Source organism: Mesorhizobium sp. B2-2-4 (genome assembly GCF_006442375.1).
GTDB lineage: Bacteria > Pseudomonadota > Alphaproteobacteria > Rhizobiales > Rhizobiaceae > Mesorhizobium.
The window spans coordinates 113,341-501,951 of sequence record NZ_VFWB01000006.1 but is presented as its reverse complement, the minus strand read 5'-3'; the positions used below and the strand labels follow the sequence as shown (position 1 = coordinate 501,951).

At 63.5% G+C, this 388,611-nt stretch carries 388 protein-coding genes, 4 tRNA genes, 1 other RNA gene, 3 pseudogenes and 2 riboswitches; of the genes and pseudogenes, 150 read left to right on the top strand and 246 right to left on the bottom strand.

Annotated elements, in window-relative coordinates; genetic code table 11:
• The first annotated feature begins 306 nt into the window (after positions 1 to 306).
• From trmFO to FJ959_RS18545, 3 genes are all read left to right on the top strand, one after another.
• A complete protein-coding gene (gene trmFO, locus FJ959_RS18555) occupies positions 307 to 1,716 on the top strand; it encodes a methylenetetrahydrofolate--tRNA-(uracil(54)-C(5))-methyltransferase (FADH(2)-oxidizing) TrmFO (protein ID WP_140631350.1) in 1,410 nt (469 codons plus the stop codon).
• A 63-nt stretch (positions 1,717 to 1,779) separates the two neighbouring features.
• The gene (locus FJ959_RS18550) at positions 1,780 to 2,070 is read left to right on the top strand and encodes a type II toxin-antitoxin system ParD family antitoxin (RefSeq protein ID WP_140517110.1); all 291 of its coding nucleotides are present in this window, start codon (positions 1,780 to 1,782) and stop codon (positions 2,068 to 2,070) included.
• The gene (locus tag FJ959_RS18545; RefSeq protein WP_181172036.1) at positions 2,054 to 2,386 is read left to right on the top strand and encodes a type II toxin-antitoxin system RelE/ParE family toxin; all 333 of its coding nucleotides are present in this window, start codon (positions 2,054 to 2,056) and stop codon (positions 2,384 to 2,386) included. Before FJ959_RS18550 ends, FJ959_RS18545 begins: the two co-directional genes overlap by 17 nt.
• Before the next feature lie 17 nt (positions 2,387 to 2,403).
• On the opposite strand, the gene FJ959_RS18540 is transcribed toward FJ959_RS18545, so the two are convergent.
• The 6 genes from FJ959_RS18540 to yajC all read right to left on the bottom strand — a co-directional run bounded on the left by FJ959_RS18540 (position 2,404) and on the right by yajC (position 8,073).
• A complete protein-coding gene (locus tag FJ959_RS18540) occupies positions 2,404 to 3,354 on the bottom strand; it encodes a sterol desaturase family protein (protein ID WP_181172037.1) in 951 nt (316 codons plus the stop codon).
• Complete coding sequence (locus FJ959_RS18535) at positions 3,354 to 3,788, bottom strand: type II secretion system protein (protein WP_140631344.1); 435 nt, start codon at positions 3,786 to 3,788, stop codon at positions 3,354 to 3,356. The genes FJ959_RS18540 and FJ959_RS18535 overlap by 1 nt, the downstream gene beginning before the upstream one ends.
• 82 nt (positions 3,789 to 3,870) lie before the next feature.
• A complete protein-coding gene (locus FJ959_RS18530) occupies positions 3,871 to 4,686 on the bottom strand; it encodes a phytoene/squalene synthase family protein (protein ID WP_140631341.1) in 816 nt (271 codons plus the stop codon).
• A 25-nt stretch (positions 4,687 to 4,711) separates the two neighbouring features.
• The gene (locus tag FJ959_RS18525; RefSeq protein WP_140495776.1) at positions 4,712 to 5,101 is read right to left on the bottom strand and encodes an Mth938-like domain-containing protein; all 390 of its coding nucleotides are present in this window, start codon (positions 5,099 to 5,101) and stop codon (positions 4,712 to 4,714) included.
• Between the two features lie 29 nt (positions 5,102 to 5,130).
• On the bottom strand, positions 5,131 to 7,683 hold the full coding sequence (gene secDF, locus FJ959_RS18520) for a protein translocase subunit SecDF (RefSeq protein ID WP_140495775.1): 2,553 nt from the start codon (positions 7,681 to 7,683) through the stop codon (positions 5,131 to 5,133).
• A gap of 51 nt (positions 7,684 to 7,734) precedes the next feature.
• Positions 7,735 to 8,073, bottom strand: coding sequence for a preprotein translocase subunit YajC (gene yajC, locus FJ959_RS18515; protein WP_140495773.1), 339 nt, complete (start codon positions 8,071 to 8,073; stop codon positions 7,735 to 7,737).
• 287 nt (positions 8,074 to 8,360) lie between these two features.
• On the opposite strand from yajC, the gene FJ959_RS18510 reads away from it, so the two are divergent.
• Entirely contained in the window at positions 8,361 to 9,236 is an 876-nt protein-coding gene (locus tag FJ959_RS18510; protein WP_140631338.1) for an ATP-binding protein, read from the top strand.
• Between the two features lie 83 nt (positions 9,237 to 9,319).
• Here FJ959_RS18510 and FJ959_RS18505 read toward each other — a convergent pair whose 3' ends face one another.
• The 14 genes from FJ959_RS18505 to FJ959_RS18440 form a co-directional block, all read right to left on the bottom strand.
• The gene (locus FJ959_RS18505; RefSeq protein WP_140631335.1) at positions 9,320 to 9,625 is read right to left on the bottom strand and encodes a hypothetical protein; all 306 of its coding nucleotides are present in this window, start codon (positions 9,623 to 9,625) and stop codon (positions 9,320 to 9,322) included.
• Between the two features lie 436 nt (positions 9,626 to 10,061).
• Positions 10,062 to 11,594, bottom strand: coding sequence for a LysM peptidoglycan-binding domain-containing M23 family metallopeptidase (locus tag FJ959_RS18500; protein WP_140631332.1), 1,533 nt, complete (start codon positions 11,592 to 11,594; stop codon positions 10,062 to 10,064).
• Between the two features lie 177 nt (positions 11,595 to 11,771).
• On the bottom strand, positions 11,772 to 12,425 hold the full coding sequence (locus FJ959_RS18495) for a protein-L-isoaspartate(D-aspartate) O-methyltransferase (protein ID WP_140495769.1): 654 nt from the start codon (positions 12,423 to 12,425) through the stop codon (positions 11,772 to 11,774).
• Positions 12,422 to 13,180 carry a 5'/3'-nucleotidase SurE gene (gene surE / locus FJ959_RS18490; RefSeq protein WP_140495768.1) on the bottom strand — a complete coding sequence of 253 codons (759 nt, stop codon included), beginning with the start codon at positions 13,178 to 13,180 and terminating at the stop codon, positions 12,422 to 12,424. The genes FJ959_RS18495 and surE overlap by 4 nt, the downstream gene beginning before the upstream one ends.
• Positions 13,180 to 14,484, bottom strand: a complete 1,305-nt coding sequence (gene serS / locus FJ959_RS18485) for a serine--tRNA ligase (RefSeq protein WP_140623383.1) — start codon at positions 14,482 to 14,484, stop codon at positions 13,180 to 13,182. The genes surE and serS overlap by 1 nt, the downstream gene beginning before the upstream one ends.
• Before the next feature lie 376 nt (positions 14,485 to 14,860).
• The gene (tatC, locus tag FJ959_RS18480) at positions 14,861 to 15,724 is read right to left on the bottom strand and encodes a twin-arginine translocase subunit TatC (protein ID WP_140495766.1); all 864 of its coding nucleotides are present in this window, start codon (positions 15,722 to 15,724) and stop codon (positions 14,861 to 14,863) included.
• Positions 15,721 to 16,455, bottom strand: coding sequence for a Sec-independent protein translocase protein TatB (gene tatB, locus FJ959_RS18475; RefSeq protein WP_140495765.1), 735 nt, complete (start codon positions 16,453 to 16,455; stop codon positions 15,721 to 15,723). The genes tatC and tatB overlap by 4 nt, the downstream gene beginning before the upstream one ends.
• Before the next feature lie 85 nt (positions 16,456 to 16,540).
• Positions 16,541 to 16,762, bottom strand: a complete 222-nt coding sequence (locus tag FJ959_RS18470; RefSeq protein ID WP_015317533.1) for a twin-arginine translocase TatA/TatE family subunit — start codon at positions 16,760 to 16,762, stop codon at positions 16,541 to 16,543.
• Positions 16,763 to 16,941: 179 nt separating this feature from the next.
• On the bottom strand, positions 16,942 to 17,721 hold the full coding sequence (gene scpB, locus FJ959_RS18465) for an SMC-Scp complex subunit ScpB (RefSeq protein WP_140631329.1): 780 nt from the start codon (positions 17,719 to 17,721) through the stop codon (positions 16,942 to 16,944).
• Positions 17,718 to 18,521 (bottom strand): ScpA family protein, encoded by an 804-nt coding sequence (locus FJ959_RS18460; RefSeq protein ID WP_140561539.1) that lies wholly within the window; start codon positions 18,519 to 18,521, stop codon positions 17,718 to 17,720. The genes scpB and FJ959_RS18460 overlap by 4 nt, the downstream gene beginning before the upstream one ends.
• A gap of 60 nt (positions 18,522 to 18,581) precedes the next feature.
• Positions 18,582 to 19,601, bottom strand: coding sequence for a beta-N-acetylhexosaminidase (gene nagZ, locus FJ959_RS18455; protein ID WP_140631326.1), 1,020 nt, complete (start codon positions 19,599 to 19,601; stop codon positions 18,582 to 18,584).
• 125 nt (positions 19,602 to 19,726) lie between these two features.
• Positions 19,727 to 23,086: an SPOR domain-containing protein gene (locus FJ959_RS18450; RefSeq protein ID WP_140631323.1), complete on the bottom strand. Its 3,360-nt coding sequence runs from the start codon at positions 23,084 to 23,086 to the stop codon at positions 19,727 to 19,729.
• Between the two features lie 103 nt (positions 23,087 to 23,189).
• The gene (gene argS / locus FJ959_RS18445) at positions 23,190 to 24,947 is read right to left on the bottom strand and encodes an arginine--tRNA ligase (protein ID WP_140495761.1); all 1,758 of its coding nucleotides are present in this window, start codon (positions 24,945 to 24,947) and stop codon (positions 23,190 to 23,192) included.
• A 62-nt stretch (positions 24,948 to 25,009) separates the two neighbouring features.
• Entirely contained in the window at positions 25,010 to 26,224 is a 1,215-nt protein-coding gene (locus FJ959_RS18440) for a deoxyguanosinetriphosphate triphosphohydrolase (RefSeq protein WP_140631320.1), read from the bottom strand.
• A 126-nt stretch (positions 26,225 to 26,350) separates the two neighbouring features.
• Between FJ959_RS18440 and erpA the strand changes: the two genes are divergently transcribed.
• From erpA to FJ959_RS18420, 4 genes are all read left to right on the top strand, one after another.
• The gene (gene erpA, locus FJ959_RS18435; protein ID WP_140631317.1) at positions 26,351 to 26,698 is read left to right on the top strand and encodes an iron-sulfur cluster insertion protein ErpA; all 348 of its coding nucleotides are present in this window, start codon (positions 26,351 to 26,353) and stop codon (positions 26,696 to 26,698) included.
• Between the two features lie 5 nt (positions 26,699 to 26,703).
• Positions 26,704 to 27,096: a VOC family protein gene (locus FJ959_RS18430; protein WP_140495758.1), complete on the top strand. Its 393-nt coding sequence runs from the start codon at positions 26,704 to 26,706 to the stop codon at positions 27,094 to 27,096.
• Positions 27,097 to 27,103: 7 nt separating this feature from the next.
• Positions 27,104 to 27,898, top strand: a complete 795-nt coding sequence (gene xth / locus FJ959_RS18425) for an exodeoxyribonuclease III (protein ID WP_140495757.1) — start codon at positions 27,104 to 27,106, stop codon at positions 27,896 to 27,898.
• Between the two features lie 64 nt (positions 27,899 to 27,962).
• On the top strand, positions 27,963 to 28,280 hold the full coding sequence (locus tag FJ959_RS18420; protein WP_140564102.1) for a hypothetical protein: 318 nt from the start codon (positions 27,963 to 27,965) through the stop codon (positions 28,278 to 28,280).
• Positions 28,281 to 28,316: 36 nt separating this feature from the next.
• On the opposite strand, the gene FJ959_RS18415 is transcribed toward FJ959_RS18420, so the two are convergent.
• The 5 genes from FJ959_RS18415 to FJ959_RS18395 all read right to left on the bottom strand — a co-directional run bounded on the left by FJ959_RS18415 (position 28,317) and on the right by FJ959_RS18395 (position 36,291).
• Positions 28,317 to 29,144, bottom strand: coding sequence for a tetratricopeptide repeat protein (locus FJ959_RS18415; RefSeq protein ID WP_140517142.1), 828 nt, complete (start codon positions 29,142 to 29,144; stop codon positions 28,317 to 28,319).
• The gene (gene ilvD / locus FJ959_RS18410; RefSeq protein WP_140495754.1) at positions 29,131 to 30,855 is read right to left on the bottom strand and encodes a dihydroxy-acid dehydratase; all 1,725 of its coding nucleotides are present in this window, start codon (positions 30,853 to 30,855) and stop codon (positions 29,131 to 29,133) included. The genes FJ959_RS18415 and ilvD overlap by 14 nt, the downstream gene beginning before the upstream one ends.
• A gap of 307 nt (positions 30,856 to 31,162) precedes the next feature.
• Positions 31,163 to 32,392: an OmpP1/FadL family transporter gene (locus FJ959_RS18405; RefSeq protein WP_140495753.1), complete on the bottom strand. Its 1,230-nt coding sequence runs from the start codon at positions 32,390 to 32,392 to the stop codon at positions 31,163 to 31,165.
• Positions 32,393 to 32,751: 359 nt separating this feature from the next.
• Entirely contained in the window at positions 32,752 to 35,535 is a 2,784-nt protein-coding gene (locus FJ959_RS18400) for a valine--tRNA ligase (RefSeq protein ID WP_140631314.1), read from the bottom strand.
• A 258-nt stretch (positions 35,536 to 35,793) separates the two neighbouring features.
• The gene (locus FJ959_RS18395; RefSeq protein ID WP_140495751.1) at positions 35,794 to 36,291 is read right to left on the bottom strand and encodes a MarR family winged helix-turn-helix transcriptional regulator; all 498 of its coding nucleotides are present in this window, start codon (positions 36,289 to 36,291) and stop codon (positions 35,794 to 35,796) included.
• A 43-nt stretch (positions 36,292 to 36,334) separates the two neighbouring features.
• On the opposite strand from FJ959_RS18395, the pseudogene FJ959_RS18390 reads away from it, so the two are divergent.
• A pseudogene (locus FJ959_RS18390) lies at positions 36,335 to 37,854 on the top strand (FAD-dependent oxidoreductase).
• Between the two features lie 218 nt (positions 37,855 to 38,072).
• Here FJ959_RS18390 and FJ959_RS18385 read toward each other — a convergent pair.
• From FJ959_RS18385 to FJ959_RS18365, 5 genes are all read right to left on the bottom strand, one after another.
• Positions 38,073 to 38,894, bottom strand: a complete 822-nt coding sequence (locus FJ959_RS18385; protein ID WP_140631312.1) for a PopZ family protein — start codon at positions 38,892 to 38,894, stop codon at positions 38,073 to 38,075.
• Between the two features lie 258 nt (positions 38,895 to 39,152).
• Positions 39,153 to 40,532: a TolC family outer membrane protein gene (locus tag FJ959_RS18380; protein ID WP_140495878.1), complete on the bottom strand. Its 1,380-nt coding sequence runs from the start codon at positions 40,530 to 40,532 to the stop codon at positions 39,153 to 39,155.
• Between the two features lie 178 nt (positions 40,533 to 40,710).
• A complete protein-coding gene (locus tag FJ959_RS18375; protein ID WP_140495747.1) occupies positions 40,711 to 41,379 on the bottom strand; it encodes a protein-L-isoaspartate O-methyltransferase in 669 nt (222 codons plus the stop codon).
• A gap of 225 nt (positions 41,380 to 41,604) precedes the next feature.
• The gene (locus FJ959_RS18370; protein ID WP_140631309.1) at positions 41,605 to 41,979 is read right to left on the bottom strand and encodes a hypothetical protein; all 375 of its coding nucleotides are present in this window, start codon (positions 41,977 to 41,979) and stop codon (positions 41,605 to 41,607) included.
• The gene (locus tag FJ959_RS18365) at positions 41,976 to 42,269 is read right to left on the bottom strand and encodes a hypothetical protein (RefSeq protein WP_140631306.1); all 294 of its coding nucleotides are present in this window, start codon (positions 42,267 to 42,269) and stop codon (positions 41,976 to 41,978) included. Before FJ959_RS18365 ends, FJ959_RS18370 begins: the two co-directional genes overlap by 4 nt.
• Positions 42,270 to 42,328: 59 nt before the next feature.
• Between FJ959_RS18365 and FJ959_RS18360 the strand changes: the two genes are divergently transcribed.
• Complete coding sequence (locus FJ959_RS18360; RefSeq protein WP_140631303.1) at positions 42,329 to 42,511, top strand: hypothetical protein; 183 nt, start codon at positions 42,329 to 42,331, stop codon at positions 42,509 to 42,511.
• Here the strand turns inward: FJ959_RS18360 and FJ959_RS18355 are convergent.
• On the bottom strand, positions 42,508 to 43,227 hold the full coding sequence (locus FJ959_RS18355) for an SOS response-associated peptidase (protein ID WP_140631302.1): 720 nt from the start codon (positions 43,225 to 43,227) through the stop codon (positions 42,508 to 42,510). The two genes, FJ959_RS18360 and FJ959_RS18355, sit on opposite strands and share 4 nt — an antisense overlap.
• Positions 43,228 to 43,318: 91 nt before the next feature.
• Between FJ959_RS18355 and FJ959_RS32620 the strand changes: the two genes are divergently transcribed.
• Positions 43,319 to 43,564, top strand: a complete 246-nt coding sequence (locus tag FJ959_RS32620) for a hypothetical protein (RefSeq protein WP_140631299.1) — start codon at positions 43,319 to 43,321, stop codon at positions 43,562 to 43,564.
• On the opposite strand, the gene FJ959_RS18345 is transcribed toward FJ959_RS32620, so the two are convergent.
• A complete protein-coding gene (locus FJ959_RS18345) occupies positions 43,561 to 43,785 on the bottom strand; it encodes a hypothetical protein (protein ID WP_246675740.1) in 225 nt (74 codons plus the stop codon). The genes FJ959_RS32620 and FJ959_RS18345 overlap by 4 nt on opposite strands.
• Positions 43,782 to 44,660: an ATP-dependent DNA ligase gene (locus FJ959_RS18340; protein WP_140631296.1), complete on the bottom strand. Its 879-nt coding sequence runs from the start codon at positions 44,658 to 44,660 to the stop codon at positions 43,782 to 43,784. The genes FJ959_RS18345 and FJ959_RS18340 overlap by 4 nt, the downstream gene beginning before the upstream one ends.
• Positions 44,661 to 44,737: 77 nt before the next feature.
• Here FJ959_RS18340 and FJ959_RS18335 point away from each other — a divergent pair, with 77 nt between their 5' ends.
• Entirely contained in the window at positions 44,738 to 44,965 is a 228-nt protein-coding gene (locus FJ959_RS18335) for a hypothetical protein (protein ID WP_140631293.1), read from the top strand.
• Between the two features lie 202 nt (positions 44,966 to 45,167).
• On the opposite strand, the gene FJ959_RS18330 is transcribed toward FJ959_RS18335, so the two are convergent.
• From FJ959_RS18330 to FJ959_RS18320, 4 genes are read right to left on the bottom strand one after another with little or no spacing between them, the layout of a single operon-like run.
• Positions 45,168 to 45,539, bottom strand: a complete 372-nt coding sequence (locus tag FJ959_RS18330; protein WP_224684680.1) for a DUF1515 family protein — start codon at positions 45,537 to 45,539, stop codon at positions 45,168 to 45,170.
• A 52-nt stretch (positions 45,540 to 45,591) separates the two neighbouring features.
• Positions 45,592 to 45,771, bottom strand: a complete 180-nt coding sequence (locus tag FJ959_RS18325) for a hypothetical protein (protein ID WP_246678954.1) — start codon at positions 45,769 to 45,771, stop codon at positions 45,592 to 45,594.
• Entirely contained in the window at positions 45,746 to 46,039 is a 294-nt protein-coding gene (locus tag FJ959_RS31830) for a hypothetical protein (RefSeq protein ID WP_140767583.1), read from the bottom strand. The genes FJ959_RS18325 and FJ959_RS31830 overlap by 26 nt, the downstream gene beginning before the upstream one ends.
• Positions 46,036 to 46,887: a glycoside hydrolase family 108 protein gene (locus FJ959_RS18320; protein ID WP_140631287.1), complete on the bottom strand. Its 852-nt coding sequence runs from the start codon at positions 46,885 to 46,887 to the stop codon at positions 46,036 to 46,038. The genes FJ959_RS31830 and FJ959_RS18320 overlap by 4 nt, the downstream gene beginning before the upstream one ends.
• A 55-nt stretch (positions 46,888 to 46,942) precedes the next feature.
• On the opposite strand from FJ959_RS18320, the gene FJ959_RS18315 reads away from it, so the two are divergent.
• Entirely contained in the window at positions 46,943 to 47,161 is a 219-nt protein-coding gene (locus tag FJ959_RS18315; protein ID WP_140631285.1) for a hypothetical protein, read from the top strand.
• Between the two features lie 240 nt (positions 47,162 to 47,401).
• Here the strand turns inward: FJ959_RS18315 and FJ959_RS18310 are convergent, their stop codons facing one another.
• The 25 genes from FJ959_RS18310 to FJ959_RS18195 all read right to left on the bottom strand — a co-directional run bounded on the left by FJ959_RS18310 (position 47,402) and on the right by FJ959_RS18195 (position 70,140).
• Positions 47,402 to 47,695, bottom strand: a complete 294-nt coding sequence (locus FJ959_RS18310; RefSeq protein WP_140631282.1) for a hypothetical protein — start codon at positions 47,693 to 47,695, stop codon at positions 47,402 to 47,404.
• A complete protein-coding gene (locus FJ959_RS18305) occupies positions 47,692 to 49,269 on the bottom strand; it encodes a glycosyltransferase (protein WP_140631280.1) in 1,578 nt (525 codons plus the stop codon). Before FJ959_RS18305 ends, FJ959_RS18310 begins: the two co-directional genes overlap by 4 nt.
• The gene (locus FJ959_RS18300; RefSeq protein ID WP_246678953.1) at positions 49,266 to 50,381 is read right to left on the bottom strand and encodes a glycosyltransferase; all 1,116 of its coding nucleotides are present in this window, start codon (positions 50,379 to 50,381) and stop codon (positions 49,266 to 49,268) included. The genes FJ959_RS18305 and FJ959_RS18300 overlap by 4 nt, the downstream gene beginning before the upstream one ends.
• A 194-nt stretch (positions 50,382 to 50,575) precedes the next feature.
• Positions 50,576 to 52,591 (bottom strand): hypothetical protein, encoded by a 2,016-nt coding sequence (locus tag FJ959_RS18295; protein WP_140631275.1) that lies wholly within the window; start codon positions 52,589 to 52,591, stop codon positions 50,576 to 50,578.
• A 42-nt stretch (positions 52,592 to 52,633) separates the two neighbouring features.
• The gene (locus FJ959_RS18290; RefSeq protein WP_140631272.1) at positions 52,634 to 54,790 is read right to left on the bottom strand and encodes a phage tail protein; all 2,157 of its coding nucleotides are present in this window, start codon (positions 54,788 to 54,790) and stop codon (positions 52,634 to 52,636) included.
• Positions 54,787 to 55,200, bottom strand: coding sequence for a hypothetical protein (locus FJ959_RS18285; RefSeq protein ID WP_140631270.1), 414 nt, complete (start codon positions 55,198 to 55,200; stop codon positions 54,787 to 54,789). The genes FJ959_RS18290 and FJ959_RS18285 overlap by 4 nt, the downstream gene beginning before the upstream one ends.
• Positions 55,187 to 55,777: a hypothetical protein gene (locus FJ959_RS18280; RefSeq protein WP_140631268.1), complete on the bottom strand. Its 591-nt coding sequence runs from the start codon at positions 55,775 to 55,777 to the stop codon at positions 55,187 to 55,189. The genes FJ959_RS18285 and FJ959_RS18280 overlap by 14 nt, the downstream gene beginning before the upstream one ends.
• Positions 55,777 to 56,490, bottom strand: coding sequence for a hypothetical protein (locus FJ959_RS18275; RefSeq protein WP_140631266.1), 714 nt, complete (start codon positions 56,488 to 56,490; stop codon positions 55,777 to 55,779). Before FJ959_RS18275 ends, FJ959_RS18280 begins: the two co-directional genes overlap by 1 nt.
• On the bottom strand, positions 56,487 to 58,976 hold the full coding sequence (locus FJ959_RS18270; RefSeq protein ID WP_140631265.1) for a phage tail length tape measure family protein: 2,490 nt from the start codon (positions 58,974 to 58,976) through the stop codon (positions 56,487 to 56,489). The genes FJ959_RS18275 and FJ959_RS18270 overlap by 4 nt, the downstream gene beginning before the upstream one ends.
• 122 nt (positions 58,977 to 59,098) lie before the next feature.
• Positions 59,099 to 59,545, bottom strand: coding sequence for a gene transfer agent family protein (locus tag FJ959_RS18265; protein ID WP_140631262.1), 447 nt, complete (start codon positions 59,543 to 59,545; stop codon positions 59,099 to 59,101).
• Positions 59,542 to 59,982: a phage tail tube protein gene (locus tag FJ959_RS18260; RefSeq protein WP_140631260.1), complete on the bottom strand. Its 441-nt coding sequence runs from the start codon at positions 59,980 to 59,982 to the stop codon at positions 59,542 to 59,544. The genes FJ959_RS18265 and FJ959_RS18260 overlap by 4 nt, the downstream gene beginning before the upstream one ends.
• Positions 59,983 to 60,043: 61 nt before the next feature.
• Positions 60,044 to 60,448, bottom strand: a complete 405-nt coding sequence (locus FJ959_RS18255) for a DUF3168 domain-containing protein (RefSeq protein ID WP_140631257.1) — start codon at positions 60,446 to 60,448, stop codon at positions 60,044 to 60,046.
• On the bottom strand, positions 60,449 to 60,892 hold the full coding sequence (locus FJ959_RS18250) for an HK97-gp10 family putative phage morphogenesis protein (protein WP_246678952.1): 444 nt from the start codon (positions 60,890 to 60,892) through the stop codon (positions 60,449 to 60,451).
• Positions 60,893 to 61,010: 118 nt separating this feature from the next.
• Positions 61,011 to 61,361 carry a head-tail adaptor protein gene (locus tag FJ959_RS18245; protein ID WP_140631253.1) on the bottom strand — a complete coding sequence of 117 codons (351 nt, stop codon included), beginning with the start codon at positions 61,359 to 61,361 and terminating at the stop codon, positions 61,011 to 61,013.
• Entirely contained in the window at positions 61,345 to 61,551 is a 207-nt protein-coding gene (locus FJ959_RS18240; protein ID WP_246678951.1) for a hypothetical protein, read from the bottom strand. The genes FJ959_RS18245 and FJ959_RS18240 overlap by 17 nt, the downstream gene beginning before the upstream one ends.
• A complete protein-coding gene (locus FJ959_RS18235) occupies positions 61,527 to 62,153 on the bottom strand; it encodes a class I SAM-dependent methyltransferase (RefSeq protein ID WP_181172038.1) in 627 nt (208 codons plus the stop codon). The genes FJ959_RS18240 and FJ959_RS18235 overlap by 25 nt, the downstream gene beginning before the upstream one ends.
• The gene (locus tag FJ959_RS31825) at positions 62,080 to 62,964 is read right to left on the bottom strand and encodes a hypothetical protein (RefSeq protein ID WP_181172039.1); all 885 of its coding nucleotides are present in this window, start codon (positions 62,962 to 62,964) and stop codon (positions 62,080 to 62,082) included. Before FJ959_RS31825 ends, FJ959_RS18235 begins: the two co-directional genes overlap by 74 nt.
• Before the next feature lie 41 nt (positions 62,965 to 63,005).
• Entirely contained in the window at positions 63,006 to 63,599 is a 594-nt protein-coding gene (locus tag FJ959_RS18230) for a head-tail connector protein (RefSeq protein ID WP_140631248.1), read from the bottom strand.
• On the bottom strand, positions 63,593 to 64,072 hold the full coding sequence (locus FJ959_RS18225) for a hypothetical protein (protein ID WP_140631246.1): 480 nt from the start codon (positions 64,070 to 64,072) through the stop codon (positions 63,593 to 63,595). The genes FJ959_RS18230 and FJ959_RS18225 overlap by 7 nt, the downstream gene beginning before the upstream one ends.
• Before the next feature lie 23 nt (positions 64,073 to 64,095).
• On the bottom strand, positions 64,096 to 64,395 hold the full coding sequence (locus tag FJ959_RS18220) for a hypothetical protein (protein WP_140631243.1): 300 nt from the start codon (positions 64,393 to 64,395) through the stop codon (positions 64,096 to 64,098).
• A 51-nt stretch (positions 64,396 to 64,446) separates the two neighbouring features.
• Positions 64,447 to 65,814 carry a phage major capsid protein gene (locus tag FJ959_RS18215; RefSeq protein ID WP_246678950.1) on the bottom strand — a complete coding sequence of 456 codons (1,368 nt, stop codon included), beginning with the start codon at positions 65,812 to 65,814 and terminating at the stop codon, positions 64,447 to 64,449.
• A gap of 12 nt (positions 65,815 to 65,826) precedes the next feature.
• Positions 65,827 to 66,684: a head maturation protease, ClpP-related gene (locus FJ959_RS18210; protein ID WP_140631240.1), complete on the bottom strand. Its 858-nt coding sequence runs from the start codon at positions 66,682 to 66,684 to the stop codon at positions 65,827 to 65,829.
• Positions 66,681 to 67,958 carry a phage portal protein gene (locus FJ959_RS18205; RefSeq protein ID WP_140631237.1) on the bottom strand — a complete coding sequence of 426 codons (1,278 nt, stop codon included), beginning with the start codon at positions 67,956 to 67,958 and terminating at the stop codon, positions 66,681 to 66,683. The genes FJ959_RS18210 and FJ959_RS18205 overlap by 4 nt, the downstream gene beginning before the upstream one ends.
• Complete coding sequence (locus FJ959_RS18200) at positions 67,959 to 69,668, bottom strand: terminase TerL endonuclease subunit (protein ID WP_140631235.1); 1,710 nt, start codon at positions 69,666 to 69,668, stop codon at positions 67,959 to 67,961. It abuts the gene before it with no gap.
• The gene (locus FJ959_RS18195; protein ID WP_140631234.1) at positions 69,655 to 70,140 is read right to left on the bottom strand and encodes an AraC family transcriptional regulator; all 486 of its coding nucleotides are present in this window, start codon (positions 70,138 to 70,140) and stop codon (positions 69,655 to 69,657) included. Before FJ959_RS18195 ends, FJ959_RS18200 begins: the two co-directional genes overlap by 14 nt.
• 156 nt (positions 70,141 to 70,296) lie before the next feature.
• On the opposite strand from FJ959_RS18195, the gene FJ959_RS31820 reads away from it, so the two are divergent.
• Positions 70,297 to 70,470: a hypothetical protein gene (locus tag FJ959_RS31820; protein WP_181172040.1), complete on the top strand. Its 174-nt coding sequence runs from the start codon at positions 70,297 to 70,299 to the stop codon at positions 70,468 to 70,470.
• Here the strand turns inward: FJ959_RS31820 and FJ959_RS18190 are convergent.
• The 19 genes from FJ959_RS18190 to FJ959_RS32330 all read right to left on the bottom strand — a co-directional run bounded on the left by FJ959_RS18190 (position 70,467) and on the right by FJ959_RS32330 (position 81,060).
• Positions 70,467 to 70,760, bottom strand: coding sequence for an HNH endonuclease (locus tag FJ959_RS18190; protein ID WP_140631231.1), 294 nt, complete (start codon positions 70,758 to 70,760; stop codon positions 70,467 to 70,469). The genes FJ959_RS31820 and FJ959_RS18190 overlap by 4 nt on opposite strands.
• A gap of 109 nt (positions 70,761 to 70,869) precedes the next feature.
• Positions 70,870 to 71,556, bottom strand: coding sequence for a transcription termination/antitermination protein NusG (locus FJ959_RS18185; protein WP_246678949.1), 687 nt, complete (start codon positions 71,554 to 71,556; stop codon positions 70,870 to 70,872).
• Positions 71,525 to 72,724 carry a hypothetical protein gene (locus FJ959_RS18180; RefSeq protein WP_140631229.1) on the bottom strand — a complete coding sequence of 400 codons (1,200 nt, stop codon included), beginning with the start codon at positions 72,722 to 72,724 and terminating at the stop codon, positions 71,525 to 71,527. The genes FJ959_RS18185 and FJ959_RS18180 overlap by 32 nt, the downstream gene beginning before the upstream one ends.
• A gap of 70 nt (positions 72,725 to 72,794) precedes the next feature.
• Positions 72,795 to 73,172: a hypothetical protein gene (locus FJ959_RS18175; protein WP_140631227.1), complete on the bottom strand. Its 378-nt coding sequence runs from the start codon at positions 73,170 to 73,172 to the stop codon at positions 72,795 to 72,797.
• Positions 73,169 to 73,987, bottom strand: coding sequence for an HNH endonuclease signature motif containing protein (locus FJ959_RS18170; RefSeq protein ID WP_210239531.1), 819 nt, complete (start codon positions 73,985 to 73,987; stop codon positions 73,169 to 73,171). Before FJ959_RS18170 ends, FJ959_RS18175 begins: the two co-directional genes overlap by 4 nt.
• A complete protein-coding gene (locus FJ959_RS18165; RefSeq protein ID WP_140555176.1) occupies positions 73,984 to 74,226 on the bottom strand; it encodes a hypothetical protein in 243 nt (80 codons plus the stop codon). Before FJ959_RS18165 ends, FJ959_RS18170 begins: the two co-directional genes overlap by 4 nt.
• Positions 74,223 to 74,777 (bottom strand): hypothetical protein, encoded by a 555-nt coding sequence (locus FJ959_RS18160; protein ID WP_140631224.1) that lies wholly within the window; start codon positions 74,775 to 74,777, stop codon positions 74,223 to 74,225. Before FJ959_RS18160 ends, FJ959_RS18165 begins: the two co-directional genes overlap by 4 nt.
• Complete coding sequence (locus tag FJ959_RS18155) at positions 74,774 to 75,367, bottom strand: hypothetical protein (RefSeq protein ID WP_140631221.1); 594 nt, start codon at positions 75,365 to 75,367, stop codon at positions 74,774 to 74,776. Before FJ959_RS18155 ends, FJ959_RS18160 begins: the two co-directional genes overlap by 4 nt.
• Positions 75,360 to 75,656, bottom strand: a complete 297-nt coding sequence (locus FJ959_RS18150; RefSeq protein WP_140631218.1) for a hypothetical protein — start codon at positions 75,654 to 75,656, stop codon at positions 75,360 to 75,362. The genes FJ959_RS18155 and FJ959_RS18150 overlap by 8 nt, the downstream gene beginning before the upstream one ends.
• A complete protein-coding gene (locus tag FJ959_RS18145; protein ID WP_140631215.1) occupies positions 75,653 to 75,949 on the bottom strand; it encodes a hypothetical protein in 297 nt (98 codons plus the stop codon). Before FJ959_RS18145 ends, FJ959_RS18150 begins: the two co-directional genes overlap by 4 nt.
• Complete coding sequence (locus FJ959_RS18140) at positions 75,942 to 76,130, bottom strand: hypothetical protein (RefSeq protein ID WP_140631213.1); 189 nt, start codon at positions 76,128 to 76,130, stop codon at positions 75,942 to 75,944. Before FJ959_RS18140 ends, FJ959_RS18145 begins: the two co-directional genes overlap by 8 nt.
• A complete protein-coding gene (locus tag FJ959_RS18135) occupies positions 76,127 to 76,741 on the bottom strand; it encodes a hypothetical protein (RefSeq protein WP_140631210.1) in 615 nt (204 codons plus the stop codon). The genes FJ959_RS18140 and FJ959_RS18135 overlap by 4 nt, the downstream gene beginning before the upstream one ends.
• The gene (locus tag FJ959_RS18130; RefSeq protein ID WP_140631207.1) at positions 76,738 to 77,469 is read right to left on the bottom strand and encodes a DNA methyltransferase; all 732 of its coding nucleotides are present in this window, start codon (positions 77,467 to 77,469) and stop codon (positions 76,738 to 76,740) included. Before FJ959_RS18130 ends, FJ959_RS18135 begins: the two co-directional genes overlap by 4 nt.
• On the bottom strand, positions 77,466 to 78,833 hold the full coding sequence (locus tag FJ959_RS18125) for an MT-A70 family methyltransferase (protein WP_140631205.1): 1,368 nt from the start codon (positions 78,831 to 78,833) through the stop codon (positions 77,466 to 77,468). Before FJ959_RS18125 ends, FJ959_RS18130 begins: the two co-directional genes overlap by 4 nt.
• A complete protein-coding gene (locus tag FJ959_RS18120; protein WP_140631376.1) occupies positions 78,833 to 79,099 on the bottom strand; it encodes a DUF2312 domain-containing protein in 267 nt (88 codons plus the stop codon). Before FJ959_RS18120 ends, FJ959_RS18125 begins: the two co-directional genes overlap by 1 nt.
• 59 nt (positions 79,100 to 79,158) lie before the next feature.
• Positions 79,159 to 79,527, bottom strand: coding sequence for an HNH endonuclease signature motif containing protein (locus FJ959_RS18115; protein WP_140631202.1), 369 nt, complete (start codon positions 79,525 to 79,527; stop codon positions 79,159 to 79,161).
• A complete protein-coding gene (locus FJ959_RS18110) occupies positions 79,524 to 79,811 on the bottom strand; it encodes a hypothetical protein (RefSeq protein WP_140631199.1) in 288 nt (95 codons plus the stop codon). The genes FJ959_RS18115 and FJ959_RS18110 overlap by 4 nt, the downstream gene beginning before the upstream one ends.
• Entirely contained in the window at positions 79,808 to 80,290 is a 483-nt protein-coding gene (locus FJ959_RS18105) for a hypothetical protein (RefSeq protein WP_140631197.1), read from the bottom strand. The genes FJ959_RS18110 and FJ959_RS18105 overlap by 4 nt, the downstream gene beginning before the upstream one ends.
• 122 nt (positions 80,291 to 80,412) lie before the next feature.
• A complete protein-coding gene (locus FJ959_RS32330; protein ID WP_246678948.1) occupies positions 80,413 to 81,060 on the bottom strand; it encodes a hypothetical protein in 648 nt (215 codons plus the stop codon).
• A gap of 50 nt (positions 81,061 to 81,110) precedes the next feature.
• Between FJ959_RS32330 and FJ959_RS32325 the strand changes: the two genes are divergently transcribed.
• From FJ959_RS32325 to FJ959_RS18050, 10 genes are all read left to right on the top strand, one after another.
• Positions 81,111 to 81,776, top strand: coding sequence for a helix-turn-helix transcriptional regulator (locus tag FJ959_RS32325; RefSeq protein WP_246678947.1), 666 nt, complete (start codon positions 81,111 to 81,113; stop codon positions 81,774 to 81,776).
• A gap of 727 nt (positions 81,777 to 82,503) precedes the next feature.
• Complete coding sequence (locus FJ959_RS18085; protein ID WP_140631192.1) at positions 82,504 to 82,731, top strand: hypothetical protein; 228 nt, start codon at positions 82,504 to 82,506, stop codon at positions 82,729 to 82,731.
• A 5-nt stretch (positions 82,732 to 82,736) separates the two neighbouring features.
• The gene (locus FJ959_RS18080; RefSeq protein ID WP_140631189.1) at positions 82,737 to 83,042 is read left to right on the top strand and encodes a hypothetical protein; all 306 of its coding nucleotides are present in this window, start codon (positions 82,737 to 82,739) and stop codon (positions 83,040 to 83,042) included.
• Positions 83,042 to 83,233 (top strand): hypothetical protein, encoded by a 192-nt coding sequence (locus FJ959_RS18075; RefSeq protein ID WP_140631186.1) that lies wholly within the window; start codon positions 83,042 to 83,044, stop codon positions 83,231 to 83,233. The genes FJ959_RS18080 and FJ959_RS18075 overlap by 1 nt, the downstream gene beginning before the upstream one ends.
• Positions 83,230 to 83,379 (top strand): hypothetical protein, encoded by a 150-nt coding sequence (locus FJ959_RS31815; protein ID WP_181172042.1) that lies wholly within the window; start codon positions 83,230 to 83,232, stop codon positions 83,377 to 83,379. Before FJ959_RS18075 ends, FJ959_RS31815 begins: the two co-directional genes overlap by 4 nt.
• Positions 83,372 to 84,421 carry a phage Gp37/Gp68 family protein gene (locus FJ959_RS18070; protein WP_140631183.1) on the top strand — a complete coding sequence of 350 codons (1,050 nt, stop codon included), beginning with the start codon at positions 83,372 to 83,374 and terminating at the stop codon, positions 84,419 to 84,421. The genes FJ959_RS31815 and FJ959_RS18070 overlap by 8 nt, the downstream gene beginning before the upstream one ends.
• A complete protein-coding gene (locus tag FJ959_RS18065; protein ID WP_140631181.1) occupies positions 84,418 to 84,789 on the top strand; it encodes a DUF4031 domain-containing protein in 372 nt (123 codons plus the stop codon). The genes FJ959_RS18070 and FJ959_RS18065 overlap by 4 nt, the downstream gene beginning before the upstream one ends.
• The gene (locus FJ959_RS18060) at positions 84,786 to 85,106 is read left to right on the top strand and encodes a hypothetical protein (protein WP_140631178.1); all 321 of its coding nucleotides are present in this window, start codon (positions 84,786 to 84,788) and stop codon (positions 85,104 to 85,106) included. The genes FJ959_RS18065 and FJ959_RS18060 overlap by 4 nt, the downstream gene beginning before the upstream one ends.
• Positions 85,107 to 85,144: 38 nt before the next feature.
• Positions 85,145 to 85,360: a hypothetical protein gene (locus FJ959_RS18055; protein ID WP_140631176.1), complete on the top strand. Its 216-nt coding sequence runs from the start codon at positions 85,145 to 85,147 to the stop codon at positions 85,358 to 85,360.
• Positions 85,360 to 86,574, top strand: coding sequence for a tyrosine-type recombinase/integrase (locus FJ959_RS18050; protein WP_140631174.1), 1,215 nt, complete (start codon positions 85,360 to 85,362; stop codon positions 86,572 to 86,574). The genes FJ959_RS18055 and FJ959_RS18050 overlap by 1 nt, the downstream gene beginning before the upstream one ends.
• A 3-nt stretch (positions 86,575 to 86,577) precedes the next feature.
• Here FJ959_RS18050 and FJ959_RS18045 read toward each other — a convergent pair.
• Positions 86,578 to 86,651: transfer RNA gene (locus tag FJ959_RS18045), tRNA-Cys, on the bottom strand.
• 221 nt (positions 86,652 to 86,872) lie between these two features.
• Here FJ959_RS18045 and FJ959_RS18040 point away from each other — a divergent pair.
• Complete coding sequence (locus tag FJ959_RS18040; protein ID WP_140495746.1) at positions 86,873 to 87,124, top strand: hypothetical protein; 252 nt, start codon at positions 86,873 to 86,875, stop codon at positions 87,122 to 87,124.
• 55 nt (positions 87,125 to 87,179) lie between these two features.
• Here the strand turns inward: FJ959_RS18040 and FJ959_RS18035 are convergent, their stop codons facing one another.
• Positions 87,180 to 87,440 (bottom strand): hypothetical protein, encoded by a 261-nt coding sequence (locus FJ959_RS18035; protein WP_140495745.1) that lies wholly within the window; start codon positions 87,438 to 87,440, stop codon positions 87,180 to 87,182.
• 220 nt (positions 87,441 to 87,660) lie between these two features.
• On the opposite strand from FJ959_RS18035, the gene FJ959_RS18030 reads away from it, so the two are divergent.
• Positions 87,661 to 87,735 (top strand) — tRNA-Asn (locus FJ959_RS18030).
• 450 nt (positions 87,736 to 88,185) lie between these two features.
• Here the strand turns inward: FJ959_RS18030 and FJ959_RS18025 are convergent.
• The 3 genes from FJ959_RS18025 to FJ959_RS18015 form a co-directional block, all read right to left on the bottom strand.
• Positions 88,186 to 88,872: an ABC transporter permease subunit gene (locus FJ959_RS18025; RefSeq protein ID WP_140631171.1), complete on the bottom strand. Its 687-nt coding sequence runs from the start codon at positions 88,870 to 88,872 to the stop codon at positions 88,186 to 88,188.
• A 1-nt stretch (position 88,873) separates the two neighbouring features.
• The gene (locus tag FJ959_RS18020; RefSeq protein WP_140495743.1) at positions 88,874 to 89,596 is read right to left on the bottom strand and encodes an ABC transporter permease subunit; all 723 of its coding nucleotides are present in this window, start codon (positions 89,594 to 89,596) and stop codon (positions 88,874 to 88,876) included.
• Between the two features lie 73 nt (positions 89,597 to 89,669).
• A complete protein-coding gene (locus FJ959_RS18015) occupies positions 89,670 to 90,698 on the bottom strand; it encodes a transporter substrate-binding domain-containing protein (RefSeq protein ID WP_246678945.1) in 1,029 nt (342 codons plus the stop codon).
• A 312-nt stretch (positions 90,699 to 91,010) separates the two neighbouring features.
• On the opposite strand from FJ959_RS18015, the gene FJ959_RS18010 reads away from it, so the two are divergent.
• Both FJ959_RS18010 and FJ959_RS18005 read left to right on the top strand, forming a co-directional pair.
• A complete protein-coding gene (locus FJ959_RS18010) occupies positions 91,011 to 92,306 on the top strand; it encodes an amidase (protein WP_181172011.1) in 1,296 nt (431 codons plus the stop codon).
• Positions 92,307 to 92,458: 152 nt separating this feature from the next.
• Entirely contained in the window at positions 92,459 to 93,463 is a 1,005-nt protein-coding gene (locus tag FJ959_RS18005; RefSeq protein ID WP_140631167.1) for a LysR substrate-binding domain-containing protein, read from the top strand.
• Positions 93,464 to 93,469: 6 nt separating this feature from the next.
• On the opposite strand, the gene FJ959_RS18000 is transcribed toward FJ959_RS18005, so the two are convergent.
• Both FJ959_RS18000 and FJ959_RS17995 read right to left on the bottom strand, forming a co-directional pair.
• On the bottom strand, positions 93,470 to 94,612 hold the full coding sequence (locus FJ959_RS18000; RefSeq protein WP_140555386.1) for an aminotransferase class V-fold PLP-dependent enzyme: 1,143 nt from the start codon (positions 94,610 to 94,612) through the stop codon (positions 93,470 to 93,472).
• 4 nt (positions 94,613 to 94,616) lie between these two features.
• The gene (locus FJ959_RS17995; RefSeq protein ID WP_181172012.1) at positions 94,617 to 95,564 is read right to left on the bottom strand and encodes an ornithine cyclodeaminase family protein; all 948 of its coding nucleotides are present in this window, start codon (positions 95,562 to 95,564) and stop codon (positions 94,617 to 94,619) included.
• A 261-nt stretch (positions 95,565 to 95,825) separates the two neighbouring features.
• On the opposite strand from FJ959_RS17995, the gene FJ959_RS17990 reads away from it, so the two are divergent.
• From FJ959_RS17990 to FJ959_RS17975, 4 genes are all read left to right on the top strand, one after another.
• Positions 95,826 to 97,172, top strand: a complete 1,347-nt coding sequence (locus tag FJ959_RS17990; RefSeq protein ID WP_246678944.1) for an FAD-dependent oxidoreductase — start codon at positions 95,826 to 95,828, stop codon at positions 97,170 to 97,172.
• Between the two features lie 70 nt (positions 97,173 to 97,242).
• The gene (locus tag FJ959_RS17985; protein ID WP_140517162.1) at positions 97,243 to 97,593 is read left to right on the top strand and encodes a RidA family protein; all 351 of its coding nucleotides are present in this window, start codon (positions 97,243 to 97,245) and stop codon (positions 97,591 to 97,593) included.
• Positions 97,594 to 97,700: 107 nt separating this feature from the next.
• Positions 97,701 to 98,132 carry a cupin domain-containing protein gene (locus tag FJ959_RS17980; RefSeq protein WP_140495738.1) on the top strand — a complete coding sequence of 144 codons (432 nt, stop codon included), beginning with the start codon at positions 97,701 to 97,703 and terminating at the stop codon, positions 98,130 to 98,132.
• A 229-nt stretch (positions 98,133 to 98,361) separates the two neighbouring features.
• Positions 98,362 to 98,808, top strand: a complete 447-nt coding sequence (locus FJ959_RS17975; RefSeq protein WP_140631162.1) for a hypothetical protein — start codon at positions 98,362 to 98,364, stop codon at positions 98,806 to 98,808.
• Between the two features lie 69 nt (positions 98,809 to 98,877).
• Here the strand turns inward: FJ959_RS17975 and FJ959_RS17970 are convergent, their stop codons facing one another.
• The gene (locus FJ959_RS17970) at positions 98,878 to 99,333 is read right to left on the bottom strand and encodes a carboxymuconolactone decarboxylase family protein (protein WP_140631160.1); all 456 of its coding nucleotides are present in this window, start codon (positions 99,331 to 99,333) and stop codon (positions 98,878 to 98,880) included.
• Positions 99,334 to 99,455: 122 nt separating this feature from the next.
• The gene (locus FJ959_RS17960; RefSeq protein ID WP_140495735.1) at positions 99,456 to 99,884 is read right to left on the bottom strand and encodes an SRPBCC domain-containing protein; all 429 of its coding nucleotides are present in this window, start codon (positions 99,882 to 99,884) and stop codon (positions 99,456 to 99,458) included.
• A 199-nt stretch (positions 99,885 to 100,083) separates the two neighbouring features.
• Here FJ959_RS17960 and FJ959_RS17955 point away from each other — a divergent pair, with 199 nt between their 5' ends.
• Together FJ959_RS17955 and FJ959_RS17950 are read left to right on the top strand one after the other, a co-directional pair.
• Positions 100,084 to 100,842 (top strand): copper homeostasis protein CutC, encoded by a 759-nt coding sequence (locus tag FJ959_RS17955; RefSeq protein ID WP_140631159.1) that lies wholly within the window; start codon positions 100,084 to 100,086, stop codon positions 100,840 to 100,842.
• Positions 100,839 to 101,333 carry a GNAT family N-acetyltransferase gene (locus tag FJ959_RS17950; RefSeq protein ID WP_140495733.1) on the top strand — a complete coding sequence of 165 codons (495 nt, stop codon included), beginning with the start codon at positions 100,839 to 100,841 and terminating at the stop codon, positions 101,331 to 101,333. Before FJ959_RS17955 ends, FJ959_RS17950 begins: the two co-directional genes overlap by 4 nt.
• Positions 101,334 to 101,488: 155 nt before the next feature.
• Here the strand turns inward: FJ959_RS17950 and FJ959_RS17940 are convergent, their stop codons facing one another.
• The 5 genes from FJ959_RS17940 to FJ959_RS17920 all read right to left on the bottom strand — a co-directional run bounded on the left by FJ959_RS17940 (position 101,489) and on the right by FJ959_RS17920 (position 108,205).
• Positions 101,489 to 102,868: an OFA family MFS transporter gene (locus tag FJ959_RS17940; protein WP_140495731.1), complete on the bottom strand. Its 1,380-nt coding sequence runs from the start codon at positions 102,866 to 102,868 to the stop codon at positions 101,489 to 101,491.
• 239 nt (positions 102,869 to 103,107) lie between these two features.
• The gene (locus FJ959_RS17935; RefSeq protein WP_140517169.1) at positions 103,108 to 104,130 is read right to left on the bottom strand and encodes an acyltransferase; all 1,023 of its coding nucleotides are present in this window, start codon (positions 104,128 to 104,130) and stop codon (positions 103,108 to 103,110) included.
• A gap of 192 nt (positions 104,131 to 104,322) precedes the next feature.
• The gene (locus tag FJ959_RS17930) at positions 104,323 to 105,120 is read right to left on the bottom strand and encodes a xanthine dehydrogenase family protein subunit M (protein ID WP_140631156.1); all 798 of its coding nucleotides are present in this window, start codon (positions 105,118 to 105,120) and stop codon (positions 104,323 to 104,325) included.
• A gap of 151 nt (positions 105,121 to 105,271) precedes the next feature.
• Positions 105,272 to 107,623, bottom strand: coding sequence for a xanthine dehydrogenase family protein molybdopterin-binding subunit (locus tag FJ959_RS17925; protein ID WP_140631154.1), 2,352 nt, complete (start codon positions 107,621 to 107,623; stop codon positions 105,272 to 105,274).
• A 93-nt stretch (positions 107,624 to 107,716) separates the two neighbouring features.
• Positions 107,717 to 108,205, bottom strand: a complete 489-nt coding sequence (locus FJ959_RS17920; protein ID WP_140521053.1) for a (2Fe-2S)-binding protein — start codon at positions 108,203 to 108,205, stop codon at positions 107,717 to 107,719.
• Positions 108,206 to 108,509: 304 nt separating this feature from the next.
• On the opposite strand from FJ959_RS17920, the gene FJ959_RS17915 reads away from it, so the two are divergent.
• Together FJ959_RS17915 and FJ959_RS17910 are read left to right on the top strand one after the other, a co-directional pair.
• Positions 108,510 to 109,646 (top strand): FIST signal transduction protein, encoded by a 1,137-nt coding sequence (locus tag FJ959_RS17915; protein WP_140675765.1) that lies wholly within the window; start codon positions 108,510 to 108,512, stop codon positions 109,644 to 109,646.
• A gap of 8 nt (positions 109,647 to 109,654) precedes the next feature.
• On the top strand, positions 109,655 to 110,995 hold the full coding sequence (locus FJ959_RS17910) for a hybrid sensor histidine kinase/response regulator (protein WP_140495725.1): 1,341 nt from the start codon (positions 109,655 to 109,657) through the stop codon (positions 110,993 to 110,995).
• Positions 110,996 to 111,004: 9 nt separating this feature from the next.
• On the opposite strand, the gene FJ959_RS17905 is transcribed toward FJ959_RS17910, so the two are convergent.
• A complete protein-coding gene (locus FJ959_RS17905) occupies positions 111,005 to 111,688 on the bottom strand; it encodes a response regulator transcription factor (RefSeq protein ID WP_140495724.1) in 684 nt (227 codons plus the stop codon).
• Between the two features lie 224 nt (positions 111,689 to 111,912).
• Here FJ959_RS17905 and FJ959_RS17900 point away from each other — a divergent pair, with 224 nt between their 5' ends.
• The 3 genes from FJ959_RS17900 (at position 111,913) to FJ959_RS17890 (ending at position 114,440) form a co-directional block, all read left to right on the top strand.
• Complete coding sequence (locus tag FJ959_RS17900; RefSeq protein ID WP_140631152.1) at positions 111,913 to 112,611, top strand: fumarylacetoacetate hydrolase family protein; 699 nt, start codon at positions 111,913 to 111,915, stop codon at positions 112,609 to 112,611.
• Between the two features lie 4 nt (positions 112,612 to 112,615).
• Positions 112,616 to 113,266, top strand: a complete 651-nt coding sequence (maiA, locus tag FJ959_RS17895; protein WP_140517184.1) for a maleylacetoacetate isomerase — start codon at positions 112,616 to 112,618, stop codon at positions 113,264 to 113,266.
• A 133-nt stretch (positions 113,267 to 113,399) separates the two neighbouring features.
• Positions 113,400 to 114,440, top strand: coding sequence for a zinc-dependent alcohol dehydrogenase family protein (locus FJ959_RS17890; protein ID WP_140517186.1), 1,041 nt, complete (start codon positions 113,400 to 113,402; stop codon positions 114,438 to 114,440).
• On the opposite strand, the gene FJ959_RS17885 is transcribed toward FJ959_RS17890, so the two are convergent.
• On the bottom strand, positions 114,437 to 115,336 hold the full coding sequence (locus tag FJ959_RS17885; RefSeq protein ID WP_140555108.1) for a DMT family transporter: 900 nt from the start codon (positions 115,334 to 115,336) through the stop codon (positions 114,437 to 114,439). The genes FJ959_RS17890 and FJ959_RS17885 overlap by 4 nt on opposite strands.
• Before the next feature lie 108 nt (positions 115,337 to 115,444).
• On the opposite strand from FJ959_RS17885, the gene FJ959_RS17880 reads away from it, so the two are divergent.
• Positions 115,445 to 116,845, top strand: coding sequence for a PLP-dependent aminotransferase family protein (locus tag FJ959_RS17880; RefSeq protein ID WP_140631149.1), 1,401 nt, complete (start codon positions 115,445 to 115,447; stop codon positions 116,843 to 116,845).
• A 23-nt stretch (positions 116,846 to 116,868) separates the two neighbouring features.
• Here FJ959_RS17880 and FJ959_RS17875 read toward each other — a convergent pair whose 3' ends face one another.
• Positions 116,869 to 117,759: a LysR family transcriptional regulator gene (locus tag FJ959_RS17875; RefSeq protein ID WP_140631147.1), complete on the bottom strand. Its 891-nt coding sequence runs from the start codon at positions 117,757 to 117,759 to the stop codon at positions 116,869 to 116,871.
• A 136-nt stretch (positions 117,760 to 117,895) separates the two neighbouring features.
• On the opposite strand from FJ959_RS17875, the gene FJ959_RS17870 reads away from it, so the two are divergent.
• Positions 117,896 to 119,341, top strand: a complete 1,446-nt coding sequence (locus FJ959_RS17870; protein ID WP_140631145.1) for an MFS transporter — start codon at positions 117,896 to 117,898, stop codon at positions 119,339 to 119,341.
• Between the two features lie 35 nt (positions 119,342 to 119,376).
• Here FJ959_RS17870 and FJ959_RS17865 read toward each other — a convergent pair whose 3' ends face one another.
• From FJ959_RS17865 to FJ959_RS17855, 3 genes are all read right to left on the bottom strand, one after another.
• Entirely contained in the window at positions 119,377 to 119,874 is a 498-nt protein-coding gene (locus tag FJ959_RS17865) for a MaoC family dehydratase (protein ID WP_140631143.1), read from the bottom strand.
• 247 nt (positions 119,875 to 120,121) lie between these two features.
• Positions 120,122 to 120,550 carry a phasin family protein gene (locus tag FJ959_RS17860; RefSeq protein ID WP_140495715.1) on the bottom strand — a complete coding sequence of 143 codons (429 nt, stop codon included), beginning with the start codon at positions 120,548 to 120,550 and terminating at the stop codon, positions 120,122 to 120,124.
• Between the two features lie 69 nt (positions 120,551 to 120,619).
• Entirely contained in the window at positions 120,620 to 121,915 is a 1,296-nt protein-coding gene (locus FJ959_RS17855; RefSeq protein WP_140631140.1) for a DUF445 domain-containing protein, read from the bottom strand.
• Between the two features lie 398 nt (positions 121,916 to 122,313).
• Between FJ959_RS17855 and rirA the strand changes: the two genes are divergently transcribed.
• Entirely contained in the window at positions 122,314 to 122,775 is a 462-nt protein-coding gene (gene rirA / locus FJ959_RS17850) for an iron-responsive transcriptional regulator RirA (protein ID WP_140495713.1), read from the top strand.
• Positions 122,776 to 122,853: 78 nt separating this feature from the next.
• Here rirA and FJ959_RS17845 read toward each other — a convergent pair whose 3' ends face one another.
• Genes FJ959_RS17845 through hemP form a run of 5 tightly spaced genes read right to left on the bottom strand, consistent with a single transcriptional unit; the run spans position 122,854 to position 126,963 of the window.
• A complete protein-coding gene (locus FJ959_RS17845; RefSeq protein ID WP_140631138.1) occupies positions 122,854 to 123,642 on the bottom strand; it encodes a heme ABC transporter ATP-binding protein in 789 nt (262 codons plus the stop codon).
• Positions 123,643 to 123,651: 9 nt separating this feature from the next.
• Positions 123,652 to 124,752 (bottom strand): iron ABC transporter permease, encoded by a 1,101-nt coding sequence (locus FJ959_RS17840; RefSeq protein WP_140631135.1) that lies wholly within the window; start codon positions 124,750 to 124,752, stop codon positions 123,652 to 123,654.
• Between the two features lie 5 nt (positions 124,753 to 124,757).
• On the bottom strand, positions 124,758 to 125,666 hold the full coding sequence (locus FJ959_RS17835) for a hemin ABC transporter substrate-binding protein (RefSeq protein ID WP_140623306.1): 909 nt from the start codon (positions 125,664 to 125,666) through the stop codon (positions 124,758 to 124,760).
• A gap of 10 nt (positions 125,667 to 125,676) precedes the next feature.
• Entirely contained in the window at positions 125,677 to 126,738 is a 1,062-nt protein-coding gene (locus tag FJ959_RS17830) for a hemin-degrading factor (RefSeq protein WP_140495709.1), read from the bottom strand.
• Between the two features lie 18 nt (positions 126,739 to 126,756).
• Complete coding sequence (hemP, locus tag FJ959_RS17825) at positions 126,757 to 126,963, bottom strand: hemin uptake protein HemP (RefSeq protein ID WP_140517208.1); 207 nt, start codon at positions 126,961 to 126,963, stop codon at positions 126,757 to 126,759.
• A 201-nt stretch (positions 126,964 to 127,164) separates the two neighbouring features.
• Between hemP and FJ959_RS17820 the strand changes: the two genes are divergently transcribed.
• The 3 genes from FJ959_RS17820 (at position 127,165) to FJ959_RS17810 (ending at position 130,186) form a co-directional block, all read left to right on the top strand.
• On the top strand, positions 127,165 to 129,354 hold the full coding sequence (locus FJ959_RS17820; protein ID WP_140631133.1) for a TonB-dependent hemoglobin/transferrin/lactoferrin family receptor: 2,190 nt from the start codon (positions 127,165 to 127,167) through the stop codon (positions 129,352 to 129,354).
• 2 nt (positions 129,355 to 129,356) lie between these two features.
• Positions 129,357 to 129,800 (top strand): hypothetical protein, encoded by a 444-nt coding sequence (locus FJ959_RS17815; RefSeq protein WP_140495707.1) that lies wholly within the window; start codon positions 129,357 to 129,359, stop codon positions 129,798 to 129,800.
• A 71-nt stretch (positions 129,801 to 129,871) separates the two neighbouring features.
• The gene (locus FJ959_RS17810; RefSeq protein WP_023763446.1) at positions 129,872 to 130,186 is read left to right on the top strand and encodes an antibiotic biosynthesis monooxygenase; all 315 of its coding nucleotides are present in this window, start codon (positions 129,872 to 129,874) and stop codon (positions 130,184 to 130,186) included.
• A 28-nt stretch (positions 130,187 to 130,214) separates the two neighbouring features.
• On the opposite strand, the gene putA is transcribed toward FJ959_RS17810, so the two are convergent.
• Positions 130,215 to 133,826 (bottom strand): bifunctional proline dehydrogenase/L-glutamate gamma-semialdehyde dehydrogenase PutA, encoded by a 3,612-nt coding sequence (putA, locus tag FJ959_RS17805; RefSeq protein ID WP_140631131.1) that lies wholly within the window; start codon positions 133,824 to 133,826, stop codon positions 130,215 to 130,217.
• 164 nt (positions 133,827 to 133,990) lie between these two features.
• On the opposite strand from putA, the gene FJ959_RS17800 reads away from it, so the two are divergent.
• Positions 133,991 to 134,443 (top strand): Lrp/AsnC ligand binding domain-containing protein, encoded by a 453-nt coding sequence (locus FJ959_RS17800; RefSeq protein WP_140631128.1) that lies wholly within the window; start codon positions 133,991 to 133,993, stop codon positions 134,441 to 134,443.
• Position 134,444: 1 nt separating this feature from the next.
• Here FJ959_RS17800 and FJ959_RS17795 read toward each other — a convergent pair whose 3' ends face one another.
• Both FJ959_RS17795 and FJ959_RS17790 read right to left on the bottom strand, forming a co-directional pair.
• Positions 134,445 to 135,644 (bottom strand): cytochrome c peroxidase, encoded by a 1,200-nt coding sequence (locus FJ959_RS17795; protein WP_140631125.1) that lies wholly within the window; start codon positions 135,642 to 135,644, stop codon positions 134,445 to 134,447.
• Positions 135,645 to 135,651: 7 nt separating this feature from the next.
• Positions 135,652 to 136,101, bottom strand: a complete 450-nt coding sequence (locus tag FJ959_RS17790; RefSeq protein WP_140495703.1) for a FixH family protein — start codon at positions 136,099 to 136,101, stop codon at positions 135,652 to 135,654.
• A gap of 152 nt (positions 136,102 to 136,253) precedes the next feature.
• Between FJ959_RS17790 and FJ959_RS17785 the strand changes: the two genes are divergently transcribed.
• Entirely contained in the window at positions 136,254 to 137,174 is a 921-nt protein-coding gene (locus FJ959_RS17785; protein WP_140579791.1) for a sugar kinase, read from the top strand.
• Positions 137,175 to 137,177: 3 nt separating this feature from the next.
• Here the strand turns inward: FJ959_RS17785 and FJ959_RS17780 are convergent, their stop codons facing one another.
• The 3 genes from FJ959_RS17780 to FJ959_RS17770 form a co-directional block, all read right to left on the bottom strand.
• Entirely contained in the window at positions 137,178 to 138,200 is a 1,023-nt protein-coding gene (locus FJ959_RS17780; RefSeq protein ID WP_140579792.1) for an aldose epimerase family protein, read from the bottom strand.
• An 85-nt stretch (positions 138,201 to 138,285) separates the two neighbouring features.
• A complete protein-coding gene (locus FJ959_RS17775; RefSeq protein ID WP_140495700.1) occupies positions 138,286 to 139,743 on the bottom strand; it encodes an NAD-dependent succinate-semialdehyde dehydrogenase in 1,458 nt (485 codons plus the stop codon).
• Positions 139,744 to 139,970: 227 nt separating this feature from the next.
• Complete coding sequence (locus FJ959_RS17770) at positions 139,971 to 140,921, bottom strand: AEC family transporter (RefSeq protein WP_140579793.1); 951 nt, start codon at positions 140,919 to 140,921, stop codon at positions 139,971 to 139,973.
• 263 nt (positions 140,922 to 141,184) lie between these two features.
• Between FJ959_RS17770 and FJ959_RS17765 the strand changes: the two genes are divergently transcribed.
• The 6 genes from FJ959_RS17765 to FJ959_RS17740 all read left to right on the top strand — a co-directional run bounded on the left by FJ959_RS17765 (position 141,185) and on the right by FJ959_RS17740 (position 146,881).
• Complete coding sequence (locus FJ959_RS17765; protein ID WP_140579794.1) at positions 141,185 to 141,733, top strand: histidine phosphatase family protein; 549 nt, start codon at positions 141,185 to 141,187, stop codon at positions 141,731 to 141,733.
• Positions 141,734 to 142,034: 301 nt separating this feature from the next.
• Positions 142,035 to 142,316 (top strand): acyl carrier protein, encoded by a 282-nt coding sequence (locus FJ959_RS17760; RefSeq protein WP_010909964.1) that lies wholly within the window; start codon positions 142,035 to 142,037, stop codon positions 142,314 to 142,316.
• A gap of 17 nt (positions 142,317 to 142,333) precedes the next feature.
• Positions 142,334 to 143,521: a beta-ketoacyl-ACP synthase gene (locus FJ959_RS17755; protein ID WP_140579795.1), complete on the top strand. Its 1,188-nt coding sequence runs from the start codon at positions 142,334 to 142,336 to the stop codon at positions 143,519 to 143,521.
• Positions 143,522 to 143,562: 41 nt separating this feature from the next.
• A complete protein-coding gene (locus FJ959_RS17750) occupies positions 143,563 to 144,834 on the top strand; it encodes a beta-ketoacyl-ACP synthase (RefSeq protein WP_140495696.1) in 1,272 nt (423 codons plus the stop codon).
• 37 nt (positions 144,835 to 144,871) lie between these two features.
• Complete coding sequence (locus FJ959_RS17745; RefSeq protein WP_140517233.1) at positions 144,872 to 145,900, top strand: zinc-binding dehydrogenase; 1,029 nt, start codon at positions 144,872 to 144,874, stop codon at positions 145,898 to 145,900.
• Between the two features lie 12 nt (positions 145,901 to 145,912).
• Positions 145,913 to 146,881 (top strand): lipid A biosynthesis lauroyl acyltransferase, encoded by a 969-nt coding sequence (locus tag FJ959_RS17740; protein WP_224519172.1) that lies wholly within the window; start codon positions 145,913 to 145,915, stop codon positions 146,879 to 146,881.
• A gap of 46 nt (positions 146,882 to 146,927) precedes the next feature.
• On the opposite strand, the gene FJ959_RS17735 is transcribed toward FJ959_RS17740, so the two are convergent.
• Positions 146,928 to 147,356, bottom strand: a complete 429-nt coding sequence (locus FJ959_RS17735) for a L,D-transpeptidase (protein ID WP_140555076.1) — start codon at positions 147,354 to 147,356, stop codon at positions 146,928 to 146,930.
• A gap of 217 nt (positions 147,357 to 147,573) precedes the next feature.
• Here FJ959_RS17735 and FJ959_RS17730 point away from each other — a divergent pair, with 217 nt between their 5' ends.
• The 5 genes from FJ959_RS17730 to FJ959_RS17705 all read left to right on the top strand — a co-directional run bounded on the left by FJ959_RS17730 (position 147,574) and on the right by FJ959_RS17705 (position 154,219).
• Positions 147,574 to 148,848 carry an acetylornithine deacetylase/succinyl-diaminopimelate desuccinylase family protein gene (locus tag FJ959_RS17730; RefSeq protein ID WP_140521077.1) on the top strand — a complete coding sequence of 425 codons (1,275 nt, stop codon included), beginning with the start codon at positions 147,574 to 147,576 and terminating at the stop codon, positions 148,846 to 148,848.
• Between the two features lie 158 nt (positions 148,849 to 149,006).
• The gene (locus FJ959_RS17725) at positions 149,007 to 150,485 is read left to right on the top strand and encodes an ABC transporter substrate-binding protein (protein WP_140631122.1); all 1,479 of its coding nucleotides are present in this window, start codon (positions 149,007 to 149,009) and stop codon (positions 150,483 to 150,485) included.
• 301 nt (positions 150,486 to 150,786) lie between these two features.
• Positions 150,787 to 151,734, top strand: a complete 948-nt coding sequence (locus FJ959_RS17715; protein ID WP_140555073.1) for an ABC transporter permease — start codon at positions 150,787 to 150,789, stop codon at positions 151,732 to 151,734.
• A complete protein-coding gene (locus tag FJ959_RS17710; protein ID WP_140631120.1) occupies positions 151,731 to 152,600 on the top strand; it encodes an ABC transporter permease in 870 nt (289 codons plus the stop codon). The genes FJ959_RS17715 and FJ959_RS17710 overlap by 4 nt, the downstream gene beginning before the upstream one ends.
• Positions 152,597 to 154,219, top strand: a complete 1,623-nt coding sequence (locus FJ959_RS17705) for a dipeptide ABC transporter ATP-binding protein (protein ID WP_140517243.1) — start codon at positions 152,597 to 152,599, stop codon at positions 154,217 to 154,219. The genes FJ959_RS17710 and FJ959_RS17705 overlap by 4 nt, the downstream gene beginning before the upstream one ends.
• A 95-nt stretch (positions 154,220 to 154,314) precedes the next feature.
• On the opposite strand, the gene FJ959_RS17700 is transcribed toward FJ959_RS17705, so the two are convergent.
• Positions 154,315 to 154,746: a TerB family tellurite resistance protein gene (locus tag FJ959_RS17700; protein ID WP_140495687.1), complete on the bottom strand. Its 432-nt coding sequence runs from the start codon at positions 154,744 to 154,746 to the stop codon at positions 154,315 to 154,317.
• Between the two features lie 185 nt (positions 154,747 to 154,931).
• On the opposite strand from FJ959_RS17700, the gene FJ959_RS17695 reads away from it, so the two are divergent.
• The 3 genes from FJ959_RS17695 (at position 154,932) to FJ959_RS17685 (ending at position 157,375) form a co-directional block, all read left to right on the top strand.
• The gene (locus FJ959_RS17695; protein WP_140517245.1) at positions 154,932 to 155,717 is read left to right on the top strand and encodes a TSUP family transporter; all 786 of its coding nucleotides are present in this window, start codon (positions 154,932 to 154,934) and stop codon (positions 155,715 to 155,717) included.
• Positions 155,718 to 156,027: 310 nt separating this feature from the next.
• Positions 156,028 to 156,867, top strand: coding sequence for an AraC family transcriptional regulator (locus FJ959_RS17690; protein WP_140631117.1), 840 nt, complete (start codon positions 156,028 to 156,030; stop codon positions 156,865 to 156,867).
• Between the two features lie 85 nt (positions 156,868 to 156,952).
• On the top strand, positions 156,953 to 157,375 hold the full coding sequence (locus FJ959_RS17685) for a VOC family protein (protein ID WP_140555065.1): 423 nt from the start codon (positions 156,953 to 156,955) through the stop codon (positions 157,373 to 157,375).
• Here the strand turns inward: FJ959_RS17685 and FJ959_RS17680 are convergent, their stop codons facing one another.
• Together FJ959_RS17680 and FJ959_RS17675 are read right to left on the bottom strand one after the other, a co-directional pair.
• Positions 157,376 to 158,851 carry a cobyric acid synthase gene (locus FJ959_RS17680; protein ID WP_140631115.1) on the bottom strand — a complete coding sequence of 492 codons (1,476 nt, stop codon included), beginning with the start codon at positions 158,849 to 158,851 and terminating at the stop codon, positions 157,376 to 157,378.
• A 3-nt stretch (positions 158,852 to 158,854) separates the two neighbouring features.
• Positions 158,855 to 159,469: a dimethylsulfonioproprionate lyase family protein gene (locus tag FJ959_RS17675; protein WP_140517255.1), complete on the bottom strand. Its 615-nt coding sequence runs from the start codon at positions 159,467 to 159,469 to the stop codon at positions 158,855 to 158,857.
• A gap of 144 nt (positions 159,470 to 159,613) precedes the next feature.
• On the opposite strand from FJ959_RS17675, the gene FJ959_RS17670 reads away from it, so the two are divergent.
• Both FJ959_RS17670 and mmsB read left to right on the top strand, forming a co-directional pair.
• Positions 159,614 to 160,780: an isobutyryl-CoA dehydrogenase gene (locus FJ959_RS17670; RefSeq protein ID WP_140564135.1), complete on the top strand. Its 1,167-nt coding sequence runs from the start codon at positions 159,614 to 159,616 to the stop codon at positions 160,778 to 160,780.
• A 26-nt stretch (positions 160,781 to 160,806) separates the two neighbouring features.
• Positions 160,807 to 161,691 (top strand): 3-hydroxyisobutyrate dehydrogenase, encoded by an 885-nt coding sequence (gene mmsB / locus FJ959_RS17665; RefSeq protein ID WP_140631112.1) that lies wholly within the window; start codon positions 160,807 to 160,809, stop codon positions 161,689 to 161,691.
• 271 nt (positions 161,692 to 161,962) lie between these two features.
• Here the strand turns inward: mmsB and FJ959_RS17660 are convergent, their stop codons facing one another.
• The 7 genes from FJ959_RS17660 to FJ959_RS17630 form a co-directional block, all read right to left on the bottom strand.
• On the bottom strand, positions 161,963 to 162,607 hold the full coding sequence (locus FJ959_RS17660; RefSeq protein ID WP_140564137.1) for a cytochrome c oxidase assembly factor Coa1 family protein: 645 nt from the start codon (positions 162,605 to 162,607) through the stop codon (positions 161,963 to 161,965).
• Positions 162,608 to 162,743: 136 nt separating this feature from the next.
• Positions 162,744 to 164,123: an aspartate aminotransferase family protein gene (locus tag FJ959_RS17655; protein ID WP_140559631.1), complete on the bottom strand. Its 1,380-nt coding sequence runs from the start codon at positions 164,121 to 164,123 to the stop codon at positions 162,744 to 162,746.
• A 49-nt stretch (positions 164,124 to 164,172) separates the two neighbouring features.
• Positions 164,173 to 164,313 carry a capsid protein gene (locus tag FJ959_RS17650; RefSeq protein ID WP_140495676.1) on the bottom strand — a complete coding sequence of 47 codons (141 nt, stop codon included), beginning with the start codon at positions 164,311 to 164,313 and terminating at the stop codon, positions 164,173 to 164,175.
• A 67-nt stretch (positions 164,314 to 164,380) separates the two neighbouring features.
• Entirely contained in the window at positions 164,381 to 166,441 is a 2,061-nt protein-coding gene (locus FJ959_RS17645; protein WP_140559630.1) for a prolyl oligopeptidase family protein, read from the bottom strand.
• Positions 166,442 to 166,545: 104 nt separating this feature from the next.
• Positions 166,546 to 167,706 (bottom strand): MFS transporter, encoded by a 1,161-nt coding sequence (locus FJ959_RS17640; RefSeq protein WP_140631110.1) that lies wholly within the window; start codon positions 167,704 to 167,706, stop codon positions 166,546 to 166,548.
• Positions 167,707 to 167,800: 94 nt separating this feature from the next.
• The gene (locus FJ959_RS17635) at positions 167,801 to 168,976 is read right to left on the bottom strand and encodes an MFS transporter (protein ID WP_140631107.1); all 1,176 of its coding nucleotides are present in this window, start codon (positions 168,974 to 168,976) and stop codon (positions 167,801 to 167,803) included.
• Positions 168,977 to 169,141: 165 nt separating this feature from the next.
• Positions 169,142 to 171,031 carry a phospholipase D-like domain-containing protein gene (locus tag FJ959_RS17630; protein ID WP_140631105.1) on the bottom strand — a complete coding sequence of 630 codons (1,890 nt, stop codon included), beginning with the start codon at positions 171,029 to 171,031 and terminating at the stop codon, positions 169,142 to 169,144.
• Positions 171,032 to 171,247: 216 nt separating this feature from the next.
• Here FJ959_RS17630 and FJ959_RS17625 point away from each other — a divergent pair, with 216 nt between their 5' ends.
• From FJ959_RS17625 to FJ959_RS17610, 4 genes are all read left to right on the top strand, one after another.
• The gene (locus FJ959_RS17625; protein ID WP_140521093.1) at positions 171,248 to 172,825 is read left to right on the top strand and encodes a trimethylamine methyltransferase family protein; all 1,578 of its coding nucleotides are present in this window, start codon (positions 171,248 to 171,250) and stop codon (positions 172,823 to 172,825) included.
• Between the two features lie 164 nt (positions 172,826 to 172,989).
• Positions 172,990 to 173,475 carry a DUF559 domain-containing protein gene (locus FJ959_RS17620; RefSeq protein ID WP_140559626.1) on the top strand — a complete coding sequence of 162 codons (486 nt, stop codon included), beginning with the start codon at positions 172,990 to 172,992 and terminating at the stop codon, positions 173,473 to 173,475.
• Positions 173,472 to 176,054: an FAD-dependent oxidoreductase gene (locus tag FJ959_RS17615; RefSeq protein WP_140631103.1), complete on the top strand. Its 2,583-nt coding sequence runs from the start codon at positions 173,472 to 173,474 to the stop codon at positions 176,052 to 176,054. Before FJ959_RS17620 ends, FJ959_RS17615 begins: the two co-directional genes overlap by 4 nt.
• 9 nt (positions 176,055 to 176,063) lie before the next feature.
• Positions 176,064 to 177,419 carry a Xaa-Pro peptidase family protein gene (locus FJ959_RS17610; protein ID WP_140631100.1) on the top strand — a complete coding sequence of 452 codons (1,356 nt, stop codon included), beginning with the start codon at positions 176,064 to 176,066 and terminating at the stop codon, positions 177,417 to 177,419.
• On the opposite strand, the gene FJ959_RS17605 is transcribed toward FJ959_RS17610, so the two are convergent.
• Together FJ959_RS17605 and FJ959_RS17600 are read right to left on the bottom strand one after the other, a co-directional pair.
• Positions 177,384 to 178,214 carry a PhnD/SsuA/transferrin family substrate-binding protein gene (locus FJ959_RS17605; RefSeq protein WP_140631098.1) on the bottom strand — a complete coding sequence of 277 codons (831 nt, stop codon included), beginning with the start codon at positions 178,212 to 178,214 and terminating at the stop codon, positions 177,384 to 177,386. The two genes, FJ959_RS17610 and FJ959_RS17605, sit on opposite strands and share 36 nt — an antisense overlap.
• Before the next feature lie 91 nt (positions 178,215 to 178,305).
• Positions 178,306 to 179,313: a fatty acid desaturase gene (locus tag FJ959_RS17600; RefSeq protein WP_140631096.1), complete on the bottom strand. Its 1,008-nt coding sequence runs from the start codon at positions 179,311 to 179,313 to the stop codon at positions 178,306 to 178,308.
• A 229-nt stretch (positions 179,314 to 179,542) separates the two neighbouring features.
• On the opposite strand from FJ959_RS17600, the gene FJ959_RS17595 reads away from it, so the two are divergent.
• Entirely contained in the window at positions 179,543 to 180,400 is an 858-nt protein-coding gene (locus FJ959_RS17595; protein ID WP_140521099.1) for a helix-turn-helix transcriptional regulator, read from the top strand.
• A gap of 116 nt (positions 180,401 to 180,516) precedes the next feature.
• Positions 180,517 to 181,539 (top strand): betaine--homocysteine S-methyltransferase, encoded by a 1,023-nt coding sequence (bmt, locus tag FJ959_RS17590; protein ID WP_181171974.1) that lies wholly within the window; start codon positions 180,517 to 180,519, stop codon positions 181,537 to 181,539.
• Between the two features lie 16 nt (positions 181,540 to 181,555).
• Here the strand turns inward: bmt and FJ959_RS31810 are convergent, their stop codons facing one another.
• From FJ959_RS31810 to FJ959_RS17560, 6 genes are all read right to left on the bottom strand, one after another.
• Positions 181,556 to 181,819 carry a hypothetical protein gene (locus FJ959_RS31810; RefSeq protein ID WP_181165302.1) on the bottom strand — a complete coding sequence of 88 codons (264 nt, stop codon included), beginning with the start codon at positions 181,817 to 181,819 and terminating at the stop codon, positions 181,556 to 181,558.
• A 208-nt stretch (positions 181,820 to 182,027) separates the two neighbouring features.
• On the bottom strand, positions 182,028 to 184,142 hold the full coding sequence (locus tag FJ959_RS17580) for a VWA domain-containing protein (RefSeq protein WP_140579811.1): 2,115 nt from the start codon (positions 184,140 to 184,142) through the stop codon (positions 182,028 to 182,030).
• A gap of 2 nt (positions 184,143 to 184,144) precedes the next feature.
• Positions 184,145 to 184,705, bottom strand: a complete 561-nt coding sequence (locus FJ959_RS17575; protein ID WP_140516325.1) for an RNA polymerase sigma factor — start codon at positions 184,703 to 184,705, stop codon at positions 184,145 to 184,147.
• Between the two features lie 147 nt (positions 184,706 to 184,852).
• On the bottom strand, positions 184,853 to 185,590 hold the full coding sequence (locus FJ959_RS17570) for a dienelactone hydrolase family protein (RefSeq protein WP_140516327.1): 738 nt from the start codon (positions 185,588 to 185,590) through the stop codon (positions 184,853 to 184,855).
• 105 nt (positions 185,591 to 185,695) lie between these two features.
• Positions 185,696 to 186,385 (bottom strand): 4Fe-4S dicluster domain-containing protein, encoded by a 690-nt coding sequence (locus FJ959_RS17565; protein WP_140631093.1) that lies wholly within the window; start codon positions 186,383 to 186,385, stop codon positions 185,696 to 185,698.
• 89 nt (positions 186,386 to 186,474) lie between these two features.
• On the bottom strand, positions 186,475 to 188,049 hold the full coding sequence (locus FJ959_RS17560) for a trimethylamine methyltransferase family protein (protein ID WP_140495659.1): 1,575 nt from the start codon (positions 188,047 to 188,049) through the stop codon (positions 186,475 to 186,477).
• 289 nt (positions 188,050 to 188,338) lie between these two features.
• Between FJ959_RS17560 and FJ959_RS17555 the strand changes: the two genes are divergently transcribed.
• The 13 genes from FJ959_RS17555 (at position 188,339) to FJ959_RS17490 (ending at position 199,398) form a co-directional block, all read left to right on the top strand.
• Positions 188,339 to 189,037 carry a B12-binding domain-containing protein gene (locus FJ959_RS17555; protein ID WP_140495658.1) on the top strand — a complete coding sequence of 233 codons (699 nt, stop codon included), beginning with the start codon at positions 188,339 to 188,341 and terminating at the stop codon, positions 189,035 to 189,037.
• A 285-nt stretch (positions 189,038 to 189,322) separates the two neighbouring features.
• Complete coding sequence (locus FJ959_RS17545) at positions 189,323 to 189,949, top strand: DUF1638 domain-containing protein (RefSeq protein ID WP_140516331.1); 627 nt, start codon at positions 189,323 to 189,325, stop codon at positions 189,947 to 189,949.
• A 255-nt stretch (positions 189,950 to 190,204) separates the two neighbouring features.
• The gene (locus tag FJ959_RS17540; RefSeq protein ID WP_140521106.1) at positions 190,205 to 190,780 is read left to right on the top strand and encodes a DUF4893 domain-containing protein; all 576 of its coding nucleotides are present in this window, start codon (positions 190,205 to 190,207) and stop codon (positions 190,778 to 190,780) included.
• Between the two features lie 87 nt (positions 190,781 to 190,867).
• Positions 190,868 to 191,650, top strand: coding sequence for a formyl transferase (locus tag FJ959_RS17535; protein ID WP_140631091.1), 783 nt, complete (start codon positions 190,868 to 190,870; stop codon positions 191,648 to 191,650).
• 56 nt (positions 191,651 to 191,706) lie between these two features.
• Positions 191,707 to 191,973, top strand: coding sequence for a DUF6290 family protein (locus FJ959_RS17530; RefSeq protein ID WP_140521108.1), 267 nt, complete (start codon positions 191,707 to 191,709; stop codon positions 191,971 to 191,973).
• The gene (locus tag FJ959_RS17525; protein ID WP_140631088.1) at positions 191,961 to 192,482 is read left to right on the top strand and encodes a GNAT family N-acetyltransferase; all 522 of its coding nucleotides are present in this window, start codon (positions 191,961 to 191,963) and stop codon (positions 192,480 to 192,482) included. The genes FJ959_RS17530 and FJ959_RS17525 overlap by 13 nt, the downstream gene beginning before the upstream one ends.
• Before the next feature lie 142 nt (positions 192,483 to 192,624).
• A complete protein-coding gene (locus FJ959_RS17520; protein WP_140555040.1) occupies positions 192,625 to 192,927 on the top strand; it encodes a virulence factor in 303 nt (100 codons plus the stop codon).
• A complete protein-coding gene (locus FJ959_RS17515; RefSeq protein WP_140631086.1) occupies positions 192,920 to 193,540 on the top strand; it encodes a methylenetetrahydrofolate reductase C-terminal domain-containing protein in 621 nt (206 codons plus the stop codon). The genes FJ959_RS17520 and FJ959_RS17515 overlap by 8 nt, the downstream gene beginning before the upstream one ends.
• Positions 193,537 to 194,628, top strand: a complete 1,092-nt coding sequence (locus tag FJ959_RS17510; RefSeq protein WP_140495649.1) for a methylenetetrahydrofolate reductase — start codon at positions 193,537 to 193,539, stop codon at positions 194,626 to 194,628. Before FJ959_RS17515 ends, FJ959_RS17510 begins: the two co-directional genes overlap by 4 nt.
• 80 nt (positions 194,629 to 194,708) lie before the next feature.
• Positions 194,709 to 195,683: a methyltetrahydrofolate cobalamin methyltransferase gene (locus FJ959_RS17505; protein ID WP_140495648.1), complete on the top strand. Its 975-nt coding sequence runs from the start codon at positions 194,709 to 194,711 to the stop codon at positions 195,681 to 195,683.
• Positions 195,634 to 197,763, top strand: a complete 2,130-nt coding sequence (locus FJ959_RS17500) for an ASKHA domain-containing protein (protein ID WP_140495647.1) — start codon at positions 195,634 to 195,636, stop codon at positions 197,761 to 197,763. The genes FJ959_RS17505 and FJ959_RS17500 overlap by 50 nt, the downstream gene beginning before the upstream one ends.
• A 222-nt stretch (positions 197,764 to 197,985) precedes the next feature.
• Positions 197,986 to 198,171 (top strand): hypothetical protein, encoded by a 186-nt coding sequence (locus FJ959_RS31805; RefSeq protein ID WP_140559670.1) that lies wholly within the window; start codon positions 197,986 to 197,988, stop codon positions 198,169 to 198,171.
• A 246-nt stretch (positions 198,172 to 198,417) separates the two neighbouring features.
• Positions 198,418 to 199,398, top strand: a complete 981-nt coding sequence (locus FJ959_RS17490; RefSeq protein ID WP_140631083.1) for an alpha/beta hydrolase — start codon at positions 198,418 to 198,420, stop codon at positions 199,396 to 199,398.
• On the opposite strand, the gene FJ959_RS17485 is transcribed toward FJ959_RS17490, so the two are convergent.
• On the bottom strand, positions 199,399 to 200,298 hold the full coding sequence (locus FJ959_RS17485) for a LysR substrate-binding domain-containing protein (RefSeq protein ID WP_140495644.1): 900 nt from the start codon (positions 200,296 to 200,298) through the stop codon (positions 199,399 to 199,401).
• A gap of 217 nt (positions 200,299 to 200,515) precedes the next feature.
• Between FJ959_RS17485 and FJ959_RS17480 the strand changes: the two genes are divergently transcribed.
• From FJ959_RS17480 to FJ959_RS17470, 3 genes are all read left to right on the top strand, one after another.
• A complete protein-coding gene (locus FJ959_RS17480; protein ID WP_140495643.1) occupies positions 200,516 to 200,701 on the top strand; it encodes a hypothetical protein in 186 nt (61 codons plus the stop codon).
• A gap of 358 nt (positions 200,702 to 201,059) precedes the next feature.
• Positions 201,060 to 201,194, top strand: coding sequence for a hypothetical protein (locus tag FJ959_RS32530; RefSeq protein ID WP_127853696.1), 135 nt, complete (start codon positions 201,060 to 201,062; stop codon positions 201,192 to 201,194).
• Between the two features lie 271 nt (positions 201,195 to 201,465).
• Positions 201,466 to 202,467 carry a GlxA family transcriptional regulator gene (locus FJ959_RS17470; protein ID WP_140495642.1) on the top strand — a complete coding sequence of 334 codons (1,002 nt, stop codon included), beginning with the start codon at positions 201,466 to 201,468 and terminating at the stop codon, positions 202,465 to 202,467.
• A gap of 9 nt (positions 202,468 to 202,476) precedes the next feature.
• Here the strand turns inward: FJ959_RS17470 and FJ959_RS17465 are convergent, their stop codons facing one another.
• The 15 genes from FJ959_RS17465 to FJ959_RS17395 form a co-directional block, all read right to left on the bottom strand.
• Positions 202,477 to 203,262, bottom strand: coding sequence for an ABC transporter ATP-binding protein (locus FJ959_RS17465; protein ID WP_140516345.1), 786 nt, complete (start codon positions 203,260 to 203,262; stop codon positions 202,477 to 202,479).
• Entirely contained in the window at positions 203,259 to 204,035 is a 777-nt protein-coding gene (locus FJ959_RS17460) for an ABC transporter permease (protein ID WP_140495640.1), read from the bottom strand. Before FJ959_RS17460 ends, FJ959_RS17465 begins: the two co-directional genes overlap by 4 nt.
• Before the next feature lie 62 nt (positions 204,036 to 204,097).
• Positions 204,098 to 205,042: an ABC transporter substrate-binding protein gene (locus FJ959_RS17455; RefSeq protein WP_140516347.1), complete on the bottom strand. Its 945-nt coding sequence runs from the start codon at positions 205,040 to 205,042 to the stop codon at positions 204,098 to 204,100.
• A 140-nt stretch (positions 205,043 to 205,182) separates the two neighbouring features.
• A complete protein-coding gene (locus tag FJ959_RS17450; RefSeq protein ID WP_140495638.1) occupies positions 205,183 to 205,527 on the bottom strand; it encodes a peptidase inhibitor family I36 protein in 345 nt (114 codons plus the stop codon).
• 210 nt (positions 205,528 to 205,737) lie between these two features.
• On the bottom strand, positions 205,738 to 206,583 hold the full coding sequence (locus FJ959_RS17445; RefSeq protein WP_140631081.1) for a DUF1194 domain-containing protein: 846 nt from the start codon (positions 206,581 to 206,583) through the stop codon (positions 205,738 to 205,740).
• A gap of 102 nt (positions 206,584 to 206,685) precedes the next feature.
• Positions 206,686 to 209,247 carry an FAD-dependent oxidoreductase gene (locus FJ959_RS17440; RefSeq protein ID WP_140631078.1) on the bottom strand — a complete coding sequence of 854 codons (2,562 nt, stop codon included), beginning with the start codon at positions 209,245 to 209,247 and terminating at the stop codon, positions 206,686 to 206,688.
• A 148-nt stretch (positions 209,248 to 209,395) separates the two neighbouring features.
• Complete coding sequence (locus tag FJ959_RS17435; protein WP_140495635.1) at positions 209,396 to 210,154, bottom strand: FkbM family methyltransferase; 759 nt, start codon at positions 210,152 to 210,154, stop codon at positions 209,396 to 209,398.
• Positions 210,151 to 211,383, bottom strand: coding sequence for a DUF2029 domain-containing protein (locus FJ959_RS17430; RefSeq protein ID WP_140631367.1), 1,233 nt, complete (start codon positions 211,381 to 211,383; stop codon positions 210,151 to 210,153). The genes FJ959_RS17435 and FJ959_RS17430 overlap by 4 nt, the downstream gene beginning before the upstream one ends.
• Positions 211,384 to 211,394: 11 nt before the next feature.
• Entirely contained in the window at positions 211,395 to 212,825 is a 1,431-nt protein-coding gene (locus FJ959_RS17425) for an aspartate aminotransferase family protein (protein WP_181169601.1), read from the bottom strand.
• A gap of 104 nt (positions 212,826 to 212,929) precedes the next feature.
• The gene (locus FJ959_RS17420) at positions 212,930 to 213,937 is read right to left on the bottom strand and encodes an NAD(P)-dependent oxidoreductase (protein WP_140495633.1); all 1,008 of its coding nucleotides are present in this window, start codon (positions 213,935 to 213,937) and stop codon (positions 212,930 to 212,932) included.
• Positions 213,934 to 214,383, bottom strand: coding sequence for an EamA family transporter (locus FJ959_RS17415; RefSeq protein ID WP_140559606.1), 450 nt, complete (start codon positions 214,381 to 214,383; stop codon positions 213,934 to 213,936). The genes FJ959_RS17420 and FJ959_RS17415 overlap by 4 nt, the downstream gene beginning before the upstream one ends.
• Before the next feature lie 123 nt (positions 214,384 to 214,506).
• Positions 214,507 to 215,859: an FAD-binding oxidoreductase gene (locus tag FJ959_RS17410; protein ID WP_140495631.1), complete on the bottom strand. Its 1,353-nt coding sequence runs from the start codon at positions 215,857 to 215,859 to the stop codon at positions 214,507 to 214,509.
• A 2-nt stretch (positions 215,860 to 215,861) separates the two neighbouring features.
• The gene (locus tag FJ959_RS17405; RefSeq protein WP_140623250.1) at positions 215,862 to 217,295 is read right to left on the bottom strand and encodes a UbiA family prenyltransferase; all 1,434 of its coding nucleotides are present in this window, start codon (positions 217,293 to 217,295) and stop codon (positions 215,862 to 215,864) included.
• 206 nt (positions 217,296 to 217,501) lie between these two features.
• Positions 217,502 to 217,765 carry a hypothetical protein gene (locus FJ959_RS17400; protein ID WP_140495629.1) on the bottom strand — a complete coding sequence of 88 codons (264 nt, stop codon included), beginning with the start codon at positions 217,763 to 217,765 and terminating at the stop codon, positions 217,502 to 217,504.
• Between the two features lie 154 nt (positions 217,766 to 217,919).
• Positions 217,920 to 220,409, bottom strand: a complete 2,490-nt coding sequence (locus FJ959_RS17395) for a mechanosensitive ion channel family protein (protein WP_140631075.1) — start codon at positions 220,407 to 220,409, stop codon at positions 217,920 to 217,922.
• Between the two features lie 452 nt (positions 220,410 to 220,861).
• Between FJ959_RS17395 and FJ959_RS17390 the strand changes: the two genes are divergently transcribed.
• The 5 genes from FJ959_RS17390 (at position 220,862) to FJ959_RS17370 (ending at position 227,645) form a co-directional block, all read left to right on the top strand.
• Positions 220,862 to 222,121, top strand: coding sequence for a sarcosine oxidase subunit beta (locus tag FJ959_RS17390; protein ID WP_140495627.1), 1,260 nt, complete (start codon positions 220,862 to 220,864; stop codon positions 222,119 to 222,121).
• A gap of 54 nt (positions 222,122 to 222,175) precedes the next feature.
• Positions 222,176 to 222,472 (top strand): sarcosine oxidase subunit delta, encoded by a 297-nt coding sequence (locus FJ959_RS17385; RefSeq protein ID WP_140516363.1) that lies wholly within the window; start codon positions 222,176 to 222,178, stop codon positions 222,470 to 222,472.
• Positions 222,469 to 225,462 carry a sarcosine oxidase subunit alpha gene (locus FJ959_RS17380; protein ID WP_140631073.1) on the top strand — a complete coding sequence of 998 codons (2,994 nt, stop codon included), beginning with the start codon at positions 222,469 to 222,471 and terminating at the stop codon, positions 225,460 to 225,462. The genes FJ959_RS17385 and FJ959_RS17380 overlap by 4 nt, the downstream gene beginning before the upstream one ends.
• Positions 225,455 to 226,042 (top strand): sarcosine oxidase subunit gamma, encoded by a 588-nt coding sequence (locus FJ959_RS17375; RefSeq protein WP_140495624.1) that lies wholly within the window; start codon positions 225,455 to 225,457, stop codon positions 226,040 to 226,042. The genes FJ959_RS17380 and FJ959_RS17375 overlap by 8 nt, the downstream gene beginning before the upstream one ends.
• A gap of 160 nt (positions 226,043 to 226,202) precedes the next feature.
• Positions 226,203 to 227,645 carry an MFS transporter gene (locus FJ959_RS17370; protein WP_140631071.1) on the top strand — a complete coding sequence of 481 codons (1,443 nt, stop codon included), beginning with the start codon at positions 226,203 to 226,205 and terminating at the stop codon, positions 227,643 to 227,645.
• A 24-nt stretch (positions 227,646 to 227,669) separates the two neighbouring features.
• Here the strand turns inward: FJ959_RS17370 and FJ959_RS17365 are convergent, their stop codons facing one another.
• Positions 227,670 to 228,374: a nitroreductase gene (locus FJ959_RS17365; protein ID WP_181169597.1), complete on the bottom strand. Its 705-nt coding sequence runs from the start codon at positions 228,372 to 228,374 to the stop codon at positions 227,670 to 227,672.
• A 224-nt stretch (positions 228,375 to 228,598) separates the two neighbouring features.
• Between FJ959_RS17365 and FJ959_RS17360 the strand changes: the two genes are divergently transcribed.
• Genes FJ959_RS17360 through FJ959_RS17345 form a run of 4 tightly spaced genes read left to right on the top strand, consistent with a single transcriptional unit; the run spans position 228,599 to position 235,262 of the window.
• Entirely contained in the window at positions 228,599 to 229,141 is a 543-nt protein-coding gene (locus FJ959_RS17360) for an XRE family transcriptional regulator (protein ID WP_224681008.1), read from the top strand.
• Positions 229,142 to 229,171: 30 nt separating this feature from the next.
• Complete coding sequence (locus tag FJ959_RS17355; RefSeq protein WP_140631067.1) at positions 229,172 to 231,625, top strand: FAD-dependent oxidoreductase; 2,454 nt, start codon at positions 229,172 to 229,174, stop codon at positions 231,623 to 231,625.
• On the top strand, positions 231,625 to 232,806 hold the full coding sequence (locus FJ959_RS17350; protein ID WP_140495619.1) for a pyridoxal phosphate-dependent aminotransferase: 1,182 nt from the start codon (positions 231,625 to 231,627) through the stop codon (positions 232,804 to 232,806). Before FJ959_RS17355 ends, FJ959_RS17350 begins: the two co-directional genes overlap by 1 nt.
• A complete protein-coding gene (locus FJ959_RS17345; RefSeq protein ID WP_140631065.1) occupies positions 232,803 to 235,262 on the top strand; it encodes an FAD-dependent oxidoreductase in 2,460 nt (819 codons plus the stop codon). Before FJ959_RS17350 ends, FJ959_RS17345 begins: the two co-directional genes overlap by 4 nt.
• A gap of 46 nt (positions 235,263 to 235,308) precedes the next feature.
• Here the strand turns inward: FJ959_RS17345 and FJ959_RS17340 are convergent, their stop codons facing one another.
• The 7 genes from FJ959_RS17340 to FJ959_RS17310 all read right to left on the bottom strand — a co-directional run bounded on the left by FJ959_RS17340 (position 235,309) and on the right by FJ959_RS17310 (position 242,154).
• Positions 235,309 to 235,896, bottom strand: a complete 588-nt coding sequence (locus FJ959_RS17340) for an NAD(P)H-dependent oxidoreductase (protein WP_140521127.1) — start codon at positions 235,894 to 235,896, stop codon at positions 235,309 to 235,311.
• Positions 235,896 to 236,477: an NAD(P)H-dependent oxidoreductase gene (locus FJ959_RS17335; RefSeq protein ID WP_140631062.1), complete on the bottom strand. Its 582-nt coding sequence runs from the start codon at positions 236,475 to 236,477 to the stop codon at positions 235,896 to 235,898. Before FJ959_RS17335 ends, FJ959_RS17340 begins: the two co-directional genes overlap by 1 nt.
• Before the next feature lie 286 nt (positions 236,478 to 236,763).
• Positions 236,764 to 238,167 carry an FAD-binding oxidoreductase gene (locus FJ959_RS17330; RefSeq protein WP_140631059.1) on the bottom strand — a complete coding sequence of 468 codons (1,404 nt, stop codon included), beginning with the start codon at positions 238,165 to 238,167 and terminating at the stop codon, positions 236,764 to 236,766.
• Positions 238,167 to 239,468, bottom strand: a complete 1,302-nt coding sequence (locus FJ959_RS17325) for a cytosine deaminase (protein WP_140631057.1) — start codon at positions 239,466 to 239,468, stop codon at positions 238,167 to 238,169. The genes FJ959_RS17330 and FJ959_RS17325 overlap by 1 nt, the downstream gene beginning before the upstream one ends.
• A 4-nt stretch (positions 239,469 to 239,472) precedes the next feature.
• Positions 239,473 to 240,321: an ABC transporter permease gene (locus FJ959_RS17320; protein WP_140516383.1), complete on the bottom strand. Its 849-nt coding sequence runs from the start codon at positions 240,319 to 240,321 to the stop codon at positions 239,473 to 239,475.
• Entirely contained in the window at positions 240,308 to 241,138 is an 831-nt protein-coding gene (locus FJ959_RS17315; RefSeq protein ID WP_140623229.1) for an ABC transporter ATP-binding protein, read from the bottom strand. The genes FJ959_RS17320 and FJ959_RS17315 overlap by 14 nt, the downstream gene beginning before the upstream one ends.
• 11 nt (positions 241,139 to 241,149) lie before the next feature.
• A complete protein-coding gene (locus FJ959_RS17310) occupies positions 241,150 to 242,154 on the bottom strand; it encodes an ABC transporter substrate-binding protein (protein WP_140495611.1) in 1,005 nt (334 codons plus the stop codon).
• A gap of 269 nt (positions 242,155 to 242,423) precedes the next feature.
• On the opposite strand from FJ959_RS17310, the gene FJ959_RS17305 reads away from it, so the two are divergent.
• Positions 242,424 to 242,807 carry a RidA family protein gene (locus tag FJ959_RS17305; RefSeq protein ID WP_140495610.1) on the top strand — a complete coding sequence of 128 codons (384 nt, stop codon included), beginning with the start codon at positions 242,424 to 242,426 and terminating at the stop codon, positions 242,805 to 242,807.
• A gap of 54 nt (positions 242,808 to 242,861) precedes the next feature.
• On the top strand, positions 242,862 to 243,665 hold the full coding sequence (locus tag FJ959_RS17300) for a creatininase family protein (protein ID WP_140631054.1): 804 nt from the start codon (positions 242,862 to 242,864) through the stop codon (positions 243,663 to 243,665).
• A gap of 3 nt (positions 243,666 to 243,668) precedes the next feature.
• Here the strand turns inward: FJ959_RS17300 and FJ959_RS17295 are convergent, their stop codons facing one another.
• Both FJ959_RS17295 and cobD read right to left on the bottom strand, forming a co-directional pair.
• Entirely contained in the window at positions 243,669 to 244,178 is a 510-nt protein-coding gene (locus tag FJ959_RS17295) for a tyrosine phosphatase family protein (protein WP_140495608.1), read from the bottom strand.
• On the bottom strand, positions 244,175 to 245,221 hold the full coding sequence (cobD, locus tag FJ959_RS17290; protein WP_140631052.1) for a threonine-phosphate decarboxylase CobD: 1,047 nt from the start codon (positions 245,219 to 245,221) through the stop codon (positions 244,175 to 244,177). Before cobD ends, FJ959_RS17295 begins: the two co-directional genes overlap by 4 nt.
• Here cobD and cbiB point away from each other — a divergent pair.
• Positions 245,220 to 246,188, top strand: a complete 969-nt coding sequence (gene cbiB / locus FJ959_RS17285) for an adenosylcobinamide-phosphate synthase CbiB (RefSeq protein WP_140631050.1) — start codon at positions 245,220 to 245,222, stop codon at positions 246,186 to 246,188. The genes cobD and cbiB overlap by 2 nt on opposite strands.
• A gap of 331 nt (positions 246,189 to 246,519) precedes the next feature.
• On the opposite strand, the gene cobO is transcribed toward cbiB, so the two are convergent.
• The 4 genes from cobO to FJ959_RS17265 are packed head-to-tail and all read right to left on the bottom strand — an operon-like array spanning position 246,520 to position 248,636.
• Entirely contained in the window at positions 246,520 to 247,134 is a 615-nt protein-coding gene (cobO, locus tag FJ959_RS17280; RefSeq protein ID WP_140495605.1) for a cob(I)yrinic acid a,c-diamide adenosyltransferase, read from the bottom strand.
• 1 nt (position 247,135) lies between these two features.
• Complete coding sequence (cobU, locus tag FJ959_RS17275) at positions 247,136 to 247,651, bottom strand: bifunctional adenosylcobinamide kinase/adenosylcobinamide-phosphate guanylyltransferase (protein ID WP_140631049.1); 516 nt, start codon at positions 247,649 to 247,651, stop codon at positions 247,136 to 247,138.
• Positions 247,644 to 248,441 (bottom strand): CbtA family protein, encoded by a 798-nt coding sequence (locus tag FJ959_RS17270; protein ID WP_140555010.1) that lies wholly within the window; start codon positions 248,439 to 248,441, stop codon positions 247,644 to 247,646. The genes cobU and FJ959_RS17270 overlap by 8 nt, the downstream gene beginning before the upstream one ends.
• Positions 248,442 to 248,456: 15 nt before the next feature.
• Positions 248,457 to 248,636 carry a CbtB domain-containing protein gene (locus FJ959_RS17265; RefSeq protein ID WP_140495602.1) on the bottom strand — a complete coding sequence of 60 codons (180 nt, stop codon included), beginning with the start codon at positions 248,634 to 248,636 and terminating at the stop codon, positions 248,457 to 248,459.
• 35 nt (positions 248,637 to 248,671) lie between these two features.
• A riboswitch (cobalamin riboswitch) is annotated at positions 248,672 to 248,868 on the bottom strand.
• A 134-nt stretch (positions 248,869 to 249,002) separates the two neighbouring features.
• On the opposite strand from FJ959_RS17265, the gene FJ959_RS17260 reads away from it, so the two are divergent.
• Positions 249,003 to 250,172, top strand: a complete 1,170-nt coding sequence (locus FJ959_RS17260) for an aromatic ring-hydroxylating dioxygenase subunit alpha (RefSeq protein WP_140631046.1) — start codon at positions 249,003 to 249,005, stop codon at positions 250,170 to 250,172.
• A 3-nt stretch (positions 250,173 to 250,175) separates the two neighbouring features.
• Here FJ959_RS17260 and FJ959_RS17255 read toward each other — a convergent pair whose 3' ends face one another.
• The gene (locus tag FJ959_RS17255) at positions 250,176 to 251,375 is read right to left on the bottom strand and encodes an MFS transporter (RefSeq protein WP_140495600.1); all 1,200 of its coding nucleotides are present in this window, start codon (positions 251,373 to 251,375) and stop codon (positions 250,176 to 250,178) included.
• Positions 251,376 to 251,606: 231 nt separating this feature from the next.
• Here FJ959_RS17255 and FJ959_RS17250 point away from each other — a divergent pair, with 231 nt between their 5' ends.
• Together FJ959_RS17250 and FJ959_RS17245 are read left to right on the top strand one after the other, a co-directional pair.
• Entirely contained in the window at positions 251,607 to 252,611 is a 1,005-nt protein-coding gene (locus FJ959_RS17250; RefSeq protein ID WP_140559586.1) for a DUF1624 domain-containing protein, read from the top strand.
• Positions 252,608 to 253,084 carry an isoprenylcysteine carboxylmethyltransferase family protein gene (locus FJ959_RS17245; protein WP_140559585.1) on the top strand — a complete coding sequence of 159 codons (477 nt, stop codon included), beginning with the start codon at positions 252,608 to 252,610 and terminating at the stop codon, positions 253,082 to 253,084. Before FJ959_RS17250 ends, FJ959_RS17245 begins: the two co-directional genes overlap by 4 nt.
• Before the next feature lie 299 nt (positions 253,085 to 253,383).
• Here the strand turns inward: FJ959_RS17245 and FJ959_RS17235 are convergent, their stop codons facing one another.
• From FJ959_RS17235 to FJ959_RS17225, 3 genes are all read right to left on the bottom strand, one after another.
• Positions 253,384 to 253,770, bottom strand: a complete 387-nt coding sequence (locus FJ959_RS17235; protein ID WP_006203215.1) for a MerR family DNA-binding transcriptional regulator — start codon at positions 253,768 to 253,770, stop codon at positions 253,384 to 253,386.
• Positions 253,771 to 253,895: 125 nt separating this feature from the next.
• Entirely contained in the window at positions 253,896 to 255,314 is a 1,419-nt protein-coding gene (gene mgtE, locus FJ959_RS17230; RefSeq protein ID WP_140495597.1) for a magnesium transporter, read from the bottom strand.
• Positions 255,315 to 255,509: 195 nt separating this feature from the next.
• Positions 255,510 to 255,594 (bottom strand) — tRNA-Leu (locus FJ959_RS17225).
• A gap of 180 nt (positions 255,595 to 255,774) precedes the next feature.
• On the opposite strand from FJ959_RS17225, the gene lipB reads away from it, so the two are divergent.
• Positions 255,775 to 256,518 (top strand): lipoyl(octanoyl) transferase LipB, encoded by a 744-nt coding sequence (gene lipB, locus FJ959_RS17220; RefSeq protein WP_140631043.1) that lies wholly within the window; start codon positions 255,775 to 255,777, stop codon positions 256,516 to 256,518.
• Between the two features lie 16 nt (positions 256,519 to 256,534).
• Here the strand turns inward: lipB and FJ959_RS17215 are convergent, their stop codons facing one another.
• The 24 genes from FJ959_RS17215 to FJ959_RS17100 all read right to left on the bottom strand — a co-directional run bounded on the left by FJ959_RS17215 (position 256,535) and on the right by FJ959_RS17100 (position 281,954).
• Positions 256,535 to 257,782, bottom strand: coding sequence for a site-2 protease family protein (locus FJ959_RS17215; RefSeq protein WP_140631040.1), 1,248 nt, complete (start codon positions 257,780 to 257,782; stop codon positions 256,535 to 256,537).
• A 716-nt stretch (positions 257,783 to 258,498) separates the two neighbouring features.
• Positions 258,499 to 259,182, bottom strand: coding sequence for an ABC transporter ATP-binding protein (locus FJ959_RS17210; RefSeq protein WP_181165304.1), 684 nt, complete (start codon positions 259,180 to 259,182; stop codon positions 258,499 to 258,501).
• Positions 259,179 to 260,465 carry a lipoprotein-releasing ABC transporter permease subunit gene (locus FJ959_RS17205; protein ID WP_140559583.1) on the bottom strand — a complete coding sequence of 429 codons (1,287 nt, stop codon included), beginning with the start codon at positions 260,463 to 260,465 and terminating at the stop codon, positions 259,179 to 259,181. The genes FJ959_RS17210 and FJ959_RS17205 overlap by 4 nt, the downstream gene beginning before the upstream one ends.
• Positions 260,462 to 261,790, bottom strand: coding sequence for a proline--tRNA ligase (gene proS / locus FJ959_RS17200; RefSeq protein ID WP_140631038.1), 1,329 nt, complete (start codon positions 261,788 to 261,790; stop codon positions 260,462 to 260,464). Before proS ends, FJ959_RS17205 begins: the two co-directional genes overlap by 4 nt.
• A 632-nt stretch (positions 261,791 to 262,422) precedes the next feature.
• On the bottom strand, positions 262,423 to 262,707 hold the full coding sequence (locus FJ959_RS17195) for a DUF1467 family protein (protein ID WP_140495592.1): 285 nt from the start codon (positions 262,705 to 262,707) through the stop codon (positions 262,423 to 262,425).
• Positions 262,704 to 263,108: a methylmalonyl-CoA epimerase gene (gene mce, locus FJ959_RS17190; protein WP_140631035.1), complete on the bottom strand. Its 405-nt coding sequence runs from the start codon at positions 263,106 to 263,108 to the stop codon at positions 262,704 to 262,706. The genes FJ959_RS17195 and mce overlap by 4 nt, the downstream gene beginning before the upstream one ends.
• A gap of 102 nt (positions 263,109 to 263,210) precedes the next feature.
• Positions 263,211 to 264,881 carry a ribonuclease J gene (locus FJ959_RS17185; RefSeq protein ID WP_140495590.1) on the bottom strand — a complete coding sequence of 557 codons (1,671 nt, stop codon included), beginning with the start codon at positions 264,879 to 264,881 and terminating at the stop codon, positions 263,211 to 263,213.
• Between the two features lie 94 nt (positions 264,882 to 264,975).
• Complete coding sequence (locus FJ959_RS17180; RefSeq protein ID WP_140516406.1) at positions 264,976 to 265,797, bottom strand: biotin--[acetyl-CoA-carboxylase] ligase; 822 nt, start codon at positions 265,795 to 265,797, stop codon at positions 264,976 to 264,978.
• 4 nt (positions 265,798 to 265,801) lie between these two features.
• Entirely contained in the window at positions 265,802 to 267,238 is a 1,437-nt protein-coding gene (nuoN, locus tag FJ959_RS17175; RefSeq protein WP_140553638.1) for an NADH-quinone oxidoreductase subunit NuoN, read from the bottom strand.
• Between the two features lie 19 nt (positions 267,239 to 267,257).
• Positions 267,258 to 268,763 (bottom strand): NADH-quinone oxidoreductase subunit M, encoded by a 1,506-nt coding sequence (locus FJ959_RS17170; RefSeq protein WP_140631033.1) that lies wholly within the window; start codon positions 268,761 to 268,763, stop codon positions 267,258 to 267,260.
• The gene (nuoL, locus tag FJ959_RS17165) at positions 268,763 to 270,736 is read right to left on the bottom strand and encodes an NADH-quinone oxidoreductase subunit L (protein WP_140579847.1); all 1,974 of its coding nucleotides are present in this window, start codon (positions 270,734 to 270,736) and stop codon (positions 268,763 to 268,765) included. Before nuoL ends, FJ959_RS17170 begins: the two co-directional genes overlap by 1 nt.
• 10 nt (positions 270,737 to 270,746) lie before the next feature.
• Positions 270,747 to 271,055: an NADH-quinone oxidoreductase subunit NuoK gene (gene nuoK, locus FJ959_RS17160; protein WP_019858930.1), complete on the bottom strand. Its 309-nt coding sequence runs from the start codon at positions 271,053 to 271,055 to the stop codon at positions 270,747 to 270,749.
• 1 nt (position 271,056) lies between these two features.
• On the bottom strand, positions 271,057 to 271,677 hold the full coding sequence (locus tag FJ959_RS17155; RefSeq protein ID WP_140495585.1) for an NADH-quinone oxidoreductase subunit J: 621 nt from the start codon (positions 271,675 to 271,677) through the stop codon (positions 271,057 to 271,059).
• Positions 271,678 to 271,903: 226 nt separating this feature from the next.
• A complete protein-coding gene (gene nuoI / locus FJ959_RS17150) occupies positions 271,904 to 272,395 on the bottom strand; it encodes an NADH-quinone oxidoreductase subunit NuoI (protein ID WP_140495584.1) in 492 nt (163 codons plus the stop codon).
• A complete protein-coding gene (gene nuoH / locus FJ959_RS17145; RefSeq protein ID WP_140495583.1) occupies positions 272,395 to 273,438 on the bottom strand; it encodes an NADH-quinone oxidoreductase subunit NuoH in 1,044 nt (347 codons plus the stop codon). Before nuoH ends, nuoI begins: the two co-directional genes overlap by 1 nt.
• 2 nt (positions 273,439 to 273,440) lie before the next feature.
• Positions 273,441 to 275,522: an NADH-quinone oxidoreductase subunit NuoG gene (nuoG, locus tag FJ959_RS17140; protein WP_140631031.1), complete on the bottom strand. Its 2,082-nt coding sequence runs from the start codon at positions 275,520 to 275,522 to the stop codon at positions 273,441 to 273,443.
• A complete protein-coding gene (locus tag FJ959_RS17135; RefSeq protein ID WP_140631028.1) occupies positions 275,522 to 275,833 on the bottom strand; it encodes a pentapeptide repeat-containing protein in 312 nt (103 codons plus the stop codon). Before FJ959_RS17135 ends, nuoG begins: the two co-directional genes overlap by 1 nt.
• Before the next feature lie 9 nt (positions 275,834 to 275,842).
• Entirely contained in the window at positions 275,843 to 276,550 is a 708-nt protein-coding gene (locus FJ959_RS17130) for an NADH-ubiquinone dehydrogenase (protein WP_140631026.1), read from the bottom strand.
• Between the two features lie 76 nt (positions 276,551 to 276,626).
• Positions 276,627 to 277,931 (bottom strand): NADH-quinone oxidoreductase subunit NuoF, encoded by a 1,305-nt coding sequence (nuoF, locus tag FJ959_RS17125; RefSeq protein ID WP_140631024.1) that lies wholly within the window; start codon positions 277,929 to 277,931, stop codon positions 276,627 to 276,629.
• Between the two features lie 10 nt (positions 277,932 to 277,941).
• On the bottom strand, positions 277,942 to 279,219 hold the full coding sequence (locus FJ959_RS17120) for an NADH-quinone oxidoreductase subunit E (RefSeq protein ID WP_140495579.1): 1,278 nt from the start codon (positions 279,217 to 279,219) through the stop codon (positions 277,942 to 277,944).
• The gene (locus tag FJ959_RS17115; protein ID WP_140495578.1) at positions 279,220 to 280,410 is read right to left on the bottom strand and encodes an NADH-quinone oxidoreductase subunit D; all 1,191 of its coding nucleotides are present in this window, start codon (positions 280,408 to 280,410) and stop codon (positions 279,220 to 279,222) included.
• Positions 280,410 to 281,012, bottom strand: a complete 603-nt coding sequence (locus tag FJ959_RS17110) for an NADH-quinone oxidoreductase subunit C (protein ID WP_140495577.1) — start codon at positions 281,010 to 281,012, stop codon at positions 280,410 to 280,412. Before FJ959_RS17110 ends, FJ959_RS17115 begins: the two co-directional genes overlap by 1 nt.
• Positions 281,013 to 281,016: 4 nt before the next feature.
• Positions 281,017 to 281,598, bottom strand: a complete 582-nt coding sequence (locus FJ959_RS17105; protein ID WP_140495576.1) for an NADH-quinone oxidoreductase subunit B — start codon at positions 281,596 to 281,598, stop codon at positions 281,017 to 281,019.
• Positions 281,589 to 281,954 (bottom strand): NADH-quinone oxidoreductase subunit A, encoded by a 366-nt coding sequence (locus tag FJ959_RS17100; protein ID WP_140495575.1) that lies wholly within the window; start codon positions 281,952 to 281,954, stop codon positions 281,589 to 281,591. Before FJ959_RS17100 ends, FJ959_RS17105 begins: the two co-directional genes overlap by 10 nt.
• 333 nt (positions 281,955 to 282,287) lie before the next feature.
• On the opposite strand from FJ959_RS17100, the gene FJ959_RS17095 reads away from it, so the two are divergent.
• The 8 genes and pseudogenes from FJ959_RS17095 (at position 282,288) to FJ959_RS17060 (ending at position 292,670) form a co-directional block, all read left to right on the top strand.
• Positions 282,288 to 283,487, top strand: a complete 1,200-nt coding sequence (locus tag FJ959_RS17095; protein WP_140631022.1) for a winged helix-turn-helix domain-containing protein — start codon at positions 282,288 to 282,290, stop codon at positions 283,485 to 283,487.
• Positions 283,488 to 283,516: 29 nt separating this feature from the next.
• Positions 283,517 to 283,721, top strand: a riboswitch (cobalamin riboswitch).
• Between the two features lie 37 nt (positions 283,722 to 283,758).
• Positions 283,759 to 284,205, top strand: coding sequence for a DUF1636 family protein (locus FJ959_RS17090; RefSeq protein ID WP_140495573.1), 447 nt, complete (start codon positions 283,759 to 283,761; stop codon positions 284,203 to 284,205).
• A gap of 2 nt (positions 284,206 to 284,207) precedes the next feature.
• The gene (cobW, locus tag FJ959_RS17085) at positions 284,208 to 285,260 is read left to right on the top strand and encodes a cobalamin biosynthesis protein CobW (RefSeq protein ID WP_140631021.1); all 1,053 of its coding nucleotides are present in this window, start codon (positions 284,208 to 284,210) and stop codon (positions 285,258 to 285,260) included.
• Between the two features lie 16 nt (positions 285,261 to 285,276).
• Positions 285,277 to 289,020 carry a cobaltochelatase subunit CobN gene (locus tag FJ959_RS17080; protein WP_140631019.1) on the top strand — a complete coding sequence of 1,248 codons (3,744 nt, stop codon included), beginning with the start codon at positions 285,277 to 285,279 and terminating at the stop codon, positions 289,018 to 289,020.
• Positions 289,017 to 290,586, top strand: a pseudogene (cobG, locus tag FJ959_RS17075) (precorrin-3B synthase). Before FJ959_RS17080 ends, cobG begins: the two are co-directional and overlap by 4 nt.
• Positions 290,510 to 291,142: a precorrin-8X methylmutase gene (locus FJ959_RS17070; RefSeq protein WP_140495569.1), complete on the top strand. Its 633-nt coding sequence runs from the start codon at positions 290,510 to 290,512 to the stop codon at positions 291,140 to 291,142. Before cobG ends, FJ959_RS17070 begins: the two are co-directional and overlap by 77 nt.
• The gene (locus FJ959_RS17065; protein WP_140521148.1) at positions 291,139 to 291,909 is read left to right on the top strand and encodes a precorrin-2 C(20)-methyltransferase; all 771 of its coding nucleotides are present in this window, start codon (positions 291,139 to 291,141) and stop codon (positions 291,907 to 291,909) included. The genes FJ959_RS17070 and FJ959_RS17065 overlap by 4 nt, the downstream gene beginning before the upstream one ends.
• Positions 291,906 to 292,670, top strand: a complete 765-nt coding sequence (locus tag FJ959_RS17060; RefSeq protein WP_140521149.1) for a precorrin-3B C(17)-methyltransferase — start codon at positions 291,906 to 291,908, stop codon at positions 292,668 to 292,670. Before FJ959_RS17065 ends, FJ959_RS17060 begins: the two co-directional genes overlap by 4 nt.
• On the opposite strand, the gene FJ959_RS17055 is transcribed toward FJ959_RS17060, so the two are convergent.
• A complete protein-coding gene (locus tag FJ959_RS17055) occupies positions 292,634 to 293,395 on the bottom strand; it encodes a cobalt-precorrin-6A reductase (protein ID WP_140521150.1) in 762 nt (253 codons plus the stop codon). The genes FJ959_RS17060 and FJ959_RS17055 overlap by 37 nt on opposite strands.
• A gap of 1 nt (position 293,396) precedes the next feature.
• On the opposite strand from FJ959_RS17055, the gene cbiE reads away from it, so the two are divergent.
• From cbiE to FJ959_RS17015, 8 genes are read left to right on the top strand one after another with little or no spacing between them, the layout of a single operon-like run.
• Positions 293,397 to 294,638 carry a precorrin-6y C5,15-methyltransferase (decarboxylating) subunit CbiE gene (gene cbiE / locus FJ959_RS17050; protein WP_140631016.1) on the top strand — a complete coding sequence of 414 codons (1,242 nt, stop codon included), beginning with the start codon at positions 293,397 to 293,399 and terminating at the stop codon, positions 294,636 to 294,638.
• The gene (locus FJ959_RS17045; protein WP_140631014.1) at positions 294,635 to 295,021 is read left to right on the top strand and encodes a cobalamin biosynthesis protein; all 387 of its coding nucleotides are present in this window, start codon (positions 294,635 to 294,637) and stop codon (positions 295,019 to 295,021) included. Before cbiE ends, FJ959_RS17045 begins: the two co-directional genes overlap by 4 nt.
• Complete coding sequence (gene cobM / locus FJ959_RS17040; protein ID WP_140631012.1) at positions 295,018 to 295,782, top strand: precorrin-4 C(11)-methyltransferase; 765 nt, start codon at positions 295,018 to 295,020, stop codon at positions 295,780 to 295,782. Before FJ959_RS17045 ends, cobM begins: the two co-directional genes overlap by 4 nt.
• Positions 295,779 to 296,597, top strand: coding sequence for a uroporphyrinogen-III C-methyltransferase (gene cobA, locus FJ959_RS17035; protein WP_140631009.1), 819 nt, complete (start codon positions 295,779 to 295,781; stop codon positions 296,595 to 296,597). Before cobM ends, cobA begins: the two co-directional genes overlap by 4 nt.
• Positions 296,594 to 297,907 carry a cobyrinate a,c-diamide synthase gene (locus tag FJ959_RS17030; RefSeq protein WP_140631007.1) on the top strand — a complete coding sequence of 438 codons (1,314 nt, stop codon included), beginning with the start codon at positions 296,594 to 296,596 and terminating at the stop codon, positions 297,905 to 297,907. The genes cobA and FJ959_RS17030 overlap by 4 nt, the downstream gene beginning before the upstream one ends.
• Positions 297,908 to 297,910: 3 nt before the next feature.
• Positions 297,911 to 298,687 carry an adenosylcobinamide-GDP ribazoletransferase gene (gene cobS, locus FJ959_RS17025; RefSeq protein WP_140579856.1) on the top strand — a complete coding sequence of 259 codons (777 nt, stop codon included), beginning with the start codon at positions 297,911 to 297,913 and terminating at the stop codon, positions 298,685 to 298,687.
• Between the two features lie 24 nt (positions 298,688 to 298,711).
• Entirely contained in the window at positions 298,712 to 299,722 is a 1,011-nt protein-coding gene (gene cobT / locus FJ959_RS17020; protein ID WP_140631005.1) for a nicotinate-nucleotide--dimethylbenzimidazole phosphoribosyltransferase, read from the top strand.
• A 39-nt stretch (positions 299,723 to 299,761) separates the two neighbouring features.
• On the top strand, positions 299,762 to 300,025 hold the full coding sequence (locus FJ959_RS17015; protein WP_140516441.1) for a hypothetical protein: 264 nt from the start codon (positions 299,762 to 299,764) through the stop codon (positions 300,023 to 300,025).
• 137 nt (positions 300,026 to 300,162) lie between these two features.
• Here FJ959_RS17015 and FJ959_RS17010 read toward each other — a convergent pair.
• Both FJ959_RS17010 and FJ959_RS17005 read right to left on the bottom strand, forming a co-directional pair.
• Positions 300,163 to 300,238 (bottom strand) — tRNA-Lys (locus FJ959_RS17010).
• 107 nt (positions 300,239 to 300,345) lie between these two features.
• Positions 300,346 to 301,278 (bottom strand): PhzF family phenazine biosynthesis protein, encoded by a 933-nt coding sequence (locus FJ959_RS17005; protein WP_140554991.1) that lies wholly within the window; start codon positions 301,276 to 301,278, stop codon positions 300,346 to 300,348.
• Positions 301,279 to 301,408: 130 nt separating this feature from the next.
• Here FJ959_RS17005 and FJ959_RS17000 point away from each other — a divergent pair, with 130 nt between their 5' ends.
• The 3 genes from FJ959_RS17000 to FJ959_RS16990 are packed head-to-tail and all read left to right on the top strand — an operon-like array spanning position 301,409 to position 304,633.
• Positions 301,409 to 302,701, top strand: a complete 1,293-nt coding sequence (locus FJ959_RS17000; RefSeq protein ID WP_140516443.1) for an efflux RND transporter periplasmic adaptor subunit — start codon at positions 301,409 to 301,411, stop codon at positions 302,699 to 302,701.
• Positions 302,702 to 302,705: 4 nt separating this feature from the next.
• The gene (locus FJ959_RS16995) at positions 302,706 to 303,413 is read left to right on the top strand and encodes an ABC transporter ATP-binding protein (RefSeq protein ID WP_140516445.1); all 708 of its coding nucleotides are present in this window, start codon (positions 302,706 to 302,708) and stop codon (positions 303,411 to 303,413) included.
• Positions 303,414 to 303,415: 2 nt separating this feature from the next.
• On the top strand, positions 303,416 to 304,633 hold the full coding sequence (locus FJ959_RS16990) for an ABC transporter permease (protein ID WP_140554990.1): 1,218 nt from the start codon (positions 303,416 to 303,418) through the stop codon (positions 304,631 to 304,633).
• Positions 304,634 to 304,657: 24 nt separating this feature from the next.
• Here the strand turns inward: FJ959_RS16990 and FJ959_RS16985 are convergent.
• The 3 genes and pseudogenes from FJ959_RS16985 to FJ959_RS16975 all read right to left on the bottom strand — a co-directional run.
• Positions 304,658 to 304,906 (bottom strand): annotated as a pseudogene (locus FJ959_RS16985) (PIN domain-containing protein); the annotation flags it as partial.
• Positions 304,907 to 304,991: 85 nt separating this feature from the next.
• A complete protein-coding gene (locus FJ959_RS16980) occupies positions 304,992 to 305,708 on the bottom strand; it encodes a hypothetical protein (protein WP_140516449.1) in 717 nt (238 codons plus the stop codon).
• 3 nt (positions 305,709 to 305,711) lie between these two features.
• Positions 305,712 to 306,824: an endonuclease/exonuclease/phosphatase family protein gene (locus FJ959_RS16975; protein WP_140516451.1), complete on the bottom strand. Its 1,113-nt coding sequence runs from the start codon at positions 306,822 to 306,824 to the stop codon at positions 305,712 to 305,714.
• 188 nt (positions 306,825 to 307,012) lie between these two features.
• On the opposite strand from FJ959_RS16975, the gene FJ959_RS16970 reads away from it, so the two are divergent.
• Positions 307,013 to 307,582, top strand: a complete 570-nt coding sequence (locus FJ959_RS16970) for a BA14K family protein (protein ID WP_140495400.1) — start codon at positions 307,013 to 307,015, stop codon at positions 307,580 to 307,582.
• A 69-nt stretch (positions 307,583 to 307,651) separates the two neighbouring features.
• On the opposite strand, the gene ilvC is transcribed toward FJ959_RS16970, so the two are convergent.
• The 3 genes from ilvC to FJ959_RS16955 form a co-directional block, all read right to left on the bottom strand.
• Entirely contained in the window at positions 307,652 to 308,671 is a 1,020-nt protein-coding gene (gene ilvC, locus FJ959_RS16965) for a ketol-acid reductoisomerase (protein ID WP_140495398.1), read from the bottom strand.
• Positions 308,672 to 308,696: 25 nt separating this feature from the next.
• Complete coding sequence (locus FJ959_RS16960) at positions 308,697 to 309,350, bottom strand: TetR/AcrR family transcriptional regulator (RefSeq protein ID WP_140516455.1); 654 nt, start codon at positions 309,348 to 309,350, stop codon at positions 308,697 to 308,699.
• Positions 309,351 to 309,500: 150 nt separating this feature from the next.
• Positions 309,501 to 309,959, bottom strand: coding sequence for a MarR family winged helix-turn-helix transcriptional regulator (locus tag FJ959_RS16955; protein WP_140516702.1), 459 nt, complete (start codon positions 309,957 to 309,959; stop codon positions 309,501 to 309,503).
• A 100-nt stretch (positions 309,960 to 310,059) separates the two neighbouring features.
• Between FJ959_RS16955 and FJ959_RS16950 the strand changes: the two genes are divergently transcribed.
• Positions 310,060 to 310,797: a glutathione S-transferase family protein gene (locus FJ959_RS16950; RefSeq protein ID WP_140554986.1), complete on the top strand. Its 738-nt coding sequence runs from the start codon at positions 310,060 to 310,062 to the stop codon at positions 310,795 to 310,797.
• Positions 310,798 to 310,876: 79 nt separating this feature from the next.
• Here the strand turns inward: FJ959_RS16950 and FJ959_RS16945 are convergent, their stop codons facing one another.
• Entirely contained in the window at positions 310,877 to 311,287 is a 411-nt protein-coding gene (locus FJ959_RS16945; protein WP_140631004.1) for a helix-turn-helix domain-containing protein, read from the bottom strand.
• Positions 311,288 to 311,421: 134 nt separating this feature from the next.
• On the opposite strand from FJ959_RS16945, the gene FJ959_RS16940 reads away from it, so the two are divergent.
• Positions 311,422 to 312,315 (top strand): SDR family oxidoreductase, encoded by an 894-nt coding sequence (locus FJ959_RS16940; RefSeq protein ID WP_140631001.1) that lies wholly within the window; start codon positions 311,422 to 311,424, stop codon positions 312,313 to 312,315.
• A gap of 39 nt (positions 312,316 to 312,354) precedes the next feature.
• On the opposite strand, the gene FJ959_RS16935 is transcribed toward FJ959_RS16940, so the two are convergent.
• From FJ959_RS16935 to FJ959_RS16925, 3 genes are all read right to left on the bottom strand, one after another.
• The gene (locus tag FJ959_RS16935) at positions 312,355 to 313,395 is read right to left on the bottom strand and encodes an aldehyde reductase (protein ID WP_140630998.1); all 1,041 of its coding nucleotides are present in this window, start codon (positions 313,393 to 313,395) and stop codon (positions 312,355 to 312,357) included.
• A gap of 40 nt (positions 313,396 to 313,435) precedes the next feature.
• Positions 313,436 to 315,355 carry a potassium transporter Kup gene (locus FJ959_RS16930; protein WP_140495382.1) on the bottom strand — a complete coding sequence of 640 codons (1,920 nt, stop codon included), beginning with the start codon at positions 315,353 to 315,355 and terminating at the stop codon, positions 313,436 to 313,438.
• Positions 315,356 to 315,458: 103 nt separating this feature from the next.
• Complete coding sequence (locus tag FJ959_RS16925) at positions 315,459 to 316,199, bottom strand: pyridoxine 5'-phosphate synthase (protein ID WP_140516468.1); 741 nt, start codon at positions 316,197 to 316,199, stop codon at positions 315,459 to 315,461.
• Between the two features lie 112 nt (positions 316,200 to 316,311).
• Between FJ959_RS16925 and FJ959_RS16920 the strand changes: the two genes are divergently transcribed.
• Complete coding sequence (locus FJ959_RS16920) at positions 316,312 to 316,713, top strand: STAS/SEC14 domain-containing protein (RefSeq protein WP_140521265.1); 402 nt, start codon at positions 316,312 to 316,314, stop codon at positions 316,711 to 316,713.
• On the opposite strand, the gene FJ959_RS16915 is transcribed toward FJ959_RS16920, so the two are convergent.
• The 9 genes from FJ959_RS16915 to FJ959_RS16875 all read right to left on the bottom strand — a co-directional run bounded on the left by FJ959_RS16915 (position 316,706) and on the right by FJ959_RS16875 (position 327,466).
• Positions 316,706 to 317,833, bottom strand: coding sequence for an ATP-dependent RecD-like DNA helicase (locus tag FJ959_RS16915; RefSeq protein ID WP_140516474.1), 1,128 nt, complete (start codon positions 317,831 to 317,833; stop codon positions 316,706 to 316,708). The two genes, FJ959_RS16920 and FJ959_RS16915, sit on opposite strands and share 8 nt — an antisense overlap.
• A 128-nt stretch (positions 317,834 to 317,961) precedes the next feature.
• Entirely contained in the window at positions 317,962 to 318,324 is a 363-nt protein-coding gene (locus FJ959_RS16910; RefSeq protein WP_181171975.1) for a nitrile hydratase accessory protein, read from the bottom strand.
• A complete protein-coding gene (gene nthB / locus FJ959_RS16905) occupies positions 318,311 to 318,970 on the bottom strand; it encodes a nitrile hydratase subunit beta (RefSeq protein ID WP_140630995.1) in 660 nt (219 codons plus the stop codon). The genes FJ959_RS16910 and nthB overlap by 14 nt, the downstream gene beginning before the upstream one ends.
• Positions 318,967 to 319,590: a nitrile hydratase subunit alpha gene (gene nthA, locus FJ959_RS16900; protein ID WP_140630992.1), complete on the bottom strand. Its 624-nt coding sequence runs from the start codon at positions 319,588 to 319,590 to the stop codon at positions 318,967 to 318,969. Before nthA ends, nthB begins: the two co-directional genes overlap by 4 nt.
• Before the next feature lie 73 nt (positions 319,591 to 319,663).
• Positions 319,664 to 322,825 carry an efflux RND transporter permease subunit gene (locus tag FJ959_RS16895; RefSeq protein WP_140630989.1) on the bottom strand — a complete coding sequence of 1,054 codons (3,162 nt, stop codon included), beginning with the start codon at positions 322,823 to 322,825 and terminating at the stop codon, positions 319,664 to 319,666.
• Positions 322,822 to 324,108 carry an efflux RND transporter periplasmic adaptor subunit gene (locus FJ959_RS16890; RefSeq protein WP_140630987.1) on the bottom strand — a complete coding sequence of 429 codons (1,287 nt, stop codon included), beginning with the start codon at positions 324,106 to 324,108 and terminating at the stop codon, positions 322,822 to 322,824. Before FJ959_RS16890 ends, FJ959_RS16895 begins: the two co-directional genes overlap by 4 nt.
• A gap of 215 nt (positions 324,109 to 324,323) precedes the next feature.
• Positions 324,324 to 324,920: a LysE family translocator gene (locus tag FJ959_RS16885; RefSeq protein WP_140516483.1), complete on the bottom strand. Its 597-nt coding sequence runs from the start codon at positions 324,918 to 324,920 to the stop codon at positions 324,324 to 324,326.
• Positions 324,921 to 325,029: 109 nt separating this feature from the next.
• Positions 325,030 to 325,602: an acetolactate synthase small subunit gene (gene ilvN / locus FJ959_RS16880; RefSeq protein ID WP_023676680.1), complete on the bottom strand. Its 573-nt coding sequence runs from the start codon at positions 325,600 to 325,602 to the stop codon at positions 325,030 to 325,032.
• A gap of 82 nt (positions 325,603 to 325,684) precedes the next feature.
• Positions 325,685 to 327,466: an acetolactate synthase 3 large subunit gene (locus FJ959_RS16875; protein WP_140495366.1), complete on the bottom strand. Its 1,782-nt coding sequence runs from the start codon at positions 327,464 to 327,466 to the stop codon at positions 325,685 to 325,687.
• Between the two features lie 445 nt (positions 327,467 to 327,911).
• Here FJ959_RS16875 and FJ959_RS16870 point away from each other — a divergent pair, with 445 nt between their 5' ends.
• Positions 327,912 to 329,714 carry an NAD(P)/FAD-dependent oxidoreductase gene (locus FJ959_RS16870; protein ID WP_140630985.1) on the top strand — a complete coding sequence of 601 codons (1,803 nt, stop codon included), beginning with the start codon at positions 327,912 to 327,914 and terminating at the stop codon, positions 329,712 to 329,714.
• Positions 329,715 to 329,787: 73 nt separating this feature from the next.
• Here the strand turns inward: FJ959_RS16870 and FJ959_RS16865 are convergent, their stop codons facing one another.
• Positions 329,788 to 330,378, bottom strand: coding sequence for an HD domain-containing protein (locus FJ959_RS16865; protein ID WP_140516488.1), 591 nt, complete (start codon positions 330,376 to 330,378; stop codon positions 329,788 to 329,790).
• Positions 330,375 to 331,526: a gamma-butyrobetaine dioxygenase gene (locus tag FJ959_RS16860; protein ID WP_140564205.1), complete on the bottom strand. Its 1,152-nt coding sequence runs from the start codon at positions 331,524 to 331,526 to the stop codon at positions 330,375 to 330,377. Before FJ959_RS16860 ends, FJ959_RS16865 begins: the two co-directional genes overlap by 4 nt.
• A 118-nt stretch (positions 331,527 to 331,644) precedes the next feature.
• On the opposite strand from FJ959_RS16860, the gene FJ959_RS16855 reads away from it, so the two are divergent.
• Positions 331,645 to 332,532: a LysR family transcriptional regulator gene (locus FJ959_RS16855; RefSeq protein ID WP_140630982.1), complete on the top strand. Its 888-nt coding sequence runs from the start codon at positions 331,645 to 331,647 to the stop codon at positions 332,530 to 332,532.
• Between the two features lie 3 nt (positions 332,533 to 332,535).
• On the opposite strand, the gene FJ959_RS16850 is transcribed toward FJ959_RS16855, so the two are convergent.
• Genes FJ959_RS16850 through FJ959_RS16840 form a run of 3 tightly spaced genes read right to left on the bottom strand, consistent with a single transcriptional unit; the run spans position 332,536 to position 333,983 of the window.
• Positions 332,536 to 333,057 carry a GNAT family N-acetyltransferase gene (locus tag FJ959_RS16850; protein WP_140630980.1) on the bottom strand — a complete coding sequence of 174 codons (522 nt, stop codon included), beginning with the start codon at positions 333,055 to 333,057 and terminating at the stop codon, positions 332,536 to 332,538.
• A gap of 49 nt (positions 333,058 to 333,106) precedes the next feature.
• Positions 333,107 to 333,415, bottom strand: a complete 309-nt coding sequence (locus FJ959_RS16845; protein ID WP_140516495.1) for a hypothetical protein — start codon at positions 333,413 to 333,415, stop codon at positions 333,107 to 333,109.
• A 4-nt stretch (positions 333,416 to 333,419) separates the two neighbouring features.
• Entirely contained in the window at positions 333,420 to 333,983 is a 564-nt protein-coding gene (locus FJ959_RS16840) for an XRE family transcriptional regulator (protein WP_140630977.1), read from the bottom strand.
• A gap of 154 nt (positions 333,984 to 334,137) precedes the next feature.
• On the opposite strand from FJ959_RS16840, the gene FJ959_RS16835 reads away from it, so the two are divergent.
• Complete coding sequence (locus FJ959_RS16835) at positions 334,138 to 335,970, top strand: ATP-binding protein (RefSeq protein WP_140516706.1); 1,833 nt, start codon at positions 334,138 to 334,140, stop codon at positions 335,968 to 335,970.
• Between the two features lie 217 nt (positions 335,971 to 336,187).
• On the opposite strand, the gene FJ959_RS16830 is transcribed toward FJ959_RS16835, so the two are convergent.
• Entirely contained in the window at positions 336,188 to 336,979 is a 792-nt protein-coding gene (locus tag FJ959_RS16830) for a GGDEF domain-containing protein (protein ID WP_140495351.1), read from the bottom strand.
• Between the two features lie 106 nt (positions 336,980 to 337,085).
• Positions 337,086 to 338,051, bottom strand: coding sequence for a tRNA (adenosine(37)-N6)-dimethylallyltransferase MiaA (gene miaA / locus FJ959_RS16825; protein ID WP_140631360.1), 966 nt, complete (start codon positions 338,049 to 338,051; stop codon positions 337,086 to 337,088).
• On the opposite strand from miaA, the gene serB reads away from it, so the two are divergent.
• Complete coding sequence (serB, locus tag FJ959_RS16820; protein WP_140630974.1) at positions 338,041 to 338,928, top strand: phosphoserine phosphatase SerB; 888 nt, start codon at positions 338,041 to 338,043, stop codon at positions 338,926 to 338,928. The two genes, miaA and serB, sit on opposite strands and share 11 nt — an antisense overlap.
• The gene (locus FJ959_RS16815; protein ID WP_140630972.1) at positions 338,925 to 339,488 is read left to right on the top strand and encodes a GNAT family N-acetyltransferase; all 564 of its coding nucleotides are present in this window, start codon (positions 338,925 to 338,927) and stop codon (positions 339,486 to 339,488) included. Before serB ends, FJ959_RS16815 begins: the two co-directional genes overlap by 4 nt.
• Here the strand turns inward: FJ959_RS16815 and FJ959_RS16810 are convergent, their stop codons facing one another.
• The 8 genes from FJ959_RS16810 to FJ959_RS16775 form a co-directional block, all read right to left on the bottom strand.
• Positions 339,489 to 339,749: a toxin-antitoxin system HicB family antitoxin gene (locus tag FJ959_RS16810; RefSeq protein WP_140495345.1), complete on the bottom strand. Its 261-nt coding sequence runs from the start codon at positions 339,747 to 339,749 to the stop codon at positions 339,489 to 339,491.
• A complete protein-coding gene (locus FJ959_RS16805; RefSeq protein ID WP_140630970.1) occupies positions 339,746 to 340,171 on the bottom strand; it encodes a putative toxin-antitoxin system toxin component, PIN family in 426 nt (141 codons plus the stop codon). Before FJ959_RS16805 ends, FJ959_RS16810 begins: the two co-directional genes overlap by 4 nt.
• A 55-nt stretch (positions 340,172 to 340,226) precedes the next feature.
• On the bottom strand, positions 340,227 to 341,741 hold the full coding sequence (locus tag FJ959_RS16800; RefSeq protein WP_140559553.1) for a DegQ family serine endoprotease: 1,515 nt from the start codon (positions 341,739 to 341,741) through the stop codon (positions 340,227 to 340,229).
• A gap of 138 nt (positions 341,742 to 341,879) precedes the next feature.
• On the bottom strand, positions 341,880 to 342,068 hold the full coding sequence (locus tag FJ959_RS16795) for a DUF2065 domain-containing protein (RefSeq protein ID WP_140559552.1): 189 nt from the start codon (positions 342,066 to 342,068) through the stop codon (positions 341,880 to 341,882).
• Between the two features lie 6 nt (positions 342,069 to 342,074).
• Entirely contained in the window at positions 342,075 to 343,043 is a 969-nt protein-coding gene (locus FJ959_RS16790) for a protease modulator HflC (protein ID WP_140521174.1), read from the bottom strand.
• Positions 343,043 to 344,164 (bottom strand): FtsH protease activity modulator HflK, encoded by a 1,122-nt coding sequence (hflK, locus tag FJ959_RS16785; RefSeq protein ID WP_140630967.1) that lies wholly within the window; start codon positions 344,162 to 344,164, stop codon positions 343,043 to 343,045. The genes FJ959_RS16790 and hflK overlap by 1 nt, the downstream gene beginning before the upstream one ends.
• Positions 344,165 to 344,330: 166 nt before the next feature.
• Positions 344,331 to 344,849, bottom strand: a complete 519-nt coding sequence (locus tag FJ959_RS16780) for a dihydrofolate reductase (RefSeq protein WP_140630965.1) — start codon at positions 344,847 to 344,849, stop codon at positions 344,331 to 344,333.
• Positions 344,849 to 345,859 (bottom strand): DUF4424 domain-containing protein, encoded by a 1,011-nt coding sequence (locus tag FJ959_RS16775; RefSeq protein WP_140630962.1) that lies wholly within the window; start codon positions 345,857 to 345,859, stop codon positions 344,849 to 344,851. Before FJ959_RS16775 ends, FJ959_RS16780 begins: the two co-directional genes overlap by 1 nt.
• 124 nt (positions 345,860 to 345,983) lie before the next feature.
• Here FJ959_RS16775 and cobF point away from each other — a divergent pair, with 124 nt between their 5' ends.
• Positions 345,984 to 346,748, top strand: coding sequence for a precorrin-6A synthase (deacetylating) (gene cobF, locus FJ959_RS16770; protein WP_140559549.1), 765 nt, complete (start codon positions 345,984 to 345,986; stop codon positions 346,746 to 346,748).
• A gap of 103 nt (positions 346,749 to 346,851) precedes the next feature.
• On the opposite strand, the gene FJ959_RS16765 is transcribed toward cobF, so the two are convergent.
• From FJ959_RS16765 to FJ959_RS16740, 6 genes are all read right to left on the bottom strand, one after another.
• Positions 346,852 to 347,193, bottom strand: a complete 342-nt coding sequence (locus FJ959_RS16765; protein WP_140559548.1) for a winged helix-turn-helix domain-containing protein — start codon at positions 347,191 to 347,193, stop codon at positions 346,852 to 346,854.
• A 92-nt stretch (positions 347,194 to 347,285) separates the two neighbouring features.
• The gene (gene modC, locus FJ959_RS16760; protein ID WP_140630960.1) at positions 347,286 to 348,398 is read right to left on the bottom strand and encodes a molybdenum ABC transporter ATP-binding protein; all 1,113 of its coding nucleotides are present in this window, start codon (positions 348,396 to 348,398) and stop codon (positions 347,286 to 347,288) included.
• On the bottom strand, positions 348,395 to 349,099 hold the full coding sequence (modB, locus tag FJ959_RS16755; RefSeq protein ID WP_140495324.1) for a molybdate ABC transporter permease subunit: 705 nt from the start codon (positions 349,097 to 349,099) through the stop codon (positions 348,395 to 348,397). Before modB ends, modC begins: the two co-directional genes overlap by 4 nt.
• A 15-nt stretch (positions 349,100 to 349,114) precedes the next feature.
• Positions 349,115 to 349,909, bottom strand: coding sequence for a molybdate ABC transporter substrate-binding protein (gene modA / locus FJ959_RS16750; RefSeq protein ID WP_140630957.1), 795 nt, complete (start codon positions 349,907 to 349,909; stop codon positions 349,115 to 349,117).
• A 731-nt stretch (positions 349,910 to 350,640) separates the two neighbouring features.
• Complete coding sequence (locus tag FJ959_RS16745; protein WP_140631357.1) at positions 350,641 to 351,435, bottom strand: thymidylate synthase; 795 nt, start codon at positions 351,433 to 351,435, stop codon at positions 350,641 to 350,643.
• 303 nt (positions 351,436 to 351,738) lie between these two features.
• The gene (locus FJ959_RS16740) at positions 351,739 to 352,050 is read right to left on the bottom strand and encodes a DUF2853 family protein (RefSeq protein WP_140554449.1); all 312 of its coding nucleotides are present in this window, start codon (positions 352,048 to 352,050) and stop codon (positions 351,739 to 351,741) included.
• A gap of 168 nt (positions 352,051 to 352,218) precedes the next feature.
• Here FJ959_RS16740 and ssrA point away from each other — a divergent pair.
• Together ssrA and FJ959_RS16730 are read left to right on the top strand one after the other, a co-directional pair.
• Positions 352,219 to 352,579, top strand: a transfer-messenger RNA (tmRNA) gene (gene ssrA, locus FJ959_RS16735).
• Positions 352,580 to 352,694: 115 nt separating this feature from the next.
• Positions 352,695 to 353,246, top strand: coding sequence for an AAA family ATPase (locus FJ959_RS16730; protein WP_140630954.1), 552 nt, complete (start codon positions 352,695 to 352,697; stop codon positions 353,244 to 353,246).
• A gap of 64 nt (positions 353,247 to 353,310) precedes the next feature.
• On the opposite strand, the gene FJ959_RS16725 is transcribed toward FJ959_RS16730, so the two are convergent.
• On the bottom strand, positions 353,311 to 354,516 hold the full coding sequence (locus FJ959_RS16725) for a multidrug effflux MFS transporter (RefSeq protein WP_140516527.1): 1,206 nt from the start codon (positions 354,514 to 354,516) through the stop codon (positions 353,311 to 353,313).
• Between the two features lie 186 nt (positions 354,517 to 354,702).
• Here FJ959_RS16725 and FJ959_RS16720 point away from each other — a divergent pair, with 186 nt between their 5' ends.
• The 4 genes from FJ959_RS16720 (at position 354,703) to FJ959_RS16705 (ending at position 356,516) form a co-directional block, all read left to right on the top strand.
• Positions 354,703 to 355,392 (top strand): TetR/AcrR family transcriptional regulator, encoded by a 690-nt coding sequence (locus FJ959_RS16720; protein ID WP_140521179.1) that lies wholly within the window; start codon positions 354,703 to 354,705, stop codon positions 355,390 to 355,392.
• Between the two features lie 145 nt (positions 355,393 to 355,537).
• Positions 355,538 to 356,071 carry an SspB family protein gene (locus FJ959_RS16715; protein WP_140495312.1) on the top strand — a complete coding sequence of 178 codons (534 nt, stop codon included), beginning with the start codon at positions 355,538 to 355,540 and terminating at the stop codon, positions 356,069 to 356,071.
• A gap of 18 nt (positions 356,072 to 356,089) precedes the next feature.
• Positions 356,090 to 356,287: a DUF4169 family protein gene (locus FJ959_RS16710; RefSeq protein WP_140495310.1), complete on the top strand. Its 198-nt coding sequence runs from the start codon at positions 356,090 to 356,092 to the stop codon at positions 356,285 to 356,287.
• 7 nt (positions 356,288 to 356,294) lie between these two features.
• A complete protein-coding gene (locus FJ959_RS16705) occupies positions 356,295 to 356,516 on the top strand; it encodes a ribbon-helix-helix domain-containing protein (RefSeq protein ID WP_140495308.1) in 222 nt (73 codons plus the stop codon).
• Between the two features lie 12 nt (positions 356,517 to 356,528).
• Here FJ959_RS16705 and FJ959_RS16700 read toward each other — a convergent pair whose 3' ends face one another.
• Positions 356,529 to 358,322 (bottom strand): chloride channel protein, encoded by a 1,794-nt coding sequence (locus tag FJ959_RS16700; RefSeq protein ID WP_140630952.1) that lies wholly within the window; start codon positions 358,320 to 358,322, stop codon positions 356,529 to 356,531.
• 148 nt (positions 358,323 to 358,470) lie between these two features.
• Here FJ959_RS16700 and FJ959_RS16695 point away from each other — a divergent pair, with 148 nt between their 5' ends.
• From FJ959_RS16695 to FJ959_RS16680, 4 genes are all read left to right on the top strand, one after another.
• Positions 358,471 to 358,917: a MarR family winged helix-turn-helix transcriptional regulator gene (locus tag FJ959_RS16695; RefSeq protein WP_140495304.1), complete on the top strand. Its 447-nt coding sequence runs from the start codon at positions 358,471 to 358,473 to the stop codon at positions 358,915 to 358,917.
• 38 nt (positions 358,918 to 358,955) lie between these two features.
• Positions 358,956 to 359,201 (top strand): DUF982 domain-containing protein, encoded by a 246-nt coding sequence (locus FJ959_RS16690; RefSeq protein WP_140495302.1) that lies wholly within the window; start codon positions 358,956 to 358,958, stop codon positions 359,199 to 359,201.
• 267 nt (positions 359,202 to 359,468) lie between these two features.
• The gene (locus FJ959_RS16685) at positions 359,469 to 359,774 is read left to right on the top strand and encodes a hypothetical protein (protein WP_140495300.1); all 306 of its coding nucleotides are present in this window, start codon (positions 359,469 to 359,471) and stop codon (positions 359,772 to 359,774) included.
• Between the two features lie 134 nt (positions 359,775 to 359,908).
• A complete protein-coding gene (locus tag FJ959_RS16680; protein WP_140630949.1) occupies positions 359,909 to 360,796 on the top strand; it encodes a sigma-70 family RNA polymerase sigma factor in 888 nt (295 codons plus the stop codon).
• 54 nt (positions 360,797 to 360,850) lie between these two features.
• Here the strand turns inward: FJ959_RS16680 and FJ959_RS16675 are convergent, their stop codons facing one another.
• Positions 360,851 to 364,723, bottom strand: coding sequence for an AsmA family protein (locus tag FJ959_RS16675; RefSeq protein ID WP_140630946.1), 3,873 nt, complete (start codon positions 364,721 to 364,723; stop codon positions 360,851 to 360,853).
• A 224-nt stretch (positions 364,724 to 364,947) separates the two neighbouring features.
• Here FJ959_RS16675 and FJ959_RS16670 point away from each other — a divergent pair, with 224 nt between their 5' ends.
• Positions 364,948 to 365,931 (top strand): Dyp-type peroxidase, encoded by a 984-nt coding sequence (locus FJ959_RS16670; RefSeq protein ID WP_140516541.1) that lies wholly within the window; start codon positions 364,948 to 364,950, stop codon positions 365,929 to 365,931.
• 112 nt (positions 365,932 to 366,043) lie between these two features.
• Here FJ959_RS16670 and FJ959_RS16665 read toward each other — a convergent pair whose 3' ends face one another.
• Both FJ959_RS16665 and FJ959_RS16660 read right to left on the bottom strand, forming a co-directional pair.
• The gene (locus FJ959_RS16665; protein WP_140521184.1) at positions 366,044 to 366,565 is read right to left on the bottom strand and encodes a hypothetical protein; all 522 of its coding nucleotides are present in this window, start codon (positions 366,563 to 366,565) and stop codon (positions 366,044 to 366,046) included.
• Between the two features lie 99 nt (positions 366,566 to 366,664).
• Positions 366,665 to 368,080, bottom strand: coding sequence for an FAD-linked oxidase C-terminal domain-containing protein (locus tag FJ959_RS16660; RefSeq protein WP_140630943.1), 1,416 nt, complete (start codon positions 368,078 to 368,080; stop codon positions 366,665 to 366,667).
• A 215-nt stretch (positions 368,081 to 368,295) separates the two neighbouring features.
• Here FJ959_RS16660 and FJ959_RS16655 point away from each other — a divergent pair, with 215 nt between their 5' ends.
• Positions 368,296 to 368,781 (top strand): thioesterase family protein, encoded by a 486-nt coding sequence (locus tag FJ959_RS16655; RefSeq protein WP_140495288.1) that lies wholly within the window; start codon positions 368,296 to 368,298, stop codon positions 368,779 to 368,781.
• Positions 368,782 to 368,928: 147 nt separating this feature from the next.
• Positions 368,929 to 369,126 (top strand): hypothetical protein, encoded by a 198-nt coding sequence (locus FJ959_RS16650; RefSeq protein WP_140495286.1) that lies wholly within the window; start codon positions 368,929 to 368,931, stop codon positions 369,124 to 369,126.
• Between the two features lie 51 nt (positions 369,127 to 369,177).
• On the opposite strand, the gene FJ959_RS16645 is transcribed toward FJ959_RS16650, so the two are convergent.
• The gene (locus tag FJ959_RS16645) at positions 369,178 to 369,657 is read right to left on the bottom strand and encodes an Lrp/AsnC family transcriptional regulator (protein ID WP_140495284.1); all 480 of its coding nucleotides are present in this window, start codon (positions 369,655 to 369,657) and stop codon (positions 369,178 to 369,180) included.
• Positions 369,658 to 369,746: 89 nt separating this feature from the next.
• Between FJ959_RS16645 and FJ959_RS16640 the strand changes: the two genes are divergently transcribed.
• Entirely contained in the window at positions 369,747 to 370,646 is a 900-nt protein-coding gene (locus tag FJ959_RS16640) for an EamA family transporter (protein WP_140623152.1), read from the top strand.
• An 8-nt stretch (positions 370,647 to 370,654) separates the two neighbouring features.
• Here FJ959_RS16640 and FJ959_RS16635 read toward each other — a convergent pair whose 3' ends face one another.
• On the bottom strand, positions 370,655 to 371,554 hold the full coding sequence (locus FJ959_RS16635; protein WP_140630941.1) for a dienelactone hydrolase family protein: 900 nt from the start codon (positions 371,552 to 371,554) through the stop codon (positions 370,655 to 370,657).
• A gap of 232 nt (positions 371,555 to 371,786) precedes the next feature.
• Here FJ959_RS16635 and FJ959_RS31800 point away from each other — a divergent pair, with 232 nt between their 5' ends.
• Entirely contained in the window at positions 371,787 to 371,942 is a 156-nt protein-coding gene (locus tag FJ959_RS31800; protein WP_181171994.1) for a hypothetical protein, read from the top strand.
• Positions 371,943 to 371,946: 4 nt separating this feature from the next.
• Positions 371,947 to 372,381 carry a hypothetical protein gene (locus FJ959_RS16630; RefSeq protein WP_140495278.1) on the top strand — a complete coding sequence of 145 codons (435 nt, stop codon included), beginning with the start codon at positions 371,947 to 371,949 and terminating at the stop codon, positions 372,379 to 372,381.
• 30 nt (positions 372,382 to 372,411) lie between these two features.
• Here FJ959_RS16630 and FJ959_RS16625 read toward each other — a convergent pair whose 3' ends face one another.
• A complete protein-coding gene (locus tag FJ959_RS16625; RefSeq protein WP_140579996.1) occupies positions 372,412 to 374,727 on the bottom strand; it encodes a glucose/quinate/shikimate family membrane-bound PQQ-dependent dehydrogenase in 2,316 nt (771 codons plus the stop codon).
• 182 nt (positions 374,728 to 374,909) lie between these two features.
• Between FJ959_RS16625 and FJ959_RS16620 the strand changes: the two genes are divergently transcribed.
• Positions 374,910 to 377,606 (top strand): UvrD-helicase domain-containing protein, encoded by a 2,697-nt coding sequence (locus FJ959_RS16620; protein ID WP_140579997.1) that lies wholly within the window; start codon positions 374,910 to 374,912, stop codon positions 377,604 to 377,606.
• 186 nt (positions 377,607 to 377,792) lie between these two features.
• Here the strand turns inward: FJ959_RS16620 and FJ959_RS16615 are convergent, their stop codons facing one another.
• From FJ959_RS16615 to FJ959_RS16605, 3 genes are all read right to left on the bottom strand, one after another.
• A complete protein-coding gene (locus FJ959_RS16615) occupies positions 377,793 to 378,107 on the bottom strand; it encodes a hypothetical protein (protein WP_140495272.1) in 315 nt (104 codons plus the stop codon).
• Positions 378,108 to 378,230: 123 nt separating this feature from the next.
• Positions 378,231 to 379,784 (bottom strand): trimethylamine methyltransferase family protein, encoded by a 1,554-nt coding sequence (locus FJ959_RS16610; protein ID WP_140579998.1) that lies wholly within the window; start codon positions 379,782 to 379,784, stop codon positions 378,231 to 378,233.
• 12 nt (positions 379,785 to 379,796) lie between these two features.
• The gene (locus FJ959_RS16605) at positions 379,797 to 382,208 is read right to left on the bottom strand and encodes an FAD-dependent oxidoreductase (RefSeq protein ID WP_140557557.1); all 2,412 of its coding nucleotides are present in this window, start codon (positions 382,206 to 382,208) and stop codon (positions 379,797 to 379,799) included.
• Positions 382,209 to 382,519: 311 nt separating this feature from the next.
• Here FJ959_RS16605 and FJ959_RS16600 point away from each other — a divergent pair, with 311 nt between their 5' ends.
• Together FJ959_RS16600 and FJ959_RS16595 are read left to right on the top strand one after the other, a co-directional pair.
• Positions 382,520 to 384,010 (top strand): esterase-like activity of phytase family protein, encoded by a 1,491-nt coding sequence (locus FJ959_RS16600; RefSeq protein ID WP_140557555.1) that lies wholly within the window; start codon positions 382,520 to 382,522, stop codon positions 384,008 to 384,010.
• Positions 384,011 to 384,177: 167 nt separating this feature from the next.
• A complete protein-coding gene (locus FJ959_RS16595; RefSeq protein WP_140579999.1) occupies positions 384,178 to 385,650 on the top strand; it encodes an MATE family efflux transporter in 1,473 nt (490 codons plus the stop codon).
• A 12-nt stretch (positions 385,651 to 385,662) separates the two neighbouring features.
• On the opposite strand, the gene FJ959_RS16590 is transcribed toward FJ959_RS16595, so the two are convergent.
• Both FJ959_RS16590 and FJ959_RS16585 read right to left on the bottom strand, forming a co-directional pair.
• Complete coding sequence (locus FJ959_RS16590; protein WP_140557553.1) at positions 385,663 to 386,871, bottom strand: MFS transporter; 1,209 nt, start codon at positions 386,869 to 386,871, stop codon at positions 385,663 to 385,665.
• A gap of 190 nt (positions 386,872 to 387,061) precedes the next feature.
• Positions 387,062 to 387,466 (bottom strand): SH3 domain-containing protein, encoded by a 405-nt coding sequence (locus tag FJ959_RS16585; protein WP_140557552.1) that lies wholly within the window; start codon positions 387,464 to 387,466, stop codon positions 387,062 to 387,064.
• A 237-nt stretch (positions 387,467 to 387,703) separates the two neighbouring features.
• On the opposite strand from FJ959_RS16585, the gene FJ959_RS16580 reads away from it, so the two are divergent.
• Positions 387,704 to 388,279 (top strand): TMEM175 family protein, encoded by a 576-nt coding sequence (locus FJ959_RS16580; RefSeq protein WP_140495258.1) that lies wholly within the window; start codon positions 387,704 to 387,706, stop codon positions 388,277 to 388,279.
• A 4-nt stretch (positions 388,280 to 388,283) separates the two neighbouring features.
• Here FJ959_RS16580 and FJ959_RS16575 read toward each other — a convergent pair whose 3' ends face one another.
• Positions 388,284 to 388,565: a hypothetical protein gene (locus FJ959_RS16575; RefSeq protein WP_140557550.1), complete on the bottom strand. Its 282-nt coding sequence runs from the start codon at positions 388,563 to 388,565 to the stop codon at positions 388,284 to 388,286.
• Between the last annotated feature and the right edge of the window lie 46 nt (positions 388,566 to 388,611).

The window sequence follows — 388,611 nt, the reverse complement described above, 5'->3', positions numbered from 1 at the left end:
AGCAACCCTGCTTCCCCAGCCTCTTCGTACCGGTCGCGGTAGCGTCGGAATTGCCGCTCCGACATGCCAAGCAACTCCCCTGCCTCCATCATCGAAAGATCGCCACCATTCCAGCGGCTCAATACGTCCCGAAACTTTTGCATTCTCCGGTCCTGTAGCCATGCTGTCCGCTTCATCCCCAGCCTCCATCCGCTGGCGATAAAACCGGACAACTCACGTGCTACCTAATCCGGACAACTCATCTGCTTACGACAGTTCCAGGTGCGGCAATTGCAATCGTCCCGCCAAGCGATTATTCCGGCGCTCATGAGCAAAAAACCTATTCACATCATCGGCGGTGGCCTCGCCGGATCCGAAGCAGCATGGCAGGCAGCCCAAGCCGGCGTTCCCGTTGTGCTGCACGAAATGCGGCCCGTTCGCGGCACAGAGGCGCACAAGACCGACGGCTTGGCCGAACTCGTTTGCTCCAATTCTTTCCGCTCCGACGACGCCGAGAACAACGCCGTCGGTCTTTTGCATGCCGAAATGCGGCTGGCCGGCTCGCTGATCATGAGCGCCGGCGACGCCAACCAGGTGCCGGCCGGCGGGGCGCTGGCCGTGGACCGCGACGGATTTTCCGACGCGGTGACGGCCAGGATCGAGGCACATCCGCTGATCTCCATCCAGCGCGAGGAGGTACCCGGCTTGCCGCCGGTCGAATGGGATCAGGCCATCATCGCCACCGGCCCGCTGACCGCGCCCTCGCTCGCACAGTCGATTGCCGAAGCGACGGGCGCCGATGCGCTCGCCTTCTTCGATGCGATCGCGCCGATCATCCCTTTCGACACGATCGACATGGACACCTGCTGGTTCCAGTCGCGCTACGACAAGGTCGGGCCCGGCGGCACCGGCAAGGACTACATCAACTGCCCCATGGACAAGGACCAGTATCTTGCCTTCGTGCAGGCACTGGTGGACGGCCAGAAAACAGAATTCAAGCAATGGGAAGGCACGCCCTATTTCGACGGCTGCCTGCCGATCGAGATCATGGCCGAGCGTGGCGTCGAGACGCTGCGCTACGGGCCGATGAAGCCGATGGGCCTGACCAATGCGCACAATCCAACCGTCAAGGCCTACGCCGTCGTGCAACTGCGGCAGGACAATGCGCTGGGCACACTCTACAACATGGTCGGCTTTCAGACCAAATTGAAGCACGCCGAGCAGGTGCGCATTTTCCGCACGATTCCTGGTCTGGAGAACGCCGAATTCGCCCGCCTCGGCGGCCTGCATCGCAACACCTACATCAACTCGCCGACCTTGCTCGACGCCTCGCTGCAGCTGAAGTCGCGCCCGGGCCTGCGTTTCGCCGGCCAGATCACCGGTTGCGAAGGCTATGTTGAAAGCGCCGCCATCGGCCTGCTCGCCGGCCGCTTCGCCGCTGCCGAGCGGCTCGGCCACGCGCCGTCGCTGCCGCCACTCACCACGGCGTTCGGAGCGCTGCTCAACCACATCACCGGCGGACACATTGTTTCAGACGACGAGCCGGGAAAGCGCTCTTTCCAGCCGATGAACGTCAATTTCGGCCTGTTCCCGCCTGTCGAGGCGGTGAAGATCGAAGGCAAGCGCCTGCGCGGCAAGGACAAGACGGTCGCCAAAAGGCACGCGATCACGTCGCGTGCGCTGGGTGATTGCCGGCAATGGCTGGGGCTGCCGGCGCAAGCTCAAGCGGCGGAATAGCCTTTCAGATTGGCTTGCCGCGGAAGTAGGATACTATCCCACTCGCCTAGTGGGAGTCATTGCATGGAACCAGCCGAGAAACTGTCCGTCACCGTCACGCCCGCCATGGCGCGCATGATCCGCGAAAAAGTCGAGGACGGTTCCTTCGGCTCGGCGAGCGAAGTCATTCGCGCAGCACTTCGCGCTTTCCAGCGCGAAGAGGACGAGCATGCCGAACGCATGGCGTCGATCCGGGCGCGGGTAAAATCTTCGATTGAGGACACAAGGCCGAACCTTTCCGGAAAAGAGGTTCGCGACCAGCTTAAGAAATTCGCTGAGCAATATTCGAGCCGCATTGATGATTCGGCGGCTTGAGGTCGAGTATCGCGAAAGTGCCAGAGACGATCTTACCAACATTTTCAGATACATAGTTGAGTCGGGCGGAAGCCCCAACGCGGCGCTGAGATTCGTGCTTCGAATTGAAGACCGTTGTCAAAACATCGGCAACGCAGCTCGTGGCGGTCGCCTGCGCGACGACATCGTGCCGGGACTGCGAACCGTTCCGTTCGAGCACTCCGCCGTCATAGCCTATATAATCGAGAGCGACATCATTCGCATCGTCAACATCTTCTACAGTGGCCGCGACTACGAGACATTGATGCGAGATGGCGGATCGAGTGGCCTTTCCTAGAAAGGGCTACGAAATAGCTACTCGGCCGGCTCGGCACGCGCCGGCCGCAGCCCCGGCTTGCCGGCCTCACCCGGATTTCGCCTGACATAGGCTGCTTTCAGGCTCTCGGAGGTTTCGCGCGAGCCGTCATGGCTCCAGCCGGGCGGCTTGATCAGGTAGTTCAGGCGGTCGCTCAGGGTCAGATCAGGTGCGAAGGCATCCCTGAACATGCCGATCCATTCGTGGAAAGCCACTTTCAGCGGATTGAAGGTGCCAAGATTTTTCACGATGCCGTAGCGCGGGCGGTCCTCTTCCAACTCCTCGACGAAGGTGCCGAACATGCGGTCCCAGATGATCAACGTGCCGGCGTAGTTGGCGTCAAGGTAGCGCGGATTGGTGGCGTGGTGGACGCGGTGGTGCGAGGGCGTGTTGAAGACGAATTCGAACCAGCCCCACATCTTGCCGATCGTCTCGGTGTGGATCCAGAACTGCCAGATAAGGTTGAAGCCGAAGGTGAAGGCAATCACCGCCGGATGGAAGCCGAGCAGCACCAGCGGCGCCTGCAGCACGAACATGAAGGTGAACAGGCCCGTCCAGCTCTGCCTGAGTGCCGTCGACAGATTGTAATGCTGGCTGGAATGGTGGTTGACGTGCTCGGCCCACACCCAGCGCACCCGATGCGCGATGCGGTGGTAGATGTAATAGCGCAAATCATCGAGCAGGAAGGCCGCCAGGAACAGCCAGATCGACAGGCCGAGGTTGAAGAAACGGCACTGCCAGAGCCACAGCAGCGCCCAGTAGGAGACGACGCCCAGTAGCAGCCCGGCGACGACATTGCCGGTGCCCATCATCAGGCTGGTCAGCGTGTCGTGCGTCTCGAACGAGCCCTTGGCCCGGCCGGTGCGCACCAGCCACAGCTCGATCAGGATGGCGGCAACGAAGAACGGGATGGCGAGCTGGGTAACCTGCGGGAAATTGTAATCGCCCATCACGCGGCCTCCTTGGTCGAACTAGGATGCTGCGGCTGAAGAACTCTTAGCACAGCGTGCGCGTCGGCAGCGTTAGCGAAGGTGAAGTGACCGCCTTTCCAGGTGAAATCGGCAAGGCGCAGCGCAATCGTCCCGGCACCATCGTCACTCCGCGCCAATACATCGCGCGGCGTGATGATACGCGTCAGGAAACGATCTCCGATGGCATGGACGATGCCAAGGCGCCCTCGCCCGAGTTCCAGGAACGCGGTTCGGCCATCGGATATGAGGTAGATGGCGGCCGCCGGTTCATCCGGAAAATCCTCGGCAAAACGCTCTCGCGCCTGCTCTGCATCGGCCAGCCTGGCCTTGCGGCTGCCGCCGGTGAAATGAACGGCGGCGACCGACAACGCGATGCCGAATACGACGATCACGACCAGCACGGGCAGGCTCATGGACAGGCATCTCCTCCAGCCGGCCTGTTGTCTTGGCAACAGTTCCCGGTTGAGCGATCCCTTAGCACAATTGACGTTTACGTCAAACTGCTGGCCAGCCCGCCATGGCGCGACGCAGCATGAGCCAGTGGCGGCGCATGGTCGAGAGTCGCACCGTGCCGTCGAGCGGCGAACCGCGTTCCATTTTCGTCAGGTAGGCTCGCGACAGGACCAGCGGCAGAAAGGCCGGGCGCAGTGAAGCCGGCAAATCCGATGCGCCTTTCTCGAAGGCCGAGAGATGCTCCCGCGCCAGCGCGATCATGGCGGCGACGGCGCGCTGCGCACCTGGTCCACCATCGTCGGTGACGAATTCCTCCGGAGACGAACCCGCCGCGGCCAGGATATCGGCCGGAACAAAACACTGTCCGCGACTGCGGTGCAGCGGCAGCAGGAGCAACAGTCCCGTAATCGCCTGCGCGCAACCGGCCCTACCGGCCAGTTCGGCGAAACGTGGCGCCACTCCTGGATCCAGCACCATTGCCGCCAGTTGAATAAGCGCGGCTGCCGTTTCGCCGCAATAGCCTTCGAGATCGGTTCGCGACGGCATCGGGTCGTCATAGAGGTCGAAGATCCGGGCCTCGAGCATATTCTCGAATGCCTGTTTCGGCAGGCCGTACCTGGAAATCGTGGCCTTCAGCACATCCGCGATCGGATGGCCCGTCTCGGACCCTTCGGCTGCGATGACATCGCGCCACCATTGCAACCGCACCTCGCCCGGCAAGGCCTCGCGGATGCGATCCCGAATGCCCGCGATTTCGGCATTGAAGGCGTAGAGCGAAAACAGCGCTTCGCGCTTGTCTGTCGGCGCGTAGAGCGCGCTGAGATAGCGGTCATGGTCGGCGGCGCGCACGGCGCCCATGACGATTTCGCCCTTTTGGTCCACGTCAGTCGACGGCGATCAGCGCGGCGGCTACCGCGCGATCCTCTGCGAGCAGGACATTATATGTCCGCACCGCTGCACCGGTCGCCATCGGGTCGGCGGCTATGCCCGCGGTCTTCAAGGCGGCGCGAAGCCCCGCCGGCAAGGGTCGTAAATCCTTGCCCGTGCCGACCAGCAGGATTTCGATCTTCTCGGCCTGGGCCAGCAGCCGTTCGAAATCCGCCACCGTCAGCGCAGATGGGTCCGCCGGCTCCCAGCCATGGATACCCGACGGCAGGCACAGAAGCGAACCGCGATGCGACATGTCGGCGAAGCGGAAGCCGCCATTGCCATACGCCTCGATAGGGGCGCGGCCGGGGAAATGCGCCTCGCGGATGACGATGCCTTTGGCCATCCCTGCCGATCCGCCCTTCGGGTCGCGCGTCAGGTCGCGACCGCCTTGCCGCCGCCGACCGGCTTTTCCTCGTCCGAGCTCGTGGCCTGCGGCCGCAGCTTGAACAGGATCAGCAGCGGCGCGGCGATGAAGATCGACGAATAGGTGCCGAAGATGACGCCGAACAGCATTGCCATCGTGAACGAGCGGATCACCTCGCCGCCGAACAGCACCAGTGCCAGGAGCGCCAGGATCGTCGTCACCGAGGTCAGCGTCGTTCGCGACAGCGTCTCGTTGATGGCGTTGTTGAGGAGCTGCGGCAGCGGCATCTTCTTGTATTTCCTGAGATCCTCGCGAACGCGGTCATAGACCACGATCGTGTCGTTCAGCGAGTAGCCGATGATGGTCAGGATCGCCGCCAGCGACGATTGGTTGAACTCCAGCCCGGTTATAACGAAGAAGCCTATGGTCATGACCACGTCATGGACCGTCGCCACGATGGCGCCGACCGCGAACTGCCATTCGAAGCGGAACCAGACATAGATCAGGATACCCACCAGCGCGACCAGCATGGCGATCGTGCCTTGCTTGGCCAGTTCTCCTGACACGGTCGGTCCCACCACCTCGACGCGGCGGAAATCGTAATTGTCCTGCAACTCGCCACGAACCTTGTCGATGACGGTCTGCTCGGCATTCTCGCCGCCGTCCTGCGTGCCGACACGGATCAGCACGTCATTCGGCTCGCCGAACTGCTGCACCTGCACTTCGCCGATATTCAGTTCCGAGAGCCTGGCTCTGATGTCGGCAAGATCGGCATTGCCGCTCTTGGACTTCACCTCGATCAGCGATCCGCCCTTGAAATCGATGCCGTAATTGATGTCGACGGTCATGAACAGCACCACCGACAGGACCGACAGCAGGCTCGACAGCGCGAAGGTCCAGCGGCGGATGCCCATGAACGGGATCTTCGTGCCGGGCGGAATGAAGGTTACCGGCGCCCGCGGCAATTCCTTCGGGCGCGCGCGGCGCAGCCAGATGGACACCAGCAGCCGGGTAAAGGTGAAGGCGGTGAACACCGTGGTCAGGATGCCGATGGCGTAGGTGATGGCAAAGCCCTTCACCGGCCCCGTTCCGAGATAGAACAGCACCACGGTCGCGATCAGCGAGGTGACGTTGGAATCGACGATCGTCGCCAGCGCCTTCGAGAAGCCGGTGTCGATCGCCTGGATCACCGAGCGTCCGGCGCGCCGCTCCTCGCGGATGCGCTCATAAATCAGCACGTTGGAATCGACGGCCATGCCGATGGTCAGCACGATACCGGCAATGCCTGGCAAGGTCAGTGTCGCGCCAAGCAGCGATAGCAGTCCGACGATCATCGCCACGTGCACCGCCAGCGCGATGTTGGCGAGGAAGCCGAGGAAGCCGTAGGCGACGAACATGAAGGCGACGACAAGGATAGAGCCGATGATGCCGGCGACCTTGCCGGCATGGATCGAATCTTGGCCGAGGCCCGGACCCACCGTGCGCTCCTCGATCACGGTCAGCTTTGCCGGCAGCGCGCCTGCGCGCAGCAGGACCGCGAGGTCATTGGCGCTCTCGGCCGTGAAATTGCCTGAGATCTGGCCGCTGCCGCCCAGGATCGGCTCGCGGATCTGCGGTGCCGAAATCACCTGGTTGTCGAGGATGATGGCGAACAGCTTGCCGACATTCTGCGATGTCGCCTGCCCGAACCGTGTCGCGCCGCGCGAGTTGAAGGTGAAGGAAACCACCGGCTCGTTGGTCTGCGAGTTGTAGGTTGCGGTCGCTTTGGAGAGGTCTTCGCCGGAAACGATGACGCGGTTTTCGATCAGGTAGGGAACCGGCGGATCGTCCTGCGAATAGAGGATCGATGAACCGGCCGGCGGACGGCCCTTCAGCGCATCCTGCACCGGCATAGACTGGTCCACCATCTGGAAGGTCAGCTTGGCGGTCTGGCCGATGATTTCCTTCAGCCTTTGCGGGTCCTGCAAACCGGGCACCTGCACCAGAATGCGGTCGTCGCCCTGCCGCTGCACGATCGGTTCGGTGGTGCCGAGTTCGTTGACGCGGCGTTCGACGACTTCGATCGACTGTGCCAACGCAGCCGACGTGCGATATTTTATGCCGGCGTCGGTGACGGTGAATTTGAGCAGGCCGGGCTCGGAATCATCCAGCGCCATCTCCTGGACGGAGCCGCCGGTGAACAGGCTGGCGGCGACCGGATCGGTCAGCGGCTTCAGTGCCGTCTTGGCCGCATCGAGCTGGTTCGGGTCCTGTATGCGGACCTGTACGGTCCTGCCCGTGCCCGCCAGGCCGGTATAGCCTATCTTGGCCTCGCGCAGCAGTGTCCGGATCTCGTCACGCGTCGTCTCCAGCTGCGCCTTCACCAGATCGTTCTGATCCATCTGGAGCAGGATGTGCGAGCCGCCCTGCAGGTCGAGGCCGAGCGTCATCTGCCGCTTGGGCACCCAGCTCGGAAGCTGCGCCAGCGTGCTTGCGGGAATGAGATTGGGCGCGGCGAGGACCACTGTGGCGGCCACGGCCAGCCAGATCAGGATCATCTTGAAGCGCGAGAAATAAAGCATATAGCGTCGTCCGTCAGAGCGTGTCCGCGGATCGCTCCGCCTGGAATTTGGTTATTTCTTGGCGTTCTGGTTTGCCACCGGCTCGCCCTTGACGCGCACGTCGGCGATCGTCGAGCGCAACGCCGTCACCTTCGTGCCGCCACCGAGGTCGATCTCGAGCTCATGGTCGTCGATCACCTTGGTCACCTTGCCGACGAAGCCGCCGCCGGTGACGACCGTGTCGCCGCGGCGCACGGCCGCCAGCATCTCGCCGCGCTTCTTCAGCTGCGTGCGCTGCGGCCGGATGATGAGAAAATACATGATCACGAAGATCAGGACGAACGGCAAAATGCTGATGAACATGTCGGGAGAAGCCCCAATGCCTTGGGCATATGCCGGTGTCACGAACATCGAGGTACTCCTGAATTTTGAAAACAGCCGCCAAACGGTTCAGTGGATTTGGCAGCCCCGCGAAATTTGGCCGGAATATAGTCGGTAAAGTTGCCAATGCAACTGCGTGGCCGGGCAAATCGGCTGCTTTTCCGGCCTGTTCGCCCGTGTTAGAGCATGACCGCGAAAAGCGCGAGCGGGTTTTCGCAAAAGATCGCGCTGTAACAAACGGTTGCAGCGAGTTTCGAAACCGTCGGGATCGAACCCGGCCACACCTTCCCTCGCGGAACCAGAGCAAAAGACCTGAGATGACCGATACCAGCATCGACGCATTGAACCAGAAACTCGACCGCCTGATCGAGGCGGTCAGCCGCCTCGCCCCGCCGCCTGTGCCCGAAACCGACCTTGGCGGAGCCGATTGCTTCGTCTGGCAGGCGGATCCGGGTTATCTGGAGCCGGTGCGCAAGGTGAACCGCGTCGACATCGGCCTGATCCGCGGCGTCGACCGCGTGCGCGACATCCTCGTCGACAACACAGAGCGCTTCGCCTCCGGCTATGCCGCCAACAACGTGCTTTTGTGGGGCGCGCGCGGCATGGGCAAATCGTCGCTGGTCAAGGCTGTGCATGCCGCAATCAACGCCTCGCCGAAACTCGACCGCCCGCTCAAGCTGATAGAGATCCATCGCGAGGACATCGATACGCTGCCGAAGCTGATGACGCTGCTGAAGGCCGCGCCTTACCGCTTCATCCTGTTTTGCGACGACCTCTCCTTCGACCATGACGATACCTCCTACAAATCGTTGAAGGCAGCACTCGAAGGCGGCGTCGAAGGCCGCCCGGCCAATGTCATTTTCTACGCCACGTCGAACCGCCGCCATCTTCTGCCGCGAGACATGATCGACAATGAGCGCTCCACCGCCATCAATCCGTCCGAGGCGGTCGAGGAGAAGGTTTCGCTCTCCGATCGCTTCGGCTTGTGGCTCGGCTTCCACAAATGTTCGCAGGACGAATATCTCGAAATGGTCAACGGCTATGCCAACCATCATGGGCTCGACATCGACCCCGGGCAGTTGCGCGCCGAGGCGCTGGAATGGGCGACGACACGCGGCAGCCGCTCGGGCCGCGTCGCCTGGCAGTTCACGCAGGACCTGGCTGGCCGGCTCGGCAAGCCGTTGAGAGACTAGGCGGGGTACAACGGGTGGGCAGGAGCCGGTCACAAACTTCGTGGCCGACCCCGTCCGTGGACGCCGGGTTGTCTATATCGTGTTCATTCCCGCACAGGCTTTATGCTTCCCAGGACCATCGGAATATCGGTTTGTATCCCTAGTGCGTCAGTCGCCCAGGCCTGCATTTCTGGTGAAGCATCACCTGATTTCAGGATGGAAATGGCCAGCTTGGACATGTCTGTGGGCGGTTTGGTATTGATTACCGCATAGGAGAAATAACCGGCCAGAACGGCACTTGCGATCGAAATGACCGGTGCAACAATTAAAGCAGTTGCTCGCACATGCGATTGCCAGCGATGCGTTGGGCTGGAGGACGGAAGTTCATCCTCTTCGACAGATTCAATCATTCCACTCTCCTTGCAGAGCGTCGAGAATGACTTTCCTCTACATTAGTTAAAATGCAGATAAACCATTTTCGATAACGCGAGTCGCAATACGGCTCTTGCGCCGATCCCCGCCAAGGGAGCGACTGCGGCACCGGAGACGTGGTGCGCACGACGGTTCCGGGCGCTGCTCAGGCGCCCGCCAATGGCAAACGTCTAGACTCCCAAAAGCTATTTGGCGTGATGTGTCCCCGCGCCATTAGCGCGGTTGAGGGCTGCTCTTTGGTTCAGCATGTCACTCAAAATTTGATCCTGGTTAGACATGCATGAAAACAACGACGTGCATCCAGCAACCAACTGAAAAAGCCCGCTCCTTGCGGGGCGGGCTGAGCCGGCGGGCCGGACTGGAGGTCAGGCGGCCCGCAAATCGCTTTTTTTATTCTATTCGAAATAGCCCCGACTATTCGAGATAGCCGGAGGGATCGACCGGGGCCGAGTTCTTGCGCACTTCGAAGTGCAGCTTCGGCGAGTCCGTCGTGCCGCTCATACCCGACAGCGCGATCTCCTGGCCGCGCTTGACCTTCTGGCCGCGCTGGACCTCGATCGAGCTGGCGTGACCGTAGACGGTGACCAGGCCATTCTCGTGCCGCACCAGCACCGTATTGCCGAATTCCTTGAGGCCGTCGCCAGCATAGATGACGACGCCATTCTCGGCCGCCTTGACCGGCGTGCCTGCCGGCACGGCGATGTCGACGCCGTCCTTGCCGGAACCGAAGCCGGAAATGACGCGGCCGCGCACCGGCCAGCGCATCTTGCCTATGCCGGTGGCGTCCGGCGCCACAGCGTCGTCATCCTCGGCCTGCTGGATGACCTTGGCGTCTTTCTTCGGCGGCGTGTAGGAAGCCAGCGTTTGCGACGGCGTCGTCTTGGCCGTCGGCTGCGTCGTGGCTGTCGTCACCGGGTCTACCGCCGCAGGCTTTGCGGCGGCCACCGTGGCCGTTCCGCCGGCCGGCACCTTCAGCGTCTGGCCGATCTTCAGCAAGCCGTCCTGCATGCCGTTCGCCTGCTTGATGGCGACAACCCCGACGCCAGTCTTCCTGGCGATCGAGGAAAGCGTATCGCCCGACTGCACCGTATAGGCGCCGGCGCCAGCCTTGGGCGCGGCGGCGGCCGTTTGCGGCGCGGGCTTGCTGTCTTTGGGCTTGTTCGCCGCGGCCGAAGCATCGACCTGCGCGGCTGACTTGCCCTCCTTGAGCTTCGGCTGCTGCGGCAGCACGGCGACCTTTTCCGGCGCGGTGGCCGGCAAGTCGCGCTTGCCGTTGGCTGGCTTGGCGTCGGCAACCCTGGGCTCGGCCTTGCTGGAATAGGCGTAGGCCGGAATGATGATCTTCTGGCCGGTCTTCAGCCCCTTGGTCGCGCTCAGCCCGTTGACCTTCATGATCACGTCGGCCGGCACCTTGTAGTGCTGCGCCAGCCCGGAGATCGTTTCACCGTCCCTGACGACGATTTCGGTGGCATGCGCCGTGCCGGCTGCCTTGGCGTCGGGCTGGGCATCCTTGAAGGGCTTGGCCGCGGGAGCAATCGTGCCGGTCGTCGTCGTCCGGTCGACATGCGGTGCCGGGCGCACCAGAGCGGGCGCCGATGCAACACGCACCGGATTGGCGGCGGGTGCCAGCGCCGGAGCCGGCTGCGCCTGAGCGACCGGTGGCGGCAGCGGCCGGGTCGAAACCGGTTCGAGGCTGGAGCGGCTGACCGACTGCGTGTGGCTGCCATCGACCGGCGCGGCCGCGACATCGCCCGGATAGGGCTGCTGCACGGCATCCTGCTTGTTGATGATGGCGCGCTGATTGTTTGTCGAGGAGGTGAAGACGTCGTCGACGCCGTTGAACCGCGACACTTGCGAGCTGCACCCAGCCGCGGCACCCGCGATCATGAGAACAGCGCAGCCCCGCGCCAAATTGCGACTGTTTGCCTTCAAAACACTGAGTTGCATCGCACTAACCCGCACAAACTCTGCACCAACTGGACAGGATTAAAGCGCGTTAATGTTACTGGTCGGTTAACCCCTTAGAATCAGACGCAAAATTTCTTAAAATATTTGAGGCCGCCCAGACTGCCCATATAGAGGCACGCGCAGCCGCCGTTGCAGGCCGGCTGACATGGACAATCCCTAGATAACGGCCGCCAGGCTGCGCAATACCGGCTGCAGGCGCACGAGGCCGATATCCTCGCGCTCGAAACGGCTGCCGACCTTGGTGAGCTTGGCCAGCACCTGCTCGCCCTCCTCCGGTCCGATCGGCGCGATCACGATGCCGCCGCTCGACAACTGGTCGAGCAGGAAACGCGGCAGGCTGTCGAAGGCGGCCCAGGCGACGATCCGGTCGAACGGGCCTTCTGCGGCCAAACCGGAGGAACCATCCACCTGGCGCGCGATGACGTTGCCGATGCCGAGCGCCTCGAAGCGCTGCCGCGCCTGTTCGACCAGCGTCTTGTAGCGGTCGATGGTGACAACCCGGCCTGACAGGCGCGACATCACCGCTGCCGTATAACCGGAGCCGGTACCGATCTCGAGCACGCGATTCCCGACTTCGATGGCGAGTGCGGCGATCACCGCCGCCTGCATGTCCGCGCCCTCGATCGCTTCGCCGCATTCGATCGGCAGCATGCGGTCCGACCAGGCGATGGAATGGAATTGGGCGGCCAGGAAGCCGCGCCGCGGTGTCGCCTCGAAGGCCGCGATCAGCGCCTTCGGCACGGTCCCCCTGCCGCGCAGGCGCAGCAGGAAGGCGGCAAATCCTTCTCGGTCATCGATCGGCAGGTTCATGCAAGGGCCTTGCTCAGCTGGTCACGAATCTCATGCGCGGTGAGGTCGAGCTGCAGCGGCGTCACCGACACCAGGCGATTGCGCAGCGCAAAAAGGTCGGTGCCCTGCTTGCCCTCGACGGGTTCGCGGCCGAAGCGCAGCCAGTAGTACGGCAGCCCGCGCCCGTCGCGGCGTTCCTCGACCCACAGGCTGTGTACGAGCTTGCCCTGCGAGGTGACCACCGTGCCGGCGACCTCTTCAGGCAGGCAGTTCGGAAAATTGACGTTGAGCAGCACGCCGTCCGGCAGCGGCGTCGCGACGAGTTTCTTGAGCAGCGCCGGCGCCAGCGCCTCGGTGGTCTCGTAGGGAACGACGCGGTCCTCGCCGATAGTGCTGTAGCCCTGGCTGAGCGCGATCGAGCGTATGCCGAGCAACGCGCCCTCCATCGCGCCGGCGACGGTTCCCGAATAGGTGACGTCGTCAGCGATGTTGGCGCCGGAATTGATGCCCGACAGGATCAGGTCGGGCGCGCCGGGCAGGATCTTCTTCACGCCCATGATGACGCAGTCGGTCGGCGTGCCGCGCACGGCAAAGTGCTTCTCGCCGATTTTCCTCAGCCGCAGCGGCTCCGAGATCGACAGCGAGTGCGCATAGCCGGACTGGTCCTGCTCCGGCGCCACCACCCAGACATCGTCGGACAATGTGCGCGCGACGCGCTCGAGCGACGCCAGGCCCTCGGCATGAATGCCGTCGTCATTGGTCAGGAGAATACGCATTATTTCGATTCGATCTTTTCCAGCCCGCCCATATAAGGCCGCAGCACTTCAGGAATGGTTACGCTGCCATCCTCGTTCTGGTAGTTTTCGATGACGGCGATAAGTGCGCGCCCGACAGCCGTGCCTGAGCCGTTCAGCGTATGGACGAAGCGGTTGCCCTTGCCGTCCTTGTCCTTGTAGCGGGCTTCCATGCGCCTGGCCTGGAAATCGCCGCAGACAGAGCAGGACGAGATTTCGCGATAGGCGTTCTGGCCGGGCAGCCACACCTCGATGTCATAGGTTTTTCGCGCGCCAAAACCCATGTCCCCGGTGCACAGCACCATGGTGCGGAACGGCAATTCGAGCCGCTTCAGCACTTCCTCGGCACACTCGGTCATCCGCTCATGCTCGGCGAGCGAGGACTCCTGATCGGTGATCGACACCAGCTCGACCTTGTAGAACTGGTGCTGGCGCAGCATGCCGCGCGTGTCGCGCCCTGCCGAGCCGGCCTCCGAGCGGAAGCACGGCGTCAGCGCGGTGTAGCGCAGCGGCAGTTTCTCATGGGCGGTGATCTCCTCGCGCACGAGGTTGGTGAGCGGCACTTCGGCGGTGGGGATGAGGCCAAGCCTGCCGTCCCCATGCGGGGTGAAGAACAGATCCTCCTCGAATTTCGGCAGCTGGTTGGTGCCGAAAAGAACATCGTCCTTGACCATCAGCGGCGGGATGACTTCCTCATAGCCATGCTCGGTCGTGTGCAGGTCGAGCATGAACTGGCCGATCGCGCGTTCCATCCGCGCCAGCCCGCTCTTCAGCACGGTGAAGCGCGAGCCGGAAAGTTTCGCGGCGCGCTCGAAATCCATCATGCCGAGCGCTTCGCCGATCTCGAAATGCTCCTTCACCCAGTTCGGGCGGGTCGGCACCTTGCCGATGATATGCTTGACCACGTTGTCGTGCTCGTCCTTGCCGACCGGCACATCGTCGAGCGGCACATTGGGCAGCACCGCCAGCGCGTCGTTCAGCGCCTTGTCGAGCTCGCGCTCGCGCGCCTCGCCGTTCTGGATGAAGGTTTTTATCTCGCCGACTTCGGCTTTCAGTTTTTCGGCAAGGGCGGCATCGCCCGAACGCATGGCATTGCCGATCTCTTTCGAGGCGGCGTTGCGGCGTTCCTGCTTGGTCTGCAGCTCGGTAACATGTTCGCGCCGCGCCTCGTCCCTGGCGATCAGGTCATCGACGGTGGACTGCGCTTCCTCGACCGACCACGAGCGCTTGACCAGCGCCTCGACAAGGGCCTTCGGGTTGTCGCGAATCCATTTGATGTCAAGCATGGTCTGAAAGCTCCTGCGGTAGCTTGCCGCCAAGGCGCGCGGCGGTTTGCGCTACGATATGCTCCAAGAATATAGCCTGAAACGCATCGTCGGTTTCGCGATGCGTTTCAGGCCAGAGGGGGTAAACCGCATCTCTGATCGATGCAAGATCGGGCTTGCTGACGGCAGGGGCCGCGAGCCCGCTTTCGAGTGGTGAGGGATAGCGCGACAGTCCAGAAATAAAAAACCCGCCTCGGCGGCGGGTCGTTGGCGCAAATCAGCACCATAACCGAATATGTACCATAGCGGCGGGCACCAAGTCAAGAAAAAATTCCTATCGGCACCGGGCCGCGCACCGATTCCGAGGCCGGCAGCCCGCAGGGGCGACGCGCCTGCCCTATGTGGAGGATGCGTCTGCCGGCTTTTCCGCCACCTCTTCCTCGGATTGCTGCTTCTCCCGCGCCAGGCGCTCGCGCTCCTGGCTGCGTTCAATCATCCGCGCCGACCAGATGGCGACCTCGTAGAGCAGGATGGTCGGGATGGCGAGGCCGATCTGGCTCATCGGGTCGGGCGGCGTCAGCACCGCCGCGACGACGAAGGCGATGACGATCGCCCATTTGCGCTTCTCGGCCAGCGCCTTGGATGACAGCATGCCGACGCGCGTCATCAGGCTGGTCACCACCGGCAGTTGGAATACCAGGCCGAAGGAGAAGATCAGCGTCATGATCAGGCTGAGATATTCCGACACCTTCGGCAGCAGCGAAATCTGCACCTGGTCGTTGGTGCCCGACTGCTGCATGGCGAGGAAAAACCACATCACCATCGGCGTGAAGAAGAAATAGACCAGCGAGGCGCCCATCAGGAACAGGATTGGCGACGCGATCAGGAACGGCAGGAAGGCGTTGCGTTCGTTCTTGTAGAGGCCGGGCGCGATGAACTTGTAGATTTGCGTGGCGATCAGCGGAAAGGCGATCACCATACCGCCGAACATGGCGAGCTTGACCTGCGTGAAGAAAAATTCCTGCGGTGCGGTGTAGATCAGCTCGACCTTGTGCGGGTCGAGCCCCGCCCATTGCGTCGCCCATTTGAATGGCACGACAAGTAGGTTGAACAGCTTCTTGGCGAAGAAGAAGCAGACCAGGAACGCGGCGAAGAAGCCGCCGAGCGACCAGATCAGCCGGCGGCGCAACTCGATGAGATGCTCCATCAGCGGCGCCGAGGATTTCTCGATCTCGTCCTTTTCCTTGTCCGAAACGCTCACTTGGCGGCTCCCGCCGTCTTTTTGGCCACTGGCTTCTTCGCTGGAGCCGGTTTCGCCTCGGCCTTGGTCGTCGCCGCCTTGGCTGCTGCCGGTTTGGCAGCCTTTGACGCCGCCACGGGCTTCGCCGGCGCTTTGGGTGCTGGCGCGGGTTTGGCGGTCGCCGCTTTCGCAGGCGTGGAAGCTTTCGCGCCGTTCGCCGAAGCCTTGGCGGGCTTGGCCGCTTTCCCTGCCGCAGGTGTCTTTGGCGCCAGCTCTGTCGGCGCTGAGGACGCCACCACCGATTCATCGGTCATGACTGGGAAGATCGGCGCGGCCGGCGCGGTATCGGGTTCAGTGGGCCCCGGCATGGTGGTCGCGCCGTTCTTCAACGGTTCGGCCGCCTGCGGCACCGAGCCGGCGGGCGCCGCCGTATCGACGGCCGGCTTCGGCTTCATCGCCGCGTCGACGCCGGAACGTACATCGGCGGCCGCCTGCTCGAACGGATTGAGCTGTTTCCTGATCTCGGCAACCGGGCTGAGCCCCCTTAGCTCGTCGACCGATTTTTTGACGTCGTCGAGCTCCGCTTCCTTCAGCGCCTCGTTGAACTGCTTCTGGAAATCGGCCGCCATGGCACGCAGCTTCGCCGTCGTGCGGCCGAAGGTGCGCAGCATGTTGGGCAAATCCTTCGGCCCGACGACCACGATCATAACGATCGCGATCACCAGCATTTCGGTCCAGCCGACTTCAAACATGGCTATCCGTTCCGACTAATGCATGCCGCCCAAAAGTGCGAAGCGGTTCTGGGACAACGACACGCACAAAGCAACAACCCTTGGCTCAGCTCTTGCTGGCCTTTTCCTTCGCTGCCGAAACGGTTTCGTCGGCGCGATGTTCGACGGTACGCTTGTCGTCGGCAACGTCGTCGTCCGCCATGCCCTTCTTGAAGCTCTTGATGCCCTTGGCCATGTCGCCCATCAGCTCGGGTATCTTGCCGCGGCCGAACACCAGAAGCACGATGACCAGCACGATCATCCAGTGCCAAATCGAAAATGAACCCATAGCAACTCTCTCTCGAATGGTTTCCCTGGCGATGATCTATGCGTTTTCGCGTTGGGATTCAAACACAACCGCGACAGAGTTTATGAAAGGGTGTCGGATGTCACGCATTTTCGGCAATGCGGTCCGCTACCAATCGGCGCATCTAGCCCGGGAAAGCCTCCAGGAACAGAGGCTTGCGGTCAATCTTCCGTGACGCGCGGCGTCAGCAGGCCGAGTTCCTCGAGATCGATATCGGTCAGCGGATCCTCGTCCTCGGTCAGTACATCCGGGTCCGCCGGCGGCTGCGGAATGGAGAAATTCGAAGGCATGCGGCCCGAAAGCAGGCCGGCACCCTTCAACTCCTCCATGCCGGGGAGATCGCGGATTTCCTCGAGCGCGAAATGGTCGAGGAAGGTTTCGGTGGTGCCATAGGTGACGGGACGGCCGGGCGTTTTGCGCCGGCCGCGCATGCGCACCCATTCCGTTTCCAAGAGCGTATCCAGCGTGCCTTTCGAGGTTTCGACGCCTCTGATGTCCTCGATCTCGGCGCGGGTCACCGGCTGGTGATAGGCGATGATCGCCAGAACTTCGAGCGCCGCGCGCGACAGCTTGCGCTGTTGCACGGTGTCACGGCTCATCAGGAAGGCAAGATCACCGGCGGTGCGAAACGCCCAGGCATCGCCGACCCGCACCAAATTGACGCCGCGCCGCGCATAGATCTGCTGCAGCTCGGCCATCGCGAGCGCGATGTTGATGCCATCGGGAAGGCGCGCGGCCAACTGCTTTTCGCTGACCGGCTCGGCACTGGCGAAAACGATCGCCTCGGCCATGCGCACCGCCTCCGCCATATGCAGCCGCTCGGCGGGATTCTGCGCCGGATTCTGGGCCGGATTCTGAACCGAAGCTTGGTCGACCTCGCCCTCCTCCGGTTCGTTGTCCACTTTGAACGGGACAACCGAAGCGTTGGCGCGTTCGCTCATGATGCCACCTCGACTGCCTTGATTGCCGGTGCGCGGTGATCGCGCAGATAGATCGGCGCGAACACCTCGTCCTGCCGCACATCCATCTTGCCCTCACGCACCAGTTCCAGTGTCGCCGCGAACGAGCTGGCGATCGCGGTGCGCCGCTCTTCAGGGCTGGACAGATATTGGACGAGAAAACTGTCGAGCGCCGTCCAGTCCCGCAAGCTTCCGATCAGCCTTGTCAGGATGTCGCGGGCGTCCTTGAGCGACCAGACGCCGCGCCTGGCGATCGTGACATTGGTGATTGCCTGCTTCTGCCGCTGCTGGGCATAGGCGGTGAGCAGATCGTAGAGCGACGCCGAATAGGCATTGCGCTTCTCGATGATGACCATTTCCGGCATGCCGCGCGCGAACACGTCGCGGCCGAGCCGGTTCCGGTTGACCAGCCGCGCCGATGCATCGCGCATGGCTTCCAGCCGCTTGAGCCGGAATTGCAGCACCGCCGCCAGTTCCTCGCCGCTTTCGCCTTCCTCGCCCGGCTGCTTCGGGATCAAAAGCTTCGATTTGAGGAAGGCGAGCCACGCCGCCATCACCAGATAATCCGCGGCGAGCTCAAGTCTCAGTGCCCTCGCCGTCTCGACGAAGGCCAAATACTGCTCGGCCAGCGCCAGGATGGAAATGCGCGCGAGATCGACCTTCTGGTTGCGGGCAAGATGCAGCAGAAGATCGAGCGGGCCTTCGAATCCTGCGACGTCGACGACCAGCGACGGATCGCCGGTCAGCCGGGAATCATCGCTTTCGGCCCACAGGCGGTCCATCGGTGCGGCCTTCCCGGCCTTGCTTTCCAATGCTTCCGCCACGTCCCGTTCTTCCCTCTGTCAGGCCACCGCATCGAAATAGGTGGCGAATTCGGCGCGTATCTCGGTTTCTTCAGCCGCGTCGCGTTTTTCTATATAGGTCATTGCCCGGTTTGCGCGCTCAAGCGACTTGCCCTCAAGCCCTTTGGTTCGCGATGCGATGCCCGCCATCTCCTCGAAAACGCCGTTGCAGTGAAGGACCAGATCGCAGCCGGCCGCAAGGATCGAGGCCGCCTTTGTCGGGAAATCCCCAGAAAGTGCCTTCATCGAGGTGTCGTCGCTCATCAGCAGCCCATCGAAGCCGATCTCGCGGCGAATGATCTCGTCGATGACCTTGCCGGAGGTGGTCGCCGGGTTCTTGGGATCGATCGCGCTGTAGACGACATGCGCGGTCATGGCCATCGGCAGGTGGTTGAGTTCCCTGAACGGCGCAAAATCGTGCCGCTGCAGCTCGCCCATCGAAGCGTCGACGACAGGCAGTTCGAAATGCGTGTCCGCGAAAGCCCGGCCATGGCCGGGAATATGCTTCATGACCGGCAGCACGCCGCCAGACATCAGGCCTTCCGCCGCGGCGCGACCGAGTTCGATGACCGGGCGCGGCTCCTTGCCATAGGCGCGCGCGCCGATGACGTCGCTCGCCCCTTCGATCGGCACGTCGAGCACCGGCAGGCAATCCGCCGTGATGCCGTAGCGCAGAAGGTCGAAAGCGTGCAACCGCGCCATCAGCCAGGCGGCACGGGCTCCGGCGTCATGGTCGTCGCGCCACAGCGCACCGAGCGCGCCGCCGGCTGGATAGTTCGGCGCCAGCGGCGGCCGCAGCCGCTGCACCCTGCCGCCTTCCTGGTCGATGAACACCAGCGCGTCCGGCCGTCCGATGCAGTCGCGCATCTCGGCGACCAGATCGCGGATCTGCTCGGTCTCGCTGATGTTGCGGGCAAACAGGATGAAGGCCCACGGGCATTCATTGCGATAGAAACTGATTTCTTCGCGGGTGAGCGATTTCCCGGCACAGCCGAGGATCATGGATTTTGATTCGGTCATGCCGACGAGTCTAGAATCTTCCGCGGCCAAAGGGAATCACGTCGAAAAGTGCAAAAAGAAAACGGCGCGGCGTTGAGGCCGCGCCGGTTTTCAAACTGCTCTCCTCCGACACGGGAGGTGAATGACTACCTCGACACGAAGCAGTTGCCGCCGGCAGCCTTGTAGCTGGTGCACAGATTGATGGCATCGTTGCGCGACTGCGCGGGCACGCGGACGCGGTAGAAAGTCCCCTTGCCGGCGATCTCCGCCTTGACGATGTTGGCGGTGCGGCCGGAAAGCACGCCACCATAGCGACGCTGCAGATCCTGATAGGTCGACTGCGCGCTTTCGACCGTCGGCTGCGAGGCGATCTGCATCGACCACGAACCGCCGCCGGTCGAGGGCGCCGCGGGACTGATGGAGGCAACCTGATCGGGCTTGACCTCGCCGACCACGTCGACCGGCTGGTCGGACGGGCGCTGCGGCGCGACCGGGACCTTGGCCGGCGTGTTGGCCGACTGGGCCTTGGCTTCCGCCTTGGGCTCGGCCACCGGTTTCAGGGCTGGCTCATCGGCCGCCTGCGCGGCGTCCGGCGCCACCGTGCCGGTCTGGTCAGCATCAGCCTGAGCCGACGGCGCGACATGTTGCGGCGCCGGATCGACCGGCTCCACGGCAGCCACTTTCGGTGCGGCGGGCGCCGGATCCTCACGCGGCACCAGCGACCCGTCCGATTTGACCACCATGGTCCTAACCTTGCGCGGCGCCACGGCGACGACGTCGGGATTCGTTCCCTTGTCGGCATCCTGGAGGACCTGCGCGATGCGGTCCTCGGACTTGGCTGCGGGCGCGGCGTTATCGGCTGGCGCCGCAACGGCGGTTGGAGCATCGCCGCCGTCGCCGTCGGTCGCGTCGGCTGCGGTCTGGTCGGGCGAGAGATCGACGGCGCGAGCCGGATCTTTCGCCGCCACATCGACCGGTTCCTCGACATTGGTGACGAGCTTCTGCTGGACCGGCTCGGCGGGCTTGGCGCCCTTGGCGACCGCGTCATAGACCTTGTTGTCCTGGTTCGGCACCACGGCGCCGCCCGGGTTTTCCGGCTTGACCTTGATCGGTGCATTGTCCGCCTTGACCAGGACCGGGGCGTCACTGCCGCCCTGGCCGCCCGGAGACAGCGCGAAGGCGCCGAGGCCTCCGGTGACAACGACTGCACCGACAATGGCGGCGATGAGCAGGCCGCGCCTGCGCGGCGACCCGCCGGCCTCGCGTTCGGCGAGACCAGGAACCGACATCGCCTCGTCCAGCTCGGGATCGTAGTCGAGCTCGTCGACGGCAAAATCGTCGGCCTGTGAAACCGGCTGGCTGCCGGGCAAGTCGTCGACGTCGAAGCCGTTGGTGGCGTCGGCATAGCCTGCCGGCGCTGTCGCGCGGGCAGACATTTCCGCCGGCCGTGCCGCGTAGGTGCGGGCCTCGGGCTGATAGCCCGGCTTGAGCCCCTCATAGCCCGGCTTGAGCGCCTGATAACCCGGCTTGGGAGCCTCATACCCCTGTTCAAAGGCATCGTAACCAGGCTTGAAGCCGGTATTGTAGGATTCGTTGGCATAGGACGCGCTGGTGTTTGCGGGAGCCGCAGCGACATCCACTGTATTCATCTCGGTCAGCAGATTGGAGAATTCGGCGTCGAGATCGTCGTAGCCGGGCGCGGCCGGCTCATCCTCTTCGAAGTGCAATTCCGGAATGTCGAGATCATCTTGAAGCGCCACGACGCGCTCCGGCACATCGACGGTCTCGACATCGGGCATCTCGTCATCGAACGCGGACTGCTCGCGCTGTGCGGCGGCCGGCGCCGCATAAGCGGCAGGCTCGGCCGCACGATAGGTCGGGACCGCGGCAGACGGCGCCGCGGCCATGGGGGCCGCCGAAGCCATCGGCTGGGCGGTAAAACTCGCCTGTTGCGGCTGTGGGACCGGCGTAACCCGGCTCCACGAGCGGGCCGGCTCGGGCGGCGTGGACTGCATCGTCAGCCAATCGAGGGGATCGTCGCGGAAAGTTTCCGGCGCGGCGGGATCCGCGGCGACGTCTTCATCCCGGTCGATGCCTTCGGCCAGGTCGATGCTTGCGGCGAGTTCCGCTTCGAAATCATCGCCTTCAGAGGCAGCGGCATGCGCGCCGAGGTCCTGGTCCTGAAGCTCATCGAGCATGAGATCGTCAAGATCGACGTCAGCGGCCGAGACCGCCTGATGCTGCTGCGCCGCCGCAGGTTCGTCCAGGTTCCAGTCGAGGTCACCGGCCGCCGGTTCTTCGTCGGGTTTCGCGGTCGCGGCGACAGGCTGCTGAACCGCTACCTCCTCCTCGGCCACCGGCGCCGAGCGTGCGCTCATGGCGCCCAACAGCGCGTTCAACTCGTCTTCAAGGCTACGCTCGTCGGCGGCGGCATGCACCGGTTCGGCCATAGCCGGGGCGGCCGGATGAACGGGGGCAGCCACAGGCTCAGCGGCCGGCTCGTCCGTCGCTTCGGCAAGCGCGTCGTTGAAATCCTGCTCGAAAGCATCATCCAGCGGCGCATCGGCGGCCAGATCTGCTGTCTCGCCTTCCGCATCCGTCACCTTGGCGAACACGTCATCCATTTCGTGCGCATCGGCCGTCTCGGCGGTCACGTCGTGCGCGTCAAGCGCATCCGTCTCCGCAGCCACGGGCGCATCGGTCGCGACCGAGTGATCGGCAGCCAGATCGAAATCGATATCCGCCAACGTGTCGCCGAAAGCCGTGGCGTCATCAAAGCGATCGCCAAAATCCTCTTCGGAAACCGCCTGGTTCGCGTTCAGCGCCGTCTCGAGGGGAAGCTCGACCGGAGCCGCGGCCGCTTCAGGCTGCAGCTGCGCCACGTGACCATCGAGCATCAGTTCGTCTTCGAGCGAAAGAGCAAAGCCATCGTCGAATTCATGGTCGACGGTAGGCTCCGCCACTTCGGCGGCCAAGGCGGGCTCGGCCGCATCGGTCGCGTCATCAAGCCGGAAGTCCTGATCGAGCGATGCCGCAAGCTCGTCCGCCATGGGCAGATCGTCATCGAGCGGCGAAACGCCATCGAGAGAGCTGGCTACCGCATCGTCGAAATCCGTATCGAAAGCGGCATCGACGGTTGGCGCGGCCTCGGCAACTGCGTCGTCGGCACCATGCTCATCGTCGAGCTGCATGTCGTCGAACGCCATGGCGAGTTCGTCATCCATGCCGTCGGTAGCGGCGGCGTCGAACGCCGGCTCATCAACATCGGCGACCGTCGCGGCGTTGCCTTCGGCAAAGTCGAAGTCGCCCATCAACTCCTTTTCGAGATCGATGTCGAAATCGACCTCCTGCGCCTGCTGATCAGCGGCGGCTTTCGGTTGGGCGGGCGCCTGTGGCTTGACCGGCTGGCGCGGGTCGAACCCCATGATCCTGGTCAGTTCCGCGAACGGATCATCGTTGGCGATGTCGTTGTTGTCGGCTATTCTCAGCTGGGTTCTGTCTGCCATTATTGTTCCCGAACTCGCACTCATTCGGACGCCATGGACGTCGCGCAGGGTTGGCCCTTACCAGCGCAATGTGGGCAAAAGGTGACAGGTTTTTTAGTCAAACCTAACGCATTTCGGTGGGCGCCGCGGCGCCGATCAGCGTCAGGCCGGACGTCAAGACATCCGAAACAGCCTGCACCAGCCCTAGTCTGGCATGCGTCAATTGTCGGTCGTTAACCTTAACAAAACGTAAGTCCGGATTATCGGTGCCGCGGTTCCAGTGCCCGTGGAAGCTTGAGGCCAGATCGTAGAGGTAGAATGCCAGCCGATGCGGCTCGAGCGCAAGTGCCGCCGACTCGATCAACCGTGGATATTCAGCGAGTTTCCTGATCAGGCCGATCTCGCCTTCGTCGGTCAACAATGCCACTGCAGCCGCCAGGCTGTTGCGATCGAAATTCGCTTCGCCCAACTGCTCGCTCGCCTGCCGGAACACCGAATGGCAGCGCGCCGAAGCGTACTGCACATAGAATACCGGATTGTCCTTGGACTGCTCGGTCACCTTGGCGAAGTCGAAATCGAGCGGCGCATCGTTCTTGCGATAGAGCATCATGAAGCGGATGGGGTCACGGCCGACTTCCTCCACCACCTCGCGCAGCGTCACGAAATCGCCGGACCGCTTGGACATGCGCACCGGCTCGCCATCGCGAAACAGCTTTACCAGGTTGCACAGAAGAACCGTGAGCTTCACCTCGTCGCCGGCGATCGCCCGCGCCAGCGCTTCCAGCCGCTTGACGTAGCCGCCATGGTCGGCGCCGAGCACGTAGATCAGCTCGACGAAGCCGCGATCGACCTTGTCCTTGAGATAGGCGACGTCGGCGGCGAAATAGGTGAACGAACCATCCGACTTGACCAGCGCCCGGTCCATGTCGTCGCCGACCGCCGTCGAACGGAACAGGGTCTGTTCGCGATCTTCCCAGTCGTCCGGCCTCTCGCCCTTGGGCGGCGGCAGCTTGCCTTTGTAGATATGGCCCTTCAGCGTCAGGTCGTTGATCGCCGAGCGGATCTTCCTGGCATTGTCGGCGTGCAGCGTGCGCTCGGAGAAGAACACGTCATGATGCACGTTGAGCAGCGCCAGATCCTCGCGGATCATCGCCATCATCGCGTCGATGGTGCGGTCCTTGACGATGGCGAGCGCCTCTTCGTCCGGCATCTGCAGCAAGGACCGGCCGAATTCCTTGGCCAGCGCCTGCCCGACCGGGACCAGATAGTCGCCTGGATAGAGCCCGGCCGGAATCTCGCCGACCTCGTCGCCAAGCGCCTCGCGATAACGCAGCATCACCGAGCGGCCGAGAACGTCGATCTGCGAGCCGGCGTCGTTGATGACATATTCCTTGGTCACGTCGTAACCGGCAAAGGCCATCAGATTGGCAAGCGCATCGCCAACGACGGCGCCACGGCAATGGCCGACATGCATTGGCCCCGTCGGGTTGGCCGATACATATTCGACATTGGCCTTCCTGCCGCCGCCGATGCTGGAGCGGCCGTAATTGCGGCCCTCGCCCAGAAGCGTCGTGAGATGTGCCTGCCAGAAACCGTCCTTGAGCCGCAAATTGACGAAGCCCGGGCCAGCAACCTCGGCGGCCGCGATATCCTTGTCGTCCCGCAGCGCGAGCGCCAGGCGCTCAGCCAGCGCCCGCGGGCTCTGGCCGGTGGGCTTGGCCAGCACCATCGCCGCATTGGTCGCGAGGTCGCCATGGCTGGCATCGCGCGGCGGCTCGACGGCGATGCGCGACAGGTCGGGCGAAACGCCGTCATTGTCTTTCAGATCAAGCGTCTCGACGGCTTTTATGATTCGCGCGGTGAAGTCGGCGAAGATGTTCATGGGTATGACTCTGGCGGCTTTGCAGGGAATCCGGCTTGTTGGCCGGCAAAATCGAGCCCGCCCTAGCTCAAATCCGGCGTATCGTCAAACAAACGCCGGTGTTCCTTCAGCGCGTAGGTGTCGGTCATCCCCGCCAGGAAGTCGGCCACGCTGCGCGCCTTGATGCGATCCTCGGCCCGGTCGAGCCCCTCGCGCCAGCCGTCCGGCATAGCGCGCGGGTCGGCGAAATAGACGTCGAACAGGTCCCTGACGATCCGCTCCGCATCGGCGCGCACGCGCATGACTTCCTTGTGCCGGTAGAGGTGCTTGTAGAGAAAGGCCTTCAGCTCTTTCTCGGCGACGGCCATTTCGGCGGAAAAGGTCACCATCGTCTCGCCCGCCGCCCTCACCGCATCGGCGCTCCGCGGCCCGGTGCGTTCCAGGTTGGCGGTGGTCGACCTGATCACGTCCTCGACCATGGCGGTGATCTGGCGCCGCATCAGCTCGTGGCCGGTGCGCACCTCGTCGAGATTGGGATAGCGCGCGCGCACCCCCTCCAGGATGGTCCCCGGCAGCGAGACGGCCTTCAGCATGTCCAGCGTCAGCAGCCCCGCCCTCAGGCCGTCGTCGATGTCGTGCGTGTTGTAGGCGATATCGTCGGCGATCGCAGCACACTGCGCCTCGATGCCGGCGAACCGGTCGAGTTCGAGGTCGTGCAGTTCCGAATAGTCGCGGATCGCCTGCGGCACCGGACCCTTCAGGCCCTTGCCGTTGGCATCGGTCAGCGGACCATTGTGCTTGACCAGGCCTTCCAACGTTTCCCAGGTCAGGTTCAGTCCGTCAAACTCGGCATAGCGCGCTTCCAGCCTTGTCACGATGCGCAGCGATTGCGCGTTGTGGTCGAAGCCGCCCCACTCAGCCATCTTCTCGTTGAGGGCGTCCTCGCCGGTGTGGCCGAAGGGCGTGTGGCCGAAATCATGCACCAGCGCCACCGCTTCAGCCAGATCCTCGTCGCCGCGCAGCGCCCGCGCCAGAGCGCGTGCGATCTGCGCCACCTCGATCGAATGGGTCAGCCGGGTGCGATAATGATCGCCTTCATGGGCGATGAAGACCTGCGTCTTGTGTTTCAGCCGGCGGAACGCGGTGGAATGGATGATGCGGTCGCGGTCGCGCTGGAACGGCGTACGGGTCGGGCTTTCGACCTCTTCGAACAGGCGCCCGCGCGAGCGCGCCGGATCGCTGGCATAGGCCGCGCGGGGCCTATAGCCAAATCCGATGTCGCCCAACTCGTTGGTCATGGTCGATGCCGCCTGACTTTGGCCGCCTGACTTTGGCCGCCAGACTATGGCCGGTTGACTTGGCCGGTTGACTTGGCCCTTCGCGCTTCATACCTATCATGTGAAACCGAAAGCAAGGTGACGCCCATGGGCGCGGATGCCAAGACCGCCATGAAAGTCGAGATGACCGATGCCGCCGCAAGGCGGATCGCCAAGATTGTGTCGGACGAGGCCGGCAAGACGGCGTTGCGCGTTTCTGTCGAAGGCGGCGGCTGCTCCGGCTTTTCCTACAAGTTCGATCTGGTCGACGCGCGCAACGACGACGATGTCGCCATCGAGAAGGACAGCGCCACGGTTCTGATCGATGATCTGTCGCTGGTCTATATGGGCGGGTCGGTGATCGATTTCGTCGACGACCTGATGGGCCAGTCGTTCCAGATCCGCAACCCGAATGCGGTCGCCTCCTGCGGCTGCGGCACAAGCTTCTCCATTTAGGAACAATGCCTGCCATTGGCGCGGTTCGTCAGGTCGCGCTCTCGGCCGGGCGAGACCTCGACGCGACCCTGGCCTTCTGGTGCGACGTGCTCGGGATGAGCGTGCATGTGCGTTACGATCCGCCGGGCATCGCCTTTATCATGGCCGGCAGCGTGCGGCTGCTGTTCACCGACGGCATTCCGGCCGGAACCGTCTATCTCGACATATCAGGTCTCGAGGATTTCCACGCCGGCGCGAAAGCTGCGGGCGTTCCCTTCACCGCGCCTCCAACGCTTGTTCATCGCGACACCGAGGGCCAGTTCGGTCCGGCGGGGGAAAGCGAGTGGATGGCCTTTCTAAAGGATCCCGCAGGCAATACGATCGGCCTGGTCGAACGTCTTGCCCCGGAAGAACATTGAGGCCGCCATGAAGATCGTCACCTGGAACATCAACGGCATTCGCGCCCGCATCGGCAATCTCACCCATTGGCTGACCGAAAGCGCCCCCGACATCGTCTGCCTGCAGGAGATCAAGACGGTCGACGAGCAGTTCCCGCGCGCCGAGATCGAGGCGCTTGGCTACAATGTGGAAACCCACGGCCAGAAGGGTTTCAACGGCGTCGCCCTGCTGTCGAAATTGCGCTTCGACGAGGTCATCAGAGGTCTGCCCGGCGACGACGCCGACGAGCACGCGCGCTTCATCGAAGGTGTGTTCTCGACCGACAAGGGCGCGCTGCGTGTCGCCTCGCTCTATCTGCCGAACGGCAATCCGATCGATGACGAGAGGAAATTCTCCTACAAGCTGTCCTGGATGGCGCGGCTGGAGCGCTGGGCCGAGGAGCGGCTGAGGCTGGAGGAAGCCCTGGTGCTGGCCGGCGACTACAATGTCATTCCCGAACCGGTCGACGCGAAGTTCCCGGAGAACTGGCTGAATGATGCGCTGTTCCAGCCGCAGACGCGGCAGGCGTTCCGCAGGCTGAAGAATCTCGGCTTCACCGAAGCAGTGCGTTCGGTCACCGATGCGGGCGACACCTTCACCTTCTGGGACTACCAGGCCGGCGCCTGGCAGAAGAACAACGGCATCCGCATCGACCACCTGCTGCTGTCGCCCGAGGCCGCCAACCGGTTTTCATCGGCCTCGATCGAAAAACATGTGCGCGCCTGGGAAAAACCGTCCGACCACGTGCCGGTGGCCATCGATCTCGATTTGCTGCCGGCCTGAGGGAGACCCCGGGCCCGCGCTGGACCTCGTATCGCCACAATCAGGCGCATGATGGGAGATCATCATGGCGGCTGGGGTTCCCATGACCATACGACTTGTCCTTTGTCCGATCGGCCTGGCATTCGCTATCGCCGTCCCTGCGGCGGCTTTCGCCGCCGAGGAATGTCTTGCCAATGGAAAATCCTACCCGGTCGGCCAGGTCGCCTGTCTGACGATCGCCGACAAGAGCCACCTCGCCCGCTGCGAGATGGTGCTCAACAACACCTCATGGACGAAAGTCGGGGACAGCTGCCCGCAAGACACGCTGGCGCCGCACCGGCGGATGACGCCGATCTCGGCGCCGGCTCCCAGCATGGTGCCGGCGGAGCCGACCGAGAATTAATGTCTGATTAGCGATCTCCTCGTGGGGAGATCATCCTTACTGATCGGCGCTGTTGCCCTTGGTCAGGATGTCGTCAGCGAGCGAGATCGCTGTGCGGCGGTCGGCTTCGCCGGCGGCGGCAAAGGCCTCCTCCTGCATGCCGCGGATCCAGGGCTGGTCGGCGGGCGCCGCACGTTCGAGTGCTGCCGTCATCATCGCCAGGCCGCGCACGATCTTGCCGCTCTGGAACAACAGATGGCCGAGCGTCGCCTGCGCGCCGGCATGGCCTTTTTCGGCGGCGAGCTGGAACCAGCGCCCGGCCTGCTTGACGCTGGCCTTCACGCCGCCCTCGCCCTTCAGGAACATCTGCCCCATCTCGAACTGGGCATTCGGGTTGCGGTAGTTGGCGGCGGCGCGCATGTAATATTCCTGGGCCGCCACTTCGTTCTCGGTCACCGGGCTGCCGGGAATGCCCTTGCGCAAATAGTCGCCCAGCGCCACCAGCGCGTCGGAAACGTAGCTTTCTTCCGGTGAGCCGGGCTCGACGTCCTGATCGACGATCTCCGAAAAGAACTTGAACGCCTCGTAATCGTCGCGCGCCACGCCATCACCCTCGGCATACATGCGGGCAAGCTTCCAGGTGGCGCCGATCTGGCCGTTCTCGGCGGCGTATTTATAGGCCTCCGCGGCCTGTTCCTTGTGGCCGTTCTTGTAGGCGGAGAAGCCGAACTGGAACACCGCCCAGGGGCTCGACTGCGGCTTCACGCCGGTCTTGTCGTCGAACACCTTGTCGTCGAAGGCCATGGCCTGGCCGACGGCGCCAAAGATCGCTAACGCGACCAGTGCCGGAAGGACAGACGACCTCAACAACTCAGATGTCCGCATAGCAGTGTGTTTCTTTCGCACCGCCCGGATGGGTGACCGCGCCGTCGCGGGCGGAACCTACCGTCTGTGCGTATTTCCATATCGCGCCGGACTGATAGTCGGTTGTGCGCGCCTTCCAACTCTTTGCCCTCGCAGCCAGTTCCCTATCGGACAACGCCACATCGATCGTGCCGTTCACGGCATCGATGGAGATCACATCGCCGTCCCGGATGAGGCCAATCGGACCGCCAACGGCGGCCTCGGGCCCGACATGGCCGATGCAGAAGCCGCGCGTCGCGCCCGAGAAACGACCGTCTGTGATCAGCGCCACCTTGCCACCCATGCCCTGGCCGTAGAGTGCCGCCGTCGTCGACAGCATCTCGCGCATGCCAGGTCCGCCGCGCGGCCCTTCGTAGCGGATGACGAGAACTTCGCCTTCCCGGTAGTTGCGATGCGTCACCGCTTCGAAACATTCCTCTTCCGAATCGAAGCAGCGCGCCGGGCCGGAGAACTTCAACTCCGTCATGCCCGCGACCTTCACGATCGCGCCTTCGGGGGCAAGGTTTCCCTTCAAGCCCACGACACCGCCGGTTTGGGTAATAGGTCTGTCGGCCGGGCGGACCACATCCTGGTGTTCATTCCAGGCAATATGCTCCATATTTTCGGCCAAAGTGCGGCCAGTGACCGTCAGGCAATCGCCATGCAGGTAGCCGTGGTCGAGCAGCGTCTTCATCAACAGCGGAATGCCGCCGGCCTCGAACATGTCCTTGGCGACATATTTGCCGCCGGGCTTGAGGTCGGCGATGTATGGCGTCTTCTCGAAAATCCGGGCGACATCGAACAGGTCGAACTTGATGCCGGCCTCATGCGCTATGGCCGGCAAATGCAGCGCCGCATTGGTCGAGCCGCCGGTGGCCGAAACCACCGTCGCCGCGTTCTCCAGTGCTTTCAGCGTGACGATGTCGCGCGGCCGGATGTTCCTGGCGATCAGTTCCATGATCTTTTCGCCGGAGGCGAAGTTGAAACGATCGCGCATTTCATAAGGCGCCGGCGCGCCGCAGGAATAGGGCAGTGCCAGACCGATCGCCTCGGCCACGGTCGCCATCGTGTTGGCGGTGAACTGGGCGCCGCAGGAGCCGGCCGAGGGACAGGCGGCCTGCTCGATTTCAAGCAGTTCGGCATCGCCGATCGTGCCGACCGAGTGCTGGCCGACCGCTTCGAACACATCCTGCACGGTGATCTGGCGGCCGCGGTAGCTGCCGGGCAGGATCGAGCCGCCATAGATGAAGATCGACGGCACGTTGAGCCGCACCATGGCCATCATCATGCCGGGCAGCGACTTGTCGCAGCCGGCGAGCCCGACCAGCGCGTCGTAGCAATGCCCGCGCATGGTGAGCTCGACCGAATCGGCGATGACCTCGCGCGACACCAGCGACGACTTCATGCCCTGGTGGCCCATGGCGATGCCGTCGGTGACGGTGATGGTGCAGAATTCGCGCGGCGTGCCGTTGGCGGCCGCGACGCCCTTCTTGACCACTTGCGCCTGGCGCATCAGCGAAATGTTGCAGGGCGCCGCTTCGTTCCAGCAGGAGGCGACGCCGACCAGCGGCTGTGCGATCTCGGCCGCCGACAGGCCCATGGCATAGAGATAGGAGCGATGCGGCGCACGCGCCGGACCGACGGTCACATAGCGGCTGGGGAGCTTAGCCTTGGAGATGACTTTGGCGTCCATACTCTTCCTTGCCCCACATCTTCCTCGCAAGAGGGCGGTGCGGCCTGCTCCCATCGCCGAGCCTTTTGGCGCGTGTCCCGAGACAAGATCGAGGTGCGCCGGGTTTATGGCGGGAAATGGGCAATTTCGTCGGCCTGACTTCTAGCGCAGGGGTTGTTCAGAAAGTGTTGCCAAAACATCACAACGACACGAGGCGGAGCTGGTGCGGTTTATCTGCAACGCAGCCCTGGGGCCGACAGGCTCGGCCACAGCCCCGGAACGAAAAAGGCCGGGCATTGCCCGGCCTTTCATTTGATTTTACAGAGACTTAGAACTTGATCTTCACACCACCAGAGATCGCCGTGATCAGATCATTCCCGAAATCATAGCTGGCATCCTCGCCTGCAACATAGCCGTTCTCACCAGCCAATGTCCCCGAGTGGCCGCTGGTCAAAACGCCGACCGCTCCAGCGAGCCGCACTTCGATGTTGGGCTGCGGCGTATAGGCGACGCCGCCGCCCAGGGTCCACGTATCGGTCTGCGCACCATAGCCATGCGAGGTGCCACGATCCCAGGTCAATTGACCGGCGGCACTCCATTGATCATTGAACTTGTGGCCGATACCACCTGAAACGGTCCAGCCGTCACGATACATCAGGTCGAGCGACGTCACCTGACCCGGGCCGTTCGTGAAGCAAGCCGCCCCAGGCGCAATTGTTGGACAGATCGGAACGCTCTGCAGCACGCTCCAGTTGACCCACTTGATTGAGCCGAAGGCCAGCCAGTCAGGCGCAATACCGGACTGCAGTTTCAGTTCCAGCGAATCCGGCATCGACTCCTCTGCGCCATAGATCGGCCGAGAACCTCCAAGAATAGCTGGTAAGGTGAGTGTGCCCGAAATGTTGTCTAGCTTGACTTTCGAATTGTAGACCAAGCTGGCGCGGAGCGCGATATCAGGGATTTCGTAGGCAACGCCGGCGCGCCAGCCCCAACCGTTAGCCTCCAGATCGACACGACCAAGCAGCGGTTGTCCGAGGGGAGTAAAACCGACCAAGCTTTCCTTGAAGCCTGAAATGTCCTGATAGAACAACCCGCCGATAAAGCGGAGCTGGCCCTTGCCAGCATCAAACTTGTAGGAACAGGTGCCGGCGTAATTGTTGCTCTTGATATCGGTCTCGACGTTAGAAAGCGCTCCGTTCCACATACCTGGTGCGGTATGCGCGCCCCAAGGCTGCGAATAATCGACCATGCAGTCGACGCCCTGCACAACCTGGGCCTTCATTCCTATGCGCGGTACCCAATAGCCCTCGGCTCCGTCGGCCGAGGTACCAAGGCCGAGATTGGCTCCACCGGGACCACGCGCATTCTCGTACTTACGGTCCGGCATCACATAGGTCGCTTCCGCGTCCGTCGCGAACGGCGCCGGATCAAACAGCAGGTCGATATCGTAGCCGCCACGTTCCAGGCCGCCGGCATGTGCCGAGCTCATTGCCGTCCCCAGCAAAGCCAGCGAAAAGCACCCTGCCCCCAGCAGTGCTTTCAAACGCAGATTGTTCATGGATGTCCTCCCCGAATAGTCAGTGCATCCAGCTAGAACCAATTCGGGTTAACGGTGCAACAACGAATTCTTGGGGCGTACATGTACACGTCCACCGGACGCATTCCGGACAAAATGCAGACCAGCGCAGCGAGGCAGAAAAACGGTTCGCCGGGCGTGTCTCACTCAGAAAAACGGGAGAAAATCGGCCAAAAAGGCCAAAAATAATCAGTTTTGAGCAGTCGAATGCCCCATTGTTACATTATGGCAACAATGGGGCGAAAACTTCCGTTTACGTCAACATTAACGCTACGGAATGCCGGTTTCGAGGCAAAAAGCCACCCCATTTTAGAGGGCCCTAAAGTCTCCCGAATCTGCCCTCAACCCGCTTCGCGAACCCTGGCCAGCGCCACCGAAAACTTGCCCTGCGCCTCGCGGTATTCGGCCAGCTTTTCACGCTCGGCTTCCACGATCTCGGCCGGCGCGCTGGCGACGAATCTTTCGTTCGACAGCTTCTTGTGCAGGCGTGCGATCTCCTCGGTCACCTTGGCCAGTTCTTTCTGCAAGCGCGCGGCCTCGGCGGCGAGATCGATCAGGCTGCCGAGCGGCAGGCAGACCGTTGCCTCGTTGAGCACGATCTGCGCCGAGCCCTTGGGTGCGGCGTCAACCTGCGAGATGTCGCCGACGCGCGCCAGCCGCTTAATCGCGGCGGCGTGGCGCTCCAGCCGTTCGCGGGTAAGCGTGTTGGCTCCGATCACCATCAGCGGCGCGATGGCTGCCGGCGGCACGTTCATTTCCGAACGCACGGAACGAATGCCGGAGACGAGATCAACCAGCCAGTTGATGTCGGCGGCCGCTTCAGCGTCCTCGAAATCCGGCGACGGCCACGCGGCATGGCAAAGCAGCGAAGCGCGCTCCTTGCCCTCGCCCGCGGTCTGCGCCCAAAGTTCCTCGGTCATGAACGGCATCATCGGATGCAGGAGCTTGTAGATTTCGTCGAGCACGAAGGCGACGCAGGCGCGGCTTTCGGCCTTGGCCGCCTCGTCCGTGCCCATGAACACCGGCTTCAGCAGCTCCAGATACCAGTCGCAGAACAGGTTCCAGACGAAGCGGTAGGCCGCCCCCGCCGCCTCGTTGAAGCGATATGAGGTGATGCCGTCCGTGACCTCTCGCGCGGCGCGCGTCAGCTCGGTCAGGATCCAGCGGTTGACCGCCAGCTTGGCGTCGTTCAGCCAGAAATCGTCGTTGCGCGCGACTTCGTTCATCTCGGCGAAGCGCGTCGCGTTCCAAAGCTTGGTGCCGAAATTGCGGTAGCCGGCAATGCGCGCCGGGTCGAGCTTCACGTCACGCCCCTGCGCCGCCATCACCGTCAGCGTGAAGCGCAGCGCGTCGGCGCCATATTCGTCGATGAGGTCGAGCGGGTCGACGACATTGCCTTTCGACTTCGACATCTTCTGCCCGTTCTTGTCGCGCACCAGCGCGTGCATGTAGACGGTGTGGAACGGCTCCTCGTCCATGAAGTGCAGGCCCATCATCATCATGCGCGCGACCCAGAAGAAGATCAGGTCGAAGCCGGTCACCAGCACGTCGGTCTGGTAGTAGGTTTTCAGCTCCGGCGTCTCATCCGGCCAGCCCAGCGTCGAGAACGGCCACAGCGCCGAGGAAAACCAGGTATCGAGCACGTCCTCGTCACGGGTCAGGATTTCGCCCGGCTGGAAATTCTCGAGCTTGTCCTCGACCCAGGCCTTCCAGGGTCCTTCGAGCGCCAGATAATATTCGATCGCGGCACTCAGCGCCTCTTCCTCCGTCTTCTCGACGAAGACGCGCCCGTCCGGCCCATACCATGCCGGAATCTGGTGGCCCCACCAAAGCTGGCGCGAGATGCACCAGGGTTCAATGTTCTCCATCCACTGGAAGTACGTCTTTTCCCAATTCGCGGGTATGATCTTGGTACGCCCCTCGCGCACCGAGGCGATCGCCGGCTTGGCCAGTTCGGCGGCGTTTGCATACCACTGCTCGGTCAGGAACGGCTCGATCGGCACGCCGCCGCGATCACCATGCGGCACGGCGTGGCGATGCGGCTCGACCTTGTCGAGGAAGCCGCCTTCTTCCATCAATTCGACGATCCTCTTGCGCGCGACAAAGCGGTCAAGGCCGTTGAGTTCATCCCAGACGGCTTGGCGCTCCGGCGTCACCTCGAGCCCGGCGAGGAAATCCTCGTTGTCCCTGAGGTTTACCGCCGCCTCGACGGTGAGGATATTGATCGCCGGCAGCTTGTGGCGCTTGCCGACCTCGAAGTCGTTGAAGTCATGCGCCGGCGTTATCTTGACCGCGCCAGAGCCCTTCTCGGGGTCGGAATACTCATCCGCCACCACGGGAATCTTGCGGCCGACGATCGGCAGGACGACATTCTTGCCGACCAGGTGCCGGAAGCGCTCGTCGTCCGGATGCACGGCGACGGCCGTATCGCCCAGCATCGTCTCGGGGCGCGTCGTCGCCACGATGATGAAGGTCTTCGGGTTTTCCGGATCGAAGGCCACGCCTTCGACGGGATAGCGGAAGTGCCAGAGATTGCCGTTGACCTCCTGCTGCTCGACCTCGAGATCGGAGATCGCGGTGAGCAGCTTGGGATCCCAGTTCACAAGGCGCTTGTCCTTGTAGATCAGGCCTTCCTTGTAGAGCGTGACGAACACTTCGAGCACGGCCTTGGACAGGCCTTCGTCCATGGTGAAGCGTTCGCGCGACCAGTCGGCCGAGGCGCCGAGCCGCTTCAGCTGGTTGAGGATCGCGCCCCCGGATTCGGCTTTCCACTCCCACACTTTCTCGATGAACTGTTCACGGGTGAGGTCGCGGCGATGGATCTGCTTTTCCATCAACTGCCGCTCGACCACCATCTGCGTGGCGATGCCGGCATGGTCCATGCCCGGCTGCCACAGCACGTTCTTGCCGCGCATGCGCTCGAAGCGAACGAGAATATCCTGCAACGTGTTGTTGAGCGCGTGGCCCATATGCAGCGAGCCGGTGACGTTGGGCGGCGGGATGACGATGGTGAAGGCCTCGGCCCCCTCCTCGGCGCCGGCGCCGGCGCGAAACGCGTCGGCCTCTTCCCACACCTTGGCAATCTTCGGTTCGACGGTTTTGGCGTCGTAGGTCTTTTCAAGCATGGGAAAATGGTCCGCGCTGTCGGATTTTTGCTGGTCCGGTGTAAATCGGAAGGCTTTGACCGAGTCAACCGTAGGGGCCGCCTCGGCAACCGGCACAACGAAAGAGGATCACCGTTCAGATAGTGTCTGTCCCGTATGCGACAATCCCTGGTGGCGTCGGCACTGTCACCGGCTCCAGCCGGAGAGGCATTGCACGCCTACGCCGCCCAATCCCAAATGCCAGCTCGGGTCGTACGAAACGAGGAATAGTGCGACGTCTCAGGACGCGCTGGAGTCCTCTGGTTTTTCTTTCAAAGCTTCGGCGAACTTGCGCATGAGCCGCACGAGTTCGTCGATGTCGTGTGCGTCCCAGCTTTCGAAAACGGCGCGAGCGTTTCTCTCTCGTGCTGCGTCGATCTTGTCGGTCATCGCCTTGCCCTTTGGCGTGACGACAGCCTCATTCACGCGGCGGTCTGTCTCGCTCTGCCGGCGCACGGCCAGGCCAAGGCTTTCGAGCTTCGCCACCTGACGGCTGACAGTGGTGTAATCGCGGCCAGCCCGGTCGGCGAGGTCCACTATCCCGATCGGCCCAAGCCGCTCTATCCCGACCAGCAGAGGAAACAGTGCGCGGTCGAGTGCAATTCCGGCCTCCTTTACCATCTGCTCATCGCGCTGAGGCCGGTTCATAAGGCTGGCAATCTCGATCAGCGCTCCGTGGAGTTCACGAATCTGATGACTCCCAATATGTGTATTTTTCACGTTTTTCATTGACGCCACTCCGACTCTCCATTATGTGCATTTTACACACAAGGAGATCGACATGACAAACGGTTTTGCGGCAGATGTGCTCATCTGCGGCGCGGGAGCGGCTGGCCTGACGCTTGGGATCGAGCTTGCACGGCGCGGTATATCCTTCCAGCTCATTGAGAAGATGAGCGAACCCTTCCGTGGCTCGCGCGGCAAGGGCATCCAGCCGAGGACACAGGAGATTTTCGAAGATCTTGGCATTCTCGACAGGGTCGTTGCCGCAGGCGGCGTCTATCCGCCGATGCGCGTGTATGGCGATGACGGCAGCTATATCGAAAAGGACACCGGCGAGCGCCCCGATCCGACCCCGGCAGAGCCTTACGCCATCGCGCTAATGATTCCGCAATTCCTCACCGAGCGGATCATGCGAGAGCGGCTGGCAGAACTAGGCCATAGGGTCGAGTACGGATGTGAGTTGGTTGGGTTCGAGCAAGGTGAGAACGGTGTCATGGCACGTCTTGCGGGGCCGAATGGCGAGCAAACCGTTCGCGCACGCTATCTTGTCGGGGCGGACGGCGGGCACAGCTTCGTGCGCGGCGCGCTCGGCTTGAATTTCCCCGGCAAGACGCTGGGCGTGCGTGCGGTCGTGGCGGATGTGCTGTTGACCGGGCTGGACCGCGATGCGTGGCACCAGTTCAACGACGGTGACATGGAGCGAATGGTCGCGATTTGCCCGCTCGCCGGAACCGATCTTCCAGATTCAGGCACCCATTCCGCTGGACGGCGAAGTGGACCTCTCAGCAGAACAGCTGGGGCGCTTGATTAATGAGCGGACCGGCCGCGGCGACGTGCGGGTGGATTCGGTCGCCTAAGCGTCGGCCTACCTGATGAACGCCCGGCTTGCCGATCGCTACCGGGTCGATCGGGTATTCCTCGTTGGCGATGCAGCTCATATCCATCCGCCAACCGGCGGCCAGGGCCTGAACACCAGCGTGCAGGATGCCTATAATCTGGGCTGGAAACTTGCCGCCGTCCTCGACGGCGCGGATGAATTGCCTGCTCGACACCTATGAGCAGGAACGACGTCCGGTCGCAGAATCGGTTCTCGGCCTTTCGACCCGGCTGCTCGACGCCCAGAAACAGGGTGGAATGCACCGCGGCCGCGAGGTGCGCCAGCTCGATATCGCCTATCCGGAATCGCCGCTCTCCAGGGAAATGGCCGAACGCAGCAGCGGCCCGCATGCGGGGGACCGCGCGCCGGATGCCCAAATCAGGGGCGCGGCGGGGCAACCATGGCGACTGTTCCAATTGCTGCAAGGGCCGTATTGGACACTGCTTGTTCATCAAGCCGGGAGAGAGACGGTTGGGCCACTCAAGGGGCTGCATGTCCACCACATCGGCCCGCAAGGCGATGTCATCGATGCCTGGGGACACCTTCGCGATGCTTATGCACTGGCACCGGGCGAGTGTGTGCTGATCCGGCCGGACGGATATATCGGTGTGATGGCGATTCTTGATGCAGACCGAACCGCGAAGCTCGAAACCTATTTGGCCCGAATGGGCCTAGTCCAACCCGGAGAAGACCCGAAATGACTGCCGAGATATGTTCGAACAATGAGGCTGGCGGGCTCTATGCTTGGGTCGGGCCTATATGAAGCGTGGAGCGGCGTGGTCGTGGCAATCGCCATCATCGGAGCTATTATTGCGGCCACCGCCTCCTTCGACGTGCCGATCCTGAGATTACCGTGCCTGCGCCAGGGTGAAGGCGCAGCGGTGTCCAACTAGCCACCTAAGGCGACCCGGGAAAATCATTACGCGCCGCGCGCCACGCGCTCGATCTCCTCGCGCACCAGGCGCTCGACCAGCGTTGGCAGGTTGTTGTCCAGCCAGTCCTGCAGCATCGGCCGCAGCATCTCCTCGGCCATCTCGTCGAATGTCTTCTTGCTGCGGCTGGCAAAGGCGTCGGAGAGTTCGCCAAAGGCCGCGGCGACCTGCCGGCCCGTATGCTCGGAAAGGATTGCCGGACGGGCCGCAGGCGTTTCATCCGCCGCCTTGCGCGCCTCGTCGGTGCTCGCCGGGGCGGCGATCGAAGGGGTCCGCTCGAACGCCGGCTCCGGCATCGGCTCGTCCACCGGCGCTTCGGGCTGGACAACCGGCTTGCGAATGCCTGGTATCGCCTTCGCCTGCTCGCCGACCGCTGCGATCTCGCGGCGCCAATCGGCGACGATGGCATCGCTTGCCGCGCCGGCCTCGGGCGTCGCGGGCCTGTCGGCGGGCAGCGGCTCGGCGGCGATCCGGGCGCTCACCTCGGCAAGCGTCATCGACGCCCTTGGTGCCACGGGATCGGTTCGCTCCGGCGCTTCCATGCGCGCGACCGTTGGTTCGGCCGCCGATGTCTGTGCCTGCACCTCCGCCAGCGTGACCGGCTTCCTGACCTCGGGAGCGGCATGCAATTCGGCGCGGAACGCATCGACGTCGGGAGCAGCGCCCGCCGCCGGCTTCAGATCCTGCCGCAAGTCATCGGCATCGTCCGGCTGCTTGCGGCCGCTGTCGCTGTCCTCGATGATCCTCCTGATGGAAGCCAGTATCTCTTCCATGGAAGGTTCGCGCTGTGCGCTGCTTGCCGTTGCCATCGTCACATCCGCCGCCCTTGTGACCTGTTACAGACTTCCGCTCCGGTAAACGCCGGATTCGAATCATGGCGACAGCGTAACCGACGGAGCGCCGTACGAGAATCCCCATTCTGGGGACATGTGGGATTTCAACAGATTAGCGCAATTCGTCGGAAAGCATGTGACGGGTTGCCGGCGCAGTTGCGCAAACAATGAAGCGACCCGGCGTTTCGATCGAACGCCGGGTCGCTTCGAGAGAACTACTCGAATCTGTGGAGTTTAGCGGCCATCCGGCGTGCGCAGGCCGATCCACTTGTCCTTGACGGCATTGTAGTGCTCTTCAGGCCTGTACTTCGTCGCCTGCAGCGCAAGGCGCTCGGCCGAGAGGCGGCCGATCGCCGACAGGATGGCATAACTCGCCACCACAACGTCGTGCTCGGAATTTGCCTGGTTGATCTTGGCGGTGATGACGGTGGCCTGCGCGTTGAGCACATCCAGCGTGGTGCGCTGGCCGACATTGCGTTCCTCGATGACACCGTTCAGCGCCAGTTGAGCGGCGTCGATCACCTGCCTGTTGGCGGCGACGCTCTGCTGCGCGGCGGTGTATTGCGACCACGCCGAGGCGACGGCCTGGCGCACCTGGTCGCGGCTGACGTCGACCTGGATGCGGGCCTCGCCAAGCGATTCCTTGTTCTGTCGCACGACCGCCGAGGTGCGGCCGCCCGAATAGATCGGGATCGTCAGTGTCGCACCGATGTTGGCCGAGGTCGAACCGCCGTTGCTCCCCTGGAGGTCGGGATTGCGATGCAGATAATCCTCCGAAATGCCGGCCGATGCGGAAAGCTGCGGCAGCAATGCGCCCTCGGACGACTTCACCGAAAACGCGGCCGCATCGACCAGATGCTGGGTGGCGAGGATCGCCGGATGCTCGGCCGAGGCGATGGCTATCGCCGAATCGAGGCTCGGCGGCAGCAGCCTGGCCAATGGCGAGGCAGGCCTGAGCTTGCCCGGCTCGTCACCGACGATCTGGTGATAGCTCGCCGCACTTGCCAGCGCCTGCGCGCGGGCGGCGCTGAGCGACGCCACGGCGGAAGCGCGCGACGCATCGGCCTGCGCAACGTCGGTGCGCGTGCCTTCGCCGACCTCGAACCGCGAGCGCGCGGCGCGCGCCTGCTCGGTCAGGAACTGCAGATTCTGCTCCGTCAGCACCGCGATCTGCCGGTCGCGAATCACGTCCATATAGGCCGTGGCCGCGCTCAACAACGTGTTCTCCTCGGTGTTGCGCAGGCTTTCGACGGATGCCTTGACCCGCGATTCGGCTGCCGCCACATTGTTTCTCGTCTGGAAGCCGTCGAACAGGCTCTGGTTTATGACGATGGCCACACTGGCCGACCCCGTCTTGACGTTGGCGCCGCTGGCACGGGTATTCACATAATTCGTGTCGGCCGTCCCGGTGATGGTCGGGCGCCAGCCGGACTTGGCTATGGCCACGCTCTCGTCGGTGACGCGTACGCCGGCTCGTGAGGCATTCAGCGAGGAATTGTATTGATAGGCCTTTGCAAGCGCGCCGGAGATGGTTTCGGCCGAGGCGGCCAGCGGGGAAAGCGCGGTCGCCGAAACGAGGACGGCGGTGAAAAGTGACTTGCGTAGAGACGGCACCATTAAACCCTCATTCGTTTTCCATGGGAACCACGCCGCACCGGCTTCTCCTTAGAGAACCGGAGCGGCGTGTCAGAATGTTCCCTGTCGCTCGGCCCAAAGTGCCCCCATTGGGATCAGCAACGATTGTTCAAATGCAAGCGACCATGACAAAGCCTCTGCTGCAAGGCCAAATCATTCAGAATTCGAAAGCATGCTCACGTTCGAACCCGGGTAGTGGCTTAATTGCCGCATTAAATGCCCGTCTACCGGTTACAACCCCCCCTGCTTTGAAAAAAAGCCGCGCCACGCCAGAATTGCCCTGCCCTTCGACCGCGACGAGGCGGCCGCCTTCGGCGAGCTGGTCGAGCAGCGCCGCCGGCACTTTGCCGACGCTGCCGCCGACGAAGACGACATCGTAGGGCGCCTTGGCCGCATATCCCTGCGGCAGCGGGCCCTGGACCACGGTCACATTGCCGCAGCCCAGCGATGAGAGCACCGACTTTGCGGTTTCGGCCAGCGCCGAATCACTTTCAAGCGCCACCACGGAACCCGCCAGTCGCGACAGGATGGCCGAGGCATAGCCGGTGCCGCAGCCGACATCGAGGACCGAATCAGCCTGACTGATCTCGGCCAGTTGCATCAGCTTGGCCAGCGGCGAAGGCTCCATCAGATATCGCGCGCCGCCGGGGCCGTCCGCGATGCGGATGTCTTCGTCGATGTAGGCGAGATTGCGCTGGCGTTCGTCGACGAAAAGCTCGCGGGGCACGGAAAGCATGGCGTCGAGCAGCGGCGTGCTGGTCACGTCGGTGGTGCGGATCTGGCCATCGACCATCTTGACGCGAAGCTCGGAGAAATCAGCGCTCATGTCCCAACCAATCCGCTTGCCGCGCCACATCGCGGTTCATTTAGACGGGAACGGCGAGCTCCCTGCGCTGACGCGCGGGAGCCCGGAGATTGGAGGCCTCGCCCGGAGCTCGCGTCCCGTTAATTTGCATCCTATTAGCCGAGGGTGTGGCAGAGTCAATTGTCATGGTCAATCGCCGGTTTTCGCTGCTAAGTGCCACACCTCGGTGCGCCCGCTTTGTGGCAGTCACTTCGGATAGTCAGCTTTGACGACGATCCTGGTATAGGCGCGCTCGACCTCGAAGACGGCTTCGTCCCTGATCTCAGTCGACCCTCTGGCGCCGCCAACGAAACATGACCAGAACCAGCGCCCTGCGGACGGTCCGTGAAGCTCTTTCTTGATCCGGCCGACGCTCTCGCTCTGGAACTCCGCATCAAAGTCATATGGCGGTTCCTGGCCGCCTATCTTCGTCCGTCGCCAATGGAGATGCACGCGCGCGCCACGGTCGACGAGAAACTGAAAAGCGCCTTCCTTGGTCTCGAAGGTCCGCAGTACGGTGCTGCCGTCCACGACCTGCCAGCCGCGTTGATAGGCAAGACGGACGGTCAGGCGATCGCTCATCCCCGAAACCGTTCGGTATGCCAGGTGATCTTGCCGTCGACCTTCATGGGCTTGTGGATCATCAGCCGCTTCGGCAGGTGCTCGGGATGGACCTCGAGGAGCGTGATCGTCACCGTCGGCTTGCAACGGCTGCAATCGAATTTGAGCTTTAGCGGATCGACGCCACCGCCATAGACCATCATCAAATCGGCTGAACGGCAGTAGCGGACATTGCCGCAGCTGCATTCCGCCTTGACGAGCATATTGTGCCGGGTCGCCTTCCCCAGCGTGTCGATCGGATCGTGAGCCATGAGAACAGGAAAGGAACATTTTCCTTGATCGTCAAGACGGATCGTGGAATCTTTTCCTCATGAGCGACGAAGTGATACGCCTCCCCGAATCGGCTGTGCCGCGCGAACGCGGCCCAATCCTTGGCCACGTCTGCGAGCACGAGGGTTGCGCCAAGCATGCCGGTTTCGGCTTCGCCAGGCCGCGCCAGGAGCCGCACTGGTTCTGTTTCGAGCACCGCGGCGAAGGCGATCGCTACCTCTAGAGGTCGAACAGGTCGCGTGGCCCGATCCCGATCTCGTCAATGATGTCGGGTGTGTTGTTGCGCGGGCTGCCGACCTTGCTGTCGATCGGCCACATCTTCATCAGTTCGGACGGATAGGGTTTCATCAGGTCGCGGGGATCGGGCTCTGGTCCGAGCCAGCGCATATAATCAGACGGCGCCAGGATAACGGGCATCCGATCATGGATCCTGGCCATGAGCTCGTTCGGCTCGCAGGTCACGACAGCGAAGGTTCGCACCAGCTCTCCCGTCGTCCGGTCTGCATATTCCTCCCATATGCCGGCCAAGGCAAAGGGATCGCCTGATTTCATGGCGATCGCGTAGGGCTGCTTTTTCTTGCCGGAGGGGTCGAGTTTCTGCCATTCGAAATAGCCGTCGATCGGCACTAGGCAGCGCCGCGACGCATAGGCTTTGCGAAACAGCCCGTTGCTGGCGATGGTCTCACACCGCGCATTGACGGGTGGCGGTCGGCCGCCGCCGTCGCGAGCCCAACCGGGGACAAGGCCCCATTTGGCCGAAACGAAGCCGGCCATACTGGTGGATAGCTCCTCCCGGATAATGATCGGGTAGGACAGGCTGGGTGCGCCGTTCCAGATCGGAAAGCCGTTGCCCATGCGCTCGATGTCGCCGGGATGTGCGAATTCAAATCGCCGCACCATGTCCGGGATGGTCGACTTGACGAAAACACGTCCACACATATTCAGTGCCAGCTCATTGATAATTTTTCCGAACGACCAAGATGGAAACGGAACAGGAACCAGTCAAGGTTCGGCAGCTTTGAGGAGCAACATGATCAACCCGCCGAGGAGGCAAGAGGAATACCCTGATCGGGCGATAGACTGCCAGGAGGCCATGGAGCCGGGGTTTCAAGCGATAGTCGATTGCATGCTGGAGGCAGGCTGGAGCCGTGGCGAGATCCTGAAATCGTTGAAGCGGCTCATTGCGGCCGACAACATGACCCAGAAAGAGAACGCCAGGACCGAAGCGGAGCTTGCGATTGCGCGGGCGATGATCCGCGCCGGCAAGTCGATCTAGCTCTTCTCGACGCCGGCCTCGTCGATCTCTGCTTCCATCTGGTCGCTGATCGGCTTCGGCCCGCCGTTCAGAGGGGTCCCGTCATAGCCCTGTAGCCAGGCGTCGGCGTGCTCCTGCCAATAGGCCGGCACCGCGCGCTCCTTGCCGTCCTTTTGAGCCTGGGCGCCATACATCCAGGCGTAAGTGACGCGCTCCTGGTCTTTCTTGGCTACCGCCATCATTTACTCTCCCTGTAGTCCAGCAGCTTCGCATGCCGCAGCTTTTCCTCACCCTTGAGGAATTTCACCCGGCCGACAAGACCAGGCTTAAGCCATTCGGCCTTTTCCTTCTTGAGGCCCTTCGGCACCGGCCCGCCGACCTTGCCCTGCACGCGATCCCACAGGCGCTGGCGCTTGTCGGCCTTGAAGGTGACGAAGGCACCGCCTTTGTAGTGGCCTTTTTCAGCCATCAGCACCATGGCCGGCTTGCCGGCCTCACGCTGCACCCCGATGATGTCCAACTCCTTTTCAGCGAAGCATTTGATCTTGCGCCAGTTCATCGTCGGGCCGCTGCGGTAGACGCTGGTTTTCAGCTTCGAGACCATGCCTTCCAGCCCCGCCTTGTCCACCAAGTGATAGACGGCAGCGCCGGTTCCGGGCAGCGCCTCGCTGAACTGGATGCGGCCCCCGGCCGGGATCATCGCATGCAGGATCTCGCGGCGGTCTTCCACCGGCATGTCGCGCAGATCGTGGCCGTTGAGATAGAGCAGGTCGAAGGCGACGAGGTAGAGGTCGCGCGAGGGGGTGCGCTTGCTGACGGCAGCCTGCAAGGCATGGAAGTCCGACAGGCCGGCCTCGTTGATCATGATGGTCTCGCCCTCGATGATGAAGGTATCGGCCTCGATCGCCGCGGCCTCTTCGGCGAGGACCTTGTAGCGCGCCGTCCAGTCGTGCCCTCTCCTGGTGAGCAGGCGGATGCCGCCGGCGTCCTTGATGACCTGTGTGCGGTAGCCGTCGAACTTGACCTCGTGCAACCAGTCGTCGCCCTCGGGCGGGACGTCAACAAGCTCCGGTTCCATGGGCGGGATGAACTTCAGCCGCTCTCCGGCGTTACGCATGCACTGGCTACTCCAACCGCTACACAAGGCGCGCGGGGCGTTTTGGTTGCATTTTAGCCAAATGGAATGTGGGAAAAATGAACATCGAAGTGGACGATTGCCGGGTGGCGCTGACGATGATCCGGCGAACGATCGAGGAACACTGCCCGCCGGGCGTGCTGCCAAGCGAAGAGACGGTCAACGGCCTCTTTGGCCCCGATTTGATGGGCGAGGCCGAGGCGATCTCAGCGGCAATCGTAGCGACTGTCGAGAGATTGCAATGGCAAGCGACCGTGAAGCCGCCAGCGCCGAACATCAAGGCATAGCAGCCTGAACGCAAAAACAGCCCGTCTCGAAGCCATTGCCGTGGAGCGAGACGGGCTGTGGAAGCCTGGGGAGTTGTCATCGCTGCGAAGCTTCCGATGCTCAAAACCTAGCACACAGCCGGTTTGTTCCGCGCTAAAACGCAAAAAGCCCGCCCCGGCGTGAGCCGAGACGGGCGATCATATTGCCGAGTTCGGAAGAAGGTCAGCCGCCGCGAAGCACGCGCCAGATGTCGTGCCAAAAGTAAGTGATGGTCGACGCCATGGCGCCGGCCGCGATACCGGTGACGCCCAAGGCGCCAAGCCCCATGAGCTTCCACCTGGTCACCTCGGCCGTAACCTGCTTGACGCTGGTCATATCGGCATTGAGCTTGCTCACCGCGCTTTCGGTGGCGCTCACGCGCTCCACCAGCTCGTCGGTCTTCTGGTACATCTTCGCGCGGCTGGCAGCGGCGCGCTGTTCCGATTGCTCATAGCTGAGGGCGGCACGGGCATCGCTATCCTTGATGTCCCGCCGGATCTCGGTGATGTCGCGCTGCATGTCCTGCGTGGCTTGCAGCAGGCCGCCGATCATCATTTCCAAGCTTTTCGTTCCCGATGCCGGCATCATCCCCGCCCTCGATGCAATGCTATGATTTCAGTTCGGCACGGCGCGCAGCGCTGGCCCTGGTGTGCAGGTCGCATTCCGCACGGGTGTAGAGCTTCACCGCGCAGCCGGGCGCCATGGTGCGGTCGATCTTGTTTTGGTCGGCGATGGTCTTGCCCTGCGCGCCGGCAAGGCTGCTACCGAGGGCCGAGCGAAGCGGCATCACACCGCTGACGCCCGAAGTCGTACACGCCGCCAGCGTCGATGCACTCGTCAAAAGACATGCGAGCGTCAATGCCCTGGTGGATCGCATCGGTATTCTCCTTTTCGATCTTGGCGCGCAACTCGTCGGCGCCCCAGTGCTTGATGAGTGCGTAGCCGCCGAGAGCAGCGCCCGAGACCGCGACGGCGATGGTGGACCAGACGATGATGCCGGCCAGCGGGCGGGGAACGCCGACAAGACCGGCAACCAGGGAGATGAGCCAGGTCACGCCGGCACCGTGCCGAGCGCTTCAGCCAGGTGCTTGGCCTTGCGGTTGACATACCAGCGATAGGCAAGGCCGCCGACAACCAGCAGCGCACTCGCGAACGCCAGGGCGACGACGACTTTTCCAATGAGCTCGCTCGAATACGAGAGCGGCGAGATCTGGTTCTGGAGCTCGGTCAACGTGCCAGCAAGGCCGCCGCTGGCGACGCCACCACCGGTGGCCAAGTCTGCCGGCGCGGTCGATGGAGCTGCCTTGGCGTCCTCGACCAGCGCCTTTGCCTGGCCGCCGGCGATGAAGTTGGCGGCCTGCGGCTTCTCACCGGTCGCCCACGCCTTGCCGATCGCGCGCACTTCGGCGACACGCGCTGTCCAGCCTTTGCCGAAGGTCGGGAAGGTCCCGAGATGGCGAAGGAAATTCATGCGCGCATCGCAGATGCGGTCGATCAACGCGTCGTTGTTGTTGACAGCCTTGAGCGCCGCCAGCGTGCCCACGCCCATGACTCCGTCGATCGGCCCGGTATAGATCGGGCGAAGCGCCTGCTGAAGCCACATGATCGAGCGACCCGGCCCCGAGTTCACGCCGCCATCGAACACGACGTAGTCGACGCCGTCGGGCAGCAGGTCGCCCTTCACCGCGTCCCAGTATTGGCGATCATAGATCTCGCCGACCTCTTCCATGGTGATGCTCTTGACCGAGCGCTTCGCCAGGCCCTTGCCCTTCCGGTAGCCGTCATAGACGCGCTGCGTCACGCCCTTGTTGGTCGGGCCGCCAGGATCGGCCGGATGGTTCACATAGCCGCCTTCGTGCGCCAGCACCTTGGCAAGCGATTCCTTTTCGCGTGAAGCGACCATGGGGTTTCCTTTCGGGATGATGATTGGCTATGGTCGGCCCCGGGAGGGCCCAGGGATGAGATACGACGAACCCCGAGGGGATTGGATATCGCTGCCGAAACCGTGGCTGGAGCTACGGCAGGGTATGCGCGAAGACGTGGCCGCGTCTGCCGGCGAAATCCACACCTATGACGGCGGACATCTCCTACTGGTCGACGGCCTATGGGAAGTGATGGTAAGCGGCGATCACAACGACGCCGATGTGGTGCTGAACGTGCTGCGGAAGGCGAATTAGGCAAGCTTGCAGATAACCGGACTTCGCTGTATTTCTGACGTTTCACATCGAGAGAGAAATTGGCTTATCCGATAAAGCAGCCGGGGCAGGCCGGCACTGAAGACAAGATAGATCCAGAGGCGATGGAGGCGGCGAAGAGCGCGCTTATTGCTGCGTTGGGTCTATGGCTAGACGACGCAACCTCTGATCAACGTTTGGAAGATGCCGTTCATGCTGTAGCATCTGTTCTCTTCGCCACCTTCAAGCCTGGAACATCTTCCGCCAGTGATCCAGCATCTTCAAAGCGAGCGCATTTTTCTGAGTGATGTGCTTTTGCGGGCCGCTTGCGACCGTAACCGCGACATCGGCGGCAAAATCGAAGGCGGCAGAGATCGCCTGCTTCCCACCTTCCCGCTTATTTAGTTCCATCAACAAGCCGGTCATAACCATCTGCATGGCCGTGGACTCTGCTTGCATGCTAACCATCAGCTCATGGTGCGCGGCCAGTGCCGCCTTGACCTGCTCATAGTCGGGGGCCTTGTCGCTGCCCTTCATTTCGCACCCACGGAAAGCATCAGGTCCAAATACTCGTCGGCCACCTTCGACCAGGTTCGAGCTGAGAGGGCTTCAAATAGCGGACGCTGCACCTGAAAAAGTGCTTCCCTGTTGTCCAGACCCCAAAGGACTTTGCTCAGCATGTCCTCCCGGTCCTGCGGGTCGAAAGTCATGATATCGAGCAGCTTCCGGTCTTGCAAAAGCTCCGTCACAACGGGGATGCGGCTCATCACCGATGGTGTTCCCACGGAATAAGCCTCGGAGAACGTAAACGGAAAGCCACCCTCGAATTGGGTTGGTGTTACGGAAAGGGCGGACAATCTGTACAGCGCGGCCAGGACATGATTGGGGACGGCGGGCAAGGAAATGACGTCCCGTTGCAAGCCGCGGTTCTCGATCGCGTCGCGGATTCTCTGGACCTGGCCAACTCTGCCCGTGAGCACGAGCTTTACCGGCCTATAGTGCTCCCGGAGAACCCTTTCAAAGACTGAGATCAAGCTCTCGATGTTCTTGTGCGGCCGGACCTGAGACGAATAGAAAAGAAACTTCACATCATCGAATTTGAAGCCATTCAAATAGCTCGGTAGGCTGTCTTCTTTCTTCTTCATGTATTGATGCAAGATGTCCAAGGCGCCCTGCCTTGTTTTGTCTCCTCGCTCGATCGAGGCCATGTCTACGAAACCGTGGCGAATGACCGAGACATGATCAGGATCAACACCATGCCGATTGACGATATGCGTCGTCTTTACGTGATCGCTGTAGGTGATAAGGCGATCCGCGCCAGCGATACTCTTTGAAATTCGATGGTGCGCTCTCAGATCGGACGGGCTGATGAACTGTGCCGGGTGCTCATAGAACACAATATCCGGTGCGGCCATGACGACCTTGCCCTGAAGCTTTGACGTCTCCGGCCAGAACATAGAAGGCACATACCAGACGTCTATGTCGCGGCGCCGGTTGAGCAGTCTGACCAGCCTGTTTAGTTCCGCTGCCCGAACGGTGTCGAGCGGGCCGACGGCATTGAGCAGGTAACCCCACCTGACTAGCAACCAGTTCTTGGCCCTGTGGAACCGGCCACTCCTCACCCTTCGCAGCAATCGTTTTGCCGTGTAGAGGCCAGCCACGATGACGGCGGAAAGCAACACCGGCATCGCCATAATCACAGTGAGAATTGCCAGCAAAACGACGCCGAGCAGAAACACGAAAATGGAAGAATTCGACAGCCAGCGCACGACGAGGGTGACCCCGTCAACCAAAAGATTGAACACCCGCTTTCGTTTTAATTTGGCCGGCCGCTTGATCGCCCCTGGGGAAAACCAAGTTTTGATCCTCCACAATTTTATCAGATACGGCTCGCCTTTTGTCGTGACTATATCGACAGACCCGGGCGGCACCCCAGCGTCATCGAGAAGGTTTATGATGTCAGTCTTCAGCCATCCAGGCCCTGCAACGGTAACTGCTATTTCCCCTGAATTCACAGCGCCCCGGATGATGAACCCGAGCAGCCTGGTAATGCCCTCATGCGGCACAAGCTGCCTCGGCGTGTATCCGAGAAAGATCCCCATTTTCTTCATGCCGCGATCCCCTTGAGCATACGCCAATAGTCCAAGGCGTAGTGCTGCCAGGTGTGCTTGGATAGCGCCTCTCGACTGGGTAGCTTGGCACGTAGAGGCCCGGCCGCGCGCTCCATCGCTTTCAGCGAAGCGGCCATTTTCGGCGCCGAGCGGGCATTGAAAAACTCGATCGGAATTGCGAACCGATCACCGATATACCGCATTTGCGGATAGCCGCTTGAGAGAGAAGGTGTCCCCAGCCATGCGGCTTCTGCGACTGCGAAAGTCCCGTTGTCGTAAATGGTCGGGTGCCAAAGAAACGACGCGCCGGCCACAGTCGCGGCGTATGCAGCGTCGGAAAGCTCCCCGACGAATTCGACATTCCGTCTGATCGATGGAGACGAACGGATCTTTTTCTGAATTTCCTGAATATAGGGGATCTTCTGGAACCAGTCCGGCGCGTCCTCATTGTCCGGGTTCATATAATCCGAGAATGGCCCCATGACCTTCAAGCGCAGTTTGCCGCCAAGCAGGTCGTAATATTCCACGAGAGCATCGAATGCCCGCAAATGATTCTTGTGCTTGGTGGTGTTGGTGGGCCACACGAAGTAGCCCTCTTCCTTTTTCTTTGACGGAGCCTTCCCGGCAAGGGGCGTTGGATCGAAATCCATCGGCGCCAGATGGACCCTGTTGCGGGGAACCCCGACATAGGAAATCACATCTTCAGCAGTTTGCGGCGTCGTTGTGATGACCGCATTTGCCTGCCTGACTGTCTGCAAGAACGGCAGGTCGTAGCTTCCGCTCGCATTACCTTCGAAAATCTCAGGCACATAGCGCTGGATGTAGTCCGTGGCAAAGACGACATAGGGACGAATCGGGGCAAGCGGTTTATTGGTCCGATCAGAAACAACGAGCCAGAGATCGGAATCCGCGAAGTTCTTAATGCCATCGATGGGCATCTGGTAGATATCAAACGGCAGATCCACCGTTCTGCCCTGGTTAGAATTAGCGATGTGGATCGCCTCTGGTGAGACATCGGACCACTCGAACTCTACAATATCGACGCCGTCCTCTAGGGCATCGGTGAAATTGGCCGCCAGGTCGTACACCCCGGCGAGAACACCAAGCCTCACTTTGCAGGGCTCTCCGGCACGCTGGCTGCCCGCTCGGATCATGCGCGCTATGGTTTTGGTGACCCGTAGCGATCCCCCCCTATACGGAAAGGGTAAGATGATCGTGATGTGCTTTAGCAATTTCTAAAGTCTCGCCCCTGAGAAGATGTGGCTCTATAGCGCGAGGAAGATTGCACACACAACCTGAATGTTTCTTACGGGTTCGCATATGCCGTGTTGTTCTTCCAAAGACCCGCCGCGACATTCATGCCTCCGGCCAACGGATCGCCTGCCGTAGCCACGCCGATAGTGACGCCTGCCGGGATGCGAGTAGCATTCGGGTTGGCACCCGTCGTGCTGGCCAAGCTGGACCCGGACCCGACGATATGCGCGTTGTAGGGGTTGGCGACAAAAATTCTTGGCGTCGTCACAGCGACGAAATCACAGGCGTTTTCGCGGTACTTGCCGCCATCAGCAATGTTGACGCCTGTTCCCATGGACTTGAACAATGTCGTCGCAACTCGGGTGAGGGTAGCTTCCGAGTAGAACCCACCAGACGAGCACCCAGATATGGTGCAGTCCGTGGCGCGGATGTCATCGTTATTCGCCGTTCCCAAAATACCCCAGCCGACGCCGGATGCCGCGGTTGTAAGAGACGAACCTGTAAGGCCTGTCCCGGCGATCTCCATAAAGACATCGTGGCATTTGTGCCCGTATCCGTAGGTGTCTAGGTACAACTCAGTGTTTCCGTCTGTCCCCAGGAAGCTCTCATGCAGACGCATTCCATAGACTGGCGTGCCGACGAGCCCTTGAAGGGCGATGCCGAAACTGCTGTTCGCGAAAGTCCTGATACCACGCCAGTCCCCAAGCAGAAGACCGGCGGGGCCGGCCACCGCTTGAACTTTGATGCCTATGCCGTCGTTCGCCTGACTGAGCAAACCATCGATATACCACTGGCATGGTCCCGATGCCGCAGTGTTCTGGATTCTCAGCCCGTCGCCAGTATGATTAGACAGGAAGATATCTTGCAGTTGAGAATACCCAGTGCTGCGCAACAACATGCCGTAATAACTCGCGAAGCTCGATACCCTGCGAATGCATGATGTGTTGAGTTTTCCGAGAGCCCCGATGCCTGCCGCGCCGACCGAAGGCGCAACGATGCGGGTCGTGGTCAAATCCTCGATAATTACGTCACTCAAATCCGCAGCAACTTCGATCACATGGTTTGAAGCGTGAGAGCTTATGAGCCGCGTTATGGCCTTGCCTGCGCCGATGACCCGACGCTGACTGTTGGCAATCACCGCCTTGGTGGAAATCTTGAAGTCACCGTCGCCGAGTTCGACAAACTTATTGGAGGCCACCGCCGCCGTGAATGCTGCGCTGCCGTCAGCAACGCCGGTCTTGTCCCAAGTTCCGAATCGGGCCGGATTGGTGACGTTGCCGATGGTGATGCGGAGTGGGTCGGTCGCGGTTGCGACAACATTCGCCGCCGCGATCTTGTCCGCGATATAGCCGCTGCCATCCGGCTTGATGATGAGAACCTTGTCGGCATCCGCCACTGATATCGCTGGCAGGTTGATGCTCGCCGCAGACGCGGCCGCCGCGGCAGCAGCAGCTTCCGCCGCCGCCCGATCCGCGGCGGTGCCGATTTCCGAAATCAGCCGGAATGTCGAGCCGGACACGTAGCCGGCAACGATCATGCCGGCGACAAGATAGTTGGGCTGCACGTCATTGCCGGCATTGGTCTTGATGGTCAGCGCGGCGCCGCCGTTGAAGGATACGGTCGCAAGTCCGGTATTGTTCTCGAAGATGTTGAGCGAGATGAGCGCCGCACCGTTCCCCGATGGCAACGGGATGCTCGTGGTAGCCACGATCGCGTTGGCCGTGCCGGCGCCGGCATCGGTCGCCGCAATGAAGCTGTAGGGCAGATCGGCTGCGCGCGTCCAGGATCCAGCCCCGGAGGCGCCGAGCTTGCGATAGATGCCATTGTTGGCGACCGTCGCATCGCCAACAACCCATGCCGACGAATTGGCGCCGTGGGCGAGATCGGCATCCATGTGCGCCTTGGTGTCATAGATCAACCCGCCATTCGACAGGAAGGCGGTGATGATGCCCTCGACCCAGGTGCCCCAGGGCCGGATGTCATCCCCATTCGGCTTGTGAAAGCCGGACGCGGAAACGCCGTCGACCTCGTATTTGCGCCAGATATAGTCCGCAGGCTGGACGGCCATGGAAGGCTCCATTCAAAAGGAGGTCAGGTTTTGGTATGGCGGCTAGGAGACGGTTGCGCTGTCGGGGCCGGAAAGCGACCCGGCTATGTTCGACCGATTGAACGGTTCGGCGCGGATATCGAAGTTGCCGGCCGACGACGTGATCGGCAGGCCATAGGAGATGCCTGGCGCGACCGCATAACGGCCCATGAGATCGGTGGTTCGGTTCAGTGTGCCGCCAGCGGCCGTCCTGTAGACCGCCACCGTCGCAAGATGGCTGTCGTTCTTGGTGCTGAAATTGGCGGTGAACTGCCCGGTGCCATCAGACGCCGAAAAGGCCAGCAGCGCCTGCGGCGGTGTCGCGTCCACCACAACCGTCACCGGAGCGGCCGAGGGCTGGTAGTCGAAGGTCTTGCCGCTGGCGACGTTCCTGATCTGCCAGTCATACGAACCGCCATCGGCGACAGGCCCGTATTGCGCGGTGTCTTCCTGCTGGTTGACCGAGGCGTCGTGCCAATCGTCGGCGCCGGCGGGCGACACCTGCACCTGCTGCGAATAGCTGTCCGGCAGCGTGCCGGCGCCCGCAGCGCCCCAGGAGAACTTCAGGATCGGCGCCGAATTGTCCTGGAGTTCGACCGTCACGATGACGTCGAGCGTCACGTCGTCGACATCGGAGGTGAGGACCGGCGGGATATCGACCGTATCCTGTTCGTCCATTGCCGCGATCCAGTCTGTCGCACCATCGGCGAAGACCGCTATCGAGGCCGAGACGGTCATCTGGCCGGCGTCATATTCAATCTCGCCGCTGGCGCAAGCGATGCGCTCGAAATCATCTTCCGGGCTGAGGTCGAGTGTGAAGCAATAATCGTCGAGCAGGTCGAGCGCCTGCGGCCCCGAGGTCAGCGTGCCGACGAAGTCGGGATTGCTCTCGTAGAGGAAGAGCTTGCCCAGCCGCTGAGCCTGCGTGGCCGAGGGACAGAGCGTCGCCGGCAGGGTCGAGACGAGCTCGCGGCCGTCGTCGCCGAGATAGCCGGCATGCTGCCAGGTGACCTCGTTTTCCTTGTAGTTGAGATTGGTATCGACATAAGAGACCTTGACTGTATTGAACTTCTTTTGCTCGGTCCGGCCGCCTTCGAGTTGCACCGACAGATGATCGCCGTTTCTGGCGCGCAGTGCGATCGACGGCGTCGCGCGCAGCTTCTGGCGCACCGACAGCCTTCCCTGCGTGTCGATGAAGACATCGGCATTGCACACCGCCATCAGCGATTTCACGCGGTCTTCGTTTTCCGCGTTCATGTAGACCACTCCGGCGGCGCGGTAACGCGCTTCGGTGCCGCCCGCCTTGAGCGCTATGGCGTTGTCGCAATGATCGATGAAGGCGCCGAATGCCGCGAAATCGACCAGGTCGGAATCGGAAGCGGTCAGGCCATAGACGTTCATGATCTCGCCCAGCAGGCAGGTGCCGGCATTGTCGGTGAAGCCGGCCGTCCCGGTGTTCGGGTCATAGAGATCGTTCAGCCCGTCGAGCACCACTTGCAGCGACGGCATGTTGTTGGGATAGACGTCAGGAATCTTCTCCTGCGGCACCTGCTCGACGACTTGCAGCACCATGGCGCAGCCGCGGTGCCGGAACGGCTTCAGCGGATCGTCGAGCTCGGGGAACGCATCGAGAATGGCCTGGAACGGACCGTCGGTGGCAAGGCCGCGCGTCGTCAGGATTCGGACGCGCGAGCGGCCATTGTAGACATACTGGTCCTCGGTGACGTAGCCGTTGCCGTCGAGCGTCACCGGCTTCTTGTCGAGACGGAAGCTGACATAGGCTTGGATCGGCCCCTCGCCGATATAGTGCAGCAGATAGGATTTCTCGCCGCGGCGGAAGCCGAAGACAATGACCGAGCCGGTCAGGAACCGCCCATAGATGCGGCGTCGCGGCGAGATCGGCTGCCGGATATTGGACTGGACGTCCGAAGGCTGCGGCGTCGCCGGCTTCTTCTGCAAGGCGAGCTGGAGCGCGAGCGCCGCCGCGGCGACAGCGGCGTAGCCCAGGCCCAGAGCGATGGCGCTGATCGCGGCCGGCCCGAGGAAGAAAATCGGGCTGGAGACGATCAACGGCAGGATGGCTGCGGCGATCAGCTGCGGCTGGAACACCGCCTGCGAATAGAGCGAGGTGCTGCATTCCAGGCCCCACCGGGCATTCCTCATGCGGTTGTGCATGCTCATGCGAAACCCATCGACCAGACCAGTTCGGGCTTAAGCCGCGCGTATCGGATGCCGCGCTCGTGTGCCCGCATGACCCAGAGCCTTCCAGTGCAGATCATGCCGAGGTGCCAGCCTTCGGTCTCAAACAGGCCGACGTCGCCGCGCCTGGCTTCGCTTCCCATGCGCGGCGGCCCGAGCACATCGCAGACCGCCCAGGGAGCGCCGCCAAAGGCTTCGAGGCACATGCGGGCTCCGGCTTCATCGCGATAGGCGCCACGCCATGCCACGCTCGCCATGCGCCCGGCTGCACGTTCCGCCCAGCCGAGCAGGAACAGCAGGCAGTCTCCATTGCCCTGCCCCCAGGCGAACGGCCTTTGCCGCTCCTCGGCGAGATAGAGCGCCAGCAGGTCGGGTTTGCTAGCTTCTGGCATCGAACAGGTTGAGGGTCTTGTCGACCATCTGGTTGACGTACATGAAACCGGTCGAGCCGGGATCGCGGCTCTGCTGGTCGGTGTTGGTGATCATCGAATTGGCCGAGCGGCGCCGGCGCACCAGGAAGTCTTCCAGCAGCAGGTCGACCTGGCGCGAGGACGGCCCGGTCTTGGTCATGCGCAGCCTGTCGCCGGTGCCGGTATAGAGGTGGAATCTCGGATCGAGCGGCTGGAGGTCGGCATCGTAGAACTGGCCCCAGAAGCGAAAGCGCCGGCCCTTGACCTGCGCCTGCTGGTCGGCGAACAGGGTCTTGATCGTCACGTCTTCCGCATTGAGCGAACAGGTCACCTGACGCGACGATCCGACCTTGGAGGCGCCAAGCCCCGAGACTGTGGCGAGGCCCTGCAATCCCTTCCAGTCGATCGCCGCGTCGAACGCGCCGGCGGTGTCGTTCGACCGCAGGATGCCGCCCTCATTGTGCAGGTACATGGTGCCGGAAACGAACTGGAATTCGCCGAGCACGACAAGGTGCACGCGATTGCCGCGCGTATGCTCCCGGATCGTCTGCGAAAACATCAGTCGACGCTCTCAACGAGGCGAGTGAGGTCCTCGACGAATTCGAGCGTGATCGCGCCACGCTTGCCAAGGTCGAGTTCTTCCGAGCCTGGCGTGGTCGTGGTGCATGTGCCGACGAAGATGGGGGCAAGCGAGACGGTGTCGCCCTGGCTCGCATCCTGGCGCAGCACGGGCGACAGTTTCAGCCGGTTCGAGCCGTCATCCTCGGTCCACGAGCCGGCAATCATGTAGCAGAATTCATTGATCGAGACCGCGCAGCCGCCTGGCAACTCGCTTTCGGCGCTGACATAGATCTGCCGGGCGTTGAGCGCCGCGGCGCCGGCGAATGTCGCCTCGAGCGTCGGCACCGCAAAGCCGACGCCGGTCGAGAACAGCACATCCGTGGCGAACGGGATGCCGAGCGGCCACGCCTGACGGTTGGCCTTGGTCGCGATGCTCCAGGGGCCGTCGATGCCATACATGTCCGGCAGCCTGATTCTGACCAACTGACTGTCGGCTTCGAGATTGGCGAGAAAGCCGCGCATAGTGCGCACCTTGGTGACCGAGTTCAGATAGATATCCTTCAGCGTCAACCGGAACTGTGCGCCGCTCATGCCGACAGAACGGCGCATGCCGTTGGTCGCCTGCTGACCGGGACGGGTATTGTAGTCGACCGTCAGGCTGACGCTTCTCGGCGGCAGTACGCGAAGCGGGTAATCGAGCGTCACCGTCATCCGTGCCGCTCCATGACATCGCCGATCCGGCCGGCAAGGCCCTTGTCATATTGGGTGATCGTCGCCGAACTTATCTGGCCCGCCTTGCGCTCTGACACGCTCTCGACGAACGGCATGAGGTTGCCATTGTTGTCGGCCGACACCCCGACGGTCACATGGACACTCGATGCGCCACCGACGCTTTTTCCCTTTGGCGTGATGATCTCGCCTTTTTGCAGGATTGCCGGGACCTCACCGGGCCTCAACCCGGCCACACCACCCTGGTGATAGCGGGTCGCTCCGGCGAAGGTCGCCGGTGACACCTTGCGGCTATGGCCGTAGCCATCGACGCCGGCGACGCCGCCAGAATGCAGGATCCCCGGGATGAGCAGCCCACCGAGCAACCCACCGCCGCCGCCGGCGCCACCAAACAGGCCGCCGATGCCCGATGTCGGGAACAGTGCGTTGAGGGCCAGCTCTTCGAGCTTGTCACCAATCTTGCTGAGGACGTCGGCGAATATCTCGCCCGCATCCTTTCCAGCCTTGAGGTCGTCGATGATTCCGCCGAGAACGCCACGGCCCAGATCGTTCAACTCCCGCTGCTGCTGAACGATCTTGGTGTTGGTGTCCTTCAGCTGATTGCCGGACGCCGACGCCTTGGCGTAATTCTCTGCCAGGGTCGAGATTTGTGCGGCCAGTTTCGGCGTTACCTCCAACCCGGCCTGGTGGGCCTCCGCCAACAACTCCGCTTCGATCTTCGCCTTTTCTGCGGCATAGCCGTAGTCTTTGATCAGCGGGTTGAGCTTGGCCTGGGCTTCATATTCGGCATTCAAGGCGTCGATGCGTTTCTGCACATCATCCGCTTTGCCCCGGAATATATTGTCCGGTGTCCGTTTGCGCTCCTGCGCCGCGTCCAGGCCGGAGGCCCGCCGATTTGCGTATGCGATGGCATCGTCAACGGTGCGACCGTCGCCAAGGATGGTCGGATTAGCGGCGATCGACTTCTGCGAGATCAAGCCGGCCAGCGGTGTGCCGGAAGCAGCACTAAGCACCTTGGCGGCATCGCCGGCACCGAGGAAGTGCGCCAGTTGCAGCGCAGCCTCGTCGACATGCACGCCCGCCTTTTCCAGCACGGCGGCATTCTCGCGCGCGTAAGCCTGGATAAGGGTATAGGAATAGTCGGCGTTCTTTCGCAGATCGAGGATGGCGTCGCGCGACAGGTTCTGTGCCTGTGCCGGATAGTATTTCCGAAACAGGTTCAGCCATGTCGATTCGATGAATTGCCCCGTGCCGGTCGCGCTGGAATTCGGGTTCTTCGCATTGGTGTCGCCGCCGCTTTCCGCCTTGACGACGCGCTGCGTGAAAGCATCGATCGCCGAATTGAGGCTGGAGAGCGTCTGCCCGACATCCTCGAACGACGGGCGCTCACTCGGCGTCGGCGCATTGGTCGGCAGCGGGCCGGTCGGACCTTGAAAGCGCGGATCGCGCGGATCGAAAACGTCCGGTTCGGTCGCGCTGACAAAAGCCTTCCTTGCCTCGTCGGCATTCTTGGCCGCTTTCTTCCAGTTTTCAGCCAGTCCATCGACAGTGTCCGAAAATCTTTTCAGGTCGGGCAACGGCAGTTTCTGATACACCGTGTTCAGCGCGTCCTGCAGTTCTTTCACCTCCTTGGTGCTGTCGCGATTCTCGTCGATGGCGCTCTGCAAACCGGCGAAGGCGAGCTGAATTCTTCGAACCCCGGACTCCTGGCCCGGTGTGTTGCCGATCTGCTCATAGAGACCGGCAACACCAGCATTAAGATCGACGATCTCCTTCTTGGCATCCTCGAAGAAACCCGCAATCGTCAGATTTGTGGCCTGCTTGGCGTTGGCGACGTCGAGGGCTCGGGCGCGTTCGTCGGCATAGGCTTTCACGGCAGGAAGCGCATCGCCCCATTTCTGGGCAACCTGGTTGATGAGTTCCGCCTCTTGCTTCAGCGTCTCCGCGCTCTTTTCACCCCCGCTCCTGACAGAGGAAAAATACTGCACCGCGTAGCCGATCAGCGTGATCGTCGCGATCGTGGCCAGCGACACAGGATTGATCAGGGACGTGAACGCCCCGCCGAGCGCCTTGACGGCACCGGCAGCACCCGCCTGGCCAATGACCTGGTTGATTTGGGTACCCTGTTGCAAGGCGATCGTCAGCGGCGAGGCGCCACCCTTCAACTGGACGGCGATATCCTGTAGCTGCGAGGCCAGATTGGCGGTCTGGAACGACGACGCCTTCATCGACGCCTCGATGGCTTTGCCGCTGTCCCTGGCGCCGCCCTGGATGACGCTAAAAGACCGCTTGGCACGCGTCGCTGTGGCGTCGAACGATCCGGCTGTCTTGTTCCCAAGCTGGTCGAACTGCTGCTGGATGGCTGTCGTCGTGGTTTGTGTATCGCCAGTCAGGCGCTGCAAGGCGCGCTGGATCTGCTTAGTGTCGGCAGAGATCGACAGGATCAGGTCTTCGGTGTCGCCAGCCATAAAATGCTATCCCCTGATCCAGTCCCAGAGTTCGTCACGCTCTTGCGTCGAAAGCGCCTTGTCGGCGTCGGGATCGTTGGCATTCTGGTAGCCTTCGAGCGCCGCCAGGAACTGCCACATGCTCATGCTTCGGACTTGTTGCGGGCTGAAGCCGAGGACGGCTCCGTTGCCGTAGATGGCTCCGTATCGGAACTTCCCGTTGGGGAGTTCATCGGATCGTCCAGATCCGGAGCCTCGGATTTTTTTCCGACGTCCTCCTCCGGCGCCCCGGCAACGCCGGCGCCAAGCACGAGCTGGGCGAGCACGAGGTTTTCCAGCGGCGGCCGCGCCTCGACGTAGGCACGAACCAGCTTCAGCGCCTTGACCGGCTCCAGGCCTCCGCCGATCAGGCCGAGGCGGATGGTGTGGGAAATATCCCCCATCCGCCAGCGGCCGGACACGAGCCGGTCGAGAACGACATAGGGGCCGGCATCGCATGCCTCCTGGAGCTTTTCGAGCTCGCCCCACGCCATGCGGAACTCATAATCGTCATCCGCGAAGGGCTGTGTCGTTGAGGCGTCTCGGATCACGGAGCGACGACCCTCACCATCGGACCATCGGACTGCATCGAGACGTTGGCGGTGACCCGCTGCGCGTTCGGAGCCGTGGCCGCGAAACTCTCGACATGCATCTTGCCGGTCCAGGTGATTGTCTTGGTCGGAAACTCCCATTCAACCTTCACATTGACCGAATCGACGCTTTCCCACGCGTCGAGCCATGTTTCGACCGATTCCGAGGCGAGCACACCTTCGCCGCTCACCGCCATCGACAGCGAGGTCGCGTCACGGCCAAGCCAGTCGACGGCATCCGGATCGTCGCAATCGGGAAGCTGGAATTCGTTCAGTGCCTTGGTCAGGGTCACCGACCGGGACGTGAAACCGCAGGGAACGGCGAAGAGTTCGGGGGATGCGCCGTCGCCGAGCATCACCTTGACCTTGCCGCCCTTGATTGTGCTGGGGGCTGCCATATTGTTTCTCCATTTGGTTGGGCGGCGCGGATGGATGCTGGCAGGCGCGCCCCTGCCTGGTTCACGGTTGTTCCGCGAAAGCCTCGAAGCTCATGCGAGCCCGATTTGTCAGTCCGTCCGGATCCTCGGAGTAGACGGTCTGACGATGCTGGAAATAGACCAGTGCGTTGTCGGTCAGTGCCAGTTCGGGATCGAGCAAACCTGCACGCACTGCATCGCCGATCCGCTTGGCCTCGGGAAATCCGACCGCGCGCGACCAGACGTTAATGTCGAGAGCAATGCTGAAGCCGTCGATGCAATCGGCATCTTCGGACAGTTCATCCATTGGGCCGAGCGTGACATAGGGGAAAACCGGCTTAGCCGGAACGCGATCGTAGACCCTCTGCCCGATCAGCGCCGTCACCCCGGCAACGGCCTTCAAACGGGCAACGATGGCGCCCTGCAATTCGAGGCTCGGCGAGGTCATCTAGCCCTTCCTGGCCTTGCGAACGGCCTTGTTGACTGCTCCCGCGATCCTCTTGCGAAGCGTCTTGCGATAGGCCCGGTAGGTGGGAAAGATGTGCGGGCGAGCGGCCATCTTGACGGTGCCGAACTCGAGGAAACGCCAGATGAATTCGGCGAAGATGCCGGTCGCGTTCGGATCCTTGGTCCCGTTCAGCGCTTTCCCGGTCTGGGTTGCCTTGATCTTCCCGCCGACCCTGCGATCGGCCGGGCGATTGGAGAGGCGATCAGCTTGGATGGTGCTGGCATAGTGGCCAGTGTTGCGCGGCGCGCGGGGCTTGATCCTGTTGGCAAGTTCCTTGGCGCCCTCGAGCTGCTCGACGGCGATCTCTTTTTCCACGTCGGGCAGCAACGCGTTGAGCCGGCGATAGAGCGCTTCCCGGCCTTCCCACTTGACCTTTGGCCTCACGGCAACATCCCAAAGTACCGCAGAGCCAAGGCAACCCCACACCCAAAGAGAAAACCTCGCGTGACCGTCCCAACGACGTTACCGATCACGTGTCCAAACCTTGCATACTGGCCAGCGGTCACGCCGCCACTCCGGATTCAACGGTGAGATAGACCCATGCCGGATCCGTCACGCTGTCGACGGCGTCGATCGCGTAGACGGTGCCGAGCCTGGCGTCCCTCATGCGCCAGTCCGTGGTGATCTGGCGCGTCTGCGACGACGAACGGACATAGACACCGAAGATGTTGCGCCCCTCGAGCCGAGCGGCGAGAACGGCTTCAGAACCGCCCCTGCTGCGAAGGTCGGCACGGCATTGGAACTTCTCCGCGAAGTCGCCGGCCACCGTATTGCCGTAGCCATCATCGGACGCCGAACGCGCGTCGAACGCCACGCGATGACGAAGGGAACCGGCGCTAGGCTTGGGCGCCATCGCCGTTTTCCTTTCCAGCCTTTCCCGCCTTAATCGCTTTGGCGGCGCCAAGAGCCGCCTCCGCGCAGGCGCGCGGCACGTTCAGCACCGTTCCGGCCTTGTAGGCAATTGTCGACTGCGCCGACGGCTTCCAGTCGAAATCTGCGGTGAAGCGTATCCACATGGTCACACCCTCATGAAAGCCAGCCACGTCCCCTCGACATGGCTGATCGGATGATTATCGGCATGCATATCTTCGAGCACAGCCTGCACATCGACGGTGCCGCGTGCATGATAATCGTGCCAGACTATGATGCCGCCCTTGCGGACACGGTGCCGTGCAAGTGCCGTATCGCTGATCACGCCGGCCCGGCCGTGATCTCCATCGATGAAGGCAAAATCGCACTCCGGAAGATCGTCTTGGTCGAGATCATGCGAGCCGTTGCGGGCGATCAGCAGCCGAAAGCGCGCATCATCAAGCGCCAGGCGTGCCGGCTGCTGCGGCACTTCGCGCCGCTGCACGATCTTGTCGGTGACGTATCCCTGCGGCACGTCGATGCCGACATAGCGTTCTATCGTCTCGACATTGCGCAGCAGCGCCTTGGCGGTGCGCCCTTCGTTGACGCCGAACTCGATGGCGACTTTCGGTGAGACCGACCGCGCCAGCGCGACCAGCACCTCCAGCTCGCCGGGGTTCATGAAGCGGGTGTTCAGCCCGCCCCAGTCGATCGGCCTGACGTCAAGCTGCGACTGGGGAACGGCCGGCATCTTGAGCAGCGAAGGCTCGTAGACGGGACGTTGCGGCTGGTACATCGATGGTTTTCTGACAAGCATGGCTGTGGCTGAAACACTGGCATGGGTTGATCGGGTCGATGCCGAGTGTGGGCGAATGTCGCGCCCCACCGGCAAACGAGGTGGCGTTTTCATAGCCGCCGAACACCACGGCGGCGGGGGTGCCGACAGACTGAGCAAGGATCGCCGCGAAGCCGGGCGACGTGAAGACGAGCGCGGCGACGGAGGTCAAGCCGGCGATGGTTTCAAAGTCCAACTCACCGCCATGGCACTCGGCATCGGCCTTGATCGGATGCCCGACCATCCATTCCTTGCCCGGCACCAGGTCGGCGATCGACACGACAAAGAAGTCGTCGCGGATCGCCGCGAGCAAGTCGCGATAGGCGACGTGGTCCGGATTGCGCGCCGGGCAGCCGCTCCATTCGGTGCGCTCGATCAGCGGACGATAGATCAGGATCGGCTTTTTCGGTCGCCATGCGTCGAGCAACAGCCACACCCGCTCCATCCATGCGGCCGGAACCGGCAGGCTGAAATCCCCGGTGGCATAGTCCGTTCCGGTCGCCCGGCACATCGCGGCCAGGACCGATCCCTGCGAGCGGACCTGATCCGGCGAATAACCGACCTGCACGGCACGTCCGAAGCGCGGCAACCGGGCGCGGTGGAACCTGGCGGCTTCACGGCTGGCATTCTTCGCCTGCGTGCGCAGCGCCGTCGTCTTATGGATCACCTTCAGACCATCGGCGATCAGGTCGTGGTAGGGTGCGACCCACGAACTTTCGAGGAAAACCTCGTGAGCTCGCATCAATTGCCTGACAATGGCGCGCTGATGCAAGTTGTCGCCAAGGCCGTGCATGCCGCGCACAAGGAGGGGTGTCACCGGTATATCCTCCGCATCTCGATCAGGCTGTTCGCCGAAAACGGGATCTCCGACACGACAGCGCCGAGTGCCACAGGCTCGCGCGCCTGATACCAGTTGGCGACCAGGATCATGACGATGAGCCGATCCATCGGGTCCTGCCTGAGATACGGATCGTCCCCGGACCCGGTTGTGTCAGGCTCATCGAAGCCGGCCGAAAAGCGCAGGCGAACGGCTTGAGGACGGTTGGACAGGACCGGCGACGAGAAGGCATCCGTAAAGCGGATGGTCGCGCCCTCGGCCGTGGTGACATAGTACCAGTCGGCCGGCGCAAGCGTCTGCTCGGCACCGTTTTCATCGAGATAGAGTATCTCGGTCACGTCACGGATCGGCGCTGCCGGAATGGTGATCGATCCGCACCATCTGTCGATGCGGTACTCGAACTCGGTCGGCAGCAGGATCCTGCCAGTGCGGTCCTCGGCAAGACGTGTCGCGGCGCGTATATAGCCCTTGATCAGTTCGTCGTCGTCCGCTGCATCGACGATGACGTGTGCCTTTACGTCGCCGAGGGAGACGAAGAAGCCGTCAGGCTGTGAAAGCCGCATCAGCATGCAAGCGCCTCCTCGAGGGTCATCTTCGGAAACCGTGAAAGAGTGGAGACAGGGCTGCAATTGATCATTGCCGTGCCAAGGTGCGCGAGCATGTCGGCCGCATTGTCCAGGCAGCGGCGCCACCGTTCGATATTCCTGGCAGAAGGATTGTTCATCAGCCGGGGATGCTTCCCATGCCAGTGCACGCCCAGGTCGAGGCGCATGTCATAGCCGACCAGGATGACCCTGCGAGCGCCGAACTGAACAGCCAGGTTCAAGGCCTGAAATCCACTGTTGCCACCGGACCCGATGGTCCCCGGCCGATCCAGTTGCAAACGATCTGAGTCTCGATCAAGGGACACGCGGCGGAGACCCCATTGCGAAGCCGCCACGGGGTCCTGACTGACTTTCAATCCGGAAAACTCGCTTGCACCGGATGCCGCGTTCCACCACGCAAGATCCGCGGCATAAAGAACGTCGGCCCATGGCGCCAACCGCCACGAATTGTTGATGGCGATCAGTCTTGCCCGGCCAGCGGCGATTTCGAGCGGGACTTGGGAGGCTGATGGTCCGCTTGCGACGATGACGGCTGTTTGCCCATGCCAGTCCGGGAACCAGTAGGGCGCGGCGATGCCTTGCCGGCCGCCTCCGCATCCGGGAGGAAAAGACCGCCCTCGTAGAGAACCTTCGCGCGGCGATGGGCGATCGCCGGAAAATCGCCATCCTTTCCGAACCGCGCGCCTTTTTTCACACGGCCCTCCTGGCCAAGCCACGGCCGCAATGCGACACCGGAAACATCAGACATCTTCATCTCCATTGAATGGCTGGGCGGCGAGTGTCGCCGCCCGGGATCTGATAGCGGGACCGATCAGGTCGCCGAGGTGAAGGCGCCGTAGATGAAGGCTTCCGGGCGGAACACGGCCAGAGCCACACGCTCTTCGCAGCGCATGGTGAGCATGTTCTTTTCGAAATCGTCATTGTTTTCGGTGGCGATTTCGACGCCCATCTCCTCGCGATCGTAGATCTGCGCGCCGCCGGCAAAGGCGCCGGTCAGGAAATTGCCTTCGAAGTCGGCAATTTCCGTCGGCACGACCGGGAGGCCCCAGAGCGTCGAGCCGGCGAGGCGAAGCGGATTGGCGAAGACATACTGGCCGTTTTCATCCTTGGTCAGCTCGGTGGCGGCCCAGTCCATGAAATGCATCACGATGCCGGTCGCCGGGAGCCTCGCCAACTGGGCTTGCAGCATGGCCAGGCGGATGTCGTCGATCCGGTTATGATGCGGCACAGCGAACGCCGGCGCGAAGGCTTCCGCCTGCGGAATGATCCCATGCAGGTGGACGCCGGTGCCGTCGCCGAACAGGATTTCTTCCTCCTCGACGTATTTGAGGCCATAGCGCATTTCACGGTCGACATCGGACTGCAACTGCTTGAAGTCGGCCAGGATCTGCTTCGACGCCTTGAAGATGTGGGCAATCGTCGAGACCGGCGTCATCTTGCTGTCATAGGCGATGGTGGATTCCGGCTTCTTTGTGCCTTCCGAAACCACACGCGCATTGTTGGTGAAGCCCGTCTGCTGAACCCAGAAAATGGCCGGGCTCTGGGTCTGACCAACGGGGATCAGGTCCCGCACGAAGAGGCGCTGCTTGGGCGCGACCTGAATGCCGGGCAGGATTTGCGGCTGGACGATTCCAGGATCGCCAGCGGGATAGTCGACGCTGGTGATCGCGGCATTGACCGAGAAGCGATGCTTGCCACGCGCGCTCGAGCCCTGGGCAGCGAATTCCTTGGTCTTCTGGTCGGCAACCAGCTGGGCGCCGATGGTCTTGTGAGCGGCGGTCTTGTCGCCGGGACGACGGACGATTTCCTGCTCGGCGGCCGTGAGGCGCGCCTGGGCATCGTTCAAAGCGCCCTTGAGCGAGGTCTGCTCGACCAGAAGCTTGTCGACCTCGGATTTTGTCGCGGTCAGCAACTCGCCCTTGTTCTTGACCTCGGTCAGCGCCTCTTCGGCTTTTCTGGCCAGCTCGTCGGACTTCTGGTTGAACTTGGTGGTAACCTCGGCGAGTTTTTCGGTCAGGGCCTTGAAGTCCTGCGCCGAAACCGCGGCCGCGCCCTCGGCGATCAGCATGTTGGTCGAGTGGTGGGCCGTCAGGATGTCCGGCCCAAGGCCAAAGGCGACCGCGATCGCGGCAAGCGTAAGCAGCCCGGCAAACGCCAGGAGCGTGTGGTTCTTGGTCATTTTGGATTTCTCCTAGGGGTTGATATCTATGCGCGACAGGACGGTCATCGCCTCGCGCATCTCGGCCTCACCAACGTCACGTGTGGTGTCATCGGCAACGTCGCGTGTGCCGGTCTTCAATTCGGAAATCAGCCGCTTGCGCTCAGCCTGCGGCAGGCCGGCCTTGGCAAGCGCGAGCTCGACACGACGGGCGGCAGCGCTGGCGCCGAGATCGAGGCTGGCCTTGGCATCCTTCGCCACCTGATCGGCAGGAAGAAACGCATCGGCAAAACCCTTGTCCACCGCGTCGGAGCCCGCAAGCCACGTTTCCTTGTCCATCATCTTGGCGACGTCTTTTGCATCCATTCCGGAGCGGGCGGCGTAGACGTCGGCCGAAGCCTTGTCGAAGGACTGGAGGACGTCGGCGATGTCATGCAGGTCGTTGCGATCGCCGACCGCCATGACCCAGGTGTTGTGGATCATCAGGAAGCCCGCACGCGGGACCTCGATACGGTCGCCGGACATCGCAATGATGGAGGCGGCCGAGGCCGCCATGCCGAGCACCTTCACGGTCACCTTCTGCTTGTGTTCCCGCAGAAGGTTGTAGATGGCGAGGCCTTCCATGAAGTCGCCGCCGGGCGAGTTGATGTTGACGACGACGTCGCGATCGCCAATAGCCCGCAATGCGCCGGCCACACGGCGGGCGGTCACGCCGTCGCCGAAGAAGTCGGCACCGATGACGCCGAGGATCGAGATGGCGTTTTCCGCGCCATCGTCGGCAGCCGCGCGAATGTCGGCTTGCCACCGGCCGAGAGCCGATGGACAGATTTCCGATCCAAGGCCGGAGCGCATGGATATTGCCGGCATCGCCGGCAGGTCACGAACGGTCATGCCGCTTTCCTTTCCTCACGCTCTTCGATCAGCCAGGTGCGCAGTGCGTTGCGCACCGCGTTCGCGTCGCTCTGCTGTTTTCCGATCTGGTCCAGCGGCACCAGGGCCGACTGCACGGTCAGGACACCGCCGCCAGGCATGGGCGGCATATTGTCCAGCTTTCGCAACTCGTCGCGCGTGCGCAAACCGTTTTGGGCCAGGGAGGACATCAGGGCGGCGCGGCCAGCGCTATCCGCGCGCAGAAGCCCCTCGAAGTTGAATTCGAAATAGATGCCGGCGCGCCTTTCGGCAGGCGTGACCAGGCGTGTGTTCACCGCCGATTCGATGCGCTTGAGGTATGCGCGAAGGCCAAGGATCAGCCAGCCCAGAATGATCTGTTCGACGCCGGAGCCCCACATTGTCTGGCCCTCCGATGCGTGGCCGACCAGGATCGGCGGGACGCCCATCCAGCGGCAGACATCCTCGACCGAGAAGCCGCGCGCCATGATCAGTTCGGCGTCGCGGGGCGTGATGTTGAGCGACTGCCAATCGAAGCCGGGCGGCATGATGATTCCGGAGCCCTGACCCTCATGGCCCTCGAAAGGCTTGACGTAATTGTCCATGAACTGCTGGCGCTGATCCTTGTCCATGGTGACAGGAGGCTTCCAGAAGCCGCTGTTGCGAAGGCCCTTGGAAAACAGCCGCGCTGACGCGCGTTCCGCCGAGATGGCGGCGCCCAGCGAGCGCGCGGCATAGGCGACGGGGGAAAGGCCCTCATCTTCGTCGTTCGGGGCAAAACCCTTTATGTGAAAGACCTTGTCTTTCGGCAGGTCTTCGCTTTTGCCGCGATCATTGAACCGATAGAACAGCCGGCCCGAGGCGTCGCGCAGCGGCGTCGTGTTTTCCGCCTTCATCGGCTGAAGAGCCACCAGCCTGTCGCCAATCAGGCTTTTCTCGGCATACGAATTGCCGAAGTCGCACAGCGGCGCGATTCGCCCTTCCCAGAACTCGACTGCCGTCTGGTCGGCATTCGGGGCGAATTGCAGGAGCTCGTACAGGCGATGATCCTTTTGCGCCGTGCGTTGATCGTCCGGTGCCGTCGCGAAGATACCGGCCGGCAAGGTGGAGATCGTCTCAGAGATCAGCCGCTTCGCCGCCCACCACGTCGACAGTTTCATGGCGTTGTCTGGCGTGACGTTCTGGCCGGAATCGTTGTCGTAGCCCCAGAGCAGGCGCCACTTCTCCAGATCGGAGGTGACGTTCAGCCGGCCGGTGAGCCATTTCCAAATCGCCATCTACATCACCGCCGCCGGTTGAGAGAGCCATGAAGCAAGATCGACACGTGGCTTAGCCTCCGGGTTCCAGCTCATCAGGATCGCCGCGCACAGCATGGCGATGACGGGGTCGATCTTGGTTCGGCCGGCAGCCTGTTTGGTCGCCATGTTGCCGTTGCCCTTGACCTCGATCTTCACGTTGCCGACCGACCAGGCCATCATCGCCGAGCCGTCATGGCTGATCGAATTGTCGCTCAGCTTGTGCTCAAGGCCCCAGAGCGCCGGCGACAAGGCCGGCCCCTGTCGGAGCCGATGCAGCATGAGGCCGGTGATATCCTTCAAGGCCAGTGCGTCGACGAAGGCGGCGATGTTGTTCGGGTCGAAGCCGACCGCGTTCTTTTCCGGCATCAGGCCGGCGTCACGCACCTGCTCGGCAATGGCCGCAATCTTCTCGATGTATGCGGACACCTCGCAGAGCGTGAGCGAGCCTTCCTCGACGAAGTCGAGCAGCCGCGGCGCGATCTCCTTGCGAATTTCAAGCACCTTCGGATGCGCGAATGCATGTGTCCAGACCAGCCAGCGCCGCGTGATTTTCTCGCGACCGATGACACAGACACCGAACAGATCGTCCAGTCCGCCGCCGTCAGCGCCGACAACCGCGACCTCGGAACGCTGCAGCAGCGATTCCAGCGTCAGCGTTTCGTCGGCGCATGCTTCCCAATAGTCGGCACCGCGCCAGCCGTCATCGCCGAGGCCGACGCCGATCTCGATGTTGAGATGCTGGCTCAGCCATATCTGCTCGGCATGCTTCGTCGCCTTGCCGTTGTTCTCGTAGTCGGCCACCAGGCGCTCACGATTGATGGAGCGGTTGATGTTCGGCAAAAGGATGTCCCAGTTGCGCTGGTTACGCCAGAACGTCTCGTCGCGTTGCTTGTCGACCGGATATTCGTAGAGGACCGGCAGCATGATCGGCCCGCTGCCGCCCTTGCCGTCGCGGATGTTCCTTGCCTTTTTGAGTTCAGTCTCCCAGATGCCGGCCGGCTGTTCGTCCGACTGGGTCGTGATCATCAGGACCTGGCCGCCCTGCATGGTGATGCCGCCGCCCCGGATTTGCTGCATCACGGCGGCGGCGCCCTTCTTCTTGCCCAGTTCGTGCAGCTCGTCGATGATCGTCAGGATCGGGATTTCGCCGGTGACGATCGAGGTGTCGAACGTCTTGACGTTGAGCTGGGTGCCGGTCTTGCGGCGCTCGATGCATTTCAGGTGATCCTGCACCTTGAAGATGGCGTCGAGCCGGGCGTCCAGCCTGATCATGCCTTGCGCCTGTTCGAAGCACCGCTCCGAAATGTTCTGGCTGGGCGCCACGATCAGCATCTGCCGGTTCGGCGCTTCCTCCATGAACAGCGCCGTGAGGCCAAGGGCGGCGACATAGGTCGTCTTCGAGTTCTTCTTGGGAACCATGCAGAGCAGTTCCCAGACCAGGCGCTGCTTGGTCTCCGGATCTTCGCTAGCCAGGAAAGCGCACAGGATCTCACGGAACCATTCGCCGCAGGCTTGCGACAGCGGCGGATTGCCAGGCACATCCGGCAGCTTCAGCCGGTTGAAGAAGGCCAGCGCCTTCGCAGCCTTCTCCTGGTTGAGCGGAACGTCGGCCATCGGCGTCTGCCCGGCCTTGATGCGCTCCCACCAGTCGGGACACGCGAACCGCGGCAACGCCTCAGTGTCGAGCATTCTGTGCTGCTGCTTCGCTTTCGAGCTCGGCCATCAGGTCGGCATCGGCGGCATGGGCGCGCTGCTCGTCGACCAGCTTCTTGCCGACCTTTTCGCTTTTGGGCTTGTCGTCATCGCGGCCCTTGCCCATGCCGTCCTCGATCGTCATGCGGTCGTTGCGGTCGATCATGGCGCCGAGCTCGCGCAATGCCGTGACGTTTCCGGCGTTGGCCTGCTCGAGCGCGATCTCGAACCGCCTGGCGTCGAGCCGATCACGCATCGCATCGCGAACCTTGAGTTCGGCTCTAAAATACCGCTTCATCGTGGCCAGAGAGATGCCGACACCATTGGCAATGCGCTGGCTTGACCAACCAAGCGCTAGCAACAGCTTGATTTTGTTGCGGTCTCTTTCGGTCGGCTCATACGGCGGACGGCCGCGGTTACCGAAGCCCTCACGAACCGGATGACCGAACAGGTCAAAATTCGGCTCCATCAGAAAAAAATCTCCGAATGAGGGGGACGCGGGTCCGGGCCGAGGCGGCCTTCTAGACTTTTGACCCACCCCCCCTGCTTGCCCGTATCTCTCGAAGGTGGTTTGGTTGGTCACTCTCAACTTGCGGGAGTGGCATCCATGAATGGAGATGGGCACATGTGGCTAGAATTGACCACCGAAGGCGGTACCAAGATATACGTCAACTTTGATCAAGTTGCTGCGATCTCAGAGCTTGCCACAGGCAAAGGTCTGACCCGTCTTTGGACAAGCGGCGGGGACGTGGATGTTCAGGAAGATCGGAAGTACATTCAATCGAAGGTCGCAATCTAGTTCCAGACGCCCCGCTGCTGGAGGGTGGATTGCTCGGCCTTCTGCGCCTCGCTGTCGTGCCATTCCTTGGACACGGCCATCAGGTTGGCCTCATCCCAGAACAGCATCTCGTCTCCCCGATGTTCCTTGTCGTGGTGGATGACCGGGCTGTTGGGTGCAGGGTGCTTGCCGATCAACAGCACACCAGTCTTGCGGCAGGTGTACATGTCGCGCAGCAGGATCCGCTCGCGAACCTGCTGCCAACGCGCGGTCTTGTACCAGCGCCGCCAAGGCGCTGTGTTGCTGCTCATTATCTGGAATCTTATCCATTGCGGCGAAGCTGGGGTGCTTGGCCTGGGGCTGATGGCGCGGTCCACCTTTCGGCGTGCGACTCTTTCAGCTCGTCCTGGGACGGATTCGCTAATCCAGTTTTGTCACTTCCGCAAGAGCGAAGCCGATCGGCGTCTTGCGCCCGAATATGTCGACCTCCACCTGCACCTTGTGTCTGTCACCAAGCATTAGCACGACAGCCTCGAAGCCGGCAAATGGACCGCTGTCGATGGACACCTTGTCGCCAGCCTTCAGCGCATTGGTGAGAACTGCTATGGCGTCGGGGTCATTCTCGATACGGGCTTGGAATTTAACGATTTCCTGCTCGCTGACAGGGCTCGGATTATCGCATCCACCGATTGGTTCAAGCACGCCCTTGATGGTCCGAAGGCCTGCCCATGTGACAGGGCAAGAGACCACTTTGACGAAGATATAGCCGGGGAACGACGGCACCTTCACAGGCTCCATTGACTGATGCTTGCGGCCGCCACGGCGCTTCGGTTCAGTCTCCGTTGCCAGCATGACGCGCTCGACATTGGCATCTTCCAGAGACTTATCCACAGCAATGTCGGCGCGATCCTCGACCCGAAGCACGTACCAGCGCGCCTCCGGACCGTCCTGACCAGCTGCGGCGAGCAATGCCTGCTCACGGCGCGTCAGTGCGATTCGCCGATCGCTCTTCTGCCAGGCGCGGTCGACGTTGATGACCTCGCCCGTCGAGCGATCCACCCAGACGTGTTCACGCTCACTCAGCCGCTTCACGTCCGCCCGCATCATGGTTCCCTCGCACCGCCTGTTCGAATGCTTCCAGTCCGCCCGGCCCGCCTGCCGGGAAGTACACGCCACGCATCGCTCCGGGGTCTGGGAGCCAGGGCCAGCCCCGCATTTCGTGTTCCAGCTTCCAGGCCTGCCAGCACTCGGTGCCGACCGGCACGAACTCGCAGAGCTTGCCGAGCTGCTCCTCGGCAGGGCCGAAGCTGTGGATGCCGATCGCGCTCTCGGCGGCACGGTGCAGCCCGTTGACCATCGGCCAGCCGGCGCGCATCCGGTTGTCCTTCTCCAGCGTCTCACGGTTCAGCCTGCCGTCGGCGATTGCCCGCTCTTCCCAGCCCTTGAGCGGCGCCGGCGGCGCTTTCGGCCCGGTGACCAGGTCGCGCATGCGGATCGCCGCCCACACCGGTCCGAAGGCCGGCGCATAGGCCGGTTTCTCCGGCGCCTCCGGCTTGGGGCCAAGCCGCTCCCAGCGCTTTTCCGAGAGGTAGACGCCGAAGGCGCAGCGGCCCTTGGTCAGCTTCTCGGCGGCGAGGTATTCGGCCATGCGCTCTGCCGCCGTCTCGCGTTCCGCCGGCGTCAGCGCCAACGCGGCGGCCAGCGCCGTCTTGCCACTGTCGGCAACGAAGGTCGGCCAGTTCGGGTGAACCCGTTTCAGCCAGCGTTCGACCGATTTCTGATCGTCGCGTTCGCGCTCGCGCTCTCTCTCGACGGAGGGATCAAGGGAGGGGTCTGGAGGGGTTGGGTGACTCAGCTTGTCACCCTTAGCCGTCTCCGGTGTCACCCTTTCCATGTGTCCGGTGTCACCCTTATCGTCATCTTCTAAGGGTGACACCGTGTCACCCTTCGTTTCCGGGCGAGCGCCGGCCACCAGGGACCAGCCGCCCTTGCCCAGCAGTTGCAGCACATCGAGGTCGAGTGCGTATTCGTTCGTGCTGCGCGGTCCCTTGCCGCCCTCCCGCACCAGCCTGATCAGGCCGATGTCGAGGAAGGCCTTGAGCTCGCGCTGCACCTGGCGCGTCGAGCACTGTGCCGCGCGCGCAATCGTCGAGATCGCCGGAAAGATGCGGCTGCCGTCATCCTCGCAGGCGTCGATCAGCTTCAAGAGCACCAACTTGCGGGCGCAGGTGCCCATGTCGGCGCGAAAGCCTATGCCGAGCAGGAAGGCGCTCACTCCGCAGCCTCCCGCTTGCGCCCTGCCCGTGCTCTATGCTCCAGCTTGGCAATGGCCATGATGGTCGGCTTCATGCGACCAGCCTCCTCGCCCAGCTCAGGATGAGCGCCGCAGTTGGGGTGTCAAATCGTTCAAGCCGCCCCTCGATCTCGCGAACAGCGTAGAACAGCGCATCAGCCTTGCTTTCGGCGAACTTCCCCCATTTCGCGCCGACCCTGTAGCCACTGCCGCCGCTATCGCAATGGACGCTCGTCGACCACATCCACAGGCCGTTGTCATGGCGGTGAAGCTCGATCGTCGCCTGATCCCAAGCCATGCGCTTGTGCGGCAGCACGAACACCAGATCAGGGTCAGTTTGCAAAACCGCCCCATCAGGGTCGACCGGCATGATCACGGGCGGCCGGTGCATGGCATCGAAGAGGCTCAGTTGCTGGACTGCCGAGGTCATGCCGCGCCACCTCTGGCCTTTTCGCGAACGCGATGCTCCAGCCTGGCGATTGCCATGATGGTCGGCTTCAGTTCTCTCGGAGCATGGTCGTAATCACGGCCAGATTTGCCATTCAGCCGCGGCAGAAGCCCTTGAGGGACCAACTCCCAGTTCGATGGATCGGTGTTAGTCTTGTCGCCGAGACACTTCAGCACCATACCGTCCGGCACCGGGCCGTTCGATTGCTCCCAAAGCCATCGATGCTTGTGAACACTCCGTGTCGCCGCGCCAGTCCAAGGGTTGGGCTGATCGATGACGATCCAGACATAGCCGTGGCGGTCGATCCGCTCATGCCCTGCGCCACGATAGGTATGTGGCCGTTGCCCCTTCTTGAATTGGGTCACCGCGCTGTTCGCATTGAAGGGCATCTTCTTGCCCTTGGTCGCGGGCACCGAACCTTTTTCGAACTGCCCGGTCCGTCCTGTCTTCCAGCCCTCGCGTTTGCGCAGACTGTGCAGCTTGGCGGGCGTCGCGTCGCTCCGATCGAACTTCTCTCGAAACGCGGCGCACCAGGTGTTGATTTCCATCGTCGAGTTGCCGCGCAGCCATGCAATCTCGGCTTCGGTGTATTTCAGCCGACGGCCCTTGTAACGGGCGGGGTCGCGGCCGACCTTCCAGCCCAGTCTTTTGCGGAGACCGTGAAGGTGTATCTGCAATATATCCGGTCGGTCGAACTCGGCTCGGAAAGCTCTATGATAGTCGCTGATGACCATGCTGCGATTGGCCTCCAGCCACGCCATCTCGGCGGCGCTGTAGAGGATGCGATTTCTCCTCATGACCCTTTCTGCCCTTCGATCTGGGGAAGATAGGGTGCCGGGTCCGAGCCATATTCAGCGACAAGCTCCGCCGCCCTGATCTGGAGGGCTGCATTGCGAATGATCTGGTCGGCCACCGCGACAATGGCCTCGCCGCGAACCGATTCCTGATCGATCTGCTCCTTGGTCAGGTCCTCGTCGGACAGGCGTTCGAGTTGCGCGAACAGGTGATTGTTCAGATCGGAAAGCCTGTTTTTCATCGTTCCGCCTTCAGCCATGCGGCGAAATCGGCGCGCAGCGCTTTCCACGCCTCGCTGGCCCGGCCGCCTTCGTTGATGTCTTTTCGCGAGGTGACGCCGAGGAGCGAGCGCACCTTCTGCGCCACGCGCGCGTCGGTCAGCGGGCGTTCAAGCCCGTGCCGCTCTTCCAGGAACACCTTGAAGGCCGGCTCCTGGCACTTCATCGCGCATTCGGCGGCATAGTTCTTAGGGTCGCTGGCCGCCGGCGGCCCGGCCGGCGCGTTGCGGCGCGCCGGCTCGCCCTTGAGCGTGCGGATCGTGCCGAAAGCTTCGTCGAGCAGCCGCAGCAGGAAACGCACCGTGTCCGGCGCATCGCAAAGAAAGGCGATCTCGTCTGAACTCGCTTCGTCGAAGCGTGCCAGCACGAACAGCTCGCCCATCTCGCCGCGCGCCTCGATGAAGGCGCCGGCCTCGCCATGCACCCGCGTCCAATCGGCCGGAGCAATCGCCGCCAGCGACGCGCGGACGGCGCGCAGCCTGTTGGCATTTGGCGAGAGCGCGACGGCGTTCATTCCGCCTCCCCCGCCAGGACTTCGAATATGGCCTTTCCGACAGGCGTCAACGCCCATGGCGTCGGTGCGCCACGGCCGATGCGGCGTCCGCGCACCATGATGCCGCGCGCCTCCATGGCGGTCAGCACGTTGGGAACCAGCATCTTGGTTTCATGCCGAAGCAGCGCGGTCAGCGCATACATGCTCATCCGGCACCAGCCGTCGTCGTCGGCATGCATGCCGACCAGGTGAATGACGGCGCATTGGCGCAAGGTGAGATAACCAGCCTCGCCGAACGGGCGACGCCCCTGCCCGACAGCCTCGAACTCGGCGCGGCCTTCGCCGATCAGGTCGTTTGCCATGTCGGTTTCGAGCAGCTTGGCCAGCAGTGCCGCCGCCAGCACCTGCGGGCTCTCGCCGCGCGCCATGGCTTGCCGTCGCAGCCCGTCCGCCACCGGACCGCTGAACGCGACGTGCAGCGTTTCGCTCGCGCGCGGGCGAACCGGCCGAGTCTGGCGGGCCGCCCTTTTCTGCTTGGCGATCAAGGCCGGCGAGCGCATATCGTTGCGCGGCAGGTCCCGGTCGAGCTGGCGCAGCGCCGCGTCAGCCATGGGAAGCCCCCGCGGCGAATTCGGCCATTACATCGCGATAGTGGTCGAGGGTTTTGCAGAGATCGGCCGGCGCAAGCCCGGCCGCGTCCCGCACTGCCAGGCACATCGATACGCGCAATTCGACAAAGGCCATACCGACCTCGAACCCGCCGCGCCGGCACGCGGCAAGGATCACGTCGTGATACTTCAGCATCACCGAATCCGGCATGCGCAGCAGCGTGTCGGCTCGTGCGCGGTCGCCATCGGCATCGTGCAGCTGGCGCAGGATCGGCAGCATGGAATCGGTCATCTGCCGTCTCCCGTTTCACATGGGACAGGTGGTGTAACCCACTGGTCCGAAATGCTTTTGAGCGTCACGCGGCGGTGCGGCGGGCGCTCCAGATAAGCGTAGGGGTCAAGCCCCGCCATCTCGCACAGCAGCAGGTAATTGCCGGCCGACAGCGTCTTGCCGTTGATGGCGCGCGACAGCATGGCGCGGTCGGTGTCGAGCCACTGCTCTTCCGCGCGGCGCAGCGAATAGCCGAGCGCGTTGAGCCGGTCCTGAAAGTCATTGGCGAAGCGCAGGAAGGAGATCTCAGCCACGCCCCGCCTCCCGCAGCTTGCGGTCCGACGCGCGCTTCAGCCGCTTCAACTGCCGTTCGGTTTCAGGATCCGGCGCGCGTTCTTGTCGCTCCGGATAATGCGTGTCCCCGCGCAGCCGCTTGGCCTCGATCGCGGCGGCGTAGCAACCGGCGGAGTTCTTGTCGGGGTCGTATTTGGTCATAGGCCAAACTCCCCCTGCGCAGGCTGGTCACCAGCCCACGTCGCTCCCATGAACTCGCCAGTGCGTGAATTGAGGACACCGTTGGCGCAGGCCCGCCACAGCACGACGTCGACAGTGGCGGCCCGGTACCCGGTGGCGGCAGCTAGCCGATCGCACAACGCTTGCGCCGTCGTTACCTCGCGATCAGCCAGGCGCTGCAGATGCACGTCGGGCTTGGCGACATCGGCGCCGAAGTTCTTGGCGAGGTGATATTTCGTGATGTCGCCGATCCACGGCAGCGAGGCGCAGAATTCGATCTTGTCTAGAGCAGCGTTGTAGCGCTCAAGCAGTGCTGCACGGCCATTCCAGATGTCGTTGATTGCCGTGGCTTTACCAAGGTGGCCGAAGACATTCCTGGCGTTGCCGCCGCGGTAGAGCTCGTCGCGGCACTTCTCGAAGATGCGACGCGCCACCGTGTTCTTCATGCCGGAATTGCAAATGACGAATATCGCCTCGAGGGCGAAATCGTCGGCATCTACCGGCGGCTTCAGGTTTTCCGACCATTCGATGTCCTCAAGTGCCTGCTCGCCAAGGGCGGTGATGATGTTCCGGAAGTCGGCTGCCGTGATCATAGTTCCAACGCCTCCTGCTTCGGATCAGGAGCACGAGGCTCAACGAACATGTCAGGCTGGGCATAGGCCTTGCGGATGCGCTCGCAGGCAATGTCGAAGTACGTTTCGTCGATCTCGATGCCGATGAATTTGCGGCCGAGCTTGACGCAGGCGACGCCCGTGGTGCCGGAGCCCATGTAAGGGTCCAGGACTGTTCCCGACTTGGTGCGTTCGACACACCAAACCATCAGGGCGATCGGCTTCTGTGTGGGATGCCCCGTCTCGGTGCCGAACGGGCTTCCCGTCAATTCCGAACGCCGGCGCCCATTGCTGTCCGGGGCGTGAATCGCAAAGACACCATGGCCTCCCGACTGCCAGCCGATCTCGGCATCCGAAAGAAAAGAGCCATAGTGCTCCGGGTGCTTCTTCAACCAGATCAGCGTCTGGCCTACGGGAAGGCGGGAGGCATAGTGGTTAGCTCCCCACAGGATAGTCTCTTTGGCGTTCAGCCAAGGCGCCGGATCGAACGGCCTGTCATCGTTAACGATCTGCCGGTCGTTTCTACCCTCGCCGCGCCCAATCTTCCGCTTCCCGCCTGTATAGCGACGGCTGTCGGTGTTGAATGACATGCCATAGGGCGGATCACTGACCACGGCCATGCCGCCCGCCAATAGCGGCAACACCTGCAGGCAATCGCCCAGGATGAGCCGGCAGTCGCCGATGATTTCCTCGCGGCGGATGGCGTTCATGCCGGCACCGCCTTGCGCGGCCGGCCGCGCTTCGGCTTGGGCGCTTCTTCCGCCGCGATCATCACGTCGAGCGCCTTCACCAATGCCATGCGGCCGGTTTCGGTCTGCATGCCAATGGCGACGGTTTCGATCAGCTTGGGGTCAACGTCGAACGTCGGCGGGGAAGCGCCCCCCTCTGCCCTGCCGGGCATCTCCCCCTCAAGTGGGGAGATCGGCTGTTCCGCCGCCTCGCCAGCCTCAAACCCCCAGGCATCCCAACCCGGCCTTGGCGAGCGGCAGAACATTTCGAGCTTCGGCACGCCGGGATAGAGCCGCTCGATCTGCTCGGCATACCAATCGGGCTTGGCGCTATGCGAGGAGACTGGATGCGCGGTCAGCTTGCGCGGTTGCGTGCCGGGCAGCGGCGCAGGGAAATCGCCGCGTGTGCCGATCAGCAGCAGCTCGCAATTGTCGAAGCCCCAATAGCCGGTGCCGTGCTGCTCGCCGGGATATTGTTTCTCCCACGCCCAGTAGGACTTGAAGACGAATCCCCAAGCCTGCATGCAGGCCAGCCCATTGGCGAGGTCTGTCACCCACAGGAACAGCACCGCGTTCTTTGTCGCCGGGCAGCCGAGCGCGAGGATGTCGGCCAGGTCCATCGTCGGATAGTGGTTTTCGGCGCTCTTCTCCCGTCCCGTCACTTCGGAATGGACGATGAACTTCCACGGAGGATCGGCGTAGACGATCGGATAGGTCGGACCTTCGCCGCCGTCCTTCCACCAGATCGGAGCGGTGGCCTCGCCGCGCTTGGCGATCAGGCCGAGATGTTCGACCCGCACGGCATGCGCGACCTTCTGCCGTTCGGCGCGGATGATTTTGGCGCCCTTCAGGAACTCGCCGACATTCTCGCGGTCGGGGACGAAGGCGGTCTTGATCGCCTTGCGCGCCGGCTGGCGTACGCCGTCCTTGCCCTCGACCTCGTCGTGGTGGGGAATTTCCCCACCGTCGACCATGCGCTTGCGGACGCCCGACACGGTCTTGTGGTCGACGCCGAGCATTGCGGCGACCGCCCGCGACGAGATCGACGGCGTGTCGCGCAGCTGGTCGGCAATGACCTCCTGCTTTTGCGCGGTGCTGAGATGCCGGCGGGCGAAATTGAATTCGCGCGACAGGGTGCGCTTTTCAACTTCGGATAGCCCCTTGCGCACGAAGCGCGGCCAGTCGACCAGGCCAAGGCTTTCGCAGATCTCGACACGATGATGGCCGTCGATGATCTCGCCGGCCTCGTCATATTCGACCGGCACCAGAACGCCATGCGCGATGATGGAGCGTTCGAGCGAGGCATATTCTTCGGCGGAGAGGCGCGGCAGGAGCTGGTATTTCATCACACCATCCCCAGCGCGGCTTTGTAGAGGTCGAGGATCGCCTCGGCTTCCTGCCGCTCCGCCTGGTCCATCTTCCGGAGTTTGACCAAGGTGCGGACGGCCTTCGTGTCGAAGCCCATGGCCTTGCACTCGGCGAAGATTTCCTTGCGATCGTCCGAGAGCGCGTCGATGTCCTCCTGCACCCGCTCGATGCGCTCGATGAACGCGCGCAGCTGTCCGGCAGCGACCGTCTGCGGTCCGCTCGCCTCGTCAGGATCCGCCGCCATCTTCGCGCCCGGGCGTTCGCGGGCAGGACCGCGTGGGGTGTAGGGATCGTATTCGTCGCTCACTTAGCCACCGCCTTCCGGCGCCGCTTGCGCTTGGGCGTCAGGCCGCGCGCTTCGTCGCGCCGTTTCTGGTTCTGCTTGTGGGTGACCATCTCCAGATGGTCGTCGCGCACGCAGCGGCGCGTGCGGCACTTGTGGTCGAGCTGTTTCTTGCCGGGGATGTAGCCGTGCTCATTCGTGAAGCTGACGCGATGCACGGCGACGGTCTGGCCGTCGAGTTTCATGCGCGGATAGTCGCCGCCGCGCCCATTGCCGGAATCGGGACCGACCCACAAATGGCAAGGCGTTTCATAGCCGGTGTCGACCACCTCGATATTGGCGGCGATCTTGGCCCGGATGACCTCGCGGCGCGTCAGCGGCAGGGTCATCCGGCCAGCCTTTCCAGCACACGCGGCGCGGCACGCTCTGCCGGCGTGCCGCGTCCTACGCTCAAGCTACGGTGGAAAGCGCAGTAGCAACGCCCGGCAATGCCCGGCAGCCAGTCGGCCTCGCTCACATCAGCCGCGCAGAAGCGCGTCGCTGCGCCGTCGCCGCGCAGCGGGAACCGGCATTGATGGCTGTCGAGATCGGCGAGGATCCTGCCGAGGCCGGGCTTGCCGCCGGCTTGTGGCGCGTCGCGCCCGGCGATCATGTCGAGGACGCTGCGCATCACTGCCCCACCACCTTCAGCCCGCCGCCGGCGACGACGCCGGCCAGCGCGTCGTCGATGTCGGCGTTGAGGCTGGCAATCTTGGTGGAGATGCCGCGCAGCAGCGTCGCTTCGGTCGGTGTCACGACGCCGTCGGCACGCGCTTTCACCGTCTGCACCACGAGGTGGCCGGCCTGCTCGACCAGGTCGGCCACCTGCTCGGAGAGATTTGCGATGCGCTCGCCGCGATCGGCGGCATCGGTCAGCGCGCGGCCGTTGAACTCCGCCATCACCTGCGTGATGAAGGGCCGCCTGTTTTCTTCGAGCGCCAAAACCACCGGGATCGGCATGAAGGCGCGATCCATGCCGCCATGCCAGCGGCCGACTTGGCCGCGCGAATAGCCGGTGACTTCCATCACGCGTGCAACGCCGCCGCTTGCGTCGATGAGGTCCTCTTGCGCAGCCAGCAGCCGCTGCTGCCACTTCTTCGTGAATTCGCTCAATTGCGCCTCCTCAGGCAAAAGCATTCACGCGGCGGGAATTACCGCCGGCGTTTCCCGTGGTGGGACGGTCTGGAAAGGTTCAGTATTAGCGGGTCCTCAAGGAGGCCCGCAGTTCGATGTCCTCATGGTCCGCCGCTCCTGAATCGGTTTGCCGCTGCCCGCGCGTGACGCGGCAGGTCGGCCAGCTCGTCGCCGAGATCGGCAACCGCACGGGCCAGCGCCCCTGCCCCGATCAACGTGGCGTATTCGGTCAGCGCCAGCGCCACCGCGCGTTCGTTGCCGCAGCGCTCATAGGCGGCGATGGCGCGCACCAGCACCATCACATGGTCGGGCAGCACGATCGCGTTGAAGGGCGCGCCGGCGGAAGGGGCATCGACCGCCGGCGCATGCTCCTGCCCGCCGGAGGCGGCGAGCGGACAGGATTCGGTGAAGTGGGAAAAAGCCGCCGAGGCGCGAAGGTCCGACACCTCGGCGGCAGGCCACGTCTCCTTGGAGGGAGAGGAAATAGCGGGGAGGTCAGCCGAAGCTGCCTCCCCTTCGATACGGCCCTCACGATCCGCAAGCGTCCTGCTACCTGTGCCGGCAAGGGAGGCTTGGGCCTGCGGACCCGCCTCCAGGGATGGCTCATCGTTGGTCGAGGGCCTCTGTGCATTCGGGAATTCACAATCGATGGCGCCGACCTGGCGCGGCACCAGGCGCTCGGCAAAACCGACGCCGGCAAGGCGCGCGCCACGATCGGCAAGAACGGGATTGGCGAGGCGCGGCTTCATGCGGCGTCCTCCGCCGCTGTCGGGATTTCAAAGAACCAAGCATCTTTCCATTGGATGCCGCGCTCGATGGCTGCTCCGCGGATGGCGCGCATATCGTCAAGCGAGGGAGCAACACCGGCCTCCCATCGCGAGACGGTTGCCTGGGTTACGCCCGCCAAGACGGCAAAATCCGCTTGCGTGACCCCAAAAATGTCGAGGCGAATATGACGAATAGCGCTCATAGCGGCGCATATTATGCGCAAACGGATACTTTACAAGCGCAATTTTATGCGCAAGCGGATTTTTATTTATCCGCCGACCGTGGCAGCGTCCGCGCGATGACCATCGAGGACAAAATACGAGCTATTATGAAGGCTACCGGCTGGAAGCAACAGAAGCTGGCCGAGCACTTCCGCGTCTCTCAATCAACCGTCAACCGCTGGCTGTCCGGATCCGAACCGGAAGGGCCGCGCCGGGATGCGATTAATGAAACCTACGCCGTGCACGTCGATGTGGCTGAGCCCACGACCGAGCCGTCATTGGTCCGTGATATCGATGAAGTCCGTGTGATGCTTGAGCGGATCGATGGCCTGAAGCCTGAAAACATCACTGTCCTGCTTTCGGCGATTCAGGGATTCCAGCAGGTCAATGGCGTACAACCATCACCAGCCCCGCCAGGTGATCAACCTGCACTCGCCAGCCGCCCCCATGAATCCGCGCCATCTCGGCGGCGATAGCGTCGGCATATTTCCGAACCTTCGCCGGCGGATCGAGGGTTAGTTCGCATCCCGCCATATCTCGCAATTCCGCCAGTGTCGTCTCGTTGCGCGTCTTGTTGCGCTGCTTCACCTGATGCTGGATCGCCAATTCTAACTCCCAAGCCCTGCCAGAACAGACTAGGAACAAATGCCTAGCCCTGTCAATAATCACTCTGCGGCCCGCATGGTCGCAGTCGCTGTAGACCAATGCTGTTGTGGATGCGCTTAAAGTAGCGCGAGGCTGAATTTCAATGCTTTTCTCGGCTGCGCGCTACTGTGGCGCGAGCCGGGAGTTGATAACCTGTTGAGAACAGGCCGACGGCTTTTAGCCGAGGCTTGGACAGCACCGCCGCTCCCGGCCAAAGCCAGGGTGCGCGATGCCGCCAAGCAGGCGCGCGGTTCGGCGCCTGTGCTGCGCCTATCTCAAGCCGGGTTATCAAGCCCGACTCGACGGTAGAACGGCAGGTAAAGAATGCAAGCGCGGATTGCGTCTGGTAACGGAAGTTAACAGCGCTGTTGCGATATAGTTACCGAACCGGAACATCGAGCCTGGGAGGCTTCCGCTTGCGAATGAGAGCGGCCTGGCGTTCGAAGTTATCCGCCCTAGCGACAATTTTCTATCCGTTTGCGCATTTTCTTTATTGATTAATATCCGTTTGCGCATATTATCCGCTTCCGATCGCAATCCCGCGATGGAGGCAATCCCATGATCACCACACAGCCCCGCCCGGCGCCGGCCATCTCTCCCGCAGCCATGTCCAAGGGCATAGTCGAGCGCATGGCCGACAAGATGCTGGAAATGGGCATGAACGGCACGGCGGTCACACCAGACAGCCTGGCCGAACATTCCAATTTCACCCGCGCCGAGATCGAGGAACACGGCCCCGAGGCCGCCGACCTCGCAAAGTCGCGCGCCGTCCGCCACCAGGGCTGATGGCCATGAGCACGCTCGCCGATCGGCTGATCGCCGCAGCCGCCATGTCTCCCGAGACCGAAGCCTGGATTTCGCGCCAGCTCATGGCCGGCCAGAGACCGTCGCAGATCCTCGCCGCGATCGAGACTGCCAACGTGGTCAGCTTCGCGCCCGAGGGCGTGAAACCGGCCGGCGACAACGACAACCGGCAACTTGCCGGGATGGTGGAGCGCGCCTGCAACGCGCTTGCCGCTATCGACCTTCGCCTCGCCTTGGCCGCCGCCTTCACCTTCGGCATGACGGTTGCTTGCCTCGCCGTGGGGGTGCACTGATGAAAGGCGACCTCATCGCCATCAGGCGTGGCAAACCGGTCATCCGGTGCCCCAACTTCCCCGAATGCCGCTGCGGCGACGACTGCACCGACCGCAGCGACATCAGAATGGTGCGCCTGCTGTTCGGCCTCTTCATCACCGTCACCCTCGCCATCGGCGTCGGGCTGATCGTCCTGGGGCTGCGCTCATGACCGCGTTCCGCATCCACTATGCCGACGGCAAGCGCCTCCTCGTCGATGCCGAGACGCCGAAGGAAGCCGCCACCAAGGCGGTGAAAGCCGGCCACATCGGCGCCGTCCTCAAGATCAAGATCGCGAAGGACGTGAACCATGGCTGACAAATCCGCCATCGAATGGACCGACGCGACGTGGAATCCCGTCGTCGGCTGTTCCATCCTCTCGCCCGGGTGCACGCACTGCTACGCCATGAAGATGGCCGGCCGGATCGAGGCCATGGGCGGCGCGAAGCACTACGCCGGCACCACGAAGAAGGTGAACGGAAACACCGTCTGGACCGGCAAGCTGGCCATGGCGCCCGACCACATCCTGCTGCAACCGCTTGCCTGGCGCGCGCCGCGCCGCATCTTCGTCAACTCCATGGGCGACCTCTTCCACGAGGACGTGCCCGACGAATGGATAGACCGGGTCTTCGCCGTCATGGCGCTGGCCCCGCAGCACACCTTCCAGGTGCTGACCAAGCGCGCCAGGCGCATGCGGGAGTATCTCGATGCCACGGATGTTGCCGTTCGTATCTGGAAGCAGGCATTTTCGATCGGCCGCGACTTCCCCGCACTTTCCGGCAAACTCTATTCGCTGTGGAATCCAGAACATGCCGCTGCCCGCGCGTGGCCCCTCCCCAACGTCTGGCTTGGCGTCTCCGCCGAGCGCCAGCAGGAAGCCGACGAGCGCATCCCCGAGCTGCTGGCCACGCCGGCCGCGATCCGCTTCGTCTCCGCCGAGCCGCTGCTCGGGCCGATCGATTTCCGCTATCTCCAGCCCGGTGATCCGCCCGTCGAGATAGACGCGTTGAACGGCACACATGGAGTATTGCGCCCGCACGGCGGTCGTTCCGGTCGCCTCGACTGGATCATCGTCGGCGGCGAGAGCGGTCCAGACGCCCGCCCGATGCATCCCGCCTGGGCCCGATCCATCCGCGACCAATGCAAGACCACCAGCACGGCGTTCTTCTTTAAGCAATGGGGAGAGCATCGCCCGCTGACTCCCGCTGAACACGGCCAAGCATGCGGCGCCACCCTGGTCGGCAATCCATTTGATAAGGACGCCTATTTTTTGCGCGTCGGCAAGAAAGCCGCCGGCCGGCTACTCGACGGCGTCGAGCACAACGCCATGCCAGGGCCTCGCGAGGTGCCCGCCCTATGAGCGTCTATGTCGACAACGCCAAGCACCCGTTCGGCCGGCTGCTGATGTGCCATATGTGGGCCGATACGCGCGCCGAGCTATTCGCTATGGCCGACAGGATCGGCATCCAGCGCAAGTGGTTCCAGCGCCCGCCCGGGCTTGGCGTCGCCGGCATGGATGCATCATGGGAGCATTTCGACATCGCCCAGTCGAAGCGCGCTCTGGCCGTGGCGGCCGGCGCGATCGAGACGGATAAATACGGCCCGGTCGAGCACACCGCGCGCCTGAAGGGCGATCAGGCCAAGCTCGACCAGATCGCGCGACTGCGCGCCAAAGGCTACGGAGCTGGTGCGATGCCGGCCGACCCTAAGCAGGGAGAACTGCTTTGACCGAGCGGTCCAACAAGGGCGGCGCGCTATCTGCACCTGACCTTGCCCGAATTCATGGAATTGCTGCCGGCATCGCAGAGCTTCTGGAATTGGAGGCCGGCTTGACCTCCCTGCCCTACATCTTCCGCTGGGCCCGCCACGGCCGCAAGGGCGAGCGCTGCGCTGTCACGGCACGCAGCCGCGCCGGAACCGCCTCATTCGCCCTGGCGGGCTTCGGGCGGGCCGCTGTGGCCCGTTTCAACTCCATCCGGGTCGAGTTCGCCGACGGCTTCGTGATGGTCACCAGCGGCAACGCCATCCGCAAGGCAAAGCCGTGAAGCACGACACGTCACCAATAACGGCCACGGTGCCCCGGATGGCCATGTCGCTGGCCAAGGTGGCGATCGCGCTCGACGTCAGCCCGAACAGCGTGCTGCAGATGGTCGAGGAAGGCCTATTGCCGCGCCCCCGCGTCTGGCGGCGCCGGAAACTGTGGCGCGTGGCCGAGATTGACGCGGCCCTCGCCGAATGGCCTACTGACGGCGACGAGGAAGGGGAAGTCGGCGAACCGGGACGGTGGGATGCTGACTGATGTCGGATTTGGCCACCATCGATCTGCCTTATATCGAGAAGAACAAGTCGCGCCATGGCAGCATGCGCTACTACTTCCGCTTCGAGGGTGTGCGCATTTGTCGCTTGCCCAAGGATCCCGACAGTGAAGCCTTCTCGACCGCCTATTGGTTGGCCCGCAACCAGGTCGAGAATGGCGCAGCGCCGGCGCCGGCCCGGAAGGCCCTGCCCGGCCAACCGCTGCCGAATACCTTCCGCTGGCTCTGCATGCTCTACATGCGCTCCGATGCTTTCCTGAAGCTCGACAAGACCACGCAAGGCAAGCGTCGCCAGATCATCGACGCCATGTGGCTCGAGCCGGTGAAGAAGGATGGCACCGACATCTTCGCCGACATGCCCATCAAGCTGCTGACCATCGACAACATCACCAAGCTGCGCGACCGCAAGGCCGAAACGCCATTCGCCGCCGACGAGCGGTTGAAGATACTGCGCCAGGTGTTCGACACGACACGGCCCGGCCGCGACTGCAAGCCCGAGCACATCATGAAGGTGAACACCGCCAAGTTTGTGCGTTCCTTCCGCATGAAGACGGAAGGCCACCACACCATCACCGGCCCCGAGATCCGGCAATATTTCGAGCATCACGGCGTCGCTTCCAAGGCGGTGCTTGGGCTGGCCCTGCTGATGTATGTCGGCTTCCGTGTGTCGGACCTTCAGGCGATCGGCCCCCGGCACCGCCGCGGCGACTTGTTCATGTTCCGGGTTTTCAAGGGCCGCAACCGCAATCCGAAGACGCTGGAAGTGCCCATACACCCGATTCTGGGGCACATCCTGTCGCTGCACAAAGTCGCCGGCCTCTACTACCTGATGACCGAATACGGCGAGCCCTACTCGATCAAGGGCCTGTCGCAGCGCGTGTCGGAATGGTTCAGCCAGGCTGGGCTACCGCATTGCACCGCGCACTCGGTGCGCAAGGGGCTGGCCACAAATATCGCCGATAACGAGGCGACCGATTCGATGCTGGACGGTCTGTTCGCTTGGTCCGACGGAAAAACCTCGAAGATTTACACCGCCCGAAAGAATCAATCCCGCCTCGCCAGGCAGGCCGTGCAGCGCATCGACTGGGGGGATTTCGGGAACTTATTGCCACACCTTGGCGGTGAGGGTTCGGTTCCGGCTGCCACACCGACCGAAATTATCGAACAAAATCATTCATCAAGCGCACAGCGCGCTTGAGAATGGAGGCCTCGCCCGGAATCGAACCGGGGTGCAAGGATTTGCAGTCCTCTGCGTAACCACTCCGCCACGAGGCCTCGTTACTCCCGGCGTTCCACCCGGTTCCAATAGGTTGCGGCGAAAAAGCCGTCAAGCGGCGACAATGCATTCGCGACGGTTTCGCCTGCGCCAGTCCCCGCACCCCGCCCTAAATGCGAGACAGGGCGGTTCGAGCTGCGTTAGCAAGCCGTTAAGCATGGCGGATGATTGGGAGAAACTCCGCGCACCGGGCTGCGTTGAGGCCGAGGAGGACTGCGCCATGCAGCTGGCCAAACCGGACGAGTCGACCAACAACGCGGACAGCTCGCCGCTGCTGGGGTGCGAGGAGCTGGTGCGCTACGCCATGGATTGCCTCAAGATAGAAGGCACCGGCCGGCTTTCACCGCGCGACCGCGCGCGCCTTGCCTCGGCTTCCGCCGTCCTGAAGGAAATCAGCGAGGATCTGAGAGCAGGCCAGCAGGACGCCCCGGAGGAGGCGAGCACTGGAACGCAGGATAGCGCTGCGATTTGATTCGGGCCCCAAAGGCCGCCGCGACGAAGCCGGGCAAGGTCCCCGGCGTGGCCGATCAATCCGGCCGGCGCCGCCGTTCCCACCAGACGACGAACCGGCGCCGATGGCGGCGCACCATGGCGAATTCGTAGGAGAGCACCAAAAGTCCGAGCGGCACCATCCAGAAACCGAGAATCGGCAAGAACCCCAGAATGCCGCCAATCGTCAAAAGCACGCCGATTGCAATCCTGAGGCCGCGCGAACGCGGCATGGTGAACTTGCGCCCGAAGACCGATATCTTTCGCGCCGGTGCCTGGTTTTCTTCTGCTGCCGTCATCTCGAATGGCCGGTCCGTCTGGTGGTTTGAGGATGTCACTTGACGAAAGCCGCGACCGCGCATTCGGTTCCGCGCCCTCGCAAAACGGCTAATATGAGGACGAACGCCGCCGATTGCGAGAAACGCCTGAGCGAAAAAGTCTCGGAAAAATGCGAAATGGTTCTTTGCAAAGCCGAAAAGGGTTTGCTATAGGCTGCGCCACTCGCATGAGAGCCTCTGTTCCCCGGTAGCTCAGTGGTAGAGCAACCGGCTGTTAACCGGTTGGTCGCTGGTTCGAATCCGGCCCGGGGAGCCACTTAATCCAGAAATGTCTTTAAACCCAAGCACTGCAAGGGTTTCCGCCTCCCAGAGGTACACTGCGGGGTACACTGGGCTATGACGATCGGCGTGAACCACATTCAGAAACGCGGCAAGGCCGGATGGCGCTACAGGCGCAAAATCCCTGGAGAACTTCGGGTTATTTTGGGCACGCGAGAACACCTCGTGCCCGCTTGGCGCCACTGACCAGGAGGCCCTCAAGAAATACCCTGGGGTTCATGTAGGGGCCGAGAAGTTTTTTGTCCGACGCGGTCAAGCGCGCGAACGGCCCCGACAGCGTGGGATCAGTTCCGCGACGAAATAGCCGCTGCTTGCAAAACGGGATTTGGCGAGGTCATCGAAGCGGCGCGATCCTATGGCGCATTCGGCGTGGCCTGAAGGTCACGTCGCCTTCCACGCAGCGGCTCGATATGCCGATCCGTTCCGCTCAATGTCGTCGAGCAAGCCGTCTCTCGAAGAAACCAAAGCCGATAGTGATCAATGCCGCCAGCAGGAAATATCCTAGCGCGGCGGCGAACAGAGGCTCGTAGACCCGAAATGTCTGCGCGCGAACGAGGTTCGCCGCACCCATGAGTTCGAACACCGTGATCGTCGACGCCAGTGCGGTCCCCTTCAAAAGCAGGATATTCTGGCCGCCGATCGCAGGCAAAGCCAACCTGAAAGCCTGCGGGAGAAGGACGGAAATCATGATCCGTGTTTTCGACAGGCCAAGCGATTGGCCGGCCTCACGCTGCCCTTCTGGAATGGCCTGTATCGCCCCTCTCCAAATCTCGCCACAGTAGGCCGCGGTGTTCAGGGAAAGGGTAAAAAACGCATAGAAGTCCGCGCCTCGCAAAATGGGCCAGAGCGGGCTGTAGCGGATCGAGGGGATCCCCGAGAGAATTTGGCCGATACCGAAGTAGCAGAGGTAAAGCTGGACCAGGAGCGGGGTCCCCCGGAACGCGAGGATAAACGCAACCGCTGGATATTGCAGCCATTTGCTGTTGGATAGCCGGGCCAGTGCAACCGGGATGGCAAGCAAATTGCCGACCACCGCACAGCCGAGGAACAGGATTATGGTGACCTCGACGCCGGCCAGAAGCTGATTGGCAAGGTAGGCTCCAAACTCAGTCACGCTAGCCCCGCCTCCCGCCACGGACGGTGGCTGTTTCGAGGGCATGGAAAAGCATCGCCGATATGCCGGACATGGCGAGGAACACGAACGCGATCGCGCAATAGAACATGAAGTAATCGCGCGTCGCGCCGGCAGCCATCTTGCCGGCGAGAACGAGCTCGGTAAAACCGATCAGGCTGACCAGTGAGCTTTCCTTCAAGACGACCAGCCACAAATTGCCAAGCCCCGGCAAGGCCAAGGGGACCATTTGCGGCACGGTGACCAGGAAGAAGGTCTGGCGCCGTGTCAGACCGAGTGCATGGGCTGCCTCGACCTGACCTCGCGGGATGGCCACGATCGCGCCGCGCAGGACCTCCGTGCTGTAGCCGCCTTGAACGATCCCAAGCGACAGGGTCGCGGCGACAAACCCATTGACCTGGAATTCGGAAGTCAGTCCCGCCAGGCTCACGGCCCAGCGCAACGCGTCCGTCGCGGTATAGTAGACGAGGAATATGATGAGAATGTCCGGTACGGACCGGATGATTGTCGTATAGGCAACGGCTGCGGAGACCGCCACGCGGTTCTTCGAGATCTTGGCCACCGCACCCATGAGGCCGAGGGTCAGGCCCACGAGATAGGCGCTGATCGAAATTCCAAGGCTCAGGCAAGCGCCAAGAAGCAATTCGTCGCCCCAGCCCTTGTCCCCGAAGCTGAGCAGGGTTGCCCAAGACACGGTCGAGTTCATACAGCGCGTCCCAGTTCAATGAAGATGGCGACGGCCGCCCCGTGGCGGCCGTTCCCGGGCCTGAACCAGATGATCAATCGCCGTAAATGTTGAAATCGAAATAGCGCTTGGTGATCGTCTCGTACTCGCCGCTGGCGCGCACCGCCTTGAGTGCTGCATTGAGGCGGTCCCTCAGAGCGGTGTCTTCCTTGCGCAGGCCGCCGCCGTCGCCGTATCCAAACATTTTCTCATGCGGCAGCGTCACCTTGATTTCATAAGCCTGGCCCTCCGGCTTCTTCAAGAAATCCTGGATCTGGATGCCTGCCGCAGCCATGAGATCCACGCGTCCGGCCTGGATGTCCGCGATTCCGTCATCGAGTGTTGGATAGATCTTCACTTCGGCAATGCCGTTGAACTTATCCTGCATGTAGGTCGCCTGCAGGCTGGCACTCTGTGCCGCGACCGCAATCCCCTTGAATGTCTCCGGCTTGGTCACGTCGAACTGCCGCGTATCCGCCTTGGCGCCGACAAGCACGTTGGGCGAATAGTAGTACTTGTCGGTGAAATCGATCACCTCCTTGCGCTTGTCCGTGATCGACATCGAGCTCCAGATGACGTCGAACTTCTTGGCCAACAGCGCGGGAATGATGCCGTCCCAGGCGATATCGACGATCTCGCATTTCGCCTTCATCTCTTTGCAAACGGCATTCATCAGGTCGATTTCCCAGCCCTGCCAGGTGCCGCTGGCATCCTTGACGGAGAAAGGCGGGTATGGCTCCGCGGCGACACCGAAACGGATGGCATCGTCGGCCGCCGACGATGAATTGGCGGCGCCAAATACCGCCACGATCAGTGACAAGGCGAGTGCAAGCTTTTTCATGATTGTTCCCCTTTTTTTATGTGGATTTGTATCTTCCGCAATGATGATGCTGGTAGCCGGGCATCTGCCGATCTTTCGACGTCGGCCCGTGGCCAGCCGGCAGCATCGAGCATCGTGGACTGGTTCGGATGTCGGCGATGCGAACTTGGCCATTCGGCTCAGTCGACCTTCTTTCAGGGCGGTGTTTGAAAACGCTAACAGTTCAAATGATCTCGATCTAATGCCCCCTGCCGTGCGGTTCATCACCAATAGTTATGACAGCGATAGCCCCTTCGAGTGACGCAGTCCGGCGACCGGCAAACGATCGCCGCTCGTTGATCCGCGCGTGCGAGGACAGGGCTGAATTGAACGGTTCACGACGCCGTCATTGATCGCGACTATGAGTTTTCAGCGATAGTCCCGCGTCCACGGGAATAAGCTCGCGACTGTCCACCAAATTTCTGATGTGGCATCGTCGGCCGGTTCCGGGATGGCCGGCCGCAATGCAGTCGGCCCGCGGCCCGTTCGCTCTAAGGTCGTCACATGAATAGCAGCCCTTGCCGGTCCATCGAGGAGATGAGCGAAAAGATCGCTGCCGGCCTGTCGCCCGTGGAAATCGTGGAGGGCTGCCTCGAGCGCATCCAGGAACTGAATGAACACATCAAGGCGATGATATTCGTGGCCGAAGCTGATGCCCTGGACGCCGCGCTTCAGGCCACGCGCGAAATCAGATCCGGTCACAGGCGCGGCCCGCTGCATGGCGTGCCGATCGCGGTCAAAGACGTTATCGATGTCAAGGATTGGCCGACAACCGCTGGCTCCCGGTTGTTTCGGGATCACGTGGCGACGGAAACGGCAACATGCATTGCCAATCTTCAGGCGGCCGGCGCCATCATCATCGGCAAGACGAACCTGCACGAACTGTGCGTCGGCGGCCATGACAACCCTTGGCACGGCAAGGTCGCCAACCCGCTTGATCCGGACCGTGGGACAGGTGGCACGAGCAGCGGGTCGGCCGCAGCGGTCGCGGCCGGTTTTTGCCTGGCAGCGGTTGGCACGGACAGCGGCGGGTCAAACCGATCCCCGGCTGCTGCAACCGGCTTGTTCGGTTACAAGCTGACGAATGATCTGATCGCCGTGCAGGGCGTCATGAGCATAGCGCCTTCGCTGGACTGCATCGGCGTTCTTGCACGCTCGGTCAGGGACGTTCGCCTGATGACCGAGGCGCTTGCCGGAAAACGGCTCGCCCCGTCGGCAAGCGGGGGCAGCAAAACGACAAAGGGCATCACGATCGGCATCTGCCCCGAACTGCTTGGCGCTCACGTCGACACGTCAGTCGATATCGCGTTGGCTACCATGCTCGATCGTCCTGAAGTGCGCACGGTCGAGATCACCTTCGACGACAGGGAGGCGTTCGTTGCCGCGGGACTGACAATCCTCCAATGTGAGTTCGCGCGAATCTACCGCAATGCAATCGAGCAGAAGCCGGACATGGTCGGCGACGCGGTTCACTTATTCCTGCAGGGCGGCATTCGCATCCATGCCGGCGCCTATGATAGCGCCATCGAAATCCGTAACGGCGTGCGAGGCCGGTTTCTGGAGAAAATCGCGGGCCTGGACGCTCTTGCCATCCCTACGGCGCCTGGATCGGCGCCGCGGCTTTCCGACGAACTCACCGAGGTGAATGGGGAAATGGTGCCGTGGGGAATGGCCGGCGGCCGCTTCCGCCGCTGGGCAAATATGCTTGGCATGCCGGCGTTGGCTATTCCTTTGCCGGTTCCTGACGGGCTTCCGGTGTCGGTGCAACTGGCCGCAGGTCCGGGTCAGGACGCCGGTTTGCTCGATCTCGCCGAAATGTTGACAAGCAACTGAAATCAGTTCCGCCAAATCGCTGAAAGTTCATAACCTCCAGGAATAAACTTCCTTCGCGCGCCTCTTGGAACATCCGACCCTTCCCATTAATCTTGGCGTTCGCAGCTCGCTGTTTCGGCACAGCGATCAGCTGCCTGGCAAGGTAAGCGGGCATGAAATTTGGCGAAAAGGACACCGTCACGAAGGAGGCAGAGTTTACGCCTCGCGAGATCGAGGTCTTCGCTTCGGTCATGCTGCATGGAACAACCACCAAGGCGGCCGACGCACTTGACATCACGCAGCCGGCTGTCAGCAAGATGCTCCAGCAACTCAGCGAGAAGGCGGATTTCCAGTTGTTCAGGAAAAGCAGGCAGCGGCTGATCCCCACTCCTGAAGCGCACATGCTCTATGCCGAGGTTAAGCGCGTTTTCGAGTCCGCGCGCGGCATCTCGCGCGCCGCGAGGGAAATACGCGAGTTGCGAAGTGGCAGGCTGAACATCTGCGCGCTCCCGGCCTTCGGGTCCACGCTGCTGCCGTCCATCATCACGAGCTTCTCAAAACAGCATCCATCCGTGTCGATTTCCCTGGACATCCGCAGCTCCGCCACGGTGGTGCAGCGGGCGAGCCGCAATCAGCTCGACATCGGAATAGGCGTAACGGCATCGGACGAGAATTCTTCAATCGTCAGGCGAGCGCTGACAGCGACCCCACCGGTTTGCGTTATGCCGGCGGGTCACCGTCTGGCCGAGCTCGACGTGGTGCAGGCAGAAGATCTCGACGGTCTCGACTTCATCGCGATGGGCTCCGCTGATCCGATGCGGCAGCAGCTCGATGCCTTGTGCGAAGAACGCGGAGTGGGACGTCTGTTGAAGATAGAGGCCAGCCTGTCCAGTGCGTGCATCGCCCTTGTCGCGTCCGGGGCGGGCGTGAGCGTCGTCGACAGGCTTTCGGCGTGGCTGGCACGCGACCTGCCGATCGAGATCAGGGATTTCCGGCCACGTCTCGATCTGAACCTGAGCGTCTACCGGCCTTGGGGTGTCATTGCATCGACGGCGGCGGACGCCTTCACCGAGCATCTCATCCAGACGACGCGAAGCTTTATGAACGGCGTAGAGGCAGGAATCACCGCCCTGGGTCCTCGCCGCCAGGCCGACAGAACTGTTTTCATTCACCGCTGAAAGCCTCTAGCGGAGCGGCAGGCATTCGAACAGGCGGCCGATATCGGCTTCGTCATTGTAGACATGCGGCGACACGCGCATCTTCGTGCCGCGGAGTGTGACGTGCACGTCAGCCCGCTTCAGCTCTTGTGCCGCATTCGGCGCGAGACGGCCCCCTATGTCGAGGATCGCGATATGGGGCGTTGGGTGTCGCGGACGCGCGACCGGCAGCCCTCTGCTTTCCGCCTGCGCCCAGACAAGCTCATTAAGGTGACGCAGGCGCTCAAACACGCGCCCGACGGTCCAACCGCGGATGAGCTTCATTGCGGCGATTGCGATGGGCAGGACCGCGAAATCGGAGCGTTCCCCCATGTCGAACCGCCGCGCGCCGGGAAGAAACTCGGCCACGGCCACCTTGTAGAAGTCCGATTTGTCCCCGCCCATCCGGTTCCATGAATGATGCTCCAGAGTGCGCCCCTCTGTGTGCCAACGCCGGTCGGCGTAAAGGAATGCGAGGCGATATGGCCCCAGAAGGAACTTGTAGGTGGCAAAGACGAGAAAGTCCGGTCGGACGCGCCGGACATCGAAGGGTATCGCGCCAACCCACTGGGTTCCGTCAACGACAAGACTGGCGCCCGCTGCCCGTGTGGCGGCGGCCACCGCCTCCAGGTCGATCGCCACGCCCTCGAACCAATGCACCAGCGTCCCCGCAACGACCGCGATGGGACGGCTCGAGTCTTGGATTGCCGATACGATCGCGCTGGTCCAGTCGCCGTCGGCTGGTTGCGGGACGATATCAACGCAGGCGCCGGCGCGTTGCGCGAGGTCATACCAGACATATCTGTGCGAGGTGTGTTCGTTCTCCATCAGAAGGATGGCCGAACCTGCCGCAACCAAAACGTTGGCGGCTGCGATAGCCATGCCATAGCTGGTGGCGGCCACAATGGCGATCTCATCGGCATCGGCGCCCACCATTGATGCGGCGAGCTGCCGAGCCTCTTCCACCTCGTCGTAATAGGAGGCGATGGTCATTTTCCAGGGTTCGGCTTTCACCCTGACGCCGGCCTCGCCAGCCGCGACGGCGGCGGTCGGGATCGGAGACATGTATGCGACATCCAGATAAGCTGTCTCGCGGGGAATGGAGAAGAGATCTCGTTGGCAGCTCAGCATGGCATCACAACCTGAAATCAATTGAGGTGCCGAGTCCGGCGTTGCGGGCGGAGATATAGACAAGATTGGCAAGCTCGATGTCTTGCGCCGGAACGCCGAGAGACCGGAAAAGCGTGATCTGATCGTCGCCAGTGCGGCCGGGTTTCGCACTTGCCAGCACGTCGCCGACCTCGCCACGGATATGATCGACGCCGATCACGCCGGTTTCAATCGCCTCGATCAGTTCTCCCGCGGCCGTCAGCGCCATAGGCAGGTAGTCGACCCAGATCTGCGCTCTGCGCACACAGTCGAGGTCGAGCTCGCGGCATGAAGCGACGCTCGCCCCGACCGCATTGATATGGACACCAGGCGGAAGCCATTCGCCGCACAGCACCGGCTTTTCGGAAGATGTCGTGGTGCAGATGATGTCGGCCTCGCGAACGGCCTCGCCAGGGTCGCGATGTGCCTTCGCCTGGAATCCGGCGGCTGACTGCTCCTCGGCGAAGTGCTGCGCCTTTGCAAAGTCGCGACCCCAAACATGGATCGCATGGATCGGCCGGACGTCCGCAATAGCCGCGACATGCCGGCGCGCTTGCTCGCCATATCCGAACAGTGTCAGCGTGGTGCTGTCTTCGCGCGAAAGTGCCCTCGTCGCGACAGCACTGGCCGCCGCGGTCCGCCAAGCCGTAAGCTCTCCCCCGTCGATCAAGGCTACAGGCCGTCCATGATCCTTGTCGAACAGGAAGACACCGCCGCGATGAGACGCGAACCCATGCGCGAAATTGTCAGGAAACACGGAAAGCACCTTCGCCCCGAACAGCGGCCGGTCATCCAGCGCAGCATACATAAGCGACAGACAACTCCCGGCCGCACCCGGCAGCTCAAGTGTGCGCCTGATCTGCTGGCGCGCCATCCCACTCGATGTTTTGCGCAGTGCGGCCTCGGTCGCTTCAAGAGCCAGGGATAGGCTCAAAATGTCCCGGATCGCGTTCTTGTCGATCAGGAGGAATTCCGGCTCACCGTGCAGTCTCTTCCATTCCGCGATCCCCGATGCGCCGATAAGCGTAGCATTGCTCTCGCAAACGGTTGCGCCCGAATTTGATAACTTCGCACGAGAAGTTGCCCGTGCGGGCTAATGGGCCGACCTGGGCAGCCGCAGATGGCTGGGACATTGGTTCATAACTTTTGGCCATGAACGGCAGCGACCAGTTCAATTGACCGCAGTTGGCACCCATTGCAATGTTTTCAGGCAACCGAGGATGTTGTGCGGGGTTGCAAACACATCGCAGGCGCCGATCGAATTAAGAAGAGCGGCGTCAGCAGTACTGTCAAACGCTCCAGCAACATCTCTCAACGATATAGCGGCATTTGCATCGATTCGTCTTTCAGAGATTACTCGTATCGGATGACGTCATTAGCCCGGGAATTTTTGGAGATCATCTTTATGCGTGTCGTGGTCATTGGTTCCGGTATCGTCGGCAGTTCCGCCGCCTATGAATGCGCCAAGGCGGGAGCAAGCGTCGTCGTGCTCGAGGCCGGACGGATAGCAGGCGGTACGTCGGGGGTAAGCTTTGCCTGGACAAATGCGACGACCAAGCGGCCCCGGCCGTATTTCGATCTGAATGTCTCGGGAATGCGCGCCCATCTTGAACTCAAGCGCGACTTCGGCATCGCTCCCTGGTTCACCCAGACCGGCAGTTTCGATTGGCGAACAGAGCCGGAGTCGATGGACGATTATTTCGAGAACTTCAGGCAGATGAAGGAATGGGGCTACGGCGTCGAGTGGATCGACAAGAAGCGCGTCGCCGAGATGGAGCCCGATATCGATGTCTCCGCTTTCGGCGATTGTCCAATCTCCTACTATCCGGAAGAAGGCTGGGTCGATCCGGTGCTCTACTCGGCCTGGCTTTTGCGGGCGGCGAAGGAGCGCTGGGGAGCACAGGTCAAACTCGGTTCACGCGTGACCGAGATCGAGACCGAAAGCGGGCGCGTACGGGCAGTTCGGACGGCGAACGGAGACCGACACGCTGCGGATGCCGTCGTGAGCTGCACCGGCGGCTGGTCTAGTGAGAGGCTCGGCGATGCCCAGGGTATTCCACTTTCCTCGACCATAGGCGTGCTCGCCTTCACCCCGCCGGTGGCGTTGACGCTCCGAAGCCAGCTGCATGCCGACGATCTGGATATCCGTCCCGACGGAGCGGGGCGCATCATGATCCATAAGGTCTCGGTGGACATGACCCTGGAGAAGCCGGAGGTGCTCAGCCCTGCCGGGAACGAGGCGGCGACGCTCCTGGATGCGGCGACCAAGGTCCTGCCTTCGCTCCGCGACGCAGGTGTGGAAGCCATTCGCACGACGGTCCGGCCGTTCCCGGAGGACGGCTACACCTGTGCCGGCGCCATGCCGGATATCGTCGGCCACTACATGGCCGTAACGCACAGTGGTGTGACCATCGGCCCGCAATTGGGCAAGGTGGTCGCCGACGAAGTCGTGCGCGGCAAAATCCATGACGAAATGGAAACGTTTCGTCCGCAACGCTTCTTCCAGGCCCACGCCCAGCGCTCCGCTGTCGCGCACGTCTGATCCCGCTCAGCAGACCGCTGGATTGCGTACGGCGGCCTGCTTTTGACCAACGCAACCAGGGGCCTCCGCCATGGGGAACATCGAACGATTCGACAAGAACGAACGGCTTAGCCGTATCGTCGTTCACAACGGCACGGCCTATCTCTCGGGCTTGACGGCCGATGACAAGAAAACCGGCACGTCTGACCAGACGAAGGAGATATTGGAAAAGGCGGATCGCCTTCTGGCGAGCGTCGGTTCGGATAGATCGAAGCTGCTGTTCGCGCAGATCTGGTTGAGGGATGTCGAAGACTTCGACGCGATGAACAAGGCTTGGGTCACATGGCTCGACGGCGTGGAGCCCCCGGCACGCGCCACGGTCGGGGCGAGCTTCGCCTTGCCCGAGATCCGTGTCGAGATCCAGCTTACCGCAGCGATTTGACACGTCGCACGCCACGTCCAGGCCAGCGAGTCCAATCAGATTCGTCAGGGACATGCTTGCGCACCGGCCTTCGCGGCGCGATAGATGCGGCGGTTTGGGGAGGAATCATGCGAAAAGTCCTGGCATCGGCATTGCTGCTGGCGGCTGCGGCGTTCGCGACCGGCGCTCATGCGCTGGACAGCAGCGGCACACCCGTCGTCGTGACACCCCTCGCCTCGCGCACGACCACCGCTTCCGGCCAGCCGATCACGCTGCCGCAGAAGAACGTGCAGGTGCTGGTGTCGACCTACGACATAGCGCCGGGCGCGACCTTGCCGGTGCACAAGCATCCGTTCCCGCGCTACGCCTATGTCGAGGCCGGCACGTTGAAGGTCACCAATGTCGAGACCGGCAACAGCAACACCTACAAGACTGGCGATTTCATCATCGAGATGATCGGGCAGTGGCATCAGGCCACCAATATCGGTGAAGGCCCGGTCAAGCTGCTGGTGATCGACCAGGTCGAGGAAGGCACCAAGAACACGGTTTTGCGCCAGTAAGCCACCGCTGCTCCGGCTCCTCGAACTGTCTCGCCACGGGAGCGCGCCGCGTTAAGCGTTGGCCCAGCTCTTCACATCCGGTTCCGCACGACCGGGCTGACGATGCTATGCCGGTTGCCCGCCTTACCGGCGGAACCGGATTCCCCCCGTTGGGTTTTTCGCGAAATCCCTTTGCTTGGTGAATGCCTTTTCCTGGAGCAAACTCCCTGCCGGGGCTCAAGGAGCAGAAATGAGAGCACGAACAGCGACGGTTGGCGATCTGGAAGACGTGTTTCGCCATTTGTCCAAGCGCATGTCCGACGAATACATCGCCGCCGGCAAGGACAGCAAGGTCGCCTACGACAATCTGATGATGAACCTGAAGGAGGGCCGCGCCCATGCCCTTGTCGACAACGACGGGACCGTAGCGATCGTCGCCTGGCACGAGCATGGCGACGCCGCGGACACGCTGTTCGCGGCGCGCGAGGGCTTTTTCAGGGCCGCGACCGTGCGTTTCTGCAGGCGGCATATCAAGCAGATCCAGGCGCTCGCCGGCAATCTCCCTATTCACTCCCGCAGCTGGCTCACGGGACCGGAAATCGCAAAATGGTTTCGCACCATCGGCTATGTCGAACGCGGCGAGGAAAATGGCGCCAAACTGTTCGAATTGCCGCCGGCCGCGACCCGGCCGGGCTAGGCAAGCAGGTTTGGTGCACCGCGAGTCCAGCCGCCATTGCACCGTGGCACGGCTCGCCTTCGCGCGGCCTTAGCCCCAGGCGCCGACCATTTGGCGTGTCGTGGCGTTCAGCCGATTGAAGGCGTTGATCACGGCGATCTGGATGACGAGCCCGGCAAGCGCCTTTTCGTCATAGTGCCGGGCGGCCTCGTTCCATACCTCGTCCGTCACGGCATCCGTTCTGTCGGCCAGCCTTGTGCCGGCCTCGGCAAGGGCAAGCGCGGCGCGTTCGGCATCGGTGAAGTACGGCGTCTCCCGCCAGGCCGACAAGGCAAAGATGCGTTCGTCCTTCTCGCCGGCCTTCTTGAGTTCGCGCGCATGCATGTCGACGCAGACCGAGCAGCCATTGATCTGGCTGGCGCGCAGATGGACGAGCTTGCGCGTCACATAGGGCAAATCGGCCGCCTCGGTCGACTTGTCCAGCGCCAGCAGCGCCTGCAGGGCGCCGGGGATGAGCATCACGGGGTTCTTGAGCCTGGCTTCCATGGTGTTTCTCCGTTTGAAAAGTTTGGTCAGGGCGCGGTTTGCCATGCCCGGGAGCGGCGCATCCGGGAGACTTGTTGTGGTTCGCCGGCCATGGCGACCGGTTGGTCGAGGAGAGTCGGCGCTCAGCCTTGCTTCGCAGCCACCTGCTCAAGTCGCTCAAGAATACGCGGCCAGCCGCTTCCCATGCCGACATATCCACGCTCGTCGGCCGGCCGAAACCCCGAGTGCTCCATCCGCACCCGGGTCGCCGCGCCCTCAGGCGTGAGCGACCAGGTCACCACGGTTTTCAGTCCGCTGTCGGATTCGCTTCCGTCGCCCCAGCTATAGGCAAGCAGGCGTGGCGCCTCGACTTTCAGCACGACGCAGTTCGTCACCCCGGACCAGCCCGGTACCGGTGAAGCGCGGAACGTGAAGCGATGCCCCTCTTGCGGCGCGAAGTCATTCTGCATGAGCCATTCTGCGACGAGTTCGGGCACTGTCAGCGCACGCCATATCTTCTCCGCCGAATGCGGAATCAGCCGTTCAACGACGATCGATTTGGTCTGTGTCATGCCGTGCTCCTCTTAGTCGTCGTCGAGCCACCGCTCGCGATCAATAACTCGAGGGCTATGGGTTAACTCATAACCATGTAGTTATAAGACTGTCAAGCAGGGAAATGCCCCCTGGTCCAATGCGCCGTGCCGTTCCTGCTTTCGCGCCCGCCGCGCGGGTGCTACGGGCTTCTCACAACATCATGGACAGGATCACACCTTGACTGAAGAAGCCCGCCCGCCGCTGATCGAAATCTGTGTCGAGGGCATTGATGGCCTTCTGGCCGCACAGGCCGGCGGCGCCGACAGGGTCGAACTGTGCGCCAGCCTCGTCGAAGGCGGCATCACGCCGAGCTTGGGAACCGTGCGCGCCGCGCTCGACCAGGCGATTGTGCCGTTCCATGTCATGGTGCGGCCGCGTGGCGGCGATTTTCTCTACAGCGAAACCGAGTACCGTTCGATGCTGGCCGACGTAGCCGCCCTGCGCGACCTCGGCGTGCCCGGCGTGGTGTTCGGCTGCCTCACCGCCGAAGGCACCATCGATGAGCGCCGCATGAGCGAACTGACGGAGGCCGCCGGCGGCCTTAACGTCACGTGTCACCGCGCTTTCGACATGACGCGCGACCCGGCCGAGGCTTTGGAAGCGCTGATCCGTTGCAAGGTCGGCCGCGTGCTGACCAGCGGCCAACGCGACACGGCGATGGAGGGCCTGTCGCTGCTGGCGGACCTGGTGCGACAGGGGGGCGACCGCATCGTCATTCTCGGCTGCGGCGGGCTCGATCTCGGCAACATTGCCGAGGTGCGGCAAAGGACCGGACTGTCCGAAATGCATTTCGCCGTCCTTAAGGACGTGCCCAGCGCCATGCGCTACCGCAATCCCAAGGTCGGCATGGGTGGCTCCGATCTCGACCGCGAGTATCGCAATACGCTCACCGATACGCCGCTTGTGGCAGCGACGATCGGGGCGGCCAAGGCATGACCGCCCTCTCCCCGATCAGCCGTGTCAGGCAAAGCGACGAAGCGGCCATACTCGCGCTCAACAACGAGCATGCCGCCGAATTGTCGTGGCTTGAGCCCGAGCGCCTGTCTTTCCTGCTTGGCGAGGCGTTCTATGCGCGCCGCATCGGCGCGCTCGAAGCCTTCATCATGACCTTCGATCAAGGGGCTCGGTACGACAGTCCGAATTTTCTCTGGTTTCGCGAACGCTACGAGCGCTTCGTCTATGTCGATCGCGTCGTGGTGGCGGCGCAAGCTCGTGGCCGCGGCCATGCCCGCCTGCTCTACCAAGACCTGTTCGAGCACGCCACGCGCGCCGGCCATGCACTGGTCACATGCGAGGTCAATGCCGACCCGCCCAACCCGGCTTCGGACGCCTTCCATGCAGCGCTCGGCTTCACCGAGGTCGGCGACGCGGTGATCCATGGCGGCAAGAAGGCGGTGCGCTACTACGTCAGGCGGATCATCGCCTGAGCGCTGCTCCTTTCCAGGTCTCTGCCACTACTGGAACAACGCCGCTGCACTGACCAGCGTCGTCCAGAACCCCCACAACAGCGGGATGCCGACCAGCAGCCAGGCAAGGACCAATTTGACAGAATTGCTGTTGTCTTGCGCCATGATCACTCTCCTTACGCTGCAGCCGGTTCGGCCTTCATGTGGAACCGTGCATCCACCGGCCGCATCATCAGGTTGAGCAGGAAACCGACGACGAGCAGGCCGGCCATGATGTACATGGTGACCGTGTAGGCATCGGCCTTCGCTACTCCTGCATCGATCTGGTACTGCCTGATGTAGTTGACCAGGACCGGCCCCAGCACGCCCGCCACTGACCACGCCGTCAGCAGGCGGCCATGGATGGCACCGACATACCGCACGCCGAAGACATCGCGCAGATAGGCCGGAATGGTGGAAAAGCCGCCGCCATACATGCTCAAGATGACGCCATAGAACAGCACGAACAGGAACACGTTGCCCGACTGGCCCGTCCACGGCACCACTGCATAAAGGATCACGCCCAGCACGAAGAAGACCGCGTAGGTCGTCTTGCGGCCGATATAGTCGCTGGTCGACGCCCAGAAGAAGCGGCCGAGCATGTTGAAGATCGATAGCAGGCCGACGAAGCCGGCGGCGGCGGCCGGCGTGATGCGTCCCGGGAACATCTCCTGGCTCATGGCGGAGGCTTGGCCGAGGACGCCGATGCCGGCCGTCACGTTGAGGCACAGCACGCCCCACAACAGCCAGAACTGCGGTGTCTTCAACGCGTCGTCGAGATGGACGTTGGCGGTTGTCACCATCGTGTTTTGTGTCGTCGGCGGCGTCCAGCCGGCCGGACGCCAGCCATCGGGCGGCACCCTGACGATGACAGCGCCGATCAGCATGAAGATGAAGTAGACAATGCCCAGCACGATGAAGGTTTCGGCGACACCGATATGCTGCGGGGTCGAAAACAGCTTCAGCAGATAGACCGAAAGCGGCGAAGCGATGAAGGCTCCGCCGCCAAACCCCATGATCGCCATGCCGGTCGCCATGCCCGGCCGGTCGGGAAACCAGGTGATCAGCGTCTTGACCGGCGAGATGTAACCGAGCCCGAGGCCGATGCCGCCCAGGACGCCGTAGCCGAGATAGATGATCCACAGTTGATGCAAGGTGACGCCGAGCGCCGACACGATGAAACCGCCGCCGAAACAGCAGGCGGCCGCGACCATCGCCTTGCGCGGGCCGACGCGATCCAGCCAACCGCCGCCGAAGGCTGCCGCGAGGCCAAGAAACAGGATCGCGATCGAAAAAATCCAGCCGAGTCCGGTCAGCTTCCAGTCGTCGGGCGCCGAATCGGTGATACCGATCAGTTTCGACATCGGCAGGTTAAAGACGCTGAACGCGTAGGCCTGACCGATGCAAAGATGAATGCACAACGCCGCCGGCGGCACCATCCATCTGCTGAAACCGGGCTCGGCGATCGTGCGCGAGCGGTCGAGCCAGCCGCCGGCGTTTTCCCTGGTCGTTGCCATTCCATCCTCCCATGCAATGCTCCGATTCGAATAAACTAGGCGGAGCACGGGGCGGGACAACAAGGAATAGCTGCCATAATACCAATGTCTAAGGACATTGGGCTATCCGGCAAGCAGATCGCCAGGTCACCCCTGGCTATATTAGGACGAACTTACCAAACAAGCTGCCGGACAGGCGGCATCGAGCGAGGCTGACCTTGGCCGCTAGGCAACGCAAGGGAGGGACACTGCGGCGTCACTCACCAGTTGCGGTTCAGCCACTCACGCGACGGCCGCTCGATGACATAATAGCTGCAGAGCGCGCAGGCAAAGACCCCAGCCAGCATCAGCCATGGGTCGCTGCCTCGCTCATAGACGAATTTGTAGAATGGCTGCTGCCACAGATAGAGCGAATAGGACCATAGACCCAACGTCGCCATAGGCCAGGACGACAGCAGTCCAGAAAACAATCTCGTGCTGAAATCGAGAGCGTTGACGGCAAGCGCCAGGAGCGGCACGGCGACCAGATAGTGGATCGGGGTTGGTACCGGGTCCATGAACAGAAGCACCGCCGCGATGGCCGCCGCCACCGCCACATAAGGGCCCTTCAACAGGGCCGGCAGCTTGCCGTCGGTCTTCAGCAGGCAGATGGCGGCCGACAGCAGGATCGACGCAATATGCACGTCGGTGCGCCAGTATGTGGTCTCGTAGTCCATGTGCAGGAACCAGTACGAAACCGCACCGTTTGCCATGGCCAGCACCGCCAGCACCAGGAGCAGCGGGATGACGCGGCTACGGCTTGCGACAAGTGCGCTGATCGCTGCCAGGATGATGTAGGCATGCTCTTCGACACAGAGCGACCAGATGTGGTCGAGCGCGCCGGCGCGGTTCACGAGAATTCCGGCATAGTTGTAGGTGAATGTCAGCGCCGTCAGCGCCGCCTTCCATTTGAAGGCGACGAACGTGCCCGACAGCGCAATCATCGAAACGATCACGAACACCAGCAGCGCGGGATAGATGCGGGAGAAGCGGCGCTTGAAGAATTTCTTCAGCGGGTAGCGCTCGACGAACAGGATCTCGGCCATCAGCCGGCCGCTGAGCACGAAGAAGAATTCGACGCCCAGTACGCCGAGATTGATCCCTGCAACGGGAAAGAAATGGCCAATGAGCACCAGCGCGATCGAAAGTCCGCGCCAGCCGTCGAGATAGGCCAGTCTTGTCCTGGCGGATCTGTCGGCGACGGATCTTGGCGGCACAACATGCGTCGCGGAGATGTCGGTCATGCCGCTCCCTTCGCATTGAAACATGCGAATAGGGTCGCAGGTCGTGATGAACACTCCGAACCCGGCTCGCGTTTGATCGCCGGCATAGTGCAGTGCAATATCGCTTTGTGCAAGTGCGAGATTGCCACAATGCGCCCATCTGCGGAAAAGGGGCGAGAAGTCCCTCTCCTGCCTGACAGGAGCAGGAAGGAATCAGGCGTTGGCGGCGGCCACCGCGCGCTTAGCCATGACCGCGACCAGATTGGCACGGTAGTCGGCGGAAGCGTGGATATCGCTCATCAGCTTGGTCGCCGGCACCTTGACGCCGTCGAGCGCCGAAGCCACGAAGTCCTTCGCGAGCGCGGCCTCGATCTCCTTCGAGCGGAAGACGCCATCGTCGCCGGCCCCGGTCACGGCCACCCTGACGCCGTCCTCACCCTTGGCCACGAACACGCCGACAATGGCGTAGCGGGAGGCCGGATTGCGGAATTTTTTATAGGCTGCCTTTGCCGGTGCGGTGAAGGTGACGGCCGTGAGGATTTCGCCGTCCTCCAGCGCCGTCTCGAACAGGCCTGTGAAGAACTTGTCGGCCGCGATCTGGCGCGTGTTGGTAATGATGGTGGCATTTAGCGCCAGCATGGCCGCTGGATAATCGGCCGCAGGGTCGTTGTTGGCGATCGAGCCGCCGATCGTGCCCCTATAGCGCACTGCCGGATCGCCGATCAGCGATGCCAGATGCGCGAGCGCCGGGCAGGCCTGTTTCAACTTGTCGTCGCTGGCAACATCGAAATGCGTGGTGGCGGCGCCGATCGTGACTGCCCTGCCGGACATTGTCACGCCTTGCAATTCCTTGATCCGCGACAGGTCGACGACATCGGAGGGGGCCGCCAGCCGCGTCTTCATGGCCGGGATCAGGGTCATGCCGCCCGACAGCAACTTGGCGTCGCCGCCCGTGACGAGCTTCGCGGCATCGGCGACTGAGGCGGCGCGGTGGTAATTGACTGCGTACATTTGGAGGCTCTCCCTGGTGAAGAGTGGATAGTCAGTAGTCAGTAGTGATTAGTGAGTAGCATTGGTCGGTAATTTGGTGAATAGCGGGTGATCAATTGCCGCGGCAACCGCGTTTTTGTTCACTACTCACTATTCACTACTCACTCTCCTTTCAGTGCTTCGCCGCCGCACGGATCGCGGCCCACACCGTGGACGGCGAAGCCGGCATGGCGATATCCGCGATTCCTATGGCGTCGGTGATGGCGTTGATCACCGCCGGCGGCGAGCCGATAGCGCCGGCCTCGCCGCAGCCCTTGATGCCGAGCGGATTGCCCGGACACGGCGTGTTCGAGGTCGAGACCTTGAACGAAGGCAGGTCATCCGCGCGCGGCATGGTGTAGTCCATGTAGCTCGCTGTCAGAAGCTGGCCGTCGGCATCATAGTGGGCGCCTTCGAGCAGTGCCTGGCCGATGCCCTGCGCGATGCCGCCATGCACCTGGCCCTCGACGATCATCGGGTTGATGATGTTGCCGAAATCGTCGGCCGCGACGAACTGGATAATCTCGGTCGTTCCGGTCTCCGGATCGATCTCGACCTCGCAGATGTAGCAGCCGGCCGGAAAGGTGAAATTGGACGGGTCGTAAAACGCCGTCTCCTTCAATCCCGGCTCCATGCCACCGGGCAAATTATGAGCGGTATAGGCCGCCAGCGCCATCTGGAACCACGGCACGTTTTTGTCGGTGCCGGCGACCTTCAGCGCGCCGTTCTCGATGACGATGTCGCCCTCGTCGGCCTCGAGCAGGTGCGCCGCGATCTTCTTGGCCTTGGCCTCGACCTTGTCCAGCGCCTTGGCAATCGCCGACATTCCGACCGCGCCCGAGCGCGAGCCGTAGGTACCCATACCCATCTGCACCTTGTCAGTGTCGCCATGGACGATCGAGACGCTGTCGATCGGCACCCCAAACCGTTCGTTGACCAGTTGCGCGAAGGTCGTCTCATGGCCCTGGCCATGGCTGTGCGAGCCGGTCAGCACCTCGATGGTGCCGGCGGCATTGACGCGCACCTCGGCCGATTCCCAAAGGCCGACGCCCGCGCCGAGCGAGCCCACCGCGGCCGACGGCGCCAGGCCGCATGCTTCGATGTAGCAGCTCATGCCGATGCCGCGCAGCTTGCCGTTCCTGGCGGCCTCCGCCTTGCGCCCGGCAAAGCCGGCATAGTCGGCGGCCTCCATGGCCGCGTCGAGCGAGGCGCCATAGTCACCGGCGTCATAGTTCATGATGACCGGCGTCTGGTGCGGAAACGTGGTGATGAAGTTGGTTCGCCGAAGCTCCGCCGGCGACACGCCGAGTTCCCGCGCCGCGGTCTCCATCGTGCGCTCGATGAGATAGGTGGCTTCCGGCCGCCCTGCCCCGCGATAGGCATCGACGGGTGCCGTGTTGGTATAGACCGTTCGGACATTGGCGTGGATCGCCGGGATATTGTACTGACCCGACAGCAGCGTCGCGTAGAGATAGGTCGGCACGCAGGACGAGAACAACGACATGTAGGCGCCGAGATTGGCCAACGTGTCGACCTTGAGGCCGGTGATCCTGTTGTTCTTGTCGAAGGCCATTTCCACTGTCGAGACATGGTCGCGGCCATGCGCGTCGGAAAGGAAACTTTCGGTGCGGTCGGCTACCCATTTCACCGGCACGCCGGTTTTCTTGGACGCCCAAAGGCAGACGATTTCTTCTGGATAGATGTAGATCTTGGACCCGAAGCCGCCGCCGACATCGGGCGCGATGACGCGCAATTTGTTTTCCGGCGCGATGTTGTAGAAGGCGCTCATCACCAGCCGGGCGACATGCGGGTTTTGCGAGGTCGTCCAGCAGGTATAGTGGTCTTCTGCCCTGTCATAGTGGCCCAGCGCTGCCCGCGGCTCCATGGCGTTGGGCACCAGCCGGTTGTTGACGATTTTCATGCGGGTGACGTGGGAAGCCGCGGTGATCGCCGCGTCGGTCGCCTTGGCGTCGCCGATCTCCCAGTCGAAGATCAGGTTGTTTTCGGCTTCCGGATGGAGTTGCGGAGCGCCCTTTTCGAGCGCCTTCGTCGCATCCACCACCGCCTCGAGTTCATTGTAGGTGATCTCGACCGCTTCGGCGGCGTCGCGCGCCTGGCCCTTGGTGTCGGCGACCACGACGACGACCGCATCGCCGACATAGCGAACCTTGTCGACCGCCAGCGGCGACCAGGCTCCCATCTTCATCGGGGAGCCGTCCTTGGAATGTATCATCCAGCCGCAGATGAGATTGCCGATGCCATCGGCCTTCAGCTCCTTGCCGGTCAGCACGCCGATGACGCCCGGCATGGCTTGAGCCTTGTCGACCTCGATCTTCACGATCTGGGCATGCGCGTGCGGGCTGCGCACGAAGGCCGCATGCTTCATGCCGGGTACCACCATGTCGTCGACATAGCGACCGGCGCCGGTGATGAACCGCTTGTCTTCCTTGCGCGCCACGCGAGCGCCAACACCTTCAATGCCCATCAGAAATTCCTCCCGAATTGTAAGGCAGTAGGTGAGTAAGGCAGTAGGGCAGTAGGGGAATTGGCTCTGGTCCGTACTGCCGTACTGTTCATCTCACGCCGCTTGCCTGACCTTGCCGCTCATCCCCTCCGATGCGGCGAGGATCGCCTTGACGATGTTGTGGTAGCCGGTGCAGCGGCAGATGTTGCCCTCGAGCTCTGCGCGCACCGTCGCTTCGTCGAGGCCCTCGGGGTGGCGCTTGATCATGTCGGCCGCCGTCATGATCATGCCCGGCGTGCAGAAGCCGCATTGCAGTCCGTGATGCTCCTTGAACGCCGCCTGCACGGGATGCAGGTCGGCACCGTTGGCAAGTCCCTCGATCGTCACCACGCTCGATCCGGACGCCTGCACCGCGAGCATCGTACAGGACTTCACCGCCTTGCCGTCGACATGGACGACGCAGGCGCCGCATTGCGAGGTGTCGCAACCGACATGGGTGCCGGTGAGGCCGAGATTCTCCCGCAAGAAGTGAACCAGCAGCGTCCGGTCCTCGGCCGCACCGCGGACCTGTTTTCCGTTCACCATCAACGAAACGTCCGACATGAATCCTCCCTGGGTATCACCTTGGTCATCACGCTGCCGACGCGGTGTTGGCTTCGGCCATGCGTTATTCGTACACCGCACAAGCCGTAAAAAACAGCGCGGCGCAAAAGCCGGATCATTGTACTTTCGGCCATGGCAGGGCGAAACACGCATTCCCCTCGCCCCATTGCCAAAATGCCGATTGGCGGCAACAATGGCTTTCGACGTTGGCGCAAGAAGCACATCAACAGCCGCGCACAGGCAGCGTCGGAGGAAATGCGGGAGAACGTCGCTGACCGTTTCACGGACGCGCTACGCATGCGGTTTGTCGGCGCTGACCACGGACGAGCCCGACCCCGACGTCTTCGCACGCGCGGTGGCGGCGGAGGCGGCCGCCATCGAGGCCGGCTTCGCCCTGTTATTCTTTTCCCAGCGCCTTGTCGAGGCCGGCGCCCTTTCGCGCGCAATCGCGGCTCATGCGCCGGCGCTCCACTACGCCGGCTGCTCGACCGCCGGCGAAATCACGCCGCAGGGCCTCGAGGAGGGCCATATCCTCGCCATGCTGCTCCCTTCGGCGTCGTTTACCGCGGTCAGCACCACGGTCGACAACCTGTCGTCATCGGGCTTGGACAGGGTCACTGGTGATGTCGAGGATCTGCGGCGCACGCTGTATGGGCGCATCGGCGGCGAGCGGGCTGGGAACACCTTCGCGCTCTGTTTCATCGACGGACTGTCCTATGCCGAGGAAGCGGTGAGTTCGGCCATCCATTGGGGCCTCGATGACATACCACTGCTCGGCGGTTCCGCCGGTGACGACCTGAAATTCGAGACGACGAGCCTGATCTCCAACGGCAAGGTCACCTCCGACAGCGCCATCATCGTGCTGGTCGCCACGGAAATCCCTTTCCATGTCTTCAAGACCGACAATTTCGTTCCCACCGACGAAAAGCTGGTGGTCACCGCCTCCGATCCCGATCACCGCATCGTGCGCGAGTTCAATGCCACCAATGCGGCCGAGGAATATGCCGCTTCGGTCGGCATCGTCGCGCAGACGCTGACGCCGCTGAGCTTCGCCTCGCATCCGGTGGTGGTGAAGGTAGGCGGTGAATATTACTGCCGCTCCATCCAGAAGATGCATGCGGACGGCTCGCTGTCGTTCTTCTGCGCCATCGACGATGGTGTCGTGCTGTCGATCGCCCAACCCAAGGACATGGTGGAATCGACCCGCGCGGCTCTGCTCGACGTCGAGGCGAGGCTTGGCGGCATCGACATGATCATCGGCTTCGACTGTGTCCTGCGCCGGCTGGATGCGCGCAACCGCCAGGTCTTTCGCGAGATTTCCGAACTCTACCGGGTCAACAACGTCATCGGCTTCGGCACCTATGGCGAACAATACCGGTCGATGCATCTCAACCAGACCTTCACCGGCATCGCCTTCGGCGAGCGCCCGGCCGCCGAGTGAGCGCTGCCGTGCCCCTCAAGGACATAGACGATCCCGACAGGCTGAAGAAGATCAACGCTGCGCTGGTCAGCCGCGTCGAGCGCTCGATGGACCAGCAAGGCAACGCTTTCTCGCTGTTCCAGACCGCGATCTCACTGGAAAGCAGGGTACGCGCCCGCACCGAGGAACTGCACTCGACCTTGCGGCGGCTGGAACAATCGAACATCGACCTCAGCGCCGCCAAGGAAAATGCCGAGCAGGCGAACCTGTCCAAGACCCGCTTTCTCGCGGCGGCCAGCCACGACGTGCTGCAGCCGTTGAATGCGGCGCATCTGTCCGTCTCCGCCCTTGCCGAAGTGCAGACCAGCGACGAGGGCCGGAAACTGGTACGGCAGGTCGAGCGCTCGCTGGAGACGATGGAGGACCTGCTGCGCACGCTGCTCGACATTTCCAAGCTCGATGCGGGTGTGGTCCAGCCCGACATTGGCGACGTCAGCCTGGAGGCGCTGTTCTCGTCGCTGCGGTCGGATTTCCAGCCTGTGGCCGAACTGAAGGGCCTGTCGCTGAAATTCCGCGCCGTCAACGCAGTGGTTCGCTCCGATCGCACGCTGCTGCGCCGCATCCTGCAGAACATCCTCTCCAATGCGCTGGGCTACACCCGCTCGGGCGGTGTCCTTGTCGGCACCAGGCACCGCGGCGATGCCATCCGCATCGATGTCGCCGACACCGGCTGCGGCATTCCCGACGACCAGCGCGAGGCGGTGTTCGAGGAATTTCATCGCGGCATCATGCCTGCCAATGCCGAACTCGCCGGCGGCGGCCTCGGCCTTGGGCTGGCCATCGTGCGGCGCATCGCCGGCGCGCTCGGCCATCCCGTGACGTTTTCCTCGAAGGTCGGTCGCGGCACGATTTTTCACATCGATGTCCCCGTCGGCATCGGTGCCACGGCGGACGCCGTCGCCAGCGCTGCAAGCCTGGAGCGGCCGCGCGGCTACGGCTTGTTCGGCACCAAGGTTCTGCTGGTCGAGAACGATGTCGAGGTGCTGCAGGCGATGACCTCGTTGCTCGAACGCTGGCAATGCCTGGTGCGCGCCGCGACCTCGACCGACGACGCGCTCGACATGCTCGGCGACACGGACTGGGTGCCCGACATCGTCATAGCCGACCAGCATCTCGACGGCGGCGATCTCGGCACCGCCACCATATCGAAGGTCCGCCGCTATCTCGGCCGCGCGGTGCCGGCGCTGATCGTCACCGCCGACAGTTCCGAAGCCGTCGCCAAGGCGGCGCGGGCCGGCGGCATCGAGTTGATGCGCAAGCCGCTCAAGCCCGCGCAACTAAGGGCGCTGCTGGCACATCTGCTGGCTTAGACCTGCCCCTCAAAACCCCGCCTGATCCCTGAAAAGCTCCGCATTATCAAGCTTCGAAACCTCGATCACCGCTTGCGTGCGGCTGTAGACGTTGAGCTTGCGCAGGATCTCCGAGACGTGCGCCTTGACTGTGGTCTCGCCCACTTGCAGCTCATAGGCGATCTGCTTGTTGAGCAGGCCCTGGCGTAGCATCTGCAACACGCGCAACTGCTGCGGCGTCAATGTCGAAAGGCGCTGCACCATGTCGGCGCGGTCGGTGCTGTCGGCGTCGGGCGGGCGGCCCTCATAAGTTTCCGGAACATAGATGGCGCCTTCCATAACCGAGCGTATAGCGTTGGCCAGATCGCTCTTGCGCGCCGATTTCGGGATGAAGCCGGCAGCACCGTAGGACAGCGCCTCGGAGATGATCTTGGGCTCCTCGTAACCGGACACGATGACCACGGGCAGGCGCGGATAGCGGGTCCGAAGCTGCAGCAACCCCTCGAATCCGTGCACGCCGGGCATGCTGAGATCGAGCAGGGCAAGGTCGAACGGCTTTGTCCCGGCCAGCAGGTCGAGTGCTTCGGCGATCGAGCGCGCCTCCACCGTGTCGACCTCCGGATAGGCCATCTGCACGGCGCTGTGCAGCGCCTCGCGAAACAGCGGATGATCGTCGATGATCAGGAACCGGGCGCTGTCAGTGGCTGCTGTCATGTGGCTCGTTTCGGTTTGCCGGCCGCAGCATAATCCCGCGACCATGGCTGACTTATTGGCAAATAGTCTATCCCAGCGGACGATGCATCGCCGCGAAAGTGATGGAAACTCCGGATTCCTTATACGGCCGGCCGGCCAATGCTTTATGAAAAGCGACGCCTTGCCCGGCCTCTCAATTCGGCCGAAGGTGCCCGCGGCCCGACATCCAACTGCAGAGACAGACCATGACCGCCTTTGTCCTCCCCGCTCCGCCAACGCCCTCGGTCGCAGTGGCCGGCTCGAACGAGCGATTTGCGGTGCGCCGCATCTTCTGCGTCGGGCGCAACTACGCCGCGCATATCAGGGAGTTCGGCAATGACGAGCGCGATCCACCCTTCTTCTTCACCAAGCCCGCCGATGCGGTGGCAGACTCCGGCGCCACGATCCCCTACCCGCCGCTGACGACCAACCTGCACCATGAGATCGAACTGGTGGCCGCGATCGGCAAGCCGGGCTTCCGCATCCCGCGCGCCCAGGCGCTGGATCATGTCTGGGGCTATGCCGTCGGCATCGACCTCACCCGCCGCGATCTCCAGGACGAAGCCAAGAAAGCGGCGCGGCCCTGGGACTGGTCGAAGGCTTTCGACCGCTCCGCGCCGTGCGGTCCTCTGGTTCCCGCGCAAAAATCCGGCCATCCGAGCCAGGGCCGTATCTGGCTGGCTGTCGACGGCAAGATCCGGCAGGACGCCGATCTCGCCGAGTTGATCTGGCCGATCTCCGACATCGTCTCGATCTGCAGCGAAGGCATGGAATTGCAGCCAGGCGACCTCATCTTCACCGGCACGCCGGCCGGCGTCGGCGCGGTCAACCCTGGGGAGACGATGACCGGCGGCGTCGACGGCATCGGCACGATCGAAGTGACCATCGCCCAGCCAAATCGGTGAGTGCATGAGCGACATCGTCCTTCACAACTACTACCGCTCCTCCACCTCCTACAGGGTGCGGATTGCGCTGGAGATGAAGGGGCTGACCTATGACTACGTGCCGCATCACCTGCGCCATGGCGAGCATCTCGAACCGGCCTATCTCGCGGTCAACCCGCAGGGCCTAGTGCCGGCGCTGATCCTGGGCGACGGCACCCTGCTGACGCAATCGCTGGCGATCATCGAATTTCTCGACGAGACGACGCCCGAACCGCCTCTGCTGCCGAAGGACGCAGTTGGGCGCGCCCGTGTCAGGATGCTGGCGCAGATGATTGCCTGCGATATCCATCCGGTGAACAATCTGCGTATCCTGACCGCGCTGCGAACCCTGTTCGGCGCCGGCGACGAGGATGTCGCCAAGTGGTTCCGGCACTGGGTCAAAGAGGGTTTCAAGCCACTCGAAGACCTGTTGATGGCTTCGCCCGAGACCGGCACCTTCTGCCACGGCGACACGCCGGGGCTGGCCGATATCTGCCTGGCGGCACAAGTCACCAGCAATGCCCGTTTCGGCGTCGATATGGCGCCCTACCCGACGATCTCGCGCATCAACGCCGCTTGCATGGCCCTGCCGGCCTTTCAGAACGCCGCGCCGCAAAACCAGATCGATGCCGAGTAACCTTTTCGGCGACGCGCAGCGTCGCCATCGGCGTATGCCCAAACGGCCGGCTTGTCTGGCGGAATCGATTTCCGCTTGACCGGCCAGGGAATCGGCTATCGTTTCCCGAAGTGCGCGCAAGGTGGAGTTGCCGATGAAAGCCGTCGTCTTCGAAAAATTCGGCGAGGCGCCGACGATCCAGACCGTTCCCGATCCGAAGCCGGCGCCGGACGGCGTCGTCATCAAGGTCGAGGCGACAGGCCTGTGCCGCAGCGATTGGCACGGCTGGATGGGCCATGACGCCGATATCCGCTTGCCGCATGTCCCCGGTCACGAGCTGGCCGGCGTCGTGGTAGCCGCCGGCAAGCAGGTGACCCGCTGGAAGGCTGGCGAGCGCGTCACCGTCCCGTTCGCCGTCGGCTGCGGCCATTGTTTCGAATGCACGTCCGGCAATCACCAGGTCTGCGAGCACCAGTCCCAGCCGGGCTTCAACGCCTGGGGCTCGTTCGCCGAATATGTCGCCATCGAGCACGCCGACACCAACCTCGTGCGCCTGCCCGACGAGATGGAATTCGCCACTGCCGCCAGCCTCGGCTGTCGCTTCGTCACCTCGTTCCGCGCCATCGTCGACCAGGGCCGGGTGAGGCCGGGCGAATGGGTGGCGGTGCATGGCTGCGGCGGCGTCGGCCTGTCGGCGATCATGATCGCCAGCGCCATGGGTGCCAATGTCATCGCCATCGACCTCACCGAAGAGAAGCTGGACTTTGCCAGGAAGATCGGCGCGGTGGCGACCATCAACGCGGCGACGACCCCGAACGTCGTCAAGGCGGTCAAGCAGATCACCAATGGCGGCGTGCATATGTCCATGGATGCACTCGGTCATCCCACGACCTCGTTCAATTCGATCGCCAATCTGCGCCGGCGCGGCCGCCATGTGCAGGTCGGCCTGATGCTGGGCGATCACGCCCGCCCGCAGGTTCCGATGGACAAGGTGATCGCGTTCGAGCTCGAAATCCTCGGCAGCCACGGCATGCAGGCCTACCGCTACCCCGCGATGATGGAGATGATCCGCACCGGCAAGCTGAAACCCGAGCTTCTGGTCGGCAAGAAGATCAGCCTTGAGGAAGCGCCGGCTGCACTGATGGCGATGGGCGGCTTCGAAGGCATCGGCATCGGTGTGGTGACGAAGTTTTAGCCAGCGGCGCCGGTTGCGGGCCGTGGCAAATCCCGCCTGGCAAACTTTTTGGCGCCGAATACGCACAGCACCACGCCGAGCGTGATGACGACCATCAGGGGGCTGACCTGTTCATGCAGCAGGGACGCCGCCAGGGCGAGGCCAAAGAAGGGCTGCAGCAGTTGCAACTGCCCCACGGCGGCGATGCCGCCTTGCGCGAGGCCGCGATACCAGAACACGAAGCCGATCAGCATGCTGAACAGCGAGACATAGGCAAGCCCGATCCATGCATTGGTCCCGACCGTGGCGAAGGACGGTGGCAAGGTGACCAGGGTCACCACCAGCATGACCGGCAGTGACAGCACCAGCGCCCAGCAGATCACCTGCCAACCGCCCAGCCTGCGCGACAGCGCGGCGCCTTCTGCGTAGCCCAGGCCGCAAACGACGATTGCGGCGAGCATCAGTGCATCGCCAACCGGCGAGGCCGTCACGCCTTGCGCAAGGGCAAACCCGCCCACCAGCGCGCTGCCGAGGCATGAGAACAGCCAGAAGGCCGGTCTCGGCCTCTCGCCCCCGCGCAGCACGCCGAAGATCGCGGTCGCCAGCGGCAGCAGGCCGACGAAGATGATGGAATGAGCAGAGGTGACATGCTTCAGCGCCAAGGCTGTCAGCAAGGGAAAGCCGACCACCACACCCAACGCGACGATGACAAGCGACATCAGGTCATGACGCTCCGGGCGCTTCTCGCGGAAGACGAGCAGCAGCGCGAGGCCAAGCAAAGCTGCTATCACCGCGCGCGCCGACGTCAGGAATGTCGGATCGAGATCCATCACCGCCACGCGCGTTGCCGGCAAGGAGCCGCTGAAAATCAACACGCCGATGAATCCGCTCACCCAGCCGCTCGTCGTCTTGTCCATTGCAGGCACTCCATCCGTTGCGCCCTCTATCGGGCCCATACCCATGGCGTCACCAGAGACAATGCAGTACAATTCAACAAAACTGTAATGGTTTGCCGGAAGGTACAGATGAACGTATCAGCGAGATTCGACAACAGCGGAACCCTTGTCGAAGGCGTCATGTCCACCATCCGCCAGCGAATTGCCGCGCGCAGCCTCACGCCCGGCGCCCGATTGCCCTCGATCCGCGCCTTCGCCAAATCCATGCAGGTTTCCAAATCGACAGTGGTCGAGGCCTATGAGCGACTGGCGGCGGAAGGCGCGATCCGTTCCCGGCCAGGCTCCGGCTTCTATGCCGCCGGATCGCTGGCGCCGCTGTCGCTGGCCGAGATCGGCCCCCGACTCGATCGCGCCGTCGATCCGCTCTGGGTTTCGCGGCAGTCGCTGGAAGCGGGCGATGAGATGCTGAAGCCCGGCTGCGGCTGGCTGCCCGCCTCGTGGATGCCGCAGGCAGCGCTGCGTCGCGCGCTGCGCAACGTGGCGCGCGCCGATGATGTGGCCCTTGCCGACTACGGCACGCCGCTCGGGCTGCCGCCGCTGCGCCAATTGCTGGCGCGGCGCATGGCCACACATGGCATCGAGGCTTCACCCGAACAGATCATGCTGACGGAATCGGGCACGCAGGCCATCGATCTCCTGTGCCGGTTCCTGCTCGAACCCGGCGATACAGTGCTGGTCGACGATCCCTGCTATTTCAATTTCCACGCACTGTTGCGTGCCCATCAGGCCAAGGTCGTCAGCGTCCCCTATACGCCATCGGGGCCGGATATCGACTTGTTTGCGCAGGCGCTGGCCGAGCATCGGCCGCGCCTCTACATCACCAACTCCGCCATCCACAACCCGACCGGCGCGATCCTGTCGCCGGTCACCGCGCACCGGCTGCTCAAGCTCGCCGATCAATCGGACCTGACCATCGTCGAGGACGACATCTTCGCCGATTTCGAACACGCTCCTGCCCCAAGGCTCGCGGCTTTCGACGGTCTCGAGCGTGTCGTCCATATCGGTAGTTTCTCCAAGACGCTTTCGGCCTCGATACGCTGCGGCTTCATCGCCGCGCCCCGTGACTGGATGGAAGGGCTGGCCGACCTCAAGATCGCCACCACCTTCGGCGGCGGGCGGCTCGCGGCCGAATTGGTGCTGACCCTGCTCAGGGATGGCAGCTATCGCAAGCACATGGACCTGCTGCGCGCCCGGCTCTCACGCGCCATGATCGAGACAGGCGCTCGGCTGAAGGCGATCGGGATCACGCCCTGGATCGAGCAGCCCGCCGGTCTGTTCCTCTGGTGCAGCCTGCCGGATGCAGTGGACGCAGCCGAGATTGCCCGCCGCGCGCTTGCAGCCAATGTCGTGCTGGCGCCCGGGAACGCGTTCAGCCTGTCGCGATCAGCCAGCCGATTCCTGCGCTTCAACGTTGCACAATGCGAAGACGAGCGGATTTTCAAGGTGCTGGAGGCAGCCATGCCGCGCTGACGGCTGCGGCGCGGCTTGCGCGATCAGGACTTCACGCAAATGTCGCGCACGCAACTCCGCAGCCAGCGCTGCGCCGGATCGGCATCGAGCCGCGGATGCCAGAGCATGGAAATGGTGACCGCCGGAATGTCGACCGGCAGGGAAAAAGTCTGCATGCCGGCGCGCGCGCCTTGCGTATGCCGCTCGGGCACGCTGGCGATCAACTCCGAGGCGCGCGCCATCGCGAGCGCGGCCGAAAAACCGGAAGCCATGCACACGACCATTCGTTGCAATCCGAGCCGGCTCAAGGCCTCGTCGACCGGCCCCCTTTCGCGGCCCCGCCGCGAAACATTGATGTGGCGGCCGGCCGCATAGCGTTCCGGCGTCATCGCGCCCTGGCCCAGCGGATGGCCGCTGCGCACCGCGCAGACGAAACGGTCGCGAAAAAGCGCCTGGATGCGCACCTCCGGCCCGGTCTCGCCGGCCACACCTACTTCCAGGTCGATCGCCGCTTCGCGCAGTGACGCCATGTCCTTGTCCGACTTCGGCGCGAAACGCAGCCGCACGACCGGCGCATCGGCCTGGATGCGGGCGATCAGGCGCGGCCCGAACTCCTCGACGAAGCTTTCATTGGTGCGCAGCGTGAAGGTCCTCTCCAGGCCCGGCAGATCAAGCAGCCTCGCCGGGCGCAGCAGCGTTTCAGCATCCTGAACCACACGGCCGACCTGCTGGCGCAGTTCCTGCGCGCGTGGCGTTGGAACAAGGCCGCGACCGGCCCGCACCAGCAGCGGATCTCCCGTCGCCGCGCGCAACCGCGCCAGCGTGCGGCTCATCGCCGAGGGGCTGAGCCGTAATCGCGTCGCCGCACGCGCCACGCTGCCTTCGTCCAGCAGGACATCGAGGGCGACGAGCAGGTTGAGATCGGGCGGCGACATGGTTCGATCCTAGCACGAAATCCGCTGATGTGGCGTGCAACGCACGAATAGAATGCAAATGCTGCGCGTTCCGCCACATCCTGCAAACGATTAGATCTTCGAAGCTTCGACCTGAAGCCGACAAAGGGAGATCGCCGTGGCAGTCACTGAGCAACATCGCAACGAGCACGCATCGGTCGCACAGAAAATCCCATCGGCTGGATGGGCGCTGGCGAGCCTGTCGCTGGCCACGCTGCTGTCGTCGCTCGGCACCAGCATCGCCAGCGTCGGCCTTCCCTCGCTGATGCAGGCATTCGATGCCTCGTTCCAACAGGTGCAATGGGTCGTGATTGCCTATCTGCTCGCCATCACCATCCTGATCGTCGGTGCCGGGCGCCTCGCCGACATGCTCGGCCGGCGGCCGCTGCTGCTTTTCGGCATCGCGCTGTTCACATCGGCGTCGGTGCTCTGCGGCCTCTCGCCCGCTTTGTGGCTGCTGATCGCGGCGCGGGCGGTGCAAGGGCTTGGCGCGGCGCTGATGATGGCGCTGACATTGGCCGCTGTCGCCGAGACGGTGAGCAAGGCCAGGACCGGCAGCGCCATGGGCCTGCTCGGCGCCATGTCTGCCATCGGCACCACGCTCGGCCCCTCCATGGGCGGCCTGCTGATCGCCGCTCTCGGCTGGCGTTCGATTTTCCTGGTCAACGTGCCGCTCGGCATCCTGACCTTTGCAATGGCCTGGCGTGCTTTGCCTGCCGGCAACCGGACGGTGCGGACCGGCCAAGCCAGCTTCGATGGTTTGGGCACGGGCCTGCTGGCCCTGGCATTGGCGGCTTACGCATTGGCGATGACACTGGGTAGAGGCAGTTTCGGCCCCATCAACATCGGCCTGCTGGTCGCGGCTGGCATCGGCATCTTCCTGTTCGCCACGGCGCAAAGGATGGCGAAAAACCCATTGGTCGAGCTTTCCGCCTTCCGCGATCTCTCGCTGAGCACCAGCCTGGCCATGAACCTGATCGTCGCCACGGTGATGATGGCGACCTTGGTGGTTGCGCCGTTCTATCTCTCGCGCGGGCTCGGACTGGACGCGGCAAACGCCGGACTGGTGCTCTCGACAGGCCCGCTGGTTTCGGCGCTGTCGGCGTTGCTTGCCGGACGCCTTGCCGATCGCTTCGGAGCCAAAAGGATGATGGTCGCGGGCCTGCTCGGCCTTGCCACGGGCACGTTCCTCCTGTCCCTGGCGATAACGACACTCGGCATCGTCAGCTATGTCGTCCCCATCACCGTGACCTGCTTCGGCTATGCCCTGTTCCAGACAGCGAACAACGCCGCCGTCATGAGCAGCGTCGGCGGCGGTCAACGCGGCGTCATCTCCGGCCTGCTCAATCTGTCGCGCAACCTTGGCCTCATCACGGGCGCCTCCGTGATGGGCGCCCTATTCGCCGCCGCATCGGCCGGAGGACGTGAAGCCGGCGGCCAAGGCATGCTGACGTCAGCGGCGGCGGCCAGCGGAATGCAGGTGACCTTCCAGACGGCAACGGCACTGGCGGTGGCGGCGCTGGCGCTCAGCCTTTTGCCGAGCCGGCGGGCGGAGAATGCCTGACGAAGATCAATTCAGGGGGCTTGGGCGAATGCCGCTCAGGCCCCTGCCCGCTTGCGGCGCTCATAGAGCATGACCAGCGTCTCGGCCGTCAGCGCCGGCTTTTCCTCGCCCTCGATCTCGACGGTGTTGGCGGCCTTCATCAGGTATTGGCCCGGCCCCCTGTCCTCCATGGACAGCAGCGTGGTGCGCAGCCGGATGCGTGCGCCCACCTTGACCGGCGCCAGGAAACGCACCTTGTCGAAGCCGTAGTTGAAGGCGGCCTGCGTGTTCTCGGGCACGATTCCCATGCCGAGCGCCAGCGCGCCGATGATCGACAGCGTCAGATAGCCATGGGCGATCGTCGTGCGGAACGGGCTTTGCCGCCGCGCCCGTTCGGGGTCGATATGGATCCATTGATGATCGCCGGTGCATTCGGCGAACTGGTTGATACGGTTCTGGTCGACTGTCGTCCATTCCGAGACGCCAAGCTCCTGCCCGGACATCGTCCTCAACTGCTCGTAGGTCGGCGGCGTCTTAGGCCGTATTTCGGTCATTCCTGTTTTCCCGATAGCTTCCAACGCTTCCGCACCACGAACCGGCGGCCTCTGTCAATTCGCCCTGCATGATTCGGTCCCCTTGGGATCGATGCGAATCCTGGCATCACTCTACGTCAAGCCGTGTTCGCCCGGCCTTGGCATTTGAGGGTACCCATGGTGTAAAGGCATAGCGGCCGATGAAAGAGCATCCGAACAAACTTCGCCTGGCGCAGGGTTGGCAGGCAACCGGTCTTTGTCACGCAAGCTACTTCTTCTCGTAGCCGGCGCGGATTTCCTCCATCGCCTCTTTGATGCGCATGCGCAGGATGTCGACCGATTCGGTGCCGGATTTCCTGACCAGCTCGGCCACTTCGCTGGCATTCTTCAACGTAGTCTCGAAGGATTTCCTGGCGAACTCAGTCTGTTTGGCCATCAGGTCCTGCGGCGTGCCGGGCGCTCTGTAGCCTTGCGTCATGTCGGCAATTTCGCGCAGCGTGTCCTGCAGCATCTCGCGTTGCCTGGAGAACAGCGACGACGCGCCGGCGGCACTTGCCCGCGCCGATTTCTCCAGCGCTTCAAGGTTCTTGCGGTGGTGCGCGAGGATCGCCTCGACATCGACATTGGGCAGTTTCAGGTCACGGCCGAACCGGCCGAACATGTCCGTGAAGGAATCGGAATCCGGTTGTTTGGCCATGCTCATCTGCTCCCCTGTTGCCGCGACTGCTGATGCCCGTCCATGAGAATAGGGCATGGCGTGCGCCCGTCAATTGACGAGAAACAGCCGCTCAGCTGTGTAAAGCGCGATGCCAGCCAGACCGCCAATGATCATGCCGTTGAAGCGGATATATTGCAGGTCCCGGCCGATATTCATCTCGACCAACCGCGTCAGCTGCGCCAGGTCCCAGCGCTTGACCTGGTCGGCGATGAATTTCGATACGCCGCTCTTCTGGCTCTCGACGAAAGAGGACAGCGCCACCACGAATCCCTGGTTCATGTCGGCCCTGATCTTGGCGTCTCCGGCCAGATGCCGGCCGACCTCGACGAACATGTTGGCAAGATGCGCGCGGATGATCGATCGCGGCGCCTTGGCATCCTGCTCGATGAACAGGCTGAGGCTTTCCCATATGTCGCCGGCCAGCGCCTTGACTTCCGGCCTGGCGAGGAAATCGCGCTTCAGCTTCTCGGCGCGCCTTGCATATTGCTTCGACGTTCTCAGCCGCTCGACGAAGCCCTGTGCGAAACGATCGAATTCTGCGCGCATCGGGTGCTCGGGATCGGCTCTCACCTCGTCGAGCAGCGAACCGGCCGAGGCGACGATCTTCTTCAGGAGATAGGCGTCGGCCCTGAACAGGTTGAACAGCGACGGCAGTTCCTCGCGGATCTTTTCGCGCATGGTCGTCAGCGCCTGTTCATCGTTGAGGAACTGGCCGATCACCTTGATGAACTCATCGAACAGCCTCTGGTGACGGCGATCGTCGGTCAGGGCCGAGAGCAATTCGGCCGCCAACGGCGCCAGCGGCACTTTTTCGATCTGCTCCAGCATCCGGCTGGTGACGAAGCCGCGCAGCCCCGATTGCTCGACGGCGGCAAGCGTCTGCGGAACCAGGCGCACGACGAAACGCGACAGGCCCGCGGCACGTTCGGAATCGGCCAGCCAGTCGGCTACGAGCGCCGAGAAATCGACCTCGGCCAACTTTTCGCGCACCGGCTCGGGGGCAAGGAAATTGGCTTCGATGAAACGGCCGAGATTATCGGCGATACGGTTCTGGTTCTCGGGAATGATCGCGGTGTGCGGGATCGGCAGACCGAGAGGCCGCTTGAACAGCGCGACCACCGCATACCAGTCGGCCAGGCCGCCAATGGTCGCCGCCTCGGCAAAAGCGGCGACGAAGCCGAGCCAGGGATAGGTGCTCTCGAAGGACTTGGCCAGGGCGAACACGGCGACGCAAAGCGCAAGTGCCGCCGTGGCGACGAATTTGGTCCGCCGCAGCATTACAATCTTGGCATGCGCGTCGGCATCATATCCGCCGGAAGCCAGGGCCGTGGCTGATTGTGACATGTCAGAGCCGCTCCTCGTCGATCTCTGATCTATTTAGAGCATTCCAGGAAAGGTGTGTAACGCTGTTCTCTGGAAAAGCGCCTAGCGCTTTCCCCAGGGAATTGCGTGAAAACAAAGAGTTAGGGCGGTCGGCCATTCTGCCGATCACTGGACCGCTCTGGTGTTTCGCCCGAGAAAATGCGCGTGACAGCCGATTCGGCCCGCGTCTTGCCGCCTTGCGCACACAAAGTTGACGGGAATATTCAGCTATTATGCGAAGCTAGTCTGGAATTATTCCAAGGTATAGGCCATATTCCGCCGAGGCCAGTGTGGCGAATCCGAAAGCTCGGAGCAAAGCCCCACCAGCAAAGTTCAAAATCTGGCGTGATCGCAGCTCGCCGGCGCTTTGTGAGGACAAGATGCGACTTACCCGCCAGACCAATTACGCCATGCGCATCCTGATGTATTGCGCGGCCAATACCGATCGGCTGAGCCGCATCCCCGAGATCGCCGCCGCCTATTCGGTGTCGGAGCTTTTCCTGTTCAAGATCCTCCAGCCACTGGTTGAGAATGGCCTTGTCGAGACGGTGCGTGGCCGCAATGGCGGCGTCAGGCTTGGCCGTGCCGCGGAATCGATCAATCTGTTCGACGTCGTGCGCGTGACGGAGGAAAGCTTCGCCATGGCCGAGTGCTTCGAGAACGATGCCGCGGAATGCCCTCTGGTCGACAGTTGCGCGTTGAATTCCGCATTGCGCGAGGCGCTCAACGCCTTCTTCGCGGTGCTTGCCCGCTACACGATCGCCGATCTCGTGGCGGCGCGTCCGAACGTGCGCAACCTGCTCGGCATTGACCTGCTGGAGCGCCGCGCACCGGCGGCCTGATCCGGTTCGCCGCAGGCTGGACCTGCGGCGAACGTCCAGAATCTAGGCCGCTGCCAGAATCTAGGCCGCTGCCAGAATCTAGGCCGCTGATTGAGGCAGCACGAACGGCATATTGCCGGCGGGCAGGACTCCGACCCTCAAGCGGCAACCGAACACCCTTTCGATCAGATCGTCGCTCAACACATCCCGCGGCGAACCGGTGGCGGCAAGCCGGCCGCGGTGCATGACGAAAATCCGGTCGGCATACATCGCCGTCAGGTTGAGGTCGTGCAGGATGGCAACCACGCCGCCGCCCATTCTGGCGAAGTCGCGAGCAATGTTCATGATGATCAGCTGGTGCTTGATGTCGAGGCTGGACACCGGCTCGTCCAGGAACAGATAGCGCGGCTTGCCGTCGAGCACCGGCGCCCAGACCTGGCACAGCACGCGGGCGAGTTGAACGCGCTGCTGCTCGCCGCCGGAAAGCTCCTGATAGAAGCGGCCGGCGAAACCGTCGAGGTCGACACGCGCCAGCGCCCGTTCCGGCAGGCGTTCGTCCTCGCCCGGCAGCACACCCGAGCGGCCTCCGACAAGGCCGAGCCTGACAATCTCGCGCACGGTAAAGGGAAACGACAAGGTCGTCGCCTGCGGCAGCACCGCGCGCAGCGTCGCCGCCTCGACTGGCGTTATCGTCGAGAGCTCGCGGCCGTTGATGGCAATCCGGCCGGTATGCGCGAGTTCCCCCGACAGCGCCTTGAGGAAGGTCGTCTTGCCGGACCCATTGGGGCCGACAATGGCCGAAATCTCACCCGGCCTGACCTCGAAATCGACGCCGGCGACAATGCCTTTCCTGCCGATCGCCACCGAAACATCGCGCGCTTCGATCATGAAACACCCCTACAGGTCGATGACGCCGCGCTTGCGCAGCAGGATCCAGAGGAAGAACGGCGCCCCGGCGATCGCCGTGACGATGCCGATCGGCAGTTCGGCGGGCGCCACGATGGTGCGCGCGACCGCGTCCGCCAAAAGCAGCAGCGAGGCGCCGAGCAGCGCCGAGGCCGGCAGCAGATAGCGATTGTCGGGGCCGATCAGCAGGCGCAGCAGATGCGGCACCACGATGCCGATGAAACTGATGCCGCCGCTGACGGCGACGGAGGCGCCGACCGCCGCCGAGACGCCGACGATGGCCGTGTACTTAAGCCGCTGCACCGGAATGCCGAGATGGCCGGCGGTCGCCTCGCCCAGCGCCAGCGCATTAAGGCCGCGAGCCAGGAACGGCATCGCCGCCAGCGAAAGCACGATGACCGGGCCGACAGAGCCGATCTTCTGCCATGTCGCACCGGCCAGCGAGCCGAGTTGCCAGAAGGTCAGGTCGCGCAATTGCCGGTCGTCGGCCACGAAGATCAGGATACCGGTCAGCGCCATGGCAAGTGCGGCCAGCGCCAGGCCGGCAAGCAGCATGGTGGCGACGGATGTGCGGCCCTGCCGCGTCGCGACCCTGTAGAGCAGCAACGTCACCGACAACCCGCCGCAGAAGGCCGCCAGAGGAAGGGTCAGCGCGCCCAACCAGGCGGTCACCGGAGACAGCACGGTCGTGCCGAGCACGATGACGGCCACCGCGCCGAGGCTGGAGCCCGCCGAAACGCCAATAAGGCCGGGATCCGCAAGCGGATTGCGGAACAGCCCCTGCATGACCGCGCCGGACACCGCGAGGGCGGCCCCGATCAGCACGCCGAGCACGACGCGCGGCAGCCTTATGTCATAGACGATGAGGCGATCTCGCGCGCTCATCGCCACGTCGCCAGGCGCTGCGCCGAACAGCCAGTCGCCGACGACCTTGACGGCGGAGGCATCCGAGGCGCCGGAGGTCAGCGACAGCAATACCGCTGCCGCAAGCACGACGCAGGCGAGCGCGATGACCAGACGGGCGCGCCCGGAACGGTCACCGTCGCTGGCCATCTTCCTCTCCGCCGGCCCGGCGATCGACTGGTCGACCATGCCGCTCAGTCCGTAATCTGCGTGCCATAGAGCGCGGCGGCAAGGTCGTGGACGGCGTCGGCCGTACGCGGTCCGAAGCCGAGCAGATACCCGCCGTCGATGCGGATCAGCTTGCGCGCGGTTCCGGCCGGCGTCGAGGCGATCGATGCGTTGCCGAACAGTTCATCGTCCGATACCGGCGGCCCGGCATTGCTCATCATCAGGATCGCGTCCGGCCTGGCGGTGACAACAGCCTCGTCGGACAGTTGCTTGTAGCCGGAGAAGCCTTCGATCGCGTTGACGCCGCCGGCCAGCTTGATGATGCCGTTGGCCGCGGTGTCGCTGCCGGCCGCCATGATCTTGCCGCCCTGCATCGACAGCACGAACAGAACGCGCTTGCGCTCCTTGATCGAGGCCGTCTGCTTTTCCGCCGCCTGCAGCTTGGCATCGATCTCCCTGGCCAGCGCTTCGGCCTTGGCGTCGGCGCCGAGCGCCTTGCCGACGATGCGGACCTTTTCGAGGATGCCTTCACGGTCATACAGGTCAGGCACTTCGATGAAGGGTATGCTCGTCTTCTTCAGCACATCGAGCGCCTCCTTGGGGCCGCTGCCGTGCAGCGCCAGCATGCCCGAAGGGTTGACCGACAACACACCCTCCGGCGACAGCTGGCGCATGTAGCCGACATCTTGCAGGTCGAGAGCGGCTTTCGGATAGCGGCTGGTGGAATCGCGCGCCACAAGACGCTTTTCCTCGCCGAGCGCATAGACGATCTCGGTGATCGAGCCGCCGATCGACGCGATCCTGGTGGGATCGGCGAAGACGGAAACACCGTCGCTGGCGCCGGCCGGCTGCAGCGCTGTGAAAGCAAAGGAAAGGCCGACCATCGGGCCAAGCATCGATCCGCGCGCAGCCGTCAATCCGGAGAGAAGACCCATCATCGTTTCCTCAGGCTGCCGTCGGGCTTGGAATGCGCGGCAGGTTTTCGGCCAGGAAGCGCCAGTCGTCGCGCTCACCCTCTCCTTCATGGCGCTTGCCGAAGAACTGGATGATCATGTTGCCGCCGGCGTCGTAGACCTCCAGCGACGTAACATGGCCGTCCCTGGTCGGCTTGCGCACGGCCCAGACCTCATGAATGTGGTCGGTGCGCAGGTGCAGATGGAAGGTCTCGTCCAGCACATTGATCCATGGCCCCATTGGCTTGATCGACTTGACCGGACCGGAATGGATTTGGATACAGCCACGGTTTCCCACAAAGCACATGATCGGCATCTCGCCCTCGGCGGCACGATTGAACATGGCTCTCACCGCATCATTGTCGAGCAGCCATGCATAGTCCTGGCCCACCATGCGCACCGCCTGGCGGCGGCTGAGCTTCAACGTCTTCAGCATGCCGAAGAACTGATGCACGTCGGTCAGCCGGCTCCAGCGATCGCGCAGATCGTCGAGATTCGCGGTCGTTGTCACCGCCTCGCCTTCGTTCTCGGCGGCTGGCCCCGAAATGGCGACCAGTGGCTCCTGGTTCGGCGATTCCAGCGAAGCGACCAGTTTCTGATAGGCATAGAGGTTTGACCCCGGCCGCAGATGCACCTTGTGCACCGCCTCGCCCGCCGCGTCGAAGAATTGCAGGCTGCGGCGGATGTCGTCGCCGTCGCGTTTTTCCACGGCAAAGCCGTGCGCCCATATTTTCGGGAAAATGCGCAGGTCGATGTTCTCGCCCAGCACCATGGCATTGTGATTGCCGGTGACGACCTTGTCGTAGGCGCCGATCTTTTCATGCACGGCGCTTTCGTTGCGGGTGAGCGCCATCACCTCGCCGACGGCTTCGAGGCCGGTCAGAAGATCGTTGACGCGTGGCTCGACGCGAACGACACCGTCGCCGCAATGCGCAGCGACCAACTCGGCCTCCGAAATGCCAAGCTGTGCGGCCAGATCGCGCTCGCGCGTTTTCGGATTGTCCGTCCGCGCCCGCCGGATTTCGTGCGGGGTGGGTTTTACGCGCTGGTCCATTGTCCTGCTGCCTTACGCTTACTTGTTGAGGATGAGCTTGCCCTGACGGGTGATCTTGAGCCGGTAGAGCGCGCCGTGATGCTCGATGCCGATCTCGTGCTCACCTTGGAACAGCGTGTTGCTCGACAGCGTCCGCACCGCCAGCTGAACGCGGTCGAAGCGGGCGGAAGCATCGTCGGACCGGCGGACGCGATAGCGGAAGTCGTTGGGATTGTGCGTGTTCATGTGGATCGGTCCCTTTCCTGTGCCGGGCGTCTGGCTAGGCGTTTGCGTAATCCGATTCATTCTTGACTTGAATAATCATGTTTACTAGTCAGTGCAATACCGGATTAAATTAGTCAAGATTTAAGACGCGAATACGATCACAAATGCCAGCCAGCCCCAGGCCAGCCCGCATCGAACCTGGAAACTTTGGAGTTGGGGCACATGGGGTTAGCGATTTGGGAACGGCGCGGCTGGTCGGCGGCGAAGGGTGCAGCGGCTTTGCTGGCGGGCGTGGCGGCGATTGCCTTATACGTGCCACCTGCCAACGCTCAGCAATCAGCACAGGCGGCGGGAGAGCAGGCCGATCAATCGAAGCAGGCTGAGGGGGAAAAGCCGGCGCCAGCGGGCGCAACGCTGCTCGACAAGGTTCTGGTCATCAGCCGCACCGGAGAAACGGCCATCCAATCGCTGGCCTCGGCCAGCCATATCGACCAGGAACAGCTCGATCGCCGCATAGCGACGACGCCGAACGAAATGCTGTTCGGCGTGCCCGGCGTCGCGGCGCAGGCCGATGCCAGGCGCGTCAGCACCAGCGTCAATATCCGCGGCCTGCAGGATTTCGGCCGCGTCGCGATCATCGTCGACGGCGCGCGGCAGAACTTCCAGCGTTCCGACCATGGCACCCAATCGACCTTCTATGTCGACCCCGAGCTTATCAAATCCGTCGACGTCATCCGTGGTCCGGTCGCCAACACCTATGGTTCGGGCGCGATAGGCGGCGTGGTCTTCTTCGACACCAAGGACGCCCAGGACATCCTCAAGCCGGACGAGACATGGGCTGGTTCCGTCACCGGACGCTACGAGAGCAACGGCAAGGGCTGGACCACCAGCGCATCCGGCGCCTATCGCTTTAACGACAATTTGGATGCGCTGGGCAATATCGTCTACCGCAATTATGACGACTACAAGGATGGCGACGGCGACACCGTCAAGGGCACCGGCTTCGACGTGCTGAGCGGATTGCTAAAGACCACGATCCGCCCGAGCGACAATAGCGAACTGAAGCTCGGCTGGGTCGGTTCGAGCGACGGCTGGAACGAGGTCAGCGGCGGCATGCCGGTCAATGACGTCGACCTGAAATCGAACACCTTCACGGCTCGCTACAATGTCACGGACGAAGACAGGAGCTGGCTCGACCTCCACGTCAACACCTCCTACAACAAGACCAATCTCGACCTGACCGGCCTTGTTCCGCAGCGCCGCTTCGATCCCGTCACCGGCCTTCCCGTGATGTTGCCGGCAGGTTCGACGTCGACCTTCGATGTCGGCACAGCCGCCATCGACATCTGGAACACGTCGCGATTCGAGACAGGCGGCCTCGCGCATGAACTGACCTATGGCGGCGACTGGGTGAATGACGACGTCGAGACTGGCGGCACGGCAGGCGGCGACAGCTTCTACACGCCTTCCGGCAAGCGCAACGTTTCTGGCGCCTACGTCCAGGACAAGCTCAGCTGGGATTGGCTCGAAGTCATTGCCGGGCTGCGCTATGACAATTACAGCCTCGAGGACGACACGCACGAAACGTCGGGCGACCGCCTGTCGCCGCGCGTCACCGTCGGCGTCTCGCCTTTCGAAAGCGCCGGCCTTGCCGGCCTGCAATTCTACGGCACCTACGCGGAGGGCTACCGGTCGCCTTCGCTGACCGAAACCCTGATCAGCGGCAACCATCCGGCGGGTGTCAGCTTCCCGTTCCTGCCCAATCCCAATTTAAAGCCCGAAACCGGTAAGTACGTCGAATTTGGTGTCAATTACAAGCAGAACGACGTTCTCGAGTCCGGCGACGCGTTTCGGCTGAAGGCAGCCTATTTCAACAACGACGTCGACGATTATATTGACGGCGTTACGCTGTCGGCCTTCGATCCGACCAGCGGCTGCCCCTTCGGGCCGGGCATTCCGATCTGCTTCCAGTACCAGAACTTCGCCAAGGCAAAGATCAACGGCTTCGAGATGGAAGGCGTTTATGATGCAGCATGGGGCTACGCCGGACTTTCCGCCTCCATCATCAATGGTCACACCATATCCTACGAAGGCGATCGGGCGGACCTTGCCACGATCCCGTCCGCGCAGGTCACCGTGCAGCTCGGCCTGCGCTTCCTCGAGGACAAACTCACTGTCGGCGGCGAGGTGCAGTACAATGGCAAGCCCAAGGGTAACCCGATCGCCGAGGACTATACGCTGGTCAACGCTTTCGCCAGCTACCAGGCGACCGACAATCTGAAGGTTGATTTCCGCGCCGACAATCTGTTCGATGTCAAATACGCCAATCCGTTGAACGGCAGCACCACGGTCGCGGTCTATGAACCGGGCATAACGCTGAAGCTGGCGGCAACGATGCGATTTGGAGGATGATGATGACGAACTTGACGGCATCCCTTCGTCTGCTGACCTCGGCGCTGGCGATGTCGCTTGCAGCGGTTCCGGCGTGGGCACAAGAGTCCGCGCCGGCGCCTGCTCTCTCCCTCGAACTCAATGGCGCGCAACCGTCTGAAAAGGGCTGCCGCCTGACCTTCGTGGTCACCAACAATCTCGGCGCCGACCTTTCCAGGGCGGCGTTCGAGATCGCGCTGTTCAACGACGCCGGCGTCGTCGACCGCCTGACCGTGCTCGACTTCAAGGACCTGCCGGCCGGCAAGACCAAGGTGACGCGCTTCGATCTCGCTGGCACCAACTGCGCCAAGGTCAGCCGCGTGCTGATCAACAGCGCGACCGAATGCGTCGGCACCGGCGTCGAGCCGAACACCTGCATGCGAAAACTCAAGACAGATGCCAAGACCGGCATCGCCTTCGGGGTCTGAGCACGGCGTGGGGCCGCACGTGGCATCCTGCGGCACCACCCGTCTAAGTCCAGGAAATCGAAAGGAACTCCATGTACATCGCCATGAACCGCTTCAAGGTGCAGAACGGCTCGGAAGCCGATTTCGAGGCCGTGTGGAAAAACCGTGATTCCAGCCTTGCGGAAATGAAGGGCTTCCGGGAGTTCCATCTGCTGCGCGGCCCAGTCAACGAGACCGAAGGCTATACGCTGTTTGCCTCACACACGGTCTGGGCAAGCCACGACGATTTCGTCGCCTGGACCAAGTCGGAGAATTTTCGCGCGGCCCACAGGAATGTCGGCACGACGAAGGTCCACTATCTCGGCCATCCCCAGTTCGAGGGTTTTTCGGTCGTCGAGGGCGCCTGAAACGACCTCGCCCGCCGGAAAGGCGTCCTCAAGCGGCAGCAAGCAGGCTGGCATTGCCGCCCGCCGCGGTCGTGTCGACGCAGACGGCCCGCTCATGCGCATAGGCCGCGGGGTTGAGCACTTCGCTGACCAGCGGCACGATCGGCCCTGAGCGTTCGGCGATCACCTTGCGCACGATGCGCGCCGCCTCCGGCGTCCCCGAGAAGGCGACGACGTCGACGCGTAACGAACGCGCCTCAACCGGATCGGGGCGGCCGTCGATCGCCGCCAGCGGCAGGCCCTTGCCGGTCAGCGCCGAAAGCGCCGCCGGCGCGCCTGGCGCCACCGCCAGCACCGCGTTGCCGGCGGCGAGCGCCTGGATCGTCTGCGCAAGCAGCGTGTCGCCGTCCGGTCCCAAGCACAGCACCCGGCCGCGCGGCGCCAATGACAGTGTATTGGCCTCGCCGGTCGGCCCGGGCAGGTCGACCTGGCCGAAATCGATTGCGGCGGCGGCACCGATCGCCGCGGCACCTTTGCCTCGCAGGTGCTTGCGCAGGATGGCGATGCGGTCCGGCCGCGTCGACCAGCCGCCAAGCGCGGGATCGGACAGATTGTCGGCGAGTTCGGTCGCCGTCACCTTGTGGCCGTCGCCAACAGGCGTGCCTGCCTCCGGTCCCTTGCGAAAGCGCCGGAGATAATGCGGTCCGCCGGCTTTGGGTCCGGTGCCGGACAGCCCCTCGCCGCCGAACGGCTGCGAGCCGACGACCGCGCCGATCTGGTTGCGGTTGACATAGATGTTGCCGGCATGGATCCAGTCGACGAAATGCTGGACGCGACCCTCGATGCGGGTGTGCAGACCGAACGTCAGGCCGTAGCCCTTGCGGTTGATGGCGGCGATCACCGCATCGATCTCATCGGCGTCGAAACTGGCGACATGGAGCACCGGCCCGAACACTTCGCGCTCCATCTCCTCGATACCCTTGACCCGAAACACATGCGGCGCGACGAAGCGGCCATCCCTGGGTGCTTCGAGCTTGGCGATCAGCCGTCCCTGCAAACCCATCGTCGTGCAGTAATCGCGGATCGAACCCTGCGCCTCGTCGTCGATGACGGGACCGACATCCGTCGAGATAGCCCAGGGATCGCCGACCTTGAGCGCCTCCATGGCGCCCTTCAGCATCTCCAGCATCTTCTTCTCGACATCCTTCTGCACATAGAGGACGCGCAGCGCCGAACAGCGCTGGCCCGCACTCTGGAAGGCGGAGGCGAGGATATCGCGCACCGCCTGCTCGGGCAGCGCGGTGGAATCGACGATCATGGCGTTCAGGCCGCCCGTCTCGGCGATCAGCATGGCGTCGGGCGCGGCTGTCTCGGCCAGTTGCTTCTCGATCAGCTTGGCGACGTCGGTGGAGCCGGTGAAGCAGACGCCGGCAATGCGCGGATCTGAAGTCAGCGGTCCGCCGACCGAGGGGCCATCGCCCGGCAGAAGCTGGATGACGTCTTCCGGCACGCCGGCCTCGCGCAGCATTTCGACGGCTCGGAAAGCGATCAGCGGCGTCTGTTCGGCGGGCTTTGCAATTACCGAATTGCCGGTGACGAGCGCTGCGGCGATCTGGCCCGTGAAGATGGCGAGGGGGAAATTCCACGGCGAGATGCAGACAATGACGCCGCGCGCCTCGGTGCCCGCTTCGGCATTGCTCGCCTCGGCCGCGTAATAGCGCAGGAAATCCACCGCTTCGCGCACTTCGGCGACGCCGTCGGCCAGCGATTTGCCGGCCTCGCGGGTGGCCAGCGCGAAGAATTCGACGGCATTGGCCTCGTAGAGATCGGCGGCGCGATTGAGGATGGCCGCGCGCTCGGCAACCGGACGCTTTGCCCAGGCTGGCTGCGCTTCGACGGCGATGCGCACGGCGGTTGCCGCCTGCTTGGCGGTGGCTTCGCTGACCATGCCCACCACTTCCGAAGGCCTGGCCGGATTGACGACCGGGCGTTGCTCGCCATAGCCGGCCGCGCGCGTGATCGGCTTGGCGTGCCAGCGGTTAGGGCCCGCGAAGGCTGTCCTCTCCTTGTCGATCGCTGCCAACGTCACCGGATCGGTGATGTCGAACCCTTTCGAGTTGCGGCGGCTTGCACCGAAGATGACGGCAGGCCGGGGGATCGCGGGATTGGCGGCGGGGCCTTGGCTCTCGACCGCTTCTAGCGGGTCGCGCGCGATGTCTTCGGGCTCGACATCCTCGTCGGTAAGTTGGTGGACGAAAGATGAATTGGCGCCGTTCTCCAGCAGCCGGCGCACCAGATAGGCGAGCAGGTCGGAATGCGCGCCGACAGGCGCGTAGATGCGGCAGCGCGTGCCTTCGGCCTTACGCACCGTCTCGTGCAACGCTTCGCCCATCCCGTGCAGGCGCTGGAACTCGAAGCTCTCACGGTTCTTCGTCATCGACAGGATGGCGGCGACAGTGTGGGCATTGTGGGTGGCAAATTGCGGATAGATGCGATCGGTCATCGACAAAAGCTTTCTCGCGCAAGCGAGATAAGAAACGTCGGTGTTGACCTTGCGGGTGAAGACGGGGTAGCCGGCGAGCCCCAGCGTCTGCGCCCGCTTGATCTCGGTATCCCAATAGGCACCCTTCACCAGCCGCACCATGATGGTGCGATCGTATTTCGTGGCAAGCGCATAGAGCCAGTCGATGACGAAGGCAGCGCGCGGACCATAGGCCTGGACGACGACGCCAAAGCCGTTCCAGCCTGCAAGCTCCGGCTCGGCAAGCACGCGCTCGATGACGTCGAGCGAGAGGTCGAGGCGATCGGCCTCCTCGGCATCGATATTGAGGCCCATGCGCGAATGGCGCGCCGCGAGCGCCAGCGAAAGGAGCCGCTCGGCCATGACAGGCAGCATCTCTTCCTTCTGCGCTTCCTCGTAGCGCGGATGCAGCGCCGAGAGCTTCACCGAGATGCCGTGGTTGTGGCGGATATCAGGCCCGTTTGAACCGGCATCGAGTGACGAGATGGCATCGGCGTAGGCCTTGTGGTAACGCAGCGCATCGGCCTCGGTGCGGGCCGCCTCTCCCAGCATGTCGAAGGAATAGAGATAACCCTTCTGCGTCATCGGCCGGCCGCGCTTCACCGCTTCGGCGATGGTGCGGCCGAGCACGAACTGCTCGCCCATCTCGCGCATCGCCGCCGCCACCGCCTTGCGGATGACGGGCTCGCCCAGCCGGCGAACCATGGCGCGCAGCGTGCCTTCGATGCCGCCCTCGCCTTCATCGAGCACGCGGCCGGTCAGCATCAGCGCCCAGGTCGAGGCATTGACGAAGATGGAGCTCGAGCCGCCCGAATGCGCCGACCAGTCGTGCGGCGCGATCTTGTCGGCGATCAGGTCGTCCATCGTCTCGGTATCGGGCACGCGCAGCAGCGCCTCGGCCAGGCACATCAGCGCCACGCCTTCCTTGGTGGAGAGGCCATAGGCGGACAGGAAAACCTCCATCAGCCGCGGATCGGACGAGCCGCGCACCGCCCGCACCAGATCGGCGGCACGAGCAGAGATCGCCCGGCGGTCCTCCGCCGAGAGGCCGCTCGCCTCGGCCAGCCGCTTCACGGCCTGATCCTCGTCGGGCAGATAGTTGGCGCGGATTTGCTGGCGGATGGCGTCGAGCGCTGGCATGGCGGGTCCTACGGGCAAGCACAAGGGAGCGGGCCGGCGGTCACCGGACCGAATGGCGCAAGCTAGCACAAGTCCCGATTTTCAGGCGGTCTGAAGAAATCGACATTGCAGTTCGATCGATCTATCATATCGCCGCAAACTACCCGAAGAAGGCTGCATTTTCGATGAGGGAAGACCAATTGGACCGCATCGACAGGAACATCCTGTCGGCGCTGGCAAGCGCCGGCAGGCTTTCCATGTCGGAGCTCGCCGCCAAGGTCGGCCTGTCCAAGACGCCGGTGCAGGCGCGGGTGAAGCGGCTGGAGAAGGACGGCTACATCAGGGGCTACCAGGCGATTATCGACCGCGAGCGCATGGGCGAAGGCCATGTCGCCTTCGTCCAGGTGAAACTGTCCGACACCCGGTCCGCCGCGCTGGACGCTTTCAACCGCTCTGTCCAAGCCGTTCCGGAGATCGAACAGTGCCACATGATGGCGTCGAGCTTCGATTATCTGCTGAAGGTCCGCACCCGCGACATCGCCGCCTATCGCCGCGTGCTGGGCGAGCGCATCTCCGCCCTGCCCCATGTCGCCCAGACCTCGACCTTCGTGGCGATGGAGACTGTGAAGGATCGATAGTTCACTCCGCCAAGGTCTTCAAAAACGCCACCAGCGCCGCGCGCTCGCGGTCCGACAGCTCAAGCGGATGAATTTCGGATGTACCCTCAACGCTGGGGGCTGCCTTCGCGTAGTGCGCCACCACTTCGTCGAGCGACGCAAACTGACCGGCGTGCATGTAGGGCGGCCGCGTCGCCGCGCCGCGCAGCGAAGGCGTCTTGTAGGCGCGCACCAATTCCGGCGTATCCTTGACCATGAACCGCAATTCGCCGCAGGCGTCGACGTCGCCATCACGGTAGGCGCCGAAACAGTTGAACGGGTCGGCCTGAACTTGGCCTACCGCATCGACGCGGCCGCGATCCGGCGGCAGGCCCTTGACCGGCGGCACGCCGGTGTTGTGGAACCCATTGTCGGTGAAGCGCGGCCCATTGTGGCAGGTCACGCAATTGGCCTTGCCGATGAACAGTTTCAGGCCGAGGATTTCCTCCCGGGAGAAGGCGGCGTCGCCTTTCGGCTCGGCGCCGGTCGCCAGGTCCAGCGCGAACCGGTCGAAGCGGGCCTGCGGCGGCTCGATCGAGCGTTCGAAGGCAGCGATTGCCTTGCCGATGTTGGCGAACACCCCGTTTATCGCGTCACGCTGCTGGTCGCTCATGGCGCTCCATGCAGCCTTCTCGGCATCGCTGCCGAGCGGACTGGCATTGGCTGGTATGTCGGACAGATCGGGCAGCGGGCCGAAGATGCGCTCATAGCGGTCGCCGAAGCGCGCCTTGATGTAATGCGCATAGGCGGCACGGTTTCCCGCCTGCTCCAGCGGGTTCTCCAGCGGCGTCAGCGCCTGCGCCCACAGGCTGTCGCGCCGTCCGTCCCAGAAAAACCAGGGATCGCGTGCGATGCCGGCGAGCGGCATGGTACGCCGGTTCGTGCGGCCGACGCCAACCGCCTGCGGCAGGCCGTCCTGAAACTGCCGGTCGATCTTGTGACAGGTCGAGCAGGACACCGTGCCGTCGCGGCTCATGCTGGCGTCAAAGAACAGCGTCGAGCCAAGGGCAGCGGCGGCCGGGACATCGGCGAACCGGTTGGTGGTGTCGGGTTTCAGCGCCGGCAGCCTCGACAGCGCCAGCGAGGCGATGGTCTTCTTCTCGGCATCGGAAAAGTCCGGCTTGCCGCAGCCGGCAAGAACGGCCATCGCCATCAAGACGAAAAAGCGCGCAAGACGCCTCATCTGCGGCTCACAGCACGACGTTGAAGACGACCGTATCCGACCCAGCCGTCGCGGAGATGGCAAAATGCAGCTGCCACCAGCCGCTCATGGTGAATTTCACTCCCTCGATGCGATAGCGCCCGTCGCCGAGATAGTCCGTCGCTTGCGGGCTGGTCGGCAGGCCGTGGCGGTGCTGCGGCATGCCTCCCGATACCGCGATCGCGGCCCCTTCCACCGGCGTCCCGGCTATCGTCTTCAACGTCAACAGCCAGGCTTCCAGTTCGCCTTGACGGACGACGCCGCGTTCCGGCGCGAAGCTCGCCATGAACAATCCGTTCTCGGTCTTTTTGGTTCGGGAGATATCCGGGCCGGCAACCTGCGCGGTTCGCGGTGCGGTCAGATAGACCACTGCCAGGATGCCAGCCAGCAAGGCTGCCAGACCAAGACCCGCCAAAAGATAACGCCATATCGAAGCCAAGCCGGTTCCTCTTCAGGGGATAACGTTTTGCCGCACCGATCGCATCCCGCCAAACCTGTTGGAATCGCAGGTGACGGAAAAAACCGCCCTTGCCAAGCATGGCGCTCTACTCTCCAAAAAGCTACAGCAGCATCGTAACAGGGGAATGGATCATGATCGGCAAAGGTGTCGCCTCGATCGGCGAATGCATGATCGAGCTTTCGGGCCAAACGGGTTCGAACTGGCGCATGGGATTTGCCGGCGATACGTTCAACACGCTGTGGGCCCTGCATGCGCTGAGTGGAAGGCCAGCGACCTACGTCTCGGCTTTCGGAGACGATCCTTTCTCGCAAGACCAGATCGGCTTCTTCGCGGACAATGGCATCGGCATTGGCGAAAGCCCTGTTATCCCGGGGGCGCGGCCCGGCCTCTATGCCATCACGCTGACCGGCGCGGAACGCTCCTTCACCTATTGGCGCGGCGATGCAGCTGCCAGGCAGCTTGCCTCCAATCCGGCTGCGTTGGCAAAAAGCCTTGAAAAGCAGGCGCTTGTCTACTTTTCCGGAATCACTTTGGGAATTCTGGACTCCGCTGCGCGCGCCACGTTGCTATCGGCCGTGGCCGAGGCGCGATCCGCGGGGTCGCTGATCGCCTTCGATCCCAACTACCGGCCACGGCTGTGGCGCGATCGCGAGGAGGCGCAAGCCGCGATCCTGGAGGCGCTCGCCGTCACCGACATCGCATTGCCGACTTTCCCGGACGAGCAGATGCTGTTCGGCGATGAAGCGCCACAGGCAACGGCTGGGCGGCTCGGGCAACTGGTCGGCGAAGTCGTGGTCAAGAACGGTGAACAGCCGGCGCTGATCGTCGAGAGCGGGACGCTGCGGGACGTTCAGGCGATCCATGTGGCCACGCCCGTCGACACCACGGGCGCGGGCGATTCCTTCAACGGCGGCTATCTCGCCGCGCGTCTCGCCGGACACACCCCTGCGGAGGCTACAAAGCGCGCGCACCGTGTCGCGGCCAGCGTGGTGCAGGTTCGCGGCGCATTGGCGCCATTCGAGACGTTGCGTGCGGCATTCGAAACGGATTGAGGGTCAGGGCAGCCGGAACCGATATTCCGTCACGTGATGGTAGATCGAACCCGGCCACAGTGTCGCCTGCGGGAAATAGGGCCGGTTCGGTGCGTCCGGCCATATTTGCGGCTCCAGGCAAAAACCACAGAAAGCTTTGTGGTTTCGCCCTTCCAGCCCCGTGCGCGGCGTCACATACTGGCCGGTATAGAGCTGGACGCCGGGCTCCGTGGTCCACAGTTCCATCTCGACGCCGGAGCTCGCTCCTTGCACCCACGCCGCCTGCTTGAGCGGCCCACGCGCCGAGGCGAGGCAGAAATTCTGGTCGTAGGCAAGCTGCTCGCCTTCGGTCTCCATGCGCAGGGGCCGCGCCTGGCGGAAATCGAAGGGCGTGCCGTCGACAGGCTTCACCGTGCCCGTCGGAATCATTTCGCCATCCACGGGCAGATAGGCGCCGGCATTGAGCATCATCCGGTGATCGAGGATGTCGCCCGTCCCGCCATCATCGAGGTTGAAGTAGGAATGCTGCGTGAGATTGCACAGCGTCGGCTCCTCGCACGTCGCTGATATCTCGACGCTGAGCGTACCGGGGATCTTCAGCCGGTAGGTGCAGGTGACGTCGAGTGCCCCGGGAAAGCCCATCGTGCCGTCGGGATCGTGCAGCGTCAGCGTGACGAAGTCCCGCCCGTGCAGCGAAACCGTCCACGGCCGATGGAAAAAGCCTTGCGAGCCTCCATGCAGCGTGTGCTTGTCGAGAAAATTGCGCTCGGTCTGGTAGCGCTTGCCGGCGATGGTGAAGCGGCCGTCGCGGATGCGGTTGGCATAGCGGCCGACGACCGCGCCGAAGAAAGCCGTGTCGGTTTCATAGGATGATAGATTATCATAGCCGAGCACGAGAGGCGCATCGTGGCCGGCCAGGCGCAGGTCCTGGATGATCGCGCCGAGCCCAAGGATATTGGCGCTAAGTCCGCCGCCTCTGATGGTGAAGCGGCGAATCGGGTCGCCCGCCTGGGTGGTGCCGAAAACCTCGCCGTCCTTCATTGCCATGCCCGCAAACGTCAGTTGATCCAGACGGCCCGTTTCGTAGCCGGGGCAGGCAGATCACAGGCCTGCCTGTCCCGGCGACAGTCTATCAGAGGCCGAGGCCGCCGATGCAGACATATTTGGTGTCGAGGTAATCCTCGATACCCTGATGTCCGCCTTCCTTGCCGAGCCCGGACTCCTTGACGCCGCCGAACGGTGCTTCCGGCGTGGTGATCAGGCCTTCATTGACGCCGACCATGCCATATTTCAGCCCTTCCATGACGCGGAAGGCGCGGCCGAGATCGCCGGTGTAGAAATAGCAGGCGAGGCCGAATTCGGTGTCATTGGCAAGCGCAATCGCCTCTTCCTCGGTCTCGAACCTGAAGACGGGCGCCACCGGCCCGAAAATCTCTTCCTTCATGAAGCGCATCTTGGGCGTCGCATCGGCGATGACGGTCGGCTGGAAGAACGAGCCGCCGAGCGCATGGCGCTTGCCGCCGGCGACGATCTTGCCGCCCTTCGAAGTCGCGTCGGCGATCAGTTCCTCGACCTTCTCCACCGCTTTCTCGTCGATCAGCGGCCCCTGCTGCACGCCCTCCTCCAGGCCGGAGCCGACCTTCAGCTTGTCGCTGGCGGCAGCCAGCTTCTCGACGAACCGGTCATAGACGCCGGCCTGGACAAGGAAGCGGTTCGTACAGACGCAGGTCTGGCCCGAATTGCGATACTTGGCCGTGATCGCACCGGCGACGGCGCGGTCGATGTCGGCGTCGTCGAAGACGATGAACGGCGCATTGCCGCCGAGCTCCATCGACACCTTCTTCACGGTGACGGACGACTTCTGGATCAGGATCTTGCCGACCTCGGTCGAGCCGGTAAAAGTGATCTTCTTGACCAGCGGATTGGCGCAGATCTCATCGCCAATTTCGCCGGCCGCACCGGTCAGGATGTTGACTACGCCCTTGGGGAAGCCGACTTCCTCGGCCAGCGCGCCCCAGGCGAGACCGGAGTAAGGCGTCTGCGAGGCGGGCTTGACCACGGCGGTGCAACCCGCGGCGAGCGCCGGTCCGAGCTTGCGGGCCAGCATCGAGGACGGGAAATTCCACGGCGTGATGGCGGCGATGACCCCGACCGGTTCCTTGGTGACCAGGATGCGGCGGTCCGCCCATGGCGACGGCACGACATCGCCATAGGTGCGGCGGCCCTCCTCGGCGAACCACAGGATGTAGGAGGCGGCCGAGCCGATCTCGCCCTTCGATTCGAACAGCGACTTGCCCTGTTCAATGGTCAGGAGCTCCGCCAGAACGTCCTGATTGTCCATCATGGCATCGTGCAGCTTGCGCAGCAGCTTCGAGCGCTCGAGCGCGGTGGTCTTGCGCCAGGTCTTGAAAGCTTCGTCGGCGGCTTCGATGGCGCGGCGGGTCTCGACCTTGCCTGCCTTGGGCACGGTGCCGATCTTGAGGCCGGTTGCCGGATTGGTGACGTCGACCGTCTGGCCGCTGTCGGCCTGCACCCATTCGCCGTTGATGAGATTGGCCTGGCGCATGAAATGGCTGGTTTTCTGAAGCATGGTCTAGCCTCCGTTCGGCGCTCACGGGCCGCTATCTGGATGTCTTCGATTAGCGCACCGTGCGCTGGGGCCATTGCTCTTAACCTAGGGAAAGCCCCGCAAGCAATCGCAAGATGGCATATAGGGGTTATGCCAGTGCAAGGCGAGAGCCGAGGTTTGATTTCACCGCTGAGACATCGCGTCGAACGGACTCACGCCGAGCGGCTCATACCCTGGTCTTATTCATGTCAGCCGAAGACGTGCACGCTCACCGCCAGCCAGAAAGCAGTGGTGACGACCGCGCTCGCGGTCGCGATGGTCATCTGGTTCGAAGCCAGCGCCTGGCCTGTGTTGAACTGCACGGCAATGAGATAGGAATTGATGCCGGATGGGAGCGCCGCCACCACGACCGCTACCTTGGCGGTCAAGGGCGGCAGGCCGAGCAACCAGACGAAGATCAGAACCAGCGCCGGCATCAGGAACAGCTTCAGTGTTGATAGCGCCAGCGCCGGGCGGACATTGCCTGATATGCCGAAGCGGCGCAGGCTGAGCCCCATGGCGAACAGCGCCACCGGCCCGGCGGTGCCGGCCAGCGCGTCCACCAGCCGCATGACCAGTTCGGGCAGCGGGATGCCGCTGAAGCGCCATGCGAGACCCAAAAGAATGCCGATGATCAGCTGATTGATGAACAGCCGCCTCAGGAAGTTGCGGACGACGCGCACGGGATGCACATGCTCGCCGCCGCCGCGGCCGAACATCTCGAACAGCACGATCGAAGCCATCATCATGACAGGCAGATGCACGGAAACCAGAAGCGACAGCACCTCGAATCCGTCCCGCCCGAATATGCCGAGAATGAACGGCGCGCCGAGCAGGACAACATTGGAATAGGCCGACGACACGCCGCCGACGACACCGGCGCGTGCGTCGCGTCCGAATATCCGCGTGGTAACGACATGGCCGGCGGCCCAGGTGATTGCCACCGCCGCGAAATAGGCCCCCCATAGCGACCACGGTGCCACCCCGTGGAAATCGGCATTCACCATCGTCTGGAACAACAGCAGCGGCATCGCAACGCTGACCGCGAAATCGGATATCCCCTCGCCGCTCGCCGGCTTCATATAACCGGTGAACCCGGCGAGGTAGCCGAGCGCCACGAGGCTGAAGACGAAAAGGACGGTTTCGGTAAGCGGAGACATTTTTCCAGGGATAGGCGAGCCAAGGTCGCGGTGCAATCGCGCCCGAATTTCTTCGACCCCGAATTTGTTCTGCCAAGCGGGGCATCGCCGAAGGCGGCTGGACTTTTCCCATCCCGCTCACGACCGGAAGACCGATCTGGTGAAGCAGCGGATGACGAAGGAGAAGTGAGACCGCGGAGACCGCAGGCCTTTCGCTTGTCTTTGTACCTGCTTTCCGATCCCTATATGCGGGTGGCCGGTGCCCGGCTTCTGGAAGGATTACGATGATCCGATTTGCCTTGGCGTTGTTCCTGTTTGGCGTTCCGGCTGCAGCGCATGCGACGGATGCCGGCTGGGCGCTGCTGCGCGATGGCGGCCATGTCGTGCTTTTGCGCCATGCCATGGTCACCGGCACCACCGATCCCGCCAATTTTGATATCGACAGCTGCGCCACCCAGGTCAATCTGTCCGCACGCGGCAAGCAGCAGTCGAGCAAGATCGGCGCCTTGCTTGCCGCCCGCGCCGCGCCGATCGAGCGCGTGCTGTCCAGCCGCTATTGCCGCTGCCTCGACACCGCGCGCATCGCCTTCGAGACCGAGCCGGAGCCTTTCGCGCCGCTCGACCTGCTGAAGGGCGACGCGGCGCAAAAGGCGGCCCAGATCGCCGCGATCATGAAGGAAATCCGCGCCTATTCCGGCTCTGACAACCTGGTCATGGTCACTCATCTGGAAAATATCGCTGCGTTGACCGGCGTCTCGCCGCGCGAGGGCGAAGCCGTTGTCGTCGAGCCGCAGGGCGAGGGTCTGCGTGTGCTCGGCCGGGTTACGTTCTAAATCGGGGCCGACCGGCGCATCCGCGAGCAGCCACGCGATGAGGACTTGCGACAGAGGTAATGTTGCCAAAATACCACCCAAAAAAGATGCCGCGCTAGGGCCGCGACGATGAGGCCAACATCATCCGCGGTCGCCAGGCCATGGAGGGGCCGCCGGGTTGACCGGCGGCCCGTCTTGCGTTTCTTGGGCACGCTACCCATCTGCGCCCGGCGTATCAGGCCTTTTCCTGCCGGGAAAAACCGATTAGACAGCGCCCAAACAAGATGCGGACAGATTCCGCCCGCAACCGAAGGAAAAGCCCTTGTCCACCACGTTCGACAAAGTCGCCAAGATCATTGCCGACACCAGCGAGATCGACATCGACACCATCACGCCCGAGAGCCACACGATCGACGATCTCGGCATCGACAGCCTCGATTTCCTCGACATCGTCTTCGCCATCGACAAGGAATTCGGTATTAAGGTGCCGCTGGAAAAGTGGACCCAAGAAGTCAATGACGGCAAGGCTTCGACGGACGATTACTTTGTCATGAAGAACCTGTGCGCCAAGATCGACGCACTGGTCGCCGCCAAGACCGCCTGATCCGTACCCGATCATCCATGAGCCCCCGCGACGTCGTCATCACCGGCATTGGCCTTGTCTCCTCGTTGGGAGAAGGCCCCGATGAACACTGGCGCAAGCTCACTCAGCCGGATCAGAAGCCGGTGCTCGAAGCCGAGCGTTTCGCGCCCTACACCGTCCATCCGCTGCCGGAGATCGACTGGAACCTGCAGATCGCCAAGCGCGGCGACCAGCGCCAGATGGAAACCTGGCAGAGGCTCGGCACCTATGCCGCGGGTCTTGCGCTGGACGATGCCGGCATCAAGGGCAATGACGAGCTCTGCACGACCATGGACATGGTCGTGGCCGCCGGCGGCGGCGAGCGCGACGAAGCGGTCGATGCCGCCATCCTGGCCGCCTCGGAAAGCCGCAACGACCGTGACGTGCTGCTCAACGAGAAGCTCACCACCGAACTGCGCCCCACCCTGTTCCTGGCACAGCTTTCCAATCTGCTCGCCGGCAACATCTCCATCGTCCACAAGGTGACGGGATCGTCCAGGACCTTCATGGGCGAGGAAGGCGCCGGCGTAGCCGCCGTCGAGACGGCTGCCGCGCGCATTCGTTCCGGCCAGTCGACGCATATACTGGTGGGCGGCGCCTTCCAGACCGAACATTCCGATATGTTGCTCGGCTATGAGCTTGCCGGCTACCTGCATCGCGGCGCCTGGAAGCCCGTCTGGCAGCGGCAAGGCGCCGAAGGTGGCGGCGTGGTATCGGGATCCGGCGGCGCTTTCCTGGTGCTGGAGCAGCGCGAACACGCGGCAAGCCGGGGGCGCAGGATCTATGCCGAGCTCGGCCCGGTCGTCTCCGGCCGTGCCAGGCGGCGGCAGGGCGAGCTCGATTCCGAGATCGCCGCGCTGCTCAAGAAGACCGCCGTGCCGAATGGCGGCTTGCTTTCCCTGTCTGGCGCCTCAGGCGCTCACGCGGCTACCGCTGCCGAGAAGTCGGCGTTCGACAGCAATCCCGCGATCGCGGTGCGCGGCTTCGCGACGCTGACCGGCCACATGAAGGAAGCGCAGTTTCCCTTCGCCGTGGCGCTGGCGGCGCTCGCCGTCGACCGTAAGGCCGCCTACCCCGTTTTCGATGCCGCTGCCGAGAAACCGTTCGAAGGCATTCCAAGAAGCGTCCTTGCAACGGCGATCGGCTACCACCAATTCGAGGGCATGGCGCTGGTCAACGCCGCATAGAGCGGCCAGCCACATACAACGACAAAGGTTAGGGCTTCCGGATGGCCAATCTCAGAGATCACATGGGCAGGCCGATCGTTGCCGTCACAGGCATCGGCGTGGTTACTTCCCTTGGAGCCGGCAAATCAGACAACTGGACGGCGCTGACCTCGGGCAGATCGGGCATCCACCCGATCACCCGCTTCCCTGTCGACCACCTCAACACCCGCATTTCCGGCATGGTCGATTTCCTTGCGTCGAGCTCGAAGGGCGCCAGCCCCCTCACATACGAACTGGCGGAGACGGCCGCGCAGGAAGCCGTTGCCGAAGCCGGCCTCAATTCCAGCGACTTCGGCGGACCGCTGTTTCTGGCCTCGCCGCCGGTCGAACTCGACTGGCATGAGCGGTTCGCGCTCTATAATTCCGACAAGCACGACGCCGGTGCCGAAAGGCTGCTTCGGGTGGCGCGCGGCTTGAAGGAGCTCGATACATTCGAGACCACGCAGTTCGGGTCGATCGCCGACCGGCTCGCCGACCGTTTCGGCACGCGCGGCCTGCCGATCACGCTGTCGACCGCTTGCGCCTCCGGTGCAACGGCCATCCAGCTTGGGGTCGAGGCAATCCGCAGAGGCGAATGCGACCGGGCGCTGTCGATCGGCGCGGACGGCTCGGCGACCGCCGAGGCGCTGATCCGTTTTTCGCTGCTGTCGGCGCTTTCGACCCACAACGACATCCCGGAAAAGGCTTCTAAGCCCTTCTCCAAGGACCGCGACGGCTTCGTGCTGGCCGAAGGTTCCGGCGCTCTGGTGCTGGAATCGCTGGAGGCAGCGCTCGCCCGTGGAGCAAGCGTTCTGGGCATTCTGCGCGGCTGCGGCGAAAAGGCGGACGATTTCCACCGCACCCGCTCCAAGCCGGATGGTTCGCCGGCCATCGCGGCGGTGCGCGCCGCCCTCGCCGATGCCGGCCTGGGCGAGGACGAGATCGACTATGTCAACGCGCATGGCACCTCGACGCCGGAAAATGACAAGATGGAGCACCTGTCGCTGTCGACGGTGTTCGGCGAGCGGATCGGCTCGATGCCGATCTCGTCCAACAAGTCCATGATCGGCCATACGCTGTCCGCCGCCGGCGCGGTGGAAGCGGCGTTTTCTCTCATGACCATGCGCGAAGGCGTCATTCCGCCGACCATCAACTACGACAATCCCGATCCGGCGATCGTGCTCGATGTCGTGCCCAACAAGAAGCGCAATGCGCAGGTTGGCACCGTGCTTTCGAACTCCTTCGGCTTTGGCGGCCAGAACACTTGCCTTGTCATGGCGCGGGAACCGGTCTAAGCGAGCCACTTCCGCTAGAACAGAACCGACAGGCTCCATGCGCGCACTGCAACTTATCGAGGACCGCCGTCTTGAAACGGTGGACCTGCCGCCCCCGCCGCCGCCCGCGCTCGGCGAGGTGACGCTGCGCATCAAGGCAGTGGCGCTGAACCACATTGACGTCTGGGGCTGGCGCGGCATGGCTTTCGCCAAGCGCAAGCTGCCGCTGGTCGTCGGCGCGGAAGCCTCCGGCGAGGTCGAGACCGTCGGTCCCGGCGTTTCCGGCCTGCTGCCGGGACAGTTGGTCTCGATCTACGGCGCGCGCACCTGCGGCCTTTGCCGTGCCTGCCGCGAAGGCCGCGACAATCTTTGCGAACACGTCTCGGGCGTTCATGGCTTCCACCTCGACGGCTTCGCGCAGGAGAAGATCAACCTGCCGGCGCGCCTGCTGGTCCCCGTCCCTCCAGGCGTGAGCGAGATCGGCGCGGCTGTCGCCCCCGTCACTTTCGGCACCGTCGAACACATGCTGTTCGACAATGCCAGGCTCGAGCCCGGCGAGACGATCCTTGTCCACGCCGGCGGATCCGGCATCGGCTCGGCCGCCATCCAACTGGCGAAGCGGATGGGCTGCACGGTCATCACCACGGTCGGCTCGAACGACAAGATAGACAAGGCCAAGGCGCTCGGCGCCGATCATGTCATCAACTACCGTGACGACCGGTTCGAGGGCGTCGTGCGCAAGCTGACCAAGAAGAAGGGCGTCGACGTCGTCTTCGAACATGTCGGCGCCGACACCTTTGCCGGCTCGATGCTGTGCCTGAAGCGCGGTGGCCGGCTCGTCACCTGCGGCTCGACGTCCGGCGTGTCGGCGCAGGTCAATCTGATGCAGCTCTTCCAGCAGCAGTTGAAGCTGCTCGGCTCCTTCGGCTGCCGCATGGAGAACATGGCTGACGCCATGCAGAAGATGGCGGCGGGACAGGTCGCACCCGTCATCGATACCGAAGTCGGCTTCGACGACATCGACGCCGCGCTGAAGCGCATGGAAGGCCGCGACGTCTTTGGCAAGATCATCCTACGCGTCGTCTAGGCCCTGACTTCTGTGTTGAAGAAGCTTCGCCGCGACCTGATGTTCCGCTACGGCCGGCAATTGCGCCGGTTCGAGCACTGGCTGGTCGCGCGCATTGCGATGATCATCATCTCGGTGCTGCGCCTGCTGCCCCCCGACAGCGCGCTGAATTTCGCCGACCGCGTCGCCCGCCGCATCGGTCCATGGGTCGGACGCCATAATGTGGCCGTCGAGAATCTGCGCAAGGCCTATCCGCACAAGAGCGAAGCCGAGATCCAGGCCATCGCCTCCGACATGTGGGGCAACATGGCGCGTCTCGCCGCCGAATACATCTTTCTCGACGCCTTGTTCGACTACGATCCAGCCGCCACCAGTCCCGGCCGTGTCGAGGTCAGGGGAGTAGACCATTTCGTCGAGATCGCGGCCGAAAAGAAGCCGCACATCGTCTTCACCGGACATCTCGGCAATTTTGAATTGCTGCCGGTGGCGGCGGCTACTTTCGGCATGAATATCACCGCGCTGTTTCGCCCGCCCAACAATCCGTACCTGGCTGACTACATCCTCTCGACGCGCCGCGCGACCATGGGATCGTTGCTGCCCTCGATGGCGGGCGCTTCGTTCGCGCTCGCCTCGGTATTGGAAAACGGCGGCAATATCGGGGTCCTTGTCGACCAGAAGTTCACGGGCGGCCTGGAAACGACATTCTTCGGCCGCCCCTGCCAGAGCAATCGCGTGCTCGGCACACTTGCCCGTCATTATGATTGCGACGTCTACCCGGCGCGCTGCGTCAGGCTGCCGGGCAATCGCTTCAGGCTCGAGATAGAAGAGAAGCTGACATTGCCCCGCACCGCCGATGGCAGTGTCGACGTGCGCGCCACCACCCAGCTCCTCAACGACGTGGTCGAGCGCTGGGTGCGCGAGGATCCCGGCCAGTGGATGTGGTTCCACAAGAGATGGGACATCAGCCGCAAGCGACGCAAGGCAAAGACCCGAAGCGCCTAGCCTGAATCCGTCCGATGCGCCTCCGGCACAGTGGCCGGCTTAGCAGTCAGTTCCTCACGACGATGCGCGTGTTGCCGAAGCCGACTTCTCGCACCATCGAGTAGAAAGCCGCCGCATTGGCCGTATGCAGCCGCACGCAGCCATGCGACGCCGGTCGGCCGAGCTGCCTCACCGCGCCCGTTCCGTGGATGGCATAGCCGCCGTGGAAGAACACGGAATAAGGCATCGGCGACATGTCGTATTTGCGCGAATACCACATCCGGGCCGTTCGCTGCGGCCGGTAGGTGCCGCGTGGCGTGAAGTAGCCGGACCGAGCCGTGGACACGCTCCACCGGTAAACGTCCTGGCCGTACCTGACCGTCATCGTCTGCGACGACACGTCTATATTTGCAATGAGGCTGGCTGCCCAGCTCTGCACCGAAACACCCAACAGCATCGTGACAAGTGCTGCTGCCATGAGAACTGTCTTTTTCATGCGATCAAACCCCTTTGATTGCCCCTTGCCTGCCTTCACGTCGTTTTTCATCTCTTTAATGACAGGTGAACGGCATAACATATACCCTTGACCAATTCGCCAATCCAAAGCAGCGAATTTGAACGAATTCCCGCAAGAGTTGCCGTAACGACACGCCGCAACGGCCCAATTGCCAGCGGACTTGCAAAACGACGCCGATCGTTGCTCAACTCGGGCCATGAACGAGCGACTCTTCCAAGCGATCGATGACCGGCGCGACGATCTCGTCGCGCTGACCGCCGAGTTGATCCGTTTTCCCACCATCAACCCCCCCGGCGAAGCGTACCGGCCATGCGCCGAATTTCTTGGCGCGCGGCTGAAGAAGAGCGGCTTCGAAACCGAGTTCATCCGCGCCGAAGGCACGCCCGGCGACACCGACCGCTACCCGCGCGTCAACGTCGTCGCACGCTTCGAGGGCCGCTCGCCCGGCGCCTGCGTCCACTTCAACTCGCATATCGATGTCGTCGAGGCCGGCGACGGCTGGACCGTCGATCCCTTCGCCGGCGTCGTCAGGGACGGCAAGGTCTATGGCCGCGGCGCCTGCGACATGAAGGGCGGCCTGGCTTCCTCGATCATCGCGGCCGAAGCCTTCATGGAGGTATTTCCCGATTTTCCCGGTGCCATCGAGATATCAGGCACGGTCGACGAGGAATCCGGCGGCTTCGGCGGTGTCGCGCATCTGGCGAGGCTCGGCTATTTCTCGAAACCCAGGGTCGACCACGTCATCATTCCCGAACCGCTGAACAAGGACCGCATCTGCCTTGGCCATCGCGGCGTCTGGTGGGCCGAGATCGAGACCAAGGGCGAGATCGCGCATGGCTCGATGCCGTTCCTCGGCGACAATGCGGTGCGCCATATGGGCGCCGTGCTGCAGGCATTCGAGGACGAATTGTTCCCCGCGCTTGACCGCAAGATGACGCGCATGCCGGTCGTGCCCGAAGGGGCGAAGCGTTCCACCATGAACATCAACTCCATCCATGGCGGCCAGACCGAGGATTTCCGGCCCGGCCTGCCCTCGCCCAACGTGCCCGATTCCTGCCGGCTGACCATCGACCGCCGCTTCCTGCTCGAAGAGGATATCGCCACGGTCAAGGGCGAGGTGACCGGCATTCTCGAGCGGCTGAAGCGTGATCGGCAAAAGTTCGACTACGAGATCCGTGACCTGATGGAGGTGCTGCCGCTGATGACCGAACGCGACGCTCCCGTCGTCAAGGCAATCGCGCAAGGCATCCACGCGATCTTCGATCGCGAGCCCGACTACGTCATTTCACCCGGCACCTACGACCAGAAGCACATTGCCCGCATCGGCCATGTCTATGATTGCATCGCCTATGGCCCGGGCATTCTCGATCTCGCCCACCGGCCGGACGAATGGGTCGGGATCTCGGATATGGTGGAATCGGCCAAGGTGATGGCGTTCGGGCTCAACATGCTGCTGCGCGGCGCCCGATAGCGCCGCACGGGCGAGAGCCAACGATCAATGCGGCCGTCCGGAGAAAAACATTCCCGGCTACGCCGCCGCGCGGCACGAAACGCAATTTACTCCCGTGCGAAATCACGCTTCTATTCGCCCGGTTTGAGCGCATGTTTGACCACACGGGGAGTAGCACCATGAAATTGTGGAAAACCATCCTGGCCGCCGCCGTCCTGGCGCTGGCCGTCGGCACTCCCGCGCTGGCGGCGCGAACCGATCTGGTCATTGGCATCCCGCTCGAACCGCCACATCTCGATCCGACCGCCGGCGCGGCCGCGGCAATCGACGAGGTTCTCTACGCCAACGTGTTCGAAGGCTTGACCCGCATCGGGCCAAATGGCGAGGTCCTGCCGGATTTGGCTGAAAGCTGGACCATCTCCGACGACGGCAAGACCTACACCTTCAAGCTGCACACCGGCGTGAAATTCCACGATGGCGCCGGCTTCAGCGCCGACGACGTGAAATTCTCGCTCGACCGCGCCCGCGCCGACAATTCGGTCAATGCGCAAAAAGCCCTGTTCGCAGCCATCGATACGGTCGACGTGGTCGACCCGGCAACGGTCAAGGTGACGTTGAAGAACCCGCAGGGATCCTTCCTCTACAATATGGGCTGGGGCGATGCTGTCATCGTCTCGCCGAAATCCGCTGACGCCAACAAGGAAAAGCCGGTCGGGACCGGCCCGTTCAAATTCCAGAGCTGGGCCAAGGGATCCTCGATCACGCTGGTGAAATCCGACAGCTATTGGGGCACGCCGGCTTACCTCGACAAGATCGAGTTCCGCATCGTGCCCGATGCCGCTGCTAGCGTACCGGCATTGCTTTCCGGCGATATCCAGGCGTTCCCATTCTTCGATCCCGACAGTCTCGCGCAGGTCAAGGACGATCCGCGTTTCAAGGTGGTGATCGGTTCGACCGAAGGCGAAACCATCCTGTCGATCAACAACAAGAAGCCGCCCTTCGACAAATTGCTGGTCAGGCAGGCGATCTCCTACGCGCTCGATCGCAAGGCGATCATCGACGGTGCCTCGGCCGGCCTCGGCCTGCCGATCGGCTCGCATATGTCGCCGGCCAACAAGGACTACGTCGACCTCACCGGCCGCTATCCGCACGATGTCGCCAAGGCCAAGGAACTCTTGAAGGAAGCAGGCCTGGAGAATGGCTTCAAGGCGACGCTGAAGCTTCCGCCTCCCACCTATGCCAGGCTCGGCGGCGAGATCATCGCCTCGCAGCTCCGTGACGTCGGCATCAACCTCGAGATCATCCCGGTCGAATGGGCGCAGTGGCTGGACCAGGTGTTCACCAAGAAGGACTACGACCTGACCATCGTCTCCCATACCGAGCCCAACGACATCGGTATCTATGCGCGTAAGGATTATTACTTCAATTACGACAATCCGGCCTTCGACAAGGTGATCGCCGATCTGGACGTCACCTCCGATGAAGCCAAGCGCAAGGAATTGCTGGGGCAGGCACAGAAGATCTTGGCCGACGACGCCGTGGTCGGCTTCCTCTACGAACTGCCCAAGGTCGGCGTCTGGGACGCCAAGCTGCAGGGCCTGTGGGAAAACGCGCCGATCCAGTCCAATGATCTCACCAAGGTGAAGTGGAACGAGTGAAGCCGTTGGCCAAGAGGCGACGCTTGCGCTCCGCACCCCCCTCTGCCCTGCCGGGCTGCCTGACCCGAGCCGCAGGACGATCGCTTCAGGTTTGCGCCGCCCCTCATCGCCCTGCCGGGCACTTCTCCCCGTATAGTGACGGGGAGAAGGGGGCTGGCCGCAACCTCGGCACCCTTTCTGCAACGCTGAAGATTGGCGAAATCCTTTGCGAAGGCGTCCTTCTCCCCGTCTCTATACGGGGAGAAGATGCCGGCAGGCAGATGAGGGGCAGCGCCGATTTCGACTGTTGGCCGATCAAGCGATGACCGCCTACCTCCTCAGGCGTCTCGCGATCGCCGCCGCCACGTTGGCGCTGGCCTCCATGGTCGTCTTCGCGGTGCTGGAGATCCTGCCCGGCGACCCGGCGCGGCTGATGCTGGGCATGAATGCCAGCGCCGACCAGGTTGAGCTGCTGCGCAACCAGATGGGCCTCGACGCGCCCTTGCCCTGGCGCTACCTGCACTGGGCCGGCGGCCTGCTCTGCCTGGATTTCGGCCGCTCCTACACCTATTCGGTGCCGGTCATCGACCTCGTGCGCGAGCGTCTCGTCGTCTCACTGCCGCTGGCGCTGATTGCGCTCGCCCTATCCACCCTCATCGCCATCCCGGTCGGCCTGTTTTCAGCGAACCATCGCGGGCGGATGGGTGACACAGCGGCGATGGGCGCCGCGCAGCTCGGCGTCGCCATTCCCAATTTCTGGTTCGCGCTGATGCTGATCTATCTCTTCGCGGTCTGGCTGCGGCTGGTTCCGGCCGGCGGCTTTCCCGGTTGGGGGGCCGGTGCCTGGCCGGCGCTGAAATCACTGCTGCTGCCGGCTGTGGCGCTCGCACTGCCGCAGGCCGCGATCCTGGCACGCGTCACCCGTTCGGCACTGATCGAGGTGCTGAACGAGGACTATATCCGCACCGCCCGCGCCAAGGGCCTGCCCTATCGCGCGGTCCTGTGGCGGCACGCACTGCGCAACGCCATGATCCCGGTGCTGACCATTCTGGGCCTGCAATTCGCCTTCCTGCTCGCCGGCACCATCATCATCGAGAACGTCTTCTACCTGCCCGGCCTCGGCCGGCTGGTGTTCCAGGCGATCACCCAGCGCGACCTGATCGTCGTGGAAAGCGTCGTCATGCTGCTGGTCGCCGCGGTCATCGCCGTCAACCTCGTCGTCGACCTCTCTTATGCCGTCGTCGATCCGCGCCTCCGAAGCCGGCAATGATGTTGCATCCGGACATCCCCGAAGAGACGCTGGGCGGCATCCTCGTCAAGGCGTTCGGCAACCGCTCGTTTCTTGCCGGCTTCGTCGTCACATTGTTTGTGGCGGCGGTGGCGATCCTCTCCTATCTCTGGACGCCCTATGACGTGACCCGGCTGGTGATATCCGACAAGACGCTGGCGCCGTCCTGGGCGCACTGGTTCGGCACCGACCATTTCGGCCGCGACATCCTGTCGATGATCATGGTCGGCGCCCGCAATTCGATCGCGGTGGCGCTGGTCGCGGTCGGCATCGGCATGGGCGTCGGCGTGCCGCTCGGTGCTTTCGCCGCGGCGCGCGGCGGCCTCGTCGACGAGGCCTTGATGCGCATCAACGATCTCGTCTTCGCCTTCCCTGCGCTTTTGTCGGCCATCATGATCACCGCCATCTTCGGCCCCGGCGCCATCAATGCCATCATCGCCATCGGCATCTTCAACATCCCGGTTTTTGCCCGCGTCGCCCGAGCCGGCGCCTTGGCGATCTGGCCGCGCGAATTCATCCTCGCCGCCCGCGCCGCGGGCAAGGGCAAGGCGCTGATCACCATCGAACATGTGCTGCCCAACATCGCCACCTTGCTCCTGGTGCAAGGCACTATCCAGTTCGCGCTCGGCATATTGGCCGAGGCCGGGCTTTCCTATCTGGGCCTTGGCGCCCAACCGCCGATGCCGAGCTGGGGCCGCATGCTGTTCGACGCCCAGACCCGCATGGTGGTGGCGCCCTGGATGGCGATCTTTCCCGGCATGGCGATCGTGATCACCGTGCTTGGGCTGAACCTTTTGGGCGACGGCATCGCCGACATCCTCGATCCGAAATCGCGGCGGCAACGATGAGCCTTCTGGAAATCGACAATCTGTCGCTGGCGATCGGCGACACGCCGATCCTCCGGAGCATCGAGTTCTCCATCGCGCCCGGCGAGGTAATGGGGCTGGTCGGCGAATCCGGCTCCGGCAAATCGATGACGGCTCTGAGCGTCATGCGGCTCTTGCCATATGCCGCGCGTGCCAGCGGGCGCGTCACCTTCGACGGTATCGACATCCTTGCGGCAAGCGAGGATCAGATGTGCGCCCTGCGCGGTGACGATATCGGCATGGTGTTCCAGGAACCGATGACCGCGCTGAACCCGCTCAAGACCATCGGCGAGCAGGTCGCCGAAGGCATACGCTGGCATGCCAAGGCAACACGTGCCGAGGCGGAAGAGCGGGCGCGAAAAATGCTCGACCGGGTTGGCTTGCCATCGGCAAAATTCCCGGTGTCGCGCTATCCGCACGAGCTGTCCGGTGGCCAGCGCCAGCGCGTCGTCATTGCCATGGCCTGCGCGCTGAAGCCGAAGCTGCTGATCGCCGACGAGCCGACCACGGCGCTCGACGTGGTGCTGCAGGCGCAAATCCTCACCCTCTTGCGCGACCTTGTCGCGGAGAGCGGCATGGGCCTGCTCCTGATCTCGCATGACCTCGCCGTGGTCACCGAGATGGCGGATCGCATCACCATTCTTCGTCGGGGCGAAGTCATGGAAGCCGGCGATACGGCCCGCACGCTCTCTGAACAGCTCCACCCCTATACCCGCCAGTTGGCGCTGGCCTCGATGCACGTGCCGGCCCGCGCCCGGCCGCATGGCGCCTCGGCAGCCCGGCCCTTGCTCGAGGTGGAGGGCGTGACGCGCGACTATCCAGGCCGGCGCACCTCGCTGTTCCGGCGCGCGCCTGATATCCGCGCCGTCGACGGCGTGTCGCTGTCGATGGCGCCGGGCCAATCGGTGGCGCTGGTCGGCCGCTCCGGCTGCGGCAAGTCCACCTTGGCGCGCATGATCCTGGCGCTGGACCGGCCGAGTTCGGGGACCATCCGCTTTCGCGGCGAGCCCCTCACCGGCAAGAGCGAGGCGGACCTGAAGCCGGCGCGGCGCGACATGCAGGTGGTGTTCCAGGACCCCTATGGCTCGTTCGATCCGCGCCAGAAGGTCGAGAAACTGGTCGCCGAGCCGCTGCACGTGCTGGACAGGAAACCGGGGCGCGCCGAGCGCCGCGAGATGGTGGCGCAGGCGCTGCACGAGGTCGGCCTCGACCAGCACGACATGGAAAAGTATCCGCACGAATTTTCCGGCGGCCAGCGCCAGCGCCTGTCGATCGCCCGCGCCATCATCACCCGCCCAAAACTGGTCGTCGCCGACGAGCCGGTTTCGGCGCTCGATGTTTCGATCCGCGCTCAGATCCTCGACCTGTTCGCCGAGCTCAACCAGAAACTCGGCATCGCCTATCTCTTCATCACCCACGACCTCACCGTCGCCCGCGCCATAACGGACGAAGTGCTGGTCATGCATGACGGCCAGATCGTCGAGCGTGGCCGGACGAGCGAGGTGCTGGATCACCCGCAATCCGAGGCGGCCAAGGCGCTTGTCGCCGCAGCGCCGGACCTGCACAGGGCAATTGCACGCCGTATGCAGGAGCAGGGGTGAGCGATCGGTTCGCGAAGCGAATCCGCCGTGTGAGTGAAAGGCCGCAAATGCCGGAGGCTGCCGTAGACAGCCGGCCCGGCTGGGATCCCATCAACCTACTGCTCAGATTTCACCACGTCGACCGGGCTGATGTCGAGCAGGTCGAGCGTGCGGCGCAGCAGGCGCACCTCGGTCTCGGCCAATTGCGCGTCCGCCTTGGCGATCTCGGCCATATGCTGCGCCAGTTGCTTGCGCCGCTCGACATCGAGGTCGCGGAACAGCGCGATGGCCTGTGAGCCATTGGTTTCGTAGCCGAATTCGTTGAGATATTCGATGACGGCGTCGATGCTGGTTTCCGGAATGCCGAAGGCATCCTTGCAGATGCGCCGGAAGGCAACCATCTCGCTCTCGCTGACCGTTCCGTCAGCCAGGATCATGCGGAACAGCATCAGAAGTTCCGCCGACAACACGGGGTCGTCCGCCACCTTGCGCACCCCGGGGTCGCCATCGAAGATCGAGCGTATCTGGTCGAGCAGTTCGAATGCCATCGGGAGCCCCTTTGCCGATTCCTCTAATCCATGTAGCCCAAAAAAGCGCAGCGGTTTTGGGATAATGACAGCACAACGCGAAATCCAGGCGCGACGCGCTTGGATAGAAGTAGCGTGAAATCGGTCTTGCGCAAACGGGGTGTTCGTGATCGAAGCCGGAGCATCTCTGGCTTGATTTCTCCCTGATGATCGACTTCACCTTAGAATCCGTCGCCATGCTCGCCTTCGCCGGTTTTGCCGCGGGCTTTGTCGACTCGATTGCCGGCGGCGGTGGGCTGATCACTATTCCCGCACTGCTGCTGGCCGGCTTCTCGCCGGTCGAGGCGCTGGGAACCAACAAGCTGCAGGGCATGTTCGGCTCGGGATCTGCGACCATCCACTATGCCGCGAAAGGCCATGTCGACCTTCGCCGGCAACTGCCTTCTGCGCTGCTGGCGCTTGCCGGCGGTGCCGTCGGCGCCTTGCTGGCAACGGTCGTGCCCGGCGATCTGCTGCGGGCGCTTCTGCCGCTGGTGCTGATCGCCATCGCGCTCTATTTCGCTCTGAAGCCCAACATGACCGACGTTGACCGCGCCGAACGTATGACGCCCTTCCTGTTCGGGATAACGCTGGTGCCGGCCATCGGCTTTTACGACGGCCTGTTCGGGCCGGGTGCCGGGTCCTTCTACATGCTGGCCTTCGTCGCGCTTGCCGGCTACGGCGTACTCAAGGCGACGGCCCACACCAAGCTGCTCAACTTCGCCTCCAATATCGGCGGCTTCGTCGTCTTCGCCGCGGTCGGTGTCATCTCCTGGAAGATCGGCCTGATGATGGGCGTCGCCCAGTTCCTCGGCGCCCGCCTCGGCGCCAGCCTGGCCATGCGCATCGGCGCCAGGCTGATCAAGCCGCTGCTTGTCATCGTCTGCGTCGCTCTGGCGGCGAAGCTCCTGGCCGACCCGGCGAACCCCCTGCGCGTCCTGATTGGTGTGTGACCCGCGCGCCTGATGGAATGCCGCTGTTCGAATCATGTCGAGGAGAGGACCCGCACATGAATCTCAGCGCACCTACCGAGATTGTTTTCATCATCTCCCTTGTCATCGCCTCATCGGCATTCTCGCCGCCCTCGGCCTCTTTCGTTCATCCACTCGCGTCGGTGTGGATCGTGCCCATTGCTTACCTCGTGCGTGCCGGCGGCTGCCTGATGCGCGGCGCGCCTGACATTCAAATCTCAGGCAATTCGGAGCGCCCGGCCAAAAGCCGGGCGCTTTTGATTCGGGTCCGGGCTCTGCTAGAGTCCTGTCGATGCCAATCGAGATGCCATGCCAGCAGGAACAGGACCGGTCAGTCCCCGGGCGGTTCGAGATGCGGCGGCGCCTTCCCAGCCCTGCCCTCGCGGGCATTGTGTCAGACATTTGCGGTTATCGCGAAACGGCGCCCGGCCATTACCGCAATGTCGAATATGCCTTCCTTACCGTGCCTCTGGTCATCAGCTTCGCCGAACCTTTCGCCATCGGCCTTGGCAAGCCGCCCAGCGACAATGATCGCTTCGCCAGTTTCGCCGCCGGCCTCTATGCCGGACCCGTGATGATCGAATCCTTCGGCGGCGCCTGCTGCGTCCAGGTCAATTTCACCCCACTTGGCGCACGCCGGTTCTTTGACCAGCCGATGAGCGGGTTGACCGACCGCATGGTCAGCCTGGACGATGTGCTCGGCATCGAAGGCGTCGCCTTGCGCGAGCGGCTTGGCAACGCGGCGGACTGGAGCAAACGTTTTGCCCTTGTCGAGATGTTCGTCGCCGCCCGGCTGGCCGATGCGCCGGAAACGCAGGCCGGGGTTGCCTGGGCCTATGACAGGATCCTCGCCTCCGGCGGCCGCGTGCGCGTCTCGTCACTGGCCGACAGGCTGGGCTGGAGCCGCAAGCATCTGGCGGGGAAATTCGCGGACGCGACCGGCATCGGCCCGAAAACGCTGTCGCGCATCGTCCGCTTCAACCGTGCGCTTGGCCTGTCGAGGCAGCAAGCTGGCGATTGGGCCGACATCGCGGCCGATTGCGGCTATGCCGACCAGGCGCATCTGGTGCGTGAGTTCCGCGACCTTGCCGGCGAGACACCGACCGCGATCGAGGGTTCGGCACAGGCCTGAAGCCTCGGGTAACATTTCTTCAAGACGCCGGAACGGCTGTCGCTCAGACTGGGTTCATCGACCAGCCTGAATGAAGGAGGTTACCATGCCCGCATCACCTGAAGCCCCTCGCCTCTACCCCGCCTTGCGTTACAGGAACGCGGCAAAAATGATTGACTGGCTGTGCGAAGCCTTCGGCTTCAGCATCCGTGCCCGCTACGGCGAAGGCGATGTCGTGCATCACGCCGAACTGGTCTTCGGCTCCTCGATGATCATGCTCGGCAGCGCGCGCGACGATGACTACGGCAAGATGGTCGGCGAACCCGGCACAGGCGGCGGCAAGTCGATCTACATCGCCGTCAACGACGCAGACGCCGCCTACGCCAAGGCGAAGAGGGCAGGCGCCACGATCCTCCAGGAATTGACCGACCGCGACTATGGCAGCCGCGAATTCATCTGCCGCGACCCAGAGGAGAATGTCTGGTCCTTTGGCACCTACTGGCCGAAGGCAGGCGAAATGGCCAACTAGCTACCGCGCCAGCGAAAAGATCGCGTCGCAGTCGAGATGGCTCTCCAACTGGGCCGCGACCTCGTCGAGAGCCCTCTCGACCTCGGCGCGATAGTCGATGCCGCCGCCCTTGACGCCGAGGCTTTCGAGGAACCTCCCTCGAAAGGCGTCGGCGCCAAACAGGCCGTGCATGTAGGTTCCGACCACCTTGCCATCCGCCGAGACCGCACCGTCCTCGGCGCCATTGATGATCGCCGACGGCCGCAGCATGTCCGGGCCGGTGGTGCGGCCGAGATGGATCTCGTAGCCTTCGAGCGGCAGATCGAACGGCACCGAGCGGGCGCTGACGTTGCGCACCGTCTTTTCCGGTTCCATCACTGTTTCGATGTCGAGCAGGCCAAGCCCTTCCGCTTCGGTGACGCTGCCCTCGATGCCGTCGGGATCGCGCACGATGCGGCCAAGCATCTGGAAGCCGCCGCAAATGCCGACGACATGGCCGCCGCGCCTGCGATGGGCGAGAAGATCACGGTCCCAGCCATTTTCGCGAAATTTCAGCAGATCCCCGATCGTCGACTTCGAGCCGGGAATGACCACCAGTCCCGCATCCTGCGGCAACGGCTTTCCAGGCGGCACGAACACCACTTCCACCTGCGGCTCGGCCTTGAGCGGGTCGAGATCGTCGAAATTGGCGATGCGGCCAAGCATCGGCACCGCCACCTTCAGCGCACGCGCCTCCCCGGAGGCAAGCCGCTCCAGCACCACCGAATCCTCCGAGGGCAGCCGGGCAGCGGCCTTCAGCCACGGCACGACGCCGAAGCAGCGCCAGCCGGTGAACGCTTCGATCGCGTTGATGCCGTCGTCGAACAGCGACACGTCGCCACGGAACTTGTTGATGAGATAGCCGACGATCATGCGCCGGTCTTCCTCCGGCAGGATCAGATGCGTGCCCGCGACCGAGGCGATGACGCCGCCGCGGTCGATGTCGCCGACCAGCACGACAGGCACATCGGCACGCGTCGCAAAGCCCATATTGGCGATGTCGCGGCTTCTGAGATTGATCTCGGCCGGTGAGCCCGCGCCCTCGACGATGACGAGATCGGCGCCCTCGCCGACCTTGCCCCAGGAGTCCAGCACCGCGTCCATCAGCCGGCCCTTCAGCGCCTGGTAGTCGCGCGCCCGCGCCTCGCCGAACACCTTGCCTTGCACGATGACCTGCGCACCGACATCGGTCTGCGGCTTGAGCAGCACGGGGTTCATGTGAACCGATGGCGGCACGCCGCAGGCGATCGCCTGCAGCCATTGCGCGCGGCCGATCTCGCCGCCGCCAGCCCTGTTGTCGCCGGGAATATCGGCGACAGCGGCATTGTTCGACATGTTCTGCGGCTTGAACGGACGCACCTTCAGCCCACGCTTTTTTGCGGCGCGGCACAGCCCGGCGACCAGCACGGTCTTGCCGACATCCGAACCCGTGCCTTGCAGCATAATGGCTTTAGCCATGGCTCAGCCCCTGCCCTGCGTCGCGGTCCCGGTGATCGTGGATTTCTGCGCCAGCGGCCCGCCGCGCCAGATATAGAGCGCCAGCAACGGCTCCTTGCCGGTGCGCATGGCGTGATTGACCTTAGAAGCGTGGTGGATGACCTCGCCGGCCTCTCGCTTGTGAAAGCTGTCCTCGCCCATGCGCCACTCGGTGCCGCCGGTCAGCGGGATATAGATCTCCTCGGCGACATGATGGTGGTCGGGATAGACGATATCAGGCCCAAGGATTAGCACGCCGGCGGCGACCTCGTCGTTGGCGAAGTGGCCGCGGGTGCCGAATACTTCGAGCCAGCCATAATTGTCGATGAACGCCTTGCCGAAATCCGACTCGCCGTAGGTCTGGCCCCAGCGCAATTCGCCGCGCTCCTGCGCCAGAAATTGCACCAGCTGCTTGGTCCGCGCCGGCGTCAATTCGGCGGCGCGATCGAGATGGCGCAGGCAGCCGAGTGGGTGCGGTTCAAGCTCGCGGGCGGGCATATCCCACCCTATGCGCGCCACCGCATCCTGCACCAGGAAGTCATCCACGGAAGCGAGATAGGCGTGGAACCGCTCTAGCAGCTCATCGAATTTTGTCGTCACATCTTGCTCCGGGCATGCATTGACGCACAGCCGCTCCGCGGCGGCTCGGGTTGCGCGGCGGCATCATTGGTCTAGATTGGTGCGCGCGCAAAGCCAAAAACGACAGGCCAGCGAGCCAGCTGGCCAGCATATAGGGAGCACGCCATGGACGCCGCGGTCGATGCGAGCACCAGTCAGTTCGAACTCAACGAGGACCAGCGCGCCATCCAGGAGATGGCTCAGGCCTTCGCCGCCGATCGCGTCGCGCCGAATGCGCTAGACTGGGACCGCAACAAGCATTTCCCCGCCGACGTGATCCGCGAGACTGGCCCGCTGGGCCTCGGCGGCATCTATGTCAGGGACGATGTCGGCGGCTCCGCGCTCGGCCGGCTCGACGCCGTGCTGATCTTCGAAGCGCTGTCCCACGCCGACCCGGCCTTTTCTTCCTTCATCTCGATCCACAATATGGTGGCCTCGATGATCGACCGTTTCGGCGACGACGGCCAGCGCCAGCGCTTCCTGCCGAAGCTCACCTCCATGGAATGGCTGGCGAGCTATTGCCTGACCGAGCCGGGTTCCGGCTCCGACGCTGCCGCATTGAAGACGCGGGCGGTGAAGAGCGGCGGCGACTACGTGCTGAACGGCGCCAAGCAGTTCATCTCCGGCGCCGGCGACAGCGATATCTATGCCGTCATGGTGCGCACCGGCGCCGAGGGACCGAAAGGCATTTCCACCATCGTCGTGCCGAAAGATGCGCCGGGACTCTCCTTCGGCGCCAATGAGCACAAGATGGGCTGGCATATGCAGTCGACCCGCCAGGTCATTTTCGAGGATTGCAAGGTGCCGGCCGAAAACCTTTTGTCAGGCGAAGGCGCCGGCTTCGGCATCGCCATGGCCGGACTCGATGGCGGCCGGCTGAACATTGCCGCCTGTTCGGTTGGCGGGGCCCAGTCGGCGCTCGACAAGGCGCTGTCCTACACGGCCGAGCGCAAGGCATTCGGCTCCAGGATCAACCAGTTCCAGGCGCTGCAGTTCCGGCTGGCCGATATGGAAACCGAGTTGCAGGCGGCGCGCATCTTTCTTTATGCCGCCGCTTCCAAGCTCGACCGCAAGGCACCGGATGCCTCGAAATGGTCGGCAATGGCCAAGCGCTTCGTCACCGACACCGGTTTCAACGTCGCCAACGATGCGCTGCAGCTGCTCGGCGGCTACGGTTACCTGCACGATTACGGCATCGAGAAACTGGTGCGCGACCTGCGTGTGCATCAGATCCTCGAAGGCACCAACGAGATCATGCGCGTCATCATCGCCCGCGCGTTGATCGGTCGCTGAAGCGTGCAAACTCCGGGAGAGACACAATGACCACAATCGCCTTCATCGGCCTTGGGAATATGGGCAATCCAATGGCGGCGAACCTGGTCAAAGCGGGGTATGCCGTGCACGGCTACGACCTAGTGTCCGAAAACCTCACCGTCGCCAAAGAACATGGCGTTACGATCATGGCCAATGCCTTGACCGCAGTGAAAGATGCGGATGTTGTCATTACCATGCTGCCCGCCGGCAAGCATGTCCTGTCGGTCTACGAAGAGATCGCGTCCAAGGCAAAGAAGGGCGCGCTTTTCATCGATTCCTCGACCATCGATGTCGAGTCGGCGCGCAAGGCGCATGCCATTGCCGCAAGGCACCGCCTGCTGTCGGTCGATGCGCCGGTCTCGGGCGGCACCGGCGGTGCCGCCGCCGGCACCCTGACTTTCATGGCCGGCGGCTCGGACGATGCCTTCGCCGCCGCCGAGCCGATCCTGAAGCCCATGGCCGGGCGCATCGTCCATTGCGGCGGCGACGGCGCCGGCCAGGCGGCCAAAATCTGCAACAACATGATTCTCGGCATTTCGATGATCGGCGTCGCCGAGGCCTTCGTGCTGGCCGAAAAGCTCGGCCTGGCGCACCAGGCCCTGTTCGACGTTGCCTCGACCTCTTCAGGCCAGTGCTGGTCACTGACCACCTATTGCCCGGTGCCCGGCCCGGTGCCGACCTCGCCCGCCAACCGCGACTACAAGCCCGGCTTCGCCGCCGCGCTCATGCTGAAGGATTTGAAGCTGTCGCAGGAAGCCGCGCAAGCCGCGGGCGCGGTGACACCGCTTGGCGCCGAAGCGACACAGCTCTACGGCCTGTTCAACGCGCAAGGGAACGCCGGCGCCGATTTTTCCGGGATCATAAATTTTCTGCGCGGCGTCAATCAATAAGCGATTGATAAAGCTCGTCTTTCTTTCGTACGCCCCGCCGGAGAACCGCAAAATTTAGGTTTGCTTAAGCTCTCGATAACTCCGCGGTAACGATGTCCCTATAAAACGGACTGCGAGGCGGATATCGCGTCCGCCCGGCGCTCCGGATCAGGTCTCGCGTGCCGGAGCCCGTAAGTTTCGCCAAGTGTTTGCGTAGCGAAACGCCAAGCGTATCTGGCAAAGCCGCGTTCCCGGTGGGGCGCGGTTTTTGCGTTCCAGGATCCGACATCCCTCATATTCCGATTGCCGCGTTCGGGATCGGCACGTGATCTTCATTGGTCAGCACGATCGGGGCATCGGCGCCATCGACCCGGACCACGAGCAGGCGCATGCTCCACGTGCCTGCATTGCGAACAAGATGCGAAAACACCGTGCCCTTTCCCTTGGTGCCGTGGATGGGAATGCTGAACTGCGCGTCACCCGTCCCGTTTGCGTTGACGTTGAGATGGCCGCCGACCCAGAAATTGGCGGTCACGTCGTCGCCGATGGCGGCTTTCACCCGGGTATCGGCGCGGATGACCTCCATGGTCATGCGATAGGCGTCACTGTTCTTGATCATGAAAGGGATGCCGCCGACCATCGTCGCGCAGCCTCCGATACTGAGCACCCAGACGGCAAGACCGGCGATCGCCCAGTTGCGCTGCGTTCTGCGGAACTGCTCGGCATCGCGCCACGCCCGGTTCCGCCATGCCCAGCGGCTGCCGCGCGCGCCGAGCACGAAGATCATGACGATGTTGACGATCGGGATCAGCGCCAGCAGGGCGATGAAGGTGGAGTTGCCGATGCCCCAGATCCAGTTGAGGAAGAAGGCGCCCCAATTCCAGCGATCGAGCTCAGCCGGGATTTCGGCGGGCTGGTTGAGCGGTTGTCCGGCCATCGCGTCCCCCGTCGGCAAAACTGCCTTGGCGGGTTGTAACCGATAGCGCCGGCGACCGGAACCCTCGGTGCGCCTGGTATCGGCATTGGGTCATCGACGGCCGGGCGTCTCGATCACGAACGCCCGGCCATTTCTTTTACCGTTTGCGCAGATCCGCTTGCGCCAGGTCGAGCGCCTTGCCGATACGCTCGCAGGCCATATCAATCGTGTCGCGGGTCCAGATCAGCGGCGGTGATAGGATCATCGTGTCGCCGGTGGCGCGCAGCATCATGCCGTTGGCGATCGCATGGTCGCGCACGGTCACCGCGGCACTTCCAGCCGGCAGGAACCGCTCCTTGGTCGCCTTGTCCTTGACGATCTCGATCGCACCCATCAGCCCGATCGAACGCACCTCGCCGACCAGCTCGTGCCCGGCGATGCGCTCTTGCAGCGCCTTGGCGAAATAGGGCCCGGTGTCGCTCCTGACGCGGTCGACCAGACCCTCCCGCTCCATGATCTCCAGGTTCTTCAGCGCCACGGCGCAAGCCACGGGGTGGCCGGAATAGGTATAACCGTGATTGAACTCGCCGCCCTTCTCGATCAGCGTCGAGGCAATGCGATCGCCGACCAGCAGCGCCGACAGCGGCTGGTAGCCCGACGTCAGCGCCTTGGCGGTGGTGATGGTGTCGGCCTGGATGCCAAGCGTCTGCGCGGCAAACCATTCGCCCGTGCGGCCATAGCCGGTGATGACCTCGTCCAGCATCAGCAGCACATCGTATTTGCGGCAGATGCGCTGTACCTCGGGCCAATAGCTTGCCGGCGGTATCTTCACGCCGCCAGCTCCCATCACCGGCTCGCCAATGAAGGCGGCGACCTTGTCGGCGCCGGCTTCGAGGATGGCGTCCTCGACCGCCTTTGCCGCGCGCAGGCCGAAATCATGATCGCTCTCGCCCGGCAGCGACAGCTCATAGGCGTACGGCGTCATCACATGGACGATGTTGGGCACCTCTCCGTTGAGCTGCTTGTGCATGGCGTCCATGCCGCCGAGCGACGTGCCGGCGATGGTCGAGCCGTGATAGGCCATCTTGCGCGAGATGACGCGGTTCTTCTGCGGCTTGCCTTCGAGCACCCAATAGTGGCGCACGAGCCTGAGCGCAGTGTCGTTGGCTTCCGAGCCGGACGAGCCATAGAACACCTGGTTGACATTCTTCGGCGCGATCTCCGCCAGCTTCTTCGACAGAAGCACAGGCGTCGGCGTCGAGCATTTGAAGAAGGAATTGTAGTAAGGCAGCTCCTTCATCTGCGCATAGGCAGCCTCGGCGAGCTCGTCGCGGCCATAGCCGATATTGACGCACCACAGCCCCGCCATGCCGTCGAGCAGTTCCGTCCCTTCGGAATCGTAGATGAAGGGACCGTTGGCGTGGGTGATGATGCGCGATCCGGCCTCGCGCAATTCCCTATGGTCGGTGAACGGATGCAGATGATGCGCGGCGTCGATCTGCTGAAGCTGCTTCAGCGAATAATTTTGATAGGTCATGGATCTGATCTTCCTCTGGAACCAATCCGGCTGCGCCGGGGCGGATTCTTCAGAGGATAGCGGGTGGCGAATAGCCTATGCGGGCGCAAAGCCGCAAAAGCTCGGCGCGCAACGTGCGCAGCGACGGCGTCACCGCGCCCCCAAATGCCCGAACCCCGAAAAGGCCGGCCAATGTCACCACGGGAGCCATGAAGGCACCTTAGAGCAAAGAAGGTTCGAGGTGAACCACCCTTCGCTCCGGTCCGAAGGCTTTCGGTTCAGCCCTTCCCGCCCAGCGTCCTCTGCAGGAAAACGTACTTCATCGCGGCCTGTGCCGCCTGCGGCCGGCGGTCGCCGCGGCCGCCATGGCCGCCCTCGGTCTCTTCGAAGAAGAGCGTCCCGGCGTGGCCGGCCTCCTGCAGGCGGGCGGCCATCTTGCGCGCATGGCCGGGATGCACCCGGTCGTCGGCGGTCGAGGTGGTGAGCAGCACCGGCGGATAGGCACCGGCCTCGACATGCTGGTAAGGCGAGTAGGCGGCCAGCCAGGTCGCATCTTCCGGCTTCGACGGATCGCCATATTCGGCCATCCACGACGCGCCGGGCGGCAATTCGGTGTAGCGCAGCATGTCGAGCAGCGGCACCTCGATGATCACGGCGCCGAACAGCTCCGGATGCTGCGTCAACGAGACGCCCGTCAGCAGGCCGCCATTCGAGCCGCCCTGGATGCCGAGCGAGGCAGCTGTCGCAATGCCGCGCCTGACGACATCCTGCGCGACCGCCGCGAAATCGTCGAAAGCGTTCTGCCGGTTGCCCTTGAGCGCTGCCTGGTGCCAGGCCGGGCCGAACTCGCCCCCGCCGCGGATGCAGGCCTGCACATAGGCATTGCCCTTCTCCAGCCACAGCCTGCCGCGCACGCCGGCATAGCCAGGCAGCAAAGGCACTTCGAAGCCGCCATAGCCGTAGAGCAGCGTCGGCACCGGGCCCTTCTGGTCACGCCGCCTGACGACGAAATAGGGAATCATCGTGCCGTCCTTCGAGCGCGCCTCGAACTGTTCCGAGACGAGCTGCGAAGCATCGAATCGCGACGGCTGCGACTTCACTGTGGCGAGCGTCTCGCCATTGTCGTCGGACCAGATGATCGAGCTCGGCGTCAGGAAATCGGTGAAAGAGAAGGAGACGCTGGCGCCGAAATGTTCGGCATGGCTGATGCCTACCGTGCCGTTTTCCGGCAATGCGACCGGTTTCAGCGACCAGGCGCCTTCCCTGCGTTCGCAGGCCACAACCTTGCCGCGCACATTGTCCATCAGACTGATGAACAGGTGGTCCTGCGTCCTGGCGAGAGCGGCGATGGACACGCGATGCGCCGGCGCGAGCAAGGTCTCGATGGCGCCGAAACTGCCGGTCTCGATCCAATGAGCGAAATCGAACGAATAGAGCCCGTCCGGCCGGCAGGCCGTTCCATCCGGCGCCGTCCAAGGCGTACGCACGCCAAACACCATCTGGTCCTTGAAGAGCGCCGTGTCGGTAACGTCGTCAGGCAACGGAATGCGTCTGTTTTCACCTGACGGGAGACGCAGGAAACTGTGCGATGCAAAGAAGTTGAGCGTCCGCGTTAGAAACAAATGCCGCTTCTCGCCATCGAACTCCAGGCCGGCGCCGACGGCGAGGTCTTCCTTCTGCGCTTCGAAGATCGGCGTCGCGTCTTCAAGGTCCGTGCCGCGCGTCCACAATTTGACGACGCGCGGGTAGCCGGATTCGGTCTTGTCGGCCTCTTCGAAGGCTGCCGAGACGATCACCGTATCCTTGTCGAGCCAGCCGAAGCCGGACTTGGAAGCGGGCGCGCGAAAACCGTCCTCGACGAACGATTTGGCGGCGATGTCGAATTCGCGCATCTCGCTGGCGTCGCCGCCATCAGGCGACATCGAAACCAGGCAGCGGTTGAAATCGGGGTAGAGCCGGTTGGCGCCGCCGAACACCCACTTCACTCCCTCCTTCGCCGCGAGCTGGTCGAAGTCGATGATGGTTTCCCAGTCCGGTCTGTCGGTCTTGTAGGAAGCCACCGTCGTGCGGCGCCACAGGCCCAACACATTGGTCTTGTCCTGCCAGAAATTATACACATAGCCGTTGAGCGCGGAGCCGACGGCGATGTTGTCCTCGGCGGTCATCAGATCGAGCGCGGTTTCGAACGACGCCTGGTAGGACGGATCGCCCTGCAATTGCCCCACCGTGACTTCGTTCTGGCGATGTACCCAGTCGAGCGCCTCCTTGCTCGTCCTTTCCTCCAGCCAAAGAAAGGGATCATCGGTCGCCAAGCCAGGCTTTGTCGTCGAAATGGTCATGGGGGTCTCCGGGAAATCGGGGGGCGGCCCTGCCTACATCGCGTCAAAGGGCGCCGGATTCAAGGTGTTGAAGCCGCGTCATCGCGGCAGATCGCTTCAGGCCGTCACACGATCCGCCGCCGGATGACGGTCGCAGCCGCCAGCGCCAGGCAGATCGCGCCGAGCGTCACCGGCAGGCCGCTCGCGCCGATCCCGTCCATCACGCCGCCCGCAAGCGGCGGGACGAGGATGCCGCCGACGCCCCACATCAGGGAGAAAGCGGCATTGCCGGCAATTAGCGCCGAGCCGCCGAAACGCTCGCCGAGTTCGATGATCGCCATCGTATAAATGCCGTAGGACACCGCGCCCCAGACGAAGATCATCGGCCAAACCAGCGGCGTTTCGATCAACAGCGGCAGCAGCAGACAGCCGAGCAGCGTCAGCACCAGGCAGATGAACCGCACCAGGCGCGCCGTCAGCCGCTCGGCCAGCAGGCCGAGCGGCACCTGCATGGCGATGTTGCCGGCGATCATCGTCGACAACAGCGCCGACATGCGGTTCTCGGCGATGCCATAATGCGTGCCGTAGACGGGCAGCAGCGCCAGCACCGCCTGCTCGAAGCCGGCAGCCACGATTACTGCCGACAAAAGCAGCCAGGCGAGCGGCATGAAGCCCATCACCGAAAGCCGATGCCCGGCTTCGTCGACCTTAGGCAGGCGCCCGACCACCAGGGCGAGGCACCCGCCGCAGAAGATGAAAGCGGAAATGCCGACCAGGAATGGCGGCCAGCCCTCCGTACCGACGGCCAGCAGGCAAAGCGGCCCGGCGGCGAAGCCGGCCGAGATGATCGTGGAATAGACGCCCATGATGCGGCCGCGCCGGGCCGGCGGCGCCAGCGCGATCACCCAGATTTCGCTTAAGACATAGAGCGGATTGGTCACCGCGCCGATCAGGAACCGCAGCGGAAACCAGAGATAGACGTTCTGTGTCCAGCCGATCAGCGCCAGCACGACCGCCGAAAGCGCCGCGCAGGTCAGCGCCGTGCGCCCTGCCCCGAACCGCCGCGCCAGTGACGGGATGAGCGGCGACGAGACGATGAAGCCAATCGGCGTCATCGCCGCCGACAGGCCGATCATGACAGGCGAAACGCCCTGCCGCTGCAGGATGAAGCTCAAGAGCGGATAGGACAGTCCCTGCGCGATGGCGAACACCGACACGGTTGCGATCACACCGGTGATCGCTGCCCACTGCATCGTATCGTCGCGCTTCGGTTCCACCCGGTCCATGATCCACATCGCCTCTCGGCTGCAGGCTTAGCGTTTCGACCCGACAGCCGTAAGCCCCAAAGCCCGAACCCACGCTTGTTCCGGCCAAACCCTGTCAGGAGCCTCTGCGGCTGGCCGATCTGTAGAGCACGAAGGCGACCAGCAGCGCGTCCAGGCCGACGATCACCGCCGGCAATCCCAAAGGCCCGATCGCCTGCATCAGCAGACCGGCGCTGGGCGGACCGACAATGCCGCCAACGCCCCACAACAAGGCGAAAGCGGCGTTGCCGGTGACCAGCAGCGAGCCCTTGAACCGGCTGCCGAGTTCCACCAACGCCATCGTGTAGACGCCATAGCCGACCGCTCCCATCACCAGCAGCACCGCCCAGATCAGCGGCGTCGTGATCAGCAGCGGCAGCAGAAGCGCGCAAACGGTGGTCGCCACCGCACAGGCCAGGATCATGGGGCGGCCGCCGAAGCGTTCGGCGAGCAGGCCGAGCGGGATCTGCAGCAGGATATTGCCCAGGGATAACGCCATCACCAGAGCGGCGAGCACGGCTTCCGGCAAGCCATAGCCGGCGCCGAAGACCGGAACCAGCGCATAGGTGCTTTGCTGGACCGCTGCCGAGACCAGCACCGCCAGCAGCAGCGCCGGCGCCAGCCGGGCAAAACCGATAAAGCTGCCGGCTGGCTGGCCGTCATCCTCGAAACCGGTGAGCTTTGAGGAGACAAGGCGCAGAATAACGGCGCAGAGCACGAAACCACCAATGCCGACGCTGAAGGGAGCCCAGCCGGACGTGCCGAGCAGGGTCAGTGTGAAAGGCCCGGCCGCGTAGCCGGCCCCCATCAGCGTGTTGAACACGCCCATCACCCGGCCGCGCCGCGCCGGCGGCGCCAGCGACAGCGCCCACACCTCGCCGAGGATATAGAGCGGGTTGATGACCACGCCGATGAGGAAACGGAGGAGGAACCACGCCACCCAGTCCTGCAGATAGCCGATGCCCAGGAAGCACAGCGCACCGATCAGCGAGCAGCCGACGGCGAGCGTGCGGGCGCCGACCAGCCGCACGGCGGCGGGCACGAACGAGGCAGACAGGATCAAGCCAACCGGCATCATCGCCGCCGACAGGCCGATCAGGCCCGGCGACATGCCTTGCTTCTGCATCAGCAGCGTGAACAGCGGCGAGCTCAGCCCTTGCGCGGCGCCGAACATCGCCAGCGCTGCGGTGACGCCGGCGAGCGCTGCCCACTGCGTTGCCGCTTCGCCTTGGCTCGAGCCGGTCGCGACCATGCTGCCGTTCCCTGAGTGAATCGCCGACCTGCGGATCGGCAAGCCATCAGCTACCGGTTCGATCCCGGGAAAGGAAGGGCCGGACAGCGAAATCCGCCTGCGCCAACGGCCGGCGCCGTGCACCGGAAGGCTCGCGTCAAAAGCCGTCAGCACCTGCCGGCAGCACTATGGAAAATACCGTGCGATCGCGCCTTTCCTGCCTTGCGCGTAAGGCTTCAGCCACTTGTCGTCGATGGAGAGCCCATCGTCATCCGAAGGGCCTTTGCCGATGGTCCTGCGCCAGGCGCGGAACTTGTAGTGGTCGAACACGTCGAGCATATGCACGGCATAGGCCGCGGCGAAGGTCTTGTCGCCTTCGACGATCACCATGTTCTCGTCATTCTCGTAGGAAGCCTTATAACCGAGATTGTGGCTGCCGGTGACGACCGTTGCGTTGTCCTCCATCGGATCGATGATGACGATCTTGTCGTGCACGATGGCATGGCCGACGGTCAGCACCTCCGCCTGGAAATCGCGGGCGATCGTGGCGCCGGTCAGGTTCGCCGCCCGCACGATGGAAACGTTCGGCGCCTCCCAGACCTTCTCCGGATAGACGAAGGGCGACTTGCCGTCCCTGTTTGATTTATGGGTGACCGGATCCTTGGTCGGCGCGACATAATTGGGCATGGCGGTCTCATCGCTGATTGCCCCTTGCACGATCAGCTTCGGATCGGCCCTTGCCGCCGCCACCGCCTGGTCGACGATCGAATTGTCGCCGAGCCGCGAAGGATTGAACACCAGGAACAGCACGGCGCGCTTGGCTGCCTTGATGCGGACGAAGAGGTCCTCGAGATCGACCGGCCGCACCGAGATGTCCTTCTTGTTGCGCTCGGGATCATTGGGCGAGAACCACACCGTCATGCCGTCCAGCGCCGCCGTGGCGCCGTTGAGCGGGTTTGGCCTGTGGTTTTCCCTGCGAAACGGCACGCCTTGCGTCTGCGCGACATGGCCGGCGGCGCTTTCCGTGGCCGGCGGCGGGAACAGGTCGGCCTTCATGCGCTGCCAGTAGGCGTCGAATATCTCGGCCATCGCCGGGTCGTCGCGGATGAAGGCGTTGTTGGATTGCCCGCAAATGCCCGTCGAGGTCCAGTTGGTGCTGCCCGTCATCACCGATTGTGGCTTGCCCTGGGCATCGCGATAGACGGCGAACTTGTTGTGGCCGATATGGTTGTTGTTGAACAGGCGATCCGTCACCGCGACGCCTGCGTCGTGCAGCCGCTTCCTGTAAGGCGCGTTGCCAGCGTCCCAGGCCTTCGTCTGGTCATCCCTGCCCGAGTTGGAAAGAATGACCTCCACGACATCCTTGGCGGCAATGATTGCGTCGCACAGTTCGTCGTCGCCAAGCTCGTAGAGCGCAAGCCTGACCGTGCCGCCCTCGGCCTTGGCCCGCTTCAGCAGGCTGGTCAGCACATCAGGCACGTCGCCATGCAGGTAGGCGCGTATCTTGCTGGTCGGATCCTGCAGCACAGCCCTGATCTTGTCGCGCTGCCCGACCTTGATGCCGGCCTCGGCCAGCGCGCGCGACATCCATTGCGTCGACAGCACGCCATTCGTGAAGGCGACGCGCGCCTTGCCGAACATCTGGCCGAGGAAGATCGGCGGACTGACCGCGCCCCGGCCGAGATAGCCCAGCGGCCGCGCTGGACCGGTATAGGTCTTTTCCGGGCGCACCGGCACGGGATCGAGCCCGGCCTTCATGTCGCCGACCGGACGCACCCGGTAGGCTATCATTTGGCCGTCTGGCCTGACATCCAGGCTGTCGCGGCGCCGCCGGACAGTGAGATCGCGCCAGAATGTCTTCTGCACCGGCCAGACGCCGGTATCCTGGGGGATCCAATCCTTGTTGCGCTGTCCCTTGAAGGGCACCCAGGAAGCCAGGCAACGCTCCTCGCCGGTGTCGGGATAGAGGCGAACGATCTCGAAGCCCAGGCAGCCCGGGATCATCCCGTCGAGGTCCCAGGAGAGGAACGCGACTTCGTTGTTGGTGGCGGCACGCACTTTGACGACGTCAGGCATGGCTCTCCCTCCGGAGATATTCGACGCACAAGTTTATCAGAAGCAAAAGACGATACTGCAACGAATGGCGCCCCCTTATCCGCGGGCCCGCCTCGGGACCACGCAGCTGCCGTTCCGGCATGTCGCTTCCCTCGCTCTAGTGGTCGCCGCCTCCGCAATGGCCGGACAGCCGCCGGTCCATTATGCCGCCCACTTTCGCATCGTACGAGGCCCCTCATGACCGCCGCCCTTCAACCCGCCGAACCGGCATTGGCAACCGATCGTGCCCGCCGCGGCGGCCGCGCCGGAAAACGCGCAGGCGGCTCGGCCGCGTTCGAGCAGCCGCCGTTCCGCCAGCTGAAAATCCCGCTCCAGCCGACCAAGCTGGTTTCCGACGACGAGCTGGAATCGATCCACCTGGCCTCGCTGCGGGTGCTGAAGGAGATCGGTGTCGACGTCCTGCATGACGAAGCCCGCCGCATCATGAAGGAACATGGCGCCGACGTGCGCGAAGGTAGCGAGCGCGTGCGCTTCGACAGCGACATGATCCTCGATCTGGTGTCGCACTGCCCACCTGAATTCACTATCCATGCCCGCAACCCCGCGCACAATGTGCGCTTCGGCGGCGACAACCTAATCATCTCGATGATGGCCTCGGCGCCCAATTGCTCGGACATCGATCGTGGCCGCCGGCCCGGCAACCAGCAGGATTATCGCAATTTCCTGCGCCTGGCGCAGATGCACAACATACTGAACTGCACGGGCGGCTATCCGGTCGAGCCGATCGACATCCATCCCTCCGTCCGCCACCTCGAATGCATCCGCGACCTCGCCACGCTGACCGACAAGGTGTTCCACATCTATTCGCTCGGCAAGGAACGAAATGTCGACGGCATCGAGATCACCCGCATCGCGCGCGGCATCAGCCACGAGCAGTTGCTCGAAGAACCGTCCGTCTTCACCATCATCAACACCAATTCGCCGCTCAAACTCGACGTGCCGATGATGGAAGGCATCATCCAGATGTCGAGCAAGGGCCAGGTCGTCATCGTCACGCCGTTCACCCTGTCGGGCGCCATGGCGCCGGTGACCATTGCCGGCGCGCTGGTGCAGCAGAACGCCGAGGCGCTGTCCGGCATCGCGTTTGCCCAGATGGTTCGGAAGGGCGCGCCGGTCGGTTATGGCGGCTTCACCTCCAACGTCGACATGAAGTCCGGCGCGCCCGCCTTCGGCACGCCCGAATATATGAAGGCGCAGCTCGTCGGCGGCCAGCTCGCCCGCCGCTACAACATCCCCTACCGCACCTCCAACACTTGCGCCGCCAACACGGTAGACGCGCAGGCCGCCTATGAAAGCGTGTTCTCGCTGTGGGGCGCCATCCAGGGCGGCGGCAATCTGATGATGCACGCCGCCGGCTGGCTCGAAGGCGGCCTGCGCTGCTCCTACGAGAAGACCATCCTCGACATCGACCTGTTGCAGATGGTGGCGGAATTCTTAACCCCGCTCGACCTGTCCGAACAGGCGCTTGGCTTCGACGCCATCCAGTCGGTCGGCCCCGGTGGCCACTTCTTCGGCACACAGCACACGCAGGATCGCTACAAGACCGCCTTCTACTCGCCGATCCTGTCCGACTGGCGCAATTTCGAGACCTGGGCCGAAGCCGGCTCGCCGACGGCGCTCGAAAAGGCCAACAAGGTATGGAAGGAGCGGCTGGCCTCCTATGACGAGCCCTACATGGACCCGGCGATCCGCGAAGAGCTCAACGCCTTCGTCCAGAAACGCCGCGCCGAAGGCGGCGCGCCGACCGATTTTTGATCGTCTGCGTTGTTGATGAACTGATCACGCGTATGGATTCGATGAACGGTCGACCCCCACTCCGTCGAGCTGCGCTCGACACCTCTCCCCCGATCGACGGGGAAGAGGAAGGGCGCGGACTTGGCCGGGCTGGCTCCCTTCCTCTCCCTCCGGAGGGGGGAGAGGTGGCGCTGCGAAGCAGCGACGGAGTGGGGGAAGCCGCTCGTAAAACCCGCAGTCGCCGAAAGTCAGTTACAACCCAGAGAGCCAGGAAACTCAGGCAAGGCAACAATCAGGCCGAAGCACTGCTTTGGCTCGAGCTGAAAACCCGCAAACTTGGTAGCTACAAGTTCACGCGACAGTTCTCTATCGGACCATATTACGCCGACTTCTGTTGCCGCGAAAAATGGCTGATCGTCGAGCTCGACGGCTCACAGCACGCCGACAGTTCCTACGACCGCCGCCGTGACGATTTCATGCGCGCCCAAGGCTACTCGATCCTGCGCCTCTGGAGCTATGAAGTCCTGAAACACCGTACTCCCGTGTGCGAAACCATCCTCGCCGCGCTCGACGACAGGCTGGTCGAAAACATCGCTGCATCCGACCTCCGCTTTGTTTTCATACCGCACTCACCCGATTCAATCTCTTCAAAAACGGACTTAGCTTCATGAAATCCCATGTAAAAGCGGTTGTCATCGGCGGCGGCGTCGTCGGCTGCTCGGTGCTCTATCACCTGGCAAAGGCCGGCTGGACAGACATCATGCTGATCGAGCGCTCGGAGCTCACCTCCGGCTCGTCCTGGCACGCGGCGGGCGGCTTCCATACGCTCAACGGCGATCCCAACGTCGCCAAGCTGCAGGCCTACACCGTGCAGCTCTATAAGGAGATCGAGGAGCTTTCCGGCCAGTCCTGTTCGCTGCACCTGACCGGCGGCGTGATGATGGCCGACTCGCCCGAGCGCATGGACTTCCTGCGGCTTGCCCATGCCAAGGGCCGCTATCTCGGCATGGATACCGAGCTGATCACGCCATCCGAGGCCAAGGCGATGTTCCCGCTGATGGACGAGACGAATTTCGTCGGCGCCATGTGGGATCCGGTCGAAGGCCATCTGGATCCGTCCGGCACGACGATTGCGTACTCGAAAGCGGCGAAGAAACTCGGCGCCGAGATCGTGCTGCGCAACCGCGTCGTCGAACTGACGCAGCAGGTCGACGGCACCTGGAACGTCATCACCGAACAAGGCACGGTTCACGCCGAGCATGTCGTCAACTGCGGCGGCCTGTGGGCGCGCGAGATCGGCCGCATGGTCGGCCTCGAGCTGCCGGTGCTCGCCATGGAGCATATGTATCTCTTGACCGAGCCCATGCCGGAGGTCGAGGAATTCAACAAATCGACCGGCCGCGAGATGATCGGCGTGATGGATTTCAAGGGCGAGATCTACACCCGCCAGGAGCGCAACGGCATCCTGCTCGGCACTTACGAAAAGGCGTGCAAGCCGTGGTCGCCGGTCAACACGCCCTGGGATTTCGGCCACGAGCTGTTGCAGCCCGACCTCGACCGCATCGCGCCGTCGCTGGAGGTCGGCTTCAAGCATTTCCCCGGCATCGAGAAGGCCGGCATCAAGCAGATCATCAACGGTCCCTTCACTTTCGCATTGGATGGCAATCCCCTGGTCGGCCCGGTGCAGGGCCTGACCAACTTCTGGTGCGCCTGCGCCGTCATGGCCGGCTTCAGCCAGGGCGGCGGTGTCGGCCTGGCGCTGTCCAACTGGATGGTGCATGGCGATCCCGGCTTCGACGTCTGGGGCATGGACGTCGCCCGCTTCGGCGAATGGGCCAGCCTGCGCTACACCAACGCCAAGGTGCGCGAGAACTATTCGCGCCGGTTCTCGATCCGCTTCCCCAACGAGGAACTGCCGGCAGCGCGCCCGGCGCAGACGACGCCGCTTTATGACACCATGCTCGCCAACAACGCCGTCATGGGCGACTCCTGGGGCCTTGAAACGCCGCTGTGGTTCGCGCCGAAGGGCAAGGAGCCGAAGGATATCGTGTCCTTCCACCGCTCCAACGATTTTGGGCCGATCGGCGAGGAAGTGCGCGCCACGCGCGAGCGCGTCGGCGTCACCGAAATCGCCAACTTCGCCAAATACGAGGTCTCCGGACCGGGGGCGGAGGATTTCCTCAACCGGCTGATGACCAACCGCATGCCGAAGGCCGGCCGCATCGTGCTGACCCCGATGATCAACGAATTCGGCAAGCTGATCGGCGACTTCACCATCGCCAAGGCCGCGGAAGACCGCTTCATGATCTGGGGCTCGTCGGCCGCGCAGAAATATCACATGCGCTGGTTCGAAAAGCACCTGCCGAAGGATGGTCCAAGCGCGTCAGAGGTACGCATCCACCGCTTCGACCAGACGCTTGTCGGCCTGTCGATTGCCGGACCGAAGTCGCGGGACCTCCTGCAGAAGCTGGTCGATGTCGACATCTCGACCAAGGCCTTCCGCTTCATGGATTTCCGCGAAATGGCGGTCGGCGGCGCCCCCTGCATGGTCAACCGCATTACCTATACCGGCGACCTCGGCTACGAGATCTGGATGGCGCCAGCCTATCAGCGCCTGGTTTACAAGGCGATCAAGGACGCAGGCGAAGAATTCGGGCTGGTCGATTTCGGCATGCGCGCCCTGCTCTCGATGCGCCTGGAAAAGAACTTCCCGACCTGGTTCCGCGAATTGCGGCCGATCTACGGACCGTTCGAAGGCTCGATGGACCGCTTCATCAAGCTGGAGAAGAACGACTTCATCGGCCGCGACGCGGCCGCCAGGGAACGGGCTGAAGGACCGAAGCTGCGCCGCGTGTCCTTCATCGTCGAGGCGGCCGACGCCGATGTGATGGGTGACGAGCCGATCTGGGCCAAGGTCGGCAAGGACTATGGCACGGTGGAAAAGCCGCATGGCTTTGGCGCGCCGCGTTTCGATGCAGCCGGCAAGGAAGTTCGGGGCTCCAAGGCGGCGCAAGGCGCGTCCGCTGTGCGCGGCATCGTCGACGGCGACTGGCGCGTGGTCGGTTGGGTTACCTCCGGCGGCTATGCCCACTATATCCAGAAGTCGATGGCGCAGGGCTACGTGCCGGCGGCGCTGGCCGAGGATGAAAGTGCCGGCCTGTTCGAGATCGAAATCCTCGGCCATCGCCGTCCGGCCCGCATCAATGTCGAGGCGCCGTTCGACCCGAGCGGCGAGAAGATGCGGAGCTGAGGTTTCGCCATGGACAGCGCGGCGCCAAAGGGGAGCTTCGGCCGCCACCGCAAGATCATGCCGTTTGTGCCGGGCTCGATCGAGGCGCTGCGCGAGGCCTCCCGCCGGAAGGCGGCTGATCTCAACCAGCATGTGCTGGGCTACGGCGCGACAGCCGAAGCGGAATGGGCGGCGGCAGGCATTGCCGCCCCCGACCTGGCCGAAATGCGCAAATATCGGCTGGAGCGCATCCGCACGGAGCTGAGGCGCCGGGGCTACGCCGGCGCGCTGCTCTACGATCCCGTCAACATCCGCTATGCGGCCGATTCCACGAACATGCAGCTTTGGGTGGCGCACAACCCGACACGGCATTGTTTCGTCGCCACCGAAGGGCCGGTGGTGCTGTTCGACTATTTCTCCTGCGAACATCTGTCGGACCATTCCGGCGTCGTCGACGAGGTTCGCCCCGCCGTCTCGTGGATGTATCTCTACAGCGGCGAGCTCACCGAGCAGAAAGTCCGCCGCTGGGCGGCCGGAATCGCCGATCTGGTGCGGGAACATGGCGGCGGCAACAGCCGCATCGCGGTCGACCACATCAACCCGGAAGGCGTCGAGGAACTTGCGCGCCTCGGCATTTCCATCGGCAATGGCGAAGCGGTGATGGAGAATGCGCGGCTGGTCAAATCCCCGGACGAGATCCTTGCCATGCGCCGCGCCATCGTCGCCTGCGAGGCGGCAATGGGCGAGATGGAACAGGCGCTGAAGCCCGGCACCTCTGAGAATGAATTATGGGCCGAACTGCACCGCGGCAACATTGCCCGCGGCGGCGAATGGATCGAGACGCGGCTGCTGGCATCCGGCCCGCGCACCAATCCATGGTTCCAGGAATGCTCCTCGCGCCTCATCGAGGCGGGCGATCTCGTCGCCTTCGATACCGACCTGATCGGCCCCTACGGCTTCTGCGCCGACCTGTCGCGCACCTGGCTGTGCGGGGATGTGAAGCCAACCGACGAACAGTGCGATCTTTTCCGCATCGCTGCCGACCAGATCGCGCACAATACCGAATTGATACAGCCGGGCACCTCCTTCCGCGACCTTGTCGACCGCTCGGCGGTGCCGCCCGGCGACTGTTTCCCGATCCGCTATGGTGTGCTCTACCATGGCGTCGGGCTGGCGGACGAATACCCGACCTTGCCGCATGCCGACGACTGGACATCGGATACGCCCGACGGCGTGGTCGAGCCAGGCATGGTGCTGTGCGTGGAGAGCTATATCGGCAGGCTCGGCGGGCGCGAGGGTGTCAAGATCGAGGAACAGATCCTGGTCACCGGCACCGGCAACGAAAAGCTTTCAACCTATCCGCTGGATGCGAGGCTGCTCGGCTAAGCCGGCAAGGGCCTCGCGCATCGCGGCAACCGTTTTTTCCGGCGTCGTTTTCGCGGTGATGAAGGGCAGGCCCTTGCGCAGGCCCGTCCAGCCGACGACCTTCACTTGCCGGGCGGCCCCCTCGAAGCGCTGCGCCAGCGCCCAGCTCTCGCAGTCGATCGCCGCGACATCGGCCCTGCCCTCGGCCACGGCGACGATCGAAGCGCGATGTCCGCCGCTTTCGCTGCGCGAGGAAAACACATCAAGGCTTTCGCCCAGCGCCTCCAGGTCGCGCGTCGGCGCGATGATACCGGACATCGAATCGAGGCTGTTGAAGGTGAAGCGTTTGCCGCGGATCAGATCGAGCGGGATGACGGGCCTGCCATTGGCAGGCGCAGGCACGGACGCCTTGCCGTCCGCCCGCATGACAAGCGCGCTCGAATAAAGCTCGCCCTGGCCGCCTTCGTAGACGTCATAGCTCGGCTGGCCGACAACCTGCACATGGCTGGCCAGGCCAAGCTCCATTGGCCCCCAGCAAGTCTGCGCGAACAGCAGTGCGGGATGCAGCCAGAGCTGGTGAAAATCGAGCGCGTCCGGCGGCAATGTCGCGGGGTCGGGCGCGATCAGAACGCCGGTGGCACTATGAATGCCGCCCGGCACTGGCGGCAGATCGCCGTTGCGGCGAATGACGGTCTCCGGCGCATCGATTATCCCCCCTTGACGGAAGGCATCGCGCAGCAGTGCCCATTGGTCGTCGACCTCGCGGCGCACTTGCGGCCAGTCATACATCGGCAGCGCTGCAACGAATTCGCTCATGCCGGGATCTGACCATTAAATCTGGAGAGAGGTTCGCAAAAACGCGGCGTCGGATTTGAGTTAGCCGACACCGTCCGTCGTGTCGCGGGCTTCATTCCTTGGGCGGCTCGGCCGGGACTGGCGCGGTGCCGAGCCCGCTGATGCTGCGCGCCCTGACGCGCGGCTTGAACGCCCTGCCCGGCTCCGGCTGGCGCCGCAACACCGGATGCACGATCGGCTCCTTGGCCTTGAAAGCATAGGACCTGATCAGCGCGAAATAGTTGGGATAGGCATAGCCATTGTTCATCCGCAGCCATTCCTCGCGACGCTCGCGAAACAGCTGAGGCAGTCTGTACCAGGCCACCGTTGGGGTCTTGTGGTGGACGAAGTGCAAATTGTTGTTGAGGAACAGGAACGACAGCGGCGAGCGCTCGATGATCACCGTGCGGCCTTCGGGATGCTCGGACCATTGATGCTCGGCAAAGGTGCGGATCGCGATCAGCGACTGGCCGAGCCACACCGGGAGAATATAGAGCCAAAGCGGAATGCCAAAGCCGAACTGCACGATCGGCGCCACGACGGCGAGGCCGATCGCATGCAGCAGCCAGGCTTTGCGGATGGCCTTGTCGCCGGCCATCATATGTTTGGCGTCGTCGATGAAGAAGCCGATGCAGGACAGCCAGGGACCGAGAAAGAACCGGCCGGCCATGGTGTTGTTGATCCTGAGCAGGAATTTCATTGCTCGCGGCAGGTCGTCATGCTGCCAAAGCGCCTGGTAGTAGCTTTCCGGATCGTCGAGCGGATCGGTCAGGCGCTCGTCGGCATGATGGCGCAGATGAAGCGTCTTGAAGCGGCGGAACGGCCAGACCAGACCGATCGGCAGGAAGACGAAAGCCTCGTTGATCAGGGCATTGCGCGTCGGATGGCCGTGCAGCACTTCGTGCATGATCGACGACTGAAGTGCTAGGATGAAACCGAGGAGAGCGAGCGCGAAGATCGGATAGGACGGCCAGAGCAGAAGGCCGGTGGCGAGCCATGCTCCGTAACAGAAGAAAGCGAGGGCTACGGTTGGCCACTCGATGGCCGGTGTATTGCGTCGCCTGATGCTCTTGCCAGTCATGCTATCGACCACTGCCCCTCAGTCGCCGGAACCCCAGTGGCTCCTGACAGCATAGTGTCAGGAGAAACGATTCCACTCAACGAGACAAAGTGTACAAAATGTTGCGATTGCGCATTTTCAACCGCACATGTTACAGATTGTAAACAGACCTAGGGATTCATTTGCGCCTGAAGCGCCTCGTCAGGGCGTTCCGGCGAAAATTTTTCCTCATGATTCGGAGAGTCGGGAGATGGACAAACGGGATTTGTCAGCGATCTTTCGGGAGCGTCTTAAGCTGCTCCTGACACGGTCCGACCTCAACCAGTCCGCCTTCGCCACCGCCGTCGGCATCGATCGGTCGGCGCTGTCGCAGCTGATGTCGGGCGCGTCGACGCGCTTGCCGCGGGCCGAAACGCTGCTCAACATCGCGGCCGAGTTCAAAGTGTCGCTGGATTGGCTGCTCGGCCTCAGCCAGGACGAGGGCGTCACTGGTGAAATCCGCGAAAGCCTGGAAATCGAGGAAGCACCCGACGGTTTCGACCGCACGCTTCTGGCCAGATGGTTCGCCGAGGCCGCGGGCACCAAGATCCGCTATGTGCCGGCCGGCATCCCCGATCTTCTGCGGACGCACGCGCTGGTCGACTATGAGGCAAACATCACCAACAGGAGCAGGCTCGCACAGGCCAGCGAGACCCAGTACCGCATCGAATACAACCGGCGCCCGGAGACCGACATGGAAGTCTGCATGCCGCGACACACGCTGGAGATTTTCGCACGCGGCCTCGGCGTCTGGGACCGCTTTCCGGAGGCCGACCGTCGGCAGCAACTCGCCCATATGGCGACGCTGCTTGACGATCTCTATCCGACTTTCCGCCTGTTTCTCTACGACGGCCGCATGCGCTATTCGATCCCGCTCACCATTTTCGGACCCTACCGCGCCGCCATCTATGTCGGCGACATGTACGTCGTGCTGAACGCCACCCAGCCGGTCCAAGCCTTGACCCGGCATTTCGACAATCTGATCCGGGCCGCCGACGTCAACCCGCATGAGGCAGCAAGCTTCGCGCGCAATCTGGCTGGCATGTCGTTCCCATCAGGTTCCGCATGACAGCGGGCACCCGTAACCGCGCCCTTCAACTGCGACTCCGCCGTCGCTATTTTATTGACTGGACATAAAGACTTGTTTATATCCTTATTCGAATTCAGAATGTGAAAGCCAATCCGATGACGACGACCAACCCGATCGACGCGCTGCTGGCGCAAAAAGGCGTGCTTTTGGCTGACGGCGCCACCGGCACCAATTTGTTCGCAATGGGTTTGGAGGCTGGCGAGGCGCCGGAGCTGCTGAACGAGACCAAGCCCGACACCATCACCAGCCTGCACCAGAATTTCGTCGATGCCGGCGCCGACATCATCCTGACCAACTCCTTCGGCGGCACCCGTCACCGGCTGAAGCTGCATCATGCCCAGGACCGCGTGCACGCCCTGAACAAGCGCGCCGCCGAGATCGCCCGCGCCGTTGCCGACAAGGCCGGGCGCAAGGTGATCGTCGCCGGCTCCGTCGGCCCGACCGGTGAGTTGCTGGTGCCGCTCGGCGCCATGACCTATGACGAGGCAGTCGACGCCTTCGCCGAGCAGATCGAAGGCCTCAAGGAGGGCGGCGCCGAGGTCGCCTGGATCGAGACCATGTCGGCGCCCGACGAGATCCGTGCCGCCGCCCAAGCGGCGATCCGCGTCGGCCTGCCCTATACCTATACCGGGTCCTTCGACACAGCCGGCCGCACCATGATGGGCCTGCTGCCGAAGGACATACACGGCGTCGCCGACGGCTTGTCGCAAGCCCCGCTCGGCGTCGGTGCCAATTGCGGGGTTGGCGCTTCCGACATCCTCGCCTCGCTGCTCGACATGACGCAGGCGAAGCCGGAGGCAACCGTGATCGTCAAGGGCAATTGCGGCATCCCCGAATTCCGCGGCACCGAAATCCACTATTCGGGCACGCCCGAATTGATGGCCGACTATGTGCGCCTTGCCGTCGACGGCGGCGCGAAAATCATCGGCGGCTGCTGCGGTACCTCGTTCCAGCACCTGGCCGCCATGCGCAAGGCGCTCGACGCCCACACCAAGGCGGATCGTCCGACCGTCGAGACGATCGTCGAGCGCATCGGTCCGATGCGCAACAAGGTGGCCACGGCGAACACCGCCGAGACCAGTGAGGCCCGACGCGAGCGTCGTCGCAGCCGGGCCTGAAGCCACCGCTTTCTAATTATTCGCTGTTGTCGGCGTAGCTCGACTGCGCCGATTTAAGATCGACGACATTGGCGCCGCGCATCGTCATCAGCGCTCCGGATGAAACCGGATCGGTGATCTGCTCCAGCATAATGCGGAAACGGTCGTTGGTCAGAGCCGACATGGCGGTGTGGCGCGCCTGCGCGACATCGTCGCCGATGCGCCTGGATTCGGCTGATTGGGCGGCCGCCGAAGCGTCCCGTGCCGGCGGTGTCGAGTTGGCGGTAGTCCTGATCTGCAATTCCGGCTCCCTCAGCCCCACACACCTATCCGGCGTAACAAGAGGAATTGCGATCCGGTACCGGAAATGCCGCGCAATTTAACGATCGCAAATTCCCGCAAAAAACGGGCCGGCAGGGAATGCCCCCTCGCCGGCCTCGCCTCACCCGCCCGTGGCCGGTTTTCCCATCAGAACGACCCCATCTGGAAGAAACCGACCGTCATCAACATCAGCGGTTGCCGCCCAGCGCCGAGGCAAGGCGCACAAGCGAGAGGAACTCGGACCTGTACCCAAACGGGTCGGCTCCCCGGGCGGCTGTGGCGATCTCCAAGATCTTGTCGTAGCCGAACTTCGCCGTTGCATCCTCCTCGCGCAGCTTCTGGCCGAACGCCGCGACGGCGACGGAGAAACGCTGGTCGGCGCCGGCCTGGTCGAAGGATGCCACCTCGTTGGCTGACGTCACCGGCGTGGTGATCAGCTTCGAGACGTCCTCGTTGGGCAGCTTGTAGCGTATCTTGACGAAGGCGTATTCGTCCGCATTGGCGACGCCACCATTGTTCATCGCGGCCTGGCCATAGCGCAGCGGATCGATCCGTTCGCCGCCGCTGCCCTTGGGCGTGATCTCGTAGATTGCGGTGACCGAATGGCCCGAGCCGATCTCGCCGGCATCGACCCGGTCATTGTTGAAATCCTCGCGGTTCAAGGCGCGGGTCTCATAGCCGATCAGCCTATATTCCGAGACCTTGGCGGGATTGAACTCGACCTGGATCTTCACGTCCTTGGCGATGGGGAACAGCGTCGAGGAGGCATCCTCCACCAGCACCTTTTCCGCCTCGGCCAGCGTGTCGATATAGGCGGCGGTGCCATTGCCGTTCTGGGCGATGGTCTGCATCATCTCGTCGTTGAGATTGCCGCGGCCGAAGCCGAACACCGACAAGAAGACGCCGCTCTTGCGCTCTTGTTCGATCAGGCGCTTGAGATCGTCGTCGTCGCTCTGGCCGACATTGAAGTCGCCGTCGGTGGCGAGCATCACGCGGTTGACCCCGTCCTTGATGAAGGACTGCTCGGCCAACTTGTAGGCCTCCTTGATGCCGGCCTCGCCGGCCGTCGAGCCACCCGGCTGCAAATTGTCGATGGCGTTGAGGATCTTGTCCTTCTCGGCAACCTTTGTCGGCATCAGCACCGTGCCGGCATCGCCGGCATAGGTGACGATCGAGATGGTGTCGTCGGCCTTCAGCTTGCTGACCAGCAGCCGGAATGCCGCCTTGAGCAGCGGCAATTTATCCGGTTCGTCCATCGAGCCCGAGACGTCGATCAGGAACACCAGATTGGCCTTGGGCTGCTCGGCCGGCTTGACGTCGAAACCCTTGATGGCGACATGCATCAGCTTGCTGTGCGCGTTCCACGGCGTCGGCATGACGCTGACGGTCGAATTGAACGGCGTCGACGCCGCATCCGGCCCCTTCCAGTCATAGGGGAAGTAGTTGATCATCTCCTCGACCCGCACCGTGTCGGCCTGCGGCAGGAAGCCCTCCTTCAGCGAACGGCGCACGAAGGAATAGGAGGCGGTGTCGACGTCGATCGAAAAGGTCGAGACCGGGTCCTCGAGTGCCGAATGTACCGGATTGGTCTTAAAATCCTGGACGCGATCGCGGTTTTCCTCCTGTGGTGCGATCTGGTCCGCCGGCGCCATGGCGGGCTGCTGCGGTGCTATCATTTTGGACATGCGTGCGGCTCGCGACGTGCTGGGCGCGGCAGTGCTATCCAGGGCGAACTCGCCCGTTGGCGCAGGTGGCGCAGGTTCCGCCGGCGCAACCTGTTCCTGCGCATTCTGCGGCGCCAGGCCTCCAGCAACGGCCGATTCGGATTTGCTCGGCGCCGCCAAGGCCTCCGTTTCGTCGCGGCTTTCCGCGTCGGTCTTCTTGTCTTTCTCAGGCGCGCTCGTTGCGAGCGGTTTGTCGATCGCCTGATCGCCCGTGGCCTGTTTAGCCAGCGGCTTCACCGTGGCGGGCTTGTCGGCCAGCGTCTCGGTGATCTTTTCGCCGCCGCCGAAAGTGGACGGCTGTTCCCTCAGCATATGGAAAGTGGCGTATCCGGCAATCGGCAGGGCGACGAGCCCGGCAATAGCCGGCGTGGCAATGAGTTTCTTTTGCATGATTTCGCTCCAGAGCTTTCGTGCTCGCTCTGTGAGACGAAGACCGCCGACCGATCCTTGGCTGACAGCGGAAATATTTTCCTCATCATAGGCGCGCATGGCGGCCTCGAAGGCGCGCGCCTTCGCGCTCTCGCCGGGAGCCGGGATCACTATGTCGCGCAGCCTCTTGAGTTCGTTCTCGTCGACCATGGTCACACTTCCCCGGCTGAACGCATGAGCGTCTTCAGCCGTTTCTTCGCTTCATGGATGTGCCAGGAAACAGTCGTCTCCGAGATCGCCATCGCCTCGGCGGCGGCCGCGTGGCTCAAGCCCTCGCCATAGACCAGCAGCACGGCGTCGCGCTGCTTGTCCGGCAGTCGCCGCACCGCGGCCCACAGCGCCTCGGCAAGATCCTCGTTCTCGGCCGGAGCCTCGCCCGAAATCAGCGCATGAACGCCATAGGCTTCGGTCTTGACCGTCTCGCGGGCGCTCTTGCGCATCATGTCGCGCGCGGCGTTCAGCGTCATGGCATAGAGCCACGTGGTGAAGGCGCTGCCGCCGCGATAGTCGCGGATCGCCTTGCCGAGCCGGACGCAGACTTCCTGGGCGATGTCTTCGGCGTCCGCCTTCCGACCGCACCAGCGGTAGGCGGCGCGATAGACGAAGTCATAGTGCCTTTCGAGCAACGCGCCGAAAGCTCCCCTGTCTCCGCCCTTCGCCCGCCCGATCAGTTCGGCGTCGGAGGCTTCGCTCTCATCCAGCATCATCGCCATCATTTGCCTGTTGGACGAAGGCTAATGGCCAATCCTTGGGGTGAGGGAAAGATTTTTTTTACTGGTACCTCTTCCTTCTCCCCGTTCTACGGGAGAAGGTGCCCGAAGGGCGGATGAGGGGCGGCGCCGACCTCTCGAAGATTGGCTTTACCCGAGCGTCTCGGAAAACAGGGTGATCAACCGGTTCCAATGCCGCTCGGCGCCATCTTCGTTGTAGACGCTGTGGTCCGGCACGCACCAGCCATGCGCCATGCCGACATAATTCTCCAGCACGTAATCGACTTCCGCCGCCCTGAACGCCTCGGCCAGCCGCGCTGATTGTTCGGGCGGAAAACTCCTGTCGACGCCGGCCATGCCGACATGGACGCGTGCCTTGACCGACCCCGCCTTGCGGTGCGGACTGTCGGCCGCGTCGCTGGCGAGATTGCCGCCGTGGAAACTGGCCGCCGCCCTGATGCGATCCGGATAGGAGGCGGCTGCGTTCAGCGCCCGCGCGCCGCCCATGCAATAGCCGACAACGCCGATCGGCCCGGTGACGCCTTCGGCAGCGAGTGCGTCGAGGAAGGCGCCGCTGTCGGCAATCGTCATCTCCTGCGTCGTGGCGCTGATCAGCGCCATCAGCGGCACCTTGGTTCTTTCCTCGACGAACGCGGTTTTGGCATCGAACGGACCGTAGGGCGCGTTGCGATAGAAGAGATCGGGCACCAGCACCGGATAGCCCTCGTCCGCCAGCCGCCCGGCCATGCCGTCGAGCGCGGGGCGCGGGCCGAAGGCATCCATATAGAGGATGATGCCGGCCTTGGGCGGGGAAGCGTTGGCCGGGCGGAACAGCCCCGCCCTCGCCATACCGTCCCTGGTCTTGATCTGAAGGTCTTGTTTCGCCATCGCCAGCTCCGTTCGGTTGCTGGGCGATACATATCCGGGCACGCCGACAGGGCAAGCTGTTGCCTGATTTTGGCAGTCAACATTTCGTGCGGCAGCGCGACGAGCTTACCGGCCCGCGAACGCTGCCATGTGGAAGGCCTGCACCTCTGAGGGGTAGCGATAGGCTGTGCCATAGGGACAGGCGTTGCGGTCAAGGCAGCCGCCGTCACAACAGGGCCCGCCACTCGGCCCGAGCACATGCGCCAGGCAGGCCTGGTAGGCGAAGCCTTGGATGGAATAGGCATTGACCGGACAGGATTTCAGGCACGGTTTGTCGACACAGGTGTCGCAAAGATGGACCGCCTCGCGAGCCTCCGGGAGCGCGATCTCGTCCTCGAACAGCAGCGCGCCGCGATAGGCATGCCAAAGCCCATATCGCGGATGCATGAGGATGCCGAGCGGTGACGGCTTCAGGCCCTCGGCCCGCATCGCCCATCGCTGGAACGGCAGATAGGGCTTGTCGGACGGCGACACGGCGCGTGCGCCGAATTCTTCCGCGACCGCGCCTATGACCTGCCGGGACCAGGTGTCGAGCGGATTGGCGATTGCTCGCGGCTGCTTTTCACGCCAGCGCAGAAAATGCGGCCAGGGTGCTGCCCCCGCCTGTCCCACCAGCAGCGCCGACCTGGTTGGTGCACCGGAGCGGCCACAAGGCGCCGCCTCGCCGTCCCCAAAGGTGAAGCCGCCACGCAGGATGAGGCCGTCGGCGCCAAGCGCGGCCGCAATCTCCTCCATCCTGCCGCGCGAAGGAATCATCCCTTCTTGACCGGATCGGAGAAGGCGCTCCGCCAGACTTCCTTGTGGATGATGTTGGCGACTTTAGCCCCGCCTGACTCGGGCTCCTTTCACGTGAAGGCGTCGGGCATCGACCCCTTCTTCTTGGCGATGAAGTCCTTCAGCGCTTCGTCGATCGCCGGATCGAGATGCGGCGCCTCATAAGATTCCAGCCAGCGGCGGGCGAGTTCGTTGGCGCGCTGCGGCGCGGTCTTCTCGCCTTCGGCCAGCCACTGCTCGTATGAATTGTTGTCGGCGATGTTGGAGCGATAGAAGGCAGTCTGGAAATTCGCCTGCGTGTGGTCGCAGCCGAGATAGTGGCTGCCCGGCCCGACTTGGCGGATGGCGTCCATCGCCTGGCCGTTTTCCGACAGGTCGACGCCTTCGGAGAATTTTTGCGTCATGCCGAGCTGGTCGATGTCCATCATGAATTTTTCGTAGCAGGACGCCAGCCCGCCCTCGAGCCAGCCGGCCGAATGGAGGACGAAATTGGTGCCGGCCAGAATGGTCGAGTTCAGCGTGTTGGCGCTTTCATAAGCTGCCTGCGCGTCGGGGATTTTCGAGGCGCAGAGCGAACCGCCGGTGCGGAACGGCAGGCCGAGGCGCCGTGCGAGCTGTGCGGCGCCGTAGGATACCAGCGACGGCTCCGGCGTGCCGAAGGTCGGCGCGCCCGACTGCATCGAGATCGACGAGGCGAACGTGCCGAACAGCACCGGCGCGCCCGGCCGGATCAGCTGCGTGAACGAAGCGCCGGCAAGCACCTCGGCAAGCACCTGGGTCAGCGTGCCGGCCACCGTCACCGGGCTCATCGCGCCGGCGAGGATGAACGGCGTGACGATGCAGGCCTGGTTGTGGCGCGCATAGACCTTCAGCGCGCCAAGCATGGTCTCGTCGAAGACCATCGGCGAGTTGGCGTTGATCAGGCTGGTCAGGACCGTGTTGTTTTCGACGAAGTCGTCGCCGAACACCAGCTTGGCCATGGCGACCGTGTCTTCAGCACGTTCCGGTGCGGTGACCGAGCCCATGAACGGCTTGTCGGAATATTTGATGTGCGCGTAGATCATGTCGAGATGGCGCTTGTTGACCGGCACGTCGACCGGCTCGCACACGGTGCCGCCCGAATGGTGAATCGAAGGCGCCATATAGGCGAGCTTCACGAAATTCTGGAAATCCTCGATGGTCGCGTAACGCCTGACGCCGTCGAGGTCGCGCACGAAGGGCGGGCCATAGACCGGGGCGAAGACGGTAGCATTGCCGCCGATCTGCACCGAGCGTTCGGAATTGCGGGCATGCTGGGTGTAGATGGGGGGCGCGGTCTTCAAGAGCGAACGGCAGAGCCCCTTCGGGAAATGCACGCGTTCGCCCTTGACGTCGGCGCCCGCCTCTTTCCACAGCTGCAACGCCTCCGCATCGTCGCGGAAGATGATGCCGATTTCTTCGAGCACCGTGTCGGTGTTCTTCTCGATCAGCGCCAGGCCTTCCTCGTCCAGCACTTCATAGACGTTGATCTTGCGCTTGATGTAGGTGAGCTGGGTGCCGGGACCGCCGCCCGACCGCGCTGCCCGCCTTGCCGCCGCTCCGCCGCTGGCGCCGCGTCCACGTCGCGCGTTTGACGCTTCCTGGTCCACTGCCGCGTGTTCGCTCATGATCGTTCTTCCCTGAATTTGGACCGGCTTGACTAGCGCCCGGCCCGGAACCGTTGTGGCCGCCTATCGCGGCTTCCGGCGGATCGTAGCCATGCACCCTATTCGAAACGGCCCGTCCGCGCCAACGCCTGTCGCAAAATCGACAAGAAAACCGATAGATTTTTCAGTCGCTTTCCTTTTGCGGGAAGTCGCAAATCAGCTATGGATACCCGCCCCTTGCGGGTTAGGTATTGGCGCGTTGATTTTAAGCTGCCATGGTCGTTCCCGGCAGCAAGGAGCCTGAGAAACAATGTCCGACGACGAGATTATCCTCTCCGAGCTTTCCGACGACGAGTTGGTGCAGCAGATGCACGACGATCTCTACGACGGTCTGAAGGAAGAGATCGAGGAAGGCACGCGCATCCTGCTCGAGCGCGGCTGGGCACCCTACAAGGTGCTCACGGAAGCGCTGGTCGAAGGCATGCGCATCGTCGGCGAGGATTTTCGCGACGGCATCCTGTTCGTCCCCGAAGTGTTGCTGTCGGCCAATGCGATGAAGGCCGGCATGTTCATCCTGCGCCCGCTGCTCGCCGCCACCGGCGCGCCCAAGCAGGGCAAGATGGTGATCGGCACCGTCAAGGGCGACATCCACGACATCGGCAAGAACCTCGTCGGCATGATGATGGAAGGCGCCGGCTTCGACGTCATCGACCTTGGCATCAACAATGCGGTCGAGAAATATCTCGATGCCATCGAGCAGCACCAGCCGGACATTATCGGCATGTCGGCGCTGCTGACCACGACCATGCCCTACATGAAGGTCGTCATCGACACGATGAAGGAAAAGGGCATCCGCGACGACTACGTCGTCCTGGTCGGAGGCGCGCCGCTGAACGAGGAATTCGGCAAGGCGGTCGGCGCCGACGCCTATTGCCGCGACGCCGCTGTGGCGGTCGAGACGGCCAAGGACTACATGAAGCGTAAACACAATGTGCGCGCTTCCGCCTGATACAAGGCAAGGCGGACGCTCAACAGACGAAGCCGCGCCTTGCAGCGCGGCTTTTTTGTTCCCAGATGTCGGGAGCGGCGGTCAGGGTTTCTTGACGGTATCGTCAACGGCCTTCGCGGTAGACTTGATATCCCTGCCGACGCCGCGGACGGTGTTGGCACAGGCCGAAAGGGCCAGGGCACAAGCCAGGATTGCGATTGGCGCAATGCGTAACAGTTTCATCGACGGTTTATCCCTCTCTCGGTAGATCGCCCCACAGCAACGAAAGCCGGCTCGGCTGGTTTCATGAAGATGCCCAGACCCAAGCAGAATCAAGCGGACAAGCTGCTCATCATCGCCTGCGGGATGATTGCGCGCGAGGTGTTGGCCGTCAAGGAACAGCTCGGGCTCGATCACCTTGAATTGACATGCCTTCCGGCCGAGTTTCATTTCTATCCGGACCGCATCGCGCCGGCGATGGACAAGGCCATCGAAAAGGCCAAGGCGGAAGGCTACAGCAACATCTTCGTCGGTTACGCCGATTGCGGCACCGGCGGCCTGCTCGATCGGGTCTGCGAGAAGCATGGCGTCGAACGCATGGCCGGTCCGCATTGCTTCGCCTTCTACCAGGGCATGGATGCCTATGCGAAGGTCGCCGACGACGACATGATGTCCTTCTACATGACCGATTTCCTCTGCCGCCAATTCGATGCCTTCTTCATGAAGCCGCTCGGTCTCGACAGGCATCCGGAGCTGATCAAGGACTATTTCGGCAATTACGAGAAGCTGATCTACCTGGCCCAGACCGACGATCCGGAGCTCGACAAGGTCGCGGAAAAGGCCGCGAAACTGCTTGGCCTCGTCTATGAGCGGCGCGCGACAGGCTATGGCGATCTGACGGCTGGGCTGGCCAAGGCCGCGGCTGACGTCTGACGCTGGCTGGGCTGCGGCCCTCTTGCGCGGCGATTGGCGATTATCGCCCTTTCCGAAGGCGAAGACAGGACGGATCGCCGCCTTCTACTGGAGAATGGCCTTGATCTGTTCCCAGGCCAATTGCCTTAATTTGGATCGCGGCGTGGTTTCGTTGTTAAGCACGGATGACAGCCTGCCGCGAATGGGTAAATTGCGCGCAAGCCATGCAAAGGCGCCGTCCAGTGGTCGGCTGCCGGACACCGACGAGGAATGCCGATGACCCTTCGCCCGATGCTTGCCGTTGCCGGCCTTCTCTGCTGCACCTTGCCCGCGCTTGCTGACGGCGAGGTGCAGAAGCTGATCACCGCCGCCGACAAGGCGCGGCTGGACAAATATGGCGAGGCGCGCAAGGCGGCTCTTGCCGAGGCGAAGGCGGGCAATCCTGGCGAGGTCAGGCAGCTCGACGCCTTGCTGGCCAAGCCGCTGGTTGCCTTCTCCGACAAGGACCTCACCGGCAAGTGGCAATGCCGCACCATCAAGGTGGGCGGGCTGAGCCCGCTCGTTATCTATGGCTGGTTCAAATGCAGGGTGACCGACGACGGCTCCGGCTGGCGGCTGGAAAAGCTCACCGGCTCGCAGCGCACCAAGGGCCGCTTCTTCGACGACGGCGAAAAGCGTGCGATCTATCTCGGCTCCGGTTCCGTCAACAACGATCAGGCAAAACCCTATGGCAGCGGCCCCCGGACCGACCAGGTCGGCTACGCCTTCCGCAATAGCGCCGGGGAATGGCGCATCGAGTTCCCCGCTCCCTATTACGAATCGAAGCTCGACATCATGGAGTTCAAGCGCTGAGCGGAGCCTTCCTGACGACTCCGGCATACCAAGGATTAACCCGCCTCGTCTAAGCTCCGGCCGTGGCAGTTGGGGGTGGCAAGATCAATGGCAGTACCGGAAACCAATCCGAGACCGATCGTGGTTGTCACCGGAGGCGGCCAGCACGTATGGGCAATGGTCAACGCCATTGCCGATCGTGTCGGCCCAGTCATCGTGATCCTGGAAGTCCCTGAATCCAAAAAGCGATTGCTGCTTGGCCGTGCCCGTCGCCAGGGCTGGCTACAGGCCATCGGCCAGTTCGGCACGATGGTGCTGAGCAGGCTGGGCAAGCGGCTCTACGCCAGCCATGCCGCCCGGTTGATTGCGCAGGAGAAGCTCGATACCGAGCCGCGGCCGGGCCAGGAGATCATCCATGTTGCCTCGGCCAATGGGCCGGAGTGTCTCGCGGCGATCCAGAGAATCCAGCCAGGCGTCGTCCTGCTTAACGGCTGCCGACTCCTGTCGAAGGACATGTTGGCCAGGATGCCTTGCCCGGTGCTCAACTATCACGCAGGCATCACGCCGAAATATCGCGGCATGAACGGCGGCTACTGGGCTTTGGCATCAGGCGATTCCGCGAATTTCGGCACCACGGTGCATCTGGTCGATGCCGGCGTGGACACGGGCGGCGTGCTGAAACAGGCATACGGCCAGCCGAAACCAGGCGACACGATCTCAAGCTATGCGCTGCGCCAAACGGCGTTTTCGCGCGACATCTGCGTCGAGGCGGTCAGCGATGCTCTGGCCGGAAAACTCGTGACGTTCGATCCAAGCCTGCCATCTAAACAGTGGTACCACCCGACGATCTGGTTCTATCTCTGGACCGGGCTCAGAACCGGCATCTGGTAGCGCTGGCGATACGGGCGATCGTATGCTATTGTCATACAAAATATGGAGCCCTATCGATGTCCAGCATGGCGCCTGTCAGCGTTCGCGTCACCTCGGACGAGCGTGACATTCTCGAGGCCGCCGCCAAGCAGGCTCATACAAATCTGAGCGACTTCATTCGGCGCAAGGCTGTTGAGGCCGCCGAGATGGAGGTTTTGGGCGGTCGTGTCGTCGTTATTCCCGTCGTTGATTGGGAACAATTCGAGGCCTGGGCGAAATCGACACCAAAGACCGAGCCCAGACTGCAAAGGCTTGCTGCGTCCAGGCCAGTATGGCGGGACTGACGCCACCCCGTCCGCTCGCCGGGGATGACGACTGGGACGCTTTCGATTGCGGTCGCGAGTCGTTGAACAACTGGCTTCGCCGTCATGCATGGCGCAACCAGCAGGATGGATTGTCGCGGACGAGCCTCGTCTGTGATTCCGAAACCGGTGGGATAGCGGCTTACGTTGCGCTGAGCGCTGGCCAGATCGAACGCGCATACCTGCCCAAATCGGCACAGCGTAATCGGCCTGACCCTATTCCGGTAATCCTGCTCGGCCAGTTGGCCGTCGATCGCAAATATCAGGGACGCGGCTGCGGGCGCTCCCTTCTCCTGTTTGCGCTCAGGACGGCGGTGCGGTTTTCCAGCAATATCGGCGTTATCACACACCCGCTGGACGAAGGCGTAAGAGACTTCTATCGCGACTTCGCTTTTCAGGATCTTCCATTCGATCCCAAACGGAGCATGATCGTCCGCATTGCCGATCTGAGGCACAATGGCTTCGATGGCAGCATCGATCATTCCTGCTGATTTCTGCCTCAGGCCGACATTGAAGATTGCCTTTCATTTTACGACATCCAAATGCGTCGCTTTTGAATGCGCGCGCGTCGTCCCATAACAAGCGGCCCAATTGCGCATGCGGCAATGCTCGCAGATCGAGGAGTGAGAATTCATGGCCGATCTGATCGTCGTCTACTGGCGCGACATCCCTGCCCAGGTCATCGTCAGGAAAGGCCGCCAGAACGCCAAGCGCGAACTGCCGTTGCGCTTCACCGAGGCGATCGACATGTGCGCCATGCGCACCGGCGCCGGCGGCACCGACGACTATCTGGCCGAATGGCGCAAGGCCGATCCGGTTCCGGTCGGCGACGACCTCGAAGCCGAGGTCGAGAAGGCATTCCAGGACCTCGACGCGAAATATGACCGCGAGCGGCTGGTCGCTCTGGTGAAGGCGGGCGGCAAAGAAAATGTCTGAAACCATTCCCGCCAAGGAGAGCCCGGCCCTCCAGCCGGTCACCCAGGCCACCCTGGTCAAGAAGGCAGCACCGAAATCCGACTACAAGCCGGCCGATGTGTCGCCGCAGCGCCGCGTGCAGCGTTCTTTCGCGGTGAGATTATGGTCGGTCCGGCACTCGCGCCTGCTCGAATGGTTCTATGCCCGCTTCGCCGACACGTTCCTCCTGCTGCATCCCTTGTGGAAAGGCATAGGCTACAGCCGTGTCGAGGCCCCGGTGAAGTTTGTCGAAAAGCGCGTCAAGGGCTTCATGTTCGACTGCCGCATGTGCGGTCAGTGCATCCTGTCCTCGACCGGCATGTCGTGCCCGATGAACTGCCCCAAGCAGCTGCGCAACGGCCCTTGTGGCGGCGTGCGCGCCAACGGCAATTGCGAGGTGGAGCCCGACATGCCTTGCGTCTGGGTCAAGGCCTGGGAGGGGGCGCGCAACATGGAGCACGGCGACAGGATTCTCGCCGTGCAGAAGCCGGTCGACCAGTCGCTGCGCGAAACGTCCGCCTGGCTGCGCGTCACCGCGCAGGCGGCAGCGGCCCGTGAAGCCGCGGCCGATGGGACGACCGGAGCGGCCGCATGATCGCCCGCCAGCGTGACGAGAACCCGGCCGGCATCCATCTGCCGCTCGACCCCTTGCCCGGCCACACCTCGCGCGGCCGGCTCGAACGCGTCCTGCGACGCGGTGAATTCGCGGTCACCACCGAGCTCAACCCGCCCGACAGCGCCGATCCCGAAGACGTCTACAACAGGGCGAAGATCTTCGACGGCTGGGTCGATGCCATCAACGCCGTCGATGCGTCGGGCGCCAATTGCCATATGTCGTCGGTCGGCATCTGCGCGCTCCTGACCCGCATGGGCTACGCACCGATCATGCAGATCGCCTGCCGGGACAAGAACCGCATTGCCATCCAGGGCGACGTGCTGGGCGGGGCTGCCATGGGCGTCGCCAACATGCTGTGCCTGACAGGCGATGGCGTGCAGGCCGGCGACCAGCCCGGCGCCAAGCCGGTGTTCGACCTCGATTCCATGTCGCTGCTCGAAACCATCCGCATCATGCGCGACAACGGCAAGTTCCTGTCCGGCCGCAAGCTCACCACGCCGCCGCAGTTGTTCCTCGGCGCGGCCGTCAATCCGTTCGCACCACCCTTCGACTTCCGCCCGATCCATCTCGGCAAGAAGATCGCCGCGGGCGCTCAGTTCGTCCAAACGCAGTATTGTTTCGACGTGCCGATGTTCAAGGCCTTCATGCAAAAGGCACGCGATCTCGGCCACACGGAGAAAGTGTTCGTCCTGTGCGGTGTCGGACCGCTCGCCTCGGCCAAGACCGCCAAATGGATCCGCTCCAACGTGCCGGGAATACATATTCCCGATACCGTCATCAAGCGGCTGGAAGGCGCCCAGGACCAGAAGAAGGAAGGCAAGCAGCTCTGCATCGACATCATCAACGAGGTGAAGGAAATCCCAGGCGTTTCAGGCGTCCATGTGATGGCCTACCGCCAGGAGGAGTATGTCGCCGAGATCGTCGACGAATCGGGCGTGCTGAAGGGCCGCCAGCCGTGGAAGCGCGAAATCCGCCGCGACGACCAGATGGTCGCCGACCGGCTCGACCATATCCTGCACGACGATGTTACCGAAACCCAGGTGGACATGGTGAAGACCGCGCATTGACTTGCGGGACAGCCACCATTCGCTTGATCGACAAGAGATAACGATATAAAGAACTCTTTATATCACGACGGAGAGATTTCATGACCCGGACCATCGTTGCCTCGGCGACACGAGAAATCATCATCGGCTTCGACCAGCCCTTCTGCGTGATTGGCGAGCGCATCAACCCGACCGGCCGCAAGAAGCTCGCCGCCGAGATGATCGCCGGCAATTTCGAAACCGTCATCAAGGACGCGCTGGAACAGGCCGCTTGCGGCGCCACCATGCTCGACGTCAATGCCGGCGTCACCGCCGTCGACCCCAACGCGACCGAGCCGGCATTGCTGGTACAGACGCTGGAGATCGTCCAGGGCTTGGTCGACCTGCCGCTGTCGATCGACTCCTCGGTCACCGCCGCGATCGAGGCGGCGCTCAAGGTCGCCAAGGGCCGTCCGCTGGTCAACTCCGTCACCGGCGAGGAGGAAAAACTCGAAGCCATCCTGCCGCTGATCAAGAAATACAACGTGCCGGTCGTCGCCATCTCCAATGACGAGACCGGCATTTCGATGGATCCGGATGTGCGCTTCGCCGTCGCCAAGAAGATCGTGCAGCGCTGCGCCGATTTCGGCATTCCGGCGCATGACGTCGTCGTCGACCCGCTGGTCATGCCGATCGGCGCGCTCGGCGACGCCGGCCGCCAGGTGTTCGCCCTGCTGCGGCGCCTGCGCGAGGAACTGAAGGTCAACACCACCTGCGGCCTGTCCAACATCTCCTTCGGCCTGCCGCACCGCCACGGCATCAACGCCGCCTTCATCCCGATGGTGATCGGCGCCGGCATGACATCGGCCATCATGAACCCGGTGCGTCCGCAGGAAATGGAAGCCGTGCGCGGCGCCAACGTTCTGAACGGCACCGACGAGAATTGCACCAACTGGATTCGCACCTATAAGGATTACAAGCCGGCCGAAGGCGGCCAGGCGGTCGCCGCTCCGACGGCGGTCAATGCACCAGGCGAAGGCGGCGGCAATGGCGGTCGCCGTCGTGGCGGTCGTGAAGCCCGCATGGCAAGGGGATAAGCGCGCAATCGTGAATTCGCATACCAACATCACCGATCCGCTCGTGCTGTTCATGCCGTCGGGCAAACGCGGGCGGTTTCCGGTCGGCACGCCGGTGCTCGACGCCGCGCGCCAGCTCGGCGTCTATGTCGAGAGCGTGTGCGGCGGGCGCGCCACTTGCGGGCGCTGCCAGATCGAGGTGCAGGAAGGCAATTTCGCCAAGCACAAGATCGTCTCCTCCAACGACCACATCTCGCCCAAGGGGCCCAAGGAAGAGCGCTATGAGCGCGTGCGCGGCCTGCCGGAACGGCGCCGCCTCTCCTGCTCGGCGCAGATCCTCGGCGACCTTGTCATCGACGTGCCGCAGGACACGGTCATCAACGCACAGACCATCCGCAAGGATGCCGACACCAGGGTGATCGCGCGCGATACGGCAATCCGCATGTGCTATGTCGAAATCGAAGAACCCGACATGCACAATCCTTCAGGCGATCTCGACCGGCTCAAGATCGCGCTGATGAAGGACTGGAACTTCAAGAACCTCGAATTCGATTTCTATTTGCTGCCGCAGGTGCAGGGCATCTTGCGCAAGGGCAACTGGACCGCGACCGCCGCCATCCACAAGGATGCCGACAGCGATATCGCGCGCGTCATCGCTTTGTGGCCCGGCCTCAAGAACGAGGCCTATGGGCTGGCCTGCGATATCGGCTCGACCACCATCGCCATGCATCTGGTGTCGCTGCTGTCGGGCCGCGTCGCCGCTTCGTCAGGCACGTCGAACCCGCAGATCCGCTTCGGCGAGGATCTGATGAGCCGCGTCTCCTATGTGATGATGAACCCGGATGGCCGCGAAGGCATGACGGTCGCGGTGCGCGAGGCGATCTCGGGCCTCGTCGACAAGGTCTGCGCGGAAGGCAGTGTCCAGCGCAACGACATCCTGGATTCCGTCTTCGTCGGCAATCCGATCATGCACCATCTGTTCCTCGGCATCGATCCGACCGAGCTCGGCGGCGCGCCCTTCGCGCTCGCCGTCTCGGGCGCGGTGCGCATCAAGGCCTCGGATATCGGTCTCAAGCTCAACCCGGGCGCACGTCTCTACATGCTGCCCTGCATCGCCGGCCATGTCGGCGCCGACGCCGCGGCGGTGACGCTGTCGGAGGGCCCGCATCGTCAGGACGAGATGATGCTGATCGTCGACGTCGGCACCAATGCCGAGATCGTGCTCGGCAATCGTGCGCGGGTTGTGGCTGCCTCTTCGCCCACCGGTCCGGCCTTCGAAGGCGCCGAAATCTCCGGCGGCCAGCGCGCCGCGCCCGGCGCCATCGAGCGCGTGCGCATCGATCCCGACACGCTCGAGCCGAAATACCGCGTCATCGGCTCTGAACTGTGGTCCGACGAGCCGGGTTTCCTCGACAGCGTGCAGGCGACCGGCGTCACCGGCATTTGCGGCTCCGGCATCATCGAGATCGTTGCGGAGATGTATCTGGCCGGCATCATTTCGGAAGACGGCGTCGTCGACGGATCGCTCAGCATGCGCTCGCCGCGTATCGTCGCCAACGGCCGCACCTTCTCCTACGTGCTGAAGGAAGGCGAGCCGAAGATCACCATCACCCAGACCGATGTGCGCGCCATCCAGCTCGCCAAGGCGGCGCTCTATGCCGGCACCAAGCTGTTGATGGAAAAGCAGAACACCGAGCATGTCGACCGCATCCACTTCGCCGGCGCCTTCGGCTCCTTCATCGATCCAAAATACGCCATGGTGCTGGGCCTGATCCCCGATTGCGACCTCGACAAGGTCTCGGCCGTCGGCAACGCCGCCGGCGCGGGCGCGCGCATGGCGCTGCTCAATCGCGGCTATCGTCGCGAGATCGAGGAGACGGTGAGCCAGATCGAGAAGATCGAGACCGCACTGGAGCCCAAATTCCAGGAGCACTTCGTCTATGCGATGGCGTTGCCGAACAAGGTCGATCCGTTCCCGAAACTGTCGGCGGCGGTGAAGCTGCCGCCGCGCAAGACGGTGAGCGAAGACGGCATCGCCGGCGACGCCACCCCGCGCCGGCGTTCGCGCGAAGGCCACGCCGCGCGACGTGGCCGGGAATAGCATGGGCGTGCGAGAAGAATGATGGGCGTCGTCTGACGCCCACCTTCCACCGGCACGGCCCTGCAATTTCATTTGTATGCAAATGTTTCCGGATCGGCCTGTCCGGAAACCAAATCACCGTTTTCGTGAAATCCGACCGATACATGGCAGGCGCATTTACCCGGCATCGAACGGCGGCCGAAGATAATCCTCGGCCGCCGCCGTTCTTCAAGGGAGATGAAAATGTCGATGTTCGAAAATCTCGGCCGCTACGGTGCGACCATCAGGCAGGCCCATGCCAGGAACAAGGCCGTCCGCGCCCTGAACAGCCTGCCGGCGCATGTCCAGAAAGACATCGGCTGGCCGGCCTCGCCGCCCAGCGACCCGCAGGCGGCGCTTTCCGCCCTGCTTTTGGGCTTTACGCGCTGATGACCTTCGCCGAAAAGTGCAAACTGCTCGGCACGCGCCGGAGCCCGCGAGGGGCTCCGGCCGTCACCAGCAACCGCCTGCGCGCAGCCCTTCTGCCGCAGCGCTGATCCCTCCCGCGAGAAATGCGGCGCCGATCACAGCGACGTGTGCACACAGCGTAAATCTTGACATCTTCGACCAGGGCACGATCTTCAAATATGAAGGGGACTTCTCTTAGTCGGCTGCCGCCGAAGTTCGTGTATCCGCATGCCAAGTTTGAAAAGCCACGTCGTGTCCTTCGTGCTCAGGCACAGTCGCAAGAAGGCGTTTTCCAGCCCGGAAAACCTGCAGCGCTGGATCGCTGCGGCGCGCCGGACAGAGGACCATCACCCTCCGGTGTCAGTGCAGCAGCGCTTCAACATCGAGACGCGCACCGTCGACGGCTTTCCCGTCTACGAGATCGCCCCCAGGGCCGGCGAGCGCAAGCGGGTTCTCTATCTGCACGGCGGCGCCTATGTCTTTGAAATCACGCCCTATCATTGGCACCTGATCGCCGACATGGCCGACCGGCTGGGCTATGCCTTTACGGTGCCCATCTATCCCATCGCGCCCGAGCATGACTTCCACGCCATGTTCGGCATGGTCGGCGACGTCTATCGCCGGATGCTCGGCGAGACGGAGGCGGAAGACATCATCTTCATGGGCGATTCCGCCGGCGGCAACATGGCCGTGGTGCTCACCATGATGGCTGCCGAAGAAGGCCTGCCCTTGCCGTCGCGCCATGTGCTGATCTCACCCGGGCTCGACGTCTCGCTTGCAAACCCCGAGGTGTTCGAGGCGGAGCGGAACGATCCCTGGCTGGGCATCGCGGGCGGACGGGAGGCTATCCGGCTCTACAGTGCCGGAATAGACCCGACGGACTGGCATATCAGCCCCGTCTATGGCGACCTCTCGGTGCTGCCCAGGACATTGCTCCTGGCGGGCTCTCGCGATCTTCTCACGCCCGACAATCTGATCTTCGCACAAAAAGCACGGGCCGCTGGCGTCGAGGTAGAGCTCGTGCACGAGGAAGGCATGTTCCACGTCTGGCCGCTGATCGACATGCCGGAATCGCGCCGCGCGCGCGAACGGATCGTGGCGTTTCTGACCGAGAACCCCTCGCCCCTTGTTGAAGGCGCCGGAGCAGGCTTCGAAGCGCCGTCCACCGAGGCTTCGGGGCAGAGCCTCCAGTCAGAGCACCCCGGTTGATCAGAACTTGCCGGTTTCCCGGAAGACTTCGAACGTCGCCCGGATGTGGTCGGCCACCGCCTTGACCGGCGCGCTGGCGTCCGGCGCTACCACCATGGCGAGGTTATAGGTGCCGATATCGGGCATGCCGTCCTTGGGGCAGAGCTCGACCATGTCGTTGCCGAGGAAAGACTTCGGCAGCGGCGCCACGGCGAGATCTGACATGATGGCGGCGCGCTGGCCGGCCGTATGCGCGCTCATATACGCGATGCGGTAGTTGCGGCCCTCGCGGCTCAGCGCTTCGAGCGCCCCTGCCCGCCAGGCGCAGCCCTCTTCCCACAGCGACACCGGCAAGGGTTCGCGCAGATGCGCGCAGCCGCCCTTGGCGCCGGCCCAGACGATCGGCTCCGTCAACAGCACCTCGGCGCCGAGCGCGCTGGTCTTGTAGGAATTGGTGAGCAGCGTGATGTCGAGCGCCCGGTCATCCATGCGCCGGCGCAGATTGCTGCTCTGGTCGATGGTGACGTCGACGGCGATCGATGGATGCGACTGCGCAAAACGCTTCAGCACATGCGGCAGCACGCGCTCGCCATAATCGTCCGGCGAACCCAGCCGCACCACGCCGACAATATCGGGAATGATGAACTTGGACACCGCCTCGCGATTGATCGACAGCAGACGACGGGCATAGCCCAGCAGCATTTCCCCGTCGGTGGTCAGCGTCACCGAGCGCGCATCGCGCGCGAACACCGAGCGGCCCAGAATATCTTCCAGCTTCTTGATCTGCATGGAGACCGCCGAGGGCGTACGGAAGACCGCATTGGCCGCGGTGGTGAAGCTGCCGGTTTCGGCGATCGCCACGAAAGTGCGCAGCACGTCGAGGTCCAGCAGCGGCAGCGGATGATTGAGTGGGGCGTTCATGACGATCGACCTTCAATTTTTCTGATGCAAACTATCATTCCATTTCGTTTGATTGAACATCAGTTCGAGCGCATAGTCAACTCCATCGAAGCAGGATGCTGCCAAGGCAGCCACGAAACGATCACGACACAGACCTGCCTTCGACATGCAATGAAGCTGATACAGACCTGACGTAAGGCATTGCCGGGCACTTCCGCCCCGACATGAGGAGATCGAAATGTCTATCCTGTCATCCATCGGTCGGCTTGCGACCGAATTCAGCGCGGCCCGCGCCCGCTACCAGACCGAACGCGCCATCCGCTCCCTGCCGATCGAGCTGCAGAAGGATATTGGCTGGCCTGAAGCGGCCGACACGAAGGCCGGCATACGCGCCGGCGTCGGATCCTGGGCTGGAGCAAAGTAAACCGTGTGTACCATGCATTGAAGGCCTGCCGCGCAAACCGCCCGGCAGGTCTTCTTGTTTTACCGACCTGTTTTGCCGTTTTATTTGCGTTCACATGAATTTCGGAGCCATGCTGCCGCTGCATGGCGCATATGAACAAGTCGCATAGCGGCTTGGTTTTAAGCTAACCGTTTGTAAATTATCGAAAAATCCGGGAATGCCTACAAAGCCTCCCGCCTTGCGTGTCGCTTTTCATATCAAGTGCTTCGCTTTTGCGATTTAGTTTTTACTTACACAAGCCTATATCCACGCCAGCAAACGAGCTGCCCCACTCCATCAAGCGAAGGCGACCCGTCTGAGCAACCGATTGGAGATGAACATGAAGCTTTTTGCCCGCCTTTTCCCTCGCCGCGAAATGAACCTGACCACGGCCCTCGAGCGCCAGCGCCTTGCCAACACCATGCCCGGCCAGACCGGCGCCATGGCTGCCGCACGCCTCGGTTTTGTCGCCTGAACCGATCCCGCAGGCAGCGCTCCCTCGCGCTGCCTGAATAGATGACGCCGCCCGGTTCCGCCGAGGCGGCGTTTGTTTGCATACCCTGACGGCGCTTCCATCACGAACGGCGCCGCGGCTGCGCGGCATCGCAACACGATTGCCCATTTGCGACCCATGTCGCAAATTAAATCTTGCTAAAGCTCCTTAGCCGATTGACAAGGATGGTTTTTCCTGTTGTCGCTATGCTATTCGCGACATTCTGTTCGCGCCATGGCTGCGTGAGGTTCCCGTGAACGCCGTTAAGCATCCGATCAAGCGATCGTTTGTATTTTTTCTCATTCCCGACTTCACCATGATCGCCTTTGCGACGGCGCTCGACCCGCTGCGCTCGGCCAATCGCATGCTCGGCTACGAGGCCTATCGATGGCGCCTCGCCAGCATCGACGGCAAGCCGGTGCGCGCTTCGAACGGTGTCGAATGCGCGGTCAACACCTCGCTGGAGGAGGAGCGCAGGAAGATGGGAGGGCCGGATCGCCCCAACATGGCCATCGTCTGCAGCGGCACCAATGTCGAGCGCTACCAGAACAAGTCCGCCTTTGCCTGGCTGCGCGAGGAATACAATCGCGGCGTCTCCGTTGGCGGCCTGTGCACCGGCGCGCATGTTCTGGCCGCTGCCGGCCTGTTGTCCAACAAGCGCTGCGCCATCCATTGGGAGAACCTGCCGGGCTTCTCCGAGGCATTCCCGAAGGCCAATGTCTTTGCCGACCTGTTCGAGATCGACCAGAACATCTACACCTGCGCCGGCGGCACCGCCGCGCTCGACATGATGCTGAAGCTGATCGGCGACGATTTCGACGAGAATCTCGTCAACCGCGTCTGCGAACAGGTGCTGACCGACCGTGTGCGCAGCCCCACCGACCGCCAGCGCCTGCCGCTGCGCGCCCGGCTCGGCGTACAGAACTCGAAAGTGCTGACCATCATCGAACTGATGGAAGGCAATCTGTCGGAGCCGCTGTCGCTGATCGAGATCGCCGACCATGTCGACCTGTCGCGCCGCCAGATCGAGCGGCTGTTCCGCACCGAGATGGGACGCTCGCCGGCCCGCTATTATCTCGAAATCCGCCTCGACCGTGCAAGGCATCTCTTGATCCAGTCCTCGATGCCGGTGGTCGAGGTGGCGGTCGCCTGCGGCTTCGTTTCGGCCTCGCATTTCTCGAAATGCTACCGCGAGCTCTACGCCCGCTCGCCGCAGCAGGAACGCGTCGACCGCAAGCAGCTGCTGGCGGCATAGAGGCGCGCCTCAGAGCGCCTCTGCCGACCGCATCGCCTCGACACGGATGTCCTCGGTCAGCCGCGCCTTCAACACGGAGAATTCCGGACTGGTCTTCAGCGTGTAGTGGCGCGGGTGCGGCAGGTCGATGGCGACGTCCGACTTGATCCGGCCGGGCCTGGCCGTCATCACCACCACGCGCGATGCCATGAAGATCGCCTCCTCGATGTCGTGAGTGACGAACAGCACCGTCTTCTTGCGCCGTTCCCAGATGCCGAGCAGCAGTTCCTGCATCAGCCCGCGCGTCTGGTTGTCGAGCGCGCCGAACGGCTCGTCCAGCAAAAGGATCGCGGGGTCATTGGCCAGCGCCCTGGCGATCGCCGTGCGCTGCTGCATGCCGCCGGAAAGTTGCTTCGGCCAGTGGTTCTCGAAGCCCTTCAGCCCGACGAGGTCGATATAGGAGGCGACGATTTCGCCCCTCTCCCGCTCGGCCATGCCGCGTTCGCGCAGGCCGAAGGCGATGTTTTCGGCGACCGTCAGCCATGGGAACAGCGTATAGGACTGGAAGACCATGCCGCGATCCGGCCCCGGCCGGGTCACCGCTTTGCCGTCGAGCAGCACGCGCCCTTCGCTCGGCGCCTCCAGCCCGGCGACGATGCGCAAGAGCGTCGACTTCCCGCATCCCGAAGGTCCCAGGATGGTGATGAAATCATTGGCCGCGACCGCCAGGTCGACAGGCATCAGCGCCTGGACCGGTGAGCCGCCGCGCACGCCGGCGAACGTGCGCGAGACGCCCTCGATGAGAAGCTTGCTCATGCCAGGCTCCATGGGAAGAGCCAGCGATTAAGCGCCTTGAAGGCAAGATCGGACAACAGCCCAATCAGCCCGATGACGATGATGCCGAAGATGATCTGGCCGGTTGCCAGTCGCGACTGGCTGTTGATGATCATGTAGCCGATGCCCGACGACGAGCCGATCAGTTCAGCGACGATGACATAGGTCCAAGCCCAGCCGAGCACCAGCCGCAGCGTCTCGGCGATCTCGGGCGCATTGGCGGGCATGATTACACGCTTGACGATGCCGTTGTCGGTGGAGCCGAGCGTGTAGGCCGCCTCGACGAGATCGCGGCGCGTGGAGCCGACCTTTACCGCGATGATCAGGATGATCTGGAACACGGAGCCGACGAAGATGACCAGCAGCTTCTCCAGTTCGCCTATGCCGGCCCAAAGGATAAGCAGCGGAATGAAGGCCGAGGCCGGCAGGTAGCGGGCGAAGGAGACGAACGGCTCCAGGAACGCCTCGACAGGTTTCCACGCGCCCATCGCTATGCCCAGCGGCACGGCGACGGCCGATGCCAGCACGAAGCCGCCGAAGACGCGCCAGATGGTGATCAGTATGTCGAGCCAGAACCGGTCCTCGACCAGCAGCCGCCAGCCATCCCGCAGCATCGACAGCGGATCGGCGAGAAAGATGCGGTTGACGTGGCCGCCAAGCGTGATCCACGCCCAGAAAACGACGAACAGCACGAAGAAGGAAATGCCGAGCACGGTTCGCGTGCCCGGCGAGATCGGATGCAGGGGGCGCGGCATTTACAACGGTCCTTGTGGAAGCGAAACGGCGGCGCGGGGCGCCGCCGCAAGACAGCGGCCGCTCAGTTCGCCACGGCGCTGGTATCGGCCAGCGTGGAGACGTCAGGCGCTTCCTTGATCAGCCCCATCTGCAGCAGAAGCTCGCCGGCGGTCTTGGAGAAATCCTGGAACTCCTTGGTGAAGAACTGCTTGTTCTCCGCCCGGTCGGCCCATTTCAGGTACTTCGCCGAATCCTCGAACTCCTTGGCCGACTGTTTCACGTCCGCGCCCATGATGCCGTAGGATTTCTGCGGGTCCTTCTTGATCAGGTCGAGCGCGTCGAAATAGCTGTCGGCAAGCGCCTTGGCGGCGTCCGGATTGGCTTTGAGGAATTCGGGCGTGCAGCCGACCGTGTCGAGCACCATCGGGTAGTCGAGCGTGGTCGCCAATATGTGGCCCTGGTCGGCCTTGTCGCGCACCGCCGAGATGAACGGCTCATAGGTGACGGCCGCGTCGTTCTGGCCGGCAAGGAAGGCCTGCGCCGCCGCGTCCGGCTCGAGATTGACGACCGTGACATCCTTTGTCGACATGCCGTTCTTGTTCAGCACCCAGGCCAGCAGGAAATAGGGCGAGGTGCCCGGCGCCGAGGACGCGACAGTCTTGCCCTTGAGGTCGGCGACGGTCTTGATGTCGTTGCGCACCACGATGCCGTCGGCGCCGTAGGATTTGTCGAGCTGGAAGATCTGCTTGGTGGTCACGCCGCTGGCGTTCCACACCTGCCACGTCTCGACCGTGGTGGCGGCGCATTGCAGGTCGCCGCTGGCGATGGCGAGCGGGCGGCTGGCCTGCGGCACTTTCTTCAAGGTCACGTCGAGGCCGTGCTTCTCGAAGAGCCCCGCCTGTTTGGCGAGCGTTAGCGGCGCGAAGCCGGTCCAGCCGCTGATGCCGATAGTGACCGATGTGGCGGCCATCGCCGGCGCGGACAAGCCGGCGGCAAGCGCCAGCGTAAGGATAATGGTCCTGTTCATGTCAGTTCCCCTTTGTTTTCTCTGGGGGAATGTTCACGGACGCCGCCCGGCTGTCAATGAACAGGGCCGTGTTTGCCCACATCGTCGGCGACGAAGGTTCGCCTTGCCGCCACAAAACGGCAAGGCCGAGGACCTTGTCGTCAATACTGGTCGCAGTAGCACTCCGCGGACGAGATTCGGTCGTTCCAGTCGCTACCGCCGAAATCGCGGACCCTGCGCCTGATCTCGATCGATCGGCCTCCCCTGCGCGAATCCTCATAGGCAACGAGAGTGCAGCCTCGGCGAACGATCACCGACGACACGCGGTCGTTCCAGAACTCGCGGCCGCGAAAATTGACCGAATCGTCGGCCCCGAGCGCGATCGACCGTCCGCGAAAATTGCCATTTTCGAACATGATGCAGGCGGCCTGATCGTCGTATTGGGCGCTGGCGCCGTCGGCGTAAAGCATGGACGCGACCGCAGTCAGGATAGCTAGACGTCTCATCTGGTGTTTCCTCGGTTTGACCGCGTCACCCCGCCCGCCGGATGGCGCGGCAAGGCCAGTTTGCCACTGCTTCTGCCGGACTGGCAAGCCTGGAACAGTTCGGCATTTCACGGAAACGCCGAACCGCTTTGACTATTTTTTTCAATCAATTCCAAAGGGAAAGCGTTACGCGCGTACCGGGAAGGCGCTATGCGCTTTTTCTGGAATTTCTCAGCGGCTATCGAGCATCCAATTGCGGTTGCGCCACATCTTTTCGCCGACCAGGCAATCGCTGGCCTGTTCGGCCTGCGCCAGCACCACCGGCGGACGATTGGCCTGGTCAACCGACCGCGGCGAGGCCGGGCCGGCGAGCTCAAGCACAAGCTTGCGGCGGATAGCTTCGGGAAACTGCGTCCAGTCGTTGACCGGAACCATGAAGGCTCCGGGACCGCCGATGACGCAGTCGCTGTAATAGCGGTCGAGATCGTTGACATCGTAGGCGCTGGTGAAACCGCCGCGGGTCATCAGCGGCAAGCCGTTTATGACGATGCCTTGCTTGACCACCTCGTCGCGGATGATATCGACCGGCGCGCCCTGGTTGTTGGGGCCGTCGCCGGAAATATCGATGACCCGCTTCGTCCCTTGAAAGCCACTTTCTGCGAAAAGGTCCGCGCCGAATTCCAGCGCGCCGGAGATAGACGTGCGCCGCGCGCTGTTGGGAGGCTGGGCGGACAGCCGCGCCACCACCTGCTCGGCGTCGGCGCGAGTGGAGATTACCGTCCACGGCACGACGACGTGCTGCGAGTTGGTGCCAGCCCATTCGACATAAGTAACGGCGATCCTGCCATAAGCGCCGGCGGCGATGGCTTGCAGCACATGATCGTGCGTCAATGCAGCCGCGTAGCCGCGACGCTGGATCTCGAGTTCGTCCGCCGACATGGACAGCGAGACGTCGACCGCCAGCACCAGTTCGACGTCGACGGGTTCGTCCGCGAGCGACACCGGGGCCAGCCACAGCATCAGCGCCAGGGCGGCGGCGCCTGAAAGCAGATGTCTTGCGCGAGCAAAAGCAGACATGCCGCAGGGTAAGCCAGAATCGCCAGCCGAAAAAGAGAAAAGCCCGACCTTGGCCGCCGGGCTTATCCAAAAATTTGCTCACGAGCCCTGCTGGGAGGTTGCCTAGCTTCTCGGCTTCAGATTCTCCGGATCGTAGAGTGGCTTGTAGCCGACACCAGCGACTTCGACCGGATAGGTCTCGCCGAAATACTCCACCTTCAGCTTGCGGCCCTCTTGGGCATAGGCCCATGGCAGATAGGCGAGCGCGATGTTCTTGCCGATGGTCGGGCCGTAAGCGACCGACGTGGTGAAGGAACGGCGGCCGAGTTCGTCGACCAGCGTCTCGCCGGTCGCGGGGTCCAGCACCGGCATCGTGCCCACCGGATAACGCGCCACACCCTTGGAATCGGTGTTTTCGGTCATCACCAGCGTGCACAGCATCGCCGGCTGGTGCTCGCGGGCGCGGTATTCCAGGTGCTTGGCCTTGCCGCAGAAGTCGTTCTCCTTCACTTTCGGGCGGGCAAGATCGGCCTCGAGCAGGTTGTACTCGGTGAGCAGATCGGCATTCTGCAAACGCAGGCTCTTTTCCATGCGCCGCGTATTGGCATAGGTCTCGACGCCGAACGGCATGACGCCGGTCGAGCGCAGCGCGTCCCAGACGGCCAGGCCGTCCTCGTAGCGCATGTGCAGTTCCCATCCCTGTTCGCCGACATAGGAGATGCGGAAGGCGGTGACGTCCTTGCCGGCGATCCGGATCGGCTTGATCGCGGCGAACGGGAAATTCTCCAGCGCAAGGCCCTCGGGATTCTCGACCACCTTTTGCAGGGTTGCTCGCGCGTTCGGGCCCCAGATGCCGATGGTGACGTATTTTTCCGTCACATCGGTGATGGTGACATCGAAACCTTTATCCTGCGCGGTGCGGCGCATGTACTGGAAGTCGCGCGGGCCGGCGTCCGCGCCATCGATCAAACGGCAGCGGTCGGCCATGCGGATGACCGTGAAGTCGGCGCGCACCATGCCTTCCTCGTCGAGGAAGTGGGTGTAGATGCCCTTGCCGATATTGTTGTCGCCGCCGATCTTGGCCGCGCACAGCCACTCCAGCAGCGCGACGTGGTCGGGTCCCTCGATGTCGTACATCGAGAAGTGCGACAGGTTGACGATGCCGCAGTCTTCGCTCATCGCCAGATGCTCGGCATTGGAGACGCGCCAGAAATGGCGGTTGTCCCATTCGTTCTCGCGCACCGGTACCCGGTTGGCGTATTTCTCCAGAAGATGCTCGTTTGCGGCATAGCCGTGCGCGCGCTCCCAGCCGCCCAGCTCCATGAAATAGCCGCCGAGTTCCTTCTCGCGCTCCCAGAAGGGCGAGCGCCTTATGTTGCGGCCCTTGGAGAAGGGCTCGCGCGGATGCACGGCGGGATTGTAGACCTTCATCGCCGTCTCGGTGCAGCGATCCCAGATGAACTGCTCCTTGGTCTGGTGCGGATAGAAACGCGCATAGTCGATGGCGTGATGGTCGATCGAGGTGCGGCCGTCCGTCATCCAGTCGGCGATGAGCTTGCCCATGCCCGGGCCGTCCTTGACCCAGATGGCAACGGCATACCACAGCCCCCTCACCTTCTGGCTCTCGCCCATCGACGGGCCGCCATCCGCCGTCACCTGCAGCAGGCCGTTGAAGGAATGGCTTTCGTTGTAGCCGAGTTCGCCCAGGATCGGCGTCAGTTCCATGGCGCGCTCCAGCGGCGCCAGGATCTGCTCCATGTCGAGATCGCGCTGCGAAGGCGAAAGCCGGGCCTGGTCCTTCTCGAGCAGGTCGCGCGGATGGCAAAGGCGCGGATTGGTCTCTTCGTAATAACCCCATTCGATCTGCCCGCCCTCGGCGGTCTTGGGGTCGCCGGTGTCGCGCATATAGGCCGAATTGCCCTGGTCGCGCAGCAGCGGCCAGCCGATCTCCTTGCTCGTGCCGGCGAACTCGTTGTAGGGCCCGAAGAAGGTGAGCGGATGGTCGATCGGCATGACGGGCAGGTCCTCGCCCACCATCTCGGCGATCAGCCGGCCCCAGATGCCGGCGCAGACGATGACGTAGTCGGCCTCGATGGTGCCGCGGTCGGTCACCACGGCGCTGATGCGGCCGTCCTTGACGACGAGCGACCGGGCCGGCGTGTTGGCGAAGGATTTGAGCTTGCCCGAGGCTTCCGCCTGGTCGACGAGCTTGCCGGCGACCGTCTGCGAGCGCGGGATGACCAGGCCGGCGTCGGGATCCCACAGGCCGCCCTGCACCATTGCCTCTTCGATGAGCGGAAATTTCTCCTTGATCTCGGCGGGTTCGATCAGCCGGGCGCGCGTGCCAAAAGCCTTGGCCGAAGCGATCTTGCGCTTGATTTCGTCCATGCGGCTGTCATCGCCGACGCGCGCGACTTCGAGGCCGCCGATGCGCGCATAATGGCCCATCTTCTCGTAGAAATCGATGGAGTAGAGCGTCGTCCAGCAGGACAGGAAATCGTGGCTGGTGGTGTAGCAGAAGTCGGAAGCGTGCGCCGTCGAGCCGATGTCGGTCGGGATGCCTGATTTGTCGATACCGACAATGTCGTCCCAGCCGCGTTCGATCAGGTGATGGGCGATTGACGCGCCGACAATGCCACCCAGGCCGATGATGACGACCTTCGCCTTGTTCGGAAACTCTGCCATTGCCCGCGACTCCAGGTGCTGTTGCGGGCGGCGTCGGCGCCCGTCTGATCGGCGCACAATATGCAGACGACGATGAGCGCGCTACCGCCTGTTTGCGACACGCCGCGAATGCGTCGCGACCCGATTTGGATCAGGAAAATCGCTGCCGTCAGGCGAAGGCCCAGATGTCCTCGGCCTGGAAACCGACCTGGTAGCCGGCGGTCTTGAGCTTGACCACGACCTGGCCGATCTCCGGAGCGGGCAGTGCGCCGACCTCGACCTTGATCATGCCCGGACGGTAGCGTTGGAGATCGAGTTGCTCGAAGACCATCCAGTCTGCGCCCTCGCAATCGACGAGGAAGGCGTCGATATGGCTGATGCCGTTGCGGTCGAGCAATGTCTGCAAGGTCTCGGACGGCACTTCGATGTCCCTGAGATAGGGCGCGAATTTGTTGAAATTCACGTCATCCTCGCCCCAGGCATTCTTGCCCGACATCAGGTTGGTGTCGGTAACCGAGGAGCAGCCGATGAACTCGATCGGCAGCGTGCCGGCCTCGAGCGCGGCGGCATCGAAGGTGTGGACGGTGATCGTCCCCCTTGTTTTCGTGACGGCAACCGGCTCGATGATGAACCGGTTGGTATCGGGATAGTTGGCACGCAGGCGCTTCTGGTTATAGGGGATCGGCTCGACCAGCAGGGCACGGGCGCCTGGAATGCGATGCAGCCAGGGCGTGACGTCGTCGAACAGCGCGCCGTCGCAGGCGCCGACATTGACCATCTGGAAGGGCCGCCTTGTCCCGCCGAGGCGCGCTTTCAATGCCGCCCCGGCCAGGAATTTCGTGCCGCGCAGCGACGGCCCCCGGTCGAGCAAACCGGCCGGAAGGCCAAGCGACAGCGCGATGCGCGTCAGGCTGGACAGCGAACTCATGGCGTGTCTCCGGGAATGACATGCAAGACGGCGCGGTGCTGGTCACGGCCGACTGTCGCCCACAGCGCCATGAAAGGGGTGGCCAGCAGCAGGAATGGCGGAACCAGATGCGGGAAATAGATGCGCGTGTCGTGGATCGGGAAGACGGTGAATTTAGCCAGCGCGCCGAGCACGAGCGCCGCGAACAGAATGCCGGCGCGTCGGTCGAGCCGGAAGCCGGCACGGCCGACCGCGTACCAGCCGGCCAGCGCCAGCACCGAGACGCCGACCCAGCTGTTCAGGTTGACGGCGCGCAGCAGCGATGCGGCAAATGCCTTGAGATAGGCAACGACGGAGAACGGCGGCTCGAACCCGTCCATGTTGTAGTGCTGCTCGACGCTGGAGAACCACAGATGCGGCCACCAGCCAGGATGATGCGACCAGTGCGAGATGGCGAAATAGGCGACGAAGGACGCCGCAAAACCGACCAGCGCACCCCATGCCTGCTGCCGGAAGGCGATGAGCAGAACGGCGAAAACGGCAAGAAAGACAATATTGTCCGGCCGCACCATGAAGGCGAGGAAGAGCAGGATCGCCGTCGCCGCCTCGCGGCCCCTGACATAGGCGTAAAGCCCGCCGAGCAGCAGTGCCGAAGTCAGCAGATCCGGCGTCGAGGCGCACGCCGCATCGCCGAAATCGGCCATGATCAGCACCGCGCCGATCACCGGCGCCAAAGCCAATGCTTTTTCCGAGCGCAGCCAGAGCAGCGTGATCGCGCCGAACAGCAGCACCGAGGCTACCTGCACCAGCCGCATCGCCTCGACCGGCGACATCGCCGCGCTCAGCGTCGACAGGATCTCGGCGTAGAGGAACTTGATCCGGTACATGCCGAGCAGCGAATGGAAGTCGGCGGCATTCTCCGCCATGTGGCTGCGGAAGCCGCCGCCATCGTCGGTCAGCGTCTTGTAGTCACCTGCCGAGACCCCGGCCTTGACGGTGTTGTAGGCATAGTCATGCAGCGCCTGCGCATCGGGGTATGTGCCTTCCTCTGATATGGCGAGATAGGGCAGCATGTCCCAATTGGCATCGGGCATCACCCAGGCCGTCAGCGCCGTCAAAAGGATGTAGAACGCGAAAGCCGCCGCGCCGATGGGTGCCGCCAGCCGCGCATAGGTCCCCTCGCGCCACGCCAGGCCGGCCGCTGTGAGCCGGTCGAGCGGGTTTTGCGGAGTGGGCGACTTGGTCAGCATCGTCGTGGTGCTCAACGAACCTGGCTTTTGACGAAATCCTTCACGATTCCCACAATGCCGCGCGACAAAAGGCTGTCGAAAGCGTCGACAAACCGGTCGACATGCTCGCGCTGGCAGATCAGCGGCGGCTCGAGCCGGATGACGTTGCGGTTGTACTCGGTGAAGGCGACCAACACGTCATAGTCACGCAGCAGCAGCGCGCCGATAAAGCCCGACAGCGAACCCTTCAGCTTGTCGTCAAGCACGCTGACCACCGGCCGCAACACGGTCGGCAATGTCTGCGAGAAATCATGGAACTCGAGCCCGATCATGAGCCCCTTACCGCGGACGTCCTTGATGATCTTGGGGTATTTGTCCTTCAGTGCCTGGAGGCGCTGCAAAAGGTACTCGCCGGTAGCGGCGGCATTGTCGATCAGGCCCTCGTCATAGAGAACGTTGAGCGCTTCGATCGAGGTGACGCAGGCCTCGCCCATGCCGCCGAAAGTCGCCATGGCATGGATCATCGCCGTCTTCGGCGTGCCGTAGGCCTTCATATAGATCTCGCGCCTGGCGACCATCGCGCCGACCGCCGCCTTGCCGCCGCCGAGCGACTTGGCGAGCGCCGTCACGTCGGGAACGACGCCATAATGTTCGAAAGCATAGAAGCGGCCGGAGCGGCCATAGCCGCACTGCACTTCATCGGCCACCCACAGCACACCGTATTGATCGCACAATGCGCGCAGCTTCCGCCAATATTCCGCGGGCGCCTGGATGATGCCGCCGCCGCCCTGGATGGTTTCCAGCACGATGACGCCGATCTCGGGATCGGCGCGGAATGCGCGCTCGACCGCTTCGATGTCCGCGAACGGAATCCGGACCGCATTGTCCGCCACCTTGAAATCGGCGCGGTAGAGCTGGCCGTCGGTGATCGCCAGCACACCCTTGGTCTTGCCGTGGAAGGAATTCTCGGCATAGACGATTTTCGGCCGCTTCGGGCCGGCGGCACGCTCGGCGAGTTTTACCGCCGCTTCCATCGCTTCCGAGCCGGACGAGCCCAGAAACACCATGTCGAGATCGCCGGGCGAACATTTGGCGATGTTGTGCGCCAACGCGGCCGCATATTGCGACATGAAGGCGATGGCGATCTCCTGGCGCTTCTCCTCCTGGAATTTTTTCCGCGCTTCGAGGATGCGCGGATGGTTGTGGCCGAAGGCCAGCGAACCGAAGCCGCCGAAGAAATCCAGGATCTTGCGGCCGTTCTGGTCGATGTAGAACATGCCCTCGGCGCGCTCGATCTTGATCTTGTGGAAGCCGAGCAGCTTCATGAAATGCAGCTGGCCCGGGTTGAGATGCGCCTTGAACAGGTCGGTCATCGCAGCGACGTCCATCGCCTTGGCCTGCTCGACGCTGATCAGGTCAGGCTTGGCGATGGTGGCTGGCGACAGCGCCGGCGCGCTGATCATGGTGCGCGCGCTCGCCTGATCGGGCTTGGCCATGACGGTCATTTCAATCTCCTGTCCGCGCGCAGGATCGGGGATCGTGCGCAAATGAAACTGTTGGCGGGCTGCTATTCGGCGGGCACATGTTTGGTGGCGACGGCGTGGCCGGCCTTCCTGGCGCGGTATTCACTGTAGGCGGCGATCAGCATGTCCTCGTCGCGATGTTGCGGCACCCAGCCAAGCTGGCGTCCCGCTTTGGAAACGTCGAGCACGCACTCCTCGTCGGCGATCAGATATTGCTCCGGATCCATGATCGGCAGGTTCATCAGGTCGAGCAGGTCCAGCGTGCGCTTCACCGCCCAGCCCGGTGTCGGGATCAGGATCGATTTCGAACCGGCATGCCTGATCAGGTCGCCGAGCAATTTCCTGACCGGCGGCGGGTTGAGCGAACCCAGATTATAGGCCTCGTTTGGTACGCCGGCTTTCCAGGCCGCGCGGGCAGCTTCCGCACAATCGAAAACAGAAATGAACTGGTATGGATTCCGGCCCGAGCCGATCATCGGCACTGGAAGGTTCCAGTCGATCAGCTTGAACAGTTTTTCAAGGATGCCGAGGCGGCCGGGACCGATGATCAGGCGCGGACGAAACAGCGAGATCAACATGCCGCGCTTGCGCCATTCGGCGGCCAGTTCCTCCGTCTTCTGCTTCGACCAGCCATATTCGCCGAGCGGCGCGACCGGATGCTCCTCGGTCATCGGGAAGGTAACCGTATGGCCGTAGATCATGTCGGTCGTGTAGTGGACAAGCCTGGGTGCGCCAGCCTTGTCCATCGCCTGCATGATATGCTCGGTGCCATGGAAATTGACCGGAAAGAAGAAATCGTGCCGCTTGGCGCGCACCTGGATCGGCGACAGCATCTTTGCCGACAGATTGTAGACCATGTCGTCGGCCTTCAGCCCAACCGCCGCCACCGATGCGGGATCGGTCACGTCGCAATGGATGAAGCCGACGTTGCGGTAATGCGCAAGATCGCTCTTGACGATGTCGGCGACGACAACCTCCTCGCCATCCGCCACGAGCTTCGGGGCAAGGTGGCGACCGACAAAGCCGTCGCCGCCGAAAATCACATGTCTCATCGAACTATCTCGCTGGTGCCGATCTTGCCGGGAGTGATGGAAACGGTCTGCTCGTCATGCCCGCGGACACCCAAGTCTCGGCCGCTTTGGGCGATCAGCACCGTGCCCACGCAAATGCAGGCGATACCCGCGATGCGCCAGCCATTGAGGTCCTCGCGGAAGACGAAATAGGCGAAGACCGCGACGGCGACATAGGCGAGGCTAAGGAAGGGATAGGCAAAGGAAAGCTCGACCTTGGACAGCACGTAGAGATGCGAGGCCATGGAAATGACGAAGGTGCACAGGCCGAGGAACACCCAGGGGCTGAAGACGATCTGCAACAGCTTGATAAGCGGGTTGGCGCCTTCGAACGAGATCGGCCCAAGCGACATCATGCCTTGCTTCAGCATCAGCTGCGCGGCCGCATTGGTCATGACCGTAAAGAGAATGAAGACGATATATTTCATAGCTGCTCACCCACCCGTGACGCCTTCTATTACAAACCCGAAAAGATTTCGTGAACTCACAAGGATATTTTGAGTAAATCTCCTCGTTAACCAGTCGCTAACCAAGATCCATTTCAATTTTATCTATTCGGCGGCCTCGGCGCCCCGCCTTCCCAGGTCGATGTTTTTCGCGGTGCGCGCCCAGAAGCCGGACATGAAGGCCGGATCGCGCTGCGCCTCCAGCCGCGACCACTCCGGAAAGGACGCGGCGAAGGTCGCGGCACTCATGCGCGCATCCTTGTAGGGGTTGACCGCTCCGCCGGCTCCGATGGCGATGCGGTCGAGTTCATCCAGCAATGCCAGGGTCGCGGCTCCCCTGTTGGGGAAATCCAGCGTCAGCGTGTAGCCAGGCCGCGGGAAGGAGAGCAGCGCCGGGGATCGGACGCCGCCGAAGCGTTTCAGAACAGTGAGGAACGAGCCCTGCCCCGCCCGCCTGGCAGCCGCGAGCAGCATCGGCACCGCTTCACGCGCGGCTTCTTCCGGCACAACGCTCTGGTGCTGGAACAGCCCGTTCGGACCGTAAAGCCTGTTCCAATCGCGCACACCGTCCAGCGGGAAGAAGAAGTCCTGGTAGCCGACCTGGCGCGGCGCGGCAGAGCGGCCCTTCCGCCATCGGTAGGCCGCATTGAAGGCGCTCAGGAACGGCCGGCTGAGCACATTGAAAGGCGGCTGGAACGGCACCGCGAAATTGCCGCCGGCACGCGCGGCGGTGTGCGAGCCATGCTCGGCGTGGTTGCCTGTGAACAGCAGGCCGCGCCCGCTGCGCCTGCCGCCGGCGAGCTGATCGATCCAGGCGACGGCATATTCATTGGCCTGGTCCGCCGCCTCGGCCAGGTCGAAGAACTCGCCCAGGTCGCGAAACGGCGTCACCTTCTCGATGATGTCGAGGGAATGCACCCGCATCAACCGGATCGAGGCCGACAGGATCAGGCCTGTCAGCCCCATGCCGCCGATCGTCGCCCGGAACAACCGCGGATTGTCCGTGGCGGAGCAGCGGTAGGTCTGTCCATCGGACCGCAGCAGCGTGAGGCTTTCGACATGGCAGCCGAACGTGCCGCGCCGGTGATGGTTCTTGCCGTGGACGTCGTTGGCTATGGCGCCGCCGAGCGTGACGAACTGCGTGCCCGGAACGACTGCCGGGAAGAAGCCGTAGGGCGCGGCGTGGGCAATGATGTCGGACAAAAGCACGCCCGCATCCGCTTCGAGAAGGCCGGTCTCGGCATTGAAGGCGCGGATGCGGTTCAGCGGCCGCATGTCGACGACCGCGCCGGCCTCGTTCTGGCAGGAATCGCCGTAGGATCTGCCATTGCCATAAGCAAGCAGCGAGGCTTGCCTGGCCTGGCCGCCCTTCAGCAACACGATCGCGTCATCGATGCCGATGACGCGGGGCGCGGGCAACGTCGCGCGCCCGAAGCTGTCGAAGCGCTCGCCGGCCATGTCTACCAGCCCCCAATCACCAGCAGCACGGCGCCGATCAGCACCACGATCTGGCTGCGCCAGTCGCGGATGATGAACACGACCGGATCGTCATGCATCTCATCGCGACGCGCCAGGATCCAGACCCGCATGGTGAGATAAAGCACGATCGGCGGCAGCGGCCAGATCAGCCAGGGATGCGGGTAGAGCTCACGCACCGCGACACTGTCCATGTAGAGCGCCAGCACCAGTGCCGAGGAGAAGGCCGAAGCCATGCCGGCCTGGGCGACGATCTCCTGGTCCTCGGTGCGATATCCGCGCCCGGCAATGCGCTCGCCGGGTGGAATGGCCGTGGTGCGCAATTCGACGAAGCGCTTCACCAGCGCCAGCGACAGGAAGAAGAAGATCGAGAAGGCGAGCAGCCAGAACGAGACCTCGACGCCGGTCGCGGCCGCGCCCGCCAGAACGCGGATCGTGTAGAGGCCGGCCAGCGTCAGCACGTCGACCAGCAGCATGCGCTTGAATGACAGCGAATAAGCCGTGGTGACAGCCATGTAGCCGCCGAGCACGGCGAGGAATTCGGGCGCCAGAAACAGTCCTGTGCCGATGCCGATCGCCAGCAGCACCGCGATCGCGCCGATCCCGAACGGGATGGAGAGCGCGCCGCTGGCGAATGGCCTGTGACGCTTGGTGGCATGCTTGCGGTCAAGCGCCAGGTCGAAGAAATCGTTGAGGATATAGATGGCCGACGCCACCGCGCTGAACGAGATGAACGCCAGCACGCACTCCCAGATCATGCCGGCGTTGAAATATTCATGCGACAGCACCATCGGCACCGCGATCAGCGAATTCTTCAGCCACTGATGCACGCGCAGCATTTTGACGATGGTCCGCAATGTCGGTTTCGGCGCCGACATGGTTTCGGCGCCATGCGCCGCCTGCCAGCGCGCGGCGTGGCGGTCCGGCGCCACCACGATCGCGCTGCGTGCCGCATCGAAAACCTGGAGATCATGGCGGCTGTTGCCGGCATAGTCGAAGCCGCCATCGCCATAGGCCGCGACAAGCGAGGCACGTTTCTTGCCGGAAGTCAGATTGTCGACCCCGTCCGTCGCAAGCACCCTGTCGAAGACACCGAGGTGGCGAGCGATGGCGTCGGCGAATTTGCGCGGCGTGCCTGTCGCCAGCACGATCTTGCGGCCTTCGGCATGCTCGGCCCGTATGCGGTCGAGCAATGGCGCGCGGTAAGGCAGCGACGCGGGATCGATATCGACGCGCTGGGCGATGGCCTGCTTCAGCCGGGCCGGCCCGGCGGCGGCCCAGAAAGGCACGAGGAAAATGTAGAGCGGGTTCTTCTTGAGAAGGATGAACAGTCCTTCCCATAGCAGGTCGGTCGCGATCAGCGTGCCGTCGAGATCGACCGCAAGCGGTATTGCGTTTCCGTCGGACCGCGCGTCCATGTCGTCCTGCCCTGCCTCGAACCCGCCGCGCCGTTTGTCGGCGTCTTCGCAAGACGTATAGCGGGGAGACGGCGTAACGAACGTTAAAACGCCGGGTTGTGGGCGGCTGTCACGGCGGTATTTCCCGTGTCATTGTTAAACAACCGCTACCGGAAACAATAAAAGGCCGGGCAAATGTCCGGCCTCTCGAGAGATGTGGGCAAAAATTACTTGATGCGGGCGATGCCGCCCGAGATCTCGACCGTTTCCGAGCCGGTCAGGGCTTCGAGGTCGCCATTGGGCAAGGTGACGAAGCAGCCATTCGGGCAGAATTCCACGGTTTCGCCGGCGGCCAACGCCAGGTCGGTCTTGCTGCCGCCTTCCGTCACGATCAGCGTGCGGGTCTCGGCGTCCTTGTTGACCGCGCTGGCGGAATGGGCCGAGCCGCTCACGGCGAGCAAGGCGACGGCAGCGACGAGAGACTTCCACATGTGCAATATCGGTGTTCCCACCGCCTCTGTTGCATTTCGCAAGGCATCCTCGCCTTTGCATGGGAGCTTATATGAGATGGAAGCTGAACCGCAACTGAATGCCGCATTCATGCCGCAATTGGTTTCGACGGCCTGAAACCTTCCGATCGCCGATCTAATCCGGATCAGGTTTCTTCGCCTTGCGTCCCGATCTGGCTAGACGTTTGGCCTCGGCCGCGGCTTCCGCCTTTGCTCGTTCCTGCTCGGCGAAATCGGCCTCGATCTTGTCGTCGTCGGTCGGCCAGGCCTTCGCATGCTTGGGCTCGACGACCGCGCGTGGCGTCGAGGGTATCTCAATATGCTGGTCGCTGAACGTCTCCAGCACGGTGAAGCGGATATCGTTCTGCACGATGTTGCCGTTCATCACATCCGCCAGGAACAGGCGGATCTCGAATTCCAGCGCGGCAGGCCCGAAATTGGAAAACAGCACGAAGGGTTCGGGGTTCTTCAGCACCAGCGGATGACCGCGGGCGATCTCGAGCAGGACGGCGTGCACCTGCTTGACGTCGCTGCCATAGGCGACGCCGACCTTGATGTCGATGCGGCCGAGCTTGTTGCGGTGCGTCCAGTTGCCGACGGCGTTGTTGATCAGGTTCGAATTGGGCAGGATCACCGACTGCCGCTGGAAGGTCTCGATCTCGGTGGCGCGCACGCTGATCTTCTTGACGGTGCCGCTGATGTCGCCGGCGACGATCCAGTCGCCGACCTTGAACGGCCGCTCGGCCAGCAGGATCAGGCCCGAGACGAAGTTCGACACCACGTTCTGAAGGCCAAAGCCGATGCCGAGGGAAAGCGCGCCGGCGACCAGCGCCAGGCTGGACAGGTCGATGCCCGCCGCCGAGATGCCGATCAGTGCCGCAAGTGCCACGCCGGCATAGCCGACGGCCAGCCGGATCGAGTTGCGCACCCCCGTGTCGACCTTGCCGCGCGCCATCACCGAACCGTCGAGCCAGCCCTGGAACCAGCGCGTCAGGAAATAGCCGATGATGAAGACGACGATGCCCGACAGGATGCCGGTGACCGAAATCGTCACCGAACCGATATTAATCCCGGTCGCCAGTTTGTACGCCCAGGCCTGGATGTCGCCCAGTTGGAAGCCCCACATCAACAGGATCAGCGGCAGGAAGACCAGCACGATCATCACATTGATGGCCACGCTGACGACAAGGCCGAGCTGGTCGAGCGCGGTGTCTTCGTAGCTGGAATTGGCCGACAGCCAGCGCCCGATCGACGTGTTGGCGAAGGCGCCCTCGTCGCCGATCGCCTGTGCCGACAGGAAGCCGATATAAGCGGTGACGAGCGCCGTGCCGGTGACGACGACCTGGAACGAAACGAAAAGGGCGAGCCCGATATAGCCGAGCAGCGCTGCGATGATGGTGAAAAACCCGAGCGCCAGCGACGTATAGCGCAGCCATGCCGGCCACGGGCGCCAGCTTCCGTCACGCGCCTTGAACGGTCTCAGCATCGCCATCAGGATCAGAATGACGCCGACGATCAACGCGGCGCCGAAACTGCGCGCAATGGTCAGCGAAAGGGGCCAGCCCATATTGTCGTTGACGATCGACAGGAAATAGTTGACGCCGATGACCACCGCCATGGCGGTGGTCAGGCGAACCAGCCAGCGCGCCGGCCCGGTTTCGACGGGGATCAGGCGCCAGTTGGGCAGACGCGGCTCGAGTGCCGCATTGGCCAGCCGGTTGACGCAGAACACTCCCCCAATGACGGTCGCCAGCGCATTGAGGAAGAGGCCAATATCGCCGCGCAAAACGTTGTAATAGTTGAAAAAGAAAATCGTCGAACCCAGAAAGGCGCCGACCGCCAGCGTCGGCAGCAATGTCGACCAGAAGGCCACCGACAGGCGGCTGAGATAGGACGGGTCCTCATTGGACGGATCGGCTTCGAACACCCGTCCAAACAACCGCCGGCCGCCGACCAGAAGCACAAGGGCCAGCCCGAGCGCCACGAAGGTTGCCGCCAGAACGGCCTGGAACTTGAACCTGAAGGCGAAGCTCAGCCAGGACGAGACCGCCTTGTAGAAATTGCCGAATTCGTCGCGGGCGTCGGAAAGGACCTGCGAGCTCAGTGCATCCGACAGCACATAGCGCTTGGTCAGGAGATTGCGGAAAAGCTCGCGGCGCATGTTGCCGATCTTGTCGATCATCCCGCTGATGCGGATCGACAGCGTCTGCGCCTGCGCGATGACCGCGTTGATCTCGGCCTTTTCGGAGACCAGCGCCTGGCGCTCGGTGCTGACGATGTCGGGTTCCGGCGGCTGGCCTGCGGCGGGTGCCGGGCCAAGCTGCTCGAGCCGGCTGTTGATCTCGCTAAGGCGGGTGCGGAAGGCCAGCGCGCTGTTCAGCGATTGCCGCGACAGTTCCTCGAGTTGCAGGCGGATATCGACGAGAGTGGCGTCGTCGTCGCCGTCCTGCTGGATCTTCTTGTCGAAATTATCGGTCTTGGTCGTCAGGTCCTGAAGGATTTTCTGCTGGTCGGCGACCAGTCCGGCAGGCGCCTGGCCAAGCCCTTGCGCCGACGCATCGAACGAAAGCGGCGCCGAAACGACAAGCGCGAACATCAAGACGAGACGAAGCAATTTGAAAAACATGATTTGTTGGCGACTCAAGGCGGCAATGGCAATTGAATTTGCCTGTCCTTGATAAAGACGGCCATATCATGGGGCAAGCCGTCGCATCCGACCGCCAGGGCTCCGAACTCGGGGCAACAAAGACCTGACGACCGCCAGTCCCGTTGTGCCGGCAGCTTTATGATAGGAATTTTTTCTTGACTGGGTGAAGGCAGCTATGGTAGATATTCAGTCATGGTGCTGAGTTGCGCCAACGACCCGCCGCACAGGCGGGTTTTTTCGTTCAATGCTCCATCAACAGCGCGCCGGCGAAGGACCCCGTCACCCGGACTCGTCGCCTGATCCGACCGCACCTGCGCTGATCTGGCGGTGGCCGGAGCGTCGGCCAGTCGAAAGGCGATGGCGCAATATTGGCTTTGCGCGTGCGGCCTGCTCTATAGTCTGCCGCATCGCCCGAAACGGACATCATATCCATGGCAGAGTACTCGGCCCTTTCGCTGCTCGCGAATGCGCTCAAGGGAAACAAGGACTGGAAGCCGGCCTGGCGCAAGCCGGACCCGAAGGCATCCTACGACGTCATCATCATCGGTGGCGGCGGGCACGGGTTGTCGACCGCCTATTATCTCGCCAAGGAACACGGCATCACCAATGTCGCGGTGCTGGAAAAAGGCTGGCTCGGCTCCGGCAATGTCGGCCGCAACACCACCGCCGTGCGCTCCAACTATCTGCTGCCCGCCAACACCCGCTTCTACGAGCATTCGATGAAGCTGTGGGAGAACCTGTCGCACGATCTCAACTACAACGTCATGTTCTCGCAGCGCGGCTGCCTGAACCTGGCGCACACGCCGGCCCAGTTCGACGACTATGCACGGCGCGGCAACGCCATGCGCCATCTCGGTGTCGACGCCGAACTGATGACGCCGGCGCAAATCAAGCGCCTGATCCCCGCGCTCGATATTTCCAGTGATGCACGCTTCCCCGTGGTCGGCGGCCTGATGCAGCGGCGCGCCGGCACCGCCCGCCACGACGCCGTGGCCTGGGGCTATGCGCGCGGCGCCGACCGGCGCGGCGTCGACATCATCGAGAATTGCGAGGTCACCGGCTTCCTGCGCGACGGCGACCGCATCACCGGCGTCACCACATCACGCGGTGACATCCGCGCCAAGAAGGTGGCGGTCGCGGTGGCCGGCAGCACCGGCCGGGTGATGCAGCTTGCCGGCATCGAGACGATGCCGATCGAGAGCCATGTGCTGCAGGCCTTCGTCACCGAATCGCTGAAGCCCTTCATCGATACGGTCGTCACGTTCGGCATGGGCCATTTCTACATGTCGCAATCGGACAAGGGCGGCCTCGTCTACGGCGGCGACATCGACGGCTACAACAGCTACGCCCAGCGCGGCAACCTGCCCATCGTCGACGAGGTGATGAGCGAGATGCTGGCGCTGTTCCCGGGGCTTGCCCGCGTGCGCATGCTGCGCTCCTGGGGCGGCGTCTGCGACATGTCGATGGACGGCTCGCCCATCATCACCACCGGGCCCCTGCCCGGCATGTATCTCAACTGCGGCTGGTGCTATGGCGGCTTCAAGGCGACGCCCGCCTCCGGCTGGTGCTTTGCCTGGACCATCGCCAAGGACGAGCCGCATGACCTCAACGCCCCCTTCACGCTCGACCGCTTCCATCGCGGCCTGGTGATCGACGACAAAGGCCAGGGCGCCAATCCCAGACTGCACTGAACAATATCTCTCCAAGCAAGGCTTCACCAAGCAAGGCTGCACCAGGAATATCCGATGTTGATCACTTGTCCCTATTGCGGCCCGCGCGACGTCATCGAGTTCACCTACCAGGGTGACGGCAACCGCGAGCGTCCCGACCCCGCCTCGCAGAACTTCGAAGCCTGGAACGCCTATGTCTATGACCGGCTGAACCCGGCCGGAGACCACAACGAGATCTGGCAGCATTCCGGCGGCTGTCGCGCGCATCTCAGGGTCGTGCGCAACACGCTGACGCATGAGATTTCCAGCGTCGCCTTCGCACGCGGCGATCACGGTCCGGTCGCGCGGCGCAAGGCGGAGGGCAGATCGTGAGCCCGCGCCGGACCGAGACCGGCGGCCGCATCGACCGGCTGAAGACCATCCGCTTCACCTTTGATGGCACGCCCTACACCGGCCATGCCGGCGATACGCTGGCTTCGGCGCTGCTGGCCAACGGCGTCACGCTTTACGGGCGCTCGTTCAAATACCACCGCCCGCGCGGCCTCCTGACAGCAGGCGTGGAAGAGCCGAACGCGCTGGTGACGGTGCTGAAGGGCGAGGTCCGCGAGCCCAACATCGCGGCGACCATGGTCGAGATTCATGACGGGCTGGTCGCCGTCAGCCAGAACCGTTTTCCGTCGCTGGCCTGGGACGTCAGCGCCGTCAACCAGCTCGGCGGCAAGCTCCTGTCGGCCGGCTTCTACTACAAGACCTTCATGGGTCCGGTGATCGGGCCGCTGAAGGGCACGCGCTTCTGGATGTTTTGCGAGCATTTCATCCGCCGCGCCGCCGGCCTCGGCCGGGCCGGTTCCACCGCCGACCCGGCGCGCTATGAGCGCATGAACGCCTTTTGCGACGTGCTGGTGGTCGGCTCCGGCCCTGCCGGGCTGACGGCCGCCAAGGCCGCTGCTGATCAGGGCGCGCGCGTCATGCTTGCCGAACTCGATCCGCGTTTCGGCGGCTCTGCCAACTGGTCGAACGAGACGATCGATGACCTGCCGGCGGCCGACTGGGCCAGGCGAACCGTGGCCCAGCTCGAGGGTTACGACAACGTCCGGCTTCTGCCGCGCACCACGGTCTGGGGCTACTACGACAGCAATACGCTTGCCGCCCTTGAGCGCGTCACCGATTACAAGGAGACACCCGGCAAGGGCGAACCGCGCCATCGCTATTGGGCGATCCGCGCCCGATCGGTGGTCTTGGCCACCGGCGCTTTCGAACGGCCGCTCGTATTTCCGGGCAATGACCGCCCGGGCGTGATGCTGGCGCATGCCGCGGAGCGCTACGCCAACGAATTCGGCGTGCTGGCGGGGCAGACGGTCGCGCTGTTCACCAACAATGACAGCGCCTATCGCTGCGCCCTGGCGCTGAAGAAGGCCGGCGCAAGGATTGCCGCGATTGTCGATGTCCGTCCCGAGCTTTCGGGCGAAATGCGCAAGCTGGCCGAGGAGACCGAAGCCGAGATCTTTCCCGGCCATGCCGTGATCGCCACTGAGGGCGGCAAGGCGCTCTCCGGCGTCAAGCTGCAGCGCTTCGACATGACCAACGGCACGCTCACCGGCGACGCCCGCAGCATCCATGCCGACTGCCTCTTGATGTCGGGCGGCTGGTCGCCAACCATCCATCTGGCCAGCCAGGCCGGCGGCAAGGCGCAGTGGAATGCCGCCCGACAAGCCTTCCTGCCGCCGAAGCCGACGCAGAACTGGATTGGCGCCGGCGCCTTCACCGGCAGCTTTTCCACGGCCGAAGCAATGATCGAGGGCCGCGCCGCGGGCCTTGCCGCGGCAGGCGCGCAAGCCACGCCGGCCGCACTGCCCCCGGTCGAAGCCGTAGCTTGCGATCCCGATCCGGCGCCGGTGTTCGAGATCAGGGCCAGCGGCAAGAGCTTCGTCGACTTCCAGCACGACGTGACGTCGGAGGACGTGCGGCTGGCGCACCGCGAAGGCTTCGTCTCGGTCGAGCATCTGAAACGCTACACCACGCTCGGCATGGCGACCGACCAGGGCAAGAATTCCAACGTCCCCGGCCTGGCCATCATGGCCGAGGCGCTGGGCAAGCCGATCCCGGAAGTCGGCACGACACGCTTCCGGGCGCCTTTTGCACCGGTTTCGATCGGATCACTGGCGGCGGAGCGCTTCGGCGACCTCAAGCCCGAACGGCTGACGCCGATGCATGACTGGCATGTCGCCAATGGCGCGACCATGTATTCCGCCGGCCTGTGGTACCGGCCGATGATCTACGCCCTTGCCGGCGAAACGGTCGAGCAGGCCTATGTGCGCGAGGCCAGGGCGACGCGCGAAAGCGCCGGCATCGTCGATGTCTCGACGCTGGGCAAGATCGCGGTGCAAGGTCCGGACGCGGCCGAATTCCTCGACCGTATCTACACCAACATGTTTTCCACGCTGGCCGTCGGCAAGGCGCGCTACGGGCTGATGCTGCGCGAGGACGGGCTGGCCTTCGACGACGGCACCACATGGCGGCTCGGTGAACAGGATTTCCTGATGACCACCACCACGGCCAATGCCGGCAAGGTGATGCAGCATCTGGAATATTTCCTCGATGTGGTCTGGCCGGAGCTCAAGGTTCATGTCACCTCCGTGACCGACCAGTGGGCGGGCGCCGCGATCGGCGGGCCAAAAGCCAGGCAGATCCTGGCCGGCTGCGTCGCCGGCACCGCTGTCGACAATGCGGCGCTGCCGTTCATGGGTATCGTGCATGGCCAGATCGCTGGTGTGCCGGTGATGATCTGCCGGCTGTCCTTCTCCGGCGAAATGGCGTTCGAGGTCTATTGCGGCGCCGACCACGGCACCCATGTCTGGGAAGCGCTTATCGAGGCCGGCAAGCCGTTCGGACTGGTAACCTACGGACTGGAAGCGCTGGGCACGATGCGCATCGAGAAAGGCCATGTGACGGGCGCCGAGATCGACGGCCGCACCACGGCGCGCGACCTGCATCTCGACTGGATGCTGTCGAAGAAGAAGCCGTTTATCGGCTCGGCGATGATGGACCGCGAGGGCCTCATCTCGCCCGACCGGCTGGAACTTGTCGGCCTGGTCTCGCTCGACAACAGGCCGCTCAACGGCGGCGCGCATATCGTCGAGGAGCTTGACGAGTCCAACCCGCACGGCTCCATCGGCCACATCACGGCCTGCTGCTATTCGCCGGCGCTTGGCAAGCACATCGCGCTGGCGCTGATCAAAGGCGGCAAGGCCAGGCACGGCTCGCGCGCCCATGTCTCCGATCCGCTGCGCAACCGGTTCGGACCGGTCGAGATCGTTTCCAACCACTTCTACGATCCGGACGGGAGCCGCATGCATGGTTGAGCGCCTTTCACCGCTGGAACCGGAATTCCATGTCGGCTCGCACGGCAATTTCGAACATGGTGTCGAGGTCATCCTGACCGAGACGAGACCGGGCTCGATCGTGCAGCTCGCCGCCTGGCCGGGCGAAGAGAAGAAACTGATATCAGGCATCCGCGCCGTCGCCGGGCTTACGTTGCCCGACGGTGCCGGCGGTGGCGCCACCAATGGCGCCAAATCGGCATTCGGTTTCGCACCGGGAAAGTTCACCGTAGCCGACGAAGCCGAGGGGCTGGCCGCGGCTTTCGCGGGCGTGGTGACCCCCGCCATCGGCACGGTGACCGATCTTTCGCATGGCCGCAGCGTGATCCGCATCGCCGGACCGAAGGCCGAATGGGTGCTGGCGAAGTTCTTCGCCATCGATTTCGCGCTGCCGGCCTTCCCGCTCGGCGCCGGCCGCTCGACCACCCATCACGATGTCTTCGCCCAGGTCCAGCGCACCGGCGGCGACCAGTTCGACATCTACGTCTTCCGTTCTTTCGCGCGCTCCTTCTGGAAGGCGCTGTGTCACGCCAGCGAGGAAGTCGGCTACGAGGTACAGTAGGCTCGGGGTCGACGAATTCTGGCATCAAGGCCGGCCGGCTCTGACGCTACAGCAATGCGCCGGCGGCCGTCATACTGGCATGACATGGCCGTCAAGCCGGTCCGAAGGGTAACAAAACCCGTCTCCAGAATCCGCGCATCCGTTTGGTTCGAATATCTCCATGACCGCAGAAATATCCGCCGGCGCCACCGATCGCGCCGATGTGCCAGCCAGAGCCCTGCTCCTGCTGCCGCTGACGGTCGCCTGCGGCGTGTTCATGACCAGTCTCGACCAGAATGTCGTGGTGACGGCGCTGCCCGGCATCAGCGAAAGCCTTGGCCGTCCACCGAGCCAGCTTGGCCTGCTGATCACGGTCTACGTCGCCAGCCTGATCATCTCGATGCCGCTCGGCGGCTGGGCCGCCGACCGCTTCGGCCTGCGCAACGTCTATTGCTTTGCGCTGCTGGTATTCGCCGCCTCGTCGGCGCTGTGCGGCCTATCGAACAATATCTGGACGCTGGTCGGCGCCCGCGCGCTGCAGGGCTTCGGCGGCGCACTGATGGGCACGCTCGGCCAGGTCGTCATCCTGTCGACCTTCCCTCGAAGCCGGACGCTGAAGATCAACATGTATATCTCGCTGGCCGGCCAGTCCGGGCCGCTCGTCGGTCCGCTCGTCGGCGGCGCGCTGACCACTTACATTTCCTGGCGCTGGATCTTCTTCATCAACGTGCCCTTCGCGCTGGCCGCGGCTGTCCTTGCCGCCTCGCTGTTTCCGACGGTGACCAAACCCGTGCGCACGCCGTTCGATTTCCCGGGCTTCCTGCTGGTCGGCAGCGGCATGGTCCTGCTTGTCTTCGGCATGGATTCGCTGGCGGCGAAAGATGCGGCCGCCGGCGTGATCGCGGCCGAGCTTGTCCTGGCGCTGGTCATCCTGACGGTCGCCTCGTTCTATTGCCTGCGCGTGCGCAATCCCCTGCTCGACCTCAAGCTCCTGCGCATCCGCACCTTCCGCATCTCCTTCCTCACCGGCGGCGGTCTGGACACGATCGGCCTCAGCTCCGTCGTCTTCCTGCTGCCGCTGATGTTCCAGCTCGGCTTCGGCATGAGCGCGGTACAGGCGGGGTCGCTGACCTTCGTCGCCGCGGTCGGGTCGGTGGTCATGCGTGTCTTCATGCCTCGCCTGCTCAACCGCTTCGGTTTCCGCCGCGTGCTGGTTTTCAACACGCCCGTCGTCGCGGCCATGGTTGCGGGCTTTGCCCTGATGCAGGCGACCACACCGGTGTGGATCGTGCTTGCCTACATCTTCATCTTCGGCGTCTTCCGCTCCGCGCAATGGGCGTCGACCGGCAACCTTGCCTATTCCGACATCGCGCCCGAGCAGCTCGCCCGCTTCAGCGCGCTCTATTACATATTGTGGCAACTGGCGGTGGCGATCAGCGTCGGCCTCGCCGCCGCTGCACTATCGTTTCTGGCCGGCGGCGGCCCGGCCGTCGCCAATCACTTCCGGATACTGTTCGTGATCGAGGGTGTCATCACGCTGTGCGCGCTATCAGCCTATCTCAAGCTGACGCCGCAGGATGGCGCCCATGTCAGCGGCCATGGCGCCCAGATGAACACGGAATAGCGGATGTCGCAGCGCAGCAGCGGCCTACTCGCTGAACGTCACCCATTCCTCCAGCGGCACGCGGTCGGTTCGGAAGGCGTTTTCGGGCTTCGACGTATCTTCATAACCGAGCGCCATGCCGCAGACGACGATCTCCTCGTCGGGAATGCCGAGCACCGGCCTGATCTGCCGGTGATAGGGCGCGAACGCCGCCTGCGGACAGGTGTGCAAGCCCCTGCCCCGCGCGGCAACCATGATGTTCTGCAGGAACATGCCGTAGTCGATCCAGGAACCCTGGTTAAGCCGGCGGTCGATGGTGAAGATCATGCCGACCGGCGCGTCGAAGAAGACGAAGTTGCGGTCGTGCTGGGCACGCATCTTGTCGACCTCGCGGCGACCGATGCCGAGCGCGCCGTAGAGCCCGAAACCGTTGGCGCGGCGGCGGGTCAGGTAGGGTTCGAAGAACTGCGTGGGATAATAGCGATATTCGTCCCAATCGGCCTTTTCAGCACGGATGCCGGAATTCAGGATGGCATCCGATATCCGCTGCTTGGTGTCGCCCTTGGTGACATAGACCCGCCATGGCTGCATATTGGTGCCGGAAGGGGCGCGTGCCGCGACCGCCAGTATGTCGCGGATCGTATTGTCGTCGACCATGTCGGGCAGAAAAGCGCGCACCGACCGGCGCGATACGATCGCGTCGTCGACGATCTCGGCATCGGCCGTGATTCGAGCCTTCTTTTCAAGCATGGGCCGTCCCTTACCCTGTGTCCCGATCGGACGTCCCCATTCGCCGTTCGCGGCCGAGCCTTTGCATGAACCGCCAAAATCGCGCAAGCAATTCTTGTGCACCTGTGAAAATCCGCTTGATTTTTTCACCGCACCGGCATCTCATGAAATTTAATCGGATTTTTTCACGAGGACGCGGTTTGCCTCCAGCTACAGCGAAAGCATTGCAGGGAAATTACGAGCGATTGCTGGCCAGCGACATCAGGGCGTTGCGCAAGGCGCGTGGGCTGACGCTCGCCGAGATCGCCCTGAAACTCGGCCGGTCGGTCGGCTGGGTCAGCCAGGTCGAACGCGGCCTGTCGACACCGTCGCTCAGTGATCTCAGGGCCTTTGGCGAACTGTTCGGCGTACCGGTCAGCCTGTTCTTCGGCCACGACGTTCCCATTGAAAGCGAGCGCGGCGCGGTCGTGCGGGCCGGCAGCCGCCGCACCCTTGGCACAAGCGAATCCGGCCTCATGGAGGAGCTTCTGTCGCCTGATCTCGGCGGTAGCTTCGAGATGCTGCGTTCCGTCTTCGCGCCGGGCGCTGAGCTCAAGAGCGAGGCGCGCCGGCCAACCGAAGAGGCTGGATATGTCGTGTCGGGGACGTTCGACATCGAAATATCGGGGACATGGCACCGGCTCGGCGAAGGCGATTCCTTTCGCTTCGAGGGCAAGCCATTCCGCTGGCGCAATCCGGGAATGGAGCCGGCGGTCGTCATCTGGGTGGTTTCGCCGCCAGTTTATTGAATGAAATTGGACCAAGGGTTGGAGAAGAACATGGCCGGTTTGCCGAGCACGGCACGCGTGGTGATCATCGGAGGCGGTGTCGTCGGCGCCTCCTCGCTCTACCATCTCGCCAAGGCGGGCTGGACCGACTGCGTTCTCCTTGAAAAGAATGAACTCACCTCCGGCTCGACCTGGCATGCCGCCGGTAACGTGCCGACCTTCTCCTCGTCCTGGTCGCTGATGAACATGCAGCGCTATTCGACCGAGCTCTATCGCGGGCTGGCCGAGGCCGTCGACTATCCGATGAACTACCATGTCACCGGCTCCCTGCGGCTTGCCCACACGCAAGAGCGCATGCAGGAGTTCCAGCGCGCCAAGGGCATGGGCCGCTACCAGGGCATGGACATCGATATCGTCGGCACGGACGAGATCAAGCGCCGCTATCCCTTCATCGAGACGCATGAGCTGGAAGGCGCCCTCTACGACCCGAGCGACGGCGACATAGACCCGGCGCAGCTGACCCAGGCGCTGGCCAAGGGCGCGCGCGACATGGGTGCCCGGATCATACGCTTCTGCCCGGTGACAGGCGTGCGCCGCGAAAGGGACGAATGGGTGGTCGTGACGCCGCAAGGCGAGATCCGCTGCGAGATCGTCGTCAACGCCGCCGGCTACCGTGCCGCCGAAGTTGGAAAAATGTTCGGCCGCGAGGTGCCGATGATGGTGATGAGCCATCAGTACATATTGTTCGAGGAGATCCCCGAGCTCGCCGCATGGTCGAAGGAACAGGGCAGGAAGCTGCCGCTGCTGCGTGACGTCGACACTTCCTACTATCTGCGCCAGGAAAAGAACGGCATGAATCTCGGCCCCTATGAGCGCAATTGCCGCGCGCATTGGGCGGGTCACAACGATCCGATGCCGGAGGATTTTTCCTTCCAGCTTTTCCCCGACGATCTCGACCGGCTGGAACATTATCTGGCAGACGCCGTCGCCCGCGTGCCGATCCTGGGCACCGCCGGCCTGTCCAAGGTCATCAACGGCCCGATCCCCTATGCGCCGGACGGCAATCCGCTGATCGGGCCGATGCCGGGCGTCCCCAATGCGTTCGAGGCCTGCGTCTTCACCTTCGGCATCGCGCAAGGCGGCGGTGCAGGCAAGGTGTTGGCCGAATGGGTCACGCAAGGCCAGACCGAATGGGACATGTGGTCTTGCGACCCGCGCCGCTTCACGTCCTTCGCTTCGGCTCCGGATTACTGCGTTGCCAAAGGCATGGAGATCTACGGCAACGAATACGCCATCCAGTTTCCGCGCCATGCCTGGCCGGCGGGGCGCGACAGGAAATTGTCGCCGATCCATGATCGCATGAAGGCGTTCGGCGCGCGCTTCGACGCCTATAATGGCTGGGAGCGCGCCACCTGGTATGCGCAGGATGGCGACGACGTCTCGGAGGAAGCAACGCTCACCTTCCGTCGCGACGGGCCGTGGCAGCACCGCGTGCGCGAGGAATGCCTGGCCGTCCGCGACGCCGCCGGCATCCTCGACCTGCCGGGTTTTTCGCGCTTCAACCTCGAAGGTCCGGGCGCCGCCGAATGGCTTAGCCGGCAAGTGACCGGCCTCGTGCCGAAGCCCGGCCGCATCGGTCTCGTCTATTTCTCCGACGACAAGGGCCGCATCGTCACCGAAATGTCGGTGGTGCGCCACGGCGAGGAATCCATGACGCTGATCACAGCGGCGGTGGCGCAATGGCATGATTTCGAATGGCTGAAATCGCACATGCCCGTCGATGCGACTTTCAAGCTGATCGACCGGACCGAGGAATTCTCCACCCAAATCCTGGCCGGACCCAAGTCGCGGGAAATCCTCGCCGCCGTCTGTGAGGCCGACCTGACCTTGCCGTGGCTCACGCATCAGGAAACCAAGATCGCCGGGCGCTGGGCGAAGCTGGTCCGCGTCTCCTTCGCCGGCGAACTCGGCTGGGAAATCCACACCAGGGTCGACGACACCGCCGCCGTTTTCGACACCATCTGCGCGGCGGGACAGCCGCACGGCCTGAAACCATTCGGCATGTACGCGCTGGATTCGTTGCGGCTTGAAAAGGGCTATCGCACCTGGAAAGGCGACCTCTCGACCGACTACTCGATCCTGCAAGGCGGGCTCGAGCGGTTCGTCAAATGGGACAAGCCCGAGTTCCGCGGCAAGGCGGCGCTCCAGAACGAGAAGCAGCAGGGCGTCAAGAAGCGCTTCGTCACGCTGGTGGTCGAAAACCCCGGCGATTGCGACGCGCCCTACATGTCGACGCTGTGGCATGACGGCCAGATCGTCGGCGAGACGACGTCGGGCGGCTGGGGCCATCGCGTCGGCAAGTCGATCGCGCTCGGCATGCTGCGTGCCGATCTGGCGGAGCCCGGCACCGCCGTGGAGATCGAGATCTTCGGCGACCGTTTCAAGGCGGTCGTGCAGAACGATGAGCCCTTGTGGGATCCGAAGAACGAAAGGTTGAGAGCCTGATGCCAAAACCATCATCGCGCATTTCAGGCATCGTGCCGTCGGGCAAGGATGGCTGGGAAGTCCACTTCGCCGCATGGGCCCGCAAGGAAGCCGGCGAGGACATCATCATGCTGTCGGTCGGCGATCACGATTTCGACACACCTTCCGAAACGATCGAGGCTTGCGTGACCGCGGTTCGCGGCAGCAATCACCACTATACCCCTTTGCCCGGCCTGCCGCGCCTGCGCAAGGCGATGGCGGCGGCCTCGGTCGCCTGCACGGGCGTCGGGACGACGCCGGACCAGGTCATCGCTACGCCGGGCGGCCAGGCGGCGCTCTACGCCGCCGTGCAGGCCGTGCTCGATCCGGGCGACCACGCCATCGTGGTCGCGCCATACTACGCGACCTACCCCAACACCTTCAGCGCCGCGGGCGCGACCTTCACGGTTGTCGAGACGCCGGCCGAGGACGGTTTCCAGCCCCGCGCCGACATGATCCGGGCGGCACTTCGGCCGAATACGCGCGCCATCCTGATCAACACGCCGAACAACCCGACCGGAGCCGTCTATTCGCGCGAACGGTTGGAACAGCTGGCCGAGGTCTGCCGCGAGCACGATTTGTGGCTGCTGTCCGACGAAGTCTACTGGACGCTCGGCGGTGGCGAGCACATCTCGCCGCGTTCCCTGCCCGGCATGGCTGAGCGCACGCTGGTCATCAATTCCATGTCCAAGAGCCATGGCATGACCGGTTGGCGCATGGGCTGGCTGACCGGCCCGAGCGAGATGATCTCGCTGCTGACCAACCTCAATCTGGTGACGACCTACGGCCTCCCGGCCTTCATCTCGATCGCTTGCACCGAGGCGCTGGAGAAGGGTTATGGCGTGAAGGAAATCGCCGAACGCTATGCGGCGCGACGCGCCGTCCTGCTCGACGCCGTGCGAGGCATGAACGATGTCGGCGTGCGCGGCTCCGAAGGCGGCATGTATGTCATGCTCGACATATCGGCCGTCGAATCCGACGACGAGAAATTCGCTTTCGCCTTCCTCGACAAGGAGAAGGTCGGCGTCATGCCCGGCTCCAGCTTCGGCGAGGCCGCGGCAGGCCATATCCGCGTCAGCCTGTGCCAGCCGGAACCCGTCTTGCGGGAAGCAGCACTCCGGCTGCGCCGCTTTGTCTCCAGCTACCGCCGCGAGGCCGCATGAACATCCCTTCCCCCAGAACCATTCCCGCCAAGGCAAGGGCCGTCATCATCGGCGGCGGCGTTTCGGGCTGCTCGGTCGCCTATCACCTGGCCAAGCTCGGCTGGACCGACATCGTCCTTCTGGAGCGCAAGCAGCTGACCTCGGGCACGACATGGCATGCCGCCGGCCTGATCGGCCAGTTGCGCGGCTCGCAGAACATGACGCGGCTGGCGAAATATTCGGCCGACCTCTACGTCAAGCTGGAAGCCGAGACCGAGGTCGGCACCGGCATGCGCCAAGTCGGCTCGATCACCGTCGCGCTGACCGAGGAGCGCAAGCACGAGATCTACCGTCAGGCGTCACTCGCCCGCGCCTTCGATGTCGACGTGCGCGAGATTTCGCCCAGGGAAGTCAAGGAGATGTACCCGCATCTCAACGTGTCCGACGTCGTCGGCGCCGTGCATCTGCCGCTTGATGGCCAGTGCGACCCCGCCAACATCGCCATGGCGCTGGCGAAGGGCGCGCGCCAACGCGGCGCCACCATCGTTGAAAATGTGAAGGTCACCAAGGTCCACACCAAGGCAGGCCGCGTCACCGGCGTGTCCTGGGCGCAGGGTGAAGAGCAAGGCACGATCGAGACCGACATCGTCGTCAACTGCGCCGGCATGTGGGCGCGCGAACTGGGCGCCCAGAACGGCGTCACCATCCCGCTGCACGCCTGCGAGCATTTTTACCTCGTTACCGAGCCGATCCCAGGGCTGAGCCGCCTGCCGGTGCTGCGCGTGCCCGACGAGTGCGCCTATTACAAGGAAGATGCCGGCAAGATGATGCTCGGCGCCTTCGAGCCAGTGGCCAAGCCGTGGGGCATGGATGGCATCCGTGAGGATTTCTGCTTCGACCAGTTGCCCGAGGACATGGACCATTTCGAGCCCATCCTCGAAATGGGCGTCAACCGCATGCCGATGCTGGCCACCGCCGGCATCCATACTTTCTTCAACGGCCCCGAAAGTTTTACGCCCGACGACCGATACTATCTCGGCGAGGCGCCGGAACTGCGTGGCTACTGGATGGCGACCGGCTACAATTCGATCGGCATCGTCTCGTCAGGCGGCGCCGGCATGGCGCTGGCACAGTGGATCAACGACGGCGAGGCACCGTTCGACCTGTGGGAAGTCGACATCCGCCGCGCCCAGCCTTTCCAGAAGAACCGCCGTTACCTCAAGGAGCGCGTCTCCGAAACGCTCGGCCTGCTCTATGCCGACCATTTCCCCTATCGCCAGATGGCGACATCGCGCGGCGTGCGCCGTTCACCCCTGCATGAGCATCTGAAGGCGCGCGGCGCCGTGTTCGGCGAGGTCGCCGGCTGGGAGCGCGCCAACTGGTTCGCGCGCGAGGGACAGGAGCGCGAGTACCGCTATTCCTGGAAGCGGCAGAACTGGTTCGACAACCAGCGCGAGGAGCACCTCGCCGTCCGCAACAAGGTCGGCCTGTTCGACATGACCTCGTTCGGCAAGATCCGCGTCGAGGGCCGCGACGCCTGCGCGTTCCTGCAAAAACTCTGCGCCAATGACATGGACGTGGCGCCGGGCAAGATCGTCTACACGCAGATGCTCAACCGGCGCGGCGGCATCGAGAGCGATCTCACGGTGTCGCGCCTGTCGGACACCGCCTATTTCCTCGTCGTGCCCGGCGCCGCGCTGCAGCGCGACCTCGCCTGGCTGCGCAAGCACCTGACAGATGAGTTCGTCGTCATCACCGATGTAACCGCTGCCGAAAGCGTACTCTGCCTGATGGGCCCGGATGCGCGAAAACTGATCCAGAAGGTCAGCCCCAACGACTTCTCCAACGAGAACAACCCATTCGGCACGTTCCAGGAGATCGAGATCGGCATGGGCCTCGCCCGCGCCCACCGTGTCACCTATGTCGGCGAACTCGGCTGGGAGCTCTATGTCTCGACCGACCAGGCGGCCCACGTCTTTGAAGCCATCGAAGCGGCCGGCGCCGATGTCGGCCTCAAGCTGTGCGGGCTGCATACGCTCGATTCCTGCCGCATCGAAAAGGCTTTCCGCCATTTCGGTCACGACATCACCGACGAAGACAATGTGCTGGAAGCCGGCCTCGGCTTCGCGGTGAAGACGGCCAAGGGCGATTTCATCGGCCGCGACGCGGTGTTGAAGAAGAAGGAAGCCGGATTGAGCCGCCGGCTGGTCCAGTTCCGGCTGAAGGACCCGCAACCGCTGCTCTTCCACAACGAGGCGATCCTGCGCGACGGCAAGATCGTCGGTCCGATCACCTCAGGCAATTACGGCCACCATCTCGGCGGCGCGATCGGGCTGGGCTATGTGCCCTGCCAGGACGAGACCGAGGCGGATGTGCTGGCCTCGTCCTATGAGGTCGAGATCGCCGGCGAGCGGTTTGCGGCCGAGGCATCGCTGAAGCCGATGTATGATCCGAAGGCGGAACGGGTGAAGACGTAGCGCGGTTTTCCCTTCTCCCCTTGTGGGAGAAGGGAAGTTCGCCCCCTCAAAACCGCTCCAGCTTCGCCCGCACCTTCGCCAGAAACGCGGCTCTCGTCTTCGGCGTCGAGGCGTCCATCAGATAGTGCGCCAGGAAGAAGGTCCGGCAGCGCGTGGCGCACAGCGCGCGCATGCCGCGCAGCAAGGTCTTGCGCCCGGGCTGGCCGACGACGACGCTCCACCATGTCGGCGCGCCGCAGGTGGTGATGACGCCGACCTTGGTCACATGCCGCATCAGCGACTTGATCCGCCCCTTGCCGGCCGGCAGCTTGAAGGCGACGTCCGTCGCCCACACCCGGTCGAGCCAACCCTTCAGCATCGCCGGCAGCCCGTACCACCAGGTCGGATAGACGAAGAGGATCGCCTCGGCCCAGTTGAGCAGCTCGAAATGCGGCTTCAGCGCAAGGTCCTGCGGCGCCTGGTTGTTGTAGAAACGCCGTTCCTCGCAGCTCATCACCGGATCGAACTTCTCGGCGTAGAGGTCGAGCAGCCGCACCTCCCAGCCCTTTCGCGTCAGCACCTCCACGGCGGTGTCGCGGATAGCGGCGCAAAAACTCTCCGGCACCGGATGGCAATAAACCACCAGCGCGCGCATCAGAATCTGTCCATGCTGGCCGTGACCTTGGCCAAGAACGCCTTGCGCGTCTCGTCGGTCGAAATGTTCATCGAATAATGCGCCAGATAGGAAACCGAAGCGCCCGGCTTGACCGTGGCGCGCAGCATGCGCTTGATCAGTTTGCGCGGCGGGTCGCCCATCAGCATGGCGCGGAACCGGCTACCGCCATAGGTGGTGACCGCCGCGATCTTCCCGATGTTGTGCAGCGACGGCTGCGCCTTGCCGTCGACAAGCTTGAACGACACGCCGGGCAGGAAGACCCGATCGAAGAACCCTTTCAGGATTGCCGGAAAGCCATAATTCCAGACCGGATAGGAAAGCACCAGCGCATCGGCGCGCAACAGACGTTCGACATACGGCGCCGCAGGGTCGGCGGAGCCGCGCGGATTGTGGTAGTCCAGCCGCTCCTGGCGAGAGAGCCGCGGATCGAAATCCTCTGCATAGAGGTCGCAGTCGTCAATCGCATGACCGGCAGCCGTCAGTCGCTCGACGATCGTCCGGTGCAGGCCGGCATTGAAGCTGGTTTCGACCGGATGGGCGTGGAGGACGAGGATGTTCATGGCGAGGCATTGCCTGGGTCAGCGCGAGGCACCCCCCTCTGCCCTGCAGGGCATCTCCCCCGCAAGGGGGGAGATCGGACTATCTCCTTGCTTTCGCCAATTGTCAGCGCGGCAGGTTGGCGGCAGCGCTTAAGCTGCCGATCTCCCCCCATGCGGGGGGTGAGGAGTGGTCCGCGCAGCGGACGGGAAGCCAATTTCTTGGCTTTCCGAGCGACGAACGCCCGAAGCGACAGCGAAGGGCCCGGGCCGGCAGGCCAGAGGGGGGTGTTCAAGCGCGAACCTCTCCTCATCCCGTCCTCTGCAGCCCCTTGAACAGAAAAGTTCGTCCCGAACGGTAGTCATAATCCGGATTTTCCCAGGCGATCATCTTGCCGGGATTGAGCAGTCCTTGCGGATCGGTCTCGCGCTTGAAGGCGAGTTGCACCGCATCGGTCTGCTTCATGCCGCCCTCTTCCAGCGTGTAACGATGCGGGTTGAAGATCGGGCAGCCATTCTCCTCATGCAGGCGGATGATCTCGTCGAGCCGCGCCTCGGTGGTGAACTTGACCAGCGGCAGGCCGAAGCAGGTGACGTTGCCATCCAGCCGCACGAACTCCAGATGCGAGAACACTTCGCCCGGAAACATCGCGTCCATCTTCTCGACCAGCGCCAGCTGGTTGGGAAAGGGATAGAGCGACTGCAGATAGGTGATGTCGGGGTCGACCCGCAGCGCTCTGAGCGTTGTGTGGTTCCAGGCCAGCTCATAGGCCGGCGGCAGACCCTTTTTCTCCTCCGGCGTCGCCGTCGCGGCATTGAATACCACCTCGCCTCCAGCCCGCCGCGTGAAAGCGAGAAAGGCGTCCAGCCCATGCCGCGCCACCATGACGACGCAGATGCTCTGCCCATCCTTCAGGAATTTCTGGTGCCGTTTGAAATAGAGCTGCGGCACCGGTGCCGCGATCGGCGTGATCAGCTTGGTCAGGATGCCGTCCTGGCAGGCCAGCGCGTTGCCGTAGCGCGCCGCATTCATGAAGGCGTCGTAGCCGACAATGATGTCGATCCACTCATAGGCCGCGGTCAGCGGCATCTCGACTTCGGTGATGATACCGTTGGTGCCGTAGGCGTGGGTCACCTTGTGCAGATCCTCGCCGGTGAGTTCGAGCGCCCTCGGCTCGGCCTCCATGGTTACCACGCGCAGGCGCAGCACATTGCCGAAATCACGCAAGCCGCCGAAATTGATCGAACCGACGCCGCCCGAACCGCCCGCGATGAAGCCGCCGATCGAGGCGGTGTTGTAGGTCGAGGGTGAGAGCCGCAGTTCCTGCCCTGAATGCGCCCGCGTTGCCTTGTCGATGTCGGCCAGCACCGCGCCCGGCCCGGTCACCACGCGCCCCGGCGCGATCGACTTGATCTCGTTCATCTCGGCGAGGTTGAGCACCACGCCGCCCGAGAGCGGCATCGCCTGGCCGTAATTGCCTGTGCCGCTGCCGCGCGGCGTCACCGGCACGCCATGCCGGTGGCAGGCGGCAAGCACGCGGATCAGCTCGGCCTCGTTCTTGGGTGTCACGACCAGGTCGCCGGTGACGTGATCGAGCTGCTGCTTCAGCACCGGGCTGTACCAGTAGAAATCGCGGCTTTTCTGCTGGACGATGGCCGGATTGTCGTCGAGTTTTATCCCGTCGAGATCGCGTTTCAGCGCGGCGATATCCATCAGTCCACCATCAGCTCGTCGAGTTCGGCATAGTCGGGCAATTGCCGGTCGATTGCGCGCCCGGCGCGCACGACGATGCGATCCGATTCGGGCCGCGACAGCAATTCCGTCCAGCTGCGGCCCTTGAAGACAATGAAATCGGCATCCCCGCCGGCGGCAAGCGTGCCGAAACCATCGAGCCGCATCACATCAGCCGGCGTTGCCGTGACGGCCTGCGGCCAATCGGCGACCGGATGATCGAAATGCAGGATGCGCGTCGCCATGCGGTAGACCTCCAGCATGTCGAGATCGCCATAGGCATAGAACGGATCGCGGGTATTGTCGGAAGCGACCGCGACCGGAATGCCCCTCGCCTTCATCTCGTGCAGCAGCGTCACCCCACGCCAGCGGGGCGTGGTTTGATCGCGCCGCCGGTCCTGCAGATAAAGATTGCACATCGGCAGCGAAACGATCGCCAGCCCGGCTTTCGCCACCTTGTCCAGCGTGTCCAGCACCTCGAGGTCTGGCTGGCGCGCCAGCGAACAGCAGTGGCCGACGAGGATCTTGCCCTCGAAGCCGTTCCACAGCGACGCCCCGGCGATCTTCTTCAGCGAGATCGCCGCGACGTCGTCGGTCTCGTCGGCATGGAAATCGAGATCGAGGCCATGCTTGACGGCTTGGGAGAAGACATGGTCGAGCAGTTCTTCCAGATCCGGCACCATGTAGGTGACGACGCCAAGCACGCCCTTGGCGGCGGCCACCCTTTTGGCCAGCCTGTCGAACCAATTCTTGTCGCGCACGCCCTCGACGCCAATCAGGCAGGCGCCCTGCAACTCGATGCGGCCGCGCCACCTCTCGCGCATCGTCTCGAACACCGGCCAGGAGATTTCCTCCTGCGGCGGGACACTGTCCAGATGCGTGCGCAGTGCTTTGGTGCCATGCGCGTAGGCGCAGCGCAGCGAGAAATCCATGCGCCGCGCCACGTCCTCGGCACTCCAGCGGTCAGTGCGGTCGGCACCTGTGGCATTCAGCGCCCCGATGAAAGTGCCGTCAGGATTGGGTTTTCGCGGCCAGATATGGCCCTTGTCGATATGGGTGTGGCAATCGATGAAGCACGGCAGGATTATGCGCCCGCCGAGGTGGATCTCATCGGCAGGTGCGTTCGATTTGCCAGGAACAGCAATGCTGGAAATCTTGCCGTCGCCCACCGCGATGTCGGCAAGTGCGAAACCGTCGCCGTCGAAGGGCGCGGCAAGGCCAGGCGTGACGGACCGATGAACGCGTGCGTTGGCGAGTCGGTATGAACCTGTGTTCGGAATCAAGGCGCTACCGCTCCTGCTTCAGCGCGCTCTCGTGCCAGCGCCGTAAGATGAGATGCGAAATCAGCGACAGCACGAGGAAGATCAGGATGCCGGTCAGCGAGATCAGGAACAGCGCCGCGAACAGCCTGGGCGCGTTCAGCCGGTAGCCGGCCTCGATGATGCGCGAGGCGAGGCCCGAAGACTGGCCGGTGGCGCCGGCGACGAACTCGGCCACCACCGCGCCGATCAGCGACAGGCCGCCGGCGATCTTCAGCCCGCCGAGAAAATACGGCATCGCCGCCGGCAGCCTGAGATAGCGCAATTGCTGCCAGCGCGTTGCGCCGTTGAGCTTGAACAGGTCGCGCAGATTGCGGTCGACCGAGTTCAGGCCGAGGGTGGTGTTGGAGAGGATCGGAAAGAAGGCGACGATCCAGGCGCAGAGCAGAAGCTTGGTCGTCTGGTTGTCGACATAGATGTTGATCAGCGGGAAGATGGCCACGATCGGCGTCACCTGCAGCACGATGGCGAAGGGAAAGAACGACATCTCCACCCATTTCGACTGCGCGAACAGCACCGCCAGCCCGACGCCGCCGATGACGGCAAGGAGCAGACTGAGGAAGGTGATGCGCAAGGTGACCAGCAGTGCGGAGAACAGCAGGCCGGCGTCGTTGTAGAGCGTTGCCAGCACCACACCGGGACGCGGCAGGATGTATTGCGGAATTTCATTCCACACGCAGATACGGTCCCACAGCCAGATCGCCAGGATCATGATCGCCAGCGGCAGAACCCAGCGGCCGATCCGCTCGAGCCGCTCCTGGCGCGCGCGGCGTGCTTCCTCGGGGTCGAGTTTCAATGCACCGTCAAGGGTCGTCATGATGCGAGCCTGCAATTGAATTGATGGCCTTGGCCAGCACGTCGGACGTCTGCCGGCACAGCGCCGCATAATCGGGGGAGGTGCGAAAGGCCTCGTCGCGCGGATAGGCCGCATCGATGGCAAGCTCGTCGAAGATCCTGCCTGGCCGCGCCGCCATCACGACAACCCTGTTGGACAAAAACACGCTTTCGAAGACGCTATGCGTGACGAAGACGACGGTGAAGCGCTCGTCCTGCCACAACTCCAGAAGATCGTTGTTGAGCTTGAAGCGGGTGATTTCGTCGAGGGCCGCGAACGGCTCATCCATCAAAAGCACGCGCGGTTTGGTCACCAGGGCCCGTGCGATCGAGACGCGCATCTTCATGCCGCCCGACAGTTCGCGCGGCACCGCGTTCTCGAAACCGGTGAGATGAACCCTTGCCAGCATCTCGGTCACCACCGGTGCCGCCTTGGCGCGGCTGACGCCCTTCAGCCTAAGCGGCAGCCAGACATTGTCGAAAACGCTGGCCCAGGGCAGCAATGTCGGCTCCTGGAACACGAAGCCGATGTTCGAGCGGTCGAGCGAACCGCCCGCACGCCAGTCGAGCATGCCGGAGGTCGGCGTTGACAGGCCAGCGATCAGCCGCAGCGCCGTCGACTTGCCGCAGCCGGACGGCCCGAGCAGGCTGAGGAAATCCCCTTCCCGGATCGTCAGGTCGACGTCGGCGAGCGCCGTCACGCCATTGGAAAAGACCTTGCCGACGCCCCGCAGCGCCAACAATGCCGGAGCCGTGTCGGACCCGTTCGCCGGCGCCTGCGCTACCTGTTCCCGCATCATGCTGGGACGGCCTATTTCTTCAGCTCGAGCCCGACGCCCTTGTTGACGAAGGCCAGCGTGTAGGCTTTCGTGATGTCGATGCCGGCGGGCGTGACCTTGGCCTTGACCATCTTGTCGTAAAAACTCTTGATCCGCGCCTCGTTCATGGCGCCGATGCCGAGCTTCTCGGTGTCGCCGGAATCGGCTAGGCCGAACTTCTTCATCTGCTCGATCGAGAAAGCGATCTGCTCATCCGTCATGTCAGGATTGTCTTTCTTGATCATGTCGTTGGCGGCCTTGTTGTCGCCGTAGAGATATTTGTACCAGCCCTTGGCCGAGCCATCGACGAAGCACTGGACCACCTCCGGCTTCTTGTCGATCGTGTCCTGCATCACCTCGATCGTCGTCGAATAGGTGTCCCAGCCATAGTCGGCGAGCAGGAACTGGTTGGGCACGAAGCCGCCTTCCTTTTTGACCGCGAACGGCTCGGACGTGACATAGCCTTGCTGGATCGACTTCTTGTTGGCGAGGAAGGGAGCAGTGTTGTAGGTGTAGGGCACGCGCTTGGCCGCGTCGAAGCCGAGCTCGATGATCATCCACTGGAAGAAGGTCTGCGCGCCCTCGTCACCCAGAATGTACTGCTCGGCGTTCTTCAGGTCCTCCCATTTGTCCAGCCCCTCGCCGGGATGGGACATGATGACCTGCGGATCCTTCTGGAAGTCCGCCGCCACCACGCGCATCGGAATGCCTTGCTGGACGGCGTCGAAGGCCGACAGCAGGTTGCCGCCCATGTAGAAATCGATCTTGCCGGCCAGGAGCATCGGCCGGCCGCTGACCTGCGGGCCACCCTGCATGATGGTGACGTCGAGGCCGCAGGCGGCATAGGTGCCGTCGGCCACGGCCTGGTAGTAGCCGCCATGTTCCGGCTCGGCCAGCCAGTTGGTGCCGAAGGTGACTTTTTCATTTGCCGCGGCACCAAGCGTGCTCGCTGCAAGCACGGCCACCGCCGCTACCGACATCTTCAGTTTTCCGTACATCGACACCACCACCCTTTGTTTGCTCCGGCGCGCCACGCGCCAGGCTCGACACCAGAGATTCAAGAAGCAAGACACATGCCACCGGCGTCTCGCGCCGGGACCCGCCCGCCTGCACCACAGCCATCTGCGAACGCCGGAAAGGTCGTGCTGCACCGGAGGCATCGTGCCTATTTTTTAAACGCCTGTCCACAATCGCACCGGCGACATGCACCGCCATCTTGAAGCTGTGATGAATCCAGTCTTAGGCTGGCGGTATCCAGGAGATTGCCATGTTCAAGTTCCTCACCCCGAAGTCGATCAAGCCGCCTTTTGCCCGCTACAGTCACGGCGTCGAAGTGCCCCCGGGCAAGCGGCTGGTGTTGTGTTCAGGCCAGGTCGCGATCACGGCGGACGACCAGATCCCCGAAGACGCCGGCGCCCAGGCCGAGCTCTGCTTCAAGAACATCGCCGCGATCCTCGGCGAGGCGGGGCTGGGGCTCGGCGATATCGTTCGCATCAACGCCTATGTCACCGACCGCGCGCATCTGAGACCCTATATGGATGTTCGCGACCGGCTTTTTTCGAACCCCGCGCCGGCCTCGACCCTGATGATCGTCAGCGGATTTGCCCGGCCTGAATTCAAGGTCGAGGTCGAGGCCATCGCGGCCGGGTGATCGACACGCCGTGTATCTCGCGCTAGGTCTCACCGTTCATCGAAGAGGCATGACATGACCGTAGCAAAAAGACGTGTGTGGTGGGGTGACTATCGGACCACCGAATATGCCTCGATCGATCCCGAAGCGACGATCGCCGTACTGCCGGTGGCGGCGATCGAGCAGCATGGACCGCATCTGCCTGTCTCGACCGACACCTCGATCATGAACGGCATGCTCGACACGGTGATCGCCCGCCTGCCCGACGATCTCGACATCCGCATCCTTCCGGTCCAGGCGGTGGGCAAATCGAACGAGCATCTTCACGCGCCGGGCACGCTTACTTTGCCGGCAACGACGCTGGCGGACGCCTGGACCGAGCTTGGCGTGTCGATTGCGCGGGCAGGCGTGCGCAAGCTGGTCGTCGTCAACTCGCATGGCGGCAACGAGGAGATCATGGGCATCGTCACGCGCGAATTGCGGGTGCGCGAAAAGATGCTGGCGGTGAAGACCAGTTGGCAACGCTTCGGCCGCCCGGCCGGCATGTACACCGAACTCGAGGACCGCCACGGCATCCATGGCGGCGACGTCGAGACCTCGCTGATGCTGCATTTCCGGCCGGATCTCGTCGACATGGCCAGGGCCGACAATTTCGTGTCCAATGTCACCAAGGCCGAGAAGGAATTCGCGCTGCTGCGGCACACCGGCACCCACGCCTTCGCCTGGATCGCCAGCGATCTCAACCCGAACGGCGTGGTCGGCGACGCCAGCATTGCCACGGCTGAAAAAGGTCGGCTGACAGCGGAACATCAGGCTGATGGTTTCGTCAGCCTGCTTAGGGACGTACGCAAGGCGAAGCTCGCCGATTGGCTGAAGTAGCCTCTAACCGTCGATCCTCAGTTCGAACGGGTTGCCTTCAAAGGCATCGGCGCCGCGCCCGATCGCTTCGATTGCCGCGATCATGCGGCCGCCTCGACCAAGCAGCGCGTCGGCCACCGCGATCAGCCGCGGATTGGGCGTCGCCGAAGGCGACAACCTCCGCAACGTCCGGGCCAGCTCGGCCTCGTCGCGTTTCGGCGCCAGCGCGGCAGCGATGATATAGGCGGAGGCTGTCGAGCGGCTGATGCCGGCATAACAGTGAACGACCATCGGCCTTGCGCGGTCCCAGCGGCGCGCGAAATCGAGCAGATTGCGCACATGCTCCTCGCCCGGCATGGTCATGCCATCCTGCGCCGCCGCGATGTCGTGCATGACCAGGTGCAGATGGTTTTCCCTCATGATCGAGGCCGGGCGGAGCACATCGGTGCCGGCGGCCAACAGCGACAGCAGCCGCTCGGCGCCGGTCCTCGCCACCGTTTCCTCGACCTTTGCCAGCGAGCAGACATGGATCATGGTTTGATACCTTCCGCTCGATCCTCGCGCCGGGCCGCCCATTCGGCAAGGGCGGATTCAAGCCGCAGCCACTCCTCCCCGTTCCCCGGCAGGCCGGCCCGCAGGACATGCGGGCGGTCGGTGAAATGGCGAAGCAGGATGCCGCGTTCGCCAAGCGCTGCAAACAAACCGGCGGCATCCGGCAGGCTGAGATAGCGGAACAATGTGGTGCCGCCCGCGGCAGGCACGCCGAAACGACCGAACAGCCCGTCGAGCCGAGCCGATACCTCCGTCAGCGACGCGCGCATCGCGTCCTGCCAGCCGATATCGGCAAGTGCGCGAATGCCATATTCGAGCGCCGGGCCGGCGACGGCCCAAGGTCCGAATTGCGTTTCCAGCCGTTGGGCCGCCGGCGCGTCGGCAAGTGCAAATCCAAGCCGCAAACCGGCCAGCCCGAAAAACTTGCCGAAAGAGCGCAGCACGACGATGCCGCCCTGGCCGACATCGCCGGCAAGGCTGTGTTCGCGCGGGCCGACATCCATGAACGCCTCGTCGACGACCAGCAGCCCGCCCTTGGCGCGCAAACCGGCGGCCAGCGCCAGCAGCCGGTCGCGCTCGACGATGCGCCCATCCGGGTTGTTCGGGTTGACCACGACGGCAAGGTCGGCATTCGCCAGATCAGCGAAATCGCTGACTTCGGTCACCTCGTGCCCCGCGATCGCCGCCGCGCGGGCATGTTCGGCATAGGTCGGCCCCAGCACGAGCGCCCTGCCCGGCGCGACCAGCGATGCCACGCGCGGCAGCAGGATCTGCGTACCGGGCGCAGCGACGACATTGGCTGGCGAGGGCGCACCATAGCTACTGGCCGCGATCGCCGTCAGCTCACGCGCCCGCCCCGCTTCCGGCAATCGCGACAGCGAGGTGGCGGGCAGCTCGAAAAGCGGGTAGGAGTGCGGATTGATTCCGGTCGAGAGGTCGACGAAAGGCTGGGGGGCGTTGGGGAAAAGCGCCCTTGCCCGGCCGAGACTTCCACCATGGTCCACCGCTCCTTCAAGAAGCTTCATGTCAGTCCTGATCGCTTTCCTGTCATTGGCCATCGAATCCGCGCTGGGCTACCCCGACTGGCTGTTTCGCGCCATCGGCCATCCCGTGACGTGGTTTGGCAGGCTGATATCCTTTCTCGATCGCAGGCTCAACCGCGCCACTGATCCCGACGCACTGCGTCGCCAACGTGGTGTCCAGGCGCTTCTGGTCATCGTGCTGGTGCCGGCGCTAATTGGCCTGTGCGTGCAGATCCTGCTCTGGTTCATTCCCCTGGGACTGTTCATCACCGCCCTTCTGGCAACATCGTTCCTGTCGCAGCGGAGCCTTTATGAGCATGTCGAGGCCGTCGCCGATGCGCTCGACTCGGGCGGCCTCGACATGGGCCGCGCCGCCGTCTCGCGCATCGTCGGCCGCGATCCCGAAACCCTCGACAGGGCCGGCGTCTGCCGCGCGGCGATCGAGAGCCTGGCCGAGAATTTTTCCGACGGCATCGTTACCCCCGCCTTCTGGACGGGCGTCGGCGGCCTCGCCGGCGGCGCCGCCTACAAGGCCGCCAACACCGCCGATTCGATGATCGGCCATCGCACGCCGCGCCACGAAACGTTCGGCAGGGCAGCCGCACGCTTCGACGATTGGATCAACCTGCCGGCGTCGAGGCTGACGGCGTTGCTCATCACGTTGGCGGCTTTCCTGGTGAAAGGCGCCGACGCGAAAGCCGCATGGCAGGCGGTGCGGCGCGACGCGAAAAAACACCGCTCGCCCAATGCCGGCTGGCCGGAGGCGGCGATGGCCGGCGCACTTGGCCTGGCGCTCGCCGGGCCGCGCAGCTACGGCGGCGTCGTTGTCGACGACGCGTTCATGGGCGAAGGCGGCCGGCGCGAAGCCGACAGCATCGACATAAGGCGGGCGCTGAAACTTTATCGTGTCGCCGACTGCCTGTTGATCGCGCTGTTCGGCGTGCTTTCGGCGATCGTCATTCTGGCATGATCTCACCCCCCCGTGAGTTCTCTCTCGAAGGGGAGGAAGGGAGCCGGGCTGCAACAGGTTCGCGCCTTTCCTCTCCCCCGTCGATCGGGGGAGAGGTGGCTCGGCGAAGCCGAGACGGAGTGGGGGTCGACGAGCTCGGCAGTCGCGTTTCTCGCACCCGCCGGGTTGCGCCTGCCTGTCTGCGGACCGCGCGTTCGATAACCGCCTTCCCCCAATCCGTCGCTGCTTCGCAGCGCCACCTTTCCCCCTCCGGAGGGAAAGGAAGTGAGCCCTGCTGGAAGCGTTTGGCGACCAGACTTGAATGCTCATCCACAAAAGGGGACAACAGCTCTCAAAACTCCACCCCCTGCTGCGCCTTCACGCCCGCCGCGAAATGGTGCTTGGTCAGCCCCATCTCGGTCACCAGGTCGGCCGCCTCGACCAGCGCCGGCTTGGCGTTGCGACCGGTGACGACGACATGCAGGCCCTCGCGGCGCGCTTTCAGCGCGGCAACCACCTTGTCCAGATCGAGATACTCGTAGCGCAGCGCGATGTTGAGTTCGTCGAGCACGACGAGACTGATCGACGGATCGGCCATCAGCTCCAGCGCCTTGGCCCAGGCGGCCTCGGCCGCCGCGATGTCGCGCTTCAGATCCTGTGTCTCCCAGGTGAACCCCTCGCCCATCGCGTGCCACACGACGCGGTCGCCGAAGGCGGCGAAGGCCTCCTTCTCACCCGTATGCCATTTGCCCTTGATGAACTGGACGACGCCGACGCGCTTGCCATAGCCGAGCATGCGCAACGCCAGGCCAAAGGCAGCCGTGGTCTTGCCTTTGCCGGGACCGGTGTTGACGATCAGCAGCCCCTTTTCGACCGTCTTGCTCGCCACCTCGGCGTCTTGGACCGCCTTGCGCTTGGCCATCTTGGCGCGGTGGCGCTCTTCGTCCTTTTCGTCGATGTCGGTCATGTCACTTCACCTTGAGCGGCAGCCCCGCCACCATCAAAAGCACGGTCTCGGCAATCGCCGCGACCTGCTGGTTGAGCCGGCCGGCGGCGTCGCGAAACCGGCGCGCCAGCGCATTGTCCGGCACGATGCCTTGCCCGACCTCGTTGGATACAACAAACCAGGGTCCGCGCGGCCGCGACAGCATGTCAGCCAGCCGCCGGCATGCGCCCTCTACATCATGTTCGGCCAGCATGTGGTTGGTCAGCCACAGCGTCAGGCAGTCGACAAGCACCGGCTGGTCCTCCGGTAGGGCCTCGAGTGCACCGACAAGGTCTAGCGGTGCATCGATGGTCGTCCAGCCCTCGCCGCGCCGCGACCGGTGCAACGCGATGCGCTGCCGCATCTCGTCGTCATAAGGTTGCGCCGTGGCGATGTAGGCCCATGGCGAAGGCAAGGCGGTCATCAGCGTTTCGGCGTGCGCGCTCTTGCCGGAGCGCGCACCGCCGATGATGAAGGTCAGTCTTCCGCGATCAGGCAAAGCTGTCGCGCAGGCTCGTCGCGCTGCCGGTGAAGCGTCCACGCACCACGCCGACGACAGCGCCCAGCACGAGCCAGAACACCAGGTTCGTCACTGTCACCGCCACCACGAACTGATGGTGCAGGCCTTCCGGGATCGGCGTCTCGAAACTGTCCGGCTGCGGCGCGCCGACAATATGCGGCGCGACGATCAACACCACGCCCAGAATCGCCAGCGGCAGTGATTTGCGGAAGGCGATCAGGGCAAGGCCGATCGCCGTCGCCGCCACCGTCGCCGTCCACCAGATCTGGCGTGGCAGAAGCTCGGCGGCAGGCATGGCCGGCAGTTCCGGCGGCAGGCCGAGGCCCGGCGCCAGCGTGAACACGGCAAAGCCGGCCAGTCCCCAGAACACGCCCTGGCGCCAGTTGCCGATGCCGCCGGCGAATTCCGAAACCGCGACCAGGACCAGCGCGAAGCCGATGCCGGTGACGATGTTGGCAAGCACGCTGAAGGCGAAGCGCTCGAAGCCGTCGGCCGGCGCCCAGCCTTCCTCTTCAGCCGGAACAGCTTCAGCGGCTGCCGGCGCGGCGGAGCTCATGGCATTGCCCGCCGGGGCGGCAGAGTTCATGGCGTTGTTGTCGGTCGGGGCCGGTGCGGTATGGTCGTGGTGGTGGCCGCCGCCGGCCTGTTCGTAGACTTCCGCCTTCAGGATCAACGGCACGGTGGCATAGGCCTGCATGCAGGCGAGAACGACACCGGCCACGAGCCCTGCGATCGCCGCGATGAACACGACGTTGCGAAACAGGTTCATGATGTCAAATCCCTATCAGTGGCAGGGAAACGCCATCGAGTGGCGATAGTCGTGCGCGGCATTGTGGACCGCGTCGATATGCGAGAAACCGACAAAGCCTACGACGAAAACGCCGAGCAGCGCCGCGAGCGCGAGCTGCAGGAGGCGCGACTGCGAGGAGATGGAGGCGCCGAGGGAGACGGAAGCGGTATTCATGTCTTGTCCTTTCACCCTCCACCCGAGGGCATCGAAGTCAGTTTCCTGTCGCCGGCAGGTCTCCTGGCTCGCGGATCAGCGCCCTTCCCCACCTTCCCGAAGAAAATCTTCAGTGGCATATGGAGAGGACTACCGCACACAGTTGCGGGGGCAGCCACGGCATTGGGCAACAAATCTGCCCGCACCGCATTCCCTCTTGGCTCCAATCGGAACCGACGACGAAGGTGACTATAGGGAAAATCGCCGCATCCGGCAAACCAAATTCCGACGGCGACAAGCGCTTTAGCGCCGTCCGGCCGCTTGCTCCGCTGCAATTGACAATTTCCGTGGCCGGGTGTCGGCTGCCATCCTCACAGGAGGCCAGCCATGCAGCCCGTCCAGAGCCAGCACGCCCCCTATAACGGCCTCACCCGGGCCGAGCCGACATTGCCGTCCTCGGCCTATTGGGATGCGGCGGCCTACCAGCGCGACCTCGACGCCATCTGGTACAGGAACTGGCTGCTCGTCTGCCGTGAAGCTGATCTCGCCCAACCGCTGGCTTTCCGCACCTTCCGTGTCGGCAGCCAGGAGATCGTCGTGCTGCGTGACGATACCGGCGAACTGCGCGCCTTCCACAACACCTGCCGGCATCGCGGATCGCAGCTTTGCCAGGAACGCGAGGGGCGGCTGAAGGCGCGGCTGATCACCTGCCCCTACCACGCATGGTCCTATTCGCTGCGCGGCGAGCTCGTGCGCGTGCCATCGAAAACGCTGCCCGAAGGTTTCGACAAGGCGGACCATCCGCTCTATCGCGTCGCGCTGTCGGTCTGGCGCGGCTTCGTCTTCGTCAATCTCGCGGAAGATGCCGCCGGCTCGGCGCACTCATCCTTCGACCCGGCCTCCGGCGATCTCGGCAACTGGCCGCTGGAATCGCTGGTATCGGGCCATGTGCTGCGCAAGGTGATGAACTGCAACTGGAAGATCTTCTGGGAAAACTTCAACGAATGCCTGCATTGCCCCGGCGTCCACAAGGACCTGTCGCGGCTGGTGCCGATCTACGGCCGCGGCCTGATGGGCCGGCATGACGACCCCGAATGGACCCGCCATGCCGACAATGACGCGCCGGAATTTTCCGGCGGGCTGCGGGCGGGTGCCGAAACATGGTCACGTGACGGCCGGGCGCATGGGCCGGTCTTTTCGGGCCTGACGCCGGCCGAGCGCGCCGCCGGCCAGACCTACGCCACCAGCCTGCCCTCGATGTTCATCGTCGGCCACGTCGACTATGTCAGGTCCGTACGGCTGGTGCCGCTTGGCCCCGAGCAGACCGAATTGACCGCCGAATGGCTGTTCGCGCCCGACGCGCTCGCCGCCACCGACATCGACAACATCGTCGGATTCGGCACCCAGGTGCTGGAGGAGGATGCCGCGATCTGCGAGGTCAACCAGAAAGGGCTGCGCTCCATGCGCCATAAGGCCGGCGTGCTGATGCCGGAGGAGTACGACCTCCACCGCTTCCACGATTGGGTACGCGAACGACATGCTGCGCTTGTGCCGTAAGCTTCACAGCGACTTCGGCAGATACCGCCAGGTGACATAACCGCAGACCGCCGCAAGCAGGCCGAGCGTGACGAAAACCGAGCCCAGTCCGAAAAAGGCCAGCACCACCGAGTAGACCAGCGGCGGCGTCAGTTCGGAAAAGTCGAGATAAGTGCGGTAGACCGCAGCCATCTGCGCCCGCTCATAAGAGCGGACCGAGCGCATGAAGGCGGTCGAGCCCAGCGCGTCGAGCGCGATGGTGAAGAAGGCGCCGCACAGCAGGAAGGCGCCGGTGACGAGCGGCGCGCTTTCGCCGACGGCACCCGCCGCCAGCAGCACCACCGACATGGCGAAATAGGCAAAAGTCATGGTCCTGCGGCCGCCGAAGCGCTTGCCGGCCTTGCCCCAGAAAATCGCCATGAACAAAAGCGCGTTGCCTGCCGAAACCAGAATGCCGCCGGCAAGTTCGCCCTCACCGGTGATGACCATGAACAGCGGGCCATAGACGAAAAAAGTCGTCCAGAAGCAGGAGCGGCCGAAGGCGATCAGCCAGGCCAGCCTCAGCCTCGGCTGCGCGACGAAGCGGCCGATATTGGCCAGCGGGTTGACCGGGCGCGTCTTGCCCGGCCGGATCGAGGGATTGTCGCCGAGCCGGTAGGTCCAGAACAACGCCAGCAGGGCCAAGGCGAATACGGCGACCGCGCCATGCGCGGCATAGATGCCGAAGCGCGTGTAGAGAAAGATGCCGAGCGTCGGCCCACCCGTCCAGGCAAACATCGACCACGCCATGCGCAGCGATTCGGCCTGCATGAAATCGGTCTTGCGGATGTGGTCCATGATGTAGAGGTTGAGCGTGATCGACAGCGCACTGGCGCCCATGACACGGCACAGCATGCCGGCCAATTGCCCTGCGAGCGTATGCGTGACGAAGAACAGCGAGCCGATCGCCAGCAGGCAGGCGCCCGCCGTGTAGACCCAGCGCCGCGCGAAGCGCTGGATCAGCATCGGCATGAACAGGGTCACGGACAGGCCGAGCATCGCCACGATGGTGTAGAGGATCGAGACGATCTGCTCGTTGTGGAGGATCTCGTAGGCCTGGATCGGGATGACGCTCGACACCGTGGCGCGAGCGAAGGATTCGACCGCGTAGAGCGAGGCGAAGGTGCGGGCATCCGCGGCCTTGAGGGCCGGTAGCCAGATCGGATGGCGCACATGCGTGGACATTGCTTCCCCAAAGCAGAATCACCAGCCAAATCTGCGGCCATCATTTCGCGACCGGTAACAGGAAACCGACGTGCCCCGGTTAAAACGAAGCCGGTCAAAGGCTTTCCGGTGCTGGCCTAAAGGGGTGCCTGATGCAGCGCCGGCTGATCGTCCGTATCGAAGCTCACGGCCTTCTTTTGTCCGGCGTAACCGTGATAGTCCTCGTGCGGGGCTGAATCAGATCGCGAGACCATGAGCATCCAGACGCCGACCATGCCCGCCGCGGAGTTGCCGAAGACCAAGCGCATCGTCGCCATCGACATGCTGCGCGGCATCGCGCTGATCGCCATGGCGAGCTACCATTTCACCTGGGACCTGGAATTCTTCGGCTACACCGATCCCGGCCTGACCGCCTTCGGCTGGTGGAAGTTCTATGCTCGCTGCATCGCCTCGACCTTCCTGTTCCTGGTCGGCGTCAGCCTGTATCTCGCCCATGGCAAAGAGATCCGCTGGAACGGCTTCTGGAGACGCTTCGCCATGGTCGCCGGAGCGGCGATCGCCATTTCGGTCGCCACCCGTATCGCCACGCCGGACGGGTGGATCTTCTTCGGCATCCTGCACCAGATCGCGCTGGCGAGCCTGCTCGGGCTGGCATTCCTGCGCCTGCCGGCGCTGCTCACACTGCCGATCGCCGCGGCGGTCATCGCCATTCCCTTCTATTTTCGGCTGGAATCGTTCGATCACCCCTGGCTGTGGTGGGTCGGCCTTTCCGCGGTCAACCCACACTCCAACGATTATGTCCCGCTGTTCCCGTGGTTCGGTGCGGTGCTTGTGGGCCTCGGAGCGACCAAGCTTGCCTCCGGCTTCGGCGCCTTGGCGCGCCTGGCAGATGTGGCACCCGGGCGCTGGTCCAACCCGCTGGGCTTCATCGGCCGGCACAGCCTGGCCTTCTACCTGATTCACCAGCCGCTGCTGATCGGCAGTGTCTGGTTGTTCTCGCAAGTAATGCCGGCCAAGGTCGAAACCCCGCAGGTGAACTTTCTCAAGACCTGCCAGATCTCGTGCGAGCAGCAGCGCGACAGCAAGTTCTGTTCGAGCTATTGTGGGTGCATGCTGGACACGCTGGAGGGCGAGGCAACGCTTGATCGGCTCTACAAGAACGACCAGACCGCCGAATGGAGAGCGCATCTGGCGGATCTCGCCGGCACCTGCACGGCCCAGACCGACAGCAAGATGACGGAGGAAGGTGTCGAATGACCGAGACCCCGCCCAAACCTGGGCTGATACCGTGGCCGCCGCTGATCTACATCGCCGCCATCGCCATCAGTATCGCGCTCGGCCTGCTCTTTCCCCTGCCCTGGATCGGCGACCTCCTGGGCGACCTCCTCTACGCGGCCGGCTGGGTGGCGCTGTTCGGCGTCGCCGCACTCTGGTTCACCGCCATCCGCACCATGACGCGGGCCAAGACCACGCTCAACCCCAACGCCGTGCCGGACCATCTCGTCACCACGGGTCCTTTCGGCGTCACCCGCAATCCGATGTACCTCGCCAACACGCTGCTGTTGATTGGCGTCGCCTTCATCTCCGGGATCGTCTGGTTCCTGCCGCTGGCGTTCATCGCTGCCTTCGTCACGCAGAAGGTCGCGGTGGAAAAGGAAGAAAAGATGCTGGCGGCAAAGTTCGGCAAGAAATACCGCGACTATGCCAAAAGAGTGCGGCGCTGGATTTGAGCATCTGAACGCCGGCTGCCAGAGCCATATCGGGAAGATAACGGTTTCCGATTTGTGGCGGAGACCAACAATTTGTCGATGTCGGCGCCGCCCCTCACCTGCCTGCCGGCATCCTCTCCCCGTATAGTGACGGGGAGAGGGGCGCTGTCATCAGCGGTTTCGCCAGCCACCAGCGTTGCAGGAAAGAGACCGAGATCACGGTCAGCCCCCTTCTCCCCGTCACTATACGGGGAGAAGTGCCCGGCAGGGCGATGAGGGGCGGCGCCGACTCTAAAGCGATTGTCCTGCCTGGAAGGCCGCTACGTATTAACCCCGAGCTCGACCAGCCGCTCAACGCAGGATTCCTCGGCCTGGTCGAGTTCGGCCAATGTCTCCTCGAGGTCGCGGCGCTTTTGCCTCAGATCCTCGCGCTTTTCCTCGATGCGCTTGATCATCAGCTTGAGCTGGCCGACCTCGCCGGGCGGTTCCTTGTACATCTGGATGATTTCGCGGATCTCGTTGATCGAGAAGCCGAGCCGTTTTCCGCGCATGATCTGCCGGATCAGGTGTCGGTCGGATGGACGAAACAGCCGCGTGCGGCCCCGCCGCACCGGCTGCACCAGTCCCTCGTCCTCGTAGAACCGCAGCGTCCGCGTCGACACGTCGAATTCGCGCGTCAGCTCGGTGATCGAATAATATTCCCGCATTCTCGCCCCATAGCCGGAGATTGGCGACTGCTGCTCTCCGTCCGCGGCAGACCTGCCGGAATCGGCCGCAGTCTGCCTGTCGCCGAGCCTCGCACGGCATTTACGTAAAAGTCAATTGAGCCGGATCAATGGACGCCGAACCACCACGTGGCAAGGCCCAGAAAAGCGAAGAAACCAACGACGTCGGTGACCGTGGTGACAAAGACCGCCGAAGCGACCGCGGGATCGACCTTGAAGCGGTCGAGCAGCAGCGGGATCAGGATGCCGGCAAGGGCCGCAACGAACATGTTGATGATCATGGCCGCGGCGATGATGCCGCCCAGATTGGCATCGCGGAACCAGACGGCGGCTACGATGCCGATCAATATGGCGAAAACGATGCCGTTGATGAAGCCCACGCCTATCTCGCGGCGAATGATGCGGCCGGCATTGTAGATGTCGAGATCCCTTGTCGCCAGCGCCCGCACGGTGACGGTCATGGTCTGCGAACCGGCATTGCCGCCCATCCCGGCCACGATCGGCATCAGCACGGCGAGCGCCACGATGCGCTCGATCGTGTGGTCGAACAGACCGATCACCGATGCCGCGAGGAAGGCGGTCAGGAGATTGACAAGCAGCCATGGAACACGCGAACGCGAGGTCGAAAAGATGCTGTCGGAAAGCTCTTCGTCGCCGACGCCGCCCATGCGCAGGAGATCTTCCTCGGCTTCCTGCTGGATGACGTCGACGACGTCGTCGATGGTCAGCACGCCGACCAACCGCTCGTTCTCGTCGACGACGGCGGCCGACAGAAGGTCATATTGCTCGAACTCCCGCGCTGCCTCTTCCTGGTCCATCGTGGCCGGAATGGCGTGCCGCGTCTCATGCATGACCTCCTCGACCTTGACCGAGCGCTTGGTGCGCAGGATCTGGTCGAGGTCTATGGCGCCAAGCAGCTTGAAGCTCGGGTCGATGACGAAGATCTGGCTGAAGCGGTCGGGAAGGTTCTTGTCCTCGCGCATGTAGTCGATGGTCTGGCCGACCGTCCAGAACGGCGGCACCGCGACGAACTCCGTCTGCATGCGCCGCCCGGCGGTCTCCTCGGGGTAGTCGAGCGAGCGACGTAGCCTGATGCGCTCGGTAAACGGCAGCTGCGACAGGATCTCGTCCTGGTCCTCCGGTTCGAGATCCTCGAGGATGTAGACCGCGTCGTCGGAATCGAGTTCCTGCACCGCCTGGGCAATCTGCGCGTTGGGCAGATTGTCGACGATGTCCATGCGGATCGCCTCGTCGACCTCGGTCAGGGCGGAAAAATCGAAGTCGGCCCCCAAAAGCTCGACAAGGGCGCGCCGCTGGTCGGGATGCAGCGCCTCGATCAGGTCGCCCATTTCCGACTGGTGCAGGTCGTCGACCTCACGCTTGAGCGTGAGCGTATCGCGGTCGGCGATCGCCGCGCCGATCTGGGCGAGAAAGGACGAAAGGACAGCGCCGTCCTCACCGTAGATGTCGGCGCGGTGTTCGTCAGCGACCCCAGCGCCGGTCGTCCGTTCGTCCTGGCCTTCCACCAGCGCCTCCCGCCATTGCAATCCTGGAAAAGGTGCATCTCAGGTCTAGAACATCGGACCCGAAAGTGGAAACTGGTTTCGGGAAAATCCGACGCTCAAAAAGAAACTGGCGTAACGCGCGGGAATATCAAACGAAATGCGCGGTGTCCGTAGGGCTGGAGGTGCCGCTACAAATCAGATTCTGGGGAGAGAGAATGGTGCGGTCGAGAAGACTCGAACTTCCACGGGTTGCCCCACAGCGACCTCAACGCTGCGCGTCTACCAATTCCGCCACGACCGCACGTGGTAGGAGCCGGAACCGACCGGCTCGCGGCGTGTAGCAAATCGTTTCCGGCGAAACAAGTGCGCCCCGAGCATTTAATCGCGGGGAATTGCCATAACGGATCAAAGCGCCAAAATGCACCGCGAACTGGACGTTTCGGCCCGATATCGCCATATGGAGTACAACAAGAGACACCCCATGCCAGAACGCAGCCAGATCGCCACGTCGTTCCTGCCTTTGCCCGGTTCGGCGCCCGTCGAATGGGCGATCGAGCCCGGCCTCACCGCCTATCCAGACGCGCTCGCTTTCATGGAGGCGCGCGCCGAAGCGATCCGCAGCGGGGCCGCCGGCGAGATGGTCTGGCTGGTCGAGCATCCGCCGCTCTATACCGCCGGCACGAGTGCGCGCAGCGAGGACCTGATCGACGCCAACCGGTTCCCGGTGTTTTCGGCCGGCCGCGGCGGCGAATACACCTATCATGGGCCGGGCCAGCGCGTCGCCTACGTCATGCTCGACCTGAAACGCCGCCGGGAGGATGTGCGCGCCTTCGTCGCCTCCCTCGAACAATGGATCATCGGCACGCTCGCCGCCTTCAACGTCAATGGCGAGCGCCGTGAGGATCGCGTCGGCGTCTGGGTGGTACGGCCCGATCGCCCTGCCCTGCCGGACGGCTCTGCCGCCGAGGACAAGATCGCGGCAATAGGTATTCGGCTCAGGCGCTGGGTGAGTTTTCACGGCATCGCCATCAATGTCGAGCCGGACCTCGGCCATTTCAGCGGTATCGTGCCGTGCGGCGTGCAGGACCACGGCGTCACCAGCCTCGTCGATCTCGGGCTGCCGGTGACGATGGCCGATCTCGACCTGGCGCTGAAATCAGCGTTCGAGGATGTCTTCGGCCCAGCCACGGCCTTGCCCGTGGAAACAGCCCGCGAGGCCGGCTGAACGCTTCCCGGACAGCTCAGATCAGCCGTGCCGACGCCCAGAGCACTCCATAACCGTGGATGAGGAACACCGCCAGCAGCGCGCCGGCGATGACGAAACGGTCGGCCGTGCGGATCGGCTTCAGTTCGTGGCGCGGCTTCACCCCGCTGCCCGCGGTCAGAAGGCTTAGGATTGCAAAGACCGCGCCGGCCGCGAGCAGAAAGCCAATGGAAAAGCCGGCCCGCCAGCCAAGCGCCAGGAACGCCGAGAGCAGGAAGAAGGAGGCCAGCGCCAGCGCGACCGGCCCCGGGCAGATCTGGCGCAGCACCTGGCCGCCGTCGAATTTCCACACCGGCACCAGATTGGCGATGTTGAAGAGCGCAGCACAGCCCGCCAGTGTCGCCAGCAACGTCGCGGTGAGCCAGTGCCCTTCCGCGCTTGCAAACGTACTGCCCACCATTGCCAACGGCACCAGGAAAGCAGAGAACCCGGCGCCCATCAGCGCCACGAACGCAACTTCGAAACGGCTGTCATAGGGCCGGCCGCCAATGGCGACGCCGCCGAGCAGCGGGATGAAGATCATGCGCGCCCTGCGATGGCCCATCAGGCGGAATGCCGCCATGTGGCCGAGCTCGTGCAGGGCGACAACGGAAGTCAGGATCGCGGCCAGAGCAAGCCCGCCGCGGTGAAGCCCGAAGAACGGCCACAGGATGAACGCCGAGAGAGCGGCGAAGCCAAGCTGGCTCAGCGGATGTTCGAACCAGCCGCCCTTGCGATACCGCCCTGTCCTGGCCCAGCCATCCAGCTTGGCGAGTTCGCGGCGCATGGCGAAATAGCGGAACGCCAGGAAGGCCGCGCCGCGGTAACGGTCGGTCTGGGTGAGCGTCACCCGGGTGGCCTCGCCAATCGAGACCAACTGCGCGGTTTCCCGATAATGCGCCCAGAAAGACGGATCGAGCGCCGTGTCTTCGATGACGCGCATCGAAAAGCACCTGCCGTGCACGACATTCTCGAACAGGGCCTTGCGTTCGATCGGCAGGCCGTCCCGGCCCTCCCAGGACATTCTGGTACGGACCACTCCCTCGCCCAGCATCTCCGCCGAGAGGATTTCGCCGGACCAGCCGGCATTGCTCCCGAGCGGCCACAGCGCCTGCCACAGGCGCTGCCGGTCGGCCGCGACCGTGCGGCTGAGCCTGATGGTGCGCAAACCAAGCGGCACGCTCATCAGGAGAAAGATCAGCCCGAGATTGCTGGCCACGAGGAAGGCGGTGACGATGGGCGACACGCGGCGCTCCTGCTTTCAGGAGCGATACCCTAGCGCCATGGCGGCAAGAAAGGCTTAACGGCAAGGCGGACTTTCGTCCGCCGGAACAGCGACGGCAGACACCGCCATCTCACATGGCTCCGATCCAGATCGCCATGGAAATGAGAAAGGTGCTCATGCAAACCAGCGAGATGACATCCTGAACCAGATCGGTCATAACTCTCTCCTGTTGTTGATATGTTCGCAATTTGTTCTAATTTTGTTTCAAAGTCAACGAGCGGAATCCGTCCGCTGCCGGAATTTTCGAGCGATCAAACCGGCAGGGTTAAGAAAAGGTTGACGGCGCGTCCTATCAACAGGTGAGGAAGATGTCGGCAACGCTATCGTCAGTTAGCGTATGGGATGAGCGCCTGCTTGCACTCAACGTCAGTCGAGACAATAGTGGGTAAGCTAAGACTGCCGAGTGATGGACGTGAGGCAACACCAAGGCGCCAATCAAGCTGATCGCTGGCGAAAGCGCATGAGGCAAGGCCGCCGGTGGCGCCTCTCGCGCAGCTTTGTAACCTGGCTGCTCATCCTGGTGATAATCGCGATCTCTTCCACCCTGATCGCACTGAAGGCTCATTGGCGGTTCTGATCCCCGGAGGGACCAGTATCCCCGACGGCAAACTAAACCCGCGGAAATCTCGCTGGACGTTGTTAAGGTTGGACCCAATCTCGCAGCGGACATCAACGTTCTACAGCGGCACTACCTTGCCCTCGGCCAGGGTGACGCGCCGGTCCATGCGCGCTGCCAGCTGGTGATTGTGGGTGGCGATCAGCGCCGCGAGGCCGGATTGCCGCACCAATGCCTCCAGCGCCTCGAACACATAGGAGGCAGTGACCGGGTCGAGATTCCCGGTGGGCTCGTCCGCCAGCAGCACCAGCGGCGCATTGGCGACCGCGCGTGCGATTGCCACGCGCTGCTGCTCGCCGCCCGACAGTTCGGACGGCCGGTGCGATGCGCGCTTGCCGATCTGCATATAGTCGAGCAGCTGCGCCGCGCGCTCGGCCGCCTCCTTGCGCGGCAGACCTTTGATGAGCTGCGGCATCATGATGTTTTCCAGCGCCGAAAACTCCGGCAGCAGATGGTGGAACTGGTAGACGAAGCCGACATCGTTGCGGCGGATCGAGGTGCGCTCGTCGTCGGATAGCCGGCCGCAGGCCCGGCCGGAGAGAATCACGTCGCCGGCATCGGGCCGCTCCAGGAGCCCTGCCGTATGCAGCAGCGTCGATTTGCCGGTGCCGGACGGCGCCACCAGTGCCACCATCTCGCCGCGCTTCAGCGAGAAGTCCGCGCCGTTCAGAATGGTGAGCTTGCGCGGTCCCTGGACATAGTGCCGCTCGACGCTCTTCAACTCGATAATGGCCTGCGCCATCATTCGTACCTCAGCGCTTCGACCGGATCGAGGCGGGCCGCGCGCCATGCCGGAAACAATGTCGCCAGGAACGACAGGGCGAGCGCCATGATGACGACATAGGTCGTCTCGCGCGGATCCATCTTCGCCGGCAACTGGCTGAGGAAATAGAGCTCCGGATTGAACAGCACCTTGCCGGTCATCCAGGAGAAGAACTCGCGGATCGATTCGATGTTGAGGCAGATGACCACGCCGAGCAGCACGCCGGCGATGGTGCCGGTGACGCCGATCGCCGCGCCCGTCATCAGGAATATGCGCAGGATGGCGCCGCGCGAGGCGCCCATGGTGCGCAGGATGGCGATGTCGTGCCCCTTATCCTTCACCAGCATGACCAACCCGGAGATGATGTTGAGCGCCGCCACCAGCACGATCAGCGTCAGGATCATGAACATGACGTTGCGCTCCACCTGCAGGGCGGAAAAGAAGGTCTCGTTGCGTTGCCGCCAGTCGACGAGGTCGATGGGTCGCTGCGCCGCTTCTTCCACCTTCGGCTTCAGCGCGTCGACATCATCGGGATTGTCGACATAGATCTCGATCGTCTGCGCCCGTCCGTCCATGTTGAAATAAAGCTGCGCTTCCGAGAACGGCATGTAGACGATGGAGGCGTCATATTCCGACATGCCGACTTCGAAGATCGCCGCGATCTTGTAGCCCTTCATGCGCGGCGTCGTGCCGAGCGGCGTCACGTCGCCGTCCGGCGAGATGAGCGTGATCGTGTCGCCGAGCGCCAGGCCGAGATTCTCCGCCATGCGCTTGCCGATGGCGACGCCCTCGCCCGTGTCGAAATCGGCGATCGAGCCCTGCTTGATGTTGCTGGCGACGATGGCGATCTTGCCCAGGTCCTCGCCCCTGATACCGCGCACCAGCGCGCCGGAGCCGCCGCCGACATTGCCTTGCGCCAGCACTTGGCCGTCGATCAGCGGAATGGCGTATTTGACGCCGGCCACGCCGTTGATGCGGCCGGCGACCTGCGCATAATCCTCAAGCGGCGAATCCAGCGGCTGCACGATCAGATGGCCGTTTACGCCGAGAATGCGGGTGAGCAGCTCGGCCCTGAACCCGTTCATGACGGCCATCACCACGATCAGCGTCGCCACCCCCAGCATGATGCCGAGGAAGGAGATCGAGGCGATGACCGAGATCACCGTCTCCTTGCGTCGCGAGCGCAGATAGCGCCACGCCACCGTGCGTTCGAAGATGGAAAACGGTCCGGCGCCTGCCGGTCTCGCTGCCGCCGCCTCGCTCATGCGGCGGCACCGAAGCGTTTTTTAGCATCGGCGATCGGCAGCGTCACGCGCTCGCCGGTCTTGCGGTTCTTGATCTCGACCTCGCCGGCGGCCACGCCGCGCGGTCCGACGATCACCTGCCAGGGCAAGCCGATCAGGTCGGCGGTGGCGAACTTGCCGCCCGGCCGCTGGTCGGTGTCGTCATAGAGCACATCCTTGCCGGCGGCGGTGAAAGCTGCGTTGAGTTCATCGCAGACGCGGTCGCAATCGGCATCGCCGGCTTTCATGTTGATCAGGCCGATGTCGAACGGCGCCACCGCTTCCGGCCAGATGATGCCGTTCTCGTCATGGCTGGCTTCGATGATCGCCGCAACCAGCCGCGACGGGCCGATGCCATAGGAACCGCCGGAAGCGAAATGATCCTTGCCGTCGGGCCCGGTCACCTTGGCGCCCATCGGCTTGGAGTATTTCTCGCCGAAATGGAAGATATGGCCGACTTCGATGCCGCGCGCCGAAACCTTGTCGCTGTCGGGAACCACAGCCCAGGCCGCTTCGTCATGCATTTCGTCGGTCGCGGCGTAGGGCGTCGTCCAGGTCTTGACGATGCCTGATATCTCGGCGTCGTTGGAGAAATCGGTGTTGGCTCCGGGCACGCCGAGCGACAGATAATCGCGATGGCAGAACACCTGGCTCTCGCCGGTGTCGGCCAGGATGATGAATTCATGGCTGAGATCGCCGCCGATCGGACCGGTGTCGGCCCGCATCGGGATCGCCTGTAGGCCCATGCGGGTGAAGGTCCGGAGATAGGACACGAACATCCTGTTGTAGGCGGCTCTCGCGCCTTCGAAGTCGAGATCGAAGGAGTAGGCATCCTTCATCAGGAATTCCCGGCTGCGCATGACGCCGAAGCGCGGCCGCACCTCGTCGCGGAACTTCCACTGGATGTGGTAGAGGTTGAGCGGCAAGTCCTTGTAGGACTTTACATAGGCGCGGAAGATCTCGGTGACCATTTCCTCGTTGGTCGGGCCGTAAAGCATGTCGCGGTCCTGGCGGTCCTTGATGCGCAACATCTCCTTGCCGTAGTCGTTATAGCGGCCGCTTTCGCGCCAAAGGTCGGCCGACTGGATGGTCGGCATCAGGATTTCCAGCGCGCCGGCGCGGTTCTGTTCCTCGCGGATGATCTGGCAGACCTTGTCCAGGACCCGTTTACCCAGCGGCAGCCAGGAAAAACTGCCCTGCCCCTGCTGGCGGATCATGCCGGCGCGCAACATCAGCCGATGCGAGACGATCTCCGCCTCGCGCGGATTCTCTTTGAGGATGGGCAGGAAATAGCGCGACAAACGCATGGACTGGTCCGTGAATGAGGAGGCCGCGCCAGAATCGGTGCGACGCAGGCTTGCTTGCCCCGGCTTCATAGCCATTTCATGGCGCAATGGGAACCCGGACGCATCGACCCGGAAATCGGAAATTCAGCGTTCGAACGGCGTGGCGCGCGGAATGAAAACGTTTTGAGCACCCCTCGCGCGCGCCGCGAATGCTGGACGATCGAAGGAGCCACGGTTGCATAAAACGCCCGGCTGGTGGTTTCCCAAGCAAAGTCTGCCGTACTATTGTGCAGTGCAGCACGAGAATGCCCGTTTCAAGGCAAAATTCTTCGTGACATTTTCATTTCCGTTGGGCTAATGTGCCCCGATAACCGAGAGAGCAGAGAAAAATCTGTTCTCCTACGCGGTCAAAGTCTTGGGAGGATGCGATCTAGGCGCGGTTACTCGCTGCCGCCGGAAACCGGAAACAGATCGGACGCGTTTAAATTGCAAGGCCTTGTGCCTTGCATTTTTTTTGTGCAATCACCTGCTTAGCGCAATGCGTTGCCAAACCACCTTACCCCGCGTCATGATTTTTGAAGCCTGAACAGATGAGCCGGCGCCGAATGGCGGCGTGACCTCGCCCGAAGCGCAAGAGCCCGGTTTGAATGCTGCTATTTTGCCGTGGCCTGGCCGAATTCCGGCACGATGTGCGGGATGTCGTTGAGGCTATATCCCAGCCCGTGCGTCAGGCCGTAGAAAATGCCCATGAGCACCGCCGTGGCGACGGTGGTGCGGATCACCGCACGCAGCATATGTGGTCCGCGCGGCGCGCTAGGCACCGTGCCCAGCGTCACGTCACGATCGTCATCCTGCGTCCTGACGCTGAACGGCAGAACGGCAAACAGCACCACCCACCAGGTCGCGAAAAACAGTGCGGTGAACGAAACCCAGCTCATGATTGCTCCAGTTCGATCAGCGTGCCGAAGAAATCCTTCGGATGCAGGAACAGCACAGGTTTGCCATGCGCGCCGGTCTTCGGCTTGCCGTCGCCCAGAACCCGGGCGCCGGCTGCCTGGAGCCGGTCCCGCGCGGTAAGGATATCGTCGACCTCATAGCAGAGATGGTGCATGCCGCCCGACGGGTTCTTCTCGAGGAAAGCCGCGATCAGCGAGCCCTCGCCGAGCGGCTCCAGCAACTCGATCTTGGTGTTGCCGACATTGACGAACACCACGGTGACGCCATGCCCGGGCAGCGCCTGTGGTTCGCTCACTTCGGCGCCTAGCGTGTCGCGATAGCAAGCGACAGCCGCAGCCAGATCCGGCACCGCAAGCGCGACATGGTTCAGGCGTCCAAGCATAGAGCGCTCCGCTTTAGGGGAGTAGGGGAGTAGGGAAACAAGACAGAAGAAAAGCAACGGCTCATTCTCCCCTACTCCCCTACTGCCTTATTCCCCTATTCGTCACCGCGTGACGAATACAGTCACCAGCGGTTTCTTGCCCCAGGCTTCGTTGGCGGCGCCGCGTACGGCACGGCGTACCGCCTCCTGCACCAGGTCGAGGTCTTTTCGGCGCTGACGGGGGATGGAGTCCACCGCGCCGATTGCCGCATCGATCATCAGGTCCTCCAGCGTCTCGCCCCTGGCATCGGCCTCGGCGACGCCGATTGCGACCAGATCGGGATCGCCGGCCAGTTCATACTTCTCGTCCAGCACCACATTGACCGCGACATGGCCGGCAAACGACAGTTTGCGACGATCGCGAATGCCCATCGCCTGGTCGGTGCCGATCAGCCTGCCGTCCTTGTAGATGCGGCCGAACGGCACCTGGTCGATGATCGTGGCAGGGCCGGGAGCGAGCCGCAGCATGTCGCCGTCGCGCACCTGCGCCACCTGGCCGATGCCCGACGTCGACATCAGCGAGCCCTGCGCCACCAGATGCGCGGCTTCGCCATGCACTGGAACGCCGATCTGCGGCCGTACCCATTCATACATCTTGCGCAATTCGCTGCGCCGCGGGTGGCCGGAGACATGCACCAGCGCATCGCCGTCCTCGATGATCTTGATGCCGAGATCGACGAGGCGGTTCTTGATTTCGAGGATCGCCTTCTCGTTGCCGGGAATGGTGCGCGAGGAAAACACCACCGTGTCGCCGGCCGTCAGCGACACCGACTTCATCTCGTCGCGCGACAGCTTGGCCAACGCCGCCAGCGGCTCGCCCTGGCTGCCGGTGCAGATGACGACCAGGTTTTCGCGCGGAATGAAGCCGAAATCCTCCTCGGCTATGAACTCCGGCAGACCGTCCATGTAGCCGAGTTCGCCGGCGACATCGATGACGCGCTTCAGCGAACGGCCGAGCACCAGGCACTGACGGCCGGCATCGCGCGCCGCCTTGGCGATGGAAACGATACGGCCGACATTGGACGAGAAGGTGGTAACGGCGACGCGGCCCTTGGCGGCCTGGATAACCCCTTTCAGCCCCTCGCCGACCGCGACTTCCGATGGCGATTCGCCTTCGCGCATAGCATTGGTCGAATCGCAGACCAGCGCCAGAACGCCCTTGTCGCCATAGGCGCGGAACCGTGCTTCGTCGGTCTTGGGTCCGATCGTCGGCGCCGGGTCGATCTTCCAGTCGCCGGTGTGGATGACGGTGCCTGCCGGCGAGGTGATGGCCAGCGACATCGGTTCGGGAATCGAATGCGCGACCGGGATCGCCTCGATTTCGAACGGACCGACGGTGAATTTTTCGCCCGCGCGGTAGATGGTCAGCGGGATCTTCGGCGCGCCCTGCTCGCCCTGGCGCTTGGCTTCCAGCAGCCCGGCGCTGAACGGCGTCATCCACACCGGCGCCTTGAGCCTCGGCCAGATATCCAGCAGCGCGCCATAGTGGTCCTCATGCGCGTGGGTGATCACGATACCGCGCAAATTGGCGATGTTCTCTTCGATGAAGCGCGTGTCGGGCAGGATCAGGTCGACGCCCGGATGCGCCGCGTCGGGAAAGGTGACGCCGACGTCGATGACGATCCATTCGCGCGCGCTCGGCGGACCATAGCCGTAGAGAGCGAAGTTCATACCGATCTCGCCGACGCCGCCCAGCGGCACGAAGACGAGTTCGGCGTTTTCCGCTTTCGCCATGATTTTTTCCTTCCTGGCCCTCAGGCCAAGCCATTGAAGCAATTCCGGGAAAAGTCTGTAACGGTTTTCCGTCTGGAATTGCGCAAAAACAAAACTATACCCGGGCGGATGCGACCGCGCCGAAATGCACATCGCCGGCGGCGATCGTCAAAACCGAGCCCTCATCGTCGCGGATCACGAAACGGCAGTCCTCGTCAATGGTCTCGAACACCCCGCGCACCACATTACCGTCAATTCTGACAGCAACCTCGCCGCCAAGCCCTGCCGCGCGTGCCAGCCAGCGCCGCCTGACGGCGGCAAGTCCGCGCCCGTCGTCCCACAGGCGGGCATTCTCGCTCCAGGCATCCGACAGAGCCAGGAACAGCGTTTCGGCATCGCATGCCGCACCCAATGCGTGAAGCGACGTCGCGGGATACGGCAAATCCTCAGGGTATGCCACAACATTGACGCCGATGCCGACCGCCACCGCGAAACGGCCGCCGTCCAGCATGGCCGATTCCAGCAGAATGCCGGCAAGCTTGGCGCCGGAGGCGAGCACGTCGTTCGGCCATTTCAGCTCGAAACGGTTCTTGCCTTCATTGCCGCCGTCGAGGCCGATGGCGATCCGGCCCGCCGGCACCACGGCATCGAGCGCATCGGCCAGCGCCAGGCCGGCGACGAAACCGAGCGTCGCGGCGAGTCGAAGCTCGCCCCCGGTGAGGACGAGCAGCGTCGCCGCCAGATTTCCCTCGGGTGTCGCCCAGACGCGGCCGCGCCGCCCGCGCCCGCTTTCCTGTTTCTTGGAAACGACCCACAATCTGCCGGGGTCGCCGGCCCGGGCGTGATCCAGCGCCAGCGCATTGGTGGAGCCGACGCTGTCATGCGCCTCCAGCCGGAATCCTTCCGACGCCGAGGTTGGAGCCAGCCGAAATGCCATCCCGTCAGAAGAATGTCTTGGCGGCGGCTTCGGCATAGGTGCCGATCGGACCGCCGATCAGCACATAGAACAGCACGAAAGCGCCGGAGACACCGAGTACGAGGCGCAATTCACTGGCCATCGGCACGAAGCCGCCGACCGGTTCGTCGAACCACATGATCTTGATGATGCGCAGGTAATAATAGGCGCCCACCACCGAGGCCAGCACGCCGATGATCGCCAGCGCGTAGAGGTTGGCATTGATGGCGGCGAGGAAGACGTACCACTTCCCCCAGAAACCGGCGAGCGGCGGGATGCCGGCCAGCGAGAACATCAGGATGGTCAGGATCGTCGCCATGATCGGGTTGGTCGAGGACAGGCCTGCCAGGTCGCTGATCTGCTCGACATTGCCTTCCTTGCGCCGCATGGCGAGGATGAAGGCGAAGGTGCCGAGCGTCATCACCAGATAGATCAGCATGTAGATGGCGACGCCGCGCACGCCGGCCTGGCTGTTGGCGGCAAGGCCAACCAGCGCGTAGCCCATATGGCCGATCGAGGAATAGGCCATCAGGCGCTTGATATTAGTCTGGCCGATCGCCGCGAAAGAGCCGAGCGCCATCGACGCGATCGAGATGAAGACGATGATCTGCTGCCAGTCGGAAGCGATCGGCTTGAACGCGCCCATGGTGACGCGCACGATCAGCGCCATAGCCGCCATCTTGGGTGCCGCCGCCAGGAAAGCCGTCACCGGTGTCGGCGCGCCCTCATAGACGTCGGGCGTCCACATGTGGAACGGCACTGCCGAGATCTTGAAGGCGAGGCCGGCCAGCACGAAGACCAGGCCGAAGACGAGGCCAAGCTGGCGCTCACCGCCGCCCAGCGCCGTCGCGATCTCCTGGAACCCGGTGTTGCCGGTATAGCCATAGACCAGGCTGATGCCATAGAGCAGCATGCCCGATGATAGCGCGCCGAGGACGAAGTACTTCAGGCCCGCCTCGGTCGAGCGCAGGTTCTCGCGGTTGATCGCGCACAAGACATAGATCGCCAGCGACTGAAGCTCGAGGCCGAGATAGAGCCCGATCATGCCGTTGGCCGAGATCATCAGCATCATGCCGAGCGTGCACAGAAGGATCAGCACCGGATATTCGAACTTGTCGAACCGCTCCGCCTTGGCGAAGCGCATCGACATGATCAGCGTCACCGCCGAGCCCACCAGCGCCAGCAGCTTCATGAAGCGGGCAAAAGAATCCTGGATGAAGGCATTGCCGTAGGCGCTGCCCTGCCCGGTAGAGAAGATCAGCCAGGCGCCCGATATCACCAGCACGGCGACGGCAAGGCCGGTTACGGTGTTGGCGGTGTTGGCGCGCGAATAGGCCCCGACCATCAGCAGCGCGAGCGCGCCGATGGCAAGGATCAGCTCGGGCGTCGAGAGCGACAGGCTGGAGAGAAGGTCCGGCGTCATGGTTCGCAAAACCCCTGGGTCAGTTCGCCGCCGCGGTCTGCGCGGCGCCGATGGATGCGGTGACATTGGTGACGAGCGACTTGACCGACTGGGCCGTCGCGTCGAAGACGGGAGCGGGATAGACGCCGAAGAAGATGACCAGCACAACCAGCGGATAGACGATCGCCTTCTCGCGTGTCGACAGGTCGAGCAGGCCCTTGAGGCTGTCCTTGGTCAGCGCGCCGAAGATCACCCGGCGGTAGAGCCAAAGCGCGTAGGCGGCCGACAGGATGACGCCGGTGGCAGCGAAGAACGCCACCCAGGTATTGACCCGGAACACGCCGAGCATGGTCAGGAACTCGCCGACGAAGCCTGACGTGCCCGGCAGGCCGACATTGGCCATGGTGAAGATCAGGAACACGGTGGCGTATTTCGGCATGTTGTTGACCAGGCCGCCATAGGCGGCGATCTCACGCGTGTGCATGCGGTCATAGATGACGCCGACGCACAGGAACAGCGCGCCCGAGACCAGGCCGTGGCTGAGCATCTGGAAGATCGCGCCCTGCACGCCTTCCTGGTTCATGGCGAAGATGCCCATGGTCACGAAGCCCATATGGGCGACCGACGAATAGGCGATCAGCTTCTTCATATCCTCCTGCATCAGCGCCACCAGCGAGGTGTAGATGATGGCGACGACCGAGAGTGCGAAGACCAGCGGCGCGAACATCTCGGACGCCAGGGGGAACATCGGCAAGGAGAACCGCAGGAAGCCGTATCCGCCCATCTTCAGCAGAATGGCAGCCAGGATCACCGAACCCGCCGTCGGCGCCTCGACATGCGCATCGGGCAGCCAGGTGTGCACCGGCCACATCGGCATCTTCACCGCGAAGGAGGCGAAGAAGGCGAGCCACAGCCATGTCTGCATGTTGGCCGGGAAATTGTGCGTCAACAGCGTCGGGATATCGGTCGTGCCGGACTGGTAGAACATCGCCATGATGGCGAGCAGCATCAGCACCGAGCCGGCGAGCGTGTAGAGGAAGAACTTGAACGAGGCATAGACGCGCCGCTTGCCGCCCCAGACGCCGATGATGATGAACATCGGGATCAGGCCGGCTTCGAAGAAGACGTAGAACAGCACGATGTCGAGCGCGCAGAACACGCCGATCATCAGCGTCTCGAGCAGCAGGAAGGCGATCATGTAGGCCTTGACGCGCTTTTCGATCGCTTCCCACGACGCCAAGATGCAGAGCGGCATCAGGAATGTCGTCAGGATGACGAACAGCATCGAAATGCCGTCCACGCCCATATGGTAGGAGATGCCGGAATCGAGCCAGGCGACCTTCTCGACGAACTGGAAGCCGGCTTGCGAATTGTCGAAGCCGGTCCAGATGAACAGCGAGATGATGAAGGTGAACGTCGTCGTCAGCAGCGCGATGGCGCGGATGTTGCGGCGTGCGTTTTCGCTGTCGTCGTTGATGAACAGGATGAGCAGCACACCAACCAGCGGCAGGAAGGTGACCAGCGAGAGAATTGGCCAGGCGGTCATCAGAGCATCATCCAGGTGACGAATGCGGCAACGCCGATCAGCATGGCGAAGGCATAGTGATAGAGATAGCCGGTCTGCAACTTGACGACGCGGTTGGTGACATCGACGACGCGTGCCGAAATGCCGTCAGGCCCGAGACCGTCGATGACGGTGCCGTCGCCGGTCTTCCACAGGAAGGAACCGAGGCGTTTGGCCGGCCGCACGAACAGGAAGTCATAGAGCTCGTCGAAATACCATTTGTTGAGCAGGAAGGCATAGAGCCCGCGATGCTGGGCCGCCAGGTTGACCGGCACTTCCGGCGAGCGGATGTAGAACTTCCACGCCAGCGCCAGGCCGATCAGCATGGCGATGAACGGCGACAACTCGACCCATAGCGGCAGTTCGTGGATGTCGTGCAGGATGTGATTGTCCGGCAGCGTGAACAGCGACGCCTTCCAGAATTCGGCATAGCCTTCGCCGATGAAGGCACCGTGGAAGATGATGCCGGCAAACAGCGCGCCCGCCGCCAGCACGAACAGCGGCACCAGCATCACCGGCGGCGATTCATGGACATGGTGCATCACCTCATGGCTCGCCCGCGGCCTGCCGTGGAAGGTCATGAAGATCAGCCGCCAGGAATAGAAGGAGGTGAAGCCGGCGGCGATCACCAGCAGCACGAAGGCGAGGCCCGCCACGGAATTATGCCCGGCAAAGGCCGTCTCGATGATGGCATCCTTGGAGAAGAACCCGGCGGTGCCGATGACGGTGACCGGAATGCCGACGCCGGTCAGCGCCAGCGTGCCGATTACCATCATCCAGTAGGTCGTCGGGATCAGCGTCCTCAGGCCGCCCATCTTGCGCATGTCCTGCTCGTCGGAAACAGCATGGATGACCGAGCCCGAGCCGAGGAACAGCAGCGCCTTGAAGAAGGCATGCGTGAACAGGTGGAAGATCGCCGCGCCATAGGCGCCGACGCCGAGCGCCACGAACATGTAGCCAAGTTGCGAGCAGGTCGAATAGGCGATGACGCGCTTGATGTCGTTCTGGACCAGGCCGACGGTCGCCGCGAAGAAGGCGGTGAAGGCGCCGATGAAGGTCACCACCGTCAGCGCCGAATGCGACAGCTCGAACAGCGGCGACAGCCGCGCCAGCATGAACACGCCGGCCGTCACCATTGTGGCGGCATGGATGAGCGCCGAGACCGGCGTCGGACCTTCCATGGCGTCCGGCAGCCAGGTGTGCAGCGGCACCTGCGCCGACTTGCCCATGGCACCCATGAACAGCAGCAGGCAGACGATCGTCATCGCTGCCTGCTTGTCCAGCGCATAACCGAGGAAGGTCAGCACCGCAGCACCTTGCGGGGCGCCTTCAGCCGGGATGAACGTCGCCGCATTGGCGAAGATGGTGCCGAGATTGACCGAGCCGAACAGCACGAACACGCCGAAGATGCCGAGCGCAAAGCCGAAATCGCCGACGCGGTTGACGACGAAGGCCTTGATGGCCGCGGCGTTGGCCGAGGGCTTCTTGTACCAGAAGCCGATCAGCAGGTAGGACGCCAGGCCCACCCCTTCCCAACCGAAGAACATCTGCACGAGGTTGTCGGCCGTCACCAGCATCAGCATGGCGAAGGTGAACAGCGACAGATAGGCAAAGAAACGCGGCCGGTTCGGATCGTGGTGCATGTAGCCGATCGAGTAGATATGGACCAGCGCCGACACGGTGTTGACCACCACCAGCATGACCACCGTCAGAGTGTCGATCCTGAGCGCCCAGGACGCCTCCAGTCCGCCGGACTGGATCCAGCGCAGCACCGGCACGGTGAACACCTCGCCATGGCCGAAGCCGACGGTGAAGAAAGCAACCCACGACAGCACCGCCGCGATCACCAGGAAGCCGGAGGTGATGTATTCGGACGCCTTGGCGCCGAGCGACGTGCCGAACAGGCCGACGATCAGGAAGCCGAGCAGCGGAAGGAAGACGATGGCCTGGTACATGGTGGTTCCGTCAACCCTTCATCATGTTCACGTCTTCGACCGCGATCGAGCCGCGGTTGCGGAAGAAGACGACGAGAATGGCAAGTCCGATGGCGGCCTCCGCCGCCGCGACCGTCAGCACGAACAGCGCGAACACCTGGCCGACGAGGTCGCCGAGAGCCGCCGAAAAGGCGACGAAATTGATGTTGACCGCAAGCAGGATCAACTCGACCGACATCAGGATGACGATCACGTTCTTACGGTTCAGGAAGATGCCGAACACGCCGAGTGTGAAAAGGATCGCCGATACGGTCAGATAATGTGCGATGCCGACGACCATCTCAGACTCCTTCGCCCGACTTGACCTTGCGGATTTCCATGCCCGTCGCCGCCGTGCGGGCGACCTGGGCTGCGATCGACTGCCGCTTGACCCCTTCCTTGTGGCGCAGCGTCAAAACGATGGCACCGATCATGGCCACCAGCAGCACGAGGCCCGAGATCTGGAAGTAGTAGAGGTAGTCCGTATAGAGGATGTCGCCGAGCGCTGCCGTATTCGAGCGCGCCGCGAGATCGGGAATCGGCTTCGATACCGTCGAGGCGAGCTGCGGCGCGAAGGTATAGCCGCCGAGCACCACGATCAGTTCCGCCGCCAGGATCAGTCCGACCAGCGCGCCGATCGGCGCATATTGCAGAGCGCCCTCCTTCATCTCGGCGAAGTCGACGTCGAGCATCATGACGACGAACAGGAACAGCACCATGACAGCGCCGACATAGACGACGAGCAGGATCATCGCCAGGAACTCGGCGCCTGTCAGCATGAACAGGCCGGCGGCGTTGAAGAAGGTCAGGATCAGGAACAGCACCGAATGCACGGGGTTGCGCGACGAAATGACCATGAACGCCGACGCCACGGCGACAAAGGCGAAGAGGTAGAAAAAGGCCGCCTCTAGTCCACTCAGCATTGGGGTTCCCCCGGGTTCCTGTCCAAACAGGACGTTCGTCCTGTTTGTTGTCTGTGGCTTCGTTCCGCCTCCGGTGCGAAGCCGCGTTGTCCTAGCCCATGTTCCAACCGGGTTGAAAGACCCGGCGCAAAGAAACATGGGCAACTCTGAAGTCCTGAGGGATGACCTTGCCTGAAATGCTTCGGGTCATCCCCGGACAAGGGCCCTCGCCCCTGTCCATGCGATATCAGCGGTACGGTGCGTCCAGCGAGATGTTGCGCGCCAGTTCGCGCTCCCACCGGTCGCCATTCGCCAGCAGCCTATCCTTGTCGTAGTAGAGTTCCTCGCGCGTCTCGGTCGCGAATTCGAAATTCGGCCCCTCGACGATGGCGTCGACCGGGCAGGCTTCCTGGCAGAAGCCGCAATAGATGCACTTCACCATATCGATGTCGTAGCGCACGGTACGGCGCGTGCCGTCGTTGCGGCGCGGGCCGGCCTCGATGGTGATGGCCTGCGCCGGACAGATCGCCTCGCACAATTTGCAGGCGATGCAGCGTTCCTCGCCATTGGGATAACGGCGCAAGGCATGCTCGCCCCGGAAGCGTGGGCTCACCGGCCCTTTCTCGTGCGGATAATTGATCGTCTCCTTCGGCGCGAAGAACTGGCGCATCGACAAGAAGAAGGCGCTGACGAAATCCTTCAGCAGCAGCGATTTGGCGGCCTGGGACAGAGCGGACATCACGCAAACCCCGTGATCTTGAGGAAGGCGGCGGTCAGCACCACCATGAACAGCGAGATCGGCAGGAACACCTTCCAGCCAAGCCGCATCAGCTGGTCGTAGCGGTAACGCGGCACGAACGCTTTCACCATGGAGAACATGAAGAACATCAGGCAGATCTTGAGCACGAACCAGATCACCCCCGGCACCCAGGTGAAGGGCGCGAAGTCGAACGGCGGCAGCCAGCCGCCGAGGAACAGGATGGTGGCCAGCGCGCACATCAGCACGACGGCGACATATTCGCCGAGGAAGAACAGAAGGAACGGCGTCGACGAATATTCGACCATGTGGCCGGCGACCAGTTCCGATTCGGCTTCGACGAGGTCGAAAGGCGGGCGATTCGTCTCGGCTAGCGCCGAGATGAAGAAGATGACGAACATCGGCAACAGCGACAGCCAGTGCCAGTCGAGGAAGGTATTGGGCAGGCCGAGCCTGGTGCCGAGCCCATCCTGCTGCGACAGCACGATGTCGGACAGGTTGAGCGAGCCGACGCAAAGCAGCACGGTGACGATGACGAAGCCGATCGAGACCTCGTAGGACACCATTTGTGCGGCCGAACGCAGCGCCCCGAGGAACGGATATTTCGAATTGGACGCCCAGCCGCCCATGATCACGCCATAAACCTCGAGCGAGGAGATGGCGAAGACATAGAGGATACCGACATTGACGTTGGCGACGGCCCAGCCCTGGCTGACCGGAATGACCGCCCAGGCCGAGATCGCCAGAACCGCCGATACCAATGGCGCCAAAAGGAACACGCCCTTGTTGGCGCCGGACGGGATCACCGGCTCCTTGAAGACGAACTTCAACAGGTCGGCGAAAGCCTGCAGCGTGCCCCAGGGGCCGACGACGTTCGGGCCGCGGCGCAGTTGCACCGCCGCCCAGATCTTGCGGTCTGCATAGAGCAGGTAGGCGACGGCGATGAGAAGCACGACGATCAGTACGACCGACTTCAACACGATGATCAGCGCCGGCAGCACGTAAAAGGAGAAGAAGGTGTCCATGCTTATTCCGCCGCCTGCTTGAAGCCGCTCTTGGCAAGCGCCGAGCATTCCGCCATCACGGCAGAGGCCCGCGCGATCGGGTTGGTCAGGTAGAAGTCCTGGACCGGCGACGTGAACGTGCCCTTGTTCAGCCGTCCGCCAAGCTTCGCCACATTGGCGATATCCTCAGCATTGCCCGCAGCAACCTGGTCGATGCGGGCAAGATGCGGGTATTCGCCGTAGAGTTTAGCGCGCAGCTGCGGCAGCGAATCAAACGGCAACTTCTTGCCCAGTACATCCGACAATGCCCTGACGATGGCCCAATCCTCGCGCGCGTCGCCCGGCGCGAAGCCGGCGCGGTTGGTCTGCTGCACGCGCCCTTCCGTGTTGACATAGGTGCCCGACTTCTCGGTGTAGGCAGCGCCCGGCAGGATGACGTTGGCGCGGTGCGCGCCGGCATCGCCATGGGTGCCCACATAGACCACGAAAGCGCCGCCGGTCTTTGCCATGTCGATCTCGTCGGCGCCCAGCAAGAACAGCACGTCCGTCTCGCCCAGCATGCCGGCGACGTTCCTGCCGCCCTCGCTCGGCACGAAGCCAAGGTCGAGGCCGCCGACGCGTCCAGCCGCATTGTGCAGCACGGCAAAGCCGTTCCAGTCCGCGCGCGCGGCGTTCACGGCCATGGCGAGCTTCGCTGCCTGGCCGAGCACCGCCGCGCCATCAGGGCGTGCCAGCGCGCCCTGGCCGACGATGATGAGCGGATGCGTGGCCTTCTTCAGCACCTGGAAGAACTTGCCATCGCCGTCGGCCAGATCCTTGAGCGATTCCGGTCCTGCGCCCAGAAGTTCGTAGTCATAGCGTGTATCCCCGACATCGCCGATGACGCCGACCGGCAGATTGCCGACCCGCCAGCGCTTGCGGATGCGGGCGTTGAGCACCGAGGCTTCGAAGCGCGGGTTGGCGCCGATGATCAGCACCGCGTCCGCCTGTTCGATGCCTTCGATGGTGGGGTTGAAAATGTAGCTTGCCCGGCCAAGCGACGGGTCGAGCGCGGCGCCGTCCTGGCGGCAATCCATGTTCTTCGAACCGAGTGCGACCATCAGGAGCTTCAGCGCGTAGATTTCCTCGACCGCGGCAAGATCGCCCGCTATGGCGCCGATCTTCTCGGGCGTAGTCTTCGACACGGCGTCCTTGATCGCCGTGAAGGCCTCGGCCCAGCTCGCCGGGACCAGCTTACCGTCCTTGCGTACATAGGGCCGGTCGAGACGCTGCGTGCGCAGGCCGTCCCAGATGAAGCGGGTCTTGTCGGAGATCCACTCCTCGTTCACCGCCTCGTTGACGCGCGGCAGGATGCGCATCACCTCGCGGCCGCGGCTGTCGACGCGGATCGCCGAGCCGACGGCATCCATGACGTCGATGGATTCGGTCTTGGTCAGTTCCCACGGCCGTGCCTGGAAGGCGAAAGGCTTGGAGGTCAGCGCGCCGACGGGGCACAGGTCGATGACATTGCCCTGCAGCTCCGAGGTCATCGCCTGCTCGAGATAGGTGGTGATCTCGGCATCCTCGCCGCGGCCGATCAGGCCGAGTTCGGAAATGCCGGCAACCTCGGTGGTGAAGCGAACGCAGCGCGTGCAGTGGATGCAGCGGTTCATCACCGTCTTGACCAGCGGGCCGATATACTTGTCTTCGACCGCGCGCTTGTTCTCGTGATAGCGCGAGGAATCAACGCCGAAGGCCATCGCCTGGTCCTGCAGGTCGCATTCGCCGCCCTGGTCGCAGATCGGGCAATCCAGCGGATGGTTGATCAGCAGGAATTCCATCACGCCTTCCCTGGCCTTCTTGACCATCGGCGTGTTGGTGAAGATTTCCGGGGCCTCGCCGTTCGGACCAGGACGCAGGTCGCGCACGCCCATGGCGCAGGACGCCTGTGGCTTGGGCGGCCCGCCCTTCACCTCGATCAGGCACATGCGGCAATTGCCGGCGATCGACAACCGCTCGTGGAAGCAGAAGCGCGGCACTTCCGCGCCCGCGTCCTCTGCCGCCTGCAGCAGCGTATAATGGTCGGGTACAGTGATTTCTTTCCCGTCGACCTTGAGCTTTGCCATCAATTGCCCCCGGCGGTCTTCGCCGTCTCATATGCGTGGAACAGGTCGCCGAGGCTGATGCCGTTGATCATCATGCCGGCGACCTGCGCGTTTTCTATCTTCACATTGCTCATATTCACATTGGTGAAATGCGCATTCGAAAGGTTTGCGTCTTCCACCTTGGCGTTGCTCAGGTTGGCGCGCAGGATCATCGCCACCGACAGGTTCACATTGTGGAACCGCATGTTGGACATGGTCACGTCATCGAAATTCGAATTCGTAATGATGGCGCTGCGCATATCAAGGACATCGCGCTGGTCGTGAACCTGCATCGCGGCCCCCTATTTCCTGGCCTTGCCGGCAGGCGCGAGCGCGGCCGCCTGGGCAATCCAGTCGTCGCGCACGATACGGCAGTTGAACGACAGGTAGTCGTCGACCCAGGCGATCTCTTCGGGCGACCAGTCGGCGATCTGGCGGAACGTCCAGATGCCGAGCCCGTTGAGCACCGTCTCCAGCTTCGGGCCGATGCCCGATATCTTCTTGAGATCCGAAGGCTTCGCCGGCCTGTCCACAGCCTTGGGCTGCCTGAAATCCTCGGGCAGCAGCACATCCGGAAGCTCGTCCGCTGAACGCCCCGCCTGTGCTGCCGGCGCCGTGGTGGCGGCCTCCCTGGCGGCAATGTCGGTGACTTCCTGCGCGAAGGACTGCGCCTCGGCGATCAGGGTCTTGGCCGTCGCCCGCGCTCTGGTGGACGAAAGGCTCGCATCCTCGAATTGCTCGACGCGCGCCTCGAAATCCTCGATGAGCGGCCGCATGAGGCGTTGCGACGCCTCGGCTGCGCCCGACAGCGCACCCAACCAGACGCCGAAAGCGTGGTTGGCGAGCCCAAGCCCCAGGGCCGACATCGCCGCCGCGCCCGCGACAGGGTGCGCCAGAAGGTTGACGGCACCGGCCATCTCCTTCGGCATCATCCTGGTCAGGTCCTGGTTCATCTTCTCGATCTGGTCCAAATTGGGCATCAACGGGTGGGGTGTCGAATACGGCGCCATAGAATTCTCCTGGTCGTTTCTTCGTTCGCCCCGCCCCGTTCTTCTCGCTCCGGGCTTTCGCCCATTCAATGCTTCTCTATTCCGCCGCCGCCAACACCGGCTCGGCCCGGTGCGCGTTGCGCGAAAACTCGTCGATGCGCCGCTCCACCTCGCCGCGGAAGTGCCGCATCAGGCCCTGGATAGGCCAAGCGGCCGCGTCGCCCAGCGCGCAGATCGTGTGGCCTTCGACCTGCTTGGTCACGTCGAGCAGCATGTCGATCTCGCGCTTCTGCGCCTCGCCGCGCACCAGCCGCTCCATCACCCGCCACATCCAGCCGGTGCCTTCACGGCACGGGGTGCATTGGCCACAGCTCTCATGCTTGTAGAAGTAGGACAGCCGCGCGATGGCTTTGACGACATCGGTCGACTTGTCCATGACGATGACGGCCGCCGTGCCGAGGCCGGATTTGAGGTCGCGCAGCGCGTCGAAATCCATCGGCGTATCGATGATCTGCTCGGCCGGCACCAGCGGCACCGAGGCGCCGCCAGGAATGACCGCCAGAAGATTGTCCCAGCCGCCACGGATGCCGCCGCAATGCGTCTCGATCAGCTCGCGGAACGGGATCGACATCGCCTCTTCGACGGTGCACGGATTGTTGACGTGGCCGGAGACGCAGAACAGCTTGGTGCCGACATTGTTGGGCCGGCCGAAGGATGAGAACCAGGCCGCGCCCCGACGCAGGATCGTCGGCGCCACAGCGATCGATTCGACGTTGTTGACGGTGGTCGGGCAGCCATAAAGGCCGACATTGGCCGGAAATGGTGGCTTCAGCCTGGGCTGGCCCTTCTTTCCCTCGAGGCTTTCGAGCAGCGCCGTCTCCTCGCCGCAGATATAAGCCCCGGCGCCATGGTGCATATAGACGTCGAAATCGTAGCCTGAAGTGTTGCCCTTGCCGATCAGCTTGGCCTCATAGGCCTCGTCGATGGCACGCTGCAGCGCCTCGCGCTCGCGGATGAACTCGCCGCGCACATAGATGTAGGCCGCGACCGCGCCCATGGCGAAGCCGGCGAGCAAGGCGCCTTCGACCAGCGTGTGCGGATCGTTGCGCAGAATGTCGCGGTCCTTGCAGGTACCGGGCTCGGATTCGTCGGCATTGATGACGAGATAACTCGGCCGGCCATCGCTCTGCTTGGGCATGAACGACCATTTCAGGCCGGTCGGGAAACCGGCGCCGCCGCGGCCGCGCAGGCCCGACGCCTTCATCTCGTTGACAATCCACTCGCGCCCCTTGGCGACGATGCCGGGCGTGTTGTCCCAGGCGCCGCGCGCCATTGCGCCGGCCAGCGACTTGTCGAAGAGGCCGTAGATGTTGGTGAAGATGCGGTCTTTGTCCTGAAGCATTGTTCGTCCCTCAGACCGGCTTCTTGCCGAAGACGCGGATATATTCGGCGACGCCGCCCTTGGCGAGCGCCTTGGCCTGCTTGACCCAGTCGTCTCGCTCGATGCGGCCGCGGAAGGAGAGATAGCTGTCCACCCACTCCCGTTCGGCCTTCTTCCAAGACGCAACCTGGGCGAAGGTGAAGATGCCGAGCGAATGCAGGATGCTCTCGGTCCTCGGGCCGACGCCGGAGATCAGCTTGAGATCGTCGACCAGCGCCGGCCTGGCGATGCCGGCCGGCCGGTTCTTGTCTTCCAACGAAGGCTTGGCCGCTTTGGCGGGAAGCTTGGTTTCCGGCGACTTGAACGCGGAAGCCGGCTCAGCCTTGTTCAGGGGGCCGCTGCGCGGCTTCAAAACTTTCTCGACCTCGGGCGCCGCCTTGTTGGCGTTTGTCGCCGAGTGGCGGGGAGCCGCGACGCTCGCCGCTTTTTCCGTTGCCGACGCGACCTTGGCCGGCGACGGCGTTTTCAGCGCCGGGCTGGTTTCAGCCGCATCGGTTTTCGGCTTGCTGGCATTGGACGGCGCGACAGGGGTGGCGGCCGGCGTTGGCACCGGCGCCGCGATGATCGCGTCGGGTGCCGCCTTGGCGGCCTTGGCGGCTTCCCTGGCCTCCCTGTCACGGGTCGACTTGAGGATCGCCTTCTCGCTTTTCAGCGTCGTGAGGCCGGCGGCCGGCTCCGAGCCGGTGCGGCCGTTCTGCGGCCCCGGCGTCACCGAGGCCCCCTTGCCCGCATCGTAGAGATCAATGATTTCGGCCAGCCGTTCCGGCGTCAGGTCTTCGAACGTGTCCTTGAAGATCATGACCATCGGCGCGTTGACGCAGGCGCCGAGGCATTCGACCTCTTCCCACGACAGCGTTCCCTTGTCGTTGGTGTGGAACTGGTCATGGTGGATCTTGGAGCGGCACACGTCCATCAGCGCTTCCGAGCCGCGCAGCATGCAGGGCGTGGTGCCGCAAACCTGGATGTGCGCCCGCGTGCCGACAGGATTCAGCTGGTACTGCGTGTAGAAGGTCGCGACCTCGAGCCCGCGGATGCGCGGCATGCCGAGCATGTCCGAAATCGTCTCGATCGCCGCCTTGGTGACCCAGCCTTCCTGCTCCTGCGCCAGCATCAGCAGTGGAATGATCGCAGACTGTTCCCGGCCCTTCGGGTACTTCTTGATCCATTGCTTGGCCGCGGCCGCGTTCGCCCGGTTGAAGGCGAAGGATGCTGGCTGGACGCTGGCTTCTGCGAGACGACGGACTGACATTTAGCGATCGACCTCACCAAACACGATGTCGAGGGAGCCGAGGACGGCGGTGACGTCGGCCAGCATGTGACCGCGGCACAGGAAATCCATGGCCTGGAGATGCGCGAAACCGGGCGCGCGCAGCTTGCAGCGATAAGGCTTGTTGGTGCCGTCGGAGACCAGATAGACGCCGAACTCGCCCTTGGGCGCCTCGACCGCCGCATAGACCTCGCCGGCCGGCACGCGGTAGCCCTCGGTGTAGAGCTTGAAGTGGTGGATCAGCGCTTCCATCGAGCGCTTCATCGCCTGGCGCTTTGGCGGCACGACCTTGCCGTCGAGGTTCGACACCGGCCCGGCGCTTTCCTTGCCGAGCAGGAGATCGATGCACTGGCGCATGATCTTCGCCGACTGGCGCATCTCTTCCATGCGCACGAGGTAGCGGTCGAAACAGTCGCCGTTCTTGCCGATCGGAATATCGAAATCGAGCTCCGAATAGCATTCATAGGGCTGCGATCTGCGCAGGTCCCAGGCAGCGCCCGAGCCGCGCACCATGACGCCGGAAAAGCCCCAGGCCCAGGCGTCGGCCAGCGAAACCGTGCCGATATCGACATTGCGCTGCTTGAAAATGCGATTGCCGGTCAGCAACTGATCGAGGTCGTCGATCGACTTCAGGAACGGATCGATCCACTTGCCGATGTCCTCGAGCAGCTTCTGCGGCAGGTCCTGGTGAACGCCGCCCGGACGGAAATAGGCGGCATGCATGCGCGAACCCGAGGCGCGCTCATAGAACACCATCAGCTTTTCGCGCTCGACGAAGCCCCACAGAGGCGGCGTCAGCGCGCCGACGTCCAGCGCCTGCGTCGTCACATTGAGGATGTGCGACATGATGCGGCCGATCTCGCAGTAGAGCACGCGGATCAGCTGACCGCGCTTCGGCACCTCGATGCCGAGCAGGCGCTCGGCGGCCAGTGCGAAGGCATGCTCCTGGTTCATCGGCGCGCAATAGTCGAGCCGGTCGAGATAAGGCACTGCCTGCAGGTAGGTTTTGTGCTCGATCAGCTTTTCGGTGCCGCGATGCAAGAGCCCGATATGCGGATCGACACGATCGACCACTTCGCCGTCCAACTCCAGAACCAATCTCAAAACACCATGCGCGGCAGGGTGTTGCGGTCCGAAGTTGATGTTAAAATTGCGGACGGAGGTTTCAGCCATTACTGCTTTGCCTTCTCATCCCCTGGCAGCACGTAATCGGTGCCTTCCCACGGGGACAGAAAATCGAAATTGCGGAATTCCTGCTTCAGTTCCACCGGCTCGTAGATGACGCGCTTGGCTTCGTCGTCGTAGCGCACCTCGACGAAGCCGGTCAGCGGGAAATCCTTGCGCAGCGGGTGACCGTCGAAACCGTAGTCGGTGAGGATGCGCCGCAGATCGGGGTGGCCCGAAAACAGCACGCCATAGAGATCGTAGGTCTCGCGCTCGAACCAGTCGGCGCCGGGATAGACGCCGGTGATCGACGGCACCATCGTCTCCTCGTCGGCCTGCACCTTGATGCGGATACGCACATTCTGCTTCGGCGACAACAGGTGATAGACGACGTCGAAGCGCTTGGCCCGCGACGGATAATCGGCGCCGCAGACATCGATGACCGAGATGAATTGGCAGCGCGGATCGTCGCGCAGGAAAGTCACCACTTCGATCAGATCGCGCGGTTCGACATGGATGGTGAGTTCGCCATAGGCGAACACTGCTTCATTGACGCGGCCAATCAATTTTTCGCCGAGATAGGTCGACAGTTCGCTCAGGGATGCGGCCATGGATTTACCGTTCGATCGTGCCGGTGCGGCGGATCTTCTTCTGCAGCAGAAGAATGCCATAGAGCAGCGCTTCGGCGCTCGGCGGACAGCCGGGCACATAGATGTCGACCGGCACGATGCGGTCGCAGCCGCGCACCACCGAATAAGAATAGTGGTAATAGCCGCCGCCATTGGCGCAGGAGCCCATCGAGATGACGTAGCGCGGCTCCGGCATCTGGTCGTAGACCTTGCGCAGCGCCGGGGCCATCTTGTTGGTCAGCGTGCCGGCAACGATCATGATGTCGGACTGGCGCGGAGACGCGCGAGGAGCAACACCGAACCGCTCCGAATCGTAGCGCGGCATCGAGGTGTGGATCATCTCGACGGCGCAGCAGGCGAGGCCGAAGGTCATGAACATCAGCGAGCCGCTGCGCGCCCAGGTGATCAGCGCCTCGGTCGAGGTGACGAGAAAGCCCTTGTCGGCGAGTTCGTTGTTGATTTCGAGGAAGAACGGATCATCGGACCCAACCGGCCTGCCGGTATTGGGATCGATCAGACCCTTGGGCTTCGGCGCGACGAGCGTGCCGGAACTGTCGCTCAATCCCATTCGAGCGCTCCTTTTTTCCATTCATAGGCAAAGCCGATGGTCAGCACCGCCAAAAACACCATCATCGACCAGAAACCGAGCATGCCGATTTTCGAGAACGACACCGCCCACGGAAACAGGAAGGCCACTTCCAGGTCGAAGATGATGAACAGGATCGACACCAGGTAGAAGCGGATGTCGAACTTCATACGGGCGTCATCGAACGAGTTGAACCCGCATTCGTAGGCGGAAAGCTTTTCCGGGTCGGGATTGCGATAGGCCACCAGGAACGGCGCCACGATAAGCGCGACGCCGACAGCCGCCGCCACTGCGATAAACAGGACGATGGGCAGGTACGAACTGAGAAGTGCGTTCATGCTGCGGCTTTCCGTTGGCGCCAATCCATTTTGATTACAGCACCAGACCCTATTGCGGAAGCGTGACAGTTTAACCGCTGAACCGTTTTAAGGGGCCTTTGCTGCAACGCGGCGAGGGTTAGCGCAGCGCTTCCGGCGAAGCAAGTCAAACCTTGTTCAAAACACTGGCCTGGACGGCAGAAGGGAAGAAACTGGTCCGATCCGCTCCTGTTTGATTTCCTTCGCTTTTTACTCCACTTTTCTCTCCTGACAGAGTTGCCGCCAAAACCCTGCTAGCATGGCCGGAATCAACCGTCCGAACGACGCTCAACAAGCCATCAGAGTCGCATCCGAATGAAGGAAAAGATCTCGCTTGCCACGGCCCGGCGCATCGCGCTCGCCGCCCAAGGGTTCACTGATCCCCGCCCCGCCGGCACGCCCGACCGACGCCACTTCGCCCGCGTGCTCTCGCGCACCGGCCTGCTGCAGATCGATTCCGTCAGCGCGGTGGTGCGCGCTCACTACATGCCGCTCTACTCGCGCCTTGGCCCCTACCCGTTCGCCTTGCTCGACAACGCCGCCGTCACGCGCAAGCGCACGGTTTTCGAATACTGGGCGCACGAGGCTTCCTTCCTGCCGGTCGAGACCTATCCCCTGATGCGTTGGCGCATGCAGCGCGCGGAGCGTGGCGATGAAATGTATCTGGGTCTCGCCAAATGGGGCCGCGAGCACGCCGCCTATATCGAAGAGATCTACCGCGAGGTCGCGGAGCGCGGCCCGATCGCCGCCTCCGCGCTCGAAGGCCAGAAAGGGTCCGGCGGCTGGTGGGGCTGGAGCCACGCCAAGCATGCCTTCGAATGGCTGTTCTGGGCAGGACGCATCACCACCGCGCACCGCCGTGGCTTCGAACGCTTCTATGATTTGCCCGAGCGCGTACTGCCGCGGGCGATCCTCGATCTGCCGGTGCCGTCTGCCGAGGACGCGCATCGGGAATTGCTGCGGATATCCGCCCGCGCTCATGGCGTCGCGACAGCAAGCGACCTGCGCGACTATTTCCGCCTGTCGCCGGCCGACATGAAGGGCCGGCTGGAGGAGCTGGTTGAAACAGGCGAGCTGGTGCCGGTGCGTGTCGAGGGCTGGAACAAACCGGCTTACCTCCATAAGGAGGCCCGTATTCCACGAAAAATCGAGGCCCGCGCCTTGCTGGCGCCGTTCGATCCGGTCGTTTTCGAGCGCTCGCGCACGGAGCGGCTGTTCGATTTCCACTACCGCATAGAAATCTACACCCCTGCCGAAAAACGGCAATACGGCTATTACGTCCTGCCGTTCCTGCTCGGCGACAGGATCGTGGCGCGCGTCGACCTCAAGGCCGACCGGCCGGCCAGCGTGCTACGCGTCCACGCGGCCTATGCCGAGCCCGGCGCGCCGCCTGAAACCGCCGCGCAACTCTTCCAGGAATTGACGCAGATGCAGGGCTGGCTCGGCCTCGAACGGATCGAGGTTACGCCCGCCGGCGACCTTGGGCAGCCGCTCGCCGACATTGCCGTGTCGTAGACGCGCGTTGACACCGCCGCCTGCAAGAGCCTAAATCCATTCCAGACGGTCTCCTCTCGGCAAAGGGAGGAGCCAAGAGGGAATGCGGTGCGAAATCTCGATTTCAAATCCGCGGCTGTCCCCGCAACTGTAAGCGACGAGCCAAGGCCGAAAACCACTGGGACGGTCCCGGGAAGGCGGCACGAAGGCGATGACCCGCGAGCCAGGAGACCTGCCGTCTGAGACATAAGAATCCGATCGCCCGGCGGGTTTTCCGGGCAAGGAGCCCGATTTGGAACGCGACAGCAGTTTCCCGGCTGAAACAGCGGACATTTTGTCTGGCGATAGCGACTTGTCTGGCGATAGCGACGCCTTGGCCGGCGTCACTGTCATCATCTGCGCTTCCTGCCGCGACGAGACCGGTTCCGATGCCCATCCCCGCGCCGGCGAAGTTTTGGCTCAAGATACGCGCCAAGCCGCAACGGCCGACAATGTCCGTGTCCGCACCGTCGAATGCCTCGGCAACTGCAAGCGCCGTCTCAGTGCCGCGATTCTTCGCGACGGCTGCTGGAGTTATGTCTTCGGCGACCTGAACATCGCCAGCGGCGCCGATCTCGTCACCGGCGCGAAACTCTTCGCCGCTTCGACCAACGGCCTCATTCCGTGGCGTGGTCGCCCGGATTCCCTCAAGCGCGGCCTCGTCGCCCGCATTCCTCCCCTCGACATGCTGAAGGACTGATCATGACCGCCGCAGTTTCCGCCGCCACTCTCTCCCGCGTCCCCTGTACCGTGGTCACCGGCTTCCTGGGTGCCGGCAAGACCACGCTGGTCCGCCATCTCCTGGAAAACGCGGGCGGCAAGCGGATCGCCATCATCGTCAACGAATTCGGCGACATCGGAATCGACGGCGAGATCCTCAAGGGCTGCGGCATCGACACCTGCCCGGTGGAAAACATCGTCGAACTGGCCAATGGCTGCATCTGCTGCACCGTCGCCGACGATTTCGTCCCGGCGCTCGACCAGATCCTGTCGCTGACGCCGAAGGTCGACCACATCCTGATCGAGACCTCAGGCTTGGCTCTGCCCAAGCCGCTGGTCCAGGCCTTCCAGTGGCCGACAGTGAAGAGCCGGGTGACAGTCGACGGCGTGATCGCCGTGGTCGACGGTCCGGCATTGGCCGAGGGGCGCGTCGCCAACGACATGGACGCCCTGCAGGCGCAACGCGCGCAGGACCAGACACTGGACCACGACGACCCCGTCGAGGAGGTGTTCGAGGACCAGATCGCCTGCGCCGACCTCATCATCCTGTCGAAGAGCGACCTGATGGATGCCGCAGGTTCGGCTCGCGCCAACGCCATCATTGGCGAACACTCCGCCCGCGCCGTGAAGGTCGTGCCGACGGCTCATGGCAAGGTCGATCCGTCCGTGCTGCTCGGGCTAGGCCTCGCCGTCGAGGACGACATCGAGAACCGCAAGTCCCATCATGACGGCGCTTTCGACCACGAGCACGACGACTTCGATACGTTCATCGTCGACATCCCCTCGATCGCCAACCCGGACGACTTGGCAAAGCGCGTCGCCACCGCCGCCGAACAGGAAAACGTGCTGCGGGTGAAAGGCTTCGTCGAGGTCGGCGGCAAGCCGATGCGGCTTTTGCTCCAGGCCGTTGGTCCGCGCGTCAATCATTACTACGACCGCGCCTGGACGGCTGACGACGACCGCCGCTCGCGCCTGGTCGTCATCGGCCTCAAGGGGCTGAACCGCCCGGCGATCGAGCATATCCTCGCCGGCTGAGGCAACACCGACCGCGATGCACATCCTCACCACCACATCCGCCTCGCTCGACGATCTCGCCGAGCCGGTCGATCTGCGGCAGACGCCGGCGGAAATGGTGGCGCTGTCCTTCACGGACAGCGACCTGGCCGGACTGGCAGCGGCCTGGAAAGGCGACGCCGATCGGCTGCCCACGATGCGGCTGGCCGCGCTGCGCGACCTGCGCCACCCCATGTCTGTCGACCTCTGGATCGACAGCGTCGCCCGTAACGCCAAAGTCATTCTGGTGCGTATTCTCGGCGGTTACGAGTGGTGGCGCTACGGCTGCGACCAGTTGGCCGTGGTTGCCCGTGAGCGCGGCATAAAGCTGGCACTGCTTCCCGGTGAAAGCCACGACGAGGATATCAGGCTGATCGAAGCCTCGACGCTGCCGCGCGAGGAACTGGACGGGCTGCTCAATTATTTCCGCCAGGGCGGCCCGGCCAATATGAGCGCGCTGGTGCGCAGGCTGGCGCGGTTGGCGGGGTCTGATGCCGAACTTGCCGAACCGGTTAGCGTGCCGAAAGCCGGGTTTTATGAGCCGGGGCGCGGAGTCGTGGAGAAGCCGCACTTATCGAATGTTGACGATCCTACACACCCCCCTCTGTCCGGCAGGACATCTCCTCCGCAAGGGGGGAGATCGGCTGTCATCAAGGCCGGCTCCTCTTCTGTCCCCTTGGACAGGGATTTATCTCGACCATCCGCGATAGGCGAAATCGTCGATGAAAGAGCAATCTCCCCCCTTGCGGGGGAGATGTCCGGTAGGACAGAGGGGGGTGTGACGGAACTCGACGCCGGCAACGTCAACCCACCCGTGATTCCCGTCCTCTTCTACCGCTCGATGCTGCTCGCCGCCGATGTCGCGCCGATCGACGCGCTTTTCGAGGCGCTACGGCAGCGCGGCATGCTCCCGGTGCCGATCTTCGTCTCCAGCCTGAAAGACCCGGAATCTCTGGCTTTTGTTGAAACCGCGATTGCCCAGCTCAAGCCCGCCGCCATCATCACTGCGACCGCGTTCGCGTCCGGCGCCGAACCCGGCGTCGAGACCCTGTTCGACCGCGCCGGCGTGCCGGTCTTCCAGGTGATCGTCGCCACCACCCGCCGCGACGTATGGGAGAAGAACCAGCGCGGGCTTGCGCCCGCCGACCTCGCCATGCATGTCGTGCTGCCCGAACTCGACGGCCGCATCCTGGCCGGCGCCGTTTCGTTCAAGGGCGAGAGCGAGACCGACCCGGCGCTCGGCCACCGCGCCTTTGCCAACCGGCCGGAACCCGATCGCGTCGAACAGGTGGCGGACCGGGTCGCGGCCTTCATCAGGCTTCGGGAGACGCCCCGCGCGGAGCGCAAGCTCGCTATCCTGATCCCCGATTACCCAAGCGCTCCCGGCCGCACCGGCTATGCGGTCGGGTTGGACGTGCCGTCCAGCGTGCTGGCGATGCTGCACGACCTCAAGGAACAGGGCTATGCGGTTGAAGGGATCCCGCAATCGCCGCGTGCGTTGCTGGATTTGCTGGAGTCCGGCAAGGCCGGGCTGGGGCTGGATGAGTACCTTGCCCTCTCAACGGAATTGCCGGGCGCAGCAATTGCTGCCGTAGAAGCAGCTTGGGGCAAAGCCGAAGGCGAGACAGGTTTGCGCGAGGCACCCCCCTCTGTCCTGCCGGACATCTTCCCCGCAAGGGGGGAGATTACGCCGTCATCTCTGTCTTCGCCAATCTCCAACGTTGCAAGAGTAGCTCCAGCGTCGAAACTGCCAATCTCCCCCCTTGCGGGGGAGATGTCCGGCAGGACAGAGGGGGGTGTTCAAGCGCTGCCCGCCGCCAAATTCCCCTTCCGCGCCGCGACCTTCGGCAACATCACCGTGGCGCTGGCTCCAGACCGCGGCCGCTCGGCCGACCGCCGCGCCGACTATCACGACCCGACGCTGCCGCCGCGCCATGCGTTGCTCGCCTTCGGCCTGTGGCTGCGCAAATTGCTCGGCGTCCATGCGCTCATCCATGTTGGCGCGCATGGCACGCTGGAATGGCTGCCGGGCAAGACGGTTGCGCTTTCGCAAAGCTGCTTCCCCGAGATCGTCACCGGTCCCCTGCCCGTCATCTATCCCTTTATCGTCTCCAATCCCGGCGAGGCGGCGCAGGCGAAGCGGCGGATCGCCGCCGTCACGCTCGGCCATCTGCCGCCGCCGCTGACCGGCGCCGGATTGGACGAGAACCAGCACAGGCTCGAACGGCTGGTCGATGAATACGCCCAGGCTGACGGTCTCGACCGCCGCCGCCGCGACCGTCTGGCCAGTCTGATCGTCGAAACCGCGCAGACCACGGGCCTCGCCGCGGAGGCCGGCGTTGCCCGCACCGACGCGCCGGACGAGGCCCTGCGCCGCATCGATGCCTGGCTCTGCGACCTCAAGGATTTCGCCATCAAGGACGGGCTGCATGTCTATGGCCGTGCGCCCGAGAACGAACCCGACGCCATGCGCCGGCAAAGCGCCGGAACCGAAAAAGCCGCCCTTCTTGCCGCGCTCGACGGCCGTCATGTCACGGCGGGCCCGTCCGGCGCGCCCGCGCGCGGCCGTTCCGACGTTCTGCCCACCGGCCGCAACCTGTTCACGTCGGACCCGCGCGCCATGCCGACGCCGACGGCTTACGACATCGGCAAGGCTGCTGCCGAGGAAGTGGTGCGCACCTATATGCAATCGCATGGCGACTGGCCGCGCTCGCTGATCATCGACCTTTGGGGTTCGGCGTCTTTGCGCACCAGCGGCGAGGAGATCGCGCAGGGGCTTTCGCTGATGGGCTGCCGCCCGCAATGGGATGCCGCCACAGGTCGCGTCACCGGCATCGAGGTGTTGGCACCGGCAGCGCTTGGCCGCCCGCGCGTCGACGTCACCTGGCGCATATCGGGCCTGTTCCGCGACATGTTCCCGACCCAGATCGCGCTGATCGATGCCGCTGCCAACGCCGTTGCCGCGCGCGACGAGGACGATTCGGAAAATCCGCTCGCCGCAAGGACCCGCGCCGAGGGCAAGATCAGCCCGCGCATCTTTGGCACCTCGCCTGGCACTTACGGCGCTGGCGTCGAGGAAATCCTGTCGAGCGGCGACTGGGCGGCGCGCGAGGAAATCGGCCGCGCCTATCTCGATGCCACGTCGCATTCCTATGGCGGCGCCGGCGGTGAGGGGATCGCCGCGCCCGGCGCATTCGAGAACCGCATCGCCGAAGCCGATCTTCTCGTCCACACCGGCGACGATCCCGGCCGCGACATCCTCGAAGGCTCGGCCGATGTCGCTTTCATCGGCGGCTTCTCGGCCGCCCTTGCAGCGCTTGGCAGGAATGCCGACGTCATCGTGCTCGACACGACCGATCCGCAGAGGCCGAAGCCGCGTTCACTTAGTGAGGCCGTGACGCGCGTCGTGCGCGCCCGCGCCGTCAACGCCCGCTTCATAGCGGGCCAGATGCGCCACGGCCCGCGCGGCGCCTCGGAATTCGCCGAAACGGTCGACCGGCTGGTTGGCTTCGCCGAAACCACGCAGGCGATACCGGACGCGCTGATAGAGGCCGTGCACGATGCCTATCTCGGCGACGCGGACGTCCGCGCCTTCATCCTGCGCGAAAACCCGGCCGCCGCGAAAGCCATTGCCGAACGCCTCCTGTCGGCGCGACGGCGGGGCCTCTGGCATCCCTTGCGCAATTCGATCGACGACGACCTCGCGGCACTGATTGCCGAGGCACGGGAGTTGGCGGCATGAACGCCTACTCCCGACGCGGCGCCTGCCCGGCCCTTTCGGCGCCGATGCAGACCGGCGACGGCCTGCTGGTGCGGCTCAACCCGGTCGCCGGAGGCCCATCTTCTGGCGGATTGTCGCCGAAGCTTCTGATCGGGCTGGCAGAATCCGCCCTGCGGCACGGCAACGGCATCATGGAAGTGACAGCGCGCGGCAGCTTGCAAATACGCGGATTGACCACGCAAAGTGCAACCCTGCTGGCGAAGGAAGTCGATGCGCTGGGCATTGTGGTCCGCACTGGCGTACCAGTGGAGACCGGACCACTGGCCGGCATCGATCCGCAGGAGATCGCCGACCCCAGGCCGCTGGCTGATCGGATCAGGGAAGCGGTCGAGGACGCCGGGCTGACGCAGCGGCTCGGGCCGAAGGTTTCGGTCGTTGTCGACGGTGGCGGGCAACTCACGATGGATGCTGTGACGGCCGACGTGCGGCTGAAGGCGGCGAGCACCGAGGCGGGAATCCGCTGGCGGGTGTCGGTTGCCGGTGACGGGCGGAATGCAAGGCTGCTCGCGGTTGCTGATGAAGGTGTGGCTCGTGATATAGCCGTCGCGGCTCTAAGGATGATCGCCGAGAAAGGCCGCGATGCTCACGCAAGGGATTTGTCGGAGCGGCAGTTGGTGTCTCTGGCGGGTTGGCTATGCCTGACAAGTTTGCGCGAGGCGCCCCCCTCTGTCCTGCCGGACATCTCCCCCTCGAGGGGGGAGATCGGCGGCTTCGACGTCGGCTTTTCTTTAGCAGCACCGGAAATTGGCGAAACCGTCGGTGACCACGTAATCTCCCCCCTTGAGGGGGAGATGTCCGGCAGGACAGAGGGGGGCGCCTCGCGCAAACCTATCGGCCTTTTCCCCTTAGCCGGCGACGTCCCCACTCTCGGCATCGGTCTCCCCTACGGCAGCATGCCCACCGAAAGGCTCATCGCCCTCGCTCAAAGCGCCGTCACTCTCGGCACGTCAGAAATCCGCCTCGCCCCGGGCCGCGCCCTGCTCTTCCTCGGCCAGCCACCAGCCGCCAATCCTTCCCTCCAGCAAACAGCCGCCACCCTCGGCTTCGTCACCGCCCCCACCGACCCGCGCACGCGCATCGCTGCTTGTCCCGGCGCGCCGGCTTGCGCCTCGGGTCGCATCGCCACGCGCGACATTGCCGAGGCGATCGCCACCGAAAACGCCGATAGTCTTGACTTCACCTTGCATGTTTCTGGCTGCGCCAAGGGTTGCGCGCATCCCGGCCCAGCGGCGCTGACCGTGGTCGGCGGCGAAAATGGAGCCGGACTTGTCGTGAACGCGACGGCAAAGGCCCTTCCTGCCGGTTACAGGCCGGGCTATGACGCCGCGCGCGGCATCGGCCGCGTCGCGGCGGCAATCCGCAGCGCACGCTATCAGGGCGAGACCGCCGCCGCCTGCCTGACGAGGCTGGGGCCGGCCGACATCGCAGAGGCTTATCGACAGGAATGACAATGGTCGCCTACGACTACATCCACGACGGCACGGCGATCTACGAACGCTCCTTTGCCATCATCCGCGCCGAGGCTGATCTCGCGCGCTTTTCCGAAGCAGAGGCCGATGTCGCGGTCCGCATGATCCATGCCTGCGGCCAAGTGGAAGCCGCCAAGAATTTTGTCTTCTCCAGCGATTTCGTTTCCGCCGCACGGGCCGCGCTTGCCGCCGGCGCGCCGATCTTCTGCGACGCCGAAATGGTCTCGCACGGCGTCACCCGCGCCCGTCTGCCTGCCGGCAACGAGGTGATCTGCACCTTGCGCGACCCGCGCACGCATGAAATCGCCAGGACGATCGGCAACACACGTTCTGCCGCCGCGATCGACCTGTGGGGCGAGCGCATCGCCGGTTCGGTGGTGGCCATCGGCAATGCGCCGACCGCACTCTTCTATCTTCTGGAGAAGCTGCGCGACGGTGCGCCGAAACCGGCCGCCATCATCGGCATGCCGGTGGGCTTCGTTGGTGCCGCCGAATCGAAGGACGCGCTGGCGCAGAATTCCTACGGCGTACCCTATGCAATCGTGCGCGGCAGGCTTGGCGGCAGCGCCATGACCGCGGCAGCCCTCAATTCTCTCGCGAGGCCCGGCCTGTGAACGCGCTCCCCAAAACCGGCTCGAGGGGCCGCCTGGTCGGCGTCGGTACCGGTCCCGGCGACCCGGAACTGTTGACGCTGAAGGCCGCGCGTGCGCTGGCCGAGGCCGATGTGGTGGCGTATTTCGCCAAGCGCGGCAACAACAGCAATGCGCGCGCCATCGTCGAAACGCGCTTCCGGCCCGACATGCTGGAACTGCCGTTGCTCTATCCCGTGACCACGGAGATCGACAAGGATCACGACGATTACCGCGCGCAGATATCGGCCTTCTACGAGGAGTCCGCCGAGACCGTTGCCGGTCATCTGGATGCCGGTAGGATGGTCGCCGTGCTGTCGGAAGGCGATCCGCTCTTCTATGGCTCCTACATGCATCTGCATGTGCGCCTCGCCCATCGTTTTCCGACCGAGGTCATTCCCGGCGTTACCGCCATGTCGGGCTGCTGGTCGGCGACCGGCCTGCCGATCGTCCAGGGCGACGACGTGCTGACCGTGCTGCCGGGCACGATGAGCGAGTTCGAACTGACCCGGCGCCTCGCCGACACCGATGCCGCCGTTATCATGAAGGTCGGCCGCAACCTGCCCAAAATCCGGCGGGCGCTGGAGGCCACCGGCAAGCTGACACGCGCCGTCTATGTCGAGCGCGGCACCATGCCGGGCAGCGTCTCGATGCGGCTCACCGACAAGCCGGACGACAAGGCGCCCTATTTCGCCATTGTGCTCGTTGCCGGCTGGTCCGGACGCCCTGTCGCGTCGGCGGGTGGCGCATGAGCGGCCGCCTCACGGTCATCGGGCTCGGACCCGGCAACGCCGATCAGGTGACGCCGCAGGCGAGCCACGCCGTCGCCGAGGCAAGCTTCTTCTACGGCTACAAGCCCTATCTCGACCGGCTGGAATTGCGCCCGGACCAGACCCGCATCGCCTCCGACAATCGCGAAGAGCTTGCCCGCTCCAACGAGGCGCTGGCGAAGGCGGCCGAAGGTCACAATGTCGCCGTCGTCTCCGGGGGCGATCCAGGCGTCTTCGCCATGGCGGCGGCCGTCTGCGAGGCGATCGAAGCCGGCCCCTCCGAATGGCGCGCCATCGACCTCGCAATCGTGCCTGGCGTCACCGCCATGCTCGCTGTCGCTGCCCGCATCGGGGCACCGCTCGGCCATGATTTCTGCGCCATCTCGCTGTCCGACAATCTGAAGCCATGGGACCTGATCGAACTGCGCCTGCTGGCGGCCGCCGGCGCCGGCTTCGTCATCGCGCTTTACAATCCGATCAGCAAGGCGCGCCCCTGGCAGCTTGGCCGCGCCTTCGAATGTCTGAAGGCCATTCTGCCGGGCACCACGCCCGTCATCTTCGGCCGCGCCGCAGGCCGGCCTGACGAGCGCATCGAGGTGTTCCTGCTGGCGGATGCCGATGCCGACAAGGCGGACATGGCAACCTGCATCATCATCGGTTCGCCGGAAACCCGGATCATCAGGCGCGGTAACAGGCCGGCGCTGGTCTACACGCCGCGCTCCGCGGCAGGCTCGACAAGATGATCGACCATGTCGGCAAGCTGGTCGACGGTCGCAGCCGAAGGAACCTCCGGCAGCGCAGGCCTGTGCACCATGACGACGTCGAGGCCAAGCGCCCGCGCCGCGGCGATCTTGCCATAAGTCGCCGTGCCGCCGCTGTCCTTGGATACAACGATGTCGATACCGTGCCGCTGGAGCAGCGTGCGTTCCTCCGCCTCGCGAAACGGCCCGCGCGCCAGGAGATAGGTGGCATCGGGCACTGCCAGCTTCGGCTCGACCGGATCGACGCTGCGGATGAGATAGTGGTGCTGGGGCGCGGCTTCGAAAGCCGCGACCTCCTGCCGGCCGAGAGCCAGGAATACACGGCGCGGCGCCGGTCCAAGCGCCTGCACGGCATCGCCTGTCGTATCGACCTGCGTCCAGCGATCGCCCTCGACAGGCTCCCAGCCGGGACGGCGCAGAGCGACGATCGGCACCCCGGCCATGCGCGCGGCCTGCGCGGCATTGGCGGAAATTCGCGCCGCGTAGGGATGCGTGGCGTCGATCAGCAGCTCGATGCTTGTCTCCTTGAGATAGACGGCCAGACCATCGGCGCCACCAAACCCTCCACTGCGTACCGGCACGCCCTGCGCCACCGGGCTTTCGGTGCGGCCCGCCAGCGACAGCATCACCGAGTGACCGGCTGCCAGTTTTCCAGCCAGTTGCCGGGCTTCGGTGGTTCCGCCGAGGATCAGAATGCGGTGGGTCATCATGCCTGCTAAGGGTCCGCGCGGCGCCAAGCTCAACCAGAAATGGCTCACCATCGTCGGCATCGGCGAGGACGGTTTAGCGGGTCTCGGCGACGAGGCCAAGCAGCGGATTGCCGATGCGGAAATCATCTTCGGTGGCAAGCGGCACCTTGCGCTCGTTTCATCATTCGCCAAGGGCGATCCGCGCCCATGGCCGGTTCCCTTCGATGCCGAGATGCACGACGTGCTGGCGCTCGCCGGCAAGCGCGTTTGCGTCCTTGCCTCCGGCGATCCCTTTTTCCACGGCGTCGGCGTCACCCTGGCCCGCAAGGTCAAGCCTAGGGAGATGCATGTCATTCCCGCGCCGTCGGCCATTTCGCTAGCGGCCGCTCGCCTTGGCTGGGCGCTGCAGGACATCGAAACCGTCTCGCTGCATGGCCGCCCCGTCGACCTGATTCGTCCATTGCTGCAACCCAACGCACGCATCCTGGCCCTGACATCCGATGCCGATGCACCGGCGGCGATCGCCCGCCTGCTCACCGAGCTTGATTTCGGCGCCTCGCGGCTGACGGTTCTGGAGGCGCTTGGCGGGCCAAAGGAGAACCTGCGCTCGGCCCGCGCCGATGCGTTCAACCTCGAAAACATCGATCCGCTCAATGTACTGGCGCTCGAAATTGAATCTGGTCCGGATGCGCGTATCCTGCCTTTGACATCAGGCCTCGCCGATCATCTGTTCGACCATGACGGCCAGATCACCAAACATGACATCCGCGCCATCACGCTGTCGGCGCTGGCGCCGAGGCGCGGCGAACTGCTGTGGGATATTGGCGCCGGCTCCGGTTCCATCGGCATCGAATGGATGCTCACCCACCCTTCGATGCGCACTGTTGCCATCGAAGCCGACCCGATCCGCGCCGCCCGCATCAGCCACAACGCTGCTGCCTGTGGCGTTCCCGGCCTCATCGTGGTCGAAGGCAGCGCACCCAAGGCGCTTGCAAGGCTCGATACGCCAGATGCGATTTTCATTGGCGGCGGCGGCAGCGACGCCGGCGTGCTGGCCGCCGCCATCAAGGCGCTGCGCGCCGGCGGCCGCCTCGTTGCCAATGCCGTGACGCTGGAAATGGAGATGCTGCTTCTTGCCCGTCATACCGAGCTCGGGGGCGATCTCACCCGCATCGCCATATCCCGCGCCGCGCCTGTCGGTTCGATGCAGGCCTGGCGGCCGGCGATGCCGGTTACCCAATGGAGTTGGATCAAGCCATGATGGTCGCGGGCATCGGCAGCCGAAAGGGCGTGAGCGTCGAGGACGTGCTTGCCGCGATAGAAACCACGCTCGAAGCGCACGGGCTGGCGATGACGGCGCTCTCGTCGCTCGCCACCGCCACGCTCAAGAAAGATGAACAGGCGATCGCTGCCGCAGGTCGCACACTCAACCTTCCCGTCATTGTCGTCGATGAGGCAGCGCTTAAAGCAGCGTCGACGAAGGCGCTCAGCAACTCCAGCCTCTCGCAGGATCTGGCCGGCACACCGTCGGTTTCCGAAGCATCGGCGCTGGCCGTCGCCGGCGAAGGCGCCAGGCTGCTGGGACCACGCATCGTGCTCGGCCCGGTCACCTGCGCCATCGCCATCAGCGGAGACGCGGCATGACCGTGCATTTCATCGGCGCCGGTCCGGGCGCCGCCGACCTCATTACCCTGCGCGGCGCGCGGCTGCTGGCAAGCTGCCCGGTCTGCCTCCATGCCGGCTCGATCGTGGCGCCCGAATTGCTGCAGCATTGCGCCCCGGGAACGAAGCTGATCGACACCGCGCCGATGTCGCTCGACGAGATCGAGGCCGAATATCTGGCCGCCCACAAGGCCGGCCATGATGTCGCGCGGCTGCATTCCGGTGACCTGTCGGTATGGAGCGCGGTTGCCGAACAGATCCGCCGGCTGGAAAGGCACGGCATTCCCTACACGCTGACGCCGGGCGTTCCCTCTTTCGCTGCCGCGGCGGCTGCTCTGCGGCGCGAGCTGACCATTCCCGAAGTCGCCCAGAGCCTGGTGCTGACCCGCGTCTCCGGCCGCGCTTCAAAAATGCCGCCTGGCGAAACGCTGGCCGGCTTCGGCCGCACCGGCGCCACGCTTGCCATTCATCTTGCCATCCACGCCATCGATCGCATCGTCGCCGAGCTGACGCCGCTCTATGGCCGCGATTGCCCGGTGGCGGTCGTCTTCCGTGCCTCCTGGCCGGACGAGCGCGTGCTGACCGGCACGCTGGAAACCATCGAGCCACAACTGGCCGCCGACCCGATGGAGCGTACGGCCATCATCTTCGTCGGCCGCTCGCTGGCGGCGGAAGGCTTTGGCGAGAGTTCATTGTACGACGCGCATTACCAGCGGCGTTTTCGCGGACGGGACGGATTGTGAGCGACAGCACCAAAAATAAGGGCGAGAACGCCGCGCTCCAACAGGCGCTTGCCCGGCTGAACTTCAAGCCGCGGACGCTTGAGCCCGGCCATGTCTGGCTCGCCGGCGCCGGCCCCGGCGATCCCGGCTGCCTGACGCTGGAAGTGCTGGCGGCGCTGAGTGAGGCGGATGCGCTGGTCTACGATGCGCTGGTCTCCCCGGACGTCGTCGCGGTTGCCGAAAACGCCGAGCTTTTCTTTGCCGGCAAGCGCGGCGGAAAACCCTCGATGAAACAGGACGACATAACCGCCCTGCTGGTCCGGCTGGCGCGCCAGGGCCGCCGCGTCGTCAGGCTGAAGGGCGGCGACCCCTATATTTTCGGCCGTGGCGGCGAAGAGGCGCTGGCGCTGGCGCGGGAAAACATCCCGTTCCGCGTCCTGCCCGGCCTCACCTCGGGCCTCAGCGCGCTGGCCGCCACCGGCATCCCCGCGACCATGCGCGGCATCAACAAGGCGGTAATCCTGGCGACCGGCCATGCCGCCGGCACCGATGACGATCTCGACTGGGCCGCGATCGCGTGCACCGGCCAGCCTGTTGTGGTCTACATGGGCATGGCCAATCTGCCTGTGATATCGGCCGCATTGCTCGACGGCGGGCTGGCGCCATCGACGCCGGCGGCGGTGATCGTCGCCGCGACGACGCCGCAGGAGCGCATCGTCGTCGCCACGCTGGCCACCATCGCCGAGGAAGCCGCCGCCGCCGGCCTGTCCGCACCGGCGCTGATCGTCGTCGGCGGCATCGTCGCCATGCGCGCGGCGCTGGCGGGTGCGTCGTGAGCGCCCGCGCGATCATCATCGGCGCGCCGCGCTCCGGCTCGGGCAAGACCAGCGTCACCATCGGTATTTTACGCGCACTCACCCGGCGCGGCCTGAAAGTGCGCGGCGCCAAGTCCGGCCCCGATTACATCGATCCCGGCTTCCACACCGCCGCCACCGGCCTGTCCGGCGTCAATCTCGACAGCTGGGCGATGTCGCCGTCGCTGCTCAACGCACTGGCCGTGAATGCCGCCGACGACGCCGATTTTGTCATCCTCGAAAGCGCCATGGGCCTGTTCGACGGCATTCCGGCCGCGCCGGGCCGCAGCGGTTCGGCGGCCGATCTGGCACGGCTCTACGGCCTGCCGGTGCTGCTGGTGCTGGACGTTTCCGGTCAGTCGACCACGGCGGCGGCCGTCGCCAAGGGGTTCGCTACCTATGATCCGGAGGTTCGCATGGCGGGCGTCGTGCTCAACCGGCTGGGCAGCGAGCGCCACCGCCGGCTGTCCGGCGACGCCATCGAGGCGATCGGCCTGCCGGTCGTCGGCGCCATCCTGCGCGATCCCACCTTGAACCTGCCCGAGCGCCATCTCGGCCTCGTCCAGGCCGGTGAATATGATGACCTGATGGCGCATCTCGACCGGTTGGCCGACATGGCGGAAAAGTCGCTCGACCTCGACGCCGTCATGGCGCTGGCAACACCTCTCGCCCCGGAGCCCGGCAGCTTCGACGATACGTTGCAGCCGCCCGGCCAGCGCATCGCACTTGCTGAGGATACCGCCTTCACCTTCCTCTATCCGCACGTCGCGGCCTACTGGCGCAAGGCCGGCGCGGAGATGGTTCCGTTCTCGCCGCTCGCGGACGAGGCGCCCGACAACAGCTGCGACGTCTGCTGGCTGCCCGGCGGTTATCCCGAGCTTCACGCCGGCCGTCTCGCCGCTGCTGCGAATTTTCGGAGAGGAATGGCAAGGTTTGCCGGGACGAAGCCCATCCATGGTGAGTGCGGTGGCTTCATGGTGCTTGGCGAAGCTCTGGAAGATGCATCTGGCGAAACACACAAAATGCTCGGCCTGCTCGGCCATTCAACCAGCTTCGCCAGGCGCAAGATGAACCTCGGTTATCGCGAAGCACGGCTGCGCGCCGACTGTCCGCTCGGCCCGCGGGGCGCGTTGATCCGTGGGCACGAATTCCACTATGCGCAGATGACAGCGACCGGCGATGACGAGCCCCTGGCCGACCTCGCAGACGGGCAAGGCAATCCGATCGGCGCCTCGGGCTACCGGCGTGGCCAGGTCAGCGGCACCTTCTTCCATGCCATCGCAAGGGGCTGAGGCATGAAGTTCCCGAAGGTCACCCTTTCGCCCCGGCAAATCCCCAGCGATGTTGCCCTCTGCCTGGTCTTCTTCACCAGGCTGCCCTTGCCCGTCATCGACTTTCGCGGCCGCAGCCTTGCCGCCGCGATCTGGGCCGCCCCGGTCGCCGGCCTCGTCGTCGGCCTGGTCGGCGCCATCGTCTTTGCCACGGCGGAACGGTTTGGCCTTGCCATCGGGTCGGCGGCAGCCCTTGCCCTGGTTGCAACCGCGGTCACCACCGGCTGCCTGCACGAGGACGGGCTGTCCGATGTCGCCGACGGTTTTGGCGGCGGCAACACGCGCGGTCGAAAGCTGGAGATCATGCGCGACAGCCGAATCGGCGCCTACGGCGCCATGGCGCTGGCGCTGTCGCTGCTCATCCGCTGGAGCGCGCTGTCGGAATTCGTCGATCCCACACAAGCTCTCTTCGCGCTCCTGGCCGCCCATGCGGCCTCGCGCGGCGTATTCGGCGCCTTCATGCATCTCTTGCCCCCGGCGCGCGACGATGGCCTCTCGGCCGGCGCCGGCACCGTCTCGCGGGAAATTGCCCTCGCCGGCGCCGTGCTCGGCGCCATCCCGCTCCTCCTGCTCGGGCTTGGCGGCGCCATCGCGGCGCTTATCCTGCTCGGACTGCTGTTTGCCGCCTTCCACGCGCTTTGCCTCAACCAGATCGGTGGCCAGACCGGCGACACGATCGGCGCTATGCAACAGGTGAGCGAAATCGCGGTGCTGCTCGTCGCTTCCGTAGCCCTTTCCTGACTCTGTTTCGGAGAATTTCCTTCCATGCCTTTCAAATCCTTAGATGAATTGCGCGCTGCTTGCCTCGACCTGCCTGATGGCGATGACGCCGCCGCGAGCGCGGTCGCCCGGCGCCAGGACACGTTGACCAAGCCGCAAGGAAGCCTCGGCCGGCTGGAGACGATCGCCGCGTGGCTGGCGCGCTGGCAGGGCCGCGACATGCCTAGGCTCGAGCGGGTGAAAGTTTTCGTCTTCGCCGGCAACCACGGCGTTACCGCGCAAGGCGTGTCGGCTTATCCTTCGGAAGTCACGGTGCAGATGGTGGCGAATTTCGCCGGCGGCGGTGCGGCCATCAACCAGCTCGCCCGCATCGCAGGCGCCGAACTCGATGTCATTCCGCTCGATCTTGACCATCCGACCGGCGATTTCACGCAAACGCCGGCGATGGACGACAAGACGTTTCTTGCCGCGGTCTCGGCCGGCTACGATGCGGTGACTGATGATCTCGATCTCGTCTGCTTCGGCGAGATGGGCATCGGCAACACCACGCCGGCTGCCGCGATCTCGGCGGCGCTGTTCGGCGGCGGTGCGGAAAAATGGACCGGACTCGGCACCGGCGTCGACGATGCCGGCCTCAAACGCAAGGTGGTTGCCATCGAATCCGGCCTGAAACGCCACGCCGCCATTCTTGCCGATCCGCTGGGGATTGCCGCGGCGCTCGGCGGCCGCGAACTCGCCGCCATCTTCGGCGCCACGCTTGCCGCCCGTCACATGGGCATACCGGTGCTGCTTGACGGCTTCGTCTGCACCGCAGCCGCAGCACCTTTGGCAAAGCTGCACTCCACAGGCCTTGCTCATACGATCGCCGCCCACGTCTCTGCCGAGTCAGGTCATCGCGGCCTGCTGGAAGCGCTCAATCTGCCGCCGCTGCTCGACCTCGGCATGCGGCTCGGCGAAGGCTCCGGCGCTTGCCTCGCCGTCAACATCGTCCGCTCGGCGCTGGAGTGCCATGCGAGGATGGCAAGCTTTGCCGAGGCCGGCGTGTCGGAGAAGTAACATCTTCCGGTTGTAGCGATTCTCGAATAGATCTGGTGGATGAAAAAGCTTCACCCGGCTGCCGCTGCTATGACTATCGCCGTGCTGCTTGCTGGTGTGCTTCGGCACAGTGGATATTCAACTTACGGCCCGATCGACACCGCAATTCTCGTTGTTTTTCTGGTTTTCTTCTGGTGGCTCATCAGCGATTTCTCAGGCGGAAAGGCCGCCATTGATGCCGACGACGGTCGGAGCGCGGACAACGGCATGGCTTTTCGGTTCGGCAGGTTTCTGAGCCGCGTTTTTCGGCGCGGCCAATCGTAGTCTTTGACCAAGCTGCAAAGTCCCGCGTCTCACCTGGCCAACGGCGGCCGGGTTGCGAAGGCAGCCAAACACTGATGAACGAGCGCGGCAATTGAACCGGCCTATTCAGGGTCTTTCCACCAAGTCTTTGAAGAATTTGGTGGGTGCGCACAGGATTGAACTGTGGACCCGCTGATTAAGAGTCAGCTGCTCTACCAACTGAGCTACGCACCCACTCGGCCGGCAAAAACCGGCGTTGGCGGGCATATAGCCGCCGATGCCGGTCCTGTCCAGCCCTGCCGGAATCATTTCCCGACAAATCGCCGAAGTGACGCAGATGGTCAGACGAACAGCTTGCCTTCCGCCACCTTGACCGCGTTGCCACCGATGCGCGCCGAGACCAGTTTTCCGCCCTGTACACTTAGTTCCAGGCGGATGCGCGAGGGCCGCCCCATCTCCAGCCCCTGTTCGATCCACAGCTGCGAAACGCCATCCGTCGGAGCGTCGAAATGCATGACGGCGCCGGCGAAAGCCGCCGCCGCCGAGCCGGTCGCCGGGTCCTCGTAGGAAGGCGTGCCGGGCACGATCATGCGCACATGGAAGGCGCTCTCGTGGTTCACCGTCTCTCGGCAATAGACATAGGGACTGGCAAAGGCCCATTCGCTCTTGCGCGGCGCCAGTTCCGACCAGGCCTGGTTGTCGAGCCGGATCCGGCTCGCCGCCTCCAGATTGGCCACCGGTATGGTCACATAGGGCACGCCGGCTGACCAGAACGCGACGCGGTGATTCTCGAAACCGATCTCGTGCGGCGCCAGGCCAAGGGCGGCGCCGATCGCCACCGGGTCGGCTTCGAGCTTCAGCGGCTCCGGCAACTTCGCCAAGTCGAATTCGGCGAATGTCGCGCCATCATGCTTGCTGACGGCACAGCGCACCGGGCCGATGTTTTCCTCCAGCACGAAAATGCTCGCAGCGCCGTCATTGTCGGCCATTTCAGCGAGCGCGATATCGGCCAGTTCGGCCAGCGCGATCGCCGAGCCCACGGTCGGGTGGCCGGCGAAAGGCATTTCATAATCGGGCGTGAAGATGCGGATACGGGCGCGGTGCTTGGGATTATCCGGCGGCAGCACGAACACCGATTCCGACAGGTTGAACTCGCGCGCGATAGCCTGCATCGCAGCCGTGTCCAGTCCGCCGCTGTCCAACACCACCGCCAGTGGGTTGCCGGCCAGCCGATCGGTCGTAAACACATCGTAAAGCAAGTAATCGCGTCTCATGGAGGAAACCTTCCGCTTTGATCCGAATTTCTGCCTCAATCCCAACATGAGCGAAATTTAATTTGATATTCGAACCATTAGCACTGATCTGTGCACTCATAGGGACATATTGCGCTTCAGGGGGTCCGGCGTGGACCAGATTGTCAATCTGCCAAAGACGGAATCGGATTCCGCCATCGAGACCGCGCTCGGGCTCGACCAGACGGGGCGGCGCAAGAATCGCCGCCGCGGCTGGCTCTATGCGCTGCTGGCGCTGATCGTCCTTGTCGCGGCTTTTGCCGGCTACCAGTGGTATGCCGGCTCGCCGGTCAAGATCGACTATACGACGGCGCCCGCCGCCAAGGCCGACCTCACTGTCGAGGTTTCGGCGACCGGCACCTTGCAGCCCCTCACCCAGGTCGACATTTCCAGCCAGCTCTCGGGCATCATTCGTTCAGTCTCGGTCAACGAGAACCAGCAGGTCAAGAAGGGCGATGTGCTGGCCGCGCTCGACACCGCCAAGCTGCAGGTGCAGATCGAACGCGCCGAGGCATCCGCCAAGGCGGCCGCCGCCAATGTCGCGGACGCCACCGTGACGCTGGCCGAGAATGAAAGCGCGCTCGTGCGCGCCGCCGCCCTCACCAAGCGCGGCATGGCCACCGACCAGTCGCTCGAAGCGGCGACCGCGACCCGCGACCGTTCGAAGGCAGCGCTCGATAGCGCCGAGGCCAATCTCGCCATCGCCAACGCCGACCTGAAATCGCAGCAGACCGACCTTGCCAACAGCACCATCTATGCGCCGATCGACGGCATCGTGCTGACGCGCTCTGTCGACCCCGGCCAGACGGTCGCCTCCTCCTTGCAGGCGCCGGTGCTGTTCATCATCGCCGCCGATCTCAGGAACATGGAACTGGTGGCGGCGGTCGACGAAGCCGATATCGGCGCGGTGAAGCCGGGCCAGCATGCCCGCTTCACCGTGGACGCCTTCCCGGAGCGGCCGTTCGACGCCGAGATCCGCGACATCTCCTACGCCTCGGTCACCACCGACGGCGTCGTCACCTACAATGCGCGGCTCGAGGTCGACAACGACGAGCTGTTGCTGCGCCCCGGCATGACCGCCACTGTTTCGGTCGTCACCCGGCAGGCTAAGGACGTGCTGACCGTCCCCTCCTCCGCCTTCCGCTATCGTCCTGCGCAGCAGGCCGCCCGCGGCTGGAGCCTGAGCGACCTGTTCACCGGCCGCATGGGACGTCCCGGCGGCAATCGCCAGCGCCAGGCGGCAGCGCCGCCGACCGACGGCTCACGCATGCTCTACGTGCTGGAGAAAGGCCGTCCGCATCCGGTCAACGTCAGGATCGGCTCGACCGACGGCGAGCTGACCGAGATCACCTCGGGCCTGTCAGAGGGGGCGCAGGTCATCACGGCCTCGCAGCAGCGGAGCTGACTTCGTGGCGATGGGCGCCCCCCTCATCACCTTCGACAAGGTCTGGAAGAGCTACGGCCATGGCGAAGCCAAGGTGCACGCGCTGGCCGGCGTCGACCTGGCGATCCGGCGCGGCGAATTCGTCGCCATCATGGGCCCGTCCGGCTCCGGCAAATCGACGGCGATGAACATCATCGGCTGCCTCGACACGCCGACCGCCGGCACCTATTCCTTCATGGGCGTCGATGCTGGCCGGCTCGACCGCAACCGCCGCGCCATGCTGCGCAACCTCTATGTCGGCTTCGTCTTCCAGGGCTATAATCTGCTGGCGCGCACCACGGCGGCGGAAAATGTCGAACTGCCGCTGATCTATCGCGGCGTGGCCAGCCGCGAGCGCCGCGATCTTGCCATGCAGGCGCTGGCGCAAGTCGGCCTTGTCGGTCGCGAGCATCACACTCCGGCCGAGCTTTCCGGCGGCCAGCAACAGCGCGTGGCGATCGCGCGCGCCATCGTCACGAGGCCGACGCTGCTCGTCGCCGACGAACCGACCGGCAATCTCGACACTGCCCGCACGCACGAGATCATGGAGTTGCTGACGCAACTGAACAAGGAGCTTGGCCTGACCATCACCATGGTCACCCACGAGGCCGACGTCGCCGAATATGCCGAGCGCACGGTGCGCTTCCTCGACGGCCATGTCGCCTCCGACACCATGACCGTCGAGGTGGCCTGACAATGCTCTGGGAAACCGTCCGCCTCTCCTTGCGCTCGATCCGCCGCAACATGCTGCGCTCGTTCCTGACCTTGCTCGGCATCGTCATCGGCGTCGCCGCGGTCATCGCCATGCTCACCATCGGCGCCGGCACCACCGCCAAGGTCAAGGACGACATCGCCAAGCTCGGCAGCAATCTTCTGGTTGTGCGCTCCGGCCGCCCGGCCGGTCCCGGCGGCCCGGGCGGGCTCGACCAGGTCGTCCGTCCGCTCACCGAAAAGGATCTTGCCGCGCTCATTGCCCATCTGACAGGCGCACGCGCCATTTCGCCGGCCTCGCAGAAGCAGGTCCGCGTCATCTTCGGTACCGAGAGCCTGACCTCCGGCGTTACCGGCACCGACAGCGCCTATCTCGATGCCCGCGACTGGAAACTGGTCTCAGGCCGTTCGTTCAGCGAGTCCGAGACCCGCTCGGGTACCGGCGTATGCCTGATCGGCGAGACGGTGCGCCAGCAGTTCTTCGGTGCCGGCGACCCCGAGGGCGAAATCATCCGCGTCAACCGCACCTCCTGCAAGATCATCGGCCTGCTCGAGCCGAAGGGCTATACCGGCTTCGGCCAGGACCAGGACAATGTCGTGTTGATGCCGCTGCATGCCTATCAGCGGCGCATTGCGGGCAACCGCAACATCGACAACATCTACGTCGCCGCCGACGACCGCACCCCGACCAGCGAGCTGCAGCCGCGCGTCGAGGATATTCTGCGCGACGCCAGACGCCTCACGCCCGACCACGAAAGCGATTTCGCGATCCGCGACATGACCCAGATCGCTGATGCGATGGCCAGCGCCACCACCACGATGACAGGCATGCTGGGCGCGGTCGCCGGCGTCAGCCTGCTGGTCGGCGGCATCGGCATCATGAACATCATGCTGGTGTCGGTCACCGAGCGCACCCGCGAGATCGGCATACGGCTCGCCATCGGCGCGCATGAAAAGCACATCCTCATCCAGTTCCTGGTCGAGGCGACGGTGCTGTCGCTTCTCGGCGGCATCATCGGCATCCTGATCGGGCTCTCGCTGGCCGGTCTCGCCTCGGCGACGCTGACCATTCCCTTTGCGCCGAGCCCGGCAGTCATCCTGCTCGCCGTCGGCTTTTCCGCGCTGATCGGCATGGTCTTCGGCTTCTTCCCGGCGCTGCGCGGCGCCAGGCTCGACCCGATCGACGCGCTGCGGCATGAATAAGGCGATTGGAAAGCAAAGGCGCGGCTACGAGGCTGTTTCCCAGGGATTGATCGTATTCAATCCGGCGGCCGCGAATGGGCCGGTGTCGCGGGTGGCGACCGTAAGACCGTTTGCTGCGGCCGTGGCCGCGATGTAGGCATCCGCATTGCCGATCGCCTTGCCTGAGGCTCTCGCCTTTACCATGAGGTCGGCATAGGCGCGCGACGCGTCGAGGTCGAAAGGCAGAATGCGGCCCGCAAACAGTGGCAACACATCCTGATCGAGACGATTGTCCGCGCACGCACCCGATGTTTGGGGTTGCAGGCAGCCACTCAGACCTTCGTATGCCGGCATTGGCGATCAGCACGGAAGGTAAGGTTTAGTCCGCGTTCGCAAAATGCCACTCGATCAGCGGCTTCATGTGCGGCATCAGCCCGTGCGGCAGGTCGGCGGCGTGGCGGATGATGACCGGACCCACGATCTCCGGTTCGGCCTCGGTTGCGACGAAGGCCGAGATGCGCCGCGCGATCTCCTCGGCGGGCTCGGGAACCCGGTAGCGGCGGAAGATCACCGTGCCGCTTTCCGTCGACAGGGCATGGTAATGCAGGCCGCGTGCGGCGCCTGAAATGTCGAGGCCGGTTTCTTCCCGCACCTCGCGGATCATGTTGAAATCGACATCGACGAGGCCATCGCGAAAATCCGCCGGTTCGAAGGAACCGGCGGCGAAATAGACGCGGCCGGCAGTGACGGTGTGGGCGGCCATGCGAATCGCCACCAGCGCATTGTCGCCGGCCACAAGCATGGCATGGGCATAGGCGTGCTCGGCGCCGGAATTCTCGCGCCGTTTACGCCAAAGCATGAACGTGGAGTAGTTGACCGCGTGGCACCGGCCGACGAGGCGATTGTCGCGCCAGGCCAGTCGCGAGAGCAGCACCACGGGGCCGTCGAAGAGCGCGGGGTTGGCCGCGATCTCATGCTGCCAGTTCGCGGCGATCGCCTCGGCATTATCCAGCGAAAAAGGATGCGGGCCAGGGTCGAGCCGGACATCGACGGCGTCGACCGGCAAAATAACGTTGCGCGGCAGGTCGAAGCTCACGGCTCAGGCCATGTCCAGCGTGATCGCCACCGGACAATGGTCCGATGCCTTGGGCCGGTCCCAGCCGGCGCGCGGAAAGCGCTCCACTTCCTGGCCGGCGGGGAAGATCGTGCGCCAGGGCTGGCCGTTGCGGATGATGTCCGGGACGGCGGTGGCGTTCTTAGCCGCCAGTCCCTTGGACAGCAGGATATAATCGAGCTGGCACAAATGCCGCTCTTGCGGCCCACGCGTGTGGTAGAAGGTCCAGCGGTTCATTTCCGGCCGCCTCTCGACCACGTTTTCGCAAAAACCGCCAGCCGTCAGCACGTTGATGCAGGACAGGTTCTCGTCGACCACCTCGAAACGATAGCCGTCGAATTCGTCGCCGGCGATCTTCACGCGCTGGCGGTAATCGTTCATGTCGCCGCAGATCGCCCAGCGCTTGTTGGCTGCATGATCCGCCCCGAAGCGCTCCTCGATGATCCGGCGCACCGCCTGCGCCTCCGCGATGCGGACCGGCATCGTCGCTTCACGCCCGTCGAGCCCGTTGCGGGGCGAGCCCATCGACTTGAAGTGCACGAGATAGAGTGTCAGCGGCGAACCGCCAACGGTAATGTCCACTTCCAGGCAGTCGCGCCGGAAGATACGTTCATTGGGCTGGTTGCCGAGCGCCGCCAGCTCCGGCGTGTGCAGCCCGAACTGTTCATAGGTCACATAGGCGTGGCTGGTCATGCGCACGAATTCGATGGGCTGGCCCTGCGCGGTCTCGCTGCGCATCATCACGGCGACGTCGATGCCGCGCGAATCATTGCCGGCAGCGGTGTACTTCTGGCGGTAGCCCTGCCCCACCATCTTGAAAAGATAGCCATATTCGAACGCCTTGAGGGCTTCGATATTGTCGACCTCCTGCATGCAGATGATATCCGCGCGCGTGGCCGCTATGGCCAGCGCCGTCAGCTGCCGCATGTCGTCCGACTGCGCGATGGCGCGGGCCTGCTCCAGCATCTTGTACTCGGCCTCGCTCTGGATATCGAAGAGAGCCAGCGTCCGGTCCTCGTTGAGCTGGTTGCGGTATCCGGAGAAATCGAACCTGTTCATCAGGTTCTCGACATTGAAGGTTGCAAGACGCAGCGACATATCATGACCTTTGCCCGCAAGCGCGGCAGAAAACAAGGCCGGGCAACCACCAGCTGGAATCGATTGATCCTGGCGCGCCTCGCGCCATGGTTGAGGGAACCTTTCCGTTCATCCGCCGTTCAGACGCAAAGACCCACAGTGGGCCCATCCCAGGGTCGGCGTGGGGCCTGTTCTCTTGGAGAAGTGCAATGAACGCGCTCTTTTCTTCCACAGTCAAATCCGGGCTGATAGCGCTCGGTATCTTCTCCGGCATCACGGCACCATCCGCTGCCGGACCAATCCTTCAGCCGGAGCTGTCGATCCCAGCCAGCACCGCGGCGCCGACGGTCACGCCTGTGCGTGACAGCTGGGCCGGCGGCAACAACCGGAGCTTCAACAACGACTGGAGATGGCGCCGGTCGGGCGGGTGGAACCACGGCAATTGGAACCGCGGCGATTGGGGCGGCCGCCACTGGAGCGGTCGTCACTGGAACGGCGGCGATGATTGGCGTTGGCGCCGCCACCATTATCGCGGCCGCTACTATGATGACAGCGCCGGCGCCGCGATCCTGGGGCTTGGCTTGGGGCTCGGCCTCGGCAGCATGTACAACAACTACAATTACTACGATGCACCGCCGCGCCGCTACTATCGCGCCGGCCGGCTGTCGAGCGCCCATGTCCGGTGGTGCTACAACAGATACCGCTCGTATCGCGCTTACGACAACACCTTCCAGCCCTATAACGGCCCACGCCAGCAGTGCTACTCGCCCTATCGCTGAGCCAGGCCGCACAATCCTGCAATAAAAAACGGCGCCGCGCGGCGCCGTTTCTTTTGGAGCGTGGATCGCTCAGTTCTTCGCCTTGTCGACCAGCTTGTTCTTGGAGATCCACGGCATCATCGCGCGCAGCTTGGCGCCGACTTCCTCGATCTGATGGCTGTCGTTGTTGCGGCGGATGCCCTTGAAACGCGACAGGCCGGCACGGTATTCCTGCATCCACTCCGAGGTGAACTTGCCGGTCTGGATATCCTTCAGCACCCGCTTCATCTCGGCCTTTGTCTCTGCGGTGATGATGCGCGGCCCCGAGACATATTCGCCCCATTCGGCGGTGTTCGAGATCGAGTAATTCATGTTGGCGATGCCGCCTTCATAGATCAGGTCGACGATCAGCTTGACCTCGTGCAGGCACTCGAAATAGGCCATTTCGGGCGCATAGCCGGCTTCCACCAGCGTCTCGAACCCGGCGCGGATCAACTCCACCAGGCCGCCGCACAGCACGACCTGCTCGCCGAACAGATCGGTCTCGCATTCCTCGCGGAAATTGGTCTCGATGATACCCGAACGGCCGCCGCCGACGCCGCAGGCGTAGGAGAGCGCGAGGTCGAGTGCGTTGCCCGAAGCATCCTGGTTGACGGCGACCAGGCACGGCACGCCGCCGCCCTTCTGGTATTCGCCGCGCACCGTATGGCCGGGCCCCTTCGGCGCGATCATGACGACGTCGACCGTCGACTTCGGCTCGATCAGGCCGAAATGCACGTTGAGGCCATGCGCGAAGGCGATTGCCGCGCCGTCGCGGATGTTCGGCGCGATCTCGTTTTTGTAGATGTCGGCCTGCAATTCGTCGGGCGTCGCCATCATCATCAGGTCGGCCCATTTGGCGGCGTCGGCCACGCTCATCACCTTGAGCCCGTCGGCCTCGACCTTCTTGGCGGTCGCCGATCCGGCCTTGAGGCCGATGGCGATCTCCTTGGCGCCGGAATCCTTGAGGTTGAGCGCATGCGCCCGGCCCTGGCTGCCATAGCCGATGATGGCGACCTTCTTGCCCTTGATCAGGTTGAGATCGGCATCACGATCGTAATAGACGCGCATTTTTGTCTTCCTTCCCGTTTGAAGATCAGAGGCCTTGCGGCCCGGTTTTTGCTCCGAAAAGAGCGAGAAACTGCTGCGTCGCGCGGACGGCATCACCGCCGATCGCCGCCTCAGTCAATTCCAGCCGGTCGCCAAGCAAGAGACGGATCTGCACGTCGCGGGCGACCAGCCCGAAAAACGTACGGAACGCCGTCTCGGCGTCCGAGAAATCGAGCAGCCCGGCCTGGCGGCCGGCCTCCAGCACCGGCTTCAGGCGCTTGGCGAGGGCAAAGCGCCCGTTCTCCAGCACCACCGCGCCAAGATCATCCTTGCCCGAACCGGCATGGCCGACCGCCACCCGGTTGAGTGCGATCGAAGTGTCGCTGGAAATGACCTTCAGCCAGTCGGAAGCAAATCGCTCCAGGCTCGCGGCCAACGACGCAAGGTCGAGCCCCCTGCCGTCGACCGCCGTCACCCGCACCTTCGAGGCCTGCCATTGCACCGTCGCCGTCAGCAGTCCGTCGCGGTCGCCGAACCATTTGTAGAGCGTTTCCTTGGAGCAGCTCGCCCGCCGCGCCACTGCGGTCATGGTCAGATTGTCGCCCTCTTCGACCAGCAGGCGGAGCGCTGCATCCAGGACCGCCTTCTGACGCTCCGTCAGCGCTTCGCCGTTGTCGATATCGGCATTTGCCTGCAACACGCTCTGTTCCCGTTTGATGGTAGAGCCGTAGATCGCCCGAGCTCAGTACCGTACGTTACGGTTCGGCATATTGCGCAATCCGAAGATCGGCGCAAGGCCAAAATGACGAAATGTCTTTCCCGTGTCCCCGCAGCCGCGCAACGCGTATGTTCAGTCGCCGGCTGGCGGATCGCGCAACCGCCCGAGCAAGGCCGATACCGTGTTCAGTTCTTGCGGCGAGAGCTTGTCGCCAACCAGCTCCGCGATCGACCTGCCATAGACGGCCCACATACGGCGGCGCGTCTCTCGTCCCTTGGCCGTGATGCGGACGGTTTGGCCGCGGCCGTCATCAGCCACCGGCAGCTTCTCGACAAACCCATCGGCTTCAAGTCGGGCCAGCAGCCGCGAAATATTATACTGCGCGAACAGGGTTCGTTCGATCAGCTGGAACGGCCGCAAGCCGCCCTCGCCCGCCTCAGCGAGTTCGTGCAGCACGTCATACCAGGCAAGCGGCGGCAGGCCGCCTTCCTTCAGCGCGTCTTCGGCACGTTCCACCAGCTGGCGTGATACCCGCATCAGGCGTGCCCAGGTCTTGATGGCCTCCGGCGATGGCATGGCTGTCTCGATCATGACGGCATCATAAGAGATAGATGCAATTGCATCAAGCTTGACGACCAATGCATTTGCATCTAGATAGATGCGAATGCATCGATATTGAGAGGCCAATCCGATGAAGCATGCCAACACCCTCATTCTCGTCAGCCATCCCCTTTGCCCCTATGTCCAGCGTGCGGCGATCTCGCTGACCGAGAAAGGCGTGCCGTTCGAGCGCGTCGACATCGACCTCGCCAACAAGCCTGACTGGTTCAAGGCGGTCTCGCCGCTCGGCAAGGTGCCGCTGCTGCGCGTGCAGCGGGGGAACGATGAAACGGTGATCTTCGAATCCGCCGTCATCCTCGAATTCCTCGAAGAAACTGAGGCCAATCCCCTCCACCCGGCCGACCCCTATGCCCGTGCCCGGCATCGTGCCTGGATCGAGTATGGCTCAGCCATCCTCAACGCCGTCGGCCGGTTCTATTCGGCGTCGACCGAGGCAGGATTCCTTGCCGAGTCTCGGACGCTGTCGGAAATGTTCGATCGTGTGGAGACCGAATTGGCGGGCGAAGCCGGCCGGACTGGACCATGGTTCGAAGGCGGGCGCTTTTCGCTCGTCGACGCAGTCTACGGCCCTGTCTTCCGCTACATCGATACCTTCGACCGGATCGGCGATTTCGGCATTCTGGACGGCAAACCGCTCGTCCAGGCCTGGCGCCAGGCATTGAGTGGACGCCCGTCCGTCAAGCATGCCGTGGCGCAGGACTATCCACTGCGCCTGCATGCCTTCCTGCGGGCGAAGGGATCGTATCTTTCGACGGTCATTCGCAAGAACGATCCGGCCAGCGCGCTTCCGCCAGCCCAGTTCGCCTGAACGGATGGACCACCGTGCCGGCCACCATTGAGGCGAGGAACTGCGGCGAATGCGCGGCGTCGCGGCGCCACCCCGCGGCTTATGCCTGGGCGACATCAAAATCCGCACGCGCTTCGCGCACCGCATCATGGTTGAGTTCGGCCCATAGGATCAGTTGATGAAAGGCGCCGAACATCGAGCGCCCGAGATCGGTCAGGCTGTATTCAACGCTCGGTGGTTTGGTCGGGAACACTTCACGATGCACATAACCGTCGCGTTGCAAATCGTGCAGTGTCTGGGTCAGCATGCGCTGCGAAATGTCAGGCACCAGCCGCCGCAACTCGCCGAAACGATACGGCCTTTCAGCCAGCGCCATCACCAGCAGCGATCTCCATTTGCCGCTGACGCCCTGGATGACATTGCGAACCGGGCAATCGGCAAAATTACCGCCCCCGCTCATCGCTTTGTAGGTCTCCAGCTTCGATTTCAGATTGGTGACCTTGCCGTCCATCGCTGGTTCCCTGGATGTGCCTACCTCCCGAAAAACTGCCTCCTTTACGGTGACAGGTCAATTCCTATTTTAGTGCTGGTCTCTTTCTGAGACCACTAGAGCACCCGCCGCTTCGGCACAAATCAGGATCTCCGATGACCGAAACCCTTCTCGTCACCGGCGCCTCCGGCCAGCTTGGCCGCGGCGTCATCCGCTATCTCCTGGACGCGCATAAAACTCCGCCTGCAAAGATCATCGCCACCACGCGCAATCCCGAAAGCCTGGCAGATTTGGCGGTGCGCGGCGTCGTTGTCAGGGCCGCAGACTTCAACGACGCCGTTTCGCTGGAAACCGCATTCAAGGGCGCCGACAAGGCGCTGATCATTTCGACCGGCGATCTCGATCTCAAAAGCGGCAAGCGCCTGAAGCAGCACGAGAATGCAGTCGCGGCGGCCAGAAACGCCGGCGTTTCGCATTTGCTCTACACCTCGATGCCCAACCCGGAACCGGGGTCGCCGGTCCTGTTTGCCAGTGACCACTACAGCACCGAGCAGGCAATCAAGGCAAGCGGCATCCCCTACACGATCTTCCGCAACGGCTGGTACCAGGAGAACCTGTTCATGGCGCTGCCGCACGCGATCGCCTCGGGGCACTGGTACACGTCCGCCGGCGAAGGCCGCATCGCCCATGGCGCGCGCGATGACATGGCAGCGGCGATCGCCGCCGGTCTCGCTTCCGGCTCGACCGACAGCAAAACCTACACGCTGACTGGCCCGCAAGCGTACACGACGGCAGAGATCGCCGCCCTCGTCAGCGAAGTCACCGGCAAGCCGCTCGATGTCGTGCAGGTTTCGGATGATGTCCTGACCGAAGGGGTAAAGGCATCAGGCGTTCCCGAGGATTTTGCCGGCGTCATCGTTTCCTTCGACGTCAACACGCGTGCCGGCCGCATCGCCATGGTGACGGACGCGATCGAGATGCTTTCCGGCAGGACGCCAAGGACGTTGAGACAATTCCTCGAGGCGAACAAGGCTGCCCTGGCAGGTTGAAATCCACGCGGCGGGAAGTCTGTTCTCGACTTTCCGCCCCTACTTCGATGTTTTGATCAGGCCGTGCCGAATAAGGCTCTCTCCGGTCGCAGCCAGCGCGTCTTCGCGCGAACGCGGCTTCCAGCCGAGCTTGCGCACCGCCTTGGCATTGGTGGCATTCTTGACCTTGCCCAGCTCAGGCACGAGCTGCGCGACTTCCGGATTGAACAGTCCCACCATGCGCACCAGCCAATCGGGAAGCTCTCTGGTCGAAACGCGCTTCGCCGCATTGCCGAGCCGCTTTCTCAAGGTTTGCGTGATTTCCCGCACGGTCATGAAATCGCCGGCCACCGCCAGGAAGCGCTCGCCATTGGCAACTGGATCGGTCATGGCGCGGACATGCAGGTCCGCCACGTCGCGTGCATCGACGACGCCGAAGGACAGGCGCGGCAGCCCCGGCATGGCGCCATTCATCATGCGTTGGACAAATTCGGTGGAGGTCGAATGGTCGGAGCCAAGCACAGGCCCGAAGATGCCGACGGGGTTCACGGCAGCAAGCTCCAACCCGCCCCCCTCGGCGGCAATAAAATCCCAGGCCGCGCGCTCGGCGAGCGTCTTCGACTTCACATAGGCGCTGACCCTTCCCATCGGATCGGTCCAGCTCTCTTCGGTGAACGGACGGCCGTCGGGCGGCATCTTGCCGTAGCCGACAGCCGCGAAGGAGGACGTCAGCACGACGCGTCTGACGCCGGCTTCTCGTGCCGCCCGCAGCACCCGCAACGCGCCTTCACGGGCCGGAATGATCAGCTCGTCATCATGCTTGGGCACGCCGGGCGGGAACGGCGAGGCGACATGCAGGACATAGTCGCAGCCCGCAGCGGCTAGCGGCCAGCCGGCATCGCTCATGAGATCGGCGATTGCAAAGGAGAGCCTGTCATCCGGCTCGACGCCACCTGCCTTGAGCATGGCCAGGACATCGGCTTGCCGCCTGGCCGAGCGCACAGTGGTGCGCACGCGGTAGCCCGCCTTCAGCAGTTCAAGGATACAGTGGGCGCCGAGAAAGCCAGATCCGCCGGTGACAAGCACCAATTCGCCGCTCATGCCCGTCCCCCGAAGCGTCAGCCCAAGGCGATCGAGACAGTCAGATCGCCACCTGCGTGCCGATCTCTACCACACGGCCGGTCGGTATCTGGAAATATTCGGTGGCGTCGGCCGCCGTGCGCGCCAGCCCGATGAACAGCCGGTCCTGCCACACCGGCATGCCGGAATTGGGCGAGGCTTTCAGCGAGCGCCGGGACAGGAAGAAGGACGTCGTCATGATGTCGAACTTCCAGCCTTGCTTGCGGCAGATCGCCAGCGCGCGCGGGATGTTGGGCTGCTCCATATAGCCGAAGGTCAGCGTGACCCGCATGAACAGCTCGTTGACCGTCTCCATCTTGACCCGGTCGCTGTCAGGCACCACCGGCTGCGGCGCGGTTACCACCGAGAGGATCACATTCTGCTCGTGCAGGACCTTGTAGTGCTTCAGGCTGTGCATCAGCGCGGTCGGCGCGCTGAGCGGATCGCTGGTCAGGAACACCGCGGTGCCGGATACCAGCTGCGGCTTCTTCTTCAACAGATTGCCGGCCAGGAAATCGAGCGGGATCTCGTTGCGGCGGGTCTTGTCGAAGAGATAACGGCTGCCGCGCACCCAGGTCCACATCGCCAGCACGATGGTGAAGGCCACCGCCAGCGAGGCCCAGCCGCCTTCGAACACCTTGACGATGTTGGAAGCAAAGAAACCGACATCGATGAAACCGAACAAGGCTGTCATCGCGACCGCCACCCACAGCCGCCATTTCCAGATGCGGGTCATGACGACAAACAGCAGCACCGTGGTCACCAGCATGTTGCCGGTCACCGAGATGCCGTATGCCGAAGCCAGCCTGCTGGATTCGCCGAAGCCCACCACCAGCATCATCACCACGAGCGCCAACAACAGGTTGACGCGCGGCATGTAGATCTGGCCGGACTGTTTTTCCGACGTGTGCAGGATTTCCAGCCGTGGCAGCATATTGAGCTGAACCGCCTGCCTGGTCAGCGAGAATGCGCCTGAAATCACCGCCTGGCTGGCGATCACCGTCGCGGCGGTCGCCAGCACCACCATCGGGATCAGCGTCCAGCCTTCGTTCATTTCGAAGAAGGGATGCCCGACCACGCCGTTCTTGGCCAGCACGAAGGCGCCCTGGCCGGCATAGTTGAGCAGCAGGCAAGGGAACACGATCGCCAGCCAGGCGAGCACGATCGGCTTGCGGCCGAAATGGCCGAGATCGGCATAAAGCGCTTCGGCGCCGGTGACCGCAAGGAAGATGGCGCCGATGGTGACGAAGGCGACATCGGGCGAATTGATCAGGAAGGCGACGATATAGTGCGGGCTGATCGCCCACAGGATTTCCGGATCGGCGATGATATGGTTGAGGCCGGACAGGCCGATAGCCAGGAACCAGACCGCGGTGATCGGGCCGAAGATCAGCGCCACGCCGCCGGTGCCGAAGCGCTGCACCGAAAACAGAACCGCCAGGATGACCAGTGTCAGCGGCACGACATAAGGCTGGAAGGTCGGCGTGACGACATTCATGCCCTCGACCGCCGAGAGCACCGAAATTGCCGGGGTTATGACGGCGTCGCCGAAGAACAGCGAGGCGCCGACGATACCGATGCCCAGGATGATCGCCGAGCGCTTCGGGAAACTGCCGCGCGCCAATGCCATCAACGACAGCACGCCGCCTTCGCCGCGGTTGTTGGCGCGCAGCACGAACATGATGTACTTGATGGTGACGATGATCGTCAGTGACCAGATGATCAGCGAGAGAACGCCAAGAATGTCGCCACGGTCGGCCACTTCGCCGCCCGACGACGCCACCAGCGCCTCGCGGAACGCGTAGATCGGGCTGGTGCCGATATCGCCGTAAACAACGCCGAGCGCGCCGAGCATCAACACCTTGGTGCTGTGCTGCTCGATCTCAGGATGGCTCGATTGTTCGACGGTTTCTGCCTCACTACCAGTGTTGGCAAGGGCCATGAACGACACTCCGATAAGCGCGCGGTGCTCTACGCTTGCTGCGATGCAATATCAAGTACCGTCGCGTTATGGCTGCCATGCTTTGCACGCGAGGCTGCCACCATTACCACCCGCAAGCCCTGAGAAATCGGCCCACCGTGCCGGCCATGCCATACTCCAACGCGTCGGCTGTCAACCCATGTCCGATCGACACTTCGGCCAATGCCGGAACGCGTCGCGCCAGGGCCGGCAGGTTGCTCACCGTCAGATCGTGCCCGGCATTGACCTCAAGGCCCGCGACAAAGGCCGCATCGGCGGTTTTTCCCAGTCTTTCCAGCTCCTTGGCCGCCTTGGCGGAATCGGCATGGCAACTGCCATAAGGTCCCGTGTAAAGCTCGATACGGTCGGCGCCGGTATCGCGCGCGGCGTTTATGCCGGCAGGATCCGCATCGGAGAACAACGAGACCCGGAAACCGCCCTTCTTCAGGCGTCTCACGATCGGTGTCAGGAACGCTGCATCGGCGATGAAGTTCCAGCCATGGTCCGAGGTTGCCTGGGAGGGATCGTCAGGCACCAGGGTCACCTGTTCCGGCTGGTGCTTTTCCACAAGCGCCAGGAAATCCTCGGTCGGATGGCCCTCGATGTTGAATTCGGCCCGCGGGAACTCATCGTCGATCAAGGCCCTGATCTCAGGCAGGTCTGAACGGCGGGTATGGCGCTCGTCCGGGCGAGGATGCACCGTCAGCCCATGTGCTCCCGCCGCAAGCGCGATGCGGCCAAGCCTGATCACATCAGGCCACGGCAGGTCGCGCCGGTTGCGCAGCATGGCGATGGCGTTGAGATTGACGGAAAGCTTTGCGGGCATGGCTTCGGATCCTGCTCGATTTCGGCGCATCTATACCGCCTTTGACGGGAACAGATAGGGGGTTTCCGGTGTTCCAGAAGATCGGATGACGTTTGTGAAAGGATACGATCCCTTGAATTTCCTCGAAGCCGTGCCGGCAATCCGGCGCATCGATACGGACCGTGAGGATCTCTTCGCCATCGATATCGTCGGCCATGTCTCGGCGGCCGACGCGGAAAACCTGTTCGGCCTGCTCGAAGCGGCTTACGCGCTTCACCCGCGAATCGACGTGCTGGTGCGCGTGATCGATCATGACGGCGTCGACTGGAGCGACATATCGGACGAGACGCTGCGACAGGGCGCGGTGCAGGCCGCAGAGCATATAGGTCGTTGTGCCGCGATCGGCGAGCCGGACTGGACGGCGCAGGCGCGAGACTTCCTCCCTACCCCGCCGCCGGTCGAACTCAGGCACTTCAAAGACGAGGCCGATGCTTGGCAATGGCTCGGCGCCAGGCAACTGGGCTCCGCTACCTGACGATCGTCAACCGTTCGGCCGCCCGGGTGATCGCGGTATAAAGCCAGCGCTGGCGCGTTTCCTTGAACGCCCAGCTCTCGTCGAACAGCACGATCTCGTTCCACTGCGACCCCTGCGCCTTGTGCACGGTCAGCGCATAGCCATAGTCGAAATCATCGAACCGCTTCTTCTGCTGCCACGGGATATCGGCGTCGGGATCCTCGAACGCCGCCTTGAGCAGCTTGATCTTGGCGACACCGCGGTCCGGATCATCCTCTTCGGGCGACACCAGGAGGTTGATGCCAGGTTTCACCGTCTCGCGCGACGAGGTCATCACCTTCCACAGCGAACCGTTGAGCAGGCCCTTGGCCGGGTCGTTGCGCAGGCACACCAGCTTGTCGCCGGCCTGCGGATAGTCGGCATTGAACCCCTTGAGCTCGCGCAGGCGCTGGTTGTAGCGGCGGCGCGTGCGGTTGGTGCCGACCAGCACCTGGTCCGCCCTCAGCACTAGGTCCTGGTTGACGTCTTCCTTGCCGATCACCTGCGCCGTGCCGTAGTCGCCGCGCATGAATTCGCGCCCCTCGCGCACGTCGAGCGCCAGCCGCAGGATCGGATTGTCGCGCGCCTGCCGGTGGATTTCGGTGAGCAGGAAATCCGGCTCGTGGTCGGTGAAGAAGCCACCGCCCGAGATCGGCGGCAACTGGCCGGGATCGCCCAGCACCAGGATCGGCGTGCCAAAGCTCAAGAGGTCACGGCCAAGCTGCTCGTCGACCATCGAGCATTCGTCGATGATGACCAGTTTCGCACGCGAGATCGGGCTCTGCCGGTTGAGGGAAAAAGTCGGCGACATCGACGTCTTGCCAGTCACCTCGTCTTCGACCGATTCCTCCCCCTTGGGCCTGTAGATCAGCGAATGGATGGTGCGGGCATTGACCGCGCCCTTGGAGCGCAGCACCTGCGCCGCCTTGCCGGTGAAGGCGGCGAACTGCACCTGGCCGTCGACATGTTCGGCGAAATAGCGCGCCAGCGTCGTCTTGCCGGTGCCGGCATAGCCGAACAGCCGGAACAATTGCGGCTTGCCGGCCTTGAGCCAGCGCGCGACCGCCTGCAGCGCCTCGTCCTGTTGGGGTGAAAATTCCATCTGATCGTGTGACCGGATTCGCAAGGGAAAGACAAGATGGCGGCCACCGCCATCGAGGCAGCCGGCGGCAAACAAGGTTATCAGGCGAGGACGGGAACGTAAAGGGAACGGGCGGCGTGTCCGCACGATCACCTGACGGCGTGCGGATCGTTCTCCAGCAGGATCGGCTTGCCGTGCGGCGTGGCATGCGCGGCGCGCTCCCAGGCCCGTGCCATCGCATCGACATCGGGCTTGGCGGCCAATCCTTTCGACGCCAGCAGCGCTTCCAGCGCCGCCAACCAATGTTCGTAATAGTCATGGCCGTCAGCCGCGGCGCCGGGTTTCTTCACTTCGGCCGACAGTGCCTGCGCCCACTCGCTCCACGAAAACAGGCCCTTGTCGTGCAGCGCCACCGCCATCGCGAAGGCTTCGGCCTGCCAGGGCTCGGCGAAGACGGGCGCATCGAGGCCGGCGGGCAGACCGGCAGGCCCGTTCGCCTCAGGCCGGTTCAAGATAGTTCTCCCAGGCATCGATGGACACGGTCAGCGTCGGATCGGCCCCGTCGCCCCAGATCTCGGCCCCGTCGAAAACCACCGTATAGACCCATTGCGGGTTCTCGCCCTGCCCATGCGCGTTGGTGTCGGGGAATACAAAGCCGTCGCGCACCGCTTCGATCCTCCCATGCTTGCCGCGCGCGTAGCGCGGCAGCCTGGTGTGGCCGGTCGGATTGAAATTCCTGGTCCGCACGCGGTCGCCGGCCTTGAAGCGTGGGGTCGTCTCCACAGGCCGGTTGCACGGACCGCCCTTGGCAAGCACTGCCGGAACGTCATCGGCCTTCAGCACCCGTTTCGGCGTCGCGGCCGCATCGATCGCCTCGCCTGCCTTGAGATCACGCTCGCTGACGAAACCATGGCGCTTGAGCAGGGTTTCCAGCGCCTTGATCCATATCTGGTAGTAGCTGGAGGCATAGTAGTCGGCCGGATGCAGCGATTCCCGCGCATGCCGGCTCTCATCGATATTCCAGGCACCCATTGCGCCGGCGGTGAGCGTCACGCCGAGCGCCCGCCGCTCCCAGTCGGCATGGAAATACGGCTCGTCCCGTTCCGGCGCCACCGGTCCGAATCCCATCTGTCCGCCGAGATCCTGCGGGCCGTTCATGCCGGGCCCCCTGTTTGTTCCGGTTTTTGGGCCAGCGCAGTGCCGATCATCGCATCGCGGCTTACCAATTCGGACAAGCGCTCCTCACTCCAGCCTTCGGTTCCTTGAGGCCGCATCGGGACGACGAGATAGCGTAACTCCGCGGTCGAATCCCAGACGCGTATCTTTGTTGAGGCCGGCAGCGTCAGCCCGAATTCCTCAAGCACGCCGCGCGGATCGATGACCGCGCGCGAGCGATAGGGCGGCGCCTTGTACCAGACCGGCGGCAGGCCGAGCACCGACCACGGATAGCAGGAGCACAGCGTGCAGACGACGAGATTGTGAGTCTCTTCGGTGTTGAACACCGCCTGCATGTGCTCGCCTTGCCGGCCGGTATAGCCCAGCGATCCGATCGCCGCCGTAGCATCGCGCTTCAGCCAGTCGGCAAAAGCGGGATCGCTCCAGGCCTTGGCCACCACCCTCGCGCCGTTGCGCGGACCGATCTTGGTCTCGTAGGTATCGACGATGACATCGATCGCGGCCGGATCGATCAATCCCTTGCGGGTGAGAATGGTTTCCAGCGCGCGCACGCGAGCGGCAAACGGATCGAGTTCGTTGTCGTGGTCATGATCGTGGGACATGGCCACAAACTACGGCTGCGATCCGCCGGCCGCAAGCATGACGACTTGGGCCAGTGGGCGCGACGCGGATACACTACTCCGCGGCCGTCTTTTGCGGCTCGCCTCGGATTTCGTCATCATCGTCGAACAGCGAAGGCTGATCCCCCGCTTCGACCAGATGCAATTCGGGCTTGCGCTTCGGCATCAGCCCGACCAGCCAGCCCGAGAAATTTTCCATGTAGACATAGATTACCGGTGTGACGAACAGCGTCAGCGCCTGCGAGGCGAGCAGACCGCCGACAACGGCGACGCCCAGCGGCTGGCGCAGCTCCGCGCTGGCGCCCGTGCCGAGCGCGATCGGGAACGTGCCCATCAAGGCGGCCAGCGTCGTCATCATGATCGGCCGGAACCGCATCAGGCAGGCCTTGTGGATGGACTCGGTGGCCGACATTCCTTCTCGTCGCAATTCGAGCGCGACGTCGACCATCATGATGCCGTTCTTCTTGACGATGCCGATCAGCATCAGGATGCCGATCACCGCGATGACGGACAGGTCCATGCCGGCGAAGCGCAAGGCGACAACCGCTCCCAGCACAGCCGATGGCAAGCCTGTGAGGATCGTGAGCGGATGGATGAAGCTCTCATAGAGAATGCCAAGCACGATATAGATGGTCAGGATCGCGCCGCCGATCAGCAGGCCCTGGTTGGCGAGCGAATCCTGGAAGGTCTTGGCTGTGCCGGCAAAGCTGGTCGAGATCGTCTCCGGCATGCCGATCTGCTCCTTGAGCGCGTCGATGCGGCTCACGCTGTCGCCGAGCGCCACGCCTTGCGGCAGATTATAGGAGATCGTCACGGCCGGAAGCTGGCCGAGCTGGTTGACCGTCAAGGCGCCGGCCGTGCGATCGACCCGGGCGAAGGCGCCAAGCGGAACCAGGGAGCCGCTCGCCGTCCTCATCTGGATGGCCAGCATCCGCTCCGGCGACCACTCGATCTTGGGATCGAGCTCGGTGATGACTTCGTAGCTGTCGGCGGAGCCGAAGATCGTCGAAACCTGGTCGGTGCCGAACCCGCCATAAAGCGCCGAGCGCAGCGTGTCGGTGTCGATGCCGAGCTGGGCCGCCTTGTCGCGATCCACCACCAGCGTCGCCTGCAGCGCATTGTTCTGCAAATCGCTGGTGACGTCGGTGAAGGTCGCATGATCGGCCGCCATCGCGTCATTCAGTTTCTGCGCCCAGATGTCTGTCTGGCCGGTGTCGAGGCCCTGAACCACGAGCTGGTAGGCGCTGGCAGACGAGCGCGAACCCAGCCTCAGATTCTGCACAGGCTGCATGTAGGTCTCGATGCCTGCGACGCCGGCCAATTGCTTGCGCAGATCGGCAAGCACCTTCTCGATATTGGGCCGCTGGTCCTTGCCCTTGAGCTGGACGAAAAGCTGCCCCTGGTTGAGCGCATTGTTGCCGCTGCCCGCCGACCACGCAACATGGTCGACATAGGGCGAATGCGAGAAGACGCTGGCCACCTGCCCCTGCAGCTTTGCCATGGCGTCGAACGAGATGTCCTGGCGCGCGATGGTCGTCACCGATATCTGGCCGATATCCTCCTGCGGGAAAAAGCCCTTCGGCGAGACCTCGATCAGCCACACCGACGCCGCCGCGGTGCCTATGAAGACCAGGAACACCAGGAAAGTGTGCCGCAGACAGAAGCTCAGGATCCGGTCGCAGCCGCGGGTGATGAAATCGCGCCTGTGGCCATCGCCATGCGCCTCGCGGTCGGCCTTGGTCACCGACAGCAGCCGCGAGCACAGCATCGGCGTCAGCGTCAGCGACACGAACATTGACGCCAGGATGGCGACCGTCACCACGACGGCGAACTCGTTGAAGATGCGCCCGATCACGCCGCCCATCAGAAGCACCGGGATGAACACGGCCACGAGCGAGATCGAAATCGAGATGATGGTGAAGCCGATTTCGCGCGCGCCCTTCAGCGAAGCATCGAACGCCGACAACCCATCCTCCTCCATATGGCGGAAGATGTTTTCCAGCATCACGATGGCGTCGTCGACGACGAGGCCGACCGCAAGCGTCAGGCCCATCAGCGAGATGTTGTCGATGGAAAAGCCGAACAGGAACATCGCGCCGAGCGTGGCGATCAACGAGATCGGCACCACCACGGCCGGGATGATGGTCGCCGTAACGCGGCGCAGGAACACGAAGATCACCATGACCACCAGCGCGATGGTCAACAGCAGCGTGAACTGCACGTCATCCACGGCCTGGCGGATCGAGGTCGAACGGTCGTTGAGCAGCTTGATCTGGGCGGCGGCCGGCATCTGGTCCTGGAAGGACGGCAGCATCGCCTTGACCTTGTCGACGACATCGACAGTGTTGGCGTCGGGCTGGCGCTGCACCGCCATGATGATCGCGCGCGTGCCGTCATACCAGCTTGCAGTCGTCGTGGTCTGCACCGAATCGACGACGCGTGTCACCTCGCCCAGCCGCACCGGATGACCGTTCTTGGTGGCGATGATGAGGTTGGAGAATCCGGCGGCGTCGGTCAGCTGCGTATTGGCCGTGATCGTCAACTGCTGTTTGTTGTTCTTCAGAACGCCCAGCGGGGTGTTGGAGTTGGCGGATGCGATCGCCGCCTGCAGCTGGTCGATCGAAATGCCGCGCGCGGCAAGCGCGGTCGGGTCGATCTGGATGCGGACTGCATATTTCTGCTGGCCGAAGATGGAGACCTGCGCCACGCCGTCGATGGTCGACAGCGACGGCGAGATGACGTTTTCGGCGAAAGCATCGAGATCGGTCAGCGGAACCGTATCGCTGACCAGCGACATCAAAAGGATCGGCGCGTCGGCCGGATTGACCTTGCGATAGCTCGGCGGCGAGGTCATCTGCGGCGGCAGCGATCTTTGCGTGCGCGCGATCGCTGCCTGCACGTCCGCGGCCGCGGCATCGATGTCGCGGTTGAGCACGAACTGGATGGCGATCGAGGTCTGGCCGAGCGAGTTGGTGGTCGAGATCGAATCGATTCCGGCAATGGTGGCGAATTGCTTGATCAGCGGCGTCGCCACCGACGTTGCCATCGTTTCCGGCGAGGCTCCGGGTAGCTGAGCCGAGACGTTGACGACAGGGAATTCGGCACTGGGCAGCGCGGCCACCGGGAGGAACTTGTAGGCGAACAGCCCGCCCAGAACGAGGGCGAACGACATCAGGAGGGTGGCGACAGGCCTGCGAATGCAGAACTCGGAGATCATTGGGCCGCCTCGCCGGCCTTGTCCGCTTGCGCGATCTTGGGTGCTGCCTGGTCGCCGGATCCGGCGGATGCGTTGCCTTCGTGCACGGCAGCCCCGTTCTTCAGTCGCGTCTGGCCTTCGATAACAACCTTCTCGCCGCTTTTCAGGCCATCGCTGATGGCGGCGCTCTGACCCACGGTCAGCGCCACTTGCACCGGCCGCATTTCGACTGTGTTGTCAGGCTTGACCACATAGACGAACGGCCCCTTCTGGCTGGGCTGCACCGCGACCGTGGGGACGGACGTCATCTGCGGCATGATGCCGGCGTCGAGCACGACATTCACATATTGGCCCGGCCACAGCGACAGATCGGCGTTGGGTATGCTGGCTCGCGTTGCGATGGTGCCGGAAGCGGTATCGACGCTGGAATCGACGAAATCGAGCGTGCCCTTGCCAATGGGTGTCGGGTCGCCGTCCTGGGTCAGGGTCACTGCCCCTTGCTGTGGCTTTGCCAGTGCCTTGTGCAGCAGCGCAAGGTTGCTTTCGGGCAGGTTGAAGTTCACCTGCAGCGGATCCATCTGGGTGATGGTGACGAGCGGGGTCGAGGTGCTGCTGCTGCCATTGCTCGTGGTCACGAGATCGCCCACGGCAACGTTGACCGCGCCAAGCCTGCCGGAAATCGGCGCGGTGATCCTGGCAAAGCCAAGCTGGACATTGTCTGCATCGATTGTCGCCTTGTCGGCATCGACAGTCGCTGCCGCCGCCTTCTGCGCGGCAACGGCCTGGTCGTAGGTCTGCTGCGTACCGGCCTGCTTGGCGACAAGATCCTTGGCGCGCTGAAGATCGGAATTCGAACTGGCAAGCAGCGCCTGATCCTTGGCGAGCGTCGCCTGATCCTTGGCGAGTTGCGCCTTCAAGGCACGGTCATCCAGCGAAAACAGGAGATCGCCGGTTTTCACCATCTGCCCGTCCTTGACGTCGATCGACACGATCTGGCTGGACACGCGCGCGTTGATGCTGACCACGGCGGGAGAGGAGACGAAGCCGATGGCGTAGCGTCGGACCGGGAAATCGGCCGTCGTTGCCGTGGCCGAGATGATCGAGGCCGAACGGGCGCCAGTGCCGCCGGCCGCCTGCTTGGCCCCTGCCTGCGGATCCTGCCTATCCGGCGTCGGCTTGTCCGACGCGACCTGCTTTGCACCGATGATCTGCCGGGCCCTGCTCAGCGCATCGGGAGACAGATAGAGCCAGGCCGCGCCTGCGCAGGCGACCGCAAGCAATGAAAGAATGACTTTTCCACGCATCGACAAAAGACCCTCTCCGTCCGACACGCCATAGCCAGGTGGTCGTATTCTAGCTCAAATCACGACGCCCTGCCGCGAATTCGCTGAATAGATAGGACAGGGCTTTGGCGGAAAAGGGCCAAAACACGGCATTACGAAGATTTAATGTGCACTGCACAATGGACGGGCTGGCCACCATGATCGCGTGCAAAAGGCGGATCGCGAACCTGGACAACTCACCGCAGCATCGGCCAAAGCGTCGCGGCCAGCAACACGCCCATGGCGATGTTGAACCATTTCAGCCGCACTGGATCGGACAGGAAACCGCGCAGCGCCGTGCCGAATCCCGCCCACACTGAAACGCTCGGCAGGTTGACGATGGTGAAGGCCACCGAGATCAGCGCCACCGACAGGAACGGATGCTCCGGATTGGAGTAGACGGCCATGGCGGTGATCGCCATCACCCAGGCCTTGGCATTGACCCACTGGAACGCCGCCGCCTCGATGAAACGCATCGGCCGCGCCTTCGTCTCGCCTTTGCCGCTGAGCGAGCGTGACATGGCGATTTTCCAGGCAAGGTAGAGCAGATAGGCGGCGCCGGCGATCTTGAGCGCGGTGTGCAGCGCCGGGAACGCCGTCAGCACGGCGCCAAGACCAAGGCCGACCGCCAGCAGCAAGACAAGAAACCCGATGCTGATGCCGAACATATGCGGCACGCTCCTCACCAGGCCGAAATTCACACCTGAGGCGAGCAGCATCAGATTGTTAGGCCCGGGCGTGATCGAGGTCACGAAGGCGTAGACAAGCAAGGCGAGGAATGCGTCGAGCGACATGATATCCTCCCAGATAAGCCAGTATTATTGTCTCTTCCAACGACCGCACAAATGCCACCCTCGGCCGGTGGCCGATCCCGTCGTCACGCTGTGGAGAAACTTACCGGTGCTACATCCCCTGCGGGCCACGGTTCATCGCCGCCACGCCGGTGCGGCAGATCTCTACCAGGCCGAGCGGCTTCATGATGGCGATGAACTGGTCGAGCTTGGAGCCCTTGCCGGTGATCTCGAAGATGAAATGCTCGGTGTTGGCGTCGATGACGCTGGCGCGGAAGGCGTCAGCCAGCCGCAGCGCCTCGACGCGGGCTTCGCCGGTGCCGGCGACCTTGACCAGCGCCAGTTCCCGCTCCAGCGGCCGCTCCTGGCCGAACTCCTGCGAGCGCACGGTGAGGTCGACGACGCGGTGGACCGGCACGATGCGCTCGAGCTGGTGCTTGATCTGCTCCAGCACATGCGGCGTGCCGCGCGTCACGATGGTGATGCGCGACAGATGTTTCTCATGCTCGGTTTCCGAGACTGTCAGGCTCTCGATGTTGTAGCCGCGCCCGGAAAACAGGCCGATGACCCGGGCAAGCACGCCCGGCTCGTTGTCGACCAGCACTGAAAGCGTGTGGTTCTCGGGCTTTTCCGTTTCCTTGGCGATGAAATAGGCGGAGCCGGTCGGTTGTAGCTGTGCGTTCATGATGTGAATCTCGACTTCAAACTCTTGGATCTAATCTCTGTTTACGCACGGCTTCTCGCGACAGCCCTGCCTCTGTCCGCTGCTAAACCAGTTCCCTGCCCTTGGCGTCGATGGCGTTGGCCACCGCCTCGTCCGTCGCCTCGTCCGGCAAGAGCATCTCATTGTGCGCCTTGCCCGACGGGATCATCGGGAAGCAGTTGGCGAGCGTCGCCACGCGGCAGTCGAACAGCACCGGCTTTCTGACCGAGATCATCTCCTTGATGGCATCGTCCAGTTCGTCCGGCTTGTCGCAGCGGATACCGTGGCCGCCATAGGCTTCGGCCAGCTTGACGAAATCAGGCATGGCTTCGGTGTAGGAATGCGACAGCCGGTTGCCGTGCAGCAGCTGCTGCCACTGCCGCACCATGCCCATATACTGGTTGTTGAGAATGAAGATTTTGATCGGCGCGTCGAACTGCACCGCGGCACTCATCTCTTGCATCGTCATCTGCACCGAAGCGTCGCCGGCGATATCGACGACCAGCGCGTTCGGATGCGCGATCTGCACGCCGAGTGCCGCCGGCAGGCCGTAACCCATCGTGCCGAGCCCCCCGGACGTCATCCAGCGGTTCGGCTTCTCGAAATGGTAGTGCTGGGCCGCCCACATCTGGTGCTGGCCGACCTCCGTCGTGATGTAGGTGTCCATGTCCTTGGTCAGGGCATAGAGCCGCTGGATGGCATATTGCGGCATGATCACGTCGTTGTTCATCTTGTACGCGAGCGAATCGCGCGCGCGCCATTTGGCGATCTGCTCCCACCAGGGATAGAGCGCCTTCTTGTCGGCCTTGGCGGTTGCCCGCCACAGCCGCACGAGATCCTCCAGAACCCGGCCGACATCGCCGATAATGGGCACGTCGGTGTGGACGTTCTTGTTGATCGAGGACGGATCGATGTCGATATGGATCTTCTTCGAGTTCGGCGAGAACGCGTTGAGCCGGCCGGTGATGCGGTCGTCGAAGCGCGCACCGATGCAGATCATCACGTCGCAATCATGCATGGCCATGTTGGCTTCGTAGGTGCCGTGCATGCCGAGCATGCCGAGCCAGTTCTTGCCCGATGCCGGATAGGCGCCGAGCCCCATCAACGTCGAGGTGATCGGGAAACCGGTGAGGTCGACCAGTTCGCGCAGCAGATGGCTCGCTTCCGGACCGGAGTTGATGACGCCGCCGCCGCTGTAGATGATCGGCTTCCTGGCACCGGCCAGCAGTTCGACCGCCGCCTTGACCTTCTCCAGGTCGCCCTGCACCTTCGGCTGATAGCTGGTGCGCGGCGCGGTTTGCGGAGAAACATAAAAACCCTTGGCGAACTGCACGTCCTTCGGGATGTCGACCACGACAGGACCGGGACGGCCGGTGGTGGCGACATGGAAGGCCTCATGGATGGTTGCGGCAAGTTCGTTGACGTCCTTCACCAGCCAATTGTGCTTGGTGCAGGGGCGCGTGATGCCGACCGTGTCGCACTCCTGGAAAGCGTCCGAACCGATCAGCGAGGTCGGCACCTGCCCGGTCAGGCACACCAGCGGGATCGAATCCATCAGCGCGTCCTGCAAAGGCGTCACCGCGTTGGTCGCGCCCGGACCCGATGTCACCAGCATGACGCCTGCCCTGCCGGTCGAGCGCGCATAGCCCTCGGCCGCGTGGCCGGCGCCCTGCTCGTGCCTCACCAGGATGTGCTCGACGTCGTCCTGCTGGAATATCTCGTCATAGATCGGGAGAACCGCGCCGCCCGGATAACCGAAGACATGCTTGACGCCATTGTCCTTCAGCGCCTGCACCACCATTTCGGCGCCAGTCATTTCGCGCCGCTCGCTCTGTCCGTTGCTCATCGGTTTGGTCCCGTACTGTCCGCCATCTGGCGATTTGCTGGTCGTTTAGTCGTGTTTAAGGCAATAAAAAAGGCCCCCGAGGGAGCCTGTGTGTTGCGCATGGGAGGTTTTCGCCCGGCGGTTACACCGCCTTGCCCACGCGCCTTCCTACGAGAATGAGTGCCTTTTTCATGGTGGCGAACCATAAGGGTGAAAGCAGCCGTTCGTCAATGGGGTCGATTCCGCTTTCATGCCGGCTTGCCCGGTGCATGGCACGAAGCACGCGCACGCCGTCATTTAGACCCGGCTCGACGTCGGGTCGCTGGTCAAACCCTTGAAAACAAAGCGAACTATTTGGCGACGTGACGCGGCCCATGGTTTGCCGCGATACTGCCCGAGGCCGGACCCCAAGCTCGGCAAAGGCAGCTCGCAACGAGGCCGATCAACAAAAACGCGGAGGAAACTGATGCTCGACAAGGCCCCGAACAGGAAGCTTTCCGACCTTCTCGAACGATTTGGCGCGGCCCTTGCCGCCGGCGACGTCGACAAGGCGGTCGAATGCTTCCAGGAAGATTGTTATTGGCGCGACCTCGTCACCTTCACCTGGAATATTAAGACCATGGAAGGCCGCGATCAGGTGCGTGACATGCTGGAAAGCCAGCTGTCGAAGACGAAGCCATCACATTTCGCCATCGCCAGGGGCGAGGACGCGACCGAGGCGAACGGGGTGATCGACGGCTGGATCAGCTTCGAGACGGATGTGGCGCGCGGCTTCGGCCATATCAGGTTGAAGGACGGCAAGATCTGGACGCTGCTGACCACGATGGTCGAGCTGAAAGGGCATGAAGAGCCGGCCGGCTTCGCCCGGCCGATGGGCGCCAAGCACGGCTCCGGCAGGAACCGCCCGACCTGGAAGGAAGAGCGCGAAAAGGAAGCGGCCGAGCTTGGCTTCAAGACGCAGCCCTATACGGTCATCATCGGCGGCGGCCAGGGCGGCATCGCGCTTGGCGCGCGGCTCCGCCAGCTCGGCGTGCCGACGATCATCATCGAGAAGAATGAACGTGCCGGCGACAGTTGGCGCAAGCGCTACAAGTCGCTCTGCCTGCACGACCCGGTCTGGTATGACCATTTGCCCTACATCGATTTTCCCCGGAACTGGCCGGTTTTCTCGCCCAAGGACAAGATCGGCGACTGGCTGGAAATGTACACCAAGGTGATGGAGCTGAATTACTGGTCCTCAACCGAGGCCAAGAGCGCTTCCTACGACGAGGAGAAGAAGGAATGGACAGTTGTCGTCCACCGCGACGGCAAGGACATCACGCTGAAGCCGAAGCAGCTGGTGTTGGCCACCGGCATGTCCGGCCGTCCCAATCTGCCGAAGTTCAAGGGCATGGAGAATTTCAAGGGCGATCAGCACCACTCCTCCAAGCACCCCGGCCCCGACCAATATGCCGGCAAGAAGGTTGTCGTCATCGGCTCGAACAATTCCGCGCACGACATTTGCGCAGCACTGTGGGAAGCCGGCGTCGACGTCACCATGGTGCAGCGATCGACCACCCACATCGTCAGATCCGACACGCTGATGGATATCGGGCTTGGCGCGCTCTACTCGGAGCAGGCGGTGCAGAACGGTATGACCACCGCCAAGGCCGACCTCATCTTCGCCTCCCTGCCCTACAAGATCCTGCACGAGTTCCAGATTCCGCTTTATGAGAAGATGAAGGAGCGCGACGCGGCGTTCTACAAGGGCTTGGAAAAGGCGGGGTTCATGCTCGACTGGGGCGACGACGGCTCCGGCCTGTTCATGAAATATCTCAGGCGTGGCTCCGGCTACTACATCGATATCGGCGCTTCGCAGCTGATCATCGATGGCGCCATCAAGCTCAAGAGCGGCGTCGATGTGGCCGAGATCAAAGAACATTCCGTCCTGCTCAGCGATGGCACCGAACTGCCGGCGGACGTCATCGTCTACGCCACCGGATACGGCTCGATGAATGGCTGGGCGGCGGAGCTGATCTCAAAGGAGGTTGCCGACAAGGTCGGCAAATGCTGGGGACTCGGCTCGAACACCACCAAGGATCCCGGCCCATGGGAAGGTGAGCAGCGCAACATGTGGAAGCCGACGCAGCAGGAGGCGCTCTGGTTCCATGGCGGTAACCTGCACCAGTCGCGCCATTATTCGCAGTTCCTGTCGCTGCAGTTGAAGGCCAGGCAGGAAGGCATTGCGACGCCCGTCTATGGGCTGCAGCAGGTTCACCACAAGGGATAAGCCAGATCGTGGCGAAAAACCGAGGGAGGCGCGGTTTTGGACCGCGCCTCCCTTTCCTGATCGGTGCGATCGGCTACGCCGCCTGGTCGGCCGCGAACCGCGCCACCACGCGTTCTAGCAACGGCACATAGTCGCGAAACGTGCGCGTCCTCATGTCGGCGACCTTGCCGCCCTCGTCCCAGATGCGGACGCGCACCGCCTCTTCGTGAAACGGGTTCTTGCGGAACCCGGCCACCTCGTCCGGGCTCATCGGCCCGCCCTGCAACGACAGCGTATGAACCGAAGCCGGCGACAGCTTGTCGAAATAGGTCGGGTCGGTGGCGCAGAGATAGCGCTTGGCCGAGACATGCAGCCTGACGCATTCGACGATGACCGGCGGGAAGAACGGCGCCAGCACCTCGCCGCCGGCCTCGTCATGGTGCTTGTCCTCGACGTCATCGGGCGAATAGGTACCGAACTCGCTGGTGTAGTGGCCGATATCGTGCAGCAGGGCTGCTGCCACCAGTTCTTCCGGCGCACCATCCTGCTCTGCGAGCCAGGCGCCCTGCAGCATATGCTCGGACATGGTCACCGGCTCGCCGAGATAGGATTCGGCTCCCCGGCGCTCGAAGATATCGGCGATGAATTCGACGATGTTGCCGGCGTTCAGATCATGTGGGTTCATTCCGCCGCCTCCTTGAAACCGTGCTCGATCGCCGCCAACGTCGACAGCAGGCCGTCCTTGTCGGCATAGCAGCCCTGCAGCCAGCGTTTCCCGGTTCCCGAAAACGCTTTGCGCGCATGCATGACGCGGGTGTTGTCGACGATGAAGGCTTGCCCCGGCTCGAGCTTGAACGTTACTTCGAAGGCCGGATCCTCGATCAACTCCGCAAAGCGGCGATAGGCGGCGTAGTAGGCATCCATCTCGGCGAAAGGCACGTCGACGGTCGGCGCCAGCGAGCGGTTGTTGAAGCGGATGCAGATCAGTTCGCCGTCCGGCCCGAGTTCGATCATAGGCCGCTTCGCCTGCAGCCGCACGCCGGTCGATCCGGCATATTCGAACCGGGCAGGATGCGAACTCAGGAGTCGGAAGCCTTCGGGGTTCTCGGCCTGCAGGGCGGCCGCCACGGCGAACCCGTCGACCACGCTGGACTCACCACCCTCCACCGTGTTCTCGATACAGGACAGGATCTGCAGCGTCGGCACCGGGTCGCGATAAGGATTGTCGGTGTGCGCCTGGAGGCCGAGATTGGTGTAGGCCAGATTGTTCGGATTGACCTCGGCGCGCACTTCGAACCAGCGCCCGTAATTGGTCTCCCTGATGTAGCCGAACAGGTCGGAGACCTTGCACAGAGCGCCGGATTCGGCCGGCAGTCCGTCCATCACTGCAAAACCGTAGGCCCTCACCGCCAAGAGCCATTCCCGCAGCACACTGCGGCTGCGGCTTGCCTTCGGATAACCGGCGCGCGGCACCGAATTCTGCATCGTCGCCCTTGTCCAGCGCTGCACCGCGTCGGCGGTCCATCCGGACTGACGGGCCTCGGCGCGATCATAGGCATTGGCTCGAAGCCACGCCTCGGGAAAGCTGACCGTCTTCTTCTCGGGCACGAATCTGATCTCCACGGCATTGCCCTTGATCGAAGCGGCACCGATCCGCGTCTCGGCTGGAATATCGAGGATGGTGATCAGTCGCTGGCCGTTGCCGGCGCTGCGTGTCTTGTCGTCGAGTGCGTTGTCGCGAAGCCACATGGCATGGAACCGGCAGCGTGTGCCGTCCTTCCAGCCCAGTTCGATCATTCTTCCTGCGTCGCCTATCAGCGCATCGGTCAACATGGAGATGTTCCTGTCCATTGCGCCCCGCAGTCCGCTCAGCGGGGCCTCGATTGCATGTTGATCGAGCGAAAGGTACAATTGAAATTATCATTTTTCGGTCAATGGCTGCAAAATCGTAATGCCTGCGAGAACCATCCCCACCTTGCCCCCACTCGACTGGCTGCGCAGCTTCGAGGCAGCGGCGCGGCTTTCGAATTTTACGGCGGCGGCCGCCGAACTCGGCCTGACCCAGGCGGCCGTCAGTCAGCATGTCCGGCTCCTCGAGGATCGGCTGAAGACGCGTCTGTTCTCACGGCTGGCGCGGGGCGTCGCACTGTTGCCGGAGGGCGCCGCCTACTTGCCCCACATCCAATCAGCCTTCGCCACCATCGGCAGCAGCACGGCGGAACTGTTCGAGCCCCGCGCCGTCGAGACCGTCACCTTGCGGGCGCCGATCTCTTTCGCTTTGCTGGTGCTCGTTCCGAAGCTGCCCGACCTTGCCAAGGCGCTGCCGCGCATCCATGTCGACCTGGTGACGATCCATCGCCCGACCGACTATGACCTGCCGGGCTCAGCGCTGGACATCCGTTTCGGCAACGGATCCTTTCCCGGACGCCTGGCCGACAGGCTGACCGCCGAGCGGCTTGTGCCGGTGGCCGCCCCGGCCTTGGCCAGTGATGCCGACTGGACATCCCTGCCGCTGCTCCTGGTCGCCGGTGCGCGCGAGATGTGGGCGGAATGGTTCGCCGCGGCGGGATTGGCCGGTCACCCCAGGCGCTCGCATCGCTTCGACAGCTTCGTGGCTGCGATGGAGGCTGCGCGAGCCGGCGCGGGCGTGCTTCTGGGCTCGCGGCCGCTGATTGACGAGGCACTCGAAAGCAAGGCCCTGGCCAGGCTTTCCGATTTCGAGCTCCCGAGCACATCGGGGCATTTTCTGACCAAGGCACCGATCGCGCGACTGACCGGTGCCGAGCAGGATTTCCGCCAATGGCTGCTGTCGCGCCTCGGCGAGCCATCTCCGACATGACGTTCACCGGCCGATGCGCTTCCAGTAGATGAGCGTGCCGGTCAGCCCGCCATGGGGCTTCAATGCATAGTCCGGTATTTCCCCGGTCAGCGTGAAGCCCAGCCTCTCATAGAGCCCGGACGCCCCCTCTTCGGTCGCCGTATCCAGAACCAGAAGTGTGCGGCCCCTCTCCACCGCAAGGGCCTCGGCCGCTTGCATCAGGCGGGTCGCCACGCCTTTGCCTCGACGATCGAGGCGCGTCATCAGCTTGGCGATTTCGGCCCGGTGCGGCTGGTTGGGCGGACAGTCGAGCAGCAGCGTGACCGTGCCGACCAGCGTGTCTGCCTCCCACGCGCCAAGCACCACCCGCTCGCCTCTTGCGGCCGCCGTCAGCGACGTGTCCCAAAACCTGCGGGCGGTTTCCGGCGCCAGCGGATGCATGAAGCTCACCGACCCGCCCGCGGCAACCGTTTCGACCAGAAGATCGCCAAGCAACGCCTGTGTTCGCGCGTCCTGCGTCAACGTTCCGATCTCGATGGAGTGCATGCTCGTTCTGCCTGGCTGAGATGGAAGGATCGATACGGTCGAACTGGCGTCAATCGAAAGCGCTGAATCGCTTTCCCTTGCGCGCCGCCTTGATCGCGGCGATGCGTTCGGTGTCCTCTTCCTGAAGGTGGCGTCCGCGTTCGAGGAGTTCGAGCGTGTATTCCTCATAGGTAAGTCCCAGCCGTTCCGCCTTGTCCACGCGCATCAGCATGACGTCGCGGCTCGGTGCTTTCCACGCCTTGGCATGCGCGGCCTGCCAGGCCAGGAAAATATAAGGATCGCCCTTGCCCCATGGCGGCCCCTTGTAGTCGTCGAGCGGCGGTCCCCCATTGTGGGAGCGCTTTGGACGTCTCGGCATGATGTCAGGCCCTGACCAGCGCGACGAGATAGTCGGCGCCCGCCTCGAGCGCATGGAAGGTGCAGTCCGACGGCGCGCCGAGCGCCAGACAGTCGCCGGGCTCGAGCCTGTGCACCAGATCGCCCTCGGTGAATTCCAGCCGTCCGGAGATCAGCCATATCTGCTGTTTGATGAAGGCGTAGGATGCCGCGGGCAGGCTGACCTTGGCGCCCGCCGGCAGATGAACCCTGATCAGTTCGAGCGGCATGTCGCCGGCCGGCGAAAGATGCCGCCTGGCATAGCCGGTGTCGGGATCGCGCCAGACGGGCTGGTCGCTCGCCCGCAGCAAGCCGCCGCCCTGCAATTCCGCGCGTGCGATAAGGGTCGACAGCGTCATGCCGAAGGCGGCGGCGATCCGCACCAGGAGCGCTGCCGTCGGGCTGGTCATGCCGCGCTCGATCGTGCTCAGCATGGCTTTGGAGACGCCGGAGCGCTCGGCGAGTTCGGCCAGGGACCAGTCCCGTATCGTCCTCTCGGCGTGTATCCGTCTGCCGATTGTGGAGGAGATATCGTTCGCTATATCATTCATTCGTTTATTATAGCGAAAATCCGACAGCTGGAAAAGAGCCTTGTCGCGACAATTTTCACCAGCTTCTTAATCCTCCCTACACCATCCGGCCACACTCGACCTTAACCCAGTTCCTGTAGGCTCGACGTGAGGGAAAATGGGGATTGGCCTGTCCATGTATGTCGAACGCGAAGCCTCGGTCGGAGAACCGACATCGCAGGAGCGCCGCAACGCCGAACAGAACGACAGGCGCATCCTGGGCAATGTCGTGCAATGCGACGGTGCGCGCGCCACCATCAGCGCCTTTGCGGACGACGTCGACGGCGCGGTGACCGGCCTGTGGACGGTCGGCAAGATGATCTCGGTCAATCTCGGCAGCACGCGCACCGTCGGCCTGGTCTATGCGATCGGCAAGTCGGATCGCGCCTGGAACAGCGAAGGCCAGAACGCCATCGAGGTCAGCATCGAGCTGATCGGCGAAGTGCGCGACGGCGCCGAACCCGGCTCCAAGCCGATCTTCGACCGCGGCATCACCACCTATCCCCATATAGGCGCCATCGCGCACCGCATCCGCAGCCGTGACCTGCAGGCCGTCTACGATCTGGCCGGGCGTCATTCGATCACCATCGGCTCGCTGTCGCAGGACGAGGCGATCGCCGCCAACATCGCCATCGACGACACGCTGGCGCGCCACTTTGCCATTGTCGGCACCACCGGCGTCGGCAAGTCCACCGCCGTCTCGCTGCTGCTGCGCAAATCGATCGCGGCGCGGCCGGATCTGCGCATCCTGATCCTCGATCCGCACAATGAATTCGCCGCGTCGCTGCCCGAATATTGCGTCAAGGTCGATTCCAAGACGCTCGACCTTCCGTTCTGGATGTTCCGGCTCGAGGAATTCGCCGAGGTTCTATTTCGCGGCCGCGAGACCGTGCCCGACGAGATCGATGCGCTGCGCGACCTCATTCCGCTCGCCAAAAACCTCTATCGCAACCCCAATTCCGGTGCCTATCTCAGGCGCGGCAGCGATGCGCTGACCGCCGATACGCCAGTGCCCTACCGCATTGCCGATCTGCTCAAGCAGATTGACGAGCGCATGGGCATGCTCGAAAGCAAGAACGAGCGCCCGACGCTCAAATCGCTGAAGACGCGCATCGAATCGGCGGCAGCCGATCCGCGCTACCGTTTCATGTTCAACTCGCGCCTGATCGAGGACACCATCCACGAGACGATCGGCAACATCTTCCGCGTGCCGCATAACGGCCGCCCTGTGACCTGTTTCGAAATGGCCGGCATGCCGTCCGAAGTGGTCAATTCCGTCTGTTCGGTGCTGGCGCGCCTGGCGTTCGACCTTGCGCTGTGGAGCGAGGGCAAGCTGCAGCTCCTATTGCTGTGCGAAGAAGCGCATCGCTACATGCCGGCCGATGCGCGCCTCGGCTTCGCGCCGACAAGGCACGCGCTGTCGCGCATTGCCAAGGAAGGCCGCAAGTATGGCTGCTATCTCGGCGTCGTCACCCAGCGCCCGGGCGAACTTGACCCGACCATCCTGTCGCAATGCTCGACTTTTTTCGCCATGCGGCTCGCCAATGAGCAAGACCAGGCGATCATCCGCTCGGCCATCGCCGACTCGTCCGCCTCCACGCTTGCTTTCCTGTCGTCCATGGGCCAGCGCGAAGCCATCGCCTTCGGCGAAGGCGTGGCCACGACGATGCGGCTGAAGTTCGAGAGACTGCCGGCTGAACTGATCCCCGGCACGGCGAAGCGCGAACAAGCCATGTCGTCGAAAACCGGCGACGATGTCGATCTGGTGACGATAGTGGAACGGCTTCGCAACGTTCCAAAGCCGCAGCAGCAGGCGATGGCCTTTGCCGAAGTGGTCGATTCTGGCCGCCAGGCTGGCGATCCCGACTACCGCAAGCCGCCGGCCGCACGCGTGCAATCGGATGATGATTTCGATATGCGCTACGGCCTCAAGCCCGCCACCTTCGGCATGCGCCCCCAGAACGATTGAGCCTGCAAGCTCTCTGACGACCGGCCGGGAAGCCGCACACAAGCTTCCAAAGGCTTCATCGAACCAGCTTGGTCAAATCCCGAAAGGGAATTCATCAGGCCGGATTGAATGGCGTGGTTTTCGAGAAGCCGGAGCGGAGCGGACATTCAGTCCGTGAGCACCGGAAGTCGAAAAAGCCGCGTCAGGCAACCGGCCTCATGAATTCTTCTTCGGGATTTCAGGCGCAGACGCGGTTGCGGCCTTGCCTCTTGGCCTCGTAGAGCTGGCGGTCGGCGCGGCGATAGAATTCTTCCGCCGTCTCCTTGCGGTCCCAAACGGCAAGGCCGACGCTGGTGGTGATCTTGAGCCGGACATTGCCGGAGAGAACCGACATGTTGGCGATCGCCTTGCGGATACGCTCGGCGAATTTCGACAACAATTCCGCCTCCATGTTGGGCGTGACCACGGCGAATTCCTCGCCGCCCAATCGCGCCACCACGTCATGGTAGCGCGTCATGTCCTTGAGACAGCTGGCGACGGCCTTGAGCACCTCGTCGCCGACGTCGTGGCCGTGTGTATCGTTGACCTGCTTGAAATGATCGAGGTCCAGGATCATCAGCCCGACGGGTTTCTCGATGCGCTTGAACTCTTCGAGGTATTCCTTCAGCGCGTCGTCGAAATAGCGCCGGTTCTGCATGCCGGTCAGGCTGTCTGTCAGCGCCGCATGTTCGAACGTCTCGGAGCGGGCGCTCAGCGACACGGTCATGGCGCGCAGCTTGCCTTCCTCCGTCGCCTGCCTGCGGATCAGCGGGTATATGAAGAAGATGCCGAAGAACAGCGCGGTCGCGAGCAGCACGCCCGTCGCGAAAAGCAGCTTGTTGAGGTAGATGACCTTGTCCAGGCCGGAGGCCGTGTGCAGTTCGGTGGCAAAGGATTGCAGCAGTCCATAGGCATGCAGCGTCACCAGGCCGGCGGCCAGGATCACGAAGATAAAGACGAAAAACGCCGATTCCGCCTTGTGGAAACGCATCTGCTCCCCGATGGAAAAATGCCCATCGACCTTATGGCATGGCGGGCCTTACGGAGGGTTAATTTGGACAACCACAACGAGAACCTTTCCGTGAAGGAAAGGCTTTCTAGGTTGCATTAGCAACAAGCGTTTGGATCGTGGTTTCGATATCGTCACCAGGATGCAATCTTTGCCATTCCGGTCCTAGCTGGTGCCGAAACCAGGTCGTCTGCCGCTTGCCATATTGCCTGGTTGCGATCTTGGCGCGCTCGATCGCCTCGGGAAAACCCGATTGTCCGGCCATCGCCGCTTGCAGTTCACGGACGCCGATCGCCTTCATCGCCGGCAATTGCGAATCGAGACGAAGCGATGCGAGTTGCCTGACTTCGTCCAGTGCGCCCTTGGCCAGCATCTGGTCGAAACGCCTTTCGATGCGTCCGACCAGCGCGGCCCGGTCCGGCTCGATGACGAAGAAGCGGGCCGTTTGTCTGTCGATGAGCGGCCGGCCCCGCGCGGCCTGCCAGTCCAGGATCGAGCGGCCGGATGCGTCGAGCACTTCGAGCGCCCGCACGATGCGCTGGCTGTCCGTGGGCTTCAACTGCATGGCTGCCCTGGAATCCTCGCGCAGCAGGATGCCATGCAGTTTGACGGCGCCTTGCTCCTTCAACTCGTAGCGCCAACGGTCGCGTACCTGCCGCGGAATGTCGGGCATTTCCGAAATGCCCTCGGCCAAGGCGCGAAAGTAAAGGCCGGTGCCGCCGACGAAGATCGGTCGCCGCGAGAGCGCGCCGTCTTCGATCAGCCTCGTCACGTCGCGCAGCCACGCCCCGGTCGAGTAGGCGGTGCCGGGATGGACATGCCCATAGAGATGATGCGGTGCCCGAGCGAGGTCCGCCGCCTCCGGCCGGGCAGTCAACACGTCGAGAACCGAATAGGCTTGCATGGAATCGGTGTTGACGATCACGCCGCCTATACGTTCGGCCAGGTCGAGCGCCAGCGCCGACTTGCCGCTGGCGGTCGGCCCGGCTATCAGGATCGCATTCTTCACGCGGCCTTCGCCCGCATCCGCACCGGAATTATCGATGCCGCTTATCGCCACGCTTGTTTCCCATCCCGCCGATCGTGCCTTGTCGCCATCGCTTGCGAATATGGCCTCACGGTCGGTGGGCGCAAGCACTGTTCGCTGGATGGCCGAAGACATTGCCTGCGATCTCGTACTGCCGGCGAGCGCGCAAGCCGACGAGGCGACCGCCAGCCTGCGCGCGGCGCTGGCCGCCGAGCCGGTCGACGTGATCGTCCAGCCGCCGGCAACGCGCCGCAAGAAGATCCTCATCGCCGACATGGATTCGACCATGATCGACCAGGAATGCATCGACGAGCTGGCCGACGAGATCGGCGTCAAGGAGCACGTCGCGGCGATCACCGCACGATCGATGAATGGCGAGATCGCCTTCGAGCCCGCCCTGCGCGAGCGCGTGGCGTTGCTCAAGGGGCTCGATGCGGCCGTGGTCGATCTGATCGTTGCCAACCGGTTGACATTGGCCTCCGGCGGCCGCGCGCTGGTGCAGACGATGCGGGCCAACGGCGCCTGGACCGCACTAGTCTCGGGCGGCTTCGAGGTCTTCACCTCACGCATCGCCGCCATGCTCGGCTTCCATGAAAATCGCGCCAACCGCCTGCTCGAACAGGATGGCCTGTTTGCCGGGTTGGTCGGCGAGCCGATCCTCGGCCGCGCCGCCAAGGCCGAGGCGCTGATCGAGATCACTGCGCGTCTCGGCCTCACCCCGGCCGATGCCATTGCTGTCGGCGACGGGGCCAACGATCTCGACATGATCCGCCTTGCCGGCACCGGTGTTGCGCTGCATGCCAAACCGATGGTGGCCGCGCAGGCAAAGGTTCGCATCGACCATGGCGACCTGACCGCATTGCTCTATCTGCAAGGCTACAGGCAGGAAGAGTTCGTCCAATGAAACCAATGCGCACCGAGCGCCTGATCCTGCGCAACTGGGAGGATTGTGACCGCGAGTTGTTCCATCGCATCAATTCCGACGAACGCGTGATGGAGTTCTTCCCATTCCGTCGCGACCGTGCCGCAGCAGACGCCAAGATGGACGAACTGCGGGCCATCATCGATCGGGACGGCTATGGCTTTGCCGCCTGCGAGATCGCCGCATCAGGCCAATGCATCGGCTTTGCCGGCATCACCGGGACGGACCATCTGCCGTTCCTTCCCGCCGGCACCGTTGAGGTCGGCTGGCGGCTGGCGCCCGAATTCTGGGGCAAGGGTTATGTCACGGAAGCTGCCGAGGCATGGCTGGCCTACGGCTTCGAAAAACTCGGCCTTGGCGAGATCGTCTCCTTCGCGGTCGAGAACAACCGCCGCTCCACTGCCGTCATGAAGCGCCTCGGCATGACCGCCGATCCCTCGGCCAACTTCGACCACCCCGGCATTCCCGACAGCCACCCGGAGCTGAAAAGGCATGTGTTCTACAGGCTGACGAGCGCGGATTGGCGGAAGAATCGTCGCTGATCAATGCCTGTCAGGTGGAAATTCGTCGCCGGACTGTGGCGATCTGTCTGCGACCCGCCCCAGCATTTTCGCGAAATCGCCCGGTGACGCGTCGCCGGCACGACGACGCAGGAAGTCAGCTGCCGCTTCCATTGCCCCGACCTTTTGCGCCACAGCCGACGCAATCCATTGATTGAGCGACACGCCATCGGCCTTCGCGAGGCGCGCGGCTGCTTCCTTAACCGACTGTGGCAGTTTCAGCGGATAAGTCGCTTTGCTCATGTACGAAGTCCTTCCAAGAACTCGGCCGGGCTCACAAGCAGTACATCAAAACGGCCTGCCGCAGCTAGGAAGTCCCGGCGATTGTGAGTCACCAACGCATCGGCCTGGCCGTTGATCGCTGCTTCAAGCACCATCTCATCCTTCGGATCGTTCAATTGCGGCCGCCAGAGAAAGTGCAGCTCGACCGGCTCAGCCAGCAATGCAAAGCCGGCCAGCAAACGGCCCAGATCCGGCGCGGACAACCCGTGAGCCGCCACCTGCTCGGGTCTGGCCAGCACGGTTTCATATTCAAGAAACAGCGCTGTCGTCACTAATGGGCGAATTTGCCGATCCGCAATCAGCTGCAGGATGGCGAAAGACGCGCCATTCCTGCTTCGCAAACCTGCCGTCAAAACGTTTGTGTCCAGTACGATCCGCCTCACAAGTCAAAATAGTACATCCCATGGGATGTTACAATATGACCATCGTTAGCGATCCTCAGTCCATCCGGATCGTCACAAACCTCAGCTCACCGGTCTTGGACGCCAGCATCAACAGTGCGTTCTTGCGTCCCTGCTCCTTCAGCGCGCCGATCCGGTCCATCACATCCTTGGGCGTGGCAACCGATTCCTGTGCAATTTCGGTGATCACCTCGCCCGGCTGGATGCCGCGTTCAGCCGCGGCCGAATCCTTGGCGACATCGGTGATGACGACGCCCGAAACATCGGCGGCGATGCTGAACTTCTTGCGCGTATCGTCGTTCAATTCGCCGACGGTCATGCCGAGCACCGAGGCCGTCGAAACCGCCGGCGCCTTGTCGCCTTTGTCCTGGTCGGTGTTGCCGTTTTCGCCGCTGGCGAGCTTCTCGCTGTCCTCGAGCCGGCCAAGTGTTACCTTCACCGTTTGCTCGACACCCTTGCGCACGATCAGCACGTCGACCGCCTTGCCGACCGGGCTCTCCGCGACCACACGCGGCAGGTCGCGCATTTCGTGGATGTCCTTGCCGTCGAACTTGATGATCACGTCGCCGGCCTGGATGGTGCCGTTGTCGACCGGTCCACCCTTGATGACGCCGGCGACCAGCGCACCCTTGGCGGTCGCCATGCCGAGGCTCTCGGCAATGTCGTCGGTCACCGGCTGGATGCGCACGCCAAGCCAGCCGCGCCGCGTTTCGCCATATTGGCGCAGTTGCTCGACAACGCCCGATGCGAGCTGCGAGGGGATGGAGAAGCCGATGCCGATCGAGCCGCCGGACGGCGAAATGATCGCCGTGTTGATGCCGATGACCTCGCCGGCGCTGTTGAACAGCGGCCCGCCCGAATTGCCGCGGTTGATCGCGGCATCGGTCTGGATGAAATCGTCATAGGGGCCTGAATTGATGTCGCGGTTACGCGCCGAGACGATGCCGACCGTGACCGTGCCGCCGAGGCCGAACGGATTGCCGATCGCCATCACCCAGTCGCCGACGCGCATCTTGGTGGAATCGCCGAACTTCACCGCCGTCAGCTTGTGGCCCTTCGGATCGACCTTGAGCACCGCGACATCGGTCTTGGTGTCGGTGCCGACCAGCGTCGCCTTCAGCGTGACTCCATCGGAGAAATTGACCTCGATATCGTCGGCATCGGCGATGACATGGTTGTTGGTGACGACGATGCCCTGCTCGGCGTCGATGACGAAACCGGAGCCGAGCGACTGCACTTTCTGCGAGCCATTGTCCTTGTCGCCGCCACGGTTCTTGAAGAAATCGTCGAAGAAATCCTGGAACGGCGAGCCTTCGGGAAGCTGCGGCATCGGCACCGCGCCCGGACCTTCCGTGCCCTTCACCGTCTGCGACGTCGAGATGTTGACCACCGCGCCGAGCAGGCCTTGCGCCAGGTCGGCCACCGAAGCAGGCCCGTCGGCGGCCATTGTCGACGTCACGAAGGCCGGAACGGCCACGGTGCCCAGAAGAAGCGCTGCCGCGCCAGCGACGAACGTGCGTCGAACCGCGCGCAAAAGGGTGTTGGATGTCATCGAGAAGCCTCCCGGCACTTCTGAAAGAGAAAAGCGCTTCGACGGAAACGCCGTGTCGCGCCATGATGGCAAGAAATAGGGCACGTTTGCGGCTATGGCTATTGGCAGAGTGTAAATCCCGCGTTTTTGCACACCCCCCTAGCCGCCGCGGACCAGCCAGACGATACCGACGCCGGCGCCAATCGCCACCAGCCCGGCAATCCGCAATGCATTCTCCGGCAATGACAGCACCTCGCCCGCCAGTTTCCTGGCGAAACCGGGAAAGCCGCCATAGACCAAGCCCTCAATGACGAGGACCAGGCCTATTGCCGCCAAGAAATCCTGCACCGGCCGCTACTGGCCGGTGCCGGGCGAAGTTGCGGGTGCGGTCGCCGGTGCGGCAGGAGGTGCCGGTTGCGGAGCCGCCGGCCTTGCCGGCGCCTCCTTTCCGTCAGGGTCGCGGAAGAAACGGAAGAACTCCGAATTCGGCGACAGCACCATTGTCGTGCCGGTGTTGTCCAGCGCCGTGCCATAGGCGTTCATCGACCGGTAGAAATCGAAGAACGCCGGATCGCGCTGATAAGCCTCGGCAAAGGTGGCGCTGCGCTGCGCCTCGCCCTCGCCGCGCAGGATTTCGGACTCCTTCTGCGCTTCCGCGATGATCTCGACCACCTCACGGTCGGCGCGGGCCTTGATGCGCTGCGCCGCCTCATTGCCGCGCGCCCTCAGCCTTTCGGCCTCAGCCAGACGTTCCGCCTTCATGCGATCGAAGGTCTGCTGCGAGACTTCGGCCGTGAGGTCGGTGCGGCGGATGCGGACATCCTCGATCTGCAGGCCGAGCGAGGTGGCGTCGGGCCGTAGCTGATCGCGCACTTCGCGCATCATCACCGCGCGCTCCTCCGAAAGGGCGGCCTCGAAGTCGCGCAGACCGTAGACCCGGCGCAAGGCAGCGTCGAGACGCGTCCTCAGCCGCGCTTCGGCGAGCTCGATCTGGCCTGATACCGCGGCTCGGAAGACACGCGGATCCGAGATTCGGTAGGCGATGAAGGCATCGACCTCATAGAACTTGCCGCCCGAGACCTGGACGCGGATGTTGTCGAGGTCGAAGCGCAGCACCCGGTTCTCGATCAACTGCACCGTGTCTGCGTCGAAGAACGAGAACGGCGCCTTGAAGTAGATGCCGGGTTCGGTCTTGACGTCGACGATCTCGCCGAACCTCAGCACCAGTGCCTGCTGGCGCGCATTGACCACGAAGACCGACGAATAGAGCAGGAACAGGATGACCGCCGCGATGACGACGATGACGGGAAGACGGTTGGCCATCACTGGTTACCTCCCGTCGTCGCGCCAAGCGGGGCCGGAGCCGGCGCTTTCTGCTGCAATGCCGGCAGCGGCAGATAGGGGACGACCCCCTGCCCGTTGCCTTGCTCGACGATCACCTTGCCGGAGTCCTTCAGCACCTTCTCCATCGTTTCCAGGTAAAGCCGCTTGCGCGTCACGTCGGGCGCCTTGGCATATTCGTCATAGACGGAGATGAAGCGCTGGGCCTCACCTTCGGCCTCCTGCACCACCCGGTTCTTGTAGGCGGCCGCGTCTTCGCGGACCTGTGCGGCCTCGCCGCGTGCCTGGCCGAGCTTCTGGTTGGAGTACTGGTTGGCCTGCTCGACGAACTTATCCTCGTCCTGCTCGGCGCGCTGCACCTCGTCGAAGGCGTCGGCGACCTCACGCGGCGGCGCCGCGTCCTCGATCGAGATGGCGTTGACCTGAAGCCCGGCCTTGTAGCCGTCGAGCGTGGTCTGGATGATCTCGCGCACCGAAGCCGCTATGCCTTGGCGGTCGTCACGGAAGATGTCCTGCGCCGGCCTGCGGCCGACGGCCTCGCGCATCGCGCTCTCGGCGACCTGCCTCAGCATGCCGTCCGGGTCGGAGACGTCGAACAGATAGGCGCGGGGATCGGAGACCTGGTAGGCGACCGAGAACTGCACGTTGACGATGTTCTGGTCGCCCGAAAGCATCAGCCCCGACGTGTTGCCGCTGGAGGCGCCACCGCCAATGTCGACGAGCTGCTCGGAAATCTTGGCCGTTTCGACGGTTTCGAGCGGCCACCAGTGGAAATGCAGGCCGGGCTGCGACAGCTCGGCCTTCGGCTTGCCGAAGCGCAGCTCGACTGCGACCTCGTCGGGCTGCACGGTGTAGATTGCCTGGAACGCCCATAGCACGACCAGCGCCGCGCCGATCAGGCCGAATATGGCCGGACTGGCGCCGCCACCGCCGGGCAGCGCACGCCGCAGCCTGTCCTGGCCGCGGCGGATGATGTCCTCGAGGTCGGGAGGCGAGCCTTGCGGGCCGCTTGGCCCCTTCGGTCCCTGCCCCCAGGGTCCTTGATTGTTGCCGCCGCCGCCCCACGGGCCGCCGCCACCGCCACCTTTGTCGTTCCAGGGCATGAATGTCCTTTCGCTTGGAATTCCCTCAAGCGCCGGAATTTCGGCGCAAATCCAGTCTTGTTCTTCTATAGGGACGCCACGGCATGCTTTCAACGCGATGCTCTGCCAGCATCATCGGTTTTGGGCCGGTCGCGACCCTTTGTCGTCTTTAAACGCCTTTTTTCTTTCAATGCCTCTCGCGGCGTCGCTCGTAAACCGTATAGCGCGTCGCGTGGCTGTCCTTTTCGCCGGCTGGTATCTCCTGCGAAGTGACTTCGCGCCAGCGTTTCGAATCGATCGGTGGGAAATGCGCGTCGCCGTCGACAGCGGCCAGCACATGGGTGACGTGCAGCCGGTCAGCCAGCGGCAGCGCCTGCGCATAGATTTCGCCGCCGCCGATGACGCAGACCTCGTTCACCCCGCTCATGCAGCGCCCACGCACATCAGCCAGCTGGATCGCGTTCTCAAGCGTATGCGCCACCTCCACGCCGTCGGCGCGCCAGGTCTTGTCACGGGTGACAACGATGTTCAGCCTGCCCGGCAGCGGCCGGCCGATGCCTTCATAGGTCTTGCGTCCCATGATGATAGGCTTGCCCATCGTGTCTGCCTTGAAGCGCTTGAGATCGGTGGAAAGCCGCCAGGGCAGCCCCCCGTCCCGCCCGATGACGCCGTTCTCGGCGATGGCGACATAGATTGCCACGTGCATCAGTTGCCGTTCCCATTGTCGGATGGATCGAGGATAAGGATGTCGATGTCGCGCTCTGGATAGAAGTCCTCAGCCGTCATCTCGAAACTCGTCGGCCCGACCTTCCTGACATTGTCGCCGCAGAACGAGACCAGGGCTTTGGGATTGCCCTTGTCGACGGTCAGCTTGAACTTGCCGATGCTGCCGGCCGCCCAGTTGCCGCCGGTGGTCAGGATGTAGGCGATGCGGCTCTCGTAATATTTTGGATAGCCGTCGGGGTCGTTCTTGGCAGCCTTGCGCACTGCGCTCTCGAACGTGTCGTCCATGCAGTAGCGGGACTTGTAGGCGGCGTACTGTCCCTGGAACTTGCCGTCGTAGAAGAAGCTGACCGACGAGGTGCCGCCGACGCTCGGTTTGTAGCGGTGGGAAACGTGGACGTCCTTGTTGGCCGGAAAGGTCGAGCGCCACCAATAGGTCGAGCGCAATTGCCAGAACGGTGCATAATTGGGTTTCGCGCCAGGGCTGTCATCGACAGTGTCCTCGATGATGATGCCGCGGGTGACCCAGTCGTCCGCCACCGTTTGCGGCAGCTTCGCGAGCGCCGCCTTTGCCGCTTCGCCGAATGGGTTGAAAGGCACGTTCTGCGCCTTCAGGTCGGCACCGATGTCGATGCCGAGCGCGAGCGCCTTCTGCTCGAGCTCAGGCTTTGCCGCCACGCCGTCGATCGTCACCTCGAAGCCAAGGAAATTGTCGCTCTGGTTTTCGGGGATCGCCGGCATCTCCTCGGGATCGCCGGAGATGTCGGGCATTGGGAAGGCGACGATCGCGTCGACGTCCTTATCGGTGTTGTTGTGGAAGACGTAATCCACGGTCACCTTTTCCGGCGAGATGAAGAGGTCCTCGCTCTGCATCGCCACGGCATCGCTGCGCGACAGCACCAGGCCGCCGGTGCCGAGTTCGGCAACGGAATCATTGGCGAACGCGGGTGCGGCCGACAAGGCCAGCACCGCCGTCAGAACATATCGCAACATGAAAGCCCCTCGGCGAGAATGTCGCGATGACCCTAGCGGTTTCAACGTGGCGTTTCAAAGCCCTTCCGCATCCGCGCCACGCCAGTCTGGACTAAAGGGTTGCGATCGGGCAGGAGTTCGCTTCATGCGCAAGCTTCTCGTCATCGGCATCGGCGCCGGCAATCCCGACCATATGACCGTGCAGGCCATAGACGGCCTCAATCGGGCCGACGTGCTGTTCATCCCCGACAAGGGTGCGAAGAAGAACGATCTTGCCGAACTGCGCCGTCACATCTGCGACCGCTTCGTCACCAACCCGAATTCACGCCGCGTGGAATTCGACGTGCCCGTGCGGGCCGAACCGGCGCCTTCCTATCGCTCGACTGTCGATGACTGGCACGAGGCAATCGCCGCCATCTATGAAGACCTGATCCGCGAAGAGATCGCCGAGGATGGTTGCGGCGCCTTCCTGATCTGGGGCGACCCCTCGCTCTACGACAGCGCGCTGCGCATCCTGGAGCGCGTACGCCTCAGGGGCAACGTCGCCTTCGAACTGGAGGTTATTCCCGGCATCACCGCCATCCAGGCGCTCGCCGCCAGCCACGCGACAGCGCTGAACCGCATCGGCGATTCCATCCTGATCACCACCGGCCGCCGGTTGACGGAAGAAGGTATGCCGCAAAATGCCGGCAGCGCCGTCGTCATGCTTGACGGCAAATGCGCCTTCAACACGCTCGCCGACCAGGATCTTTTCATCCAATGGGGCGCCTATCTCGGCACGCCGGACGAAATCATCGTCTCCGGCCGCCTTCGCGACGTCGGCGCCGAAATCGAGAAAATCCGCGAGCAGGCCCGCAGAGAAAAGGGCTGGATCATGGATACGTACGTGCTGAGGAAGGTAGGGGAGTAGGGCAGTAAGGCAGTAAGTGAACGAGACATCAGGAGCCGGAACACAAGAAAGCACACGAAAAATTCGACGCGCCCGAGTTGGTCTGCCCTACTGCCCTACTGCCCTACTCCTCCTCAATCTCCGCCTGCAACGCCTCCATATGCGTCGCGGCCGCCGAAGCCGCCGCGCGTTCGATGGCGCGGAAACGGCTGACCACGGCCAGGCCCACCGCCGTCAATTGTGCGCCGCCGCCCTTGCGGCCGCCGGTCTGCGCGGCCACCAGCGGCTTGCCGAACACCCGGTTCATGTCCTCGACCAGGTCCCACGCATGCTTGTAGGACATCTCCATGCCGCGCGCGGCGGCCGAGATCGAACCGAAGGCGGCGATCTGCTCCAGCAATTCGATCTTGCCCGGCCCGATGCGCCCGTCGGGGTCGAGATTTATCCGCAAGCTCAGCGACGGCATTTTCTTCCTCCGCGATCACGCCTGCCATGTTAGAGCGTCTTTGGCGGCATCGCTATTCCAAATAGATATAGCGCAAAGACCCACTCGCCGTCTCAGCCATCCGCCTCCGCGGGGAGCCCGCCCCCGGTGTTTGCCTGGTCGAAACTCACCGTCTTGATCACGGCGAAGACCTGTCCGCCGAGCCGCAGCTTCAGAACCTGCCGCGACTGTTCGGTGACCCGTGCCAGCACGGTCGCGCCGTTGCAGTCGATACCGATCTCGACCGTCGGCCCCTCGCCCGGTCTGATCGCGACGATCGTGCCGGCCAGGATGTTGAGCGCGCTGAGACCCGACGGCTGTTCGGTGGCGATCATGACGTCGCGCGCGCGGATGCGTATGCGCACCGGTGCGCCCACCGTCGCCGCCAGCTTGGGCACGCGTATCTCGCCGGAGTTCGAGCCAAGCACCGTCATGCCGAAAACCTCGTCATGCTGCAGTACGCTGGTGTCCAGCACCGCGCCGCCCTCGCCGCGCTCCTCCGCCGGCAGAAGGTCCAGCCTTTGCATGACAGCCGTGGTCGGGCCGCTGGCGGCAAGCTTGCCTCGCGCCAGCATCACCACGTCGCTCGCCAACCGCGCCACCTCGGCGATCGAATGGCTGACATAGACGATCGGGATCTTCGTCTCGTCGCGCAGGCGCTCGACATAGGGCAGGATTTCGGCCTTGCGCGCCTCGTCGAGCGAGGCCAGCGGCTCGTCCATCAGCAACAGCCGGGGGCTGGCGAGCAGCGCCCGGCCGATCGCGACGCGCTGCCTCTCGCCGCCCGAGAGCTTTGCCGGCCGCCGCGCCAGCAGCGGCTCGATGCCGAGCAATTCGACGACGGCGTCGATCTCGGCATAACGCTCCGCCGCCGGCGTGAACCAGCGGCCATAGCGCAAATTGCTCGCCACGCTCATATGCGGAAACAGACGCGCGTCCTGGAACACCATGCCGATCCGGCGCCTGTGCTTCGGCACGAAAATGCCCTTGGCCGTGTCGACCAGCACACGGCCATCGACCTCGATGCGTCCCTGGTCGGGCCGGATCAGCCCGGCAATCATATTGATCAGCGTCGTCTTGCCCGAGCCGGAGGGCCCGAACAGCGCCGTCAGCCGCCCGGCGCTCTCGAAGCGGATGTCGAGGGGGAAATCGCCGAGCCGATGGCGGATGTCGACAAGGACGCTCATTCGATGTCCATCCGCCGGCCGACGCGCCGCGCCAACACTTCCGAGGCCACCAGGGCGGCCATCGAGATGACGATCGAGATCAGCGTCAGCCGAAGCGCTCCGGCATCGCCGCCCGGCACCTGGGTGAACGTGTAGATCGCCGACGGCAGCGTCTGCGTCTCGTTGGGGATGTTGGAGACGAAGGTGATCGTCGCTCCGAACTCGCCCATCGCCTTGGCGAAGGAGAGGATGGCGCCGGCGATCAGCCCAGGCAGGATCAGCGGCAAGGTGATGGTGCCGAACACCCATGGCGGGCTGGCGCCGAGCGTTCCGGCCGCCGCCTCCATCTTGCGGTCGACGGCCTCGATCGACAATCGGATCGCCCGCACCATCAGCGGAAAACCCATGACGCCGCAGGCAAGAGCCGCACCCGTCCAGCGAAAGGAAAAGACGATGCCGAAATGCTCGGCCAGGAATGCGCCGGCCGGCCCGCGCTTGCCGAAGGTCAGAAGCAGGAGATAGCCGGTCACCACGGGCGGCAGGATCAGCGGCAGATGCACCAGCCCGTTGAGCAGCGTCTTGCCCCAGAATCGGCCGCGCGCCAGGAGCAGCGCTATCGCTATGCCCGGCGGCAGGCTGGCGATCATCGCCACTGTCGCCACCTTGATGGACAGCCGGACCGCATTCCATTCGTCGGGAGTGAGGTCCAGCAGCCAGTTCATGCGCAGGTGGCTCTCCTAGTTGACGGGCGCAAGGACCGTGAAACCCTGCTCCTTGAATAGATCCGATGCCTTTGCCGTCCGCAGGCACTTCAGGAAGGCAGGCGTGTCCTTGTCCTTCGAATCAGCCGTCTGGGCAACCGGATAGATGATCGGCGGATGTGAATCCTCGGGGAAAACACCAACCACCTTGACGCCCTTTTCGGCATGCGCGTCCGTGGCATAGACGATGCCGAGAGCCGCTTCGCCCATCGAGACCAGCTTGAGTGCCGCACGCACATTCTCGGCCTGCGCCACCTTGCCCTCGACCGAGGACCAGACGCCGAGCGATTCAAGCGCGGCCTTGCCGTATTTGCCAGCCGGCACAGCCTTGAGGTCGCCCATGGCGAGCTTGCCGTCGCCGACCAGTCTGGCCAGATCAAAACCCTTTTCGATCTTGGCTTCAACGCCCGAATCCTTCGGCGCCACCAGCACGATCTGGTTGCCGAGCAGCTTCACTTCGGTATCGGGCTTGGTCAGCTTCCTGTCGGAAAGATACTTCATCCAGTCGAGATCGGCCGAGATGAAGACGTCCGCCGGCGCGCCGCTTTCGATCTGCTTGGCGAGCGCCGAACTCGCCGCGTAGGAGATGGTCGCCGCTTCGCCGACATCAGCCGCGCAGGCCTTGTTGACCGCGTCGAGCGCGTCCTTGAGGCTGGCGGCCGCAAACACCACGACCTCGTCTTGCGCGCGCGCCGCCGGCACTGCTGCCGTCCACGCCGCCGCGAAGCCACCAATGGCGACCGCCGCCACTGCAAAACCGTTGCGCGTCATGAAGCTCTCCCTGAGTTGGCATCCGGCCTGCTCGAAGCCTGCCATCCGATATATCCGGATGAATATAACAAGGAAAGGTTTTTCGCACAGCGTCGCCATTGAATGCGCGGCGTCCTCGCGACCTGCGATAGACCAGCACGGATACAGCGAAAGGCAGACGAAGACGTCACAAGAAAATCGGCGCCCGTTGCCCTCGACGGAACCAACGCTGAAATCCTCTAAAGCGCGTCCTTCCCCCAAAACCGCGGTCACTTTTGGGCGACATTGCTGTCGCCGCCGTGATCTATTGGGAGAGGCGAGACAATGTCTAAATGCAGATAAGTGTGTGCCGAAACGAGCCTTCCGGCGTCTTCACCATCCGCACTTTGCAGACATACCGCGTCTCGCTTGATATGGCGCTTGCGGGAAGGTCATTCCCCTCTGCGTCAGCGGGCTTGCAAGTCGCGCGGGGACAGTTTGGCAGCTTCGCAGCTGGATCGTCGCAGAACGGCTTCATGCTGTTGTTGATGCATTCACACCCGCACTCGGCAAATGCGTGGGCATTGAAAGCGAAGACAAAGACGAGCGCAAATACCGCTGCTGACAGTCGCATGGACGCCTCCCCGGAAATCTCCTGGCCTGAGGGTAAGGTCGACCGATCTTGTCGAAAAGATATCAAAACGACGTACCGGCGAGGCACCACCATCGCCACGGCCTCGAGACATCAAGGTCGGCAAGGTTGCGCCAGCGGTTCAGACCGCGATCGGCGCCTTGATCGTCGCGTCGGCGACATAGTTTTCCAGCCGGAAATCCTCGAAGCGGAAGGCGAAGAGATCCTTCACTTCAGGGTTGATCCACATGGTCGGCAGCGTTCTTGGCGTGCGCCGAAGTTGCTCGCGCGCCTGCTCGAAATGGTTCGAATAAAGATGCGCGTCACCGAGCGTATGGACGAAATCACCGGGCTTCAGGCCGGTCACCTGCGCCACCATCAGCGTCAGCAGGGCGTAGGAGGCGATGTTGAACGGCACGCCGAGGAAGATGTCGCCGGAACGCTGGTAAAGCTGACAGGAAAGCCGGCCTTCCGAGACGTAGAACTGGAACAGGCAATGGCATGGTGGCAACGCCATCGCCTCTACCTCGGCCGGATTCCAGGCCGAAACGATCAGCCGCCGCGATTGAGGATTGCGGCGTATCTCTTTCACAAGATTGTCTATCTGATCGATCGACCCGCCATGGCCGTCCGGCCAGGAACGCCACTGCTTGCCATAGACAGGACCAAGGTCGCCATTCTCGTCAGCCCATTCGTCCCAGATGGAAACGCCATGGTCGGCCAGATATTTGATATTGGTTTCGCCGGCCAGGAACCACAGAAGCTCATGAATGATCGATTTCAGATGCAGCTTCTTGGTGGTGGTGACGGGAAAGCCGCGCGCCAGGTCGAAGCGCATCTGGTAGCCGAACACGGAGCGCGTGCCCGTGCCCGTGCGGTCGCCGCGGTCGGCGCCATGATCCAGCACGTGCTGCAGAAGGTCGAGATACTGGCGCATCGGTTCGGCTCGATTCGATTGTGCGAGCATTATAGCTGCTAGACAGGCGGCCGAACACATCAAAACGGCGCAGGCGACGCTTGCCTCATCACTGTTTCGGCGTCTGCGCCGACATCCAAGCAAACTGGCCGCAGCCTCGGTGTCCGTCTTGCAACGCCGGCAATTGGCGAAACCATCGGTGACAGCATTCCTCTCCCCGTCTCTATACGGGGAGAAGATGGCGGCAGCCAGATGAGGGGCAGCACAAGCCGTGCCCGTTACAAACCAGCGGCGCGCCTCAGCAACCGCGCGAGCACGGAATTCTCAGAGCGAACCGAGCTTTCCCAGGTCCTTGGCAACGAGGTAGTAAAAAGTCACTCGATTCTTGGTGTTGTCTGCGGCCATCGCCTTGCAGGTCTTCTCGATCGCAGCATCTGCCTTCGCCGCATCGGCGACGCCGAGCTTCTTGCCGACCCAGTTTTCCCGGACGCGCTCGAGTTCTTTGGGATCGGTGCAGGACACCAGCGAGGAATCGCGGTTCCTGAGCGCGATGCCCAGATGCTTGACGATCTTCTCGACAGTTTCGGCACTCGCCGCGGCGTCGTATTTCTTCACGTCTGCAAGATAGTCGGCCATCAAAATTCCCCTCGTCGGCGCCACGGATCCGGTCGATGAGGGCTGTGGCGCGCTCCGCAACTCGTGCGCTCGGTCGATAACTCCTCACCGCGGCAAAGCTTCGGTTGAGACCGTTCCCAAGTCAACCCTGCCGCGTTGCATTTTGACACAGGGACAAAGCACCATTGCGGTCTTTCATTTCTGGCGACGGACCCCTATATTCGCTTCGTCGGCTTGACCGACTATGGCGATAAACTGGCGATGAAATAAGCCGTTCGGACCCGGGGGCGGTACCCGGCGCCTCCACCAAAAACCGCTCTGGAAGACGGAGCGGCTTTTGCTGGGGGCGAAATAGGATCGACGAAGGTGTAAAGATCGTACTTTTGCCCGGCATTGTACCACCGTCATCGGGCTAAACTTATAGTTGCCAACGACAACTATGCGGAAGCGCGTCTCGCTGCTTAATGCAGTGCGATAGCTTCAAATCAAGCCCTAGGGGTTCGCACTTCTAGGCGGGGTTCGGAGGTACCTGGCAACAGAAACCTCCACTTCTCCCCCTTTTTCATCTGCATCACGCGCAACGGCAGGCTCGCGCCGGCCAGACTTCGTTCGGCCCATGGGAGGCGACGCAGTGGAGCCGCGTGCCTCCTTCGTCATGGGTAAAAATGCAAAACAATTCCGACCGATTCTTCGTGCTGACCGGCGGTCCGGGCTCTGGCAAGACCGCCCTGATCGAAGCCTTGCGCCGTGCAGGGTTCGCCACCTCGGTCGAGGCCGGACGCGGCATCATTCGCGACCAGTCCGCCATTGGCGGTCCCGCCTTGCCGTGGAGCGATCGCGCGTTGTTTGCCGAATTGATGCTGTCCTGGGAGATGCGCTCCTACCAAGCTGCGATCGAACAGGAACGACCGGTCTTCTTCGATCGTGGCGTGCCCGACACGCTGGGCTATCTCCGCCTCTGCGGCCTGCCGGTTCCCGATCACGTCGGCATCGCAGCGAAGCGTTGCCGCTACAACCCTCGTGTCTTCGTTGCCCCGCCCTGGCCCGAAATCTTCACGCAGGATGAAGAGCGCAAGCAAACGCTCGACGAAGCCGAGCGTACCTGTCACGCGCTGGTCGGCGTCTATGCCGAACTCGGTTATGAACTGGTACGGCTGCCCCTGGCGCCTGTCGAGACACGGCTGCGCTTCATGCTGGACGAAACGGGATTGGCATGAAAAAGGCCGGGATCGGCCCGACCTCTTTCAATTTCCCAGCCTCTTTCAATTTATTGGCGATCGCCTACTCCGCCGGCGCTTCGACAGCCTCGCGCGAACGGCCGAGCGTGATCTTGGCCAGGGTGAAGGAGATCACCGCGCAGAGCGTGATGCCGGCGACCATCGGCAACGGCGTGCCGTCGAAAAAGATGCCCGCGACACCCATGGCGAGCGCACCGATGGCGAAGTGCAGCGTGCCCATCAGCGCCGAAGCCGTGCCCGCGATCTCGCCATGCTCCTCCATGGCCAATACCGAGGTGGTCGGAATGACCAGGCCGAGAAAGCCATAGCCGACGAACAGCAGCGCCGCCATCACATCCAGCCGGTCCACACCGGAAGCCATGACAGCGAACAGTGCCACCATCGTCGTGGCGTAGCCGGTCACCGCCACCCACACCACCCGCTTGAGCCCGAAACGCTCGGAAAGCAGGCCGGTGAGCTGCGACATGCCGATGAAGGCGACGGCATTGATCGAGAAGAACACGCTATAGACCGAAGGCGACAGGCCGTAATGGTCGATCAGGATGAAGGACGAGCTCGACAGATAGACGAAGAAGCTCGCAATGCCGAAGCCCGCGATCGCCACCAGGCCGAGGAAATTGCGGTCCCCCATCAGGAAACGGTAGCCTGAAAGGGCGGTGCCAAAGGAAGAACCGGCGCGTTCTTCAGCCGGCCGCGTCTCCTTGAGCGAGGTCGCGAGCAGGATGGTTGCCAGCACCGCTGCGGCCGTGACGGTCCAGAACACGGCGCGCCAGCCGAAACTCTCGATGATCTGGCTGCCGGTCAGCGGCGCCAGGATCGGCGATACCGAGAACACCAGCATCAGCAACGACATCAGCTTGGCGGCTTCGTTGCCAGTGTGCAGGTCGCGCACGATCGCGCGCGGAATGGCCATGCCGGCGCTGGCGCCAAGGCCCTGCAGGAAACGGAAGGCGATCAGCCATTCGATGGTCGGCGCCAATGCCGAACCGACGCCGCCGACCATGAACAGCGCAAGACCGCCATAGAGCGGCAGCTTGCGTCCGACCATATCGGAGATCGGCCCGACGACGATCTGGCCGAAGCCCATCGACAGGAAGAAGATCAAAAGGCTCATCTGCACGGCTGCGGTGCCGGCGTTGAGATCCGCGCCGATCGAGGGCAATGCGGGCAGATACATATCGATGGCGAAGGGCCCGATGGCGGACAACAGGCCGAGCACGACCGCGATGCGGAGGAATTTGGGACTCATGATGTTGGCTTCTTTCGAATCTGGTTGCCGCCGCAAGGCGACGTCTGACCCCAGGACGTTCGATCCCGTGGGATTCCGACTCTCCGAGAGCGAATTGTTCGCCTGTCCAGAGATGAACCCCTTATAGCGTGTCCACAAATTTAGACAGTCTTGTCTAAATCGTCAATCACCTCTATATAGATTTTCATGAGACCGGGTGTTTCTCCTGACAGTTTCCCGCCACGCAGCCACGAGGCCAAGCGCATCTCGGTGGTCGACGCAGCCGCTTCCGTGTTCTGCCGCGAGGGCTTTGCCGGCGCCAATATCGACCTGATCGCCGCCGAGGCGGGTGTCTCGCGCCAGACCGTCTACAACCACCATGGCGACAAGGAAAAGCTCTTCATCGCCGTAGTCCGCGATCTCACCGAGCGCTGCAATGCCGGCATCTTCGCCACCATCGCCACGTTCCCGGACCAGCCGAGGGATCTGGAAGCGGATCTGATCGGCTTTGCCGTGCGCCTGAACCAGAACTGCATCTGCAACCGCGACGGAAAATTCCTGCGCAAGCTGATCCAGACCGAAGGCGAGCGCTACCCCGAACTGTTCGCCGAATGGCGCGAACAGGGTCCTGGCAGGACATGGCCGGCAATCGCCGCCCGCTTCGCCCGCCTTGCCTATGGCGGTTACCTCGCGATCGACGACCCCGACGTCGCGGCGCGGCAGTTCCTCGGCCTCGTCAATGCTGAATTGCAGACGACCTTCATGCTCGGCGGCACCCCGGCCGAGGACGAGGTCGTGCAATCGGCGACAAATGGCGTGCGCACCTTCCTGCGCGCTTTCGGCAAGCGCCCCTCCCCGACCGGCGTCAAGAAACACGCCGCGCTTGCCAACGCGTGACATTTGCGGGTGACGCAAGCCGGCTTCCGCGATCAAATCTCGGCAATCGTCCTCGCTTCCTCGCGGCGGCGGTCTATATGCGGTTTACGCCGCGCTCAAGCTTGATTACAGCTATGCGGACGATTCAACGGAACCCGACCGCCACATGGCCGACGACCACATCCGCTATGACATTCTGGCCCAGGAGGCGTTGCGCGGCGTCATGCGCAAGGTCCTGGCCGAGGTCGCGCGCACCGGCCTCCCCGGCAACCATCATTTCTTCATCACCTTCCTGACCGGCGCGCCGGGCGTGCGTGTGTCTTCGCGGCTGCGCGAGCGCTATCCGGAGCAGATGACCATCGTCATCCAGTTCCAGTATTGGGACCTGAAGGTCACCGAGACCGGTTTCGAGGTCGGGCTCTCCTTCTCGGACGTGCCGGAAAAACTCGAAATCCCGTTCTCGGCGGTGCGCGGCTTCTACGATCCGTCGGTTAACTTCGAACTCGAATTCGACGTCAAGACCGAAGGCCAGTCAGATGACGAGCCAGCTTCCCAGCCGGCGTCCGAACCGCTCGCCATCGTCTCCGAGAAAAAGCCGAAGGCGGAGAAGAAGGCCGCCGAACCCGAGAAGAAGGCGGCCGATGCCGATGCCGCCAAGGGCGCCGAAGTCGTCTCGCTCGACGCCTTCCGCAAGAAATAAGCCTTCGGGTCGCGCGTCATGGCCGACATCGTCAATCTGCGCCAGGCTCGCAAGCAGAAGGCAAGGCTGGAGAAGGAACGCACTGCCAGCCAGAACCGCGCCCTGTACGGCCGCTCCGGGGCAGAGAAGGAACGCGACCGCCTGGTTGCCGAAAAGGCCGAGTTCTTCGTCGCGGGCCATCGGCGTCAACCGTCGCCCGATCCGGACCCCAAATGAGCTCCAGGTGAGCCCGGTCGAAAAACGCTCGGTGACGATCCGTGGCCACCGCACCAGCTATTCGCTCGAAAAGCCGTTTTTTGACGACCTTGTCGCCATCGCCGCCGCGCGCAATCTGACCCTTGCCGCGCTGGTCGCGGAAGTCGACGAAAACCGGCCGCGTGACACCAATCTGTCCTCGGCGCTCCGGATCCATGTACTGGCCTGGGCGAAGCGCGGCCGCGCCTGACGCCTGGCTCCGTCAGGCAGTGCCTTCCTGTTTCCCGCGGCGGGTGCCGAACCCCAGGAGGGCCGTGCGATCGCGCTCTTCCGCCTGCTTCCTGGATCTGACGCGCATCAGGTCCTTCCAGCCGACGTAACCGACCAGCGTTCCGTCGTCGCGTGCCACGACCGGCAGATGCGACACGTTGGCCGTCAGGAGCTTGTCCGACAGGCCTTCCAGATATTCATCGGGATAGGCAAGCGTCACCTTGCTGCCGGCCAGCAAGTCGCCGAGCGTCGTCGTCCGGTGCTTGCCGGCACGCCGCCAGCGCAGAATCGCCGGTGGATCGATGAGGCCGAGCACCTGCCTGTTGCCGTCAATGACCGGGAAGCTCGGATGACGCGTCTCCGGCGCAGTCAGGAATGCCGCTGCGCCATGCAGCGTCATCGTCGCCGGCACGCTCTGGACCTGCGTGGTCATCACTTCGTGCACCCTGGTCAGCGCGAACGGATCGACCCGGTATTCGCGCACCAGATGATGCCCTCGCCTGGCGATCTTCTCGGTCAGGATGGAACGTTTCATCAAAAGCACCGTCACCGCATGGGCGGCGGCGCAGGCCGCGATCAGCGGCACCAGCACATGCGTGTTGCCGGTCAATTCGACCGCGAAGAAGGTCGCCGTCAGCGGCGCGCGCATCGTGCCGCCCATGGTCGCCGCCATCGCCAGCAGCGCCCAGAAGCCGGGATCGGCCGCCGGCAGGAAGCCGGCGAGCACCGCGCCCATCGCGCCGCCCATGATCAGCAGTGGCGCCAGCACGCCGCCCGACGTTCCCGAGCCCAGCGCCACCGACCAGATGACCACTTTCACCACCAACAACAGGAGTGCTGCCGTCGCAATCGTGCGGCCGTCCAGCATGTTGGATATGTTGTCGTAGCCGACGCCGAGCGCCTGCGGCTCGATCAGGCCGCCAATGCCGACGACGAGGCCGCCGAGCATCGGCCACCACATCCAGTGGATCGGCAGTTTCTGGAAACCGTCCTCGCAGGCATAGACCATCTGCGTCAGCAAGGCAGACAGGAGGCCGGCCGCAATACCGATCAGGACCCAACCGCCAAGACCGGCAAAGGAAATCGCCATGCCGCCCTGAAACGGAAAGATCGGTCCCGGCATGTGCAGCATGGTGCGCTCGACCTCCGCCACGATGGCAGCCACCGCCACCGGAATGAAGCTGCGCGGCGTCCACTCGAACAGAAGCAGTTCCACCGCCAGCATGATGGCGGCGATCGGCGTTCCGAACACGGTGGTCATGCCCGCGGCGGCGCCCGCCACCAGCAGCGTCTTGCGCTCATTGTCGCTGACCGGCAGCATCTGCGCGATCAGCGAGCCGATGGCGCCGCCGGTCATGATGATTGGGCCCTCGGCGCCGAACGGTCCACCGGAGCCGATCGAGATCGCCGACGACAGCGGCTTCAGCACCGCGACCTTGGCGTCCAGCCGCGAGCGCCCGAGCAGGATCGCTTCGATCGCTTCTGGAATGCCGTGGCCACGGATCTTCTCGCTGCCGTAGCGCGCCATCAGGCCGATGATGAGTGCGCCGATCACCGGCACGGCGACGGCGGCATATCCAAGCGGCGTGTCCTCCAGTTTCAGATCGGCGAGCGTGAATTGACCGAAATAGGCGACGTTGGTGGCGAGCCGGATCAATTTCAGCAGGATGATGCCGGCAAACAGCCCGGCCGTCGCCACCACCACCGCGATGCCCGCGATCAGCAACACCCTGGCGTCGGTGGTGAAATCGCGCAGATGTCCGGGACTGCCCTGTTCGGTCTTCATTGCCTGCCTGCTTTCCGTGGCGTGTCGCTGTTGGAGGATCGGCAAACCGTCAAAACGGCTTTGCCGGCGGCTATGTATCGTAATACGATATAAATATTCAAGCGGGCCTGGCCCGAAATCGTTTGAGCTTTGGCCGGAATGACAACACATGTCTGATATGTCGCATCCGAAAGAACCCCGCCCCGCCATCAGCCAGGCCGACTACCAGCGGCTGTCGGAGTTCCGCTATCTGATCCGCCGCTTCCTGGAATTCAGCCAGCTACAGGCCGAAGACGCCGGTCTGACGCCGCGCCAACATCAGGCACTGCTCGCCATAAAGGGTTTTCCCGGCGGAGGCCCGGTAGCTATCGGCGACCTCGCCGAACGCTTGCGCATCCGCCATCATAGCGCCGTCGAACTGGTCAACCGCCTGTGCGAGGCCGGGCTGATCGTCAGAGATCAGGACAAGGAGGACCAGCGCAAGGTGCTGCTGCAACTGACCGAGCGGGCCGATGCCTGCCTCGCCGACTTGTCGGCCGTGCATCTCGACGAGCTTTCGCGCATCGAACCCATGCTGAGGAGCGTGCTCGCCCGAAAGGACCGCGACACGCTCTAGAGACAAGTTTCGCAACCTAGCTGAATGGAGGCTATGCCATGTACAACATCTGGTTTTCCAAGGCAGTCCCGGTTTCCACAGGCGTTACTGGCGACGTTCGAAATCTGTCCAATGCCGAACAAGCTCTCGACCTTCTCACCAATCACTGGCGCGATGCGGGAAGCATCAAGCATAAGGCTGCGCTGCGGGCGTGCCGGCAGGCCATGAACGGCGGCGTATCGGCCGATACCGCCAGGGATGCTTTTGTCGAAGCCGCGAGGGAAGCGCGCATTCTGGTCGAATAACTGCCGCGCATGGCCTGGGCGTTGTTGGCCCAACCACAGGCCCGACATACCGTCCTCGATCGACGGTGAGCGCACGATGAGATCGCGACAGCCGTCAGCAACGCGCCGTCGTCCATTCAACTTTTGCGAAGCCCGGCTACCATCGGGAAGATGGGACATAAGGGGCCGCATAAAAAAATTCCGGAAACCCCGAATCCTTTGGCTCCGCCGCTTCGTCTCGGACATGAGCGACCTGCAAGGTGCAGGGCCGGCAAAGGAACAGACAAGATGAAACACCATTTGATACGTTACAGGACCAAACCGGAGCTGGTCGACGAGAACGAGCGGCTGGTCAAGGCCGTGTTCCAGGAATTGCGGGATAAATCGCCCGAAGGGTTTCGCTACATGACATGGCGGTCCGGCGACGGTACCTTCTTCCATCTGGTCGAGGCGGCAACCGAGGAGCAGGCCGGCACCCTTCCGGGGCTAGCGGCATTCGCGACTTTTCAGAACGGCATCAGGGATCGCTGCATCGAGCCTCCGCATCGCGAGGCGATGACGGTGGTGGGCAGTTACCGGATGCTGGACCACTAGAGCAGTTCACCGTTTCATGGAAACAGCGAACCGCCCTAACTCTTTGTTTTGACGCAATTCTGGACAGAAAACCGCACACACTTTTCTTGGAATTGCTCTAGGCGCGGTCAAGCGATGTGGAGAACGGCGGGCGTATGAACATCCTCATTCCTGGCGGGCACCGCGCGCTCATCGAACGCCTGCTTGGGGAGTTGCGCCCAAAGCTGCACCGCTATTGCGCGCGCATGACGGGTTCCGTCTTCGACGGCGAGGACGTGTTGCAGGAAGCGCTGGCCAAGGCGTTCGAGGCTTTGCCGAACGCCGGCCAGATCGCAAATCCGGAGGGCTGGCTGTTCCGCATCGCGCACAACACGGCACTCGATTTTCTGCGCCGGCGAGCCCGCGAAAAGGCCTTTTCCGATGAGGATCCGGACATGATCGTCGACCCGGCCAACGCCACCTTCGACCGTCAGGCCGCTGCCGCCGGCCTGCACACCTTCATGCGCCTGCCCGTCGCGCAGCGCAGCAGCGTCATCATGATGGACGTTCTGGGTTATTCGCTGCAAGAGATCAGCGCCGCGCTGGACACCAGCGTCCCGGCCGTCAAGGCGGCGCTGCATCGTGGCCGCGGCCGCTTGCGCCAGCTCGCCGCCGAGCCCGAGGATCGGCCGGTTCCCAGGCTGGGCGTCTCCGAACGCCTGTTGCTCGAAGCCTATATCGATCGCTTCAACGCCCGTGATTTCGACGCCGTGCGCGACATGCTCGCCGATGAAGTTCGCCTGGAGCTGGTGGCCAGGACGCGGTTTACCGGACCCAAGGAAGTGGCTACCTATTTCCACAACTATTCCCGCCTCCGCGATTGGCGTTTCGTGCCGGGATTCGTCGAGGACAGGCCGGTGGTCCTCGTTCACGACGGCAACGACCCGGCTGCGCGATCAGCCTATTTCATCCTGCTGGTCTGGCAGGAGGGCAAGCTTGCCGCCATCCGCGATTTTCGTCACGCCCGCTACGTCGCCGACAGCGCCGAACTGCTCGTTCTTTGAACGATCGAGGGAAATCCCCTGCCTACTGCCCTACTGCCCTACTGCCCTACTGCCCTACTGCAAAGACTTCAGCAAATTGTCGATCGTAGACGGATTGAACTGCGGTTTGGCCGGAGGCGGATTGTCGTTGGCCACCGGCGGCGGCGCCCGTTCCGGGTTCGGCGCCTGCTCGGCGCCCTTGCGCTCTGCTTCCAGCCTTGCCTTCTCCTGCGAGGCGGTCCGCATCGCCTCCTCGGCCTTTGCCTTGGCATCCGCCTCGGCTTTGGCCTTTGCCTCGGCATCCGCTTTGGCCCTGGCCTCTGCTTCGGCCCGCGCCTGAGCTTCCGCCTCGGCTTTCGCCTTGGCGTCGGCCTCGGCCTTCAGCCGCGCCGCCTCCTCCTGCTGTCGCAGCTCCTCGGCCGCCTTGTCGCGCTGGTCCTGCAACGCAGCGTAATAGCGCACCTCGCGCCGCAGCCGCTGCTTCTCCAGCAACGCGGCCTGCATCGCCTCGACCCGCTGCTGCTCCTTCTCGAGCGCGCGCTGGGTCAGGAACTGCGCCAGCGGTTCGCTGTCGAACTGCCGTTTGACGGCGCCGAACGGCCCCTCGACGCTGAAATTCATCGCCGGTTCGGAACCGACGAGCGCTTCGTCGCCGGGCCGGTAGGTGACCGCGCCCTTGGCGGAGACCGTATCGGCATTGAGGTCCGCCGTGATGTCGGCGGACAAGGTCGCCGAAGGATTTTCGAGGCTGATCGGCGGCGCTCGCAGCGTGCCACCTGCAATGGTGAAGGCGATGTCGGTATCCTTTGCCGCGAAACTGCCATCTGCCGCGATAGCGGGCGCGAAGCCGGCGGTCTTGGCTGCATCGATATCGCGGCCGATCGCGTCCGCCTTGGCGAGGAAGGTGCTGAACGCATTGGGATTGACGCCGGCGACCGTGACGCCCTTCAGCGCCGCCGTGCCCGAACCCGACAGAGTGGCGATCATCGCGTCGACCGATTTGCCGCTTGTCGAAAACGCCGCGGAGACATCCCCCTTGCCGCCGATGCCGGCATCCGGCAGCACGGCTGGCAGATCGGCGTCCGCGAGCTTCATCTGGCCGGTGAAAAGCCCAGTGCCGTCATTGTTTTTCAATTCGAACAGGCCGGTCAGCGCACCGCCAAGGAATTTCGCCTTGAGATCGGACACGCGGATGCCTTCCTGGTCGAGCTTCAGCGACAAGGCCGCGTCATAGGCGGTCGCGAATGGCCCTGCGGCAAGGGAAGCCGTGGTCAAGTCGAGATCGGCCGTGAATGGAAGGCTGGATTTCTGGCTGAACGGGGCCGACGGCCACACACCGCCTTTATTGTCTCCGCTCTTGTCCGTGAACGCGGAATCGCCGAACAGCGCCACCGCCATCGGGTCGAGATCAAGTTCGTCGAGCGCCAGCGAGCCGGCCAGATGCGGCACGCCATCCTTGCCGTCAATCCCCTCCTTGACGTCGATGTTCACGTCACCCGACACCGCAGCTTCGTTGATGGCGGCGTTGAGGCCGGAGAGCACCAGTAGGCCGTTGCCGTAATCGGCCTGCGCGGTGAGCGACGTCGACGTGCCTGTCCCCATGCCCGGCAGGCCTATGCCCGATGTCATCAGCCAGGGCTCGATGTCGGCCGCATCGAGGCTGACCTTGCCCTTCGCGACCGGACCTTGGGGCGTGTCGGCTACGGTGCCGTCGAAACCGGCGTTGAAGTCGTTGCCGGCAAGGCTGAAGCTCGTCGCAAGGCCGCCGCCCAGCGTGCCCTTGGCCTGGATGTCGGTGCTTGCCTCGCCGAGCATGCCGAGCGGCAGTGCCGGCAAGCCGTAAAGTGCCAGCAGCGCTGTGGCGTCGGGGTTCCTGGCATTGAAGGTCAGCGCCACAGGCGCTTCAAGAAGCTTGTCGACCGCTCCCTTCCCCGACAGCGAGGCGGAAAAGGACGATCCGCCGGCCTTGCCTTGCCCGCTCACAGCAAGCCCTGTTGTGCCGTCGCCATTGTCGGCAGCACTCACCACAAGATCGACGCGCGAGTCCTGGAACAGGTCGGGATAAGCAGCGGCGCGGCTTGCCAGTCCCTTGAGCACGGCATTGTCGGCATAGTGCTGCGCCGCCACGTCTATCAGCGGCTTCAGGTCGACGGCGACCACGGAGGCGTCAAGCTTGCCGGTCGGGCTCGCTGGGAAATCCTTGATCCGGCCTGTGGCGCTGATCGACGCGCCAGCCAGCCCGCCCACCGACAGCCGGTCGATCTCAAGCAGCCCGTCGCGCAGCCTGAGCGCGGTGTCGACCGTGTCGGCGGACAAGCCTCCGGCACTGACCGGTCCCGCCTTGATCTGGAAATCGAGGTCGCGGTCGGCAAATCGGTTGGCGCCCTTGTCACTGATGAAGATCGAAGCGAAGGCCGCCAGCCCGTCGACATCGAGATCGCCGCCTTCCAGCCGCATCAGCACCGAGGGCCTGGCGTCGTCGGGCTGGCTGGAATCGATGCGGCCGGAAAACATCGCCTTGCCCAGGACCAGTTCGAGATCGCTGAAGGCCTGGCGCTTTTCGGAGAGATCGACTTTAGCCCGGAAGCCGGCGGCGGGCAGACGCCGGATCGCCTCGTCGACGTCCTTGGACAACCAGGCAGCGAAGCCGGAAGGCTGCGCCACGGCCAGCAGCAGCGAACCGGTGAAGCCGAAATGGTTCTCGACGCTGAGCAGGCCGTCGGCCTCCAGCGTGGCGCGGCCGGGCAGTGTCGCGGCGAGCGATTTCACCGACCAGCCGCCATCGACCGGCTCGGCGGAAAGATGAACGTCGCGAACCGTGGTGTCACCGGCCACCACGGCCGGCAACCTGACCTCGACCGTTCCGGGAATGGTCGGCTTAGGCAGGTCGAGCAAGGCCTGTTCCAGTCCGGCAATGCGCTGATCCAGTGTCAGGCCGGCGCCTGCCGCCGCACCCACGGCCTCGTCGAACTGCACCTGCGCGCCATTGGCCTCGATGGCGAAGCTCGGCTTCTGGCCGAGATCGATCGAGGCCTTGCCGTCGGCGGTATAGGGATTGTCGAGGGGTCCGGTCTCGAAGCGGAATTCATCGATGCCGAGCTTCTGGTGATCGAGCGCGAACTTGCCGTTAACCCGAAAGCCGGGATCGGACTTGCCGGTGCCGACCTTCACCGTCTCGCCATCGGTGCCCCGCAACTGGGCTGAGTTCTTATCGGCGCCGGAAATCTTGAACTGTCCGGAGTAGATGGCGGCGCCGTTGACGATGCCGGCATTGCCGTCGGTTTCGATGACCAGCGGATAGGCGTCGGGATCGGCCTTGAGCCGAAAACGCATCTGGCCGTTGGCTTCGGCCTTGCCGGTCGTGGCGGCAACCGTCGTGCGCAGGCCGTCGAACCTCAACGTGCCATCCATGCGCCACGGGCCCGCCAGCGATTTGGCCGAAATGGTCGAATTGATCTCGGACATGGTGTGGCTGCGTCCGCCGGCGGCATGACGCAACTCGATCTGCCCTTCCGTCACCGTCAGCTTCTCGATCGAGATCTGGTTGAGGTTGAAGGGCGAGGACGGCCGCATCGCCCAGTCGACGGTACCATTGGCGGCGATGTCGATCGTCGCTTTCGGCCGCACCAGCCGCATGTCGAAAATCAGCACCTCGCCACGCAGGAACGGCGCCAGTTCCGCATCCATCGAAAACGTCTCGACGGTCATCGCCGGCTGGCCGGCGGGGCCGCCGGCAACGGCGACATTGGAGAAGGTTACCGACGGAAACGGCAACAAGCGCGCCGTGGCGTCGCCCTGCACGGTCACCTTGCGGCCGAGAATGGCGCTCGCTTCGCGCTCGAACTGCGCCCGATAGCCGGACCAGTCGACAAAATACGGCCCCACCAGCGCCGCGCACAGCACCAGCACGAACAGGCCACCAAAGATCACGAACAGGCGTGCGAGCATCAGTTCCGAACGGTTTGGTTGAAATCAGCCGCACTCTACCTGCATCCGCGTGTCGATAAAGAGGCAATTCGATCGTCGTCGGCGACAACCATGGACGGCGTTCGATGTTGCGCGGTCGCTCTTGATCGCGATACCTTGCTTTGGGCGTCCTCGCCCTGTTCCGGTCGCGGCGTTTTCCGATCCGGGATCGTCTGAAACAATCCTGGAAAAGCGGAGAATTGGGGATGTCGGGGAAGAACTGGGACCGTGTGCCGATCGATGCGCAGAGCGTCGATGCGCCGCTTTCGCAATCAGCGATTTTCCTTGTCGTCACCATAGCCGATGAACAGGCGGTTCTCGGAAAGGTTTGTTCCGTACTCGGCGACCTTGACGACCTGGTCAAGACTGTCGGGTTCCGCGACCTCGGCGGCCGCCTGTCCTGCATCGCCGGCATCGGCCACGATCTATGGAACCGGCTCAACCCCGGCCGGCGGCCGGCGGAGTTGAAGCGGTTCGCGCCGATCAAGGGTGCGGTTCACGCCGCGCCCACGACGCCGGGCGACCTTCTCTTCCATATCCGCTCCGAGCGGCCCGACATGTGCTTCGAGTTCGAGCGTATCCTGCTGGACAGGCTTGGTCCCGGCGTGACCGTCGTCGACGAAGTCTCGGGCTTCCGTTATTTCGATGCCCGCGACCTGCTCGGTTTCGTCGACGGCACAGCCAACCCCACCGGCCTCGATCTGCCCGCCTCGGCGCTCGTTGGCGACGAAGATCCCGATTTTGCCGGCGGCAGCTATGTCGTCGTTCAAAAATACCTGCACGATCTCCAGGCGTGGGCGCGAATCCCCACGCCCGTGCAGGAGGCGATCATCGGCCGAACCAAGATCGACAACATCGAAATCGATGATGACGAAGCGCCGCGCAAATCGCACAAGTCGCTCGCCACCATCGAGGATGCCGACGGCACCGAACATGACATATTGCGCGACAACATGCCGTTCGGCCGGCCGGGGCAACGGGAATTCGGCACCTACTTCATCGGCTATTCGAGATATCTCTGGGTGATCGAGAAGATGCTGCAGCGCATGTATGTCGGCGATCCGCCCGGCGCCTACGACCGGCTGCTTGATTTCTCCACCCCTCACACCGGCACGACATTCTTCGCACCGACACGGCCGATGCTGCAGGTGCTTGCCGAAGCAGCGCCAGAGAAGTTGGCCACTCGGTAAACGACGCACACAGCAAAGCGGCCTACCGACCACGTGCCGGCGGAGAAGCGTTTGTCGTGCTTCGGCGTGCTGCGGAGATCAGCACGCGATCATCGGCGTCATCAGTGCGAATTCAACGCGCGTCGCGCTTTGCCTGCGCCACCTTGGCCGCTTTGCGTTGTCGGCCGAGCTCGGCCGGCCGAACCAGATTCGGCGTCCTCTGGTTTGCCACCGCTCGCATGCCCTTGTGCGCAGTGCGCGCGTTGAACGCTGGACCATCCGTCGGCGCTTTCTGCTTCAGGGCCAGCGCCTTGCGCGCGCTGTCGACCAATGAGACGCGCGCCGTCAACTGGCGGCGCCGTTCGGCCTCGCCATTCAACCGCCGCATGGCCATCGCCAGCACCGCAAGCTTCAACTGAGAGCCGCCATCGGCCTTTGAAGCGACAGCCCCTTTCGGTGTGCCCTTGCCCCGGATTTCGCGCCGGCGTCGACGCGCCTCGGTCTGCGCCTTGTCGCGCCGCTCCCGCAGGCGTTTGACGAGGCCGGACAGATCGGCGTCGGAAAGGTCCTGGACCGCCGGATGGTGCGATTTTTCCACCAGCTCGTGTTCGTCGGCACTCAGCGCGCGCGCTTCTTCCTTGCGTGAAATCGCCATGACACCACTCCTCCGCTTGGGTTGCCCGTCTTCTGGGCCTTCAGCACACGGAGTCTCGGCCCGATTGGAGGTGGGGTCAAGACGAGCCGATGACGGCGTCTACTCGGCAGCCGGCAGGATCTTGCCCGGGTTCATGATATCGAGCGGATCGAGCGCCTGCTTGATCGTGCGCATGATGTCGACGCCGTGGCCGAGCTCATGGCGCAGGAAGCCGATCTTGCCTTGGCCGATGCCGTGCTCGCCGGTGCAGGTGCCCTCCATGGCGATGGCCCGCATGTTGAGCCGCGCCACGAACTTTTCCGACAGCGCGATTTCCTTCGGGTCGTTCACGTCCATCAGCACCAGGACGTGGAAATTGCCGTCGCCGGCATGGCCGACGATCGGCGCGACAAGCCCCATTTCGGCGATATCGGCCTCGGTTTCGGTGACGCATTCGGCAAAACGCGAGATCGGAACGCAGACGTCGGTCGACAGGCCCTTGGCGCCTGGCCGCAGCGTCAGCGACGACCAATAGGCGTCATGTCTGGCCTTCCAAAGTTTGGTGCGCTCCTCGGCGACACTGGTCCACAGGAACGGTCCGCCGCCATTCTCCTCGGCGATCATGCCGAAGGTCTCGGCCTGCTCGGCAACGCCGGCATCACTGCCATGGAATTCGACGAACAGGCACGGGCTTTCGGGATAGTCGAGCTTGGAATATGTCTTCATCGCCCGCATCTGCAGCGCGTTGACCAGTTCGATGCGCGCCACCGGAATGCCCATCTGGATCGTCGCGATGACGGCGTTGCAAGCCGCTTCGACGCTCGGAAACGGGCAGACACCACCGGAAATCGCCTGCGGAATCCCTTGCAGCCTCAAGGTCAGCGAGGTGATGATGCCGAGCGTGCCTTCCGAGCCGACCACCAGCCGTGTCAGGTCATAGCCGGCCGAGCTCTTTTTTGCCCGCTTGCCAGTGGTCACCGCCTCGCCATCGGCCATGACGGCCGTCAGCGATAGCACGTTCTCGCGCATCGTACCGTAGCGCACCGCGTTGGTGCCTGAGGCCCGTGTCGCCGCCATGCCGCCCAGCGAGGCATTGGCGCCGGGATCGATTGGAAAAAACAGGCCGGTGTCGCGCAGATGCCGGTTGAGATCCTCGCGAGTCACCCCGGGCTCAACCGTGCAGTCGAGATCCTGCGGATTGACCGAGAGGATCCGGTTCATCCGGGAAGTGTCGACCGAGATGCCGCCGCCCGGCGCGTTGGTGTGGCCTTCGAGCGAGGAGCCGACGCCGAAGGCGATCACCGGCACGCGGTGCGCGGCGCAGGCGCGCACGATCTCCTGTACCTCGGCGGTCGTTTCCGGGAAGACGACGCCGTCCGGCGCCTGCGTCGGGATGTAGGTTGTCGTATGCGCATGCTGGGAGCGAACCGCCTGGCCGGTCTGAAAGCGCTCGCCAAACCGCTGCTTGAGGATGCCGAGCACGGCGGCGATGCCTTCTTCGTTGCGCTCGACCGGATTGAGGTCGCTCAGGGCCATGAATTCCTCCGCGAATGGACCAGTGTCCATGCTTGTCATGCATTTATGGATGATGCCTAACGCAATTCCAGGAAAAGTGTGAAGCGGTTTTCCCCGGAAAAGCGCCTAGCGCTTTCCCTGGGGAATTGTATCAAAGAGGCGGTCCGACGTTTCCGTGAAACGATGAACCGCTCTTACAACCACGCTCTGTCCAGCACCAGAACAAGGAAGTTGCCATGCCGATCCCCGCCCCTTTTGTTTCTCAGCCAATGGCTATCGAGAAGGACTGGATCGATTATAACGGCCATCTCAACATGGCCTACTACAATGTCCTGTTCGACCGCTGTTCGGATGAAGCCTTCGAGGCGATGGGCATGGGGCTGGACTATGTCAAGAACCGCCGCCTCACCATCTACACCGCCGAAGTCCATGTCTGCTACGTGCAGGAACTGCATCTCGACCACAAGGTCACAGTTTCCTTCCAGCTCATCGACCATGACGAGAAGCGGCTGCGGTTCTACCAGGAAATCCGCCATGCCGACGGCTGGCTCGCCGCCACGTCCGAGCAGCTTGCACTGCATGTCGACATGTCCGGGCCCAAGGTAGCCCCCTTCCCCGCCGACGTGCTGGCCAAGATCGAAGCGATGCGCGCCGCTCACGCAGCCTTGCCGATGCCCGAACGCGCAGGCCGCTCGATCGGCATCAAACGCAAGACGGCTTGAACCCGCCCGGGGCCCGCGTTAACCTTACCGAGGTTTTAACGGGAACAAGCCGATTGGACCGTTGCGCGACTCAGCGGGCCGTTCGAAAACGATCCGCATCGAAGTAGCGACACGGGCGGCGGGGCATAGCCGATTCAGGGGACGTGCATGAAAACCGATATCAAAGTCGAGGTGGACAGGCTCGCCGCCGATCCGCGCATTACCGACTATGATTTCTGGCGCTCGCTGAAGAACGTCAACAACGAGATCTTCCACATCGCCAACAACAATGAGCCGATCCCCTTCGACATGATCCGCTGGCGCGTCATCCTTAAGCAGGCCCGCATGAAGCGCGGCCACGCCTGACGCTGCGGGTAGAGCGGCCACTTCCGTTGACGACATTCCAGGGGTTTGACCTCAACCCTGTCGCCTGATCGCCGCCAGCGGCGAGCGCGCCACCACCGGCGATGACTGGATGATCGCCGTGTTGGTCATCGCGTAGGGAATGATGCGGTCGATCACCCGTTCGAGTTCGGCCATTGAGCCGACATGCGCCAGCGCGATGAAACAGTCCTCGCCGGTTACCCGGTCGCATTGCGCGATCTCGGGCAGGTCGCGGATGATCTCGGCCACGACGGCGAGCTGCCCCGGCACCGGCCGGATGCGCAGCCATGCCGACAGGTTCAGGCCAAGCGCCGCCGGATTGATCCGCACGCAATAGGCTTCGATGACGCCGCTCTCCTGAAGCTGCTTGATGCGCTCGGACACGCTCGGCGCCGACAGGCCGACGGCGCGCGCCAGCTCGGCCGTGCTGGCGCGCGCATCTTTTTCCAGCAGGCGCAGTATCTTCAGATCGACCGCGTCGAGGTCGAGATTTTCGTTTCGAAGGCGCTTCATCAAAAACTCCTTGCATCCGGAAAGCGACCGAGGTCCCTGAACGACCACTGCCCATATCAGACGGAAAAAATACCTGCGATACTGATCCGATGAACGATCGGACGCAAGTCCAAACCTCGCCCACAGGTGCGGCCTTTACCAGCCTGCCGACATCGCTGCCGCCGCATGTCTGGTTCTGCGTCAGCGCCGTGTTCCACTATCTCGGCCCTGCCTTCGCCGTGCTTTTGTTTGCGCAGATCAGCGTGCTTGGCATGGCCTGGCTGCGCATCGCCACCGCCGCGTTGATCTTCGCGCCGCTGACGCGTCCGTGGCGAACCTTCGCCCAGGCCGATCGGTCGACACGGCTGCTGCTGCTCGCCTTCGGCGTCTGTCTGGCAGTGATGAACTGCTCCTTCTATCTGGCGCTCGACCGCCTGCCGATTTCGCTGGTGGCCGCGATCGAATTCGTCGGCACCATCGGCGTCGCGCTGGTCGGTCTCCGAAGCGCGCGCAATCTCGCTGCCCTTGCCGTCGCCGTGGCCGGCACCTTGCTGCTGATCGACGTCAAATGGTCCAGCGATCCTATCGGCCTGTTCTGGGCCTTCCTCAACGGCGCGCTGTTTGTGGGCTATATCGTGCTTGGCCACCGCGTCGCCGCTTCAGGCGCCGGCGGCGGCATTGCCGGGCTCGGCGCCGCGATGGCCGTGGCCTTCCTGGTCGTGCTGCCGATCGGCCTCACCGACGCGTTGCCCGCCTTTTTCTCCGCGCCGCTGCTGCTGGCGGCCATCGGCGTCGGCATCTGCTCCTCGGTCATCCCCTATATCTGCGACCAGCTCGCCATGGCGCGGCTGCCGCGGTCGAGCTTCGCGCTGATGCTGTCGCTGCTGCCAGTCACCGCGACGCTGATCGGCATTCTCGTGCTGCGCCAGATCCCCGGCATCAGCGACTGCATCGGTATTGCGCTGGTGGTGGCCGGCGTCGCCTTGCATAGGCCTGCGAGCACGCAGTAGATCCTCCGCTAAGCCAGTTTCTCCTTCAGGAAGGCGACGGTCCGGCCCCAGGCGAGATCAGCCGCCTTCTTGTCATAGCGCGCTGCCGAAGTGTCATTGTTGAAGGCGTGATTGGCGCCTTCATAGACATAGACCGTGTATTCGACATGCGCGGCATCGAGTTCCTTCTTGAAGGCGTCGATGCCGGCATTGGTCCGTTCGTCCAATCCGGCATAGTGCAGCAGCAGCGCCGCCTTTATCTTGGAAACGTCCGCGGCCTTCGGCTGCATGCCGTAATAGGCGACACTTGCCGCCAGATCAGGCGCGTTCACGGCGAGCATGTTGGCCGTGCCGCCGCCCCAGCAGAAACCGACGACACCGACCTTGCCGTTGCCGTCCTTGTCGGCCTTGAGGAAAGCCACCGTCGCGACGCCATTGGCGACGGTCTGCGCCGGATCCAGCTTGGTGAACATGTCGCGCGCCTTGTCCTCGTCGGCGGGCGTGCCGCCGAGTGGCGATAGGAAATCCGGAGCGAGCGCCACGAACCCCTCCAGCGCCACGCGCCGGGCGACGTCGCGTATATGCGGGTTGAGCCCCCTGTTTTCGTGGATGACGATGACGGTGCCGAGCTTGCCCGCCTGGTCCGCCGGCTTGACAAGATAGCCCTTCATCTCGCCGCCGGCGCCAGGATAGGCGATTTCCTGGCCTTTCACGCGGGGATCGTTCTCGGCGACGATGGCCGCCTGGGCGGAATTCGCCGCCAGCATCGGTGCGATCGCCGCGGCCGCCGCCCCTGACCCGGCAAGCCGGGTCAGCTGCTCCATGAAGCGGCGGCGATCGAGTGTCAGATGCGTGTATTCGTCATAGGCATCGATCATCGCCTGGGTGATCCCAGGCTTTGCGGGTCTAGTGGCGGCTGCTTTGGTCATGGCGCATTCCTCGGCTTCAAGCTTCAGTACCGGAGCTACATAGGAGCGCGGCTGGCCCGGTCCAGCCTGGATGGGCGCTGCGGCGAGCATTGCCCGCAGCCGGCAATGTCGGCGCCCACATCACATTTTGGTCATCGCCATGAATCCTGCAGGCACCTGCCACAACAATAAGGGAAACTGCGTGCTACCGATGCGCCGTGCCATCCCGTCCCGACCAGAAGGAGCGCCGCCGATGACCATGCCGATCCTCACCAGCGCGTTCGTCCTTGCCCTGGCCGCCGCTCAGGCATTACGCTTCAGGCTTGCGGACGCAGGCAGGCGGTCGATGATCGAGCTTCGCATCGGCCGGGACCACTGCACGGACCCGAAATTCCCAAATTTGAGGTGAGACCATGAACGTCCAGGATATCGTCAACACCGTCTCGCAAAAGGCGGGCCTCGACCAGGCAACGACCGAGAAAGTCGTCGGCACCATCTTCTCGGTGCTGGAGCACGAGGCGGAAGGCACCAACGTCTCGGGTTTCTTCGCCAAGATTCCCGGCGCCGACGATCTCGCCCGCCAATACGACGTCATGGCCGCCGGCGCGGCCGGCGGTGGCGGCCTGCTGTCCTCACTGCAAGGCGCGCTGGGCGGTGTTCTCGGCGAAAAGGCCGGCGCACTGATCAACGGCGTCGCCGCGCTCAAGGCCTCCGGCCTCGACATGGCGCAGATCAGGCAGGCTGGCGCCACGCTGATCCAACAGGCCGAAGCCGCCGCCGGGCCGGACCTCACCAATGAAGTGCTCGGCTCGGTGCCAAGCCTGAAGAGCCATCTCGGAATCAGCTAGGGCGCGATCCTGCGGGACCGAACCCGTTCCTTACTTCGGCAGTGCGTATGCCATTACATAATCGCCGGGCTTGGTGCCGACCGAGCCATGGCCGCCGGCGACGATGACCACGAACTGGCGCCCGTCAGCCACCGTATAGGTCATCGGCGTCGATTGCCCGCCGGCTGGCAGGCGCGCCTGCCAGAGCTGCCTGCCTGAGGTCAGGTCGTAGGCGCGCAGGTAGTCGTCGACCGCGGCGCCGAGGAAAGCCACCCCGCCGGCGGTGATCATCGGCCCGCCAATGCCGGGCACGCCGACCTTCAGCGGCAAAGGCAGCGGCGTCATGTCGTAGACCGTGCCGTTCCTGTGCTTGTAAACGATCTGTCCGGTCCTGAGGTCGGCGCCGGCGACATAGCCCCATGGCGGCGCCTGGCACGGAATGCCGAGCGGCGACAGGAACGGTCCCATCACCACCGCATAAGGAGCGCCGTCATTTCGGTTCAGCCCCTGCTCGCTGCCCTTGGCGTCGCCTGGTGGCGGCACGTCCGCGCGGGGCACAAGCCTGGAGGTGAAGGCGAGATAGGTCGGCATGCCGAACAGCACCTGCCGGACCGGATCGACCGCCACGCCGCCCCAGTTGAAGACGCCGAAATTGCCGGGATAGACCAGCGTGCCCTGCAGCGATGGCGGCGTGTAGCGGCCCTCATAGCGCAGCCTGTGCAACGCAATCCGGCACGCCAGCTGGTCGAACATGGTGATGCCCCACATGTCGGCATCGGTCAGCGGCGGCGGATTGAAGGAAAGGTCCGACACCGGCTGCGTGGGCGATGTGTGGTCGCCTTCGATGGCGCCGCCGGGCGCCGGCACTTCCTTGACCGGGATGACCGGCTCGCCGGTGCGCCGGTCGAGCACGTAGAGGTCGCCCTGCTTGGTCGGCCCGACCAGCGCCGGCACGACCGTTCCGTCGGTCTTGGTGATGTCGACAAGGCTCGGCTGCGCCGGCACATCCATGTCCCAAAGGTCATGATGCACGGTCTGGCGCACCCATTTCAATTGCCCCGTATTGAGGTCGAGCGCGGTGATCGAGGAGGAGAATTTCTCGACGTTGGCGCTGCGGCCGGCGCCGAGCTGGTCCGGCGTCTGGTTGCCGAGCGGTATGTAGAGCAGGCCGAGCTTTTCGTCGGCACTCGGCGTCGACCACATGTTGGGCGAATTGGCGGTGTAGGTCTGGCCTGCCGCCAGCGGCGTGGTCTGGTCGGGATTGCCGGAATCCCAGTTCCAGATCAGCGCGCCCGTGGAGGCATCGAAGGCGCGGATGACGCCGGACGGCTCCTGCGTGGAATAATTGTCGTTGACCGCGCCGCCGACGATGATCTTGCCGCCTGATATCAGCGGCGCCGAGGTCGAATAGTAATAGCCGGACTTGGGATAAGGCATGCCGGTCAGAAGGTTCAGCGTGCCGCCTTCGGCAAAGGACGGACAGACCTGACCGTTGGCGGCGTCGAGCGCGATCAGCCGCGCGTCCGAAGTCGGCAGGTAGACACGCGCGGCGCAAGGCTGCCCGGCACCGATCTTGGCGTCGGCGTAGTAGGAGACGCCGCGGCAGGTCTGGTGCTGGCGGTCCTTGTCGAGCTTGACCTGGGGATCGTAGCGCCACTTCTCCTTGCCCGTGGCGGCGTCGATGGCGATGGCGAAATTGTGCGGCGTGCAGATGTAGAGCGTATCGGCGATCTTCAGCGGCGTCACCTGGTAGGTGGTCTCGCCGACATCGTCGGGACCTTTCACGTCGCCGGTGCGATAAGTCCAGGCCGGCTGCAGGTTGGCGACGTTCTCCGGCGTGATCTGGTCGAGCGGCGAATAGCGCTGGCCATAGGGCGTACGGCCGTAGAAGTGCCATTCGCCGGCAGGTATGTCGCCGCCTAGATCGGCCGCCGGGGTCACCTTGTCGGTGTCGAGATTGCCGGCAATATCCTTGGGATCGGTCGTCATTGAATAGCCGGCGACCGCCAGCGACGCCAAAACGGCGAGAATGAGCGGCGCGCGGCCATCGGGACCAACAAGGCCCCGCCTCGCCCACGGCGTCAGCAGCCACAACGCGACGAGCACGATGATGCCGCCGCGCGGCCCGAGTTCCCACCAGTCGAAGCCGATTTCCCAGACCGCCCAGGCAAGCGTGCCCAGCACGATCGCGGCGTAGAGCCAGAGCGCGGTGGATCTGCGCCGGTAGAGCAGCCATGCTGCGATGAGGAAGGCGATGCCTGATATGATGTAGTACCAGCTGCCTCCCAGTGAAGCCAACCAGATGCCGCCGGCGCCAAGCGCGAGGCCGATGAGGAGGAGAATGAGGGAGGTGATGGTGACAGCCAAGATGATACTCCTTCGACTGTTGCGCGCCTCGAGGCGGCCGTGGGCAACAGGATCCCCTCCCTGCCCTTTGCGCAGCTTTCCCTCACCCGCCCTGCCTGTCAAGCAGGCCGGAAACAATCAGGAGTGGAACAAAACGTAGACAGTTCTGGTCTTTCTCCACCGAATCACTACATTCGGGGGCGATGTCCGGCTTTTCCGAAGACATGCCCTTTTTCGATGAACCCGATGCGCGGCCCACCGCCCCGTCGGGCATCGCCGCGCGCGCCATGGCTGCCCGCGGCGGCCACAACAACGCGCCCGACTATCTCAAGGGGTTGAACCCCGAGCAGCGGCTGGCGGTGGAAACCACCGAAGGTCCCGTTCTGGTGCTGGCCGGCGCCGGCACCGGCAAGACGCGCGTCTTGACCACCCGCATCGCCCACATCCTGGCGACCGGAAAAGCCTTTCCCTCGCAGATCCTAGCCGTGACCTTCACCAACAAGGCCGCGCGCGAGATGAAGCAGCGCATAGGTATCCTGATCGGCGAAGGCAATGTCGAGGGCATGCCCTGGCTCGGCACCTTCCACTCGATCGGCGTCAAGCTCTTGCGCAGGCACGCCGAGCTTGCCGGGCTGAAATCCGACTTCACCATTCTCGACACCGACGACGTCGTGCGGCTGATCAAGCAATTGATCCAGGCCGAGGGCCTCGACGACAAGCGCTGGCCGGCCAAGCAGTTCGCGCAGATGATCGACGGCTGGAAGAACAAGGGGCAAGGCCCGGACGACATTGCCGAGGGCGATGCGCGTAGTTTCGCCAACGGCAAGGGCCGCGAGCTCTACAAGGCCTATCAGGAGCGCCTGCAGACGCTGAACGCCTGCGATTTCGGCGATCTGCTCTGCCACCCTATCCGCATCTTCCGCGCCAATCCGGACGTGCTGAAGGAGTATCACAAGCGGTTCAGATACATCCTGGTCGACGAGTACCAGGACACCAACACCGCGCAATACATGTGGCTGCGACTCCTGGCACAGCGGCCAAATAGCGGGCGTAGCGCGACGTCTACGGATTTGCATTCGGCCGAAGGCCGCAAGCCCGACCGGGCGTCCGAGCCTTCGCGAGGCCCCTCCCGCGACACCGAAGGCGCGCAGAAAAGAGGGGTCGGGCCCGCGCCGGCAGGCGCGGAACAGCCCGTGAGCGAAAACAAAGTAAACATCTGCTGCGTCGGCGACGACGACCAGTCGATCTATGGCTGGCGCGGCGCGGAGGTCGACAACATCCTGCGCTTCGACAAGGATTTTCCCGGCGCCACCATCATCCGGCTGGAGCGCAATTATCGTTCCACCGCGCATATCCTCGGCGCCGCTTCGCACCTCATCGCCCACAATGAAGGCCGCTTCGGCAAGACGCTGTTCACCGATCGCGACGATCCCGAGGACGGCAAGGTCAACGTCCACGCCGCCTGGGATTCCGAGGAGGAAGCGCGCGCTGTCGGCGAGACCATCGAGGCTTATCAGCGCCAGAAGCACAATCTCAACGACATGGCGATCCTGGTGCGGGCGTCCTTCCAGATGCGCGAGTTCGAGGACCGCTTCGTCACGCTCGGTCTCAACTACCGCGTCATTGGCGGCCCGCGCTTCTATGAGCGCATGGAGATCCGCGACGCGCTTGCCTTCTTCCGCGTCGTCGCGCAAGGCGCCGACGATCTCGCCTTCGAGCGCATCGTCAATGTGCCCAAGCGCGGCCTCGGCGAAACCACCATCCGCCAGATCCACGACACGGCCCGCGCGCTGCGCGTACCGATGTTGGAAGCCGCCGCCAAGCTCGCCGAGAGCGATGAATTGAAGCCCAAACCGCGCGCCGCATTGCGCGAGGTCGCGGCCAATTTCGAACGCTGGCAGAAGGCGCTGGAAACCACGCCGCACACCGAACTGGCCGAGACCATCCTGGAAGAGAGCGGCTACACCGACATGTGGAAGAACGACCGTTCGGTCGAAGCGCCCGGCCGGCTGGAGAACCTCAAGGAGCTGATCCGCTCCATGGAGGAGTATGAATCGCTGCGCTCCTTCCTCGAACATGTCGCTCTGGTCATGGACGCCGAGCAGAACGCCGAACTCGACGCCGTCAACATCATGACGCTGCATTCGGCCAAAGGCCTCGAATTCGAGACCGTTTTTCTCCCGGGCTGGGAGGAAGGCCTGTTCCCGCACCAGCGCGCGCTGGACGAAGGCGGCCGTTCCGGCCTGGAGGAGGAGCGCCGGCTGGCCTATGTCGGCGTCACCCGTGCCAAGAAGAACCTGCACATCTGGTTCGTCTCCAACCGCCGCATCCACGGCCTGTGGCAATCGACGATTCCCTCCCGCTTCCTCGATGAACTGCCTGAAACCCATGTCGAAGTCGCCGAAAGCGGCAACTCCTATGGCGGCTACGGCAATTCCTATGGCGGCGGCTCGTTCGCTTCCGGCCGGGGCGGCCAGGGGGCAGGAAGACAGAACCCCTATGGCGCCTCGCGCTTCGACAATGTCGGCGCCGAAAAATCCGGCGCCTTCTCCAACAGCTACGCCACGCCGGGCTGGCAGCGGGCGCAGCAGAACCGCACCGAAGCGACCGATCGCAACTGGGGCTCGCGCTCCGGCCACCAGGTCGAGCGCATCGGCTATGGCGAGACCGACAGCGGCTACGGCGCCGGCCGCACGAGCATCAAGGGCCGCACCATCGATGGCGAGTTGGTCGCCAAATCCGTCGCCGACACGCCGTCCCCCTTCAACGTCGGCGACCGCGTCTTCCACCAGAAATTCGGCAACGGCAACATCGCGGCCATCGAAGGCAACAAGCTGACCATCGACTTCGACAAGGCCGGCCAGAAACGCGTGCTGGATGGGTTTGTCGCGGCTGTGTGAGAAAAAATGGACACTCACTCGCGTAAGGAGCTGGTCAAAAATCCTGAGGTTTTCTTGTGAAAATCGAAGTAGATTTTGACCCTAATTATATTTGCGATTTCACAGCCAAAATTGATTGGAATGAATTCCAATAGCGTGGACGTCCGAAGTGAACGGAACTTTCGGTAGTCACCCGGGCCGGACCGCTCAATCCACCTTCTTCTCGCCCGCCTCGCCGGCCTTGACGATATCTCCCGTAGTGAACAGGATTTCCTTCAGTTCCGCGCGCCAGTCCTGCTTCTGACGCAGCAGGAATTCGAGGTCCATGCCGAAATGCTTGAACTCCTCGCCTTGCGCGTTCTTCATGATGGCGCGGGCCTGCGGGTCCTTCTCCACCGACATGCGCTGTTCATACCAGGAGATCGCTTCCGCTTCCTCGATCAGCGAGGTGATCATGCGGGCGAAGGTTCGCACCTCCTGCGACAATTCTTCGGGCGGTTCGTGGTACTGGTCGAAACCCATGTGGTCGTCCTCCCTCAATGGCTCGCAATGCGAGCAGGCACCGGCCGTGCCATGAATGCATGAGAGGTGCAGCAGGTTCCGGATCGCACCCACAATTCAGGACGATGAGAGGAATAAGCTATCTCACGAGACCGGCGCCGCCCCGCCCTGTTCGGTGCGGCGCGCGATGAATTCATCGAGCACAGCCGACGTGGCAATGGCCGTCGCCGGCGGCTCGAAATCGGCGAGGATGCGCTTCCAGATACCGGTGGCGCGTTCGGTTGCGGTCTTGGAACCGGCCTGCGTCCAGTTGCCGAAATTCGACCAGTCGGCCACCAGCGGCTCGTAGAAAGCGGTGCGGTAGCGCGCCATGGTGTGACCTGCCGAGAAGAAATGGCCGCCGGGCTGCACTTCGGCGATCGCCTCGAAGCCGATGGCATCGTCGTCGCCGGGCGTGGCGGCGCACAGTTCAGCCACCGTCTGCAACGCCTCGATGTCGGTGACCAGCTTTTCGAAGGAAACGCTCAGCCCCCCCTCCAGCCAGCCGGCGGCATGGATGCACACGGTGGCGCCTGCCAGCACCGAGCCCCACAGCGCAAACTGCGTCTCATGCGCCGCCTGCGCATCGGAGATGTTGGCCGCGCTGCCGCCGCCCGAACGCCACGGCAGGCCGGTGAAGCGCGCCAGTTGGCCGGCTCCGAGCGTCGCCTTGATATGCTCCGGCGTGCCGAAGGCCGGCGCGCCCGATTTCATGTCGACATTGGAGGAGAAGGAGCCGTAGACGACAGGAGCGCCCGGCCGCACGATCTGCGCCAGCGTCAACCCGGCCAGCGCCTCGGCATGCTGCAGCGTCAGCGCGCCGGCCACCGTGATCGGGGCCATCGCACCCGCCAGGCAGAAGGGCGTGATGATCAGGACCTGGCCCGCCCTGGCGAAGTCGATGATGCCTTGCGCCATCGGGATGTCGAGCTGGCGCGGCGAATTGGTGTTGATGACGGTGTAGCAATGGGCGCCCGAGCGGAACTCGTCCTCGGACAGCCCGCGCGCCAACCTGATCATGTCGAAACTATCGTCGACCTGCGGGGTGCCGCGCGCGAAGATGAAGGGAAGCTTGTCCGACAGGGTCAGTTGCGCCCGGTTGACGGCGTAGTGGCGAAAACGGTTGTCGATGTCCTGCGGCTCGACGCAAGGTCCCAGCATGTGCAGCACGTCGAAATGCTGCACCAGCTTGATGAACTCCTCGAAGGCCGCCAGTGTGCCTGGTCGGCGGCCGCGTTCGAGGTCAGTGACGTTCGGCGCGCCGCACCCTGCCAGGAAGGTCATCGACCCGAGTTCCAGCGTCAGATCGCGGGAGCGGTCACCGGCATGGGTCTGGATCGATTTTGGCGCCGAGGCCAGTGCGGCCGCCACGATGTCGCGGCCGATCCGCACCATGTCGGTTTCGGGGTCGATCAGAGCGCCGGCGCGAGCGAGCAGGTCGCGCGCCTGCGGCAGCAGAACCTTGATGCCCAGCTCTTCCAGCACGCGCAGCGCCGTGTCGTGGATCGAAGCGACGTGGTCGTCCGAAAAGATTGGCTGCGGCAGGAATGGGTTCTTCAGAGAGCGGTAATTGGGCCGGCGGCTGCTCTCGCTGCCGGCCTCGCCGATGCGTCCTCGCCGGCGCTCGCGCCTGCCTTCGCGTGCCGCGTCATCGATCATCCGGAAACCTCCTCATTGCCGCATCGCCTTGCCCAAGGGATCGTAGGGCGAAGCCGGAATGACACGCGCCGGCCGCTCGGTGCCGACAATGTGCACGCAAAGCGCCGTTCCTTCCTCGGCAAAATCGTCATCCACCAACGCCAGCGCGACGCTCTTGCCGATCGTGTAGCCAAAGCCGCCGGAGGTGACGAAGCCGACGCGCCGAGCGCCGTGCCAGACCGGCTCGAAGCCGCTGGCGTCCGCGTCGATGGCATCGACTTCCAGCGTCACGATCCGTCGTGCAACACCGGCCTTGCGTTCCTTCAGCGCCGCCTCGCGGCCAATGAAATCGCCCTTGTCGAAAGCAATGAAGCGGTCGAGCCCTGTCTGGCCGGGCGTGTAGCCTTGCGTGAATTCACGCGACCAGATGCCGAAGCTCTTTTCCAGCCGAAGCGCGTTGAGTGCGTAATAGCCAATCTCGGCGAGGCCGAGATCCTCGCCGGCGGCAAGCAGCGTTTCGCGCAATGTGGCATGCATGGCGGCCGGGCAGTTGATCTCGAAGCCGAGTTCGCCGGCGATGGAGAGGCGAGCCATCCTTGCCCGCACCATGCCGATGTCGAATTCGCCGCATGCGATGAATGGCAAGGCTTTGGCGGAGATGTCCTGGTGCGTCGTGCGCTCGACGATCTTTCTGGCATTGGGGCCGGTGACCAGAAAGCCCGACATCGCATCTGAAATATCGGTGACGCAAACGCCTTCAGCCATATGCGCTTCGAACCAGCGCATGTGGAATTCGCGCAGATAGTAGGAGCCCATCAGCCAGTAGTCGCCATTGCCCCAGTTGAAGACGGTGAGATCGCCCTTCAGCCGCCCGTCCGGCCCGAGCATCGGCGCCAGCCTCGCCTGTCCCGCCTTCGGCAGCCTGCAGGCCAGCAGCCTGTCGAGCCAAGCCTCCGCGCCCGGTCCCGAGGTCGCGTAGCGCGCATAGGCCGAGATATCGATGAGGCCGGCGGCGCGCCGGACTTGCAGCGCCTCGTCACCGACGATGTCGAAGGCGTTGGAACGCCTGAGCGTCGTCTCCTCGCGGAATCCCATCGGCGCGAAATAGGCGGGGATTTCCAGCCCCCAGGAGGCCGTCCATTCGCAGCCCGCCGCACTCATGCCGTCATAGGCGCCGGGGCGTTTCAGCGGCCGGCCCGCAGGCAGCCGTTCGTTGGGAAAGGTCATGACGAAACGACGAGAATAAAACTGTCGCGTCGTCTGCCTGAGATATTCCCGGTTTGCGGCGAAGGCGCCGTAGCGGGCGATGTCCATGCCGAAAATGTCGGCCTGCGGCTCGCCGTAAATCATCCACTCGGCCAGCGACTTGCCGACGCCGCCGCCCTGGCTGAAGCCGGCCATGACGCCGCAGGCGACCCAGTAATTCTTCAGGCCGCGGACCGGCCCGACGATCGGATTGCCGTCCGGGGTGAAGGTGAAGGCGCCGTTGACCCATTTGCGGATGCCTGCCGTCGCCAGGCAAGGGAAGCGCTCATGCGCCTTGGCAAGTTCCGGGCCGATGCGGTCGATGTCTTCGGGGATGAGCTCGATGCCGTAATCCCACGGCGCGCCGTCCATGTTCCAGTGCTTCGGGTTCTGCTCGTAGACGCCGAGCAGCACGCCCTTGCGCTCCTGCCGCAGATAGGAAAAGCCGTCGAGATCGACGGCCAGGCCGATCTCCTTGTCGAGGGCAGCGACTTCCGGAATGTCCTCGGTGACGAAATAATGGTGCTCCATCGGCGTCACCGGCAGTTCAACCCCGGCCATGCGGCCGAGTTGCTTGGCCCACAACCCGCCGGCATTCACGACATGCTCGGCGGTGATGGTGCGTTGCTCTGTGACGACATCCCAATGGCCGTCGGCGCGCGCCTTCAGCTCGACCACGCGGTTGCGCAGGATCACGTCGGCGCCGCGCTTCTTGGCGGCACCGACATACGCATGCGTCGTGCCGTAAGGGTCGAGATGGCCCTCGTTGGAATCGTATAGGCCGCCAAGCACGCCGGTGACGTCGACGATCGGGCAGATCGCCATGATCTCGTCAGGCGTCACCAGCCGGGCGGTCTCGATGCCGACCGACTGGAATACCGCCCAGGCCGATTTCAGCCACTCCCAGCGCGCCGGATCGCTGGCGATGTTGACGCCGCCAGTCATGTGCAGCCCGACGTCCTGGCCGGATTCGGCCTCGATCTCGCGGTAAAGGTTGATGGTGTAATCCTGCAGCGCGGCGACATTGGGGTCGGCATTGAGCGCGTGGAACCCCGCCGCCGCATGCCAAGTCGACCCCGCCGTCAGTTCGGCGCGCTCGATCAGCGCCACATCCGACCAGCCGAACCGCGCCAGGTGATAGAGCACCGAAGCGCCCACCACTCCTCCCCCGATGACGACTGCGCGGTAGTGAGACTTCAAGGCTTCCCTCCTCCACGGACTGTTCGAAACCGGAACCATATACGTACTGTACATGAGTGTCTAGTACTACGAACAGCTCCTGGACGCTGTCGAACCTGTGTCGGAACGATCGATTTTTTGGCGCGGCCGCACTTCCCCAGCAGCGTCGCGGCGGGCCGACGCGAATGCGTCACCAACTGTCATGCAAGCATCATGTTCGCGCCTTAGACCGCTTGCCGAGGGCACAAGCGGCCCTCCAGGGCGGCAGCCTCGCCGCCGCCAGGCAACCTCAGAATTCCGCCGTCCCGGCGCTTTGTCATCAAGGGGATTCCATGACGCATCTACGCTCATTCTCGTTGCGGCTGCTGGTCGCCGCGCTGGCGGCCTCGGCCGTTTCGCTGCCCGCCTTCGCCGACAGCTCGGCCAGCGTCGGCGGCGCCAGTTTCGTCAACAAGGGGCTGGTGGGGGTTGGCCGCATCCCGGCCGGCCAGCGCGACAGGTTCGGCGAGACCTTCGGCTCCGGCTCCGGCATGTCGATCGACACCGCGGGCTGGACGCATGATGCCGGCACCTACAGAGGCTCGCTGTGGCTGCTGCCCGACCGCGGTTATAACGTCGTCGGTACCACCGACTACCGGCCGCGCCTCAACACGATCAACATCGAGTTCGCCCCGGTGGCGCCAGGTGCCGCGCCCGCGGCCGGCCAGGAGCAGACCGGCGTCAAGGCGACGCTCGCCGACACCATGCTCCTGACCGACGACAAGGGCGCCGACGCCAGCGGTCTCGACCCGCTGAACGGCGTGCGTCCCGCCGCCGGCGACATGCCTGTCCTGCCGCAGGCCGACAATGGCAAGCTCGCGCTCGACAACGAGGCGATCGTGCGGCTGCCCGACGGCACCATGCTCGTCTCCGACGAATACGGTCCCGACATCTACCGCTTCTCCGCCGACGGCCGTCTGATGTCGGCGACCCAGCCTCCGGCCGCGCTCGTGCCGATGCGCCACGGCACGGCCAATTTTGCTTCCGACAATCCGGGCCCAGGTGCTGCCGAACCCGACCCAAAGGATCCCGAAACCGGCCGCCAGAACAATCAGGGCCTCGAAGGCATGGCAATGACGCCGGACGGCAAGTTCGTAATCGCGGTCTTGCAGTCGGCGACCCGGCAGGACGGCGGCGATTCGGCCTCGACGCGCCAGAACACCAGGGCGCTGATCTATGACGCCTCCGATCTTGCCCATCTCAAGCTGGCACATGAATATGTCGTGCCGCTGCCGGTGTTCAAGGACGCCAAGGGCAAGACCAAGGTGGCTGCGCAAAGCGAGATCGTGGCGCTGTCGGATACCGCTTTCCTGATGCTGGCGCGCGACAGCGGCAACGGCCAGGGCCTGAAGGGCGAGGAGTCGCTGTATCGCAAGATCGACATTGTCGACCTTTCCGGCGCGACCGACATCGCCGGCGGTGCCTTCGATGCCGCCGACAAGCCGGTGGCGCCCAAGGGCGTGCTCGATCCGTCGGTGACGCCGGCAAGGCTGACGCCGTTCATCGACATCAACGACAAGGCCGAGCTTGCCCGCTTCGGCCTGCACAATGGCGCGCCCAATGACAAGGACAACCTCTCGGAAAAGTGGGAAGCGATGTCGCTGGCGAGCGTGCTCGATCCGAAGCTGCCCGACGACTATTTCCTGTTCGTCGCCAACGACAACGATTTCCTCGCCCAGGACGGTTTCCAGGTCGGCGCGCCCTACAAGGCCGAGGACGGCGCCGATGTCGACACCATGTTCCTTGTCTATCAGGTCACGCTTCCCGGCCTCGCCAGGAAGTAAGCATCTTGCAGCAGGCGCCGCCTGGCGCCTCCTGCCCGACAAGCTTGATCGGATGCACGACGGCGTGCCTTGCCCGCCGTCGCTCCTTTCGCAAGGGTGCATCCCGGTCGGGCCTGCGGTATCCTGCGTGCCGGACTCAAAAGAACCAGCTTTGCCGGATGCCCGCCATGGATGAAAAGATGCCCGCGCGCCGGCGCACCGGTGACCTGACCAGCGGCCCCATTCCGCGCACGCTCCTGCTGTTCGCCCTGCCGGTGCTCGGCTCCAACGTGCTGCAATCGCTCAACGGCTCGGTCAACGCTGTCTGGGTCGGCCGCTTCCTCGGCGAATCCGCGCTTACCGCCACCTCGAATGCCAATCTGGTGCTGTTCCTCATCCTCGGCACGGTATTCGGCATCGGCATGGCGGCCACCATACTGGTGGCGCAATCGGTCGGCGCCCGCGATCTCCCCGAGGCACGCCGCATCGTCGGCACCAGCGCCACCTTCTTTTTCTTCGTCTCGGTGCTGTTCGCCGTCTGCGGCTGGATCTGGGTCGACACCATTCTGGGCGCGCTCGGCACACCGCCCGACGCCTTGCCGCTGGCGCGCTCCTATTTGCGCATCATCTTCGTCGCCGTGCCGATGATGAACCTTCTGTCCTTTGTCATGACGGTGCTGCGCGGCGCCGGCGATTCGCGCACGCCGTTCTTTTTCATGGCGCTCGCCGTCGTGCTCGACATCATCTTGAACCCACTGCTCATCCGCGGCATCGGGCCGTTCCCCGAGCTCGGCATCGCCGGCTCGGCGACCTCGACGCTTGTCGGCCAGACAGTGAGCGTCATTGCCATCCTGATCGTGCTCTATGTCCGCAAGCATCCGCTGCGTCTGGCCGGCGCCAATCTGGCGCTGCTGCGGCCGGACCCCGCCTTGCTGCGCGTCGTCGTCTTCAAGGGCGTTCCGATGGGTTTGCAGATGATCGTGATTTCGGCCGCGGCCCTGACGGTGATGGGCATCGTCAATTCCTACGGTTCGCAGGTGGCCGCCGCCTACGGCATCGCCGCGCAGTTATGGACCTACATCCAGATGCCCGCGCTCGCCATCGGCGCGGCCGTGTCCTCGATGGCGGCGCAGAACGTCGGCGCCGGCCGCTGGGACCGCATCAGCCGCATCGCAGCGTCAGGCGTCGGCTTCAACCTGGTGCTGACCGGTGCTCTCGTGGCACTTCTATGGGTCTTCGATCGCTCGATCCTCAGCCTGTTCCTGAGCCGCGACAGCGCGGCGATAGACATCGCCGCTCACATCAACAACGTCGCGTCCTGGTCGTTCATCCTGTTCGGCGTCACCATCGTGCTGTTCGCCACCGTGCGCGCCACGGGCGCCGTGATGCCGCCGCTGGTCATCCTGGTGATCTCGGTACTGGTCGTGCGCACCGGCTTTGCCTATTTCATGCGGGATGTGATCGGCGAGGAGGCGCTGTGGTGGAGTTTCCCCGCCGGCTCGATCACCTCCCTGCTGCTGGCCGCGGCCTACTACCGTCTCGGCGGCTGGCGCACCCTGCACATGATCGAGAACCGGCCGGCCGCCGGCGAGCCGCCCGACACCGGGCTCGGCGTGCCGCGCCAGCGCGCGCATTTTTCCCCAGAGACGCCGAACGGCTGAAGCTGGCCGCTCTCAAGGCCTGTTTTTCAACCCAAAGCCCAGCGCGACCAGCGCAAACACGATGATCATGCCGGCGAACGCCAGGCTGGCCGCGATGGGGCTGGCATAGGTCGAGATGATGCCAATGCCGATGACGGGCAAGGCATTGCCGATAAAGCAGCAGATGAAGAAGCTGGATACCACTTCGGCGCGGCGATCCTCCGGTGCGATCTCGTTCACCACCTGCAGGCTGCCACGATAGCCGAGTGCGGCCGTCACGCCGCAGCAGGCGGTGGCGGCGATCATCAGCGCCATCGACGCCAGCATCTGCGCCGCCACCACCATGAGGATGCTGGGAATCATCAACGCCAGCGCGGTCAGCATGGCCTTGCCGCTCTGCATTTGCTTCAGCGCTACGATGCTGAGCGCGGTGACGATCGCCAATTCGAAGAACAGCGCACCGGCGACAGCATGGTTCGTCTCATGCAGTTGCTGCGCCAGGATGCTTGGCGCCACCGCGGCATAGAAGCCGACCAGCGCCATGGCGCCGAAACCGGTCACCGCCGGCGCGACGAAGCGCGCGCGGATTTCATCCGGCACGGCAAAGTGCGGCCGCATGGAAATCTGCCCGAGGCCGCCAGGCTCCGCCACCGTTTCGCGTGTACGCCAGACCAGGATGAAGACGAATACAAGCGCCGCCAGATAAACGATGAAGACCAGGCGCAAGGGCCACGGTTCATACTGCGCCAACAGTCCCGAAACGAGTGCGCCGAAACCGAGGCCCAGGAAATTGGTGCTGGTAGCAATGACGCTGGCGCGCGCCTTGTCAGCGCCGGGGAGAAGCTCGGCGATCCATGCCGTTCCGGTCCCCGCGCCGACACCGATGCCAAGCCCGCTCAGGACGCGCGCCACATCGAGCAGAACGACATTGTTGGCGAACAGAAAGACAAGCGCGCTGGCGACGGCGACGATCATGGCCGCGAGAGCGGCAGGCCGGCGCCCAACGACATCCGACGCGCCGCCCAACATCAGCAGGGCGCCGAGATTGCCGACGACATAGACCGCGTAGACCAGCGTCAGCGTGATCTGTGAAAAGCCGAATTGCTGCTTGTAGATGATGTACAGCGGCGTCAGCACCGTGCTGCCGGCAAACAGAACGGCGATCATTGTGGCAACCACCGGAATTGCGAGAGCCTCGCCGCCTGCTTCGTTGCGCGTATGCGCCAAGTCACGAATGGCCATGGCCAAACCTCTTCATCGGTTCAGGGATCGCGACCTTAACGCGCCCTTACTCCCGACGTTCCGGCCGGCCGGCGGGCTCCTGACAGCATGACGGACGTTGCCCCGAAACCCGCCGCCTGAACAGGCCCGAATCGGAGCCGATGGTTCCGATCCGTCACGACATCCTGTCGTGTGACCCCGCTAAAATCCGCTATTTGCAGGAGAAACCCGGTGCGATCTTGCACTTCCCGGGACGCGGTTTGTGCGGCGGGCGATGGTGCGGAGGACGGTGCGGCCGATGCTGCCAGTGCGGCGGACGATGCGGCGGGCGCACGATGATCACTGGCGGGCGAACGACATGGGCCCGCGAGAGATAGCCGGAACTGGCCCAGCCGCTGAGGCCGCCGCCATGGATTCTGCACCAACCCGGCTGGCAGCCGGTGACGTTCACCCTGTAGCCGACTGGCAGCGTCCCCACCTTGGCATATCCCGCCCCGGGCCCGGAGCGCACGTTGAGGTTGGTGGTGGTGTGGGCGCTGTAGGCGAACGCGGCGGCCGACGTGCCGAGGATGGCGGCCAGAATGGTCGCGAGGCAGAGCAGAAATCGAAATCTCATCAGTCACTCCATTCGATCGCTCGGCCTTATGTGATTCAGCCGAGGCTGTCTTCGATGGAGGACTGTGGCAAGAAAAGTCAACAATTTGCCACAGCAAACCATTGCCGCGAGCCGGCCTGGCGGGAGAGTTTCCCCTGATATAGTTGAGAAATTCCCCGGATGGCGTTTATCGGCCTGACAACATCAGCTAACGATTTACCATCTTCAACGATCGACACCGGACATAGGGCGCAAATCATGGGCAAAGGCAGGGTCGAGGCATTCACCGACGGCGTCGTGGCCATCATCATCACCATCATGGTGCTTGAACTGAAGGTGCCGCACGGCGAGGATCTCTCGGCCTTGCTGCCGCTATGGCCGATCTTCTTCAGCTACGTGCTGTCCTTCATCAACGTCGGCCTTTACTGGAACAATTTGCACAATATGTTCCACACCGTGCAGCGGGTCGACGGCCGCGTGTTGTGGGCGAACCTCAATCTCCTGTTCTGGCTGTCGCTGATGCCGGTGACGACGGCCTTCATGGGCGAAAACCATTTCGCGCCGGTGCCGGTCGCCGTCTACGGCGCCGATCTTGCGCTGTGCGCCATCGCCTACTTCATTCTCGTCGTGACGCTTCACCGATTGCACGGCAACGATACGGCCTTTGCCAGGGCGATCGGCAACGACCGCAAGGGCAAGATCTCGCTTGTCGCCTATCTCTGCGCCATCCCGCTGACCTTCATCAGCCAGTGGATCGGCGTCGCGATCTATGTACTGGTTGCCCTGGTCTGGCTTGTGCCGGACCGGCGTTTCGCACGCGTGATCGAAAAATAGGGATCTATTCGCGCATCGCTTTCAGCTTCTCGGCCACCGACGCGGCAAGATCGGCGTAGCGCTCTTCCAGCCGTTCCGCCGCCTTGATGACCGCAAAGTCATGGCCGAACTTTTCCAGCGCCATGCGCAGCTTCTCGACGAAATCCGCCTGTTTTTCCAAGGCGGAAAACAGCGTCTTCACCTGTGCTTCGTTGATCTCGGGGTTTGCCAGCATCTGCGGCACTTCGCGGTTCATCTGATCGCCGATGGTGGTCTGCTGCTTCAGGATTTCGATCCAGTCCGTCAATCGGGAAATCTCCTTTTTGCGAGGCACCATGCGCAGTCTCGGCTGG

Excerpts from the sequence above, each read along its gene's own strand:
- rirA (WP_140495713.1), top strand. The coding sequence starts at position 122,314 with ATGCGACTTACCCGCCAGACCAATTACGCCATGCGCATCCTGATGTAT.
- nuoK (WP_019858930.1), bottom strand. The coding sequence starts at position 271,055 with ATGGTCGTCGGCATCGCACATTATCTGACCGTATCGGCGATCCTTTTC.
- FJ959_RS17930 (WP_140631156.1), bottom strand. The coding sequence starts at position 105,120 with ATGTACGCAGTCAATTACCACCGCGCCGCCTCAGTCGCCGATGCCGCG.
- FJ959_RS17580 (WP_140579811.1), bottom strand. The coding sequence starts at position 184,142 with ATGGTCGACGAGAACGAACTCAAGAGGCTGCGCGACATAGTGATCCCG.
- FJ959_RS17455 (WP_140516347.1), bottom strand. The coding sequence starts at position 205,042 with ATGAACAGGACCATTATCCTTACGCTGGCGCTTGCCGCCGGCTTGTCC.
- FJ959_RS18405 (WP_140495753.1), bottom strand. The coding sequence starts at position 32,392 with ATGAACAATCTGCGTTTGAAAGCACTGCTGGGGGCAGGGTGCTTTTCG.
- FJ959_RS17070 (WP_140495569.1), top strand. The coding sequence starts at position 290,510 with ATGGTCGCCTACGACTACATCCACGACGGCACGGCGATCTACGAACGC.
- FJ959_RS16655 (WP_140495288.1), top strand. The coding sequence starts at position 368,296 with ATGCCGATCCCCGCCCCTTTTGTTTCTCAGCCAATGGCTATCGAGAAG.
- FJ959_RS17410 (WP_140495631.1), bottom strand. The coding sequence starts at position 215,859 with ATGGCCGGCGAGCGCTTCGACAGCTTCGGGCGCGCGACGTTGCCCGCG.
- FJ959_RS17395 (WP_140631075.1), bottom strand. The coding sequence starts at position 220,409 with ATGTTTTTCAAATTGCTTCGTCTCGTCTTGATGTTCGCGCTTGTCGTT.
- FJ959_RS18355 (WP_140631302.1), bottom strand. The coding sequence starts at position 43,227 with ATGTGTGGACGTGTTTTCGTCAAGTCGACCATCCCGGACATGGTGCGG.
- tatB (WP_140495765.1), bottom strand. The coding sequence starts at position 16,455 with ATGTTTGAAGTCGGCTGGACCGAAATGCTGGTGATCGCGATCGTTATG.
- FJ959_RS18120 (WP_140631376.1), bottom strand. The coding sequence starts at position 79,099 with ATGGCGGCGGATCCTGACGAGGCGAGCGGACCGCAGACGGTCGCTGCC.
- FJ959_RS17985 (WP_140517162.1), top strand. The coding sequence starts at position 97,243 with ATGGGGAACATCGAACGATTCGACAAGAACGAACGGCTTAGCCGTATC.
- FJ959_RS18135 (WP_140631210.1), bottom strand. The coding sequence starts at position 76,741 with ATGATCACGGCAGCCGACTTCCGGAACATCATCACCGCCCTTGGCGAG.
- FJ959_RS17800 (WP_140631128.1), top strand. The coding sequence starts at position 133,991 with ATGAGGGAAGACCAATTGGACCGCATCGACAGGAACATCCTGTCGGCG.
- FJ959_RS16695 (WP_140495304.1), top strand. The coding sequence starts at position 358,471 with ATGTCTGATATGTCGCATCCGAAAGAACCCCGCCCCGCCATCAGCCAG.
- FJ959_RS16715 (WP_140495312.1), top strand. The coding sequence starts at position 355,538 with ATGGCCGACGACCACATCCGCTATGACATTCTGGCCCAGGAGGCGTTG.
- FJ959_RS16870 (WP_140630985.1), top strand. The coding sequence starts at position 327,912 with ATGCTCGACAAGGCCCCGAACAGGAAGCTTTCCGACCTTCTCGAACGA.
- putA (WP_140631131.1), bottom strand. The coding sequence starts at position 133,826 with ATGCCAGCGCTCGACGCCATCCGCCAGCAAATCCGCGCCAACTATCTG.
- FJ959_RS17370 (WP_140631071.1), top strand. The coding sequence starts at position 226,203 with ATGACCGCAGAAATATCCGCCGGCGCCACCGATCGCGCCGATGTGCCA.
- FJ959_RS17655 (WP_140559631.1), bottom strand. The coding sequence starts at position 164,123 with ATGACCTATCAAAATTATTCGCTGAAGCAGCTTCAGCAGATCGACGCC.
- cobD (WP_140631052.1), bottom strand. The coding sequence starts at position 245,221 with ATGAAGCTTCTTGAAGGAGCGGTGGACCATGGTGGAAGTCTCGGCCGG.
- ilvC (WP_140495398.1), bottom strand. The coding sequence starts at position 308,671 with ATGCGCGTCTATTACGATCGTGATGCCGATCTCAACCTGATCAAGGGC.
- FJ959_RS17725 (WP_140631122.1), top strand. The coding sequence starts at position 149,007 with ATGAAATTGTGGAAAACCATCCTGGCCGCCGCCGTCCTGGCGCTGGCC.
- FJ959_RS18195 (WP_140631234.1), bottom strand. The coding sequence starts at position 70,140 with ATGGAGCCGAATTTTGACCTGTTCGGTCATCCGGTTCGTGAGGGCTTC.
- FJ959_RS18220 (WP_140631243.1), bottom strand. The coding sequence starts at position 64,395 with ATGGAGATGAAGATGTCTGATGTTTCCGGTGTCGCATTGCGGCCGTGG.
- FJ959_RS18130 (WP_140631207.1), bottom strand. The coding sequence starts at position 77,469 with ATGAACGCCATCCGCCGCGAGGAAATCATCGGCGACTGCCGGCTCATC.
- FJ959_RS16620 (WP_140579997.1), top strand. The coding sequence starts at position 374,910 with ATGTCCGGCTTTTCCGAAGACATGCCCTTTTTCGATGAACCCGATGCG.
- FJ959_RS16775 (WP_140630962.1), bottom strand. The coding sequence starts at position 345,859 with ATGTTGCGATATGTTCTGACGGCGGTGCTGGCCTTGTCGGCCGCACCC.
- FJ959_RS16875 (WP_140495366.1), bottom strand. The coding sequence starts at position 327,466 with ATGAGCAACGGACAGAGCGAGCGGCGCGAAATGACTGGCGCCGAAATG.
- FJ959_RS17115 (WP_140495578.1), bottom strand. The coding sequence starts at position 280,410 with ATGGCTGAAACCTCCGTCCGCAATTTTAACATCAACTTCGGACCGCAA.
- FJ959_RS17765 (WP_140579794.1), top strand. The coding sequence starts at position 141,185 with ATGATCCGATTTGCCTTGGCGTTGTTCCTGTTTGGCGTTCCGGCTGCA.
- FJ959_RS17610 (WP_140631100.1), top strand. The coding sequence starts at position 176,064 with ATGGACAGCGCGGCGCCAAAGGGGAGCTTCGGCCGCCACCGCAAGATC.
- FJ959_RS17185 (WP_140495590.1), bottom strand. The coding sequence starts at position 264,881 with ATGGCGAAAGCGGAAAACGCCGAACTCGTCTTCGTGCCGCTGGGCGGC.
- FJ959_RS18335 (WP_140631293.1), top strand. The coding sequence starts at position 44,738 with ATGAACATCGAAGTGGACGATTGCCGGGTGGCGCTGACGATGATCCGG.
- FJ959_RS17365 (WP_181169597.1), bottom strand. The coding sequence starts at position 228,374 with ATGCTTGAAAAGAAGGCTCGAATCACGGCCGATGCCGAGATCGTCGAC.
- FJ959_RS17960 (WP_140495735.1), bottom strand. The coding sequence starts at position 99,884 with ATGACACAGACCAAATCGATCGTCGTTGAACGGCTGATTCCGCATTCG.
- FJ959_RS16850 (WP_140630980.1), bottom strand. The coding sequence starts at position 333,057 with ATGCACTCCATCGAGATCGGAACGTTGACGCAGGACGCGCGAACACAG.
- FJ959_RS18005 (WP_140631167.1), top strand. The coding sequence starts at position 92,459 with ATGAAATTTGGCGAAAAGGACACCGTCACGAAGGAGGCAGAGTTTACG.
- FJ959_RS18360 (WP_140631303.1), top strand. The coding sequence starts at position 42,329 with ATGAGCGACGAAGTGATACGCCTCCCCGAATCGGCTGTGCCGCGCGAA.
- FJ959_RS16600 (WP_140557555.1), top strand. The coding sequence starts at position 382,520 with ATGACGCATCTACGCTCATTCTCGTTGCGGCTGCTGGTCGCCGCGCTG.
- cobS (WP_140579856.1), top strand. The coding sequence starts at position 297,911 with ATGAAGTTCCCGAAGGTCACCCTTTCGCCCCGGCAAATCCCCAGCGAT.
- FJ959_RS17005 (WP_140554991.1), bottom strand. The coding sequence starts at position 301,278 with ATGAGACGCGATTACTTGCTTTACGATGTGTTTACGACCGATCGGCTG.
- FJ959_RS16720 (WP_140521179.1), top strand. The coding sequence starts at position 354,703 with ATGAGACCGGGTGTTTCTCCTGACAGTTTCCCGCCACGCAGCCACGAG.
- nuoH (WP_140495583.1), bottom strand. The coding sequence starts at position 273,438 with ATGGACACCTTCTTCTCCTTTTACGTGCTGCCGGCGCTGATCATCGTG.
- FJ959_RS18415 (WP_140517142.1), bottom strand. The coding sequence starts at position 29,144 with ATGCGGACATCTGAGTTGTTGAGGTCGTCTGTCCTTCCGGCACTGGTC.
- FJ959_RS16685 (WP_140495300.1), top strand. The coding sequence starts at position 359,469 with ATGAAACACCATTTGATACGTTACAGGACCAAACCGGAGCTGGTCGAC.
- FJ959_RS16765 (WP_140559548.1), bottom strand. The coding sequence starts at position 347,193 with ATGCCGTCGCTGAGCTTGCGGATAAATCTCGACCCCGACGGGCGCATC.
- erpA (WP_140631317.1), top strand. The coding sequence starts at position 26,351 with ATGGGCGCGGATGCCAAGACCGCCATGAAAGTCGAGATGACCGATGCC.
- FJ959_RS32620 (WP_140631299.1), top strand. The coding sequence starts at position 43,319 with ATGATCAACCCGCCGAGGAGGCAAGAGGAATACCCTGATCGGGCGATA.
- FJ959_RS16650 (WP_140495286.1), top strand. The coding sequence starts at position 368,929 with ATGAAAACCGATATCAAAGTCGAGGTGGACAGGCTCGCCGCCGATCCG.
- nuoI (WP_140495584.1), bottom strand. The coding sequence starts at position 272,395 with ATGTCCGCTCTGTCCCAGGCCGCCAAATCGCTGCTGCTGAAGGATTTC.
- FJ959_RS17320 (WP_140516383.1), bottom strand. The coding sequence starts at position 240,321 with ATGACGACCCTTGACGGTGCATTGAAACTCGACCCCGAGGAAGCACGC.
- FJ959_RS16975 (WP_140516451.1), bottom strand. The coding sequence starts at position 306,824 with ATGTCGCTGCGTCTTGCAACCTTCAATGTCGAGAACCTGATGAACAGG.
- FJ959_RS18340 (WP_140631296.1), bottom strand. The coding sequence starts at position 44,660 with ATGCGTAACGCCGGAGAGCGGCTGAAGTTCATCCCGCCCATGGAACCG.
- FJ959_RS17355 (WP_140631067.1), top strand. The coding sequence starts at position 229,172 with ATGGCCGGTTTGCCGAGCACGGCACGCGTGGTGATCATCGGAGGCGGT.
- FJ959_RS18205 (WP_140631237.1), bottom strand. The coding sequence starts at position 67,958 with ATGGCGATTTGGAAATGGCTCACCGGCCGGCTGAACGTCACCTCCGAT.
- FJ959_RS17970 (WP_140631160.1), bottom strand. The coding sequence starts at position 99,333 with ATGGAAGCCAGGCTCAAGAACCCCGTGATGCTCATCCCCGGCGCCCTG.
- FJ959_RS18230 (WP_140631248.1), bottom strand. The coding sequence starts at position 63,599 with ATGCTGATGCGGCTTTCACAGCCTGACGGCTTCTTCGTCTCCCTCGGC.
- FJ959_RS17810 (WP_023763446.1), top strand. The coding sequence starts at position 129,872 with ATGTACATCGCCATGAACCGCTTCAAGGTGCAGAACGGCTCGGAAGCC.
- FJ959_RS18115 (WP_140631202.1), bottom strand. The coding sequence starts at position 79,527 with ATGACCCTGCCGCTGACGCGCCGCGAGGTCATCCGGGCCAAGATCGCC.
- FJ959_RS16615 (WP_140495272.1), bottom strand. The coding sequence starts at position 378,107 with ATGGGTTTCGACCAGTACCACGAACCGCCCGAAGAATTGTCGCAGGAG.
- nuoL (WP_140579847.1), bottom strand. The coding sequence starts at position 270,736 with ATGTACCAGGCCATCGTCTTCCTTCCGCTGCTCGGCTTCCTGATCGTC.
- FJ959_RS17465 (WP_140516345.1), bottom strand. The coding sequence starts at position 203,262 with ATGAGCAAGCTTCTCATCGAGGGCGTCTCGCGCACGTTCGCCGGCGTG.
- FJ959_RS18215 (WP_246678950.1), bottom strand. The coding sequence starts at position 65,814 with ATGACCAAGAACCACACGCTCCTGGCGTTTGCCGGGCTGCTTACGCTT.
- FJ959_RS17625 (WP_140521093.1), top strand. The coding sequence starts at position 171,248 with ATGACCGCCGCCCTTCAACCCGCCGAACCGGCATTGGCAACCGATCGT.
- FJ959_RS18200 (WP_140631235.1), bottom strand. The coding sequence starts at position 69,668 with ATGCTCGACACTGAGGCGTTGCCGCGGTTCGCGTGTCCCGACTGGTGG.
- FJ959_RS18190 (WP_140631231.1), bottom strand. The coding sequence starts at position 70,760 with ATGAGCAGCAACACAGCGCCTTGGCGGCGCTGGTACAAGACCGCGCGT.
- FJ959_RS16970 (WP_140495400.1), top strand. The coding sequence starts at position 307,013 with ATGAACGCGCTCTTTTCTTCCACAGTCAAATCCGGGCTGATAGCGCTC.
- FJ959_RS17775 (WP_140495700.1), bottom strand. The coding sequence starts at position 139,743 with ATGCTTCAGAAAACCAGCCATTTCATGCGCCAGGCCAATCTCATCAAC.
- FJ959_RS17940 (WP_140495731.1), bottom strand. The coding sequence starts at position 102,868 with ATGGCAACGACCAGGGAAAACGCCGGCGGCTGGCTCGACCGCTCGCGC.
- FJ959_RS17420 (WP_140495633.1), bottom strand. The coding sequence starts at position 213,937 with ATGAGACATGTGATTTTCGGCGGCGACGGCTTTGTCGGTCGCCACCTT.
- FJ959_RS17485 (WP_140495644.1), bottom strand. The coding sequence starts at position 200,298 with ATGAACGCCCCACTCAATCATCCGCTGCCGCTGCTGGACCTCGACGTG.
- FJ959_RS18035 (WP_140495745.1), bottom strand. The coding sequence starts at position 87,440 with ATGACGGCAGCAGAAGAAAACCAGGCACCGGCGCGAAAGATATCGGTC.
- FJ959_RS17650 (WP_140495676.1), bottom strand. The coding sequence starts at position 164,313 with ATGGCTCCCGTGGTGACATTGGCCGGCCTTTTCGGGGTTCGGGCATTT.
- FJ959_RS17110 (WP_140495577.1), bottom strand. The coding sequence starts at position 281,012 with ATGGCCGCATCCCTGAGCGAACTGTCGACCTATCTCGGCGAAAAATTG.
- FJ959_RS17480 (WP_140495643.1), top strand. The coding sequence starts at position 200,516 with ATGTCTATCCTGTCATCCATCGGTCGGCTTGCGACCGAATTCAGCGCG.
- FJ959_RS17045 (WP_140631014.1), top strand. The coding sequence starts at position 294,635 with ATGATGGTCGCGGGCATCGGCAGCCGAAAGGGCGTGAGCGTCGAGGAC.
- FJ959_RS17815 (WP_140495707.1), top strand. The coding sequence starts at position 129,357 with ATGACGAACTTGACGGCATCCCTTCGTCTGCTGACCTCGGCGCTGGCG.
- FJ959_RS17405 (WP_140623250.1), bottom strand. The coding sequence starts at position 217,295 with ATGGACGCGCGGTCCGACGGAAACGCAATACCGCTTGCGGTCGATCTC.
- FJ959_RS17350 (WP_140495619.1), top strand. The coding sequence starts at position 231,625 with ATGCCAAAACCATCATCGCGCATTTCAGGCATCGTGCCGTCGGGCAAG.
- FJ959_RS31800 (WP_181171994.1), top strand. The coding sequence starts at position 371,787 with ATGACCATGCCGATCCTCACCAGCGCGTTCGTCCTTGCCCTGGCCGCC.
- FJ959_RS17015 (WP_140516441.1), top strand. The coding sequence starts at position 299,762 with ATGAAAAAGCTTCACCCGGCTGCCGCTGCTATGACTATCGCCGTGCTG.
- FJ959_RS17880 (WP_140631149.1), top strand. The coding sequence starts at position 115,445 with ATGAACGTATCAGCGAGATTCGACAACAGCGGAACCCTTGTCGAAGGC.
- FJ959_RS18140 (WP_140631213.1), bottom strand. The coding sequence starts at position 76,130 with ATGACCAAATACGACCCCGACAAGAACTCCGCCGGTTGCTACGCCGCC.
- FJ959_RS18055 (WP_140631176.1), top strand. The coding sequence starts at position 85,145 with ATGGCCATGTCGCTGGCCAAGGTGGCGATCGCGCTCGACGTCAGCCCG.
- FJ959_RS17905 (WP_140495724.1), bottom strand. The coding sequence starts at position 111,688 with ATGACAGCAGCCACTGACAGCGCCCGGTTCCTGATCATCGACGATCAT.
- FJ959_RS17770 (WP_140579793.1), bottom strand. The coding sequence starts at position 140,921 with ATGTCTCCGCTTACCGAAACCGTCCTTTTCGTCTTCAGCCTCGTGGCG.
- FJ959_RS18330 (WP_224684680.1), bottom strand. The coding sequence starts at position 45,539 with ATGATGATCGGCGGCCTGCTGCAAGCCACGCAGGACATGCAGCGCGAC.
- FJ959_RS17535 (WP_140631091.1), top strand. The coding sequence starts at position 190,868 with ATGGCAGTACCGGAAACCAATCCGAGACCGATCGTGGTTGTCACCGGA.
- nagZ (WP_140631326.1), bottom strand. The coding sequence starts at position 19,601 with ATGACCGAATCAAAATCCATGATCCTCGGCTGTGCCGGGAAATCGCTC.
- FJ959_RS17445 (WP_140631081.1), bottom strand. The coding sequence starts at position 206,583 with ATGTCTGCTTTTGCTCGCGCAAGACATCTGCTTTCAGGCGCCGCCGCC.
- FJ959_RS16710 (WP_140495310.1), top strand. The coding sequence starts at position 356,090 with ATGGCCGACATCGTCAATCTGCGCCAGGCTCGCAAGCAGAAGGCAAGG.
- FJ959_RS16890 (WP_140630987.1), bottom strand. The coding sequence starts at position 324,108 with ATGCGTGGAAAAGTCATTCTTTCATTGCTTGCGGTCGCCTGCGCAGGC.
- nuoF (WP_140631024.1), bottom strand. The coding sequence starts at position 277,931 with ATGCTTCAGGACAAAGACCGCATCTTCACCAACATCTACGGCCTCTTC.
- FJ959_RS17080 (WP_140631019.1), top strand. The coding sequence starts at position 285,277 with ATGCACATCCTCACCACCACATCCGCCTCGCTCGACGATCTCGCCGAG.
- FJ959_RS17660 (WP_140564137.1), bottom strand. The coding sequence starts at position 162,607 with ATGGCCGGACAACCGCTCAACCAGCCCGCCGAAATCCCGGCTGAGCTC.
- FJ959_RS32530 (WP_127853696.1), top strand. The coding sequence starts at position 201,060 with ATGAAGCTTTTTGCCCGCCTTTTCCCTCGCCGCGAAATGAACCTGACC.
- FJ959_RS18125 (WP_140631205.1), bottom strand. The coding sequence starts at position 78,833 with ATGAAATACCAGCTCCTGCCGCGCCTCTCCGCCGAAGAATATGCCTCG.
- FJ959_RS17295 (WP_140495608.1), bottom strand. The coding sequence starts at position 244,178 with ATGATCCATGTCTGCTCGCTGGCAAAGGTCGAGGAAACGGTGGCGAGG.
- FJ959_RS17300 (WP_140631054.1), top strand. The coding sequence starts at position 242,862 with ATGACCGTAGCAAAAAGACGTGTGTGGTGGGGTGACTATCGGACCACC.
- FJ959_RS18345 (WP_246675740.1), bottom strand. The coding sequence starts at position 43,785 with ATGATGGCGGTAGCCAAGAAAGACCAGGAGCGCGTCACTTACGCCTGG.
- modB (WP_140495324.1), bottom strand. The coding sequence starts at position 349,099 with ATGAACTGGCTGCTGGACCTCACTCCCGACGAATGGAATGCGGTCCGG.
- hflK (WP_140630967.1), bottom strand. The coding sequence starts at position 344,164 with ATGCCCTGGAACGACAAAGGTGGCGGTGGCGGCGGCCCGTGGGGCGGC.
- FJ959_RS17835 (WP_140623306.1), bottom strand. The coding sequence starts at position 125,666 with ATGGGTCTTCTCTCCGGATTGACGGCTGCGCGCGGATCGATGCTTGGC.
- FJ959_RS18165 (WP_140555176.1), bottom strand. The coding sequence starts at position 74,226 with ATGAAAAACAGGCTTTCCGATCTGAACAATCACCTGTTCGCGCAACTC.
- FJ959_RS18155 (WP_140631221.1), bottom strand. The coding sequence starts at position 75,367 with ATGGCTGACGCGGCGCTGCGCCAGCTCGACCGGGACCTGCCGCGCAAC.
- FJ959_RS17210 (WP_181165304.1), bottom strand. The coding sequence starts at position 259,182 with ATGATGGCGCAGGCCATTATCGAGTTGAAGAGCGTCGAGCGGCACTAT.
- FJ959_RS17865 (WP_140631143.1), bottom strand. The coding sequence starts at position 119,874 with ATGACCGAAATACGGCCTAAGACGCCGCCGACCTACGAGCAGTTGAGG.
- FJ959_RS17560 (WP_140495659.1), bottom strand. The coding sequence starts at position 188,049 with ATGAGCGAACACGCGGCAGTGGACCAGGAAGCGTCAAACGCGCGACGT.
- FJ959_RS17505 (WP_140495648.1), top strand. The coding sequence starts at position 194,709 with ATGACCCGGACCATCGTTGCCTCGGCGACACGAGAAATCATCATCGGC.
- FJ959_RS16670 (WP_140516541.1), top strand. The coding sequence starts at position 364,948 with ATGTCGGGGAAGAACTGGGACCGTGTGCCGATCGATGCGCAGAGCGTC.
- FJ959_RS16740 (WP_140554449.1), bottom strand. The coding sequence starts at position 352,050 with ATGGCCGACTATCTTGCAGACGTGAAGAAATACGACGCCGCGGCGAGT.
- cobT (WP_140631005.1), top strand. The coding sequence starts at position 298,712 with ATGCCTTTCAAATCCTTAGATGAATTGCGCGCTGCTTGCCTCGACCTG.
- FJ959_RS18305 (WP_140631280.1), bottom strand. The coding sequence starts at position 49,269 with ATGAAGAAAATGGGGATCTTTCTCGGATACACGCCGAGGCAGCTTGTG.
- FJ959_RS18450 (WP_140631323.1), bottom strand. The coding sequence starts at position 23,086 with ATGGCAGACAGAACCCAGCTGAGAATAGCCGACAACAACGACATCGCC.
- FJ959_RS18540 (WP_181172037.1), bottom strand. The coding sequence starts at position 3,354 with ATGGGCGATTACAATTTCCCGCAGGTTACCCAGCTCGCCATCCCGTTC.
- cobM (WP_140631012.1), top strand. The coding sequence starts at position 295,018 with ATGACCGTGCATTTCATCGGCGCCGGTCCGGGCGCCGCCGACCTCATT.
- modA (WP_140630957.1), bottom strand. The coding sequence starts at position 349,909 with ATGACGCGCAACGGTTTTGCAGTGGCGGCGGTCGCCATTGGTGGCTTC.
- FJ959_RS17715 (WP_140555073.1), top strand. The coding sequence starts at position 150,787 with ATGACCGCCTACCTCCTCAGGCGTCTCGCGATCGCCGCCGCCACGTTG.
- FJ959_RS18440 (WP_140631320.1), bottom strand. The coding sequence starts at position 26,224 with ATGACCAACGAGTTGGGCGACATCGGATTTGGCTATAGGCCCCGCGCG.
- nthA (WP_140630992.1), bottom strand. The coding sequence starts at position 319,590 with ATGTCCCACGATCATGACCACGACAACGAACTCGATCCGTTTGCCGCT.
- FJ959_RS17570 (WP_140516327.1), bottom strand. The coding sequence starts at position 185,590 with ATGGCGAAACAAGACCTTCAGATCAAGACCAGGGACGGTATGGCGAGG.
- FJ959_RS16660 (WP_140630943.1), bottom strand. The coding sequence starts at position 368,080 with ATGGCCCTGAGCGACCTCAATCCGGTCGAGCGCAACGAAGAAGGCATC.
- FJ959_RS17135 (WP_140631028.1), bottom strand. The coding sequence starts at position 275,833 with ATGCAGGTTCACGACCAGCGCGATGTCCTTGATATGCGCAGCGCCATC.
- FJ959_RS17345 (WP_140631065.1), top strand. The coding sequence starts at position 232,803 with ATGAACATCCCTTCCCCCAGAACCATTCCCGCCAAGGCAAGGGCCGTC.
- FJ959_RS17105 (WP_140495576.1), bottom strand. The coding sequence starts at position 281,598 with ATGGGATTGAGCGACAGTTCCGGCACGCTCGTCGCGCCGAAGCCCAAG.
- hemP (WP_140517208.1), bottom strand. The coding sequence starts at position 126,963 with ATGAACACGCACAATCCCAACGACTTCCGCTATCGCGTCCGCCGGTCC.
- FJ959_RS17980 (WP_140495738.1), top strand. The coding sequence starts at position 97,701 with ATGCGAAAAGTCCTGGCATCGGCATTGCTGCTGGCGGCTGCGGCGTTC.
- FJ959_RS17510 (WP_140495649.1), top strand. The coding sequence starts at position 193,537 with ATGATCGCCCGCCAGCGTGACGAGAACCCGGCCGGCATCCATCTGCCG.
- FJ959_RS18050 (WP_140631174.1), top strand. The coding sequence starts at position 85,360 with ATGTCGGATTTGGCCACCATCGATCTGCCTTATATCGAGAAGAACAAG.
- FJ959_RS17100 (WP_140495575.1), bottom strand. The coding sequence starts at position 281,954 with ATGAACGCACTTCTCAGTTCGTACCTGCCCATCGTCCTGTTTATCGCA.
- FJ959_RS18270 (WP_140631265.1), bottom strand. The coding sequence starts at position 58,976 with ATGGCTGGCGACACCGAAGACCTGATCCTGTCGATCTCTGCCGACACT.
- FJ959_RS17920 (WP_140521053.1), bottom strand. The coding sequence starts at position 108,205 with ATGTCGGACGTTTCGTTGATGGTGAACGGAAAACAGGTCCGCGGTGCG.
- FJ959_RS17635 (WP_140631107.1), bottom strand. The coding sequence starts at position 168,976 with ATGGTCGCGACCGGCTCGAGCCAAGGCGAAGCGGCAACGCAGTGGGCA.
- FJ959_RS17670 (WP_140564135.1), top strand. The coding sequence starts at position 159,614 with ATGGACGCCGCGGTCGATGCGAGCACCAGTCAGTTCGAACTCAACGAG.
- FJ959_RS18510 (WP_140631338.1), top strand. The coding sequence starts at position 8,361 with ATGACCGATACCAGCATCGACGCATTGAACCAGAAACTCGACCGCCTG.
- FJ959_RS17785 (WP_140579791.1), top strand. The coding sequence starts at position 136,254 with ATGATCGGCAAAGGTGTCGCCTCGATCGGCGAATGCATGATCGAGCTT.
- FJ959_RS16630 (WP_140495278.1), top strand. The coding sequence starts at position 371,947 with ATGAACGTCCAGGATATCGTCAACACCGTCTCGCAAAAGGCGGGCCTC.
- FJ959_RS17690 (WP_140631117.1), top strand. The coding sequence starts at position 156,028 with ATGCCAATCGAGATGCCATGCCAGCAGGAACAGGACCGGTCAGTCCCC.
- FJ959_RS17060 (WP_140521149.1), top strand. The coding sequence starts at position 291,906 with ATGAGCGGCCGCCTCACGGTCATCGGGCTCGGACCCGGCAACGCCGAT.
- FJ959_RS16865 (WP_140516488.1), bottom strand. The coding sequence starts at position 330,378 with ATGAACCCACATGATCTGAACGCCGGCAACATCGTCGAATTCATCGCC.
- maiA (WP_140517184.1), top strand. The coding sequence starts at position 112,616 with ATGAGCGACATCGTCCTTCACAACTACTACCGCTCCTCCACCTCCTAC.
- FJ959_RS17530 (WP_140521108.1), top strand. The coding sequence starts at position 191,707 with ATGTCCAGCATGGCGCCTGTCAGCGTTCGCGTCACCTCGGACGAGCGT.
- FJ959_RS16810 (WP_140495345.1), bottom strand. The coding sequence starts at position 339,749 with ATGAGCAAAGCGACTTATCCGCTGAAACTGCCACAGTCGGTTAAGGAA.
- mmsB (WP_140631112.1), top strand. The coding sequence starts at position 160,807 with ATGACCACAATCGCCTTCATCGGCCTTGGGAATATGGGCAATCCAATG.
- FJ959_RS17460 (WP_140495640.1), bottom strand. The coding sequence starts at position 204,035 with ATGCCGCGCCCCCTGCATCCGATCTCGCCGGGCACGCGAACCGTGCTC.
- FJ959_RS18325 (WP_246678954.1), bottom strand. The coding sequence starts at position 45,771 with ATGCCGCTTCGCTCGGCCCTCGGTAGCAGCCTTGCCGGCGCGCAGGGC.
- FJ959_RS16780 (WP_140630965.1), bottom strand. The coding sequence starts at position 344,849 with ATGCACGTGGCAATCTATGTCGCCATCGCCGAGAACGGCGTCATCGGG.
- FJ959_RS18370 (WP_140631309.1), bottom strand. The coding sequence starts at position 41,979 with ATGAGCGATCGCCTGACCGTCCGTCTTGCCTATCAACGCGGCTGGCAG.
- FJ959_RS16945 (WP_140631004.1), bottom strand. The coding sequence starts at position 311,287 with ATGGACGGCAAGGTCACCAATCTGAAATCGAAGCTGGAGACCTACAAA.
- FJ959_RS17680 (WP_140631115.1), bottom strand. The coding sequence starts at position 158,851 with ATGGCTAAAGCCATTATGCTGCAAGGCACGGGTTCGGATGTCGGCAAG.
- FJ959_RS17700 (WP_140495687.1), bottom strand. The coding sequence starts at position 154,746 with ATGGCATTCGAACTGCTCGACCAGATACGCTCGATCTTCGATGGCGAC.
- ilvN (WP_023676680.1), bottom strand. The coding sequence starts at position 325,602 with ATGAACGCACAGCTACAACCGACCGGCTCCGCCTATTTCATCGCCAAG.
- FJ959_RS18460 (WP_140561539.1), bottom strand. The coding sequence starts at position 18,521 with ATGGACCGCCTGTGGGCCGAAAGCGATGATTCCCGGCTGACCGGCGAT.
- FJ959_RS17500 (WP_140495647.1), top strand. The coding sequence starts at position 195,634 with ATGGCGGTCGCCGTCGTGGCGGTCGTGAAGCCCGCATGGCAAGGGGAT.
- FJ959_RS18075 (WP_140631186.1), top strand. The coding sequence starts at position 83,042 with ATGAAAGGCGACCTCATCGCCATCAGGCGTGGCAAACCGGTCATCCGG.
- FJ959_RS17845 (WP_140631138.1), bottom strand. The coding sequence starts at position 123,642 with ATGATCGAAGCGCGCGATGTTTCGGTGGCGATCGGCAGGAAAGGCATT.
- nuoG (WP_140631031.1), bottom strand. The coding sequence starts at position 275,522 with ATGGCAAAGCTCAAGGTCGACGGGAAAGAAATCACTGTACCCGACCAT.
- FJ959_RS17730 (WP_140521077.1), top strand. The coding sequence starts at position 147,574 with ATGAACGAGCGACTCTTCCAAGCGATCGATGACCGGCGCGACGATCTC.
- secDF (WP_140495775.1), bottom strand. The coding sequence starts at position 7,683 with ATGCTTTATTTCTCGCGCTTCAAGATGATCCTGATCTGGCTGGCCGTG.
- FJ959_RS18545 (WP_181172036.1), top strand. The coding sequence starts at position 2,054 with ATGATTCGGCGGCTTGAGGTCGAGTATCGCGAAAGTGCCAGAGACGAT.
- FJ959_RS17515 (WP_140631086.1), top strand. The coding sequence starts at position 192,920 with ATGTCTGAAACCATTCCCGCCAAGGAGAGCCCGGCCCTCCAGCCGGTC.
- FJ959_RS17925 (WP_140631154.1), bottom strand. The coding sequence starts at position 107,623 with ATGGGCATTGAAGGTGTTGGCGCTCGCGTGGCGCGCAAGGAAGACAAG.
- FJ959_RS16815 (WP_140630972.1), top strand. The coding sequence starts at position 338,925 with ATGAAACCAATGCGCACCGAGCGCCTGATCCTGCGCAACTGGGAGGAT.
- FJ959_RS18280 (WP_140631268.1), bottom strand. The coding sequence starts at position 55,777 with ATGTTTTCGCAGACGATCCGGGAGCATACGCGCGGCAATCGCGTGCAC.
- FJ959_RS16930 (WP_140495382.1), bottom strand. The coding sequence starts at position 315,355 with ATGGCCCTTGCCAACACTGGTAGTGAGGCAGAAACCGTCGAACAATCG.
- FJ959_RS17685 (WP_140555065.1), top strand. The coding sequence starts at position 156,953 with ATGCCCGCATCACCTGAAGCCCCTCGCCTCTACCCCGCCTTGCGTTAC.
- FJ959_RS18315 (WP_140631285.1), top strand. The coding sequence starts at position 46,943 with ATGAGATACGACGAACCCCGAGGGGATTGGATATCGCTGCCGAAACCG.
- FJ959_RS17435 (WP_140495635.1), bottom strand. The coding sequence starts at position 210,154 with ATGAGTTCGCTGTCCAGCCTGACGCGCATCGCGCTGTCGCTTGGCCTT.
- FJ959_RS17975 (WP_140631162.1), top strand. The coding sequence starts at position 98,362 with ATGAGAGCACGAACAGCGACGGTTGGCGATCTGGAAGACGTGTTTCGC.
- modC (WP_140630960.1), bottom strand. The coding sequence starts at position 348,398 with ATGAGCGTCCTTGTCGACATCCGCCATCGGCTCGGCGATTTCCCCCTC.
- FJ959_RS16700 (WP_140630952.1), bottom strand. The coding sequence starts at position 358,322 with ATGAAGACCGAACAGGGCAGTCCCGGACATCTGCGCGATTTCACCACC.
- FJ959_RS17260 (WP_140631046.1), top strand. The coding sequence starts at position 249,003 with ATGCAGCCCGTCCAGAGCCAGCACGCCCCCTATAACGGCCTCACCCGG.
- cbiB (WP_140631050.1), top strand. The coding sequence starts at position 245,220 with ATGTCAGTCCTGATCGCTTTCCTGTCATTGGCCATCGAATCCGCGCTG.
- FJ959_RS17540 (WP_140521106.1), top strand. The coding sequence starts at position 190,205 with ATGACCCTTCGCCCGATGCTTGCCGTTGCCGGCCTTCTCTGCTGCACC.
- FJ959_RS16610 (WP_140579998.1), bottom strand. The coding sequence starts at position 379,784 with ATGATCGATGACGCGGCACGCGAAGGCAGGCGCGAGCGCCGGCGAGGA.
- FJ959_RS18000 (WP_140555386.1), bottom strand. The coding sequence starts at position 94,612 with ATGCTGAGCTGCCAACGAGATCTCTTCTCCATTCCCCGCGAGACAGCT.
- FJ959_RS17195 (WP_140495592.1), bottom strand. The coding sequence starts at position 262,707 with ATGAGCTGGGTTTCGTTCACCGCACTGTTTTTCGCGACCTGGTGGGTG.
- FJ959_RS18040 (WP_140495746.1), top strand. The coding sequence starts at position 86,873 with ATGCAGCTGGCCAAACCGGACGAGTCGACCAACAACGCGGACAGCTCG.
- FJ959_RS18260 (WP_140631260.1), bottom strand. The coding sequence starts at position 59,982 with ATGGCAGCCCCCAGCACAATCAAGGGCGGCAAGGTCAAGGTGATGCTC.
- FJ959_RS17615 (WP_140631103.1), top strand. The coding sequence starts at position 173,472 with ATGAAATCCCATGTAAAAGCGGTTGTCATCGGCGGCGGCGTCGTCGGC.
- cobW (WP_140631021.1), top strand. The coding sequence starts at position 284,208 with ATGACCGCCGCAGTTTCCGCCGCCACTCTCTCCCGCGTCCCCTGTACC.
- FJ959_RS18245 (WP_140631253.1), bottom strand. The coding sequence starts at position 61,361 with ATGGCGCCCAAGCCTAGCGCCGGTTCCCTTCGTCATCGCGTGGCGTTC.
- FJ959_RS17270 (WP_140555010.1), bottom strand. The coding sequence starts at position 248,441 with ATGAACCTGTTTCGCAACGTCGTGTTCATCGCGGCGATCGCAGGGCTC.
- FJ959_RS17330 (WP_140631059.1), bottom strand. The coding sequence starts at position 238,167 with ATGGATATCGCCGCGCTGAAACGCGATCTCGACGGGATAAAACTCGAC.
- FJ959_RS16635 (WP_140630941.1), bottom strand. The coding sequence starts at position 371,554 with ATGACCAAAGCAGCCGCCACTAGACCCGCAAAGCCTGGGATCACCCAG.
- FJ959_RS18430 (WP_140495758.1), top strand. The coding sequence starts at position 26,704 with ATGCCTGCCATTGGCGCGGTTCGTCAGGTCGCGCTCTCGGCCGGGCGA.
- FJ959_RS17875 (WP_140631147.1), bottom strand. The coding sequence starts at position 117,759 with ATGTCGCCGCCCGATCTCAACCTGCTCGTCGCCCTCGATGTCCTGCTG.
- FJ959_RS17630 (WP_140631105.1), bottom strand. The coding sequence starts at position 171,031 with ATGCCTGACGTCGTCAAAGTGCGTGCCGCCACCAACAACGAAGTCGCG.
- FJ959_RS17520 (WP_140555040.1), top strand. The coding sequence starts at position 192,625 with ATGGCCGATCTGATCGTCGTCTACTGGCGCGACATCCCTGCCCAGGTC.
- cobO (WP_140495605.1), bottom strand. The coding sequence starts at position 247,134 with ATGACCGACATCGACGAAAAGGACGAAGAGCGCCACCGCGCCAAGATG.
- FJ959_RS18160 (WP_140631224.1), bottom strand. The coding sequence starts at position 74,777 with ATGAACGCCGTCGCGCTCTCGCCAAATGCCAACAGGCTGCGCGCCGTC.
- FJ959_RS32330 (WP_246678948.1), bottom strand. The coding sequence starts at position 81,060 with ATGAAGCCGCGCCTCGCCAATCCCGTTCTTGCCGATCGTGGCGCGCGC.
- FJ959_RS16585 (WP_140557552.1), bottom strand. The coding sequence starts at position 387,466 with ATGAGATTTCGATTTCTGCTCTGCCTCGCGACCATTCTGGCCGCCATC.
- FJ959_RS18495 (WP_140495769.1), bottom strand. The coding sequence starts at position 12,425 with ATGAACCTGCCGATCGATGACCGAGAAGGATTTGCCGCCTTCCTGCTG.
- FJ959_RS17830 (WP_140495709.1), bottom strand. The coding sequence starts at position 126,738 with ATGGACCAGCGCGTAAAACCCACCCCGCACGAAATCCGGCGGGCGCGG.
- FJ959_RS17855 (WP_140631140.1), bottom strand. The coding sequence starts at position 121,915 with ATGTCACAATCAGCCACGGCCCTGGCTTCCGGCGGATATGATGCCGAC.
- FJ959_RS17155 (WP_140495585.1), bottom strand. The coding sequence starts at position 271,677 with ATGCTGAGTGGACTAGAGGCGGCCTTTTTCTACCTCTTCGCCTTTGTC.
- FJ959_RS17265 (WP_140495602.1), bottom strand. The coding sequence starts at position 248,636 with ATGAATACCGCTTCCGTCTCCCTCGGCGCCTCCATCTCCTCGCAGTCG.
- FJ959_RS17860 (WP_140495715.1), bottom strand. The coding sequence starts at position 120,550 with ATGGCCAAACAACCGGATTCCGATTCCTTCACGGACATGTTCGGCCGG.
- FJ959_RS18020 (WP_140495743.1), bottom strand. The coding sequence starts at position 89,596 with ATGAACTCGACCGTGTCTTGGGCAACCCTGCTCAGCTTCGGGGACAAG.
- FJ959_RS16925 (WP_140516468.1), bottom strand. The coding sequence starts at position 316,199 with ATGCCCGCAAAGCTTTCCGTCAATCTCAACGCCATCGCCATGCTGCGC.
- FJ959_RS17310 (WP_140495611.1), bottom strand. The coding sequence starts at position 242,154 with ATGTACGGAAAACTGAAGATGTCGGTAGCGGCGGTGGCCGTGCTTGCA.
- FJ959_RS17645 (WP_140559630.1), bottom strand. The coding sequence starts at position 166,441 with ATGACCATTTCGACGACAAAGCCTGGCTTGGCGACCGATGATCCCTTT.
- mce (WP_140631035.1), bottom strand. The coding sequence starts at position 263,108 with ATGCTTGGACGCCTGAACCATGTCGCGCTTGCGGTGCCGGATCTGGCT.
- FJ959_RS16935 (WP_140630998.1), bottom strand. The coding sequence starts at position 313,395 with ATGAGCGGCGAATTGGTGCTTGTCACCGGCGGATCTGGCTTTCTCGGC.
- FJ959_RS17595 (WP_140521099.1), top strand. The coding sequence starts at position 179,543 with ATGGACAAACGGGATTTGTCAGCGATCTTTCGGGAGCGTCTTAAGCTG.
- serB (WP_140630974.1), top strand. The coding sequence starts at position 338,041 with ATGCCGCTTATCGCCACGCTTGTTTCCCATCCCGCCGATCGTGCCTTG.
- FJ959_RS17385 (WP_140516363.1), top strand. The coding sequence starts at position 222,176 with ATGTTGATCACTTGTCCCTATTGCGGCCCGCGCGACGTCATCGAGTTC.
- bmt (WP_181171974.1), top strand. The coding sequence starts at position 180,517 with ATGACGACGACCAACCCGATCGACGCGCTGCTGGCGCAAAAAGGCGTG.
- FJ959_RS18170 (WP_210239531.1), bottom strand. The coding sequence starts at position 73,987 with ATGAGGAGAAATCGCATCCTCTACAGCGCCGCCGAGATGGCGTGGCTG.
- FJ959_RS16835 (WP_140516706.1), top strand. The coding sequence starts at position 334,138 with ATGTATGTCGAACGCGAAGCCTCGGTCGGAGAACCGACATCGCAGGAG.
- FJ959_RS18175 (WP_140631227.1), bottom strand. The coding sequence starts at position 73,172 with ATGACCTCGGCAGTCCAGCAACTGAGCCTCTTCGATGCCATGCACCGG.
- FJ959_RS17095 (WP_140631022.1), top strand. The coding sequence starts at position 282,288 with ATGAAGGAAAAGATCTCGCTTGCCACGGCCCGGCGCATCGCGCTCGCC.
- FJ959_RS18400 (WP_140631314.1), bottom strand. The coding sequence starts at position 35,535 with ATGCTTGAAAAGACCTACGACGCCAAAACCGTCGAACCGAAGATTGCC.
- FJ959_RS17055 (WP_140521150.1), bottom strand. The coding sequence starts at position 293,395 with ATGACCCACCGCATTCTGATCCTCGGCGGAACCACCGAAGCCCGGCAA.
- FJ959_RS17130 (WP_140631026.1), bottom strand. The coding sequence starts at position 276,550 with ATGGCGCCGTATTCGACACCCCACCCGTTGATGCCCAATTTGGACCAG.
- yajC (WP_140495773.1), bottom strand. The coding sequence starts at position 8,073 with ATGTTCGTGACACCGGCATATGCCCAAGGCATTGGGGCTTCTCCCGAC.
- FJ959_RS17600 (WP_140631096.1), bottom strand. The coding sequence starts at position 179,313 with ATGACTGGCAAGAGCATCAGGCGACGCAATACACCGGCCATCGAGTGG.
- FJ959_RS17525 (WP_140631088.1), top strand. The coding sequence starts at position 191,961 with ATGGCGGGACTGACGCCACCCCGTCCGCTCGCCGGGGATGACGACTGG.
- FJ959_RS17425 (WP_181169601.1), bottom strand. The coding sequence starts at position 212,825 with ATGATCAGCGCGCCGGCGCTGTCGCCAGCCACCATCGCCAAGCCTGAC.
- FJ959_RS17795 (WP_140631125.1), bottom strand. The coding sequence starts at position 135,644 with ATGAGGCGTCTTGCGCGCTTTTTCGTCTTGATGGCGATGGCCGTTCTT.
- cbiE (WP_140631016.1), top strand. The coding sequence starts at position 293,397 with ATGCCTGCTAAGGGTCCGCGCGGCGCCAAGCTCAACCAGAAATGGCTC.
- surE (WP_140495768.1), bottom strand. The coding sequence starts at position 13,180 with ATGCGTATTCTCCTGACCAATGACGACGGCATTCATGCCGAGGGCCTG.
- FJ959_RS16950 (WP_140554986.1), top strand. The coding sequence starts at position 310,060 with ATGAAGCATGCCAACACCCTCATTCTCGTCAGCCATCCCCTTTGCCCC.
- xth (WP_140495757.1), top strand. The coding sequence starts at position 27,104 with ATGAAGATCGTCACCTGGAACATCAACGGCATTCGCGCCCGCATCGGC.
- FJ959_RS16690 (WP_140495302.1), top strand. The coding sequence starts at position 358,956 with ATGTACAACATCTGGTTTTCCAAGGCAGTCCCGGTTTCCACAGGCGTT.
- FJ959_RS18255 (WP_140631257.1), bottom strand. The coding sequence starts at position 60,448 with ATGACCTCGCCGAGCCTCGAATTGCAGGGCGCCATCGTTGCCCGTTTG.
- FJ959_RS17605 (WP_140631098.1), bottom strand. The coding sequence starts at position 178,214 with ATGAGCGAATTCGTTGCAGCGCTGCCGATGTATGACTGGCCGCAAGTG.
- FJ959_RS17780 (WP_140579792.1), bottom strand. The coding sequence starts at position 138,200 with ATGGCAATGAAGGACGGCGAGGTTTTCGGCACCACCCAGGCGGGCGAC.
- FJ959_RS16680 (WP_140630949.1), top strand. The coding sequence starts at position 359,909 with ATGAACATCCTCATTCCTGGCGGGCACCGCGCGCTCATCGAACGCCTG.
- FJ959_RS17555 (WP_140495658.1), top strand. The coding sequence starts at position 188,339 with ATGTCCGACGACGAGATTATCCTCTCCGAGCTTTCCGACGACGAGTTG.
- FJ959_RS17400 (WP_140495629.1), bottom strand. The coding sequence starts at position 217,765 with ATGTGGAAGTCTCTCGTCGCTGCCGTCGCCTTGCTCGCCGTGAGCGGC.
- FJ959_RS17205 (WP_140559583.1), bottom strand. The coding sequence starts at position 260,465 with ATGAGCGAGGCGGCGGCAGCGAGACCGGCAGGCGCCGGACCGTTTTCC.
- FJ959_RS17440 (WP_140631078.1), bottom strand. The coding sequence starts at position 209,247 with ATGGCAGAGTTTCCGAACAAGGCGAAGGTCGTCATCATCGGCCTGGGT.
- FJ959_RS16955 (WP_140516702.1), bottom strand. The coding sequence starts at position 309,959 with ATGATCGAGACAGCCATGCCATCGCCGGAGGCCATCAAGACCTGGGCA.
- FJ959_RS16640 (WP_140623152.1), top strand. The coding sequence starts at position 369,747 with ATGAACGATCGGACGCAAGTCCAAACCTCGCCCACAGGTGCGGCCTTT.
- FJ959_RS17890 (WP_140517186.1), top strand. The coding sequence starts at position 113,400 with ATGAAAGCCGTCGTCTTCGAAAAATTCGGCGAGGCGCCGACGATCCAG.
- FJ959_RS18285 (WP_140631270.1), bottom strand. The coding sequence starts at position 55,200 with ATGCCAGAAGCTAGCAAACCCGACCTGCTGGCGCTCTATCTCGCCGAG.
- FJ959_RS16790 (WP_140521174.1), bottom strand. The coding sequence starts at position 343,043 with ATGGCCAACCGTCTTCCCGTCATCGTCGTCATCGCGGCGGTCATCCTG.
- FJ959_RS17900 (WP_140631152.1), top strand. The coding sequence starts at position 111,913 with ATGACCGCCTTTGTCCTCCCCGCTCCGCCAACGCCCTCGGTCGCAGTG.
- FJ959_RS17950 (WP_140495733.1), top strand. The coding sequence starts at position 100,839 with ATGACCGCCCTCTCCCCGATCAGCCGTGTCAGGCAAAGCGACGAAGCG.
- FJ959_RS18375 (WP_140495747.1), bottom strand. The coding sequence starts at position 41,379 with ATGAGCGCTGATTTCTCCGAGCTTCGCGTCAAGATGGTCGATGGCCAG.
- FJ959_RS17755 (WP_140579795.1), top strand. The coding sequence starts at position 142,334 with ATGAGCCCCCGCGACGTCGTCATCACCGGCATTGGCCTTGTCTCCTCG.
- FJ959_RS18470 (WP_015317533.1), bottom strand. The coding sequence starts at position 16,762 with ATGGGTTCATTTTCGATTTGGCACTGGATGATCGTGCTGGTCATCGTG.
- FJ959_RS18015 (WP_246678945.1), bottom strand. The coding sequence starts at position 90,698 with ATGAACCGCACGGCAGGGGGCATTAGATCGAGATCATTTGAACTGTTA.
- FJ959_RS18500 (WP_140631332.1), bottom strand. The coding sequence starts at position 11,594 with ATGCAACTCAGTGTTTTGAAGGCAAACAGTCGCAATTTGGCGCGGGGC.
- FJ959_RS18530 (WP_140631341.1), bottom strand. The coding sequence starts at position 4,686 with ATGGGCGCCGTGCGCGCCGCCGACCATGACCGCTATCTCAGCGCGCTC.
- FJ959_RS18085 (WP_140631192.1), top strand. The coding sequence starts at position 82,504 with ATGATCACCACACAGCCCCGCCCGGCGCCGGCCATCTCTCCCGCAGCC.
- nuoN (WP_140553638.1), bottom strand. The coding sequence starts at position 267,238 with ATGACGCCGGACCTTCTCTCCAGCCTGTCGCTCTCGACGCCCGAGCTG.
- FJ959_RS18365 (WP_140631306.1), bottom strand. The coding sequence starts at position 42,269 with ATGGCTCACGATCCGATCGACACGCTGGGGAAGGCGACCCGGCACAAT.
- FJ959_RS17415 (WP_140559606.1), bottom strand. The coding sequence starts at position 214,383 with ATGAAATATATCGTCTTCATTCTCTTTACGGTCATGACCAATGCGGCC.
- FJ959_RS18420 (WP_140564102.1), top strand. The coding sequence starts at position 27,963 with ATGGCGGCTGGGGTTCCCATGACCATACGACTTGTCCTTTGTCCGATC.
- FJ959_RS16725 (WP_140516527.1), bottom strand. The coding sequence starts at position 354,516 with ATGAGTCCCAAATTCCTCCGCATCGCGGTCGTGCTCGGCCTGTTGTCC.
- FJ959_RS18080 (WP_140631189.1), top strand. The coding sequence starts at position 82,737 with ATGAGCACGCTCGCCGATCGGCTGATCGCCGCAGCCGCCATGTCTCCC.
- FJ959_RS17735 (WP_140555076.1), bottom strand. The coding sequence starts at position 147,356 with ATGAAAAAGACAGTTCTCATGGCAGCAGCACTTGTCACGATGCTGTTG.
- ilvD (WP_140495754.1), bottom strand. The coding sequence starts at position 30,855 with ATGGACGCCAAAGTCATCTCCAAGGCTAAGCTCCCCAGCCGCTATGTG.
- nthB (WP_140630995.1), bottom strand. The coding sequence starts at position 318,970 with ATGAACGGCCCGCAGGATCTCGGCGGACAGATGGGATTCGGACCGGTG.
- FJ959_RS17710 (WP_140631120.1), top strand. The coding sequence starts at position 151,731 with ATGATGTTGCATCCGGACATCCCCGAAGAGACGCTGGGCGGCATCCTC.
- FJ959_RS17565 (WP_140631093.1), bottom strand. The coding sequence starts at position 186,385 with ATGATTCCTTCGCGCGGCAGGATGGAGGAGATTGCGGCCGCGCTTGGC.
- FJ959_RS17120 (WP_140495579.1), bottom strand. The coding sequence starts at position 279,219 with ATGTCAGTCCGTCGTCTCGCAGAAGCCAGCGTCCAGCCAGCATCCTTC.
- FJ959_RS31805 (WP_140559670.1), top strand. The coding sequence starts at position 197,986 with ATGTCGATGTTCGAAAATCTCGGCCGCTACGGTGCGACCATCAGGCAG.
- FJ959_RS18295 (WP_140631275.1), bottom strand. The coding sequence starts at position 52,591 with ATGGCCGTCCAGCCTGCGGACTATATCTGGCGCAAATACGAGGTCGAC.
- FJ959_RS17750 (WP_140495696.1), top strand. The coding sequence starts at position 143,563 with ATGGCCAATCTCAGAGATCACATGGGCAGGCCGATCGTTGCCGTCACA.
- FJ959_RS17170 (WP_140631033.1), bottom strand. The coding sequence starts at position 268,763 with ATGACCGCCTGGCCAATTCTCTCGCTGGTCACCTTCCTGCCGCTGGTT.
- FJ959_RS16800 (WP_140559553.1), bottom strand. The coding sequence starts at position 341,741 with ATGACATCCAACACCCTTTTGCGCGCGGTTCGACGCACGTTCGTCGCT.
- serS (WP_140623383.1), bottom strand. The coding sequence starts at position 14,484 with ATGCTTGACATCAAATGGATTCGCGACAACCCGAAGGCCCTTGTCGAG.
- FJ959_RS16940 (WP_140631001.1), top strand. The coding sequence starts at position 311,422 with ATGACCGAAACCCTTCTCGTCACCGGCGCCTCCGGCCAGCTTGGCCGC.
- cobF (WP_140559549.1), top strand. The coding sequence starts at position 345,984 with ATGCGCAAGCTTCTCGTCATCGGCATCGGCGCCGGCAATCCCGACCAT.
- FJ959_RS17250 (WP_140559586.1), top strand. The coding sequence starts at position 251,607 with ATGAGCATCCAGACGCCGACCATGCCCGCCGCGGAGTTGCCGAAGACC.
- FJ959_RS17390 (WP_140495627.1), top strand. The coding sequence starts at position 220,862 with ATGGCAGAGTACTCGGCCCTTTCGCTGCTCGCGAATGCGCTCAAGGGA.
- FJ959_RS17340 (WP_140521127.1), bottom strand. The coding sequence starts at position 235,896 with ATGCGCGCGCTGGTGGTTTATTGCCATCCGGTGCCGGAGAGTTTTTGC.
- FJ959_RS16580 (WP_140495258.1), top strand. The coding sequence starts at position 387,704 with ATGGGCAAAGGCAGGGTCGAGGCATTCACCGACGGCGTCGTGGCCATC.
- FJ959_RS16990 (WP_140554990.1), top strand. The coding sequence starts at position 303,416 with ATGCTCTGGGAAACCGTCCGCCTCTCCTTGCGCTCGATCCGCCGCAAC.
- FJ959_RS18385 (WP_140631312.1), bottom strand. The coding sequence starts at position 38,894 with ATGGCAACGGCAAGCAGCGCACAGCGCGAACCTTCCATGGAAGAGATA.
- FJ959_RS18310 (WP_140631282.1), bottom strand. The coding sequence starts at position 47,695 with ATGAAGGGCAGCGACAAGGCCCCCGACTATGAGCAGGTCAAGGCGGCA.
- lipB (WP_140631043.1), top strand. The coding sequence starts at position 255,775 with ATGCCAGAACGCAGCCAGATCGCCACGTCGTTCCTGCCTTTGCCCGGT.
- FJ959_RS17255 (WP_140495600.1), bottom strand. The coding sequence starts at position 251,375 with ATGTCCACGCATGTGCGCCATCCGATCTGGCTACCGGCCCTCAAGGCC.
- FJ959_RS18010 (WP_181172011.1), top strand. The coding sequence starts at position 91,011 with ATGAGCGAAAAGATCGCTGCCGGCCTGTCGCCCGTGGAAATCGTGGAG.
- FJ959_RS18065 (WP_140631181.1), top strand. The coding sequence starts at position 84,418 with ATGAGCGTCTATGTCGACAACGCCAAGCACCCGTTCGGCCGGCTGCTG.
- proS (WP_140631038.1), bottom strand. The coding sequence starts at position 261,790 with ATGCGTTTGTCGCGCTATTTCCTGCCCATCCTCAAAGAGAATCCGCGC.
- FJ959_RS18290 (WP_140631272.1), bottom strand. The coding sequence starts at position 54,790 with ATGAGCATGCACAACCGCATGAGGAATGCCCGGTGGGGCCTGGAATGC.
- argS (WP_140495761.1), bottom strand. The coding sequence starts at position 24,947 with ATGAACATCTTCGCCGACTTCACCGCGCGAATCATAAAAGCCGTCGAG.
- FJ959_RS17820 (WP_140631133.1), top strand. The coding sequence starts at position 127,165 with ATGGGGTTAGCGATTTGGGAACGGCGCGGCTGGTCGGCGGCGAAGGGT.
- FJ959_RS18185 (WP_246678949.1), bottom strand. The coding sequence starts at position 71,556 with ATGATGCGGGCGGACGTGAAGCGGCTGAGTGAGCGTGAACACGTCTGG.
- FJ959_RS16845 (WP_140516495.1), bottom strand. The coding sequence starts at position 333,415 with ATGCCGAGACGTCCAAAGCGCTCCCACAATGGGGGACCGCCGCTCGAC.
- FJ959_RS17180 (WP_140516406.1), bottom strand. The coding sequence starts at position 265,797 with ATGGCATTTCGGCTGGCTCCAACCTCGGCGTCGGAAGGATTCCGGCTG.
- FJ959_RS18150 (WP_140631218.1), bottom strand. The coding sequence starts at position 75,656 with ATGACCGATTCCATGCTGCCGATCCTGCGCCAGCTGCACGATGCCGAT.
- FJ959_RS16885 (WP_140516483.1), bottom strand. The coding sequence starts at position 324,920 with ATGTCGCTCGACGCATTCCTCGCCTTGCTTGTCTACGCCTTCGTGACC.
- FJ959_RS18320 (WP_140631287.1), bottom strand. The coding sequence starts at position 46,887 with ATGGTCGCTTCACGCGAAAAGGAATCGCTTGCCAAGGTGCTGGCGCAC.
- FJ959_RS17490 (WP_140631083.1), top strand. The coding sequence starts at position 198,418 with ATGCCAAGTTTGAAAAGCCACGTCGTGTCCTTCGTGCTCAGGCACAGT.
- FJ959_RS31820 (WP_181172040.1), top strand. The coding sequence starts at position 70,297 with ATGTGGCTAGAATTGACCACCGAAGGCGGTACCAAGATATACGTCAAC.
- FJ959_RS17695 (WP_140517245.1), top strand. The coding sequence starts at position 154,932 with ATGATCGACTTCACCTTAGAATCCGTCGCCATGCTCGCCTTCGCCGGT.
- FJ959_RS17885 (WP_140555108.1), bottom strand. The coding sequence starts at position 115,336 with ATGGACAAGACGACGAGCGGCTGGGTGAGCGGATTCATCGGCGTGTTG.
- FJ959_RS18550 (WP_140517110.1), top strand. The coding sequence starts at position 1,780 with ATGGAACCAGCCGAGAAACTGTCCGTCACCGTCACGCCCGCCATGGCG.
- FJ959_RS18275 (WP_140631266.1), bottom strand. The coding sequence starts at position 56,490 with ATGACGGTGACGCTCGATTACCCGCTTCGCGTACTGCCGCCGAGAAGC.
- FJ959_RS17315 (WP_140623229.1), bottom strand. The coding sequence starts at position 241,138 with ATGATGCGGGAACAGGTAGCGCAGGCGCCGGCGAACGGGTCCGACACG.
- FJ959_RS17840 (WP_140631135.1), bottom strand. The coding sequence starts at position 124,752 with ATGGTCGACCAGTCGATCGCCGGGCCGGCGGAGAGGAAGATGGCCAGC.
- FJ959_RS16730 (WP_140630954.1), top strand. The coding sequence starts at position 352,695 with ATGCAAAACAATTCCGACCGATTCTTCGTGCTGACCGGCGGTCCGGGC.
- FJ959_RS18525 (WP_140495776.1), bottom strand. The coding sequence starts at position 5,101 with ATGGCCAAAGGCATCGTCATCCGCGAGGCGCATTTCCCCGGCCGCGCC.
- FJ959_RS16860 (WP_140564205.1), bottom strand. The coding sequence starts at position 331,526 with ATGTTGACCGATGCGCTGATAGGCGACGCAGGAAGAATGATCGAACTG.
- FJ959_RS18210 (WP_140631240.1), bottom strand. The coding sequence starts at position 66,684 with ATGACCGTTCGTGACCTGCCGGCGATGCCGGCAATATCCATGCGCTCC.
- FJ959_RS17450 (WP_140495638.1), bottom strand. The coding sequence starts at position 205,527 with ATGAGACGTCTAGCTATCCTGACTGCGGTCGCGTCCATGCTTTACGCC.
- FJ959_RS17430 (WP_140631367.1), bottom strand. The coding sequence starts at position 211,383 with ATGCTGACCAAGTCGCCCACTCCGCAAAACCCGCTCGACCGGCTCACA.
- FJ959_RS16915 (WP_140516474.1), bottom strand. The coding sequence starts at position 317,833 with ATGGAATTTTCACCCCAACAGGACGAGGCGCTGCAGGCGGTCGCGCGC.
- FJ959_RS18070 (WP_140631183.1), top strand. The coding sequence starts at position 83,372 with ATGGCTGACAAATCCGCCATCGAATGGACCGACGCGACGTGGAATCCC.
- FJ959_RS16855 (WP_140630982.1), top strand. The coding sequence starts at position 331,645 with ATGCCTGCGAGAACCATCCCCACCTTGCCCCCACTCGACTGGCTGCGC.
- scpB (WP_140631329.1), bottom strand. The coding sequence starts at position 17,721 with ATGAGCGAACGCGCCAACGCTTCGGTTGTCCCGTTCAAAGTGGACAAC.
- FJ959_RS17245 (WP_140559585.1), top strand. The coding sequence starts at position 252,608 with ATGACCGAGACCCCGCCCAAACCTGGGCTGATACCGTGGCCGCCGCTG.
- FJ959_RS16590 (WP_140557553.1), bottom strand. The coding sequence starts at position 386,871 with ATGGCCATTCGTGACTTGGCGCATACGCGCAACGAAGCAGGCGGCGAG.
- FJ959_RS17575 (WP_140516325.1), bottom strand. The coding sequence starts at position 184,705 with ATGGCGATGATGCTGGATGAGAGCGAAGCCTCCGACGCCGAACTGATC.
- FJ959_RS16840 (WP_140630977.1), bottom strand. The coding sequence starts at position 333,983 with ATGAATGATATAGCGAACGATATCTCCTCCACAATCGGCAGACGGATA.
- FJ959_RS16675 (WP_140630946.1), bottom strand. The coding sequence starts at position 364,723 with ATGCTCGCACGCCTGTTCGTGATCTTTGGTGGCCTGTTCGTGCTGGTG.
- FJ959_RS16595 (WP_140579999.1), top strand. The coding sequence starts at position 384,178 with ATGGATGAAAAGATGCCCGCGCGCCGGCGCACCGGTGACCTGACCAGC.
- FJ959_RS17640 (WP_140631110.1), bottom strand. The coding sequence starts at position 167,706 with ATGGACCGGGTGGAACCGAAGCGCGACGATACGATGCAGTGGGCAGCG.
- FJ959_RS17745 (WP_140517233.1), top strand. The coding sequence starts at position 144,872 with ATGCGCGCACTGCAACTTATCGAGGACCGCCGTCTTGAAACGGTGGAC.
- FJ959_RS16745 (WP_140631357.1), bottom strand. The coding sequence starts at position 351,435 with ATGCGCCAGTATCTCGACCTTCTGCAGCACGTGCTGGATCATGGCGCC.
- FJ959_RS17545 (WP_140516331.1), top strand. The coding sequence starts at position 189,323 with ATGAAGATGCCCAGACCCAAGCAGAATCAAGCGGACAAGCTGCTCATC.
- FJ959_RS16895 (WP_140630989.1), bottom strand. The coding sequence starts at position 322,825 with ATGATCTCCGAGTTCTGCATTCGCAGGCCTGTCGCCACCCTCCTGATG.
- FJ959_RS17935 (WP_140517169.1), bottom strand. The coding sequence starts at position 104,130 with ATGACCGACATCTCCGCGACGCATGTTGTGCCGCCAAGATCCGTCGCC.
- FJ959_RS16645 (WP_140495284.1), bottom strand. The coding sequence starts at position 369,657 with ATGAAGCGCCTTCGAAACGAAAATCTCGACCTCGACGCGGTCGATCTG.
- FJ959_RS18235 (WP_181172038.1), bottom strand. The coding sequence starts at position 62,153 with ATGTACCAGCCGCAACGTCCCGTCTACGAGCCTTCGCTGCTCAAGATG.
- FJ959_RS17305 (WP_140495610.1), top strand. The coding sequence starts at position 242,424 with ATGTTCAAGTTCCTCACCCCGAAGTCGATCAAGCCGCCTTTTGCCCGC.
- trmFO (WP_140631350.1), top strand. The coding sequence starts at position 307 with ATGAGCAAAAAACCTATTCACATCATCGGCGGTGGCCTCGCCGGATCC.
- FJ959_RS31815 (WP_181172042.1), top strand. The coding sequence starts at position 83,230 with ATGACCGCGTTCCGCATCCACTATGCCGACGGCAAGCGCCTCCTCGTC.
- FJ959_RS17375 (WP_140495624.1), top strand. The coding sequence starts at position 225,455 with ATGGTTGAGCGCCTTTCACCGCTGGAACCGGAATTCCATGTCGGCTCG.
- FJ959_RS18535 (WP_140631344.1), bottom strand. The coding sequence starts at position 3,788 with ATGAGCCTGCCCGTGCTGGTCGTGATCGTCGTATTCGGCATCGCGTTG.
- FJ959_RS17235 (WP_006203215.1), bottom strand. The coding sequence starts at position 253,770 with ATGCGGGAATATTATTCGATCACCGAGCTGACGCGCGAATTCGACGTG.
- FJ959_RS17335 (WP_140631062.1), bottom strand. The coding sequence starts at position 236,477 with ATGAACATCCTCGTCCTCCACGCCCATCCGGTCGAAACCAGCTTCAAT.
- FJ959_RS16830 (WP_140495351.1), bottom strand. The coding sequence starts at position 336,979 with ATGCGTTTCCACAAGGCGGAATCGGCGTTTTTCGTCTTTATCTTCGTG.
- FJ959_RS16665 (WP_140521184.1), bottom strand. The coding sequence starts at position 366,565 with ATGGCGATTTCACGCAAGGAAGAAGCGCGCGCGCTGAGTGCCGACGAA.
- FJ959_RS18505 (WP_140631335.1), bottom strand. The coding sequence starts at position 9,625 with ATGATTGAATCTGTCGAAGAGGATGAACTTCCGTCCTCCAGCCCAACG.
- FJ959_RS17705 (WP_140517243.1), top strand. The coding sequence starts at position 152,597 with ATGAGCCTTCTGGAAATCGACAATCTGTCGCTGGCGATCGGCGACACG.